Origin of the sequence: Micromonospora sp. CA-249363, from assembly GCF_050950185.1 — a bacterium.
GTDB lineage: Bacteria > Actinomycetota > Actinomycetes > Mycobacteriales > Micromonosporaceae > Micromonospora.
This window is the reverse complement of sequence record NZ_CP192020.1, coordinates 2,903,015-3,352,715: the sequence shown is the minus strand read 5'-3', so window position 1 is coordinate 3,352,715 and position 449,701 is coordinate 2,903,015. Positions and strand designations below refer to the sequence as shown.

Annotated in this window: 432 protein-coding genes, 1 tRNA gene, 2 pseudogenes and 2 riboswitches (2 of these 437 cut by a window edge); of the genes and pseudogenes, 159 read left to right on the top strand and 276 right to left on the bottom strand. The window is 72.2% G+C overall.

The features are described from left to right. Together ACQPZK_RS15485 and ACQPZK_RS15480 are read left to right on the top strand one after the other, a co-directional pair. Window positions 1-636 carry the 3' portion of a tyrosine-type recombinase/integrase gene (locus tag ACQPZK_RS15485; protein WP_433538959.1) on the top strand. Its footprint begins 363 nt before the window's first position, so only the last 636 of its 999 coding nucleotides appear in the window; its start codon lies beyond the left edge, outside the window; it ends in the stop codon at window positions 634-636. A 29-nt stretch (window positions 637-665) separates the two neighbouring features. Beyond that, window positions 666-1,511 carry an LLM class flavin-dependent oxidoreductase gene (locus tag ACQPZK_RS15480; protein WP_433538958.1) on the top strand — a complete coding sequence of 282 codons (846 nt, stop codon included), beginning with the start codon at window positions 666-668 and terminating at the stop codon, window positions 1,509-1,511. A 63-nt stretch (window positions 1,512-1,574) separates the two neighbouring features. On the opposite strand, the gene ACQPZK_RS15475 is transcribed toward ACQPZK_RS15480, so the two are convergent. Both ACQPZK_RS15475 and ACQPZK_RS15470 read right to left on the bottom strand, forming a co-directional pair. Then, window positions 1,575-1,943 (bottom strand): VOC family protein, encoded by a 369-nt coding sequence (locus ACQPZK_RS15475; RefSeq protein WP_433538957.1) that lies wholly within the window; start codon window positions 1,941-1,943, stop codon window positions 1,575-1,577. Between the two features lie 44 nt (window positions 1,944-1,987). Beyond that, the gene (locus ACQPZK_RS15470) at window positions 1,988-3,691 is read right to left on the bottom strand and encodes an acyl-CoA dehydrogenase family protein (protein ID WP_433538956.1); all 1,704 of its coding nucleotides are present in this window, start codon (window positions 3,689-3,691) and stop codon (window positions 1,988-1,990) included. Window positions 3,692-3,864: 173 nt separating this feature from the next. On the opposite strand from ACQPZK_RS15470, the gene ACQPZK_RS15465 reads away from it, so the two are divergent. Next, the gene (locus ACQPZK_RS15465) at window positions 3,865-4,275 is read left to right on the top strand and encodes an Rv0361 family membrane protein (RefSeq protein WP_433539223.1); all 411 of its coding nucleotides are present in this window, start codon (window positions 3,865-3,867) and stop codon (window positions 4,273-4,275) included. Next, window positions 4,262-5,452 (top strand): low temperature requirement protein A, encoded by a 1,191-nt coding sequence (locus ACQPZK_RS15460; protein ID WP_433538955.1) that lies wholly within the window; start codon window positions 4,262-4,264, stop codon window positions 5,450-5,452. The genes ACQPZK_RS15465 and ACQPZK_RS15460 overlap by 14 nt, the downstream gene beginning before the upstream one ends. On the opposite strand, the gene ACQPZK_RS15455 is transcribed toward ACQPZK_RS15460, so the two are convergent. The 4 genes from ACQPZK_RS15455 to ACQPZK_RS15440 all read right to left on the bottom strand — a co-directional run bounded on the left by ACQPZK_RS15455 (window position 5,449) and on the right by ACQPZK_RS15440 (window position 9,631). Beyond that, window positions 5,449-6,165 carry a thymidine kinase gene (locus ACQPZK_RS15455; RefSeq protein ID WP_433538954.1) on the bottom strand — a complete coding sequence of 239 codons (717 nt, stop codon included), beginning with the start codon at window positions 6,163-6,165 and terminating at the stop codon, window positions 5,449-5,451. The two genes, ACQPZK_RS15460 and ACQPZK_RS15455, sit on opposite strands and share 4 nt — an antisense overlap. Before the next feature lie 56 nt (window positions 6,166-6,221). Continuing rightward, complete coding sequence (locus ACQPZK_RS15450) at window positions 6,222-7,613, bottom strand: MFS transporter (protein ID WP_433538953.1); 1,392 nt, start codon at window positions 7,611-7,613, stop codon at window positions 6,222-6,224. A 21-nt stretch (window positions 7,614-7,634) separates the two neighbouring features. Continuing rightward, window positions 7,635-8,402 carry a glycerophosphodiester phosphodiesterase gene (locus tag ACQPZK_RS15445; protein ID WP_433538952.1) on the bottom strand — a complete coding sequence of 256 codons (768 nt, stop codon included), beginning with the start codon at window positions 8,400-8,402 and terminating at the stop codon, window positions 7,635-7,637. A gap of 455 nt (window positions 8,403-8,857) precedes the next feature. Continuing rightward, window positions 8,858-9,631 carry a lysophospholipid acyltransferase family protein gene (locus ACQPZK_RS15440; RefSeq protein ID WP_433538951.1) on the bottom strand — a complete coding sequence of 258 codons (774 nt, stop codon included), beginning with the start codon at window positions 9,629-9,631 and terminating at the stop codon, window positions 8,858-8,860. Window positions 9,632-9,804: 173 nt separating this feature from the next. On the opposite strand from ACQPZK_RS15440, the gene ACQPZK_RS15435 reads away from it, so the two are divergent. The 3 genes from ACQPZK_RS15435 (at window position 9,805) to ACQPZK_RS15425 (ending at window position 13,481) form a co-directional block, all read left to right on the top strand. After that, window positions 9,805-11,217 carry a cytochrome ubiquinol oxidase subunit I gene (locus ACQPZK_RS15435; RefSeq protein WP_433538950.1) on the top strand — a complete coding sequence of 471 codons (1,413 nt, stop codon included), beginning with the start codon at window positions 9,805-9,807 and terminating at the stop codon, window positions 11,215-11,217. 14 nt (window positions 11,218-11,231) lie between these two features. Beyond that, window positions 11,232-12,230: a cytochrome d ubiquinol oxidase subunit II gene (cydB, locus tag ACQPZK_RS15430; protein WP_433538949.1), complete on the top strand. Its 999-nt coding sequence runs from the start codon at window positions 11,232-11,234 to the stop codon at window positions 12,228-12,230. A gap of 72 nt (window positions 12,231-12,302) precedes the next feature. Then, a complete protein-coding gene (locus ACQPZK_RS15425) occupies window positions 12,303-13,481 on the top strand; it encodes a GNAT family N-acetyltransferase (protein ID WP_433538948.1) in 1,179 nt (392 codons plus the stop codon). Here ACQPZK_RS15425 and ACQPZK_RS15420 read toward each other — a convergent pair. Beyond that, window positions 13,472-13,912, bottom strand: coding sequence for a MarR family winged helix-turn-helix transcriptional regulator (locus ACQPZK_RS15420; RefSeq protein WP_433538947.1), 441 nt, complete (start codon window positions 13,910-13,912; stop codon window positions 13,472-13,474). The genes ACQPZK_RS15425 and ACQPZK_RS15420 overlap by 10 nt on opposite strands. A 96-nt stretch (window positions 13,913-14,008) precedes the next feature. Here ACQPZK_RS15420 and ACQPZK_RS15415 point away from each other — a divergent pair, with 96 nt between their 5' ends. Beyond that, entirely contained in the window at window positions 14,009-14,461 is a 453-nt protein-coding gene (locus ACQPZK_RS15415) for a MarR family winged helix-turn-helix transcriptional regulator (protein WP_433538946.1), read from the top strand. A gap of 65 nt (window positions 14,462-14,526) precedes the next feature. Here ACQPZK_RS15415 and ACQPZK_RS15410 read toward each other — a convergent pair whose 3' ends face one another. Together ACQPZK_RS15410 and ACQPZK_RS15405 are read right to left on the bottom strand one after the other, a co-directional pair. After that, complete coding sequence (locus ACQPZK_RS15410) at window positions 14,527-15,210, bottom strand: hypothetical protein (RefSeq protein WP_433538945.1); 684 nt, start codon at window positions 15,208-15,210, stop codon at window positions 14,527-14,529. Window positions 15,211-15,438: 228 nt separating this feature from the next. Next, entirely contained in the window at window positions 15,439-15,900 is a 462-nt protein-coding gene (locus ACQPZK_RS15405) for a peroxiredoxin (RefSeq protein WP_433538944.1), read from the bottom strand. 160 nt (window positions 15,901-16,060) lie between these two features. On the opposite strand from ACQPZK_RS15405, the gene ACQPZK_RS15400 reads away from it, so the two are divergent. Next, the gene (locus ACQPZK_RS15400; protein ID WP_433538943.1) at window positions 16,061-16,789 is read left to right on the top strand and encodes an SDR family oxidoreductase; all 729 of its coding nucleotides are present in this window, start codon (window positions 16,061-16,063) and stop codon (window positions 16,787-16,789) included. A gap of 37 nt (window positions 16,790-16,826) precedes the next feature. Here ACQPZK_RS15400 and ACQPZK_RS15395 read toward each other — a convergent pair whose 3' ends face one another. From ACQPZK_RS15395 to zwf, 3 genes are all read right to left on the bottom strand, one after another. Continuing rightward, window positions 16,827-16,952, bottom strand: coding sequence for an MFS transporter small subunit (locus ACQPZK_RS15395; RefSeq protein ID WP_357118713.1), 126 nt, complete (start codon window positions 16,950-16,952; stop codon window positions 16,827-16,829). After that, window positions 16,949-18,361 carry an OFA family MFS transporter gene (locus ACQPZK_RS15390; protein ID WP_433538942.1) on the bottom strand — a complete coding sequence of 471 codons (1,413 nt, stop codon included), beginning with the start codon at window positions 18,359-18,361 and terminating at the stop codon, window positions 16,949-16,951. Before ACQPZK_RS15390 ends, ACQPZK_RS15395 begins: the two co-directional genes overlap by 4 nt. Before the next feature lie 128 nt (window positions 18,362-18,489). Next, window positions 18,490-19,833, bottom strand: coding sequence for a glucose-6-phosphate dehydrogenase (gene zwf, locus ACQPZK_RS15385; protein WP_433538941.1), 1,344 nt, complete (start codon window positions 19,831-19,833; stop codon window positions 18,490-18,492). A gap of 315 nt (window positions 19,834-20,148) precedes the next feature. On the opposite strand from zwf, the gene ACQPZK_RS15380 reads away from it, so the two are divergent. Then, the gene (locus ACQPZK_RS15380) at window positions 20,149-20,736 is read left to right on the top strand and encodes a DinB family protein (protein WP_433538940.1); all 588 of its coding nucleotides are present in this window, start codon (window positions 20,149-20,151) and stop codon (window positions 20,734-20,736) included. 109 nt (window positions 20,737-20,845) lie between these two features. On the opposite strand, the gene ACQPZK_RS15375 is transcribed toward ACQPZK_RS15380, so the two are convergent. Further along, window positions 20,846-21,832, bottom strand: a complete 987-nt coding sequence (locus ACQPZK_RS15375; RefSeq protein WP_433538939.1) for an aldo/keto reductase — start codon at window positions 21,830-21,832, stop codon at window positions 20,846-20,848. 129 nt (window positions 21,833-21,961) lie between these two features. Between ACQPZK_RS15375 and ACQPZK_RS15370 the strand changes: the two genes are divergently transcribed. Next, entirely contained in the window at window positions 21,962-22,813 is an 852-nt protein-coding gene (locus ACQPZK_RS15370; RefSeq protein WP_433538938.1) for a helix-turn-helix transcriptional regulator, read from the top strand. A 101-nt stretch (window positions 22,814-22,914) separates the two neighbouring features. Here ACQPZK_RS15370 and ACQPZK_RS15365 read toward each other — a convergent pair whose 3' ends face one another. Further along, window positions 22,915-23,751, bottom strand: coding sequence for a hypothetical protein (locus ACQPZK_RS15365; RefSeq protein WP_433538937.1), 837 nt, complete (start codon window positions 23,749-23,751; stop codon window positions 22,915-22,917). Between the two features lie 439 nt (window positions 23,752-24,190). On the opposite strand from ACQPZK_RS15365, the gene ACQPZK_RS15360 reads away from it, so the two are divergent. Continuing rightward, the gene (locus ACQPZK_RS15360) at window positions 24,191-25,201 is read left to right on the top strand and encodes a tyrosine-type recombinase/integrase (protein ID WP_433538936.1); all 1,011 of its coding nucleotides are present in this window, start codon (window positions 24,191-24,193) and stop codon (window positions 25,199-25,201) included. Between the two features lie 14 nt (window positions 25,202-25,215). Here ACQPZK_RS15360 and ACQPZK_RS15355 read toward each other — a convergent pair whose 3' ends face one another. Beyond that, window positions 25,216-25,995: an endonuclease/exonuclease/phosphatase family protein gene (locus tag ACQPZK_RS15355; protein WP_433538935.1), complete on the bottom strand. Its 780-nt coding sequence runs from the start codon at window positions 25,993-25,995 to the stop codon at window positions 25,216-25,218. Window positions 25,996-26,232: 237 nt separating this feature from the next. Between ACQPZK_RS15355 and ACQPZK_RS15350 the strand changes: the two genes are divergently transcribed. Next, window positions 26,233-26,949, top strand: coding sequence for an anion permease (locus ACQPZK_RS15350; protein WP_433539222.1), 717 nt, complete (start codon window positions 26,233-26,235; stop codon window positions 26,947-26,949). Window positions 26,950-26,960: 11 nt separating this feature from the next. Here ACQPZK_RS15350 and def read toward each other — a convergent pair whose 3' ends face one another. Continuing rightward, window positions 26,961-27,470, bottom strand: a complete 510-nt coding sequence (gene def / locus ACQPZK_RS15345; RefSeq protein WP_433538934.1) for a peptide deformylase — start codon at window positions 27,468-27,470, stop codon at window positions 26,961-26,963. A 37-nt stretch (window positions 27,471-27,507) separates the two neighbouring features. Next, entirely contained in the window at window positions 27,508-28,701 is a 1,194-nt protein-coding gene (locus tag ACQPZK_RS15340) for a chorismate-binding protein (protein WP_433538933.1), read from the bottom strand. A 123-nt stretch (window positions 28,702-28,824) separates the two neighbouring features. On the opposite strand from ACQPZK_RS15340, the gene ACQPZK_RS15335 reads away from it, so the two are divergent. Continuing rightward, a complete protein-coding gene (locus ACQPZK_RS15335) occupies window positions 28,825-29,025 on the top strand; it encodes a DUF5999 family protein (RefSeq protein WP_089000314.1) in 201 nt (66 codons plus the stop codon). A 92-nt stretch (window positions 29,026-29,117) separates the two neighbouring features. Here the strand turns inward: ACQPZK_RS15335 and gcvP are convergent, their stop codons facing one another. Next, window positions 29,118-31,940, bottom strand: coding sequence for an aminomethyl-transferring glycine dehydrogenase (gcvP, locus tag ACQPZK_RS15330; protein ID WP_433538932.1), 2,823 nt, complete (start codon window positions 31,938-31,940; stop codon window positions 29,118-29,120). A gap of 72 nt (window positions 31,941-32,012) precedes the next feature. Further along, window positions 32,013-32,108, bottom strand: a riboswitch (glycine riboswitch). 63 nt (window positions 32,109-32,171) lie between these two features. Further along, window positions 32,172-33,017: an NAD-dependent protein deacetylase gene (locus tag ACQPZK_RS15325; protein WP_433538931.1), complete on the bottom strand. Its 846-nt coding sequence runs from the start codon at window positions 33,015-33,017 to the stop codon at window positions 32,172-32,174. Window positions 33,018-33,500: 483 nt separating this feature from the next. Between ACQPZK_RS15325 and ACQPZK_RS15320 the strand changes: the two genes are divergently transcribed. Further along, window positions 33,501-34,157: an NAD(P)H-binding protein gene (locus tag ACQPZK_RS15320; protein WP_433538930.1), complete on the top strand. Its 657-nt coding sequence runs from the start codon at window positions 33,501-33,503 to the stop codon at window positions 34,155-34,157. 52 nt (window positions 34,158-34,209) lie between these two features. Here the strand turns inward: ACQPZK_RS15320 and ACQPZK_RS15315 are convergent, their stop codons facing one another. The 15 genes and pseudogenes from ACQPZK_RS15315 to ACQPZK_RS15245 all read right to left on the bottom strand — a co-directional run bounded on the left by ACQPZK_RS15315 (window position 34,210) and on the right by ACQPZK_RS15245 (window position 45,835). Further along, window positions 34,210-34,905 (bottom strand): DivIVA domain-containing protein, encoded by a 696-nt coding sequence (locus ACQPZK_RS15315; protein ID WP_433538929.1) that lies wholly within the window; start codon window positions 34,903-34,905, stop codon window positions 34,210-34,212. Further along, complete coding sequence (locus ACQPZK_RS15310) at window positions 34,902-36,068, bottom strand: globin domain-containing protein (RefSeq protein WP_433538928.1); 1,167 nt, start codon at window positions 36,066-36,068, stop codon at window positions 34,902-34,904. Before ACQPZK_RS15310 ends, ACQPZK_RS15315 begins: the two co-directional genes overlap by 4 nt. Before the next feature lie 2 nt (window positions 36,069-36,070). After that, the gene (locus ACQPZK_RS15305) at window positions 36,071-36,469 is read right to left on the bottom strand and encodes a group I truncated hemoglobin (RefSeq protein ID WP_433538927.1); all 399 of its coding nucleotides are present in this window, start codon (window positions 36,467-36,469) and stop codon (window positions 36,071-36,073) included. Between the two features lie 363 nt (window positions 36,470-36,832). Continuing rightward, complete coding sequence (locus ACQPZK_RS15300) at window positions 36,833-37,429, bottom strand: MerR family transcriptional regulator (RefSeq protein WP_433538926.1); 597 nt, start codon at window positions 37,427-37,429, stop codon at window positions 36,833-36,835. A 191-nt stretch (window positions 37,430-37,620) separates the two neighbouring features. After that, the gene (locus ACQPZK_RS15295) at window positions 37,621-38,085 is read right to left on the bottom strand and encodes a bifunctional nuclease family protein (protein WP_007460347.1); all 465 of its coding nucleotides are present in this window, start codon (window positions 38,083-38,085) and stop codon (window positions 37,621-37,623) included. A gap of 181 nt (window positions 38,086-38,266) precedes the next feature. Then, window positions 38,267-38,968 (bottom strand): transcriptional regulator FtsR, encoded by a 702-nt coding sequence (ftsR, locus tag ACQPZK_RS15290; protein WP_433539221.1) that lies wholly within the window; start codon window positions 38,966-38,968, stop codon window positions 38,267-38,269. 50 nt (window positions 38,969-39,018) lie between these two features. Continuing rightward, on the bottom strand, window positions 39,019-39,471 hold the full coding sequence (gene odhI, locus ACQPZK_RS15285; protein WP_007071101.1) for an oxoglutarate dehydrogenase inhibitor Odhl: 453 nt from the start codon (window positions 39,469-39,471) through the stop codon (window positions 39,019-39,021). Window positions 39,472-39,688: 217 nt separating this feature from the next. After that, window positions 39,689-40,069 (bottom strand): glycine cleavage system protein GcvH, encoded by a 381-nt coding sequence (gene gcvH, locus ACQPZK_RS15280; RefSeq protein WP_355051255.1) that lies wholly within the window; start codon window positions 40,067-40,069, stop codon window positions 39,689-39,691. Between the two features lie 57 nt (window positions 40,070-40,126). Continuing rightward, window positions 40,127-41,123 (bottom strand): annotated as a pseudogene (locus ACQPZK_RS15275) (DUF881 domain-containing protein). An 11-nt stretch (window positions 41,124-41,134) separates the two neighbouring features. Further along, window positions 41,135-41,467, bottom strand: a complete 333-nt coding sequence (locus ACQPZK_RS15270; RefSeq protein WP_355051040.1) for a small basic family protein — start codon at window positions 41,465-41,467, stop codon at window positions 41,135-41,137. Further along, window positions 41,464-42,399 carry a DUF881 domain-containing protein gene (locus tag ACQPZK_RS15265; RefSeq protein ID WP_433538925.1) on the bottom strand — a complete coding sequence of 312 codons (936 nt, stop codon included), beginning with the start codon at window positions 42,397-42,399 and terminating at the stop codon, window positions 41,464-41,466. Before ACQPZK_RS15265 ends, ACQPZK_RS15270 begins: the two co-directional genes overlap by 4 nt. Beyond that, on the bottom strand, window positions 42,396-43,028 hold the full coding sequence (locus ACQPZK_RS15260) for a CDP-alcohol phosphatidyltransferase family protein (protein WP_433538924.1): 633 nt from the start codon (window positions 43,026-43,028) through the stop codon (window positions 42,396-42,398). Before ACQPZK_RS15260 ends, ACQPZK_RS15265 begins: the two co-directional genes overlap by 4 nt. A 281-nt stretch (window positions 43,029-43,309) precedes the next feature. After that, window positions 43,310-43,777: a MarR family winged helix-turn-helix transcriptional regulator gene (locus ACQPZK_RS15255; RefSeq protein WP_433539220.1), complete on the bottom strand. Its 468-nt coding sequence runs from the start codon at window positions 43,775-43,777 to the stop codon at window positions 43,310-43,312. Window positions 43,778-43,833: 56 nt separating this feature from the next. Beyond that, on the bottom strand, window positions 43,834-45,012 hold the full coding sequence (locus ACQPZK_RS15250; protein ID WP_433538923.1) for a PP2C family protein-serine/threonine phosphatase: 1,179 nt from the start codon (window positions 45,010-45,012) through the stop codon (window positions 43,834-43,836). A 76-nt stretch (window positions 45,013-45,088) separates the two neighbouring features. Next, window positions 45,089-45,835 carry an SAM-dependent methyltransferase gene (locus tag ACQPZK_RS15245; RefSeq protein ID WP_433538922.1) on the bottom strand — a complete coding sequence of 249 codons (747 nt, stop codon included), beginning with the start codon at window positions 45,833-45,835 and terminating at the stop codon, window positions 45,089-45,091. Window positions 45,836-45,948: 113 nt separating this feature from the next. Here ACQPZK_RS15245 and ACQPZK_RS15240 point away from each other — a divergent pair, with 113 nt between their 5' ends. The 3 genes from ACQPZK_RS15240 (at window position 45,949) to ACQPZK_RS15230 (ending at window position 47,588) form a co-directional block, all read left to right on the top strand. Next, the gene (locus ACQPZK_RS15240) at window positions 45,949-46,830 is read left to right on the top strand and encodes a universal stress protein (RefSeq protein WP_433538921.1); all 882 of its coding nucleotides are present in this window, start codon (window positions 45,949-45,951) and stop codon (window positions 46,828-46,830) included. A gap of 72 nt (window positions 46,831-46,902) precedes the next feature. After that, a complete protein-coding gene (locus tag ACQPZK_RS15235; RefSeq protein ID WP_088948250.1) occupies window positions 46,903-47,115 on the top strand; it encodes a phosphatidylethanolamine-binding protein in 213 nt (70 codons plus the stop codon). Further along, window positions 47,112-47,588 carry a hypothetical protein gene (locus tag ACQPZK_RS15230; RefSeq protein WP_433538920.1) on the top strand — a complete coding sequence of 159 codons (477 nt, stop codon included), beginning with the start codon at window positions 47,112-47,114 and terminating at the stop codon, window positions 47,586-47,588. The genes ACQPZK_RS15235 and ACQPZK_RS15230 overlap by 4 nt, the downstream gene beginning before the upstream one ends. Here ACQPZK_RS15230 and ACQPZK_RS15225 read toward each other — a convergent pair. After that, window positions 47,585-47,791: a hypothetical protein gene (locus ACQPZK_RS15225; RefSeq protein ID WP_433538919.1), complete on the bottom strand. Its 207-nt coding sequence runs from the start codon at window positions 47,789-47,791 to the stop codon at window positions 47,585-47,587. The two genes, ACQPZK_RS15230 and ACQPZK_RS15225, sit on opposite strands and share 4 nt — an antisense overlap. Before the next feature lie 133 nt (window positions 47,792-47,924). On the opposite strand from ACQPZK_RS15225, the gene ACQPZK_RS15220 reads away from it, so the two are divergent. After that, a complete protein-coding gene (locus ACQPZK_RS15220; protein ID WP_433538918.1) occupies window positions 47,925-48,575 on the top strand; it encodes a hypothetical protein in 651 nt (216 codons plus the stop codon). Between the two features lie 5 nt (window positions 48,576-48,580). On the opposite strand, the gene ACQPZK_RS15215 is transcribed toward ACQPZK_RS15220, so the two are convergent. From ACQPZK_RS15215 to ACQPZK_RS15165, 11 genes are all read right to left on the bottom strand, one after another. Next, on the bottom strand, window positions 48,581-48,766 hold the full coding sequence (locus ACQPZK_RS15215; RefSeq protein WP_355244916.1) for a hypothetical protein: 186 nt from the start codon (window positions 48,764-48,766) through the stop codon (window positions 48,581-48,583). Window positions 48,767-48,839: 73 nt separating this feature from the next. Then, on the bottom strand, window positions 48,840-50,117 hold the full coding sequence (locus ACQPZK_RS15210) for a hemolysin family protein (protein ID WP_433538917.1): 1,278 nt from the start codon (window positions 50,115-50,117) through the stop codon (window positions 48,840-48,842). Window positions 50,118-50,179: 62 nt separating this feature from the next. Next, on the bottom strand, window positions 50,180-50,377 hold the full coding sequence (locus ACQPZK_RS15205) for a hypothetical protein (protein ID WP_145781709.1): 198 nt from the start codon (window positions 50,375-50,377) through the stop codon (window positions 50,180-50,182). Window positions 50,378-50,808: 431 nt separating this feature from the next. After that, window positions 50,809-52,563 carry a selenocysteine-specific translation elongation factor gene (selB, locus tag ACQPZK_RS15200; RefSeq protein ID WP_433538916.1) on the bottom strand — a complete coding sequence of 585 codons (1,755 nt, stop codon included), beginning with the start codon at window positions 52,561-52,563 and terminating at the stop codon, window positions 50,809-50,811. Window positions 52,564-52,565: 2 nt separating this feature from the next. Beyond that, window positions 52,566-53,870 carry an L-seryl-tRNA(Sec) selenium transferase gene (gene selA, locus ACQPZK_RS15195; protein WP_433538915.1) on the bottom strand — a complete coding sequence of 435 codons (1,305 nt, stop codon included), beginning with the start codon at window positions 53,868-53,870 and terminating at the stop codon, window positions 52,566-52,568. A 20-nt stretch (window positions 53,871-53,890) separates the two neighbouring features. Next, window positions 53,891-53,986 (bottom strand) — tRNA-Sec (locus ACQPZK_RS15190). Window positions 53,987-54,020: 34 nt separating this feature from the next. Beyond that, window positions 54,021-55,187 carry an NrfD/PsrC family molybdoenzyme membrane anchor subunit gene (gene nrfD, locus ACQPZK_RS15185; RefSeq protein WP_433538914.1) on the bottom strand — a complete coding sequence of 389 codons (1,167 nt, stop codon included), beginning with the start codon at window positions 55,185-55,187 and terminating at the stop codon, window positions 54,021-54,023. Beyond that, window positions 55,184-56,266 carry a 4Fe-4S dicluster domain-containing protein gene (locus ACQPZK_RS15180; RefSeq protein WP_433539219.1) on the bottom strand — a complete coding sequence of 361 codons (1,083 nt, stop codon included), beginning with the start codon at window positions 56,264-56,266 and terminating at the stop codon, window positions 55,184-55,186. The genes nrfD and ACQPZK_RS15180 overlap by 4 nt, the downstream gene beginning before the upstream one ends. After that, entirely contained in the window at window positions 56,259-59,531 is a 3,273-nt protein-coding gene (fdh, locus tag ACQPZK_RS15175) for a formate dehydrogenase (protein WP_433538913.1), read from the bottom strand. Before fdh ends, ACQPZK_RS15180 begins: the two co-directional genes overlap by 8 nt. A 61-nt stretch (window positions 59,532-59,592) precedes the next feature. Then, window positions 59,593-60,039 (bottom strand): DUF6069 family protein, encoded by a 447-nt coding sequence (locus tag ACQPZK_RS15170; RefSeq protein ID WP_433538912.1) that lies wholly within the window; start codon window positions 60,037-60,039, stop codon window positions 59,593-59,595. After that, window positions 60,036-61,028: an RNA polymerase subunit sigma-70 gene (locus tag ACQPZK_RS15165; RefSeq protein ID WP_433538911.1), complete on the bottom strand. Its 993-nt coding sequence runs from the start codon at window positions 61,026-61,028 to the stop codon at window positions 60,036-60,038. The genes ACQPZK_RS15170 and ACQPZK_RS15165 overlap by 4 nt, the downstream gene beginning before the upstream one ends. 134 nt (window positions 61,029-61,162) lie before the next feature. On the opposite strand from ACQPZK_RS15165, the gene ACQPZK_RS15160 reads away from it, so the two are divergent. Both ACQPZK_RS15160 and ACQPZK_RS15155 read left to right on the top strand, forming a co-directional pair. After that, window positions 61,163-61,504, top strand: a complete 342-nt coding sequence (locus ACQPZK_RS15160) for a hypothetical protein (RefSeq protein WP_396798044.1) — start codon at window positions 61,163-61,165, stop codon at window positions 61,502-61,504. After that, entirely contained in the window at window positions 61,501-62,160 is a 660-nt protein-coding gene (locus ACQPZK_RS15155; protein WP_433538910.1) for a nucleotidyl transferase AbiEii/AbiGii toxin family protein, read from the top strand. The genes ACQPZK_RS15160 and ACQPZK_RS15155 overlap by 4 nt, the downstream gene beginning before the upstream one ends. Window positions 62,161-62,172: 12 nt before the next feature. Here ACQPZK_RS15155 and ACQPZK_RS15150 read toward each other — a convergent pair whose 3' ends face one another. Continuing rightward, window positions 62,173-63,054: an SDR family oxidoreductase gene (locus ACQPZK_RS15150; RefSeq protein ID WP_433538909.1), complete on the bottom strand. Its 882-nt coding sequence runs from the start codon at window positions 63,052-63,054 to the stop codon at window positions 62,173-62,175. A 146-nt stretch (window positions 63,055-63,200) separates the two neighbouring features. Between ACQPZK_RS15150 and ACQPZK_RS15145 the strand changes: the two genes are divergently transcribed. Then, window positions 63,201-64,991 (top strand): bifunctional metallophosphatase/5'-nucleotidase, encoded by a 1,791-nt coding sequence (locus ACQPZK_RS15145; protein WP_433538908.1) that lies wholly within the window; start codon window positions 63,201-63,203, stop codon window positions 64,989-64,991. Window positions 64,992-65,046: 55 nt separating this feature from the next. On the opposite strand, the gene ACQPZK_RS15140 is transcribed toward ACQPZK_RS15145, so the two are convergent. Then, entirely contained in the window at window positions 65,047-65,220 is a 174-nt protein-coding gene (locus tag ACQPZK_RS15140) for a hypothetical protein (RefSeq protein ID WP_355053659.1), read from the bottom strand. 251 nt (window positions 65,221-65,471) lie between these two features. After that, window positions 65,472-66,596, bottom strand: a complete 1,125-nt coding sequence (locus ACQPZK_RS15135) for a geranylgeranyl reductase family protein (protein ID WP_433538907.1) — start codon at window positions 66,594-66,596, stop codon at window positions 65,472-65,474. A gap of 121 nt (window positions 66,597-66,717) precedes the next feature. Between ACQPZK_RS15135 and ACQPZK_RS15130 the strand changes: the two genes are divergently transcribed. Together ACQPZK_RS15130 and ACQPZK_RS15125 are read left to right on the top strand one after the other, a co-directional pair. After that, window positions 66,718-66,954 (top strand): hypothetical protein, encoded by a 237-nt coding sequence (locus ACQPZK_RS15130; RefSeq protein WP_433539218.1) that lies wholly within the window; start codon window positions 66,718-66,720, stop codon window positions 66,952-66,954. Window positions 66,955-66,996: 42 nt separating this feature from the next. Next, window positions 66,997-68,460: an MFS transporter gene (locus ACQPZK_RS15125; protein WP_433538906.1), complete on the top strand. Its 1,464-nt coding sequence runs from the start codon at window positions 66,997-66,999 to the stop codon at window positions 68,458-68,460. A 69-nt stretch (window positions 68,461-68,529) separates the two neighbouring features. Here ACQPZK_RS15125 and ACQPZK_RS15120 read toward each other — a convergent pair whose 3' ends face one another. From ACQPZK_RS15120 to ACQPZK_RS15105, 4 genes are all read right to left on the bottom strand, one after another. Continuing rightward, window positions 68,530-69,096 (bottom strand): hypothetical protein, encoded by a 567-nt coding sequence (locus ACQPZK_RS15120; protein WP_433538905.1) that lies wholly within the window; start codon window positions 69,094-69,096, stop codon window positions 68,530-68,532. A 956-nt stretch (window positions 69,097-70,052) separates the two neighbouring features. After that, a complete protein-coding gene (locus ACQPZK_RS15115) occupies window positions 70,053-70,682 on the bottom strand; it encodes a hypothetical protein (RefSeq protein ID WP_433538904.1) in 630 nt (209 codons plus the stop codon). 13 nt (window positions 70,683-70,695) lie between these two features. Next, a complete protein-coding gene (locus ACQPZK_RS15110) occupies window positions 70,696-72,480 on the bottom strand; it encodes a DUF4012 domain-containing protein (RefSeq protein WP_433538903.1) in 1,785 nt (594 codons plus the stop codon). A 98-nt stretch (window positions 72,481-72,578) separates the two neighbouring features. Next, window positions 72,579-73,826, bottom strand: a complete 1,248-nt coding sequence (locus tag ACQPZK_RS15105) for a glycosyltransferase family 4 protein (protein WP_433538902.1) — start codon at window positions 73,824-73,826, stop codon at window positions 72,579-72,581. 165 nt (window positions 73,827-73,991) lie between these two features. On the opposite strand from ACQPZK_RS15105, the gene ACQPZK_RS15100 reads away from it, so the two are divergent. Then, on the top strand, window positions 73,992-74,546 hold the full coding sequence (locus ACQPZK_RS15100) for a low molecular weight phosphatase family protein (RefSeq protein WP_433538901.1): 555 nt from the start codon (window positions 73,992-73,994) through the stop codon (window positions 74,544-74,546). Here the strand turns inward: ACQPZK_RS15100 and ACQPZK_RS15095 are convergent. Continuing rightward, on the bottom strand, window positions 74,527-75,990 hold the full coding sequence (locus ACQPZK_RS15095; RefSeq protein WP_433538900.1) for a polysaccharide biosynthesis tyrosine autokinase: 1,464 nt from the start codon (window positions 75,988-75,990) through the stop codon (window positions 74,527-74,529). The genes ACQPZK_RS15100 and ACQPZK_RS15095 overlap by 20 nt on opposite strands. A gap of 352 nt (window positions 75,991-76,342) precedes the next feature. Between ACQPZK_RS15095 and nhaA the strand changes: the two genes are divergently transcribed. Then, complete coding sequence (gene nhaA, locus ACQPZK_RS15090) at window positions 76,343-77,692, top strand: Na+/H+ antiporter NhaA (RefSeq protein ID WP_433538899.1); 1,350 nt, start codon at window positions 76,343-76,345, stop codon at window positions 77,690-77,692. 26 nt (window positions 77,693-77,718) lie between these two features. Here nhaA and ACQPZK_RS15085 read toward each other — a convergent pair whose 3' ends face one another. From ACQPZK_RS15085 to ACQPZK_RS15040, 10 genes are all read right to left on the bottom strand, one after another. Beyond that, window positions 77,719-77,916 carry a hypothetical protein gene (locus tag ACQPZK_RS15085; protein ID WP_433538898.1) on the bottom strand — a complete coding sequence of 66 codons (198 nt, stop codon included), beginning with the start codon at window positions 77,914-77,916 and terminating at the stop codon, window positions 77,719-77,721. Window positions 77,917-77,920: 4 nt separating this feature from the next. Then, window positions 77,921-78,244 carry a hypothetical protein gene (locus ACQPZK_RS15080; protein WP_433538897.1) on the bottom strand — a complete coding sequence of 108 codons (324 nt, stop codon included), beginning with the start codon at window positions 78,242-78,244 and terminating at the stop codon, window positions 77,921-77,923. Further along, window positions 78,241-78,603 (bottom strand): DUF1622 domain-containing protein, encoded by a 363-nt coding sequence (locus ACQPZK_RS15075; RefSeq protein WP_433538896.1) that lies wholly within the window; start codon window positions 78,601-78,603, stop codon window positions 78,241-78,243. Before ACQPZK_RS15075 ends, ACQPZK_RS15080 begins: the two co-directional genes overlap by 4 nt. Before the next feature lie 39 nt (window positions 78,604-78,642). Beyond that, window positions 78,643-79,230 (bottom strand): TMEM165/GDT1 family protein, encoded by a 588-nt coding sequence (locus tag ACQPZK_RS15070; protein ID WP_422740250.1) that lies wholly within the window; start codon window positions 79,228-79,230, stop codon window positions 78,643-78,645. A 216-nt stretch (window positions 79,231-79,446) separates the two neighbouring features. Then, entirely contained in the window at window positions 79,447-80,412 is a 966-nt protein-coding gene (gene egtD, locus ACQPZK_RS15065) for an L-histidine N(alpha)-methyltransferase (protein WP_433538895.1), read from the bottom strand. Between the two features lie 54 nt (window positions 80,413-80,466). Then, the gene (gene egtC / locus ACQPZK_RS15060; RefSeq protein WP_433538894.1) at window positions 80,467-81,213 is read right to left on the bottom strand and encodes an ergothioneine biosynthesis protein EgtC; all 747 of its coding nucleotides are present in this window, start codon (window positions 81,211-81,213) and stop codon (window positions 80,467-80,469) included. 28 nt (window positions 81,214-81,241) lie between these two features. Beyond that, window positions 81,242-82,573 carry an ergothioneine biosynthesis protein EgtB gene (gene egtB / locus ACQPZK_RS15055; RefSeq protein ID WP_433538893.1) on the bottom strand — a complete coding sequence of 444 codons (1,332 nt, stop codon included), beginning with the start codon at window positions 82,571-82,573 and terminating at the stop codon, window positions 81,242-81,244. Window positions 82,574-82,575: 2 nt separating this feature from the next. After that, window positions 82,576-83,823 carry an ergothioneine biosynthesis glutamate--cysteine ligase EgtA gene (gene egtA / locus ACQPZK_RS15050; RefSeq protein WP_433538892.1) on the bottom strand — a complete coding sequence of 416 codons (1,248 nt, stop codon included), beginning with the start codon at window positions 83,821-83,823 and terminating at the stop codon, window positions 82,576-82,578. A 180-nt stretch (window positions 83,824-84,003) separates the two neighbouring features. Beyond that, window positions 84,004-84,783, bottom strand: a complete 780-nt coding sequence (locus tag ACQPZK_RS15045; RefSeq protein ID WP_433538891.1) for a hypothetical protein — start codon at window positions 84,781-84,783, stop codon at window positions 84,004-84,006. Between the two features lie 16 nt (window positions 84,784-84,799). Beyond that, window positions 84,800-85,507 (bottom strand): RNA polymerase sigma factor, encoded by a 708-nt coding sequence (locus ACQPZK_RS15040; protein WP_433538890.1) that lies wholly within the window; start codon window positions 85,505-85,507, stop codon window positions 84,800-84,802. A 515-nt stretch (window positions 85,508-86,022) separates the two neighbouring features. Between ACQPZK_RS15040 and ACQPZK_RS15035 the strand changes: the two genes are divergently transcribed. Together ACQPZK_RS15035 and ACQPZK_RS15030 are read left to right on the top strand one after the other, a co-directional pair. Further along, complete coding sequence (locus ACQPZK_RS15035) at window positions 86,023-87,396, top strand: serine/threonine-protein kinase (protein ID WP_433538889.1); 1,374 nt, start codon at window positions 86,023-86,025, stop codon at window positions 87,394-87,396. A gap of 101 nt (window positions 87,397-87,497) precedes the next feature. After that, a complete protein-coding gene (locus ACQPZK_RS15030; RefSeq protein ID WP_433538888.1) occupies window positions 87,498-88,760 on the top strand; it encodes a nucleotide sugar dehydrogenase in 1,263 nt (420 codons plus the stop codon). A 101-nt stretch (window positions 88,761-88,861) separates the two neighbouring features. Here the strand turns inward: ACQPZK_RS15030 and ACQPZK_RS15025 are convergent, their stop codons facing one another. From ACQPZK_RS15025 to ACQPZK_RS15010, 4 genes are all read right to left on the bottom strand, one after another. Further along, window positions 88,862-91,348, bottom strand: a complete 2,487-nt coding sequence (locus tag ACQPZK_RS15025; protein WP_433538887.1) for an ABC transporter permease — start codon at window positions 91,346-91,348, stop codon at window positions 88,862-88,864. A gap of 147 nt (window positions 91,349-91,495) precedes the next feature. After that, window positions 91,496-92,161 (bottom strand): response regulator, encoded by a 666-nt coding sequence (locus ACQPZK_RS15020; protein WP_433538886.1) that lies wholly within the window; start codon window positions 92,159-92,161, stop codon window positions 91,496-91,498. Further along, window positions 92,158-93,363: a sensor histidine kinase gene (locus tag ACQPZK_RS15015; RefSeq protein WP_433538885.1), complete on the bottom strand. Its 1,206-nt coding sequence runs from the start codon at window positions 93,361-93,363 to the stop codon at window positions 92,158-92,160. The genes ACQPZK_RS15020 and ACQPZK_RS15015 overlap by 4 nt, the downstream gene beginning before the upstream one ends. Window positions 93,364-93,385: 22 nt before the next feature. After that, entirely contained in the window at window positions 93,386-94,078 is a 693-nt protein-coding gene (locus ACQPZK_RS15010; protein WP_433538884.1) for a DUF305 domain-containing protein, read from the bottom strand. 140 nt (window positions 94,079-94,218) lie between these two features. Between ACQPZK_RS15010 and ACQPZK_RS15005 the strand changes: the two genes are divergently transcribed. Together ACQPZK_RS15005 and ACQPZK_RS15000 are read left to right on the top strand one after the other, a co-directional pair. Continuing rightward, window positions 94,219-95,676 carry an LVIVD repeat-containing protein gene (locus tag ACQPZK_RS15005; RefSeq protein WP_433538883.1) on the top strand — a complete coding sequence of 486 codons (1,458 nt, stop codon included), beginning with the start codon at window positions 94,219-94,221 and terminating at the stop codon, window positions 95,674-95,676. Window positions 95,677-95,823: 147 nt separating this feature from the next. Beyond that, complete coding sequence (locus ACQPZK_RS15000) at window positions 95,824-97,050, top strand: SLC13 family permease (RefSeq protein WP_433538882.1); 1,227 nt, start codon at window positions 95,824-95,826, stop codon at window positions 97,048-97,050. A gap of 19 nt (window positions 97,051-97,069) precedes the next feature. Here ACQPZK_RS15000 and ACQPZK_RS14995 read toward each other — a convergent pair whose 3' ends face one another. The 6 genes from ACQPZK_RS14995 to ACQPZK_RS14970 form a co-directional block, all read right to left on the bottom strand. Continuing rightward, window positions 97,070-97,897, bottom strand: a complete 828-nt coding sequence (locus ACQPZK_RS14995) for a MerR family transcriptional regulator (protein ID WP_433538881.1) — start codon at window positions 97,895-97,897, stop codon at window positions 97,070-97,072. A 54-nt stretch (window positions 97,898-97,951) separates the two neighbouring features. Next, window positions 97,952-99,553, bottom strand: a complete 1,602-nt coding sequence (locus ACQPZK_RS14990) for an asparagine synthetase B family protein (RefSeq protein WP_433538880.1) — start codon at window positions 99,551-99,553, stop codon at window positions 97,952-97,954. Between the two features lie 4 nt (window positions 99,554-99,557). Continuing rightward, window positions 99,558-100,517, bottom strand: a complete 960-nt coding sequence (locus ACQPZK_RS14985; RefSeq protein WP_433538879.1) for a DUF5715 family protein — start codon at window positions 100,515-100,517, stop codon at window positions 99,558-99,560. Between the two features lie 140 nt (window positions 100,518-100,657). Continuing rightward, window positions 100,658-101,167: a 2'-5' RNA ligase family protein gene (locus ACQPZK_RS14980; RefSeq protein WP_433538878.1), complete on the bottom strand. Its 510-nt coding sequence runs from the start codon at window positions 101,165-101,167 to the stop codon at window positions 100,658-100,660. A gap of 92 nt (window positions 101,168-101,259) precedes the next feature. After that, window positions 101,260-101,445 carry a DUF397 domain-containing protein gene (locus ACQPZK_RS14975; protein ID WP_433539217.1) on the bottom strand — a complete coding sequence of 62 codons (186 nt, stop codon included), beginning with the start codon at window positions 101,443-101,445 and terminating at the stop codon, window positions 101,260-101,262. Next, on the bottom strand, window positions 101,442-102,209 hold the full coding sequence (locus ACQPZK_RS14970; RefSeq protein WP_433538877.1) for a DUF5753 domain-containing protein: 768 nt from the start codon (window positions 102,207-102,209) through the stop codon (window positions 101,442-101,444). The genes ACQPZK_RS14975 and ACQPZK_RS14970 overlap by 4 nt, the downstream gene beginning before the upstream one ends. A gap of 459 nt (window positions 102,210-102,668) precedes the next feature. On the opposite strand from ACQPZK_RS14970, the gene ACQPZK_RS14965 reads away from it, so the two are divergent. After that, window positions 102,669-102,902, top strand: coding sequence for a flavin reductase (locus ACQPZK_RS14965; protein ID WP_433538876.1), 234 nt, complete (start codon window positions 102,669-102,671; stop codon window positions 102,900-102,902). A 27-nt stretch (window positions 102,903-102,929) separates the two neighbouring features. Here the strand turns inward: ACQPZK_RS14965 and ACQPZK_RS14960 are convergent, their stop codons facing one another. Beyond that, complete coding sequence (locus ACQPZK_RS14960) at window positions 102,930-103,535, bottom strand: response regulator transcription factor (protein ID WP_433538875.1); 606 nt, start codon at window positions 103,533-103,535, stop codon at window positions 102,930-102,932. After that, window positions 103,532-104,686, bottom strand: a complete 1,155-nt coding sequence (locus tag ACQPZK_RS14955) for a histidine kinase (RefSeq protein ID WP_433538874.1) — start codon at window positions 104,684-104,686, stop codon at window positions 103,532-103,534. The genes ACQPZK_RS14960 and ACQPZK_RS14955 overlap by 4 nt, the downstream gene beginning before the upstream one ends. Window positions 104,687-104,817: 131 nt before the next feature. Here ACQPZK_RS14955 and ACQPZK_RS14950 point away from each other — a divergent pair, with 131 nt between their 5' ends. Together ACQPZK_RS14950 and ACQPZK_RS14945 are read left to right on the top strand one after the other, a co-directional pair. Further along, window positions 104,818-105,717 carry a hypothetical protein gene (locus tag ACQPZK_RS14950; RefSeq protein WP_433538873.1) on the top strand — a complete coding sequence of 300 codons (900 nt, stop codon included), beginning with the start codon at window positions 104,818-104,820 and terminating at the stop codon, window positions 105,715-105,717. 65 nt (window positions 105,718-105,782) lie between these two features. Next, entirely contained in the window at window positions 105,783-107,504 is a 1,722-nt protein-coding gene (locus ACQPZK_RS14945; protein ID WP_433538872.1) for a DEAD/DEAH box helicase, read from the top strand. A gap of 68 nt (window positions 107,505-107,572) precedes the next feature. Here the strand turns inward: ACQPZK_RS14945 and ACQPZK_RS14940 are convergent, their stop codons facing one another. The 5 genes from ACQPZK_RS14940 to ACQPZK_RS14920 form a co-directional block, all read right to left on the bottom strand. After that, entirely contained in the window at window positions 107,573-107,977 is a 405-nt protein-coding gene (locus ACQPZK_RS14940; RefSeq protein WP_433538871.1) for a DoxX family protein, read from the bottom strand. Window positions 107,978-108,095: 118 nt separating this feature from the next. Continuing rightward, window positions 108,096-110,426: an endopeptidase La gene (gene lon / locus ACQPZK_RS14935; RefSeq protein WP_433538870.1), complete on the bottom strand. Its 2,331-nt coding sequence runs from the start codon at window positions 110,424-110,426 to the stop codon at window positions 108,096-108,098. Window positions 110,427-110,464: 38 nt separating this feature from the next. Beyond that, window positions 110,465-110,746 carry a hypothetical protein gene (locus tag ACQPZK_RS14930; protein ID WP_433538869.1) on the bottom strand — a complete coding sequence of 94 codons (282 nt, stop codon included), beginning with the start codon at window positions 110,744-110,746 and terminating at the stop codon, window positions 110,465-110,467. A 76-nt stretch (window positions 110,747-110,822) separates the two neighbouring features. Beyond that, window positions 110,823-111,665, bottom strand: a complete 843-nt coding sequence (locus ACQPZK_RS14925) for a manganese catalase family protein (RefSeq protein WP_433538868.1) — start codon at window positions 111,663-111,665, stop codon at window positions 110,823-110,825. Between the two features lie 85 nt (window positions 111,666-111,750). Then, window positions 111,751-112,482: a sensor histidine kinase gene (locus ACQPZK_RS14920; protein WP_433538867.1), complete on the bottom strand. Its 732-nt coding sequence runs from the start codon at window positions 112,480-112,482 to the stop codon at window positions 111,751-111,753. Window positions 112,483-112,580: 98 nt separating this feature from the next. Here ACQPZK_RS14920 and ACQPZK_RS14915 point away from each other — a divergent pair, with 98 nt between their 5' ends. Together ACQPZK_RS14915 and ACQPZK_RS14910 are read left to right on the top strand one after the other, a co-directional pair. Further along, window positions 112,581-113,189, top strand: coding sequence for a response regulator transcription factor (locus ACQPZK_RS14915; RefSeq protein WP_433538866.1), 609 nt, complete (start codon window positions 112,581-112,583; stop codon window positions 113,187-113,189). Window positions 113,190-113,343: 154 nt separating this feature from the next. Further along, on the top strand, window positions 113,344-113,691 hold the full coding sequence (locus ACQPZK_RS14910) for a histone-like nucleoid-structuring protein Lsr2 (protein WP_355247584.1): 348 nt from the start codon (window positions 113,344-113,346) through the stop codon (window positions 113,689-113,691). A 101-nt stretch (window positions 113,692-113,792) separates the two neighbouring features. Here the strand turns inward: ACQPZK_RS14910 and ACQPZK_RS14905 are convergent, their stop codons facing one another. Beyond that, window positions 113,793-115,094 (bottom strand): hypothetical protein, encoded by a 1,302-nt coding sequence (locus ACQPZK_RS14905; protein ID WP_433538865.1) that lies wholly within the window; start codon window positions 115,092-115,094, stop codon window positions 113,793-113,795. A 289-nt stretch (window positions 115,095-115,383) separates the two neighbouring features. Then, on the bottom strand, window positions 115,384-116,250 hold the full coding sequence (locus ACQPZK_RS14900) for a hypothetical protein (protein ID WP_433538864.1): 867 nt from the start codon (window positions 116,248-116,250) through the stop codon (window positions 115,384-115,386). A gap of 193 nt (window positions 116,251-116,443) precedes the next feature. On the opposite strand from ACQPZK_RS14900, the gene ACQPZK_RS14895 reads away from it, so the two are divergent. Together ACQPZK_RS14895 and ACQPZK_RS14890 are read left to right on the top strand one after the other, a co-directional pair. After that, a complete protein-coding gene (locus tag ACQPZK_RS14895) occupies window positions 116,444-117,493 on the top strand; it encodes an Asp23/Gls24 family envelope stress response protein (protein WP_433538863.1) in 1,050 nt (349 codons plus the stop codon). Then, a complete protein-coding gene (locus tag ACQPZK_RS14890) occupies window positions 117,490-118,050 on the top strand; it encodes a hypothetical protein (RefSeq protein ID WP_433538862.1) in 561 nt (186 codons plus the stop codon). Before ACQPZK_RS14895 ends, ACQPZK_RS14890 begins: the two co-directional genes overlap by 4 nt. A gap of 18 nt (window positions 118,051-118,068) precedes the next feature. Here the strand turns inward: ACQPZK_RS14890 and ACQPZK_RS14885 are convergent, their stop codons facing one another. Next, on the bottom strand, window positions 118,069-119,022 hold the full coding sequence (locus ACQPZK_RS14885; protein ID WP_433538861.1) for a TerC family protein: 954 nt from the start codon (window positions 119,020-119,022) through the stop codon (window positions 118,069-118,071). Between the two features lie 238 nt (window positions 119,023-119,260). Here ACQPZK_RS14885 and ACQPZK_RS14880 point away from each other — a divergent pair, with 238 nt between their 5' ends. Both ACQPZK_RS14880 and ACQPZK_RS14875 read left to right on the top strand, forming a co-directional pair. Beyond that, window positions 119,261-119,818 carry a hypothetical protein gene (locus ACQPZK_RS14880; RefSeq protein ID WP_433538860.1) on the top strand — a complete coding sequence of 186 codons (558 nt, stop codon included), beginning with the start codon at window positions 119,261-119,263 and terminating at the stop codon, window positions 119,816-119,818. Window positions 119,819-119,964: 146 nt separating this feature from the next. Continuing rightward, the gene (locus tag ACQPZK_RS14875; protein WP_130400969.1) at window positions 119,965-120,357 is read left to right on the top strand and encodes an FKBP-type peptidyl-prolyl cis-trans isomerase; all 393 of its coding nucleotides are present in this window, start codon (window positions 119,965-119,967) and stop codon (window positions 120,355-120,357) included. 113 nt (window positions 120,358-120,470) lie between these two features. Here the strand turns inward: ACQPZK_RS14875 and ACQPZK_RS14870 are convergent, their stop codons facing one another. Continuing rightward, window positions 120,471-120,899 (bottom strand): STAS domain-containing protein, encoded by a 429-nt coding sequence (locus ACQPZK_RS14870; protein WP_433538859.1) that lies wholly within the window; start codon window positions 120,897-120,899, stop codon window positions 120,471-120,473. A 190-nt stretch (window positions 120,900-121,089) separates the two neighbouring features. Here ACQPZK_RS14870 and ACQPZK_RS14865 point away from each other — a divergent pair, with 190 nt between their 5' ends. Beyond that, window positions 121,090-122,106, top strand: coding sequence for an SMP-30/gluconolactonase/LRE family protein (locus ACQPZK_RS14865; protein WP_433538858.1), 1,017 nt, complete (start codon window positions 121,090-121,092; stop codon window positions 122,104-122,106). 96 nt (window positions 122,107-122,202) lie between these two features. On the opposite strand, the gene ACQPZK_RS14860 is transcribed toward ACQPZK_RS14865, so the two are convergent. Next, on the bottom strand, window positions 122,203-123,471 hold the full coding sequence (locus ACQPZK_RS14860) for an Ig-like domain-containing protein (RefSeq protein ID WP_433538857.1): 1,269 nt from the start codon (window positions 123,469-123,471) through the stop codon (window positions 122,203-122,205). Between the two features lie 765 nt (window positions 123,472-124,236). Between ACQPZK_RS14860 and ACQPZK_RS14855 the strand changes: the two genes are divergently transcribed. Both ACQPZK_RS14855 and ACQPZK_RS14850 read left to right on the top strand, forming a co-directional pair. Then, the gene (locus ACQPZK_RS14855; RefSeq protein WP_433538856.1) at window positions 124,237-125,211 is read left to right on the top strand and encodes a sugar phosphate isomerase/epimerase family protein; all 975 of its coding nucleotides are present in this window, start codon (window positions 124,237-124,239) and stop codon (window positions 125,209-125,211) included. Between the two features lie 20 nt (window positions 125,212-125,231). Beyond that, on the top strand, window positions 125,232-127,331 hold the full coding sequence (locus tag ACQPZK_RS14850; RefSeq protein ID WP_433538855.1) for a PQQ-dependent sugar dehydrogenase: 2,100 nt from the start codon (window positions 125,232-125,234) through the stop codon (window positions 127,329-127,331). Between the two features lie 74 nt (window positions 127,332-127,405). Here ACQPZK_RS14850 and ACQPZK_RS14845 read toward each other — a convergent pair whose 3' ends face one another. The 4 genes from ACQPZK_RS14845 to pdhA all read right to left on the bottom strand — a co-directional run bounded on the left by ACQPZK_RS14845 (window position 127,406) and on the right by pdhA (window position 132,791). Further along, the gene (locus tag ACQPZK_RS14845) at window positions 127,406-129,085 is read right to left on the bottom strand and encodes a right-handed parallel beta-helix repeat-containing protein (RefSeq protein ID WP_433539216.1); all 1,680 of its coding nucleotides are present in this window, start codon (window positions 129,083-129,085) and stop codon (window positions 127,406-127,408) included. 126 nt (window positions 129,086-129,211) lie between these two features. After that, window positions 129,212-130,639, bottom strand: a complete 1,428-nt coding sequence (locus tag ACQPZK_RS14840) for a dihydrolipoamide acetyltransferase family protein (protein WP_433539215.1) — start codon at window positions 130,637-130,639, stop codon at window positions 129,212-129,214. Continuing rightward, window positions 130,624-131,628, bottom strand: a complete 1,005-nt coding sequence (locus tag ACQPZK_RS14835) for an alpha-ketoacid dehydrogenase subunit beta (RefSeq protein WP_433539214.1) — start codon at window positions 131,626-131,628, stop codon at window positions 130,624-130,626. The genes ACQPZK_RS14840 and ACQPZK_RS14835 overlap by 16 nt, the downstream gene beginning before the upstream one ends. Next, window positions 131,625-132,791: a pyruvate dehydrogenase (acetyl-transferring) E1 component subunit alpha gene (gene pdhA / locus ACQPZK_RS14830; RefSeq protein ID WP_433538854.1), complete on the bottom strand. Its 1,167-nt coding sequence runs from the start codon at window positions 132,789-132,791 to the stop codon at window positions 131,625-131,627. Before pdhA ends, ACQPZK_RS14835 begins: the two co-directional genes overlap by 4 nt. A 106-nt stretch (window positions 132,792-132,897) precedes the next feature. Between pdhA and ACQPZK_RS14825 the strand changes: the two genes are divergently transcribed. Then, window positions 132,898-133,404, top strand: coding sequence for an Lrp/AsnC family transcriptional regulator (locus tag ACQPZK_RS14825; RefSeq protein WP_433538853.1), 507 nt, complete (start codon window positions 132,898-132,900; stop codon window positions 133,402-133,404). Between the two features lie 14 nt (window positions 133,405-133,418). On the opposite strand, the gene ACQPZK_RS14820 is transcribed toward ACQPZK_RS14825, so the two are convergent. From ACQPZK_RS14820 to ACQPZK_RS14805, 4 genes are read right to left on the bottom strand one after another with little or no spacing between them, the layout of a single operon-like run. Beyond that, window positions 133,419-134,390 carry a DNA polymerase domain-containing protein gene (locus tag ACQPZK_RS14820; RefSeq protein WP_433538852.1) on the bottom strand — a complete coding sequence of 324 codons (972 nt, stop codon included), beginning with the start codon at window positions 134,388-134,390 and terminating at the stop codon, window positions 133,419-133,421. Between the two features lie 37 nt (window positions 134,391-134,427). Beyond that, window positions 134,428-135,735, bottom strand: coding sequence for an acyltransferase family protein (locus ACQPZK_RS14815; protein ID WP_433538851.1), 1,308 nt, complete (start codon window positions 135,733-135,735; stop codon window positions 134,428-134,430). A 21-nt stretch (window positions 135,736-135,756) separates the two neighbouring features. Further along, the gene (locus ACQPZK_RS14810) at window positions 135,757-136,731 is read right to left on the bottom strand and encodes an NAD-dependent epimerase/dehydratase family protein (protein WP_433538850.1); all 975 of its coding nucleotides are present in this window, start codon (window positions 136,729-136,731) and stop codon (window positions 135,757-135,759) included. A gap of 23 nt (window positions 136,732-136,754) precedes the next feature. Beyond that, window positions 136,755-137,630, bottom strand: a complete 876-nt coding sequence (locus ACQPZK_RS14805) for a glycosyltransferase family 2 protein (protein ID WP_433538849.1) — start codon at window positions 137,628-137,630, stop codon at window positions 136,755-136,757. 225 nt (window positions 137,631-137,855) lie between these two features. Between ACQPZK_RS14805 and ACQPZK_RS14800 the strand changes: the two genes are divergently transcribed. From ACQPZK_RS14800 to ACQPZK_RS14785, 4 genes are all read left to right on the top strand, one after another. Next, the gene (locus ACQPZK_RS14800; RefSeq protein ID WP_433538848.1) at window positions 137,856-139,415 is read left to right on the top strand and encodes a glycosyltransferase family 39 protein; all 1,560 of its coding nucleotides are present in this window, start codon (window positions 137,856-137,858) and stop codon (window positions 139,413-139,415) included. Between the two features lie 91 nt (window positions 139,416-139,506). Beyond that, entirely contained in the window at window positions 139,507-140,238 is a 732-nt protein-coding gene (locus ACQPZK_RS14795; protein WP_433538847.1) for a histidine phosphatase family protein, read from the top strand. Further along, entirely contained in the window at window positions 140,222-141,091 is an 870-nt protein-coding gene (locus ACQPZK_RS14790; RefSeq protein WP_433538846.1) for an NAD(P)H-hydrate dehydratase, read from the top strand. Before ACQPZK_RS14795 ends, ACQPZK_RS14790 begins: the two co-directional genes overlap by 17 nt. A gap of 93 nt (window positions 141,092-141,184) precedes the next feature. Further along, window positions 141,185-141,685: a hemerythrin domain-containing protein gene (locus ACQPZK_RS14785; RefSeq protein WP_433538845.1), complete on the top strand. Its 501-nt coding sequence runs from the start codon at window positions 141,185-141,187 to the stop codon at window positions 141,683-141,685. A 178-nt stretch (window positions 141,686-141,863) separates the two neighbouring features. On the opposite strand, the gene ACQPZK_RS14780 is transcribed toward ACQPZK_RS14785, so the two are convergent. Beyond that, window positions 141,864-142,670: an SDR family NAD(P)-dependent oxidoreductase gene (locus ACQPZK_RS14780; RefSeq protein ID WP_433538844.1), complete on the bottom strand. Its 807-nt coding sequence runs from the start codon at window positions 142,668-142,670 to the stop codon at window positions 141,864-141,866. 149 nt (window positions 142,671-142,819) lie between these two features. After that, a riboswitch (ZMP/ZTP riboswitch) is annotated at window positions 142,820-142,909 on the top strand. Between the two features lie 18 nt (window positions 142,910-142,927). Between ACQPZK_RS14780 and ACQPZK_RS14775 the strand changes: the two genes are divergently transcribed. Continuing rightward, the gene (locus ACQPZK_RS14775; RefSeq protein ID WP_433538843.1) at window positions 142,928-144,364 is read left to right on the top strand and encodes a glycine hydroxymethyltransferase; all 1,437 of its coding nucleotides are present in this window, start codon (window positions 142,928-142,930) and stop codon (window positions 144,362-144,364) included. A gap of 123 nt (window positions 144,365-144,487) precedes the next feature. Here the strand turns inward: ACQPZK_RS14775 and ACQPZK_RS14770 are convergent, their stop codons facing one another. The 6 genes from ACQPZK_RS14770 to ACQPZK_RS14745 form a co-directional block, all read right to left on the bottom strand. Then, a complete protein-coding gene (locus ACQPZK_RS14770; RefSeq protein ID WP_007460594.1) occupies window positions 144,488-144,748 on the bottom strand; it encodes a hypothetical protein in 261 nt (86 codons plus the stop codon). Continuing rightward, window positions 144,748-146,064, bottom strand: a complete 1,317-nt coding sequence (locus ACQPZK_RS14765) for an aminotransferase class I/II-fold pyridoxal phosphate-dependent enzyme (protein WP_433538842.1) — start codon at window positions 146,062-146,064, stop codon at window positions 144,748-144,750. The genes ACQPZK_RS14770 and ACQPZK_RS14765 overlap by 1 nt, the downstream gene beginning before the upstream one ends. A gap of 4 nt (window positions 146,065-146,068) precedes the next feature. Next, entirely contained in the window at window positions 146,069-147,169 is a 1,101-nt protein-coding gene (locus tag ACQPZK_RS14760; protein WP_433539213.1) for an alpha-hydroxy acid oxidase, read from the bottom strand. A gap of 7 nt (window positions 147,170-147,176) precedes the next feature. Beyond that, entirely contained in the window at window positions 147,177-148,163 is a 987-nt protein-coding gene (locus ACQPZK_RS14755) for an alpha/beta hydrolase (protein ID WP_433538841.1), read from the bottom strand. Window positions 148,164-148,172: 9 nt separating this feature from the next. Further along, window positions 148,173-149,384 (bottom strand): cytochrome P450, encoded by a 1,212-nt coding sequence (locus ACQPZK_RS14750; protein ID WP_433538840.1) that lies wholly within the window; start codon window positions 149,382-149,384, stop codon window positions 148,173-148,175. Between the two features lie 66 nt (window positions 149,385-149,450). Then, complete coding sequence (locus ACQPZK_RS14745) at window positions 149,451-150,755, bottom strand: SGNH/GDSL hydrolase family protein (protein WP_433538839.1); 1,305 nt, start codon at window positions 150,753-150,755, stop codon at window positions 149,451-149,453. 285 nt (window positions 150,756-151,040) lie between these two features. Here ACQPZK_RS14745 and ACQPZK_RS14740 point away from each other — a divergent pair, with 285 nt between their 5' ends. The 3 genes from ACQPZK_RS14740 (at window position 151,041) to ACQPZK_RS14730 (ending at window position 154,957) form a co-directional block, all read left to right on the top strand. Continuing rightward, on the top strand, window positions 151,041-152,600 hold the full coding sequence (locus ACQPZK_RS14740) for an AMP-binding protein (RefSeq protein ID WP_433538838.1): 1,560 nt from the start codon (window positions 151,041-151,043) through the stop codon (window positions 152,598-152,600). After that, entirely contained in the window at window positions 152,597-153,817 is a 1,221-nt protein-coding gene (locus tag ACQPZK_RS14735) for an MFS transporter (RefSeq protein ID WP_433538837.1), read from the top strand. Before ACQPZK_RS14740 ends, ACQPZK_RS14735 begins: the two co-directional genes overlap by 4 nt. A 234-nt stretch (window positions 153,818-154,051) precedes the next feature. Beyond that, a complete protein-coding gene (locus ACQPZK_RS14730; RefSeq protein WP_433538836.1) occupies window positions 154,052-154,957 on the top strand; it encodes an aminoglycoside phosphotransferase family protein in 906 nt (301 codons plus the stop codon). A gap of 4 nt (window positions 154,958-154,961) precedes the next feature. On the opposite strand, the gene ACQPZK_RS14725 is transcribed toward ACQPZK_RS14730, so the two are convergent. Beyond that, the gene (locus tag ACQPZK_RS14725; RefSeq protein WP_433538835.1) at window positions 154,962-155,528 is read right to left on the bottom strand and encodes a hypothetical protein; all 567 of its coding nucleotides are present in this window, start codon (window positions 155,526-155,528) and stop codon (window positions 154,962-154,964) included. 220 nt (window positions 155,529-155,748) lie between these two features. Here ACQPZK_RS14725 and ACQPZK_RS14720 point away from each other — a divergent pair, with 220 nt between their 5' ends. Together ACQPZK_RS14720 and ACQPZK_RS14715 are read left to right on the top strand one after the other, a co-directional pair. Then, window positions 155,749-156,690, top strand: a complete 942-nt coding sequence (locus ACQPZK_RS14720; protein WP_433538834.1) for an exo-alpha-sialidase — start codon at window positions 155,749-155,751, stop codon at window positions 156,688-156,690. 9 nt (window positions 156,691-156,699) lie between these two features. Continuing rightward, window positions 156,700-157,386 (top strand): SGNH/GDSL hydrolase family protein, encoded by a 687-nt coding sequence (locus ACQPZK_RS14715; protein ID WP_433538833.1) that lies wholly within the window; start codon window positions 156,700-156,702, stop codon window positions 157,384-157,386. A gap of 84 nt (window positions 157,387-157,470) precedes the next feature. Here ACQPZK_RS14715 and ACQPZK_RS14710 read toward each other — a convergent pair whose 3' ends face one another. The 28 genes from ACQPZK_RS14710 to ACQPZK_RS14575 form a co-directional block, all read right to left on the bottom strand. After that, window positions 157,471-158,829: a hypothetical protein gene (locus ACQPZK_RS14710; protein ID WP_433538832.1), complete on the bottom strand. Its 1,359-nt coding sequence runs from the start codon at window positions 158,827-158,829 to the stop codon at window positions 157,471-157,473. Continuing rightward, on the bottom strand, window positions 158,826-159,794 hold the full coding sequence (locus tag ACQPZK_RS14705) for an alpha-ketoacid dehydrogenase subunit beta (RefSeq protein ID WP_433538831.1): 969 nt from the start codon (window positions 159,792-159,794) through the stop codon (window positions 158,826-158,828). The genes ACQPZK_RS14710 and ACQPZK_RS14705 overlap by 4 nt, the downstream gene beginning before the upstream one ends. A gap of 1 nt (window position 159,795) precedes the next feature. Continuing rightward, window positions 159,796-160,767, bottom strand: a complete 972-nt coding sequence (locus ACQPZK_RS14700; RefSeq protein WP_433538830.1) for a thiamine pyrophosphate-dependent dehydrogenase E1 component subunit alpha — start codon at window positions 160,765-160,767, stop codon at window positions 159,796-159,798. Next, window positions 160,764-161,555 carry a DUF3050 domain-containing protein gene (locus ACQPZK_RS14695; protein ID WP_433538829.1) on the bottom strand — a complete coding sequence of 264 codons (792 nt, stop codon included), beginning with the start codon at window positions 161,553-161,555 and terminating at the stop codon, window positions 160,764-160,766. The genes ACQPZK_RS14700 and ACQPZK_RS14695 overlap by 4 nt, the downstream gene beginning before the upstream one ends. A 2-nt stretch (window positions 161,556-161,557) precedes the next feature. Further along, window positions 161,558-162,469, bottom strand: a complete 912-nt coding sequence (locus ACQPZK_RS14690; RefSeq protein ID WP_433538828.1) for a phytanoyl-CoA dioxygenase family protein — start codon at window positions 162,467-162,469, stop codon at window positions 161,558-161,560. Then, complete coding sequence (gene hppD, locus ACQPZK_RS14685; RefSeq protein ID WP_433538827.1) at window positions 162,466-163,542, bottom strand: 4-hydroxyphenylpyruvate dioxygenase; 1,077 nt, start codon at window positions 163,540-163,542, stop codon at window positions 162,466-162,468. Before hppD ends, ACQPZK_RS14690 begins: the two co-directional genes overlap by 4 nt. Window positions 163,543-163,614: 72 nt before the next feature. Further along, on the bottom strand, window positions 163,615-164,853 hold the full coding sequence (locus ACQPZK_RS14680) for a beta-ketoacyl-[acyl-carrier-protein] synthase family protein (protein WP_433538826.1): 1,239 nt from the start codon (window positions 164,851-164,853) through the stop codon (window positions 163,615-163,617). A 102-nt stretch (window positions 164,854-164,955) separates the two neighbouring features. Continuing rightward, the gene (locus ACQPZK_RS14675; protein ID WP_433538825.1) at window positions 164,956-166,572 is read right to left on the bottom strand and encodes a class I adenylate-forming enzyme family protein; all 1,617 of its coding nucleotides are present in this window, start codon (window positions 166,570-166,572) and stop codon (window positions 164,956-164,958) included. Beyond that, window positions 166,569-167,063, bottom strand: coding sequence for a beta-ketoacyl synthase chain length factor (locus ACQPZK_RS14670; protein ID WP_433538824.1), 495 nt, complete (start codon window positions 167,061-167,063; stop codon window positions 166,569-166,571). Before ACQPZK_RS14670 ends, ACQPZK_RS14675 begins: the two co-directional genes overlap by 4 nt. A 134-nt stretch (window positions 167,064-167,197) precedes the next feature. Beyond that, a complete protein-coding gene (locus ACQPZK_RS14665) occupies window positions 167,198-168,295 on the bottom strand; it encodes a beta-ketoacyl-[acyl-carrier-protein] synthase family protein (RefSeq protein WP_433538823.1) in 1,098 nt (365 codons plus the stop codon). Then, window positions 168,288-168,533: an acyl carrier protein gene (locus ACQPZK_RS14660; RefSeq protein WP_433538822.1), complete on the bottom strand. Its 246-nt coding sequence runs from the start codon at window positions 168,531-168,533 to the stop codon at window positions 168,288-168,290. Before ACQPZK_RS14660 ends, ACQPZK_RS14665 begins: the two co-directional genes overlap by 8 nt. Then, window positions 168,533-168,799, bottom strand: coding sequence for an acyl carrier protein (locus tag ACQPZK_RS14655; RefSeq protein ID WP_433538821.1), 267 nt, complete (start codon window positions 168,797-168,799; stop codon window positions 168,533-168,535). The genes ACQPZK_RS14660 and ACQPZK_RS14655 overlap by 1 nt, the downstream gene beginning before the upstream one ends. A 200-nt stretch (window positions 168,800-168,999) precedes the next feature. After that, window positions 169,000-170,394: a class I adenylate-forming enzyme family protein gene (locus ACQPZK_RS14650; protein ID WP_433538820.1), complete on the bottom strand. Its 1,395-nt coding sequence runs from the start codon at window positions 170,392-170,394 to the stop codon at window positions 169,000-169,002. A 285-nt stretch (window positions 170,395-170,679) separates the two neighbouring features. Further along, window positions 170,680-171,009, bottom strand: a complete 330-nt coding sequence (locus ACQPZK_RS14645; RefSeq protein WP_433538819.1) for a hypothetical protein — start codon at window positions 171,007-171,009, stop codon at window positions 170,680-170,682. 116 nt (window positions 171,010-171,125) lie between these two features. After that, window positions 171,126-171,554, bottom strand: a complete 429-nt coding sequence (locus tag ACQPZK_RS14640) for a hypothetical protein (RefSeq protein WP_433538818.1) — start codon at window positions 171,552-171,554, stop codon at window positions 171,126-171,128. Beyond that, window positions 171,544-172,209 carry a hypothetical protein gene (locus ACQPZK_RS14635; RefSeq protein ID WP_433538817.1) on the bottom strand — a complete coding sequence of 222 codons (666 nt, stop codon included), beginning with the start codon at window positions 172,207-172,209 and terminating at the stop codon, window positions 171,544-171,546. The genes ACQPZK_RS14640 and ACQPZK_RS14635 overlap by 11 nt, the downstream gene beginning before the upstream one ends. Continuing rightward, on the bottom strand, window positions 172,206-172,466 hold the full coding sequence (locus ACQPZK_RS14630; RefSeq protein WP_433538816.1) for a hypothetical protein: 261 nt from the start codon (window positions 172,464-172,466) through the stop codon (window positions 172,206-172,208). The genes ACQPZK_RS14635 and ACQPZK_RS14630 overlap by 4 nt, the downstream gene beginning before the upstream one ends. Before the next feature lie 2 nt (window positions 172,467-172,468). Further along, a complete protein-coding gene (locus ACQPZK_RS14625; protein WP_433538815.1) occupies window positions 172,469-172,732 on the bottom strand; it encodes a hypothetical protein in 264 nt (87 codons plus the stop codon). A gap of 112 nt (window positions 172,733-172,844) precedes the next feature. Next, window positions 172,845-173,666, bottom strand: a complete 822-nt coding sequence (locus ACQPZK_RS14620) for a M55 family metallopeptidase (protein WP_433538814.1) — start codon at window positions 173,664-173,666, stop codon at window positions 172,845-172,847. Window positions 173,667-173,768: 102 nt separating this feature from the next. Then, window positions 173,769-174,119 (bottom strand): antibiotic biosynthesis monooxygenase family protein, encoded by a 351-nt coding sequence (locus ACQPZK_RS14615; protein ID WP_433538813.1) that lies wholly within the window; start codon window positions 174,117-174,119, stop codon window positions 173,769-173,771. After that, window positions 174,116-175,366 (bottom strand): beta-ketoacyl synthase N-terminal-like domain-containing protein, encoded by a 1,251-nt coding sequence (locus ACQPZK_RS14610; protein WP_433538812.1) that lies wholly within the window; start codon window positions 175,364-175,366, stop codon window positions 174,116-174,118. Before ACQPZK_RS14610 ends, ACQPZK_RS14615 begins: the two co-directional genes overlap by 4 nt. Continuing rightward, on the bottom strand, window positions 175,363-176,631 hold the full coding sequence (locus tag ACQPZK_RS14605; RefSeq protein ID WP_433538811.1) for a beta-ketoacyl-[acyl-carrier-protein] synthase family protein: 1,269 nt from the start codon (window positions 176,629-176,631) through the stop codon (window positions 175,363-175,365). Before ACQPZK_RS14605 ends, ACQPZK_RS14610 begins: the two co-directional genes overlap by 4 nt. Window positions 176,632-176,733: 102 nt before the next feature. Continuing rightward, window positions 176,734-177,150 (bottom strand): cupin domain-containing protein, encoded by a 417-nt coding sequence (locus tag ACQPZK_RS14600; protein ID WP_433538810.1) that lies wholly within the window; start codon window positions 177,148-177,150, stop codon window positions 176,734-176,736. Then, window positions 177,143-177,919, bottom strand: a complete 777-nt coding sequence (locus tag ACQPZK_RS14595; RefSeq protein ID WP_433538809.1) for an SRPBCC family protein — start codon at window positions 177,917-177,919, stop codon at window positions 177,143-177,145. The genes ACQPZK_RS14600 and ACQPZK_RS14595 overlap by 8 nt, the downstream gene beginning before the upstream one ends. Then, window positions 177,916-179,346, bottom strand: coding sequence for an acetyl-CoA carboxylase biotin carboxylase subunit (locus tag ACQPZK_RS14590; RefSeq protein ID WP_433538808.1), 1,431 nt, complete (start codon window positions 179,344-179,346; stop codon window positions 177,916-177,918). The genes ACQPZK_RS14595 and ACQPZK_RS14590 overlap by 4 nt, the downstream gene beginning before the upstream one ends. A gap of 15 nt (window positions 179,347-179,361) precedes the next feature. After that, window positions 179,362-179,943 (bottom strand): acetyl-CoA carboxylase biotin carboxyl carrier protein, encoded by a 582-nt coding sequence (gene accB / locus ACQPZK_RS14585; RefSeq protein ID WP_433538807.1) that lies wholly within the window; start codon window positions 179,941-179,943, stop codon window positions 179,362-179,364. Further along, window positions 179,940-181,688 carry an acetyl-CoA carboxylase carboxyltransferase subunit alpha gene (locus ACQPZK_RS14580; RefSeq protein WP_433538806.1) on the bottom strand — a complete coding sequence of 583 codons (1,749 nt, stop codon included), beginning with the start codon at window positions 181,686-181,688 and terminating at the stop codon, window positions 179,940-179,942. The genes accB and ACQPZK_RS14580 overlap by 4 nt, the downstream gene beginning before the upstream one ends. Next, a complete protein-coding gene (locus ACQPZK_RS14575; RefSeq protein ID WP_433538805.1) occupies window positions 181,685-182,023 on the bottom strand; it encodes a TcmI family type II polyketide cyclase in 339 nt (112 codons plus the stop codon). Before ACQPZK_RS14575 ends, ACQPZK_RS14580 begins: the two co-directional genes overlap by 4 nt. 432 nt (window positions 182,024-182,455) lie before the next feature. On the opposite strand from ACQPZK_RS14575, the gene ACQPZK_RS14570 reads away from it, so the two are divergent. From ACQPZK_RS14570 to ACQPZK_RS14550, 5 genes and pseudogenes are all read left to right on the top strand, one after another. Continuing rightward, window positions 182,456-183,268, top strand: a complete 813-nt coding sequence (locus ACQPZK_RS14570) for an AfsR/SARP family transcriptional regulator (RefSeq protein ID WP_433538804.1) — start codon at window positions 182,456-182,458, stop codon at window positions 183,266-183,268. Between the two features lie 93 nt (window positions 183,269-183,361). After that, window positions 183,362-183,709, top strand: a complete 348-nt coding sequence (locus tag ACQPZK_RS14565) for a TcmI family type II polyketide cyclase (RefSeq protein ID WP_433538803.1) — start codon at window positions 183,362-183,364, stop codon at window positions 183,707-183,709. A gap of 1 nt (window position 183,710) precedes the next feature. Continuing rightward, a complete protein-coding gene (locus tag ACQPZK_RS14560; protein ID WP_433538802.1) occupies window positions 183,711-185,060 on the top strand; it encodes an FAD-dependent oxidoreductase in 1,350 nt (449 codons plus the stop codon). 1,150 nt (window positions 185,061-186,210) lie between these two features. Beyond that, a pseudogene (locus ACQPZK_RS14555) lies at window positions 186,211-186,447 on the top strand (helix-hairpin-helix domain-containing protein); the annotation flags it as partial. Between the two features lie 209 nt (window positions 186,448-186,656). Next, window positions 186,657-187,862 carry a low temperature requirement protein A gene (locus ACQPZK_RS14550; RefSeq protein WP_433538801.1) on the top strand — a complete coding sequence of 402 codons (1,206 nt, stop codon included), beginning with the start codon at window positions 186,657-186,659 and terminating at the stop codon, window positions 187,860-187,862. Between the two features lie 12 nt (window positions 187,863-187,874). Here the strand turns inward: ACQPZK_RS14550 and ACQPZK_RS14545 are convergent, their stop codons facing one another. Continuing rightward, entirely contained in the window at window positions 187,875-188,702 is an 828-nt protein-coding gene (locus tag ACQPZK_RS14545) for a hypothetical protein (RefSeq protein WP_433538800.1), read from the bottom strand. Window positions 188,703-188,934: 232 nt separating this feature from the next. On the opposite strand from ACQPZK_RS14545, the gene ACQPZK_RS14540 reads away from it, so the two are divergent. The 3 genes from ACQPZK_RS14540 to ACQPZK_RS14530 all read left to right on the top strand — a co-directional run bounded on the left by ACQPZK_RS14540 (window position 188,935) and on the right by ACQPZK_RS14530 (window position 196,485). Then, on the top strand, window positions 188,935-189,141 hold the full coding sequence (locus ACQPZK_RS14540; protein ID WP_306271566.1) for a hypothetical protein: 207 nt from the start codon (window positions 188,935-188,937) through the stop codon (window positions 189,139-189,141). Window positions 189,142-189,527: 386 nt separating this feature from the next. Then, entirely contained in the window at window positions 189,528-194,990 is a 5,463-nt protein-coding gene (locus tag ACQPZK_RS14535) for a carboxyl transferase domain-containing protein (RefSeq protein ID WP_433538799.1), read from the top strand. A 301-nt stretch (window positions 194,991-195,291) separates the two neighbouring features. After that, the gene (locus ACQPZK_RS14530) at window positions 195,292-196,485 is read left to right on the top strand and encodes an endo-1,4-beta-xylanase (RefSeq protein ID WP_433538798.1); all 1,194 of its coding nucleotides are present in this window, start codon (window positions 195,292-195,294) and stop codon (window positions 196,483-196,485) included. A 47-nt stretch (window positions 196,486-196,532) separates the two neighbouring features. On the opposite strand, the gene ACQPZK_RS14525 is transcribed toward ACQPZK_RS14530, so the two are convergent. Beyond that, a complete protein-coding gene (locus ACQPZK_RS14525) occupies window positions 196,533-196,862 on the bottom strand; it encodes an NIPSNAP family protein (RefSeq protein ID WP_433538797.1) in 330 nt (109 codons plus the stop codon). Between the two features lie 83 nt (window positions 196,863-196,945). On the opposite strand from ACQPZK_RS14525, the gene ACQPZK_RS14520 reads away from it, so the two are divergent. After that, entirely contained in the window at window positions 196,946-197,833 is an 888-nt protein-coding gene (locus ACQPZK_RS14520; protein WP_433538796.1) for an endonuclease/exonuclease/phosphatase family protein, read from the top strand. Between the two features lie 10 nt (window positions 197,834-197,843). Here ACQPZK_RS14520 and ACQPZK_RS14515 read toward each other — a convergent pair whose 3' ends face one another. Both ACQPZK_RS14515 and ACQPZK_RS14510 read right to left on the bottom strand, forming a co-directional pair. Beyond that, window positions 197,844-199,907, bottom strand: coding sequence for a hypothetical protein (locus ACQPZK_RS14515; protein WP_433538795.1), 2,064 nt, complete (start codon window positions 199,905-199,907; stop codon window positions 197,844-197,846). Continuing rightward, a complete protein-coding gene (locus ACQPZK_RS14510) occupies window positions 199,904-201,694 on the bottom strand; it encodes an HSP90 family protein (RefSeq protein WP_433538794.1) in 1,791 nt (596 codons plus the stop codon). Before ACQPZK_RS14510 ends, ACQPZK_RS14515 begins: the two co-directional genes overlap by 4 nt. 121 nt (window positions 201,695-201,815) lie before the next feature. Between ACQPZK_RS14510 and ACQPZK_RS14505 the strand changes: the two genes are divergently transcribed. Next, on the top strand, window positions 201,816-202,208 hold the full coding sequence (locus ACQPZK_RS14505) for a hypothetical protein (protein ID WP_433538793.1): 393 nt from the start codon (window positions 201,816-201,818) through the stop codon (window positions 202,206-202,208). Window position 202,209: 1 nt separating this feature from the next. Continuing rightward, the gene (locus ACQPZK_RS14500) at window positions 202,210-204,648 is read left to right on the top strand and encodes a DUF4132 domain-containing protein (RefSeq protein WP_433539212.1); all 2,439 of its coding nucleotides are present in this window, start codon (window positions 202,210-202,212) and stop codon (window positions 204,646-204,648) included. 77 nt (window positions 204,649-204,725) lie between these two features. On the opposite strand, the gene ACQPZK_RS14495 is transcribed toward ACQPZK_RS14500, so the two are convergent. From ACQPZK_RS14495 to ACQPZK_RS14475, 5 genes are read right to left on the bottom strand one after another with little or no spacing between them, the layout of a single operon-like run. Further along, window positions 204,726-205,322, bottom strand: a complete 597-nt coding sequence (locus ACQPZK_RS14495) for a LutC/YkgG family protein (RefSeq protein WP_433538792.1) — start codon at window positions 205,320-205,322, stop codon at window positions 204,726-204,728. After that, window positions 205,319-206,740: a LutB/LldF family L-lactate oxidation iron-sulfur protein gene (locus ACQPZK_RS14490; RefSeq protein ID WP_433539211.1), complete on the bottom strand. Its 1,422-nt coding sequence runs from the start codon at window positions 206,738-206,740 to the stop codon at window positions 205,319-205,321. The genes ACQPZK_RS14495 and ACQPZK_RS14490 overlap by 4 nt, the downstream gene beginning before the upstream one ends. 20 nt (window positions 206,741-206,760) lie before the next feature. Next, window positions 206,761-207,516, bottom strand: a complete 756-nt coding sequence (locus ACQPZK_RS14485) for a (Fe-S)-binding protein (RefSeq protein ID WP_433538791.1) — start codon at window positions 207,514-207,516, stop codon at window positions 206,761-206,763. A gap of 19 nt (window positions 207,517-207,535) precedes the next feature. Further along, window positions 207,536-208,285, bottom strand: a complete 750-nt coding sequence (locus ACQPZK_RS14480) for an SDR family NAD(P)-dependent oxidoreductase (RefSeq protein WP_433538790.1) — start codon at window positions 208,283-208,285, stop codon at window positions 207,536-207,538. Beyond that, the gene (locus ACQPZK_RS14475; RefSeq protein WP_433538789.1) at window positions 208,282-209,133 is read right to left on the bottom strand and encodes a fumarylacetoacetate hydrolase family protein; all 852 of its coding nucleotides are present in this window, start codon (window positions 209,131-209,133) and stop codon (window positions 208,282-208,284) included. Before ACQPZK_RS14475 ends, ACQPZK_RS14480 begins: the two co-directional genes overlap by 4 nt. Window positions 209,134-209,451: 318 nt before the next feature. On the opposite strand from ACQPZK_RS14475, the gene ACQPZK_RS14470 reads away from it, so the two are divergent. Beyond that, window positions 209,452-209,973, top strand: coding sequence for a SigE family RNA polymerase sigma factor (locus ACQPZK_RS14470; RefSeq protein ID WP_433538788.1), 522 nt, complete (start codon window positions 209,452-209,454; stop codon window positions 209,971-209,973). Continuing rightward, window positions 209,939-211,252: a rod shape-determining protein MreC gene (locus ACQPZK_RS14465; RefSeq protein WP_433538787.1), complete on the top strand. Its 1,314-nt coding sequence runs from the start codon at window positions 209,939-209,941 to the stop codon at window positions 211,250-211,252. The genes ACQPZK_RS14470 and ACQPZK_RS14465 overlap by 35 nt, the downstream gene beginning before the upstream one ends. Before the next feature lie 205 nt (window positions 211,253-211,457). Here the strand turns inward: ACQPZK_RS14465 and ACQPZK_RS14460 are convergent, their stop codons facing one another. Together ACQPZK_RS14460 and ACQPZK_RS14455 are read right to left on the bottom strand one after the other, a co-directional pair. Continuing rightward, window positions 211,458-212,342 carry an MHYT domain-containing protein gene (locus ACQPZK_RS14460; RefSeq protein ID WP_433538786.1) on the bottom strand — a complete coding sequence of 295 codons (885 nt, stop codon included), beginning with the start codon at window positions 212,340-212,342 and terminating at the stop codon, window positions 211,458-211,460. 165 nt (window positions 212,343-212,507) lie between these two features. Beyond that, entirely contained in the window at window positions 212,508-215,309 is a 2,802-nt protein-coding gene (locus tag ACQPZK_RS14455; protein ID WP_433538785.1) for a DEAD/DEAH box helicase, read from the bottom strand. An 86-nt stretch (window positions 215,310-215,395) separates the two neighbouring features. Between ACQPZK_RS14455 and ACQPZK_RS14450 the strand changes: the two genes are divergently transcribed. Further along, window positions 215,396-216,166 carry an HAD family hydrolase gene (locus ACQPZK_RS14450; protein WP_433538784.1) on the top strand — a complete coding sequence of 257 codons (771 nt, stop codon included), beginning with the start codon at window positions 215,396-215,398 and terminating at the stop codon, window positions 216,164-216,166. Between the two features lie 55 nt (window positions 216,167-216,221). Beyond that, complete coding sequence (locus ACQPZK_RS14445) at window positions 216,222-217,133, top strand: EamA family transporter (RefSeq protein ID WP_433538783.1); 912 nt, start codon at window positions 216,222-216,224, stop codon at window positions 217,131-217,133. Here ACQPZK_RS14445 and ACQPZK_RS14440 read toward each other — a convergent pair. The 6 genes from ACQPZK_RS14440 to ACQPZK_RS14415 form a co-directional block, all read right to left on the bottom strand. Continuing rightward, complete coding sequence (locus ACQPZK_RS14440) at window positions 217,096-218,049, bottom strand: diacylglycerol kinase (protein WP_433539210.1); 954 nt, start codon at window positions 218,047-218,049, stop codon at window positions 217,096-217,098. The two genes, ACQPZK_RS14445 and ACQPZK_RS14440, sit on opposite strands and share 38 nt — an antisense overlap. A 144-nt stretch (window positions 218,050-218,193) precedes the next feature. Further along, window positions 218,194-219,147 carry a twin-arginine translocase subunit TatC gene (gene tatC / locus ACQPZK_RS14435; protein WP_433538782.1) on the bottom strand — a complete coding sequence of 318 codons (954 nt, stop codon included), beginning with the start codon at window positions 219,145-219,147 and terminating at the stop codon, window positions 218,194-218,196. An 18-nt stretch (window positions 219,148-219,165) separates the two neighbouring features. Beyond that, on the bottom strand, window positions 219,166-219,480 hold the full coding sequence (gene tatA, locus ACQPZK_RS14430) for a Sec-independent protein translocase subunit TatA (RefSeq protein WP_433538781.1): 315 nt from the start codon (window positions 219,478-219,480) through the stop codon (window positions 219,166-219,168). Between the two features lie 157 nt (window positions 219,481-219,637). Further along, complete coding sequence (locus ACQPZK_RS14425; RefSeq protein WP_433538780.1) at window positions 219,638-219,883, bottom strand: hypothetical protein; 246 nt, start codon at window positions 219,881-219,883, stop codon at window positions 219,638-219,640. Between the two features lie 10 nt (window positions 219,884-219,893). Then, window positions 219,894-220,958: a helix-turn-helix transcriptional regulator gene (locus ACQPZK_RS14420; protein WP_433538779.1), complete on the bottom strand. Its 1,065-nt coding sequence runs from the start codon at window positions 220,956-220,958 to the stop codon at window positions 219,894-219,896. Beyond that, window positions 220,955-221,953 carry a helix-turn-helix transcriptional regulator gene (locus ACQPZK_RS14415; RefSeq protein ID WP_433538778.1) on the bottom strand — a complete coding sequence of 333 codons (999 nt, stop codon included), beginning with the start codon at window positions 221,951-221,953 and terminating at the stop codon, window positions 220,955-220,957. The genes ACQPZK_RS14420 and ACQPZK_RS14415 overlap by 4 nt, the downstream gene beginning before the upstream one ends. Before the next feature lie 118 nt (window positions 221,954-222,071). On the opposite strand from ACQPZK_RS14415, the gene ACQPZK_RS14410 reads away from it, so the two are divergent. Both ACQPZK_RS14410 and ACQPZK_RS14405 read left to right on the top strand, forming a co-directional pair. Then, window positions 222,072-223,064 (top strand): cation diffusion facilitator family transporter, encoded by a 993-nt coding sequence (locus ACQPZK_RS14410; RefSeq protein ID WP_433538777.1) that lies wholly within the window; start codon window positions 222,072-222,074, stop codon window positions 223,062-223,064. Window positions 223,065-223,123: 59 nt separating this feature from the next. Then, window positions 223,124-224,209 carry a DUF3866 family protein gene (locus ACQPZK_RS14405; protein ID WP_433538776.1) on the top strand — a complete coding sequence of 362 codons (1,086 nt, stop codon included), beginning with the start codon at window positions 223,124-223,126 and terminating at the stop codon, window positions 224,207-224,209. A gap of 141 nt (window positions 224,210-224,350) precedes the next feature. Here the strand turns inward: ACQPZK_RS14405 and ACQPZK_RS14400 are convergent, their stop codons facing one another. The 5 genes from ACQPZK_RS14400 to rfbA all read right to left on the bottom strand — a co-directional run bounded on the left by ACQPZK_RS14400 (window position 224,351) and on the right by rfbA (window position 228,843). Then, window positions 224,351-225,490, bottom strand: a complete 1,140-nt coding sequence (locus ACQPZK_RS14400; protein WP_433538775.1) for an oxalate decarboxylase family bicupin — start codon at window positions 225,488-225,490, stop codon at window positions 224,351-224,353. 156 nt (window positions 225,491-225,646) lie between these two features. Then, on the bottom strand, window positions 225,647-225,841 hold the full coding sequence (locus ACQPZK_RS14395; protein WP_433538774.1) for a hypothetical protein: 195 nt from the start codon (window positions 225,839-225,841) through the stop codon (window positions 225,647-225,649). A 67-nt stretch (window positions 225,842-225,908) separates the two neighbouring features. Next, window positions 225,909-227,267, bottom strand: a complete 1,359-nt coding sequence (gene pafA, locus ACQPZK_RS14390; protein ID WP_074309747.1) for a Pup--protein ligase — start codon at window positions 227,265-227,267, stop codon at window positions 225,909-225,911. A 68-nt stretch (window positions 227,268-227,335) separates the two neighbouring features. Further along, window positions 227,336-227,959 carry a dTDP-4-dehydrorhamnose 3,5-epimerase gene (rfbC, locus tag ACQPZK_RS14385; protein WP_433538773.1) on the bottom strand — a complete coding sequence of 208 codons (624 nt, stop codon included), beginning with the start codon at window positions 227,957-227,959 and terminating at the stop codon, window positions 227,336-227,338. Continuing rightward, on the bottom strand, window positions 227,956-228,843 hold the full coding sequence (gene rfbA / locus ACQPZK_RS14380; RefSeq protein WP_355053027.1) for a glucose-1-phosphate thymidylyltransferase RfbA: 888 nt from the start codon (window positions 228,841-228,843) through the stop codon (window positions 227,956-227,958). Before rfbA ends, rfbC begins: the two co-directional genes overlap by 4 nt. Window positions 228,844-228,932: 89 nt before the next feature. Between rfbA and rfbB the strand changes: the two genes are divergently transcribed. The 4 genes from rfbB to ACQPZK_RS14360 all read left to right on the top strand — a co-directional run bounded on the left by rfbB (window position 228,933) and on the right by ACQPZK_RS14360 (window position 232,476). Continuing rightward, a complete protein-coding gene (gene rfbB / locus ACQPZK_RS14375) occupies window positions 228,933-229,934 on the top strand; it encodes a dTDP-glucose 4,6-dehydratase (RefSeq protein WP_433538772.1) in 1,002 nt (333 codons plus the stop codon). Between the two features lie 166 nt (window positions 229,935-230,100). Further along, a complete protein-coding gene (locus tag ACQPZK_RS14370; RefSeq protein WP_007459918.1) occupies window positions 230,101-230,472 on the top strand; it encodes a DUF2304 domain-containing protein in 372 nt (123 codons plus the stop codon). Continuing rightward, window positions 230,465-231,166, top strand: coding sequence for a glycosyltransferase family 2 protein (locus ACQPZK_RS14365; RefSeq protein ID WP_007459917.1), 702 nt, complete (start codon window positions 230,465-230,467; stop codon window positions 231,164-231,166). The genes ACQPZK_RS14370 and ACQPZK_RS14365 overlap by 8 nt, the downstream gene beginning before the upstream one ends. Beyond that, window positions 231,163-232,476, top strand: a complete 1,314-nt coding sequence (locus ACQPZK_RS14360) for a polysaccharide biosynthesis protein (protein WP_433538771.1) — start codon at window positions 231,163-231,165, stop codon at window positions 232,474-232,476. Before ACQPZK_RS14365 ends, ACQPZK_RS14360 begins: the two co-directional genes overlap by 4 nt. Before the next feature lie 16 nt (window positions 232,477-232,492). On the opposite strand, the gene ACQPZK_RS14355 is transcribed toward ACQPZK_RS14360, so the two are convergent. From ACQPZK_RS14355 to arc, 8 genes are all read right to left on the bottom strand, one after another. Beyond that, on the bottom strand, window positions 232,493-232,984 hold the full coding sequence (locus ACQPZK_RS14355; RefSeq protein ID WP_433538770.1) for a TetR/AcrR family transcriptional regulator C-terminal domain-containing protein: 492 nt from the start codon (window positions 232,982-232,984) through the stop codon (window positions 232,493-232,495). A 300-nt stretch (window positions 232,985-233,284) separates the two neighbouring features. Continuing rightward, window positions 233,285-234,115, bottom strand: coding sequence for a proteasome subunit alpha (prcA, locus tag ACQPZK_RS14350; RefSeq protein WP_433538769.1), 831 nt, complete (start codon window positions 234,113-234,115; stop codon window positions 233,285-233,287). Between the two features lie 61 nt (window positions 234,116-234,176). After that, on the bottom strand, window positions 234,177-235,016 hold the full coding sequence (gene prcB / locus ACQPZK_RS14345) for a proteasome subunit beta (protein ID WP_433538768.1): 840 nt from the start codon (window positions 235,014-235,016) through the stop codon (window positions 234,177-234,179). Then, window positions 234,935-235,612, bottom strand: coding sequence for an endonuclease VII domain-containing protein (locus ACQPZK_RS14340; RefSeq protein ID WP_433538767.1), 678 nt, complete (start codon window positions 235,610-235,612; stop codon window positions 234,935-234,937). The genes prcB and ACQPZK_RS14340 overlap by 82 nt, the downstream gene beginning before the upstream one ends. Before the next feature lie 30 nt (window positions 235,613-235,642). Beyond that, complete coding sequence (locus ACQPZK_RS14335) at window positions 235,643-235,858, bottom strand: ubiquitin-like protein Pup (RefSeq protein ID WP_030332902.1); 216 nt, start codon at window positions 235,856-235,858, stop codon at window positions 235,643-235,645. Between the two features lie 105 nt (window positions 235,859-235,963). Further along, window positions 235,964-237,481, bottom strand: coding sequence for a depupylase/deamidase Dop (gene dop / locus ACQPZK_RS14330; protein WP_433538766.1), 1,518 nt, complete (start codon window positions 237,479-237,481; stop codon window positions 235,964-235,966). Between the two features lie 126 nt (window positions 237,482-237,607). Next, complete coding sequence (locus tag ACQPZK_RS14325; RefSeq protein WP_433538765.1) at window positions 237,608-239,572, bottom strand: hypothetical protein; 1,965 nt, start codon at window positions 239,570-239,572, stop codon at window positions 237,608-237,610. A 131-nt stretch (window positions 239,573-239,703) separates the two neighbouring features. Further along, entirely contained in the window at window positions 239,704-241,488 is a 1,785-nt protein-coding gene (arc, locus tag ACQPZK_RS14320; RefSeq protein WP_433538764.1) for a proteasome ATPase, read from the bottom strand. A 179-nt stretch (window positions 241,489-241,667) separates the two neighbouring features. On the opposite strand from arc, the gene ACQPZK_RS14315 reads away from it, so the two are divergent. Then, window positions 241,668-241,961: a ferredoxin gene (locus tag ACQPZK_RS14315; RefSeq protein ID WP_433538763.1), complete on the top strand. Its 294-nt coding sequence runs from the start codon at window positions 241,668-241,670 to the stop codon at window positions 241,959-241,961. Between the two features lie 48 nt (window positions 241,962-242,009). Here the strand turns inward: ACQPZK_RS14315 and ACQPZK_RS14310 are convergent, their stop codons facing one another. Genes ACQPZK_RS14310 through ACQPZK_RS14300 form a run of 3 tightly spaced genes read right to left on the bottom strand, consistent with a single transcriptional unit; the run spans window position 242,010 to window position 244,664 of the window. Next, the gene (locus tag ACQPZK_RS14310) at window positions 242,010-242,582 is read right to left on the bottom strand and encodes a hypothetical protein (protein ID WP_433538762.1); all 573 of its coding nucleotides are present in this window, start codon (window positions 242,580-242,582) and stop codon (window positions 242,010-242,012) included. Between the two features lie 28 nt (window positions 242,583-242,610). Beyond that, entirely contained in the window at window positions 242,611-243,609 is a 999-nt protein-coding gene (locus ACQPZK_RS14305; RefSeq protein WP_433538761.1) for a tRNA (adenine-N1)-methyltransferase, read from the bottom strand. Continuing rightward, complete coding sequence (locus ACQPZK_RS14300) at window positions 243,606-244,664, bottom strand: site-2 protease family protein (RefSeq protein WP_433539209.1); 1,059 nt, start codon at window positions 244,662-244,664, stop codon at window positions 243,606-243,608. Before ACQPZK_RS14300 ends, ACQPZK_RS14305 begins: the two co-directional genes overlap by 4 nt. Before the next feature lie 173 nt (window positions 244,665-244,837). Between ACQPZK_RS14300 and ACQPZK_RS14295 the strand changes: the two genes are divergently transcribed. The 4 genes from ACQPZK_RS14295 to ACQPZK_RS14280 all read left to right on the top strand — a co-directional run bounded on the left by ACQPZK_RS14295 (window position 244,838) and on the right by ACQPZK_RS14280 (window position 250,320). Further along, on the top strand, window positions 244,838-245,752 hold the full coding sequence (locus ACQPZK_RS14295; RefSeq protein WP_433538760.1) for a RecB family exonuclease: 915 nt from the start codon (window positions 244,838-244,840) through the stop codon (window positions 245,750-245,752). Window positions 245,753-246,001: 249 nt separating this feature from the next. After that, window positions 246,002-246,688, top strand: coding sequence for a response regulator (locus ACQPZK_RS14290; RefSeq protein ID WP_433538759.1), 687 nt, complete (start codon window positions 246,002-246,004; stop codon window positions 246,686-246,688). 309 nt (window positions 246,689-246,997) lie between these two features. Next, window positions 246,998-247,765: an ABC transporter ATP-binding protein gene (locus ACQPZK_RS14285; RefSeq protein WP_433538758.1), complete on the top strand. Its 768-nt coding sequence runs from the start codon at window positions 246,998-247,000 to the stop codon at window positions 247,763-247,765. Next, window positions 247,765-250,320: an ABC transporter permease gene (locus tag ACQPZK_RS14280; RefSeq protein ID WP_433538757.1), complete on the top strand. Its 2,556-nt coding sequence runs from the start codon at window positions 247,765-247,767 to the stop codon at window positions 250,318-250,320. The genes ACQPZK_RS14285 and ACQPZK_RS14280 overlap by 1 nt, the downstream gene beginning before the upstream one ends. A 66-nt stretch (window positions 250,321-250,386) precedes the next feature. Here ACQPZK_RS14280 and ACQPZK_RS14275 read toward each other — a convergent pair whose 3' ends face one another. After that, window positions 250,387-251,037 carry an HAD family hydrolase gene (locus ACQPZK_RS14275; RefSeq protein ID WP_433539208.1) on the bottom strand — a complete coding sequence of 217 codons (651 nt, stop codon included), beginning with the start codon at window positions 251,035-251,037 and terminating at the stop codon, window positions 250,387-250,389. Window positions 251,038-251,159: 122 nt separating this feature from the next. Beyond that, the gene (locus ACQPZK_RS14270) at window positions 251,160-251,903 is read right to left on the bottom strand and encodes a neutral zinc metallopeptidase (RefSeq protein WP_433538756.1); all 744 of its coding nucleotides are present in this window, start codon (window positions 251,901-251,903) and stop codon (window positions 251,160-251,162) included. Between the two features lie 265 nt (window positions 251,904-252,168). Here ACQPZK_RS14270 and ACQPZK_RS14265 point away from each other — a divergent pair, with 265 nt between their 5' ends. From ACQPZK_RS14265 to ACQPZK_RS14255, 3 genes are all read left to right on the top strand, one after another. Continuing rightward, window positions 252,169-252,558, top strand: a complete 390-nt coding sequence (locus tag ACQPZK_RS14265; protein ID WP_433538755.1) for a hypothetical protein — start codon at window positions 252,169-252,171, stop codon at window positions 252,556-252,558. 199 nt (window positions 252,559-252,757) lie between these two features. Continuing rightward, window positions 252,758-253,159 carry a YciI family protein gene (locus tag ACQPZK_RS14260; RefSeq protein ID WP_433538754.1) on the top strand — a complete coding sequence of 134 codons (402 nt, stop codon included), beginning with the start codon at window positions 252,758-252,760 and terminating at the stop codon, window positions 253,157-253,159. A gap of 4 nt (window positions 253,160-253,163) precedes the next feature. Then, window positions 253,164-254,414, top strand: coding sequence for an RNA polymerase sigma factor (locus tag ACQPZK_RS14255; protein WP_433538753.1), 1,251 nt, complete (start codon window positions 253,164-253,166; stop codon window positions 254,412-254,414). 177 nt (window positions 254,415-254,591) lie between these two features. Here the strand turns inward: ACQPZK_RS14255 and ACQPZK_RS14250 are convergent, their stop codons facing one another. Next, complete coding sequence (locus tag ACQPZK_RS14250) at window positions 254,592-255,692, bottom strand: calcium:proton antiporter (protein WP_433538752.1); 1,101 nt, start codon at window positions 255,690-255,692, stop codon at window positions 254,592-254,594. A gap of 145 nt (window positions 255,693-255,837) precedes the next feature. Here ACQPZK_RS14250 and ACQPZK_RS14245 point away from each other — a divergent pair, with 145 nt between their 5' ends. Together ACQPZK_RS14245 and ACQPZK_RS14240 are read left to right on the top strand one after the other, a co-directional pair. Continuing rightward, window positions 255,838-256,146, top strand: a complete 309-nt coding sequence (locus ACQPZK_RS14245; protein ID WP_433539207.1) for an ArsR/SmtB family transcription factor — start codon at window positions 255,838-255,840, stop codon at window positions 256,144-256,146. Then, entirely contained in the window at window positions 256,143-256,643 is a 501-nt protein-coding gene (locus tag ACQPZK_RS14240; RefSeq protein ID WP_433538751.1) for an SRPBCC family protein, read from the top strand. Before ACQPZK_RS14245 ends, ACQPZK_RS14240 begins: the two co-directional genes overlap by 4 nt. Here the strand turns inward: ACQPZK_RS14240 and mug are convergent. Beyond that, window positions 256,616-257,209: a G/U mismatch-specific DNA glycosylase gene (mug, locus tag ACQPZK_RS14235; RefSeq protein ID WP_433538750.1), complete on the bottom strand. Its 594-nt coding sequence runs from the start codon at window positions 257,207-257,209 to the stop codon at window positions 256,616-256,618. The two genes, ACQPZK_RS14240 and mug, sit on opposite strands and share 28 nt — an antisense overlap. 297 nt (window positions 257,210-257,506) lie before the next feature. Here mug and ACQPZK_RS14230 point away from each other — a divergent pair, with 297 nt between their 5' ends. After that, entirely contained in the window at window positions 257,507-258,775 is a 1,269-nt protein-coding gene (locus ACQPZK_RS14230; RefSeq protein ID WP_433538749.1) for a ThuA domain-containing protein, read from the top strand. An 86-nt stretch (window positions 258,776-258,861) separates the two neighbouring features. Then, a complete protein-coding gene (locus tag ACQPZK_RS14225) occupies window positions 258,862-261,696 on the top strand; it encodes a PQQ-dependent sugar dehydrogenase (protein ID WP_433538748.1) in 2,835 nt (944 codons plus the stop codon). Between the two features lie 256 nt (window positions 261,697-261,952). On the opposite strand, the gene ACQPZK_RS14220 is transcribed toward ACQPZK_RS14225, so the two are convergent. Next, entirely contained in the window at window positions 261,953-262,537 is a 585-nt protein-coding gene (locus ACQPZK_RS14220; RefSeq protein ID WP_433538747.1) for a hypothetical protein, read from the bottom strand. 69 nt (window positions 262,538-262,606) lie between these two features. After that, window positions 262,607-263,035, bottom strand: a complete 429-nt coding sequence (locus ACQPZK_RS14215) for a VOC family protein (protein WP_433538746.1) — start codon at window positions 263,033-263,035, stop codon at window positions 262,607-262,609. A gap of 104 nt (window positions 263,036-263,139) precedes the next feature. Here ACQPZK_RS14215 and ACQPZK_RS14210 point away from each other — a divergent pair, with 104 nt between their 5' ends. Next, entirely contained in the window at window positions 263,140-264,048 is a 909-nt protein-coding gene (locus ACQPZK_RS14210) for an NAD-dependent epimerase/dehydratase family protein (protein ID WP_433538745.1), read from the top strand. On the opposite strand, the gene ACQPZK_RS14205 is transcribed toward ACQPZK_RS14210, so the two are convergent. After that, complete coding sequence (locus tag ACQPZK_RS14205) at window positions 263,987-264,256, bottom strand: GNAT family N-acetyltransferase (protein WP_433538744.1); 270 nt, start codon at window positions 264,254-264,256, stop codon at window positions 263,987-263,989. The genes ACQPZK_RS14210 and ACQPZK_RS14205 overlap by 62 nt on opposite strands. A 233-nt stretch (window positions 264,257-264,489) precedes the next feature. On the opposite strand from ACQPZK_RS14205, the gene ACQPZK_RS14200 reads away from it, so the two are divergent. Then, window positions 264,490-267,837 (top strand): GH92 family glycosyl hydrolase, encoded by a 3,348-nt coding sequence (locus ACQPZK_RS14200; protein WP_433538743.1) that lies wholly within the window; start codon window positions 264,490-264,492, stop codon window positions 267,835-267,837. Between the two features lie 98 nt (window positions 267,838-267,935). Here the strand turns inward: ACQPZK_RS14200 and ACQPZK_RS14195 are convergent, their stop codons facing one another. After that, the gene (locus ACQPZK_RS14195) at window positions 267,936-268,376 is read right to left on the bottom strand and encodes a VOC family protein (RefSeq protein WP_433538742.1); all 441 of its coding nucleotides are present in this window, start codon (window positions 268,374-268,376) and stop codon (window positions 267,936-267,938) included. Window positions 268,377-268,493: 117 nt separating this feature from the next. Beyond that, window positions 268,494-269,456 carry a zinc-dependent alcohol dehydrogenase family protein gene (locus ACQPZK_RS14190; RefSeq protein ID WP_433538741.1) on the bottom strand — a complete coding sequence of 321 codons (963 nt, stop codon included), beginning with the start codon at window positions 269,454-269,456 and terminating at the stop codon, window positions 268,494-268,496. An 83-nt stretch (window positions 269,457-269,539) separates the two neighbouring features. Between ACQPZK_RS14190 and ACQPZK_RS14185 the strand changes: the two genes are divergently transcribed. After that, complete coding sequence (locus ACQPZK_RS14185) at window positions 269,540-270,109, top strand: TetR/AcrR family transcriptional regulator (protein ID WP_433538740.1); 570 nt, start codon at window positions 269,540-269,542, stop codon at window positions 270,107-270,109. An 87-nt stretch (window positions 270,110-270,196) separates the two neighbouring features. Here ACQPZK_RS14185 and ACQPZK_RS14180 read toward each other — a convergent pair whose 3' ends face one another. After that, a complete protein-coding gene (locus tag ACQPZK_RS14180) occupies window positions 270,197-270,673 on the bottom strand; it encodes an SRPBCC family protein (RefSeq protein WP_433538739.1) in 477 nt (158 codons plus the stop codon). Window positions 270,674-270,739: 66 nt separating this feature from the next. On the opposite strand from ACQPZK_RS14180, the gene ACQPZK_RS14175 reads away from it, so the two are divergent. Continuing rightward, the gene (locus ACQPZK_RS14175; protein WP_433538738.1) at window positions 270,740-271,021 is read left to right on the top strand and encodes a hypothetical protein; all 282 of its coding nucleotides are present in this window, start codon (window positions 270,740-270,742) and stop codon (window positions 271,019-271,021) included. Window positions 271,022-271,032: 11 nt separating this feature from the next. Beyond that, entirely contained in the window at window positions 271,033-271,233 is a 201-nt protein-coding gene (locus tag ACQPZK_RS14170; RefSeq protein ID WP_433538737.1) for a GNAT family N-acetyltransferase, read from the top strand. A 15-nt stretch (window positions 271,234-271,248) separates the two neighbouring features. On the opposite strand, the gene ACQPZK_RS14165 is transcribed toward ACQPZK_RS14170, so the two are convergent. The 3 genes from ACQPZK_RS14165 to ACQPZK_RS14155 form a co-directional block, all read right to left on the bottom strand. Next, a complete protein-coding gene (locus ACQPZK_RS14165; RefSeq protein WP_433538736.1) occupies window positions 271,249-273,414 on the bottom strand; it encodes an FtsX-like permease family protein in 2,166 nt (721 codons plus the stop codon). Next, a complete protein-coding gene (locus tag ACQPZK_RS14160) occupies window positions 273,411-274,148 on the bottom strand; it encodes an ABC transporter ATP-binding protein (RefSeq protein WP_433539206.1) in 738 nt (245 codons plus the stop codon). The genes ACQPZK_RS14165 and ACQPZK_RS14160 overlap by 4 nt, the downstream gene beginning before the upstream one ends. Window positions 274,149-274,420: 272 nt before the next feature. Then, entirely contained in the window at window positions 274,421-274,882 is a 462-nt protein-coding gene (locus ACQPZK_RS14155) for a hypothetical protein (RefSeq protein ID WP_433538735.1), read from the bottom strand. An 84-nt stretch (window positions 274,883-274,966) separates the two neighbouring features. Here ACQPZK_RS14155 and cutA point away from each other — a divergent pair, with 84 nt between their 5' ends. After that, on the top strand, window positions 274,967-275,296 hold the full coding sequence (cutA, locus tag ACQPZK_RS14150) for a divalent-cation tolerance protein CutA (protein ID WP_433538734.1): 330 nt from the start codon (window positions 274,967-274,969) through the stop codon (window positions 275,294-275,296). Here the strand turns inward: cutA and ACQPZK_RS14145 are convergent. From ACQPZK_RS14145 to metH, 3 genes are all read right to left on the bottom strand, one after another. Beyond that, a complete protein-coding gene (locus ACQPZK_RS14145; protein WP_433538733.1) occupies window positions 275,217-276,467 on the bottom strand; it encodes a helix-turn-helix domain-containing protein in 1,251 nt (416 codons plus the stop codon). The two genes, cutA and ACQPZK_RS14145, sit on opposite strands and share 80 nt — an antisense overlap. 323 nt (window positions 276,468-276,790) lie before the next feature. Next, window positions 276,791-277,465, bottom strand: coding sequence for an HNH endonuclease family protein (locus tag ACQPZK_RS14140; RefSeq protein ID WP_433538732.1), 675 nt, complete (start codon window positions 277,463-277,465; stop codon window positions 276,791-276,793). Window positions 277,466-277,656: 191 nt separating this feature from the next. Then, window positions 277,657-281,172, bottom strand: a complete 3,516-nt coding sequence (metH, locus tag ACQPZK_RS14135; protein ID WP_433538731.1) for a methionine synthase — start codon at window positions 281,170-281,172, stop codon at window positions 277,657-277,659. A gap of 262 nt (window positions 281,173-281,434) precedes the next feature. On the opposite strand from metH, the gene ACQPZK_RS14130 reads away from it, so the two are divergent. Both ACQPZK_RS14130 and ACQPZK_RS14125 read left to right on the top strand, forming a co-directional pair. Then, the gene (locus ACQPZK_RS14130) at window positions 281,435-282,304 is read left to right on the top strand and encodes a PAC2 family protein (protein WP_269678735.1); all 870 of its coding nucleotides are present in this window, start codon (window positions 281,435-281,437) and stop codon (window positions 282,302-282,304) included. A 142-nt stretch (window positions 282,305-282,446) separates the two neighbouring features. Next, on the top strand, window positions 282,447-283,238 hold the full coding sequence (locus tag ACQPZK_RS14125; RefSeq protein ID WP_433538730.1) for a GntR family transcriptional regulator: 792 nt from the start codon (window positions 282,447-282,449) through the stop codon (window positions 283,236-283,238). A gap of 524 nt (window positions 283,239-283,762) precedes the next feature. On the opposite strand, the gene mshC is transcribed toward ACQPZK_RS14125, so the two are convergent. From mshC to ACQPZK_RS14105, 4 genes are all read right to left on the bottom strand, one after another. Next, window positions 283,763-285,001 (bottom strand): cysteine--1-D-myo-inosityl 2-amino-2-deoxy-alpha-D-glucopyranoside ligase, encoded by a 1,239-nt coding sequence (gene mshC, locus ACQPZK_RS14120; protein WP_433538729.1) that lies wholly within the window; start codon window positions 284,999-285,001, stop codon window positions 283,763-283,765. A 67-nt stretch (window positions 285,002-285,068) separates the two neighbouring features. Beyond that, on the bottom strand, window positions 285,069-285,887 hold the full coding sequence (locus tag ACQPZK_RS14115; protein WP_433538728.1) for an SCO1664 family protein: 819 nt from the start codon (window positions 285,885-285,887) through the stop codon (window positions 285,069-285,071). Further along, complete coding sequence (locus ACQPZK_RS14110) at window positions 285,884-286,468, bottom strand: DUF3090 domain-containing protein (protein ID WP_433538727.1); 585 nt, start codon at window positions 286,466-286,468, stop codon at window positions 285,884-285,886. The genes ACQPZK_RS14115 and ACQPZK_RS14110 overlap by 4 nt, the downstream gene beginning before the upstream one ends. 226 nt (window positions 286,469-286,694) lie before the next feature. Continuing rightward, window positions 286,695-287,399: an MSMEG_4193 family putative phosphomutase gene (locus ACQPZK_RS14105; protein ID WP_433538726.1), complete on the bottom strand. Its 705-nt coding sequence runs from the start codon at window positions 287,397-287,399 to the stop codon at window positions 286,695-286,697. Window positions 287,400-287,492: 93 nt separating this feature from the next. Here ACQPZK_RS14105 and ACQPZK_RS14100 point away from each other — a divergent pair, with 93 nt between their 5' ends. After that, entirely contained in the window at window positions 287,493-287,696 is a 204-nt protein-coding gene (locus ACQPZK_RS14100) for a hypothetical protein (RefSeq protein ID WP_433538725.1), read from the top strand. Window positions 287,697-288,362: 666 nt separating this feature from the next. Continuing rightward, window positions 288,363-288,926: a hypothetical protein gene (locus tag ACQPZK_RS14095; protein WP_433538724.1), complete on the top strand. Its 564-nt coding sequence runs from the start codon at window positions 288,363-288,365 to the stop codon at window positions 288,924-288,926. A 122-nt stretch (window positions 288,927-289,048) separates the two neighbouring features. On the opposite strand, the gene ACQPZK_RS14090 is transcribed toward ACQPZK_RS14095, so the two are convergent. After that, window positions 289,049-289,885, bottom strand: coding sequence for an undecaprenyl-diphosphate phosphatase (locus tag ACQPZK_RS14090; protein WP_421470826.1), 837 nt, complete (start codon window positions 289,883-289,885; stop codon window positions 289,049-289,051). Further along, the gene (locus tag ACQPZK_RS14085) at window positions 289,882-290,934 is read right to left on the bottom strand and encodes an LLM class F420-dependent oxidoreductase (protein WP_421470825.1); all 1,053 of its coding nucleotides are present in this window, start codon (window positions 290,932-290,934) and stop codon (window positions 289,882-289,884) included. Before ACQPZK_RS14085 ends, ACQPZK_RS14090 begins: the two co-directional genes overlap by 4 nt. A gap of 187 nt (window positions 290,935-291,121) precedes the next feature. Here ACQPZK_RS14085 and ACQPZK_RS14080 point away from each other — a divergent pair, with 187 nt between their 5' ends. Continuing rightward, a complete protein-coding gene (locus ACQPZK_RS14080; protein WP_433538723.1) occupies window positions 291,122-292,093 on the top strand; it encodes an aldo/keto reductase in 972 nt (323 codons plus the stop codon). Between the two features lie 127 nt (window positions 292,094-292,220). After that, window positions 292,221-292,412 carry a DUF5703 family protein gene (locus ACQPZK_RS14075; RefSeq protein WP_039906151.1) on the top strand — a complete coding sequence of 64 codons (192 nt, stop codon included), beginning with the start codon at window positions 292,221-292,223 and terminating at the stop codon, window positions 292,410-292,412. 79 nt (window positions 292,413-292,491) lie between these two features. Here the strand turns inward: ACQPZK_RS14075 and ACQPZK_RS14070 are convergent, their stop codons facing one another. Both ACQPZK_RS14070 and ACQPZK_RS14065 read right to left on the bottom strand, forming a co-directional pair. Further along, window positions 292,492-293,154 carry a hypothetical protein gene (locus tag ACQPZK_RS14070; protein WP_433538722.1) on the bottom strand — a complete coding sequence of 221 codons (663 nt, stop codon included), beginning with the start codon at window positions 293,152-293,154 and terminating at the stop codon, window positions 292,492-292,494. A 42-nt stretch (window positions 293,155-293,196) separates the two neighbouring features. Next, window positions 293,197-294,525, bottom strand: a complete 1,329-nt coding sequence (locus ACQPZK_RS14065) for a M20/M25/M40 family metallo-hydrolase (RefSeq protein WP_433538721.1) — start codon at window positions 294,523-294,525, stop codon at window positions 293,197-293,199. 173 nt (window positions 294,526-294,698) lie between these two features. Here ACQPZK_RS14065 and ACQPZK_RS14060 point away from each other — a divergent pair, with 173 nt between their 5' ends. After that, a complete protein-coding gene (locus ACQPZK_RS14060) occupies window positions 294,699-295,307 on the top strand; it encodes a hemerythrin domain-containing protein (protein WP_433538720.1) in 609 nt (202 codons plus the stop codon). A gap of 88 nt (window positions 295,308-295,395) precedes the next feature. Beyond that, a complete protein-coding gene (locus ACQPZK_RS14055) occupies window positions 295,396-296,367 on the top strand; it encodes a LysR substrate-binding domain-containing protein (protein ID WP_433538719.1) in 972 nt (323 codons plus the stop codon). Between the two features lie 3 nt (window positions 296,368-296,370). Here ACQPZK_RS14055 and ACQPZK_RS14050 read toward each other — a convergent pair whose 3' ends face one another. Next, window positions 296,371-297,501, bottom strand: coding sequence for an FAD-dependent oxidoreductase (locus ACQPZK_RS14050; protein WP_433538718.1), 1,131 nt, complete (start codon window positions 297,499-297,501; stop codon window positions 296,371-296,373). 48 nt (window positions 297,502-297,549) lie between these two features. Between ACQPZK_RS14050 and ACQPZK_RS14045 the strand changes: the two genes are divergently transcribed. Beyond that, window positions 297,550-298,242 (top strand): TetR/AcrR family transcriptional regulator, encoded by a 693-nt coding sequence (locus ACQPZK_RS14045; protein WP_433538717.1) that lies wholly within the window; start codon window positions 297,550-297,552, stop codon window positions 298,240-298,242. A 61-nt stretch (window positions 298,243-298,303) separates the two neighbouring features. Then, window positions 298,304-298,549 (top strand): hypothetical protein, encoded by a 246-nt coding sequence (locus ACQPZK_RS14040; protein ID WP_266241928.1) that lies wholly within the window; start codon window positions 298,304-298,306, stop codon window positions 298,547-298,549. 56 nt (window positions 298,550-298,605) lie between these two features. On the opposite strand, the gene ACQPZK_RS14035 is transcribed toward ACQPZK_RS14040, so the two are convergent. From ACQPZK_RS14035 to ACQPZK_RS14025, 3 genes are read right to left on the bottom strand one after another with little or no spacing between them, the layout of a single operon-like run. After that, the gene (locus ACQPZK_RS14035; RefSeq protein ID WP_433538716.1) at window positions 298,606-298,956 is read right to left on the bottom strand and encodes a DUF3140 domain-containing protein; all 351 of its coding nucleotides are present in this window, start codon (window positions 298,954-298,956) and stop codon (window positions 298,606-298,608) included. Next, window positions 298,956-299,153: a hypothetical protein gene (locus tag ACQPZK_RS14030; RefSeq protein ID WP_433538715.1), complete on the bottom strand. Its 198-nt coding sequence runs from the start codon at window positions 299,151-299,153 to the stop codon at window positions 298,956-298,958. The genes ACQPZK_RS14035 and ACQPZK_RS14030 overlap by 1 nt, the downstream gene beginning before the upstream one ends. Beyond that, entirely contained in the window at window positions 299,150-301,708 is a 2,559-nt protein-coding gene (locus tag ACQPZK_RS14025) for an ATP-dependent Clp protease ATP-binding subunit (RefSeq protein ID WP_433538714.1), read from the bottom strand. The genes ACQPZK_RS14030 and ACQPZK_RS14025 overlap by 4 nt, the downstream gene beginning before the upstream one ends. 137 nt (window positions 301,709-301,845) lie before the next feature. Between ACQPZK_RS14025 and ACQPZK_RS14020 the strand changes: the two genes are divergently transcribed. From ACQPZK_RS14020 to ACQPZK_RS14000, 5 genes are all read left to right on the top strand, one after another. After that, window positions 301,846-302,226: a hypothetical protein gene (locus ACQPZK_RS14020; RefSeq protein ID WP_433538713.1), complete on the top strand. Its 381-nt coding sequence runs from the start codon at window positions 301,846-301,848 to the stop codon at window positions 302,224-302,226. Between the two features lie 152 nt (window positions 302,227-302,378). Continuing rightward, window positions 302,379-302,639 (top strand): hypothetical protein, encoded by a 261-nt coding sequence (locus ACQPZK_RS14015; protein ID WP_007076395.1) that lies wholly within the window; start codon window positions 302,379-302,381, stop codon window positions 302,637-302,639. Window positions 302,640-302,645: 6 nt separating this feature from the next. Continuing rightward, complete coding sequence (locus ACQPZK_RS14010) at window positions 302,646-303,728, top strand: hypothetical protein (protein ID WP_433538712.1); 1,083 nt, start codon at window positions 302,646-302,648, stop codon at window positions 303,726-303,728. Then, window positions 303,721-306,396, top strand: a complete 2,676-nt coding sequence (locus ACQPZK_RS14005) for an FtsK/SpoIIIE domain-containing protein (RefSeq protein ID WP_433538711.1) — start codon at window positions 303,721-303,723, stop codon at window positions 306,394-306,396. The genes ACQPZK_RS14010 and ACQPZK_RS14005 overlap by 8 nt, the downstream gene beginning before the upstream one ends. A gap of 4 nt (window positions 306,397-306,400) precedes the next feature. Further along, entirely contained in the window at window positions 306,401-307,063 is a 663-nt protein-coding gene (locus ACQPZK_RS14000) for a hypothetical protein (RefSeq protein WP_433538710.1), read from the top strand. An 89-nt stretch (window positions 307,064-307,152) separates the two neighbouring features. Here the strand turns inward: ACQPZK_RS14000 and ACQPZK_RS13995 are convergent, their stop codons facing one another. Together ACQPZK_RS13995 and ACQPZK_RS13990 are read right to left on the bottom strand one after the other, a co-directional pair. After that, window positions 307,153-308,448 (bottom strand): cupin domain-containing protein, encoded by a 1,296-nt coding sequence (locus ACQPZK_RS13995; protein ID WP_433538709.1) that lies wholly within the window; start codon window positions 308,446-308,448, stop codon window positions 307,153-307,155. A gap of 9 nt (window positions 308,449-308,457) precedes the next feature. Continuing rightward, window positions 308,458-308,763 carry a hypothetical protein gene (locus ACQPZK_RS13990; protein ID WP_334629546.1) on the bottom strand — a complete coding sequence of 102 codons (306 nt, stop codon included), beginning with the start codon at window positions 308,761-308,763 and terminating at the stop codon, window positions 308,458-308,460. A gap of 157 nt (window positions 308,764-308,920) precedes the next feature. Between ACQPZK_RS13990 and ACQPZK_RS13985 the strand changes: the two genes are divergently transcribed. Then, entirely contained in the window at window positions 308,921-309,694 is a 774-nt protein-coding gene (locus ACQPZK_RS13985) for a DUF72 domain-containing protein (protein ID WP_433538708.1), read from the top strand. 7 nt (window positions 309,695-309,701) lie between these two features. Here the strand turns inward: ACQPZK_RS13985 and ACQPZK_RS13980 are convergent, their stop codons facing one another. The 9 genes from ACQPZK_RS13980 to ACQPZK_RS13940 form a co-directional block, all read right to left on the bottom strand. Next, window positions 309,702-310,130 (bottom strand): DUF2267 domain-containing protein, encoded by a 429-nt coding sequence (locus tag ACQPZK_RS13980; RefSeq protein ID WP_433538707.1) that lies wholly within the window; start codon window positions 310,128-310,130, stop codon window positions 309,702-309,704. Then, entirely contained in the window at window positions 310,123-310,308 is a 186-nt protein-coding gene (locus tag ACQPZK_RS13975) for a hypothetical protein (RefSeq protein ID WP_433538706.1), read from the bottom strand. Before ACQPZK_RS13975 ends, ACQPZK_RS13980 begins: the two co-directional genes overlap by 8 nt. A 112-nt stretch (window positions 310,309-310,420) precedes the next feature. Next, a complete protein-coding gene (locus ACQPZK_RS13970; protein ID WP_433538705.1) occupies window positions 310,421-311,293 on the bottom strand; it encodes a DUF72 domain-containing protein in 873 nt (290 codons plus the stop codon). Window positions 311,294-311,341: 48 nt separating this feature from the next. Beyond that, window positions 311,342-311,740, bottom strand: coding sequence for a TraR/DksA family transcriptional regulator (locus tag ACQPZK_RS13965; protein WP_433538704.1), 399 nt, complete (start codon window positions 311,738-311,740; stop codon window positions 311,342-311,344). A gap of 150 nt (window positions 311,741-311,890) precedes the next feature. Next, window positions 311,891-312,538, bottom strand: coding sequence for a uridine kinase (locus ACQPZK_RS13960; RefSeq protein ID WP_433538703.1), 648 nt, complete (start codon window positions 312,536-312,538; stop codon window positions 311,891-311,893). 44 nt (window positions 312,539-312,582) lie between these two features. Further along, window positions 312,583-313,188 carry a winged helix-turn-helix domain-containing protein gene (locus ACQPZK_RS13955; protein ID WP_433538702.1) on the bottom strand — a complete coding sequence of 202 codons (606 nt, stop codon included), beginning with the start codon at window positions 313,186-313,188 and terminating at the stop codon, window positions 312,583-312,585. 260 nt (window positions 313,189-313,448) lie between these two features. Beyond that, entirely contained in the window at window positions 313,449-314,015 is a 567-nt protein-coding gene (locus ACQPZK_RS13950) for a winged helix-turn-helix domain-containing protein (RefSeq protein WP_433538701.1), read from the bottom strand. A gap of 49 nt (window positions 314,016-314,064) precedes the next feature. After that, window positions 314,065-314,553: a rhodanese-like domain-containing protein gene (locus tag ACQPZK_RS13945; RefSeq protein WP_433538700.1), complete on the bottom strand. Its 489-nt coding sequence runs from the start codon at window positions 314,551-314,553 to the stop codon at window positions 314,065-314,067. Between the two features lie 37 nt (window positions 314,554-314,590). Then, window positions 314,591-315,046, bottom strand: coding sequence for a cysteine dioxygenase (locus tag ACQPZK_RS13940; RefSeq protein ID WP_433538699.1), 456 nt, complete (start codon window positions 315,044-315,046; stop codon window positions 314,591-314,593). Window positions 315,047-315,193: 147 nt separating this feature from the next. On the opposite strand from ACQPZK_RS13940, the gene ACQPZK_RS13935 reads away from it, so the two are divergent. Further along, window positions 315,194-315,586, top strand: a complete 393-nt coding sequence (locus ACQPZK_RS13935) for an ankyrin repeat domain-containing protein (RefSeq protein ID WP_355052430.1) — start codon at window positions 315,194-315,196, stop codon at window positions 315,584-315,586. 15 nt (window positions 315,587-315,601) lie between these two features. Then, the gene (locus ACQPZK_RS13930) at window positions 315,602-316,552 is read left to right on the top strand and encodes a DUF3500 domain-containing protein (RefSeq protein ID WP_433538698.1); all 951 of its coding nucleotides are present in this window, start codon (window positions 315,602-315,604) and stop codon (window positions 316,550-316,552) included. A 204-nt stretch (window positions 316,553-316,756) separates the two neighbouring features. Here ACQPZK_RS13930 and ACQPZK_RS13925 read toward each other — a convergent pair whose 3' ends face one another. The 7 genes from ACQPZK_RS13925 to ACQPZK_RS13895 form a co-directional block, all read right to left on the bottom strand. Next, entirely contained in the window at window positions 316,757-317,515 is a 759-nt protein-coding gene (locus tag ACQPZK_RS13925) for a class I SAM-dependent methyltransferase (RefSeq protein WP_433538697.1), read from the bottom strand. A gap of 173 nt (window positions 317,516-317,688) precedes the next feature. Then, window positions 317,689-318,180, bottom strand: coding sequence for a DUF2231 domain-containing protein (locus ACQPZK_RS13920; protein WP_357122045.1), 492 nt, complete (start codon window positions 318,178-318,180; stop codon window positions 317,689-317,691). Window positions 318,181-318,308: 128 nt separating this feature from the next. Further along, on the bottom strand, window positions 318,309-319,049 hold the full coding sequence (locus ACQPZK_RS13915) for a GAF and ANTAR domain-containing protein (RefSeq protein ID WP_433539205.1): 741 nt from the start codon (window positions 319,047-319,049) through the stop codon (window positions 318,309-318,311). A gap of 178 nt (window positions 319,050-319,227) precedes the next feature. Continuing rightward, on the bottom strand, window positions 319,228-321,519 hold the full coding sequence (gene secA2 / locus ACQPZK_RS13910; RefSeq protein WP_433538696.1) for an accessory Sec system translocase SecA2: 2,292 nt from the start codon (window positions 321,517-321,519) through the stop codon (window positions 319,228-319,230). Between the two features lie 77 nt (window positions 321,520-321,596). Next, window positions 321,597-323,363, bottom strand: a complete 1,767-nt coding sequence (locus ACQPZK_RS13905; RefSeq protein ID WP_433538695.1) for an ABC transporter ATP-binding protein — start codon at window positions 323,361-323,363, stop codon at window positions 321,597-321,599. 42 nt (window positions 323,364-323,405) lie between these two features. Beyond that, window positions 323,406-324,494, bottom strand: coding sequence for a zinc-binding dehydrogenase (locus tag ACQPZK_RS13900; RefSeq protein WP_433538694.1), 1,089 nt, complete (start codon window positions 324,492-324,494; stop codon window positions 323,406-323,408). Further along, the gene (locus tag ACQPZK_RS13895; RefSeq protein WP_433538693.1) at window positions 324,487-325,497 is read right to left on the bottom strand and encodes a Gfo/Idh/MocA family protein; all 1,011 of its coding nucleotides are present in this window, start codon (window positions 325,495-325,497) and stop codon (window positions 324,487-324,489) included. Before ACQPZK_RS13895 ends, ACQPZK_RS13900 begins: the two co-directional genes overlap by 8 nt. A gap of 220 nt (window positions 325,498-325,717) precedes the next feature. Here ACQPZK_RS13895 and ACQPZK_RS13890 point away from each other — a divergent pair, with 220 nt between their 5' ends. From ACQPZK_RS13890 to ctaD, 5 genes are all read left to right on the top strand, one after another. Further along, window positions 325,718-326,704: a glucosyl-3-phosphoglycerate synthase gene (locus ACQPZK_RS13890; protein ID WP_433539204.1), complete on the top strand. Its 987-nt coding sequence runs from the start codon at window positions 325,718-325,720 to the stop codon at window positions 326,702-326,704. A gap of 49 nt (window positions 326,705-326,753) precedes the next feature. Then, complete coding sequence (locus tag ACQPZK_RS13885; protein WP_433538692.1) at window positions 326,754-327,911, top strand: glycosyltransferase; 1,158 nt, start codon at window positions 326,754-326,756, stop codon at window positions 327,909-327,911. An 85-nt stretch (window positions 327,912-327,996) separates the two neighbouring features. Then, on the top strand, window positions 327,997-328,458 hold the full coding sequence (locus tag ACQPZK_RS13880) for a DUF4383 domain-containing protein (protein WP_433538691.1): 462 nt from the start codon (window positions 327,997-327,999) through the stop codon (window positions 328,456-328,458). A 93-nt stretch (window positions 328,459-328,551) separates the two neighbouring features. After that, on the top strand, window positions 328,552-329,280 hold the full coding sequence (locus tag ACQPZK_RS13875) for an STAS domain-containing protein (protein WP_433538690.1): 729 nt from the start codon (window positions 328,552-328,554) through the stop codon (window positions 329,278-329,280). 124 nt (window positions 329,281-329,404) lie between these two features. Beyond that, on the top strand, window positions 329,405-331,396 hold the full coding sequence (gene ctaD, locus ACQPZK_RS13870; protein ID WP_433538689.1) for an aa3-type cytochrome oxidase subunit I: 1,992 nt from the start codon (window positions 329,405-329,407) through the stop codon (window positions 331,394-331,396). Window positions 331,397-331,461: 65 nt separating this feature from the next. On the opposite strand, the gene ACQPZK_RS13865 is transcribed toward ctaD, so the two are convergent. Both ACQPZK_RS13865 and ACQPZK_RS13860 read right to left on the bottom strand, forming a co-directional pair. Further along, window positions 331,462-332,604, bottom strand: a complete 1,143-nt coding sequence (locus ACQPZK_RS13865) for a SigB/SigF/SigG family RNA polymerase sigma factor (protein ID WP_355052419.1) — start codon at window positions 332,602-332,604, stop codon at window positions 331,462-331,464. Between the two features lie 222 nt (window positions 332,605-332,826). Beyond that, complete coding sequence (locus tag ACQPZK_RS13860; protein ID WP_433538688.1) at window positions 332,827-334,239, bottom strand: hypothetical protein; 1,413 nt, start codon at window positions 334,237-334,239, stop codon at window positions 332,827-332,829. Between the two features lie 176 nt (window positions 334,240-334,415). On the opposite strand from ACQPZK_RS13860, the gene ACQPZK_RS13855 reads away from it, so the two are divergent. After that, window positions 334,416-334,646: a CDGSH iron-sulfur domain-containing protein gene (locus tag ACQPZK_RS13855; protein ID WP_433538687.1), complete on the top strand. Its 231-nt coding sequence runs from the start codon at window positions 334,416-334,418 to the stop codon at window positions 334,644-334,646. Window positions 334,647-334,874: 228 nt separating this feature from the next. On the opposite strand, the gene ACQPZK_RS13850 is transcribed toward ACQPZK_RS13855, so the two are convergent. Genes ACQPZK_RS13850 through ACQPZK_RS13840 form a run of 3 tightly spaced genes read right to left on the bottom strand, consistent with a single transcriptional unit; the run spans window position 334,875 to window position 338,920 of the window. Continuing rightward, complete coding sequence (locus ACQPZK_RS13850) at window positions 334,875-335,999, bottom strand: iron-containing redox enzyme family protein (RefSeq protein ID WP_433538686.1); 1,125 nt, start codon at window positions 335,997-335,999, stop codon at window positions 334,875-334,877. Between the two features lie 49 nt (window positions 336,000-336,048). Next, window positions 336,049-337,803 (bottom strand): thiamine pyrophosphate-binding protein, encoded by a 1,755-nt coding sequence (locus tag ACQPZK_RS13845; protein ID WP_433538685.1) that lies wholly within the window; start codon window positions 337,801-337,803, stop codon window positions 336,049-336,051. Continuing rightward, the gene (locus ACQPZK_RS13840; protein ID WP_433538684.1) at window positions 337,796-338,920 is read right to left on the bottom strand and encodes a Vms1/Ankzf1 family peptidyl-tRNA hydrolase; all 1,125 of its coding nucleotides are present in this window, start codon (window positions 338,918-338,920) and stop codon (window positions 337,796-337,798) included. The genes ACQPZK_RS13845 and ACQPZK_RS13840 overlap by 8 nt, the downstream gene beginning before the upstream one ends. Before the next feature lie 142 nt (window positions 338,921-339,062). On the opposite strand from ACQPZK_RS13840, the gene ACQPZK_RS13835 reads away from it, so the two are divergent. After that, the gene (locus ACQPZK_RS13835; protein WP_433539203.1) at window positions 339,063-339,611 is read left to right on the top strand and encodes a hypothetical protein; all 549 of its coding nucleotides are present in this window, start codon (window positions 339,063-339,065) and stop codon (window positions 339,609-339,611) included. 7 nt (window positions 339,612-339,618) lie between these two features. Here ACQPZK_RS13835 and ACQPZK_RS13830 read toward each other — a convergent pair whose 3' ends face one another. Further along, window positions 339,619-339,957, bottom strand: coding sequence for a DUF3817 domain-containing protein (locus tag ACQPZK_RS13830; RefSeq protein WP_433538683.1), 339 nt, complete (start codon window positions 339,955-339,957; stop codon window positions 339,619-339,621). Window positions 339,958-340,120: 163 nt separating this feature from the next. Here ACQPZK_RS13830 and ACQPZK_RS13825 point away from each other — a divergent pair, with 163 nt between their 5' ends. Both ACQPZK_RS13825 and ACQPZK_RS13820 read left to right on the top strand, forming a co-directional pair. Then, window positions 340,121-341,599, top strand: a complete 1,479-nt coding sequence (locus ACQPZK_RS13825; RefSeq protein WP_433539202.1) for a glutamate--cysteine ligase — start codon at window positions 340,121-340,123, stop codon at window positions 341,597-341,599. Between the two features lie 191 nt (window positions 341,600-341,790). Beyond that, window positions 341,791-342,780 carry a S66 peptidase family protein gene (locus ACQPZK_RS13820; RefSeq protein WP_433539201.1) on the top strand — a complete coding sequence of 330 codons (990 nt, stop codon included), beginning with the start codon at window positions 341,791-341,793 and terminating at the stop codon, window positions 342,778-342,780. A gap of 14 nt (window positions 342,781-342,794) precedes the next feature. On the opposite strand, the gene ACQPZK_RS13815 is transcribed toward ACQPZK_RS13820, so the two are convergent. The 3 genes from ACQPZK_RS13815 to ACQPZK_RS13805 form a co-directional block, all read right to left on the bottom strand. Beyond that, complete coding sequence (locus ACQPZK_RS13815) at window positions 342,795-343,181, bottom strand: DUF2267 domain-containing protein (protein ID WP_433538682.1); 387 nt, start codon at window positions 343,179-343,181, stop codon at window positions 342,795-342,797. Window positions 343,182-343,363: 182 nt separating this feature from the next. Beyond that, window positions 343,364-344,536, bottom strand: coding sequence for a zinc-dependent alcohol dehydrogenase (locus ACQPZK_RS13810; protein WP_433538681.1), 1,173 nt, complete (start codon window positions 344,534-344,536; stop codon window positions 343,364-343,366). Between the two features lie 25 nt (window positions 344,537-344,561). After that, window positions 344,562-345,512 carry an SRPBCC family protein gene (locus ACQPZK_RS13805; RefSeq protein ID WP_433538680.1) on the bottom strand — a complete coding sequence of 317 codons (951 nt, stop codon included), beginning with the start codon at window positions 345,510-345,512 and terminating at the stop codon, window positions 344,562-344,564. A 228-nt stretch (window positions 345,513-345,740) separates the two neighbouring features. Between ACQPZK_RS13805 and ACQPZK_RS13800 the strand changes: the two genes are divergently transcribed. Beyond that, the gene (locus tag ACQPZK_RS13800; RefSeq protein ID WP_433538679.1) at window positions 345,741-346,754 is read left to right on the top strand and encodes a carboxypeptidase regulatory-like domain-containing protein; all 1,014 of its coding nucleotides are present in this window, start codon (window positions 345,741-345,743) and stop codon (window positions 346,752-346,754) included. A 9-nt stretch (window positions 346,755-346,763) separates the two neighbouring features. Here ACQPZK_RS13800 and ACQPZK_RS13795 read toward each other — a convergent pair whose 3' ends face one another. Beyond that, window positions 346,764-347,264 (bottom strand): DUF6584 family protein, encoded by a 501-nt coding sequence (locus ACQPZK_RS13795; protein ID WP_433538678.1) that lies wholly within the window; start codon window positions 347,262-347,264, stop codon window positions 346,764-346,766. 120 nt (window positions 347,265-347,384) lie between these two features. Here ACQPZK_RS13795 and ACQPZK_RS13790 point away from each other — a divergent pair, with 120 nt between their 5' ends. Continuing rightward, entirely contained in the window at window positions 347,385-347,756 is a 372-nt protein-coding gene (locus ACQPZK_RS13790) for an SCP2 sterol-binding domain-containing protein (protein ID WP_433538677.1), read from the top strand. Between the two features lie 5 nt (window positions 347,757-347,761). Beyond that, entirely contained in the window at window positions 347,762-349,804 is a 2,043-nt protein-coding gene (locus ACQPZK_RS13785) for an amylo-alpha-1,6-glucosidase (protein ID WP_433539200.1), read from the top strand. Here ACQPZK_RS13785 and ACQPZK_RS13780 read toward each other — a convergent pair. Next, window positions 349,801-350,517, bottom strand: a complete 717-nt coding sequence (locus tag ACQPZK_RS13780; RefSeq protein ID WP_433539199.1) for a helix-turn-helix domain-containing protein — start codon at window positions 350,515-350,517, stop codon at window positions 349,801-349,803. The genes ACQPZK_RS13785 and ACQPZK_RS13780 overlap by 4 nt on opposite strands. A 231-nt stretch (window positions 350,518-350,748) precedes the next feature. Between ACQPZK_RS13780 and ACQPZK_RS13775 the strand changes: the two genes are divergently transcribed. The 3 genes from ACQPZK_RS13775 (at window position 350,749) to ACQPZK_RS13765 (ending at window position 353,054) form a co-directional block, all read left to right on the top strand. After that, on the top strand, window positions 350,749-351,414 hold the full coding sequence (locus ACQPZK_RS13775) for a DUF4097 family beta strand repeat-containing protein (RefSeq protein ID WP_433538676.1): 666 nt from the start codon (window positions 350,749-350,751) through the stop codon (window positions 351,412-351,414). Window positions 351,415-351,441: 27 nt separating this feature from the next. After that, window positions 351,442-352,260: an alpha/beta fold hydrolase gene (locus ACQPZK_RS13770; protein WP_433538675.1), complete on the top strand. Its 819-nt coding sequence runs from the start codon at window positions 351,442-351,444 to the stop codon at window positions 352,258-352,260. 83 nt (window positions 352,261-352,343) lie between these two features. Continuing rightward, entirely contained in the window at window positions 352,344-353,054 is a 711-nt protein-coding gene (locus tag ACQPZK_RS13765) for a carbonic anhydrase (RefSeq protein ID WP_433538674.1), read from the top strand. Here ACQPZK_RS13765 and ACQPZK_RS13760 read toward each other — a convergent pair. After that, on the bottom strand, window positions 353,040-353,543 hold the full coding sequence (locus tag ACQPZK_RS13760; protein ID WP_433538673.1) for a DUF5990 family protein: 504 nt from the start codon (window positions 353,541-353,543) through the stop codon (window positions 353,040-353,042). The two genes, ACQPZK_RS13765 and ACQPZK_RS13760, sit on opposite strands and share 15 nt — an antisense overlap. A gap of 450 nt (window positions 353,544-353,993) precedes the next feature. Between ACQPZK_RS13760 and ACQPZK_RS13755 the strand changes: the two genes are divergently transcribed. Beyond that, window positions 353,994-355,085: a winged helix DNA-binding domain-containing protein gene (locus tag ACQPZK_RS13755; protein WP_433538672.1), complete on the top strand. Its 1,092-nt coding sequence runs from the start codon at window positions 353,994-353,996 to the stop codon at window positions 355,083-355,085. A gap of 21 nt (window positions 355,086-355,106) precedes the next feature. On the opposite strand, the gene ACQPZK_RS13750 is transcribed toward ACQPZK_RS13755, so the two are convergent. Then, a complete protein-coding gene (locus ACQPZK_RS13750) occupies window positions 355,107-355,676 on the bottom strand; it encodes a hypothetical protein (protein ID WP_433538671.1) in 570 nt (189 codons plus the stop codon). 199 nt (window positions 355,677-355,875) lie between these two features. Next, window positions 355,876-356,790 (bottom strand): SDR family NAD(P)-dependent oxidoreductase, encoded by a 915-nt coding sequence (locus tag ACQPZK_RS13745; RefSeq protein ID WP_433538670.1) that lies wholly within the window; start codon window positions 356,788-356,790, stop codon window positions 355,876-355,878. A gap of 100 nt (window positions 356,791-356,890) precedes the next feature. On the opposite strand from ACQPZK_RS13745, the gene ACQPZK_RS13740 reads away from it, so the two are divergent. Together ACQPZK_RS13740 and ACQPZK_RS13735 are read left to right on the top strand one after the other, a co-directional pair. After that, window positions 356,891-357,556, top strand: coding sequence for a TetR family transcriptional regulator (locus ACQPZK_RS13740; RefSeq protein ID WP_433538669.1), 666 nt, complete (start codon window positions 356,891-356,893; stop codon window positions 357,554-357,556). A 67-nt stretch (window positions 357,557-357,623) separates the two neighbouring features. Beyond that, window positions 357,624-357,920: a S41 family peptidase gene (locus tag ACQPZK_RS13735; protein WP_433538668.1), complete on the top strand. Its 297-nt coding sequence runs from the start codon at window positions 357,624-357,626 to the stop codon at window positions 357,918-357,920. A 60-nt stretch (window positions 357,921-357,980) separates the two neighbouring features. On the opposite strand, the gene ACQPZK_RS13730 is transcribed toward ACQPZK_RS13735, so the two are convergent. From ACQPZK_RS13730 to ACQPZK_RS13720, 3 genes are all read right to left on the bottom strand, one after another. Then, complete coding sequence (locus ACQPZK_RS13730) at window positions 357,981-358,982, bottom strand: hypothetical protein (RefSeq protein WP_433538667.1); 1,002 nt, start codon at window positions 358,980-358,982, stop codon at window positions 357,981-357,983. Window positions 358,983-359,191: 209 nt separating this feature from the next. Continuing rightward, window positions 359,192-359,653 (bottom strand): hypothetical protein, encoded by a 462-nt coding sequence (locus ACQPZK_RS13725; RefSeq protein WP_433538666.1) that lies wholly within the window; start codon window positions 359,651-359,653, stop codon window positions 359,192-359,194. A gap of 33 nt (window positions 359,654-359,686) precedes the next feature. Further along, complete coding sequence (locus ACQPZK_RS13720; protein WP_433538665.1) at window positions 359,687-367,162, bottom strand: LamG-like jellyroll fold domain-containing protein; 7,476 nt, start codon at window positions 367,160-367,162, stop codon at window positions 359,687-359,689. Between the two features lie 545 nt (window positions 367,163-367,707). On the opposite strand from ACQPZK_RS13720, the gene ACQPZK_RS13715 reads away from it, so the two are divergent. After that, a complete protein-coding gene (locus ACQPZK_RS13715) occupies window positions 367,708-368,232 on the top strand; it encodes a hypothetical protein (protein ID WP_433538664.1) in 525 nt (174 codons plus the stop codon). Between the two features lie 108 nt (window positions 368,233-368,340). On the opposite strand, the gene ACQPZK_RS13710 is transcribed toward ACQPZK_RS13715, so the two are convergent. Then, complete coding sequence (locus tag ACQPZK_RS13710) at window positions 368,341-368,688, bottom strand: GlsB/YeaQ/YmgE family stress response membrane protein (RefSeq protein ID WP_433538663.1); 348 nt, start codon at window positions 368,686-368,688, stop codon at window positions 368,341-368,343. 112 nt (window positions 368,689-368,800) lie between these two features. Between ACQPZK_RS13710 and ACQPZK_RS13705 the strand changes: the two genes are divergently transcribed. Beyond that, window positions 368,801-369,454 (top strand): hypothetical protein, encoded by a 654-nt coding sequence (locus ACQPZK_RS13705; protein WP_433538662.1) that lies wholly within the window; start codon window positions 368,801-368,803, stop codon window positions 369,452-369,454. A 27-nt stretch (window positions 369,455-369,481) separates the two neighbouring features. On the opposite strand, the gene ACQPZK_RS13700 is transcribed toward ACQPZK_RS13705, so the two are convergent. Beyond that, window positions 369,482-369,847: a VOC family protein gene (locus ACQPZK_RS13700; protein ID WP_433538661.1), complete on the bottom strand. Its 366-nt coding sequence runs from the start codon at window positions 369,845-369,847 to the stop codon at window positions 369,482-369,484. Between the two features lie 206 nt (window positions 369,848-370,053). Further along, complete coding sequence (locus ACQPZK_RS13695; RefSeq protein ID WP_433538660.1) at window positions 370,054-370,590, bottom strand: TetR/AcrR family transcriptional regulator; 537 nt, start codon at window positions 370,588-370,590, stop codon at window positions 370,054-370,056. Between the two features lie 72 nt (window positions 370,591-370,662). On the opposite strand from ACQPZK_RS13695, the gene ACQPZK_RS13690 reads away from it, so the two are divergent. From ACQPZK_RS13690 to ACQPZK_RS13680, 3 genes are all read left to right on the top strand, one after another. After that, window positions 370,663-371,709 carry an aldo/keto reductase gene (locus ACQPZK_RS13690; protein ID WP_433538659.1) on the top strand — a complete coding sequence of 349 codons (1,047 nt, stop codon included), beginning with the start codon at window positions 370,663-370,665 and terminating at the stop codon, window positions 371,707-371,709. A 411-nt stretch (window positions 371,710-372,120) separates the two neighbouring features. Beyond that, a complete protein-coding gene (locus ACQPZK_RS13685; protein WP_433538658.1) occupies window positions 372,121-372,762 on the top strand; it encodes a fascin domain-containing protein in 642 nt (213 codons plus the stop codon). Between the two features lie 102 nt (window positions 372,763-372,864). Further along, window positions 372,865-373,038 (top strand): hypothetical protein, encoded by a 174-nt coding sequence (locus ACQPZK_RS13680; protein WP_433538657.1) that lies wholly within the window; start codon window positions 372,865-372,867, stop codon window positions 373,036-373,038. 108 nt (window positions 373,039-373,146) lie between these two features. Here the strand turns inward: ACQPZK_RS13680 and ACQPZK_RS13675 are convergent, their stop codons facing one another. Next, complete coding sequence (locus ACQPZK_RS13675) at window positions 373,147-374,295, bottom strand: helix-turn-helix domain-containing protein (RefSeq protein WP_433538656.1); 1,149 nt, start codon at window positions 374,293-374,295, stop codon at window positions 373,147-373,149. Window positions 374,296-374,668: 373 nt separating this feature from the next. On the opposite strand from ACQPZK_RS13675, the gene ACQPZK_RS13670 reads away from it, so the two are divergent. Together ACQPZK_RS13670 and ACQPZK_RS13665 are read left to right on the top strand one after the other, a co-directional pair. Continuing rightward, window positions 374,669-376,024 (top strand): hypothetical protein, encoded by a 1,356-nt coding sequence (locus tag ACQPZK_RS13670; RefSeq protein ID WP_433538655.1) that lies wholly within the window; start codon window positions 374,669-374,671, stop codon window positions 376,022-376,024. Window positions 376,025-376,064: 40 nt separating this feature from the next. Next, complete coding sequence (locus tag ACQPZK_RS13665; protein ID WP_433538654.1) at window positions 376,065-376,553, top strand: NUDIX domain-containing protein; 489 nt, start codon at window positions 376,065-376,067, stop codon at window positions 376,551-376,553. A 121-nt stretch (window positions 376,554-376,674) separates the two neighbouring features. On the opposite strand, the gene ACQPZK_RS13660 is transcribed toward ACQPZK_RS13665, so the two are convergent. Further along, complete coding sequence (locus tag ACQPZK_RS13660) at window positions 376,675-377,070, bottom strand: hypothetical protein (protein ID WP_425886937.1); 396 nt, start codon at window positions 377,068-377,070, stop codon at window positions 376,675-376,677. A gap of 98 nt (window positions 377,071-377,168) precedes the next feature. On the opposite strand from ACQPZK_RS13660, the gene ACQPZK_RS13655 reads away from it, so the two are divergent. Continuing rightward, window positions 377,169-378,005: a hypothetical protein gene (locus tag ACQPZK_RS13655; protein WP_433538653.1), complete on the top strand. Its 837-nt coding sequence runs from the start codon at window positions 377,169-377,171 to the stop codon at window positions 378,003-378,005. Between the two features lie 799 nt (window positions 378,006-378,804). On the opposite strand, the gene ACQPZK_RS13650 is transcribed toward ACQPZK_RS13655, so the two are convergent. The 4 genes from ACQPZK_RS13650 to glgX form a co-directional block, all read right to left on the bottom strand. After that, complete coding sequence (locus ACQPZK_RS13650; protein ID WP_433538652.1) at window positions 378,805-379,794, bottom strand: hypothetical protein; 990 nt, start codon at window positions 379,792-379,794, stop codon at window positions 378,805-378,807. 620 nt (window positions 379,795-380,414) lie between these two features. Further along, window positions 380,415-382,139, bottom strand: a complete 1,725-nt coding sequence (gene treZ, locus ACQPZK_RS13645) for a malto-oligosyltrehalose trehalohydrolase (RefSeq protein WP_433538651.1) — start codon at window positions 382,137-382,139, stop codon at window positions 380,415-380,417. Next, a complete protein-coding gene (treY, locus tag ACQPZK_RS13640) occupies window positions 382,136-384,442 on the bottom strand; it encodes a malto-oligosyltrehalose synthase (RefSeq protein ID WP_433538650.1) in 2,307 nt (768 codons plus the stop codon). The genes treZ and treY overlap by 4 nt, the downstream gene beginning before the upstream one ends. Window position 384,443: 1 nt before the next feature. Beyond that, window positions 384,444-386,561 carry a glycogen debranching protein GlgX gene (gene glgX, locus ACQPZK_RS13635; protein WP_433538649.1) on the bottom strand — a complete coding sequence of 706 codons (2,118 nt, stop codon included), beginning with the start codon at window positions 386,559-386,561 and terminating at the stop codon, window positions 384,444-384,446. A 312-nt stretch (window positions 386,562-386,873) separates the two neighbouring features. On the opposite strand from glgX, the gene ACQPZK_RS13630 reads away from it, so the two are divergent. Together ACQPZK_RS13630 and ACQPZK_RS13625 are read left to right on the top strand one after the other, a co-directional pair. Beyond that, entirely contained in the window at window positions 386,874-388,319 is a 1,446-nt protein-coding gene (locus ACQPZK_RS13630; protein ID WP_433538648.1) for a glycosyltransferase family 4 protein, read from the top strand. 414 nt (window positions 388,320-388,733) lie between these two features. Then, on the top strand, window positions 388,734-389,378 hold the full coding sequence (locus ACQPZK_RS13625) for a maleylpyruvate isomerase N-terminal domain-containing protein (RefSeq protein WP_433538647.1): 645 nt from the start codon (window positions 388,734-388,736) through the stop codon (window positions 389,376-389,378). A 574-nt stretch (window positions 389,379-389,952) separates the two neighbouring features. Here ACQPZK_RS13625 and ACQPZK_RS13620 read toward each other — a convergent pair. The 4 genes from ACQPZK_RS13620 to ACQPZK_RS13605 form a co-directional block, all read right to left on the bottom strand. After that, entirely contained in the window at window positions 389,953-391,236 is a 1,284-nt protein-coding gene (locus ACQPZK_RS13620; protein ID WP_433538646.1) for a citrate synthase, read from the bottom strand. Window positions 391,237-391,438: 202 nt separating this feature from the next. Then, the gene (locus ACQPZK_RS13615) at window positions 391,439-393,502 is read right to left on the bottom strand and encodes a sulfatase-like hydrolase/transferase (RefSeq protein WP_433538645.1); all 2,064 of its coding nucleotides are present in this window, start codon (window positions 393,500-393,502) and stop codon (window positions 391,439-391,441) included. Continuing rightward, a complete protein-coding gene (locus ACQPZK_RS13610) occupies window positions 393,495-394,922 on the bottom strand; it encodes a methyltransferase (RefSeq protein ID WP_433538644.1) in 1,428 nt (475 codons plus the stop codon). The genes ACQPZK_RS13615 and ACQPZK_RS13610 overlap by 8 nt, the downstream gene beginning before the upstream one ends. A 14-nt stretch (window positions 394,923-394,936) precedes the next feature. Next, window positions 394,937-395,086, bottom strand: a complete 150-nt coding sequence (locus ACQPZK_RS13605) for a hypothetical protein (protein WP_167517342.1) — start codon at window positions 395,084-395,086, stop codon at window positions 394,937-394,939. A 190-nt stretch (window positions 395,087-395,276) separates the two neighbouring features. On the opposite strand from ACQPZK_RS13605, the gene ACQPZK_RS13600 reads away from it, so the two are divergent. After that, the gene (locus ACQPZK_RS13600; protein WP_433539198.1) at window positions 395,277-396,125 is read left to right on the top strand and encodes an arginase family protein; all 849 of its coding nucleotides are present in this window, start codon (window positions 395,277-395,279) and stop codon (window positions 396,123-396,125) included. Between the two features lie 5 nt (window positions 396,126-396,130). Here the strand turns inward: ACQPZK_RS13600 and ACQPZK_RS13595 are convergent, their stop codons facing one another. From ACQPZK_RS13595 to ACQPZK_RS13585, 3 genes are all read right to left on the bottom strand, one after another. Beyond that, on the bottom strand, window positions 396,131-397,360 hold the full coding sequence (locus ACQPZK_RS13595) for a glycosyltransferase (RefSeq protein WP_433538643.1): 1,230 nt from the start codon (window positions 397,358-397,360) through the stop codon (window positions 396,131-396,133). Next, window positions 397,357-399,621, bottom strand: a complete 2,265-nt coding sequence (locus ACQPZK_RS13590) for an ArnT family glycosyltransferase (RefSeq protein ID WP_433538642.1) — start codon at window positions 399,619-399,621, stop codon at window positions 397,357-397,359. The genes ACQPZK_RS13595 and ACQPZK_RS13590 overlap by 4 nt, the downstream gene beginning before the upstream one ends. A gap of 103 nt (window positions 399,622-399,724) precedes the next feature. Beyond that, on the bottom strand, window positions 399,725-401,560 hold the full coding sequence (locus ACQPZK_RS13585; protein WP_433538641.1) for a glycoside hydrolase family 15 protein: 1,836 nt from the start codon (window positions 401,558-401,560) through the stop codon (window positions 399,725-399,727). Between the two features lie 79 nt (window positions 401,561-401,639). Here ACQPZK_RS13585 and ACQPZK_RS13580 point away from each other — a divergent pair, with 79 nt between their 5' ends. From ACQPZK_RS13580 to ACQPZK_RS13570, 3 genes are read left to right on the top strand one after another with little or no spacing between them, the layout of a single operon-like run. After that, window positions 401,640-402,854, top strand: a complete 1,215-nt coding sequence (locus ACQPZK_RS13580) for a D-arabinono-1,4-lactone oxidase (protein WP_433538640.1) — start codon at window positions 401,640-401,642, stop codon at window positions 402,852-402,854. Further along, window positions 402,854-403,228 carry a sensory rhodopsin transducer gene (locus tag ACQPZK_RS13575; RefSeq protein WP_433538639.1) on the top strand — a complete coding sequence of 125 codons (375 nt, stop codon included), beginning with the start codon at window positions 402,854-402,856 and terminating at the stop codon, window positions 403,226-403,228. Before ACQPZK_RS13580 ends, ACQPZK_RS13575 begins: the two co-directional genes overlap by 1 nt. Then, complete coding sequence (locus tag ACQPZK_RS13570; protein ID WP_433538638.1) at window positions 403,225-404,331, top strand: FUSC family protein; 1,107 nt, start codon at window positions 403,225-403,227, stop codon at window positions 404,329-404,331. The genes ACQPZK_RS13575 and ACQPZK_RS13570 overlap by 4 nt, the downstream gene beginning before the upstream one ends. A gap of 4 nt (window positions 404,332-404,335) precedes the next feature. Here the strand turns inward: ACQPZK_RS13570 and ACQPZK_RS13565 are convergent, their stop codons facing one another. From ACQPZK_RS13565 to ACQPZK_RS13555, 3 genes are all read right to left on the bottom strand, one after another. Next, window positions 404,336-405,847, bottom strand: a complete 1,512-nt coding sequence (locus ACQPZK_RS13565; RefSeq protein WP_433538637.1) for a sensor histidine kinase — start codon at window positions 405,845-405,847, stop codon at window positions 404,336-404,338. Beyond that, the gene (locus ACQPZK_RS13560; RefSeq protein WP_433538636.1) at window positions 405,825-406,571 is read right to left on the bottom strand and encodes a response regulator transcription factor; all 747 of its coding nucleotides are present in this window, start codon (window positions 406,569-406,571) and stop codon (window positions 405,825-405,827) included. The genes ACQPZK_RS13565 and ACQPZK_RS13560 overlap by 23 nt, the downstream gene beginning before the upstream one ends. A gap of 101 nt (window positions 406,572-406,672) precedes the next feature. Further along, window positions 406,673-406,903 (bottom strand): hypothetical protein, encoded by a 231-nt coding sequence (locus tag ACQPZK_RS13555; protein WP_433538635.1) that lies wholly within the window; start codon window positions 406,901-406,903, stop codon window positions 406,673-406,675. A gap of 190 nt (window positions 406,904-407,093) precedes the next feature. On the opposite strand from ACQPZK_RS13555, the gene ACQPZK_RS13550 reads away from it, so the two are divergent. From ACQPZK_RS13550 to ACQPZK_RS13540, 3 genes are all read left to right on the top strand, one after another. Next, window positions 407,094-408,026, top strand: coding sequence for a serine/threonine-protein kinase (locus ACQPZK_RS13550; protein WP_433538634.1), 933 nt, complete (start codon window positions 407,094-407,096; stop codon window positions 408,024-408,026). A gap of 61 nt (window positions 408,027-408,087) precedes the next feature. After that, on the top strand, window positions 408,088-408,513 hold the full coding sequence (locus ACQPZK_RS13545; protein ID WP_433538633.1) for an OsmC family protein: 426 nt from the start codon (window positions 408,088-408,090) through the stop codon (window positions 408,511-408,513). 251 nt (window positions 408,514-408,764) lie between these two features. Further along, window positions 408,765-409,613 carry a hypothetical protein gene (locus ACQPZK_RS13540; protein ID WP_433538632.1) on the top strand — a complete coding sequence of 283 codons (849 nt, stop codon included), beginning with the start codon at window positions 408,765-408,767 and terminating at the stop codon, window positions 409,611-409,613. A gap of 6 nt (window positions 409,614-409,619) precedes the next feature. Here ACQPZK_RS13540 and ACQPZK_RS13535 read toward each other — a convergent pair whose 3' ends face one another. From ACQPZK_RS13535 to ACQPZK_RS13515, 5 genes are all read right to left on the bottom strand, one after another. Beyond that, window positions 409,620-410,153, bottom strand: a complete 534-nt coding sequence (locus ACQPZK_RS13535) for an ATPase (RefSeq protein WP_433538631.1) — start codon at window positions 410,151-410,153, stop codon at window positions 409,620-409,622. Window positions 410,154-410,261: 108 nt separating this feature from the next. Next, window positions 410,262-410,705 carry a response regulator gene (locus tag ACQPZK_RS13530; RefSeq protein WP_422739965.1) on the bottom strand — a complete coding sequence of 148 codons (444 nt, stop codon included), beginning with the start codon at window positions 410,703-410,705 and terminating at the stop codon, window positions 410,262-410,264. 70 nt (window positions 410,706-410,775) lie between these two features. Beyond that, entirely contained in the window at window positions 410,776-411,123 is a 348-nt protein-coding gene (locus tag ACQPZK_RS13525) for an STAS domain-containing protein (protein ID WP_433538630.1), read from the bottom strand. Window positions 411,124-411,234: 111 nt separating this feature from the next. Beyond that, window positions 411,235-412,281, bottom strand: a complete 1,047-nt coding sequence (locus ACQPZK_RS13520) for a cobalamin B12-binding domain-containing protein (RefSeq protein ID WP_433538629.1) — start codon at window positions 412,279-412,281, stop codon at window positions 411,235-411,237. After that, a complete protein-coding gene (locus ACQPZK_RS13515; protein WP_433538628.1) occupies window positions 412,278-414,044 on the bottom strand; it encodes a SpoIIE family protein phosphatase in 1,767 nt (588 codons plus the stop codon). Before ACQPZK_RS13515 ends, ACQPZK_RS13520 begins: the two co-directional genes overlap by 4 nt. Before the next feature lie 177 nt (window positions 414,045-414,221). Between ACQPZK_RS13515 and ACQPZK_RS13510 the strand changes: the two genes are divergently transcribed. Continuing rightward, the gene (locus ACQPZK_RS13510; protein ID WP_433538627.1) at window positions 414,222-414,626 is read left to right on the top strand and encodes an STAS domain-containing protein; all 405 of its coding nucleotides are present in this window, start codon (window positions 414,222-414,224) and stop codon (window positions 414,624-414,626) included. Window positions 414,627-414,684: 58 nt separating this feature from the next. After that, on the top strand, window positions 414,685-415,017 hold the full coding sequence (locus tag ACQPZK_RS13505; protein WP_433538626.1) for an STAS domain-containing protein: 333 nt from the start codon (window positions 414,685-414,687) through the stop codon (window positions 415,015-415,017). A 78-nt stretch (window positions 415,018-415,095) separates the two neighbouring features. Here the strand turns inward: ACQPZK_RS13505 and ACQPZK_RS13500 are convergent, their stop codons facing one another. After that, the gene (locus ACQPZK_RS13500) at window positions 415,096-415,410 is read right to left on the bottom strand and encodes a hypothetical protein (RefSeq protein WP_433538625.1); all 315 of its coding nucleotides are present in this window, start codon (window positions 415,408-415,410) and stop codon (window positions 415,096-415,098) included. Window positions 415,411-415,611: 201 nt separating this feature from the next. Between ACQPZK_RS13500 and ACQPZK_RS13495 the strand changes: the two genes are divergently transcribed. The 3 genes from ACQPZK_RS13495 to ACQPZK_RS13485 all read left to right on the top strand — a co-directional run bounded on the left by ACQPZK_RS13495 (window position 415,612) and on the right by ACQPZK_RS13485 (window position 418,640). Beyond that, window positions 415,612-416,586, top strand: coding sequence for a DUF2267 domain-containing protein (locus ACQPZK_RS13495; protein ID WP_433538624.1), 975 nt, complete (start codon window positions 415,612-415,614; stop codon window positions 416,584-416,586). 82 nt (window positions 416,587-416,668) lie between these two features. After that, window positions 416,669-417,451 carry a spermidine synthase gene (locus ACQPZK_RS13490; protein ID WP_433538623.1) on the top strand — a complete coding sequence of 261 codons (783 nt, stop codon included), beginning with the start codon at window positions 416,669-416,671 and terminating at the stop codon, window positions 417,449-417,451. Between the two features lie 61 nt (window positions 417,452-417,512). Further along, window positions 417,513-418,640, top strand: a complete 1,128-nt coding sequence (locus tag ACQPZK_RS13485; protein ID WP_433538622.1) for an AI-2E family transporter — start codon at window positions 417,513-417,515, stop codon at window positions 418,638-418,640. Here ACQPZK_RS13485 and ACQPZK_RS13480 read toward each other — a convergent pair. Together ACQPZK_RS13480 and ACQPZK_RS13475 are read right to left on the bottom strand one after the other, a co-directional pair. Further along, complete coding sequence (locus ACQPZK_RS13480; RefSeq protein ID WP_433538621.1) at window positions 418,611-419,912, bottom strand: NAD(P)/FAD-dependent oxidoreductase; 1,302 nt, start codon at window positions 419,910-419,912, stop codon at window positions 418,611-418,613. The genes ACQPZK_RS13485 and ACQPZK_RS13480 overlap by 30 nt on opposite strands. A 54-nt stretch (window positions 419,913-419,966) precedes the next feature. Further along, window positions 419,967-422,120, bottom strand: coding sequence for an amylo-alpha-1,6-glucosidase (locus tag ACQPZK_RS13475; RefSeq protein WP_433538620.1), 2,154 nt, complete (start codon window positions 422,118-422,120; stop codon window positions 419,967-419,969). A 118-nt stretch (window positions 422,121-422,238) separates the two neighbouring features. Between ACQPZK_RS13475 and ACQPZK_RS13470 the strand changes: the two genes are divergently transcribed. Beyond that, window positions 422,239-423,687 carry a M20/M25/M40 family metallo-hydrolase gene (locus ACQPZK_RS13470; protein WP_433538619.1) on the top strand — a complete coding sequence of 483 codons (1,449 nt, stop codon included), beginning with the start codon at window positions 422,239-422,241 and terminating at the stop codon, window positions 423,685-423,687. 132 nt (window positions 423,688-423,819) lie between these two features. On the opposite strand, the gene ACQPZK_RS13465 is transcribed toward ACQPZK_RS13470, so the two are convergent. The 4 genes from ACQPZK_RS13465 to ACQPZK_RS13450 all read right to left on the bottom strand — a co-directional run bounded on the left by ACQPZK_RS13465 (window position 423,820) and on the right by ACQPZK_RS13450 (window position 426,897). After that, complete coding sequence (locus ACQPZK_RS13465) at window positions 423,820-424,386, bottom strand: GNAT family N-acetyltransferase (RefSeq protein ID WP_433538618.1); 567 nt, start codon at window positions 424,384-424,386, stop codon at window positions 423,820-423,822. A 420-nt stretch (window positions 424,387-424,806) separates the two neighbouring features. Then, the gene (locus ACQPZK_RS13460) at window positions 424,807-425,523 is read right to left on the bottom strand and encodes a VOC family protein (protein WP_433539197.1); all 717 of its coding nucleotides are present in this window, start codon (window positions 425,521-425,523) and stop codon (window positions 424,807-424,809) included. Window positions 425,524-425,932: 409 nt separating this feature from the next. Next, window positions 425,933-426,121 carry a DUF397 domain-containing protein gene (locus tag ACQPZK_RS13455; protein ID WP_433538617.1) on the bottom strand — a complete coding sequence of 63 codons (189 nt, stop codon included), beginning with the start codon at window positions 426,119-426,121 and terminating at the stop codon, window positions 425,933-425,935. Next, window positions 426,112-426,897 (bottom strand): helix-turn-helix domain-containing protein, encoded by a 786-nt coding sequence (locus tag ACQPZK_RS13450; protein WP_433538616.1) that lies wholly within the window; start codon window positions 426,895-426,897, stop codon window positions 426,112-426,114. The genes ACQPZK_RS13455 and ACQPZK_RS13450 overlap by 10 nt, the downstream gene beginning before the upstream one ends. 222 nt (window positions 426,898-427,119) lie before the next feature. On the opposite strand from ACQPZK_RS13450, the gene ACQPZK_RS13445 reads away from it, so the two are divergent. Then, window positions 427,120-427,413, top strand: a complete 294-nt coding sequence (locus ACQPZK_RS13445) for a hypothetical protein (RefSeq protein WP_422739949.1) — start codon at window positions 427,120-427,122, stop codon at window positions 427,411-427,413. Here the strand turns inward: ACQPZK_RS13445 and ACQPZK_RS13440 are convergent. From ACQPZK_RS13440 to ACQPZK_RS13410, 7 genes are all read right to left on the bottom strand, one after another. Next, window positions 427,397-427,804, bottom strand: coding sequence for a hypothetical protein (locus ACQPZK_RS13440; protein ID WP_433538615.1), 408 nt, complete (start codon window positions 427,802-427,804; stop codon window positions 427,397-427,399). The two genes, ACQPZK_RS13445 and ACQPZK_RS13440, sit on opposite strands and share 17 nt — an antisense overlap. Before the next feature lie 73 nt (window positions 427,805-427,877). After that, window positions 427,878-429,053 carry an alginate lyase family protein gene (locus ACQPZK_RS13435; protein WP_433538614.1) on the bottom strand — a complete coding sequence of 392 codons (1,176 nt, stop codon included), beginning with the start codon at window positions 429,051-429,053 and terminating at the stop codon, window positions 427,878-427,880. 163 nt (window positions 429,054-429,216) lie between these two features. Further along, window positions 429,217-429,510: a DUF6510 family protein gene (locus tag ACQPZK_RS13430; protein ID WP_433538613.1), complete on the bottom strand. Its 294-nt coding sequence runs from the start codon at window positions 429,508-429,510 to the stop codon at window positions 429,217-429,219. A 39-nt stretch (window positions 429,511-429,549) separates the two neighbouring features. Beyond that, window positions 429,550-430,314, bottom strand: coding sequence for a ferredoxin reductase (locus tag ACQPZK_RS13425; RefSeq protein WP_433539196.1), 765 nt, complete (start codon window positions 430,312-430,314; stop codon window positions 429,550-429,552). Window positions 430,315-430,321: 7 nt separating this feature from the next. Continuing rightward, window positions 430,322-430,921 carry a sulfite oxidase-like oxidoreductase gene (locus tag ACQPZK_RS13420; RefSeq protein ID WP_355233205.1) on the bottom strand — a complete coding sequence of 200 codons (600 nt, stop codon included), beginning with the start codon at window positions 430,919-430,921 and terminating at the stop codon, window positions 430,322-430,324. Between the two features lie 75 nt (window positions 430,922-430,996). After that, window positions 430,997-432,019, bottom strand: coding sequence for a TerC/Alx family metal homeostasis membrane protein (locus ACQPZK_RS13415; RefSeq protein ID WP_433538612.1), 1,023 nt, complete (start codon window positions 432,017-432,019; stop codon window positions 430,997-430,999). 208 nt (window positions 432,020-432,227) lie between these two features. After that, entirely contained in the window at window positions 432,228-432,638 is a 411-nt protein-coding gene (locus ACQPZK_RS13410) for a DUF2267 domain-containing protein (protein WP_355052331.1), read from the bottom strand. Window positions 432,639-432,796: 158 nt separating this feature from the next. On the opposite strand from ACQPZK_RS13410, the gene ACQPZK_RS13405 reads away from it, so the two are divergent. Beyond that, a complete protein-coding gene (locus tag ACQPZK_RS13405; protein WP_433538611.1) occupies window positions 432,797-433,084 on the top strand; it encodes a DUF2795 domain-containing protein in 288 nt (95 codons plus the stop codon). 42 nt (window positions 433,085-433,126) lie between these two features. Then, the gene (locus ACQPZK_RS13400; protein WP_433538610.1) at window positions 433,127-433,795 is read left to right on the top strand and encodes a DUF1345 domain-containing protein; all 669 of its coding nucleotides are present in this window, start codon (window positions 433,127-433,129) and stop codon (window positions 433,793-433,795) included. A 265-nt stretch (window positions 433,796-434,060) separates the two neighbouring features. Here ACQPZK_RS13400 and ACQPZK_RS13395 read toward each other — a convergent pair whose 3' ends face one another. The 4 genes from ACQPZK_RS13395 to ACQPZK_RS13380 form a co-directional block, all read right to left on the bottom strand. Next, window positions 434,061-435,032: a pirin family protein gene (locus tag ACQPZK_RS13395; protein ID WP_433538609.1), complete on the bottom strand. Its 972-nt coding sequence runs from the start codon at window positions 435,030-435,032 to the stop codon at window positions 434,061-434,063. A gap of 139 nt (window positions 435,033-435,171) precedes the next feature. Continuing rightward, the gene (locus ACQPZK_RS13390; RefSeq protein WP_433538608.1) at window positions 435,172-435,978 is read right to left on the bottom strand and encodes a hypothetical protein; all 807 of its coding nucleotides are present in this window, start codon (window positions 435,976-435,978) and stop codon (window positions 435,172-435,174) included. Between the two features lie 714 nt (window positions 435,979-436,692). Further along, window positions 436,693-437,256, bottom strand: coding sequence for a hypothetical protein (locus ACQPZK_RS13385; protein WP_433535445.1), 564 nt, complete (start codon window positions 437,254-437,256; stop codon window positions 436,693-436,695). Window positions 437,257-438,182: 926 nt separating this feature from the next. Then, window positions 438,183-438,494, bottom strand: coding sequence for a MazG-like family protein (locus ACQPZK_RS13380; RefSeq protein ID WP_433538607.1), 312 nt, complete (start codon window positions 438,492-438,494; stop codon window positions 438,183-438,185). A 196-nt stretch (window positions 438,495-438,690) separates the two neighbouring features. Here ACQPZK_RS13380 and ACQPZK_RS13375 point away from each other — a divergent pair, with 196 nt between their 5' ends. Next, on the top strand, window positions 438,691-440,067 hold the full coding sequence (locus ACQPZK_RS13375; RefSeq protein ID WP_433538606.1) for an alpha/beta hydrolase family protein: 1,377 nt from the start codon (window positions 438,691-438,693) through the stop codon (window positions 440,065-440,067). Window positions 440,068-440,124: 57 nt separating this feature from the next. On the opposite strand, the gene ACQPZK_RS13370 is transcribed toward ACQPZK_RS13375, so the two are convergent. From ACQPZK_RS13370 to ACQPZK_RS13360, 3 genes are all read right to left on the bottom strand, one after another. After that, window positions 440,125-440,838: a hypothetical protein gene (locus ACQPZK_RS13370; RefSeq protein ID WP_433538605.1), complete on the bottom strand. Its 714-nt coding sequence runs from the start codon at window positions 440,836-440,838 to the stop codon at window positions 440,125-440,127. A 232-nt stretch (window positions 440,839-441,070) separates the two neighbouring features. Next, complete coding sequence (locus ACQPZK_RS13365) at window positions 441,071-441,196, bottom strand: hypothetical protein (RefSeq protein ID WP_433538604.1); 126 nt, start codon at window positions 441,194-441,196, stop codon at window positions 441,071-441,073. Further along, on the bottom strand, window positions 441,193-441,624 hold the full coding sequence (locus ACQPZK_RS13360; RefSeq protein WP_433538603.1) for a VOC family protein: 432 nt from the start codon (window positions 441,622-441,624) through the stop codon (window positions 441,193-441,195). The genes ACQPZK_RS13365 and ACQPZK_RS13360 overlap by 4 nt, the downstream gene beginning before the upstream one ends. Window positions 441,625-441,729: 105 nt before the next feature. Between ACQPZK_RS13360 and tsaA the strand changes: the two genes are divergently transcribed. Next, complete coding sequence (gene tsaA, locus ACQPZK_RS13355; RefSeq protein WP_433538602.1) at window positions 441,730-442,143, top strand: tRNA (N6-threonylcarbamoyladenosine(37)-N6)-methyltransferase TrmO; 414 nt, start codon at window positions 441,730-441,732, stop codon at window positions 442,141-442,143. Window positions 442,144-442,165: 22 nt separating this feature from the next. Here tsaA and ACQPZK_RS13350 read toward each other — a convergent pair whose 3' ends face one another. Both ACQPZK_RS13350 and ACQPZK_RS13345 read right to left on the bottom strand, forming a co-directional pair. Further along, a complete protein-coding gene (locus ACQPZK_RS13350; RefSeq protein ID WP_433538601.1) occupies window positions 442,166-442,795 on the bottom strand; it encodes an MBL fold metallo-hydrolase in 630 nt (209 codons plus the stop codon). After that, window positions 442,795-443,880 carry an S-(hydroxymethyl)mycothiol dehydrogenase gene (locus ACQPZK_RS13345; protein WP_433538600.1) on the bottom strand — a complete coding sequence of 362 codons (1,086 nt, stop codon included), beginning with the start codon at window positions 443,878-443,880 and terminating at the stop codon, window positions 442,795-442,797. The genes ACQPZK_RS13350 and ACQPZK_RS13345 overlap by 1 nt, the downstream gene beginning before the upstream one ends. A gap of 182 nt (window positions 443,881-444,062) precedes the next feature. Here ACQPZK_RS13345 and ACQPZK_RS13340 point away from each other — a divergent pair, with 182 nt between their 5' ends. The 3 genes from ACQPZK_RS13340 (at window position 444,063) to ACQPZK_RS13330 (ending at window position 447,264) form a co-directional block, all read left to right on the top strand. Beyond that, entirely contained in the window at window positions 444,063-444,485 is a 423-nt protein-coding gene (locus tag ACQPZK_RS13340) for a hypothetical protein (RefSeq protein WP_433538599.1), read from the top strand. Window positions 444,486-444,555: 70 nt separating this feature from the next. Beyond that, entirely contained in the window at window positions 444,556-445,719 is a 1,164-nt protein-coding gene (locus tag ACQPZK_RS13335) for a low temperature requirement protein A (RefSeq protein ID WP_433538598.1), read from the top strand. Window positions 445,720-445,794: 75 nt separating this feature from the next. Beyond that, the gene (locus tag ACQPZK_RS13330; protein ID WP_433538597.1) at window positions 445,795-447,264 is read left to right on the top strand and encodes a cryptochrome/photolyase family protein; all 1,470 of its coding nucleotides are present in this window, start codon (window positions 445,795-445,797) and stop codon (window positions 447,262-447,264) included. Here ACQPZK_RS13330 and ACQPZK_RS13325 read toward each other — a convergent pair whose 3' ends face one another. The 3 genes in view from ACQPZK_RS13325 to ACQPZK_RS13315 are tightly spaced (at most 58 nt apart) and all read right to left on the bottom strand, a layout consistent with a single transcriptional unit that may run on beyond the window. After that, on the bottom strand, window positions 447,265-448,137 hold the full coding sequence (locus tag ACQPZK_RS13325) for an SDR family NAD(P)-dependent oxidoreductase (RefSeq protein ID WP_433538596.1): 873 nt from the start codon (window positions 448,135-448,137) through the stop codon (window positions 447,265-447,267). Further along, on the bottom strand, window positions 448,124-449,614 hold the full coding sequence (locus ACQPZK_RS13320) for a flavin-containing monooxygenase (RefSeq protein ID WP_433538595.1): 1,491 nt from the start codon (window positions 449,612-449,614) through the stop codon (window positions 448,124-448,126). The genes ACQPZK_RS13325 and ACQPZK_RS13320 overlap by 14 nt, the downstream gene beginning before the upstream one ends. A gap of 58 nt (window positions 449,615-449,672) precedes the next feature. Beyond that, window positions 449,673-449,701, bottom strand: the final stretch of a protein-coding gene (locus ACQPZK_RS13315) for a PH domain-containing protein (RefSeq protein ID WP_433538594.1). 499 nt of this gene lie beyond the right edge of the window; only the last 29 of its 528 coding nucleotides appear in the window; its start codon lies off the right edge, out of view; its stop codon occupies window positions 449,673-449,675.

Below are 449,701 nucleotides of genomic sequence, written 5' to 3'. Positions count from 1 at the left end.
GACCGGCCCCGCGTCGACCGGGACCACTCCGCCACCATCGGACTCACCCCCGAAGAGGTGGACGCCCTGCTCACCGCCGCCGACGCCGAGACCGGCCCGACGGCGGCGCGCAGCCGGGCCGCGATCGCGCTGCTGGCCGACCTGGGCCTGCGGGTCGGGGAACTGGTCTCGCTGGACCTGACCGACCTCGGCGCCGAACGTGGGCACCGCAGCGTGCGCTTCGTCGGCAAGGGCGGCAAACAGCGTCGCCGCGCCCTCACCCCGGGCACCGCGTACGCGGTCGACGCGTACCTGGCCCACCGGGCGGCCGCCGCCGGGGTGCCGGTGACGCAGCTCAGCGGGCCGCTGCTGGTCACCGCCAGCGGCGCACGACTCGACCGGCACTCCGTGTTCCGGATGGTCCGTCGCCTCGCCCGGGCCGCGGGCATTCCGGCCTGGGCGCGACTGTCACCGCACTCGCTGCGGCACGCGTTCGCCACCACCGCCCGCTCCGAGGGCGTTCCCCTCGAAGACGTGCAGGACGCCATGGGGCACGCCGACCCGCGCACCACCCGCCGTTACGACCGGGACCGGCACAACCTCGACCGCGACCCGGCGTACGCGGTGTGGGCCGCCCGGTCGCGTCGGCGCGCCTGAGCGTCGGACCCCCGCCGTACGGTCGGCGGATGAGACACGGCCTGGAGATCCCCTGCGGCGGCGACGATCTCACCGCCGCCACCCTCGTCGAGCTGGGTGAGCTGGCCGAACACGCCGGCTGGGACGGGGTGTTCCTGGAGGACTACGTCATCCACCACCGTGGCGACGACCCGTCCACCTACGACCCGTGGCTGCTGCTCGCGGCGATCGCCGGGCGCACCGGACGGGTGCGCCTCGGCACCACCGTCACCGCGCTGCCCCGACGCCGCCCGGCGAAGCTGGCCCGCGAGGTGCTGACCCTCGACCATTTGAGCGCCGGCCGGGCCACGGTGGCCGTCGGCGTCGGCGACCCCGGCGACCGGGGGCTGGCCGCGTTCGGCGAGCCGACCGACGTGGCCGTCCGCGCCGCCATGCTCGACGAGGGCCTCGACCTGCTGACCGGCCTGCTCAGCGGCGAACGGGTCGAGCACCGGGGCGTCCACTACCGCGCGGAGAACGTGGCGCTGCGTCCACCGCCCGTGCAGTCGCCCCGGGTGCCGGTGTGGGTCGGCGGCAGCACGCAGGCCGGGGCGGTGCGACGTCGCGCGGCCCGCGCGGACGGCATCGTCCCGTACAAGCTGACCGACACCGACGGCTGGGCCGACTTCACCCCCGACGAGGTCCACGAGCTGGTCGGAGCGCTGCCGGCGACGCGAGCCGACGGGCAGCCGTTCGACGTGGCGATCGGCGGCCGGCGTCGTCGGCCGGACGAGCGCGCCGAGCGGGCCTACCGCCGTGAGCTGGCCGCCGCCGGGGCGACCTGGTGGCTGGAGTACGTCCCGGTCGGCGACCCGGCGGCGATGCGCGACGCGGTGGCCCGCGGCCCACTGCGCTGAGCGCCGCCGGGTCGCCGACGGCGGCGCGCGTCGGCCCTGGGCGGCGCGCGGCGCGCTGTCGCCTCAGCCCTGCGGTCGGCGGCAGAGGCAGAACGGCTGCCCGATCGGGTCGAGGAGCACCACCCAGGTCTCGCCGGGCTGGAACTCCGGCTTCGACGCGCCGGCGGCCACGAACTCCTTCTCGGCCACGGCCAGGTCGTCGACGTAGAGGTCGAGGTGGTAACGCTTCTGCCCGGCCGAATCGGGCCAGGCCGGCGGCTGGTAGCCCTCGACCAGGCCGAACCCGATGGACACGCCACCGTTGCGGATCATCGCGTACTCGGCCTGGCTGTGGGTGATCTCCCAGCCCAGCGCCCGGTGGTAGAAGGCGGCCTGCGCGGCCGGGTCGGAGCTGTCCAGATTGACCATGGCGAGGTCGGCGGTTGTCGTCATCCGCGCAGTCTGCCCGGTACCCCCGACAATTCCCGTCGAGCCGGTCAGCAGAGCAGGTCCAGGTGGTGGTGGGCGTCCTCGGAGATGTCCTCGTGCCGCAGCCACCGGCGCGCCCACAGCCGGGCCGCCAGCTCCGCCTGCTCGTCACCCCAGGCGGCGTGCTCCACGAGCAGCGCGGCGGTCAGCGCGTACGCCAGACGCAGCGCCAGCGCACGGGCGCCCGCGATGACGGTCGCCGCGCCCGGGTCGTCGGTCACCGCGACGATGGTGTCGCGGAGCTGCCCGGCGACGCCGGCGAGAGTGTCGGCCAGCGCGGGCGACAGCGGTCGGGCCAGGTCGACGGCGGCGGTCAGCCGACGCAGCAGCGGCGCGCCGGCGTCCTCCCGGGTCAACGCGCGCAGCACGTCCAGGGACAGGACGTTGGTGGTGCCCTCCCAGATCGGCAGCACCTGCGCGTCGCGCAGCAGCCGGGGCACGCCGGTGTCCTCCACGTACCCGGCGCCGCCGAAGCTCTCCACGTACTCGCTGGCGGAGCTGACGGCGAGCCGGCCGGTGGCGAGCTTCGCCAGCGGCGCGACGATGCGCAGCTCCGCGACCGCCTCGGGGTCGGCGCCGACCTCCACCCGCCCGAGCAGCGCGAACGCGTGACCCGCGAGGGCGAAGGCGCCCGCCGCGTCGACCGCGAGGGTGCCCAGCGTGGCGCGGTGCAGGGGCGAGGACGCCAGCGGACCGCCCGCGACGTGCCGCGCGTCGGCGAACGCGCGGGCGTAGGCGAGCCCGCGTCGCATTCCGCCGGCAGCGGCGGCCGCGTTGTGCACCCGGGTCACCACGACCAGGGTCATGGCCCGGACCAGGCCGGGCACCGCCGGGTCGCCCAGCGGCACCGCGTACGCGTCACGCAGCCCGATCTCGGCGGTCGGTAGGGCCCGGGTGCCGAGCTTGTCCTTGAGCCGGTGCACGACGACGCCGGGGGCGGGGGCGTCCGCCGTCGCGCCGGTGGACAGGGGCGAGTCGACCGCGTAGCGGGGTACGAGGAACGGGGCGAGCACGCGGCTGCCCCGCCCGGCGCCCTCGGGGCGGGCCAGCGCCACCGCCATCGCCGCGTCGGCGGCGGAGCAGAACCACTTCTCCCCGGTCAGCCGCCACGATCCGTCCGCGGCCGGTCGGCCGATGGTGCTGGACCGGCCCAGGTCCGAGCCACCCTGCGACTCGGTCATCCACTGCCCACTGGTGATCGCCGTGTCGGGGTCGGTGGAGGTCAGCCGGGGCAGCCACGCGTCCCGGACAGCCGCGTCGACGTCGGGCAGGCTGAGCAGCGCCGCCGCGCCGTCGGCCATCGCGACCGGGCAGGAGAACGTGGCCGACTCCGGCCCGTACAGGTGCAGCAGCGCGTGCTGCACGACCCGCGCGGCAGCGCCCCAGGTGCCCCGGGCGTCGGGCAGGTAGGGCAGCGCCACCACCGCGTGCCGGGCGGCGGCGGCCCGCTGCGCCTGCCAGCCGGCGGACACCTCGATACGGTCGACGCGGGCGCCCCACGGGTCGTACCGCACCAGCGTCGGCGGATGCGCCTCGGCGTCCGCGTGCGCCGCGCGCAGCGGCCCGGTGACATCGGCGGCCAGGTCGGCCAGGCGGCCCTTCGCGGCGGCGTGTCCGGCCGCGCCGAGGTGACGCTCCAGCCAGGACCGCAGCAGGGCGTCACCGGCGTACGGGTCGGCGGGGGGTGGTACGGGCTGCACGAAGCGGCTCATCGATCGGCTCCCTGGCGCAACGGGGGTGTGCGCCGACGGTAGACGATGCGTCGTCGCACCGAAAGAAGGCCCAGTTTCCGGCTTGCCATGCCTCACCGCGACGGCGTTCTCTACGGTCGGTAGTCGTGGGTGCCGGCCAGTCGTGGAGCCGACCGGCCCGGCGGCGCCGTCCGATGCGTGCCGGGCTGGCCTTCGCCGGGTTCGGCATGGCGCTGTGCTGCGTCGGGGTGGCCGGACTGGGGGCGTGGAACCTGCAGACCGTACGGCAGGCCGCCGGCCCGATCCGGGAGACCGCCGACGGGTTCCTCAGCGAGGTGGCCCTCGGCGACAGCGACCGTGCGTACGAGCGGCTGTGCGCCGACGCGCGGACCCGGTGGAGCGCGATCGGGTTCACCAGTTGGGTACGGACCCCGCCCATGGTGACCGACTACGAGATCACCGACGTGTCGGTGTCCACCAAGGGTGGGCGTCCGCGCGGCACGGTGACCGTGAAGGTGACCCGCGACGGCGGCATCAGCGAGGAACGCCGCCTGCCGGTGGTCCGCGAGGGCGGCGACTGGCGGGTGTGCGGTGACCCCTTCTGAGCCGCCGGCCGTCGACCTGGCGCACCCCCGGCTCCTGCGCCGGCGTCAGGGCGTCGAGCCGACCACCTCGACCGAGTTGTTCTTCGACCTGGTCTTCATCTTCACGATCACCCAGGTGTCGCACTACCTGATCGCGCACCCGGACTGGCGCGGCGCGGCCCGTACCGCCCTGCTGTTGGCGCTGGTCTGGTTCGTCTGGGTCTACACCACCTGGGTGACCAACTGGCTGCAACCCGACCAGGGCCCGGTACGGGCGATGCTGATCGGGGTGACGCTGGGCAGCCTGCTGTTGTCGGCGACGATCCCGCAGGCGTTCGCCGGGATGGGTCTTCTCTTCGCGGCGGTCTACGTCACCGTGCAGGTGGGCCGGACCGCGTTCGCGTTGTGGGCCGCGCAGGGCAACCCGTGGCTGGTCGACGGGTTCCAGAAGTCGCTGCCCTGGATCGCCGCCACGTCGGTGCTTGTGGTGGTCGGCGGCCTGCTCGACACTCCGGCCCGGGAGGGGGCGTGGGCGGCGGTGATCGTGCTCGAGGTGGTCGGCCTGTCGATCGGCTACCCACTGCCGGGGCGGGAACGCAGCCGCCCGGAACGGTGGATGGTGGAGGGTGGGCACCTGGCGGAGCGCTGCGCGGCGTTCGTCCTCATCGCGCTCGGCGAGTCGATCCTGGTCACCGGCAGCACCCTCACCGCACACGTGGACGTGGTACGCCTCGGCGCGTTCGGTGTGGCGTTCGCCGGCTCGGTGGCGCTGTGGTGGGTGTACTTCGCGCGGTCGGCGCCGGCCGCCGCGGAGGTCGTCGCCCGCGCGGGCAGCCGTACGGGGGCGCTGAGCCGGCTCGCGTTCAACTACCTGCACCCGGTGATGGTCGCCGGCATCGTCGTCACCTCGGCGGGCGACGAACGGCTGCTGCATGCCCCGGGCGCGACGGCCACCACGGTCACCGCCCTGTTCACCCTGGGTGGCCCGGCGCTGTTCCTCGCCGGGCACGCCGCCTACCAGGCGGTGCTCTGGCGGGCGCTGCCGACCAGCCGGATCGCCGCCGTGGTGCTGCTGCTGGCGTTGGTGCCGGTCTGCGTGGGGCTGGGCGCGACGGTGGTGACGTGCGCGGCGCTGGCGACGGCGGTGACCATCGCGGTGATCATGGTTGATCGGCTCCGGGCCGGGCAGCGGTCCTAGACGCGGGGGCCGAGGTCGCCGCTGCGGTAGTGCCGGCGGCAGAGCACCTGGTAGCGCACCTCGGCGGTCTCCACGGTGTCGCCGATGACGACCTGCTCGCCCTCGCGGACCACCCGCCCGTCGACGACCCGCGCGTTGAGCAGCCCCTCCCGACCGCACCAGCACAGCACCTCGACCTGGATGCGGGCCACCTCGTCGGCCAACTCGAACAGGCGCTGCGCGGCGGGGAACAGGCACGACCGGAAGTCCGTGGCGAGGCCGAACGCGAACACGTCCACGTCGTAGCTGTCCACCAGCTCGGCCATCTGCTCGACGTGCTCGACGGTGTAGAAGCACGCCTCGTCGCAGATCAGGTAGTCGACGCGTACGCCGTCGGCCCAGCGGCCGCGCACGAGCGCCCGCAGGTCCAGGTCGTCGGTGACCTCGATGGCCTCGTGGGCCAGGCCGATACGGGTGGTGACCTGCGGACCCAGCGACCGGTCGATGCGCGTGGTGACGAGCCCACGGCGGCCCTGCCGGGCGTGGTTGTAGTTCATCTGCAACGCCATCGTGGACTTGCCGCAGTCCATCGGCCCCCAGAAGAACTTCAACGCCGCCGCGTGCACCGGCCGCCCGTCGAGCCCGCGCGCGGCCGCGCAGCCGGCGGGAGCGTGCGGCTGGCCGGGGAACGGGTGGGCCAGGCAGGTCGGGGTGGCAGCGGCGTCGTCGGTCACGGTCGGGCAGCCTAGCCGATCGGCCGACCTGGATCTGTCAGGTGCGTCGCACGTGCTCAGAGCACCCGTGGTGGGGTGTTGCCGGCCGCGATGATGGCCCGGCGCATCGGCACCGCCAGCAGCAGCAGGAAACCGACCACGAAGAAGCCCACCAGTGAGATCAGGCCCACCCGGTAGGAGGCGGTGAGTTGGAACACGATGCCGAACGCGAGCGGACCGAGCCAGCTCGTACCCCGGTCGCTGATCTCGTAGAAGCCGTAGTACTCGCCCTCCTTGCCGGCCGGGATGAGCTGGCTGAACAGGGAACGGCTCAACGCCTGGCTGCCGCCCAGGACCAGGCCGATGCAGGCGCCGAGCGCCATGAACGGCACCGGCGCCTCGGCGGGCAGCCAGAACACGCCCAGGATCACGGCGGTCCAGAGCACCAGACTGATCAGCACCGTCTTCTGCGCGCCGATGCGCCGGGCCAGCGCGCCGAGGAGCAACGCGCCTCCGAAGGCGAGGAACTGCACCAGCAGGATCGTGACGATCAGGGTGCTCTGCCCCAGCCGCAGCTCCTCGGTGCCGTACTGGCTGGCCATCGTGATGACGGTCTGGATGCCGTCGTTGAAGACGAGGAACGCGAGCAGGAAGAACAACGTCAGCGGGTACGCCCGGATCCCGCGCAGGGTGTGACCGAGCTGCCGGAACCCGTCGGTGAGCACGTTGCCCCGCGCGGCCAGGGCCGCCGTGACGGGACGGTCGCGCAGCCAGCGCAGCGGCACCAGCGTGAACGCCCCCCACCACACGCCGGCCGAGACGATCGACCAGCGTGCCAGGTCCAGGGTGCGCTGCGGGTTGTCGTCCTCGCTGAGCAGGGAGACGGTGGCCAGGTTCACCGCCAGCAGCAGGCCACCGCCGAGGTAACCCAGCGCCCAGCCACGGCTGGAGATGCCGTCCCGCTCGTCCGGGCCGCCGAGCTGCGGCAGGAACGAGTTGTAGACCACGATCGCGGCGCCGAAGGAGATGTTGGCGACCAGGAACAACGCGCCGCCGAGCAGGTACCGGTCGCCGGTGACGAAGGCCATCGCGACGGTCGCGCCGGCGCCGGTGAACGCGGCCCCGCCGAGCAGGCGCTTCTTGTGCGCCGACCGGTCCGCGATCGCCCCCATGACGGGCAGCACGAACACGGTCAGGAACACCGACAACGAGATCAGGTACGGGTAGTACGACCCGGCCGCGACGCGGATGCCCAGCGGGTGCACGTACCCGTCGCAGGTGTCCGCGCCCAGCTCGCAGCCGGCGGCCGTCTCGGCGACAGTGGTCAGGAACGGGCCGAGGAACACGGTGATCACCGTGGACTGGAAGGCGGAGTTCGCCCAGTCGTAGAGGTACCAGCCTCGGCGCTCGCGGGGGGTGCTCGCCGGAGGTGGGGTGTCGGTCACCGTGGGGGTCACGGTCTCGGCCATCGGGGGTTCCTTCGGTGCTGTTCAGGCGGTCCAGTGGCCGCGGCTGCGGTAGACGTCGCGCAGCACGCCGACGTGATCGGTCATGATGCCATCCACGCCACGATCCAGTAAGTCGTGCATCTGGTCCGGTTCGTCGATCGTCCAGACGTGCACTTGAAGGCCGAGCCGGTGGCAGTAGTCGACGAACCGGCGGTCCACCACCGGCACCCGCCCGTAGCGGGGCGGCACCTGCGCGGCGACCACCGACGGGGGCAGCCGCAACGGCCGGCCGTGCAGGGAGGCCAGCCGCAGCCGGGCAACCGCCCGCATGCCGAGGCTGGTGGCGACCCGCCCCTCGGTGAGCGCCCGTAGCCGGGCCAGTCGGGCGTCGCTGAACGAGGCGAGCAGCACCCGGTCGGCCGCGCCGACCCGGGTCAGGGTGGCGACCGTCGGCGCCACGCCGCCGTCGGCCTTCACGTCAATGTTGAAGCGGACCTGCGGCCACGCGTCCAGCACCTCGTCGAGCCGGGGTACGACGGCGGCGCCGCCGACGCGTACCGAGGCGAGGTCGGCCCAGCTCAGGTCGGCGATGCGCCCCGCCTCACCGGTGACCCGCGCGAGCGTCGGGTCGTGGAAGATCACCGGAACGCCGTCGGCGGTGGCGTGCACGTCGGTCTCCACGTACCGGTAACCGAGCCCGATGGCCCGGGCGAACGCCGCGGTGGTGTTCTCGTCGCCGTCGGCGGCCCCGCCGCGGTGGGCGAACGCCAGCGGCGCGGGCGCGTCGAGGTAGGCGGATCGGTTGAGCACGCGACGCAGTATGCACGCGACCGGTGGAGCGCAGGTGGCCCGCCGGCGACATTCGTCCGCCCGGACCCTGGCGCTCCCGTCACCCCCGTGGGACGGGAGCGCCAGAGGGCTCACGGAGGCGCCGGCTGGACGGCCCCTGCGCCCCCTCGCGCCTCGATTCCCGACGAGTCCAGCGTCGCCCCACCCGGACCGCCCCTCCTCCCCACACCGAGCCAACCGCCTCCCCTGTCCGGGGGACCCTCACCCCACGGTCACGCCGCCCCACGGTCACGCCGCCCCCCACGGTCACGCCGCCCCACGATCGCGCCGATCTTGCACTTTGTGTCGTCGTTATAGGCGGCTCGGTCCGTTATGTCGCCACAGAAAGTGCAAGATCGCGGGGGCGCGGGGGCGCGGGGGCGCGGGGCGCGGGGCGCCGGGGCGGGGCGCGAGGGGGGCGGGCGCGGGGGCGGGGTTCAGGGGGTGGGGCGGTGGTGGATTCGGGAGGTGTCGGTGGGGCGGCCGGGGTCGATGTGGCGGGGGTCGTCGGGTTCGTCGGGGCGTAGTGGGGCGAGGGTGTCGGTGAGCGCGTCGACGATCCGGTCGGTGGCTCGGCGGGCCGCTCCGGGGTGGGCGGCGCTCGATTCGCCGAGGTCGACAGGTACGCCGAAGTGCACCCGGATCACCGGTCGGCGCCAGAGGGCGCGGGCGATGCCGCGCAGCATCCCCTTCGGCGCCTCGTAGGGCAGCACCTCGTGCGCGCCCCACTGGGCGACCGGGACGACGGGAGCGCCGCAGGCCAGCGCGAGCCGGGCGACGCCGGTCTTGCCGCGCTCGGGCCACATGCCGGGGGCCAGGCCGATACGTCCCTCGGGGTAGATGAGGATCACCGAGCCCGCCGCGACGGCCTGGGCCGCGTCGTCGAGGGCCTGGTGGACGGCGCTGGTGCCCCGGTCGACGCGGATGTGCCCGACGTGGCGCATGGCGGCGCCGAGCACGGGTGCGCGGAACAGTCCGGCGGTCGCCATGATCCGTGGGGCGATGCCCCGCTGCTGGCAGGCGGCGATCATGACCAGGGGGTCGAACGGGCTGATGTGGTTGGCGGCCAGCACGAGTGGCCCCCGGCGCAGGTGCGCGGGGACGTCGCCGGTGACCTCGAGGCGGGCGAGCAGGCCGACCAGGGCGCGGGCCACGACGAGGGCGGCCCGCCAGAGCAGTGGTGGCTGCCAGGGGGAGTGCGCGGTGTTCATCAGCGCGCCATCGTCGCATGCGGCGACGGCCCCGCGAGGGCGGGTCGGCCGGATGCCCGGGGTGATCAGAGTCATTGGTCCCGGGCCGGTTCGGGCCGCCCGCCCCTACTCCTTTGTCTACGACGGGCAGTAGTATTTACTACGTCTCGTAGTACGCATAGTTGGGGGTTCAGGTGGACGCGTTGGACGTCGCCCGGTGGCAGTTCGGTGTCACGACCGTCTACCACTTCCTGTTCGTGCCGCTGACCATCGGCCTGTCCGTGCTGGTGGCGATCCTGCAGACGATGTGGCACCGCACCGGCAACGAGCGCTACCTCAAGCTCACCAAGTTCTACGGCAAGCTGTTCCTGATCAACTTCGCGATGGGCGTGGTCACGGGCATCGTGCAGGAGTTCCAGTTCGGCATGAACTGGAGCGACTACTCCCGCTTCGTCGGCGACATCTTCGGCGCGCCCCTGGCGATCGAGGCGCTCGTGGCGTTCTTCCTCGAATCCACGTTCATCGGCCTGTGGATCTTCGGCTGGGACCGGCTGCCCAAGCGCGCGCACCTGGCCAGCATCTGGGCCGCCGCCATCGGCACGAACCTGTCCGCGTACTTCATCCTCGCCGCGAACTCGTTCATGCAGAACCCCGTCGGCTACCGCATCAACCCCGACAGCGGACGCGCCGAGCTGACCGACTTCCCGGCCGTGCTGACCAACAAGGTCGCCCTGATCACCTTCCCGCACACCCTGGCCGGCTCGTTCCTGGTCGCCGGGTCGCTGATCGTGGCGGTCGGCCTGTGGCACGTGATCCGCAACCGCGACTCCGCCGACACCGGCGCGTACCGCTTCGCCACGAAGTTCGGCTCCTGGGTGGTCCTGGTCGCCTCCGCGGCCGTGCTCTTCACCGGTGACATCCAGGGCAAGATCATGACCGAGGTGCAGCCCATGAAGATGGCCGCCGCCGAGGGTCTCTACACCACCGAGAGCCCCGCCTCGTTCTCCGTCCTCACCATCGGCAGCCTCGACGGCAGCCGCGAGGTGTTCGCCCTGAAGATCCCGTACCTGCTGTCGTACCTGGGCACCGGCGACCCGAACGGCACCGTGCACGGCATCAACGACCTCCAGGCCCAGTACGCCACCCAGTACGGCGCGGGCAGCTACACCCCGATCATCCCGGTCACCTACTGGAGCTTCCGCTTCATGGTCGGCTTCGGGTTGGCGGCCGGGGCCATCGCCCTGCTGGTGCTGTGGAGCCAGCGCAAGGGCCGTACCCCGCGCAGCAGGTGGCTGCTGCGCGCCGGGCTGGCCATGCCGGTGCTGCCGCTGCTGGCGAACTCCTTCGGCTGGATATTCACCGAGATGGGCCGTCAGCCGTGGATCGTCTTCGGCGAGATGCTCACCCGCAACGGCGTGTCCCGCAGCGTCTCGCTGACCGAGGTCCTGACCTCGTTCACCGCGTTCACCCTGATCTACGCCGCCCTCGCCGTGATCGAGGTCAAGCTGCTGCTGCGCTACGCCAGGGCCGGAGTGCCCGACGTCAGCGAACAGCCCCCCGCCGACGACACCGACGACGCCGAGCGCCCGCTCGCCTTCGCCTACTGAACCCGGAGCCCATCGTGGACCTGACCACCATCTGGTTTCTCCTCGTCGCCGTGCTGTTCACCGGCTACTTCATCCTGGAGGGCTTCGACTTCGGCGTCGGCATGCTGCTGCCCGTGCTCGGCCGTGACGACCGGGAACGCCGCGTCCTGATCAACACCATCGGCCCGGTCTGGGACGGCAACGAGGTGTGGCTGATCACCGCCGGCGGGGCGATGTTCGCCGCGTTCCCCGAGTGGTACGCCACCCTGTTCTCCGGCTTTTACCTGCCGCTGCTGCTCATCCTGCTGGCCCTGATCGCGCGCGGCGTCGCCTTCGAGTACCGGCACAAGCGCCCCGAGGCGTCCTGGAAGCGCCGGTGGGACGCCGCCATCGTCATCGGCTCGCTGCTGCCGGCGATCCTGTGGGGCGTCGCCTTCGCCAACATCCTGCGCGGCGTACCCCTGGACGCCGACCATGAGTACGTCGGCGGCCTCGTCGACCTGCTCAACCCGTACGCCCTGCTCGGTGGCGCGACCACGCTCGCGCTGTTCCTCACCCACGGCGCGGTGTTCCTGGCCCTGAAGACCACCGGCGACATCCGCGAGCGCGCGGGCGCCCTCGCGGTGCGCCTGGGCGTCGGCGCCGCCGTGCTCGCGGTCGGTTTCCTGGCTTGGACGTTGAGCATCCGCTCCAGTGCGGCCGCCGTCGTGCTCGCCGTCGGCGCGGCCCTCGCGCTGCTCGGCGCCCTCGCCGCCGCCCGGGTACGCCGGGAGGGCTGGGCGTTCGCGGGTACGGCCCTGGCGATCGGCCTGGCCGTGGCGACCCTGTTCGCGGCGCTGTTCCCGAACGTGCTGCCGTCCACCCTCGACGCGGCGGGCACGCTCACGGCCACCAACGCGGCCTCCACCCCGTACACCCTGAAGATCATGACCTGGGTGGCGGTGATCTTCACACCGGTGGTGCTGGCCTACCAGGCGTGGACGTACTGGGTGTTCCGCAAGCGCATCGGCGTAGCCAACATCCCCCAACACTGACCCCCGGGACCGGCCCCGAGGGCGGGGGTTTATCGGCTCGTCGGTGTCGGGCCGTGTCGCTACGGTGTGCCGATGCGCGTTAACGAACTCACCGTCGACGACCTGGACGACGCCTGGGAGCTGGGCCGGTTGGCCTTCGGATCCGGCCAGGAGCGGGCCCCCAGCACGAGCGTCGACGTGCCCGGCATGACCCGCTACGGCGCGTTCGACGACGCCGGCCGGCTCGTCGGCAAGGCGGTCGACCTGCACCACGACCAGTGGTGGTCCGGTCGGGCTGTGCCGGCCGCCGACGTCGCCGGGGTGGCGGTCGCCCCCGAGGCCCGGGGCCGGGGCGTGGCCCGAGCCCTGCTCACCGCCCTGCTGGCCGGGGCGCGGGACCGTGGGGCGGCGATCAGCGCGCTGTACCCGACCATCGCCGCCCCCTACCGCGCCTGCGGCTGGGAGACCGGCGGCGTGCTGCGCACCGTCAACCTCGCCACCGCCACGCTGCCCCGGCACCGGCCCGCGTCGCACCTGACCGTCCGCGCCGGCACGCCCGCCGACCTGGACGCCGTCGCCGACCTGTACGAGCGGGTCGCCCGCCACCGCAACGGCATGTTGACGCGCCGGGGCAAGCTGTTCGACTTCTTCGCCGCCGACGCGAAGCTGCCCGGTGACGGGCTCACCCTCGTCGAGGACGACGGCACCCTCGTCGGCTACGCCACCTGGCAACGCGGCCGCGGGTACGGCGCGGACTCGGTGCTGACCGTCGACGAGGCCCTGGCCACCACGGCCGAAGCGGCCCGGGAACTCGTCGGGGTGCTCGGGAGCTGGGCCAGCGTCGCGCCGACCCTGCGGTGGTGCCCGCTCGACGGTGACGCCGTCAGCGTCCACCTGCCGTTGGAGGCCGCCCGCGACCACGAACGCGACCTGTGGATGCACCGACCGGTCGACGTCGTACGGGCGGTGGCCGACCGCGGCTGGCCCGTCCACGCCCAGGGTGTGGTCGACTTCCACCTCACCGACCCGCTGGCCGAGTGGAACACCGGCACCTGGCGGCTGGCCGTCGCCGACGGCGACGCCGAGCTGGTTCGGATCGGCGGCGAGGCGGACCTGCGGTTGGACGTCCGCGGCTTCGCGCTGCTGTATACCGGCGCGGCGCGCGCCCGCTCGGTGGCGCAGGCCGGTCTGCTGCACACCGCCGGCGTCGAGCCGGACGCCCTGGACCTGCTGGGCGTCGGCGGCCCGGCACAGTTGCTCGACTACTTCTGAGCGGCCTCACCCGCCAGCTCGTCGTTGGCCCGCTCGGTGACGAGCGTGAGGACGCGGCCGGCGACGTCGGCCTCGGCGGGCGGGATGTCCCCGTACAGCCGAGCGGTGATACCCGCGACGGCCTCGGCGACGCGGGCCTGCGTGGCGTGGCCGGCGTCGGTGAGCGACACCTGCGCCTCGGTGGTGTCGTCGAGCTGTGCCAGGCCGGCGTCGACGAGGTGGTCGATCACCTCGTGCACGGCCGACTCGTCGACCTTGCGGGCGTTTGCGAGGCGCCGCACGAGAGGGGTACGGGCGACGGGGCCGGCGGTGAGGGCGTTGAGGGCGAGGACCTGGCCGAAGTCGACGCCCAGGGGCGCGACGGCGCGGTCGAGCAGGGCCCGGGTGGCGAAGTGGGCCTGACCGATGACCTGTCCGTTGAGTGTGGACACGTTGCCTCCTTCGAAAACGTTGGCTGAACCAACGTTGGTAGAGCCAACGTAACACGGTTTGTGGGTCACGCCAACGATTACTGTTAGGCTCCCGCCATGGACGCCACCGCCCCGCAGTCACCCGCCGGGCTGCGTACCACCCCGAGCTGGCTGCTCAACCAGGCCGCCACCCACGCCGGCCGGCTCGCCAGCGCGGGCTTCGCCGCACACGACCTGCGCGGCTACCACTTCCGGCTGCTCGCCTCGCTGGCCGAGGACGGCCCCGCGAGCCAGGCCGACCTGGGCCGCCGCTGCGGCATCGACCGCAGCGACGTCGTGGCCGCCATCAACGACCTGGCCGGCCGGGAACTCGTGGTACGCGCCCCCGACCCGGCCGACCGCCGCCGCAACATCATCAGCCTCACCGACGCCGGCGCCGACGAAGCCCACCGGATGGCCGACACCGTCGCCCGCGTGCAGGACGACCTGCTCGCGCCCCTGTCGAGCAGCGAACGCGAGCAGCTGACCCGCCTGCTCACCCGACTGCTCGACCACCACAGCGGCTCCTGAACCGGCACCACCACGGCGGGCCCACCCCACCGGGGCAGACCCGCCGCGAGCAGGAAAACGAACGCTCAGCTCGCCTCGCGCAGCTCCGCGAGCCGGGCCTCGATCTCGGCCAGCTCCGCCCGCAGCTTCTCCGCCTGCTGCTCCGCCTCGGCCCGCTCGGCGCCCAGGATCTGCTCCACCGCCTCCTGCACACCCGGCACGTCCACCAGCGCCACCATCTTCAACGCCTCGGCCGGCTTCACCACGTACGGCTTGGCCAGGGCCTTGCTGCCCTGCTGCGCGGCGACCGTCCACTCGCCGTCCGCGTACGCCAGGGTCACCGTGAGGCCCGCGGGGCTCTTGGGCTTCGCGGCCTTGACCGCCCGCCGCGCCGGCGGTTTCTCGGCCTGCTCCACCTTCGGCTCCTCCTGTCGCTGCGCGGGCACCCGCGGCGTGTCCAACACGAACTCCGGCGCGGCCACCGCGGGCGCCTCCGGCTCCGGCTCCGGTTTCGGCTCGGCCACCCGCCGGCCGGCGCCCTTGGGCGCGATCGCCAGATCGGCGGGGGAGAACGGCAATTCGTCACGGCCGAACCGCACCACGACGAACTCGTCGGACACGTCCGGATCGGTCAGCTCGACCACCTGGCCGACCTGACCGGCGATCTGCCCCGCCGAGGCGGTGAACACCACCCTCGGCTTACGGCCGGCCGCCAACGCCTCCCGGATGCTGCGCACCTCGTCAGTGGACAAACCCTGGCCGGCATCCATCACAACCCTCTTCCGTACACCTGTTTGATTGCTGTCTTGATACCAGTCGACTGCGACACCCGCCGCACGGGGCTCAGGGCGTGTGTGAAAGCCCCTGGCCGGCCTGCGGCGGGCCCAGCCAACGGCCGGCGGCGTTGGAGTTGGGTTCGGATACAACACCGGTATCCGAACCCAACTCCGCCTTGCCGGACCGCCGCCTGGGCTCGACCGAGGACTTTCACACACGCCCTAACCGCCGAGGGCCCGCAACGCCCGATCCGCGTGGTCGTTCATGCTGACCTCGCTGTGGATCACCTCGATGACCCGGCGGTCCGTGCCGATCACGAACGTCATCCGCTTCGTGCTCAGCGCCGCCAACGGCACCCGCCGCCGCACCCCGAACGCCTGCGCGACCGTGCCGTCCACATCCGACAGCAGCGGATAGTCGAAGCCGTGCATCGTCGAGAACTCCGCCTGCTTGGCCACCTCGTCGCGGCTGATGCCCACCCGCGACGCGCCCACCGCCGTGAACTCCGCCGCCAGGTCCCGGAAGTGGCAGCTCTCCGCCGTGCACCCCCGCGTCATCGCCCCGGGGTAGAAGAACAGCACCACCGGCCCCGACGCCAGGAACTCCGACAACCGCCGCGGGGTACCCGTCTCATCCGGCAGCTCGAAATCGTCCACGACGTCGCCGACACCCACACCCGCCACCGCGCACCTCCGTTGTCCGATCGACCGCGCGGGAAGCGTAAGCGATCACACCCGCAGCGCCTCGTGCGCCACCAGCGCCGCCTGTGACCCTCCTTACGACGACCGATCCGCGCCGGTCACGGTAGCGTCGGCGCAACCCACCCACACCCGTGGAGCCGCCATGACACCCGTCACCGTCATCACCGGCGGAGGCCGCGGCATCGGCGCGGCCACCGCCCGCCGCCTCGCCGCGGCCGGCCACCACATCGCCCTGTGCTACCGCCGCGACGACGACGCCGCCGCGGCCGTCCTGGCCGACCTGCACGCCACCGGCGTCCAGGCCATCGCCGTACGCGCCGACACCACCGACCCCGACCAGGTCACCGCCCTGTTCGACGCCGCCGCGCAGCTCGGCCCCCTCACCGGCCTGGTCAACAACGCCGGCGTCACCAGCCTCATCGGCCCGTTCACCGACCTGCGCGTCGACGACCTGCGCCGCGTCGTCGACGTCAACCTCATCGGGTACGTCCTCTGCGCCCAGCAGGCCGCCCGCCGCCTCACCGACGGCGGCGCCATCGTCAACGTCTCCTCGGCCGCCGCGACCCTCGGCAGCCCGGGGGAGTACGTGCACTACGCCGCCGTGAAGGCCGCCACCGACACCCTCACCGTGGGCCTGTCCAAGGAACTCGCCCCGCGCGGCATCCGCGTCAACGGCGTCGCCCCCGGCCTCGTACGCACCGACATCCACGCCGACTCCGGCGTACCCGACCGCGCCGTCAGCGCCGCCGGTCGTATCCCGATGGGCCGCGCCGGCGAACCCGACGAGATCGCCGCCGCCATCGCCTGGCTCCTCAGCCCGGACGCCTCCTACGCCACCGGCACCGTGCTGCGGGTCTCCGGCGGCCTGTGAGCCGAGGCGCGCAGACACGCGCCCCGGCTCACCGCTCTCAGTGCGTGAACAGCTTCGCCGCCGTGATCACCGTCTGCACGACCCCGTAGCCGAGCAGCACCGCCACCACCAGCCAGGAAATCCACAACCGGGCCTGCTGCCCGCTCCGACCGTCGTCGCTCATCGCGTACCGCTCCTCTCGACCGCCGTGTCGTCGTCCGCGCTCTCGTCCCGCGCCGGCTCGTGATAGCGCTGCGGCACCGGCCGCACCAGCAGGTTCGCCACGAAACCGACCGCCAGGACACCCACCATCGTGAACAGCGCCGGCCGGTACGCCGCCGCCGTCAACGTGCCCGGCTTGCCCTGCGCGTCGAGGAACCCGTTCACGATCAACGGCCCCGCGACACCCGCCGCCGACCAGGCCGTCAACAGCCGGCCGTGGATCGCCCCCACCTGATACGTGCCGAACAGGTCCCGCAGGTACGCCGGCACGGTCGCGAACCCACCGCCGTAGAACGACAGGATCACGCACGCGAACAGCACGAACAACGCCGTCGCCGTGTGCCCGAACAGGGCCAGCAGCGCGTACATCACCATGCCCACACCGAGATACACCAGGTAGATCGGCTTACGGCCGATGACGTCCGACGTCGACGACCACACGAACCGGCCCGCCATGTTGAACAGCGACAGCAGACCCACGAACCCGCCGGCCGCCGCCACCGACACCGCCGACGTCCCGTTGTCCCGGAAGAAGTCCTGGATCATCGGGCTGGCCTGCTCCAGGATGCCGATCCCGGCCGTCACGTTGCAGAACAACACCACCCACAACAGCCAGAACGAGCGGGTCTTCACCGCGTTCGCCGCCGACACGTTCGCCGTCGTGACCAGCGGCTTCGCCGCCACCGACCCCGGGTCGAAGCCCGCCGGCCGCCAACCCTCGGCCGGCACCCGCACGTTCGCCACCCCGAACATCATGATCACGAAGTAGCCCAGGCCCAGCGTCACGAACAACCACACCAGCGCGCTGCCCGACGCCGTCGAACCCGCGTTCGACGGGTCGTAACCGGGGTCGTAGAACGACAGCAACTGCCGCGACAGGGGAGAGGCCACCATCGCCCCACCACCGAACCCCATGATCGCCAAACCGGTTGCCAGACCCGGCCGGTCCGGGAACCACTTGATCAGCGTGGACACGGGGGAGATGTACCCGATACCCAGGCCGATGCCGCCCAGCAGGCCGTACCCCAGGTACAGCAGCCACAACTGCTTCGTGGCGATGCCCAGCGACCCCACCAGGAAACCTGTCGCCCAGAAGCAGGCCGACACGAACATCGCCTTACGCGGCCCGTTCGCCTCCACCCACGTTCCGGCCACCGCGGCGGACAACCCCAGCATCACGATCGCGATGCTGAAGATCACCCCGATCGCGGTCTGACCCGTGTCGAAGTGGGCGATCAACGAATTCTTGTAGACGCTCGTGGCGTAGACCTGACCGATACAGAGGTGGATGGCCAACGCCGCCGGGGGAATCAGCCACCGGCTGTAGCCGGGTGGCGCGACGGTGTGCCGACGATCGAGTGCGGACAGCATGCGCTGCTTCCTCTCGGAGGCGGACGGAACGTGGCAACAACGTGCCCACCCCGCACCCGAGGAGCAAACCTCACCGTCGCCGGACGGTCCCTCCCGTGAGCTGAGCGGTCACTCAGCCCACGCCGCGCCTACCCCAGGTCCGGCGCGTGCCAGCCGCCCGCCAACGCATCCGCGTCCGCCGGACCCCAACTACCCCTGTCGTACGACCGCACCGGCGCCGCCAGATCCAGGATCGGCTCCACGATCCGCCACTCCTGCCGAATCGTCTCCGCACGCGCGAACCGCAGATGCTGCCCGTCCATCGCGTCGTCGAGCAACCGCTCGTACGCCTCCTGACGCCGACCCAACGCCGCGCCGAAGTCCACCGACAGATCCACCGGTCGACTCGTCACCTCCGCGCCCGGACTCTTCGCCTGGATCGACATCGTGATGCCGTCCCCACGACCCAACCGGAACCGCAACAGGTTCGCCGGCGGCACCGCCCCACCCTCGGCAGGGATCAACGACCGCTGCGGCCGCTTGAACTCGATTACCACCTCCGTCGCCGTCCCCGGCAACGACTTACCCGTGCGCAGATAGAACGGCACACCCGCCCACCGGGGCGAATCCACCGTCAACCGCGTCGCCACGAACGTCTCCGTGTTCGAATCCGGCGCGACACCCGGCTCGTCGCGGTAACCCGCGTACTGCCCCCGCACCGTCGACTCCGGCGACAACGGCGCGATCCGCCGCAGCACCGCCGCCTCCGCCTCGCGGAACGCGTCCACGTCGTCACCCGCCGGCGCGTCCATCGCGATCAACGCCACGACCTGCAAAATGTGGTTCTGCAACACGTCCCGCGTCGCACCCACCGTGTCGTAGAAACCGGCCCGACCCTGCGTACCGAAACCCTCGGCGAGCGTCACCTGCACGTTGTCGACGTGCTCACGGTTCCACAACGGCTCGAACAGCCGGTTGGCGAACCGGAACGCGTACAAACCCTCCACCGCCTCCTTGCCGAGGTAGTGGTCGATCCGGAACACCCGACTCGCGTCGAAGGCCGCCCCCAGCGTCCGCTCCAACTCCTGCGACGACGCCAGATCACGCCCGAACGGCTTCTCCACGATCACCCGACCACGATCGGCCAACCCGACCGCCGCCAGGCCCTGCACCACCGCGCCGAACACCATGGGCGGAATCGCCAGGTAGAAGATCGGCCGCTGCGCGTCGCGCAGACGCTCCGCCAGCCGCTCGTACGTCGCCGGATCCGCGTAATCCCCGGAGATCATCGACAGATTGGCCGCCAACGCGTCGAACGTCTCGTCATCCACCTCGTCCGTGGCCTCCGCCACCGACTTACGGGCGGTCGTCACCAACTGCTGGTCATCCCAGGGGGAGCGGGCCACCCCGATCACCGGAACGTCGAGACGTCCCCGCCGCGTCAACTCGTACAGCGCCGGAAACAGCTTCTTCGAGACAAGATCGCCTGTCACGCCGAACAGCACAACCGCGTCTGAGCGCACGTGCATGACACTTCCATCCGATCATGTGGACCTGATCTTCCGAACGGACAACGGCGCATCCCACCGAAGGAATTCCCAGCGAGCGGCCCACGTGAGGTCGGCGACAGCTGGCCACAAACCCGCAGCTCGGGCCGCGAGGCGCACGACGCCCACCCGGATCGACGGCTCTCGATCATCCTACGGCTCACGAACCCCGCCGCCGCACCCCGCACGCCGATACGCCCACACCCAGGCCTGGCTCCGCCGAACCCCACAACCCGACGCCGGTACGCGACAATGACCGCCATGGCTGACCTGGGCGACATCAAGGCCGCGCTGCACTACTACCTCCGCAGGACCCGCGACGACCTCATCTGGAAACTCGACGGCATCGGCGAACGCGACGCCAGAACGCCCCGCACCGCCACCGGCAACAACATGCTGGGCGTCGTCAAACACTGCCTCAACGTCGAGGCCGCCTACTTCGGGCCCACCTTCGGCCGCGAGTTCCCCACACCGGCGGAGCTGGTCCCGCTCGAAGCGTTCGACGACGACCCCCAGGCGGACTGGTACGCGTACGAGAACGAGACCAAGGACGGCCTCGTCGACCTGTACCGCCGCGTCGGCGCCTTCGCCGACGAGACGATCGACCAACTGCCGCTCGACGCGCCAGGGCGGGTGTCCTGGTGGCAACCCGGCCGCCAGGACGTGACACTGGCCCGGGTCATCGCGCACGTGACCGGCGACCTCGCCCGCCACGCCGGCCACCTGGACATCATGCGCGAGCAGCACGACGGGGCGGTCGGGTGGCGCAAGGACGGCACCAGCATCCCCGAGTACGACTGGCCGGCGTACGTCGACAAGCTGCGCAAGCTGGCCGACCAGTTCGACTGACCAGGCCTGGGGGACAAGGGCTGCCCGAACCGCGCTGTCCGGCCGGCACGTCCCCGCGCCGGCCGGACAGCCATCCCACACCACCCGGCCGAGGCGGCACGACGAGGCACTAGTTACCGACGCCGAGGCCCGACATGAACGCCGCCGGGTAACGGTCACCCCGCGCGGCACCCTTCGGCACGGCCGCCTCAATCTCTTCCAGATCCCCGGCCGACAGCTCCACGTCCAGCGCCGGCAACGCCTCGGCCAGCCGATCCCTGGTACGCGCACCGACCAGCGCAACGATCGACGGATCCTGCGCCGCCACCCACGCGATCGCCAACTGCGCCACCGTGCACCCCTTCGCGTCGGCGACCCGGCGCAATGCCTCCACCAGCGCGAGGTTGTGCGACGCGTTCTCGGCCAAGAAGCGAGGACTGCGGTTACGCGCATCGTCCGCCCGCCCCGGCACCCAGTTCCCCGAGAGCAGACCACGGCTCAGCACCCCGTACGCGGTCAGCCCGATGCCCAGCTCCCGCAGCACGGGCAGCACCTCGGCCTCGACCGCCCGCGACAGCAACGAATACTCGATCTGAAGATCAGCGACCGGATGGACGGCGTGCGCCCGCCGGACGGTCTCCGCATCAACCTCGGAAAGCCCCACATATCGTACGTAACCGGCGTCGATCAGCTCCTTGATCGCGCCGACCGTGTCCTCGATCGGCACCGACCGGTCGAGCCGGGCCGGCCGGTAGATGTCCACGTAGTCGACGCCGAGCCGGGTCAGCGAGTAGCTCAGGAAATTCCGCACCGAAGCCGGGCGGGAATCCTGGCCGGCGAACCGCATACCCGGCCCCACCTGCTGCCCGAACTTCACACTCAGCAGATAGCTGTCCCGCTCGCGTCCGCGCAACGCCTCCGACAGCAGCAGCTCGTTGTGCCCCATCCCATAGAAGTCACCGGTGTCGACAAGCGTGACCCCCGCGTCCAACGCGGCCCGTACGGTGGCGATGCTCTCCTCACGATCGGCCGGGCCGTACGCGCCCGACATACTCATCGCCCCCAGCCCCACCGCCGAAACCGTGGGACCCGTCTTGCCCAGAGTGCGTGTCTGCATCGAAACTCTCCCTCAGCGGTCGATCTCCCCTCCACCCTGCGCCGCATCCCGGCCCTCCGGCAGCGGAGCCCTTATCGTGGGAGCGCCACTCCCTGGCTCGACGCCCGGTCCCCGAGGGAGCATGGAGGCATGCAGCGCGAGCAGCTCGCCGACTTCCTACGGCGCCGGCGCCAGGCCATCCGCCCCGCCGAGGTCGGCATCGCCGACGGCCCCCGCCGCCGCACCGCCGGCCTGCGCCGCGAGGAAGTCGCCATGCTCGCCGGCATGTCCGTCGACTACGTCGTCCGCCTCGAGCAGGGCCGCAGCAGCCAGCCGTCAACCCAGCTGCTCGGCGCCCTTGCCCGCGCCCTGCGCCTGACCGACGACGAGCGAAACCACCTGTTCCACCTGGCCGGCCACCAGCCGCCGCCCGCCGACGGCACCGCCCGCCTCGCCCGGACCGGCCTGGTCCGCATGCTCGACCTGGTGGGCGACACCCCCGCCATGGTCCTGTCCGACCTCGGCGAGATCCTGGCGCAGAACCGCATGTCGATCCTGCTCAGCGGCAACCACACCACCGGACTGACCGGCGATCGACGCTACGTCGCGTACCGCTACTTCACCGACCCGACCATCCGCGACCTCTACGGCCCCGACGAATGGCAGCGGCACGCCCGCCAGCAGGTCGCCGACCTACGCGCCGTGGCCGGCCGGCGGGCCGGCGACCCCGTGGTGACCGGCCTGATCGAACGGTTGCGGGCGGCGAGCGACGACTTCCGCCGACTGTGGGCCGAGCACGAGGTGGCGGTGCGCCGGGCCGACCGCAAGACGTTCCGGCACCCGCGCGTCGGCCGCGTCACGATGGACTGCGAAACCCTCGTCACCCCCGACCTGGGCCAGCAACTGCTCGTGCTGACCCCGGCCGACGCGGAGGCCCGGGAGAAGCTTGAACTGCTGCGCGTGCTGGGGGTCGAGGAGTTCCCAGCCGGCGTACCGCACTGATACCCAGCCACGTCGACAAGCCGAGCTGGGGGAGAGGCGGCCGAAACGACGCTGCCCTGCCGCCGCGTCTCCGCGCCGGCAGGGCAGCCACACCGCTGGCATCAGTTGTCGGTGCTCAGGCCCTTCAACATCTCGGCGAAGTCAGTGGTCTCCGCCGCCGGCGGCGTCTCGATGGTGACCGCCTTGCCGTAGTCGGTGTAGTCCACCACCATGTCGCCCATCGCGCCCATGACGGTGGCCGCACGACGCGGCCGGTACTGCTCGTCGACCCAGAGATCGATCGTGATCTCCTTGACGCCCGCGGCGGTGAACTGCTTCTCGACGCCGGCCCGCAGCTTGGCGTCGACCTGAGCGAGCTGCGTCGCCACCGGAGTGGTGACGGTGTAGTGAACCGTCTTCGCCCCGTTCACCGTCTCCTCACCGACGACCTTCACGCCCTCGGAAGCGAGCAGCGTCTTGACCTGCTTGGTCGGGTCGATGTCCTCGAACTGCTTGCTGAAGTCCATCCCGGCCTGCTTGCCGACGCTGGCCATGTCCATCTTCAGCCAGCGCTTGCCGCCCATGCTCGCGCGGTTCTTCGCCGGTACCTCGACGTAGAACACCGCCCCGATCAGGCGGACGGTGGTCGTGCCGTCGGCCGGGTCCTCCATCGACATCTCGGCCTTGACCGGGTCACCCAGGTCCATGACACCCTTCATCGAGATCTTCTCGCCGCCGGTCGTGCCCGTCATCGTCATCGTCACCGAGTCGCTCTTGTCGGTGACGTCCATCGTCTTCTGCAACGACCCCTTGAGGTCACTGGCCAGCAGCTCAAGGACGCTGGCCTGCTTCGGCGCGTCGGACGAACCCGACGAACCGGTCGTCACACCGCAGGCGGAGGCGGCGAGCGCCGTGAGCGCCGAGACCGCGACGACGGCGGCCTTCTTCCACAAAGACACGTGATTGCTTCTTTCCGTACAAGGCTGCGGGGAATCTCCCCAGTAGATCGACGACACGCTAGCCCACCGGATCAATCTCCGGGTGCCGCTCCACATTCGATAATGCACATTATGTAAAGTTGACTCCGGAAGGGCCTTCCCTCGAGCTCCCCGAGCCCCCCGGTCGTACACGGCATGATCGCGCTCGAACCAGGAAGTAGTGGCCTCCACCGCGCAGCGAGACCACTCGATCCTGGATCGAGCACGATCATGGGCGGTCTCGCGGTTCGAGAGCGTCGGGCGGATGGCAGGCCTCGCACGGCCAACGCCGCAGCTCGCCTCGAACGTCGAGGTCGTCGTTGCCCGGGCCGGGCGGCGACCAGATCGGCCGGCGAGCGCCTGCCCGTGCTCCCCCTCTCCCCTCTGTCGAGCAACGCGAGAGTCATGCATAATATGGCTTATGCATGACAAACAGGACGAATCGCTCAAGGTGCTGATCGAGGAGTTCCTGACCGCTCGGGCCACCCGTAAGCCCTCCCCCCACACCCTGGCGGCCTACCGGCGTGACCTGTACGCCGTCGCCGCCCTGGTCGCCGACGGTGACGCCACTCCCCTCCCCCTCGACGAGCTGACGATCACCGACCTGTCCCCTCGTGTGCTGCGGGCGGCGTTCGCCCGGTTCGCCGCTCCCCGGGCCCCCGCGTCGGTGCACCGCGCCTGGTCCACCTGGAACAGCTTCTTCACCTTCCTGGTGACCGACGGTGTGGTGGCGGGCAACCCGATGCCGGCGGTCGATCGGCCTCGGGCCGTCCTGCCCGAGCCGAAGCCGCTGCGCGGCGCGGACACGCCCGAGGTGCTGCTGGCGTCGGTGGCGCGTGACGACGGGCGGCAGCGGGACCCGTGGCCGGAGCGGGACATGGCGGTGTTGGCGGTGGCGCTGTGCGCCGGCTTGCGCCTGTCGGAGCTGCTGGCATTGCGGGTGGGGTCGCTGGGCGGGCGTCCGGGTGAGCGGCGTGTGGAGGTGGCGGGCAAGGGTGGGCGGCCTCGGGTGGTGCCGATCGAGGCGGATCTGGACCGGGTGCTGATGGACTATCTGGCGAGTCGGGCGCGGCGTTTCGGGTCGCGGTCGGTACGCCCCGACTCGGCGTTGCTGGTGGACCGGCGGGGTGAGCCGTTGCGCCGTGGTGGTCTGCAGTATCTGGTCGAGTCGTGTTACCGGCGGGCGGGTATCGGTGACCGGGTGCCGAAGGGGGCGCGGTTGCACGCGTTGCGGCACACGTTCGCCACCCGGTTGGCGGAGGACGGGGCGGGCGCGGCGGAGATCATGCGGTTGTTGGGGCATGCCTCGTTGGCGTCGTCGCAGACGTACATCGAGGTGACGGCCGGGCAGCAGCGGGAGGCGATTCGCGCGAGTCGTACCCATCGGGTGTTGGCTGCTCTGGTGTCGGCGGAGGGTGACGGGCCGCGCTGAGCGTGCGCGGCGGCTCAGCCGAGGTCGACGAGCAGGGGTCGGTGGTCGGAGATGGTGGACGCCGGTGTGGTGACGGCCCGTACGGGTGGGAGGGCGTCGAGGGCGTGTCGGTCGGCGAGGATGTGGTCGAGTTGGACGCGGGGTTGTCCGGCGGGGTAGGTGGGGCGGCGGCCGAGTGGCTGCCAGCGGGACACGAGGCGGACCGGGCCGGCGGGGAGGTTGAGGTCGCCGAGCAGGATGCGGGGGCCGGGTAGGGCGCGCAGGGCGCGCACGGTCTGGCGGAGTTGGTGGGCGTTCCAGCCGGGTACGAAGGACAGGTGGGTCGCGGCGACGGTGAGTGGGCCGTGGGGGGTGTCCAGGATGGCGGCGAGGACGACGCGGGGTTCGTCGTCGAGGAGGATGAGGCCGCCGCCGGGGCCGGGGACGTAGACGGGTGAGCGTACGGGCGCGGGTTTGAGTCGGGTGATGTGCCAGCTGCGTACGGGGTGGCGGCTGATGAGGCCGATGCCGTAGCAGGGTTCGCCGTGGCCGTCGTCGTCGTGGCGCAGGGGGCGGAATCGTTCGCCGGGGGTGCCGACGACGGCGGCCGCGAAGCGGTGGTGTGGCGCGTCGAGGGCGTGGGCGGCGATGGCGGTGAGGTCGAGGTTGCCGCTGCGGTGTTGGTCGCGGTCGACTTCCTGCAGGGCGAGGACGTCGGCGTCGAGAGCGCGTACGGCGGCGGTGAGCCGGTCGGGGTCGACGAGGCCGTCGGTGAGGGATCGTCCGTGCAGCAGGTTGAAGGTGGCCAGGCGCACTCCTGCACCTTACGTGCCCGTGGCAGGGTTGCCGTGTGGTGAAGCTGTTGCTGTGTTCGATGCTGGTGTTCGTGGCGGTCGGGGCGTGGGGGGTGTGGTTGCGGCGGAGGCGGGATCGGTGAGCGGTGAGTCGTGCCACTTCACGGGTCGGTGGGGTGTGTCGGGCGGGCAGACTTGCCGGCCGTGGACGCCGTATCGCTGAGCACCCTGTTGGCCGCCGCGGCGATGGCCGGGTGGGTGGATGCCGTGGTCGGTGGTGGCGGGTTGTTGCTGCTGCCGGCGTTGTTGGTGGCCGCTCCGGGTGTGCCGGTGGCCACCGCGTTGGGCACGAACAAGTTGGCGGCGATCTTCGGTACGGCGACGGCGGCGGCGACGTACGCGCGGCGCACGAAGGTGGATTGGCGGGTGGCGGGGCCGGCCGCGGGTGTGGCGGTGCTCAGTGCGGGGGTGGGCGCGGCGTTGGCCGGGGCGGTGCCGGCGTCGGCGTACCGGCCGGTGGTGTTGGTGGTCCTGGTGGCGGTGGCCGTGTTCGTGCTGTTGCGTCCCCGGTTGGGGGTGGTGGCTCTGCCGGCGCGGCGGACGCGGGCGCGGGTGGCGGCGGCGATCGGTGTGGCGGGTGTGGGCATTGCCCTGTACGACGGGTTGATCGGGCCGGGTACGGGCACGTTTCTGGTGCTGGCGTTCACGACGTTGGTGGGTGCGGATTTCGTGCACGGGTCGGCGATGGCGAAGGTCGTCAACGCGGGTACGAATCTGGGTGCGTTGGTGGTGTTCGCGGTGACCGGGCACGTGTGGTGGTGGTTGGGCGCGGCGATGGCGGTGTGCAACATCGCCGGCGCGGTGGTGGGTGCGCGGATGGCGTTGCGGCGCGGGTCGGGGTTCGTGCGGGTGGTGTTGCTGGTGGTGGTGCTGGCGTTGGTGGCGAAGCTGGGTTACGACCAGTGGGCGGCCTGAGGGGCCGGGTGTCAGCTGCGGCGGCTGGGTGAGTCGAAGCGGCCGGCGCGGATCTCGCGCAGGGCCCGGCGGCGGGTGTCGCCGCGCAGGGTGTCGACGTAGAGGGTGCCGCGCAGGTGGTCGGTCTCGTGTTGCAGGGCGCGGGCGAGGAATCCGCTGCCGCTGATGGTCAACGGTTCGCCGTGCTGGTCGACGCCGTGGGCGGTGGCGTGCAGGGCGCGCACGGTCGGGAAGTACAGGCCGGGGATGGACAGGCAGCCTTCCTCGTCGTCCTGGAGTTCGTCGGACAGTTCGAGGGTGGGGTTGATGAGGTGGCCCCGGTGGCCGTCGGCGTCGTAGACGAAGACCTGGGCGCTGACGCCGATCTGGGGTGCGGCGACGCCGGCGCGGCCGGGTTCGCCGAGCAGGGTGTCCATCAGGTCGGTGACCAGGGCGCGCAGTTCGGCGTCGAAGGTGGTGACGGGCTCGGCTTCGGTGCGCAGGACGGGGTCGCCGATGATCCGGATGGGCCGCATGGTCATGGGGTTCAGCGTATCGCCGGTGGTGGTGGTGGTGGTGTCAGTGTCCGGCCAGGGTGGCGCGGACGGGCGCGGTCTTCGCGGCGGCCTCGGCGACCTCGGCGGTGGGGTCGCTGTCCCAGGTGATGCCGCCGCCGGCCCAGGTGTGCAGGGCGTCGCCGTCGGCGGCGGCGGTGCGGATGGTGAGGCCGAGGTCGATCCGGCCGGGGGCGATCCAGCCGAGGGCGCCCATGCTGGCGCCGCGGCCGACGGGTTCCGCGGCGGCGATGTGGGTGAGGGCGGCGAGTTTCGGTGCGCCGGTGACGGAGCCGCCGGGGCAGGTGGCGCGGAGCAGGTCGGCGAGGCCGAGGCCGTCGACGGCGTGGGCGCGGACGGTGGATTCGGCCTGCCACAGGTCGCACCAGCGGCGGACGGTGAACAGGTCGTCGACGGTGACGGTGCCGGTGCGGGCGATCCGGGCGAGGTCGTTGCGTTCCAGGTCGACGATCATGATGTGTTCGGCGCGTTCCTTGGCGCTGGTGAGCAGTTCGGCGCGGCCGGCGGCGGTGGCGGGGCGGGTGCCCTTGATGGGTCGGGTGATGATCTGGCCGTCGTGGACCTCGACGAGGGTTTCCGGGGAGGCGCAGCCGATGGCCCAGCCGTCGCCGGTGAGGACGCCGCCGTAGCGGGCGCCGGGGAGCGCGCCGAGGCGGCGCAGGGCGGGCAGGGGGTCGCCGCTGTAGGGGGCGGCGGCGTGTCCGACGAGGTTGGTCTGGTAGATGTCGCCGCGGCCGATGGCGGCGCGGACGGCGTCGACGGCGTCGGCGTGTTGCGCGGGTGTCCAGCTCTCGGTCCACGGGCCGAGCCACCAGGGCGTCGCCGGGTCGGTGGGGGCGGTTCGGGTGGGTCCGTGGTCGTAGATGACGATGGCGAGGTCGGGCAGGGTGGGCGCGGGTTCGGGCGCGGTGGCCGGGGCGCCGGCCAGTAGCGCGCCGGCGGCGGCGGACAGGTAGAGGGCCGCGCCGCAGGCGTCGCCGCGCGGGTGGGTGGGGGCGGGTCGGCTCAGGTCGCGCAGGTCCAGGCCGTGTGCGGCCAGGAACTCCTCGGCGAGTACGGCGGGGTCGCCGCCGTCGGCGCGGTGCCACTGAAGGCGGTCCCGTTCGACGAGTCGGTGGCGGCATCCGGGTGGCGACGCGGGCGCATCGACCAGCACCTGTGGGAGCGTTTCCACGCCGTATGGTCCGATCTTCCTCATCCGTTCAGTGGATTTCCCGTACGCCAAGCCGACACCTGCTCGATGCTGGACACTTTCGCTTGGTACTGTGCGTCACTGGTCATGTGAACCATGACACAGTGCCCCCACAGTCCGGAGAACCCGATGTGCCAGCACCAACCGACCTGCCCCTCCGCTGAAGCCACCGACCGGGAAGCCGCCCGGGTCCTCGCCTGCTTCCCTGAGCAGGGCTGGAGCCTGCTCTGCAACGGTGTCATCGTCTTCGAGGACACCGGCGAGCTGCTCCCCGACGGCAGTAGCATCGCACCCCACCGCGGCCCCGCCCGCCACGCCCTCGTGGCCTGAACGACCACCCAGCGTCACCACACCGAGTCGCTGTCCATCTGCGCAGCGGCTGCCGGGACGGGCCGATACCGCCCGCCCCGGCGTGCCCGCCGTCAGTCCTCGAACGCCTCCGGCGACGGGCACGAGCAGACCAGGTTCCGGTCGCCGTACGCGCCGTCGATACGCCTGACCGGCGGCCAGTACTTCCCGGCCCGGTCCACGCCGGCCGGGTACGCACCCACCGACCGCGGGTACGGGTGGGGCCACTCGTCGCCGCTGACCATCGCCGCGGTGTGCGGCGCGTTCGCCAGGGGGTTGTCGCCCGCCGGCCACTGCCCCGAGCCGACCTGCTCGATCTCGGCGCGGATGGCGATCATCGCGTCGCAGAACCGGTCCAGCTCGGCCAGGTCCTCGCTCTCGGTCGGCTCCACCATCAGCGTCCCCGCGACGGGGAACGACATCGTGGGGGCGTGGAAGCCGTAGTCGATGAGCCGCTTCGCCACGTCGTCGACGCTCACGCCGGTCGCCTTCGTCAACGGCCGCAGGTCGAGGATGCATTCGTGCGCGACCAGGCCCTTGTTGCCGGCGTACAGCACCGGGTAGTGCCCCCGCAGCCGCACCGCCACGTAGTTCGCCGCGAGGACCGCCACGCCGGTGGCCCGGGTCAGCCCTTCGGCGCCCATCATCCGCAGGTACGCCCACGGGATCGGCAGGATGCCCGCCGACCCGTACTTGGCCGCCGAGATCGCCGGGGTGGCGTCGACGTGCGCGCCGAGGGGGTCACCGGGCAGGAACGGCGCGAGGTGTGCGCGCACCGCCACCGGGCCGACGCCGGGACCGCCGCCGCCGTGCGGGATGCAGAACGTCTTGTGCAGGTTCAGGTGCGACACGTCCGCGCCGAACCTGCCCGGCTTGGCGTACCCGACGAGGGCGTTGAGGTTCGCACCGTCGACGTACACCTGACCGCCGGCGTCGTGGACCTTTGCGCACAGCGACGCGATGCCCGTCTCGTACACGCCGTGCGTCGACGGGTACGTCACCATGATCGCGGCGAGCGCGTCGCGGTGCTTGTCGATCTTCGCGTCGAGGTCGACGAGGTCGACGTTGCCCTCGTCGTCGCAGGCCACCACGACGACCCGCATGCCCGCCATGACCGCCGACGCCGCGTTCGTGCCGTGCGCCGACGACGGGATCAGGCAGACGTCGCGGTGCGTCTCACCCCGGGACGCGTGGTACGAGCGGATCGCCAGCAGGCCGGCCAACTCGCCCTGCGAACCGGCGTTGGGTTGCACGCTGACCGCGTCGTAGCCGGTCACCTCGGCCAGCCACGACTCCAACTGGCCGATCATCTCCCGGTACCCGGCGGTCTGCGCGTCCGGCGCGAACGGGTGGATGTGCGCGAACTCCGCCCAGCTGACCGGCTCCATCTCGGTGGTCGCGTTCAGCTTCATCGTGCACGACCCCAGCGGGATCATGCCCCGGTCCAGGGCGTAGTCGAAGTCCGACAGCCGCCGCAGGTAGCGCAGCATCGCCGTCTCCGAGTGGTGGCTGCGGAACACCGGGTGGGTCAGGAAGTCGGACGTCCGGGCCAGGTCGTCCGGCAGGGCCGCGTCGACGTCACCGTCGAACGCGGGCACACCGAACGCCGCCCACACCTCGCGCAGGTGCGCGTCGGTGGTCGTCTCGTCGCAGGACATCCCGACCCGGTCGGCGTCGACCAGGCGCAGGTTCACGCCCCGCTCGGCCGCCGCCGCGACGACCCGCGCCGCGCCACCGGGCACGCGCGCCGTGACGGTGTCGAAGAACGCGACGTCCGCGACGTCCACGCCGCCGGCGCGCAGCCCGGCCGCGAGCCGCGCCGCCATGGCGTGGGTACGCGCCGCGATGTCCCGCAGCCCGTCCGGACCGTGGTAGACGGCGTACATGCCGGCCATCACCGCCAGGAGCACCTGCGCGGTGCAGATGTTGCTGGTGGCCTTCTCCCGCCGGATGTGCTGCTCGCGGGTCTGCAACGCCAGCCGGTACGCCGGGTTGCCGTCCGCGTCGCGGGACACCCCGACCAGGCGCCCGGGCAGCATCCGCTCCAGGCCCGCGCGCACCGCCAGGTAGCCGGCGTGCGGCCCACCGAAGCCCATGGGTACGCCGAAACGCTGAGTGGTGCCGGCGGCGATGTCCGCGCCGATCTCCCCCGGCGCGCGCAGCAGCGTCAACGCCAGCAGGTCCGCCGCGACGGTCACCAGGGCGCCCACGGCGTGTGCCGCCTGCACCAGGGCGGCGTGGTCGCGGACCGCACCGGACGCCCCCGGGTACTGCAGGTGCAGACCGAAGAACTCCGCCGGCAACTCGTCGCGCGCGACGTCGACGACCCGCACGTCGATGCCGAGCGGCACCGCCCGGCTGGTGATCACGGCGATGGTCTGCGGCAGGGCGTCGGCGTCGACGACGTACACCGGGCTCTTGCTCTTGGACGCGCGGCGCGCGAGGGTCATGGCCTCCGCCGCGGCGGTGCCCTCGTCGAGCATCGAGGCGTTCGCGGTGGCCAGGCCGGTCAGGTCGGTGACCATGGTCTGGAAGTTCAGCAGCGCCTCCAGCCGGCCCTGGCTGATCTCCGGCTGGTACGGCGTGTACGCCGTGTACCAGGCCGGGTCCTCGAGGACGTTGCGGCGGATCACCGCCGGGGTGTGCGTGCCGTGGTAGCCCAGGCCGATCATGGACACGGCGACGGTGTTGCGGGCCGCCAGGGCCCGCAGCTCGGCGATGGCCTCGGCCTCGGTGGCCGCCTCCGGCAGGTCGAGGGTGCCGTGCCAGCGGATCACCTCGGGGATCGCGGCGTCCATCAGCTCGTCGATGGAGTCGTGGCCGACGACCTCCAACATGCGGCGCTCGTCGTCGGGGCCGGGGCCGATGTGACGGGTGGCGAACTGCTCTAGGGACATCAGGGGCGCTCCCGGGCGAGGTCGACGGGTCGGCCTCCCCCTCTGTCACACCCCACGGGGCGCTCCACAGTGCCTGCCCACGAGGTCCTTTTGCCTGAGAGGTTCCGGGGAGGATTTGCCCCTTCGGCGCCGCCTGAACTGCCGGGCGGTCTCTCCCACGTGGGTGGTACCGGCATGGTCAACGCTACCAGCGCCGGTGTTTCCGGCAGATGTCCTACCCCGGGGCGGCTGTCACACCGGAACCGCCGACGCGCCGGTCACCCGCTCGGCGAGCATCGGCAGTACCTCCCCCAGTGGCGCGTCGACGCGCACCGTGGCGTACGCGTCACCCCGGGTCGGCCCCTGGTTGACGATCGCCACCGGAATGCCCTCTTTCGCGGCCCGGATCACGAACCGTCGACCCGACATCACCGTCAACGACGACCCGAGCACCACCACCGCCCGGGCCTGCTCCACCAGCGCGAAACACCGCGCCACCCGCTGCGGCGGAACCGTCTCGCCGAAGAACACCACGTCCGGTTTCAGCATCCCCGTCCCGCAGATCCCGCAGTCCACCGGCAGGAACCCCGCCACCTGCTCGTCCGGGAGATCAACATCACCGTCCGGGTTGACCGCGGCGATCCCGGCCACGAAGTCGGGGTTCGCCTCGCGCAGCCGCCGGTCCACCTCCTCACGGGAGGTCAGGTTGCCGCAGTCCAGGCAGGTCACCTCGTCCAGGCGCCCGTGCAGCTCCACCACCTGGTCACTGCCCGCCGCCCCGTGCAACCCGTCCACGTTCTGCGTGATCACCGCGTCGACCAGGCCGGCATCCTGCAACCGCGCCACCGCCCGGTGCCCGTCGTTCGGCGTCGCCCGCGCGATCAACCGCCACCCCAGGTGGCTCCGCGCCCAGTACCGCCGCCGGGCGAGGGGGTCACGGGTGAACGCCTGGTACGTCATCGGGGTGTGCCGGCGGGCCACCCCGCTGGGCCCCCGATAGTCCGGGATGCCCGACTCGGTGGACAGGCCCGCCCCGCTGAGCACGACCACTCCACCGCCGGCCACCAGCGCGGCCAGCTCCTGCACACTCGTCGTCACCCCTTCATGCTGCCTCAGCGCACCCCCCGATGCCGAACACCCGCCGGGAGGCCGTGCCGGCGGCTGACGGCGCCCACGGCGGCGGCGTGTCCGACGGCGCCCACGGCGGCGGCGGCGCGCCTGACGGTACGAACGGCGGCGGCGCGGGTGGTGCGCAGATCCTTTGGAGCTGATGTCGGCAACGAATCAGACGGTCAGGACTGACTCGGGGGACGGCGCACCCGCTGGTCTCCCCCGGCTCGCGGGCTGCGGCCCCCCGGCCCCGGCCCCGGCCCCGGCCCCCCGGGCTGCGGGCTGCGGGCTGCGGGCTGCGGGCTGCGGGCTGCGGGCTGCGGCACAGGGTGCACGGCTGACGATGTCGCAGACGAGTCAGCTCCAAAGGAGGCCGAGGGCACACGGCCCGCCGTCGCGGCCGCCCCTGGGACGGCGGGCGAGCTGGACCGCGACCCACGCCGACGTCGACGCCGCCGGTAGGTTGGGCACATGCGTGTTGTCATCGCCGGCGGCCACGGCAAGATCGCCCTGCTGACGGAGCGGTACCTCGCCGACCGCGGTGACACCGCCGTCGGCCTGATCCGCAACCCCGACCAAGTCGACGACCTTCGCGCCGCGGGGGCCACCCCGGCCCTCTGCGACCTGGAACGTGCCGACGTCGACGACGTCGCCGCGCACCTGCACGACGCCGACGCGGTCGTCTTCGCCGCCGGCGCCGGGCCCGGCAGCGGCGCCGCCCGCAAGGACACCGTCGACCGGGCCGCCGCCGCACTGCTCGCCGACGCCGCCACCCGCGCCGGCGTCCACCGCTACCTGCTGGTCTCCTCGATGGGCGTGGACAAGCCACCCGCCGCCGGCACCGACGACGTGTGGGCCGCCTACCTGCGCGCCAAACGCGCCGCCGAGGACGACCTGCGCGCCCGCGACCTGGCCTGGACGGTACTGCGGCCCGGCCGTCTCACCGACGACGAACCCACCGGCCACGTCACCCTCACCGCACACGCCGGCCGGGGCGCCATCAGCCGCGCCGACGTCGCCCTCGTCCTCGCCGCGCTCCTGGACGAGCCCCGCACCGCCGGCGCGACCCTGGAACTCGTCGGCGGACCGACACCGATCGGCGACGCGGTCCGCGCCGCCACCACCTGAACCGCTACCGGGGTTGGGCCCCCGCACGTCAGGCCCCAACCCCGGTAGGCGTTCAGCGCTGGTGGTGACGCGGCAGCGCCGTCTGCCCCGCCGCACCACCCACGAAGGGCGCCCCCGGCGTCTCCTTCGCGATCCGGTCCATGGTGCGCACCAACTGCTCACTGCCGTCGTCGAGATGCCGCGCCGCCGCCTGCATGTGCGACACCATCATCTCGCCGAAGATCCGCAACGCCTCCCGGGTCGCCACCGAGTCGTCGAAGTTCGACCCGGCCGAACTGCGGTACTCCGCCACCGCACGCTCGGCCTCCTGCTTCGCCTCCTCCGCCGCCGCCCGCATGTAACTCTCGTACTGCACCCGGGCGTACTCGGCGACCCGCCGCGCGTAGTCGTGCGCCTGCGCGATGATCTGCTCGGCCTCGCGCTGCGCCGCCGACAGCAGGTTCACCTCCTTGGCCGCGGGCGCCTTCGCCGCCGCCGGAGTGCTCGGGATCACCCCGTGGCGGTGCAACTCCACCCGATCGGTCAGCCGCTCGTTCTCCGCCCGCAGATGCGCGATCTGCGTCGCCAACAGATCCAACTCGTCGGCGACCTGCACCCGGAACCGGTCCACGTCCGCGTGGTCGTAGCCCCGCCGTGCGAACGGCGCCGTACCGAACTCCCACCGCCGAACCCGGTCGGGGGTCATCCGCACCTGCACACCGCCGGACACGTGAATCCCGTCGTACCGGCTGATCGGGCTCGCGCTCATTGGTCACCCCCTGCACTCGACTGCTGGACCGCCGTACGCCACGCCGGGCCGTACCACTGCTTGCCCAGACCCTCGTGATGCACCTGGCCCTCGTGGTAGCCCGCCCGCGCCAACGTCTGCGCCGCGTGCGACACCATCTCGTCCGACCCGCACACGTACACGTGCCGCGAACGCCAGTCACCGTCGGCCAGCGCCCGGTCCACCGCCTGCACGAACTCACCCGGCCGGTTCACGTCCGCGCCCACCACGTACGTCACCGTCAACCACGGGAACGACGACGCCATCTTGTCGATCGCGTCACTGTCGTAGAACTCGCTGCGCGAACGCGCACCCACGTACAGGTCCACCCGACGACGGGAGCCCTCCGCGGCGATCTGCTCCACCAACGCCTTCATCGGCGCCCAGCCCGTGCCCGACGTCAACAACAACAGGTCACTGGAACCCGCCGACCACAACGCCAACCGCTCCCCCACCGGCGCGGCCAGATTGACACGGTCACCCACCGCCGAGCCGTACACCAACCGCGACGACACCGCGCCACCCGGAGCGGCCCGCACATGCAACTCCAACGTGCCGTCCGCGCGCGGAGCGTTCGCCGGCGAGTAGTACCGCCACGACCGCACCGACGGATGCGACACCCCGATCGACTGACCCGGAGTGAACGGCAACAGGTACTGCGGACGCACCGTCAACACCGCCACGTCGAACGCCCGCCGCTCGTGGGCCACGATCTCCGCCACCCACCACGGCGGATTCACCGCCTCGGCGGCCTGCGCCGCCTCCGTCATCACCTGCGCGACCAACCCGTACGCGCCTGCCCAGTCCTGAGCCAGCTCGTCCGTCCACTCCTCGGCCAGGAAATGCTGCAACGTCGCCAACAGCGCCTCACCGACCGCCGGGTAGTGCTCCGCGCGCACCGCGAACTTCCGGTGGTCCGCGCCGAGGTCCTGCAGGAAACCCACCAGCCGATCGACCTGGTCCACATGCGACACGATGTGCCCCAACGCGGTGACGAGGCGATCCCGCTGCCCCGCCATGTTCGTCGGGAACATCTGCCGCGTCTCGGGATGGGCCAGGAACAACGTCGAATAGAAGTAGAGCGGCACCTCGTCGCCGTGCGCGGCGACGAGGGACCAGCTCTGCTTGAGTCGGGCTGCGTCCACGCTCAGACGCCCGGACGCTCTCCGGTGGACACCACCTGGTCCTGCACCTGCCCGAGCACCGTGCGCACGTCGTCCAGGACGTCGGCCGGCACACCCAGCTCCGTCAGCGTCGTGATCAGGTGCACGCCCACCTTCGCGTAGTGCTCCGCCGGAATGCCCAGCGGCTGGTGCGCCTCGGCCAGACCGCGACCCGCGTACTCGTTCGGGCCGCCCAACACCACCGTCAACATCAACGCCAGGTGTCGACGCTGAGTCGGCATGTCCACAGTGGCGAAATAGCCCGCCAGCTCGGGATCGGCGAGGACCTTGTCGTAGAACAGCTCGACGGCCGCCTTCACCGAACTCGCGCCGCCGATGCGGTCGTAGTGCGAGGCGGCAGCGGTCTCTTCCGTAACCGTCACGGTCGTTCCTTCCGGGGTGAAAGGTCGCGCGCGGTGACGCGCAGGGGCTACGGCCACCGACGCGACACCCGCATGCGACGGGGCACCACGGCGGGGACCGTGACGGACCATAGCGTGCCCGCGACCTCCGGTCAGGGCCCCCCTATCCGATTCCCGACAACTGGTGGACACACACCGTCACCTCAGTTCACCGGAGAATCCACTCACGGCAACCGGAAAACCACACAGTGTGTCCACCGTGGATTCATCGACCGGGGAACAGCCACCCGACGTCGACCGCCCTGACCCACAGTCACCAAACGGGCGTGCCCAAAAAAGTCATCCGCACCAACGGACCGCGCACCGGCCGACGCGCAGCGCTACTCAACCCGCGCGCCGCCGCGCCCGCCGCGCCGCCAACTCGTCACCCACCGGATCCGACGAGGACCCCACCACCGGCTCCGCCGGACCGCTCGCCGCCGGCTCCGCCGGCAGATGCGACAACGACCCCTGGATCTCCTTGAAGGCCCCACCGATGGCGATCCCGAACACGCCCTGCCCACCCTGCAACAGGTCCACCACTTCCTCCGGGGACCGGCACTCGTACACCGTCGTCCCGTCGGAGATCAGCGTGATGCCCGCCAGATCCTCCACACCGCGCGACCGCAACGCCTCGATCGCCTTACGGATGTTCTGCAGGGACACCCCCGCGTCCAACAACCGCTTCACGACCTTCAACACCACCAGGTCACGGAACGAGTACAACCGCTGCGTCCCCGAACCCGACGCGTCCCGAACGCTCGGCACCACCAACGTCGTCCGAGCCCAGTAATCCAACTGCCGATAGCTGATGCCCACCGCGTGGCACGCCGTCACACCTCGGTAGCCCACCGAGCCGTCACCCTCAGTCGCCACACCCGGCGACGACGAACCCGGCTCGTTGACCTGTGTACCCGGATCGGGATCCTGCGGCTCGTGCATCCGGACAACCTCCCCGTCAGTGCGGCGACGCATCGTTCGTCCGACGCGCACCCCTCGACACGGCAACCCTAACGCCACCTTCAGGGGTTACCGCGGAGGAACCGACGCGACACGCCGCGCAGCCACCGAGAAAGATCACCGCCACGGACCGGCGTCACCCACCGTGACACCAGCCGGGGGACCAGAACCGCTCAGCCCGCGAAGTCCTCCGGACGCACCTGCTCCAGGAACTCGCGGAACTTCTCCACCTCGTCCTCCTGCTCGTCAGGGATAACGATCCCCGCCTCGCTGAGGACCTGCTCGGCACAACGAATCGGCGCACCAACGCGCAACGCCAACGCGATCGAATCGCTCGGACGCGCCGACACCCGCACCCCGTCACCGATCAACAGGTCGGCGTAGAACACGTTCTCCTTGAGCTCGGTGATCTCCACCGCCTGCAACGGCGCCTGCAACGCCGCCAACACGTCCCGCAGAAGATCATGCGTCAACGGGCGGGCAGGCTTGACCCCCTGCTGCTCATAAGCGATAGCCGTGGCCTCGACCGCACCGATCCAGATCGGCAGATAGCGGTCGCCCTCGACCTCCCTGAGCAGGACGATCGGCTGGTTGCTGGGCAGCTCCACCCGAACACCGACCACGCTCAGCTCGCGCACCGCCGCCTCCGTGTCGTCGTCAACCTACGCACCGCGCCCTTCCCTGCACGGTACACGGACCGCAACACGGCCGTCCCATGCGCTACAGCACCACGTCCGCGCCGAAAAGGGGTTACCCCGGCAAGCCTACGGCACGCTTCCCCGAAGAGATCTTTCCGCTCCGCCGCACCTGCCGGGCACCTCACCGACCCAACGTCGACCGCAGCCCCACCCGCACCAACGCCGCGTGCAACTGCTCCGACAACGCCACCAACTCCCGCGCCGTCTCCGCCGCACGCGCCCGCGCCGCCGGATCACTCTGCCGCGCCAACGGCGCCACCAACTGCGCGAACAACCCGACCTCACGATCGGCCGCAGTCCGATAACCCCGCAGATGCCGCGGCTCCAACCCGTACGCCGCCAGACCCGCCACCGCCGACGCGATGATCAACGCATCCGCGTCATACCACCCCGGCGGATCCGACACCAGCACACCGAGCCGCTCCAACTCCACCAGCGTCGACTCGTCGATCCCACTGCGGGACACCAACTCAGCCCGGCCGAGCCGCACCTGCGACGACTCGGCCGGCTCCGCCGACTCCCGACCCGGAACCGCACCATCAGGCCCCACCGCCACCAACGCCGGCCGCGACCGCTCCGGCTGCTCACCGGACGAATCCCACTCGGCCAACTGCTCACGGATCACCCGCAACGGCAGGTACCTGTCCCGCTGCGCGGTCAACACGAACCGCAACCGCGCCACATCGTCCCAGCTGTACTTCCGGTAACCCGCCGCCGTCCGCTGCGGCTCGACCAGCCCCTCGGCCTCGAGGAACCGCAACTTCGAAATCGTGGTGTCCGGGAAATCCACCCGCAACTGACCCAGCACCTCACCGATGCTCATCAGCGGCTGGGACCGGGCCGCCCCGGGTGGCGTGGAGGCCGCAGGCTCGTTCACCCCCGGCCGGCCTCCTCCTCCGGGCGCGGACCGGCGATGAACACCACCCGGAACTTACCGATCTGAACCTCGTCACCATTGCTCAACGTGGCCGCCTCGACCCGCTCACGATTCACGTACGTGCCATTCAGGCTACCCACGTCCCGCACCGTGAACGTCCCACCGTCACGGTGGAACTCCGCGTGCCGACGCGACACCGTCACGTCATCGAGGAAGATGTCACTGTCCGGATGCCGGCCACTGGTCGTCACATCGTGGTCCAACAGGAACCGGGCACCCGCATTCGGACCGCGACGAACCACCAGCAGCGCCATACCCGGCGGCAACGAACCGGACATCCGGCTCGGCACCACATCGGTGTCCGGCCCCTCCAGCACTTCGTCGAGCGAACCGAGATTGAGCGTCGAAGTGACGTCGAGCGGGGGGAACTCGTCGTCTGGCCGCGTCATGGGACCACCTCACGGATCTGTTCGGTCGGCGTCGGGTAATGGCGGGTCTGGCCGCCGGGCACTCCAACACCCGGCGGCTGGCTCCCCGTGCCCGGGAAGGCAATTCCACAACGCACAACTAATGGGTTCTTCTCGGTCGACTGGGCGAGCCTAGCCAGCGCCGAAATGCAGGGCAACCGGACGCGCGCAGACATCCCGCACGCCGGATCAAGCACACTCAGCCTTCGGTGATCTTCTGATACGCGCCCGCCGTGAGCAACCCGTCGGTCGCCGTCGGATCAGTCGGCGTGATCTCCACCAACCAACCCTCACCGTACGGATCCGTGTTGATCAGCTCAGGCGTGTCACCCAACGCCTCGTTCCGCGCCGCCACCGTACCCGCCACCGGCGCGTAGATCTCCGACACGCTCTTGGTCGACTCGATCTCACCCAACGAGTCACCGGCCGCCACGACCGCACCCGCCTCCGGCAACTGCACGTACACGATGTCACCCAGCGCGTCCTGCGCGAAGTGCGTGATGCCGACCCGGATCGAACCGGTGCCGTCACCCGCCACCCACTCATGCTCGGCGGTGTATCGCAGATCCTCGGGAATCACCAGACGCGTCCTCATCCATCGTGCCCCGGACCACCCGGCCCGGCGCGGCCGCGCCGGTCAGGAGACCGGACGGGCGTGTTTCCTACTTGGTCGGCGCGTGCAGCGCCGAAACCTCGGCAACCTCACGCTCCCCAAACGTCACGTTACCGCCGTCACCGCGGACCGACGCCACCACCCCACCAGGAATGTTCAACGCCGTACGCATCGTCGCCGGATCACCGATCACCGTGATCGTGTACGGACCCGTCAACCGGCGCCCCTCCACCATCAACGATCCGTTCTCCCCATCCAGGAAGTACGTCGACGCGATCACCCGCACCGTCGCCCGGTCACCGCCGGAGATCTGCATCGCCTCCGCGCCCGCGCCCCGCAACTCCTGCACCGCGTCCAGCACCCGGTTCGCGGTGATCGGCTTCGCCCCACTGGTGAACTGCACCGTCAACCCCGGACCCACCGCCGGCAACGTACCCGCCAGAATCCCCAGCTCATCCGCCCGCCGCGTCGCCTCGTCCAACGCCGCCTGCCGACCCTGCTCACCCGAGGCCAACTGCCGCTGACTGTCCTCCAACGCCCGGATGTCCTGCTGAAGGCGACTCTCCCGCGCGTCCAGATCCGACAGGATCCGCACCAGGTCCTCCTGACGCGTCGCCCCCAACGTCGGATCCGTCGACGTCGTCTTCAACTGCACGACAAGCGTGAAACCCAGCAACGCCAACAACACCGCGATCATCACCCCGGCCGCGCTCCACCGCGACCGACCCGCCACCCCCGGCGCGGGCGGCGTCACCTCAGGCTCGTCCGACGACACCGCCGACTCCCCCGCCCGCGACACCGCGCGCAGGTCCACCGTCGCACCGTCATCGGCCGGCAGCACCTCCGGCTCCGCGTCATCAGGCTGCGGCTCCCGTACCGGCTCGCGCGGCGCCAACGGACTCAACTCGTCCGGATCCGGCGCGTCCGGCCGCGGATCCGGCTCACCCGCCGGCCCACCGGGCCGCCCCGGCACCGCCGGCTGCGGCCAACCCGTCCCCGTCTCCGCCTGCTCGTCGCTCATCGCTGTCAAACCTACGCCCGGAACAGGTGCCGACGGATCGCCGCCACATTTCCGAAGATGCGCACACCCAGAACGACCACCACACCCGTGGACAACTGCCCACCCACACCCAACTGGTCACCCAGATACACGATCAGGCCCGCCACGAGCACGTTCGAGATGAACGACACCACGAACTGCTTGTCGTCGAAGATGCGGTCCAGCTTCGCCCGCACCCCACCGAACACCGCGTCCAACGCGGCCACCACCGCGATCGGCAGGTACGGCTGCAACGCCGACGGCACCGTGGGATCAAGCCACACCCCGAGCACCACACCGGCGAGCAACGCCAGCACCGCGATCATCCGCCACCTCCGGAAGGACTAGCGGTCCCCGGCGAACCCGACGACCCAGGACTGCCGGACCGGCCACCCGTCCCCGAAGGGCTCGGACTGACCGACGGCTTGGCGTAGCGTAGCTGCGGCTCCGGAGCCGCCGGCAGGGTGAGGTCCTCCGCCTCCCGCACACCGAACGACAACCCGGTCTTCTGCGCGACCTCCCGCATCAGCGCCGCGTTCCGACTGTCCTCGAACTTGCGCCGCATCGACCCCGGACCCGTCGCCGACACCTCGTACGGCCCCGTCACCGGCCGGAAATCCACCAGGATCGCCTCACCCGCCGAACGGATCGTCGACGTCGACGTCAACCGCTGCCCGTTGATCGCGATCGCCTCCGCGCCAGCGCTCCACAACGCGTTCGCCACACCCTGCAGATCGCTGTACAGCACCCGCGGCGGCCCCGCGCCCGCACCCGTCACCGCGTCCGCGTTCCCCGGAGCGTCCGCCAGGCGCACCACCACACCGTCACCGCGCACCCGACCCAGCCCGGTGCTCGCCTCCAGGTCCCGCAGACGCGCCGCGGCCGAACCGCTCAGCGCCGCGTCCCGCTGCCGGCTGACCTCCTCACGCAGCTGGTCCGCCCGCGCCGACAACCGGTCGGTCTGACTCTCCCGTTCCTTGATCTGCGCCACCAGCCCCGAACGCGCCTGGGCGCGCCCCGGCTCGTCCGCCATCGTCTGGCGATACGCCACCGCGAACAGGAAACCCAGCACCACCACCACGACCAGGCCGACCGACCGCGCCGCCCAGCCCCGGGGCGCGTCCGGGGACGACCCCCGCCGACGCGCGGCGGCCGCATCCGCGTACCCCGGATCCAGCGGGTTGCGGAACAACTCGGTGAGGAAGTCCGGCGCGTACACCCGATCGGAGCGGGGCCGCTGCGGCGGCGTCGCGCTCACGCGGCCGCTCCCCGGCCACGCGCCGCGCGGACCAGCCGCGACGCCTGCACCACGTACATCGCGCCGGCCACCCAGTAGAGCACCAGCCCCCACCAGGCCAACCCCCAGCCGATCGCGGCCGTGGCCGTCGCCGCCGCGCTCCACTCGGTGGCCAGCAGCAGCACCGGGAACGCCGCGAGCAGCAGGAACGTGGCGGTCTTGCCCACGTAGTGCACCGGCGGCGGCCCGTACCCGAAGCGGCGCAGCACCGTCAGCGAACCGAGCAGCAGCAACTCCCGGGCCAGCAGCGCCGCCGTGAACTGCCACGGCACCACCTCCCGGGCGGTGAAGGCGAGCAGCGTGGCGAGGATGTAGAGCCGGTCGGCGAGGGGGTCGAGCAGCTCACCGAGCCGGCTCACCTGCCGCAGTCGGCGGGCGATCCAACCGTCGACCCAGTCGGTGGTGCCGCCGATGGCCAGCACCACCACCGCCGCGACGTCCGCCCGGGCCACCAGGAAGAGGTAGAGGAACAGGGGTACGCCCAGCAGGCGTCCGAAGCTGATCAGGTTGGGCAGGGTGAGCACCTGGTCGCCGGGCGCCTGGTCGCCGGTGTCCCGCGGGTGCTCCGCCTGAGCCGGCCGACGCGACACCGAACCTCCTTTACGGCACGCCCCGACGCCAGGCCGAGATCGGGCGCGGCGGAGGTCGTACGCGCTGTCGGGCCGGCAACCACCGGCTCCCCTGCGGCCCCGGGACGGGACCTCTGCCCTGATACGGCCCGCGATCTCGGTGATCGCGGGCCGGGTAAGTGCGCTGCCACTATATCGGGCTCGCGCCGGCGTCCCGGTCGCCGTGCGGCGTCGGCGCGGTGGTGTGCCACTGTGGTGTGGATCACCACCGCTAGAGCGTCCTAGGATACTAGCGGAAGATGTCAGGCGGTCTGGACGGCCGCCTGGTCGGTCTGCTGCTCCGGCACCGTCTGCGTCGCCGCGCGGCCGAACGCCAACAGGGACGCCAACAGGTCGTGCTGCGTCCGGGGCGGCATCCTGTCCAACACGGCCTGCACCGCGCGCTGCCGCCGCTCCGCCAACTCCCCCAGCAGCGTCAACGCCGCGGCGGTGGGCACCAACCGCACCTCCCGCCGGTCGCGCGGATCCGCCACCCGACGCAACAGGCCGGTCGCCTCCAACCGGTCGCACAGCCGGCTGGCCGACGAGGGCACCACGTCCAGCAACTCCGCCAGCCCGTTGACATTCGTCTCCGGCCGGCCACTGATCAGCATCAGCACCCGCAACTGCGTCGGTGGCACCTGGTGCCGCGCCGCCGCCGAATCGAGCACGGCGATCAGCGTCTCTGCGGCCGCGTTGATCGCCGCGGCGAGATCCGCCGGTCGCTCCACCCGATGTCCCCTGCCGTCGTCGCGCTGGTGCCCGCCCGGGACGGTGGCGGCGACTCTCATCCGCCATCCCGCCCACGCGGACCATGCCAGTCGAGGCAGACGACGACGGCGTCGTCGCGCAAATCGGAATCCGCGTGGTAGGCGTGTAGTTCGCGCATTACCGTACCAACCGCCTCGGTCGCCGGCTGCAACCGAGTGGCGCGCAACGAACGAGCCATCATCCGCTCCCCGTACGGCTCCCGACCCGCCGGCTCGGCCGCCCACACCCCGTCACTGACCACGAAGACCCGGTCACCCGGCGCGAGCTGGAACTCCTGCACCTCGTAGCGGGTCTCGGCGAACATGCCCAGCGGCAACTGCTGATCCAGCGTCATCGGCTCGACGGTCGCGCCACGCATCCGCAGCAGGTGCGGCGAACCGGCGTCGACCGCGCGTACCCGCCCGGTGACGATGTCCAGCTCCAGCAGCAACGTGGCCACGTGTCGACGGCCCCGGTGCTGGTAGTAGACCGTGTCCGAGGCCAGCTCCGCCTGCTCCACGAGGCCGCCGTCCGACCGGCGGGCGTTGCGCATGGCGTTCACGGTGACCGCCGTCAGCAGGGACGCGGCCAGACCGTTGCCCTCCCCGTTGAGGACCGTCAGCGTGAGCCGCTCACCGTCCAACGACCAGTCGAAGTGGTCTCCACCGACGGTGTACGCCGGCTCCAGTTGCCCGGCCAGGTGGAAGGAGCGGTGGGCCACGCTGCGCCCGGGTAGCAGGTCCCACTGCATCTCGGCGGCCATGCTCAGCCGCTCCCGACGACGGGCCCGGCGGTACCGGTCGGTCTCCCGGTCCGCGGCCCGCATCGCCACCGCCAGGTCACCGGCGATGTCGGTGGCACGGCCGGTGACCGCCGGGCCGGGCACGGTCGGCAACTCGATGAGCAGCACGCCGAGGCGCTCCCCCCACACCGTCAGGGGCAGGTAGAGCCGGCAGGCGCCGTCCTCGAGACCGTCGCGCACCGGCTGCTGGCTGGAGAAGCAGCGCTGCGCCACGGTGTGCCGGGCCAGGGCCCCGGCCGCCGGCAGGTCCGGATCGAGCACCGGCCAGAGCCCGCTGATCCGGTAGTCGGCGACGAACACGTCGGTGCGCACCGCCCCCAACGCCGCCCGGATAGCCCGGTCCGCCGCCTCCGCCAACTGGTCGGGCGCGGCTTCGCGCAGCGCGCGCGACACCCCGTCCGGCGCGTCCACCATGCTTGGTCGTCCCTCCAAAAAACTTGCTACAGGGCAAGCATCATACGGAGGCCCCCGGACAACCCGTCGTCGCGGGTCAGTCGGCGCCGCGCGCCGCCAGGACCCCGTGGAAGGCGTCCGGAACGTCGACCGGTGAGCCGTCGGGCCGCCAGCGGTTGACCGGGACGATCCCGTCCGACGTCGGCGTCCACCGGCCCAGCAGCGGCGCGAACGCGGCCGGTGCCCGCATCCGGAACGCGGGCCCCATCATCGCCAACGCCTGCGGGTGGGCCGCCAGCTCCTCGGTGTCGAAGTCCACGGCGAGCAGGCTGCCCGGCGCCGCCGCGCCGTACAGCTCGTCGAGGGTACGCGTCAGGGTGTCGTCGTCGAGGAACGCGGCGAGCCCGAGGAAGACCACCCCGACCGGCCGTCGCCCCCACCCGGGTACGAAGCGGTGCAGCTGGGCCGGGTCGATGGTGCCGATGTCGGTGGCGTCGCCGTAGCCGTAGCCCGCCCGGTCGTTGCCGGCGAGGATCCGCTGGCCCAGCCGGATGGTCACCGGGTCGACGTCGGTGTAGAGCACGGTGGCGTCGGGGGCGACCTCGTGCACGTTGCCCATCGTGGGCACGCCCGCCCCGAAGACCAGGAACCCGTCCACGCCCTGCTCGACCATCGCCCGGACCGCCCGGCCGAGGAACGCCCGCAGCTCCGCGAAGACCGGCGCGCACGGGCCGTACGCCTGCTCGAAGGCGGTCGCCGCGGCCACGTCGACGGCGAAGTGGTGCTCCCCACCGAGCCAGAAGTCGATCATGCGAGCGGTGCTCGGCTCGTCCGGTTCACCCATCGACGACGCTCCTTCCTCCGAGTCGTCGCCAGCGTACCGACCGGTGCCCGAGCGGCGGTATCGCTCCGCCGCGCCGCCACGCCCGCGATACTGGCCCGGCGGGGGGTGAGGCGGTGAACGCGGCGGACAGCGCGGCGGTGGTGGTCGGCGTGGACGGCTCGGAACCGTCCCTGCGCGCCGTGCGCCTGGCCGCCGCCGAAGCGGTCCGCCGGCACCGGCCGCTGCGGGTGGTGCACGGCTTCATCTGGCCGCTGCTGCGCGTGCCCGTCACGCCCGCGCCCGACGCGCCGCCGGGGGCGGGTCTGCGCGAGCGGGCCCAGGAGCTGGTCGCCGCCGCGGTGGCCGAGGCCGAGGCGACCACCCCCGGGCTGACGGTATCCGGCGAGATCATCGACGGCGAGGCCGCCGCGGTGCTGGTGGGCGAGTCCCCCACCGCCGCGCTCATCGTGGTCGGCGACCGGGGACTGGGCGGCTTCTCCGCGCTCGTCGTCGGCTCGGTGGCGGTGCAGGTCAGCGCGTACGCCGACTGTCCGGTGCTGGTCGCGCGCGGCGAGCAACGCCCCGACGGGCCGGTGGTGGTCGGGCTGGACGGCTCGGCGGCGTCGCTGCTCGCCGCCGACGTCGCCGCCGAGGCCGCGGTGGCGCGCGGCGTGCCGCTGCGCGCGGTGCACGCCTACCGGCACCCCGGCAGCGGCGGTCCCGGCGACATGCAACCCCTGGTGTACGACGAGGCCCGGTTGCACGGCGAACAGGAGCGGCTGCTCGCCGGCTGGCTGGACGGGCTGACCGAGCGTCATCCGGGGTTGCGCCTGACCTGCCGGGCGACACGCGGGCGCGCCGGCGCCGTGCTCGCCGAGGCGTCCGGCGAGGCCCAACTGCTGGTCGTCGGGGGGCAGGGGCGCGGCGAGGTGACCGGGTTGCTGCTGGGGTCGGTGAGCCAGTCGGTGCTGCACCACTCCCGTTGTCCGGTCGTCGTGGTGCGCGGCCCCCGCTGACGCCCCGGGGTTGGCGCGCCGCCCAACGGGTAGACGGCCGCGGTACGCCAACGGCGACGAAGGAGGCAGCAGATGCCAGGACCACGGCCGGGCAGCAACGCGTACGACAAGCAGCGGGCGCGCCTGCGCAACGCGATCGACGACTCCGGACGCCGGGTACCAGACGGCAAGGCCAACCAGGTCGCCAACCGGATCCTGCAGGAGGATCGCGGCCAACGGGGCGTCGTGCGTGGTGAGCGCACCTACGGTCCCAAGAGCGAACGCGAACCGGGCGACCCTAAGTGAGGGGCGTCGACCTGGCCGACGGCGCGATCGCGGGCGCCGTCGGCAGCACCGCGCTGAACGTGGTCGGCTATCTCGACATCGCGCTGCGGGCGCGGCCGGCGAGCAGCACCCCGGAGCAGACCGTCGACAAGCTGGCCCACCTCGCGCACGTGGATCTGGGACCGGAGCCCCGGGCGGCCACCCGCCGCTCGGGGCTCGGCCCTCTGATCGGTTACGGGCTGGGCATCGCCGCCGGCATGGCGTTCGGGCTCTACGCCGGGGGCCGACGGCAGCCGTTGCCGATGGCCACCGGTGTGCTCGGCGCGGGTGTCATGGCGATGACCGACGGGTCCATCACGGCGCTGGGCATCAGCGATCCCCGTACCTGGCGGCGCTCGGACTGGATCTCCGACATCATCCCGCACCTGGCGTACGGACTGACGGCCGCCGCCACCTGGAACAGGTTGCGGCGGCCGTCGACGCGTACGCGTTAGGAGCGGGTGTCGCTGTCGTCCTCGGCGACCGGCTCACCCGCCGGGCCGTACGGCGACACCTGCCCCTTGGGCACCGGCCGCCCGGCGTCCCCGCGCGACGAGCCACGGTTGAGCGGATGCCCGCTCGGTCGGGGCCCCTTGCTGTCCTGGCTGGTCGCTCCGTTTGCGTTACGCCGGAACTCCTCCTGCTGCGGGTTGACCACGAGCGTCTCCCTCCCGGTACGGCAGGCGGCATCGACCGCCTCCACCGGCCGCATACCCGCCGGGCCCGATGGCATTCTCCGGGCGCCGGCGCTCGGGAGGGCTAGCCGGGCGCGGGACGGGTACCCCGGGAGTGTGGGTGACGATCGAGCGGTCGTGCGGGTCCTGCTGGACCGGCGGGGCGACACGTACGCCGAGGAGGCCGGCATCCGGCTGTCCGACCGTCCCGGTCCGCTGTACCAGCTGCTGGTGCTGGCCACACTGCTGAGCACCCGCATCCGGGCGTGCGTCGCCGTCGACGCCGCGCGGGAGCTGTTCGCGGCCGGCTACCGCACGCCGCAGGCGATGGAGGCGGCGAGCTGGCAGCAGCGGGTCGACGCGCTGGGCCGTGGTCACTACCGCCGCTACGACGAACGCACCGCCACCATGCTCGGCACCGGCGCCCGGCTGTGTCTGGACCGGTGGCACGGCGACCTGCGTCGACTGCACCGCGACGCCCAGGGCGACCCGGCCGGCCTGCGCCGACGGCTCACCGAGTTCCCCGGCATCGGACCCACCGGCGCGGACATCTACCTGCGTGAGGCGCAGACGGTCTGGTCCGACGTACGCCCGTACGCCGACCGTCGGGCCCTCGCGGGCGCGAAGCGGCTGGGCCTGCCGGGCTCACCGGACCGGCTGGCCTCCCTGGTCGACGAACCGGACTTCGGTCGCCTCGCGTCGGCGCTGGTACGGGTGGCGCTCGGCGAGGAGTCCGCCGGCGAGGTCGCCCGCGTCGCCGCCGGGTGAGCCGCTCACTTGACGGTCTTGTCGCCCGGTCGGGTCAGGTGCCACACCAGCAGCGCGGCGAGCAACGCCAGGACGATGACCCCGCCGGAGATGCCGCGGCCCTCCTCGGGGCTGCGGCCGGTGCTGCCGAAGTAGATCACCGCGAGGCCGGCGAGGACGGTGACGAACGTACGCAACCCTCGGTCCTTCACGTACCGGACCGTAGGCGCGCCGCAGCCATCAGGTGCCGTTTCGCGCGTGTTGTCCCTCTTTCGAGGTATCCACTCACCGCTCGGTGACGAAGCCGCGCAGCCGTACCCTTCGCACCGCCCGGTCGGCCACCTCCACCACCTCGATGGTCAACCCGGGCAACCGCACCGTCTCGCCCGGGGACCCCGGCAGGTGCCGCAACCGCGACAGCACCAGCCCGGCCACCGTCGTGTACTCCCGGGACAGCGGGAAGCTCAGCCGTACACCCACGTCGGGCAGGTCGTGCAGGGGGAAGTCACCGGGTACGAGCAGCGACCCGTCCGCCTCCCGGACCACGCCGTGCACGTCCCGGTCGGTCTCGTCGTACAGCTCGCCGACGACCTCGGCCAGCAGGTCCTCCAGCGTGACGATGCCGTCGATGCCGCCGCGCTCGTCCACGACGAGGGCCATCTGCTGGTGCTCCTGACGAAGGGTGCGCAGCGCGTCGGCGACCGGCAGGGTCACCGGCAGCAGCAGCGGCGGCCGGCCCTGCTCCCCCACCGTGCCGGCCTCGGCCCGTACCAGGTCACGGATATGCACCACGCCGATCACCTCGTCGAGGCCGCCCGGGCCGGTGACCGGAGCACGGGACCGACCGGCGGCGCCGAGCCTTCGAACGCCCTCATGGGCGGGCAGGTCGGCCGGCAGCGTGGTCACCTCCCGCCGGGCCACCAGGATCTCCCGCAGCGTCCGGCCGGCGATGTCGAAGGCGCCCGTCAGGATCTCCCGCTGCTGCGCCGACAGTCCCCGCTGACTGGCCAGCATCTCCCGCAGCTCCTCCTCGGTCGTCTCCTCCCGGCTGGCCCGCGGGTTCCCGCCGGCCAGGCGGACCACCACGTCCGTCGCCGAGCTGAGCAGCCACACCGCCGGGCGGGACACCCGGGCGAGCAGGTCCAGTGGGCCGGCGCTGAACAGCGCCCACCGCTCGGCGCGCTGCATGGCCAGCCGCTTCGGCGCCAACTCGCCCACCACCAGCGTGACGAAGGTCAGGGCCACCGTCACCAGCAGCACCGCAGCCGGACGAGCGGCCGCGCCGAGGAAACCCAGCGGGCCGACCAGCGGCTGGGCGAGGGACACCGCCGCCGCCGCCGAGGCGAGGAACCCGGCCAGGGTGATGCCGAGCTGGATGGTGGCCAGATAGCGGTTCGGGTCACGGGAGAGCCGGATCAGCCGCTCGCCGGCCCGACTGCGTCGACCCAACCGCCGCAACTGCCCCTCGCGCAGCGTCACCAGTGCCATCTCGCTGCCCGACAGCGCGGCGTTGACCAGCACCAGGACGGCCACCAGCGCCAACTGCCCCAGCTGACCGCCCACCGCGCACCCCCGTCGACCGCCTCCCGTCACTCAACCGCAGCGCGCCAGGCTCCCGGGGCCGTTTAGTCGACCTCCAGGTCGTCGAGCGAGATGGAGTGGGTCATCAGCCAGCGGGCCAGCGCCGTCATGCCGAACAGCCACAGCGGCACCGACTCGGTGGGGCCGTTCGTCGCGTAGATGGCGAACCGCAGATCCGGCGCGCGGTACGCCTCGATCCGCCACTGGTGCTGCCGGTCCCGCCAGACCGCCGAAGGGTCCATGGCGTCACCGTAGGTGACCGCCGACGGTTTGGGGGGAGGTTGTGCGCCTTCGACGTCGCCCACTGTCGCCATCCGCGCCGAACGTCGCTCGGCTACGCAGCGTCTGGCTCCAGCCGGCCCTCAACCCCTCCGCGGCCCCCTTTGCTCTGCTTCAGCGGAGGCAACACCGGCCTCAAGCTGGGGAAACTTGGTGAGCGCACCTGACACCCCGGACCCACCAACGTGACGCTATGTACCTGTTTCCTCTGTTGAAGCAGAGCAAAGGGGGCGCAGGTCGGCGGGCTAGGATCCACCGGCAGCACGCAGGGTAATGACCTACTCCTGCCTTTGCGGCGTCACGGACAGTCGCGGCACAGGTCAGCCCACCCGGCACCACGATGAGCGCCGCAACCACGGACGGTCCTGCGGCACCCGCGCGTCCGAACCGGCGTTCAGGTGACGACGACCCGCGCGTCGTCGGGCAGCCGACGGGTGGCGCCGCGCCGGTCCAGCAGTTCCAGCAGCGGCACCGCCACCCGTCGGGTGGTGTCCAGCGCCTGCCGGGCCGCCGACAGGGTGAACGGCTGGGGCAGCCCGGCCAGCACGGTGACCGCCGCGTCGACTGCGTCGGGCAGCAGCACCACGGTGTCGGCCAGCCGCAGCAGCGCGCCGGCGCGTACCGCCGCGCCGATCTCCCGGGGTCCCAGGCCCAGTTCGACGAGGTGGTCCGCCTCCGGGGCGCGGAACGGCCGGTCCGCGTACTCGGCACGGACCCGCTGCACGGCCCGGGCCACTGGCTCGGGCAGGGTGTCCACGGCGGCCGTGCCGATCCGGCCGCCGTGCACCCGCAGCGGCGGACGCACCAGCGCCTCGACCAGCGCCCGGTCGGGCAGGGCGAGACGCTGCCGCAGCGCGTCCACCGGCATGCCCGGCTCCAACGGGTGCTCCCGGGTGTAGCGGGTGACCTCCTCGGTCACCTGCTCGCCGAGCCGCCGCCAGTGCCCCGGGTCGGCCAGCCAGTCGCCGGCCACCGGAGTGGCCTGCACCGGCACGCCCATCCGCCGTAGCGCGCCGACCCGCACCAGACGACGGCGACGCAGCTCGCCGGCCAGGTCGGGACGGCCGTCCAGCTCGGCGAGGACCGCCGCGCGGGCAGCCGCCGCGCCCCGGCGGGACAGCGGCGGCGGCGCGACGTCGAGGACCCGTACGCCACCGGCCACGTGATGACGGCCGGGATCACGCAGCAACGCCCGGTCGCCGACCAGCAGCGGCAGCGGGCGGGCCAACCGGAGCCGGACGGTGTCCACACCGAGCGGCCGGACCCGTACCGGCACGGCCGCCGACCCGACGTGCAGGGTGAGGGTGGCCGGCAGATCGGCGGCGGGGTCACCGGTGAGCCGGACGTCGACGAGGTCGGTGCGGTGGAACCGCCCCGGGGTGAGCAGCGCGTCGCCGCGCCCGAGCCGGTCCCGGGGCGTACCCCGCAGGTTGACCGCCACCCGGGCCACGGCCGACGCCTCCGGTCGGGCCTCGCCCAGGCAGTGCAGGCCGCGGACCCGGACCGGCTCGTCGACGCCGGCCAGTTCCAGGGTGTCCCCGACCCGCAGCCGGCCGGCGCCCAGCGTTCCGGTGACGACGGTGCCGCTGCCCCGCACGGTGAAGCTGCGGTCCACCCAGAGGCGCACCGGCGCCTCCACGACGGGGTCGGGCAGCCGCGCGACGAGCCGGTCCAGCGCGTCCCGCAACTGCGGCAACCCGGCGCCGGTCAACCCGCTGACCGCCACCGTCTCCACCGCGCCGAGGCTGCTCGCCGCGATCTCGGCCCGGGCGCGTTCCGCCGCCGGCCGCGGGTCGGCGAGGTCCGCGCGGGTCACCACCAGCAGGCCGTACCCGACGCCGAGCGCGTCGAGCGCGGCCAGGTGCTCGGCGGACTGCGGCATCCACCCCTCGTCGGCGGCGACCACGATCAGCGCGGCCGGCACCGGACCGACCCCCGCCAACATGTTCGGCACGAACCGCTCATGCCCGGGTACGTCGACGAAGGCGATAGTGCCGCCGGACGGCAACGTCGTCCAGGCGAACCCCAGGTCGATGGTCATGCCCCGACGGCGTTCCTCGGCCCACCGGTCGGGTTCCATCCCGGTCAACGCCCGGACCAGGGTCGACTTGCCGTGGTCGACGTGCCCGGCGGTGGCGACGACGAACATGTTCAGTCGTCCTCGGGGACGCGCAGCACGGCCGAGAGGACCGCGTCGTCGGCGTCGACGGGCACGCAGCGCAGGTCGAGCAGGAGTCGGCCGCGCACCACCCGGCCCAGCACCGGCTGCTCTCCGGTGCGCAGCGGCGCGGCGTACCGCTCGGGCAGGCTCAGCGCCCACGAGTCCAGCTCGACGCCGGGAGCGCCGCCACCGCCGACCACGGCGACCGCCGGGACGACCTCCGCCTTGCGTCCGTCCGCGCCCAGCCGGTCGCGCAGCAGCTCCACCCGGCGGCGCAGGGCGGCCGGGTCGGTGTGCAGCGCGGTCCAGGTCGGGGTGTCCCGACGGTGCAGGGTGGCGGCCAACGCGGCGAGGGTCAGCTTGTCGACGCGCAGCGCCCGGGCCAGCGGATGACGACGCAGCCGCTCGACGAGGGCAGCGTCGCCGAGCAGCAGGCCGGCCTGGGGGCCGCCGAGCAGTTTGTCGCCGCTCGCCGTGACCAGGGCCGCGCCCGCGCGCAGGGTGCTGGCCGCGTCGGGCTCGTCGGGCAGCAGCGGGTCCGGCGCGAGGAGCCCGGAACCGATGTCGGCGACCACCGGCACGTCGAGGGCGGCGAGGCGACGCACCGGCACGGCCGAGGTGAAGCCGGTGACCTGGAAGTTCGACGGGTGCACCTTCAGCACGAACCCGGTCTGCGGACCGACGGCGGCGGCGTAGTCGTCGAGCGTCGTGCGGTTGGTGGTGCCCACCTCGCGCAGCCGCGCGCCGGTGCTCTCCAACAGATCCGGCAGGCGGAACCCGTCTCCGATCTCGACGAGCTCACCTCGGCTGACCACGATCTCCCGGTCGGCGGCCAACGCCGTGGCCGCGAGCACCAGCGCGGCAGCGCCGTTGTTGACCACGTGCACGGCGGCGGCGTCGGGCACGGCGGCGGCGAGCGCGTCGAGGGCGTCGCGCCCCCGGCGGGCCCGCCGCCCGGTGTTCAGGTCCAGCTCGACGTCGGTGTGCCCGGCGGCCGCGACGACCGCCGCGACGGCGGCCGGCGACAGCGCCGCCCGACCCAGGTTGGTGTGCAGCACGACACCGGTGGCGTTGAGCACCGACCGGGGACCCGGCGCGGGCAACCCGGCGACGGAGGCGTCCCGGACCTCGTCGGGGGCGATCTCACCACGGCGGGCCCGGGTCTGCGCCTGCACGACGGCGGCCTTGACCCGCTCGCGGCCGAGGGTGGCGATGGCCGCCGCCAGCTGCGGATCGGCCAGGAGGGTGTCGGTGCGGGGCACCCGACGCCGCGGGTCCTCGCTGCCGTCACGCATCACGTCACTCCTGCCGCCGTTGGCGGAGACGGACGGGAATCGAACCCGCCTGGCCCGGGTCCCGGACCACACCGGTTTTGAAGACCGGGAGGGGCACCAGCCGCCTGAACGCCTCCGTCGCACATTCGATCACAACGCCGGTGCGAGCGCTCAGTCAGTCGCCGGATCCACCTCGGTCCGCCGGGCGTTCACCCGCTCGCGTTGCGGCACGACGGTGTAGCGGGGGTCGCGGGCGGACGCGACACCGCCGTAGAAGATGCCGAACCGCGTGGCGACCGACGCGCTCAGCAGCGCGGCCCCGGACAAAGCCCCGACGACGCGGCTGCGCCGGCCCACCAGCGCCCCGGCCACCCCGGCTGCGGTCAGCAGCCGCCCGGCGCGCATCAGCCGACCCGGCCGGCCCGACCGGTAGGGCTCGCTGAGCAGCCCGAGACGGGTCTCCACCCGGTGCGCGCCGTACAACTCCAGGGCCGCGCCGGCCACCGCCATACGGCGGGCCGGCCCGGTCTGCGACGGCGGCGCGGCGAGCAGACCGACGCCCGCGCCGCTGGCCAGGGCGCTGCCCGCGAAGATGACCGGCAGCTCGGGGTACGCCTCATGCCACGACGGCACCGCCGTGTCGGCGAGCAGGACCCCGGTGTACGTGGCCAGGGCGGGTGCGGTGACGGCGGCGACCAGCCCGGCGGCGTGCCCGGCCGGTGGCAGAGCCCGACCGACCAACCCGAGCGGCCCGTGCCGGGGCAGCCAGCCGGCGGTCTCGGCGATCGCCGCCACCCCGGCGGCCGGCCCGAACGCGCTGAGGATCCAGGTGCCCACCGACATGGGCGAGGTCAGCTTCGCCACCCGCAGCATGTGGTGGAACCGCTCCGGCCGGCCCAGGTCCCTGATGAGGAAGACCGCGCTGGCGCTGACGGCGCCCAGCGCGGTGACCCGGCCCGCGCGGCGCAGCGCCGGCCGCCGGGTGAGTTGACCTCCCGCGGCCAGCAGCGACGAGCCGGCCGCCAACCCGCCGGTGAACAGGTACGCGGCGATGTCCCACTTCCAGACCGGGGCCTTCAGGATGGGCCGGCCATAGTAGGAGGTGAACTCGGCCTCGGGGACCCGCAGCTCCTCACCGCCACCGCGACGACCGCGCCGGGTGCGCCGCGCCGCGTTCTCCGGGGGTTGTGGCGTCCGATCCTCGTGGGAGTTCGCCGGCACGTCCACGGCGGTGCGGTCGTCCGCCCGCCTCTGGGCCGGTAGGTCTGGGCTCGCGGCGGTCAGGCGGTCGCGGAACCGGCGGAACCGCTCGCCCACCGGTGGCGTCGCGTCGGTCATGGCCGCCTGCCGAGGAACGCCACCGCAGTGGCAGCGGCCATGGTCAACGCGGCCAGGCCGGCGCGCTTCCACATGGCCGGCAGGTCCCGGGTGGTCACCACCGGATCCGGCGGCAACCCGTACACCTCCGGCTCGTCGAGCAGCAGGAAGAACGCCCCGCCACCACCGACGCCGTCGTCCGGGTCGTGCCCGTACAACCGCGCCTCCGGCACACCCCGCTCGTGCAACACCTGCACCCGCGCCGCCGCCCGCTCGCGCAACTCGTCCAAGGGCCCGTACTGGATCGACTCGGTCGGACAGGCCTGCGCACACGCCGGCGTCATCCCCGCACCGAGACGGTCGTAGCAGAGGGTGCACTTCCACGCCCGACCGTCACCCTTACGCTGGTCGATCACCCCGTACGGACAGGCGGAGATGCAGTAACCGCAGCCGTTGCAGATGTCCTCCTGCACCACCACCGTCCCGAACTCCGTCCGGAACAACGACCCCGTCGGACACACATCCAGACAGGCCGCATGCGTGCAGTGCTTACACACATCCGACATCATCAACCACCGGAAATCACTCCGACTCTCCACGCCGGTGTCCCGCCCGGGCGGCTGCGCACCCGGCATACCCAGGAACTGTGGCTGCGCGCCGCCGGTGACCGGGGCGGTGCCGGTCGGGGCGGTGTCGACCATGCGCGCGGCGGCCGAGGGCGATCCGGGCGGCAGACCCGGTTCGGTGCCGGTCGGTCCGGTCGTGCCGGCGGCGACGGCCGCCGACGCCGCGCTGACCGTCGTACCGGTGGGCGTGCCCGCGAACGCCGCGCTGCCGTGTCCCGCCGGGCGCGGCTGCTCGACGAACGCCACGTGCCGCCACGAGTTCGCCGTCAACGCGCCCGTGTTGTCGTACGACATCCCCAACAGATCCAGACCACTCTCCGGAACGCCGTTCCACTCCTTGCACGCCACCTCACACGCCTTGCACCCGATACACACGCTCGTATCGGTGAAGAACCCCATCCGCGCCGGCGCGTCCACGTACCCCGCGTCCGGCGCCGGATCGAGCGGCCCGTAGAGGCTGTTCGGGTCAGGAATCACCGCTGCCCTTCCCGTCCTGGTCGGTGGTGACGGCCGGCGCGTGCCCACCCGGGGTGATCCCGGCCCGCCGCTGGTAATCGGCGACCAGGTCGAGCAGGGCGGGCCCGGTGGGCCGCCGGCCGGGCCGGACGTCGCAGGTACCGATCTTGCTCTCCTGGATGAGGACGTTGGGGTCGAGGGTGATGCCGAACAGGTCGTTGGCCGAATCACCGGTGACCAGGCCCTCGAAACCGAAGTGGTACGGCAGCCACACCTGGTGGATGACCCGACCGTCCACCCGCAACGGGGTGAGCCGGTCGGTGACCAGCACCTTCGCCTCGATCACCGCCCGACCGCTGACCAGGTGCGCCCACCCGAGGTGCGCCAACCCGGTCTCGGCGGCCAGCTCCGGCGACACCTCGACGAACATCTCCGGCTGCAACTCGGCGAGGGGCCGGACCGTCCGACTCATCCCGCCGGCCGTGTGGTGCTCGGTGAGCCGACTGACCGTGAAGATGTACGGGAAGACCTGGCTGTGCTCCTGCGGCGGGCTCGGGTTGACCGAGTTCACCGGGTGCGCGTACGACTTGCGGGTCGGGTTGGCCTGCTGGCGGTAGAGCGGGTTGCGCACCGGCGACTCGACCGGCTCGTAGTGGGTGGGCAGCGGCCCGTCCAGCACGCCGCTGGGCGCGTACAGCCAGCCCTTGCCGTCGCCCTGCATGACGAACGGGTCGTCACCGGCGATCCCCTCCGGGCCGGACGCGCCGGCCGGCGGCCGGTACGACGGCGGCTTGGTCTTCTCGAAGTCCGGCACATCGTGGCCGGTCCACTCGGCCTTGTCCGGGTCCCACCAGATGTAGCGCTTGCGCTCGCTCCACGGGTTGCCGTCCGGGTCGGCGGAGGCACGGTTGTAGAGGATCCGCCGGTTCGCCGGCCACGCCCAACCCCACTCGGCGGCCACCCAGTCCTGCTCGTGTCGGGACTTGCGGCGGGCGGCCTGGTTGACGCCGTCGGCGTACACGCCCGTGTAGATCCAGCAGCCGACGGCCGTGGAGCCGTCGTCGCGGGCCTCGGCGAAACTGGACAGCGGCCGGCCGGTCGTCACGTCGTACCCGTTGATTTCCCGCAGGACCGCCTCGGCGCTGGGCTCCGCGTGCGGACCGTGCGTGGGGTAGTCCCAGGTGAGGTCGAGCAGCGCCCGGTCGCGCGGCAGCGACGAGTCGGCCAGCTTTTCCCGCAGCCTGCGGCCCAGGTGGTAGAAGAACCACAGCTCGGAGCGGGCGTCGCCCGGCGGCTCGACGGCCTTCTCCCGCCACTGCAACAGCCGCTGCGTCTGCGTGAAGGTGCCCTCCTTCTCCACGTGCGACGCCGCCGGGAGGAAGAAGACCTCGGTGCGGCACTCCTCGGGCACGATCTCGCCGGTGGCCACCTCGGGGCCGTTCTGCCAGAAGGTCGCGCTCTCGATCATGAACAGGTCGCGCACGACGAGCCAGTCGAGGTTCGCCATGCCGAGGCGCTGCGCGCGGCCGTGCGCGGACCCGACGGCCGGGTTCTGGCCGAGCAGGAAGTACCCCTTGGTCTTCCCGTCGATCATGTTGAGGACCTGCTGGTAGGTGCCGTGGTCGCCGGTCAACCGGGGCAGGTAGCCGTAGCCGAAGTCGTTCTCCGGCGTCGCGGCGTCACCCCAGTACGCCTTGAGCAGGCTGGCCGCGAACGACCGGGCGTTGCCCCAGAAGCCCTTCTGCCCGGGGTGCCGGATGCTGTCCACCCACTCGTCGAAGGTCGGGTGGTCGGCGTGGTGGGGCATGGGCAGGTAGCCGGGCAGCAGGTTGAACAGGGTCGGGATGTCCGTGGAGCCCTGGATGCTGGCGTGCCCGCGCAGCGCCATGACCCCTCCCCCGGGCCGGCCCATGTTGCCCAGCAGGAGCTGGATGATCGCTCCGGCGCGGATGTACTGAACACCGACGCTGTGCTGCGTCCACCCCACCGAGTAGATGAGCATGCCGGTGCGCTCCCGGCCGGAGTTCGCCGTCCACTCCCGGGCCAGCTCCAGGAACTTCTCCTGCGGGATGCCGCAGACCCGCTCCACCATCTCCGGCGTGTAGCGGGCGTAGTGCCGCTTGAGGATCTGGTAGACGCAGCGGGGGTGCTGCAACGTCTCGTCCCGCTGGGTCTGCCCGCCGACCCCCGCGCCGTGCGACTCGTGCTCCAGTCCGGCGGCCGTGTCCCGCTCCTTCGCGGTGTGTCCACTGCCCGAGGAGTCCTCGTGCCCCTCGTACTGCCAGCTGTCCTGCACGTAGCTGCCGGTCTCGGGATCGAAGCCGGAGAAGAACCCGTCGCCGTCCTCGGTGTCGCTGAACCGGTCGCTGACGATCGTCGCCGCGTTGGTGTAGGCCAGGACGTACTCGCGGAAGTCCAACTCGTTGTCGAGGATGTAGCGGATCACCCCACCCAGCAGCGCGATGTCCGTCCCCGCCCGGATCGGCAGGTATGCGTCCGCCACCGCGCTCGTGCGCGTGAACCGTGGGTCCACATGGAACACCTTCGCGCCGCGACGCTTGGCCTCCATCACCCACTGGAAACCCACCGGGTGCGCCTCGGCCATGTTGGAGCCCTGGATGACGATGACGTCAGCGTTGGCGATGTCCTGCTGGAAGTCCGTCGCACCGCCACGACCGAAGCTGGCCCCCAGACCGGGGACGGTGGCGGAGTGTCAAATACGGGCCTGGTTCTCGATCTGCAACGCCCCCATCGCCGTGAACAACTTCTTGATGAGGTAGTTCTCCTCGTTGTCCAGCGTCGCCCCACCCAGACTGGAGATCCCCAACGTCCGGTTCAGGGGCCGACCCTCGGCGTCGCGGTCCTCCCAGGTCTCCTCGCGGGCCGCGACGATCCGATCGGCGATCATGTCGACGGCCGTCTCGAGGTCGAGGTCTTCCCACTGGGTGGAGTAGGGCCGGCGGTAGCGGACGGTGGTCTGGCGCAGCGGACTCGTCACGAGGCTCTTGCTGGCCGCGCCCTTGGGACACAGGCGGCCTCGCGAGATCGGACTGTCCGGATCACCCTCGATCTGCGTGACCTGCCCGTCCGTCACGAAGACCCGCTGACCACAACCGACAGCGCAGTACGGACACACCGAACGGGCGACCGAATCGGCGGTCTCGGTACGCGCCGTCAGAGCGGATGACCGGGCCGACTTGGCGGCGGCGCCCCGCCCCAGCGGGTCGGTGCCGGTGAGCTGGCGGTACACCGGCCAACCCTCGATGAACGTCCGTAGACCCATCCCCGACACCTCCCTCGCGCGCGAGCGACTCCCCGAACATAGGTCAGATGAGGAGTCTTCGCTAATCGAGGACCCGTCCGTCGCGGGCACGGTTCCACCGGCCCAGGCCCCACGCCAACGCCGGGATCATCACCGCCGCGGCGACGAGGTGCAGCACGACCAGCGCGCCGACGGTGGCGGGCGCCGCTCCGACCAGGAACGGCGGGACCAGCGAGATCGCGGTCAGCGCCACCGCCGTCCACCGGAACCGCTCGACGGGGCGCACGCTGAACCGACCGAGCACGACGGCGAGAACGACGCCCACCACCGAGAAGACGCCGGTCACCACGGCGAACCCGGCCAGCGGGATCACCTCGCCGCCCTCGGGCACCTCGAAATCGACACCGGCGGCCCCGGCGAGCGCGGCCGCGACAGTGGTCGTGGCCATCGCCGCCACGGTGGCGACCAGGCCGACGCCGGCGAGCCCGAGGAGCCGGTGCGGGCGGTGGGTCGGAGCCGCGACGCTCATCGCGCACCTCCGGCCGGCAGGCGCTCCGGCAGCCCGAGTCGCGGGAACTGGTCGGCGTGGAAGGTGACGAGCTCGGTGATCGCTCCACCGCTGACGCGCAGGACGTCGAGGGTCAGCGGCAGGTACGCGCCATCGGCCTCCCGCCAGTGGTAGAACGCGACGGCGGGCTGCCGGTTCACCGACGTGGCGACGCCCCGCAGGCCCGTCATCCCGTCGAACCCGTCCGCGATCCAGTCGTTCACCACCGCGTCCCGGCCCACCCGCAGACCCGGCGTGGGCGGCATCGAACAGCGCACGTCCTCGCGCAACATGGTGGTGAGCCGACCGATGTCCGTGGCCACGCTCGCCTCGGTGAAGTCCCGCACCAGCTCGCGCGTCCCGGCGTCCTGCTCACCGCCGGTCCAGTCCTGCCGCTCGGCGGGCAGGTGCTCGCGCATGCCGGCCCGAGCCCGCTGCAGGGCGCTGTTCACCGAGTTGACCGAGTCCCCGAGCAGGTCGGCGACGTCCTTCGCCGGCCAGCCGAGCACGTCCCGCAGGATCAACACGGCCCGGGGACGCGGCGCGAGGTGCTGCACTGCCACCACGTACGCCAACTCGATCGTCTCCCGCGCGACCGCGACCGCCTCCGGCTCGTCCGCGTCGCCCGCCGGCACCTCGTCGAGCAGCCGATCCGGGTACGGCTGCAACCACCGCACCTCACCACCCCTGGCCGGCTCCGGACGGCATCGGGCCAACAGGTCCAGGCAGGCGTTGGTGGCGATCCGGTACAGCCAGGCCCGCACCGTCGACCGGCCCTCGAACGTCTCCCGCCGCCGCCAGGCCCGCAGGAACGTCTCCTGCACGGTGTCCTCGGCGTCCTCGAACGACCCGAGCATCCGGTAACAGTGCACGTGCAACTCCCGCCGGTGCCGCTCCGCCAGCCCCGCGAAGGCCGTCTCGTCGACCTCGGCCAGAGCGCCCGCGCCCTCGCCCCGCGTGTCCGTACCCATCACGTCATGCTCCCATCGTCGTGTCCCGTCACACCTATGACGGGCCCGGGCCGGAGAACTCATCACCCCGCGCCGACCGCGCGTCCGGACGCGCCTTGGCGACACCCCGCACCGGCGGGAGTTACCCTGACACCATGCAGGCCGTCTCGCCCCCCGCGACCGGCGTGGCCTTCCTGGCCCGCCCGGGTCGTCCGGCCGTCGTGGCGCGAACGCTCACCGAGCTGGCCGGCCCCACCCGGGGCGTCGTCGAGCTGCCGGTGCGGTTGATGTGGAACGCCGAGCGCACCTTCGACCTCGGCGACCCCGACCAGCTGCTCTGGATGTACGAGAACGTGCTGCGCGAGACCGCCAGCGCCGACGACCTGCGCACCCTCATCAACGGGCGCACCCTGCGGCGGGTGTGGCGGCTGCTCAACCTCCCCCGGGGCGTACGCCTCGCCTGGGAGAGCCGGCACCGCGGCCTGCGCGCGGCGTGATCGCACCACACCTGCACGACTTCTACCGGGAGGTGGCCCGGGTGGCGTTGACCGCCGCCCGGCCGTACCGGTTCGTGCTCGGCGGCGGGGTGGCCTGGGCCGCGCACGGCCTGGTGGCCCGACCCACCGAGGACGTGGACCTCTTCGCCGACGTGGAGGGCGCCGCCGCCGCGGCCTCCGCCGGGGTACGCGCCGCGCTGGAACGCGCCGGGTTCACCGTCACCGACGCCGACCCGGACAGCGAGCTCGCCGACCTGTTCGACGGGTACGGCCGGGACATGAAGGACTTCGTGGTGAGCCGCGACGAGCGGCAGATCCGGCTCAGCCTGGCCCGGCTCGATCGGCAGCAGAGCCCGGTGGTGATGGACCTCGGCCCGGTGATGGACGTCCGCGACCTGGTCGCCAACAAGATCGCGGCACTGGTCAACCGGCGGGAGGTCCGCGACTTCATCGACGTCGCGGCGGCGCTGGAGCACTACGACGTGACGCAGCTGTTGGTGCTGGCCCGGCAGGTCGATCCCGCGCTCGACCCGGACGACGTCCGCGCCGCCGGGCGCTACCTCGACCGGCTGGCCGACACCCGTTTCGGCCGGTACGGCCTGAGCCCGGACGACGTCGCACGGGTACGCGGACGCTTCGCCGCCTGGCCGCGCTGAACGTCCGCCTGATCACTTGGTCGGTCGACCGCCGGTGACCCCCAGGATCTCGCCCGTGACGTAGCTGGACTCCTGGGAGGCGAAGAAGACGTAGGCCGGGGCCAGCTCCGCCGGCTGACCGGGCCGACCCTCCGGGGTGTCCGTGCCGAACTGCTCGACCTTCTCCTTCGGCATCGTCGCCGGGATCAGCGGCGTCCAGACCGGGCCGGGCGCCACCGCGTTCACCCGGATCCCCTGGTCCGCCAGGTCCGCCGCGAGGGCCTTGGTGAAGTTGGCGATCCCCGCCTTGGTGGTGGCGTAGTCAAGCAACTGCGGCGACGGGTCGAACGCCTGGATCGACGCCGTGTTGATGATCGCCGACCCCTCGGACAGGTGCGGAATGGCGAACTTGCAGAGCCAGAACATCGCGTACAGGTTCGTCTTGAGCACCCGGTCGAACTGCTCGGTGCTGATGCCGAGGATGCCCTTGTCCTGCGACATCTGGTACGCCGCGTTGTTCACCAGGATGTCGATCCCGCCCAGGTCACGCACCGTCCGGTCGACGAGCTCCTGACAGTGCGCCTCGTCGCGGATGTCGCCGCGTACCGCCACGCCCCGCCGGCCGGCCTCCTCGACGAGCCGCACGGTCTCGCGGGCGTCGGCGTCCTCCTCCTCACCCAGGTACGCGATGAGCACGTCGGCGCCCTCCCGGGCGAACGCGAGCGCCACGGCCCGGCCGATCCCCGAGTCACCGCCCGTGATCAGCGCCCGCCTGCCGTCGAGCTTGCCGCTGCCCCGGTACGACTCCTCCCCGTGGTCCGGCCTCGGCGTCATCCCCGCCGTCGAACCCGGCGGCGCCTGCTGCTGGCCGTACTGGCTGGTCGGGTCCTGCTGCGTGTGCTGGTCCTGGCTCACCGGGATCTCCTCGCGCTGGGCTTCCGATATCGCCCTACCCGGCGTCGGCCTGCGGAAACCGGGGCTGGCGTGGCGGGAGTGACAGGGGCTCGTTATGGTGCGCGAGGCGCTCACGAGGCGCGTCAACCCCCATGGAAGGGCACGTCATGACCTCTGGATCCGGTCCGTCGCGTCGCCAGGTGCTCGCGGTCGCCGCCGCCGCCGCGACCGCCCCGCTGATCGCCGCCACCCCCGCCCAGGCCGCGGGGCCCGCCCGGACGCGCACGTGGGACCTCACGCTGCTGGGCACGTCGGACACGCACGGCAACGTCTACAACTGGGACTACTACCGGGACGCCGAGTACGACGACAGCAAGCACAACGACGTCGGCGTCGCGAAGCTGGCCACCCTGATCAACCAGATCCGCCGCGAGCGGCGCGGCAAGGCGACCCTGGTGCTCGACGCCGGCGACACCATCCAGGGCACTCCCCTGGCGACGTACTACGCCAAGCAGGAGCCCATCACCGCCACCGGCGAGAAGCACCCGATGGCCCGGGCGATGAACGTGATCGACTACGACGCCGTGACCCTGGGCAACCACGAGTTCAACTACGGCCTGCCGCTGCTGGACCTGTGGATCCGCCAGCTCGGCTTCCCGGCCCTCGCCGCCAACGCGGTCAACGCCAGGACCGGCAAGCCGGCGTTCCTGCCGTACGTCATCAAGAAGGTCTCCCTGGGCTTCGCCGCGCCGACCCTGCGGGTCGGCATCCTCGGCCTGACCAACCCGGGCGTCGCCATCTGGGACCGGGGCAACGTCGAGGGCAAGCTCCGCTTCGACGACATGATCGCGACCGCCGCGAAGTGGGTGCCGATCATGCGGGCCCGGGGCGCCGACCTCGTGCTGATCTCCGCCCACGGCGGCGACAGCGGCACCTCCAGCTACGGCCCCGAGCTGCCGAACGAGAACCCGGTGGCGCTGATCGCCCAGCAGGTGCCGGGGATCGACGCGATCCTCTTCGGGCACGCCCACAACGAGGTGGTCGAGCGGTTCGTCACCAACGAGCGGACCGGGGAGCAGGTGCTGCTCTCCGAGCCCTCGAAGTGGGGTCAGCGGCTCACCCGGATGGACTTCACCCTCACCCGCGAGCATGGCCGGTGGGCGATCACCAAGAAGGCCGCCACCATGCTGAACACCAACACGGTCGTCGAGGACCCGAAGGTGCTCGCCGCCGTACGGGCCCAGCACGCCAAGACCGTGGCGTACGTCAACCAGGTGGTCGCCACGTCCACCGTGGAGTTGTCGGCGGCGGAGTCCCGCTACAAGGACACCCCGATCCTCGACTTCATCAACCACGTGCAGACCGAGGTGGTCGGCGCGGCGCTGACCGGCACCGCGTACGCGGACCTGCCGGTGCTGTCGATCGCGGCGCCGTTCAGCCGTACCGCCGTCTTCCCCGCCGGCGACGTCAAGATCCGCGACGTGGCCGGCCTGTACGTGTACGACAACACCCTCGAAGCCGTCGTGCTCAGCGGCGCCGAGGTACGCGCGTACCTGGAGTACTCGGCGAAGTTCTTCCGCACCCTCGCGCCGGGCGCTCCGGTCGACCCGGAGCAGATCAGCGACCCGGCCGTGCCGGACTACAACTACGACGTGATCTCCGGCCTGGACTACGACATCGACATCTCCAAGCCGGTCGGTCAGCGCATCACCCGACTGGCGCTGCCCGGCACCGACACCCCGGTCGCGGACGACGCGCAGTTCGTGGTGGCGGTGAACAACTACCGGCGCAGCGGCGGCGGCAACTTCCCCGGCATCGTGAAGACCCAGGTCTACAACGCGCAGCAGGAGATCCGCCAGCTGCTCATCGACTGGGCCCAGGCCAGGGGGACCATCAACCCGGACGACTTCTTCCAGCCCAACTGGCGTCTCGTGCGCGAGGGCGTGCCGGTCTTCTGACCGTGGCGTGACGGCGGGCCGTGGGTGGCGACACCCGCGGCCCGTCCGTGCGTTCTCAGCCCTGCACGTTCCAGCGGACCGGGTCCTCGGCCTTCTCCGGCCGGTCCCGCCCAGGGTCGGTCTCGGTCAACGCGACCTGATCCTCGGGACGGACGGCGGGCGGCAGCTCCCCGAACCGGATGTGGCGCAGAAACGCGTACTCGTCGTCGGTGAACGGTTGCTCGGCCATCGGCGTCCCCCTACTCCCCCGTCATTGTCCAACGGCGAGGGCCCGGCGCATCAGTCCGTCGGCTGACAGCGGTCGACGTGAAGTCGACAGCGACACACCCCGTAGAGCATCCTAGGATCCTGGGGCATGAGTGCGAGGGCGTCCCCCTCTCCGCCGATCTTGCACTTGCGGTTGACGAAGTGTTCAGATTCGTGTGGATTGTCGCCACAGAAACTGCAAGATCGACGCGGGATGGGGGCGGGGGCGGGGGGTCAGGACGGCAGGCGGTTTAGGATTGCCAGCGCTGCGCGGATCGGTCGGCGGCGCAGCATGTCGTCGAAGCTCGCCTGCCCCTGGCAGAAGCGAACGAACATCCGCCAGCCCGGTGGGGTCGCCAACAGCCCGTGGAACACCTCCGGGCGACGGGTGAACAGGTCGAGCAACCGGAAACCCGCCCGCATCTCCGGCGTCAGACGCTCGGCGACCGCCCGCTCGTAGCCGGCCGGATCACCGGCCGCGACCGCTGCCCCGGCCATCTCGCCGGAACGCAGGGCGAAGCTGATCCCCTCACGACTCCACGGCTCCAACAGCCCGGCCGCGTCCCCCACCACGAGCACCCGGCCGTTGCGCAACGGCGAGTCCTCCTCGCGACACCGGGTCAGATGACCCGAATCGTGTGCCGCCGGCAACCCGGTCAGACCCAACCGGTCGACGAACTGCCGCAGGTAGGCACGTGTGCCCTCCCCCGCGCCCCGGCCCGCGATCACGCCCACCGTCAACCGGTCACCCTTCGGGAACACCCAGGCGTACGAGCCCGGCATCGCCCCCCAGTCCAGCAACAGCCGACCCCGCCAACGCTCCTGCTCGGCGGGCGGCACCGGGATCTCCAGCTCCAACCCCAGGTCCACCTGGCGGTAGCGCACCCCCACGTGTCGGGCGGTCACGCCCGAGGAGCCGTCCGCGCCGATCACCGTGCGGGCCGTGAGCGTCGTACCGTCGGCCAGTCGCAGGCGTACCCCCTCGGGGTCCTGCTCGACGGCGCGGACCGCGACCTGCTCGCGCAGCTGCGCTCCGGCGGCGACCGCCGCCGCGCGCAGGCGGTCGTCGAACTCCTCCCGGCGCACCATGGTCACCACCGGGCTGCCGTTGCGGCGGGTGAACTCCCGCCGGCCGTCGCGGGTGAACGTCACCCGGTCGACCCGGTCGTGCGCCGGCACCTCGATCCGTTCCCGCACGGCGGCCAGGGACGTGCCGATGAGGCCGCCTCCGCAGGTCTTGTACCGCGGGTGCGTGGCCCGCTCGACAACCAGGGTACGAACGCCCGCGCGGGCCGCGGCGTGTGCCGCGGAGAGCCCGGCGGGGCCCGCGCCGACAACGACCAGATCCCAGACGATCACCGTTGCAGCGTAGGGCGTGTTCGCCCTCCACCGCCCGAACGGGTGGGCATCTTCGGTGCGGCAGGGGGTAACCGAGGCGGCGCAACCGTCCGCGTCCGGCGGGTGGTCGAAGGAGGAGATCATGCAGCGGATGGAGCTGTCGCAGGTCGAGCAGCGGGTGTACGAGGCGGTCACCGCCCTCGAAGCACGCGGCCAGGTGCCCTATCCGGATCTGATCGCCGAAGGGTCCGGGCTGACCCAGGAGCAGGTGCACGCTCCGCTGCACCAGCTCACCGAGAAGGGTCTGCTGCACCGAGAGGACTCGCCGATGGCCGGCCTCGACTTCGGCCCCCGGTTCTGCGCCCGTCAGATGGCGTGACCCTGAACGGTTGGCCCCCGATGGTCGGGGTAGCGGTCAGGAATGCATGATCGACCATCGACAGGGGGCGCGATGAAGGCGGCGCGCGAGCCGCAGCCGGTCGACGCGGCCGAGAACCGCCGACGCTGGCAGGCCGTCGGCGTCGGGCTGGTCGCCGCGTTCATGACGCTGCTCGACGTGAGCATCGTCAACGTCGCGGTGCCGTCCATCGACCGCGCGCTGGACGCCTCGCCGAGCGACCTGCAGTGGGTCCTCTCGGGGTACGCGCTCACCTTCGGCCTGGTGCTCGTACCGGCCGGCCGGTTCGGAGACTTCCGGGGCCGCCGTAACGCGTTCGTCTTCGGGATCGCGTTGTTCACCGTGACCAGCGCGCTCGCCGGCCTGGCGACCTCACCCACCTGGCTGGTCGCCGCCCGGCTGCTCCAGGGCGCCGCCGCGGGCATCATCAATCCCCAGGTGATCGGGCTGATCCAACAGCTGTTCCGGGGTCCGGAGCGGGCCCGCCCCTTCGGACTGCTCGGCGCGACCATCGGCATCTCCACCGCCGTCGGGCCACTGCTCGGCGGGCTGCTCATCGCTCTCGGCGGCGAGGAGCACGGATGGCGGTGGGTCTTCTTCGTCAACGTGCCGGTCGGCATCGTCGCGGTCATCCTGGGTTGGCGGCTGCTGCCCGGTCGACCCGACGGTCAGCCCGGCCGCCGTCGACTCGACCCGGTCGGTGTGCTGCTGCTCGGCGTCGGCGTGGTGCTGATCCTGCTGCCCCTCGTGCAGGAGCAGCAGTGGCGTACGCCGTGGAAGTGGGCGCTCATCCCGGCCGGCCTGGCGGTGCTGGTCGCCTTCGGCCTGTGGGAGCGGTGGTACGCGCGACACCGCGAACCGCTGTTCGACCTGCGCCTGTTCACCTTCCAGTCGTACACGCTCGGATCGCTCATCGCGCTCATCTACTTCGGCGGCTTCACCGCGATCTTCTTCATCTTCACCCTGTTCCTGCAGAACGGGCTCGGCTACAGCGCGCTCGTCGCCGGTCTCGCCATCACCCCGTTCGCGCTCGGGTCCGCCGCCGCGTCCGCTCTGGGAGGACGCATCGTCAACCGGTTCGGCCGGCCCCTGGTCGCCATCGGCCTGCTCGCCGTGGTGATCGGGCTGGCCGCCACGGTGCTCGCCCTGCACCTCGCGCCGGACGCCCCGGCGCCCTGGGTCACGGCCGGTCCGCTGCTCGTCGCCGGCATCGGCAGCGGCCTGGTCATCGCCCCCAACCAGACGCTGACCCTCGCCCAGGTGCCCGTCCCCCAGGCGGGCAGCGGGGCGGGCATGCTCCAGACCGGTCAGCGGATCGGTGCGGCGGCCGGCATCGCCGCGGTCGGCTCGATGTTCTTCTCCTCGCTGGCCGACAGTCGCGGCGACTGGACGGCGGCGTTCGAAAAGTCGCTGCTACTCGCCACCGGCATCATCGCGCTCGCGCTGATCGCGGCGTTGATCGACATCGTGCGCAATCACCGCCACTGAGACGCCGCACGCCTGTAGACACGGCGATGGCCGGCACCCGTTGTCGGGTGCCGGCCATCGTCTTCGTTCTTAGCTGTTCCAGTACTGGCCAACCAGGTCGGTGGCCTGCTGCTCCCACTGGGCGTACGCGTCGGGGTAGGCCGAGACCTGCACGGTCTGCGCGGCGTCGGTCAGGGGCATGTCCTGCCACCCGTCGACCTGCTTGAGGCCCTTGAGGAACGCGGTGGTGGAGTACTCGGGGTTGGTGATCTGCTCCGGGGTGCCCCAACCGCTGGTCGGGCGCTGCTGGAACAGGCCGAGGGAGTCGTGGTCGTTGGCGTCGCCGAGGTGACCCAGGTTCTCCAGCTTCGACTCCTGCAGGCTCGTCGCGATCGAGATGACCGCGGCGCGCTCGGGCAGGCCGGCCTTCTTCGTGGCCGCGATGATGGCCTTGACGTTGGCGGTCTGCTCACCGTTGAGGGTGATGTGCGACTGGTCGCCCTGCGGCTTCGGCGCCGCGGCCTGCACCGCTGCGGCGGTGGCGGGCTTGGCGTCCACGGCCGGGTTGGCGTGGGCGGCGATCGGGCCGGCGAACACGCCGCCGGCGAACGCGAGACCAGCAACGGACAGCATGCTCTTACGGAAGATCGTGTTCATGAGGGGTTGCTCCTTCGGGGGTAGGAAACACCCACATGTCACCGTTGGGGGGGATCAGGTGACGGGGGTGTGCGCACCTCGTCCGGCGCGTGCAAAGTCTGGGGGGCGGCGGCCTGCGAGCCGGGGGGCTCGGGCGCCGCGGACCGGGTACAACGACCCGGGGGCCGGGGCCATTCCCGCAGGCGGGCGGCCCGTGGCGGTCTGGGTGCAACGACCTGCGGTCCGGGGTCATTCCCGGGGACCGGCGGCCCGCGAGGGGCGGGACTCGTTCGCGCCGGGTCCATGTGTAACGACTCTCGGCCCGCCACGATTCCCGCCCACGGGTGCAGCCGGTCACCACACACGCCCCGAAACCGGACATGGCGCCCGGCCAGGTCGATCAGACCGGGTGATCGACTCGGGGTCGCCGAAGTCGGGGCATCCGGGACCGTTCGACACCCCCACATCGGCGACCTCGTGTCGATCACGACACCACCGGCAGCACCGGCGGAGCGGCGGTCCCACGCCTCCAGGCCAGACCGGACAAAACGGCCCGCCGACTCGCGACCCCCTCCCCGCGAGGTCGATCGACCCCAGGTGATCCACTCCAGATCGCCGAACCCGGGGCATCCGGGACCGTTCGACACCCCCACATCGGCGACCTCGTGTCGATCACGAGACCACCGGCAGGACAAACGGGCACCCGCCTTGCGGCGGATCGCGTTAGCCCCACGTCGGCGACCTGGAGCGGATCATCGCCAGCCCGAACGGCCCCCTGCGACCCGTGTCGGCGACTAGGCGGGGTGTCATGTCCCGCGGTCGACGCCCCGTGACGGCGATCTGGAAGTCGATCGCGCCGGACGGTATCGACCGGGCGAACACGACATCACCTACGACGTACGACTGGCGCCCGTCGGGACATCCGACGGGCGCCAGTCTGGGGTACGTCCGGGGCACTGCCCGGTCGATGGTGCCGGTTAGTGCGCGGCTCCGCCGAAGCGCTGGCGGCGACGCCAGGCCAGGGTCAGCAGCAGCATGATCGCGCCGGCGCCGACGAGGCCGCCGCCGAGCTTCATGGGCGTGCCGATGCTGTCACCGGTGACGGGCAGCGGCTGCTTGCGGTGCAGCACCCGCAGCTCGGTGGTCGCGGTCCGGCCGGACTCGCGGCCCGTGGCGGTGAAGGTCAGCAGACCGGTCACCGACGGCTTGTAGCTCTTGGTGAAGCGCCCCTGGGCGTTGGTGTACGCCGTGAAGGTGAGCGGCGCGCTGGCCTGGTACGCCACCGGCGCCATGGCCACGGTGGTGCCGTCGCTGCGGCGAGCCGGCGCGTTGCCGACGGCCGGGGCAGCGAGGGGGGTGACCGTCACGGAGATGTCGACGGTCTCGTTGGGACCGAAGCCCGTGCCGGTGAGCACGACCGTCTCGCCCAGGAAGATCGTCGGTCGGTTGACGGTCAGGGCTGGCGGCTGCGGCGCGTACGGCGGCGGCTGGGTCGGGCCGGCGGACGTGCTGGGCGTCGGCTGAGCCGGTGCCGCCCCCGCTGCCGTCGGCACGGCCACCACGGCCAGACCGACCGTGAGCGCCATGATGATGCGGGATAGCCGCATGATTGGTTCCCTCCTACTGGTCACAGCTTGGTGCGGAATGAACTTGGGTGGTCCAGGGGCTGGCGGTGGGGGTCAGCCACAACTCGGCCTGCCCGACGCCGGTCTTGGCCGTCAGGACGGTGACCTCCAGCGCCCTCTCGACGCCGGGGGCGATGTCGACGCTGGCCGTCGCCACCTGGCGGCGGCGTTCGGTGCCGCTGCCCAGTGCCGTCTCGGTCCCGTCGAGCCGGGCGTCGAGCACGGAGCCGCCGGCCGGGCTGAAGATCGACACCAGCGTGCGAACGGTGTACGGATCGCCAGCCAGACCGAGGCCAAGGATCGATTTGCTGAGCCCTGACTTCGGCGCCGTCGAGCGCAGGGTCACCCGTAGCCGGAGCTCGCGGCGGCCGTCCGGCCGGCATTCGCCGACCGTGAGGCTCGCCGTCGGCCGCAGGTAGTAGCCGAGCTTCGCGCCGCTGCCGTCGTTGAGGAACACGCCGACCGTCGGCACGGTGTCCTGTTCCGGGAGCGTCCCGGCCATCCGGCTGGTGCCGAGCGTCCGCTGTTCTTCCGGGTGAGCACTCCAGAACAATATCCGGCGTTCCGTGATAGCACGGTCAAATGCGGACAACAACACCCGTGGGTTGACATTCTTCTTGAAGAAGGCGTCAAACACCGCGGCGGCCGACGACGCGAAGTACGCGTCCTGCTGCGCGGTGTCCAGCCGCTGGTAGGTCTCGTTGAGCAGGGTCTGCACGACCTTCTCGCTCGCCAACGGCACCCCACCGGGCACCAGCACCGGACCGGTCGCCTTGAGCAGGTAGGACAGCACCACCGGATCCACGGCGAGCACACCGTCGACAACGGTGCCGGTCTTGCGCCGGTACATCTCCCGGTACAGGGCGGCGGCGGTCGGAAAGTGCGGAGTCAGGTTCACGTCGGCGGGATAGATGCCGGGCAGGTCGGTCCAGATCGCCCGGGTCTCGGCGGGCAGCTTCAACGCCGGGCTGAACTGGCCCAGGGACCCGCTGCTGCCCTGTCGGCCCATCCGGACCTGCCCGTTCTCGGCCTCGATCATGGCGTACGCGCCGAACATGCCTCCGGTCGCGCGGAGCTCGGCCAGGTTCTGCGAGACGAGCAGGTAGCGCCGCGGGCCACCGGCGCCGAGCAGCGGCGGCAGCAGTCGCGCTCCCTGGTCGGCCGCGGCGGTGAGGCTGGCCAGCCGGTCGATCTCGCCACGCAGGTCGGTCAGCGCCTGGCGTACCTGGCCGACCAGCTTGTCGGCCGGCACGGTGGCCAGGTCCCGACGGGTGCCCTGCACCGAGTCGTTGACCCGGGTCAGCTCGGCGGAGACCGACGTGAGCCGGGGCAGGTTCAACCGTCCGCCGGCCGGGACGAGGCTGGTCAGGTCCGTGCGGAGCAGGCTGGGAAACGCCTGCCGGGCCAGGTCGTCGATGGCGACGGCGATCAGCCGGACCGCGTCCAGATCATCGCCGGCCACCGGCGTGTGCCGACCGAGCTTCCAGCTCGGGTCGGACGTGGCGGCCCGGGCCGCGCCGGACTGCTCCTGCAGGGCGGAGAGGGTGCGCAGGGCGCGGTCGGTGTCCCCGCCGACGACCTGGGCGCTCAGCTCCCGGGCCAGGCCGGCGGCGTTGAGCAGGTGGGCGCGTGCCTGCCACCCGCGAAAGCCGATCCATCCACCGGCGGCGAGCACCAGCGATCCGACGACGAGCGCGCCGAGCAGGGCCCGCCGCAGCCGCGCCCGGCGGCGACGCCGGGACCGGCTTCGTCGTCGACGCGGTCGTTCGCTCTCCGTCACACCACACTCCCGATCCCGGAATCGGACAGTCTGTCGGATTCCCTGACGTTCTTAGCACGTTACGAGGACTCTCGTACCGTTATGGCAATTCTCGTCCTTTACGCGAGGTTTCCTCGCGGTGCCGTCGCCCCCTGCGGGACGCGGCCGGCGGCCTCGTGCAGCAGCCGTTCGATCCGGTCCACGCCGGCCGGCAACGACATCTCCCGCAGGTACGTCTGCCGCCCCCGGCGACCCATCTCGGTGCGCGCGGGCGGCGGGATGGTGGCGGCCAGCCAGAACCGGTCGGCCAACGCGGTCCAGTCCTCGGGAGGGCAGGACAGCCCGGCTCGGGCGCGTTCGACCAGCTCGACGGTGTCCCCGCCGGCTGACGCGACGACCGGCGCGGCGCACGAGAGCGCGGCCTGGAGCTTGCCCGGCACCATGCCGCGAAGCTCGGGCAGGTCGCGCAGCATGATCAGCTGGTAGTCGGCAGCGGCGTACAGCTCCGGCATGTCGACAGGCGACCGTCGTTCGAGGAAGCGGACGTTCTCCGCCTTGAGTTCGGCGGCGAGCCCCCGCACCCGCCGCTCCTCCGCGCCCGAGCCGACCAGGACGAGGTCCATCGTGCGGTCCAGCGCCGCCGCGGCCCGTACCGCCGTCTCCAGGCCCTGCCGCGGTCCGATGGTCCCGGCGTGCATGACCACGCACCGGCGATCCCGGCGGACCATCTGCCGGGCCGCCGCGCCGGGCGTTGCCGGGTAGAAGATGCGCTCGTCGGTCCAGTTGAGGACCAGACGGACCCGGCCCGGATCGGCACCGGCCGCGACCACCAGGTCGCGCATCGACGGCGCGGCCACGGCGACCCGCGTGGCCGACCGGTAGATGCGGGTCATCGCGGCGTCCATCCGCGCCATCCACCGGCCGCCGCCGGCCGCGTCGACGCCGTCGCGAGCCCAGACATCCTGTACGTGCAGCACGGACGGCACCCGCGCGAGGAGCCGCAGGACGGCGGCGGTGGCGAACGTGGTGGCCGGCAACTGGAAGACGTAGAGCGCGTCCACGTCACCCAGGAACCGGCGGGCCGCCAGCGAGGCGCTCCCGGCGAACGACAGGTAGCTGGCCATCCGCGCCGCGGTGGAGGTGGCCCCGCCGGAGACGCGCGGCACCCGGCGAACCGACAGTCGGTCGCTGTGCGTCTCGTGGTGCCACCGCTGCCGCCACCCTGGATAGACGTGCCCGCCGGGATAGTCGGGAAATCCGGTGAGTACGCGGACCTCGTGCCCGCGCGCGGCCAACTCCTCGGCCAGGCTGCCGGGGATGAACGCCGGCTCGGGCGGGAAGTGGTACGACAGGATGCCGATCTTCATGGCTGCACCGCCAGGGGGCGCGGATCGGGCTCGGTCGGCGCGGCACCGCGTCCGGCGGATCGACCCGCGTACGATGCTGGCAACCCTTCCCCGCGCGCCCAGCGGCGTCGACGCACCGCCCTCACGGTGCGCCGGTCCCTGCCCGCATCCACGAAAGGGCTCCCGATGGTCGACCGCGTTCTGTTCGTCTGCCACGCCAACCTGTGTCGCTCGCCGATGGCCGAGCACCTGGCCCGACGGCTGCTGGCCGACCGTCCCGTGCTGGTGTCCAGCGCCGGCACCGACGCGATGGACGGGTTGGCCATGCACCCGTACGCGGCGGAGGTCGTGGTCGAGGAGGGCGGCGACCCGACGGCCTTCAGCAGCCGTACGCTGCGTGCCGAACAGCTGACCGATGCGACGCTCGTGCTGACCGCGACGCGGCGGCAGCGGTCGGTGTGCACCTCGCTCGCGCCCGGCGCGCTGCACCGGACGTTCACCCTGCGGCAGTTCGGCCGGCTGGCGGCGGCGGCCGAGGCGCCCGTCGGCGCGGCTGACGATCCGCTCGGGGCCGCCATCGCCGCCGCCGCCCACGCCCGGGGGCGGTTGCAACCCGCCGCTCCGGACGCGGACGACCTGCGGGACCCGATCGGCGGTACCGTCGCCGACTTCCGTCGCTGCGCCGAGGAGATCGAACGCTCGCTACGACCCCTCGCCGCGCTCATCGGGGCAGCCGGGTGAGTTCCTGGGTACGGTCGCTGACGCCGTTGTTGACCCCGGCGTCCTCACTGTGCCGGGCCGCGGTGGCCCGGCCGGTGGGGACCGACGGCGTGGCGGTCGAGGCGACCACCCGGTAGGCCTCGTACTGGTACGCCTCGGCCTTGGCCACCTTGGCCATGTTGAGCACGCAGCCGAGCAACCGCACCGAGACCGAGTGCAGCGACCGGGCCGCCGCGGCGACCTGGGCCCGCGACGTACGGCCCTGCTGGCTCACCAGCAGCGCGCCGTCGGCCTGGACGGCCACCACGACGCCGTCGGTCACCGCGAGCAGCGGCGCGGTGTCGATGATCACGATGTCCGCGGACTCCCGCAGCGCGAGCAGCAGATCCGCCATCGCCTTGGACCCGAGCAGCTCGCTCGGGTTGGGCGGCGCGGAGCCACTGGGCAGCACCAGCAGGGACTTGTCTCCCCAGCGCTGCACCACGTCACCGACCTGGACGTCGCCGACCAGCACGTCGGTGAGGCCGACACCGGCATCCAGGCCCAGGTAGTCGTCCACCTTCGGGCGTCGCAGGTCGGCGTCGACCAGCAGCACACGCCAGCCGGCCTCGGCCAGCGCGATGGCCAGGTTGCACGACATGGTCGTCTTGCCCTCGCCCTGCAGGGCGCTGGTGACGGCGATGACGCGAGCCGGCTCGTGCACGTCCACGAAGCGCAGGTTGGTCCGTAGCTTGCGGACCGCCTCGGCACGGGCCGACGTCGCGGCGTCGCCGACGATCAGCGGGGCCGAGCGGGCCGCGCCCTCGAAGGGGATCTCGCCGAGCAGTGGGCTTCCGGTGGCGCGTTGCAGGCCGGCGGCGTCGCGCAGACGGACGTCGGCGACACCGCGCAGGATCGCCAGGCCGACGCCGAGGACGAGACCGAGCAGACCGCCGAGTACGAGGTTCCGCAGCGGCTTCGGCGAGACGGGGCTCGTGCTGACCCGGGGGCCGCTGACCACCTCGATCTTGATGGGCGCCTTGCCCTCGGGTGGCGTCTCGACCTTCTGGACGAGTTCGACGAACTTCGCGGCGAGGGTCTCGCTCACCCGCAGCGCGCGGGCCTGGTCGGTGTCGGTGATCGAGGCACGCAGCAGGACGGTGCCCGTCTCGGTGGAGGTGGTCACCCGGCGCTGCACCTCGTCGGCGGTGAGCCCGACCGGCGTCTCGGCCGCCACGCTCTGTGCCAGGCGGTCGCTGCTGAGCAGGTCGGCGTACGACTTGACGCGCTGCTGGAGGAACAGCCCGCCCTGGTAGGCATCGCTGACGCCCTGGTTGGGGGTGGTGACGAAGAAGGTCACCGAGGCGACGTACCGGGGCTGGGCCCGTACGGTCACGAACGCCGAGACGCCCAGGGCCACCATGATCGTGACCAGCACGACCCACCAGTGCCGACGCACGTGACGCAATTGGCGGAGCAGGTCCATCAGGCTTGCCTCCGGACGGGTCCGGTTACGCCAAAGAACTTCACGAAAACCCCCAAGGTCGTCTGTCAACTCGTGAAACCATTAAAGCCCCTCATAGGACTTATGTCCGGAGTTATGTATTTTCGGCGTTAGCGTGTGCGCTCCCGCATGACCAACCCGACAAAGGGCCATTCGGCAGCGGCGACGCCCGGAAAAGTCGGCGACCGATTCCCCACGCCGATCTCGCTCGCCCTGTCGCGCCCCACGATCACGGCGGTGCCGACGCCGACCGGATAGGGTCAGGGGCGGTGTGCCGGGAAGTCTGGTCGGCGATTGGATCTTTGCCGTCCCGACACCAGAGGTGAGCCCCTTCATGACCGGCCGTACCCCCCATCGCGACCGACTCTTCTCGCGGTCGTCCTGGCCGGAGGCCCGGCACCTGGCCGACGTGCTGCGCACCGAGACGGTCGGCGGCGCCCTGCTGCTGCTCGGCGCCGTCCTCGCGCTGATCTGGGCGAACTCGCCGTGGAGCGAGGCGTACGTCCGGCTCGGGGCCTGGGTGCCCTGGCCGGGCGGCGAGCGCTGGCACCTCGACCTGAGCCTCGCCACGTGGGCCGCCGACGGCCTGCTCGCCATCTTCTTCTTCGTGGTGGGCCTGGAACTCAAGCGCGAGTTCGTCGCCGGGGACCTGCGTGACCCGCGACGCGCGGCGCTGCCGGTGGTGGCGGCGCTGGGGGGAATGGCGCTGCCAGCATTGATCTACGTGGGCGTGCTCCTCGGCACGGGTGGCGAGGGACTGCGGGGCTGGGCCATCCCGACCGCCACCGACATCGCCTTCGCGCTGGCCGTCCTCGCGGTGGTCAGCTCACACCTGCCCCAGGGCCTGCGCGCCTTCCTGCTCACCCTGGCCGTGGTCGACGACCTGTTCGCCATCACGATCATCGCGGTCTTCTACACCGCCGACTTCCACCCGCTGCCGTTGCTCGCCGCGCTCGTCCCGATCGGGCTCTTCGCCTGGCTGGTGCGCCGGGGCCGGACCTGGTGGTGGGCCCTCGTTCCGCTCGCGGTCGCCACCTGGGCGCTGGTGCACGCCTCCGGGGTGCACGCCACGGTCGCGGGCGTGCTGCTCGGCTTCACCGTGCCGGTGCTGACCCGCGCCCCGGGCGGCACCACGGCGACGGCCGACCGGGCGGAGTCGGGCGGCGCGGACGCGGGCGGGCTCGCCGCGCACCTGGAGCACCGCTGGCGACCCGTGTCCGCCGGCTTCGCCGTACCGGTCTTCGCCCTCTTCGCGGCCGGCGTGACACTTCGGGGCACCGATCTCGGGGCCCTGCTGACCGACCCGCTGGTGCTCGCCGTGGTGGCCGGCCTGGTGCTCGGCAAGAGCATCGGGATCTTCGGCTCGACCTACCTGCTGGCCCGGTTCACCCGCGCCGAGCTGGACGAGGACATCACCTGGTCCGACCTGTTCGGCATCGCCCTGTTGGCCGGGGTCGGATTCACCGTCTCACTGCTCATCGGCGACCTGGCGTTCGGCGCGGGCAGTACGGCCGACGAGCGGGTCAAGGCCGCGGTCCTCACCGGGTCGGTGATCTCCGCGGCGCTCGCCGCCGCCGTGCTCGTCCGCCGCAACGCCGCGTACCGGCGGGTGGCCGAGAAGGAACGACTCGACGCCGACGGCGACGGGGTGCCCGACGTCTACCAGCGGCCCGGCCGGGACTGACCGGCCCGGGCGACGACGCGCCGTGATCAGTGGCGGCGGTCGTGCGGCGCCCGCTCCTCGCTCTCGTCCGCGAGGGCGTCGGTCGTGGGGGCGGTGAGATCGTCGGCGGGGACCGCCACCTCCTCCGCGAGGTCCTGCTCGTCGGGCTTGCCGCCGGGCTGCGGCTCGGGAGCGGTGGCGCCGCCGGCGTACCCGTACTCGTTCGGTTCGTCGTGCCGGCTCATGTGGCTATCCTCCCGCTTTTCCCTGTTTCTCTGGTACCGCCCACGGTAGGCGGTGATCGCCGTCCCCGCAGCGCGGCGGGGATTGTCGGCGCGACCACGGCGGCGGGAGACTCAGCGCCGCCGCGAGCAGCTGACGCAGCGCGACGATCGCGGCGGTGGAGGCCAGCCCACCCCACGCCGGATCCCCGGCGAGTCGCAGCAGGCCGGCCGCCGTCAGCAGGTCCAACAGCACGCGTACGGCCACCCGCACGTCGCCGGTGCACACCGCCGTGACGACGCCGGCGACCAGAGCCAACGCGGTCACCGCCTCGACCAGTCCGGTGATCACGTCCGCCGCTGCCCGTCGGCGACCTGCCGTTGCTCCTGCCGGATCTCCCGGCCCAGGAAGTAGTTCAGCGCCGTCCGGATCGTGGCGATCGCCGCCAACTGGCCGATCTGGGTGAACGACGGCGACACCGCGGTCCGCAGCACGTCGGCCGCGAGCTGGAACTCCAGACCGAGCGTCAGGAACCGGCCCAACGACAGGCGGATCGGGGTGAAGACGGCGGCGGTGCGGTGCCGCAGCCCTTCGGCCACGAACCGCACCGCCGCCCAGAGCGCGCCCACGACGATCACCAGGGCACCGGCCGCCTCCACCACGGCGACCAGCACCTGGTCGCCGTGGCGCAGCAGCTCCGCCGGCTCCACTCGCAGGCGTTACCCGCCACCGGGGCGGCTAGTCGGCGCTCAGGTCAGCTCGTTGACGGCCTCCAGGATCAGCCAGAGGCCACTGATGGCGAAGAGCACCGCGGCCCCGTACCTGATGGTCTTCTCCGGCAGACGGCGGCCGAGCATCCGGCCGACGAGGATGGCCAGCGCGTCCGCGGCCACCATGCCCACGGTGGAGCCGAGCCAGGTGCCGAACCAGCCGTACTTGGTGGCCAGGGTGATCGTCGCGAGCATCGTCTTGTCGCCCAGCTCGGCCAGGAAGAACGCCACCGACACCGCCACGATCGCGGTCTTGCTGGTCTTCTCGGCCTTGCGCTTCTCCTCCTCGGTGAGCTTGTCACCGCGCAGGGTCCACGCGCCGAAGCCGAGGAACGCCACGCCGGCCACCAGCGAGATCCAGTCGGTGGGCAGCACCGCGCCGAGGCCCGAGCCGATGGCGACCGACGCCAGGTGCACCACCGCCGTGGCGACGGTGATGCCGATCAGCACCGGAATGGGCTTGAACCGCGTGGCGAACGTCAACGCCATCAACTGGGACTTGTCCCCCAGCTCGGCGACGAAGATGACACCGAAGCTGATGACCAGCGCGGCGAGGAATCCCTCCATGACAACCTTCCCGTTCACGCCGGGAGGAGGTACGGGGGCGCCCTCGACCCGGCTGCGACAGCCTGAGTCGAAGGTCTCGCCCGCCCCGGAGACCGGGGCCGCGTGGCCGGATGCGAAAACGCACCAGTATGTCGACCACGACATTGGGGGCTACTCCCCTTCGCGCGACCAGCCTAACCGATCAGTGAGCGGGCCGGACGTCGCGGGTGAAGAGGCTCACCGCGCCCGCGCCAGCGTCACTCCGAAGAGCCCGTCCGGGTCGGTCCAGAAGTGCGACGCCGCGAAACCCGCCGCCGCAAGTTCGGCGGCCACCCCCTCCGGGCGGAACTTCGCCGACACCTCCGTCCGCAGCTCCTCCCCCGCGTCGAACACCACCGAGAGGTCCAGCACGCGGACCCGCATCGGTCGCGTCGCCCGCAGACGCATCTCGATCCACTCCCGCTCCGGGTCCCACCGGGCGACATGCGCGAACGCCTCCGGGTCGAAGTCGGCCCCCAACTCCCGGTTGATCACGTGCAGCACGTTGCGGTTGAACTCGGCCGTGACCCCGGCCGCGTCGTCGTACGCGGGCACGATCACCGAGGGGTCCTTCACCAGGTCGGTGCCGAGCAACAGCCAGTCGCCGACCTCCAGCGCGGCGCGCATCGCGGCCAGGAAAGCGGCCCGCTCGGCCGGCAGCAGGTTGCCGATCGTGCCGCCCAGGAACACCACCAACCGTCGCCCGCCGGTCGGCAGCCGGTCGAGCTGACGGGTGAAGTCGCCCACGATCCCCCGGACCCGCAGCCCCGGATAGTCGGCGGCGATCTGCGCGGTCGACCCGAGCAGGGCGCTGACCGAGACGTCGAGCGGGACGAAGGTGCCCAGCCCGCCCCGGCGGGTGAACGCGTCCAGCAGCAACCGGGTCTTCTCCGACGAACCGGAGCCCAGCTCGATCAGGGTCTTAGCGCCGGTCAGCGCCGCCACGTCGTCCGCGTGCGCGGCGAGCACCGTCCGCTCCGCCCGGGTCGGGTAGTACTCGGGCAGCCGGGTGATCTCCTCGAACAGCTCGCTGCCCCGCGAGTCGTAGAACCACTTCGGCGGCAGCCACTTCGCCTCGGCGGTCAACCCCGCCCGGACGTCCGCCCGCAGACCACGCTCCAGGTCCTGCGGCTCAAGGTAGATCTCCAACGGTTCCGCGCTCATCGCCCCCGCCTCTTTCCTGTTCGTCAGACACCTCGCCGAGCTCGCCGACAACGCTCATCCCGCCGGCAGTCCGCACACCCGCACCTCGTCCGGCGTGGCGGTGACCAGTCGCTGCTGCGGCACCGGCCGCCACCCGGGGTCGTCGTCGTGCGGCTCGGACGCCACCACCACCGAGTCCGTGCCCGCACGCACCGACAGCGCGTGCCCGACCGCGGTGGCCACCGCCCGCCGTCCGTCGGTGAGCAGCAGATTCAGCCGCGACCCCGGGGCGGCGGCGGCGACCTCGACCACCGTCCGGCCGACCGCCTCCGCCGGGTCGTCGCCCGCGCGCAGCCGATGCCGGACCAGCGCCCACAGCAACGCCGAGTCGGTGGCCGCGTCCAAGGTCAGCAGGTCACGCACCGGCAGGCCGGAGGCGAGCGGCACCATCGAGTCGGGCCAGCCCCGGATCACACCGTTGTGGCTGAACAGCCACCGGCCCTCCGCGAACGGCGCGGCCGCGCCGTCGACCACCGCCATCCCCACGGTGGCCGACCGGACCGCCGCGAGCACCGCGCCGGACCGGGTCACCGCCGCCAGCTCGGCGATCGTCGGGTCGCTCCAGATCGGCTGGGCACGCCGGTACCGCACCGGAGCGCCGTCGTCCGGATACCAGCCGACGCCGAACCCGTCGGCGTTGATCGTGCCGCCGCCGCGCATGTCACGCGGCGCCCAGGACTGACGGACCAGCGCGTACGCCGGCTCGAACAGCACCTCGGCCAACGTGACCGGCGGGCCGAGGTAGACCAGGTGACGGCACATCAGCGCGCCCCACGTGGCACCGGACGCCTCACCGCGGCGACTCGTCCGGACGAGCGTCGCGGGCGCAGCGGAAGCCACTGAAGATCTGCCGCCGGATCGGATAGTCCCAGTTGCGGAACGTCCCCCGGCACGCCGACCGGTCCGTGCCGAACGAGCCGCCGCGCAGCACCCGGTGGTCGTCGCCGAAGAACACCTCGGAGTACTCGCGGTACGGGAACGCGGTGAAGCCGGGATGACCGGTGAACGTGCTCGACGTCCACTCCCAGACGTCCCCGATGAGCTGGTGCACACCCAGCGGCGAGACACCGGCCGGGTACGCGCCCACCGGCGCCGGCCGCAGGTGACGTTGGTCGAGGTTGGCGTGCGCCTCGGTCGGGTCGTCGTCACCCCAGGGGTAGCGGCGGGACCGCCCGGTCGCCGGGTCCCACCGCGCCGCCTTCTCCCACTCCGCCTCGGTCGGCAGACGCTTACCGGCCCACGTCGCGTACGCCTGCGCCTCGTGGAAACACACGTGCACCACCGGCTCGTCGGGGCGTACCGGGTCCCATCGGCCGAACCGCCGGTACGCCCAGCCGTCGCCGTCGCGACGCCAGTGCAGAGGCGCGACGAGTTGCTCACGCACCCGGTGTTCCCAGCCCGCCACGCTCCACCACCGCCGGTCGGAGTAGCCGCCGTCGGCGATGAACGCCTCGTACGCGCCGTTGGTGACCGGTGTGGCGTCGATGACGTACGCGGGCAGGTGGACCTGGTGCGCGGGCCGTTCGTTGTCCAGCGCCCAGGGATCGGTGTCGGTGCCCATCGTGAACTCCCCGGCGGGCACCAGGACCTCCCCGCCGGCCCGCACTGCCGGCTCGGGGGGCGGCGGAGCGTGCAGGACCGCCGCGCCCGCCCGCAGCTGGTGGGTCGCGAGCATGGTCTCGTCGTGCTGCTGCTCGTGCTGCACGATCATGCCGAAGGCGAACCCGTCGGCGACCAACGGCCGGTCGGTGAAGCGCACCGCGTCGAGCAGGTCGTACACCTTGTCGCGGACCGTGCCCACGTAGGCGCGCGCCTCCGCCGGCGGCAGCAGGGGCAGCCGCGGGCGGTCCCGGCGGGGCTGCTTGAACGCGTCGTACAGGTCGTCGATGTCGCGGCGGACCGGCTCACGGCCGCCCACGTCGCGTACCAGCCACAACTCCTCCTGGTTGCCGACGTGCGCCAGATCCCAGACCAACGGCGACATCAACGGAGAGTGCTGGCGCATCAGGTCGTCGTCGTCGACCGCCTCGGTCAGCAGGGCCGTGCGGGAGCGGGCCCGCGCCAACTCCTCCGCGATCCGCCCCCGCAACAGCTCACCGTCGGCATGGTCCGTCGTACTCACGCTCACCGTCGTCCCTTTCGTTTGAGGCTCACTATGGCGGCCAGTCGCAGCCGTACGCCGTCGTGGATGTCGTCGACCGTGCCGCCCGGGAGCTCCAGACGAGGCAGGGCGGCCAGGGCCAGGTCGAGGAGCGCGGCCGCCGCGGTGGCCAGCGCCGGGTCGGACAGGCCTCGGCGGGCGGCGGCAGACCAGCGGTGCGCCACCGGGGCGCCGATCGTGTACGCCGCTCGGACGGTGCCCGCGTCGCTGAACAGCGCGCTCAGCACCGCCAGCGGTAGCCGCCAGTCCCGGTCGGGCTGGGCGTCCAGATACCGCAGTTCCAGGTAACCGCGCGGACGCACCGGCGGGAAGAGGGTGCTGACGTGGTAGTCGAGGTCGTCGGTGGTGGGCGGGCGGGGCAGCGCGCCGTCCAGCCAGTCGGCGAAGGTGACCCCCGGCGGCGGGGTCCAGTCCGGGCCGGGCCGACGCAGGCACAGCAGCGGCGCGGCGAGCACGTAGCGCTCCCAGGCGGCCATCGGATCGTCGTCCGCGTGGTCGGGCGTCCACACCGGGCGGGTACGCGCCGGGTCGATCGCCAGCCAGGCGGCCATCCGCGCGGAGGCCCAACCGGTTCGCCGCCCGGCGTGTCGACCGGCCGAGGCGAACGCCGCGAGCAACGGTGGGCCGACGGCGTGCGCCGCCGCCCAGCGCGGCGCGACCTGGTCCGGCTCGCCGATGTCGAGGCACACCTGGAGGCCGGCGGTGCTGTACATCATCGTCCGGCCGGCCGGACCACGCCGGTCGAAGGCGCGGCGCATGGCGCGGTAGCGGGGAGTGTCCAACACCGGGCGGGGCCGGCGGTGCGGGTCGATGCCGCTGCGCCCGAGGGTCAGCCCGGCGGCGGCCAACAGGGCCGTGACCTGGGCGATGTCGGCCTCGGTGGCCTGGATCAGCGCGCCGGTCGAGGTGCGCGGCGGGGTGGAGATCTCCAGCTGGCCGCCCGGTTCGAGGGTCACCGTGCCGCCGTGTCGCAGCGGCTCGGCGGGGCTTGCCGGATCCAGCGTGACGGGGCTGTGTCGCCCCAGCGCCGCCCGCAGCCGCGCCCGGTCGACTCCTCGGGCGGGGTCGGCGGCGTCGTGCACGGTCCATTCCAGTTCGACGCCGGTGTACGTGGGAGGGCCGGTCTTGAAGCAGATGCGCGCGAGGTGCCGGCTCGCGGCGGCGGACTCGCGCAGGATCTCGCTCTGGTGCAGCTCCGGCGACGTCACCATCGGTGCAGCCTCCCTCGTCGTGCGACGACCGTGTGCGCCGTGCGTCAGCCCCGGAGCACGGGTGCCACCGTAAACCCGGCCACCGACACTTCCCTTTCCGAGCGTCGACGGGACCGCCAACCCTTGTCTAACAGACGCGTTTCCCGGTGCAGGGCAGAACGAACCGCGCCGTCCGTACGCTCAGTCTCCGGCCGGCCCGACCGGGTGCGAGGGCTTGACCTTCGCCTGACCGGGTGGCGTCGCCCGCGCGGACGGCTCCGCCGGCGGCGACGGTGCCGGCGGCGCGGCCGGAGATGCGGACGGGGACGGGGACGGCGGCGATGGAGAGTGCTTCGCTTCGGGCACCAGCCGCTGGCAGTACTCCTCGACCCCGGGGACCCCGCCGGCGGCCGTCACCAACCGCTCGAAGGCCGGGGTTCGCAGCGCCTTCTCCCGCTGCTCGGGCTTCTTGGCCCGCCACGCGCGGCACAGTCCGTGCACCTGACCGTCGGGCGTCGCGCCGATCGACGGCGAGACGGACACCGAGGGGCGGCCGGGCGGAGTGGACCCACTCGGCGCGGTGGAGGCGGTCGCCGCCGGAGCCGTGGAGCTCGACGGCGCGACGCTCGGCGCGGGAGGCGGGTCGGGCGTTTTCTCCAGACCGGCCGCGGCGAACGCCACCCCCGCCGTGGCCGTGGCGGCCAGCGCCCCGATCCACGCCAGCGCTCCGGCCGTGAGCCGGTGGCGGCGGGGCCGGCGGGCCACGGCGGGCGTCGGCTCGGCGCGGGCGGCACGGAACGCGGCCAGCGCGGCCTCCTCGCCCGCCAGCTCGCCGGGCCGGCCCGGGCCCGCGGCGGCGGCGAGGAGCGGCGCCAGCGGGTCGACGGTCGCGGCCGGGTCGGTCGCCGCGTCGCGGTGGGCGTCGAGCAGCCGTTCGGTCTCGGCACGGCCGGCACGCCGGTCCGGCCGGTACGGGTTCATCCGGAATCCCTTCACGTCAGCCGTCCGCCTGCTCGGCAGGTGAGGTCTGCCGGGAACGCCCGATCCGGCGACGAGGGGGCGGAACCACCTTCGCGTCGACGGCCGGCGGGCCGCCGTCGGCCGGTGCGTCCGGCGCGTCGGACGGGGGCAGCGGGGCGGTGGCGTCACCGTCGACCGACGGCGTCGGTGCGGTCTGCCGGTCCAGCAGGGTGGCGAGTCGACGCAGACCGCGGTGGGCGGCGGTCCGGACAGCGCCGGCCCGGCGGCCGAGCACCCGGCCGGCGGACTCCGCGTCGAGCCCGATCACCGCCCGCAACAACACGGCCTCGGCCTCGCGGGGCGGCAGCGTGGCGATCAGCGCCAGCGCCGCCTCGGTGCTGATCGTCTCGTCGGCCCGCTCGGCGGTGTCGCCGTCGCCGGCCAGGTCGGTGAGCGCCTGCACCGGTACCGGCAGCGACGGTCGTCGCCGCATCCGCCGCAGGTGGTCCATCGCGCGGTTACGGGCGATGGTGACCGTCCAGGCGCGGAACTCGCCGCCGGTGAAGGCGGGCAGGTCTCGGGAGATCTGCAACCAGGTCTCCGACGCGACGTCCTCGGCGTCCGCGCCGACCAGGGCGGTCAGGTAGCGCAGCAGACCCGGCTGGAGGCTGCGGTACAGGAAGCGGAAGGCGTCCTCGTCCCCGGACTGCGCGGCGGTGACCGCGTCGGACAGCTCGGCGGTCATCGGCGGCTCACGGGCCGCCCGGAGCGGATCGACACGACACGCGTCGGCGTCGTGCGCGCGTGGCGAACCGTCGGTCCCACCAACTCCCGCACCCGCACCGCCCTCCGCCGAATCCGATTCGTGCCCGCGTCCGGGCGCCGGCCGGGGCGTCCACACCCGGCGATGGCCCGGGACGCGCCGACAGGCGGCGGCCCGAGCCGGGCTAACGCTAGGAGGGGACGTTTGATGCGACAAGTTGGGATCGCATTACGGAAGAGTGACAATTATCAAGCCGTCCGACCGGCGTGCCGCCGTAACGGACGACGCCTTCCGGGCGCTCCCCGACTCAGGCGAGCCTGCGCGACCACAGCCGGGCAGGCTGACACCGCAATGTGTCAGTTTTTGTGACGCCGCGTCATCGAGGCGTCACACACCGACCCGACCCCGCAGGTCGCCCCCGTCGGCCCGGCGGGTACGGCCCCTCGGCGGCTTCACCACGACGAGCCGATGGTCGCCACTCTGGGTACGGTAATGCTGTGTTGTCATCGGAGGTCGTGCTCAGCGGTCGGTACCGCCTGGACGAACGTGTCGCCACGGGCGGCATGGGCGACGTCTGGCGTGCCTCCGACCTGGTCCTCGGCCGACAGGTCGCGGTCAAGGTCCTGCTGCCGGCGCTGGTCTCCGACCCGGACTTCATCGCCCGTTTCCGGGCCGAGGCGCGGATCATGGCGGCGCTGCGGCACCCCGGCATCGTGCAGGTGTACGACTGCGGCGAGGACGACCTGCCCGACGGCGGCCGGGCCGACTACCTGGTCATGGAGTTCGTCGAGGGCGAGCCGCTGTCCAAGCGGATCGAGGCCGCGGGTCGTCTCGACGTGGCCGAGACGATGTCGATCGTGGCCCAGGCGGGGCACGCGCTGGGCGCGGCACACCGGGGCGGCATCGTGCACCGCGACGTCAAGCCCAGCAACCTTCTGGTGCAGGAGGACGGCACGGTCGTCCTGGTCGACTTCGGCGTCGCCCGCTCCACCAACGTCACCAGCATCACCAGCACCAACGCGGTGCCCGGCACCGCCCTCTACATGGCGCCCGAGCAGGCCGCCGGCCGGCCGGTCAGCGGCGCCACCGACATCTACGCGCTCGGCGCGGTCGCGTACTGCTGCCTCACCGGCGGTCCGCCGTTCACCGGCGACAATCCCCTCCAGGTCGCCGTCCGACACCTGGACGACGAGCCCCCGGAGCTGCCGCACGACATCCCGGAGGCGGTCCGCGCCCTGGTGTCGCGAGCCCTCGCGAAGGATCCGCTGGACCGCTTCACGAGCGGCTCGGCGATGGCCGAGGCGGCCCGTACCGCGGTGACCGGCGGTGAGCCGCCGACGGCGCTGGCGTCGGCGGCGCCGCTGCGCGACGGCGGTCCGGGCACCCGCACCGACGTGCCGGTCGGCGCGGCGGTGGCGGGCACGACCGACGCGGACCGCCCGCGACGGCGCGGGCCGCTGGTCGGCGCGGCGGTGGCCATGCTGGTCGCCCTGGTCGGCCTCGGCGCGGCCCTGGGCGCGGCGCGCAACACCGGCGACGATCCGGCCGTCAAGCTACCGACGAACGCGCCGACGCAGGGGGCGACCGAGCAGGTGGAGTTGCCTGCGGCGAACGAGCAGATGACCAACGACCCGCAACGGCCGAACCGGCCGAGCACCCCGGACGCCACCACGTCCGCGTCCACCAGCGCCACGCCGAGCGCGCAGCCCAGCCAGTCGTCCAACTCGCCGTCGCCGACGCCGAGCGCGACGACCGCGCCACCGCCCAGCGACCCGCCGAAGACCTCGTCGCCACCGAGCAACCCGCCGCCGAGCGACCCGCCGCCCACCACCGACGCCTCGACCGGCCCGGACGACCCGGTGGGCGGCTGACCAGCAGTCCCACCAGCACCGATATCCCCAAACCGGACTTACGTCGCCGAAAACCACTCTAGGCTCTCCGCAGGTCATTTCCACCGTCTGCGGGAGCCCGGGTGAGCGCTGAGAAGCTGGTCGTGATCGGCCAGGGGTATGTCGGACTGCCGCTTGCCATGCGCGCCGTCGAGGCGGGCCTGGACGTCGTCGGCCTGGACGTCGACGCCGACCGGGTGAAGCGGCTCGCGTCGGGTGAGTCGTTCGTCGAGGACATCCCCACCGACCGGCTGGGCCGTGCGTTGAGCAGCGGCCGGTACCGCCCCAGCACCGACTACACCGACGCCGAGGGTTTCGACGTCTGCGTCATCACCGTGCCCACCCCGCTGCGCGACGGCACCCCGGACCTGAGCTTCGTCGAGCAGGCCGGCGTCGGCATCGGCCCGTACGTGCGGCCGGGCTGCACGGTCATCCTGGAGTCGACCACCTACCCCGGCACCACCGAGGAGCTGCTTCGGCCGTTGTTGGAGTCGGCCAGCGGGCTGACCAGCCCCGGCGACTTCCACCTCGGCTACAGCCCCGAGCGGATCGACCCCGGCAACCCGACGTGGCGACTGGAGAACACCCCGAAGGTGGTCTCTGGCATCGACGCGGCGTCGCTGGACCGGGTGCAGGGGTTCTACCAGCGGCTCGTGGAGCAGACCGTCGCCGTCGACTCCACCCGGGTGGCCGAGCTGACCAAGCTGATCGAGAACACGTTCCGGCAGGTCAACATCGCGCTGATCAACGAGCTCACGATGCTCTCGCACCACCTCGACATCGACGTCTGGCAGGCGATCGACGCCGCCGAGACCAAGCCCTTCGGGTTCCTGCCGTTCCGGCCCGGACCGGGCGTCGGCGGGCACTGCCTGCCGATCGACCCGTGCTACCTGTCCTGGCAGGTCAAGCGACGCCTCGGCCGGCAGTTCCGGTTCATCGAGCTGGCCAACGACATCAACCACGAGATGCCCGAGCACGTCGCCCAGCGGATCATGGCAGGGCTCAACCGCGCCGGGCGGGCCGTGAGCGGCGCCCGACTGCTGCTGCTGGGGCTCGCGTACAAGCGGAACACCGGTGACATGCGGGACTCCCCCGCCGTCGACGTGGCCCGCCGTCTGCAGGCGCTCGGCGCCGAGGTACACGCGGTCGAGCCGTACGCGGAGGCCCACCAGATCCCCGCCGGGGTCACCGTCGTCGACCTCACCGAGCGGGAGCTGCGGGCCGCGGACGGCGTCGTCGTGGTCACCGACCACGACTGTTTCGACTACGACCTGGTGGCCCGGCACGCCCGCTACGTCTTCGACACCCGCAACCGGTGCGCCGGAGAGATGGTCGAGCTCCTCTAGGGCGTGCCTTGGACCCGGCACCGCTGGCCGGTCCCGCCGCCGGGGAAGACGGCGGGGCCGGCCGGCGGATGTCGCTTCGGGCGCCCGTGGCCGACCCACGGTCACTGGTCGGCGAGCGCCTCGACGACGGGCCGCGACAGCGCCCGGCGGGCCGGGAGCACCGAGGCGAGCAGAGCGGCCAGCACCGCCACGGCGAGGATCGACCCGAGCTGGCCCAGTGGCAGCACCACGTGGAAGTCCCCGCCGAGGCGGGCCAGCAGCGCCATCCCGGCGGCGCTGACGCCGGTGCCCAGCCCGATGCCGAGGACCGCGCCGACGAGCGTCATGAGGATCGCCTCGACCGCGAGCATGGCCCGCATCCGGCCGCGGGTCAGCCCGACCGCCCGCAGGACGCCGTTCTCCCGGGTGCGCTCGACCACCGACAGGCTCAGCGTGTTGGCAACGCCGACGAGGGCGATCACGACGGCCAGGCCGAGCAGCGCGGTGACGGAGGCCAACAGCATGTCCACCGTGCCGGTGAGCATCTTCTTGTACGCGCCCTGGTCCATGAGGTTCGCCGTCGGGTAGCGGGCGAGCACGGCCTCGATCGCGGCGCGGGCCCGCTCGGCGCTCACGCCGTCGGCCGGGTCGATCTCGGCCAGGAAACCTCGTTCGCGGGGAAAGAGCACGGCGAAGTCCCGGTCGTCGAGCTCGATGACGTGTCCCTCGGGCGCCGCGCTCCCGACCATGGCCGGCGCGTCGTCGGCGACCACCGCGGCCACCCGGAACGCCCGCCCCTCGATGGTGACCGCGGAACCGACCTGCCAGCCGTGCGCCCGCGCCAGTTCCTGGTGCACCAGCACCTGTCCGGGACCGAGTCGGTCGACGTCGCCGGCCACCACGCCGGACAGCGTCCGGCCGACCAGCGCCGGGTGGGCGGCGCGGACCTCGATGTCGCCGGTGACGACGGCGCGCTGCTCGTGCACCACGCCCAGCTCGGGGCGTGCGGCCAGCTCACCGGCGAGCGTGGCGGGCAGATTCTGGCCGATGCCGCTGACCACGACGTCGGTCCCGATCTCGGCGTCGACGCTGCGTTCGATGCCGTCCTTGGTGCTGCGCGCGCCCACCACGAACGCGGACACCAACCCGATTCCGATGACCAGGGCCGTCGCCGTCGCGGCGATCCGACGCGGATTGCGGACCGCGTTCGCCACCGCCAGGTCGACGGTCATGCCGAACACCCGGCGGGCCGGCCAGCCGATCAGCCGGACCAGCGCCGGGACGAGCACCGGACCGAACAGCACGATGCCGAAGAAGGCCAGCACGCCGCCCACCGCCACGAGGAGCACCTGAGCGGCGCTGGCCGCTCCGGCCAGCGCCGCGATCCCCGCGCCCAGCACCACCGCGCCGAGGGCGAGCCGCGCCCGGCCCGCGCCCCGGGCGGGCTGTACGGCGGCGTCGGTCAGCGCGGCCACCGGGGCGATCCTGGTGCCCCGCCAGGCCGGCAGCAGTGCGGCGGCGACGGTGAGCCCGGTACCAAGCAGCAGGCTCGTCAGCACGGTCGAGCCGGCGATGGTCAACCCACCGGAGAGCGGCACGTCGAGTCGCGACATCAGCAGTCGGAGTCCACCGGCGAGAGCCACCCCGAGCAGGACGCCGAGGACGGAGGCGACGAGGCCGAGCACCGCCGACTCCAGGAGCGCGGCCCGGAAGACCTGCCCCCGGGTCGCGCCCACCAGGCGCAGCAGCGCCGTCCGTCGGGTGCGCTGCGCCAGCACGATCGCGAAGGTGTTGGCGATCACGAACCCGGCCACCACCACCGCCACCCCGACGAAGATGAGCAGCAGCATCAGGAACTGGTTCAGGTTGCGGACGGCGTCGTCGACGGCCTCGTCGAGGATCTGCTGACGGCCCTTCACGTCGGCGTCGACGCTCCCGACGGCGGCGCGCAGCCGCTCGGCCAGCGCCGCCTGGGCGGTGTCCGGTCGTGCCGCCACCATGATCCGGTCATAGCCACGTCCGCCGGTGACCGCGAGCGCGTCCGCGCCGACCAGGCCGATGAACGGGCCGCCGACGTCGCGGACGCTGCCCGCCACGTCGACCGTGCCGACCAGGGTGTACGGGCGGGCCGCGCCGCCGGTCCCGCCGACGAGGACCGGAGCGCCGAGCGTGAAGCCCTCCTTCGCCACGGTCGGCGCGTCGAGCACCACCTCGCCCGCGCGGTCGGGCAGGCGACCGGAGACCACGTCGTACGAGCGCAGGGCCGGCTCGGTGGGGATGGCGGCGAGCACGGCGTAGCCGAGCACCGGCCGCCCGTCCGCGCCGAGGAGTCCGCCGTTGCCGAGCAGCTCACCGGCCGCGGCGGCCACACCGTCGACCGTACGCACGTCGTCGACGAGCCTCGCCGGGAGCGGCTGGTGGCCGTCGGGGTAGACGCCGAGGTCGGTGTGCCGGTCGAAGGCGCCGGCCCGCTGGTACGCGCCCGCGCGCATCCCGTCCACGACGATCAGCGTGCCGGCGATGAAGGCGACACCGAGCACGACGGCGAGCGCGGACAGCAGCATGCGCAGCGCCTCGGCGCGCAGCGTACGCAGGGTCAGGCGGATCATGTGCGGGCTCCCGGTGCCGGCGCGGATCGGACCCCTCCGACGCTATGGCCGGTCCGGTCGGATCGATCTCCACCTGTGCTCTCGACCCGCGTACTCCCCAGGTGGCGCACGGCCGCGCCGGCCGTACGACTGCGGTCGTACGGCGGCTCAGCGCCCGGGGGTGACCAGGCCGCTCTCGTACGCCAGCACGACCGCCTGCACCCGGTCGCGCAGGTGCAGCTTCGCCAGGATCCGCCCGACGTGGGTCTTCACCGTCGCCTCCGCCACGTGCGCCTTGGCCGCGATCTCGGCGTTGGACAGTCCCTGGGCGACAAACAACAGGACCTCCCGCTCCCGCTCGGTGAGCTGGGCCAGCCGCGGGTCGGCGGTCGGGGTGACGCCGAGCTGGCCGGCGAAGCGGTCCAGCAGCCGTCGGGTGATCGACGGGGCGACCACCGAGTCGCCCCGGGCGACCACGCGGATCGCGTCCAACAGCTCCTCCGGCGGGACGTTCTTGAGCAGGAAACCGCTCGCGCCGGCCCGCAGCGCGGCGAACGCGTCGGCCTCGGTGTCGAAGGTGGTCAGCACCAGCACCCGGGGCGGACCCGACGGACGGTCGGCGCAGATGCGGCGGGTGGCCTCCACCCCGTCCATGGTCGGCATCCGGATGTCCATCACCACCACGTCCGCCTCGGTGCGGGCCAGCACGCGCAGGGCGTCGGCGCCGTCGATGGCCTCGCCGACCACCGCCAGGTCGGGCTGGGAGTCCAGCACCATCTTGAACCCGGCGCGCACCAGCGCCTGGTCGTCCACGATCACCACCCGGACCGTCATGCCGCGATCACCTCCGCTGAGGGCTCCGACGGTAGCGGGAGCCGTACCCGCACCTGCCAGCCCCCGGCCGGTCGGGGGCCCGCGGTGAGGCTGCCGTCGTACACCGTCACGCGCTCGCGCATGCCGAGCAGACCGTGACCGCCGGGCGGCGCCGGGCTGACGACCGGCCGGCCTCGACCGTCGTCCACGACCCGGACCTCGATGGCGTCGGCGGAGTACGTCATCCGCACGTCGACGGTGGCGCCGACGCCGGCGTGCTTGAGCGCGTTGGTCAGCGCCTCCTGGACCACGCGGTAGACGGTCAGCTCCAGGCCCGGCGGCAGGGTCGGTGGCTCGCCGGTGACGGCGTCCCGTACGTGCAGCCCGGCGTCGCGGAAGCGGGCCAGCAGGTCGGGCAGCTCGGCCAGGGCCAACCGGCGGTGCTCCGGGTCGGCCGCCACGACGTCCGCCCCGGCCGGGCCCGCGTCGCGCAGGACCCCGACGAGCCGACGCATCTCCTCCAGCGCGGAGCGGCCGGTGTCGGCGACCACCTTCACGGCGGCGCGTGCCTGCTCGGGGTCACGGTCGAGCATGAAGCGGGCGCCGTCCGCCTGGACGATCATCACCGCCATGCTGTGCGCGACCACGTCGTGCAACTCGCGGGCGATCCGGGTGCGCTCCTCGGCGACCGCCGCCCGGGACTCGGCCTCCCGCTCGCGTTCGAGGGTGGCGGCGCGCTCCTCGAGGCTCAGCACGTACAGGCGGCGGGTCCGCACGTTCAACGCCACGAGCCAGACCGCGCCGGTGACCAGCGTGTACCACAGCGCGGTCACCCACCACATCACGACGCCGGGGGTCTGCGCGGCGGCGAGCAGCACGCCCACCGCGGCGACCGCGCCGGCCAGTACGCCGTCGCGCAGCCGTCGGCCGTACTTCACGACGCTGTAGAGCGCGATCAGCACGGCGACGTCGAAGGCGAGCGGACCCCATCGGGCGATCACCTGGACCAGGGCGAGCGCCGCCACCACGACGGTCACCGCGCTCGGGTGGGTGCGGCGGAACAGCAGCGCCACCGCCATGCCCAGGCCGACGCCGGTGGCGGCCCAGCCGCCGGGTTGGGACACCGCCGAGGCGAGACCGACGAACGCCACCACGCCGGAGACGGCCACGTCGAAGGCGACGCCGCGCAGTGGGCGGCCGAACAGCGTGCGTCTCACGGTCACCCAGCGTACGGGTCGTCGACGGTCAGGGCGGCGTCAGCTCGCGCAGGCGGTTGATCTCGATGGCCTGCTCGGTGGCGAGTGAGGTCGCCAGCTCGTTGAGGGTGGCGTCGGCCCCGACCGAGAGCAGGTCGGTGGCCATGGTCACGGCGCCCTGGTGGTGGTCGGTCATCATCGTGATGAAGAGCCGGTCGAACTCGACGCCCCGGGCGGCGGCCAGTCGCCGCATCGCCTCGGTGGACTGCATGCCGCGCATGCCGGCGTGGTCGTGGCCGGGCGCCGTCTCGGGCAGCCCCCGGGTGGAGAGCCAGCCGCGCAGGACCTTGATCTCCGGGCCCTGGCCGGCGCGGATCCGGTCGGCGTACGCGCGGATCCGCGGATCGGCCGCGTGGTCCACCGCGAGCGTGCTCATCTCCAGGGCCTGCTCATGGTGCGGAATCATCATCTGCACGTAGACGGTGTCCAGGCCGTTGTACCGGGGTGGGCTGTCGTCGCGCAGCTCGTGCGCGGACCGGACGACGGCGGGCTCCCCCGGCCGGCCGGGCACGAGGACCGGCGGCGGCGGTGGGCCGGTCGTCGTCGGCGTGGGTGACGCCGAGGCGGATGCGGCGGCCGGCGGGCCGGGGTCACCGGCGGCGCGGACGGCCAGCACCACCAGCGCCGCGACGATGGTCGCCGCTATGACGACGGCGAGTAACCGACCACGTCGGACAGTCATGCCGAACTCCCCTCAGGTCGAGGTCGCAGCGATCCTATCCATTGAAGACTCCGCCTAGATGTGACCCGGGTCACATCGATGATCTCCGAGGCTCGGTAAGGTACCGACCATCGCCATCCCCCTTTCGAAGGGCGTCGCCGATGATCAATCTGGCTACCGCACGGCTCCGACAACTCCGTATCGTCAGCCTGGCCGCAACCGGCCTGCTGCTGACCAGCGTCGCCCTGGCGACGCCGAGCAGCGCGCAGGAGGCCGCACCGGCCGCGGCACCACCGGCCGCCGCCGCCAGCGACATCCCGGGTGTCGACGAGATCCGCAGCAGCCCCAACCTGCGGCAGATCGCCAACCTCCCCAAGCAGGCGCCGTTCGACACGACGGCCGCGCTCAACAGCGACATGGCGTTCCAGGGCAAGTACGCCTTCGCCGGCAACTACAACGGGTTCGTCATCTACGACATCTCCCGGCCCAGCGCGCCCAAGATCACCTCCCAGGTGAACTGCCCGGGCTCGCAGAACGACATCTCCGTCTACGGCAACCTGCTGTTCGTCTCCACCGACTCGTCACGCAGCGACGACTCGTGTGCGAGCGTCGCGCAGCCGGCGTCGGTGAAGGAGTCGTGGGAGGGCATCAAGGTCTTCGACATCAGCGACAAGACCAACCCGCGATACATCAAGTCCGTCGAGACCGCCTGCGGGTCGCACACCCACACGCTGGTGCCGGGCAAGGACCGCAAGAACGTCTACCTGTACGTCTCGTCGTACAGCCCGCGGGCCGAGTTCCCCGACTGCCAGCCGCCGCACGACTCCATCTCCATCGTCAAGGTGCCGGTGAAGAAGCCCACCGAGGCGGCCGTCATCTCGACGCCGAACCTCTTCCCCGACGGCGGCTTCCCGGGCAGTGAGACCGGCTCGGCGACCACCGGGTGCCACGACATCACCGCGTACCCGTCGAAGGACATCGCCGCCGGCGCCTGCATGGGTGACGGCATCCTGCTCGACATCAAGAACCGCGAAGCGCCCAAGCTGATCACCCAGGTCCGGGACACGGTGAACTTCGCGTTCTGGCACTCGGCCACCTTCAACAACGCCGGCACCAAGGTCGTCTTCACCGACGAGCTGGGCGGCGGCGGCGCGGCCACCTGCAACGAGACCGTCGGTCCCAACCGCGGGGCGGACGCCGTCTACGACATCACCGGACGCGGTAACGCCCGGAAGCTGGAGTTCCGCAGCTACTACAAGATCCCTCGGACCAACGGCGACACCGAGAACTGCGTGGCGCACAACGGCTCGCTGGTCCCGGTGCTCGGGCGGGACATCATGGTGCAGGCGTGGTACCAGGGCGGCATCTCGGTCTGGGACTTCACCGACTCGCGCCACCCCAAGGAGATCGCCTACTGGGAGCGGGGCCCGCTCTCGGACACCCAGGCGGTCACGGGCGGCGCCTGGTCGACGTACTACTACAACGGCAACATCTACTCCAACGACATCCAGAAGGGCCTGGACGTCCTGGAGCTGAACGACTGGCGGACCTGGTCGGCGAACCTGACCCGGTTCAAGGAGTTGAACGTGCAGACCCAGCCCGGCTACCTGAGCTGGTAGAACCGACGCGCGACCCGGGCCCGGCCTCTCGATGAGGGGCCGGGCCCGGCCGCGTCGACCCGCCGGTGGCGACCGCATGGTGGGCCTGGTCACCCGCGCCCAGGGTTGCTCGGCGGTCAACCGGACCCTGTGTCAACGTGGTCACCTGTGAAGTCTGCCGCCGGCGCGCCGCCGGCCCCGCCCGAGCCGACCGCGCGCTGGCGTCCCCACCCGCTCGACCTGGTGGCCGTCGCCCTCGCGGTGGCCGGCGCGGTCTGCGCGCTGACCGGGCTGCTCCCCCACGCCGAGACCACGGCCACCCTGCACCGCATCCTGCCGCTGCTGCTCTTCCTCGGCACCGTCATCGTGCTGGCCGAACTGACCGCTGTCGCGGGCGTCTTCGACGTGCTCGCCAGCCGACTGGCCATCGCCTCCCGGGGCCGCTGGGCGGCGCTGTTCCTGCTCTGCGGCGGCCTCGCCACGGTGACCACCCTCGTGCTCAACCTCGACACCACCGCCGTGCTGCTCACCCCGGTGCTGCTCGCCCTGGCCCGCAGCCTGCGCGTCCCCGCCGGGCCGCTCGCGGTCACCACGGTCTGGCTGGCGAACACCGCCAGCCTGCTGCTTCCGGTGTCGAACCTGACGAACCTGCTGGCCGCCGACCGGGTCGGCCTCACCCCCCTGGCGTACGCCGAACGCATGGCGCTGCCGCAGCTCGCGGCCGTGACGGCCACCATGGCGCTGCTCTGGTACGCCTGGTGGCGGCGGGAACGACCGGACGGCGGACGCTTCGTCCCACCGGCCCCGCACGTGCCGGCCGATCCGGTGCTGCACCGCACCGCGCTCGCCGGCTGCCTGCTCTTCGTCGCCGGCATCCTCGCCGGGGTCGAGATCGGGCTCGCCTCCACCGTCGCCCTCGCGCTGGTGCTGGTCGGCTTCGTGGTCCGCTCCCCCGCGACGCTGCGCCCGGCGCTGGTGCCCGTACGGCTGCTGCTGTTCGTCGTCGGCCTGTTCCTGGTGGTGCAGACCCTCGGGAGGCACGGGCTCGACGACCTGGTCGCCCGCCTGGTCGGCGCCGACGGGGGCGCCGCCGGCGCGCTACGGGCCGGTGGCACCGGGGCGCTGCTGGCAAACGCGGTCAACAACCTGCCGGCGTACCTGGCCGGCGAGTCGGTGCTGCCGACCGTCGACCACACCCGGCTGCTGGCCCTGCTGATCGGCACGAACGTCGGCCCGCTGGCCGCGCCCTGGGCGTCGCTGGCCACCCTGCTCTGGTTCGAACGCTGCCGGGCGGCCGGGGTGACGGTGCCGGTGCGACGGTTCGTGCTGACCAGCGCCCTGCTCGCCGTCGTCGGCACCCTCGCGGCGGTCGGCGCGCTGCTGCTGGTGAGCTGAGCGCCGACCGCCGCGAGGATCAGCCCCGTTCGACCGCGAGCTGGAGTTCGGTCACGCCCTGTTCCGGGGCGTCCTGGGAGTAGTCCAGGTACACCTCGCGGGCGAACCCGTTCGGGCGGTACCCGTTGTCCTCGATCCACCGGGCGAGGGCCTGGACGCTCCGGTCGGCGTCATCCATCGAGCCGTGGTGCACGATCGTCGCGGCCGTCCCGACCGCCGGCAGGTCCCGCACCGTCACGTCGGGAACCGCCGCGACACCACCGCCGACGCTCACCCCGGCGTGCACCACCACGGCCTCGCCCTCGTCGTCGGCCGGCTCGTACCAGGCGATGGCCGGCCCGGACGGGGTGATCCCGGCGGCGTCGAGCCGGCGGAACAGCTCCGGGTAGAGCGGCTGGATCACCGGACCGATGTCCTGACTCTCGTAGCTGGGCGCGACGGCGGTCAGCTCCGCCACGCGAACCGGCGGGATTTCCTTGAGTACGACGTCCTGGCTGGTCATCCGACCCTCCGATTCGATCATCCGGAGCCTCGCCTCGACCGCCGCGAGCCGGGCCGTGTCGGCGGCCAGCCGGGCGGCCAGCTCGCTGCGCCGCAGCCGCAGCATGCCGCGCAGCTCGGCGGTGTCGACGGCCTCGTCCACGATCGCCCGCACCTGCTCCAGGGTGAGCCCCAGGTCCTTGAGGGCGATCACCCGGTTGAGCCGCCGCAACTGCTCGGCCCGGTAGAAGCGGTAGCCGGTGTGCGGATCGACGTCGGCCGGGCGCAGCAGGCCGATGCTGTCGTAGTGGCGCAGCATCCGCACCGACACCCGGCCCAGTCGGGCGAAGTCTCCGATGGTGAACATGATCCCCTCACGCTGGTCCCTGACACCGTGTCAGAGTCAAGCGTCGGGCGGGGGTCAGCCCACCGGTGAGCGGCGGGACGGACGGGGTCCGACCAGCCGGCGGACCATCGGCGCCGCGTTCCACTTCGCGGCCCCGACCAGGTCGCGGGCATGTTCCAGGACGGTGTAGTCGGGCCGGTTCAGCCCGTCGGCGATGGCCCGGTCCAGGTCGTTGCCACACCGGCTGAGCACGGTGTCGAAGTCGCGGCGGACCGGCTCCAGCAGGTCGTAGCCGAACGACCGGTGCATCCGGGCGAACAGCGGCTTGTAGAGCCGTACCCGCTCGTGCAGGCCGGAGGAGTACGACATGGGGTGCTTGGGCCGCCGCACGACGTAGTCGGGCAGCACGTCGGCGAACGCCTTCCGCACGATCCACTTCTCCTGGCCGTCGCGCACCTTCAGGTCCAGGGGCAGACGCATCGCCAGCTCCACGACACTGAGGTCGAGGAACGGCACCCGCGCCTCCACCCCGTGCCCCATGGCCGCCCGGTCCACCCGCTGCAACTCCGTACGGCAGAGGTTGCGGATGCGGTGCAGGAACAGCCGGCGGGACGCGATCGGGTCGACCTGGCGGTACATCGGGTACCCGCCGAACAGCTCGTCGGAGCCGTCACCCGTGAGCACCACCTTGACGCCCAGGTCCCGCAGCCGCCGGAAGATCGGTACGGAGACGACGGCGTTGATGATGTCGCCGTACTCGGTCAGCTCGGAGATCCGGATGGCCTCGCGGACGTCGGCCAGCCGGATGTCGCGCGGGCGCAGCTCGACCACGACGTGCGGCACACCGAGGTCGGCGGCGAGGCGGCGGGCGTACGCGACGTCGGGGCTGTCCGGCACGCCGACCGTCACCGCCACGCAGTCCGGGTGGATGTCCCGTACCTGCCGCAGCGTCAACGAGCTGTCCAGCCCGCCGGAGAGGACGACGCCGACGGTCAGGTCGGTCTCCACCCGCATCCGGATGGCGTCGGTCAGGGCGGCCCGGACGAGCAGGGTGGCCTCGTCCGGGTCGTCGATGACCGGCAGTCCCTCGCCGATGGTGAGCAGGTCGACGTACGGGCGCAGTCGCACCGAACCGTCCGTCTCCGCCCAGCCGTGGTGCCCGGGAGGCACCTCGCTGACCGGGGCGTGGTGCCCGACGAGCGCCTTGACCTCGGAGGCGAGGTGCAGGCAGCCGGGCTGCCGCGACCAGTACAGCGGTTTCACGCCGAGCGGGTCGCGGGCCAGATACGCCCGGCCGGTGGCGCGTTCGACGACCGCGAAGGCGTACTCGCCGCGCAGGCGGGTCACCGCCGACTCGCCCCACTGCTGGAACGCCGCCAACAGCACCTCGGTGTCGCTGTCGGTGCGGAACACCTGCCCGAGCCGGGTGAGCTGGGCGCGCAGCTCCCGGTGGTTGAAGATCTCGCCGTTGAAGCAGAGCAGCCAGCGCTCGTCGGTCGACGTCCAGGGCTGCACGGCCCGGTCGCGGTCGACCACACGGAGTCGGCGGGTGCCGGCGAGCAGACCCGTCTCACAGCGGGTCTCGGTGACCTCGCCGCGCGGGGCGAGGACGGCGAGCATCCGCCGGAACGTCGCCGGATCGGCCTCGGGGCCGAGGCTGAGCGCGATACCGCACACGACTTCAGACCCCCATCTCGGCCTCGTACGCCCGGCGCAGCCGGCGCCGGGCGGTGGGCGCGAGGCAGAGGTGCCAGGCCTGCCCCTCGTCGATCACGTTGAGGTCGCCGGCCTCCTGTCGGGCCAGCAACAGCTCCGCGAGGGCGTCGCGCGCGCCGAACCGCGTGAACCAGGCCAGCTCGACGTCGACCGAGTAGCCGAGGCAGTGGCCGCTGGGCAGCATCGCCGCGTAGCCCAGTCGACGCAGCCGGTACTGGTGCTCGGTGCTTCGGACCAGGCTCGTCACCCAGAGCGGCGGGGTGCCGGCGGGCGCGGCGGCGGCGAACTCCCGGCCCAGCTCGTTGAGCAGCGCCACCACCTCCCGGCGGGCGCGGCGGAACAGCAGCCCGGCGGTGTGCGGGGTCGCGTCGGGGCGTAGTCGCCGGCGTAGTCCACGCGCGGCCCGGCCCAGCACGGTCGCGGGTTGCTCCTGGTACCGGAAGCACAGCAGGTCCCGGCGACGCAGCCACTCCAGGTCGACGAGTTCCGCGCTGCCGTTGACCTGGTCGTCGGTGTGGAACACCGGGGCGTCCTGCCACCACAGCACGTCGATGCGCGACAGCAGGTAGATCCGGACCAGGGCGGTGAGATCGCGTGCCGAGGTGCGCTCGTTCGGCTGATAACGGGCCATCTCCAGCAGGAGCGTCTCGCGCGCGCCGAGCAGGCCCTGCGGGGTGGCGTCGAGTACGGCCGCGAGCGCCGGTTCACGCAGCCGCTCGTCGATGAGCACCTGACGCGCCCGGGTGCTGGTGGCGTCGGCCAGGGCCCCCACCTCGACGAGCAGGTCGGCCACGGCCGCCCGGTAGGCGACGAGGTCGGGCGCGGCGCTGGGGAGCCGACGGGCGGCGGTGGCGGAGGGTCGGCGACGGGCTGGGGCGGTGGGCGACGCGGGCTGCTGTCCCGGACTACGGCTGGGCACTCGCATGACGGGGTCCCTTCTCCGGTCACGGCACTGGGTGGATCGCCCTGAAACACACCGTAATCACCGAGACCTGACGCAGACCGAACAATCCTCCGATCTCACCCAAAGAAGCCCTCCACGATTCGCGCACCCGCGCGGGGACGCTAGCGGAGGGTGGTGACCGTGCGGTCCGTTCCGTCGTAGCTGCGCGCCGCGTCGAACGCGCCGGTCGGGCGCTGCCCACCGGTCACGGCGCGGGCCATTCGCAGGTCCGCGTCGCGGAACCGCAGCGCCAGGCTGAGGTGCGGCACCCACGATCCCGGGGCGTGCCAGGGACGGTGACCGTCGGCCCGGTCGAGGACCTCCCACACAGCGGCGTGCAGCGCCGTCAACGCCGGGGTGGGCCGGACGAGCCAGACCAACGGGGCGCTGCCGTCGAGGACGACGACCCGGTCGAGCGTCACCGGCAGCGGCAACGCGGCGTCGAACAGGTCGGCCAGTTGCCGCTCGACACCGGGCGGGAAGTCGTCCACGGCCGCCAGGGTCAGGTGCGGCCGGTTCGTCGGATGGATGTTGCGGGCCAGGCTCGGCAACCCGGCGGCGGCCAGCCGCGTCCAGGCCGTGCGGATCGCGGCGTCCAACCCGGGCGAGCAGAGCAGTTCCACCGTACGCACCCGAACACGCTAGCGGACCCGCCGCGATCTTCCTGCGCATCAAGCCATCATTGCCTCCAATTCGGACATGATGGCCTGGCTTGTCTCATCGGTCAGCGCTGAGCCCGTGCGAAGGCGACGAAGCCCCGCCACGCCTGCGGCGCGAAGGCCAACGTCCCACCGTCACGGTCCTTCGTATCCCGAACGAGAACCACCCCCGGGAGATTGTCGGCAACCTCCACGCACGAGCCGCCGTTGTTGCCGCTCCTGGTGCTCTTACGCCACTGCGCACCGGTCAGGTCCATGAGGATGCCGCTTCCCTGAGCAGGTCTAGGGACTGTCCGCGAGAAAGAGCCTCCCCGCGGATGCGTTCCCACCGTCGGTCAAGGGTAGCAATCTCTGGAGACTGGTCGATTATCTGCGCCTGCGCCTGACTGTCCACGTGAGCAACGCGTGTACCGCCTTCCAATTCGGCCACGATGAACGGTCCGCCTAGACCCGAATACATCCCTGCGGACGTCGGCACGACGTAGATCTGCACCGAGGGAAGTTGCGCGCACTGAACGAGGTACGTGCACTGGTCGCGCATGAGGCGCCGTTCGCCGTTCGCCGATCGCTGCAGAACGGCTTCATCCATGACCGCGATCAGCAGGGGCGGTTGATCACGATGGAGGATGGCCTGACGGCCGATGCGGGCCTTTACGAGGTGGTCCACCTCCTCCGTGGATAGCGGTTCGCCCGCCAGCGTCGCCCGCGCGTAAGCCTCGGTCTGAAGAAGGCCAGGCACCCAGGCCAGCTCAAACCAGCGGAGCGCCACCGCTTCCCGTTCCCAGTCGATCCAGGCACGCAGCCACACCGGCTCGCGGCGCTTCAGGACGTCCGGCCACAGCTCGGTCACCTCTCGGCCGAGGATCGCCGCGACCTGGGCACGGTGTCGGGTCTGCGGAATCCGTCCGGGGTTTGCCCAGCGGGCGGCAGTCTTCGGGTCGACGCCAGTTTGAGCGGCGAGGGAGTCGGCCGTCTCACCGCATTGGGCCATGGCCTCCACGACGGCGTGGTTCATCCGCTGTCCTCCCAGGATATCCCGAACGTCCTATCGCCATAGTGCAACGCAGTGTAGTTGGGCCGCAACCGTCGGCAGGGTGTTGTGTGAACGGCGCGGCCGGCAGGGACCCGAGACCCGGCGGACGCGTTCGCAACGGAGCCGCCCCTGGGGGTTGACGCTCAGGGGCGGCTCCCTCCACCTCGGAAGGAGCGCGACGTGTCGGAGAGCGTTGAGGGTGACCGCACGATCAGGGTCGGGGACGTCCTGTACCTGACCCGTGCCGCCAGTCCGCAGTTAGTCCGCCCGCTCACCCTGCGGGTCGTTCGCGAGTTGACCGACCGCCACACCTACTGCGGGTGGACGTGGGTCGAGGGGTACCAGTTGGGTGGCGAAGCGGGAGTTGTTCGTTCTCCGCGACGGGCTGCGGTGGCTCTCCGTGGGGCCTGAGCGCCTGCCGGCACGGACGGGAGCGTCCGGGTGAGGCGGCGGCGTCTCGCCCATCTGCCGACCCGTCCCACCTGGCGGTGCCAGTCGTGCGGGATCGCCTGGCCGTGCTCGGCGGCGAAGCTGAGTCTCCTCGGCGAGTACCGCGGGAAGCGGTCAGCCCTGGTGACCTACCTGCTGGTCCTGCGGGACGAGGCCGCCGCGCAGCACGGCACGACGGCGGCCGACCTCGACGACCGGTTCGTCACCTGGGCGCGTTCCCGCTGATCACCGCCACTCAGGAGTGCTCGCGGGTCAGAGCCAGCCGTTGTCCCGGGCGATACGGACCGCCTCGGCCCGGTCGGCCGCGCCGAGCTTCTGCACGGCGGCGGAGAGGTGGTTCCGGACGGTGCCGGTGGACAGGTGCACCCGGCGGGCGATCACGGCGACCGGTGCGCCGAACTCGGCCAGCCGCAGCGTCTCCAGCTCGCGGGGCGTCAGCGGGCACGGCGGCAGGGTCAACGCGTCGGCCGCCAGCGACGGATCGACGTACCGGCCCCCGGCATGCACCCGGCGGATCACGTCCGCGAGCGCGCCGCCGGGCGAGCCCTTGGGCAGGAAACCACGAGCGCCGGCGGTGAGCGCCTGCCGCAGGTGCCCCGGGCGGCCGTGCCCGGTCAACACCACCACCGCACACTCGGGACGGACGCGGGTCAGCTCGGCGGCCACCGCGATGCCGTCGAGCCCCGGCATCTCCAGGTCCACGACGGCCACGTCCGGGCGGTGCGCGAGCGTCGCGGTGACCGCCGCCGGCCCGTCGGCGGCGTGCGCCACCACCTCGATGTCCGGCTCCAGGCCGAGCAGCGCGCCGACCGCGACGCGGACGAGGTCCTCGTCGTCGGCGAGCAGGACGCGGATCACGTCGTCACCGGCACGGTGGCCTCGATCGTGAACACGCCGTCCTCGCGGCGTACCCGCAGGTCGCCCCCGGCGGCGGCGAGCCGGTCGGCCAGACCGCGCAGACCGTGGCTGTGCGCGTCCGGGCCCCGGTCGTCGGCGCCGTCGTTGACCACCGTCATCCTGGCCACGTCGTCCTCCCGGTCGATGCGGATCCGGCACCAGTCGGCCCGGCTGTGCCGCAGCACGTTCGTGCCGGCCTCGCGCAGCACCGCCGCCAGTTCGGTGGCGGCGGACTGCGGCAGGTCCGCCGGCGGCGGCAGGACCGTGCACCGTACGCCGCAGGAACGCAGCACCCCCACGATGGCGGTGAGCTGTTCGTCGAGGTCGACGACGCGGTAGCCGTGCACGGTCTCGCGTACCTCGGTCAGCGCGGAAGCGGCGAGCCGCTGGACCTCGGCAGCCTCCCGACCGGCCCGCTCGGGGTCGACCGGGGCGAGCCGGGCGGCGAGCTCGGCCTTGAGGGCGATCACCGTGAGGCGGTGCCCCAGCACGTCGTGCACGTCGCGGGCGAAGCGCAGCCGCTCCTCGGCGGCGGCCAGCCGGGCCTGCGCCGCCTGGCCCTGCCGCGCGTCCACCAGGAGATCCCAGAACCAGACCTGGAAGCCGTTGAGAGCGGCGATGCCCACCCCGACCCCACCGGTCACCGCCAGGTGGCGGGCGACGGAACCGCCGGTCCATTCGGCGACGGCCACCGACACCAGCAGGACGGCTGCTGCCACCGCGAACGCGGCCCGCAGCCGGACGAGCAGCGGCGCCATACCGATCAGCGCCGCCCCGAGCCAGGCCCACGTCGGCCAGGCGCCGGCCGCCACCGGCCCTACCAGCGGAACGGTCAGCACCGCCGCCCCGGCCAGAGCCAGGTGGAAGCCGCGACGCCAGCGCGGGTCGAGCCACGGTGTCACGGCCGCGTACAGCACGGCGGTCTGGGCGATCAGGAAGGCGAGTACGCCGACCGCGCCGAGCGCCGCACGGACCGGTTCGGGCTCACGGAACAGACCGACCGCGGGCAACAGGAGACTCGCCCAGACGCCGGTGACGAGCGACAGCAGCGTCGCCTGACGCGCCCGGCGCAACCGGCGGTCCGCCCGGGGAGTCCCCGCCTCGCTCAACACGCGTCGATCCTAGGACCGCTGTGCGCACGGTCCACCCCTGCGACTTGTCACGGTCCGACCGTGCGGCCCGCACGTTTTTCCGGTGACGGACGCATCTGCCCCGCACGCGCGACGGCCGGCAGGGTCGAGGCATGCAGAAGACACGGATGTACGCCGACACCGCACCCGCCGTACCCCTGACCGCGCCGCCGCCGAGCGACCAGCCGGCGCCCCCGGTCGCGGCGGCGACCGGCGGGACGCGAGGGTGGTGGTGGCACCTCGGCGAGATGGCGATCGCGATGGTCGCCGGAATGCTGCTGCTCGGACCGCTGTGGGACGCGGCCGGCACCCCGCTCGGGGTCGGCGCGACGCTGGCGCGCCCGGAGGTGGCCGCGCTGGTGATGGCCACGAACATGACCGTGGGCATGAGCGTGTGGATGCGCTACCGGGGGCACCACTGGCGAGGTGTCGGCGAGATGGCCGCCGCCATGTACGTGCCGTTCCTGCTGCTGTTCGTGCCGTTCCGGGCCGGCCTGCTGGACGGCGACGCCCTGCTGCTCGGCGGGCACCTGCTCATGGTGCCGGCCATGGCGGCGGTGGCGCTGCGCCACCGGCACCACGCACCGACAGCGGTACGCCGGCACCCGGCCGTGGTGGCGCTCGCCCGCCGCTGGCCGACCGGGCTCGCGCTCCTGATGACCGTCGACATGTGGGTCGACCCGGCGGTGCTCAGCCCGTGGACGATGCTGGTGCTGCCCGGCGGGTACCTGGTGATCGGCCTGGCCCGGCGGACGCTGCGCGGGCCGGGCGTGCTCGCCACCCAACTGGCCGGCCTCGCCGTCTGGGTCACCCTGACGCTCGTCGCCGTCGCGGCCGGCGGGCGGACCGCCGCGTGGCTGGTGGCGGTCGGTTGGCTGGCGCACGCCGGATGGGACTTCGTCCATCACCGAACCGGCCGGGTGGTGCCGCGCGGGTACGCCGAATGGTGCGGCGTGCTCGACGCGGCCCTCGCCGCAGTGATGGTGCTGGCGATCCTGAGCACCGACGCCTGAGCCCGCCGGGCGGTGTTGTGCCGGTCGGCGCAACGGCCCCGACGGGGTGATGAAAGGCTTGGCACATGAGTTCCGCACCTGCACAGCACGACGCACCGGCCGTCAGCGACCCCGACGTGACCGCCTTCACGGACCTGGGGCTGCGCGCCGAACTGCTGGGCGCCCTGTCCGCCCTCGGTTACGAGGAGCCGACCCCCATCCAGCGGGAGGCCATTCCACCGCTGATCGACGGTCGGGACCTGCTGGGTCAGGCCGCCACCGGCACCGGCAAGACGGCGGCGTTCGCGCTGCCGCTGCTGCACCGGATGCCGGCCCACCGCGACGGCGGGGACCCGGTGGCGCTGGTGCTGGTGCCGACCCGGGAGCTGGCCGTCCAGGTGTCAGAGGCGTTCCACCGCTACGGCAAGGACCTGGGCGCGCGGGTGCTGCCGATCTACGGCGGGCAGCCGATCGGCCGGCAGTTGCGGGCTCTGGACAGCGGTGTCGACGTGGTGGTGGCCACCCCCGGGCGGGCACTGGACCACATCGCCCGGGGCACCCTGCGCCTCGGCGGCCTGTCCACGGTCGTGCTGGACGAGGCCGACGAGATGCTCGACATGGGCTTCGCCGAGGACATCGAGGCGATCCTGGAGCACGCTCCGGAGCAACGCCAGACGGTGCTCTTCTCGGCCACCATGCCGTCGCGGATCGACGGGATGGCCCGCCAGCACCTGACCGAGCCGGTGCGCATCGAGATCGGTCGGGAACAGCCGGTCGCGGGCGAGGCGCCCCGGGTCCGGCAGAGCGCGTACATCGTGACCCGCGCACACAAGCCGGCCGCGCTGGGCCGGGTCCTGGACGTGGAGTCGCCCACGGCGGCGATCGTGTTCTGCCGCAGCCGCGAGGAGGTGGACCGGCTCACCGAGACGATGAACGGCCGGGGTTACCGCTCCGAGGCGCTGCACGGCGGGATGAGTCAGGAACAGCGGGACCGGGTGATGGGCCGGCTGCGCGCCGGCACGGCGGATCTGCTGGTGGCGACCGACGTGGCGGCCCGTGGGCTGGACGTCGAACAGCTCACCCACGTGGTCAACTACGACGTGCCGTCGGCGCCCGAGTCGTACGTGCACCGCATCGGTCGGGTGGGCCGCGCCGGCCGCGAGGGCGTGGCGATCACCCTCGCCGAGCCGCGCGAACACCGGATGCTCAAGACCATCGAACGGGTGACCGGTCAGCGGATCACCATCGACAAGATCCCAACCGTCGCGGACATGCGGACGCGCCGGTTGGAGCTGACGCAGGCGGCGCTGCGGGAAAGCCTGCTGGAGGACGACCTCGACCCGTACCGGGTGATCGTGGAGACCCTGACCGACGAGTTCGACCTGATGGAGGTCGCCCTCGCCGCCGTGAAGCTCGCCCACGAGGTGACGTCGCCGGGGTCCGACGACGAGGAGGAGATCCCGCAGGTTCCGGTCCGCGCCCCGCGCGAGGGCCGCGCGGACTTCGGCGGGCGGGGCGGCGATCGGCGCGGCGGCGGCCGGCCGCGCGCCGGCGGAGGCAACACCGTCCAGGTGTTCGTCGGCCTGGGTCGGCGCGCGGGCGTACGCCCCCAGGACCTGGTCGGGGCCATCACCGGCGAGACCGGCATCCGTGGCCGCGACATCGGCTCGATCGAGATCGCCGACCGGTTCTCCCTGGTCGAGGTGCCGCAGGGCGTCGCCGACGAGGTGATCTCCGGGCTGCGCCAGAGCACCATCAAGGGCCGCAAGGCGACCGTGCGCCGCGACCGCGGACGCGACGAGCGCTGAGCACGACGTCGGCGACCGCCGCGGCACGGCGGTCGCCGACGGGCCCGTTCAGCAGCCGATCGGGGGCCTCAGAAGGAGTACGGGCCGAAGCGTCCCCACGCCACCACGGCGGCGAGGACGAGCAGCACCGCGCAGGTGATCGCGCCCTGGATCTCCCGTTGACGCTCGGCCGCCGTCTCGCGCTTCTTCCGGTCGCGCAGGTGCACGAGGATGCCGCCGATCATGACGATGACCAGCCCGACGGCTGCCAGCGGCGTGAGGACGGTGGCGATGCCGGTGAGCGCGGGCAGCACGAGCCCGAGGGCGGCCGCCACCTCGACCGCGCCGAGGGCCTTGACCTGCGACGGCGGGACCGGGTCCACCCACCGCATCACATCGCGCAGCTTGTCCTTGGGTTGGGCCAGTTTCGCGAGGCCGGCGCCGGCGAAGACGGCGGCGAGCAGGATCTGGAGGATCCAGAGCACCAGGTTCACGGGGTTACCTCCGGGGGACCGCCTCGCGGCGAAGGTGATGAGGAGCGTCAGGCGAGACAGTACGGACGCCGATGACCCCCGCCGTCACAGGGACGGCGGGGGTCATCGATATGGAGCGTCAGACCGTGAAGAGCGCCGGTCCGTCCAGCGCCTCGACCTCGGCCGGGCGCAGCGCCAGGGCGAGCACGTCGGCCACGTCGGCCAGGGTGTGCACGGTCAGCGCCTCGCGCACCTCGGTCGGCAGGTCGTCCAGGTCCGGCTCGTTGCGCGCCGGGATGATCACCTCGGTGAGGCCGGCCCGGTGCGCGGCGAGCAGCTTCTGCTTCACCCCGCCGATCGGCAGCACCCGACCGGAGAGGGTCACCTCACCGGTCATCCCGAACTCGGGGCGGACCGGGCGGCCGGTGACCAGCGACGCCAGGGCCGTCACCATCGTGATGCCGGCGCTCGGGCCGTCCTTGGGCACCGCGCCGGCCGGGAAGTGGACGTGGATCCGCCGTCCGGCCAGGGCGTTCGGGTCGATGCCGAGCCGTCGCCCGTTGGAGCGCAGGTACGACAGGGCGATCTGCGCCGACTCCTTCATCACGTCGCCGAGCTGGCCGGTCAGGGTCAGCCCCGGCTCACCTTCCATGCTCGTCGCCTCGATGAAGAGGACGTCGCCGCCGGCGCCGGTCACCGCGAGCCCGGTGGCGACACCGGGAACCGCCGTACGCTCGGCCGACTCCGGGGTGAACTTCGGCCGCCCCAGGTAGCCGCTCAGGTTGTCGGTGTCGACGCGTACCGGCGACGGGTCGGTCGCCAGCGTCACCGTCACCTTGCGCAGGATCTTGGCCAGGGCCCGTTCGAGCTGCCGCACACCGGCCTCGCGGGTGTACTCCCCCGCGATCAGCGCGAGCGCCTCGTCGGCGACGGTCACCTCGTCGGCGGTCAACCCGGCCCGCTCCCGCTGCCGGGGCAGCAGGTGGTCACGGGCGATGGAGACCTTCTCGTCCTCGGTGTACCCGTCCAGCATGACCAGCTCCATCCGGTCCAGCAGCGGGCCGGGGATGGACTCCACCACGTTGGCGGTGGCGAGGAAGAGCACGTCGGACAGGTCGAGGTCGACCTCCAGGTAGTGGTCCCGGAAGGTGTGGTTCTGCGCCGGGTCGAGCACCTCCAGCAGGGCGGCGGCCGGGTCACCGGCGTAGCCGGCGGCCAGCTTGTCCACCTCGTCGAGGAGCACGACCGGGTTCATCGAGCCGGCCTCGCGCAGGGCGCGGACGATCCGGCCGGGCAGCGCGCCCACGTAGGTGCGCCGGTGACCGCGGATCTCCGCCTCGTCGCGGACGCCGCCGAGCGACACCCGGACGAAGTTGCGCCCGAGCGCCCGGGCGACGGACTCGCCGAGGCTGGTCTTGCCGACCCCGGGAGGGCCGGCGAGGGCGAGCACCGCGCCGGAGCCGCGCCCGCCGACCACGCCGAGGTTGCGCTCGGCACGGCGGTTGCGTACGGCCAGGTACTCCAGGATGCGGTCCTTCACGTCGGACAGACCGGCGTGGTCGGCGTCGAGCACCGCCCGGGCCGCGGCCAGGTCGGTGTTGTCCTCGGTACGCGTGCTCCACGGCATCTCGAGCACGGTGTCCAGCCAGGTACGGATCCAGCCCGCCTCCGGGGAGGCGTCACTGGCCCGCTCGAGCTTGCCGACCTCGCGCAGGGCCGCCTCGCGGACCTTCTCCGGCAGCTCGGCGCTCTCCACCCGGGAGCGGTAGTCGGCGGAGCCGTCCGGCTCGTCCTCGCCCAGCTCCTTGCGGATCGCGGCGAGCTGCTGGCGCAGCAGGAACTCCCGCTGCGACTTCTCCAGGCCCTCGCGGACGTCGCTGTTGATCTGCTCGGTGACCTCCTGCTCGGCCAGGTAGTCCTTCACCCAGCCGACCAGCAGCTCCAGCCGGGCGGTGACGTCCGGCGCGGCGAGCAGTTCGGTCTTCTGCTCCAGGGTCAACCAGGGCGCGTAGCCGGCCGAGTCGGCCAGCTCGGAGAGGTCGGTCATCCGCTCCACGGCGTCGATGACCTGCCAGGCGCCCCGCTGCTGAAGCACGGAGGTCACCAGGGCGCGGTACTCGCGGGCGAGTTCCCGGGCGCGGCCGGCGGGAGCGGGTTCGTCGAGTTCGGTCGCCTCGACCCAGAGCGCCGCGCCGGGACCGGGCACGCCGGAGCCGATGCGCGCGCGGGACAGGCCACGGACGACGGCGGCGGGCTCACCATCGGGGAGCCGGCCGACCTTCTCGATGGTGGCGACCACGCCGATCGGGCCGTACTCGCCGTCGATACGCGGGACGGCCAGCAGTTTGCGGTCGCCGGTTGCCCGCGCCGCGTCGATGGCGGCCTGGGTGGTCGGGTCGAGGGTCACCGGGATGACCATGCCGGGCAGGAGCACGGCGTCGGTCAGGGGCAGTACCGGAAGAGTTGCCATCGAACACCTGCTATCGCGTTGAGTTGAGCGTGTCTCACTCAAGTAACAAAGCGTTCCCCTTGTTCCGGTGTGTGACCCAGACCACTTTCCCGAGCCCGGTGGCGCGCCGGGAGCAGCAGCTCCCGGACCGCCCGGCCGCCCCCGGCCAGTGCCACGGCGACCGGGATGGCCAGGCTGGTCAGCGCCAGCGCGAGGACCACCCGGGCGGGCAGCCCGACCCCCACGGCGAGCGCGGTCAGCACCGTGCAGACGACCAGCTTCACCCGGGTACGCGACAGCGGGACCGCCGCCGACTCGCGGGCGGGCGCGACGACAGACATTCGGCTCTCCTCGTCTTCTGGGTGGGCCGACCGCGCGGGACGGGCGGCCCGTCGCCGGTCGACCTCTTGGCGGTGTTCAGGACCCGGCCACGTCGCCCGGATTGGTGCCGTACAGCCGCGGGTCACCGGGCGGCAGCACCGGCTCCGGGGCGTTCGCGCGCGGGTTTTCGTCGTACCGGAACTCGCCCTTGCCGTCCGGCGCGGGCCCGGACGCCCACCGCCCCTGCGCGGCGTCGGTGCCCGAGGAGAAGCCCAGGTGGGTGTAGCCAAACTCGTCGGTGAACTCCTCCGAGTCGGGGAAGGCCTCCGGCACCGGCATGTCCTCCAGGCCGTCCTCCTTGAGCTGCTCGATGGCCGCCAGCCACATGTTCTGGTGCATGGTGTCGCGGGCCAGCAGGAAGCGAAGCATCTGCTTGACCCCGGGGTCGTCGGTCATGTTGAACAGCCGGGCGACCTGCAACCGGCCCTGCGCCTCGGCGGTGACGTTGAGCTGGAAGTCGGCCAGGAGGTTGCCGCTCGCGGTGAGGTACGAGCCGTTCCAGGGGACCCCGCTGGCATCGACGGGCAGCGCCCCGCCCCCGCCGTGGATGAGGTGCGCCGGGTTCGATCCGGCGTACACCGCGCCGCCCCCGGGGTTGTCCGCGACGGCCTCCGACAGCGCCAGCGGCGCGTTGTCCAGCAACCGGCTGATCATCGTGACGATCATCTCGACGTGGCCGATCTCCTCGGTGCCGACGTCGAGCAGCAGGTCCTTGTACTTACCGGGGAGTCGGCAGTTCCAGCCCTGGAAGAGGTACTGGTTGGCGACGGTCATCTCGCCCCACTTGCCACCCAGCACCTCCTGCAGACGACGGGCGAACGCGGCGTCCGGTGCGTCCGGCTTCGCCTCGAACTGCAGGTCCTTGACGTGGCTGAACATGCGACCTCCTCGGTGCCGGGATGCTGGCGCCAAGGGCAATTCCCGCCGCCCTGACCCGGCCGGGCCAACCCGTGTCCCGCACGGGTCAGGGCAGCGCACGGACCGCCGGCAGCAACACCTCCAGCGCCACGCCCCGCGGGCGCAACCGGTGCGCCCGCAGCGCTCCCCCGTCGGCGGCCACCAGACGCCGCACGATCCACAGCCCCAACCCGGACATCCCGACCACCGGCGCCGGACGGCGCAGCGCCGCCAGCAGCCCTTCGTCCACCCGCCCCTCGTCGGTGACCACGATGCTCAGGCCGGGGCCACGCAGCGCGGCGTAGAGCCCGACGTGCCCGGTGGCCGGCCCGTGCCGGAGCGCGTTCTCCACGAGGTTCACCAGCACCTGCCGGGTGCGACCGGCCGGCACCGGCCAGGAGGCCGCCCGTCGGGTGGCACGCACCCGACGACGCCCCGCCGGCACGAGCGCGGCCGCCTCACGCAGGAGGCCCGCCAGGGGCACGGTCGCCTCCGGTCGGCCCGTCGGCGTCAGCGCGCCGGCACCGGCCGTCGCGTCACGCAGCAGGCCCTGCAGGTGCACGGCCTGGTCGCGGGCCAGCGCGCTGACCGCCCGCCGGTCCGCGCCGGTCAGCGGCCGGTGGTCATCGGCCAGCGCCCGGGTGAGCGAGGTCAGTGCGGTGACCGGGGTACGGAACTCGTGACACAGCACCCGCAGCAGCAGGTCCGCGTCGACAGCCGGGGACGGCGGGACGCCCGATCCGGGTCCGGCGCGGCGCAATCCTCGCAACAGGCCCTGCCACCCCTGGCGTGCGCGCATCCATCCGACTCCCCCCGATCGGTGCGTACCCGCATGATCGGTACCCGCTGGGGAACGGGCCAGACATGCCGGACGTCCCCAACCTCAGACTCGCTGTCGTGGACGATCACCCCCTGTTCGTCCGTGGCCTGGAGCTGTTGCTTCCGGTGACCACCGACGGACGCGCCGAGGTGGTCGGCTCGACCGGGGACGCCGCCGCGGCGGCCGGAATGATCAGCCGTTGCCATCCCGACCTCGCGCTGGTGGACCTGCACATGCCACCACCCGGCGGCGTCCGGGCGGTGGCCGCCATCCGGCGGACCACGCCCCGCGTACGGGTGGTCGCGATGTCCGGTTCGACCGACCCGGCACCCGCCCTGGAAGCCCTGCGGGCCGGCGCGGAGGGGTTCCTGCCGAAGACCAGCGAGCCGGAGGAACTGCTACCCCCGCTGCTGGCCATCCTCGACGGCTGGGCGGTCCTGCCGGCGGAATTGCTGCGCGCCCTGCTCGGCCCGGCCCGGGCGGCGTCCGTTGAACTCGACGCCGAGGAGCGCCGCCTGCTGCGGGCCATCGCCGCCGGGCGCAGCACCGTCGACATCGGTGAGGAACTGCACGTCTCGGAACGGACGGTGAAACGAATGACCGCCTCTCTGCTGCGCAAGCTGCGGGTCTCCAACCGGGCAGAGGCGGCGGCGGTCGCCGGGAACGCCGGTCTCCTCACCGATTGAGACCGCACCGACACCTGCGATTACGGCCGGTTCGCTGTTTTGTGCCCACTCAATCGCGACGCGCCGAAATGAATGGGACGCATATTGTTGCGGATTCCCCGGGTGATAGGTCAGACTTTGGACACATCCCGCCACACACAGGGAGTAATCGGCAATGGCGAGAAAAGTAATCACGGTGCTGACCGACGACCTCGACGGCGGGAAGGCCGATCGGACGGTCGAGTTCAGTCTCGACGGCGTCGCCTACACCATCGACGTCTCGGACGAGAATGCGGGTGTCCTGCGCAAGGCGCTGGACCCATACATCAATGCGGGTCGGCGGATCGGCCGGGGCCCGGCAGAGAACACCCGGACAGTTCGGCGGCCGGGGCGACCCACCGGTGCCGGAATGGACCGCGAGCAGAACCGGGCGATCCGGGAATGGGCCGTCAAGAACGGCTACAAGATTTCCGAGCGGGGCCGGATCCCGGTCGAGGTCGTCGAGGCGTACAAGAGCCGCTGACACGCAGCACGGCGACGGGGTCCCACCGCTTCGGTGGGACCCCGTCGCCGTGTGCGCGGCCGGCCACCCGGGTGCTGTCCGCCCGGGTGGCCGGCCGCCAATCAGTTGACGGTGACGCGAATCGAGTCGAACGCCGGAGTCTGGTTCGCCCGCTCCATCATGGGCAGACGGTGCGAGCCGTCACCGGCCCAGACCGAGCACTGCGCGGTGCCCGACTCCGGCAGACCCGGGATTTGGATGGTCACGTCGTCCGCCTGGGCGCCACCTCGGCCGTCCTCGGTGGCGACGAAGAACGCCGGCACCTCCTGCGGCTCGGGCGGGGCGGTCAGGCTGTCCAGCATCCGGCAGGCGGTGTGGAAGTGACCCCGGACCAGGCCCTGGTCGTTGAGCAGCGAACTCTCCACGTAGTAGCCGCCCTGGCCGGCCGCCAGGAACCGGTCCCGCACCAGGTTCTTGGTGCTGACTCGCAGGGTGAAGGGCTGGTTGCGGCCGACCTGCTGCGGGAACTGGGTGATCAGCAGCGACGGGTTGTTGGCGGCGGCGCCGACCTCACCGAACTCGGTGCTGACACAGCGGTTGCCGAGTTGGAAACCGTTGTGCGGCTCCAACCTGCTCTCGTCACAGTTGTTGGCCAGGACGCCGAGGCCCGCGCCGGGGGCGTTGCCACCGTTGTTTCCACCGTTGTTGTTGCCGCCACCGGTGTTCCCACCGTTGTTGTTGCCACCGCCGGTGTTCCCACCGTTGTTGGTACCGCCGCCGGTGTTCCCACCATTGTTGCCGCCACCGTTGTTGCTGCCGGTCGGCTGCACCTGGCACTGGGCGAGTTGCGCCAGACCCTGCGGGCGGGGTCCGACCCGGTCGATGGCGGTCGTGATGCGGTCCAGCACCGCTTTACGCTTGTCGGCGAGGGGCCGCAGAATCGCGTTGTTGATGAACGCCTGACCCTTGTTGCCCTCGGCGGCGAGGCGGCGGTCGGCCTCGGCGATCTGGCTCTGCAACTGCGCGAGGTTACGGTCGACCTCGGCGCGCGCCCGTTCCGGCACCTGCGGCAGCTTGGACGCGACATCCGGACAGGCGATGGCCGAGCCGGTGCCGACCGTGCCGTCCTTACCGTCCTCGCACTCCGCGACCGACTCCTGACCGTCACCCCAGTGGTTGCGCACCCATCGACCGTTCTGCCACGTACGACTGGTCGAGGTGCCGCTCGGCGCGGTCGAGCCGGGGCTCGGTTCCACGCATTGCCCGGCGGCGGGCCGAGGCTTGTTCGTCCGCCGGTCCTGGGCCGACGAAATCTGGGTGACGGCGACTACTCCACCGAAGACCACCAGCGTGCCGACAACGGCCAGCAGACGCTTGCTCCGCGCGATGCCGGGTGACCGGCGCGCCCGAGTGGACCTGCGCATCGAATTGCTCTCCTTCTCGATCCGGTAGTGGATTCCTGCCCTCGGCGGACCGACGGATGTGAGATGGCACGCCATGACGGCGGCCACCGCGACCTACCCGGTATCGTGTCGATGGCCGACGATGCCCTTTCCGCACCGTCGCCCGCGCCCGGTCGACGCGGTTGGGGAGATCCTCTTCATTCGCGCAGGAGTACGGGACGGCGACGGAGAAGGTTCAACCGGCACACAGAAAAATGCTCCGCACCCGAACGGATCGGGAGCGGAGCGGCGTTCAGCAGGGAAAGTGCGCTCAGTCCGCGCAGAGGTGGTCGAAGGCGAAACCGCCCACCAGCTCGTCGCGGCGGCGGCTCAGCGCGGCGATCTCGGCGGTGAGGTCCGCGCGCGCGAGCAGATCTCGGCTGTCCGAGCGGGCGGCGCGCAGCCGTTCGCCGATCGCGACGGTCGCGAGGTCCTCGGCCAGGCGGGCCGTGTCGACGCCGCAGGAGAAGCGCTGGGCGGTGATGGACACCCGCTCGACGAGGCAGCTGTCCAGGCGCGGCTGGACCCAGCTCCACCCCTGCGCCGGACCCTCGTTCCAGCGCACGTGCAGCCCGCGCACGATCGGGTCGGCGAGCTGCCCGGCCACGTACGCCTCGACGGCCGCCGCCCGCGCCAACGCGCCGAGGTCGTTCACCGGGCCGGTCCGTCCGTCGGGCAGCCGCCCCAGGATGTCGCGGAAGCCCACCGGGGCGGGCTCGTCCCCGGTACCGCCCGCCGCGTAGGCGCGTGCGTCGAGCACGTACTCGACCAGACGCCGGCCGTGCTCGGCGGCCCGCAGCGTCGGTGACCCGATGCGCAGCACGGGCAGGCCGACGGCCGCGCCCACGGCGTCCGTGAGCCGCTCGGCGCGCTGCTCGGCCGACCCGGGCAGCGGGACCGGTCCGATCGTCACGGCGACGACCGGCCGTTGCGTGTCGGGCGCGCAGACCACGAGGTCGAACGCCGTCCGGCTGGCCGAGCCCCACTGGCTGCCGGTGACACCCTGCGGACGTCCCTGCACCAGCTCGCTGAGCCGACGCGGCCCGTACACCCGGTGGCCGGCGCGGCTGAACAGCGCGTCGCGTCCACCATCGGCGGGCAACGCCCGCAGCCAGCCGCGGTCGTCGCTGCTCGTCATCTGCCTGATCCATCCGCCGGTCGGTCGAACCGCGCCGAGTCTAGGCGGTCGATCATCCGGGCCGGTGGCGCGGCCCGTTCCGCCGCGACGGCACCCAATGTGACCTGTATCACACTGGCGTTGCGTTCCAGTCGACCTGTCGGGGTGTATCCAGCGAGGTCGCCCGAAGGCGGATCGGCTGGGAGGTCGGAGCATGTCGCGACAGCTGCGGTTCGGCGCCCTCGCCGCGAGCGGGCCACGTCCCCGCCGACGCGAGGGCGAGCAGCCACGCCGACCCCGGCACCCGCGACCGGCCGGCGAGCCGACCATCCGCCGTCGACCGACCACGGATCGGGCGGGACGACACCACCGGCTTCCCGGGCGACCCACCCGCGCCACGCCGGCCGAGGCCGAACCACCGCGCCGCGACACGGGCTCGGCAGCGGAGGTCGGTCGGAGCGCCGTCGCCGCCGCCGGCCGGGTGCCGGGCGTCCGCGACGTCCGCCCGGTCACCGTCCGCGTGGACGACCGGACCGTGGGCCTCGACCTCGACCTCGTCACCGAGTACGGACACCGCGTGCCCGCCGTCGCCGAGGCGGTCCGGCGCGCGGTCGCCGACCGGGTGTACGCCGACACCGGGCACACCGTCGTCGCGGTGACGATCACGGTGCGGGATCTCGTGGTGCCCGGCTCGGACGAGGCCTCTCCCCGTCCCCCGACCAGGCGGGGAGAGCTGACCATGGCGACCGTCAACCGGGTGGCCTCGCTCCTGCTGGGCGTCGCCCTGCTGGCCGGCGGCGCCCTGCTGGCCGCGCAGGCGCTGCTGGTGACGCTCGAAGTCCCGACGCCGCCGCTCGTCCGCCCCGGCTGGTACGAGGCGCTGACCAGCGCCCGCTGGGCCGATCCGGGCGTCCGGGTGGGGGCCGGCGCTGCCGTCCTGCTGGGCCTCGTCGTGCTGGCCGCTCAACTGCGCCGGTGGACGCCGGTCCGGCTGCGGGTCGACGAACGCGACGGCTGGCACCTGCGCCGACGGTGCGTGGAACGTCGACTGACCGAGGCGGCGGACACCGTGCCGGGCGTACGCCGGACGAGAGTGCGTGTCCGACGCCGCGGTGACCGGTGGCGGCCCCGGTTGCGCGCCACCGGCGACCCCGCGGCCCGCGCCGAGGTCGAGTTCGCCGTGCGTCAGGAGCTGCGCCGGCTCGCCCGGCCACGCGTCGACCGTGTCGAGATCCGACTGCTGCCCTCCCGGGGGCCGGCATGACCGACGCCGCGCACCGTCTGCTGTGGACGATCGTCGCGCTGCTGCTGGTGGCCGGTGGGGCGACCGCGCTGACGATCGGCGCCGGCGCGCCCTCGGACGGCGAGCCCGGTCCGGTCCTGCTCGGCGGCGGCCTGGTCGACGCGTGGCGGCTGGCGACGCCGTGGAGCACCCTGGCCGCCGCGGTGGCCGGGCTGCTGACCGCCGTCGCCGGCCAGCGCCTGCTGCACCGGACGGTACGCCGACCCGACCGGCCCCTGCGCGGCATGCTGAGCCACGCCGGGAACCGTCCCGGGCGCACCCGGCTGGCCGCCGAGGTGCTCGTACGCGCGTTGGAACGCGACCTGGTCCGGGCGGCCGGGGTACGCCGCGCCCGGGTCGTGCTCACCGGCGCGCCACCGCGACCCGACGTGTGGGTCCAGGTGGACCTGACCAGCGACGCCCACGCCGCGCGGGTTCGCGAGCACGTCCACGCCGCCGTGCGCCGGTTCGCCACGACGGCCGGCTGCGCGCCCGCGCACCTCGACGTGACGGCCCGGATCGAGCCGGACCGGCGGTGAGCCGAGCGTCCGTACGGGTCAGCGCGCGGCCCGACGGCCGGCCACGACGCTCGACGAGATGGAGACCGCCAGGGTCAGCACCACCACGGCGAGCGTCAGCCAGACCGGCAGCTTGCCCACCGGCGTCTCGGCGAGGATCAGCTTCACCCCCGCGAACGCGAGCAGCAGCGCCAGTCCGTACCGCAGGTGACCGAAGTGCCGCAGCAGGCCCGCGAGGCAGAAGTAGAGACTGCGCAGCCCGAGGACGGCGAACGCGACGGCCGTCCAGACGAGGAAGGTGTTGGTGGTGATGGCGAGGATCGCCGCCACCGAGTCGACGGCGAAGACCACGTCGGTGGCCTCGATCGCGACCAGCGCCACCAGCAGCAGGGTCGCCACCCGACGCCCGCCGACCCGGGTGGTGAAGCGGTCGCCGTGGTACCTGGCGTCCGTGGGTACGACCCGACGGAACAGCCGGACGGCGAGGACGCGGTCCGGGTCGACGTCCGGTTCCCCGCGTACGGCCAGCCGCCAGCCGGTCCAGATCAGGAACGCGCCGAGCACGAACCCGGCCCAGGCGAGCCGGGCCAGCAACTCGGCCCCGGCGAGGACGAACAACAGGCGAAAGGCGAGCGCGCCGACGACACCCCAGAACAGCACCTTGTGCTGGTAGCCCGACGGCACCCGGAAGTAGCCGAAGAGCAGGGCGAAGACGAAGACGTTGTCCACCGAGAGGGCCTTTTCCAGCAGATAGCCGGAGAAGTACGCGATGGCCGGGTCGCCGCCGAGGGCCCACCAGACGACCAACCCGAAGGCGAGGCCCGCGCCGATCCAGACCGCGCTCCAGAGCAACGCCTCGCGCAGCTGGATCACGTGGTTGTCCCGGTGCGCCAGCACGTCGATCGTCAGCAGCGCGGCGAGCAGCCCGCCGACCGCCGCCCAGGCCCACAGCGGCACCGTGACCGTCGCCTCCGCCACCGGTGCCCCCCGCATCGACCACGGCGGACCGCCCCCGCTGCCCCCGCCGGCCGGCGCTCCCGAGCCTATGCGAGCCGCTCACCCGCCGTCGGCGCTCCGGCCAAGTCGCCACCCCGCCGCGGTGCCACCGGGCCCGGCCGTCAGGGGTCGAAGGTCCCGGGCCGGTGCGGTCCGGTCGGCCCTGCCGCCCCGAGGGCCGACGGCGTCCACTGGAGGTGCCACCGGGAAGCGCGGTGCGAGGCAGAGAAGGGACGTGGACACCATGACCGCGACGATCGACCGGACCACCGCCGGAACCCCCGCTGCGGCGACCGGCACCACCCGGGCGAAGGCCGCCCGGTACGTCCTGGCGGGCATCCGGATGGCGCTCGGCTGGATCTTCCTCTGGGCGTTCCTCGACAAGCTGTTCGGCCTCGGCCACGAGACCGCCTCGAAGAACGCCTGGATCAACGGGGGTAGCCCCACCAGGGGCTTCCTCACCTTCGGGGTCGCCGGCCCGTTCAAGGACCTGTACACCGACATCGCCGGCGCCGCCTGGGCCGACTGGCTGTTCATGGTCGGCCTCGCCGGGATCGGTGTCGCGCTCCTGCTCGGCGTCGGCGTGCGGGTCGCGGCCGTCACCGGCGGGCTGCTGCTGGTCCTCATGTGGACCGCCGTCCTGCCTCCGGAGAACAACCTCTTCATGGACGACCACCTGATCTACGCCGCGGTGCTCGCCGTCCTGGCGCTCGTCGACGCCGGTGCGACCTGGGGCCTCGGAAGGATCTGGGCGAGGCTGCCGATCGTCCGGCAGGCGCCCTGGCTGAAGTGAGGCTTCCGCGTGCCGGGCGTCACCTCCGGGTGACGCCCGGCACCGTCATGCGGGCCGGGTTCGGGGTGTGACGCCATCGGTCATCGGCGATCCGGCAGGATCGACGGTGACCGGAGACATCACCACGACACGGCAGGAGATCCCGCATGAACCAGGCAGCAGGCGCCCGATCGGGCAAGCCCGAGGTGGGTCCGATCGAGGGTGCGCCGCCGGCCGACCTCGTGATCGAGGACATCACTGTCGGCGACGGCCCGCAGGCCGAGCCCGGCCAGTTGGTGAGCGTCCACTACGTCGGCGTGTCGCACTCCACCGGTGGCGAGTTCGACTCGTCCTGGAACCGGGGCGAGGCGTTCGAGTTCCCGCTCGGCGGCGGTCAGGTCATCGCCGGCTGGGACCAGGGCGTGGCCGGGATGCGCGTCGGCGGCCGGCGCCGTCTCACCATCCCGCCGCACCTGGGCTACGGCGACCGTGGCGCGGCCGGCGTCATCAAGCCGGGCGAGACGCTGATCTTCGTCGTCGATCTGCTCGGCGTGCGCTGACCGCGCTGTCGTAGGGGCCGTCCGGCGCGACGCCGGACGGCCCCTACGTGCGTCCGGGTCGAGCTCGGACGACCCCTGCCGAAACCAGGGCCGCGTCAGACCGTCGTGCCGGGTCAGGCCGCCAGCACCAGGTCACCGGGCGCGGCCGGCGGACGGCGGACGGGTGCGACCAGGTCGGCGGACGCCCCACGACGGGCTGCCGCTGCCTCGACCACACGGGCGGGCTCGAGGATCGGCATCACCCGGTGCAGGCCGGTGGCGCGCAGCACACGGGCCACCACCGGCGTCGGATCGACCACGACCAGCTCGCCGCCCCGCGCCCGGACGCGCAGATGCGCGGCCAGCAGAGCCCGTACCCCCGCGGCGGACAGCAGCCGCAGCCCGGACAGCTCGAGCTGGACGACCGGACGCGCCGGCGCGGACCACAGCGCGGACCGGAGCGCGGCCACGGTCGCGATGTCGACCTCACCGGCCACCCGCACCTGGACCATCTGCTCACCCACGCTGACCTGCACGTCGATCCGGTCGCTGCGCTCTTCCATGCCCTGAAATCTAGCCCCCACCACCGACAGTTTCGCCCGTCCGCGGAGTGATTCCGGGTACGTCCAGGGTCATCCCCGAGGGTTCCCCTCATCCGCCCGAAGGTGGAGCTCAGCGGCCTCGGGGTCGGTCGAACGGCCAGGTGGCGCGCCGCACCCGGTGCGCCCCGCATCGGCGGCGGAGAATGAGGCGATGGTGATCCCCCGACCCCGGCCGCCCCGGCTGATCCGGCCCGTCCGTGAAGCGGCCACCGTCCCGCCTCCGCTTCGCGGTGTGTGGGCAGCCACCGACCGCCGCCTCGACGAGGTCGACCTCCTACCGCTTCCCGAGGGCGCCATCGGGCCCGAGGACGTGCTCGTCGACCCGACCGGCCGGGTGGTCAGCGGCGACGAGGACGGCAACCTCTGGTGGTGGCCGGTCGACGCACCGGCCGGCACCCGAGGCCGGCTGCTGGCCCGGACCGGCGGTCGGCCGCTCGGCATCGAGCTGGACCCGTCCGGGGAGGCTCTGGTCGTCTGCGACGCGTACCGGGGGTTGCTACGGGTCACGCCGGACGGCACGGTCCGCGAGCTGACCGGGACGGCGCCGCCCGTGCACCTGGCCAACAACGCGACGGTGGCCCGCGACGGCACCGTCTACTTCACCGACTCGTCGGACCGGTTCCCGGTCTCGCACTGGAAGCGGGACCTGCTGGAGCACCGCCCCAACGGCCGAGTGCTGGCCCACCACCCGGGCAGTGGGCGAACCGAGGTGGTGGTTGAGGGGCTGTACTTCCCGAACGGCATCGCGCTGACGCCCGACGAGTCGGCGTTGATGCTGGTGGAGACCACCACCCACCGGCTGCTCCGCGTCGAGCTGAGCGGCGGGGTGCGGGTCCTCGCGGACCTGCCCGCGTACCCGGACAATCTCTGCGCCGTGGGCGACGGGACGTACTGGATCGCCCTGCCCAGCCCCCGCGTACCCATCGCCGAACGGCTGCTGCCGCACCCGCGGCTGCGCCAGCTCGCCGCGCTGCTGCCCGACGCCGTGCAGCCGCAGCCACGCCGCTACGGGCTGGTCGCGCTGGTCGATGGCGAGGGCACGGTCCGTCGTACGCTGCACGGCCCGGCCGGGCACTACTCGATGATCACCGGGGTACGACAGCACGACGACCAACTCTGGCTGGGCAGCCTCACCGGATCCGGCGTGGCGCGCGTACCCCTGGGGTGACGAGCCGGACCCGCGCGCCGCGCCCCTTCGGCGACGCCTGCCCCCGACGCGAGCGGGCCGGTCCACCGCGAGGGTGGACCGGCCCGAAGGGGTCTGTCAGCGACCACTCACCGACGGCGCCGGGGCCGGCGACCCACCGGCGACCGCGCCCGGGTGCGCCGGGGCGGCCGGCGCGGGCTTGAGCCCCGGCGGCACCGGCAGCGCGCTGCCCCTGACGAACTCGTCCCAGCTCACGTTCCACGCCGTCCAGCCGTTGCCGGGCTGCAACTCGACCTCGGTGCCCTTGACGGTGACCAGGTCACCGACCTGGGTCACGCCCATCAGCCAGTCCGCGGCGGTGGCGGAGACGTTCGCGCAGCCGTGCGAGACGTTCGTGGAGCCCTGATCACCCTCGGACCAGGGTGCCGAGTGGATGAACTCGCCACCCCAGGTGAGCCGCTGGGCGTCGTCGACGTCGACCACGTAGCCGCCGTTCGGCTCACCGCGGGTGTCGAAGGTGGTCCGCTCGTGCTTTTCCATGATCACCATCTTGCCGCTGGAGCTCGGCGTGCTCGGCTTGCCGAGGCTGACCGGGATGCGGCGGACCAGCTTGCCGTCGCGCAGCACCGACATCTGCTTCGTGGCGTTGTCGATCTCCAACGAGACCTGCTTGCCGATCTTCGACGTCGCGGTCCGCTCGGCGTCCCCCATCAACTTCTTCCCGATCGGCAGACCCTGGAGGCCGGCCCGGACACTGATCGTCGTCCCCGGTTTCCAGAAATCAGGTGCCCGGTAGTAGACCTGGCTTCCGTCGTCCAGCCACGACCAGGCGCCCGGCTGCGGCGGATTCGTCTTCACGAACAACCGACGCTGCACATCCGCCCTGGCCTCTTTCGGAATTGCCGGGTCGAACGCCACCGTCACCGGCATGGCAGTACCGTACGTCCGGTTGCCGACGAAATAGAGCGTGCTGGTGACCTGCGGTTTCGTGGACGTGGCCATCGTGGTGAACGTGGTACTCCGCGTGGTCGTCGCGCCCGAGTCGCCGGTCGCCGTCACCTCCGCCGTGTACGTACGGCGAGGTTGCAGCGGCGCGCTCGGCACCCAACCCGAGCCGTCCTCACGCGGCTCCGCCTTGACCTGCGCGCCCTTGTCGTCGGTGAGCCGGACACCGGTGATCCGTCCACCCTTGACCACCGTGCCGACCTCGGCGCTGACCGGGACGTCGCGGGTCTTGTCGCCCGGCGTGACGGTGAGTTCCGGCGGCGCGGCGTGCCCCTTGGCCGGCCCGGCCACCGGGTCCCCGCCGAAGGTGCACGCGCCCAACACGAGCGGTGCGGCCGCGACAGTTACCGCCAACAGCGTCAATCGCCGCCTAGACGTCATGTTCAGTCCCCCCGTTTTCGGCTTCCCTCGGTCACATTCTGGCCGCCTCCACAGGAGCATTCAGGGCATTCGGAAATAATCGCGAGCGCATTTATCGCCGCATTTTCCTCCACTGAGCCCGTTGCCGAGAAAACGCACCACTGCCGGTTGTGGCACGCTCCGCCCACCCGCGAGCCCGCCCGACCCGCAACGTCCGCTCCGACCCCACCGCCACCAGCCCCGCACCTATCACCCCAGATGCACGATTGACACACCAGTCAGGACGGGCTGGGCAGGAGCACCCCGCGCACCCCGCCCCGCCCCGGCCCCCGCCCCCGCCCCCGCCCCCGCCCCCGCCCCCGCCCCCGCCCCCGCCGATCTTGCACTTTCGGTTGTCGATAGGGGCGGAAGTGTCCGGTATGTCGGCGCAGAAAGTGCAAGATCGGCGCGGGATGTGGGGGCGTGGATCTCGGAGTCGCGCACCTGGTGGGCGGACTTTTGTCAGGTGGAGCGAAACTTCTGCTGATCGTGAGGGAGCTTTGCCTTTGTCCGGAGTCAAGGGTAGGGTCGCCTTCCAGATAGAGGGTTGCCCATTCGTCGATCAGCCTGCCTGCCGCCCCTGCCGGGGTCGGCCGCGGTCCGCCCAGAGGGTCACCGACCGCGGATAACGCGTCGTCCACACCGTCCACGCCGGAGCACCTCTCCGGCCGGTTCGTCGCGTCCCGGCACGGGCAGCCGGCTGACCGCTGCCGACGGCACACCATCCGTCAGGAAGGAACCACCACCATGGACAAGCAGGCCAATCGCTCGGAGTCGACACCGACCTCCGAGTCGCTCAGCCGACGGGGGCTGCTGCGCGCCGCGACCGTCTCCGCGGCCGCCGTCGGCGCCGCCGGGATGCTCGCCGGCCCGGCCAGCGCGGCGCCCGCCGGTGACACCGCCGTCGCTGGCGCCTCCCACGGTCGGCGCCGGGTGCCGGTGGACCGGATCAGCATCCAGCTCTACACCCTGCGTGACCAGCTCGCCGCCGACCTTCCGGGCACCCTCACCGCCCTGCGGCGGATCGGCTACCGGCGCGTCGAGCACGCCGGCTTCGTCGGGCGTACGGCCGCGGAGTTCCGCGCCGCCCTCGACGCCGCCGGGTTGCGGGCCACCTCCGGGCACACCGGTATCCCGCAGCCGTTCGACGCCGCCACCTGGGAACGCGCCCTCGCCGACGCGAACATCCTGGGCTGCAAGAAGATCGTGCACCCGTACTTCGGTCGGGACGCCGAGGGCCGCCCGTACCGGGACCCGGCCATCTACCGTGCCCTGGCCCGGGACCTCAACCAGGCCGGCCGGCTCGCCGAGCGCGCCGGACTGGACTTCGGCTACCACAACCACCAGCTGGAGTTCGTGCCGCTGACCGACGGCTCGACCGGCTTCGAGATCCTCACCGGGCAGACCGACCCCCGGCTGGTCCACTTCGAGCTCGACCTCTACTGGACCTGGCGCGGCGCGCACGACCCGGTCGACGTGATCCGGGAGAACCGCGGGCGGATCCGCCAGGTGCACGTCAAGGACCTGGACGTCGAGGGTGGCTTCGCCGACCTCGGCGACGGTGTCATCGACTTCGGCCGCATCTTCGCCCACGAGCGGGAGGCGGGCATCGAGGAGTACATCGTGGAGCGCGACGACGCCGGCACCTCGCCGCGGGTGCCCGCCGACGCCCTCGAGACCGCCCGGGTGGGCTTCGACTACCTCGCCGCGCTGCGGTACTGAGCACCATGAAGGGCTACCGAATGAATCGGACCGCACTCGCGTCCGCCCTGCTGCTGGTGACCGCCGGCCTGGCCGTGCCGACGACGGCGGCGACCGCCGCGCCGGCCCCGCCACCGGACAGCAGCTTCCAGAAGGTGACGCTCAACGACTTTCCCGGCGAGCCGATGAGCCTCGCCGTCCTGCCCGACCTGCGGGTGCTGCACACCTCCCGGACCGGTGAGGTGCGCATCCACGACCCGCGCACCGGGCTCAACACCCTCGCCGCCGACATCGACGTGTACCAGCACGACGAGGAGGGGTTGCAGGGCATCGCCATCGACCCGAACTTCGCCCAGAACAAGTGGGTGTACCTCTACTACTCGCCGCCTCTGGACACCCCGGTGGACGACCCGGCCACGCCGGGCGTCAACGAGGGGGACGCGCCGGAGGTCGGCACCGCGGCGGACTGGCAGCGGTTCAAGGGCGCGCTGCGGCTGTCCCGGTTCAAGCTGGAGGGGATGAAGCTCAACCTCGCCAGCGAGCAGCAGATCATCGACGTGCCGACCGACCGGGGCATCTGCTGCCACGTCGGCGGCCAGATCGACTTCGACAGCAAGGGCAACCTGTACCTGTCGACAGGTGACGACACCAACCCGTTCGCCTCCGACGGGTACGTCCCGATCGACGAGCGGGCCGACCGCAACCCGGCGTACGACGCCCAGCGCACCGCGGCCAACACCAACGACCTGCGCGGCAAGCTCCTGCGCATCAAGGTGAAGGCCGGTGGCGGGTACACGGTCCCGGCCGGCAACCTGTTCAAGCCGGGCACGGAGAAGACCCGACCCGAGATCTACGCGATGGGGTTGCGCAACGCGTTCCGCTTCGCGGTCGACCGGCGTACCGACGACGTGTACGTGGGCGACTACTCCCCCGACGCCTCCACGGCGAACCCGGAGCGCGGGCCCGCCGGGCACGGTCGGTGGATGGTGGTCGACAAGCCGGCGAACTACGGCTGGCCGTACTGCGTGACGCCGACGATCGCGTACCGCGACTACGACTTCGCCACGGGCGAGTCCGGTCCGAAGTTCAACTGCAAGCGCCCGGTGAACGACTCGCCGCACAACACGGGCAAGCGCGTGCTGCCGCCGGTCGAGGCTCCGCAGGTCTGGTACGCGGCCGCCGCCTCGGCCGAGTTCCCGCAGCTCGGCACGGGCGGTATCGCCCCGATGGGTGGTCCGGCGTACGACTATGACGGCACCAGCACGTCGCGGACGCGGTGGCCGGCCTACTACGACGGGGTGCCGCTGTTCTACGAGTGGACCCGGGACTACATCAAGGAGTTCCGCCTCGACTCCGACGGCGATGTCACGGACATCCGGCCGGTGGCGCCGTCGATCGTGGTGGACAACCCGATGGACATGGAGTTCGGCCCGGACGGCGCGCTCTACGTCCTGGAGTACGGTGACGGCTACTTCGCCGAGAACCCGGACGCCCAGCTGTCCCGGATCGACTTCGTCCGGGGCAACCGGACGCCGATCCCGAAGATCAGCGGTACGCCGACCGTCGGCCAGGCCCCGCTGACCGTGGCGTTCTCCAGCGCCGGCACCACCGACCCGGACGGCGACAAGCTGAGCTACGCGTGGGACTTCGACGCGGACGGCTCGGTGGACAGCACCGACCCCAATCCGTCGTGGACGTTCCAGGAGAACGGGTCGTACACGCCGACGCTCAAGGTGACCGACCGCACCGGACGTTCGGCCTCGGCGACCCTGCCGCTGGTGGTCGGGCCGACCGCGCCGGTCGTCGAGTTCGTCGCCCCGGTGGCCGGGCAGCCCTTCCAGTTCGGGCAGACGGTCGCGTACGAAGTGAAGGTCACCGACGACCTTCCGGTGGACTGCTCGCGGGTGAAGGTCACCTACGTGCTCGGCCACGATGAGCACGGGCACCCGCTCTCCACGGCGACCGGCTGCTCCGGGAGCATCCCCACCTTCCTCGACGGCGGGCACAGCGGCGCGGACAACCTGACCGCGGTCTTCGTCGCGGAGTACACCGACGCGCCGACGGAGCCCGGCGTGCCGCCGCAGACCGCCACGGCGACGGTCGTGCTCGATCCCACACCGGTGGCCGGTCTGGCCGGCTGACAGCCCGCGACACCAGCACCAACCCGCACCGACCGCGGCGGCGACCGGCACTCCGGTCGCCGCCGCGCGGCGTTTCATCCCCAGTCGTTGTCGACGTGGTTGTCGCGCCAGCGTCCGCCCACCGGCGGGGTGTCCAGGCGCATCCCGTCCTCGGCGTTCCCGGCCAGGTCGTTGTCCTCGACCCGGCAGTCCACGCAGCTTCCCCGCCCGGTGATCCACAGGCCGTGGGTCTGGGTCGGATCCTCGTGGTTGTCCCAGATCCGGTTACCGCGGATGGTGGCCGAGTCGAACGCGGCGTCGATGGTGATGCCGGCTCGTCGCTCGGGTGCGGCGGACAGCTCGTACCCGCAGCCCGGAGGCGGTATGTCCCCGCTCCACGCGCTGATGCCGTCGGGACGCGCCGGTGCGAGGGTGAGTTCGTCGCCGCTGTTCGCGGCGACCATGGCCACGGCCCGCCCCACCCGCAGGACCTTGCCGCGGTGACCGTCGTGCGGCCAGTTCGCGGACCGGTCCACCACCGATCGTTCGGAGTAGCGGACGGTCTCGCCGCTGCCGCTGGCGGCCTGCGCGTACTGTCGGCCGTTGTTGCGGATCCGGTTGTTGAGCAGCACCGTGTCGGTCATCTGGTGGTCGATCCGGATGGCGTCCAGCCCGTTGCCCCAGAGGTCGTTGCTCTCGATCACGACGTCCCGCACCGTGCCCTGGTAGCCCCGCCCGAGATCGTGCGTGTGATAGCCGTGCCGACCGTTGCCGCTGATCCGGTTGCCCCGGATGGTGTACGGGCCCGGGGTGTTGCCGACGCTGACGCCGTCGCGGATGTTGCCGTCGATGACGCAGTCGGCGACCAGCCCACCGCGCCCGGCCACCCCGGCGGTGCCCGTGGCGGAGATGTCGAAGCCGGCCTCCAGGTTGCCGGTCATCGTGCAGGCGGAGACGATGAGACCGTCGGCGCCCCAGTCGGAGATGCCGAACCGGTTGCCCTGGCTGTGGCAGCCGATGATGCGGTAGCCACGCGGCGGCGGCCAGTAGTCCTTCTGCAGTTCGAGGAAGATGCCGTTGGTGCCGTTGGCGAGGGTGGTGCAGTTGGCGATGGTCAGGCGCTCCACCGGGCCCCACCCGCCGATCCCCACGCCGATCCCGGCGCCGCCGATCTGCTCGCCGTTGTCCAGCCGGCCGCAGCCGACCACGACCACGCCCTCGATGAGCGAATCCTGGAGGAAGTCGCAGCCCAGCCCGGTGGCGGCGGTGTGGTGGATGTAGAGGTTGCGAAAGACGCCGCGCACGACGTACTGCAGGCCGAGGCCCTTGGCGAGATAGTTGTACTCGGCCATCGCGACGCCGGAGCCGTCGATCTGGAAGTCGGCGAAGGTGCAGTCCGCGATGTGGCGGTCCCGGTCGGCGCCGTGCTGCACCGTGGTCCAGAAGGCCAGCGGGGTCGGGTCGGCGCGGTTGCCCTCGTTGCTGAGCATGAACCGGGTCGCCGCCGGGCCGGCGCCGACCAGCGAGACGCCGCTGCGCCACACCGTGCCGGCGTCGCGGATCGAGTAGATGCCCGGCGGGCAGTAGATGACGCGGGCCCGGCCGTCCGAGGCGTACCCCTCACCGAGCCGGTCCACGAGGGCGGCCAGTGCCGGCTGGTCGTTGGTCGCGCCGTCGCCGGTCAGGCCGTACTCCCGGGCGTCGCAGTAGAGCGGCGCGCCGGCCACGGCGGGCCGCCGCACGCGGATCGAGTTGAGCAGCAGCTCGTTACCCATCGCCACGGGTCGGCTCCCTTCGACGCGTCCGGCGGGGCCGACTTCCCGGTGACACGGCCGGGAAACCCCGGGCGCGCGCCGGCCCCGACGCCGCGCGGGCGGCGTCGGGGCCTCAGGGGGTACGCGTCAGACGGCGGCGATCAGCAGCGCCGGGCGCTCCACGCAGTCGGCGACGTGCCGCAGGAAGCCACCGGCCACCCCGCCGTCGCACACCCGGTGGTCGAACGTGAGGCTCAACTGGGTGACCTTGCGGACGGCCAACTGCCCGTCGACCACCCACGGCTTGTCCACGATCCGCCCCACCCCGAGCAGCGCCGCCTCGGGTTGGTTGATGATCGGCGTGGACCCGTCCACCCCGAACACCCCGTAGTTGTTCAGGGTGAAGGTGCCGCCGGTGAGCCGGGCCGGCGCGAGCGTACCGGCCCGGGCCGCGGCGGTGGTCTCCGCCAGCGCGGCGGCCAGTTCGGCGGTGGTGAGCCGCTGGGCGTCCCGCAGCACCGGCACCAGCAGCCCCCGGTCCGTCTGCGCGGCGATCCCGAGGTGCACGCCGGCGGACTGGACGATCCGCTGGCCCTCGGTGTCGACGCGGGCGTTGAGTTGCGGGTACCGGCGCAGGCCGCTGAGGCAGATCCGGGCCAGCAGGGCCAGGATGCTCACGGGGGCGTCGGGCGTCGCCGCGTTGATCGCCGCACGGGTTTCCAGCAGCCCGGTGGCGTCCACGTCGACCCAGATGGTCACCTCGGGGATCTCCCGCCGGCTGCGGGAGAGCTTGTCGGCGATCACCTTGCGCACGCCGGTGAGCGGGACGACGACGTCGCCGTCCCCGGTCGGTGCGAGGGCGACGTGCGGCTCCGGCACGGCGGCGAGCCGGGCGGCGGGCGCGGTGAGCGCGGCCTCCACGTCGGCGCGGCGGATCACGCCCCCGGGCCCGGTGCCCCGCACGGTGGCGAGATCGACGTCGCGTTCACGGGCCAGCCGCCGCACGATCGGCGAGATGACCAGAGGGGCCGTCGACCGCGCCGGCTCGCCGGACGCGGCGTCTGCGGCGGGGGTACGGGCGGCCGTCGAGCCGCCGTCGGACCCGGCAACGCCGGAACGGGAGACGGCGGGCCCAGCGGCGTCGGCCGTGGTGCCGGCGTCGACCGGCTCGGGAGCGAGGGCCAGGCGGGGGCGACGTCGCCGCCGGGTGGCATTGCCGTGGCCGGTGCCGTACCCGATCAGGACGTTGCCGGAGCCGGCCCGCTCCTCCTCGCGGTAGGTGGCGTGCCCGGCGGGCTCGTCGCCGCCGTCCAGCGGCGCGATGGTGATCAACGGCTGGCCGACCGGGCGGACCTCGCCGGCCGCGCCGTGCAGGGTCACGACCCGTCCGGCGTACGGGCAGGGCACGTCGACGACGGCCTTGGCGGTCTCCACCTCGACGACGCTCTGGTCCACCTCGACGACGTCACCGACGGCGACCCGCCACTCGACGATCTCGGCCTCGCTCAGCCCTTCGCCCAGGTCGGGCAGGAGGAAGACCTGCGTACGCTCGACGGTGGTCATGCCGCCGCCCAGCGCGCGTCCGGCTGGTCGTCCCACTGGAGGCGGGCGACCGCGTCGAGGACGCGGTCCACGCCGGGCAGGTGGGTGTGCTCCAGCATCGGGGCCGGGTACGGGATGTCCAGCCCGGCCACCCGCAGCACCGGGGCGTGCAGCGCGTGGAAGCAGCGCTCCTGCACGCGGGCGGCGATCTCCGCGCCGACGCCCGCGAAGCCGGGCGCCTCCTGGATGACCACGCAGCGACCGGTGCGCCGGACCGAGGCGGTGATGGTGGCGTCGTCGAACGGCACGATGGTGCGCACGTCGACGACTTCCAGGTCCCAGCCCTCCTCGCGCGCGGCCTCGGCGGCCTCCAGGGCGACCGGCACGGCCGGTCCGTACGCCACCAGGGTGGCGTCGCGACCGGGCCGGCGCACGACGGCTCGACCGAACGGCTCGGTCCGCGTGGGCAGGGCCGCGTCGGCGCTGGCGAAGTAGAGCTTCTTGGGCTCCATGAAGACCACCGGGTCGGGGTCGTCGATCGCCTCCCGCAGCAGGGAGTACGCGTCGTCGACGGTCGCCGGGGTGACGACCTTGAGGCCGGGGGTGTGCGCGTAGTACGCCTCGGACGAGTCGCAGTGGTGCTCGACCCCGCCGATGCCACCCGCGTACGGCACGCGGATCACGATCGGCACGCTGAGCGCGCCCCGGGTGCGGTTGCGCAGCTTCGCCACGTGCGAGGCGATCTGCTCGAACGCCGGGTACGCGAACGCGTCGAACTGCATCTCGACCACCGGCCGCAGCCCGGACATGGCCAGGCCGACGGCGAAGCCGACGATGCCGGCCTCGGCCAGGGGGGTGTCGAAGCAGCGGTCCTCGCCGAAGCGGGCCTGGAGGCCGTCGGTGATCCGGAAGACGCCGCCGAGTGCGCCGACGTCCTCACCGAAGACGACGACCTTCTCGTCGGCGGCGAGGGCGTCGGCGAGCGCGGTGTTGAGCGCCTTCGCCATGGTGGTGGCCATCAGGCGTCACCCTCCTGGTCGCGTGCGGCGGCCAGCTCGGCGCGGATGAGTTCGCGCTGCTCGACGAGCTGCGGGGTGGGCTCGGCGTAGACGTGGTCGAACAGGCTCAGCGGGTCGACCGTGGGCTGGCTGTTCATCCGGGTCCGCAGGTCCGCCGCGTACGCCTCGGCCTGCTCGGCGATCTCGGCGACGGCCGCGTCGTCGAGCAGCCCGCGGGCGCGCAGGTACGTCTCGAGGCGGGCGACCGGGTCCCGGTCGCGCCAGGCGTCGACCTCGGCGCCGTCGCGGTAGCGGCTGGCGTCGTCGGCGTTGGTGTGCGGCTCCATCCGGTAGGTGTGCGCCTCCACCAGGAACGGCCCGTTGCCGGCGCGGGCGTGCGCGACCGCGCGGTTGAGCACGGCGAGCACGGCGACCGGGTCGTTGCCGTCGACCTGCTCACTGGGCACGCCGTAGCCGACGCCCTTGTACGCCAGCGACGGCGCGGCGGTCTGCCGCGACAGCGGGACGCTGATCGCGTACCTGTTGTTCTGGACGAAGTAGACGACCGGGGCTTTGAACACGGCCGCGAAGTTGACGCCCTCGTGGAAGTCGCCCTCGCTGGTCGCGCCGTCGCCGATGAAGGCCAGCGCCACGGTGTCGCGCCCCTGGTACGCCTCGCCGTGGGCGAGGCCGGCGGCGTGCACGCACTGGGTAGCGAGGGGGGTGCACTGCGGTGCGGTGCGTACCTCGGTCGGGTCGTAGCCGCAGTGCCAGTCGCCGCGCAGCAGGGTGAGCACCTCGACGGGGTCGATGCCCCGGGCAACCAGCGCCATCGATTCGCGGTAGGTGGGGAACACCCAGTCGCTGTCGCGGACGGCGAGCGTGGCGGCCACCTGGCACGCCTCCTGCCCCCGGGACGACGGGTAGACGGCGAGGCGGCCCTGCTTGGTCAGCGCGGTCGCCTGGGTGTCGAACCGACGGCCGAGCACCATCCGGCGGTACAGCTCCCGCAGCGCCTCGACGGGCGGCTCCGGGTAGTCGGTGCGGGCCGGCAGCGGCGTGCCGGTCTCGTCGAGCAGGCGGACCGGGTCGGCGGCCGGCAGCAGCGGACGCGCCGGGTCGGGCGGGGTGACCGTCCGACGGGCGCGCGGGGATGCCCTGCGGACCGCCTGGGGTGTGGTCGTCACGGCGGGACCTCCTGGGACGTGTGGTGAGCCTATGCTTCCGCTTGACGGATGATTGACTCAAGATCCACGAAGAAGGCGGGACGATTGGCATGAGCAAGGCAGATCGGTGAGCCAGGAGACCGAAGACGACGCGGACCGGGCGACCGGGGCGGGACGATCGGCCCGAGCCCTGGACGAGGTCGACCGACGGATCGTGGACGAGCTGGTCCGCGACGGGCGTACATCGGTGCGCACGCTGGCCGAGCGGATCCACATCTCCCGCACCAACGCATACGCCCGGGTCGAGCGCCTGGTGCGCGACGGCGTGATCACGGGGTTCCGGGCACAGGTCGCGCCCGAGGCGGCCGGGCTGGGCACCTCGGCGTACATGGCGTTGACGATCGAGCAGAACACCTGGCGGGAGGTGTCGGCCGAGCTGGCCCAGGTGCGCTACGTCGAGCACGTCGCGCTGCTCAGCGGCGAACACGACGTGCTGGCCCTGGTCCGGGCGCCGGACAACGCCGCCCTGCGCGACGTCGTACTCGACCGGGTGCAGCGCATCGCCGGGGTGCTGTCGACGCGGTCGTGGCTGGTCTTCGAGGAGTTCGAGGGCACGCAGAGCCCGTGGCAGTAGGCCGGCACGCCGGGTCACCGCTCGGGCGGCGCCTCCAGGCCCTCGCGGTCGGCCAGTTCCAGCAGTGGCTCCAACGAGTGCCGGTCGCCGTCCAGGCCGGCGTGCGGGTCGCCCCGCTCGGCGAACCGGGCCGGCATGGTGAGCACGTCGAAGTCCTCCGGACGGGCGTCGTCCAGCTCCGCCCAGTCCAGCGGCGCCGACACCAGCGCGCGCGGCGTCGGTCGGATCGAGTACGCCGACGCCATGGTGTGGTCGCGGGACATCTGGTTGTAGTCGACGAAGACCGGCCGGTCCCGCTGGTCCCGCCACCAGGTGGTGGTGACCAGCTCCGGCAGCCGACGCTGCATCTCACGTCCCAACGCGAGCACCGCCCGCCGGCACTCGCCGAAACTCCACCGCGGCTCGATCGACAGGTACACGTGCAGGCCCCGCCCGCCGGTCGTCTTCGGATAGCCGGTCATGCCCAGCTCGGCGAGGAACGCCCGCACCTCCCGGGCCACCGGCACCACCTGCTCGAACCCGACACCGGGCAGCGGGTCGAGGTCGATGCGCAACTGGTCCGGTCGTTCCACGTCGCGGGCGGACACCGGCCACGGATGAAACCGCAGGGTGCCCAGGTTGGCCGCCCAGATCACCACGGCCAGCTCGCTCGGCGCGACCTCGTCGGCCGTCCGACCGCTCGGGAACGTGATGTGCGCGGTGCCCACCCAGTCGGGCGCCCCCGCCGGCACCCGCTTCTGGTAGAAGGCGTCGCCGCGGTTGGTCTGCCGGGTCGCGATCGTTGCGCCCTCGAAGACGCCGCGCGGCCAGCGTTCCAACATGGTCGGCCGGTCGCGCAGCGCCCGCAGGATGCCGTCGCCGACCGCCAGGAAGTAGCGGACCACGTCCAGCTTGGTCAGCCCGCGTTCCGGGAAGTACGGCTTGTCGGGGCTGGAGACGCGGACCAGCCGCTGTCCCACCCGGATCTCCTCCGCCGCCGTGGCCACGCCCCCGAGGGTACGACGTGGGGGCGGACCCGGTGGGCTACCGGCCGGTGACCAGCGTGGCGTGCTGCTGCGGCAACTCCTCCGTCGGGCCGCCGACCGACGCCGGCTGCGTCGTCCCGGGCGGTTCCTCGGCCACGGCGCTCTGCTGCTCGACAGGTACCGCCTGCGCCGACCGGCGGGCCACGAAGCCCGGCGTCCAGTCCTTCAACCGCAGCGCCGGCCGCTCGACGAGCTTCCACGAGACGAACGCGGCGACGAAGGCGACCGCGAGCGACATCGCGGCGAACGGGACGTACCCCCAGCGGCTCCAACCCAGGCTCGCCATCACCTGCTGGCCGACGAACCCGTAGATGTAGATGCCGTACGAGTAGTCGTTCTTGCGGCCCACCCAGTGCAGCTGGCGCGGCATCCGCACCGACAGCCACACCAGCAGGTACGCGAACGCCGGCAGGCCGATGGCGAAGAAGCCGCCGAAGAGCAGGGACAGCCCCAGCGCCACGGCCGAGCCGATGCCGAGCGCGTCGTTGATCGGCACCCGCTCCCGGTAGAGGTCCAGGGTCGCGCCGAACGCGAACAGGAAGCCCAGGTAGACGATGTAGTGGAAGCTCATCACGCCCACCAGGGGCGAGTCGAACGTCCAGCTCGCCGTCGACGCCGGCCCGCTGAGCCGCCCGGAGCTCACCCAGTCCTGCAGGATGCTCAGGTAGAGCGCGACGGTCAGGAACAGCACGAACCGGCGGGCGTTGCGCAGCACCGCGGTGATCGCCAGGACGCCCACCACGACGTAGCAGAACATCTCGTACTTGAGCGACCACAGGGCGCCGTTGAAGACGCTGGAGTTGCTCTTCTCGCCCCACGGGGTGCTCTCGCGGAGCAGATCCCCGATGCCGTACTGGCGCACACCGGTCCACCAGTTGGCCTGGAGGTAGGCCAGCGGACCGCCACGGTCCCAGGCGTTGTCGAAGAACCCGGCGGTGGTGCCGTGCTCGCGCAGGGCGACGAGCGGCGCGACCACCAGCGCGGTGATCAGCAGGCACACCCAGAGGCCGGGGAAGATACGCAGCGCGCGGTGCCAGGCGTAGCGGATGATGCCGGTACGCCGGGCGCTGCGGGTGATCAGCAGGCCGGAGAGCACGAAGAAGCCGTACACCGCCATGGTGCCGACGTTGGTCTGCCGGCCGGTCAGGTGGTAGCCGAGGTCGTTGGCGCCGAAGCCGAGCGGCTTGGAGTGCGACAACACCACGCCGATCGCGAGGCAGAGCCGGATGAGTCCGATTCCGTTGCTGCGGCCGGAGAGCAGGTCGGCGAGCGTGCCACGGGAACGGACGAGGGAGGGGGTAGTCATGCGGTCAGGACCTCTCGACCATCAGGCGGGCACCTCGGCGCCGGCGTGCTCCCACAACTGCTTCATCTCGGTGTGCAGATCATCGCTCGGCGACCAGCCGAGCACCTCGGCGGCGAGCCCGACGTCCAGCCGCTGCCAGCTCGTCTCGGCCGGGCCGGTGCGCTCGGCCTCGACCAGATCGGTCGGCACCTCACTCACGTCGATGAGGAGCTGGACCATATCACGGGCGCTGGCGGCGACGCCGCGACCGATGTTGATCACGTGGCCGGCCGCTGCGGGTCGGGTCGTGGCCAGCAGTACAGCGGCGACCACGTCGCTCAGACCCACGAAGTCACGCCGCGAGCCCAGCGGGGCCAGCTCCAGCCGGGCGCGCTCGCCGGCGCGCTCGGCGTCGCGCAGCCGACCCGCGACCACCCCGAGCAGGCTGTGCCCGGGCTGGCCGGCGCCGATCACGTTGCCGACCCGCAGCGTGACGCCCTCGATCCGGCCCGAACGGTCGGCCTCGGCGACCGCCGTGGTGCAGCGCAGCTTGAACTCGCCGTACGGCATCACCGGCGCGGGTCGCAGCCCCTCGGTCATCGACGTGTCGACCGGCACCAGCCCGTACTCGTGCACGCTGCCCAACTGGACCACCCGGACCCGTCCGGGCAGCCGGCCGGCGGCCTCGATCAGGCGCTCCACCAGGGTCACGTTGACCGCGAGCATCTGCGCGTCGTTGAGCCCCCACATGCCGCCCGCGGAGTTGATCACCACGTCCGGTTCGAGGTCGCGCAGCAGCGCGGTGATCTCGTCGACGTCGGCGGCCGCCAGGTCCAGGGCGCGGACGTCGACGCCCGGCCCGATCTCACGCGGCGTACGGGCCACGGCGAAGACGGTGTGCCCCGCGTCGGCCAGCGCACGGCAGATGGGGCGACCGAGGAACCCGGTGCCGCCGAGCACCACCACCCGCCGCCGCTGACCAGCGTCCCGCACCGGCTGCCGCTGCTCGATCATCATGAAATCCCCCTGGCTGCGATGGCTCATCGGCCCGGCCCGAACGCGTGCCGCGACAGGCTCTTCACACCTGTCATCCGGCCGGCGAGGACCGCCGTCGGCAGCAGCGTGATGGCGTGCAGCCGGGACGACATGTAGCGGCGGGCCGCCCGTGCCGCCCGCGGCCAGCCCTGCTCGTCCATCCGCCGGGCGACCTGGACGAAGTACGCCCGCGCCTCGGTGAACCGGGTGCCGGTGATCGCGTCGGCGGCGGACTTGCTGACCGCGTGCCGCCGGTACTGGAAGCACAGGGTGGTGTCGACGGCCATCTGCTCGCCGCGCTGGATCAGGTCGATCACCAGCGCGAGGTCCTGGATGACCTGGAACTCCTCGCGGAAGTCGACGGCCTTGAGCGCGTCCGTCCGCCAGCAGATCGACGGGAAGTAGAACCAGCAGCCGCGCAGCAGGCTGGCCGCCAGGTCCTCGCCGCCCATCAGCGTCCGGGACTCGACGCGCGGCGCGTAGAGCCGACGCTTGGCCTCGTCGACGATGGTGTTGACCACCCTGCCGTCGGCGTCGATGATCTCGACTCCCGGCTGCACCATGCCGACGCCCGGGTACTGCTCGATCACCGATCGCACGGTCGCGACGTAGTTGGGGTGCATGATGTCGTCCGTGCCCATCATCACCAGGTACTCGTGCTCGGCGAGGCCGACGCACTTGCGGTAGTTGTTGGTGATCCCGAGGTTGCGCTCGTTGCGCTGGTAGCGGACCCGCTCGTCGGTGATCTGCGCGAACCACTCCGGCACGCCCGGCTCGGTGCCGTCGTCGACCACGGTCAGACGCCAACCCGGATCACTCTGTGCCATCACGCTGCGGACCGCCGCCTGCATGAGGGGCACGCTCCCGTAGTACGGCAACATGATGTCGACAATCATCGGTTCCCGGGGCCTTACTGTGCGTGGTGGACGTGCGCGACGGGCGCGGGCCACATTATCAGGCATGGCGTCCGGATCCAGTACCGGCGAGCCGGCCGCCGGGTCCGTCCGGACACCACCCCGGGTGACCGGGACGACGGGTCCTCCGGCAACCACGGCGGCGGCTATCATCGTCGCGCCCACTCCCCGCACGCCCCCGATCGGACGCCGATGCCAGACCGCGCCGTCACCACGGACGCGCCTCCCGCGCCCACCGACGCGGGGCCGCCCGCGCCCGCCAGCGGGTCGGAGGGACGGCCCCTCTCCCTCGCCCGCCGACTCGTGCTCAGCGTCTGGTTCTGGCCCACGGCGTTCGCGGCCCTCGCGGTGGGTTGGCGTCTCGGCAGTCCGGAGATGTGGCACGACGAGCTGGTCACCATCGACGTGGCGACCCGCTCGACCGGGCAGATCCTGGGGATGCTGGCGAACGTCGACGCCGTACACGGGACGTACTACCTCTTCATGCACGCCTGGACGAGCCTGTTCGGCACCGGCCCGGCGGCCGTCCGGCTGCCGTCGGCGCTGGCGATGGTCCTGGCGACCACGTGCGTGGCGCTGGTCGGACGTCGGATCTTCGGCCGGACGGCGGGTGTCGCCGCCGGTTTCGTCTTCGCCCTCGTGCCCACCGTCACCCGCTTCGGCCAGGAGACCCGGTCGTACGCCTTCGTGGTCCTCGCCGCGGCGGCGGCCACGTTGTTCCTGCTCCGAGCGTTGGAGCGCCCGGGATGGCTGCGCTGGACCGCGTACGTGCTCGCCGTGGCCGGCATCGGCCTGGTGAACGTGGTGGCGCTCACGCTGCTGCTCGGGCACGGCGTGGCCGTGCTGATCCACTGCTGGCGGGAGCGCCGCTGGTGGTCGTTGGCCTGGTTCGTGCTCGCCACCGCCGCCGGGGTGGGGATCGCCGCCCCGGTGATCCTGCGCGGTATGAAGCAGGCGGGACGGCAGATCAGCTGGATCCCGGACAGCGCGCCGTGGACGGTCTGGGAGCAGGTCTTCGGTTCGGTGCTGCTCGCCGCCGCGATCACCGCGCTGGCCGCGGTCGGGGTGCTGACCCACCTGCGCCGCGACGTGGCCGCCCGGACGGCCGCCGCCGCGGTGATCGCCGCGCTGCCGCTGCCGGTGATCCTGGTGGCCTCCACCGGCGACATCAACTACTTCTTCTCCAAGTACCTGCTCTTCCTGCTGCCGGCGTGGGCGGTGCTCGCCGGCGGCGCCGTCGCCGCGCTGCGCCGCGCGCCCTTGGTCGCGGTGGGGGTGCTGGCGCTGGCCGCCCTGAGCGTCCCCGGTCAGCTCGCGCTGCGCGGGGAGTACTCGCACGGCTGGTACACGTACCCGCAGAAGCGCGCGTTCGCGCCGCTGTCCTACTCGCAGGCGGCGCGGGTCATCGAGGCCGGTTACCAGCCCGGTGACGGCCTGGTCGCGGGTGGCCCGTGGTGGTGGATGCACGAGCCCGGGGTGCGCTACTACCTCCCCGCCGACGTCTCGCCGCGCAACGTCTTCCAGCAGCGGTCGGCGGCTGAGCGCGACGAGCTGTTCGGCGCGGACTGCCCCACTCCCGCCCGCTGCCTGCGGGACGAGCCCCGACTGTGGGTGCTGCTGCCGACGATCACCGACGCGCCGCTGACGGGCCTGCCGAAGAAGCAGTCCGCCGCGCTCGCGCAACGGTACGACGTGGTCCGCGTCACGCACGTGACCGGGCTGACCGTGGCCCTGCTGCAACGGCGCGGCTGAGTCGACGCCCGGCCCCGGCGCGGGCCGGCTCAGCGGCCCTCGCCCGGCGCGGGCACGGTTACCCCGTACCGCGCCCGGGTAGGGGGTCGGCATGGCGGAACTGTCGACGCTCTGGATCATCCGACACGGGGAGAGCACCGCGAACGTGGCGGCCACCCGGGCCGAGCAGACCGGCGCGGACGTGATCGCGCTGAGCCATCGCGACGCCGACGTGCCGCTCTCGGACACCGGCGAGGAGCAGGCCCGGGCGACCGGCCGCTGGCTCGCGGGTCTGCCCGAGGACCGGCGACCCGACGTCGCGGTGGTGTCGCCGTACCTGCGGGCGGTCTCCACGGCGAAGCTGGCGCTGCACGGCACCGGGGTGCCGGTGAGCCGCGACGAGCGGCTCCGGGACCGGGAACTGGGCATCCTGGACGGCCTGACCGGCCACGGGGTGCGCCAGCGGTTTCCCGACGAGGCCGCGCGCCGTGACCGGCTGGGCAAGTTCTACTACCGGCCGCCCGGCGGTGAGGCCTGGACCGACGTGGCGCTGCGCCTTCGCACGCTCCTCGGTGACCTGCGCCGCGACCACGAGGGCCAGCGGGTCCTGCTGTTCGGCCACGACGCGCTGGTCTTCCTGCTGCGCTACCTCATCGAGGGGTTGACCGAGCCGGAGCTGATGGCGTTGACCCGCGAACACGTGATCGCCAACTGCTCGATCACCGACTGGTCCGCGGACGAGCAGGGCAGGCTGAGGCTGGGCGGCTTCAACGAGGTCGGTCACCTGCACCGGCAGGGCGCCGAGGCGACCAGGGAGGACGAGATCCATGCCGAACCGGTCTGAGGTACAGGTGATCACGCCGGCGCTGCTGCGGGATTGGGCGCTGCCGGTGCCGACCGGCGGCAAGGAGAGCCGCGGCACCGTGCTGGTGATCGGAGGCTCCCGCTTCACTCCCGGGGCCGTCCTCCTGGCCGGGGTGGCCGCGTTGCGCGCCGGCGCCGGGGTCCTTCAGCTCGCCCTCGCCGAGTCGACCGCCGCCACGCTGAGCATCCAGGTGCCCGAGGCGCTGGTGGTGGGGCTGCCGGAGACGTCCGACGGCGCGGTCGCCGCCGACCGGGCCGGCCAGCTCGGCGAGTTGGTCGGGGCGGCCGACGTGGTGGCCCTCGGTCCAGGGTTGTCCGGCATCGAGGAGACCGGCCGGCTGCTCGACCTCGTCCTGGAGGCGGCCGGGCCGCGCACCCCGCTGGTCCTGGACGCGTACGCGCTGGGCGCCCTCAGCCACGAGCCGAAGCTGCTGGTCGGTTCCGGTCGCCCCGTGGTGCTCACTCCCAACGTCACCGAGGCCGGCCACCTGCTGGGCCGCGACCCCGGCGACGACCTGAGCGCGGAGGCCGCCGAGCTGGCGCACCGGTACGACGCGGTGGTCTCGCTCTACGGGCACGTGGCCGCCCCGGACGGGCGCGGGTGGCGGGAGGAGAGCGGCGACGCCGGCCTCGGCACGTCCGGCAGCGGAGACGTGCTCGCGGGTCTGCTGGCCGGGCTCCTGTCCCGGGGCGCCGACCCGGCGCAGGCCGCCTGCTGGGGCGCGTTCGCGCACGCCGTGAGCGGCCAACGGCTGATCCCCCGGTACGGCCGGATCGGTTTCCTGGCCCGGGAACTGCTCGACGAGATCCCGCGCACCCTGGCCACCGTCTGACCAGGCGATGTGAGTCGAGTTCGCCTGTTTCGCCACGTGGGCTCGGGGTACCGGATCGACACCAGCCGACCTACCGCACAAGGGGGCACACCGGTGTCGACCGATGCCATCGTCCTGCTCAAAGAGGACCACAAGGAGATGCGCCGTCTGTTCAAGGCCTTCCAGGACGCCGAGGAGGGGCCGGCGAGCCAGCGGCAGAAGCTGGTCGACCAGATCCTGGAAGCCCTGACGGTGCACACCTACCTGGAGAACGAGGTGATGTACCCGGAGGTCCGCCGGCTCCTGCCCGACCTGGAGGACGACATCCTCGAGTCGTACGAGGAGCACCACGTGGCCGACGTGCTCTGCCTCGAACTGGCCGCCATGGACGCCAAGGACGAGCGCTTCACCGCCAAGACGACGGTGCTGATCGAGAACGTCACGCACCACGTCGAGGAGGAAGAGCAGGAGTGGTTCCCCAAGGTCCGCGAGGCGTTGGGCCGTAAGCAGCTCCAGGAGATTGGCGAGAAGATGATCGCGCTGCGCGCGGACGCGCCGCGTACCCCCACCCAGCCGAAGGCGATCAAGAAGGCGCGCGACGCGGTGACCGCCTGAGACGAGGCGTACGCACCGAGGGGCCGTGCCGCCCCGCCCCCGCCCCCGCCCCCGCCCCCGCGATCTTGCACTTCCTGTTGCCGATTGGCGATGTATCGTGCCGTTTTGTCGCGACAGAAAGTGCAAGATCGCGGGAGGCGGGGCTGGGGCGGGGTGGGGTCAGGGCGGGGGCGTCGGGTCAGTCGCCCGAGCCCGGCTCGGCCATGCGACGGTGCTGCTCGGACTTGAGCTTGTCCGGGATGATCTTCCCGGCGGCCGTCTGCACCTTGTTGATCAGCGAACCCGCCGTGACGGTCTGGTCACCCTTCATCATCGCGGCGAAGCCCTGCGCGGCGACCTCGGCCGGGTCGTCCTTCCTGCCGGAGCCCACCCGGGTGTCCCGCATCTCGGCCCGGTCGAAGAAGGCGGTGTCGGTCGGCCCGGGCATGAGCGCGGTCACCGTGACGCCGGTGTCCTTCAGCTCGTTGCGCAGCGCCTCGGCGAAGGACTGCACGAACGACTTCGACGCGTTGTAGACCGCCTGGAACGGGCCCGGCATCGTCGAGGCGATGGACGAGGTGAACAGAACCCGGCCCGCGCCCCGCTCGACCATGCCGGGCAGCAGTCGCTTGGCCAGGTGCACCGTCGACCGCACGTTGAGGTCGACGATCTCCAGCTCGTCGCGCAGGTCGGTGCCGCCGACGAACGCGCCGCCGGCACCCCGGCCGGCATTGAGCGCCAACCCGTCCAGGGAGCGTCCGGTCGCGGCGACGGCGTCCACCAGTTCCTCGACACCCTGCTCGGTGGACAGGTCGACGCGTACCGGATGGATCTGTGCGCCGCCGTCGCGGCGCAGCTTGTCGGCCGCCGCGGCGATGCCGTCGTCCTCGGCGGCGACGACCAGGTCGAAGCCGTGCTCGGCGAACTGCACGGCCAACTCGTACCCGATCCCGCTGGACGCTCCGGTCACCAGAGCGAACGGCCGGCCGGTGGTCGGTGTGGTCATGGGAGTCGACTCCTCTCGTGGGAAGGACTGTCGCGCCCGTGCCGGCGCGAGGCCCCCTGGTCCCATGCCCGGGCGGGGACCGATCAACCACCTCGGGGCGCTCGCGTCGGGAGGTCGGCCGGGTCGGTCGGGGCCGGACCGGTAGGATCGGCGCGGGCCGTTACTGGCGCGTTGGGATGGAGAACCATCGGGGAGCGGCCCCGTCACGAGGACGTTTGCCGAGCGCCTGGGCCTTCCGCACGTTCGTAGGAGGTCGCATGTCGCGCAACGCCGAGTCCACCGCATTCCGGAGTGCCCTCGAGGTGATCCGGGCTGTCGAGCCGCGGGTGGCCGACGCCATCGGCGCCGAGCTGACCGACCAGCGGGAGTCACTCAAGCTCATCGCCAGTGAGAACTACGCCTCCCCGGCGACGCTGCTGGCCATGGGCAACTGGTTCAGCGACAAGTACGCCGAGGGCACCGTCGGCCGTCGCTTCTACGCCGGCTGCCAGAACGTCGACACCGTCGAGGCGCTCGCCGCCGAGCACGCCCGGGAACTGTTCGGGGCCGCGCACGCGTACGTGCAGCCGCACTCGGGCATCGACGCCAACCTGGTCGCCTTCTGGGCGGTGCTCGCCGACCGGGTCGAATCCCCCGCGCTCAAGAAGGCCCAGGTCCGCCAGGTCAACGACCTCACCGAGGCGGACTGGTTCGCGCTGCGCCGCGAACTGGGCAACCAGCGGATGCTCGGCATGTCGCTGGACGCCGGCGGCCACCTCACCCACGGTTTCCGGCCGAACATCTCCGGCAAGATGTTCGACCAGCGCAGCTACGGCACCGACCCGACCACCGGGCTGATCGACTACGACCGGGTGGCCGAGGCCGCCCGCGAGTTCAAGCCGCTGATCCTGGTGGGCGGCTACTCGGCGTACCCCCGGAAGGTGAACTTCCGGATCCTGCGCGAGATCGCCGACTCGGTCGGCGCCACCTTCATGGTCGACATGGCGCACTTCGCCGGCCTGGTGGCCGGCAAGGTCTTCACCGGCGACTTCGACCCGGTGCCGCACGCCCACATCGTCACCACCACCACCCACAAGTCGCTGCGCGGCCCGCGCGGCGGCATGGTCCTCTGCCAGCCGGAGCTGGCCGACCAGGTGGACCGGGGCTGCCCGATGGTGCTCGGCGGCCCGCTGCCGCACGTGATGGCCGCCAAGGCCGTCGCCCTGGCCGAGGCCCGCCGCCCCGACTTCGCCGACTACGCCCAGCGGATCGTGGACAACGCGCAGGCCCTCGCCGACGGGCTGCTGCGCCGGGGCGCGACCCTCGTCACCGGCGGCACCGACAACCACCTGGTGCTGATCGACGTCTCCGGGTACGGGCTCACCGGTCGGCAGGCCGAGCAGGCCCTGCTCGACTCGGGCATCGTCACCAACCGCAACTCGGTCCCGCAGGACCCGAACGGCGCCTGGTACACCTCCGGCATCCGGATCGGCACCCCGGCGCTGACCACCCGTGGGCTGGGCACCGCCGAGATGGACCAGACGGCGGAGCTGATCCACACCGTGCTGACCCAGACCACGGCCGGCGCGAACGCCGACGGCACCCCGTCCAAGGCGAAGTACACGCTCGACGCCGACCTGGCCGACAAGATCTCCCGCCAGGCCGCCGACCTGCTGGCCCCGCACCCCCTCTACCCCGCCGTCGACCTGGCCTGACGACTCGCCCGCGCAGAAGCCCGCGTCGATCATGGAGTCGTGGTGCCCGATTCAGGGCGGGTGGCGACAGTTGTCCACCACCACAACTTCATGATCGACGCGGACGAGGTGGGGGCGCGGGGGTTAGTTCAGGGGGCGTTTCAGGTGGTAGCGGTGGACTTCGGTGCTGCCCTGGACGTTGTTGACGTCCTCGGCCGCCGACACCAGCTCCCAGCCCTCCCGGCCGGCCCGGTTAAGGTGCGCGATGGCCGTGTCGCCGTAGGCGGTGATGTCCTTACGGGACCCGTCCGGGCCGTACCAGACGAACGAGACGGTGAAATTGCGACCCTGTCCCTGATAGCGACGAACGAGCAGGGCGTACTCCCAGGCAACCATGCGGCCCATTATGACCGTCCACGCAGGAGCTCGTCGGTGACGAGGGCGGCGAGTCGGTCCAACCCCACGTCGATCTGCTCCGGCGTCACCGCGCTGACCGACAGCCGCAGCGCGCACACCGGCGCGGTGTCGTCGTAGAAGTGCGCCATCGGCGTCCAGAGCACGCCGTAGTCCCGCCCCGAGACGTCCAGCAGCGCGTCGTCGACGACGAACGGCACGGTCACCACCACGAAGAAGCCACCGGCCGGCACCGTCCAGCGCACCTCCGGCCGGTCCGCGAAACGCCGGGCCAGGCCGGCCACCAGGTGGCGAAGGTTGCGGGAGTACGCGGCCCGCTCCCGGGTGTTCGCGGGCACCAGGCTGCACCCGTGCTCCAACAGCCGCCCACCGATCACCGCCTGGGCGAGCGGCGAGGTGTTCACGGTGACCATGCTCTTGATCATGGCGAGTTGGTCGGCGAGCGGCCCGACGCTGCCGTCCGGGCCGGCCACCCGCTGGTCGGCGACCACGTAGCCGACCCTCGCCCCGGGCAGCACGGTCTTGGCGAAGGAGCCGAGATAGACCACCCGCCGATCGGTGTCCAGTGCCTTCAGCGTGGGCGGACGCGGCCCGTCGGCGACGGCGAACAGCCCGTACGGGTTGTCCTCCAGCAGCAGCAGGTCCTCCTCGGCGGCCAGCGCCAGCAGCCGCTGCCGGTCGGCGACCTCGATGCTGACCCCCGACGGGTTGGCGAAGTCCGGCATCACGTAGCAGGCACGGGGCCGTAGGCCCGCCTCCCTGGCGCGACGGGCCTGGGCTCGCAGATCGGCGAGGTCCACCCCGGACGCCCCGCCGGCGACCGGCCACACCGGCAGGTCGACCAGCCGGGCCGCCCCGGTCAGCCCGACATACGTCGGTGCGACCGCCAGCAGCACGTCCGCCGGGCCGGCCCGCAACGCCCGCAGCACCAGGAACATGGCCTCCTGACAGCCGACGGTCACCACGACGGCCTCCGGGTCGACCGTGATCCCCTCGTCGAGGGCGAGGTTGCGGGCGACGAGGTGGTGCACGATCCCCTTGGTCCGGCCGTACTGCATCAACAACCGGCGCGCCTGCTCGGGCGAGTGCCCCCGCTCGTCGACGAGGTGCCGGTGGAACGTGTCCAGGTGCCGGTGCACCGCGGCGACGTCGAGGAACTCCTCGTACGGGCGGCCGGCCGCGAGTGACACCGCCTCCGGATACCGTTCGGACACCTCGTTGAGGAAGTTCATCGAGGTCAGCGCCGGGTCACCCAGCGCGGGATGCAGATCGGCGACGGTGAGGTCGGCCGTTTCGGTGGCGTCCACCGGCTCAGCCCGTTCCGAGGGTCCGCAGCCCGGCCGCCGCCGCCGGGTCGGCGCAGCCGGCGAGGGTGAGCGCGTCCCGCACCTCGGCGGCGAGCAGCGCCAACGCGTCCTGCGCGCCGCGCCGCCCTCCGACGGCCAGCGCCCAGAGCAACGGCCGGCCGACCAGGACGCCCGCCGCGCCCAGCGCCAGCGCCCGCAGCACGTCGGTGCCGCTGCGGATGCCGCTGTCCAGCAGCACCTGACACCGGTCGCCGACCGCGTCGACGACCTCCGGCAGCATGGTGACGCTGGCCGGGGCGCCGTCCAACTGCCGACCGCCGTGGTTGGACACCACCACCGCGTCCGCCCCGATCCGTACCGCCTCGACCGCGTCGCGGGGGTCCAGCACACCCTTGACGACCAGCGGCAGGTCGACGTGGTCGCGCAGCCAGGCCAGGTCCGCCCAGCGCAGGGCCGACTCGAACGACGCGTCGGTGTGCGCGGCGATCGCCGATACACCGGGAACGCCGGCGTGGGCGAGGGTGTCCCTGCCGTGGGGCAGGTTCGCGGCGACCACGTCGGCCGGCAGGTGGAACGCGTTGCGCAGGTCGCGGGGGCGTCGGCCGAGCACCGGAACGTCCACGGTGACGACCAGGGCACGGCAGCCCGCGGCCACGATCCGCTCCAGCAGGTCACGGACCAGGGCCTGCTCGCGCAGCCAGTAGAGCTGGAACCAGACCGGGGCGCCGGTCGCGGTGATCTGCTCGATCGGCGTGCTGCTCAGGGTGCTCGCCACGAACGGCACGCCGGCCGCGCCGGCCGCCGCCGCGAGGCCCGCCTCCCCGTCCGGGTGCACGAGCCGCTGGTAGGCCATCGGCGCCACCCCGACCGGCAGCGCGTACGGCTGGCCGAGCAGCCGAACACCGGTGTCCACCTGCTGCCCGCCACGCAGCACCCGGGGCAGCACGGCGACCCGGTCCAGCGCGGCCCGGTTGGCAGCGAGGGTCACCTCGGCCGCGCCGCCGCCGGCCACGTAGTCCCACACGTCCGGGGCCAGCACCGCCCGCGCCCGCTCCGCGTAGTCGGCGAACGTGACCGCCGGCGTCACGGTCGGCCGGTCGGCCAACGCCGGCTCACGCACCGGGCACCGCCGCGCCCTCCGACTCGACGGGTGTCGCCGCCGCGTCCGACGGCAACCCGAACCGGTCCCGCAGGAACGCGGCGGCGCTGTCCTGCGCGCGCCGGCCGTCGGTGAACACGCCGGGCATGGCGAAGAACCCGTGAATCATTCCCGGGTAGTGGTCGACGCGGGCCGGCACGCCGGCGGCGCGCAGCCGCTCGGCGTAGCGCTGCCCCTCGGCGCACAGCGGATCCAGCTCGGCGGTGATCACCAGGGCCTCCGGCAGGCCGGACAGGTCGTCGGCGCGCAGCGGCGACGCCAGCGGGTCGCGCGCCTGCTCCGCGTCCGTCAGGTAGTGGGTGCGGTACCAGGCCACCGAGTGCCGGTTGAACAGGGTCGGGTCGTCGCCGACCGGGCCGGAGGGCTCGCCGCCGATGTCGGTGTTCGGGTAGACGAGCAGCTGCGCGGCCAGCGCGGGCCCGTCCGTGCGACACAGCAGGGCCACCGCGGCGGCGAGGTTCCCACCCGCGCTGTCCCCGCCCACCGCCAGCCGGGTCGGGTCCACACCGAACCGGTCGGCGTTCTCGGCGATCCAGACGGTCGCGGCATGGCAGTCGTGCACCGCGGCCGGGAAGGGATGCTCCGGGGCGAGCCGGTAGCCGACGGTCACCACCTGGCAGGGCACCGCGTTGGCCAGTCGACGGCAGATCCCGTCGGCGGTGTCGATGCTGCCGAGGGTCCAGCCGCCGCCGAAGAAGTACAGCAGGGTGGGCAGCGGACCCGACCCGGCCGGGCGGTACACCCGGACGGGCAGGTCGCCACCCGGGCCGGGGATGTGCTCGTCGCGTACCTCGGCGACCTGCTCGACCGCGCCGCCGCCGGCGCGGATCGCGGCCAGGTCCGCGGCGCGCGCCTCGGCGAGGGTCTGCGTGTACAGCGGCGGCGTGCCGGCCGCGGCGCGGGCGGCACGGTAGGCCGCCACCTCCGGATGCAGGGCCATGCTGATCTCCTATCCGCCGGTGCTGACCAGCAGCTTGTCGATGCCGCGCAGGAAGAGGCTGCCGCTGTACGTCGGGGTCTCGGTGACCGCGAGCCGGGGGAACCGGGCGAACAGGCGGGGCAGCGCGAGGCGTCCCTCCAGCCGGGACACCGCCGCGCCCAGGCAGAAGTGCAGGCCCACCCCGAAGGCCAGCGACGGCGGGCCGGTACGGGTCGGGTCGAAGACGTCCGGGTCGGGGAAGCGCGCCGGGTCCCGGTTGGCCGCTCCGATGATGATGAGGACGTTGTCCCCCTCGGCGACCGGCACGCCGGCCAGCACGGTGTCCTCCGGCGCGGCCCGGGCGAGGAAGTGCACCGGGCTCTGCAGCCGCAACACCTCGTCGACGCAGCCGACGGCGAGGGCGTTGTCGGTGGGCAGCGCGGTGACCGCGCCCGGGTGGGCCAGCAGCAGCGGCAGGCCGTTGCTGAACATGTAGACGGTGGTGACGAAGCTGGCGTTGAAGAGCACGATCAGGTTGCTGATCAGCTCCTCCTCGGTCAGCTCCACCTCACCCGATCCGACCGCCTCGACCAGGGCGCTGATCAGATCCTCGCCAGGGGTGCGGCGGCGGTGGGCCAGCAACTCCCGGTAGAACGTGCGCAGCTCCTGCGCCGCGGTGTTCGCGGCGGCCAGCCGCTGCGGGGTCTTGCCGGCGACGTCCAGGAACTCGTCGATACGCTCCACCCGATCCCGGTACCAGGTCAGCTCCCCCGCCGGGATACCGATGAACTCGGCCATGACCAGCGCGGGAATGGGGTACGCGAAGTCGGCCACGAAGTCGACGACACTGTCACCGGCGTCGGCCATCCGGTCCAGCAGCTCGTCGACGACGCGCAGGATCACCGGCTCCAGGGCGCCGAGGCGGCGGGGCGTGAAGGTACGCGAGAAGACGTGCCGCATCCGGGTGTGGTCGGGCGGGTTGATGAACATCATCGACGTCTGGAAGGTGCGCAGGATCTCGTGCTCCTCCCAACCGGGCGGTGGCTGTTTGGTCCACCGTGGATCGCGCAACATCTGATCGATCAGGTCGTAGCCGACCGCCACCGCCGCCACGGTGCGGTGCTCGGCGCGCGGCGGCACCGCGCTGACCGGCCCGAGCCGGTGCAGGCGGGCATACCACGGATACGGATTTTGCCGGCCCTCTTCGCTGTAGAGGCCGGTGAGCAGGTCCTGCACCGTCACGACGTACTCCTCCCCAGGATGTCGGTGCTCCGGGGACGGCGGGTGGCCCCGCCGTCCCCGGCGGTGTCACAGGCCGAGCAGCCGTAACGGCACCGCGTCGGCCATCGCCTTGTTGCCGGCGTCGTTCGGGTGGATGTGGTCCCCCGAGTCGTACGCGGGCAGCAACTGGCTGGGCTTGGCCGGGTCACGCAGCACCCGGTCGAAGTCGAGCAGCCCGTCGAACTCCCGGCTGCCCCGCAGGTACGCGTTCACGGCCTGCCGGGTGGCCTCCTTCTCCGGCGTCCACACAGTCGGCGCGCCGTGTCCCTCGTACGGCGTCAGCGTGGCCACGAGGCTGGTCAGCCCGCGCTGCTGGAGCTGTTGGTTGATCTGCCGCAGGGTGGCGATGATCGCGTCCGCCGAGTCGTTGGACATCCAGATGTCGTTGATGCCCAGGTGGGTGACGACGGTACGCGCCCCGGTCTGGGCGAAGACGTCCTCGTTGAGGCGGGCCGCCGCGTTGGGGCCGAGTTGGAAGTAGCCGGGGTAGTCGGCCGCGCCCGGCTCGGTGCCCTCGTGGTTGAGGCGGTTGCCCGCCAGACTCAGGTTGAGTACGCCCGGGGTGCGCTTGTCGGGCCGGTCGGCGAGCAGCCGGTCGGCGAGCAGATCGGGCCAGCGCCGGTTGGCGTTGACCGTGCTGCCGTTGCCGTCCCCGATGGAGTCGCCGAGCACGACCAGTGCCCCCGGCGTGCCCTTGCGCTGCACGTCGACGCCGGACAGGAAGAACCAGCAGCAGTTGGGACGGATCGTGAAACCGACCCCGTCGGCGGCCCCGGTCAGGTCACCCGCGCCGATGAAGTTCGTCTGCTGGGACTGCCCGTGGAAGGTGGTCGGCCCGGTCGGCGTCGGGAAGTGCAGGGTGATCACCAGGTCGCTGTCGTCCGCGACGGCGAAGGTCAGGGGATCGCTCAGCAACTCGGCGCCCCGGTTCATCGTCGCCGAGGCCGCGCCGGTGAAGGTCAGCGGGCGTAGCGAGGCCGGGTCGATGTCGGAGACGTCGTCGGCGGTCGCGGTGTTCGGTCGGGCGACGGTGGCGCGTCCCACCCGGACCGCCTGCTCTCCGTAGAGGTTGCTCAGTCGTACGCGCAGCGCCGGGCCGCCCACCGAGACGTGCACGACCATCCGGACGCTCTGGTCGTTCAGGCCGGTGTTGGTCAGGCCGACCGAGTTGCCCCGGGTGACCGCAGCGGCCCAACTGCCCGCCCACTCGCCCCGATCGGAACGGCCGGAAACGGTGGCGGATCCGCCGGCGGTGGCGACCACGGCGGGTGTTGCGGTGACCAGTAACGCCGCGAGGGCGGTGACGACATGCCATCTCTTCGGGGTCGACATTGAACCTCCATCGTGTGGCAGCCCAGGGCCGTCCGCTGACGGCTCCCGCTGGACGATGGTCCAGAAACCTAGCCGCCGCCGATGACGGGCGTCAATCAACTGATCGACACGATCAAATGTCCACCGGGCCTGCGGTTTCGCCCTTCGGCCCGGGTCCCGCCGCGCCCTGGCCGGCCTAGGCTCGCAGGCGGCGGCGGTGCGGTCGCCGAACGCGGCCCACCGCCCGCGACGTCACCGGGAAACCGACCCGGAGACCGCCGCCTTCCTGCGATGGGGGTTTGCCGGATGACTGACGGACCCGGGCACGCGACCTATGTGGACAGGGCGCTGGACCTGTTCGCCGACTTCGGCGATCGGGAGGCGTTGGTCGGCGGTGGCCGCCGCCTGACCTACACCGAGGCCGCCGAGTGGGTACGCGCGATGGCCGCCACGCTGACCCGGCACGGCGTACGGCCCGGGTCGGCGGTGCTGGTGACCATGGCCAACGCCGTGGAGGGGCCGCTGCTCCAGCTCGCGCTGCACCTGCTCGGGTGCCGGACGATGTGGGTCGCCCCGGTCACCGCCCGCCGGGAGGTCGACGAGTTCGTCCGGCTGGCCCGCCCCGACGCGCTGGTCTACGACGCCCGCGACCCGGCCAGCCTGGGACCGGAGCTGGCCGCCGCGCTGCCCGGCGTACCGGTGTGCTGCCTGGGCCCCGGCGGCGCCGGCCCGGACCTCACCGCCGAACCGACCGGTTCCGTGACGCCGCCCACGACGGCCCCCGCGCCGGAGTCGTTCCTGCAGACCAGCGGCACCACCGGCGCCCCGAAGCTGGTGCACCACACCGAGAGCTTCTACGCCCAGATCCTCACCCTCGCGGCCGACTTCCGGGCCGCCGGTTTCCCGCTGCTGCGGCACCTGTCGCACTCGCCCATGTGGCTGGCCAGCGGCCAGATCACCACCCTGTTCAACCTGTTCACCGGCGGCGTGCTGTTCCTGCGCGACGACTGGGACCCGGCGGCGTTCGTCGCCACCGTGCAGCGGGAACGGATCAACTCCACGTTCGTGACCCCGCCGATGCTCTACGAGCTGCTGGACCATCCGGCGCTGGTGGGCGCCGACTTCTCGGCCATGTTCATGTTCAACGTGGGCGCCGGGCCCGCCGCGCCCGCCCGGCTGCGCCAGGCCATCGCGCGGTTCGGTCCGGTGCTGCGCATCGTGTACGGCCTCAGCGAGGCCGTCGTCATCACCGCGCTGCCCGGGCTGACCGACGATCCGGAGCACCCGGAGCGGCTGCGCTCCTGCGGGCGACCCTACGGGGACGTGCGGATCGAGATCCGCGACGACGACGGCGTCGTGCTGCCGCCGGGTCACGACGGCGAGGTGTGGGTGCGCAGCCGGCTCAGCTTCGCCGGCTACCACGGGCAGCCCGAGCTGACCGCGCAGACGCTCGTCGACGGCTGGGTCCGCACCCGCGACATCGGCCACCTCGACGAGGACGGCTACCTCTACCTGGTCGACCGGGCGCACGACATGATCGTCACGCATCGCCGGAACTGGGCGATCTTCTGCCGCCCCATCGAGGACGTGCTGGCCGGGCACCCGCAGGTGCGGTCCGCCGCCGTGATCGGCGTACCGGACGACGAGGTCGGCGAGGCCCCGTACGCGTACGTGGTGCCCGCGCCGGGCGCGACGGTCACCGCGGCGGAGCTGATCGACCTGGTCACCGCCGAGCTCAACGAGATGTGGGCGCCGGTCGGGGTGGAGTTCGTCGACCGGTTACCCGTGAACCGGTCGGTCAAGGTGGACAAGCGGGCGTTGCGCGCCGAGTACGCCGCGCGGCGGGCGGCGGCGGTCGGGGCGTGAACCCCCGCCGGCAGTTGGTCGTCCTGGTCGGCGCGGATCTGATCTCCAACCTGGGCACCCGCATCTCGGTGGTGACCATCCCCTGGCTGGTGCTGGTCACCACCGGCAGCCCGACCAAGATGGGTCTGGTCGCGTTCGCCGAGACCCTGCCGTACCTGCTGTCCAGCGCCCTCGGCACGCCGTGGGCGGATCGGATCGGCCTGCGCCGGACGTCGATCCTCTGCGACGCGGGCAGCGCGCTGGCGATGGTCGTCGTCGCGCTCACCCCGTGGCTGGGCTTCGCACCCCTGGTGGCGCTGGTCGCGGTGGCCGGGGCGCTGCGCGGCATCGGGGACCGGGTCAAGCACGTCATGTTCCGGCCGGTCGCCGAGGCAGCCGGGGTGCCCCTGATCCGCCTCACCTCGGCGTACGACGGGTTGACCCGGGTGGTGACCCTGTTCGGCGCGGCCGTGGGCGGTCTGCTGATCGCCGCGTTCGGGGTAACCCAGGCGATCCTCATCGACGCGGCCAGTTTCGCGGTCTGCGCGCTGCTCATCGGCCTCCTGGTCCGCCCGCCGGCCGCTCCGGCGACGCCCGCCGCGCCGGTGGGCTACCTCCGCGCGCTGCGGGACGGCTTCGGCTACCTCGGTCGGGACCGGCCGCTGCTGGGGATGCTGGTGGTCGTCTCGGCGCTGAACATGGTGGCCAACGCGAGCGTGGCCGTCTACATCCCGTTCTGGGTCGCCCGGGAACTGCACGGTCCGAGCGGGCTCGGCCTCGTGCTGGCGGCGTTCTCGGCGGGCGCCCTGCTGGGCAATGTAGCGTTCACCGCGCTCGGGCCTCGGCTGCCCGGCCGGCTGACGTTCCTGATCGGGGCGACGGTCGCCGGCACACCCCGACTGGTCGCCCTGGCGATCAGCGACGAGCTGCCGGTCGTCCTCGTGGTGACCTTCCTGTCCGGGATCGGCATCGCGGCGGTCAACCCGCTGCTCGGGGTGGCGCTCTACGAGCGGGTGCCGCCGGACCTGCAGACCCGGGTGCTCGGCATCGCCGGGTCGCTGGCCTTCGTCGGCCTGCCGGTCGGCGCGCTCCTCGGCGGCTGGTCGGTGGACGCGTTCGGCCTCACCCCGGCGCTACTGCTCATGGCGGCGGCCTGCCTGCTCGTCACCACATTTCCGCTGGTGGCCAGGGGGTCCAATCCGAAGGCGCCGACACGGCCGACCCCTGCCGCCGCCTGATGTCCTGCTGCCCAGCGGATCACAACCGTCTGGTGCGCCCCCTTTGCTCTGCTTCAACCCAGGCAACACTTTCGGGCCATCGGTGTTGCCCCGGTTGAAGCAGAGCAAAGGCGGCAGTTGAGGTACGGCCAGGCCCGCACCTCCCGGACACCTGTCCCGAGCGCTGGCCCGACCGGTCCCCACTGCGCGCAAACCGGTTGCGGGCCGGCCGGCGGAGCCCGCAGGCTCGGGCGGATGAGAACACAGCCCGCACCCGACGTGCCGCACACCGACGCGCCGGCCGCCCCACCGATCGACGCCACGTTGGCGCGCCGCCTGGTCGCCGAACAGTTCCCGTGCTGGGCGGAGCTGCCCGTACGTCCCGTCGAGGTGGGCGGCTGGGACAACCGCACCTTCCACCTGGGCGACGAGATGACCGTGCGGCTGCCCAGCGGCGAGGGGTACGTGCTCCAGGTCGCCAAGGAGCAGCGGTGGCTGCCCGTGCTCGGCGAGCGGCTCGCGTGGGAGATCCCCGTGCCGCTGGCCCAGGGCCGACCGGGAGCGGGCTACCCGTACCCCTGGTCGGTCTACCGCTGGATCGACGGACACACCGCGCGCCCGGAGCGGATCGACGACCTGACCCGTTTCGCGACGGACCTCGCGGCCTTCCTGCGGGCGCTGCGCGCCGTCGACGCCACCGACGGCCCGGCGGCCGGCCCGCACAGCGCCTGGCGGGGAGGGCCGCTGTCCACCTACGACGCCGAGACCCGGGAGGCGATCGAGACGCACCGCGACCGGCTCGACGTCGACGCGGTCAACGGCATGTGGCAGGACGCGCTCGACGCCGCCTGGGCGGGGCCGCCGGTGTGGTTCCACGGCGACATCGCGTACGCCAACCTGCTGGTGCGCGACGGCCGCCTCGCTGCGGTCATCGACTTCGGCTGCTGCGGCGTCGGGGATCCGGCCTGCGACACGGTGATCGCCTGGACCCTGCTGCACGGCGCCAGCCGGGCCGCGTTCCGGGACGCGCTCGACGTCGACGCGGGCACCTGGGCGCGCGGGCGCGGCTGGGCCCTGTGGAAGGCGCTGATCACCCTCGACGGTCCCGACCCCGCCGGTTCCCGGCGCGTGATCGGCGAGCTGCTCGACGATCGCCGCTGAGCCGTCAGCGACCGGCCGCCACCGGGGTCGCGTGTTCGGTGTGGCAACGCGGGCACCGCAACCGCGAGCCGGCGGCCCGGGGCACCCGCAGCCGTTGGCCGCACGCGCAGGTGAACACCGGCTGGGCCGCCCGGAGATAGTCCTCGCGCGTGCGCCGGGGCCAGCTCCCGTGGCAGCGGTGGCAGCGTTTCGGCGGGTAGCTGTGGTAGTGGGCCAGCCCGAACGCGCCCAGGAGCATCACGGTGGCGAGGACCGGCAGTCCCAGCAGGACCACGAGAGCGGGCATCATCGCGCCGGACACCACCGCACCGACCACCGTCAACAGCAGCACCGGCACACCGAGCAGCAGACCGGCGAAGCCCCAGGTGAACGTCAGCAGCGACGGCACGAAGAGCGGCCACACCCCGCCGGGCGCCCAGCGGGCCACCCCGTACCCGCCACAGCGCGGGCAGTTCGGCGAGGCGGCGTGCGGCACCGACCCCAGCGCCTTCGGCGCGAGCCACTCGACGACCCTCTTGAGGATCTCCTCGACGAGTTTGCTGGCCATCTGTTGCAGCAACGATGCGAGCACGCTGCCACCTCCCGACCGCCGCGTCCCACCGTCATCGTGACCGGCCGCCGCCACCGACACCGGGCCCAGCGCGCCGACGCCGCCGCGAACGACGCCTTTCCGACACGCCATCGTTCGTCAGCCGTTCGCCGCACGGCCGTCTCGGCGTCGACGGCGGCGGCTAGCGTCGTCCGTCGTCACCGGGACGTCCCGCCCACCAGCGCCAGGAGGCCCGTCGCGCATGACGTCGTCATCCACCCGCCGCAGCACCGCCGAGGTCGTCGCCGTACACCGGATCGGCGACAGCGCGCCGCACAGCGCGTTCACCGACCTCGTCCGGCACGCCGGGACGTGGTTCTGCGCCTTCCGCGAGGCCGACAGCCACCTCTCCGACGACGGCGTGATCCGGGTGTTGACCTCGACGGACGGGCGGGTGTGGAGGTCCGCGGCGGCCATCCGGGCGGCCGGCGTCGACCTGCGCGACCCGCGTTTCGTGGCGCGGCCCGACGGGCGGCTGCAACTGCTGGCCGCGGCCCGGACCGAGACGTTCACGACGCTGTCCTGGATCTCCGGCGACGGCCACGACTGGGGCGACCCGACGCCCGTCGGCGAGCCGGACGTGTGGGTGTGGCAGGCCGCCTGGCACGACGACGCGATGTACGGCGTCGGCTACGCCACCCGCGGGCCGAGGTTCGCCCGCCTCTACCGCAGCGTCGACGGGCTCGACCTGCGCCCGTGGGTGCCGACGTTGTTCGAGGCCGGCTACCCCAACGAGTCCGGGTTGGCCTTCGCCCCGGACGGCACCGCCCACTGCCTGCTGCGCCGCGACGGCGACAACGCCACCGCGCAGCTCGGGCGGGCGCACCCGCCGTACCGCGAGTGGACCTGGACCGACCTGGGCGTACGGGTGGGCGGCCCGGCGCTGCGGCGGCTGCCCGACGGGCGACTGGTCGCCGGCGTACGCCTGCTCGACGGCCACGTCCGGACCGCGATCTGCGCCGTCGACCCCGAGCGCGGCGCGCTGACCGAGCTGGTCGCGCTGCCCTCGGGCGGCGACACCAGCTACCCCGGTCTGGTGTGGCACGACGACAGGTTGTGGGTCAGCTACTACTCCTCGCACGAGGAACGGACCTGCGTGTACCTGGCCGTGGTGAGCCTGGCCGAGGAGGCGGTGGTCGGCTAGCGTGCCGGCATGCCATCGACGCTGAGCGAATCGACGGACCCGTACTGTCTGCGTCCCGGCGAGGCCACCGACCTGCTGCGCGCGCACCCGTGGCGACGGTTCGTGGCGCTCGGCGACAGCGTCGTGGAGGGCATGTGCGAGCCGACGCCGGGCTACCCGGACGTGCAGTGGGTCGACCGGCTCGCCGCCGAGCTGCGGGCCGTACGCCCCGAGCTGGCGTACGTGAATCTGGGCCGACGCGGTCTGCGCGCGCACCAGGTGCGGGCCAGCCAGCTCGCCCCGGCGCTCGCCGCCGAACCGGACCTCGCGCTGGTGGTCTGCGGCGGCAACGACGCCTTTCATCCGGCGTACGACGCGGACGCCGTCGACGCCGAGCTGGCGGCGATGATCGAGGCGTTGCGGGACGCGGGCGCGGAGGTGATCACCATCGGCATGTTCGACGTGTCGCACAGCCCGGCCGTGCCCGAGCACGTGCGGGCCGGCCTCGGCGAGCGGATGCGCCGCCTCTCCGCCCACACGGCGCGGCTGGCCGAACGCCTGGGAACGGTCCACGTACACCTCACCGACCACCCGCTCACGGCCGACGCGACCCTCTACAGCACCGACGGCCGCCACGGCAGCGGCCGCAGCGACGCCATCGCGACGGCGGAAACCCTCCGAGCCCTGTCCCGCCACCTTGCCGCGCCACCCCGGTGATCATGAACCTATTGCCACCGACATCGGCGTGTCGGGGCGACAACTTCATGATCACCGCGTCCAGAGACCTGGGCGGGGGTGGGGTCAGTTGTGGAGGAGGATTCCGGTGAGGAGGACTCCGTGGGCCAGGTTGAGGATGCCGTCGCCGCCGGGGTAGCCGACCCGGGCCAGGCCGCCGGACGCCGTTCGGCCGAACAGGTACGGGGCCAGGCTGTACGGGACATCGGCCGTGACCGTCTCACCGGTCTCGATCTGCACGAAGTCCATCGGCACCCGGTCGGCCGGCAGGTACTGCTGCAGGATCGCCCCGCCCCGGTCGACGGCCGCGCGCAGGCCGTCGACCCAGTCCGCCGGGCTCAGCTCGGGGCCGATCAGCACGCCGTGCCCGGCCGAGCCGTCCGCCGGCTTCGCCACCAGCGTGGCCTGCTCGGCGATCGCCCGGTCGAGCACCGCGACGGTCAACGGCACCGTGTACGGCACGTGCCGGCGGATCAGCGTCCGGTCGTCGTCCGGCAGCGTGTCGACGTCCTCCCAGAGCCAGGCGAAGGTGGTCTTGTTGCCGAGCAGCCAGGCCGCCGCCGACACGTACATCGGCAGCATGCCGGCGGCCAGCGCGCCGGCCACCGCGTCCAGGCCGGCGGTCGGGGTGACCCGGTTGGGCACGAACAGCCGGAACAACGCGTCGACCGGAGCGCCGTCCACGACCAGGCGGTCGTCGGTGTCCAGGGTGGCGGTGGACAGCGGCGCGATGACCAGGTCGATGCCGAAGTCCCGGGCCCGGACGGCGAGCGGACTGAGAATCCGGATGAACGTCTCCGGGTCGTCCAGGCCCGGGTAGTCGGCGTCGAAGTCCATCAGCAGGGCCAGTCGGGCGCCCTCGGGCAGGTCGAGTTCGTCGCGGATCGCCACGAACCGCTGGTCCAGCAGTGACGGCGCGGCCCGTAGCGGCAGGCCGTCGAGGAGCCCGTGCTCGGTGTAGAGCTGCGCGAACCGCTGGATGACGGTGTCGGCGTCGAGCCCTCCCCCGAGGCTGCTGTCGATGTTGTACTCGACGAACTTCGGCACGCCGTCGGTGAAGATCACATCCGGCCGGTACGCGGCCAGCAGCGCCTCGGTCAGCGGCTCCGCCTCGTCCAACAGGCGGGTCTCCCCCGCCGGGACGCCGAGCAGCCGACGCAGTTCGCCGGCGGTGTCCACCCGGCGGCGGCAGGCGTCGAGGATGAGCTGGGCCAGCCGGTCGCAGACGTCGTTCAGCTCCCGCCAGGTGTCGGCGGCCAGCACCGGCGGGCGGGCCAGCCGCCACTGCTTGTTGTAGGTGGCCCGGCCGTGAAAGACGCGTTCCCAGGCGGCGGCGCCGGCGGCCACCATGGCCCGGCGGGCCGGCTCGGGCAGGTCCGTCCACGCCCCGTCGGCCGACGGCCAGGGATAGTTCGGATCGATCATGAGCCGTCCTTCATGGTCAGGTGGATGGCGGTGGCGAGTTGCTCCCGGCCGGGCTGCACGGCCCGGTCGAGGGCGGGGGCGAACGGCAGCACCGCGCCGTCGGGTCGGGTCACCCGGCGGGGCGGGGCGAGCAGCCGGACCCGCTCCACGACCGAGGCGATGATCTCGGCGGCGATGCCACAGGAACGGTTGGCGTCGTCGACGACGACGAGACGGCCGGTACGGGCCACCGACTCGGTGAGGCCGTCGATGTCGAACGGGTAGAGGGTGCGCGGGTCGAAGACCTCCACCGACACCTCGCCGGCCAGCTCCTCGGCGACGGCGAGCGCATCGTGCACCAGGTGCCCGACCGCGACCACGGTGACGTCGTCGCCGCGACGGTGGACCCGGCCCCGACCCAGCGGCACCGGTTCCAGCTCGGCGACGTCGTCCCGGGTGTCCATCGCGCCGGCCGGCGCGAACACGACCACCGGGTCGTCGTGCCGGATCGCGCTGACCAGCAGTCCGTACGCGTCGGCGGGGGTGGCCGGTACGGCGGTGACCACCCCGACGTGCGCGAAGAGGCTGTACGGGTGGTCGGAGTGCTGCCCGGCCCACCCGGTGCGCGACCCGGAGCCGGGCACCAGATAGGTGACCGGCACCGCGCACTGGCCGCCGGTCATCAGCGGGAACTTGTGCGCGTGGTTGACGATCTGCTCGAAGACGAGGAACAGCAGCGACGGGATCTGGAACTCGATCACCGGCCGGAGCCCGGCCAGCGCCGCCCCGGTGGCGAAGCTGGTGAACGCCTGCTCGGACAGCGGTGTGTCGCGGACCCGGTCGACGCCGAACCGCTTGGCGAGCCCGGTGGTCACCAGCGACGCGCCGACCTGGACGTCCTCGCCGAGCACGAACACCGTCTCGTCGCGGGCCAGCTCGTCGGCGAGGGCCCGGGTCAACGCCCGCCGGTACGACAGTCGGGGCACCTCAACCACCTCCGGTGCGGGCGGTCAGGCCGCTGGCGTACAGGTACGCGAGCGCGTCGGCCGGCTCGGGTTCCGCGCTGGCCAGGGCGAACCGCACGGCCTCGTCGAGGGTCGCCTCGACCTCGGCGTCCACGGCTTCCCGGTCGGCATCGGTGAGCCGTGCGCCCTGGATGGCCACCGGGTCCCGGGACCGACCCCGGGACACCTCGTCGGGCGGCCGGTAGTCGAGGCGTACCCCGTGTTCGAAGGTGTGGTGGACGTCGAAGCGGTAGGTACGGGCCTCGACCAGCTCGGGGCCGCCGCCGGCGCGCATGCGCGCGACGGCGGCGGACGCGGCCGCGCGTACCGTCTCGGGGTCCTGGCCGTCGACGTCCACGGCCGGGATGCCGAAGGCGGCGGCGCGGCCGGCGATGCTGCCGGCGACCGCGCCGGCGACCGGCATGGTGGTGGCGTAACCGTTGTTCTCGCAGACGAACAGCACCGGCACCCGCCAGAGCGCGGCCAGGTTGAACGCCTCCAGCAGCATCCCCTCGTTGACCGCGCCGTCGCCGAAGAAGCTCACCCCGATCGTGTCGTGGCCCTGCCGACGGCGGGCCCAGACCGCGCCGGTGATGATCGCCCCGGACGCGCCGACGATCGCGTTCGCGCCGAGCACGCCGATGCTCAGGTCGGCGGCGTGCATCGAGCCGCCCCGGCCGCCGTTGAGGCCGGTGACCCGGCCGCAGAGCTCGGCGAGCATCCGCGCCGGGTCCGCGCCACGGGCCAGGACGTGCCCGTGCCCGCGGTGCGTGCCGGCGAGCACGTCGTCGACGCCCAGCGCGGCGCAGACGCCGGCGGCGATCCCCTCCTGACCGAGGTACGGGTGGATGCCGCCGACGATCTGCCCACCGTGGACCAGCTCCACCGCCCGCTCCTCGAACCGGCGGATCAGCCGGACCGTGCGGTAGAGCCGGACCGGGTCGGCGTCGGTCACGCGGGGCCCTTGACGGCGGCGAGGATGTCGTCCCAGAGCCGGGCCCGTGCGGCGAGGGCGGTGTTGACCGTGTCGGCGCACTCCTGCCACTTGGCGTCGTCGTCGCCGCACAGGTCGGCGAGCATCTGCATGGCCATCGGCGTGTGCTGCTCACCGTCGACCTCGATGTGCCGCTCCAGGTAGTCGACGAACGTGTGCAGCCGGTTGCTGCGCTCGTTGACGGCGACGACCTGGGTGAACATGTCGGGGATCAGGTCCTCGCGGCCGAACGCGAACGCCGCCGCCTGGCAGTGCACTGGGGTCGACTCGATGATCTGCCAGGTGGTCGCGGCGAAACGGGCGGACGCGGCCGGCGCGCCGGCTTTGGTGAGCGCGTCGGTCACCGGTCGGCCCGCGCGCAGCAGGTCGACGAGGGCGTTCACGGCGGTGGTGTCCGCGCCGGCCTCGGCCATGCCCCGCACGTACAGCTCGAAGTGGCTGATGTAGCCCTCGCCCAGCTCGTCGCTCTCCTCGACCATCACGATGTCGTTGATGAGCCGGCGGCTGCCGGTCGGGCCGGTGGGAATCCACGGCACGGTCACGCAGGTCAGCTGCCGCTGCAACGACTTCAGCAGCGACATGAAGTCCCAGACCGCGAAGACGTGGTGCTCCATGAAGGTGACCAGCGCCTCGTGGGTGTCGAGGTTGGCGTAGAGCGGGTGCTTGACCACGGCGTCGCGCCGCTCGGTCACCGCCTCTTCGAGCCGCTCGATGCCCGGGTGCGTCTTACCCCAGTCGTACCGTGACATTGTCAACCTCCCTGCTGGGCGCGGTCGCGCCAGATGACCGGGCAGTAGTCGGGGTCCGCGTAGTCCGGCCGTCCCTCGTGGGTGCGGCGGACCAGCACGTCGTGGTTGTACGCGGCGAGGGTGCCGTCCGAGAGGGGATACTCCCGCCAGGCGTTGTCGCCGTCCTGCAGGTGCAGCGAGATCGCCTGTCGGGGGCGACCGCTGACGTTGGGGCCGCTGCCGTGGTAGGTGCGGCAGTGGTGGAAGCTCACGTGTCCCCTGGGGATCACCATCGGGATCTTGCGGATCTCCGCGCCGTTGTACGCGGCGTTCTCGGCCAGCATCTCCTCGAGCTGACTCCGGTCGCGGTCGGCGAAGTGCCGCACCACGGTGTCGTCCGCGGCGATCTCCTTCCACAGGTGGGAGCCGTCGACCATCGTGATGGTCCCCATCTCCTCCCCGCAGTCGTGCAACGGGATGAACGCGGTGAGCATCTTCTCCGACGACGAGGACGCCCAGTAGTGCTTGTCGAAGTGCCAGGGCACGATGTTGCTCGGCTCGCCGTCGATCGGTGGCTTGAGGATCAGGGTGGACTGGAAGACGCGGATCTCGTCGGCCTGGGCCAGGCGGGCGGCCACCGCGCCGAGCAGCGGCTTGCGCAGGATCGCGCCGAGCCCGTCGTGTTCGTGGTGGACGTAGTCGTTGTGCCGCTGCACGGGCCCGTTCGACGGCTCCCAGTAGGCGAGCTTCGGAGGGCGTACCGGCAGGCGGCGGTCGCGCTCGCCGTCGTAGTAGCGCCGCGCGGCGGCGGCGAGCGCGTCCACCTCGTCGTCGGTGAAGATCTTCTTCGACAGGTACCAGCCGTGCTCGGCGTAGTGCCGCACCTCCTCGTCGGAGGGCAGCAGCTCCCGTTCCGCGGCACTCAGCGCGCTCACGCCCCCACCCCCTGCGCGGCCAGTTCCCGCTCCTTGGCCTCGTAGAGCGCCTTGATGTTCCCGCTGCCGAAGCCGCTCGCGCCCCGTCGCTCGATCAGCTCCAGGAACAGCGTGCGGCGCACGTGCATCGACTCGGCGAAGATCTGGAGCAACTGTCCACCGTGGTCGGAGTCGACGAGCACCCCCAGTTCGCGCAGCCGGTGCAGCGGCGCGTCCACCCGACCCACCCGCGCCTCGAGGGTGTCGTAGTAGGCGCCGGGGGTACCGGCGAACCGCACCCCGCGCCGCCCCAGGGACTCCACGGCCGCCACGATGTCGTCGGTGCGCAGCCCCAGGTGCTGCACTCCCCCACCGGCGTGCTGGTCGAGGAACGCGTCGATCTGCCCGGGCCGGCGGGTACGGTCCGGCTCCAGCAGCACCACGGTGACGCCGCCGGACGGGCTCTGCACCACCTTCGAGTTCATCCCCTGCCCGGCGACCTCGACATGCTCCTCGAAGATCTGCGCGAACCCGAACAGCTTCTCGAAGTGCCGGACGGTCCCGTCGAGCTCCCCGGGCGGCACGCACACCGCCAGGTGGTCGACCTCGGCGAGGACCGGCGCGGCCTCGTCCGACTCCGGCGGGGTCGGGGTGATCACGCCGGGCAGGAACTCGCCCCGGTCGCCCCGGCGCTGCACCAGGCGGTGCCGCACGTCGGCGAAGCCCTCCACCTCGGCGGTCACCACCTCGGCGTCCGCGCCGGTGACGGTGGTCGGTGGCGTCACGCCCGTCGCACCGCGCGCCAGCAGCTCGGCGTACGCGGCCACGACGTCGTCGACCTCGACCGCGACGACCGCGATCCCGTCGCCGTGCCGGTGCACGTAGCGGGCCGCCGGATGGTCGACGTCAAGCGCGGAGGTGAGCAGCAGCCGGATGTCGCCGTGGCGGAGCAGCAGCGAGCGCTGCCCGGTCAGACCGGTCTCCGGGCCACCCTGCCCGCAGAGCTGAAAACCGACGGCGGTGCAGAACCAGTACGCCGCCTGCCGGGCGTCGCCTACGTAGAGTTCGATGTGGTCGATACCACGGATGTCCATGTCGTTGAGTGCCCTCTCCCTGCTTCGTCCGTGTTCCCCGTCCGGACGCCCCCGTCCGGGATGCCCCGTCACTCACCTCCTCGGCTCGGCGACCCGCGCGAGCACCAGGCTCACGTTCTGACCGCCGAACCCGAACGAGTTGGTCAGCGCGTACTCCACATCGGCCCGCCGGGGCGTTCCCCGGATGTGGTCGCCCGGGCAGGCCGGGTCGAGGTCGTCGAGGTGGTACGTCGGCGGCAGCAGCCCCCGGCCAAGGGCCAGCGCGGTCGCCGCCGTCTCCAACACCCCGGACGCCCCGAGCAGGTGACCGGTGAGCGCCTTGGTGGAGCTGACCGGCACGCCACCGTCACCGAAGACGTCCGCGAGGGCCGCGGTCTCCGCTATGTCGCCGAGTTTCGTGCCGGTGCCGTGGGCGTTGACGTAGCCGACCGCCGCCGCGGGCACTCCCGAGCTGCGCAGCGCGCCCCGGATGCACGCCGCCGCTCCCGCGCCGTCCGGGCGCGGAGCGGTCGGGTGGTACGCGTCGGTCGTCGCGCCGTAGCCGGCCACCTCGGCGTATCCCCGGGCACCACGCGCGGCGGCGTGCTCGGCGCGTTCGAGGACCAGCAGCGCTGCCCCCTCGGCCAGCACGAACCCGCTGCGGGAGGTGTCGAAGGGCCGGCTCGCCCGGGTCGGATCGCCACCGCCACGGGCCAGCGCCCGCGCGTTGCCGAACGTGTCGGTGAAGGTCGGAAAGAGCGGCGCCTCGCTGGCCCCGCAGACCACCACGTCGGCCTCCCCGCACCGGATCAGCCGGACCGCGTCGGCCACCGCCTGCGCCCCGGAGGCGCAGGCCGTACCGACCGACGAGCTGTAACCCCGGATGCCGTACGCGATGGCGATCCGCGCCGCCGGCATGTTCGGCAGGATGCCGGTGAGCAGGTACGGGCTGACCGCCGACCTTCCCCGTGCCGCGCGGGCCAGCACCTGCGACTCCAGGGTGGCCATCCCGCCGACACCGCCCACGATCACACCGATCCGGTCGGGGTCGACGTCGCGGCCCACCTCGATGCCGGCGTCGGCGAGCGCGTCGGCCGCGGTGAGCAGCGCCAGGACCACGGTCCGGTCCAGCACCCGGCTCTCCGGCCCGGGCAGGACGCTGCGCGGGTCGATGTGGGGCAGCAGACCGGCGACGTCCAGCGAGCCCGACGCCGGGTGACCCTCGGGTGGGCGGGTCAGCCCGGACCGGCCGGTCGTCAACGCCTCGAACGTCTCCTCGACGCCCCGCCCGACCGGACTGAACAGGCCCATCCCGGTGATCAGCGCGCTCACGCCGCCGCTCCGCTTCGCTCCGCGCCGGCGCGAGGCTCCAAGTGGCTGAGCTGCCCGATTCGCTCGCTCCGCTCGCTCACGACAGGGCTCCGACCCGCCCGCTCACGACGCGGCCTCGGTGAGGTAGCGCTCCCGCAGGGCCACCTTGCGGACCTTGCCGGTCACCGTCACCGGAATGTCGTCGGAACGGACCGGCACGACCCGGCGCAGCGTGGCGCCGACGTCCGGGCCAAGAGCAGCGCGCACCCGTTCGGTGCGGTCCTCGGCCTCGTCCGCGCCGGCGGCCAACTCCAGCAGCACGTCGGTCACCACCCGCCCGCCCTCGGCGACGATCACGACGGTGCAGTCGGTGACGTCCGGGCAGCTGGCGAGGATCCGCTCCTCCGACAGGGCGGTGAAGAACCGCCGCCCGTCCCCGGCGTCGACCGAGTCGACCGCGCGGTCCAGGTGGTAGTACCGGCCCTCGGTGTCGGCGCGGACCAGGTCGCCCGTCAGGTACCAGCCACGCTGGCGGAACCGGTAGGTGGTCGCCGAGTCGTTCCAGTAGCCCCGGAACAGCGACGGCGAGTCGATGCCCAGGAAACCCACCTCGCCGACCGGCACCGGCTCGCCGTCGGCGTCCAGCACCGCGACCTTCGTGAACCGGTACGGCCGGCCGATGCAGCGGCCGTACCGGTCGGTGTCGGCGCGGTGGGTGATGTGGAACATCGAGTGCCCCATCTCGCTGGAGCCCAGCCCGTCGATGAACAGCGAGCCGGGCACCCGTGCCACCCCGTCGCGGGTGACGGTGTCGTGCCAACCCACCGCGACGAGGCGGCGGATGTGCGGCTCGTGCGAGCAGTCGCCGGTGTTGAACCACAGCCGCACCGAGTCCAGGTCGTACGCGGACAGGTCGAACCGGGCCAGCTCGGCCCAGGTGACCGAGAAACCGAACACCCCGTCGGGACGCCAGCGTTGGATCGCGTCGAGGACCCGCTCGCCGCCCTGCTCGGACAGGAGGAACATCTCCGCACGGTTGCCCAACGCCTGGTTGACCATCAGCACGGTCGCGGTGTGCGGGGCGGGCAGCGCGTTGAGGATCCGGCTGGTGCCCTGCGCCTGCGGCATGCTCAGCAGGTGCCGGGTGGCGGCGAAGAGACTGGCGTGGGAGTGCAGCACCGCCTTGGGCACCCCGGTCGTGCCGGAGGTGTGGGTGATCACGATCGGGTCGTCCGGGTGGTGCCGGTAGTGCGGCGGAGCCGCCGACGGGTCGCCCGTGCCGGCCCGCGTGGGTGTGCCCAGCACCGGTACGCCCAGCTCGTGCCCGGCCAGCAGCGCGGTGTGCGCGTCGTCGGCGAGCACACCGACACCCCGCAGCCGACGGATGTACTCGGCGGCGATCTCCGGGCGGAGCTTGCCGTTCATCAGCGCCGGGATCGCGCCGAGCCGGGCCAGCGCCAGGAAGCTCAGCACCATGTCGGCGGCGGCGGTGGCCCAGACGGCCACCGGGTCGCGGGGGCATACCCCCTGCTCGTGCAGCCACGCCGCGCGGGCGGCGACCCGCTCGTCGAGCTGACCGAGCGTGAGCGGACTCTCGGCGGGATGCCCGTCGACGGCGGTGTCGAAGGTCAGCGCCGGCCCGTCCGGGTCGGCGCCGTGCGCCAGCACGCGGGCCAGCATGTTGCCCGCGCCCAGCTCGGTGTCGGCGGCCAGCAGACCGCGTAGTCCCTTCGTCCTCATGATCGTGCTCCTCCCCCCAGCAGCACCGCGACCGCCTCGGTGGACAGGTCGGGCGACTGTTCAATCAGGATCAGCAACACCTCGTCGGCGTCGCCGTCGTCGCGCAGCAGCGCCGCCTCCGCGCTGCCCTCGGCGTACGGGTCGCCGGTCGGGCTGAGGCAGACCACCGGTCCGCGCAGTCCCCAGCGGGCCGCGAGGTGGCCGGCGACGCTGTTGGGCACGGACTGGTAGAAGAACAGCGGCCCGACCCGGCCGCCGGCCTCGACCGTCGCGCGTACGTGGTCGGCGCTGGCCCGGTCACCACTGGCGCTGACCAGCACGATCGCCGTGCGCACCTCCTCCGGCACCGGCTGGGTCCCGTACCGCCGCCGCAGGCACCGCTCGGCGACCGCCACGACCGTCGGAGCGAACGCCGAGTGCACGAACCCCGGCACCCCCGGCACGACCCCGTCCCCCGGCTCAGGCCAGCCCGCCCGCGCAAGCTCCCGCACCCCCGCCTCCCGCACCCCCGCCTCCCGCGATCTTGCGTTTTGTGTCGTCGATTCGCGTTCTTCGCCGGATTCGTCGCCACAGAAAGTGCAAGATCGCGGGGTGGTGGGGGTGGGGGTGGTGGGGGTGGGGGTGGTCATGGGGCGCCTACCAGGAGCGCGGTGTTGGCGCCGCCGAAGGCGGCGTTGAGGGTCAGGGCGTGCGTCACCGACGCCCGTTGCGGCGCTGACGTGATCACGTTGACGGGGCACGCCTCGTCGGGGCCCTGCCAGCCGGCGTTGACCGGCAACTCGCCGGCCCGCAGCGCCATCGTCGTGACCACCAGTTCGAGCAGCCCGGACGCCTCCAACGCGTGCCCGTGCAACCCCTTCGTCGAACTGACCGGCACGTCGGTGGCGTACCCGTCGAGGGCCCGCAGCAGCGCGGCGGCCTCGGCGGCGTCGCTCTGGGCGGTGCCGGTGGCGTTGGCGTTGACGTACCCGATCGACTCCGGCGGCAGCCCGGCCCGGCGCAGCGCGGCGCCGACCGCGCGGGCCAGCCCGGCGCCGGTCGGGTCCGGCTGGCACGGGTGGTACGCGTCCCCGGTGCGCCCCCAGCCCGCGACGGTCGCCACCGGCTCCGCGCCCCGCCGCGCCTCGGCGCGGGACTCGACCACCACGGCCGCCACGCCGTCGCCGAGCAGCAGCCCACGGCGGCCGGCGCTGAACGGGCGAACCGCCCCGTCGACGGCGAGGGCGCGGCCCGCGTCGAAGAGCGCGAACTGATCCGGCTCGACGAGATAACCGGCGGCCACCACCACCCGGGCCAGCTCTCCACGGCTGATCAGGGTGGCGGCGTCGGCCACCGCCGTGCTCGCCGACACGCAGGCGCTGGTGTAGACCCGCGTGTGACCGGACAGCCCACACCGCGCGGCGAGCTGGCCGGCGAGCACGGACGGGACCTGCTCCACGCCGGAGGCGGGGCCGCCGTGCACGGCGAGCAGCAACGCGGACCCCGCGCGCCGGACGCCGTCCAGGCCGGCCGCCCGACAGGCCGCGTCGATCGCGTCGGCCAGCTCGTCGGCGAGAGTGCCGACCTCGGGCAGGGTGGCCGCCACGGTGACCCGGCGGGCGGTCGTGTCGAAGCGGCGGACCGGACCGAAGGCCGGCGCGGAGGCGAGCTGCGCCTCGGCGCCCCGCCCCAGGGCGCTGACCGCGTGCACACCGGCGAGCTGGACGACGGGCGGCTCAGCCATCTGCGGGAGCGGTCAACGACGCCCGCAGGACCGCCAGGGCGTCGTCGACGGTACGGATGCCGGCCAGGTCGTCTTCGGTGAGGTCGAGCTCGCGCTCGTAGCGCTGCTCGACGAGGTGCACGAGCCAGGCCAGTTCCATCGAGCCGACCCGGTCCGGGACCTCGTCGGCGGGTTTCGCGGTGAGTTCGGCGAGCATGGTCAGCAGGTCAGCTCGCCCCAGGTCGGGCTGACCGGTCATCAGGCGTTGTCGCGCTTCGCCTCGGCGACGCGGTCGGCGACCATCGTGGTGAACTCGCCGACCGTCATCAGCGCCAGCTTCTCCGACTCGTCGTCGGCGAACTTCAGACCGAACTGGTCCTCCACGCGGACGGCCAGGTCGGACAGGGCCAGCGATTCCAGGTCGACGCCGGACGGGCCGAGCGTGGTGTCGTCGTCGAGCCCCTCGACGTCGTAGTTCATGTCGACGAGCTGCTCGACGACGAAGGCGCGGACCTCGGCTCTCATGGATACCCTCTCTGCGGAAGCCACGTGACGGTGTCCGATCGGGACACCGAATGGGTCTGGGTCGGTCGGGACACCGGCGGTCGGCCGGGTCCCGCCGTCGGGTTGCCGCGCGCGGGTGCGGCGCTGCTCGCGATGGTGGTGAGCAGCGAGGGCCTGGCGCTCGCGGTACGGACTCACGTCGAGGTGGCGCAGCGGGCCGGTCACGACGTCACCGCCGAGCGCAGCGCGTCCGTCGAGCGGACCAGCTTGCCGGTGGTGGTGCGGGGCAACGCGTCGAGCAGACGCAGCACCCGGGGTCGCTTGTAGCCGGCCAACCGTTCGGCGAGGAGCTTGTCCAGCATCTCCTCCGACAGCGGGCCGTCCGGCTGGACGTAGGCGGTGATGCCGTCGTCCCACACCACCACGGCGGCGGCCACCCCGGGCAGCTCGGCGACGGTCGCCTCCACCTCGGTGAGGTCGACCTTCAGACCGCCGACGGAGACCTGCGAGTCGAGGCGGCCGCGCACGGTGACCAGGCCGGTGTCGGCGTCGACGACGCCGGCGTCGCGGGTGTGCAGCCAGCCGTCGGCCCAGCGGGTGGGGTCGCTCAGCCCGACGTACGGCGACGCCGGGCAGGACACCCACAGCTCACCGCCGGACTCGCGGACCTCGATGCCGGGCGCCGGGGCGATCGACGGGCGGTGCGCGCCGTACAGGTCGGTGCCGATCACCCCGACCTCGGTCATCCCGTACATGTTGCCGAGCGGCACCCCGTACCGGTCGGTGAACGCCCGGGCCACCGCGGTCGGCACCAACTCACCGCCGGTGGTCATCCGCCGGAACTGCGGCAGGGGGCCGGTCGGCCGGCTGGAGGCGAGCAGACCGATGTGGAACGGCACGCCCAGCACCGTGGCCGGCGTGGTCCCGGCGGCGATGGCGGCCAGCACGGCGTCACCGCTGAGGCGTTGCGGCGGCACCAGCTCCACGCCGGCGTGCAGGCCGTAGAGCAGGCCACCGACCAGGCCGAGCACGTGCACCATGGAGGGCAGCAGGATGATCCGCTCGCCGGGTAGCGCCACACCGTCGATACGGGTGTAGCGGCGCACCTCGGCGACCAGGTCGGCGGCCGTACGACCGATCACCTTGGACGGGCCGGTGGAGCCGGAGCTGAGCTGGATCACGGCATGGCCACTGACCGCCGGGCCGTCGGCGTACCCGGTGACGCCCTCGGTGACGTCGACGAACACCTTCAACGCGCCCCCGCCGGTCCGCAGCGGCGCGACGACCACCTGCGGGGTGAGCCGGGTCAGCGCCCGGTCCACCTCGTGGTCGGTGAGCCGGTGGTCGAGCAGGATGGCCTGCGCTCCCGCCCGCCAGGTGGCGAGCAGGTTGACGACGTACGCCAGCGACGGCGGCAACCGCAGCGCGGCGGCGCCACCGGGACGCAGTCCGGCAGTGGTCAGGCGGTCCTGCGCGGCGATCACCAACCGGTGCAGGGTGGCGCGGTCGATCGGTTCCGGCAGGCGGAGACAAACATCGGTCGGACGGCCGGCGAACAGGATTTCGTCCACCCAGTCCGGGTCATCTACCGTAAGGTTTTCGGCCAAATGATTCATTGCCCCCACCATTCGACGCGCAGCGCAAAGTAGGGCATAGGAGCCAATTTCTGGCATCTTTCGAGGTGCTGCCGGAACCCTACGACAGGCGCGCTGGGCATCGCTAGATGCAAATGGCTAGATCAAATTGAGCGCCCGGACCGATTGCCACATACCGTCGCCCACCACCATCGAGCCGCCCATTCACGGTCCCCGCGGCGGTCGCCGCCCATGATCGACTCGGCTTCCTGGAAGCTGGGCTGTCCCCCGCGATCGGACACCGCGGTTCCCGGGATCCCGAGTCGATCAGGGACGGGTCAGGCCGATGAGGTCGGCCAGCCGGGCCACGCCGGCAACCGCCGGGCCGCGATGGGCGATCTCGGCGATGAGGGTACGGGCGGCAGGGCGACAGCGGATCTCTCCGGGTGCGATGACGTGGGCGTCGGCCAGCGCCCGCCCGGCCCCGGTGACGTCTCCGCTGTCGAGGTGGGCGCGGGCAGTGTCGACGAGGTGGGCCGCCCGATGTTCGACGGGCAGCAGGGACCAGTCGGCGCGGCGGACGGCGGTCCGGTGGTGGCGCAGAGCCAGGTCGGTGTCGCCGAGGCGCAACGCGGCGAGGAAGCGGGCGAGCAGCACGACAGTGGGGCCGAACGCGCAGATAGAGGAGTAGGCGAACCTCGGTGACGTCGTACGGACGCGTTCGATGTACCTGCGTTCCCCGGGACGCGCGGCGCGATGGCGACACCCACTGCCTACAGGTACTCGGCTGCGACCTCCTCGGCTTCGTTCACGAACTCGTCGAGCTCGGACGGCGACAACTTCGCCTCCAGAAGGAGCTGCCCAAGAACGAAGACCTCGGCTGCGATCATGGTTTCCGCGGGGATGTTATCGGCCAGTTCCTCCTCGCCCAGCGCGGCGCGGATGAGGCCTTCCATTTCGAGGGCCGGCAAAGTGCCTCCATCCTCGTACTGAGCACGGGTCGCGGCGACCCAGCCAGCCACCTCGGTCGGGGTAGCGTCAGGTGCGAAGCGCCGGTGGACGGCGAGGGCGAACGCTGCCCCAACGACTTGGAGCCCGCCGACCCAGCCGCTTGCGCCGATCTCCCCTACCAGGGCATCGGCGGCATCCCAGTCAGCTTGGGCCAACGCCCTGATCAGATCGCTGAGCGCGCTAACGTCCACGTCGCCAAAACCTCGCTATCAGTCTGCCGGTCGCCACTGCGAGCCGGTCTGCCGCCACACCTGCCAACAAGCCGACCACAACGAGATGTCCCGCGGACTCCGCACCATCGATCTTCGCTCGTGGTGCCGAGGCCGGGACGGCGGGGGTGCCCGTGCCCGTTGATTGTGTCCCTGAAGGACCCTTCGGGTCAGTAAAAACTTTGATCAGCTTCTGTGTCTTGTCGGTGGCGCTGGTTGCATGTTCCTTGAGATCGTCGGCTTTCCGCAGCGAGCGCGTGACCCACCCCCGCGCCCTGTCTCGAGCAAGATCTCGCCGATCGCTGTCCGCCAGGAGGTCCTCACCACCGGGCGGCCCGGAGGCGGCCTCCGCCGGTCGTGGCGCCGCGCCAGGTGCGATGGCGTTCAGGAAGTCGGCGACGTTCCGGGCGGCGTCGCTGCTCAACCGGGCGATCCGACGAGCCTTGTCGGCACCGGTGCGGCTCTGAGCTACCGCCGCGCGCAGCCTGGGATGATCGGTGCCCGTCCCGACGGCGACGTACCGGGTGTGCCCCTCGGTGACGTCCGATGCGGCGCGGGCCGCCTGCACCGCGATCGCGTCGAGGCGATCGATCGTCGACCGGAGTTGGGCCACTACCTGACCGAGCAGGTCACTCATCCCAGCGACCTGCGGAACTCGTCAGCGCTCTCCTGCGCCGAGGTGATGACCCGCAGGGTCAGCGTCACCTCGCGTATCGCCTCGGAGACGGCCTTGCGGGCCTTCTCGGCCTCATCTCGCCGGCTGTCATGCATGGCGGGAAGCATGGTCCCCGCAGCCTCGTCCAGGGATGTGCCGATGCTCTCGATCGTTGTCCTGCCCTGGTCGAGGAGGTGACGCGCTTCGTCGAGTGCTGCCTTGACCTCGCCGATGCTCACGGTCAACCAAGGATGTGGATGTACTGCCGGGCCGCCGCGGCGCTGCCCTGGAGGGTCGCTGCCGCCTCGATCAGACGTTGCTTGCTCTGCTCAGCTCGGGCGATCGCCTCAGAGATGGCGGGATGGCCGGTTCCTGCGGATACCGCGCGCAGCCGAGCCAGCACCTGGTCGGTGCCATCGATCGCGGCGCGGATCTGGCCCGTCGTCGTGACACTCTGCTCGGCTGCCTGGGCGAGCGCGGCTTTGACTTGCTCGATGCTGGCCATGCCGTCCTTCCGGTCGATCGCGCGGCGAGGGACGCCGATGTTGCACGGGCAGTAGCGACGCAGACACTACCCAACATGAATCCCTCTCCGTAGCCCGTCTGGGGGCTACGCGCTAGCCCGGCTTGATGCTGGCGAGCTGGACGAGCAGGTGGATGAGCCGGTAGGCCTCGGCGACGTCAGCGGCGCGGAAGGCGACCGTCCGGCCGCCGCCGACCCGGGTCACGCCCGGCACCAGAACGGCGAGGTCCACCATGTAGGGGCCGTACAGGTCGACCTCGACGTCCAGCGGCCCGGCCATCGTCCACGGGGGAATCGAAGCGCGTCGGGTGATCGCATCGGCGGCAGCGCGACGCAGCCGCTCGCGCGCCTCCTGCGGGTGCAGGGCCACCGCGGCGGCCTGGCCCAGGGTCTGCTTGACGGCGACGGTGACCGCCGAGGGCGCCAGCTCACCGAATTCGGCGCAGGCGGCGTCGTCTCCGCTGAGCAGTACGACCGGAGCGCCAATGTGTCCCGCCATCGCGGCGTTGAGGCCGATCTCGCCCAGCGACCGCCCCGCGACGCGTACGTCGAGAATGGCGTCACTCATCGTGTGGGCCAGTACGGCCGGGCCGGCACCGGCCCGGGCGTGGTAGCCGACGAACATGACGGTATCCGTGTGCTCGTCCAGCCCGGCCAGCATGCCCAGCGTACGGGGTCTGCCGCGCACGAGGTGGGCACGCCGGTCGAGGTTCTCCGGCAGGATGTTGCGGAACGACCCGTGCGCGTCGGCGACCCACACCACGGCGTCAGGTGCGGCATCGAGAACGCCCGCGATCACCGCGTTCGCCTCGGCGGTCATCGTGGTCCGACCGCGCTCGTAGTCGTACCGATCGGGATTCGTCTCGGTGGGATGGACGATTCCCGAAATGCCCTCCAGGTCGACGGAGATCAGCACCTTCATGACCGTAGGACCCTACGCTCCCGACGGTCACGGCAGATCGCCGATGTGGGGGTGTCCGGGCGTCCGGACAGCCCCACCTCGGCGATCTGGAGTGGATCAAACGGCTGCGCTGCCTCCGGCGGCCGCGAGACGGGCCGCTTCGGGGGTCTGGGCGTGGATGCGAAAGCGCAGCGAACGGGCGTCGGTGAAGCACTCGCGCATCGGTCGCACCAGGTCGCGGTGCTCCTCGGTACGCTCCCAGTTCTCGAAGTCGGCGAGGCTCGCCCACTCGCTGGTGATCAGCCACTGCTCCGGGTCGGTCGACGAGCGGCACACCTGGTCCACCAGGTGCCCCGGCACCCCGTCGGCGACCAGGTGCCGAATCTGCTCGTACGCGGCCAGGAACGCCTCCGTACGCGGCACCGGCACCCGCACCAGGAAGACCACCCGGGCCCGCTGCTCGCTCATGGCATCTCTCCTTCCGTCGGCGCGGCGCCCCGCAGGACCAGCGCGCTGTTGAACCCGTCGAAGCCCCGCGCGCAGACCAGCGCCAGCCGGCTGCGCGGCCGGCGGTGCTCACGCAGGAAGTCCAGCTCGCACCCGTCGGCGACCTCGTCGGGCCCGGCCGAGGCGGGCAGCGTGTCGTGCGCGAACGCGAGCAGGGCGGTAGCCACGTCCAGCGCCGAGCCACCCTGGTGCGCCCGGCCGGTCAACGGCTTCTGGGTGGTGACCGGGGGCGACCGGTCGGCGAAGACGGCCCGCAGCGCCTCGGCCTCGCTGCGGTCGTAGCGGGGCACGCCGAGGGCGTCGGGCAGCACCACGTCGATTCCGGTCGAGGGAACGCCGGCCCGGTCCAGGGCGAGCCGCATCGCCCGCGCGTACTGGGTCGCGTCACCGGCGCTGTCGGCCGTGGTGTGCGCGGCGTCGTGGGTGGCCCCCCAGCCGCTGACCTCGCCGTAGATCCGGGCACCCCGGGCCACCGCGTGTCCCAACTCCTCCACGACGAACACCGCGCCCCCCTCGGCCGGCAGGTAGCCGCTGGCCGTCGCGTCGAACGGCCGGTACGCCCGCTCCGGATCGGCGACGTCGCTGAGCAGCCCGGAACGCAACTGGCAGGCCAGGGCGTACGGGCTCAGTGGACACTCGGTCGCCCCGGCGATGACCACCGGAGTGCCCCGGCGCACCGCACGGGCCGCGTGCGCGAGGCTGTCCAGTCCTCCGGCGGCCTCCGCGACCAGCACGCCGCTCGGCCCCTTGAACTGGTGGTGGATGGAGAGCTGCCCGACGCTGGCCGCGTAGAACCAGGCGATCGACTGGTACGCCCCGACGGTGCGCGACGGTCCGCCCCACAGCCGTTGCAGCTCCCGCTGGCCGAACAGGTTGCCCCCGGAGGAGCTGGCCAGGGTCACCGCGTAGCCGTACGGGTCGGGCGCCTTCTCAGGCAGCCCGGCGTCGGCCAGCGCGAGCCGGGTGGCGGCGAAGCCGAGGTGCGTCCACCGGTCGGTCTGCACCAGTTGTCGACTCTCGGCGTAGGACCCGGCCACGAAGTCGGGCACCTCGCCGCCGAGGCGGGTGGGGTAGCCGGCCGGGTCGAAGAGCGTGATCGGCCCGGTCCGCCGGGTGCCGGCGAGCACGGTACGCCAGTGCGCGTCCACACCGATGCCGCTGGGCGCGACCACACCGATGCCGGTGACGACCGCCCGGGCGGTGCTCACGCCGCCGCCGGAAGTCGGCGGAACACCATCGCCGACTGGAAGCCGCCGAACCCGCTGCCCACCGACAGGGCCACGTTCACCGGCACCTCCCGCGCCTCGTTGGGTACGTAGTCCAGGTCGCACTCCGGGTCGCGGGTGCTCCAGTTGGCCGTCGGCGGCACCACGCCGAACTCGATCGCGAGGGCGCAGGCGGCCATCTCGATCGAGCCGATCGCCCCGAGCGAGTGCCCGACCATCGACTTGATGGAGCTGATCGGCACCCGGTACGCGGCCTGGCCCAGCGCCCGCTTGAACGCGGCCGTCTCGTGCCGGTCGTTCTGCCGGGTCCCCGAGCCGTGGGCGCTGATGTAGGAGACCTGCTCGGGGATGATCCGGCCCTGCCGCAGCGCGTCGCTGACGGCGAGGCCCATCTCCAGCCCGTCGGGGCGCAGCCCGGTCATGTGGTAGCCGTTGCTGCGGCTGGCGTAGCCGGCGACCTCGCAGTAGACGTGGGCGCCGCGCCGCCGGGCGTGCTCGGCCTCCTCGAGCACCAGCACGGCCGCGCCCTCGGCCAGCACGAACCCGTGCCGGTCGGCGTCGAACGGGCGGGAGGCGTGCGCCGGGTCGTCGTTGTCGGGGCTGGTCGCCTTGATCGCGTCGAACGAGGCGACGGTGACCGGCGAGATCGGCGAGTCGGCCGCGCCGGCCAGGACGATGTCCGCCTCGCCGTCCACGATCATCTGGTGGGCGTAGCCGATGGCGTCGATGCCGGAGGTGCAGCCGGTCGAGACGACCTGCGCCGGGCCGTGCAGGCCGTGCCGGCAGGCCACGTCCGCGGCCAGGCTGCTGGGCACCAGCGCCTGGTACAGGTACGGGCCGCCGAGCGCCGCGTCGACCAGCCACCGCCGACCGCGCTCGCTGACCCGCACGTACTCCTCTTCCAGGGCCATCGTGCCGCCCACGGCGGTGCCGAGCACCACCCCGGCGCGGTCCCGTTCGCCGTCGTCGAGCACCAGGCCGGCGTCGGCGATGGCCTCGGTGGAGCAGGCCAGCGCGAACTGCACGTACCGGTCGGCGCGACGCCGCTCGGCGTCGGTGAGCCCGGCGGCCACCGGGTCGAAGTCACACTCGGCGGCGATCTGCGAGCGGAACGGTGACGGGTCGAAGAAGCTGATCCGGCGCGTGGCCGTACGCCCCTCGGTGATGGTCTTCCAGAACCGGTCCCGGCTGGCGCCGCCGGGGGCGACGACGCCCACACCGGTCACCACCGTGCGACGCCCGGTCACCGCGCCACCTCTGTTCGCGACTGCGGGGCTCGCAACCCCGGCTCACTCCTCGCGCTCACAGAGCCACCTGAGGTTCGCGACTGCGGGGCTCGCAACCCCGGCTCACTCCTCGCGCTCACGACCCACCCCCTGTTCGACGAGTTCGGTGTCGACGTGTCCCAGCTCCGGCCGCGGGGCCAGGGGGCCCAGGTGGAAGACCACCTCGGCGGGCTCCGTGCCGGTGTTGCGCAGCCGGTGCCGCACGTTCACCGGCACGAACAGCGCCTCGCCGGCGGCCACCGGCGTGGGCTGGTCGTCCAGGTCGACCGTGATCGCGCCGCGGGCCACGTACAGGAACTCCTCGCTGTAGGGGTGGTAGTGCTCGGCGATCCGCTCCCCCGGCGCGAGCGACGCCACGCCGAGGAAGCCGGAGGTGCTGCCGACGGTGCGGGGGCCGAGCAGCACCCGCAGCTCACCGCCGCGTCGCCGGTCGGCCGGTACGTCCGAGGCCACGATCAGCCGGGTGCCCAGGTCACTCATCGCCGGCCTCCCGGGAGGCGGAGTCGGCCTGCGCCGGAACCGGGCCGCCGAGCGGGCCGTTCTGGCCGGCGCGTTCCCGGGCGATCCGCTCCACCCGATCCTTGATCACCGCGAGTTGGATGACGCTGTTGGTGTTGATCCGCTCGGTCATGGCGGCGTTGTCCACGGGCGCGGTCGGCTTCATGGCGAAGTCCTGCGTCCAGGCCATCCGGGTGCCGTCGGCCTCCTCCGTGTACCGCCAGTGGATCCGCATGTACTCGAACGGCCCGGTCTCCACCCGGTGCGCCCGCACCTGACGGCTCACCGGGTCGGCGGTACGTTCACTGACCCAGCTCCACGCCACCCCGTTCTCGTCGGGGTACATGGTGAGCCGGAACCGTACGGTGTGCCCGTCGCGGCGCAGGATCTCCACGACGGCGTACTCGGTGAACAGCTCGGTCCAGTTCGCCACGTCGTTGGTGACGTCCCAGACCAGCGCGAGCGGCGCGTCGATGACCACGGAATTCTCGGTGTGCCCGGGCGGGTCGGTACGACGGGCGACCAGGTCGGCCACCGCCGCGATGCTGAGTTGCCCGGCCTGCTCGGGGATGCTCACCTGCCACCGGTCGGCGACGACCGCGGAGAGTTCCAGCAGGGCGAGTGAGTCCATGCCCAGTTCCTCCAGCGACGCGGCGGGCGCGCGGGCCGCGGCCTCGGCGTCCAGACCGCAGTGCGCCACCAGGATGTCGGTGATCTCGGCGGTCATCGGGCGACCATGGGTGACGGTCATCGGGTCCTCCTGTGGGTTACGTCGGGCTCCGCGGCGGGCGCGGCGCGGGGTGTGGGGGTGGCCGCCGGCCGCGAGGCGGGCGCGGCGAGCAGGCGGTCGACGAGGCCGGTGGTGTACCGGCCCTTGCGGAACCCGGCGTCGTCGAGCACCCGCCGGACGAACGGGATGGTGGTGTGCACACCCGGACCCGCGATGTCGAACTCGTCCAGGGCGCGTTCCAGCCGGTTGAGCGCCGACTCCCGGTCCGGCGCCCAGACCACGACCTTGGCCAGCAGGGAGTCGTACCAGGGGCCGACCAGGTAGCCGGCGCGGGCGTGGGTGTCCACCCGGGTGAACGGGCCGCCCGGCGGGGTGAACCGCTCCAGACGTCCGGGGGTGGGGGCGAACCCGCGCGCCGGGTCCTCGGTGTTCACGCGGCACTCCACGGAGACGCCGCGCAGGCGTATCTCCTCCTGCCGCCACCGCAACGGCACGCCGGCCGCGATGTGCAGTTGCTCGTGCACCAGGTCGATCCCGGTGACCATCTCGGTGACGGGGTGCTCCACCTGGATCCGACAGTTGATCTCCAGGAAGTGGAAGCGTTCCTCGGCGTCGACCAGGAACTCCAGCGTGCCGGCGCCGACGAAGCCGACCTCCAGAGCGCCCCGCAGCGCGGTCTCGGCGATCGAGTCGAGCGTCGCGGCGGACAGCGCGGGTGCGGGGGCCTCCTCCACGAGTTTCTGGTGCCGGCGCTGCACCGAGCAGTCGCGGGTGCCCAGGTGCACGCCGTTGCCGTGGGCGTCGCAGAGCACCTGCACCTCGACGTGCCGGGCCTCGGTGAGGTAGCGCTCGACGTACACCCGGTCGTCGCCGAACGCGGCCTGGGCGGCGGCCCGCGTCCGCGCGTACGCCCGGGCCAGCTCGGCCGGACGGCGCACCACGGTCATCCCCCGGCCGCCGCCCCCGGCGGCGGCCTTGACGATCACCGGGTAGCCGACGGCGTCGGCGACCTCGGCCGCCGCCGCGGCGGTCGCCACCGGCGCGACGCTGCCCGCCGGCAGCGGCAGTCCGGCCCGGCTCATCAGGGCCCGGGCCGAGGACTTGTCGGCCAGCGCCGCCATCACCGCCGGCGGCGGGCCGATGAACGTCAGGCCGTTGTCCGCGCAGATCTCGGCGAAGTCGGCGTCCTCGGAGAGGAACCCGTATCCGGGGTGCACGGCCTGCGCCCCCACCTGGCGGGCAGCCTCCACGATCGCGGCGGCGTTCAGGTAGCTGCGCCGGCTGGACGCGGGTCCGATCCGGACGGCCTGGTCGGCGAGGCGGACGGCCGCGGAGTCCGCGTCGGCGGCGGAGTAGACGACCGCCGTGCGGACGCCGAGTTCCCGGCAGGCCCGCAGCACCCGCAGGGCGATCTCGCCCCGGTTGGCGATCAGCACGGTCTCGAACATGGGCCACCCCCGCCGTCAGGCCGGATCCAGCTCGACCAGCGGCTGGTCGTACTCCACCGGCTGACCGTCCTCGACGAGGATCGCGACGACCCGGCCGGCCCGGTCGGCGCTCACCTCGTTCATGAGCTTCATGGCCTCGACGATCGCCACCGGCTGGCCGGGGCGGACCAGGTCGCCGACCGCGACGAACGGCCGTGCCCCCGGCTCCGGCGCGCGGTAGAACGTGCCGACGATCGGCGCGCGGACCGCGGCGCGACCCGGAACCGGGGGGCGGATCAGCGCGGACGGCGGACCGGGGACGGCCGTGGGCGGCGGCGCGGGGGCGACCGACGGCGGAGCCGGGGGTACGTCCGAGCCGCCGGCCGCCTCGTCCGCATGCCACTCGATCTCGAGTACGGTCGCCCCGCTGCGCAACCGGATCCGACGTACCGGCCCGGCCAACTCGGCGAGCAGGTGCCGCGCCTGTCGACGGAGTCCGGCCAGCACCTCCTCGCCGTCCGTGTCGGGCCCCTGGCGTCCGTCCGCCGCGAGGTGCCCGTCGACGTCCGCCCGGCCGTTCGGCCCGTCGGCGGTGGACACCGTGGCGCCGGCGGTCATCGGGCACCCACCTGGGCGCCGGCGCGGGTGGCGCCGAACCGTCGGAAGCGCTGCCGCCGCAGGCGGACCAGCATCGCGGGCGGCACGTCCAGCAGTGGCAGCAGGTTGGCCAGCAGGGCGGCGCGCAGCCGCCGGGCGGTCTCGGCCGGGTCGTCGTGGGCGGCTGCCGCCGGCTCCGGGACGATCTCGTCGACGACGCCGAAACGACACAGGTCGGGTGCGGTCAGCCGCAGCGCGCGGGCTGCCTGTGGCGCGGCGGAGCGGTCCGGCCAGAGGATGGCGGCGCAGCCCTCCGGGCTGATCACCGAGTAGACGGCGTGTTGCAGCATCAGCACCCGGTCGGCGACGCCGAGGGCCAGCGCTCCGCCGCTGCCGCCCTCGCCGGTGATGACCGTGACGACGGGAGTCGGCAGCACGGTGAGGGTGAGGATGTTCTCCGCGATGGCGGCCGCCTGCCCCTGCTCCTCGGCGCTGATCCCCGGGTCGGCGCCGGGCGTGTCGACGAGGGTGACCACCGGCAGGCCGAGTCGTGCGGCGAGACGCATCAACCGCAACGCCTTGCGGTGCCCGGCCGGGCTGGCCATGCCGAAGTTGCGGGCGACCAGGTCGGCGGTGGTGTGCCCCTTCTGGTGGCCGATCACCATCACGTGTCGCCCGGCCAACCGGGCGATCCCGCCCACGATGGCGGGGCAGTCCCCGCCGAGTCGGTCGCCGTGCAGCTCGACGAATCCGTCGAAGACCGAGTCCAGGTAGTCCAGGGTGGTGGGTCGGCCGGGGTGGCGGGCCGTGCGCACGGTGTCCCACGCGTCGCGTACCGCCGGCTGCGGGCCGTCGTCGGCCGGTGGTCGCTGCCCGTCGGTCGCCAGCGGTGGTTCCCCGGCGGTGAGACGATCGTGGTCCCGCGCCGGCTCCTGACGGGGTACGGGGGTACGCGCCGGACGGCCGACGCGGGCCGCGGCCAGCAGCGCCGCCAGCCGCCCGCGCAGCGACCGGCGCTGCACCACCATGTCGACCTGCCCGTGGCGCAGCAGGAAGTCGGCGGTCTGGAACCCCTCCGGCAGGGCCCGACCGGTGACCTGACGGATCACCCGTGGACCGGCGAAACCCATCCGGGCGCCGCTCTCGGCGATCACCAGGTCGGTGTTGGTGGCAAACGACGCCGCCACGCCGCCGTAGGTCGGGTCGGTGAGCACACTGACGGTGAGCAGGCCCGCCTCGCGCAGGGCGGCGATCGCCTGGCTGACGGTGGCCATCTGCATCAGCGACAGGGCGCCCTCCTGCATCCGCGCGCCGCCGGAGGCGGTGACCAGGACGAGCGGCACGCGGTCGTCGAGTGCCCGCTCCGCGGTACGGGTGATCAGCTCGCCCACGGCGGCACCGAGGCTGCCGCCGAGGAAGCGGAAGTCCATCACCGCCAGGGCGGCCGGGTGCCCACCGATGGTGGCGGTGCCACAGAGAACAGCCTCGGGCAGGCCGGTGGCGGCCCGCGCGGCGCTGAGCCGGTGCGGGTACGGCAGCACGTCGACGAAGTTCAGCGGGTCCGCCTCGGGCAGCCGGTCGGGCAGCAGGCGTAGGGATCCCGGGTCGACGAGCTGCCGCAGCCGCTCCGGCGCGCCGAGCCGGGAGTGCTCACCGCACTCCGGGCACACGTCCAGGTTGCGGCGTAGCCGCTTGCGGTAGAGCAGGCTCGCGCAGCCGGCGCAGCGGGACCAGAGCTGCTCCTCCTGCCCCGCGACGGCGGTCACGAGCGCCCTCCGGCGTCCGGGGCGTCGTACCGGTAGAAGCAGCGCGCCATCGCGTCGCGCGGGGAGCGCCAGGTCGGCAGGTACGGCGAGACGTACGGCCGGAGCCGGTCGCTGACCCGGACGAACTCGGGATGGCCCCGGGCGGCCTCCACCGCGGGCTGCGCCGGCTGCTCGGTCTCGAGCAGGTGCACGTAGAGGTCGTGCAGCCGGTACAGCGCGCGGTGCCGGACGCCCACCAGGCGCGGCAGCTCGGTCGCGTCCGACTCGGCGAAGATTTCGGCGACCTGCTCCTGCGCGGTCGGCACGACCTTCGCGATGATCAGCGATCGGTCCATGGCTGGGCCTCCCCCCACGGCGTCCGGGTCGGCCGGATGAGCCTCGGACGCGCTGGACGACTGCCGCCACGATGCGGCAGTCGTCGTCACGGCGGCGTCACCGCGACGGACCGGCCGGCGACGCCCACTGGTGACGCTGCGTTGACGCAACCTGTGTATGAGCTATGCGTCCCATGTGTAGCGCGCTCCGAACGGTCGACGTTTTTGCAGTTCAGAACCGATTTCATGGGTGAGCTGAGGGCAACATGGACGTTGACTCACCGTGACCGTAATTGATAATCTTCACGGTGGTCAGCCCGGCGGCTCCGGCGGGTGGTGCCGCGCCTGGACAGCCGTGGTCGGCTCCATCGACGGAGCCGACGGTGGCGACGCGGGCAGCCGATCCGGGACACAGCAGACAGTCGGGACGAGCGTTCCGCAGGGGGTGCCGCCGTGGCCGCTGATCCGTCCGTGCCGACCGCCGGAGGTCCCGCCGAGGGCGACCTCGCGCTGCACCTGCTCGGCGGCTTCCGCCTCCTGCACGCCACCGCGCACATCGTGGTGCCACGGGGGCTGCAACGGGTGATCGCCCTGATCGGGCTGCGCCCCGGCGCGACCCGCAGCCAGCTCGCCGGACTGCTCTGGCCCGACGTGTCCGAGGAGCGGGCGTTGTCGTCGCTGCGGACCGCTCTCTGGCGGCTGCGGCAGGACCCGTGCTGCCCGATGATCGTGGCCGGCGACACCGTCCGGCTGGCCCCGGCCGTACGCCTCGACGTGGACGACCTCGTCGGGACGGCCGCCCGGGTCCGCAACGGCGACGACCCGCGGAGCACCGCCGGGGCGCTCGCCGCCGGCCGGCACGACCTGCTGCCCGGCTGGTACGACGACTGGGTGCTGCTGGACCGGGAACGGCTGCGGCAACTGCGTCTGCACATGCTGGAGCAGGTGTCCGCCCAGCACCTCGCCGCGGGGCGGCACGGCGAGGCGTTGGAGGCCGCGTTGGAGGCGATGGCCGCCGAGCCGCTGCGCGAGACACCGCACCGGCTGGTGGTGCGCATCCACCTCGCCGAGGGCAACGCGTTCGAGGCCGTCCACGCCTTCTACGTCTACCGGGACCTGCTGCGCCGGGAACTGCGACTCGAACCCAGCCCGGCGATGAGCGCCCTGCTCGACGACACGCTCGCCCCGATCCGCGCGGCCACCCGCCCCGCGACCGCCGGCCAGGACGCCGCCACGCGGCCGTCACCGGCCGGGCGGCGAACGTGACGGTCACGTGACACGACGTGCGGCACGGTGGCCGCATCGAGCACGTGACCACCGGCCCGCGGGTCGGGATCGGCCACCGGCGGAAGGGGTCCCATGAGTCGTCTACTGATCGTCAGTCGGATCATCCCGGGCGCGGAGGGGCGGGTCGCCCAGATCTTCGCCGAGTCCGACGCCACCGAACTGCCCGGCCTCACCGGTGTCACGCACCGGTCCCTGTACGGCCTGCACGACGTGTTCGTACACCTCATCGAGACCTCGGACGTGGATCCGGGCGCTCTCGCCGCCGCCCGCAACCATCCGCTGTTCCAGCAGGTCAACGAACGGCTCGCCGCGCACACCTCGCCGTACCTGTCGACCTGGCGTTCCCCGAAGGACGCCATCGCCGAGTGCTTCTACCGCTGGGACGCGGCCGACGCGGCGGCGCCTCACCCGGCCGGCTGACATGTCCACCACCGGCCCGCACGTCCTGATCATCGGCGCCGGCACCGGCGGTCTGTGCCTGGCGCACGGGTTGCGGCGCGCCGGCATCAGCGTCGCGGTCTACGAGCGGCACCGGCACAGCGGAGAAGGGCTGCTCGGATACCGCGTGGGAATTGGTCCCACCGGCAGCCGGGCACTGCGCGACTGCCTGCCACCCCACCTGTTCGCCACGTTCCTGGCCACCTGCGCCCGGCCGCCGAGCTACTTCAACGTCGTCACGCAGCGGCTGCGTGAGACCGCGTCGTTCGAGCTGCGGCCGGACGCCGATCCCGTGCACACCGAACACTCGGTGGCCCGGACGGTGCTGCGCCAGGTGCTGTTGACCGGCCTGGCCGACGTGGTGCAGTTCGACAAAACCTTCGTCCGGTACGAGCAGCACGACGACGGCACGGTCACCGCCCACTTCGCCGACGGGACCAGCGCCACCGGCGACCTGCTGGTGGCGGCGGACGGCACGCACTCGGCGGTACGCCGCCAGTACCTGCCGCACGCCGTCATCCGGGACGCCGGGACGATCAACATCGCCACTCGCATCCCGCTGACCGCGCAGACCCACGCTCTCGTGCCGGAGCGCGTCGGCAAGGGCATCTCACTGATCTTCGGCGCCGGCGGCACGATGGGCGTGCTGCACGTGATGGAGTTCAAGTGGGACGCGAACCGGACGATCAAGCCCGGCGTCGGCGACGACGACGCCGCACTGCTGCGGTCCTGGTCCGGCCTGTCCGAGCACACCAGCGCCGACTACATCAACCTCATCATCTGGAGCACGGCCCGTCGGTTCCCGTCCGATGTGATGGAACGCCGGGGCGAGGACCTGAAGCGGGTCGCGCTGGACCTGACCCCGAACTGGCATCCGCACCTGCGGGAACTGTTGCGGATCAGCGATCCGGGCAGTGTCCTGCCGATCAGGGTGAGCACGTCCGAGCCGACGCCACCCTGGAAGAGCAGCACCGTCACCCTGCTCGGGGACGCCATCCACACGATGACCCCCGGGCGGGGGGTGGGGGCGAACACCGCCCTGCGCGACGCCCGCCTGCTCTGCCAGCACCTCACCGACGCCGCCGCCGGGGACAAGACGCTCGTGCAGGCCGTGGCGGACTACGAGGCCGCCATGGTGCCGTACGGCTTCGCGCGGGTCGCCGAATCGCTGAACCGCAGCGGCACCAACGGCGAGGACCGGATGTACCGGCCGGTGGTGGGCCGCCTCGCGTTGCTCGGCGCGCGCGGCTACTTCGGAGTGACCAGCCGGGTGCCCCCACTGCGACGCCGTTTCGTCGACGACTTCCACACCTACGAGGGCGACGAGGACTGACCGCGACACCAGCGACCCGGGTACGACGTGTGAGCGTCGTACCCGGGTCGCTTCGTCTGCGGCGGGCGACGGTGGCGGCGTCGGCGCTGGTCGGGGCGTGGCCGTCGGCGCTGGTCGGGGCGTGGCGGCGACCCTGGTGGACGCGACGCTGCGTCACCCGCCGGGCACCCGGCGAGGTGGTGGGCGTCGCCGCGCGCCGTACGGGCGGTCCTGTCTGTCGTCGTCCGATCGCGTGTGCGAAGCTGCGGCGAGTTTTTCTCGTGACTTTCTCGACGAGGTGAGAGGGAGGTTCGCCGTGGAGTGGTCTATCGGACACTCGCTGATAGTGGTCGTGGCGGTGCTGCTGGGCCTGGCTGCCGGATGGTTGCTGCGCGGCCGGCGGGGCGCGGAGGCCACCGCCCGGCCCATCGTGGACGGTGATCCCGTCGCCGGTCTGGCCGTGGTCACCAGCCCGGAGCCACCGGCCACGACCGACGAGGCGCGGCCGGCGGCGACCATCGACCCCGCTCCCGTGGCGGTCGCCGACGAGCCGACCCCGGTGGACACGGTCAGCGCGCCGGCCACCGTGACCACGTCGGACGATTCCGCGCCGAACACCGTCGACCCCGGCGACATGGCTCTCACCGAGGCCCCGCCGACCGTTCCGGCCGCCGAGCGGACCGACGCGGTCGACGAGCCGGGCACGCTCGAGGAGCAGCCCGCCCCGGCGAATGTGGTCGCCCCGCGCCAGCCGCTGGACGACAGCACCGCCACGCCGTCGGACGAGCCCACGGCCACCGAACCGATCGATACGGCACCGGTCGACACCACGCCGATCGACACCACGCCGGCCGACACCACGCCGATCGACGCCACGCCGGCCGAGCCGGCCGACGCCGAGCCGATCGCGGCCGACGCCACCCCGACCGCGACCACGCTGACCGACACGGCAGCGGCCGACGCCACGTCGGTCGAGCAGGCCGACGCCGTTACCGCCGAGAGCGCGTACACCGAAACGACGCCGGCCGACACGACCCCGGCGGTCGCGGCGGGCGTGACGGCGGCGGACGTCGACGAGGCCGAGCCGGCGCGGGCCACGCCGCCGGTCCGCGCGGCCGACGCCCCGCCGGTTCCGGCGGCCACGGCGGACACCGACCCGACGGGCCCGGCGGACGACTTCCGCCGGATCCAGGGTGTGGGGCCGAAGATGGCGACCGCGTTGCAGGAGGCGGGAGTGCGCACCTACCGCCAGCTCGGCGAGCTGGACGAGCCGGCGCTGCGCGACCTGATCCGGGCCGCCGGTCTGCGCGCCGCGCCCGCGCTGGCCACCTGGCCTCAGCAGGCTCGGGTGCTGGCCGGCGCCGGCGACGAGGCGAGCGCCGTCCTGCCCGGTGGCGACCAGGGCTGACGCGTCACCGTGAACCCCCGGCCGTCCGCAGGGACGGCCGGGGGTTCGCTCGTTCCGACCGCCCGACGGACGCCGTGACGCGGAGCCGACCTGACCGCCCGGTCGGGGGACGGTGGGACGAATCGGGAGATGACGGGATGGCCGCTGGCTAGCGTCGGTCGAGGTGGGCCGGACGGTCCGCCGAGTCCACCGGCACCGCAGGAGCGAGCGTGCAGTTCTCCGCGCCGGAGCCCGGGCCCGGTAAGACGCGACCACCGGTACGCGACCCGGATTCCCCCCGCCGGGTGACGCTGCTCGAACTCTTCTTCGACCTGGTGTACGTGGTCGCGCTCGCGCTCATCTCGCGTGGCATGGTCAACCAGCTCGACTGGCACAGCGCCGGACAGGCGTTGATCCTGCTGGCCGCCGTCTGGTGGACGTGGGCGATCACCACCCTCGTCACCGACCTGTACGACCCCGAACGGACCGAGATCAAACTGCTGATCTCCGCCGTCATGTTCGGCGCGCTGCTGATGACCACGGCGATCCCGGAGGCGTTCAACGCGCGCGGCATCGTCTTCGCCGGCACGTACGTGGCCATCCACCTCGGGCGCGGGCTGTTCCTGATGCCGGCCGTGCGTCGCCAACCGCAGACCCAGCGCCGGGCGCTGCGCATCTTCACCTGGTTCGTCGTGTCGGCGGTCCCCTGGATCATCGGTGGGTTCGTCGCCGGTGACGCCCGGATGGCGTGCTGGGCCATCGCGCTCGCCATCGACTACACCGGCTTCCGGCTCGCGTACCCGGTGCCGGGACTCGGGGTGGTGCCGGAGCCGCAGCGCAACGTCACGGCCGAGCACCTCTCCGAGCGGTACCAGCAGTTCTTCATCATCGCGCTCGGCGACGCCATCCTGACCATCGGCACCATGTTCAACCTGGCTCACACCGAGGCGCAGAACATCGGCTCGTTCGCGGTGGCGTTCGTGACCACCCTGCTGCTCTGGCGGATCTACGTCCACAAGTCCGGCCAACTGCTGCCGACGGCCATCAAGATGTCCGGCGCGCCGGGAAAGTTCCTGTTCACCGCCCCGTACACCCACCTGCTGATGATCGCCGGGGTGGTCACCACCGCCGCCGGGTTCGACCTGGTGCTGCACGACCACCCGGGCCGTACGCCGCCGGCCTGGGTGGCGGTGATCCTCGGCGGCCCGGCGCTGTTCCTGCTCGGCCGGTCCTCCTTCGAGTACGAGGTGTTCAGTCGGGTGTCGCCGTCCCGCCCCGGCGGGCTCCTCGCGTTGCTGACGATCGCGCCCGTGGCGATGTACCTGCCGCCGCTGGCCGCCTCGGTCGGCGCGATGCTGGTGCTGGCGGGGGTCGCCTACGCGGACCACCGTCGCAGCCGGGGCAGACCGCCGGAGTCCCCCGCACCGCCGCACTGACGCGGCGGCCGGTCACACCAGCGCGCCCGCGTACCCCCGGGCCCGTAGCCGCTGCCCGGCGGTGTGGCCGAGGCGGACCTGGAGGCCCAGCGGCACGGCGGCCCGGCGGACGTCGTCGACGTGCAGCGAGCCGTGCCGGTCCACGGTCAGCACCGGCGGCTCCTCCAGCTCGCCGACCGGCGCGTGGAAGGAGAGCAGGGTGACCGAGGTGGTGAGGTAGCCCGGGTAGGCGGCGCGGGCCACCGCCTCGTCCGGGTGGGCGAGCACCACCAGGTCGGGCAGGTGGGTGAAGTCGGCGGCGAGCGCGCCGGCCTTCCAGTGGGCCGGCTCGTCGGCGGTCCCCGTGTGGTGCCGGGACCGGTTCGCGGACGTGATGTAGAGGTGGTCGGTGCCGGTCTCGGCGAGCGCCCGCTCGAAGAACGTGTTGGACGGGCACGTGAGGCCGGGTGCGATGACCTGGGCGGTCCGCAGTCCGCCGTCGACCTGCGTGAGGTGGTCGGGCAACCGCTCGGCGGCCGGACCCCGGAAGCCGAACGGCCCGGACCCGTAGAGGGTGTCCATCAGGGCCCGCACCCGACCCACCGGCAACCGCGGCGAGATGCGGGACCAGTCGAACATCCCCGGGATACGCCCGATCACGGTGGTGATGCTGCCGACCTGGTCGACGGCCCGACCCTTGGCCAGATTGACCCGACGGACGGTGGCCGGGTCCGGGCGGGCGACGAGGGCGTAGACGTTGGCGAACGCCACCGCGACGACCGCGCCTCCGGCGAGCGCGCGGGCAGCGACCGCGACGTCGTGGGGGCGGTCGATGTGGAGCGATGGTGTCGGGACGTCCATGGGTCCTCCTCGGCGGGCCGTGAGGCAGTTCTACGTCCGATGCCCCGCGCGGCGGCCGGGTCGGTCGGCGATCCGATAGCCACGCGCGGAGACGTCGTGCGGGTGGCCGATGCCGGCATCGGCCGGTCGGACGATGCGCGGCGGGTGCGACGCGCCCACCGTTAGCGGCGCGACCCGATTGGGTACAACGCCTGCACCTCAAGCTCCACCACAATTCCTTCAGGAGGCAGCGATGCGCGGCACCTCGATACTCGGAGTCATCGTCGTGATCTGGCTGGTGATCGGCGCGGTCGCCGCCGGCCAGCGGGGCTACTACAGCGGCGACGACACCAACTGCGCCGAGGCGGGCACGATCCTGGTCACGATCGTGGCCGGACCGTTGAACTACATCGGGGCCAACCCCAAGGTCGACTGCAAGCTGCCCGAGCCGTCCAAGTAGGACGAAGGCGGTTCACCCGGCCCGCGCCCGTACCGGGCGCGGGCCGTTCGCTGTCCCGGGGTCGACCGCCCGGACGAAGCCTGGCCCGCCGTCGGCGAGGGACCGGATGGGCGGCCGGTCCGGCGATGGTGGGGTCGGCGCCCAGGGTGGGCGCAATGGGGTGAAGCAGCCGAAAGGTGATGTCGGGGCGTTCATCGCGAAGAGGGGACATCTATCCGGCACCCAGCGGCTGACAGCCAAAAAGTTTTGTGGGGTCTCTACAAATCAGCGGCGGTTGGTTCGGCCGTTGCACCATGGCGCCGTCCGCTCCGAGCCGGAAAAGTGATCACTGCCGGGAGTCGTCCTGTCTCGGCACGTACCTATGGTCTACCAAAGGGGTCAGTCGGGTGTTCAACCGTGTCGCCATCGTCAACCGTGGTGAGGCCGCCATGCGGCTCATCCACGCGGTCCGGGAGCTGGCAGCGGAGACGGGCAGCCGGATCGAGACCGTCGCCCTCCACACCGACGTCGACCGCACGGCCACCTTCGTGCGCGAGGCCGACATCGCCTACGACCTCGGTCCGGCGTCGGCCCGCCCGTACCTGAACCTCGCGACGCTCGAGCGCGCCCTGACCGAGACCGGCGCCGACGCCGCGTGGGTCGGCTGGGGCTTCGTCGCCGAGGATCCCGCCTTTGCGGAGCTGTGCGAGAAGATCGGGGTCACCTTCGTCGGCCCGAGCCCGGAGGCCATGCGTCAACTCGGCGACAAGATCGGCGCGAAGCTGATCGCCGAGGAGGTGGGCGTGCCGGTCGCGCCGTGGAGCCGCGGCGCCGTCGAGAGCCTGGCCGCCGCGACGGCGGCAGCGGCCGAGATCGGCTACCCGCTGATGCTCAAGGCGACGGCCGGCGGCGGCGGGCGCGGCATCCGCGTGGTCACCAGCGACGCCGAGCTCGCCGACGCGTACGAGCGCACCAGCCAGGAGGCGGCGCGGGCGTTCGGCAGCGGCATCGTGTTCCTGGAGCGCCTGGTCACCGGCGCCCGGCACGTCGAGGTCCAGGTGATCGCCGACGGCCAGGGCACCGCGTGGGCGCTGGGCGTACGGGACTGCTCGGTGCAGCGGCGCAACCAGAAGGTCATCGAGGAGTCGGCATCGCCGGTGCTCGACAAGGCACAGGCCGCCGAGCTGAAGACGTCGGCGGAGCGGCTCGCCGTGGCGGTCGGCTACCGGGGCGCGGCCACCGTCGAGTTCCTCTACCACCCCGGCGACCGGCTGTTCGCGTTCCTGGAGGTCAACACCCGCCTCCAGGTCGAGCACCCGATCACCGAGCTGACCACCGGATTCGACCTGGTCAAGGCCCAGCTGCACGTCGCGGCGGGCGGCCGGCTCGTGGGTGACCCGCCCATCGAGCGCGGGCACGCCATCGAGGCCCGGCTCAACGCCGAGGACCCCGACCGTGACTTCGCGCCGTCACCGGGGCGTATCGCGCGACTCGACCTGCCCGCCGGGCCGGGCATCCGGGTGGACACCGGCGTCAGCGAGGGCGACACCATCCCGGCCGACTTCGACTCGATGATCGCGAAGATCATCGCGTACGGGCGGAACCGGGACGAGGCGCTGGGCAAGCTGCGGCGGGCGATGGCCGACACCACCGTGATCATCGACGGTGGCGCGACGAACAAGAGCTTCGTACTCGACCTGCTCGACCAGCCGGAGGTCATCGACGCCAGCGCCGACACCGGCTGGATCGACCGGGTCCGGGGCGAGGGCCGGCTCGTCACGCACCGGCACTCCGCGGTCGCCCTGGCCGCCGCCGCGATCGAGTCGTACGAGGAGGAGGAGCGCGCCGAGCGGCAGCGGCTGCTGTCGACCGCCGCCGGTGGACGTCCGCAGGTGCAGCACGCCAGCGGCCGACCGCTGGACCTCAAGCTGCGGGGCGTCACCTACCGGCTGCGCGTGGCCCGGATCGGCGCGCACCGGTTCCGCGTGGGCATCGAGGTGGGCGGCGACGTCCGCACGGCCGACGTCGAGCTGGACCGCTTCGACCGGCACACCGGCCAGATCGCCGTCAACGGCGCGCGGTACCGCCTGCTCACCGGCACCCACGGCCCGACCCACCTCGTCGAGGTGGACGGTGTGACGCACCGGGTCAGCCGCGACGAGGGTGGCGTCCTGCGCTCCCCCATGCCCGCGCTCGTCGTCGCCACTCCGCTGGAGGTGGGCGCCGAGGTCGAGGCGGGCGCGCCGGTGCTGGTGCTCGAGGCCATGAAGATGGAGACGGTGCTGCGCGCGCCGTTCCGGGCCCGGCTCAAGGAGTGCGCCGTCTCGGTGGGCAGCCAGGTCGAGGCCGGCGCGCCGCTGCTGCGGCTGGAGCCGGTCGCCGACGAGGCCTCGGACACCGTGGCCGCTCCGAGCGGCCCCACCGTCGAGCTGGACCTGCCCGCCGCCGACCCCGGTCTGTCGGCGTACGAGCGCAGCCGGCGTGGTCAGGAGGACCTGCGCGGCCTGCTGCTCGGCTTCGACGTCGACCCGCACGACGACCGTCGGGTGCTCGACGACTATCTCGTCGTACGCCGGTTGGCGGCCGAGGACGGGCACCGGCCGCTGGCCGCCGAGGTGGAGCTCATCGACGCGTTCGCCGACCTGGCCGAGCTGAGCCGGAACCGGCCGACCGGCGAGGACGGCGGCGCGCACGCGCGCAGCGACCGGGAGTACCTCCACACCTACCTGCAGAGCCTCGACGTGGAGCGGGCCGGGCTGCCGGACGCCTTCCAGGCCAAGCTCGCCAAGGCGCTCGCCCACTACGGCGTCACCGACCTGGAGCGCTCCCCCGCCCTGGAAGCCGCCGTGTTCCGGATCTTCCTGGCCCAGCAGCGCGCGTCCGTCGACGCCGCCGTCGTGGCGTCGCTGCTGCGCGAGTGGCTGCGGGAGACGCCGCCGGACGAGTCGCTGCGCGAGCCCGCCGGTCTGGCGTTGGAACGGCTGGTGGCCGCCACTCAGGTCCGCTTCCCCGCCATCGCCGACCTGGCCCGGGGTGTGGTGTTCGCCTGGTTCGCGCAGCCACTGCTGCGCCGCAACCGCGCCCGCGTCTACGCGCAGGTGCGGGCCCACCTGCGACACCTGGACGCCCACCCGGACTCGCCGGACCGCGCCGAGCGGGTCGCCGAGATGGTCCGCAGCACCGAGCCACTGGTCCGTCTGCTGGGCCAGCGCCTCGTGCGGCACCACCTCGACAACACGGTCATGCTGGAGGTGCTCACCCGCCGCTACTACGGCAACAAGGCGCTGACGCGGGTGCGGACCCGCGAGGTCGCCGAGTGCTCCTTCGTGGTCGCCGAGCGCGCCGACTCCAGTGTGGTCTCCGCGGCCGTACGCTTCGACGGGCTGGGCGACGCGCTGCGCGGGCTCGCCGAGCTGGCCGGCGCCGAGGACTCGGTCGACGCCGACATCTACCTCGGCTGGGAGAACCAGCCGGAGGACTTCGACGCGATGGCCGCCGCGCTGCGCGAGGTGCTCGCCGCCCATCCGCTGCCGCCGCAGGTCCGTCGGCTCACCGCCACCGTCGCGGGTCGCGGCGGAGCGGTCATGCATCACCACTTCACCTTCCGCCCGTCGGACGCCGGGATGGTCGAGGACCGGCTGATCCGCGGTCTGCACCCGTACATCGCGCAGCGGATGCAGTTGGAGCGGCTGCACAGGTTCGACCTGACCCGGCTGCCGTCGTCGGACGAGGAGGTCTACCTCTTCCAGTGCGTGGCGCGGGAGAACCCGGCCGACGAGCGCCTGGTGGCGTTCGCCCAGGTCCGGGACCTGACCGAGCTGCGCGAGCAGGACGGTCGGCTGGTGGCGCTGCCCACCGCCGAGGACGCGGTGGCGGCCTGCCTCGACTCGATCCGCCGGGCCCAGTCGCGCCGGCCGTCGAAGACGCGCTTCACCACCAACCGGATCGTCGTCTACGTGTGGCCGCCGAGCGAGCTGACCCGCGAGGAGATGGAGATGATCGCCGGGCGGGTGCGCCCGACGACGGTGGGCGCCGGCCTGGAGGAGATCCTGTTCATCGCGCGGCAGCGCGACCGCCGCACCGGCGAGCTGACCAAGATCGCCGTACGGATCTCGTTCGACGCGCAGGGCGGCGCGGAGCTGACCGTGGGTGAGCCGCCCGCCGAGCCCGTCGAGCCGCTCGACGAGTACCGGCTGAAGGTGCTACGGGCCAGCAGCCGCAACACCGTGTACCCGTACGAGCTGACCGGCCGGCTCGGTGAGTTCGTCGAGCACGACCTCGACGACGCGCACGTGCTGGTACCGGTGGACCGGCCGAAGGGGCGCAACCGCGCCGCCATCGTCGCCGGTGTCGTCACCGCCACCACCGCGCGGCACCCGCAGGGCGTGACCCGCGTCGTGCTGCTCGGCGACCCGACGAAGTCGTTGGGCGCGCTGTCCGAGCCGGAGTGCCGGCGGGTGATCGCCGCGCTGGACCTGGCCGAGCGGATGCGGGTGCCGGTGGAGTGGTGGGCGCTGTCCGCCGGGGCCCGGATCTCGATGACCTCGGGTACGGAGAACATGGACTGGGTGGCGGCGGCGCTCAAGCGCATCGTCGAGTTCACCCAGGCCGGCGGTGAGATCAACATCGTGGTCGCGGGCATCAACGTGGGCGCGCAGCCGTACTGGAACGCCGAGGCCACGATGCTCATGCACACCAAGGGCGTGCTGGTGATGACCCCGGACTCGGCGATGGTGCTCACCGGCAAGCAGTCGTTGGACTTCTCCGGCGGCGTCTCCGCCGAGGACAACTTCGGCATCGGCGGGTACGACCGGGTGATGGGCCCGAACGGGCAGGCGCAGTACTGGGCGCCGAACCTGAGCGCCGCGCGGGACGTGCTGATGGCCCACTACGAGCACACGTACGTCGCGCCCGGCGAGGACGCCCCCCGGCGGGTGAGCACCACCGACCCGGTGGACCGGGACATCTCCCCGTTCCCGCACGACGTGGCGGGCAGCCCCTTCCGCACGGTCGGCGAGATCTTCTCCGCCGAGGCCAACCCGGACCGCAAGAAGCCGTTCGACATCCGGACGGTGCTGCGGGCCCTCGCCGACCAGGACCGCCCGGTGCTGGAGCGGTGGGCGGGCATGGCCGACGCCGACACGGCGGTCGTGCAGGACGCCCACCTGGGCGGCATCCCGGTGTGTCTGCTCGGCATCGAGTCGCGGTCGGTGCCGCGCCGGGGGTTCCCGCCCACCGACGGGCCGGACACCTACACGGCGGGCACGTTGTTCCCCCGCTCGTCGAAGAAGGCCGCACGGGCCATCAACGCGGCCAGCGGCAACCGACCGCTGGTCGTGCTGGCCAACCTGTCGGGCTTCGACGGCTCGCCCGAGTCGATGCGCAAGTTGCAACTGGAGTACGGCGCGGAGATCGGCCGGGCGATCGTCAACTTCCAGGGTCCGATCGTGTTCTGCGTGATCTCGCGGTACCACGGCGGCGCGTTCGTGGTGTTCTCGAAGGCGCTGAACCCGAGCATGACGGTGCTCGCGTTGGAAGGCTCGTTCGCCTCGGTGCTCGGCGGCGCTCCCGCCGCGGCGGTGGTGTTCTCCGCCGACGTCAACGCCCGCACGGCGGCCGACGAGCGGGTACGCGCCCTGGAGGCCCGTGTCGCCGCCGCGTCCGGCACCGACCGCGCCGCGTTGACGGCCGAGCTCGACGAGCTGCGGTCCTCGGTGCGGGCGGAGAAGCTCGGCGAGGTGGCCACGGAGTTCGACCGGGTACACAACATCCAGCGCGCCGTGGAGGTCGGCTCGGTGGATGCCGTCATCCGCGCCGCGGAGCTGCGGCCGCGCGTCATCGAGGCGATCGAGGCGCGGCTGAGCGCCTGACCGCCGCCGGTTCCGCGACGTGGGGACGGCGCCGACTGATCGAGTCGGCGCCGTCCCCACTGTCGTTGGTCGACCGGCCACGCCGCTCAGCGGCGAAACTTTCATCCGACGACTATCCACAGTCGCGCAGCTCACCCGACTCTTTTCCGGAAGTTTTCAGAGTTGACGGGGCGCATCGACGGCCATAATGTTTCGAACGAGTTTCCGGTTCTTCGAAGCCACGCCCCCGCGCCCTTTCATCCCGGGCCGCACCCTTCCTTCAAAGATCGACATTTGTCGATCATTATCGAGAGGTAGGCAGATGAAGCCACGACGGTGGATCAGCGCCGGCGTCGTCGCCGTCGCGACCGCTGCGGCATTGAACGCGGTTCCGGCGACCGCGAGCCGGCCGTACGACCCGACCACCCAGACGCTCGCGGCCCTCGGCCAGCGCCACGGCCTGAAGATCGGCACCGCGGTCAACGCGACGGCCGTCAACGACGCCACCGACCCGCGCTACCGCCAGATCGCCGCCACCGAGTTCTCCTCGGTGACCGCCGAGAACGCGATGAAGTGGGAGAGCCTGGAGCCCACCCGGGGCACCTACGACTGGACGGCCGCCGACCAGCTCATCCAGTTCGCCCAGCGCAACCGCCAGAGCGTCCGGGGCCACGTGCTGGTCTGGCACAACCAACTGCCCGCCTGGCTCACCAGCGGCGTCACCGACGGCACCATCAGCAAGCAGGAGCTGCGCGAGCTGCTGCGCAAGCACATCACCACCGTCGTGAACCGCTACAAGGGCAAGATCTGGCAGTGGGACGTCGTCAACGAGGCGGTCAGCGACCCCTGGGACACCCCGTCGACGCTGCACTACAAGGGTTTCTGGGCGCAGAACCTGGGCCCGGACTACATCGCCGACGCGTTCCGCTGGGCCCGCGCCGCCGACCCGAAGGCGCTGCTGTTCTACAACGACTACAACATCGAGGCGTTCGGCTCGGGCAACCCGGCCGACGACAAGACGCAGTTCGTCTACGACATGGCCAAGGGCCTACGTGCCAAGGGCGTCCCGATCGACGGCGTCGGCTCGCAGGGCCATCTGGGCACCCAGTACGGCAACTTCGACACCCTCCAGGTGACCGCCGCCCTCAAGCGCTTCTCCGCGCTCGGTCTGGCCACCGCGTTCACCGAGGTCGACGTGCGCAGCCAGATGACCGAGGGCGTCCAGGCCGGCAACTCCGAGGAGATCAACCCGCGGTTGCAGGCGTCGGCCGCCAACTTCAGCGTGCTGATGAAGGCCTGCCTCGCCGTTCGCGACTGCCTGTCATACACCGTCTGGGGTTTCAGCGACAAGTACTCGTGGGTGCCGGACTGGTTCAACGACCCGCCGGAGGGTCTGGCCACCATCTACGACGAGAACTACCAGCCCAAGCGGGCGTACCAGGAGATCAAGTCGGATCTGATCTTCGCCGGTCCGCCGTACGTCCTGCCGCGCGTCGCGCCTCGACCGCACCGCTGAGAACCGGCACGGGTCGTGCGGGGTCCACCCTCCCCGCACGGCCCGTGTCAGCGCGGCGCGGCCAGGTCGTCACCCGGCAGCAGGGGCCGCATGAACGTCCGCTCGTAGCGCACCACGCAGCCCGACTCGTCGCGGATGGCGTCGGCGGCGACGAACTCCGGGTCGCTGCCGAACCGCGCGCGGTACCGCTCGTACGCCGCCAGGCTCTCGAAACTGAACAGGGCCTCGGCCCGGTCGCTGGCGCCCTCGGCGGGCAGGAAGTAGCCGTGGTGCACGCCGCCGTGCCGGGCCACGAGCCGCATCCACGCGCGGGCGAACCGTTCGAACGCCTCGATCTGCGCGGGATCGATGGTGTAGTGCACGACGCACGTGATCATGGGTTCACCATAGAGCTCCGGACGGCCGGCGATAGGATCGCGGACACCTCGGCGAAGAGTGCCGCCCTGCTGCCGGAGTCCGCATGTCCGACGATCCGCCCGGCGACACCCCCCGCCGCCGGAGCACGACCGTCACCGGTCGGCGCGCGAACGGCCCGTTCCGCGCGGTTCGCCGAGCCCTCGCCGTCGGCTGCCTCGTCGTCGTCGCCGGTGTGCCGGCCAGGCCCGTCCCCGCCTCCCCCGCGCCCACGACCCTTTGGGTGGCGCAGATGAACCTGTGCAACAGCGGTCGCGCCGCCTGCTACACCGGCCGGGCGGTGCCCAGGGCCGCCGAACTGATCAGGGCCGAACGTCCCGACCTGGTCACCCTCAACGAGATCTGCCAGGATGACGTGCCCAGGCTGGAGGCGGTGTTCGCGACGGTCCACGGCCGCGCGAGAGTCACGTCCGCCTTCCAGGCGGCCGGCGACCGGCCCAGCGACGCCGACACGCTGTGCCGCAACGGCCAGGCGTACGGCATCGGTCTGCTGACCCGGCTGCCGTCGGCGGGCAGCCGGTACACCGTGCACAGTGGAATCCACCCGACGCAGGACCTCGCGGACCCCGAGGAGCGACCCTGGCTCTGCGTGCACGTCGACGGGGCGTTCAACGCCTGCACCACCCACCTCGCGGCCACCAGCCACGCCGTCGCGCTCACCCAGTGCGGCGAGCTGATCGACGAGATCCTGCCCGCCATCGTTCGGAGCACCGGCTATGCCCCCACCGTGCTGAGCGGCGACCTCAACCTGCGCCTCGACGACGTAGGGGCCTGCGCGCCACCCGGTCACCCCCGCGTCGGTGACGGCGCGGTGCAGCACCTCGTCACCAGCGCCGACGTCACACTCTGCTGCGCGCGGTCGGTGGGCCTGGGCGGGGCGACCGACCACCCCGCCCTGTTGGCCACCCTCGTCGTCGGCGGCAGTCCACGCTGACGTCGGCCCGTCAGTCCTCGTCGTCGTCCGGTTCGAGGTCCTGCTCGTAGTAGTCCAGGTCGTCCTCGTCCATGTCCTGCGCCGCCAGCGCCTTCTCGGCCTCGGCGGCGCGCCCCTGCGCCCGCAGCGCCAGGGCCAGCACCGCGGTGGCGTCGTACCCGTGCTCGTCGGGGTCCTCGGCCAGCACCTCGCGGGCCTCCGCCTCGGCGCGGGCCGGCTCACCGAGACGCAGCTGCAACCGCGCCCGGTACAGCCGGGCCGAGCGACGATCGTCCGCCAGCTCGTCGCCGTCGAACAGGGTGACGGCCGTGTCGAGCCGGTCGAGCGCCTCGTCGGTACGGCCGGCACGGTTCAGCAACTGCGCGGCGGCCACCTGGTCCCGGCCCAACAGCTCGGCGGAGGCGGGCCGCGCTGCCGCGCCGAGGGCGTCGACGCGCGCCAGCAGCGCCCACGCGACGTCGTCCGGCGGCCGGTTGGCGAGCCGGCCCAGCGCCTTGCGCAGCACCCGCAGCTCGGCGTCGGCGTCACCGTTGGCCCGGTGCCGCTCGGCCGCCGTGACCAGGTGGGTGAACCCCTCCGCACCGTGGAGCAGGTCGGCGGCGTCCTCCAGGACGACCTCCAGCGGCGGCAGCCCGTCGGGCAGGTCCCCGGCCCGGATCAGCTCGGCCAGCACCACCCGCGCGGCGGCGCGGTGGTGGTAGCGCTGGCGGTACAGCTCCCACAGCAGGTGGCGGCAGCGGAGCGCGTCGTCGCGCAGGCCGGCCCGGTCGAGGCTGCGGACCGCCTCCTCGGCGGCCTCGATCGCGTCCTCCTGCCGGCCCGCCTTGCGCAGGGTGTGCGCCACGTCCAGGCGAGTCCGCGCGGCGCCGGCCTGGTCGCCGGCCGCGGTGAGCGCGGCGACCCGTTCCACGAGCGCGGCCAGCGCCGGGTCGGTCGCCTGCTCGGAGGCGGTGACCCGGCCGGCGAGGACGGTGAGTGGAACGTGCTGCGCCACCGGCGTCGCGGTCATGCGCGCCGCGATCCGCTCGCTCTGGTGGCGGTTGCCGTTGCGGACGTCGAACCGGGCGGCGAGGTCGCGGGCCTGCGCGGCCAGCTCGTCGTGGACCTCTGCGACCGTCGCCTCCCAGCGGCGGGTGCCGTCGTCCGAGCGGCGGGACAGCGTCAGGTCGGCGTGGCCCGCCGCGCGCAGCCGGCCGAGCACCAGCGCGGCGGAGGCGGCGAACTCCATCGCCGCGTACGGCGACGATGGGCGCTCCAACCAGCTCAGGTGCCGCTCCACCAGCTCCAGGCCCCGCGCCTCGTTGCCGGTGAGCCCGCAGAACAGCACGTGCTGGGCGAGGTTGTCGAGGTGGTGACGGTCGTCGCGGATGCGGCGGTAGCCGTCGCGGTGCGCCTCGACGGCCTCGTCGAAGCGGCCCGTCCGCAGGTACGGCGTGAGCAGCTCGCTGAGCATCCACTGTGGCTGTTCGGTGCAGCCGCCACGCTTGTACGGCTCCCCGATGGTGATGGCCTCGTCGAACCGACCGAGTGACGTGAGGTGCCGGACCTGCCCCGACGGGACGCACGCCTGGCAGTCGGACATCGAGTCCCGCTTGGCGGTGACCATCCGGTCGTACGCCTCCTGGGCGGCCTCCATGTCCCCGACGTGGTGCGCCACGAGCCAGCGGTGCTGGTGAACCGCGTGCAGGCTGTGCCCGGCGAGCTGGTAGCGCCGCTGCATGTCGTCGAGCACCGCCATGGTGCGCTCCAACGGGATGTCCGGGAACTGGGGCAGCGCCCAGACGATCCACTTGAAGTCCCACAGCAGCGACCGCGCGTGGTAGGCCTCGACCACCTCCGGCTGCCGGTCGAACGTCGCCAGGCACCAGGAGAAGGCGAGGAACGCCCTCGTGGGGTCGCCGCCGTGGTGGAAGTCGCTGATCGCGTTCATCCGGGCCGAGAAGGCGAACGGCACGTCGCCGGCCGCGTCGGCGTGCCGGAAGACCGCGTCCAGCGCGGCGAACCGCGCCGGGCCGCGTGGCAGCGCGTACGCCTGGTTGAGGCGTTCCCGCAGCTCCTGCTCCGAGGTGGTCATCGGGTTCCCTCCATGGCGCGGGCGAGCAGGCCGAGGAACGACTGGTTCAACGCGGCCGTGTCGGCGGGCCGCAGCGGCTGGTGGCCCAGGAGCAGCGCCTGCACGTACAGGCCCTCGATCGCGAGCGTCGTCAGCTCGTCGTCGCCGGTGGCGATGGCCTGCCGGACGAGGGGGTTGCGGTGGTTGAACACGAGCTGCGGTCGCTCGTCGCGGCCCTGGGTGAAGGCGCCGAGGATCGACGACCACAGTTCGTCGGCCTGCTCCTGCCCCTGACGCAGGTCCACCGCCAGGGCGGTGTCACCGTCGAGCAGGTGCAGCGCGGGCATGCTCGCCGGTTCGAAGGCGCGCACCAGCACCTGCACGCCGAGCCGGTCGAGGGTCCGTTGCGCCAGCACGAGGAAGGGGCGTACGGCCAGCTCGACGTCCGGGTCGAGCGGTTCCAGCCGGGTCGCCAGGTCACTCGCCGTGAGGACCTCGGTGGCGACGCCGCTGTCCACGTCGGGCAGCCGACGCACCAGCTCGGCGTCGTAGACGTAGCCCGCGTTCACCACCGCGATCCCCTGGGCGGCGGCGACGGCGGCGAGCTGCCGGAACTCGTCCACCGACGGCGTGTACCGCACCACGCCGTACCGCTCCCGGAACTCGGCAAGGGTCAGCGGGCCCATGTTCGTCTCGAACGGCCACCACTGCTCGACCAGGCGCAGCATCTCGTCGTCGTGCACCGCCAGGGCCTTGACGCCCAGGTGGTGCACCCGCAGGAAGGCCTGGAGGCGACGTGGGTCGCTGCGTCCGAGGCGGGTCATCCAGCCGCGCAGGGTGTCACCCAGCGCGTCGCGGACCTCGTCGAGCAGCGCGTCCTCGTAGAGCGCCTCCCGACTCGCGGTCGGACGCAACTCCGTGGTGTCGACCACGCACCGGACGAAGAAGGCCCACTCGGGCAGCAGCCGTTCGATGTCCTCGGAGAGCAGCATCTGCTTGAGGTACACCCGGTGGGCCACCCGCGACGTCGGGTTGGCCGGCATGGGCAGCACGAACGCCACCCCACGCAGGCCCGCCGCGGGCACCGCCAGGTCGATCACGTCGAAGGGCGGAAAACCGAAGACCTCCTGGGCGTACGCGTCGAGGCGCTCCCGCCGCGCGGTCGCCGGCTCGGCCGGGTCGTTCTCCCAGGGGGCGAGGCCGGTGGTGATGGCCTCGTGCTCGACGTGGACGTCGATCGGCAGCAGCGACCCGTAGAGCGAGGCGATCTCGACGACGGTGTCCCGGCGCAGCCAGTGCTCGGCGCCGCGCCGGGGCACCAGGGTCACGGTGGTGCCCTGCTCGGGGCGTTCCCGCTCGGCCGGGGCGACGTGCAGCTCGTAGCGCCCGTCGCCGTAGCCGATCCACTCGACGGTCGGTGAGCCGGCGGCACGGGTGGACACCCGGATCTCGTCGGCGACCAGGAAGCAGGAGAGCAGTCCGATACCGAACTGGCCGAGGAACTCGTGCCGCGCGAACCCCAGGTCGTCCCGCTTGGAGCTGCGGCCGATCGTGGCGAGCAGCTCGTGCACCTGCGCCTCGGTCAGACCGACGCCGGTGTCCTCGACGCGCAGCGTGCCGTCCCCGGTGGACTCCGGAGGGTAGATGCGGATCGCGCCCGGCGCGCCGGGCTCACCCGCCCGACGGGCGGTGATCGCGTCGACGGCGTTCTGCATCAGCTCGCGGACGTAGACGCGCGGGCTGGCGTACAGGTGGTGACTGAGCAGGTCGACGATGCCGCGCAGGTCGACGTGGAAGGTGTAGCTCACAATCGCTCTCCCATGATCCGATCGGCTGCACACTAGCGGCTGACCTGACGCGCTGGGGGGCACGTTTTCGTCGGACGGCCGTGCCATGCTGCCGCTCATCTGAGGGCGAGGAGCACAACGCATGGTCACGGTGATGGTTCGGGACGAGACGGCGACCGGCAGAGCCGTCGACAGTTGGCCGTTGACGGGCCTGCCGGAGCGCATCTCCGCGCGGGAGCTGGTGCGGCTGCGGGTCCGCGAGGAGGTGGCGCGGTTCAACGCCGCGCAGCCGCGGCACTTCCGGGGCCTGGTGCAGCCGACCGACACGGAGGCCACCCTGAACGGTTACCGGGTCGCCCCGGGCCGGCGGCTCGACTGGGAGGCGCAGGCGGACCGGGCCTGTGCCGCGTTCTCCCACAATGGTTTCCTGCTGCTGATCGGCGACCACCAGGTCGACGACCTCGACGAGGAGATCGACCTGCGGAGCGACCCCGACGTGGCGTTCGTCCGGCTCGTCGCGTTGGTGGGTGGCTGACATGGGTGACTGGACGGCGCTGCTCCCCCACCTGAGCGACGCGGACCGGCGGCAGGTGGAGACCGGTCTCGCCGAGACCGACGAACGGATTCGGGCGGTGCTGCGCATCGTCAGCACCCACTACTGGGGGTCCTCGGTGAGAAACGTGCCCGAATGGTCCACCGTGGAGTCATGGTCGGCCGAGGAACGCCGCCGCGCTGCCCTGGCCATGCACCGGGAGTCGGCGTCCGCGTCGACCCCGACCGCGCTGAACGACGTGGTCCGCGCACTCGCCACCGAGGATGTCCCCTTCACGCGCGCGGACCTGCTCTGGTGCCTGCACGTCGCCGCCGAGGGCGCCTGCTTCGACAACGGCGCCCACCTGGAGCTGCCCGCGGTGATCGCGCCCCGCCTGACGGCCGCCGAGCTGGCCGACCTGGTGCCGGCGCTGTCCGCGATGAGCAGCGAGCTGGTCGACGACTACTTCATCGCGGCGGCGCCCCGGCGACGTGCCGTCATGCTGCTCGGTCGGGCCATCGACCGCGCCACCGGCAGCCGCCTGCCGTCGTCGCTGCTGCACCACGGCGACACCTTCGGGCCCGCTGTCCGCGCCGACCTGGGCACCGATCTCGCCGCACCCGGCGTGCCGGAGCTGCTGGAGCACTGCGCCGCGCTGGACAAACCGGCGGCGACCGCGAAGTGGTTGCGCCGCCTCGACGAACTGCTCGTGGCCGCGCACGGCGGCCGGCAGGTCGTCCGCCGGCTCCTCGACGCGTTCGCCGCCCACGGGCGGAGCGTGCACGACGACACGGACCGCCTTCTGCGCGGGCTGGTCTGGGCGCTGTCCCGCGAGCGCGACGAGCGGGCGACCGAGCTGCTGGCGAGGGCCACCACGGGCGCGGCGTCCGCGCCACGCCAGGCCGCCGGGTTTCCGTACGCCTCGCGGACGGCGATCGCGGCGGTACGACTCCTGGCCGAGCGCGACGGTGACGTGCCGCTGCGTACGCTGGCCCGCCTTGCCGTGACGGTCCGCAACAAGGCGGTGCGCAGCCGGGTCCAGACCGCGCTGACCCAGCTCGGGGCGCGGCGCGGCTGGTCGCTGAGCGAGGTCATGGAGCTGGCCGTCGACGACCACGGGCTCGGACCGGACGGGCGGCTGCGCCGGACGGTCGGCCCGTACGAGGCGACGGTCGAGATCGTGGGCGAGCGGGCGCGCCTGGTCTTCGCCCGCGACGCAGTCGCCCTCAAGGGCGTTCCGGCCCAGGTGAAGCAGTCCCACGAGGACGACCTCACCGAGTTGCGGGGCCTGGTCAAGCGGGTCGGCGCAACCCTGGTCAGCGAGCGGCAGCGGGTGGAGGGGCTGCTGTCCGAGGAGCGCGTGTGGTCGTACCCGGACTGGTCGTCGCGCCTGCTCGACCACCCGGTGACCGGGACCTACGGGCGGCGTCTGCTGTGGGAGACCAGCACCGACGGCCGGCGCTGGACGGCCGGTCTGCCCCAGCGGAACGGCGACGGGTGGACGATCGTCGACCGGGACGGCCACGCCCTTGCCCACGGATCGGTCCGGTTGTGGCACCCGGCCCGCGCGAGCACGGCCGAGGTGCTCGCCTGGCGCGCGCACCTCGTCGCCACCGGCCTGACGCAGCCGTTCAAACAGGCGTTCCGGGAGGTCTACCTCCGCACGCCGGCCGAGGAGAAGACGGACACCTACTCCAACCGGTTCGCCGCGCACATCCTGCGCTACCGACAGGCCAACGCCCTGCTGCGGGCCCGTGGCTGGCAGGCGGGCTACCTGGGCACCTGGGACGGCGGGTACCACAGCGAAGCCACCAAGGTCTTCGGCGGCGGCGCGTGGCGGGCGTCCTTCCACCACGAGCTCGTCGACGACCAGGAGGAGCGCCGCTACGACGTCGAGTACTGCTCGACCGACCAGGTGCGCTTCGCCCGACACGACGGGAAGACGTGGCAACCCGCGCGGATCATCGACGTACCGCCGCTGGTGTTCACCGAGGCCATGCGCGACGTGGACCTGTTCGTCGGCGTCACCTCCATCGCCACCGACCCGCAGTGGGCCGACCGTGGTGAGAATCGTTTCTCCGCCTACTGGCACCGGACGGCGGTGGCGGAGCTGACCCCGTCCGCGCAGGTACGCCGGGACGCGCTCGCCCGGCTGCTGCCCCGGATGGCCATCGCCGACCGGGTGGACCTCGCCGAACGGTACCTGCGGGTGCGGGGCAACCTGCTCACGTACCGCATCCACCTCGGGTCGGGCAACATCATGATGGAGCCCGACGACAGGTACCTGTGCATCGTCGCCGCGCGCGGCCGGACCGGCCGTCTGCACCTGCCGTTCGACGACGACCCCATGCTCGCCACGATCCTGTCCAAGGCGATCATGCTGGCCGCCGACGACCGCATCACCGACCCCACCGTCCTGAGCCAACTGCGGCGCGCGGATTGATGCCAATCGAGCGAGTGGATTACCGGCGCATAGCGAACGAGATCGCCGAGAAGATCAAGATTCGACGCCGGCCCAGTTCAGGGCAGTAGGAGGATGTGCAGGCGGCGGGGGCCGTGCACGCCCTCGACGCGGATCAGCTCGATGTCGCTGGTGGCCGACGGCCCGCTGATCCAGGTCAGCGGGCGCTGCGGCGTCAGTCGCGCGATGGCCTCGGGCACGGTCGCCACGACCTGGTCGGCGCGGACCACGCAGACGTGCAGGTCCGGCAGGAGGCTGAGCACGCGGCGTCCCTGGTCGGGTGAGCCGTCGAGGACGACGGTCCCGGTCTGGGCGATGGCGACGGCGGCGGCGGTGACGACGCCGTCCGCCGCGCCGATCCGCGCGTGGTCGAGGCCGTCGTCGGGCAGCGCGGTCACCGTCGGTGGCAGCCAGGCCGGCGCCAGACCCGGGGGTACGACGACCGTGCCGCCCGCCGGCAGGATGTCGGCGATCGTGTCGGCGACGGCGGCCTCGGTGACCCGGTGCACCTGCGCCCGGTAGTCGGTCAGCCGCTGGGCCAACTGGTCGAGGTCCGCGTCGGCGGCCCGGCGATAGTCGCGTGGCACCGGATCGGCGGGACCGCCGGCGGCGAGCGCGGCGCGCAGTCGGCCGAGGACGAGGTCGCGGGAGGTCACCGCGCGTCCCACCACTCGCGGAACGTCTGGGCCGGCGGCTCGGGCAGGTCCCGGCTGGCGGTCCAGCCGTTCAGCGGCGGGGGCAGGCCCCGACCCCGCCGACCGGCGAGCCGGCTCAGCCGGGCCGCGCCCTGCCCGGCCGCGTACAGCCGGGGTCGGTCCATCGTGTACGCGGCGGCGGCCATCGCGATCGACTCGGCGGTGGGCCGCCGACGCGACTCGACGGCCTCGGCGCGCAGGTGCACCAGCAACTCCGGGATGTTGATTTTCACGGGGCACGCGTCGTAGCAGGCCCCGCAGAGCGTCGACGCGTACGGCAGGGACGCATTGTCCTCGATGCCGGTGAGCTGGGGCGACAGCACCGCCCCGATGGGCCCGGGATACACCGACCCGTACGCGTGCCCGCCGGCGCGCTCGTACACCGGGCACACGTTGAGGCACGCCGAGCAGCGGATGCAGCGCAGCGCCTGCCGGCCCACCTCGTCGGCGAGCACCGCGCTGCGCCCGTTGTCCAGCAGCACCAGGTGGAACACCTGCGGCCCGTCGCCAGGGGTGACGCCCGTCCACATCGAGGTGTACGGGTTCATCCGCTCCCCCGTCGACGCCCGCGGCAGGAGTTGGAGGAAGACCTCCAGGTCACGCCAGGTGGGCACCACCTTCTCGACGCCCATGACGGTGATGAGGGTCTGCGGCAGGGTGAGGCACATCCGGCCGTTCCCCTCGGACTCCACCACGGCGAGGGTGCCGGTCTCGGCGACGGCGAAGTTCGCGCCGGAGACCGCAACCGGCGTACTCAGGAAGGTCTGGCGCAGGAACCGGCGCGCGGCGGCCGCCAGGGCCGTCGGATCGTCGGTGAGCGCGGGGTCGACGCCGGGCATCTCGCGCAGGAACAGCTCGCGGATCTCGGCCCGGTTGCGGTGGATCGCGGGTACCAGGATGTGGCTCGGCCGGTCGTCGCCGAGCTGCACGATCAGCTCCGCGAGGTCGGTCTCGACGGCGGTGATCCCGGCCGCCTCCAGGGCCTCGTTGAGGCCGATCTCCTGGGTCGCCATCGACTTCACCTTGATGACGCGGTCTTCGCCGGTCGCCGTGACGAGGTCGGTGACGATGCGGTTGGCCTCGACGGCGTCGGCCGCCCAGTGCACCACGCCGCCCGCCTCGACGACCTTCGCCTCGAGCTGTTCGAGCAGCTCGGGCAGGCGGTGCAGGGTGTCCGCCTTGATGGCCGCGCCGGCCGCGCGCAGCTGCTCCCAGTCCTCCTGCTCGGCGATCACCGCTCCGGACTTGGCCCGGATCGTCGTGGTCGCGTACCGCAGGTTGCGCCGCAGTTGCGGGTCGGCCAGGCTGCGCCGCGCGGCGGCCGGGAACGTCTCGTCGCCGCGCAGGTGCCCGACCCCGCTCGGCGCGGTCGCCGGCATGCCGAGGAAGGTCCGGCGGCTCACGGCCGTGCCGCCGATCCGGCGCGGCTCTCCGTCGAGGCCAGGATCTCGGCGAGGTGCACGGTACGCACCCCGGTGCGCAGCCGCGACAGTCCACCGCCGATGTGCATGAGACAGGACACGTCACCGGCGGCGCACACGTCGGCGCCGGTGTCCAGCACGTGCCGCATCTTGTCCGCCAGCATCGCCGTGGACGTCTCCGGGTTCTTCACGGCGAACGTGCCGCCGAAGCCGCAGCACTGCTCCGCCGCCGGCAACTCGACCAGGTCGAGGCCGCGCACCTCGCGCAGCAACTGTCGCGGCCGATCGCCGACCCGCAGCATCCGTAGCGAGTGGCAGGTCGGATGGTAGGTGACCCGGTGCGGGTAGTACGCGCCCACGTCGGTCACCCCGAGCACGTCGACGAGCAGCTCCGACAACTCGTACGTCCGCTCGGCCACCGACTCGGCCCGGCCGGCCAGGCGCTCGTCGCCCGCGTGCCGGGCCACCATCGCGTGCTGGTGCCGGACCGACCCGACGCAGGAGCCCGACGGCGCGACGATCACGTCGTACGGGTCGAAGGTCCGCACGTGGCGGCGTACCAGCGGCACGGCCTCGCGCCGATAGCCGGTGTTGACGTGCATCTGCCCGCAGCAGGTCTGCTCGGTCGGGAAGACGACCTCGTGGCCGAGCCGTTCCAGCAGCCGTACGGTCGCCGTGGCCGCCTGGGGAAACATGGTGTCGGCCAGGCAGGTCACGAAGAGCGCGATCCGCACGGCACACCTCCGCCCGACGTCACGGCCGGACCCGCAGGTGGGTGACCCCACCGTCGACGTCCAACACCGTACCCGTGGTCGACGCCGAACGGGGTGACGCGAGGTAGAGGATCGCGTTGGCGACCTCCTCCGGGGTGACCAGTCGTCCGATGGGTTGGCGGGCCCGCAGCGCCGCGCGCTCGGCCGCCGGGTCGTCCGCCTGCGCGAGCAGCCGCCCGACCCACGGGGTGTCCGCGGTTCCGGGGCAGACGCAGTTGAACCGGATGCCCTCGCGGACGTGGTCGGTGGCCATGGCGAGGGTCAGCGACAGCACGGCGCCCTTGCTGGCCGAGTAGAGCGCCCGGCCCGGCAGGCCGTTGAGCGCCGCGATGGACGAGAGGTTGACGACCGAGGCGTGCTCGGAACGGCGCAGCCAGGGCAGGGCGGCGGTGACGACCCGCGCCATGCCGACCACGTTGACGTCGAGCACGCGGTGCCACTCGTCGTCGTCCTGGTCGGCGACTGTTCCGGTCGCGCCGATGCCGGCGTTGTTGACCACTACGTCCAGGCCGCCGAGCACGCTGGCCGCCTCGGCGACCGCCGCCTCCACCGACGGCCGACTCGACACGTCGGCGGTGATGCCGGCGATGCCGTCTTCGAGCCCGCTCGGGTCGAGGTCGAGGACGGCCACCCGGCCGCCTCGGGCGCTCAGTTCCACGGCGGTGGCGCGGCCGATGCCGGACGAGCCGCCCGTGACGATCGCGGCGAGCCCGGCGAACTCCCCGTTCATGCCGCGGCCAGCGTCTGGCGTGCCCGGCCCAGGCCGGCGACCTCCAGCTCCACGACGTCACCGGCGCGCAGGTAGGGGTGATCCGGAAGACCCAGCGCCACCCCGGCCGGCGTTCCCGTGTTGATGACGTCGCCCGGGTACAGGACCATGAACTGGCTGAGGTACCAGAGCACGTGCGCCACCGGGAAGATCATGTTGGCGGTGGACCCGTCCTGACGGAGCACACCGTTGACCCACAGGCGCAACGCGAGCGACTGCGGGTCGGCGACCTCGTCGGCCGGCACGAGACTCGGCCCCAACGGGTTGAACGTCTCGCAGCTCTTGCCCTTGTCCCACTGGCCGCCGCGCTCCAACTGGAAGGCGCGCTCGGAGACGTCGTGCGACACCGCGTACCCGGCGACGCAACGCAGGGCCTGCTCCGGGGAGTCGGCGTACCGGATGGTCTGCCCCACGACGACCGCGAGCTCGACCTCCCAGTCGGTCTTGGTGGAGCCACGCGGGACGAGCACGTCGTCGTACGGCCCGACGATCGTCATCGGGTCCTTCATGAAGACCACCGGCTCGGCGGGCAGCGCCGCGCCGGTCTCCTGGGCGTGGTCGCGGTAGTTGAGGCCGATGCAGACGATCTTGGCCGGACGCGCCACCGGGGCGCCCACCCGGAGCGACGCGGCCCCGGGCAGCTCGGTCAGCTCGCCCCGGTCGAGGGCGCTGCGCGTCCGCGCGATCCCGTCCGACGCCCAGAACGCCCCGTCCAGGTCGGCGGTGAGCGGCCGCAGGTCGTAGGTCGTACCGTCGTGCTGGACGACCGGGATCTCCTGGCCACTCGGGCCGAGGCGCTGGAAGTTCATCTCACCCTCCTCTGTGTCCGGGCTGGCTCGCGGGGGTGGCGGACACCCCCGCATTCAACACCGACACGCCCCGCGGCCGGCACGGCGGGATCACCTCGGTCAGCGGGATGAGACACCGTCGTCGCCCAGTACGCCGATGCGCCGCATCGCCGGCCTCCGGCGGGGCGGACTGTACGGGTGCCGGGGCGGGTCGTCACCGTCAGCGACGTGCGGGTCGAGATAATCGATAGTCAGAAAATTCCGGCATCACGGCAACGTCAGCCGGGGTCAAAGCGTAAGTAGTGGCCGTGAGATTAAAGCCGAGGGTGCGGGTGGCCGATGCACGATCGCGAGGATGAGGAGGTGACAGCCTTCGTACGGGCGCGTTACGGGTCGCTCCTCCGGACCGCCTTCCTGCTGTGCGGAGACCGAGGCAAGGCCGAGGATCTCGTCCAGACAACGTTGGCCAAGACGGTCGTGGCATGGCCTCGACTGCAGCACTCAGAGGGCATCGACCACTACGTTCGGCGCATTCTGGTGAACACCTTCGTCAGCTGGAGGCGGCGTAGATCCTGGTGGGAACAGCCGCTGGGCCGACTGGTCGAGAGTCAGGCACGCGACGAGTACGTGGGGGTGGAGCAGCGGGACCTGCTCCGCCGTGCGTTGCAGGGGCTGCCAGCACGACAGCGTGCCGCCATCGTGCTGCGCTTCTACGAGGACCTGTCCGAGCAGGACACGGCGCACGTGCTGGGGTGTTCGGTCGGCACGGTCAAGAGTCTTTCGTCACGTGGTCTGCAAACTCTGCGCAAGCAATGGGTCGAGAACGATGCTCTTGCTGATCAAGAGGTGCGGTATGCATAACACGACCGAGTTGCGTGACAGCCTGGCAGATCTGGCTGAGTCGGTGGTACCGACCGAGGGCTATGAAGCCAGGATCTTGCAGCGGGCCGGCCGGCGTCGCGGACGGCGGCGTGTCGCCGCCGGAGCCGCAGCGGCCGTATGCGTGGCGGTACTGCTCACGATGTTTCGGGCCGTCGGACTCGGGCCCACGCCGCAACTCGCCGCCCCGCCGCCGGATGGCCCATTCCTGGGCTGGTCCGCAGTGGGAAACGTGGACGCTGACCTGGTACGTGAGGCCACCAGTGTCTGGGGCCGCACCAACTCGGCAGGCCCACACACCGATGTTCGGGCCCTCGTCGCGACGCGCCATCCACGCCTGCGCTCGACGGTGGTCGTCCTGCAGGGATACGACAAGCAGGGCGACGCGCGGTTGGCGTTCTTCACCGGTGACGCCGGTGCGGCGGACGCCTTACGGCTGCGCGTTGATCGGCCAGCGCCCGACCCCGTCAGCACTCGGGTGCTGAGTCTGGTCAGTCCACGGTTGTCCGGGGCCAGCGGCGAGGTCGGTGATGACTCTGCGGGCACCTATGCCATCGCCCTGGCCATGCCGGGCGTGACAGCAGTACGGGTGTCCAGCACGGCGGTCGATGACGAGATGACACAAGATCCGGACGGACCCACCGGTCGCCTGGTGGTGAAACGATTCCCGATCGCCGCGACAGCGCAGACGACGACGATCGCAGGGTTCATCAAACAGAAGCGGCCGTTCGCCAGTATGACGAAGGTGTTCGAGGTCCCTGGTGAGGGTGGTGTGGACGGCGACGCACGGGCCGTACCTGCGGAGGTCGTCGGCAGGAACGGCCAACAGATGATCGTGGCGTTTGCGAAAGATCAGGGGGTTCGCCGAGGGCAACTAGCCGTTGTCGCCGCCGGTTTGGTCGGACGCGTAACGGCTGTCGACCCCGTCCGCGGCGAAGCCACTGTTGAGCTCGTTACCAGTACCGGATTCGCTGGCCCGGCGTACACGGCTATCAGTAACGTTGCCGGTTCCGTACGCGGAACCGGCGGGAAGCTTGTCATGGAGGGAGTTGCCGCGGATGGCGAGGTCTACCAGACCAACCGTGTCCTGATGCCCGACCCGTCCCAGCAGGATGATCAGGTTGGCGCCGTCACGATCGGTCGAGCGTCTGCGGACAAGGCGGAGGGTGCCACCACGGTGGAGCTGACACCAACGGCCGACCTTACCAACCTGACCAGCTTGTCTATCATGACGCCACCGACGGCTGTCAGCGTCGGGTGACGTGAGAATGCGGGGAGGCCAGCTGGCCTCCCCGCATTCTCACCGGGCCCGGAGGCTCAGTAGTGGACCGAGCCGCTTCCGGAGGCCTTTGCGATGTCACCGCCGGAGTTGTTCGTGGAATAGTAGTCGAAGTAGATCGTCGTGTTCGTCGGAACGTTCGACCAGCACCAGGTACGCCTGGAGCACCCGGCACCGCCCGTCGCCGTCAGCGCGGCGGATTGTCCCGGCGGGAGGGGAACGGGGTGCCGGGCTGCCCGAGGGTGGAGCGGGCGCGCAGCCCGACCGGGTCCGGGGCGGGCGTCGGCGCGGCCGGGGCGGGCGTCGGGGTCCGCCGCGCGTCCAGGTACGCGGCGGCGGCCAGGTCGTCGTCGGTGGGGGCGGCGAGCAGGGCGTAGAGCAGCCCGACCACGCCGAAGATCACCGCCACGACGATCGGCACCAGCAGGGCGCTCACCCCCGCACCGGTCACTCCGCCGGAGCGCTCGTGCAGGTGCACCGAGAGGGCGCTCATGCCGGTGAAGTGCATGCCGTTCACGGCGACGCCCATGACCAGCGCGGAGGCGAAGATCGCCAGGCCGCGCCGGACGGTCATCGCGAGCCACAGGGCCACGGTCGCGGCGACGACCGCGATGACCACCGAGAGGACGACCCGGAGGGCGTCGTAGTTGAGGCTGCCGTTGAGGCGCATCGCCGCCATGCCGGTGTAGTGCATGGCGGCGACCCCGGCGCCGGTGAACACGCCGCCGGCGATGAGGCGTACCGGGTTCAGCCGGCCGGTGCCGACGATGGCCAGGCCGATGCCGACCGCGACCACCGCGATGGCGGTACTGGCGACGGTGAGCGGCACGTCGTACCGGATGCGGGTGCCGTTGACGGCGAAGCCGAGCATGGCCATGAAGTGCATCGCCCAGATGGCGGTGCCGCCGAGAGCCCAGGCGGCCAGGAGGCCCCACCAGGCGCGCTGGCGGGCGGTACGGGCCGTGCGGATACGACCGGCGCAGACGAGGCCGAGCACCGAGCCGAGCACCGACAGCGCGTAGCTCAGCGCGGGCGTGATCCACCCGTACTCAAAGTGATTGATGTCCGCCACGGCAAAGTTTCTCCCCACTCGTTACCGGCGCGTACGCACAGCGCCGGGGCAATGATCAGGGGTGCTCCGAGCAGGCGCAATAGCCCCCTCGGGCTATTCGCGGGGTGCCGTCACGGTGACCGTGCGATGCGTCGATTCACCGGCGCGTCTGACCGATACTGATCATCAGGCGGAGGTGTGGTACGCCAGCACTCCCCGGTTGATGGCCGCTATCGCCTGCCGGGCCGTGGAACGCAGCTCCGGCGACGCGCCGCCGGAGTCGGAAAGTTGACCAAGAAGGTCGACCACCTGCCGCGCCCACCGGACGAAGTCGCCGGCCGGCATCTCGCCGTCGATCTCGTGCCCGCTGCCGAGCACCTTCGCCAGGGCCTCGCCCCGCGCCCACCGGTAGACCGGCCAGGCGAAGCCCAGATCCGGCTCGCGGGTCGCGGCCAGGCCGCGGGCGGCCTCGTCGGCCTCGATCTCGCCCCACAGCTTCAGCGTCTCGTCCACGGCGTCGGAGACCGGGCCGCGCGGCAGGGACGCCCGCTCGTCGACGTCGCGGCGCGCCTCGAAGACCACCACGGACACCGCGGCGGCCAGCTCGGCCGGGGAGAGCCCGTCCCACACCCGTCGACGCAGGCACTCGGCGACCAGCAGATCCGCCTCGGTCCAGATCCGGCCCAGCATCCGGCCGGCGTCGGTGACCGCGCCGTCGCGGGCCAGGTAACCACGGTCGGTCAGCAGCGCGACGATCCGGTCGAACGTCCGGGCGAGGGACCCGGTACGCCCCGACACCCGCTCGCGCAGCTCCGTGGTGTCCCGCTCGAGACGACGGCGGCGCTCCGCCCAGCGGGCGTGCTCCTCCCGCTCCGGGCAGGCGTGGCAGGGGTGGTTACGCAGCTCGGTGCGGAGCTGGCTGAGCCGGTGGTCCTCGCCGGGCGTCTGCCGCGAGCGGCCCCCTCGGCGGCCACCGTGCCGGTCCAGGCCGGTGCCGCTGACCTCGGCGGCGAGGTCCCGCCGGGCCGCCGGCGAGCGGTGGTTGAAGTGCTTGGGCACCCGGATGCGGGCCAGCACCTCGGCCGGCGTGGTGAAGTCGCCCGGGCTGACCCGTCCCGCCCAACGGTCCTGGGTGAGCACCAGCGGACGGGGTTCGCCGAACCCGCCGGTCGCCGGGTCCAGCACGACCGCCAGACCGGCCCGCCGGCCCGACGGCACGCGGATCACGTCGCCGATGCGCAGCCGCTCCAGCGACGCCACGGCCGCGGCCTTGCGCTGGGTCTGCCCCTGCCGGGCGATGGCCTTCTCCCGGTCGGCGATCGCCACCCGCAGCGCGAAGTACTCGTCGAAGTCGCCGTGGTGGCAGGCGGCCTCCGCGCCGTACGCCTCGATGGTTTCGGTGTTGCGCTGCACCTGCCGCGCCAGGCCGACCACCGACCGGTCGGCCTGGAACTGGGCGAACGAGGACTCCAGCAGGGCCCGGGCGGGCTCCGCGCCGACCGAGCCGACGAGGTTGACCGCCATGTTGTACGACGGCCGGAAGCTGGACCGCAGCGGGTAGGTGCGGGTGGAGGCGAGCCCGGCCACGTGGCGCGGGTCGGTCTCCGGGGACCACACCACCACGGCGTGCCCCTCGACGTCGATGCCCCGCCGGCCGGCGCGGCCGGTGAGCTGGGTGTACTCCCCCGGGGTCAGGTCGACGTGCGCCTCGCCGTTGTACTTGACGAGCCGTTCCAGCACCACGCAGCGCGCCGGCATGTTGATGCCCAGCGCGAGGGTCTCGGTGGCGAAGACCGCCTTGACCAGGCCCCGGACGAACAGCTCCTCGACGACCTCCTTGAACACCGGCAGCATGCCGGCGTGGTGCGCGGCGAGGCCGCGCTCGAGGCCGTCCAGCCACTCCCAGTAGCCCAGCACCGTCAGGTCCTCGCCGGGGATGGCGGTGACCCGGGACTCGACCACCCGGCGGATCTCGGCGCGCTCCTCGGGGGAGGTGAGCCGCAGCCCGGCGGCCAGGCACTGCTGCACGGCGGCGGCGCAGCCCGCGCGGCTGAAGATGAACAGGATGGCCGGCAGCAGGCCCTCCCGGTCCAGCCGGTCCACGATGTCCGGGCGGATCGGGCCACGCCAGCGGGGACCACGGCGACCGGAGCCCGGCCCGGCGCTGCGCCCCTCCCCCAGCTCCAGCCGGCGCATCGTGTCGCGGGTGTAGCGCAGCAGCTCCGGGTGCACGTCGTGCTTGCGGGCCGCGTCGGCGTCGTGGAACAGGTCGAACATCCGCTTGCCGACCAGCATGTGCTGCCACAGCGGCACCGGCCGGTGCTCGCTGACCACCACGGCGGTCTCGCCGCGCACGGTGACCAGCCAGTCGGCGAACTCCTCGGCGTTCGACACGGTCGCCGACAACGAGACCAGGGTGACCGACTCCGGCAGGTGGATGATCACTTCTTCCCACACGCCGCCGCGGAACCGGTCGGCGAGGTAGTGCACCTCGTCCATCACCACGTAGGCGAGCCCCTGCAACGTGCTGGAACCCGCGTAGAGCATGTTGCGCAGCACCTCGGTGGTCATCACCACCACGGGCGCGTCGCCGTTGATCGCGTTGTCACCGGTCAGCAGGCCGACCTGCTCGGCGCCGTACCGGTCGACGAGGTCGTGGTACTTCTGGTTGGACAGCGCCTTGATCGGCGTCGTGTAGAAGCACTTGCGCCGGGTCGCCGGCGGCCCCGCACCGTCGGCCGCCGCCGGGTCGTCCGGCCGCCCCCGCAGAGCCAGGTGTACGGCGAACTCGCCGACCACGGTCTTGCCGGCGCCGGTCGGAGCGCACACCAGCACACCGCTGCCCCGCTCCAACGACTGACACGCCTCGCGCTGGAAGTCGTCGAGGTCGAACCCCAGATCAAGGGCGAACTCGTCCAGCGCCGGAAACTCGGAGGCCTGCGCGGCCCGGCGGCGCGCCGCGGCGTACCGCTCGGCGGGGCTCGACATGGCACCAAGATTAGTGCGTGCCGGCACGGTGCACCCCACAAGGCCGTCCGGCGGGGCTGTCGGCGAGGGTCGGTAGGGTGCACGGCGTGCCGGACCATGCCGAACCGCCCCAGACCAGTCCGCCGGGCAGCGCCACGGAAGCCGCCGCACCCCGGGCGTCCCGACGGCCCGTCAAGGCGGTGCTCTTCGACTTCCACGGCACCCTCGCCCAGGTGGAGGAGCCTCGGCAGTGGGTCCTCGAGGCCGCGGCGGCGTGCGGGGTCACCCTGGACCGGGTCCGGGCCACCTCACTGGCCGACCGCCTGCTGACCGCCGGCCGCGCGGGCGGCCCGCTACCGGCCCGGGTGCCGCCCCGGCTGGCCGAGCTCTGGGCCGACCGGGACCTCTACCCGCACGCCCACCGGGGCGCGTACACCGGACTGGCCGAGACCGTGGACGCCGGCATCGAGGGCTTCGCCGACGCGCTCTACGAGCGGCTGCTCGTCGCCCAGGGCTGGGTGCCCTACCCGGACACCGCCCCGACGCTGGCCGCGCTGCGCGACGCCGGGGTACGGATCGCGGTGGTCAGCAACATCGGTTTCGACCTGCGCCCGCACTTCGACGCCTGGGGGCTGACCGACCTCGTCGACGCGTTCGTGCTGTCGTACGAGGTGGGGCGCTGCAAGCCCGACCCGGCGATCTTCTGGCGCGCCTGCGCGATGCTGGGCGTCGACCCCGAGCAGACGCTGATGGTCGGCGACACCCCGGCCGACGCGGGCGCGGTGGCCGCCGGCTGCGCGGTGCTGGTGCTGCCGGCCGCCGACCCCGGCCGGGAGAACGGGCTGGGCGCGGTCCTGGACCTGGCCCTGCCGTCCTGACCCCACCTGGAGGCCGCCCGCGAGTCCGGGGAGCCGACCACCTAGCGTCAGGGGCGTGACGGACACCCTCCTGCCTGCGTCGACATCGACCGACGCGCCCCCGCGGCACCGCGGTGGCGTCCTCGCCGTGGGGCTGGTGCTCGGCGGGGCGCTGTCGGTGCAGTTCGGGTCCGCCGTCGCCGCGCTGCTCTTCCCGCGTACCGGGGTGGCCGGGGCGGTCACCCTGCGGCTGACGATCTCGGCGGTGCTGCTGCTCGTCGTGTGCCGGCCCCGGCTACGCGGGCACGACCGCTCGGCCTGGCTCGCCGTCGGCGCGTTCGGGCTGGCCCTGGCCGGCATGAACTCGCTGTTCTACCAGGCCATCGAACGCATCCCGCTCGGCCCGACGGTGACGCTGGAGGTCCTCGGCCCCCTCGCGCTGTCGGTGTTCACCGCCCGCCGGCTGGCGAGCTGGTGCTGGGCCGGGCTCGCGCTGGCCGGGGTGGCGCTGCTCGGGCAGGGCGGCTTCGACCGCCTCAACCCGGCCGGGGTCGCGTTCGCGTTCGGCGCGGGCACGATGTGGGCCGCGTACATCGTGCTCAGCGCCCGGGTCGGCGGCCGGTTCCCCGGCGCGGACGGGCTCGCCCTCGCGCTCACCCTCGCCGCGCTGGTCACCCTGCCGCTGGGCATCGCCGACGGCGGCGCCGTCCTGCTCGAACCGGAGGTGCTGGCGTTCGGCGCGGTCCTCGCGGTGCTCGCCTCCGGCCTGCCGTACACCCTGGAACTGCTGGCGCTGCGGCGGATGCCCACGTCCACCTTCGCGGTGCTGATGAGCCTCGGCCCGGCCGTCGCCACCCTCGCCGGCTGGCTGGTGCTGCGCCAGGCGCTGACCGCGACCGAATGCGTCGCCATCGTGCTGGTCATCGCCGCCAGCATCGGCGCCGTACGGGTCAGCGCAGCAGTCGCAGGGCCCCCGGCACCGCGGTGATCGTCACCGGCAGTCCGAGCGAGCGTTCCCCGTCGGCGTACGTGACGATCCCGTCGGCGGCCAACTCCACCGTACGGGCCCGGTAGCTGCTCACGATGGGGTGCTCGATGTGGGTGCCCTGGTAGATGTGCGGCTTGACCCGGATCATGGTGCGCCGGTCCGCCCGGCCGGCCACCACCACGTCCAGCAGCCCGTCGGTCGGGTCGGCGTCCGGGCAGATCCGCATCCCACCGCCGTACGACGGGCAGTTGCCCACCGCCACCAGCACCGAGTCCATCTCGTGGAGCACCCCGTCGAGGCGCATCGTGTAGCGCCGGGGCCGCAGGCGGGCCATCTCGACGAGGATCGCCAGGTCGTACCGGCGGGGACCGCGCGGCCACCGCATCCGGTTGGCCCGCTCGTTGACGATCGCGTCGAAGCCCGCCGCGAGGACGGCCCCGTACCAGCGCTCCGCGCCGTCGACGCCCGTCATCCGGGCCAGGTCGACCTCGCGGCTCCGGCCGGCGCGCAGCGCCTCGGCGATCACCTCCACGGCGGCGACGGGATCGGCCGGGAAGCCGGTGTCGATCGCGAAGTCGTTGCCGGTGCCGGCGGGCACCGGTCCGAACGGGATGTCGGTGCCGGCCACGGCCTGCAACGCCCGGTGCACCGTGCCGTCACCACCGATCGCGACCAGCGCGCCCGCGCCCTCGGCGACCGCCATCCGACAGGCCGCCTCCGCCTCGCCCGGAGTGGTCGCCGACAGCACCGTCACCGGGCGGCCGCCGGCGGACAGCCCGTCCAGCAGCCGGGGCAGCAGTGCCCGACGCCGTCCCCGGCCGGCCGTCGGATTGGCGAGCACCGCCACCGGGCCGGCGGCCGACGCGGCGTCCTCCGCCGGTCCGGGCCGAAAATCTTTCACGGTCACGGCCAGCACCGTACTCGTCGTACATCTGATGTTCATCGGGCGGAGGTAGCGCTCCCAGCCCACCGGGCGGCTCGATTCGGTCGACGCCGGACACAACGACGCCGTCCCCGCTCAGCGGGGACGGCGTCGGCGAACTCCGGCGGCGCGGGGCCGTCAGGTCATGTCGTCGTAGCGGCGTTCGATGGGCGCCGGCTTCGCGATCGGCTCCGGAGCGCCGATCGGCGCGGTCGCGTCGACCCGCTGCCCGGCGACGACCGGGTCCGTGTCGAACTCCAACGGCGAGACCTCGTCGTCGTCGAGACCGGCGTAGACCTCCTTGCCGCGACCCCGCCGCCTGTCGTTGATGAACGCGATGCCCACCGCGCCGAAGTAGAGCGCGGAGAGGCAGATCGCCAGGGCGGTCATCCCGAACGGGTCGGGGGTGGGGGTGACCACGGCGGAGAAGGCGAAGAACACGAAGATCGCCACCCGCCACCAGCTCAGCAGCCGCTTGGCGCTGGCCAGGCCGACGAAGTTGAGCATCAGCACGATCAGCGGGAACTCGAACGCCACCCCGAACAGCAGGATCAGGTTGGTGACGAACGAGATGTACCGGGTGACCTCGAGGTTGGTCGCGATGTCGTCGCCCGACACGTTGAGCAGGAACTCGAGGCCCTTCGTGGTGACGAAGAAGGCCAGCACCGCGCCCGCCGCGAACAGCGGCGCGGCGAGGGCCGTGAAGATGTACGCGTACCGCCGCTCGTGCCGGTGCAGGCCCGGCGCGATGAACGCCCAGAGCTGGTAGAGCCAGACGGGGGCCGCGATGATCAGGCCCACCCACAGGCCGATCTTGAGGTTGAGCAGGAACACGTCGGCCACGCCGAGCTGGACGAACTTGCACTTGTCGGTCAGCGGGTCGATCGACTGCGGCAGGTCGCAGTACGGCTTGGACAGCAGCACGCGCACGGGCGTCGCCAGCCAGATGCCGAGACCGAAGCCGATGAGGATCGCCAGCGAGGCGCGGAAGAGACGGTTGCGCAGCTCACGGACGTGCTCGATGAGCGTCATCGAGCCGTCGGAGGCCCGCTCGAACGTGCTCGGGCCGCGCTTACGCAGGGCGAAGGCCACGGTGCGAAGGCCCTTCGGTCAGTTGTCGCGGACGCGGTGCACCGGGTCGACGACCGGCTGCTGCGCCGGCGCCTGCTGGTACGGCGCCTGCTGCGGCTGCCCGGTGTACGGCGCCTGCTGCCCGGCGTGCGGCGGCAGGGGCTGGTAGCCGGCCTGCGCGTCGGCCTTCTCGGCCAGGTCGCGGTCGTCGTCCTGCAGGCTCTTGGTCTCGGCCTTGATGATCCGCAGCGAGCGACCCAGCGAGCGGGCCGCGTCGGGGAGCCGCTTCGCACCGAAGAGCAGGATCAGCACAACCACGAGAACGGCGATGTGCCACGGCTTGAGGGCACCCATGAGAAGCTCCAGTCGCTCTGTGTCCGGGGGTGGTACGCAGCCCATCGTACGTGCGGATCGGTCGGATGCCACCCGCCGGGTGGTGGTGGTCCGGCCCGGCCGGTGAAGTCTTGACCAACGCGCGATGATCCGTCAACCACGCGGGCCGACAGGGCGGTCAGCCGCGCTTGGCCTTGATCAGCTCGATGCGCTGCTGGGCGGTGTCGAGCTGGCGTTGGACGCCCTCGGCGCGCTGCTGCAACGCCTCCGCGGTCTCCCGCAGCGCCTCCGCCTCACCGGCCTGGCGCTGGAGCGCCTCGGCGGCGCGGCGCAGCTTGGGCAGCCGGGCCAGCACCGGCCGTACGGCCAGCGCGAGCGCCACGAGCGGGAGCAGCACCAGCGCGAGCACGATCCAGATCAGCACGCGGGCCAGCCTACTGGGTGCGGCCGGCCACCGCCGGATCGCCCGACGGCGCGCTGGGAGCCGCGGCTCCCCGATCGTCCTCGGGCAACCGCGTCACAGGCGCGGGCACCGCGTACGCGTCCAGCGCGGCGGACGCGGTCGCCCGGACCTGCTCGGCCAGCTCGACCGGGGCGACGACGGTGACGTCCGGCCCGAGGCCGAGCACGAACCGTCGCGCCCACCCCAGGTCGGTCACGCGCAGCGAGACGAGCCACTGGTCCCCGTCGCCGGCCTCGACCCGCTCGCACGGGTAGTACTCGGTGATCCACCGCTCGCCGCGTCCGATCCGCAGGGTGATCAGCGGCAGGTCGGGCGACGGCCGGAAGACCCCCTCGGTGAGGTCGTGCGGGACGGCCTGCGGTGGAGCGGCGGCCGGCTCGTCCAGCTCGGTGATCGCGTCGATCCGGTCGGCGCGGAACAGCCGCACCGCCTCCGCGCGCCGGCACCACGCCTCCACGTACGCCCGGCCGCCGACCATCAGCATGCGAAGCGGGTCGACCACCCGCTCGGTGGTCTCGTCCCGGGCCGCCGTGTAGTAGGTGATCCGCAGCGCCCAGCCGCCCTCCACGGCGGCGCGCAACGCCTCGACCCGCCGGGTGTCCCCGGGTAGCCGGACCGCGACCGGCGCGCCCACCAGGTCACCGGCGGCGTCCTCGATCTTGGCGAGGGCCCGTTCGATGGCGTCCCGGTTGGCGACGCCGGGGGTCTCGGCGAGCATCCGCAGGGCCACCACGAGCGCGAGCGCCTCGTCGGGGGTGAGCCGCAGCGGCCGGTCGATGCCGGCGTCGTAGGTGATCGTCACCCGGTCGCCGTCGAACGCCATGTCGATCAGGTCACCGGGGCCGTACCCGGGCAGCCCGCACACCCACAGCAGCTCCAGGTCCTCCCGGAGCTGCCGCTCGGTGACGCCCAGGTCACCGGCCGCCTCCGCGACCTCGATGCCGGGTCGGGCCAGCAGGTAGGGCACCAGGTTGAGCAGCCGCGCCAACCGGTCGGCCGAGGCCCGGGAACCGCCACGGGCGGCCGGGCGGGTCACCGGGCACCCCCGGAGACCGCCAGCTCGTCGTGGCGGACCGCGATCTCCTTCAGCCGCTGGATGACCGCCTCGCGGACCTCCGGCGGGTCGAGCACGCGGACGTCCGGCCCGTACCCGACGAGGTGACCGGCCAGACCGTCCGGGTCGGCGTACGGCAGGACCAGGCGGTCCCCGTCCGGCCCGGCGGTCACCTCGACCGCCCAGCGGCGCAGGCCGGCGGCCCGGCCGGGCGCGGCCAGCACGGTCGCGCGGCCGGTGCGCTCCACCGGCCCGGACCAGCGGGCCACGTGACTGATCAGGTCTTCTCCGGCCGGCGGCTGGTAGGCGCCGGGCGCACCGGTCACCCGGACGGCGCCGACCACCCGGGAGAGGCGGAAGCAGCGGGTGGCGTCCCGGTCCAGGTCGTGGCCGACCACGTACCACCGGCCCCGCCAGCAGACCACGCCCCACGGTTGCAGCCGGCGACGGCTGGGCGCGTCCCGGTCGGGTACCCGGTAGTCGAACCCCACCTCCCGGCGGTCCCGGGCGGCGGCGGTCAGCGGCGCGAACGCCGGGTCGACGGTGACCATCGGCTCCAGGCCCAGGGTGGCCTGCGGGTCGACGTCCACCCCGGCGGCGCGCAGCTTGGCCAGCCCGGAGGACGCGGCGGCGGCCAGCCCGGCGTGCTGCCACAGGCGGGCGGCGATGCCGACGGCGGCCGCCTCGTCCGGTTCGAGAGGGATGTCGGGCAGCGCGTACTCGCGGTGGGCGATGCGGTAGCCGGGCTCGGCGTCGAAGACGCTGGCCGTGCCGGTCTCCAGCGGTACGCCCAACTCGCGCAGCTCGGCCTTGTCCCGTTCGAACTTGCGTTGGAACGCCTCGTGGTCGCGCGCGTCGTCCGGATCGTGCTCGTAGCCGGGCACGGTCGCGGCGATCTGCGCGGCGGTCAGGAACCGTCGCGTGGACAGCAGGCAGATCACCAGGTTGACCAGGCGTTCGGTGCGGGTCCGCGACACGCGGTAGACGCTAGCAGCCGACACGCCTGCATCGTGCATCCACGCGGGCGTGCCGCACACTTGTTCGGATCGGGTGCTCCCCCGGCGCGCCGCCGCCCGCGGCCATAGGGTTGCCCTCATGTCGCAAGCCGGGATGAAGACCGAGAGCGAGAGCGTCGGCACCGTGGTCGTCGCGGGCGTCGCCAACCTCGCCATCGCGATCGCCAAGCTGATCGCCGGCCTGATCTCCGGCTCGGCCGCGATGCTGTCCGAGGCGGCGCACTCGGTCGCCGACACCACCACCGAGGTGCTGCTGTTCCAGGCGCTGCGCCGCGGGGCCCGGCCGGCCGACAAACGGCACCCCTTCGGGTACGGCAAGGAGAGCTACGTCTGGGCGTTCTTCGCCGCGATGTTCACCTTCGTGGCCGGCGCGGGTTTCGCCGTCACCCACGGCGTCACCACGATCCTCGTGCACGAGCACAGCGGCGACTACCTGGTCTCGTACATCGTGCTGGCGGTGTCGTTCGTCATCGAGTCGATCTCGCTGGCGCGGGCCGTCCGGCAGGTCCGTCGCGAGTCCGAGCGCTGGCAGACCACGCCGCGACGGTTCCTGCGGCTCACCGCCGACACCACCGTCAAGGCCGTCTTCCTGGAGGACAGCGCGGCACTGATCGGCCTGGTGCTCGCGGGGCTCGGCGTCGGCCTGTCGCACGCCACCGGCGACGAGGTGTGGGACGGCGTCGCGTCGATCCTGATCGGCCTCCTGCTGCTGACCGTCGCCGGCATCCTCGCCGGCAACAACCTGTCGCTGCTGGTCGGCCGGGCCGTTCCGGAGCGGCTGCGGCGTGAGATCGAGCAGGAGTTGGCCGGCCTGCCCGAGGTGGAGCGCATCGACACCCTGCTGACCATGCAGCTCGGCCCGGACGACATCCTCGTCGCCGCCAAGGTCGACTTCCGCGACGAGGCCACCGGCGCGCAGATCGAGGCCACCGCCGACGAGGCCGAGCGGCGGCTCACCGAGCGCTACCCGGAGATCCGGTTCGTCTTCCTCGACCCGACCCGCTCGCAGCCCGGCGCCACGGGAGACGCCCGCCACACCCAGGCCGCGCCGCCCGGCGACGAACCCACCTGATCGCGGCGGCGTCGCACCCGGTCGCGGTCCGCCGCGCCCGCGCGGCTAGCGTGCCCGTCATGGTGCGATGGCGTACGGGGACGGTGGCGGCGCTGCGGCGGCAGTGGACCGGGGCGGTCGAGCTCGACGTCGACCTGCCCGACGGCACGCGCATGCGGGCGCTGGCCTATCCGCAGCTGGTCGGCACGCCCGAGCCCGGCGACCGGGTGCTGCTCAACGCCGGCGCGCTGCTGATGGGCCTGGGCACCGGCGGGTACGCCCTCGTGGTGGCCGTGCCGGACCGGCTGCCGCCGGACCCGCCGGAGGCCGTGGACACCCGCGACGCCGGGCACCTCGTCAAGGCCCGCTACACGCCGTTGCAGCCGATCCTGCTCGGCGTCGACGAGGAGGCGTCCCCGCACCGCGCCGTGCTGGCCGACGCCGACGACCTGGGCGGCCTGCCGGTGGTCACCGCCGACCTGCACTCGGCGCTGCCGGCGATCCTGGCCGGCATCCGGGCCGACGCCCCGCAGGCGCGGGTCGCGTACCTGCTCACCGACGGCGGAGCCCTGCCGGCCTGGTTCTCCCGCACCCTGGCCGGGCTGCGCGACGAGCTGGCCGGGACGATCAGCGTCGGGCAGGCGTTCGGCGGCGACCTGGAGGCCACCACCCTGCACGGTGGTCTGCTCGCCGCCCGCCATGTGCTGCACGCCGACGTGGCCATCGTGGCGCAGGGCCCCGGCAACCTGGGCACCGGCACCCGGTGGGGATTCTCCGGCGTCGCCGTCGGCGAGGCGGTCAACGCGATCGCCACGCTCGGCGGGCGGCCGGTCGGCTCGCTGCGCATCTCCGACGCCGACTCCCGCTCCCGGCACAACGGCGTGTCGCACCACAGCCTCACCGCGTACGGGAGGGTGGCGCTCGCCCCGGCGGAGCTGGTGGTGCCCGAAGGCCTGGACCCGGAGCTGGCGGCCGAGGTCGACGCGGCCCTGGCCCCGCTGGCGGCCCGCCACCGGATCGTGCGGGTGCCCACCGCCGGCCTGGACGCCGCGCTGCGGGCCAGCCCGGTGCCCCTGTCCACCATGGGCCGCCCCCTGGACGCCGACCACGCCTACTTCCTGGCCGCAGCAGCAGCCGGCCGCCAAGCAACAACCCACCTCCCCTAACCCACCCCGCCCCTCCCCCCGCCCCCGGCCTCCCGGCCCCGGACCCGCCGTCCGCGTTGATCATGAAGTTGTTGCGCGCCGTCTCGGCGTGTCGCGGCAATAACTTCATGATCAGCGCGCGGAAGCAGACGGTGGGACGGGTCAGCGGATCACTGGGCGTTGGTCTCGGGGTAGGGCTTCGATGAGCTCTCTCGGCAGGTTGAGGGTGTCGGCGCTGACTTCGGGCGGGGTGTTCGCCATCCACTGGGTCAGCGACACGGACTCGAACCGGGGCTTGCGGAACATCTCCAGGAACACCAGCGGCTCGGTGCCGAGGTTCTCGATGTAGTGGCCGTACGCGAACGGCACGTACCCGACGTCGCCGGAGCGCATGTCGAAGGTGCCGGCGACTCCCTGGCTGGCGAACACGCCCATCCGACCGTGGCCGGACAGGTAGTACTGCCACTCGTCGTCGGTGGGGTGCCAGTGCAGCTCCCGCATCCCGCCCGGATCCACCTCGACCAGCGCGGCGCAGATCGTGGTGGCCGCGGCGAACTGGGTGACGTCGGCGATGCGGACCTGCCCGCCCGGGAACCGCTGCGGCTTCTGCGCGAGCAGCCGGTGACTGAGGCTGCGGGGCACGTCCCCGGTCGGACTGACGACCCGGTCCGCCTCCAGCGGCGGCGGCACCTGCCCGGCGAAGATGTACTTCTCCCGCTCGGGGATCGAGTCGAGCTGATCGAGCCGCCAGCCGAAGTTCTTGGCCAGCACCTCCTTCGGGGTGTGCGCGAAGAAGTCGCTGATCAGGAACGTGCCGTTCTCGGTGAACGCGCCGTCGTCGAAGACCAGCAGGAACTCCACACCCTCGTCGAGCGCCTGGATGTGGTGCGGCACCCCCTGCGGAAAGAACCACAGGTCACCGGCGCGGACGTCGTCGAGGAAGTTGCGGCCCTCCTGGTCGACGGCGCTGATCCGGGCGCTGCCCTTCGACACGTACGCCCACTCAGACTGCTTGTGCCAGTGCATCTCCCGGTACCCGCCCGGTTCCAGCGCCATGTCCACGCCGCTGAGTTCGGTGGCGATGGGCAGCTCCCGTACGGTCACCTCGCGGGTCCATCCGCCGCGCTGCACCCGGGTGTGCGCGTCCGAGAAGGAGAACCGCAGGTTGGGCAGCGTGCCCGCGTCCGTGCTCGGTGGGGTCAACAGATCGGGGTTCTGCCGGTCGCGGACCACGTCGCGTGGCCCGGGGTCCACCCAGCCACCACCGCCGCGTTCGGGCTGGGACACCGTCGGGTCGTTCATGATCGCCTCCCGCGTCGTCGCGTCCTCGTGCCGCCGCCGAGGCAGACGGACCTGCCGGCGACGGCCGGTGGATACCCGGGGCGGCGACCCGGCCGGGCCAACCGCTGGCCCCGACGGGACAGCGAGGGACACCGCGCGCGACGGCGCGGGGCGGGATCAGGAGAGGAAGATCAGGGCGAGCCAGCCGCCCACGATGAGCGCCAGCGCCACGGCCAGCACCCAGGTCGGCACGGTGTACTCACCGCGCCGGTTGCGCTCGATCTCGGAGCGGATCTTCTCCCGCCGGCGCTCGACCCAGTTCTGCCGCGCGGCACCGCGCTCGGACGGGTCGGATGATCCAGAAGTCGTCATGGCGCGCTCAGCCTACCGGTTGCGCCGGCCCCGGCGGCGTACACCACCGTCGGGGCCGGCGGACCCGTCACATGCTGGCGATCAACCGCTCCACCCGCTCGTCGTACGCCCGGAACGGGTCCTTGCAGAGCACGGTGCGCTGCGCCTGGTCGTTGAGCTTCAGGTGCACCCAGTCGACGGTGAAGTCGCGCCGCTTCTCCTGGGCGTGCCGGATGAACTCGCCGCGCAGCCGCGCCCGGGTGGTCTGCGGCGGGGTCTCCTTGGCCTCGAAGATCTCCGGGTCGGTGGCGACGCGGTCCACCTCGCCGCGGCGCTCCAACAGCCCGTAGAGGCCACGGCCACGGCGCACGTCGTGGTACGCCAGGTCCATCTGCGCCACCCGGGGGTGTGACAGCGGCAGGTCGTGCTTGCGCTGGTACCGCTCGATGAGCCGCAACTTGCTGACCCAGTCGATCTCGCGTGACACCGGCTCCAGGTCACCGGTCTCGACCGCGTTGAGCACCCGGCCCCACAGCTCGACCACCCGCTTGGCGGCCTGGTCGCCGCCCCGACGCTCGACGAACTCGGTGGCCTTGGCCAGGTACTCCTGCTGGATGTCCAGGGCGCTGACCTCCTTGCCCGAGGCCAGGCGCACCTTGCGGCGGCCGGTGATGTCGTGCGACACCTCGCGGATCGCCCGGATCGGGTTCTCCAGCGACAGGTCCCGCATGACGACGCCGGCTTCGATCATCCGCAGCACGATGTCGGCGGTGCCGACCTTGAGCAGCGTGGTGACCTCGTTCATGTTCGAGTCACCGACGATCACGTGCAGGCGCCGGTAACGCTCGGCGTCGGCGTGCGGCTCGTCGCGGGTGTTGATGATCGGGCGACTGCGGGTGGTCGCCGACGAGACGCCCTCCCAGATGTGCTCGGCCCGCTGCGAGAGGCAGTAGACCGCGCCGCGCGGGGTCTGCAGCACCTTTCCGGCCCCGCAGATCAACTGCCGGGTCACCAGGAACGGGATGAGCACGTCGGCGAGCCGACCGAACTCTCCGTGCCGGGAGACCAGGTAGTTCTCGTGGCAGCCGTACGAGTTGCCGGCCGAGTCGGTGTTGTTCTTGAACAGGTAGATCTCACCCGCGATGCCCTCGTCGTGCAGCCGTTTCTCCGCGTCGACGAGCAGCCCTTCCAGGATCCGCTCGCCGGCCCGGTCGTGGGCCACCAGGTCGGTCACCGAGTCGCACTCCGGTGTCGCGTACTCCGGGTGCGACCCGACGTCCAGGTAGAGACGGGCCCCGTTGCGCAGGAAGACGTTGCTCGACCGACCCCAGGACACGACGCGCCGGAACAGATAGCGCGCGACCTCGTCCGGGGACAGCCGCCGCTGCCCGCGATAGGTGCAGGTGACGCCGTACTCGGTCTCGAGGCCGAAGATTCGCCGCTCCATGATGAGACATTAGCCGCCCGGAGGCCCGGTTCGTCACTGTCACACCACAGGTCGTGCCCGAGGGATGGTCACATACCGGCTGAGTGCGACATTCCGTCCGGGCCGAGGCTGGCCGCGAACCGCCGGCTGGCGTCGTACTCCGGCAACAGGCCGCTCTCGCGCGCCTGCGCGAGGGTCGGCGCGGCGTCGTCGCGGGCGGACAGCAGCGGGGTGTCGGCGGGCCACTCGATGCCCAGTTCCTCGTCGAGAGGGTGCACCGCGTGCTCACCGGTCGGGTTGTAGGTGGCCGAGCACAGGTAGCTGAGCGTCGCGTCGTCGGTCAGCGCGCAGAACCCGTGCCCCAGCCCCTCGCTGAGGTAGACGGCCCGCCGGTCGGTGTCGTCCAACCGGACGCCCTCCCAACGGCCGAAGGTCGGCGAGCCGATCCGCAGGTCAACGATCACGTCGAGAACCGCGCCGCGCACGCAGGTCACGTACTTGGCCTGCCCGGGCGGTACGTCGGCGAAGTGGATGCCGCGCACCACGCCGCGCGCGGAGACCGACAGGTTGGCCTGGGCGAGGCGCAGCGGGTGCCCGACCGCCTCGGCGAGCTTGTCGAAGCGGTACCACTCCATGAACATGCCGCGCGGGTCGCCGTGCTGCTGGGGGCTGATCTCCCAGGCGCCCTCGATGCTCAGCTCGCGGATCTTCACCGGCCCACGCGCCCCTCGTTCTTCTCGGCCAGCAGCCCGAACAGGTACTCGCCGTACCCGCTCTTGACCAGTGGCTCGGCGAGCACCCGCAGCTGGTCGTCGTCGATGAGGCCGGCCCGCCAGGCCACCTCCTCGACACAACCGATCTTGAGACCCTGTCGCTCCTCGATCACCCGGACGAACTCGCCGGCCTGCATCATCGAGGCGTGCGTGCCGGTGTCCAGCCAGGCGGTACCCCGGTCGAGCAGGGTGACGGACAGCTCGCCGGTCTCCCGGTACACCTCGTTGACCGCCGTGATCTCCAGCTCGCCCCGGGCACTGGGGGTGAGCTTGCCGGCGATGTCGACCACCCGGTTGTCGTAGAAGTAGAGCCCGGGCACCGCGTAGCGGGACTTCGGCCGGGCCGGCTTCTCCTCGATCGAGAGCACCCGCCCCTCGGCGTCGAACTCCACCACGCCGTACTCCTGGGGGTTGGCCACCGGGTAGGCGAACATCCGGCCGCCGACAACCTCGCTGTGAGCGGCGAGCTGCCGACCCAGGCCGACGCCGTGGAAGATGTTGTCGCCGAGGATCAAGGCCACCGACTCGGCGCCGATGAAGTCCGCGCCCAGCAGGAACGCCTGGGCGATGCCCTCCGGGCGGTCCTGCGTCGCGTACTCCAGCCGCAGCCCGAACTGGCTGCCGTCGCCGAGCAGTCGGCGGAACTGGTCCTGGTCCTCCGGTGTGGTGATCACCAGGATCTCCCGCACCCCGGAAATCATCAGGGTGGAGAGAGGGTAGTAGATCATCGGCTTGTCGAAGACCGGCAGCAGTTGCTTGGACACTGCCCGGGTGATCGGCCAGAGCCGGGAACCGGTACCGCCGGCGAGTAGAATTCCGCGCACCTGGGGAGCTTAGCCGCAACCAGCCCGACGGCATGTCGCAGGTCGCCGCCGACATACCCGCGCGCGCCTTCGCGTACACTCCTGGACCCGTGAGGATCCTCGTCACCGGCGGTGCCGGATTCATCGGTTCGGAGTACGTCCGCATGCTGCTGGGCGTGCCCGGTGGCACGGCCGCGGGGGTGCCGGCGCTCGACCCGGCCGGCGTGACCGTGCTCGACAAGCTCACCTACTCGGGCAACCTGGCGAACCTCGACCCGGTGCGCGACGACCCGCGGCTGCGGTTCGTGCAGGGCGACATCTGCGACCCGACCGTCGTCGACGAGGTGGTCGCCGGGCACGACGTGATCGTGCACTTCGCCGCCGAGTCGCACGTCGACCGCTCGATCGCCGGTGCCGCGCCGTTCGTCACCACCAACGTGCTCGGCACGCAGACGCTGCTCGACGCGGCGCTGCGCCACGGCACCGGCCGCTTCGTGCACGTCTCCACCGACGAGGTGTACGGCTCGATCGACGAGGGCTCCTGGACGGAGACCTGGCCGCTCGCCCCCAACTCGCCGTACTCGGCCTCGAAGGCCGGCTCCGACCTGCTCGCGCTGGCCTACCACCGCACCCACGGCATGGACGTGGTGGTCACCCGCTGCTCCAACAACTACGGGCCGTACCAGTTCCCCGAGAAGGTCATCCCGCTCTTCGTCTCCAACCTGCTCGACGGCGGCACCGTCCCGCTCTACGGCGACGGCGGCAACATCCGCGACTGGCTGCACGTGCACGACCACTGCCGGGGTATCGCGATGGTGCAGCAGAAGGGCCGCGCCGGCGAGGTCTACAACATCGGCGGCGGCACCGAGCTCACCAACAAGGAGCTGACCGGCCTGCTGCTGGAGGCCTGCGACGCCGGCTGGGACCGGGTCGTCCCGGTCGCCGACCGCAAGGGCCACGACCGCCGCTACTCGCTGGACATCACCAAGATCAACCAAGAGCTGGGGTACGCCCCGAGCATCGAACTCGCCGACGGTCTGGCGCAGACCGTGCGGTGGTACCGCGACAACCGCGCCTGGTGGGAGCCGCTCAAGGCGGCGCCGACCGCATGAGGGCGAACCCCCACGTTCGGTCCCCCCGTTCCGCCCCCCGATCGGCGTACAGTCTGCTAGGGAACGGCCGTTGGGCCGCCGCTGGTGTGCCACCCCGTCCGGGCACGCGCACCACCCTGGCCGCCGCGTACGCCTCCGCCGCTCCACCCGCCCCGTGGAAGGTCGCATGAAGCTCACCCTCGTCACCGGCCTGACCGGCCTGATACTGCTGGCCACGATCGTCGAGCTGCTGCGCCGCCGGCAGCTCCGCGAGAAGTACGGCATGCTCTGGCTCTGCGTCCTGGTGATCGTCATTCCGCTGTCGCTCTTCCCCCGCCTGCTGGACAACGTCGCCGAACTGCTCGGCGTCCAGTCCGGCGTGAGCCTCGTGCTCTTCCTCGGCATCGTCTTCCTGCTGCTGGTCTGCGTGCACCTCAGCTGGGAGGTCAGCGCCCTGGAGGAAGAGACCCGGACCCTGGCAGAAGACTTCGCCCTGCTCCGCGCCGAGATCGACGCGGACCGGGCGGCCCGAGACGAACTGGTGTCGCACGATGGTTAACGGCAAGCGGGTCCTGATCATCATCCCCGCGCTCAACGAGTCCGGCTCCATCGCCGACGTCGTCGGCGAGGTCCGCGGCGAGCTTCCCGGCGTCGACGTGCTCGTCGTCGACGACGGCTCCACCGACCGCACCGCCGCCGTCGCCGCCGCCGCCGGCGCCCGGGTCGCCAAGCTGCCGTACAACCTCGGCGTCGGCGGCGCCATGCGCCTCGGCTACCGGTACGCCCGCGACCACGACTACGACGTGGCCATCCAGATCGACGCGGACGGCCAGCACGACCCCCGGTACGTGCCGAAGCTCGTCGACCTGCTCGACGAGACCGACCTGGTCATCGGCGCCCGGTTCGCCGGCGAGGGCGACTACAGCGTCCGCGGCCCCCGCCGCTGGGCCATGGTCATGCTCTCCGGCGTCCTCTCCCGCGTCGCCCGCACCAAGCTCACCGACACCACCTCCGGGTTCCGGGCCGCCAACCGCCGGGTGATCGACATGTTCGCCACCTGGTACCCGGTGGAGTACCTGGGCGACACGGTCGAGACGCTCGTGCACACCGCCCGGCGGGGCTACACCATCCGCCAGGTGCCGGTGGCCATGCGCAAGCGGATGGCCGGCACCCCCAGCCACTCCCCGGCCAAGGCCATGATCTACCTCGGTCGGGCGTTCGCCGTTCTCACGTTGGCGCTCATCCGCCGGTGATCCGGCGGCTGCTGAGTCTGGTCCCGCCGGGCACCGTCGCCGTCGGCGCCGGCCTGGCCCTGCTGGGGCTGGCGTCCTACGTCCACCTGGCCGTCGCCGGGCACAGCCTCACCGAGGCCGACTACTCGTCACTCGCGGCGCTCTGGACGATCGTCTTCACCCTCGGCATCGGCCTGTTCATGCCCGTCGAGCAGGAGGTCGCCCGCCTCGTCGCCGGCCGGCACAGTCAGGGCGGCACCCCCGGACCCGTTCTGGCCCGGGGGGCCGCCCTGGCCCTCGGCCTGCTCGCCGCGGTCGTCGCGCTGATCATCGTCGCCCGGGCGCCGCTCGCCGACCGGCTCTTCGCCGGCGACGGCCGCATGGTCGCCGTCCTCATCGGGTCGCTCGCCGCGCTCGCCGTCGCGCACACCACCCGCGGCGTGCTCTCCGGCCTGCAACTGTTCCCCTGGTACGGCACCCAACTCGGCGTCGACGGCGGCCTGCGCATCGTCCTCGTCGCCCTGCTCGGCCTGACCGGTGTCACCTCCCCCGTCTGGTTCGGCGCGGTGCTGATCGCCGCGCCGCTGATCGGCGTAGCCCTCACCGCTCCGCCGGTGCTGCGGGCCGTCGGCGGCGGCGTCCCCGTCGCCTGGGCCGCGTTCCTGCGCGGCCTCGGCCTGCTCATCACCTCCAGCCTGCTCGCCCAGGTCGTCGTCAACATCGGCGTGATCAACGTCAAGGTGCTGGACCCCTCCGACGTGGCCACCGCCGGCGCGCTGCTCTCCGCGCTGGTGCTGGTCCGGATCCCGCTGTTCGTCTTCGCCTCGCTCCAGGCGTCCCTGCTGCCCGGCCTCGCCACCTCCGCCGCGACCGGCGACCGCGGGGCCTTCAACAGCCTCCTGCGGCGGGCCCTGGGCATCGTCACCGCGCTCGGCCTCACCGGCGCCGTGCTCGCCGTCCTGCTCGGCCCGTGGCTGGTGCAGACCCTCTTCGACGCGCCCGACGTCCTCGGCCACGGCGACTTCGCCTGGCTCGCCGCGGCCACCCTCGCCTACCTCTGGGCGATGGTCCTCGGTCAGGCGCTGCTCGCACAGGACCGGCACCGGGCACAGGCCGTCGCCTGGGCCGTCGGCGTGGCCGCGCTGGTCGCCGCCACCCTGGCCCCCGTGGCGACCGCGCTGCGGGTCGAGCTCGGCTACGCCATCGGCTCCGTCGTGGTCGCCGCCACGATGGCCGCCCTGCTCCGCGGCACCCGCACCGGCGGCCCGGCGGCGGTGCACACCACCGCCGCCCGCGAGGCGGTCGCACCGGGGGTAACCAGCGCCCCCTGACCAATGGGTGCGGGGTTCATCGGTCCGGGTGCCGGGCGTAACGCGCGACCATGGTGCGGACGGCGTCGTCCACCACCGCGGTCACGCGCTGCGGGGTCACCGTCCATCCCGGGACCAGCAGGCTCGGCCAGAACAGGTAGTTGGAGATCATGCCGAGGAACTGTGTGGCGGCCATCTGCGGGTCCGCGATGTCCGCCGTCCCCGCGCCGCGCTCGGCCACGAGGTAGGTCCGAACCGTCTCGAAGTACGGCAGCTTTCCCTCCGCGAAGTGCGCCCTGGCCAGCTCCGGAAAGCGGGGCAACTCGGCGATGACGATGCGGAACAGGTCCACCATCCCCGGCCGGCCCAGCAGCGCCGCATAGTGCCGCCCGAGCGCGGTCAGACCGGCCGCGAGGTCACCCACGGACGGCACCTCCGCGTCATCCTCACCGGCCCAGGAGTCGATGACGATGGCGTCGAACAGGGCCGCCTTCGTCGGGAACTGCTTGAACAGGGTCGCCTTCGACACCCCGGCTTCCTCGGCGATGCCACACCGGACGACCCCGCCGCTTCGAGATCTTCTTCTACCGCGCCCACGGCGCCACCTACCTCTGCAGCGACCCCGGCGAACGTCTCCGCCGATCTTGCACTTTCTGTCGGAACCAACACGCACAAATGCCACTTAGAGACAACCGCAAGTGCAAGATCGGCGAGCGGAGGCGGGGCGGGCGGGCAGGGGCTCGGGGGCTGGGCGGGGGCGTGTGCGGGGTGGTACACGCACGCGGCGGGCGGCCCGGTTTCCGGGCCGCCCGCCGCTACACCTCAGGTGCTACTTGCCGTCCGCCGGCTTGTCCTCCAGGTCGGCCGAGCCCGCCGACGTCGTCGGCTTGTGCGCCTCCGTGGTCGGCTGCGCCGGCGTGTCCGGCCCACCCGCCTCGGCCGGCTCCTCCGCCGCCGCGACATCACCGTCGAGCAGCGCCGTCAGCGCCGCCCCCGTGATCCGCCGGAACGTACGCCCCACCCGCTGACGGTCCAACACCGCCACCTCGAGCTGGTTCGCGGCGATCGTACGGGCCGCGCCACCCTCACCGCCGGCCGTGCTCAACGCCTGCACCGCCACCCGGACCGCCTCGCCGAGCGACATGTCCGCCCGGTGCTGCGACTTCAACACACCGGTGATCGCCTCGGCCTGACCACCCATCGCCATCCGGCCCGGCTCGTCGTTGACCGACCCGTCGTACGTGAGCCGGTACAGCTCGTCGTCGTCCGCGGTGGCCCCGACCTCCGCCACACAGATCTCCACCTCGAAGGGCTTCGACTGCTCGGTGAAGATCGCGCCGAGCGTCTGCGCGAACGCGTTGGCGAGGGCCCGCCCGGTCACGTCACGCCGGTCGTAGCTGAGGCCGTTCAGGTCGGCCATCCGCACACCCGCGCGGCGCAGGTTCTCAAACTCGTTGTACCGGCCGACCGCGGCGAAGCCGATCCGGTCGTAGATCTCACTGACCTTGTGCAGGGCGCTGGAGAGGTTCTCCGCGACGAAGAGCACCCCGCCGGAGTAGCTCAGGACCACCGCGCTGCGACCCCGGGCGATGCCCTTGCGGGCCAGCTCGGAGCGGTCGCGCATGATCTGTTCGGGCGAGGCGTAGAACTGCATGGCCACGGCGGCGGTTCTCCTTACGGCGCTGTGCTGACGACTGCTGACTGGTGGGGGTGGACGGCGCTCATCCGCCCGGGTTCTCCATCCGACCGGCGACCACACCCTCGGCGATCGCCGCCGTCTCGGTGTCGGTCAACCGGCGGGTGCCCTCGGCGGTAGCCGTCATCACCACCGGATAGATCCGGCGCGTCAGGTCCGGCCCGCCGGTCGCGGTGTCGTCGTCGGCCGCGTCATAGAGCGCCTCGACCGCGAGCCGGGTCGCGTCCTCGAGAGACAGGCCCGTCCGGAAACGCTTCTTCAGCGCCGACTTGGCGAAGAGCGAGCCGGAGCCGATGGCGTCGTACCCGGTCTCCTCGTACGGCCCACCCGTCACGTCGAAGCTGAAGATCCGTCCAGCCCGCGCCGGGTCACTGGCGGCCAGGTCGAAGCCCGCGAACAGCGGGACCACGGCGAGGCCCTGCATGGCCGCGCCCAGGTTGCCCCGGATCATCGACGCCAGCCGGTTGGCCTTGCCGTCGAGCGAGAGCATCGCGCCCTCGATCTTCTCGTAGTGCTCCAACTCCACCTGGAACAGTCGCATCAGCTCGATGCCGATGCCCGCGGTGCCCGCGATGCCGACCAGCGAGTACGCGTCGGCGGGGTGCACCTTCTCGATGTCGCGCTGGGCGATCAGGTTGCCCATGGTGGCCCGCCGGTCGCCGGCCATCACCACGCCACCGGCGGCCGAGATGGCCACGATGGTCGTCGCGTGCGGCGCCAGGTCCGCGGCCATGCCCGGCGGCAGCGGCCGACGACCGGGCAGCATCTCGGGCGCCACCCGGCTCAGAAACGTGGTGAAGGAGGACGTCCCCGCGTTGGTGAACACATCTGGTAGACGCCCGGATGGATCAAAGCCCGCTGCCACGTGGTTCCTCTCAGGTACGTGATCGCCCTGGCCAGCCTCGTAGGACTGTCACGGAACTGGCCAAGACCACCGTTGCAGTTGAAGCAGAGTATCCCGCGCACCCATCCGGTGCGATGATCGTGGTCCAGATGTTGCGGGTCCGCGCCGCCACAGATCGCGCAGACCCCGCCCTGCTCGGCCAGGAGCTCCTGAAAGTCCCTCTCCCCGATGCCATAGCGCTGCCGCAGGTGGTATTCGCGGTTACCCCCGTACAGCCGCTCTTTCGTTTCTCTGGTCTTCGCGTTGTGGCAGGGCTTGCAGTAGCTGGCATACCCGGAGCTGTCCGCCCGGTTCCGGGGAAACGCATCGAACGGCTTGACCGCATCGCACGCCGGGCAGAACTTGTGCCCCTCTGGGACGACGCGGCCTGCCCGCACCTCACGGTCGAACTTGGCCTTCACCCGACGCGCGTAACTGGCCTTGGACCGTTCGTTGAAGCAGGGCTTGCAATAGCTGCCCCGCCCATCCGGCCTCTTCGAACTGGCGCAGAAGTCATCGAGCGACTTCCATTCGCCGCAGTCTCGACAGCGGCGAAGCCCATCGCGGTCATCACTCATGTAAGGCATGTCCGAATTAACCCTATATGTTCACTGACCTCCTTTTTGTACGTAACCCCTCACGAATTCCTCGGCGTTCTCTTCCAGGACGGAGTCGATCTCGTCGAGCAGGTCGTCGACGTCCTCGGTGATCTCGGCGTGCCGCTCGGCCACCTCGGGGTTCGCCTCGGTGGTGACGTCCTCGATCTCCTCGCCCTGGCGGGACTTGCCGGACTGCGACTGGCCGCCGCTGTCATGAGTGGCCATTGCTGCCTCCTCCACGATCGTCTGCGATGAACTTACCTCGCCCGGACGACGAAAAGCCCGCCGCGCGCCGGCTTGCGGCGCACGGCGGGCATTCGGTTGTCGCGTTCAGCCGCCGGTCAGGGTCTCCAGCAGATCCTTGGCGCTCGCGCAGCGGTCGAACAGGGCCCCGACGTGGGCGCGCGTGCCCCGCTCCGGTTCCATCATCGGCACCCGGACCAGCGACTCCCGACCCACGTCGAAGATGACCGAGTCCCAGCTCGCGGCGACGACCTCGGAGGCGTACTGCGCGAGGCAGCGGCCCCGGAAGTAGGCCCGGGTGTCCTCGGGGGGCTCGGTCATGGCGCTGCGGGTCTCCTCGTCGGTGAGCAGCGTCTTCATCGCCCCACGGGAGACGAGCCGGTTGTAGAGGCCCTTCTCCGGGCGTACGTCGGAGTACTGCAGGTCGACGAGCTGGAGCTTGTGCGAGCCCCAGCCGAGCTTCTCCCGCTCCCGGTAGCCTTCCAGCAGCCGCAGCTTGGCCACCCAGTCCAGCTCGTCCACGCAGAGCATCGGGTCGCGGCCGAGCCGGTCCAGGACACTCTCCCACCGGTCCAGCACGTCGGCGGTCTGCTCGTCGACGTCGGCGCCGTAACGGTCCTCGACAAAGGACCGCACCCGTTCGAGGTACGCCCACTGCACGTCCAGGGCGGTCAGCCGGCGGCCGTCGCGCAGCCGCATGAGGTACGTGAGGGTGGGGTCGTGGCTGACCGCGCGCAGTTCACTGACCGGGTCGGCGATGCCGAGGTCGGCGCCGAGCGCCTTCTCCTCGATCATGGTGAGGATGAGCGCGGTGGTGCCGACCTTGAGGTAGGTGGAGATCTCGGAGAGGTTGGCGTCGCCGATGATGACGTGCAGCCGGCGGTACTTGTCGGCGTCGGCGTGCGGCTCGTCGCGGGTGTTGATGATCGGTCGCTTGAGGGTGGTCTCGAGGCCGACCTCGACCTCGAAGAAGTCCGCACGCTGGGAGATCTGGAAGCCGCTCTGGCCGCCGTCCTGTCCGATGCCGACGCGGCCGGCGCCGCAGACGATCTGGCGGGTGACGAAGAAGGGCGTCAGGTACGCCACGATGTCGGCGAAGGGGGTCTGCCGGCGCATCAGGTAGTTCTCGTGCGCGCCGTAGCTCGCGCCCTTGTTGTCGGTGTTGTTCTTGTAGAGGTGGATGGGCTGGCTGCCGGGGATGGTGGCGGCCCGGCGGGAGGCCTCGGCCATCACCCGCTCGCCGGCCTTGTCCCAGCGCACGATGTCGCGGGGGGTGGTGACCTCGGGGGTGGAGTATTCGGGGTGCGCGTGGTCCACGTAGAGGCGTGCGCCGTTGGTGAGTATCACGTTGGCCAGGCCCAGGTCTTCGTCGGCGAGGGCCTCGGCGGGGTCGTAGGCGGCTCCGGAGTAGGTGAAGCCGCGGGCGTCGCGCAGCGGCGACTCCTCCTCGTAGTCCCAGCGGGCGCGGCCACCGCGGTTGAGCTCGGGCCGGGCCCCGTAGGCGTTGACCACCTGGGACGAGGTGACCATCGGGTTCGCTCCGGCCTGGCCGGGCACGGAGATGCCGTACTCGACCTCGGTGCCCATGATCCGTCTTACGCTCATCGACCTACCCGCTTCGCTCGCCCGACCCGGTCCCCGTCACGTCGAGCGTAGTCCGACTGTTCGGCGAGGGGGGCGCGCCGGTGCGGGCGGGTCACGGGTGTCGTTCCGTGTGCCCGCCCGCCGGGCTCAGTATTTGATGGTCATCGGAACGGTGGTGACCCGGCCGCGCAGGTCCGGGTATCTGGTCAGCAGCTTGTCGACGCGTCGTTGCGCGGTCGGGTCGCTGATCAGCAGGCGGAGCGGGCCGTGGGTGGAGCGCAGTATGGTGCGGGTGCGCTCGGGTTCCTCGAACATCGGCAGGTAGATCGCCTGTTCGGTCTGCGCGGTGGTGCCCTGCAGGGCCGAGAGGCAGATCGATTCCACGTAGCCCCGGTAGCCGGTCCGGTCGAGTACGACGGTGGCGGTGCCCGGTTGGTGGGGGTGGCGGCGGTAGGCCGCGGCGCAGACCTGGGCGACCCTGGACGGTTTGTCGACGCTGTGCTGGACCCAGAGTTGGGTCCAGCTCTGCTTGTCCACCACGAGCAGGCTCCGGCTCCAACCGGTGAGCCCGCAGAGGATCACGACGATGAGTACGGTCAGGGCGGCGGCGAGCGCGGGTACGGCGGCGACGCGGGCCCGGTTGGCACGTGCGTCGGCGGTCGGTACGGGCAGCAGCACGACCAGGGCGGCGGTGCCGACGACGAGCCCGACGGTGGCGAGGTGCACGCCCTTCATGAAGTAGTAGGCGGGTTGGACGCCGGCGAGGACGTTGGCCAGGGCGATGGCGAGGGCGAAGCCGGCGGCCACCAGCACGGCGGCGAGGTGTCGGCGCCAGGCCCGGTCGGCTCGGCGGGCCTGGATCACGAGACCGATGAGGACGATCGGGGTGAGGCCGAGCAGGGCCCGCCAGGCCTCGGCGAGCTCCAGGCCGGCCTTGGCGTCGAGGGCCTCGGTCTGGTTGGCGGCGAAGATGCCCAGTAGCAGGGGCAGCGGGGCGAGCAGGGCGGTGACCAGGCCGACGGCGAGCACGGTCCGGCGGACGTGGAGCAGCTCCCGGCGGTGCGCGACGAGCCAGCCGAGCACCAGCAGCCCGGCCGGGGGGAGGAACAGGTAGTAGGTGAAACCGATGCCGGTGAGCAGCGCGCCGAGCAGGACGAGTTGTTCCCGGTTGCCGGCGAGGGGGCGTACGACGAGTGCGGTCAGCGCGACGGCGAGCGCCAGCCCGAGGACCTCGCTGGGGTAGCCGGCGATCAGCAGGCGGGGCAGTTGGCTGCCGAGGACGAGGGCGCCGACGACGACGGTCAGGACGACCCGGTGCAGCGGGTGCAGGGGGCCGGGGAGCCGTTGGGCGGCCCAGAAGAGGGTGAGCACCAGCAGACCGAGGGTGGCGAAGCACCACCACTCGTAGTGGCTGAGGCTGCTGGCCCCGCTCGGTGTGCCGGTGGCGGAGCGCAGGTGCGCGTCGAGGACGGCGGTGGTGAGGTGCCAGCCCTGGGGGTAGCGGGCGAGCAGGGAGACGATGTCGTCGCGGGCGGCCGACGGGTCGAGGAAGACGTACCCGCCGAGCCGGCCGATGGCGTCGACGAGGGCGACGTGGCGGAAGTTGTCCTCGCCGAGGGCGAGCAGGCTGAGGCGGCCGACGAGGGCGCCGGCCCGCAGCCAGGGCGACGCGAGGTAGCCGACGATGGCGACGGTGGCGACGACCGGCAGCAGGTCGGTCCAGCTGGGCCGGGGCAGGGTGGGACGTCGGCCGGTCACCACGGCGACGAGGGCGAGGACGGTGAGCGCGGCGCCGCTGACCGCGACGGGGTGCAGCCCCCAGGGCCAGACGGTGAAGAGCAGCCCGGCGATGGTGCTGGCGCCGACGAGCAGCACCATGGCGAGCACGAGCCGGTCGAGCAGGGTGCGGCCGCCGCGCAGCAGGCTCGCCGTGGTCAGCAGCACGAGCGGGGGCAGCAGCCAGGCCAGGTGCAGGGGGTACGCCACCGCGGGTACCAGCCAGGCGACCGTCAGCGCGACGAGCAGCGCGCGGTACGGACGGGCGGGCGGGCGGGTCTGCGGGGCGACCGCAGGGCGTGCCGGCGGGTCGGTGACGGTGAGTTCGGACGGCACGCGGATCCTCGACGTTTCGCAGGGTTGGAAGCGCCACAGCGTACCGGGTCGGGTGCACGTGTGCGGGCCGGTGTGACGAGCGGGGCCCGGGACGCGTCCACGTCCCGGGCCCCGCTGGTGTCAGCGCCTGCCTACAGGTACTGGCCGGTGTTGCTGGCGGTCTCGATGGACCGGCCGGCCTCGGCACCCTTGCCGCCGGAGACGAGCGTGCGGATGTAGACGATCCGTTCGCCCTTCTTGCCGGAGATGCGGGCCCAGTCGTCGGGGTTGGTGGTGTTGGGCAGGTCCTCGTTCTCGCGGAACTCGTCGACGCAGGCGTCGAGGAGGTGCTGTAGGCGCAGGCCCTTGCGACCGGAGGTGAGGAACTCCTTGATGGCCATCTTCTTGCTCCGGTCGACGATGTTCTGGATCATCGCGCCGGAGTTGAAGTCCTTGAAGTAGAGGACTTCCTTGTCACCGTTGGCGTAGGTGACCTCGAGGAAGCGGTTCTCCTCGGTCTCCGAGTACATCCGCAGGACCACGGCGTCGATCATCGCGGCCACCGTGGCCTGCGGGTCGGTGCCGTGCTCGGCGAGGTCGTCCGGGTGCAGCGGCAGCCCGGAGAGGATGTACTTGGAGAAGATGTCCTTCGCCGCCTCGGCGTCCGGCCGCTCGATCTTGATTTTCACGTCGAGCCGACCGGGGCGCAGGATCGCCGGGTCGATCATGTCTTCCCGGTTGGAGGCGCCGATGACGATGACGTTCTCCAGCCCTTCCACGCCGTCGATCTCGCTGAGCAGCTGCGGGACGATGGTGTTCTCCACGTCGGACGAGACACCCGAGCCACGGGTCCGGAAGATCGAGTCCATCTCGTCGAAGAACACGATCACCGGCGTGCCCTCGCCGGCCTTCTCCCGAGCCCGCTGGAAGATCAGCCGGATGTGCCGCTCGGTCTCGCCGACGTACTTGTTGAGCAGCTCCGGGCCCTTGATGTTCAGGAAGAAGCTGGTGTGCTTCTCCTTGCCCTGCCGCTCGGCGATCTTCTTGGCCAGGGAGTTGGCCACCGCCTTGGCGATCAGCGTCTTGCCGCAGCCGGGCGGCCCGTAGAGCAGGATGCCCTTGGGCGGGCGGAGCTGGTGCTCACGGAACAGGTCCGCGTGCAGGAACGGCAGCTCCACCGCGTCGCGGATCTGCTCGATCTGGGACTGGAGGCCACCGATGTCGGAGTAGTCGACGTCCGGCACCTCCTCCAGGACCAGCTCCTCGACCTCGCTCTTCGGGATCCGCTCGTATGCGTACGCCGAGCGGGGCTCGATCATGAGCGAGTCGCCGGCCCGGATCGCCGAGCCGATGAGCGTCTCGGCGAGGTGCACGATGCGCTCCTCGTCGGAGTGGGAGACCACCAGCGCCCGGTCACCCGGCGCGCCGTTCGGCCCCTCCAGCACCTCCTTGAGCATCACCACCTCGCCGACCCGCTCGTATCCGAACGCGTCGACGATGTTGAGCGCGTCGTTGAGCAGGACCTCCTGGCCGCGACTCAGCTCGGCCACGTCCAGCGAGGGCGAGACGGCGACGCGCAGTTTGCGCCCGCCGGTGAACACGTCCACCGTGCCGTCGTCGTGCTTGGCCAGGAAAACTCCGTAGCCACTCGGCGGTTGTGCGAGCCGGTCGATCTCCTCCTTGAGCGTGACGATCTGCGTGCGAGCCTCCTTGAGGGTGCTCACCAGCCGGTCGTTGTTCTCGGTCAGCCGCGCCAACTGTGCCTGGGTGGCCGCCAGCCGCTCTTCGAGCTGCCGGACGTGTCGGGGGCTTTCGGTCAACTTACGCCGCACCAGGGCGAGTTCCTCCTGAAGGAACGCGACCTGCGTGGAGAGATCGTGGGCTTCCTTCTCCCACCGTGCGGCGCGCGAGTCCGCGTCGTCGCTGCGTGCTGCCACGTCCCACCTCCCCGGGGGGCTTGAACGTTCTGAGCTAACACTAGCCGCTATGAGCCCGATTCGGTCCCACGCAACACCCTCGTCACTGAACCTTGATCGCCAAGGGGTGGTCTGCGGGGTCGGTAACGGCGTTCGGGTACCGTCGGAGGCTGGTACGGGAGAACATGGGGGGTGCACCGGTGGCCGAGGTCGCGACCGACCAGTTGCAGGTCTGGGTGGACCAGGATCTCTGCACGGGCGATGGGCTCTGCGTGCAGTACGCGCCGGAGGTGTTCGAGTTCGACATCGACGGCCTGGCGTACGTCAAGGGCGTCGACGGCGAGCTGCGGACGGCCCCGGGCAGCCGGGTCGACGTGCCCGCGCACCTGCGCCTCGAAGTGATCGACTCCGCCAAGGAGTGCCCGGGCGACTGCATCCACGTGGTGCGCGGCGACGGCGTCGAGGTGGCCGGCCCGGACGCCGAGGACGACTGAGCCGACGCCGCGCGGTCCGCGCGACGCCGGCCCCGAACGGGGTACGCCTCAGAGCATCGGGCGGCCGACCACCGAGGCGACCAGCCGCGCGAACTCCTCCAGCCGGGCGATCTGCCCGGCCCCACCGTCGTCGAGGGTCTTGCCGAACCGCAGCGCGTCGTGCCGGGGCGTGGCCGCCATCTCCTCGCTCGGCGGCGCCTCGTCCAGCGAGGTGAGCAGCAGGTAGACGTCGATGCTGTCGACCCGGATCTCGCCGCTCTCGGAGCGGTTGAGCCGGCGTCGACAGCCCACCTCGGTGACCGTGGAGACGGGCACCACCCGCAGCGACGACGTCATCGAACCCGGTGGCCCCTCCCCCGGCGGCACGTCCTCGCCGTGCCAGAGGATCAGCCGGCTGCCGTCGCAGACGACGACCTCCTGCCACACGCCGTTGACCTCGTTGACGAAGCGTTCCAGGGTGAAGCCGAGCACCGAGGCGCCGCGGAGGACCCCGCCGAGCGCTTCCAGGGCGACGTCCGGGTCCCGCAGATAGGCACGCGCCGCCGACTCCAGGTCCTGGTAGGGCGACCAGTCCGGAAAGACGGCGGGCAGGTCGCCGCCGCCGTACCCCGGTCGGCTCATCGGGCCGCCTCCCCCCGCTCACCGTTGGTCACGGCCTGTCCATCTCCCCCGTCGCGTCGGGCTGCGCGGCGGCCTGGGCGGCGGCGGCCTGGCGGGCCGCCTCGGCCGCGCGCAGGTCCTCGCGGCGCTGCGCGTACGCCTCGGTTCCCTTGCTGGGTTTGCGGCGACGCGGCGGCGCGGTGACGCCCGGGGCGAGCTTGCGCGCCGAGACCAGGAACGCCGTGTGCGCGATCATCCGGTGGTCGGGTCGGACGGCGAGGCCCTCGGCGTGCCAGTCGCGCACCAGCGACTCCCAGGCGCGCGGCTCGGTCCAGCCGCCGCGTTCGCGCAGCGCCTCGACCAGCTCGGAGAGCTGCGGGGTGGTGGCGACGTAGCCGATGAACACGCCGCCGGGCACCAACGCCCGCTCGACCATGTCGAGGGTCTCCCAGGGGGTGAGCATGTCCAGGATGATCCGGTCGAAGCCGGTCTCCTGGCACTGCGCGACGTCGCCGACGTGCAGGTGCCACGAGGGGTGCGGCCCGTTGAAGAACGCCTCGACGTTGCGCTTGGCGATCTGGGCGAAGTCGTCGCGTACCTCGAACGAGTGCAGTTCGCCCTCGGTGCCGACGGCGCGCAGCAGGGAGCAGCTCAGCGCGCCGGAGCCGGCGCCGGCCTCGAGTACCTTCGCGCCGGGGAAGATGTCGCCCATCGCGACGATCTGCGCCGAGTCCTTCGGATAGATCACCTGGGCGCCGCGCGGCATGGAGAGCACGTAGTCCGACAGCAGGGGGCGCAGCGCCAGGAACGCGGTGCCGCCGCCGGAGGTGGTCACCACGCTGCCGTCGGGCAACCCGATCAGCGCGTCGTGCGCCAGGATGCCGCGGTGGGTGTGGAACTCCTTGCCGTGCTCCAGCGTGACGGTGTGCATCCGCCCCTTGGGGTCGGTCAGCTGCACCCGGTCGCCGGGCCGGAACGGGCCGCGGTGCACGGGTGTCAGCGTCCGGGGGGCGTCGTCGGCTGCGACGGTGGAGGGAGTTGCGGTCACGGTGTCATCTTCCGGTTGGGTTCGAGGAGCTGTGCCAGGTCCCCGATGTGCAGAATGCCGACGACATCTTCGCCTGACGTCACCACGTACTGCGCGCCCGGGTGGGTCTGCACCGCCTCCATCACCCGTTCGCCGTCGAGCCCGAGCGTCAGGGTGGGGAGCGCGGTGAGCGGGCGGGCGACGGAGTCCACCGCCTGCCAGGGGCGACGTTCGGCGGGTACGGCCGCGGCGGCGGCCGGGTCGACCAGCGCCACCGGGTGACCGGTGGAGTCGGTGACCAGCAGCGCGGCGGCCGGTTGCCCGCCCTCGGCGCGACGGCGCTGGGCCTCGGCCAGCGGCGTGCCGGTGGTCACCGGCCACACCGGTCGCGCCAGTTGGGCCAGGTCGATCAGCGGGAACCGTCGGCTGACCCGGGCGGCCCGGATCGACTGCCCGGCGCCGCGCCAGAGGGTGACGGCGACCAGCAGCATCAGCGGCAGCGCCACCGGCGACAGGTGGTCGGTGGCGGTCAGCAGTCCGACCAGGGCGGCGGTGCCGACGGCGACGACCCGACCGGCCCAGCCGGCGACCTCGGTGCCCCGGTGCCGGTCGCGGGTGAGGCCCCACACGGCGGCGCGCAGTGCTCGGCCACCGTCCAGCGGCAGCCCGGGCAGGACGTTGAACACCGCCACGATGACGTTGCTCAGGGCGAGCTGGAAGGCGAGCTGGTGGCCGACGGTGCCCTGGGGCAGGGCGACGGTGGCGGCGACCGCGAGGACGCCGAGCACCGCGGACACCGCCGGGCCGGCCAGCGAGACCAGCAGGTCGATCCGGGGCGTCGGGGCGTCCCGCTCCATCTCGGTGTACCCGCCGAGCAGTTCGAGGGTGATTCCGCGCACACCGATGCCGTAGCGGCGGGCGGTGAGCGCGTGACCCAGCTCGTGCAGCAGCACCGAGCCGAGCAGGGACACCACGAACCCGAACCCGATCAGGTAGCCGCTGACCTGCGGCAGGTCCAGTTGTCGGCGGGCGAACTCGGCGTAGAGCACGGCGACCAGCACGGCGAGCAGGAGCATCGACGCGTTGAGGTGCAGAGGCACCCCGAACACCCGACCCACGCTCAGTCCGGGTCGCCGGTCGGACCGACGCGGCGGCCGGGATGTCTGCTCCATCGCACCGATGCTACGGACCGGCCTCGTGCGGGGCGGGCAGCGGGCGGTGTCACACCGGTGCCCTAACCTTTGCGCACATGACGGCGGAAACGGTCACCACCACCCAGTCCTCCTCCCCGGCGCAGACGCCGCCGACGGTGCGGGCCTCGCTGTCGCCGTCGCGGGCGGCGGATTTCAAGACCTGCCCGCTGCTCTACCGGTTCCGCAGCATCGACCGGCTGCCCGAGCGCACCACCATGGAGCAGGCCCGGGGCACGTTGGTGCACGCGGTGCTGGAGCGGCTGTTCGACCTGCCCGCGTCGAGCCGCACGCCGGCTGCGGCGGGCGACCTGGTGGCCCCGCAGTGGGACCGGCTGGTCACCGAGCAGCCAGAGCTGGCCGCCATCTTCGACGACGCCGAGCCCGCCGGCCCGGGGGAGTTCCTGCGCTCGGCGGCGGGGCTGCTGGAGGGCTACTTCGCCGTGGAGGATCCGACGCGTCTGGAACCGGCCGAGCGCGAGAGCCTGATCTCGGCCGTCGTCGACGAGGAGCTGCTCATCCGGGGTTACCTCGACCGGCTCGACGTGGCCCCGGACGGCGCGCTGCGGGTGGTCGACTACAAGACCGGCGGCGCTCCCCGGGAGGCGTTCGAGGCGCGGGCGCTGTTCCAGCTGAAGTTCTACGCGCTGGTGCTGTGGCGCACCCGTGGGGTGGTGCCCCGGGTGCTGCGCCTGCTCTACCTGCGCGACGCCGAGGTGTTGGACTACACGCCCGACGCCGACGAGCTGGTCCGCTTCGAGCGCACCGTGGTGGCGCTGTGGCGGGCGATCGAGCAGGCCACCGCACGGCAGGACTTCCGGCCCCGGCCGAGCAAACTGTGTGACTGGTGCAGCCACCAGGCGCTGTGCCCCACGTTCGGCGGCACACCACCGCCGTTCCCCGTCGCGGCGGCGAACGCCGACCCCCTCCGCGACGCCCGCACCACCCCCACACCCCCCGGCGCCGACGAGTAACGCCCCCCGCCCCACCCACCCGCGCCCCGCCCCGCCCCACCCCGCCCCGTCGATCTTGCACTTTCGGATGTCGACTTCATCGGATTCGCACCATTTGCCGCAGCAGAAAGTGCAAGATCGACGGGGTCTGGAGGGGCCGGCCCTGGCACCGCCCGACCGGAGCGGTGCCGTCCGGGTCGGGACAGGCACCCGGGCTGCCTCTACCGTGGTCCGCGACGCACAGGCCGGCGACGCGGGACGGGAGACGAGATGAGCGATCGGGTGGCCCCGGCGCGGCCGGTACGAATCCTGCTCGCCGATGACCAGCCGCTGCTGCGTACGGGCTTCCGGATGGTGCTCGGGGCCGAGGGCGACCTGGACGTGGTGGCGGAGGCCGGCGACGGCGTGGAGGCGGTGGAGCTGTCCCGACGGCTCCTGCCCGACGTCGTGCTGATGGACATCCGGATGCCCCGCATGGACGGGGTGGCGGCGACCCGGGCCATCGTCGACTCCCGCCTGCCGGTACGGGTGCTGGTGCTGACCACGTTCGACCTCGACGAGTACGTGGTGGGGGCGCTGCGTGCGGGCGCGAGCGGATTCCTGGCCAAGGACGTACCCGCCGAGGAACTGATCGCGGCGATCCGCACGGTCGCCGGTGGGGACGCGGTGGTCGCGCCTCGGATCCTGCGGCGCCTGCTGGAGCGCTTCGCCGAGCTGTTGCCCGACCCGGCGGCGACGCCGTCGGCGGCGCTCAATGCTCTCACCGACCGGGAACGTGAGGTGCTGGTGCAGGTGGCCCGGGGACTGTCCAACGCCGAGATCGCGGCGGTGCTGTCGGTCAGCGAGACCACCGTGAAGACCCACGTCGGGCACCTGCTGACCAAGCTGCGGCTGCGCGATCGCGTGCAGGCCGTCGTGCTGGCGTACGAGTCGGGTCTGGTCCGCCCGAGGGCGTAGCCGCCGCGCGGCGGATACCTCACCCGGCGTACCCGAAGATCCCTCCGTGGAGGGACGGCCCGGTTGCCGCGCTCACCTACCGTGACCAGAGACGGCGCGGCGGGGTTGGGAAGTGTGCAAAACCGGTCGATCGGCCGTCGGGTCAGGGGCAACCCTGATGCGGCATGGGGGTGCACCCGCAGCGGGAAATCCGCTGCGGGTCCCCCCAGGGGCGGACGGGATGGGCGCGCGCAGCGCCGATGATTGAACGGTCGCGCCGGACCATCGGGGGGCGGCGTGGGATTCGGACAGACGGAAGAGGTAGATGACGTGACCGCGACGGTAGGCCGGCAGGCGCAGGCCGCGGCCCGGGCGAACGACGTGTGGAAGGTGTACGGCAGCGGCGAGGCTCAGGTCATCGCCCTGCGGGGGGTCAGCGCGGAGTTCGAACGTGGCCGCTTCACCGCGATCATGGGGCCGTCGGGTTCCGGCAAGTCCACGCTGATGCACTGCCTCGCCGGTCTGGACTCGGTGACCCGGGGGACGGTGTCGATCGGCGAGACGACGGTCACCGGGCTGGGTGACTCGGGGCTGACGAAGCTGCGCCGGGACAAGGTGGGCTTCATCTTCCAGCAGTTCAACCTGCTGCCGACGCTCACGGCGAAGGAGAACATCCTGCTGCCGATGTCGATCGCGGGCCGCCGGCCGGACCCGGCCTGGTACGACACGGTGATCAAGACGGTTGGCCTGCAGGACCGGCTGGACCACCGGCCGGCGCAGCTCTCCGGCGGCCAGCAGCAGCGGGTGGCGTGCGCGCGGGCGCTGGTCTCCCGCCCCGAGGTGATCTTCGCGGACGAGCCGACGGGCAACCTGGACTCGCGCTCCGGCGCGGAGGTGCTCGGCTTCCTGCGCGACTCGGTGCGTGAGCACGGTCAGACCATCGTGATGGTCACCCACGACCCGACGGCCGCCGCGTACGCCGACCGGGTGGTCTTCCTCGCCGACGGGCAGATCGTGTCGGAGCTGATCGAGCCGACCGCCGACACGGTGCTGGACACCATGAAGAAGCTGGACACTCCGGCCGAGGTGGGTAACTGATGTTCCGGGCGACACTCAAGAGTCTGCTGGCCCGCAAGGTCCGGCTGATCCTGTCCGGTCTGGCCGTGGTGCTCGGGGTAATGTTCGTCTCCGGCGCGTTCGTGCTGACCGACACGCTGGGTCGCTCCTTCGACTCGGTGTTCGCCGACGGCTTCTCCGAGATCGACGTGAACGTCGCGGCGAAGCCGAAGGTCGAGGTCAGTGAGCTGGAGGGCGAGCAGACCGCCGCCCCGCTGCCCGCCGCCGTGGTGGACCGGGTCAAGCAGGTGCCGGGGGTGGCCTCCGCGACCGGCGTCGTCAACGCCGACGGCGCGCGGGTGATCGGCAGCAACGGCAAGGTCGTCACGTCGTTCGGGCCGCCGCAGCTCGGTGAGAACTGGGTCGGCGAGAGTGACCTGCTGCAACTGCGCGAGGGCCGCGCCCCGCAGGCGGACGACGAGATCGTCGTCAACAAGACGCTGGCCACGACGGCGAAGGTGCGGGTCGGCGAGAAGGTCGGCGTGCTGACCGCGTTCGAGTCGAAGAAGCGGGAATTCACCCTGGTCGGCATAGCCGGTTACAGCGGTGACCGGGACTCGATCGGCGGCGTCAACGAGGTCTTCTTCACCACGCCGGTGGCGCAGCGGCTGATGCTCGGCGAGCCGGAGGTGTTCAGCAGCATCACGGCGACCGCCGCGGACGGCGTCTCGGACGAGGCGTTGCGCGACGACCTGGCCCGCTCCCTGGGCGCGGACTACGACGTGAAGACCGGCGAGCAGCTCGCCGAGGACGCCGCGGCCAGCCTGAAGGAGGGCCTCTCCTTCTTCAACAAGATCCTGTTGGGCTTCGCCGCGGTGGCGCTGCTGGTCGGCACCTTCCTGATTCTCAACACGTTCTCGATCATCGTGGCCCAGCGCACCCGGGAGCTGGCGCTGATGCGCGCCATCGGAGCGAGCGGCCGCCAGATCATCGGCTCGGTGGTGCTGGAGGCCATCGCGGTCGGGTTGATCGCGTCGGTGCTCGGCCTGGCCGCCGGCATCGGGGTGGGCGCGCTGCTGGCGTTCCTGTTCGGCAAGTTGGCCGGCGGCCTGACCCTGGCCGGGATCGGCGTGCCGGCGGCCGCGGTGATCGGTTCGTTCGGCGTCGGTCTGGTGATCACGGTGGTGGCGGCGCTGCTGCCGGCGCTGCGGGCATCCCGGATCCCGCCGATCGCCGCCATGCAGGACGTGGCGACCCCGGACCGGCCGCTGACCAAGATCACCGTGGCCGGGTCGCTGGTCACCGCCATCGGCGCGGTGCTGCTCTTCCTGGGACTCAGCGGTAACGCGGGCGGCCAGACGCTGTCCACCATCCTGGGCGGGGTGCTGTTCGCCTTCATCGGAGTGGCGCTGCTGACCCCACTGATCAGTCGGCCCGTGGTGAACCTCCTCGGCGCGATCTTCTCCTGGTCGGTGCCGGGCAAGCTGGGGCGGCTCAACTCCGGTCGCAACCCGCGCCGCACCGCCATCACGGCCGCCGCGCTGATGGTCGGCATCGCGCTGGTCACCGGCGTCACCGTGATCCTCGACTCGGCCAAGGGCAGCATCAGCGCCCTCGCTCAGGACACCATCAAGGCCGAGTTGGTGATCGCCGGTCAGCAGGGCGGCCCGCGTCCGCCGAGCTTCGACCCGAGCGTGCTGGACCAGGTCAAGGCGCTGCCCGGCGTGCGGATGGTCGACGGCGAGTACGGCGACATGGCGCGCGTCGACGGCGAGGGCACGTGGGTGGCGGCGAGCAGCGACGTCGCGTCCCTGCGGCAGATCTTCGGCGCGAAGGCCACCGCCGGTGACATCGACCGGCTCTCGCCGACGCAGATGCTCGTCAGCTCCGACACCGCGAAGTCCCGCGGCTGGTCGGTCGGCTCGACCGTGACCGTGCAGTTGACGCGGGGCGAGGCCCGCACGTACACGGTCAGCGGCATCTACGAGTCGTCGCAGTTGACCAACCCGGTGACGCTGCCGGCCACGGCGGCGAAGGACTTCGCGATTCCGCAGCCCATCCAGGGCTTCATCCAGCTCGCGCCGGGGGCACGGGTGGCCGACGTGCAGCCGCGGGTGGAGACGCTGCTCGCGGACAGCCCCGAGGTGTCGGTGGCCGACCGGGACGCGTTCATCAAGCAGCAGATGAGTTCGCTCGACGGCCTGCTCACGATGATCCAGATCCTGCTGGCGCTGGCCATCGTGATCGCCGTCCTGGGCATCGTCAACACCCTCGCGCTGTCGGTGCTGGAGCGCACGCGGGAGTTGGGGCTGCTGCGGGCGATCGGACTGCGACGCGGTCAGACGATGGGCATGATCACGGTCGAGGCCGTGGTGATCTCCGTCTTCGGCGCGCTGCTGGGCGTGGCGGTCGGCACCGGCCTCGGGGCCGCCGTGGTCGAAGCGCTCAAGGACGAGGGCATCACCGACCTGATCCTGCCCTGGGGGCAGATGGGCATCTTCCTCGGTCTCGCCGCGATCATCGGCGTGGTCGCCGCGGTGGTCCCCGCCGTGCGGGCGGCCCGGATCAACGTCCTGGGCGCGATCGCCCACGACTGACGCCAGGTAGGACAAGAGGGGGTCCCGCACGGCGGGGCCCCCTCGTTCCTTCGGTCGCGGCTTCCTTCAGGCCGCGGCCCGGTCGGTCAACAGCGCCGCCAGCGCCGCCAGGTCCACACCGGCCAGGCTTCGCACCTGGCGTACGCCCTCGATGGGGGGCAACGGCACCTCGGCGGGTACGGCCAGCACGGCCGCGCCGGAGGCGAGCGCGCTGGCCACCCCGGTCGGTGAGTCCTCGATCGCCACACACCGCTCGATCGGGGCGCCGAGGCGTCGTGCGGCGGTCAGGTACGGCTCGGGGTGCGGCTTGGCCGCCACCACCTCGTCACCGGCGACCACCACGTCGAAGTTGTCCCGCCCGAGGGTGTCCAGGGCGATCTCGACCAGCGCCCGAGGACTGGAGGTGACCAGGGCGGTGGGGACTCCCGCCGCGCGGACCGCGTGCAGCAGCTCGAACGCCCCCGGCCGCCAGGGCAGGCCGGTTCGGAACAGCTCCAGGATCCGGGCGTTGATCCACGCCGCGCTGATCTCCGGATCGCGCTCGGGTTGGCCGAGGTCGTCGTGCAGGATGCGCATCGACTCGGCCATAGCGGTGCCGATGATCGAGCGGCGGGCGTCGACGGACAGCTCCCCGCCGTACTCGCGGGCCAGCTCCTGCAGTGCGACGTCCCACAGCTTCTCGCTGTCGACCAGCGTGCCGTCCATGTCGAAGAGCACGGCGGCGGGGTGTTGGCTGCTCAGCGGATCCTCCAGGGGTCGTGACCGACACCGGCGATCCTGCCAGCCGGGCCCGCCGCCGGTGGCGGCAACGGCTCCGAGGGTGACCGGGGCAACCCCGCTCAGCTCAGGTCGCACTCCTTCAGCGAGCGTTCGTAGCCACGGAAGAACATGTCGGTGCGCTGTTCGGCGGTGCCGTGCGCGCCCTCGGCGAACCACGGCTGGTCCGGGTCGTCGCCGACCGCCGCGACCCCCTCCCGGAACTCGTCCAGGTCACCCTCGGCGAGGGTCAGGTCGCCGGAGCGCACCGAGTCGCCGAGGTACGCCCCGGCCATGCAGTCGGCCTGCAACTCCTGCTGGATGGTGAAGCTGTAGTTGATGCCCAGGCGCACCTGGATGCCGTGGGCGTACTCGTGACCGAGCAGGTAGAACACGAACGCGTCACCGACCTCCCGGAAGGCCGCCACCGACCAGGCGACGTCGTACGCGATGAAGTCGCCCTGCGAGCAGTAGACCGCGTTGTTGCGCGGCAGTGGCTGACCGCCGCAGGAGACCTCACCGGCCCGCTGGTACGGGGTGACCCGCCGGATGGGCGTGAAGCGCTGCCCGGAGGCCTTGAACTGGGCCGCCCAGTAGCGCTCCGCGACCGCCTGCGCGTCGGCGACGTCCTGTTTGAACTCGGCCACGCTCGTGGTGCTGTCGGCGCGGGTGGTGTTCGGCTCCGGCGAGGCGGCCGGCGGGTTCGCCTCCGGACGTTCGCCCTCCGGCTCGGCCAGCCCACCGCCCGCGCAGGCGAGCGACACCAGCGCGACGGCCACCAGGCCCGCCAGGGGTCCCCGCGCGACGCGTCCCGACCATGCACCCACTGTGCCTCCCCAGACCTCGGCGCTCGTACCACGCCATACCCCGACGGTACGACCACCACGCCCGCCACCGGATTCACGCACGACCGGCCCAGGCGGTTCACGCTCACCCTGTCCCCTACCTCCGATTGCGGTGATCAAGAGGTTCGCGTCAGCCCGTCCGGCGTGTCGTGACGCGAACCTCTTGATCGACGCGTTCGGGGGTGGGGGTGGGGTGGGGGTGGTTCCGGGTTTCGGTGTTGGGCGGCCACAATGGCCCGGGGCGGATGTGGCCGCCGGTCAGGAGGGCGACGTGCACGTGCTGGGCAGCCGTCAACGAAGCCAGCCGGCGCCGGCGCATGTCGTGTGGCGGTCGCTCCGTGACCCGTACCAGGTCGGAAGCCGGCCCTGGCTGGAGCTGCGCGACGACGAGGTGCCGCCGCGGGTGGTGGCGGGGTACGCGCCGGTGCTCCTGGTGTGGTCGTCGCTCTGGCCGCACCGCCCCGGGGACGAGATCCGTTTCGACATCTCGCGAGGGCTGCCCGGCGGCGACTGCGCGTTGCGCTGGACACTGACCACCCCCGACGCGGACCTGCCCAGCGAGAGCACCCTCGGCTACCTCCGCCACCGCCTCAACTACCTGATCAACAACCGCCTCCGCCTCTCCCACGGCCAGTAACCCCTCCCCTCTCCCGGCCCCACCCCACCCGCCCACGTCCGTTGATCATGAAGTTGTTGCGCCGACACGCCGACATCGATGGCGATAACTTCATGATCAACGGGGGCGGGTGGGGGTCGGGAGGTGTCCGGGTGAGGGGGTTGGGTTCGACGTTTCTGGTGAGCGGCGCCGGGGCGGCGCCGGGAACAGGAAGGCCACCATGAAATACATGATCATGCTCTACGGGTCGCAGCAGGACTACGACGCCTTGTCCGGGCGACCGTCCGACCGGCCGGCCATGTCAGCCGAGCAGGTGGCGGCGATGCACCAGCACATGGAGACGTTCCACCAGGCGCTCGCCGAGTCCGGGGAACTCATCGACGCGCGGGGCCTCAGCGAGCCGGTGCACGCTCGTCGTGTGCAGGTGCGTGATCGGGCGCCCGTGGTCACCGACGGCCCGTACGCCGAGACGCAGGAGGTCCTGGCGGGTTACACGATCGTGGAGTGCGTCAGCTTCGACCGGGCCACCGAGATCGCCGCCGGCCTGGTCGACCCGGACACCCCGGGGGCGTACGTGGACGTGCGGCCGGTGCTGGACGGCGTCGAGGACCTGGCCGGCTGAGCACGTGCCCGAGACACCCGCCGAGGACCTGCTGCGCGAGTTGGCGCCGCAGGTCCTCGGTGCGCTGGTACGCCGCTTCGGGCACTTCGACTCGGCCGAGGACGCGGTGCAGGAGGCGCTGATCGCGGCGGCGGGCACCTGGCCGCGCGACGGCGTACCGGACAGTCCTCGCGCGTGGTTGATCACCGTCGCGTCCCGGCGGCTCACCGACCTGCTCCGGCGCGACCAGGCGCGGGCGCGGCGGGAGGAGACGGCGGCGCGGTGGATGCTGCCGGAGCAGTGGCTCGCGCCGGCCGCCGACCGACCCCGGGACGCCGACGACACGCTCATCCTGTTGTTCCTGTGCTGCCATCCGGCGCTCACCCCGGCGTCGCAGATCGCGCTGACGCTGCGGGCGGTGGGCGGGTTGAGCACCGCCGAGGTGGCCCGCGCGTTCCTGGTGCCGGAGGCGACCATGACCCGGCGGATCAGCCGGGGAAAGCAGCGGATCCGCGACAGCGGCCTCCGGTTCGTGCCACCGACGACAGCGGAGCGCGCCGATCGGGTCGCCGCCGTGCTGCACGTGCTCTACCTGGTCTTCACCGAGGGCTACGCGCGCACGGCGGGCCCGGGACTGCTGCGGGCCGACCTGACCGCCGAGGCGATCCGGCTGACGCGGCTGGTGCGCCGGCTGCTGCCCGACGACCCCGAGGTCACGGGACTGCTCGCGTTGATGCTGCTCACCGACGCCCGCGCGCCGGCGCGGATCGGCCCGCACGGCGAGTTGGTGCCGATGGCCGAGCAGGACCGGAGCCGGTGGCGGGCCGACCAGATCGCCGAGGGCGTCGCGCTGGTCAGCGAGGCGCTGCCGCGCGGGCCCGTCGGGCCGTACCAGCTCCAGGCGGCGATCGCGGCCGTGCACGACGAGGCGGCGAGCGCCGCGGCCACCGACTGGACGCAGATCACCGCCCTGTACGAGGTTCTGCTCGGCCTGTCCGACAACCCGGTGGTGGCGCTCAACCACGCCGTGGCGGTGGCGATGAGCCGGGGCGCGCCGGCCGGCCTGGCGCTGCTGGCCGAGCTGGACGGCGACGCCCGGTTGGCCGACGATCCGCGGCTGCCGGCCGCCCGCGCCCATCTGTGGGAACTGACCGGTGAGCGGGCCGCGGCGCGTGAGGCGTACCGGATGGCGGCGGCACGCTCGACGAATCTGGCGCAGCAGCGCTACCTCAACGCCCGCGCGGACGCCCTGGCCGACGACCCGAACCCCGCCTGAGCGGGCGCCCGGGCCGCGCGTCGGTCCGGCCCAGCGGCCACCGCCCGAGCTGGCAGCGCCGGGCCGAGCGCCCGAGCGCGCAGCGCAGGGCCGAGCAGCCGAGCACGCAGCGCGAGGGCCGAGAAGCCGAGCGGGCAGCGCCGGGCCGAGCGGCGCACGGCCGAGCGGGCGGTCGCGTCAGGGGCTGGCGGCCAGGAAGACGAACGCGGCCAGCAGCACCAGGTGGACGCCGCCCTGCAGGACGTTGGCCCGGCCCGGTACGACGGTGAGCACCGCCGTCACGGCGGTCAGGGCCAGCAGCGCGAGCTGGGTGCCGCCGAGGCCGAGCAGCAGTGGACCGTCCAGCCAGATGGAGGCGATGGCGATGGCCGGAATGGTCAGACCGATGCTGGCCATCGCGGAGCCGAGGGCGAGGTTGAGGCTGATCTGTACGCGGTCGCGGCGTGCGGCGCGGGCGGCGGCGAGGGTCTCCGGCAGCAGCACCAGCAGGGCGATGATCACACCGACGAACGCGTGCGGCAGGTTCGCGGCCGCCACGCCGGCCTCGATGGTCGGTGAGACGGTCTTGGCGTCGCCGACCACCGCGACCAGCGCCACCAGCAGCAGCGCGAGGCTGACGAGAGCAGCGCGGGTGGTGGGCGGCTTGGCGTGCTCCTCGGCGTCGATGACCCGGCCCTCGGTGTCGACCGGGAGGAAGTAGTCGCGGTGCCGGCCGGTCTGCACCAGCACGAACAGCCCGTACAGCGCGAGCGAGGCGACGGCGGCGAAGGTGAGCTGGGCCGGACTGAACTCCGGGCCGGGGCGGGCCGTGGTGAAGGTCGGGATGACGAGGCTCAGCGTGGCGAGGGTGATCACGGTCGCCAGGGCGCCGCCGGTGCCCTCCGGGTTGAAGACGGCCACCCGCCGGCGCAGCGCGCCGAGCAGCAGGGACAGGCCGAGGATGCCGTTGCAGGTGATCATGACGGCGGCGAAGACCGTGTCGCGGGCGAGTGACTGGGTCTTCTCCGGGCCGCTGATCATGAGGGTGACGATGAGGGCCACCTCGATGACGGTGACCGCGACGGCGAGCACCAACGACCCGTACGGCTCCCCCACCCGGTGCGCGACGACCTCGGCGTGGTGCACGGCCGCGAGCACCGCGCCGCCCAGCAGCGCGGCGACCACCACGACGATCGGGCCGGGAAGTTCTCGCCCCCACGTCACGAGCAACACCAGCACCGCGAGCACGGGTACGGCGACGGTCCAATCGAGCAGGCGGGATCGAAGCTGGGCTGGCATGCCGTCAAGAGTGCCAGGTCACGTGATCATGTGCCCACCATCGACGCATCCGCGTCGCATAACCCGTAACTCATAGGTTACGCTTTTCGGCGTGGACGAGGTGGCCACCGCGATCGCGGACCCGGTGCGGCGGCGCATCCTGAGCATGCTGCGCGACGCGCCGCTGACCGCGGGCGAGATCGCCAAACGGTTCGCCATCAGCCGCCCGGCGGTCAGCCGCCATCTGCGGGTGCTGCGCGAGAGCGGGCTGGTCCGCGACGAGCTGGTCGGCCGCACGCGGATCTACCGGCTCGATCCCGGCCCGCTCGCTCCGCTCGTCGAATGGCTCGGCGGGCTCGTCGCGCCCGAGAAGTGGGAGCAGCGCCTCGACGCGTTGGAGACCGAGGTCTATCGAACCCGCCGGGAACGCCGCACCCGCGGCCCGGCCGCTCACCGAACGGAGCACACCGCATGACCCGTACCCCCGCTGGCCGCCTGTTCCGCACCGCCACCGGCCACGACCTCGTCCTCACCCGCACCTTCCGCGCCCCGGCGGCGGACGTGTGGGCGAGCCTGACCGACTCGGAGCGCACGGCCCGCTGGTTCGGCCCGTGGGCCGGCGACGCCCGGCCCGGCAACACCATCCGGGTCCAGATGGCCTACGAGGAGCAGCAGCCCTGGTGCGACGTACGCGTCGAGGAGTGCGAAGCGCCCCGCCGCCTGGCCGTGTCGATGGTCGACGACCACGGCGACTGGCTGCTGGGGTTCACGCTGACCGAGACCGACGGCGTGACCGAGCTGCGCTTCACCCAGCACCTCACCAGCCTCGACGGTGTCGCCGAGGTGGGCGCCGGCTGGGAGTACTACCTCGACATGCTGATCGCCTCCCGGGACGGCACGCCACGACCGGGGTTCGACGAGTACCACCCGGCCATGCGCTCCTACTACGAGGCGCTGACCGAGGGGGTCTGAGGGTCGACCTCGCGCCGCAGTCGGGCGAACTCGGCGGTCAGCGCCGGCAGCGGGAAGTGCGCGTTCAGGCCGCTGGGGTTGGGCAGCACCCAGACCCGGGCCGGGCCCAGGCCTTGCGGCTGCGGGCCGAGCGCGGCCTTCGGCCGGACGAACGCGATCCGGTACGCGGTCACCCCGAGCACCGCCACCCACCGGGGCCGGTGCCGCTCGACCTTGACCGCCAGCCCGGTGACCCCGGCGACCAGTTCGGCGGCGGTCAGCTCGTCGGCGCGGGCCGTGGCCCGGTTGCTGAGGCTGGTGAGGCCCAGCCCCTGCCGTAGCAGCTCGGCCCGCTCCCACGGGCGTAGTTCCCGGTCGGTGAAGCCCGCGCCGTGCAGGGCCGGCCAGAAGCGGCTGCCCCGCCGGGCGAAGTGCTCTCCGACCGCCGCCGAGTAGAGCCCCGGGTTGAAGCCGCAGAACAGCACCCGCAGGCCAGGGCCGATCACATCCACCAGGCCGCGACCGGCCGCCGCCGCGACCTCGTGGCGGGTCGGCGGTCGCCACGGCGGTGACAGGTCCGCGTCCACCACCCCGATCCTGCCGTACGCCCCCGGGTGCGTGGGACGTTCGGCGCAGGCCGGAGTGGGTGGGGTTGACGGGCGCAGACATCGGAGGTTTACTGCCTCAACGACACCAGTCGATGCTATCCGTCCGTCCACACTGGCCGGCCGGAGTCGTCGGCTGGCTCGTGTATTGCAGCACGGCACCATCACCCTGCACCTCAGCCGAGCATCGGCGGCCCGGCTTCCGCACCACCGCCACCATGGTCCCGGGCGTGCCCTCGCGCACCTCCCGGGGTCGACGCTCAGCTAAGGAGCATCACCATGCGTTCCCGTCCCCGCCTGTTGGCACTCTTCACCGGCCTGGCCGTGTTGATGGCCGGCCTGGTCGCACTGCCGACCACGGCCTCGGCCGCGCCGCTGACCAAGGTCCTGGTGTTCAGCAAGACCGCCGGCTTCCGGCACTCGTCCATCCCCAACGGCATCGCGGCCATCCAGCAGCTCGGCGCTGCCAACGGCTTCAGCGTGACCGCCACCGAGGACGCCAGCCAGTTCACCACCTCCAACCTGGCCCAGTACCAGGCGGTGGTCTTCATGTCGACGACCGGCGATGTGCTCAACTCCAGCCAGCAGACGGCCTTCGAGCAGTACATCGCCGCCGGCGGCGGGTACGTCGGCGTGCACGCCGCCGCGGACACCGAGTACAGCTGGCCGTGGTACGGGCAGTTGGTCGGGGCGTGGTTCGACTCGCACCCGGCGATCCAGACCGCGACCGTGCGGATCGAGGACCGGAGCAACCCGTCGACCGCGCACCTCGGCGCCACCTGGGTCCGCTCCGACGAGTGGTACAACTACCGCACCAACCCCCGGTCCAGCGCGCGGGTCCTCGCCAGCCTCGACGAGTCGTCCTACAGCGGCGGCAACATGAACGGCGACCACCCGATCACCTGGTGCAAGGCGTACGGCGGCGGACGGGCCTGGTACACGGGTCTCGGGCACACCGAGGCGTCGTACACCGACCCGAACTTCACCCGGATGCTGCTCGGTGGCCTGCAGGTCGCCGCTGGTTCGGTGAGCGCCAACTGCTCGCCGGGGACCACGCCGACCACCCCGCCGCCCACGACGGCCCCGCCGACCACTCCCCCGCCGACGACCGCGCCGCCGACGACGGCCCCGCCGACCACCCCGCCGCCCGCCGCCACCGGTTCCACCCTGCGGGCCCGCGCCAACAACCAGTACGTCAGCGCGCCCAACGCCTCCACCCCGCTGATCGCCAACAAGACCTCCGCCGGGACCAGCGAGCAGTTCGAACTGGTCAGCCTCACCAACGGCAACGTCGCGCTGAAGGCCAAGAGCAACGGGCAGTTCGTCGCGGCGGAGAACGCCGGGGCCAACGCGCTGATCGCCAACCGGGCCAGCGCCGGCGCGTGGGAGACGTTCCAGCTGATCCGTAACTCCGACGGCACGGTCAGCCTGCGGGCCACCGTGAACAGCCGGTACGTGGCCGCCGACAACGCGGGCGCCTCCCCGCTGATCGCCAACCGGACCTCCATCGGTCAGTGGGAGAAGTTCGACCTCGTCACCACCAACTGACCGCACCGCGACCCACACCCCGCCACCCCACCCGGTCGTGGTGCGCCCCAGCACGCCCCGACCCTGGTCGTCGAGGAAGGACGATCATGCTTTTGAAATCCCGGCGCTGGTCACGGGCACTCGTCGCGGCGGTCACCACCGTCGCGAGTGTGGCCCTGGCCGTGGCCGCAAACTCCCCCGCCGCGCAGGCGGTGGTGATTCCCGCCAGTGACTACCAACAGATCAAACTCGCCACCGGCTCCGCCGAGCTGGGCGAGGCCATGTCCCTCGCCGTCCTGCCCAACCGTTCGGTCCTGCACACCGCCCGCAACGGTGTGCTGCGGGTGACCGACGTGGCCGGCAACACCAAGGTCTCCGGCACCCTGTCCGTCTACACCCACGACGAGGAGGGGTTGCAGGGCGTCGCCGTCGACCCCGGCTTCGCCAGCAACCGGTGGATCTACCTGTACTACTCGCCCACGCTGAGCACCCCGTCCGGGGACGCCCCCACCAGCGGCTCACAGTCCGACTGGGACCGCTGGAAGGGGCACCTGCGGCTGTCCCGGTTCACCCTCAACAGCGACGACACGCTCAACCTCAGCAGCGAGAAGATCGTCCTTCAGGTCGCCAACGACCGCGGGCAGTGCTGCCACGTCGGCGGCGACCTGGACTTCGACGCCGCCGGCAACCTGTACCTGACCACCGGCGACGACACGAACCCGTTCGAGTCGTCCGGCTACTCGCCGCTGGACGAGCGGACCGACCGCAACCCGCAGTTCGACGCCCAGCGCTCGGCGGGCAACACCAACGACCTGCGGGGCAAGGTGCTGCGGATCAAGCCGCAGGCGGACGGGACGTACACCATCCCGTCGGGCAACCTGTTCGCGCCCGGCACGGCCAACACCCGTCCCGAGATCTACGCGATGGGTATGCGCAACCCCTTCCGGATGAGCGTGGACAAGGCGACCGGCGTCGTCTACGTCGGCGACTACGGACCGGACTCCGGGAGCACGAACTCCAGCCGGGGCCCGTCGGGTCAGGTCGAGTTCAACCGGATCACGGCGCCGGGCAACTACGGCTGGCCGTACTGCACCGGCAGCAACACGAGCACGGAAACATACAACGAATACACCTTCCCGTCCGGGCCGTCGCAGTCGAAGTACAACTGCTCGGGCGGGCCGACCAACAACTCGTTCCGCAACACCGGCCTACAGACCCTGCCCGCCGCGAAGCCGGCCTGGATCAAGTACGCCGGTGACTCCGGCTCGCCGTCGGAGTTCGGCAGCGGCTCCGAGTCGCCGATGGCCGGGCCGGTGTACCGGTACGACGCCTCGCTCAACTCCAGCGTCAAGTTCCCGCAGTCGTTGAACGGCCTGTTCTTCGCCGGTGAGTACGGTCGCCGCTGGATCAAGCCCATCGCCATCAACGCCGACGGCTCCCGGGGCGAGATCTCCAGCTTCCCGTGGTCCGGCACGCAGGTCATGGACATGGCCTTCGGTCCGGACGGCGCGCTGTACGTGCTGGACTACGGCACGGGCTCGAACAACCAGGCGCTGTTCCGGATCGAGTACATCGGCGGCGGCAACCGCAACCCCATCGCGGTCGCCTCGGCGAACCCGACGTCCGGGGCCAACCCGTTGACGGTGAACTTCTCCTCGGCGGGCAGCTCCGACCCCGAGGGTGGGGCGCTGAGCTACCTGTGGACGTTCGGTGACGGCACCACGTCGACGGCGGCGAACCCCACCAAGACGTACACCACGAACGGCACCTACTCCCCCACGCTGAGGGTCACCGACCCGACCGGCCTGACCGGTACGGCGAGTCTGGTCATCACCGTGGGCAACACGGCACCGACGGTGACACTCACCTCGCCCGCCGACGGGCAGCTGTTCAACTTCGGTGACACCATCTCGTACCAGATCAGCGTGAGCGACCCGCAGGACGGCACCATCGACTGTTCCAAGGTGAGCCTGACGTACGCGCTGGGCCACGACAGTCACGCCCACCAGATCACCTCGAAGAACGGGTGCAGCGGCTCGATCACCGTGCCGACCGACGGCGAGCACGACTCCGCGGCCAACATCTACGGGGTCTTCGACGCCGCCTACACCGACAACGGCGGGCTGACCACGCACAGCATCAGGACGCTGCAACCGAAGCACCGCCAGGGTGAGCACTTCGGCGGCCAGTCGGGTGTCCAGGCCACCGACCACACCAACGCCGAAGGCGGCCGCACCGCCGGGTTCATCGAGAACAACGACTGGATCTCGTACCAGCCGTACAACCTGTCCAACGCCAACCGCATCACCGTGCGGGCGTCGTCGGCGGGTGCCGGCGGCACGATCGAGGTGCGGGCCGGGTCGGCGACCGGCACGCTGCTGGGCACCGTCACGGTGCCGGTGACCGGCAACTGGGAGACCTTCACCGAGGTGTCCGGCACGATCAGCAACCCGCCCAGCGCGTCGACCACGCTGTACCTGGTGTTCAAGGGCGGGTCCGGCTACCTGTTCGACGTCGACGCGTTCACCTTCGCCACCGGCACCGGCGGCAGCACACCGGTGACCACCCTGCGGGCTCAGGTGAACAACCAGTACGTGTCGGCGGTCGGCAGCACCGCGTTGATCGCCAACAAGGCCAGCGTCGGCAGCACTGAGCAGTTCGACCGGGTGGACGCCGGCAACGGCAACATCGCGCTGCGGTCGCGCGCCAACGGGCTCTACGTGTCGGCCACGAACGCCGGCGCCGGAGCGTTGGTCGCCAACGCCACGGCGGTCGGGTCGTGGGAGACCTTCCAGCTCATCACCAACTCGGATGGGACGGTGGGTCTGCGTGCCACGGTCAACAACCAGATCGTGTGCGCCGAGAACGCCGGGGCCGGATCTCTGATCGCCAACCGCACGTCCGTCGGGGCCTGGGAGAAGTTCTACCTGACCACCGGCTGACACGCGGTGGGCCCGGCCCGTTCGGTGACCGGGCCGGGCCCACCGCACCATCGACTGCCGACGCGCCGCGTCGACGAGGCCGTGTGTCGAAGTCCTCGGTCGAGCCGAGGCGGAGTCCAGGCGGCGGTCCGGCAAGGCGGAGATGCGTTCGGATACCGGTGTTGTATCCGGATGCATCTCCAACGCGGCCGGTCGTCGTCTGGGCCCGCCGCAGGCCGGCCAGGGACTTCGACACACGGCCTAGGTGTCCCCGCCGTCAGGAATCGGCGGGGACCCCGCTGTCGAGTTGCCCGATCACCGGCGCCAGCAGGTCGTTGAGTTCCCGGGCCAGCACCACGACCGCCCGACGCGCCGCGGCGGGGACGTCGTCGTCCGGACCGTCGGGTGTCGGTGGCAGGCCGTCGAGCGGCAGCGGCGCCTCCACCTGGAGCAGCGCCCGCAGATACGGGCGGCGCGTCCGGTCCTGCTCGGCAGGCGTGGTGAACTGGCCGAACAGCTGGGGCCAGTCCTGCCACCCGCGGTCGCGTTGCCACTGCTTGCTCCAGGTCAGCTCGGCGGGCCAGCGGGAGGCCACCGTGACCGCGCACACCATGCCGCCGTCCCACGGGCTGCGTTCGCAGGTCGCCGAGATGATCCGCCGGTGCCACCGGACGAAGCCGGGCGACAGCTCGCTGGCCACCCGCCAGGCTGCCGCGGCGAACGCGACCGGCGCGAAGTCTCCCCAGGTCTCGGCGAAGTCACCGATCCGGCGGAGCACCTCGGCCTCGTACCGGCCGCGGCCGTCGGCGCCGTGCTCACGGTCGAACTGCTCGTCCAGCCAGAAGGCGCGCGGTTCCGGCATCCTCGACCCCGTTCTCGACGATCGCGCCCGCCACGGTCGCGCGTCGGTCACGCACGGATACGGACGCCTCTATCCCACCATGATGCAGAACGGGTGGCCGGCCGGGTCGGCGTACACGCGCAGCGGCTCGTCCGGGTCCTCGATCCGGTCGTAGCGCAGCCGGCCGCCGAGGCGGAGCACCCGCTCGTGCTGGATCAGCAGCTCGTCGACGGAGTCCACGGTCAGGTCCAGGTGGAGCTGTTGTGGCACGTCGTTCTTCGGCCACGTCGTCTCGGGCAGGTTGTCGACCTGCTGGAACGCGATCTGCGGGCCACCGGAAGGGGGCCTCAGCACCAACCAGTCCCGACCGCGCTCGTCGGGCCGACCGTCCGCGGGTGGCTCGTCGCCGGGCCGGTAGACGAAACCCATGAGCTGGCGGTAGAACTCCGCCAACGTCCGCACGTCGGTTCCGTCGAGCACCACGGACGTCAGACGGGGAACGCTCTCCTGGTCAACCATCTCTCGATCACCTCCGGACGCCATTCTGGCCGTGCCACGCTGCCGTCGCATCCGCAGCGGCACCGTACTTGACACGCACCCCGCTGGACAGTGGACGATTCAGCGTGCGGATTCTCGTGGTGGGTGGCAGTGGCCTGATCGGCACGCACGTCGTGGAGGTGCTGCGCGAGCGCGGCCACGCCACGACCTCGGTGGCGCGTACCGCCCAGCCGGGCGTCGACCACCTGCTCGATGTGGGGTCCGCCTCGATCGACGAGCTGCGGTCGGTGCTCGCCGGGCACGACGGCGTCGTGTACGCCACCCGGACCGACGAGCAGCGCCCGTTGCCGAAGCCGATCTACCCGCAGTTCCGGCGCGAGAACGTCGACCCGGTGGTACGCCTGTTCAGCGCCGCCCGCGACGAGGGTCTCACCCGTGGGGTGGTCATGGGCTCGTACTACACGTACTTCGACCGGCGGCATCCGCAGTGGAGGCTCGGGGAGCGGCACACGTACATCCGCTGCCGACTGGAGCAGGCCCTCGAAGGGCGCGCCGCCGCCGGCCCGGGCCTCCCGGTCGCCGTACTCGAACTGCCCTTCGTCTTCGGGCGGGCCGGTGACCGGCTGCCGAACTGGGCCGGTCCGCTGGACCGGTGGGCGCGCTCTCGTACCCCTCTGGTCGCCCCCACCGGCGGGAGCGCCGCGGCCTCGGCGCGCAGCGTGGCCGAGGTCGCGGCCGACGCTCTCCAGGCCGCCAGCGGCGCGGACATCCCGGTCGCCGACGAGAACCTCACCTGGCACGACATGCTCGCGCGCATCGCCGGGGCGGTCGGCCGACCCCGCCGGGTCGGCCGGCTGCCGGCCGGCGCGGCGCGGACGGCGCTGCGACTGGGCGGCGCGGCGCAGGCGCTCGGTCGCAAGGAGTCCGGGATCAACCCCACCTTCCTCGCCGACCTCCTGCTCGCCGACCTGTTCATCGAGCCGACGACCGGCCGTGCGCTGGACGCCGCGCTACGCGAGACCTTCCCCGCCTAGCCGGGCGGACGCGCGAGGTACGCCGTCTTGACGTCGGCCAGGAACCCGCAGGCCCGGTAGAAGGCGTGCGTCGCCGGGTTCCGCGACCCGTCATCAGCATCGCCTTGTAGCAGCCCGCGTCCCAGGCGGCCTGGAGCGTGCCGGCCATGATCTGCCGACCCAGACCGGTACCTCGCCGCGATTCCTCGACGACGACGTTCTCGATCACGGCATACGGCGACGCCGACCCCGGGCCGTCGCCACCTGCTGTAGGTCGGGGTTCGGCTGCCACCCTGCGCCCCTGAATGGGGGATCTTGACAGTCCTCCGACCGAGGGGAACCATCCTTCGTGGATTAGACAACGTTGTCAGTGCCGTGTGCGGCTCCGCCATAGCGGGAGGAAGCATGACGGGTCGCCCCGCCGAGCTTCATGCAGACGGTGCCAACCGAAGGGCTAACACTGTGTCAGACACAAGGGCGCGCCTGGCGTACACCGCCAAGCGCCGAACCCTCGCCGCCGCCACCACCGTGGCGGTGGCGGCGCTGGCGGCGGTCACCGCGGGCACACCCGCCGCGGCCGCTCCGCCCCCGCGCCTGGTCACCGATCCCGCCGCGTACGTCAACCCGCTGATCGGGTCCACGAACCTCGGCAACACCTACCCCGGAGCGGTCCGCCCCTTCGGCATGCTGGCCTGGAGCCCGCAGACCAGCACCGGCAGGCAGACCTCCACCCCCGCGCCCGGCGGCTACGAGTACGGCGCGTCCCGGATCCGCGGCTTCAGCCTCACCCACCTCAACGGGGTCGGCTGCAACGGTGGCGCGGGCGACATTCCGATCATGCCGTTCGTGGGGGACGTCAACTCCTCGCCGTCCGTCGACACCACCGACGCGACGTACGCGAGCAGCTTCTCCCACCAGAACGAGACCGCACGGGCCGGGTACTACCGGGTGGGCCTCGACAGCGGCGCGTCGGCGGAGCTGACCACCACCGCCCGCACCGGATCGGGCCGGTTCGGCTTCCCGGCCAGCCAACCCGCCAGCATGCTGTTCCGTACCTCCAACTCGGAGACCGGCAGCACCGACGCCACCGTACGGGTGGACTCCGCGGCCCGGACCGTCACCGGCTCGGTCACCGCGGGCAACTTCTGCGGTCCGCAGAGCGAGAACAACCGCAGGTCCCTGTACACGCTGCACTTCACCGCCCACTTCGACCAGCCCTTCGCCAAGGTCGGCACGTGGCAGGACGGCACCCTCACGCCGGACGCCACGACGGCGTCCGGCGGCACCGGCCTCGACGCGGGCAGCCCCGCGCCGGGCAAGGGGTCCGGCGCGTACGTCACCTTCGCCGGGGGCACCACGACCGTCGGCGTGAAGGTCGCCATCTCCTACGTCAGCCTGGAGAACGCCGAGGCCAACCTGCGGGCGGAGAACCCGCAGAAGAAGAGCTTCGACGCGGTCCGCTCGGAGGCCACGGCGGCCTGGCAGCGCGAGCTGGGCAAGATCAAGGTCGGCGGCGGCACCGACGACCAGCTGAGCACCTTCTACACGGCCCTGTACCACTCCATGCTCGAACCCACCCTGACCAGTGACGTCGACGGCCGCTACCTCGGCGCCGACGGCACGCCGCACCGGCTCGCCAAGGGCCAGGACGCCCAGTACGGCACCTTCTCCGGCTGGGACCAGTACCGCGCCCAGGTGCAGCTGATGACGCTGGTCAACCCGAAGGCGGGCAGCGACTATGCGCAGTCGTTGTTCAACTACGCCACCCAGCGGGGCGGTGAGTGGGACCGCTGGCTGCTCCAGCACGGCAAGACCAGCGTCATGTCCGGCGACCCGTCGGCCCCGGCAGTCGCCGGCATCCACGCCTTCGGGGGACGGGACTTCGACGTCAAGGGCGCTACCCGCTCGCTGATCACCGCGGCGACGGTGCCGAACGCCAACGACTCCGACAGCGCCGGCTGCAATGTGGCGTGCGTCGGTCAGCGTCCCGCCCTCGACAAGTACCTGGAGCTGGGCTACGTCCCCGCCGACGGCTGCTCCTGCTGGGGCGGCGCGGCCGAGACGATGGAGGACGCGGTCGCCGACTTCGCGCTGGCCGAGCTCGCCGGGCAGGTCGGCGACCACGCGAACGAGCGGGCCTTCCGCAAGCGGTCGGGCACCTGGAGCAACGTCTTCGACCTGACCGCCACCGCGCAGGGCGGCTACCCCCGCTCCCGCAAGGCCGACGGCACCTGGGCGGAGCGCGCCTTCCACCCCGCGACCGAGAACGGGTTCGTCGAGGGCAGCAGTGCCCGCTACACCTGGATGGTCTACTCCGACATCGCCGGACTGGCCCGCGCCATGGGCGGAAACAAGGCGGCCGAGCAGCGCCTCGACGCCTTCTTCCGTACCCCGGCCGGCGCCTTCGACTTCTCGGCCCGCGACCTCACCCGGTACGACCCCACCAACGAACCGGACATGAACGCGCCGTACCTCTACAACTACCTCGGCGCCCCCTACAAGACCCAGGAGACGGTCCGCGCGGTGATGGACCAGCTCTGGGGCAACACCCCCGGCGGCATCCCGGGCAACGACGACGCCGGAACCATGTCGTCGTGGTACGTCTTCTCCGCGCTCGGCATGTACCCGCAGAACCCGAGCCGGGCCGACCTGGTGCTCACCGCGCCGCTCTTTGAGCGCGCGGTGATCGACGCCGGTCGCGGTCGCAGGATCACGGTCAACGCCCCGGACGCCTCGGCCCAGAAGAAGTACATCCAGTCGGTCAAGGTCAACGGCAGGACGTCGACCCGGAGCTGGGTCCCGGACACCCTCGTCACCAAGGGCGGCACGGTCGACGTCGTGCTCGCCGACACGCCGAACACGACGTGGGGCAGCTCCCCCGCCGACGCCCCGCCCTCGTACGGCGACGGCCGGCGGCCGTACCTGACCGGGGCGAGCCCTCAGACGCTGAAGGTGGAGCCGGGCGGCACTGGGACGACGACGTACCGGATCCAGGCATTGACCGAGGCCCCCACCACCGCGCGCTGGAAGGTCAGCGCCCCCGCCGGCCTGACCGTCACGCCCGCGCAGGGTGAGTTCACGCTGACCGGCGACGGCCTGGGCAGCAGGGAGCTCACCGTGTCCGCGCCGGCCGACCTCAAGCCCGGCGCCTACGCCGTGACGGTGACCGCCGCCACCACCTCGGGCACGGCGTTGCCCACCGTCACGATCCCCGTGACGGTCGCCGTGCGGGACAGCGTGCTGTGGAACCTCAACAACAACGGCATCTCGGCCGACGACACCAACCCGCAGGCCAACTTCGACACCGGAGGCTGGAGCTACTCCGCCAAGGCGCTCGAGGCCGCCGGAGTACGGCCGGGATCCACCGTGTCGGTCAACGGATTCGACTTCACCTGGCCGAACGTGGCCCCGGGCGACCCCGACAACATCCTGGTCGGCGGCGGCGGTCAGGTGCTCAGCGTCCAGTCGACCGACGCCGACACGAAGCTGAGCCTGCTGGGCAGCGCCGCGTTCGGTCCCACCACCGGCACGGTGACGCTGACGTACACCGACGGCACGACGCAGCAGGCGACGATCGGCTTCAGCGACTGGACGCTGGGCGGCGGATCGGACCAGCCGTCGTTCGGCAACGCCACGGCGGTGCACACCACGTACCGCGACAAGATGGGCACGGGCATCGAGGCGGTGGCGACGTACGTCTTCGCGACGGCCCCGATCGACCTCCAGCCGGGCAAGCGGCTCGCGAGCCTGACGCTGCCCACCACCGCCGAGGGCGGCGTCATCCACCTCTTCGGAGTGGCGACGGCCTGACGCACGGTCTGAGGGCCTGCTCCGCCACGCGGCGGAGCAGGCCCTCAGAGGTACGCGCCGGCGTCGAGATCCGCGCAACCGGCAGTCGCGCGACCCGCTCAGCGCAGCTCCTCGGCCAGCCCGACGATGATGCCCTCGGGGCCGCGCACGTAGCAGAGCAGGAAGATGTCCTCGAACCGCTGCACCTCCCCGACCAGTTCCGCCCCGTGGCGACGCAGCCGGGCGACCGTGTCCTCGACGTCGTCGACGGCGAACATGATCCGGCGAATGCCGAGGGTGTTCGCCGGCGCGTCCTCCGGCTCGTGACGAACGGCCTTCGGCGCGTGGAACATCGCCAGCTCGACCTTGCCGTGACCGTCCGGGGTCCGCAGCATCGCGACCTCCTGCCGCACGTCGTCGACGCCGATGACACGCTCCACCCAGCGCCCCTCGACCGGCCCCCGTCCCTCCACCTCCATGCCGAGCTCGACGAAGAACGCGATGACCGCGTCGAGGTCCTCGACCACGATGAGGACGTTGTCCATCCGCCGGATCGCCATCCTGGTGCCTCCTGCTCTGGTGCGGTCCCGGTCGCCGCATTCTCCCCTGGGACGGAGCTGCCCGGCCGTTCTCGACACCCGGAGCAGATCGCCTGCCGCCCGGCCCCGGCGCGAGGGCTAAGGGGTGAGGACGATCCGCCCGAAGACCTGGCCGGCGTCCATCTTCTGGTGGGCGGCCACCACCTGCTCCAGAGGCAGCACCTCGTGCACCACCGGGACCAGTTCGCCACGGGTCACCGCGGCGAACTGCTCGCGCCGCACGGCCTGGCGAGCGGGTTCCGGCACTGTCGCGGCGCTGAACGTGGCGAACGACATCGACTTCTGGAATGCGGCCATCAACGTCGCGCCGAAGTCCGCCGGCGGCTGACCCCCGACCGCGCCGACGAGCACGAGGCGACCGTTGGGATTGAGCCTGTCGAAGAACGAGGGCATGCTGTCGCCCGCGACAACGTCGATGATCACGTCGTACCCACCGGGAGCGCCCGGCCCTCCCGCTCCGGAGCGGTCGAGCACGTGGGTTGCGCCAAGGTCACGCAGTCGACGACCACGCTCCGGGGACGAGGTGGTGACCGCGACAGCGCCGGCGCCCTGGCGGGTCGCGAGTTGCACCGTCATGATCCCGATGCTGCCGGCCGCCCCGCGTACCAGGACGGTCTCCCCTTGCCGGAAGTGCGCGTGGGCGAGACCGAAGTGGGCCACGACCCCGGAGCTGCCGAGCGTCACGGCATCGACGACGGAGAGGCCCGCGGGGACGGGCAGCACCTCCGCGATCGGGGCGACCGCGTGCTCGGCGTACCCACCGCCGGTGCCGGTGAACGCCCACACGCGCTGTCCGATCCACGCCCCGTCGACGCCCTCGCCCACGGCGGCCACCGTCCCCGCCACCTCCCCGCCGGGAATGTGACCCTCCTGGAAGCCGTACGCGGCGAGGGCACCGCTTCGGATCATGACATCGACGCCCGCCACACCGACCGCCTCGACGGTGATCATCACCTGCCCCGCAGCCGGGACCGGGTCGGGGATGTCGGTCACCGCCAAGCCCCGAGGGTCACCGAACTCCCTGATCATGATCGCCTTCACGTGTGCCTCTTCTCGAGCCGGACCGCCCTGTGGTGAGCGTGAACGGTAGTGGACGCTGGCGTCCGTTTAGCTAAAATGAGAGCGTGACCGAGCAGTTGACTCGAAACCTGCGGTCGGACGCGCGGGACAACCGGCAGCGGATTCTCGAGGCCGCCCGGGCGATGTTCGCCACCGACGGCATGGACGTGCCGATGCGCGAGATCGCCCGCCGGGCCGGGGTGGGCCCCGCCACCCTCTACCGACGCTTCCCCACCAAGGAGGCGTTGGCCACCGAGGCGTTCGCCGAGCAGATGGACGCCTGCCGGGTCATCATCGACGAAGGGCTCGCCGACCCCGATCCGTGGCGTGGGCTGTGCCTGGTGATCGAGAAGCTCTGCGAGCTGCACGCCCGCGACCGCGGCTACACCACGGCGTTCACCGCCGCGTTCCCGCATGCCGTGGATCTCGCCGCGAAACGCCGAGCGGCCCTCGCCTCACTCGCCGACCTCACGCTGCGGGCCAAGGACACCGGCCGCCTGCGACCCGATTTCGTCCTGGACGACCTCATCCTCATCCTGATGGCCAACGGTGGCCTGCACGCCACCTCCACGGACGCCCGGGTCGCCGCGTCCCGCCGATTCGCCGCGCTCGCCATCAGCGCGTTCCGCGCCTGAAGCGCGTCGTTCTCGACCAGGAGCGGCCCGGTCGCGCTCGCGCGCTGACCCGTACGTCGGCCAGGTTGGCCGCGGCGGCCCGGTGGCTCAGACCGTCGCCGCCGGCGACAACCGCATCTTCTGCCAGTTGCGGAACACGAAGCGGTGCACCGACTTCAACCCGACCCACAGCGCGGGATACAGGGCCCCACGGCCGAACCCGCGTACCGTCACCGTCGTCGTCCGGGTCACCCGAGTGCCGCGCGGCGTGGCGGTCAACTCGAACACGTCCCCGAGCTGATCGACGAAGCGGTGAAAGCCGAGGTCCGTCGACTCCATGTGGAACGCCAACCGGGTCGGCGGCTCCCACGTCGTGATGCGTTGCCGCACCACGCCCTGCTCGGACACGCACTGCCGGGCCGCGCCCACCTCACCCGGGCCCTCGGGCAGGCGGCACGTCGTCGGCCGGGGCGTACCCAGATAGAAGACCGGACACCGGGGCTGCAACTCCAGGCGTGAGTCGCACAGCGCCGGCCACAACACCTCCGGCGGGTGGGGCATCATCCAGCGCGTACGCACGATCATGTCGGTAACGGTAGACCTCGGCATCGGCGGTGCGCTGCCCCGATCCGCCTGTGGAAAGCTGCGGCGGTGACGACGTTCAGCATTCGTACCGCCACCTCGGCTGACGATGATTTCCTGGTCGGCATGCTCGTGCAGGCCGTCAACTGGTTGCCCGAGCGCGACTGGTCCCGCGCCGAGATCCTGGCGAAGCCCGAGCTGGCCCACTACGTCGCCGGCTGGATGCGAACAGGTGACTTCGGGGTCGTCGCGGTGGACCCGGCTGAGCGGCCGATCGGCGCGGCCTGGTGCCGGCACCTGACCGCCGCCGATCCGGGCTACGGTACGTCAGTGACGACGTACCCGAGCTGACCCTCGGCGTGGTGGATTCCTGGCGCAATCGCGGTGTGGGCCGGGCGCTCCTGCGCGCGGTCCTGTCGGTCGCACGGGAGCGCGGCCTACGCGCGGTGTCGTTGAGCGTGGAGCGGGCCAACTTCGCCGCCAAGCTGTACGCCGGCGAGGGCTTCACCACTGTCGAGTCGTTCGACGACGCCGACACGATGGTCGCCCATCTCGCCAATTAGCCCACCCACTCCGCGTTATTCCCTGGTACCTGCCGCGCGGACCGGTGAAGTCCGTAGCAGCCGCCGAATCGGCAGCGTGGTGGTGACCAGGACCAGCGCCGTCGCGCCACCCAGCACCGCGGCCCAGCCCAGCGGTGGGACGTACGGGATCAGCGTGCCGGTGAGCGCATGGACGACCGCGACGAGAGTCATCCCCGCGATCGCCACCCCGAGCGTCAGCGCCGTGCCGATCAGGCCCACCTGTTCGGCGTCGACCATCCGCCGCACCTGCGTCCGGGTCAACCCGGCGAGGCGCAGCACCGCGAGTTCCCGGCCGCGGGCCAACGCGGCCATGATCATGGCGTTGCCGGCCGCCAGGGCCGAGTAACCCACCAGCACGGTGATGAGCAGCTTGTTGAGCCAGGCTGAGAGGGCCAGGTCACGGTTCAACTGCCCGGTCAGGGCGCCGGTGTCGGTCACCTTCCCGAACGCGGCCAGCCGTTGGTCGACGTCCCCGGTGGTACGCACGAGCATCTCGTCGTAGACACCGCGTTCCTGCGGTAGCAGCACGTCGCCAAAGCCGAGCCCGCGGTCGTAGGTCGCCACGAGGCGGGGGTGGACCGGTGTGCCGTCGGCCAGCCAGATCTCGGCCGTCTCGCCGACCTTCCAACCGGAGGACGAGGCCTGCAGGGCCGAGGCGGCGATCGTCCCGTCGGTCAACTCGGTCAGGCTGCCCTCGCGCACCTTCACGTCGATCGTCGACGTGAGCCCGCTCGGGTCGACCGCCCGGGCGACAACCGGCTCAGCACCGTCGAGGAACCGGAGCACCACCGACGTGTTGCGAACGCCGGTCGCCGCCTCGACCCCGGGAATCCGGCGGACCTCGGCCACCGCCGTCGACGAGATGCCCTGCGGCGCGGTCAGCACCCGGTCGGCCAGCATGCCGTCGCGGCTCTGCGTGACGGTCTGCCGCTGCAGGTTGTCCTGAAGAAACCAGATCGAACCGCCGAAGCCGATCGCCAGCACGAGCGCGCTCAGGACGACCGACATCCCGCGTGCGTTGACCCGCAGGTTGGCCGCCGCCAGTTCGCCGGGCGCCCGCCACACCGATCGCAACAGCGGCGACATGAGCCGGGCGGCGAACCCGTTGATCCAGGGCGCGAGCAGCGCGACCGCGAGCACGAGAAGGTAGAGCATGCCGACCGCTGTGGCCAGCGCGGCCGTGCCGGACAGCCCGGCTGCGAAGAACAGTGAGACCACGCCGGCGGCCATCGTGACCAGACCGGAGACGAGCCGGACCCGGGAGCTCCGAGCCGGTTCGACTGCGGCCTCGCCGAGCGCCTCGGCCGGGCGGATGCGGGCGATGCGTCGCGACGCCATCCAGGCCCCGCAGGCCGCCACCAGGACGGTCACCGCGACGGCGGCCGACGCGGCGAGCCCAGCGCCGACGATCGGAAAGTCAGCGGGCAGGAAGCCCCGGGTGACCAGTTGGTGGTGCACCCAGTGGGTGGACCAGAGGCCGGCGGGCACACCGAGCACGGCGGACGCCAGAGCGACGACGACCCCCTCGGCCACCACCAGCAGGCGGGCCTGGCGTGGGGTGGCGGCTACCGCCCGCAGCAGGGCCAGGTCTCGGCGACGATGCCGCACGGACAGGCCGATCGTGCCGGCCACCACGAGGACGATCAGCAGGACCACGTAGCCGCCGAACGCCGAGCCGGCCGCGAGCAGGAACGAGCGAGCCTCGATGGAGTCGGACTGCTCGGCCCAGCCGCGGTCCATCCCGGTGTACGACTCGACGCCGGCCTGCCGGGCGATCCGGTCGATCGCCCCGTACGCGTCGCGGGAAGCCTGAACCTCGACAGCCGACGCGACGCCGCCCTCGGCTCCGACCAACCGGACCTCGGTGACGCCGGGGAGCGCGCGGATCTCATCGGCCAGCCCGACCGGGACGGTGCCTTCGGGCAGCGGCACCCGTGTGGTGGTCGTGTCGCCGAACTCCTTGGTGGTCACGGTCAGTTCCCGATGGGCGACCACCACGTCGGCCGCCGCGAACTGCTCGGGTGCGGGCCGGAACACCCGGGCGGACTGCACGAAGACCGCCAGGGTCAGCAGGATCATGACGCCACCGGCCAGGGCCACCAGGGTGGCGACGGCGGAGGCGGGGCGCTGCCGGAGCAGACGCAACGCGAGACCGGTCATCGGACGGCTCCCGTCATGCGCATGGTGGCCAGCACCTCGGCGATCTTCTCGGCGCCGAGGGGCGGCATGTCACGGACGACGCGACCGTCGGCCAGCACGAGCACGCGGTCGGCGTAGGCGGCGGCGACCGGGTCATGGGTCACCATCACCACCGTCTGGTGGAAGTCGTCGACCGCCGAGCGCAGCAGGGCCAGAACGTCGGCGGCGGACTCGGTGTCGAGCGCGCCGGTCGGCTCGTCGGCGAAGATCACGTCGGGTCGGACCGACAGTGCCCGGGCGATCGCGACCCGCTGCTGCTGGCCGCCGGAGAGCTGGGACGGCCGGCGCGACCGGCGGTCGGCCAACCCGACGCGCTCGATCACCTCGGCCAGCCATCGCGGGTCGGGCCGCTTGCCCGACAGCTTCGAGGGCAACTCGATGTTCTCGTCGACGGTGAGCGCGCCGACCAGGTTGAAGGCCTGGAAGACGAAGCCGATGCGGTCCCGCCGCAGTTCGGTCAGCCTGGTCTCGGAGAGCGTGGACAGCTCGGTGTCGCCGATCCAGACGTGACCCGACGTCGGCCGGTCGAGGCCGGCGGCGATCTGTAGCAGCGTGCTCTTGCCCGAGCCGGACGGGCCCATGACCGCCGTGAACGTGCCGCGGGCGAAGCTCGCGTCAACGCCGGCGAGCGCCACGACCGGCTCCCCGTCCGTGGCGTAGGTCCGGCTGACTCCTTCGACCCGGACCGCGACCATGTCGATCATCACTAGGCCTCTCGGTGTGCGCTTTTCGCTGACACCCAAGACGCTAGGTCGCCCGCCGGCCATGATCGATGAAGCCTGCGGGCATCTTCGGGTACAGCCTGCTGTACCTCGAGCTGGTCAGCGGGCCGTGATCGTCACTCAGGTTGGTAGACGTCGTGCTCGGCGTAGTAGACGACAGCTTCCGGCGCTGTCGGTTGTCGACCACCACGCCATAGCGACCACACCTCGATGGTTGCCCCAGCCCTTGACCCGCCGCGCCGGGGCTACTGCCCGGGCCGCGCACCGTCCGGCGCAACCGACCCGTACACGTGGCGGCGCACCAGGTCGTCCCGTTCCAGGATCACGTCCACGACCTGCCAGAACTCGGCGATCCTCGGGTGACTCAGCCCTTGTTCCCGGGTGAGCTTGCGCCCGAAGATCGCACTGTCGCCGGCAACCTCGCCACCGTTGACAAGCGTCGCGGCAGGGGCCGGGGAGCCGGCCACCGGACCGACCCGGCAGCCGAACGTGATGTGGTCGTCGAAGCGATCCTGACCCCACGTCCCCAAGATGGCGTCGATCCAGGCCTCGTGAACCCCGTTGTGGTGATAGCAGCTCGCGAAGTAGACAGCTATGGCGGTGTCGCCCTCGTAGATGTTGGCCCAGGTCCGGTCTGCCTGCGCGTCGCAGCACTGGCACACGAACTCGCGTACCTGGCGACTGCCCTCATCGATCACGAGATTCACGGCGGGAACACTAGTGGCAACGGCTCTGTTTGTCGCACTTCCGAATGGTCTGAGTCGTACCGTGATGCCGCTAGGGTGTAACGGATGAGCGACTACCTCCAAGTGTCAACGGCCACCGAGACACGCGAGGTCGGCGTACGGCTCGCGGAGGGTGCGGTCGCCGCCCGGCTCGCCGCGAGCGGGCAGGTGATCGGCCCCGTCACCAGTGTCTTCTGGCACCACGGTACGCAGGGCTCGGGCGAGGAGTGGCAGGTGCTGCTCTACACCACGGCAGAGCGATATCCGCAGTTGGAGCGGTTCGTCCTAGACGAGCATCCGTGGACCAACCCGCAGGTCAGTGCGGTTCCGATCGTCCAGGGTTCGACGGAGTACCTGGCGTGGTTGAGTCGTTCCGTCGAGGGCGCGGAGGCATAGCCGCCACGAGGGCCCGAAGATCGGCGACGCACGGCAGCCCGGTGTGCGGCTCCACGCGACGTAGGAAAGCGTCGATTCGCTGCCGTGGCCGGACGGACCCGACCCCGGAGGCAAGGCGGACGGCGCTTGCCGCAGTCTGGCACGCCTGCTCGATCTCGTTCGCGTCGAGATAGGCGTCAGCAAGCCAGGACAGATAAAGCGCCTTGTCGCGGGCCTGCGTGTCGCAGAAGGTCGCCAGAGCGCGCTCCAGCACCGGAATTGCGCGAAGCGGCCGATGGAGCACGGTCTGGCAGCGGCCGGTCATGATCTCGCCTTCTGTGCCGTCCACCCAGTACACCCAGTCCGGCTCGGGCCGGTCGTCGCGCTCGGCAAGAAGAGTCGTACCGGTTCCGAGATGCCGGTCGGCGGCCGGCGCATCGCCGGCGACAGCGGATGCCCAGGCAGCCCGCAGGTGCAGCATCGTCCGTACCCGTGGCGTCGCCGTGGCGCCGGCGGTCTCGCAGGCCGCGCTGGCCACGTCCGCACCCCGATGCCCGGTGGCAAGTTGCTGGTAAGCAAGGAATGCCATCCCGTTCGCCGTCAGCGAGTTGTCGTCGGCCTCCCGTGCGGCGGCAAGGCTGATCCGGAACTTGCCATCCGCGTCCGGATGGTCACCCGCGTCGAACGCCGCCCAACCGGCCAACTGCGCTTGCTCGGCGAGGACCGTCAGTAGTCGCCGGCCCGTGCGCGCCGCGTACACGCCGTTTTGGATCAGTCGCGTTGTCGTCTCCATCTCGGCCGCGTACATCTGACGGGTGTCAGCGCCGCCGAGATAGTTGTCGAGCCGGCGTAATCTCGCCGTGCGCTCAGCCAGCTGCCCAGGCGTGCCACTCCCGACCTGTCGACCGCGCGCGAGCAGGGTCTGTGGGAGCGCGGCGCTAAGGCCGGCAGCGGCGACGAAATCACGACGGCGGATGCCCTGACGCGTTGCAGCCAGTGCGGCCAGCTCACCCCCGGCGCGAAGAGCCTCGTCGACGTGTCGGGCGACCTGAGCGGTGGGCGGCTTCGCGCCGGTCTCCAGCTCGTGCAGGTATGACTTGCCGTAGTACGTGAGCTTCGCGAGCTCACGCAACGACACACCACGCTGCCCGCGAAGCTGACGCATGCGCTCCGAAAACGACGCTTCAGTCATCGCGATCACCTCAAGTCGACTGGTGGCAGCTCCCTTACCCTGCGGGTCAAGGATTGCCATCCGTCACGCTAGCGCTGCCGACTGTCGCCGTCACGTCTGAACTATTGGCAGCGCCGTCCGCGGACGGGCGGAGGCACCCGTATACCTGAGCCGTTACTTGGCGTCGTATTGATTCAGCCGATTGGCACAGTCGTTCAAACTTGACGAGATGTCCCGTGACCTGGGCTTGAAGGCTACTTCGTCCTCGGACGCTGGACTGTGGAAGTTCAGCGGCGACCCGGCCGGCCTTGTCGCGTGACTGCCGACCGGGTGCCACGCGCCGTTCAGGAGGCGCAGGTGTTGAGCATGCTCTGTAGCGCGGACTTCTCCGAGGACTGCAGGGTGAGGCTCCAGTTGTACTTCACGGTGATCCACATTTTGCTGTAGGTGCACCGGTACGACGACAGCGGCGGCTGCCAGGTGGAGGGGTCCTGGTCACCCTTGGCCTGGTTGACGTTGTCCGTGACCGCGATCAGTTGTGGGCGGCTGAGGTCGTTGGCGAAGCTCTGCCGGCGGCTGGTCGTCCACGAGTTGGCACCGGAGCGCCACGCTTCGGCAAGCGGCACGACGTGGTCGATGTCGACGTCGGAGGCCGCCGTCCAGGTCGCTCCGTCGTACGGGCTGTACCAGCGGCCCGAGGTGGCCGCACAGGAGCTGTCGACGACCACAGAGGTGCCGTCGCGCTTGAGGACCTGCTCCCGAGTGTTGCAGCTGCCGCTGATCGTGATCCAGTGGGGGAACAGGTCACGGGAGTAGCCGCTGGTCGAGCCTTGTGACGCCACGGTCAGGGCGTTGAGCTGTGACTGCGCCGTCGCTTTCGACGGGATTCCGGGGGGCGTGGCCGAAGCGGGCTGCGCGTTCACGACGGCCAGGCAGGTCGCCGCGAGGGCGACGACCGCGAGGACGGCGGCGCGGTGCATTGCATGCGGGAAGGACGTGGCAGAGGGCGCGATCGGCATGGGCGGCAGCCTTTCGTCAGGGGATGGACTGCAACCGTCCCCAACGATCATGTCGATCGAAGGCCATATCCGTAACGGATGCCGGTCCGGTCATCGACCATTGGGCATCCCCGGCGTCCACACTCCGCTTGACCGCCGTCAATTCGTAGACCAGGTCGTAGCTCACGACGATGGGCCGTGGCCACCGACCGTTACTTGGCGTTGAAGTAGCTCGCCTCCGGGTGGTGGACCACGATGGCGTCGGTGGCCTGCTCCGGCATGAGCTGGAACTCCTCCGACAGCTCGACGCCGATCCGCTCGGCGCCCAACAGGTCCACGATCTTCGCCCGGTCCTCCAGGTCGGGGCAGGCCGGGTAGCCGAACGCGTACCGGCAGCCCCGGTAGTCGTTGCGCAGGATGCCGGCCAGGTCCTGCGGGTCGTCGTGCCCCAGCGGACGCCCGTCGGGCAGGGTCAGCTCGGCGCGTACGCGTCGGTGCCAGTACTCGGCGAGGGCCTCGGTGAGCTGCACGGAGAGCCCGTGCACCTCCAGGTAGTCGCGGTACTCGTTGCGGGCGAACAGCTTCGCCGCGTACTCACTCACGGGTTGCCCGACCGTGACCAGTTGCAGCGCGACCACATCGAGCTGGTCGCCCTTGGGCCGGAAGAAGTCCGCGAGGCAGAGCCGTCGCTCCTGGCGCTGGCGGGGGAACGAGAACCGGGCGCGCTCCGCGTGCCCGTTCTCGTCGAGCACCACCAGATCATTTCCTTCGGAGTACGCGGGGAAGTAGCCGTACACCACGGCTGCCTCAAGGACCTGGTCGGCGATCAGCCGGTCCAGCCAGTACCGCAGACGCGGCCGACCCTCGGTCTCGACCAGCTCGTCGTAGGAGGGGCCGTTGCCGCCCCGGGCGCCGTTGAGCCCCCACTGCCCGCGGAACGTGGCCCGCTCGTCGAGCAGCGCCGCGTAGTCCGCCATCGGAACGCCCTTGACGACACGCGTGCCGAAGAACGGCGGGGTGGGCACCTCCACGTCGACGGCCACGTCGGAGCGGACCGAGGAGTCGTGCAGCTCCGGCAGCGACTCGGTGACAAGCGTGCGCTGCCGCTCGCGACGGGCGCGACGGGTGGCGAGCGCCGCCTCGCGCTCCGGGTCGACGACCGGCGCGCCGCCGCGCTTCGCGGTCATCACGCGGTCCATGAGGGACAGCCCCTCGAACGCGTCGCGGGCGTAGTGCACCTGCCCGGGGTACGTCGACCGAAGGTCGTCCTCCACGTACGACCGGGTCAGCGCCGCCCCACCGAGCAGGACCGGCCAACGCTCGGCGACCCCGCGGGTGGCCATCTCGGCCAGGTTCTCCTTCATGATGACCGTGCTCTTGACCAGCAGCCCGGACATGCCGATCGCGTCGGCGCGGTGCTGCTCGGCGGCGTCGAGGATCGCGCTGATCGGCTGCTTGATGCCGATGTTGACGACCTCGTAGCCGTTGTTGGACAGGATGATGTCGACCAGGTTCTTGCCGATGTCGTGCACGTCCCCGCGCACGGTGGCCAGCACGATGCGGCCCTTGCCGCCGTCCTCGGTGGCCTCCATGTGCGGCTCCAGGTACGCCACGGCGGTCTTCATCACCTCGGCGGACTGGAGCACGAACGGCAGCTGCATCTGCCCGGAGCCGAACAGCTCGCCGACGACCTTCATGCCGTCCAGGAGGATGTCGTTGATGATCGACAACGGGGACCGACCGCCGGCCATCGCCTCGTCCAGGTCGGCCTCCAGGCCGTTGCGCTCACCGTCGACGATGCGCCGCTTGAGCCGCTCGTCCAGCGGCAGCGCCGCCAACTCCTGGGCGCGGGTGGCCCGGGCGCTCGTCACGTCGACGCCCTCGAACAGCTCCAGGAAGCGCTGCACCGGGTCGTACCCGTCGCGCCGCCGGTCGTAGACCAGGTCGAGCGCGACCTCGCGCTGCTCGTCGGGGATCTTCGACATCGGCAGGATCTTGCTGGCGTGCACGATCGCCGAGCTCAGACCGGCCTGGACGCACTCGTGCAGGAACACCGAGTTGAGCACCTGCCGGGCGGCCGGGTTGAGGCCGAAGGAGATGTTCGAGATGCCCAGGGTGAAGTTGACCCCCGGGTACCGCTGGGCGATCTCCCGGATCGCCTCGATCGTCTCGATGCCGTCGCGGCGGGTCTCCTCCTGCCCGGTGGCGATCGGAAAGGTGAGCGCGTCGATGAGGATGTCGGCGCGGTCCATCCCCCACCGGCCGGTCAGGTCGTCGATGAGCCGCGTGGCGACCCGGACCTTCCACTCCTTCGTCCGCGCCTGCCCCTCCTCGTCGATGAGCAGCGCCACCACCGCCGCGCCGTGCTCGCGCACAATGGGCATGACCCGGGCGTACCGGGAGTCGGGGCCGTCGCCGTCCTCGAAGTTCACCGAGTTGACCACGCAGCGGCCACCGAGCATCTCCAGGCCGGCCTCGACGACGGCCGGCTCGGTGGAGTCCAGCATGATCGGCAGCGTCGAGGCGGTGGCGAACCGGCCGGCCAGCTCGCGCATGTCCCGCGTGCCGTCGCGCCCGACGTAGTCGACGCACAGGTCGAGCAGGTGCGAGCCGTCGCGCGCCTGACTGCGGGCGATCTCGACACACGCGCGCCAGTCGGCGGCGAGCATGGCCTCCCGGAACGCCTTGGAGCCGTTGGCGTTGGTGCGCTCCCCCACCATCAGCACCGAGGCGTCCTGCGCGAACGGCACCGGGTGGTAGACCGACGAGACACCCGCCTCGTGGCGGGGCTCGCGCCCGGCCGCGGTGACGCCGTGCAGCCGCTCGGACAGCACCCGGATGTGCTCCGGAGTGGTGCCGCAGCAGCCGCCGATCAGCCCCACGCCGTACTCGGAGACGAACCGTTCCAGGGCCTCGGCCAGCTCCACGGGAGTCAGCGGGAAGTACGCGCCGTCGGCCGTCAGCACCGGCAGGCCGGCGTTCGGCATCACCGACAGCGGGATCCGGGAGTGCTGCGACAGGTAGCGCAGGTGCTCGCTCATCTCGGCCGGGCCGGTCGAGCAGTTCAGCCCGATCAGGTCCACCCCGAGCGGCTCGATCGCCGCCAGGGCCGCGCCGATCTCGCTGCCCACCAGCATCGTGCCGGTCGTCTCCACGGACACGTGACAGATGATCGGGACCTGCTGGCCCAGCTCGGCCATCGCCCGCTTCGACCCGACGATCGCCGCCTTGACCTGCAACAGGTCCTGGCAGGTCTCGATGATCAACGCGTCCGCGCCGCCGGCGATCAGGCCGGCCGCGTTCTCCTGGTACGCGTCGCGCAGGGTCGCGTAGCCGGCGTGCCCGAGGGTGGGCAGCTTGGTGCCCGGGCCGATCGAGCCGAGCACGAAGCGGGGCCGCTCCGGCGTACTGGCCGCGTCGGCGGCCTCCCGGGCGATCCGCGCGCCCGCCTCGGACAGCTCGCGGATGCGCTGCGGGATGTCGTACTCGCCGAGGTTGGCCAGGTTCGCGCCGAACGTGTTGGTCTCCACGCAGTCCGCGCCGGCGGCCAGGTACGCGTCGTGCACGCCCCGCACCACGTCCGGGCGGGTGACGTTGAGGATCTCGTTGCACCCCTCGAGGCCGTCGAAGTCGTCGAGCGTGAGGTCGGCGGCCTGCAACATGGTGCCCATCGCCCCGTCGGCGATGAGGATCCGATCGGCCAGCACATCCAGCAACGAAGTCCGCACCCGTTCAGGTTAGTGCGGTCCCCGCGGAAGCCGAGCGCCCTCCGCGCCCGATCCCATATTGTGTCAGCCGGATCACGCTGTCCGGTTCGCGGCCGTATGCCGGGTCGTGGAGCGGGCGGACCGGCGCGGCCGACAAGCCGCATCCCTGCCCGACACGTAGGCTGGCGGACGTGAAGGAGAACAGGGACGCCATCGTGCACCACGGTCCGACAACCGGGCGCGGTCCCGATGCCGGCCGCGACGAGCAGGGTGAGGTGACGGCGTGACCGAGTTCGACGGACTGCCGGTACTGCGGTCCCCCGTGGCCATCGCCGCCTTCGAGGGCTGGAACGACGCCGCCGACGCGTCCACCGCCGCCGTCGAGCACCTGGAACAGGTCTGGAACGCCCGGCAGATCACCGAACTGGACCCGGAGGACTTCTACGACTTCCAGGTCAGCCGGCCGACCATCACCATGGCCGACGGGGAGACCCGCCGGGTGGAGTGGCCGACGACGCGGTTCATGGTGGCGAGCCCCGAGGGCACCGACCGCGACGTGGTGCTGATCCGGGGCATCGAGCCGAGCATGCGCTGGCGGACGTTCTGCGAGCAGGTCCTGGAGATCTGCCACAGCCTGGAGGTGGAGCGGGTCGTGCTGCTCGGCGCGTTGCTGGCCGACGTGCCGTACACCCGGCCGCTGCCGATCAGCGGCAGCGCCTCCGACGCCCAGGCCGCCGAGCGCTACCAGCTCACCCCGACCCGCTACGACGGGCCGACGGGCATCGTCGGCGTGCTGCACGACGCGTGCGCCCGCGCCGAGGTCGACGCCGTCTCGTTCTGGGTGCACGTGCCGCACTACGCCAACAACCCGCCCTGCCCCAAGGCCACCCTCGCCCTGCTGCACCGGGTCGAGGAGGTCGTCGACCTGCCGGTGCCGATGGCCGACCTGGCCGAGGAGTCCGCCGAGTGGGAGCAGCGGGTACGCAGCGCCGCCGAGCAGGACGCCGAGCTGGGCGAGTACGTCCGTGAGCTGGAGGAACGCGTCGGCGACGAGGGCATCACCCCGTTGACCGGTGACGAGATCGCCCAGGAGTTCGAGAAGTACCTGCGGCGTCGGGGCGGTTCGGCCGGCCCTACCGCCGGCTCCTGGTAGCTGCTCTTCCGTACGGGCCCTCGAACCTCTTCTGGTTCGGGGGCCCGTACCTGTGTTCGGAGCCCGTTTCCGCGTGTCCGGGGTGGCGCCGTCACAACCGCTAGGGCATCCTAGGAACCTAGATGTGATCAAGGAGGCGGGTGTGCAGATCAACCCCGGCGCCGCCGAGTTTCCCCACCGGCAGATCGCCGCGCAGCTCAAGGCCCAGGTCCGCCGCGGCGACTGGGGGCCGGGCGAACGACTGCCGTCCATCCCGGCCATCGCCGAGATGTTCGGCGTCGCGAAGCAGACCGTGCAACGCGCCGTCGACCAACTGCGGGTCGAGGGCATCCTGATCACCAAACCCGGCTCCGGTACGTACGTCCGGGGCACCCGGCGTCGACTGAACCGCCTCTCCCGGGGCCGGTACGGCGGGTTCCGCGGCTACCACACCGACCTCGCCGCCCGGTACCGCCAGCAACTCGTCTCCGTCGGCCTCTCCCCCGCACCCGCCGAGGTCGCCGACGCGTTCGGCGTCTCCGACGGCACCAACCTGCTCTGCCGTCGCCACCTCGTCCGCACCGACGACTCCCCCGTCGAGGTCGGCGCCTCCTGGTTCCTCCCCCGCGACACCGACGGCACCTCGCTGGAGCGCGCCGAGGCGTTCGGCCGGCCGCTCTACCAGGAGGCCGAGGAGGCCACCGGCCGCCGGTACGCCTCTGCCACCGACACGATCAGCGCCCGCCAGCCCAGTCGGGAGGAGGCCGAGACGCTCCAGATCCGGCCGGACACCCCGGTGCTGCACCTGCTGCACGTCGCGTACGACAGTCACCGCAAGCCCATCGAGGTCGCCCAGGCCACCTGGCCCGGCCCGATGACCACCCTCACCGAGGAGTACAAGATCCCCGGCCCCACCGCAGACCCCGACCCCGACCCCGGCCTGGTCCTGGGCTAACCCCGCCCCGCCCCAGCCCAGCCCGCCCGGCCCAGCCCCGCCCGGCCCAGCCCGGCCCGGCCCGGCCCGGCCCAGCCCGGCCCAGCCCCGCCCAGCCCCAGCCCCAGCCCCAGCCCCGCCCCGCCCCGCCCCGCCCCGCCCCGCCCCGCCCCGCCCCGCCCCGCCCCGCCCCGCCCCGGCGATCTTGCACTTTCTGTGGCCGCTTTGCCCCGTGTGGCTACTTTTGCGACGACAGAAAGTGCAAGATCGGCGGCGAGGTGAGGATCTTCGTGTCGATCATGGAGTTGTGGTGCTTCGCATAAGGGGCGCAGCGCCTCACAACGGTCACCACAACTCCATGATCGACGCTGACGGGTGGGCGCAGCCGCCGCGCGCCGGGCGGCGACCGGGAACGCCGGTCAGCGCGGGAAGCGCGGGGTCACGCGGCAAGCGCGGGGTCACGCGGCAAGCGCTAGGCGCGCGGCAAGCGCTAGGTGCGCAGGAAGCGCTGGGCCGCGCAGGAAGCGCGGGGTCGCGGGAGGTGGTTACAGGCGGATGCCGAGGAGGGCGTCTACCGTCTTGGCGAAGAGGGCCGGGGCTTCGGGGTCGTCCGTGGTACCGGACAGGGCCGCGTCGGCCCAGTTGTCGGCCACCGCCAGGGCGCCGGGGGTGTCGAGGTCGTCGGCCAGTCTGGCGCGTACACCGGCCAGCAGCTCGGCCCCGGACGGCCCGGCGGGCGCGGCGGCGGCCCGCCGCCAACGGTCCAGGCGCTCCTGCGCGACCGTGAGCAGCTCGTCGGTCCAGGTCCGGTCGCTGCGGTAGTGCCCGGAGATCAACGCGAGCCGGATCGCCATCGGGTCGACCTTGTCGGCGCGCAGCCGGGAGACGAAGACCAGGTTGCCGCGGGACTTGGACATCTTCTCGCCGTCCAGACCGATCATCCCGGCGTGGACGTAGTGCGTGGCGAACGGCGTCTGCCCGGTGAGTCGTTCGGCATGTGCGGCGGACGCCTCGTGGTGCGGGAACAGCAGGTCGTTTCCGCCGCCCTGCACGTCGATCCGGTCGCCGAGCAGGTTCAGCGCGATGACCGCGCACTCGATGTGCCAGCCCGGACGGCCCGCACCCAGCTCCCCGCCCGGCCAGGACGGCTCGCCCTCGCGCGCCCCACGCCACAGCAGCGGGTCGAGGGGGTCGCGCTTGCCGGCCCGGTCGGGGTCACCGCCGCGCTCGGGGAAGATCTCCAGCATCTGCTCGCGGGTCAGGTTCGACTCGTAGCCGAACCGGCCGGTGGCGGAGATGTCGAAGTAGACGTCGCCGGTGCCATCGTCGAGCCGGTAGGCGGCACCGTCCTTGAGCAGCACCTCGACCTTGTCGGCGATGTCCGGGATCGACTCGACCGCGCCCACGTAACGCTCCGGCGGGATGATCCGCAGCGCCTCCATGTCCTCGCGGAACAGGGCGGTCTCCCGCATCGCCAGGACCACCCAGTCCTCGCCGTCGCGGGCGGCCCGCTCCAGCAGCGGATCATCGATGTCGGTGACGTTCTGCACGTAGCGCACCGGTCGGCCGGCGTCGCGCCACATCCGCTGCACGAGATCGAACGTGATCATGGTGGCGGCGTGACCGAGGTGGGTGGCGTCGTACGGGGTGATGCCGCAGACGTACATGCTCGCGGCATCGGCCGGGTCGCTCGGGTGGACACCCTGCCGCGCCGAGTCGTACAACGCCAACGGCTCGCCCCGACCCGGCAGCCGTGGCACCTCGTGTCCCGCCCAAGACTCCATGGCCTCAGCCTAACCAGCCCTCAGGCGACACCGGGATGCCCCACGGGTGATCAAGATGACAGCAGAGTCACATGGGTGGCCAGGGTATCGCCGGCCAGTCCTCCGGAGGCTGCGGGAAGCGGCCGGTCTGCCGCAACTTCTCGACGCGGGCGGCCAGTTCGTCGATCTCGCTGATCGTCAGGTGCTCGGCCAGCTCCTCGCCGAGCGCGCCGGCGATCTGCGCGCCGAGCCCGTCGAGCACCTCCATGGCGTCCGGCGGAACCTGCTTGCCGGCCCAACCCCAGAGCACCGTACGGAGCTTGTCCTCGACGTGGAAACTCACCCCGTGGTCCACGCCGTAGATCCGGTCGTCGGCGCCGACGAGCACGTGCCCGCCCTTGCGGTCCGCGTTGTTGATCACGGCGTCGAGCACGGCGAGACGGGCCAGCCGTGGATCGTCGGCGTGCGCGAGGGCGTACGCGGCACCGTCGTCGTCCCGGGCCGCCGCGATCGGGAACCAGCGCGGGGGGACCTCCTCGGCCGGCACGAACCCGACCAGCGGCTCCGCGTCCTCCGGCTCGTCGATCCAGAGTTGGCACGAACCGGGGCCGAACGGACCGTCGCGCAGCACGGTCGGCGGCACCAGGTCCCATCCGGTGGCGTTGGAGACCAGGTACGCCGACACCTCCCGGCCGGCGAGGGTGCCGTCCGGGAAGTCCCACAGCGGGCGCTCCCCGCGTACCGGCTTGTAGACACAGCGGGCCGTGACGCCGTCGAGGGTCAGGATGCCCCGCAGGGTGGTGTTCGACGCGTCGACCAGCCGACCCTCCAGATCGAGGGTGCCGTCGCGGAGCAGCCGCAGCGCGGCGTCACCGTCGCGCAGAGGCTGGAGGCCGGACAAGGTCACCGGTGGTAACCGTTGTGCCGCGGGCACAGGTGCCCGGCGGGGTCCAACGGCTGGCCGCACAGCGGGCACGGCGGCCGGCCCGCGTTGACCACGCGCCGGGCCCGCTCGATGAACTGGCGGGTGGCCTGCGGGGTGAGCCGTACCCGCAGCCGGTCCAGGTCCTCGTCCGGCTCCTCGTCCTCGTCCTCGTCCTCGTCGTCGTCATCCTCGTCGCCCAGCTCGACCTCGGGCTCGACCTCGCCGGCCGCGATCGCCTCGATCACCACGGTCGCGGTGTCGACGTCGAAGGCCAGCCCGAGCGTCCCGACCCGGAACTCCTCGTCGACCGGGGTGTCCAGCGGCTCGTTGTCGCCGATCACCGGCGCCAGCTCGGGCAACTCCACCCCGAAGCGACGCTGGGCCTCGGTGAGCAGCTCCTCCAGCTTCTCGGCGAGCAGGGACACCTGGACCTTCTCCAGCGCGACGCTGACCAGCCTGCCGCCGCCGCGGGCCTGCAGGAAGAACGTGCGCTCCCCCGGCGGCCCGACAGTCCCGGCGACGAACCGCTCCGGCGGTTCGAAGGCGTGCACCTGGTGGGTCATACCCACGACCCTATCCGGCCCACCATGGCATCGCGCACCCCACCGACCCGAATCGCCGCAGGGGCAACGCGCCCGGTGTAGCGGCGGCCACACCCGGGCGTGGCGGTCCCCGGCGTCGCGGTCCCCGGCATCGCGGTCCAGCGCATCGCGGTCCCGGGCATCGCGATCCCGGGCGTCGCGGTCCCGGGCGTCGCGGTGGCGGGGGGCGGTGGGGTTACGGCGTACCTCACCGGGCCGCGCCCGCCCCACCGCCTACGGCGGCGTCCGAGTCGGCCGCCCGCGCGGTCCGCCGACGCCGCTTGCGCGGCGGCGGGACCAGCGCGGCGAGGTCACCGCCCGTGTCGTTGAGCCGGACCAGGAAGGGCCGCAGCGGCGTGAAGCGGATCGCGGTCACCGACGCCGGATCGGCCACGATCCGCTGAAAGGCATCCAGGTGTACGCCGAGAGCGTCCGCCACGATGGCCTTGATCACATCGCCGTGGCTGCACGCCAGCCAGACCGCCTCGGGCCCGTGCTCGGCGTTCACCCGGGCGTCCCAGTCGCGGACAGCCGCCACCGCGCGGGCCGCCATCGCCGCCATCGCCTCGCCCTGCGGGAAGACCGCCGCGCTGGGGTGCTGCTGGACCACCGGCCAGAGAGGCTCCTTGGCGAGCTTCTTCAGCGGCTGCCCCTCCCAGCTTCCGTAGTCGCACTCGATCAACCCCTCCTCGACCACCGGCGTGGCCTGGGGCAACGCCAGTTCCAGGGTCTGCCGGCAGCGGATCAGCGGACTGGTGACGACCGCCGCCAGGGGCACCGCCCGCAACCGTTCGCCGACCGCGGTGGCCTGGGCGCGCCCGGTGTCGTCCAGCTCGACCGGCTGCCGGCCGGCCAGGCCGCCGACGGCGTTCGCGGTGGTACGGCCGTGTCGCAGAAGCAGAAGGGTCGCCACACGATCACCCTAGGCCTCCCCGGTACGTCCCGAGTGCCACGGGTTCCGGCCACGCCGCCCCAATCGGCTTGATCGACGTGGCCCTCGATCGGCGTGATCGACACGCCCCCGATCGGCGTGATCGACGCGGCCCCGATCGGCGTGATCGACGCGGCCCCGATCGGCGTGATCGACGCGGCCCCGATCGGCGTGATCGACGCGGCCCCGATCGGCTTGATCGACACGACTTCGCCGATGTGGGGGTGTCGACCGGTCCCGGATACCCCGAGTTCGGCGAACTCGAGTCGATCACCCTGACCGATCACCCCCGCTGGGCGCGATGTCCGGTTGTGGGGCCCGTGTGGTGACAGGCCGCACGCGTGGGCCGGAATCGTGGCGGTCCGGGGGTCGTTACACACCCTGACGATCGCAGGACCACGGGCCGCCCGCCTGCGGGAATGGCCCCGGCTCCCGGGTCGTTACACCCGGACCGGCCGCCGCGAGGCATCCGCCCGCAGGCCGCAAGGCTCCGGGAATGTCCCGGCCAGCAGGTCGTTACACACAGACCGCCATGGGCCTCCCGCCTGCGGGATTGACCCCGGCCCCCGGGTCGTTACACACGGACCGGCCGCCGCGAGGCACCCGCCCGCAGGCCGCCAGGCCCCCGGGAATGACCCCGGCCAGCCGGTCGCGTTACACACAGACCGCCACGGGCCGCCCGCCTGCGGGAATGGCCCCGCCCCCCGGGTCGTTACACACGGACCGGCCGCCGCGAGGCACCCGCCCGCAGGCCGCGAGCCCCGGGAATGACCCCGGCCAGCCGGTCGTTACACACAGACCCGGCGCCCGAGCCCCCCGGCTCGCAGGCCGCCGCCCCCAAGACTTTGCTTCGCAAGCGCCCGGACGAGGTGCGCACACCCCGCATCACCGATCCCCCCAACGGTGACATCTGGGTGTTTCCTACCCCCGAAGGAGCAACCCCCCATGAACACGATCTTCCGCAAGAGCATGCTGTCCGTTGCTGGTCTCGCGTTCGCCGGTGGCGTCTTCGCCGGCCCCATCGCCGCCCACGCCAACCCGGTCGACGCCAAGCCCGCTACCGCCGCAGCGGTGCAGGCCGCGGCGCCGAAGCCGCAGGGCGACCAGTCCCACATCACCCTCAACGACGAGCAGACCGCCAACGCCAAGGCCATCATCGCGGCCACGAAGAAGGCCGGCCTGCCCGAGCGCGCCGCGGTCATCTCCATCGCCACCAGCCTGCAGGAGTCGAAGCTGGAAAACCTGGGCCACCTCGGCGACGCCAACGACCACGACTCCCTCGGCCTGTTCCAGCAGCGCCCGACCAGCGGCTGGGGCACCCCCGAGCAGATCACCAACCCCGAGTACTCCACCACCGCGTTCCTCAAGGGCCTGCGCCAGGTCGACGGCTGGCAGGACATGCCCCTGACCGACGCCGCGCAGACCGTGCAGGTCTCCGCCTACCCCGACGCCTACGCCCAGTGGGAGCAGCAGGCCACCGACCTCGTCGCCCACCACTGGAACAGCTAAGAGCTCAAAGCCGATGGCCGGCACCCGACAACGGGCGCCGGCCATCGCCGTACCTCCAGATCTTGGACAGTTACCGTCCCGACCTGACGGAAACTGTCCAAGATCTGAAGGCGCAGGCCGTCTCAGGTGGCGCTGATCGTGCCGGTCAGCAGCAGGGCCAGGACCAGGGTGCCCAGCGCCACCCGGTACAGCACGAAGACGTACAGGGTGTGGTGGGCGACGTAGCGCAACAGCCAGGCGATGGCGGCGTAGCCGATGCCGAACGCGATGGCGGTGGCCACGATCATCTGGGCGACCGAGGGCGCGGACGTACCCGGGGCGGACGGTTCGAAGACGTCCCCGAGGCTGAACACCCCGGACATCACCACCGCCGGGATGGCCAGCAGGAACGAGTACCGCGCCGCCGCCTCCCGGGTGAGGTTGAGCAGCAGGCCGGCGGTGAGCGTCCCCCCGGAGCGGGACACGCCGGGAACCAACGCCATCGCCTGGGCGAAGCCCATCACGATGCCGTCCTTCATCCGGAAGTTCTCCAGCGTACGGGTCTGCCGACCCCAGTACTCGGCGAACGCCAGCACGAAGGCGAACACGATCAGCGTGGTGGACACCACCCAGAGGTTGCGCCCGGCCGTCTTGATCTGGTCCTTGAAGAGGAACCCGAACAGCCCGATGGGGATCGAGCCGACGATCACGTACCAGCCCATCCGGTAGTCGAGGCTGGAACGCACCGACTTGTCCTTGAGCCCGACCAGCCAGGTACGGGTGATCCGCCAGATGTCCTTCGCGAAGTAGATCAGCACGGCGGCCTCGGTGCCGAGCTGGGTGACCGCGGTGAACGAGGCGCCCGCGTCGCGGTCGAAGAAGATCGCCGAGGTGATCCGCAGATGCCCCGACGAGCTGACCGGCAGGAACTCGGTCAGCCCCTGGACGATGCCCAGGACGATGGCCTCAACCCAGGTCACTCGCCGACTCCCGAGAGCTCGAGAGCCTCGGCGACGGTCCGCAGGGTCTGCACGCCGCTGTCCCGGTCGGCCACGAACAGGGTCACCGACAGCGTGGTGACGCCGGAGGCGGCGTACTCGCGCATCCTTTCGGCGATGCGCTCCTTCGGGCCGAGCAGCGACGTGCGGTCGATGAACTCCATGGGTACGGCGGCGGCGGCGTCGCGCTGGCGCTTGGCCAGGTAGAGGTCCTGGACCTCCCGGGCGGCGTCGCCGTAGCCCATCCGGGTGGCGAGCTGGTTGTAGAAGTTCTGCTGCCGGCTGCCCATCCCGCCGACGTAGAGCGCGGCGTACCAGCGGACCAGCTCGGCGCAGGAGGCGACGTCGTCGCCGACGACGACCGGCACGGACGGCACCACGTCGAAGCCGGCCAGTTCCTTGCCGGCCTTGGCCCGACCGGCGGAGACGGCGGCGAGGTGCTCGTCGGCGAACTCCGGGGCGTAGAACACGGCGAGCCAACCGTCGGCGATCTCGCCGGCCAGTTCCAGGTTCTTCGGGCCGACGGCGGCCAGGTAGATCGGGATGTGCTCGCGGGGCGGGTGGAAGCCCAGTCGCAGGGCCTTGCCGGGGCCGTCGGGCAGCGGCAGGGTGTAGTGCTCGCCGTCGTACGCCACCTCCTTGCGGGCGATGGCCAGCTTGACGATGTCGACGAACTCCCGGGTGCGGCCGAGGGGCTTGGCGAACCGCACGCCGTGCCAGCCCTCGGAGACCTGCGGGCCGGAGACGCCGAGGCCGAGCCGGAAGCGGCCGCCGGAGAGGGCGTCGATGGTGGCGGCCGTCATCGCGGTGGCCGCCGGCGTACGGGCGGGGATCTGCATCACCGCCGCGCCCACGTCGATCCGTTGCGTCTGGCCGGCCATCCAGGCGAGCATGCTGGGCGAGTCGGAGCCGTACGCCTCCGCCGCCCACACCACCGAGTAGCCGAGGCGGTCCGCCTCCTGGGCCAGCGCCAGGTGGTCGGCGGGCGTACTCCACGCTGTCTGGTATCCGAGGCTGAGCCCGAGTCGCACTGGTCCTCCCCCATCCGTGGCACAGGTCGCACCAGGTTACGCAATGCCGAAAACGGACCCGATCACCGGCTCACCGCCAATGATCCCCCGTCCGTCGCGGTGCCTCGCGGAGGCGGAACCGGCAGAACCGGCAGAGATGACGGGAGCGAGGATATCGGTGGCGGCGGGTTCGAAATAAGGTTCACCCATGCAACAGCGACCGCTCGGCCGAAGCGGGCTGGCGGTTTCGCGGCTCGCGCTCGGCACCATGACCTGGGGCCGGGACACCGACGCCGACGATGCGGCCGCCCAGCTGAAGAGTTTCCTGGACGCGGGCGGCAACCTGATCGACACCGCCGACGTGTACGGCGACGGTGACGCCGAGTCCGTGATCGGATCGCTGCTGGGCACCCTCGTCCCGCGCGAGGAGCTGCTGATCGCCACGAAGGCGGGGTTGCGCCCGGGCAACGCCCGGCGGCGCGACGGCTCCCGGGGCCATCTGCTGCGCACCCTCGAGGCGTCGCTGCGTCGGCTCGGCACCGACCACGTCGACCTGTTCCAGGTGCACGGGTACGACCCGGACACCCCCCTGGAGGAGACCCTCGGGGCGCTGGACCACGCGGTGGCCAGCGGCAAGGTCCGTTACGTGGGGGTGTCGAACTTCTCCGGCTGGCAGACCGCGCGGGCCGCCGCCTGGCAGACGGCCTGGCCGGGCCGGGCGCCGGTGGTCGCCGCCCAGGTGGAGTACTCGCTGCTGGAGCGGGGGGTGGAGCGGGAGGTCCTGCCGGCCGCCGACGCGCTGGGCCTCGGCGTGCTGCCGTGGTCGCCGCTGGGTCGGGGGGTGCTCACCGGCAAGTACCGGCACGGGCGGCCGGCGGACTCGCGGGCGGCGTCGGCGCACTTCGAGCGCTTCGTCTCCACGTACCTGGAGCCGCGCTGCTCGAGCATCGTGGAAGCGGTGGCGACCGCGGCGGGCGGGCTCGGGGTGTCGCCGCTGGAGGTGGCGCTGGCCTGGATCCGGGACCGGCCCGGGGTGACCGCGCCGATCCTGGGCGCCCGCACCGTCGGCCAGCTGCTCGGTGCGTTGCAGGTCGAGCGCATCACGCTGCCCGAGGAGATCACCACCGCGCTGGAGGACGTCTCGTCGGTGCCGGTCGGCTACCCCGAGCGCGACGGGTGACCCGAGCTGGTCCGGGCGGCGGGAAGCGCCCGCCGACGGCCAGGACGGCACGAACCACGCGCGGCAGCGGCGTTGGTCACCCCTGAGGGGGTGGCGGACGACCGCAGGGCTGGGCAGCATGGACGGCATGGACTACGAGTACGCGCCGCTGCGGCTGCCGCCGAACGTCGACCGGTTGACCGCAGCGGCGCAGTTGGCGATCCAGGCGGAGTTCTCCGGATGGGAGTTGGCCCGGGTACGGCTGTTCCGTGACGGCACGCGGCAGGTCATGCTGCGTCGTCGGCGGGTCAACCAGCCGCAGCCGGGCCTGTCGTACTGACCGACACCCGGCGGGACACCGCGACGAAACGCCCGGGGCCCGAACCGCGCTAGGTCGAGCCCCGGGCGTCGCACGGCCCTTAGTGCTGGTGCCCGGCGTGGTCGTGGTCGTCGTCGTCCAGCTCGAGGAACGGGTGCTCGTCGAGCCGACCGACGAGCCGGTCGTCACCGGCCGGCTGGAACGGGCCGACCGCGTCGTCGTCGTCGAACGACTCCAGGTCGACCGGGGTGCCCACCTCGCTGACCATCACCACCCCGTCGAGCGGTTCCAGCTCCGGGACGTCCAGCGCGCCGAGCGAGCCGTCGCCGCTCTGCAGCAGCTCCAGCACCGCCTCGCCGACGCCCTCCACCGGTGCCGGCTCGTCGTCCTCCGGGGTGCCCTCGCGGCGGGCCGCCTCGGCCGCCCGCAGCAGCGCGGAGATGCTCGGCACCCGGTAGTCGCGGCGTTGCCGCACCGAGATCACACGGGGGTGCGGGTCGCTGGCCTCGACGTTCTCGCCGCCGAAGCGCTCGTCGGCCTCGTCCGGGTCGATCGAGTCGACGTCCCACGGCGTGACCTCACCGAAGGCGTCGAGGAGCTGCTCGTCGTAGGCGAAGGAGGCGTTGTTCAACGCCACGTACGCCTGCCAGACGTCGTCGTCGTCGACGCGGCCTTGCGCGGCGCGTACGGCGGCCAGGTGGTGGCGGGCCGCTTCGATCACCCGCTCGAGTGCGGCGTCCAGCTCACCGTGCTGGTCGGTCATGTGGGGCAGTCCCTTCACGATGGGGAGGTAACGCGGACACTGCTAGCAGGTGCGGAGGAACCGGTCCAGAACCCGCACGCCGAACTGTAGTCCGTCGACCGGAACGCGCTCGTCGATGCCATGGAACAGCGCGGAGAAGTTCAGGTCGGCGGGCAGCCGCAGCGGCGCGAACCCGAAGCATCGGATGCCGAGCGTCGAGAACGCCTTCGCGTCGGTGCCGCCGGAGAGCATGTACGGCACCGGCCGCGCGCCCGGGTCCTCGGCGCGCAGCGCCGCCGACATGGCCTCGACGAGGTCGCCGTCGAAGGTGGTCTCCAACGCGGGCTGTCGCTGGACGTACTCGATGTCGATGTCCGGGCCGACCAGCTCGCGCAACTGCCGCTCCAGCAGCTCGGACTGGCCGGGGAGGCTGCGGCAGTCGATGGTCGCGGTGGCGCGGCCGGGGATGACGTTGTCCTTGTAGCCGGCGGCGAGGCGCGTCGGGTTGGCGGTGTTGCGGATGGTCGCCCCGATGATGTTGGCGATCGGGCCGAGCTTGGCGATGGCGACCTCCGGGTCCTCCGGGTCCAGCTCGATGCCGAGCAGGTCGGAGACCTCGGTCAGGAACGCCCGTACGGTGTCGGTGACCACCACCGGGAAGCGGTGCCGGCCGATGCGGGCCACGGCCTCGGCGAGGGCGGTGACCGCGTTGTCGTCGTGCACCATCGAACCGTGCCCGGGCCGACCCTTGGCGTGCAGCCGCAGCCAGTCGATGCCCTTCTCGGCGGTCTCGATGAGGTAGAGGCGCTGGCTGTCGTTGACCGAGTAGGAGAACCCGCCGACCTCGCCGATCGCCTCGGTGCAGCCGTCGAAGAGGTCGCGGTGGTTCTCGACCAGGAAGCGCGCGCCGTAGTCGCTGCCCGCCTCCTCGTCGGCGGTGTACGCGAGGACGATGTCGCGCGGGGGCCGGACTCCGGTGCGCTGCCAGTGCCGCACCACGGCGAGCACCATCGCGTCGAAGTCCTTCATGTCGATGGCGCCGCGACCCCACAGGTAGCCGTCACGCTGCTCGCCGGAGAAGGGGTGCACCGACCACTCGTCGGCGTCGGCGGGCACCACGTCCAGGTGGCCGTGCACGAGCAGGGCTTCCCGGCTCGGGTCGGCCCCGGGGATGCGGGCCACGACGTTCGCCCGGCCGGGCGCGGACTCGTGCAGGACCGACTCGACACCCACTTCGGCGAGCTTTTCCGCCACGTACTCGGCCGCGCGGCGCTCGCCGACGCTGGTGTCGTTGTCACCGGTGTTGGTGGTGTCGATGCGCAGCAGGTCGCGGCAGAGGTCCACGACCTCCGCGGTGGGGTCCGGTCGGGCGGAGGCGGCGTCGCTCGTCATCGCCCCTTCATACCAGCCCGTTGTTACCGGCGGGCCGGCGCACCGACGAGACGTGGCCGGGCATCCAGGCCGACGAATCGGGCGGCGGTTTCGCGGCGGCCGTGTTCGGGTACCGCCGCCCACGACCACACGTCCCCTGCCGGAGCTTCCGCCCGCCAGTCGAGGAGGGCATCATGTCCGCCGTTCCCCTACCCCCGTTGCCGCCCGCGCCCGCACCCGAGGAGGGTTACCGGCCCGGTGGCCGCAGCGTCGCCGAGATCGTGGACCGCGAGCACCGGCAGTTGCTGACCCTCGTGGACCAGTTGACCGGCCCGGACGCGACGCCGACCGAGGCGCTGGCGGTGCTCACCGCCGCGCTGTCGCGGCACATCTCCGCCGAGGAGCAGTACCTGCTGCCAGCGGTACGGGCGGCGCTGCCGGCCGAGGCCGGCCGGGTGGACGCGGAGATCGAGGGTGACGCGGCGCTGCTGTCCGCCCTGAAGGGGCTGAACGACGAGACCGTGACCGAGGTCGCCGAGCGGGTCCGCCGCCACGTCGACGGGGTGGGCGCGCTCGTCACCGAGCTGCGCGCGGTGGCGACCTCGGAGGAGCTGATCCGGCTGGGTAACCGGTTGGAGATCGCCGAGGAGGCCGCGCCGACCCGGCCGCACCCGGGCACCCCGGCCACGCCGCCGTGGAACCGGATCGTCGAGCCGGCGGTGGGCGTGGTGGACAAGGTGATGGACGCGGTGACGCGGCGGCCGACGTACCTCAAGGACCTGCCGGAGCCGCCGCGCGACTGACGGCGCGGGCCGCACCACGGAATGCATTCAATGTCACCGATCCACTCGGCCCCTTCCGCAGGCTGCGGCGTGGTCCTACCGTCACCGTATGAACCTGGAGCTGCGACACCTGCGGGTGGTCTGCGCGATCGCGGAGACAGGGAGTGTGACCAAGGCGGCGTCGGCGCTCGGGCTCGCCCAGCCGGCGCTGACCGCCCAGCTCCAGCGGATCGAACGGACGCTGGGCGGGCCGCTGTTCGACCGGGACCGGCGCGGCGCCCGCCCCACCGCCCTGGGTGAGCTGGTGCTCGCCCGGGCCCGGGTGCTGCTGCCAGCCATGAAGGGCCTACAGGACGAGGCGGCACGACTGGCCGGCGGCGGCGTGACGCCACGTGGCTATCGACTCGGTGGAGTGAACAGCCCGATCCTGGGCCGGCTGGTGCACCGGCTCGCCGCCGAGGAGCCGCCGGCCCAGATCACCACGTACGCGTCGTGGTCGGTGGACGAGCTGGCGCAGTTGGTGGCCGGCGGGCGGTTGGACTTCGCCCTCACCGGCGTCTGCGGCGACGCCACCCCGTCGGCCGAGTTCGGGTTGCGGTGGCGGGAGGTGGCCGTCGACCCGGTGCTCGTCCTGCTGCCGGCGAGCCACCCGCTCGCCGACCGGGACGAGGTGCGCCTGGGCGACCTGCGCCACGAGCAGTGGGTGGCGGCGCCCGGCGACGGCTGCTTCGGCGACTGTTTCGCCGCCGCCTGCGCCCGCGCCGGTTTCACCCCCAGGAAGCTGTACGAGACCGACATCCGCGGCTGCGTCGACCTGGTGGACGCGGGCGTGGCGGTGGCCCTGTGCCAGGCGACGTTCCGGCCGGTGACCGGTCTGGTCACCCGGCGGTTGGCCGGTGTCCCCCTGCGCTGGCGACTGATGCTGGGATGGCATCCGGACTCGTCCGCCGCCCGCGACGCGGAGTTACTGCTGTCCACGGCGAAGGCGGCGTACACCGACTCGCTGGCGTCGCACCCCACCTACCTGGACTGGCTGGTGCGCAACCCGGCCTTCGGCGTCCGGCAGCCCAGCGGGGTGTGAGACCTAGGTCGTGGCGGGCTCGGGGGCGGAGCGCGGCGTGAAGAAGCGGACGAGGTCGTCCGCCGCCGTCGGTGACAGCATCATCGCCTGGACCCGTGCGCACATCTCGGCGATCGGCTGGACCCGGGCGAACATCGCCTCCTCGTACGCCCGGATCGCCGCGTCCGGATCGCCGGCGTGGGTGACGAGTTCGCGGGCGAGTTCGGCGGCGTCCAGCATGGCCTGGTTGGCGCCCTCACCGACCGGGGGCATGAGGTGCGCGGCGTCACCGAGAAGGGTGATCCCCGGCCGGTGGGCCCAGCGCGCGCCGACCGGCATGGCCTCCACCCGGCGGGTGATCGGCGCGTCGTCGCCGGCGTCGATGAGGGCGGTGAGGCGCGCATCCCAGCCGTCGAACAGGCTCAGCAGGACACGCTTGTCCCGGTAGGCGTCGAGGTCACGATCGTCGGCGGGCAGGGAGATCCCGACCCGGATGCTGCCGTTGCCGAGGCGCTGCGCGGCAAGGATCTGGCGGACGCCGACGCACCACAGGTTTCCGGGGCCGACCAGTTCGACGAGATTCGGGTGACGTCGTTCGGCGTCGCTGATGGTCAGCTCCACGTGGCTGGACACGTGGGACAGTGGCGCGTCGGTCAGCAGCGGGCGGACGACCGACCGTGCGCCGTCCGCGCCGACGAGGAGGTCGCACTCGGCGCGATCGCCGCCGTCGAAGGTCAGCACGAAACCCCCGGCGGCTCGCGGCGTCGCCGCGACGAGGCGGCGCCCCCAGGCGACCGTGTCGGGCGGGAGCGCGTCGAGCAGAAGATCACGCAGGACGGTGCGGTCGATCTCCGGGCGTCCGTCGTACGAGCCGGGGCGCGGCGTGTGGTGCACGAGCGTACGGCCGGCCGGGTCGAGGATGCGGTGCTCCTCACCCTCGGGCCGCGCCGACGCCCGGAAGTCCCCGCCGAGGCCCGCCTCGGTGAGGGCGCGCTGGCCGGACTCCGGATGCAGGTCGAGCATCCCGCCCTGCGAGCGCGCGGACCGGTTCGCCTCGCGTTCGTGGACCACCGCCTCGACGCCGTGCAGGTGCAGGATCCGTGCCAGCGTCAGCCCGCCCAGGCCACCGCCCACGATCGCCAGTCGCATCGTCATGCTCCTTACCGTACGCTGTATTGTGTGGATACACCGTACGGTAGCGAAGTGGTGCCCTTGTGGGAACGGCCCGAGCCCCGCCCGCGGGCGACGCCGGTGCCGCTGAGCCGCGCGAAGATCGCCGAAACGGCGATCCGGCTGGCCGACGCGCACGGCCTGGACGGCCTGTCGATCCGCCGGCTCGCCAAGGAGCTCGCCGTCGGGCCGATGCGGCTCTACGACTACGTCGACAACCGGTCAGAGCTGCTCGACCTGATGGTCGACGCCGTCTACGCCGAGATCGCCGAGGCCGGCCCGCAGGCCGGGTGGCGCGCCACGGTGCTGACCATCGTGCGACGGACCCGGGTCGCCGCCCTCGATCACGAGTGGTTCTCCGACCTGCTCGGCGGGCGACCCCACCTGGGGCCGCACGCGCTCGCCGTGGGCGAGTCGACCGCCGCGGCGCTCAGCCAGGCCCCCGGCGTACGCGGCGTCGACGACCTTCAGCGGGCCCTGGGCGCCCTCAACGCCTTCATCATCGGGGCGCTGCGGCGGGAGGTCACCGAGCGACGCACCGCGCGGGCCACCGGCACCGAGTTGAGCGCCTGGCAGGCCAGCCTCGGCCCGTACCTGACGCGCATGCTCGACACGGGTCGCTACCCGACGGTCGCCCGCCTCGTCGTCGACGGCGCGCACCTCGACGCCGAGGAGACCTTCGACCACAACCTGACCACCCTCCTGGACGGCATCGCGGGCCGATGAGGCGAGACGAGACGAGAGCCGTCGGCGGTGCGAACGGCCGCTGTCCGGGTATCTGGCGGACATGACCGATCTCTACCCGCCCGCCGACGACCGGGAACTGCTCCGCCAGGCCGCCGCCGCCCACACCGCCGCCACCCGCCAGGTGGAGGCGTTCCTGCGCCGGCTCCCGGAGGTGCCCGACCCGGCCGACGTCACCGAGTACGCCAACCTGCTCACCCGCGAGGACCAGACCCGGGGCGAGCGCGACGCCGCCGCCGACGCGGCGGGGCTGACCATCGGCAGTCTGGAGCCCGACCAGGGCCAGTAGGGCGCGACGACGGCGCCGACCCGGTACCGGGTCGGCGCCGTTCCGTACGGCCGCGCTCAGCGCTCCACGAGCGGATCGTGCCCGAGGTCGAGCAGCGAGTGCCGCCACTCGTCGTCGGCGTTGCCGCGCTGGGGCTTGGCGTCCATCAGCTCGCGGATCCGCTCGACCGCCTCCCGCATCACCTCGATGTCCTCGGGCGTGAGGTCGACCTTGCGCTTGTTGAGCACCTTGAGGATCTCCCGCCCCGGCTGGGGCAGATCCAGGTCCGGGTTCGGACTGAACGACTCCTCTCCCGAGCCGCGGGTCAGCAGCCAGGTGCGCAGCTGCTCCGACGGGACGTTGACCTCGGCGTGGAAGTCCTCCCAGAGCACTTCCACCTCGGGGTCGAGCCGCGTGTCGCGTACCATCACGTCTCCTCTCGCGTCTCCGGGTCGTCCTGGTCGGTCTTGGGATGCAGGCCCTCGGCGGGTACCCGCGTCCGACGTGGGTTCGCGGTCGGGGGCGCCAGGATCGGGTCGGGATGGTCGTCCTCGTCCCGGTGCTTGGCGGCGTCCGCGTCCTCGTGTGCCTCGTCGTGGTCCTCGCGTCCCGCCGGCCCGCTCATCGCGGGTGGGTTGTCGTGGCGGCGGTGTACCCCCGCTCGCCCGCGGTCACGTCGAACGTGAGCTGCCCGTCCCGGGCGTCGACGACGACCTTCTGTCCGGGCGAGATCGCCGACTCCAGCAGCATCCGGGACAGGTGGTTGTCGACCTCGCGTTGGATCACCCGGCGCAGCGGACGCGCGCCGAACTCGGGCTGGTAGCCGTGCTCGGCGAGCCAGTCGATGCCGGCGGTGGTGAACTCGACCTGGATGTCCTGGGCGTGCATGCGGCGGCGGGTCTCCTCCAGCAGCAGCGCGGTGATGTCCCGCAACTGCTCGGCTTCCAGCCGGCGGAAGATGATGACCTCGTCGATGCGGTTGAGGAATTCGGGGCGGAAGTTCTCCTGGAGGCGGCGCATCAGCCGCTCCCGCAGCTCGTCGTTCTCCTGCTCACTGCCGGGCGCGCCGGTGCCGAACCCGACGGCCCGCTGGGTGCCGGTGATCAACTCGGAGCCGAGGTTGCTCGTCATGATCAGTACGGTGTTCTTGAAGTTCACCGTGCGACCCTGACTGTCCGTCAGCCGCCCGTCGTCGAGCACCTGGAGCAGGATGTTGAACACGTCCGGGTGCGCCTTCTCGATCTCGTCGAGCAGCACCACCGCGTACGGGCGGCGGCGTACCGCCTCGGTGAGCTGACCGGCCTCCTCGTAGCCGACGTATCCGGGCGGCGCGCCGACCAGCCGGCTGACCGTGTGCCGCTCCTGGAACTCGCTCATGTCCACCCGGACCATCCGGTCCGCCTCGCCGAACAGCGCCTCGGCCAGGGCGCGGGCCAGCTCGGTCTTGCCGACGCCGGTCGGGCCGAGGAACAGGAAACTGCCCATCGGGCGGTCCGGGTCGGCCAGCCCCGCGCGGGAGCGGCGGACCGCCTCGGCGACCGCGGTGACCGCGTCGTCCTGGCCGACGACCTTCTCGTGCAGCTGGCCCTCCAGGCGCAGCAGCCGGTCGCGTTCCTCCTCGGTGAGCTGGCTGACCGGGATGCCGGTGGCCCGCGAGACCACCTCGGCGATCTCCTGTGGACCCACCTCGGGCACCTGCGAGGACGACGAACCGTCGTCGCCGTTGGCGCGCCGGATCTCCCCCTCCAGCTCGGCGATCCGGTCGCGCAGCGCCGAGGCCCGCTCGTACTGCTCGTCGGTGACGGCCTGCTCCTTGTCGCGGCGTACGTCGTCGAGCTCCTGCTCCAGCTCCCGCACGTCGGACGCCGGGGTACGGGTGCGCAGCCGCACGCGCGCGCCGGCCTGGTCGATCAGGTCGATGGCCTTGTCCGGCAGGAACCGGTCGGTGACGTACCGGTCGGACAGCTCGGCGGCGGTGACCAGCGCCTCGTCGGTGAAGCGCACCTGGTGGTGCGCCTCGTACCGGTCCCGCAGTCCGCGCAGGATCGCGATGGTGTCGTCGATGCTCGGCTCGGGCACCAGCACCGGCTGGAAACGCCGGGCCAGCGCGGCGTCCTTCTCGATGCTCTTGCGGTACTCGTCGAGCGTCGTCGCGCCGATCACCCGCAGCTCGCCCCGCGCCAGGGCGGGTTTGAGCATGTTGGACGCGTCCATCCCACCCTCGCTGCCCGCGCCACCCGCGCCGACCAGGGTGTGGATCTCGTCCAGGAAGATGATCAGCTCGTCCCGGTGCGCCCGGATCTCGTCGATGACCTTCTTGAGGCGTTCCTCGAAGTCACCCCGGTAACGGGTGCCGGCGACCAGGCCGGCGAGGTCGAGTTGGACGACCCGCTTGCCGAGCAGCGTCTGCGGCACGTCCCCGTCGCAGATCCGCTCGGCCAGCCCCTCCACGATGGCGGTCTTGCCCACGCCGGCCTCACCGATGAGCACCGGGTTGTTCTTGGTCCGCCGGGACAGGATCTCCACGGCCTGCTCGATCTCGTCGGCCCGGCCGATCACCGGGTCGATCTGGTCGTTGCGAGCCAGGTCGGTGAGGTCCTGGCCGTACTGGTCCAGGGTGGGCGTACCCCGGTCCGGCTTCGGTCCGTTCATCGGGCCGCGCTCGGCGTTGGCGGCCTGCAACGACTCGGGTTGGATCCGACCGGCGGCCAGCATCCGCCCGGCGGGCGACTCGGGGTTGAGCGGCAGGGCCATCAGGATGTGCTCGGGTCCGATGTAGTTGGCGCCCATCGCCCGGGACAGCTGGTGGGCGTCGAGCAGCGCCCGCTTGGCGGCGGGGGTCAGCGACAGGTTCGGCGGCACCTCGCCACGAGGCGCGCCGTCGCCCTTGCCGCCGAGCGCGTTGAGCAGGGTGTCCGGGTCGGCGCCGGCCCGGCGGACCAGGTCGCGCAGGGGTTCGCGTTGCAGCGCGGCCCAGAGCAGGTGGTCGGTGTCCAGGTCGTTGCTCTGCCGCTGCGCGGCGCGACGGGCCGCGTCGGCCAGCATCTCCCGCGCGTCGGCGGTCATGAGTCGGGTGATGTCGACCCGGTGCGGCGGTCGGCGTCCTCCCTCACCCCGGCCGAAGTACCGGGCCAGGAATTCGTCCCACGGGTCGGAGCCGAGATCACCGGGTCCCATCATGTCTCTCCTCCGCTGTCGGGCGCGCACGGTCGGCAGGGGCTACCCGGCACCCGGCCCGACAAACGCCGCAGTCGGTGGCGCACCTCGCTGTGGAGTGGCGTCCGGTCGCTGCGGGCAGGTGGTGGCAGGCTGGCGGCATGACGGAGAACCCGCTGCTGATCGTGGACGGCGCCAATGTGGTGGGCTCCCGCCCCAACGGGTGGTGGCGGGACCGGGCCGGGGCCGCCGCCCGACTGCGGGACGCCCTCGCGCCGGTGGCCGGCGAGGGGCTGCCGTCCCGGTTGCCGGCACCGGTCGAGGTGGTGCTCGTGGTCGAGGGCGCGGCACGGGACGTGCCCGGCATCGACGAGGTCCGCGTGGTCTCCGCCCCCGGCTCGGGTGACGACACGGTGGTCGAGCTGGTGCAGGCGGCCCCGCAGCGCCGCCGGCTGGTGGTCACCGCCGACCGCGAGCTGCGCGAGCGGGTCACGGCCCTGGGCGCCGAGGTGTACGGCCCCCGCTGGCTCCGCGATAACTGAAAGGTTCTCGCACTGGGACTCCCACAGAACGGACTCCCGGCACTTCACGGGGGTTAACGGTCAGGCGGGTATCAACACCGCCAGGGCGGATGTTCTTTCGGGGACGCCGATAGGCTCTAATGGAGATCTCCCCGCCCCCAGGAGGTTCCACCGTGGCGAGCGTCGCCGAGCTGAAGGCTGCCATCGATGTCGCCCTCCAACAGATCGGTGACGGGCAGACAGCCGTCCAGGCGGCGGGTGAGAAGCTGGCCGAGGCGCAACAGACCCTGGCCGGCGCGCTGGAGGGCAGCGGCCACGAGACGGTCGAGGCGGCCCAGGCCTCGCTGACACAGGCCAGTCAGGAGCTGGAGGAATGTCTCGCCGCCACACTCGTCGCGGTGGAGCAGGCCCAGCTCTACGTCTCCACCCTGTAGGCCGGCATGTCCATCATCGAGGACATCGGCGGTCAGGTCCGCGCGGCCAGCGAGGAGTTCCCGGTGGCTCTGCTCGGTCAGGCGCTGGAGAAGTTCGGCCTGGCCGCCGAGCGGCTGCGCTGGGTCCGCCAGGAGTCGGCCAACCCGATGGGGGTGCCCGAGCTGTCCGCCGCCACCGAGCACGCCGAGAGCGCCAACTACGCGCTCCGGGTGGCGCAGGAGCAGCTGTCGGCCTATCTGGCAGCGATCGGACTGGCCGCCGACGGCACGCCCGCGCCCCGACCACAGCAGCGCGACCAGCGGCACGACGAGGCTCCGGCGGACGGCCCGACCATCGTGCCGCCGGAGCGGCCCGAGCAGGTACGGATGCGTCGCTGGTGGTCCGTGCGGGTGGCCGAGCTGACCGGCGGGCGCGTCGCCGACACGGACGAGCCTGACGAGCGGCTCCGCGACTCTGCGGAGCTGCTACGCCGGGTCGTGGGCGGCGTACGCGGCGGCGACCGGGACCGGCTGCGCACCGAGCTGCGCCGCGCGTCGGCCGACGTGGGCCTCGGCATGGCGGCGCTCGCGCCACCGCTGCTGCGCGAGCTGGCCGGTGAGCTGCTGGGACATCCGCCCCGCGCCAGCGACCTCGGTCGGCTGCGCGGGGAGCTCGACGGCCGGGTGCGGGACCTACTGCCCGGTTTGCCACCACCGGTGCTGGAGACGCTGCTGACCCGGGTGTGCCGGATGCCACCACCACGGTCGTCCGGGGAGCCGCCGCACGCCGCCGACTCCGCGGTGGCCGCCGGCGTGACGGCCGGACTGCTGCTCGCCCGGCTGGGCCGGGACCTGCCCGACACGCCCCGGGCCCCCGCCGAACCGCAGCCGTCCGGCGCGACCCCGTCGCCGCGCCGCGACGACAAGCGCGCCGGCGTCCCCCGCTCCGGCGGTCCACGCGACGGCGGCGCGAGCCCACGACCGAGCGTCCCGCGCGCCGCCGGTCCCCGTTCGGGCGAGGTGGGCGGGCAGGCCTCCGGTGGGGTCGTACCGCCGCGCACGGGCAGCCCGTGGCGGGACGCGCCGGCACGTCGGAGCTCCGATGGCTGACCGGCGTGGGCAGCTCGCCACCCGGGTCCGGGACTCCCTCGCCGAGGCCCTGGGCGCGACCCGTACCCGACTGTCGGCCGCACAGGCCGACCTGAGCGCCGGGCGCGAGCGGCTCGCCCGGGTCCGCCGGGCCGCCGCCGCCGTACCGGAGCGGGTGGGCGGCCAACGCGACCGCCGCCTCGCCGAGATCGACGCCCGGCACGCCACCCGCATCGCGGAGCTGGCCCGCCACGCCGCCGACGCCGCCCGCCGGGAGGCGCCCGGCTGCGCGGGCGCTGACTGGCCGGGCTGGACGCCCACTCCCCTGCGCCGGGCCGAGCCGCCCGGCGCGCTGCGGGTCGGCACGGTCCGGCTCGACGACGTCGAGCCGGTGCCCGCGCTGGTGCCGCTGCTCGACGCCGGGCACGTCCACCTGTCCGGGGACGACCGCGCCGGCTGCGACGCCGTGGTGTCCGCGCTGCTGCTGCGGGCCGTCGGTCGCGCCGACCCCGGTGGGGTACGCCTCATCGGGTACGACCCGGAGCACCTCGGCGGCGGCCTGGCCGGGTTCGCGCCCCTGGGTACGGCGGGGCTGCTCACCTTCGTCGGCCCGGGCGGGCTGGGCCCACTCCTTGACGACCTGGTGGAACAGATCCGGCGGATCAACGAGACGGTCCTGGCCGGCGAGTACGGGTCGCTGCGCGAGCTGGCCTCGGCGACCGGCCGCCGACCCGAGCCGTGGCGGGTGGCGGTGCTGCTCGGCGGCGACGAGCTGAACCGGCACGAGCGTGGGCAGCTCGACCGGGTGGTCCGTGCCGGCGCCGCCTGCGGGGTGCACCTGGTGGTCCGTGGCGTGGCGTTGCCCGACGACCCGACGGTGACCCGGGTGGTGGCGGACGCGTCGGGCACCCGCATCGGCGGCCCGTCGGGCCTGTCGGTACGGCTGGACCCGCCGCCGCCGGCCACGCTTGTCACCGAGACCTGCCGGGAGATCGCCGCCCAGGTGAACGCCGGCCCGCCGCCGACGCCGTTCGGCGACCTGTTGCCGCCACCGGAGCTGATGTGGCGGGAGAACTCGGCGGACGGCCTGACCGTGCCGATCGGCGAGGGGCCGCAGGGCCGGCCGGTACGCCTGACGCTCGCCGACTATCCGCCGCACGCCCTCATCGGGGGGCCGTCCGGCACCGGCAAGACGAACCTGATCTTCGCGTGGATCGGCGCGCTGGCGGCCCGCTACTCCCCCGCCGAGCTGGAGTTCTATCTGCTGGACTTCAAGGAGGGCGTGTCCTTCGCCCGGTTCGCGCAGGGCCGGCGTGACCCGAGCTGGCTGCCGCACATGCGCCTGGTCGGGATCAACGTGAACACCGACCGGGAGTTCGGCCTGGCGCTGCTGCGCTTCCTCGCCGAGGAGCTGCGGCGGCGGGCCGACGCGGCCAAGAAGCACGAGGTCACCAAGCTCGCCGAGCTGCGCGCGGTGGACCCGACCGGGCACTGGCCACGGATCGTCGCGGTGGTCGACGAGTTCCAGATGCTGCTGGCCGGCCGCGACGTGGTGGCCCGGGAGGCCGCCGACCTGCTGGAGGACCTGGCCCGCCGGGGCCGCTCGCAGGGCATCCACCTGGTGCTCGCCTCCCAGGACGTCCGGGGCATCGAGGCGTTGTGGGGGCGTCCCGCGCTGGTGGCCCAGTTCGCCCTGCGGATCGCGCTGCCCAAGGCGTTGCGGATCCTCGCCGAGCGCAACGACGCGGCGCAGTCACTGCCGCGCTGGCACGCGGTGGTCAACGCCGAGTCGGGCATGGTCGAGGGCAACGAGGTAGCCCGGATCCCGGCCGCCAGCGACTGGGAGACGTGGAGCGGCCTGCAACACCGCCTGTGGCGGATGCGCCCGCCGGACGCGGCCCCGGCCCGGCTCTTCGACGGCGACGCGATACCCCGACTGTCCGAGGCCCCCGACTTCCGGGCCCTCGAAGCCCCGCCGGACGGCCACGCGCCGCGCAACCCGGTGGCCCTGCTTGGCGAGATCATCGACGTGCAGGCGCGTTCGGCGGCGCTGCGGCTGCCCCGCGCGCCCGGGCGCAACCTGGCGGTGCTCGGCACGCGGGTGGACGAGGCGTGCGCGGTGCTGGACGCGGCGGCCCGGTCGTTGGCCCGCCAGCACCCGCCGGGCACCGCCCGCTTCTCCATCGCCTGTCTCGACCCGGACGCCGACAGCATCGCCCGCACGCTCTACGAAGACCTGGCCGACGACGCCGCCTGGTACGACGAGGAGACCGTCGGCGAGTTGATGACCGAGACCGCCGACGGGTTGTCCGGCACGGGCAGCCCGCACTATCTGCTGCTGTTCGCGGTCGACGCGGCGGCCGGCGCGCTCGCCGCGCGAACGGGCCGGCGCACCGGCCTGGAGCAGCTCCGTCGGATCCTGCACGACGGTCCGGAGCGGCGTACCCATGTGCTGGCCTGGTGGCGGGGCGTGGCGCGGATGCGCGCCGACCTGGGTGGGCCTGCCGCCCGCACCGACCAGATCGGGGCCTGGGTGGCGCTGGACACGCACGGCGGCGAGCTGGGCGCGTCGCTCTATCCGGGCACCGGCGGCCCGGACTGGTATCCCCGCCCGTGGCGCGGGCTCTTCTTCGACCGGGCCGTACACCGCACCGGTCAGGTGATCATCCCCTATGGACCGTCGAGATGACGAGATGAACCAACCGGTGGCCAGTGAGACGTACACGGCGCAGCTACGACGGCTCGCCGAGCTGACCGCACGGGTGCGCGAGCAGCGCGCCGAGGCGCACACCTGGTACGAGCGGCAGTGCGCGGCGGCCGAACGCGCGGTCGACGAGGCCGTCGTCGAGGTCCGCCGCGCCGAGCAGGAGCTTGTCGACGCCCGCGAGGAGCAGGAAAGGGTCGACGCCGAGGTGGCCCACCTGTGGCAGCAGGCCCGCGCCCGGCTGGGCGCCCGTCGCATCGGCGGACCGCCCGTGCCGGCCAACGGCGGTGCCCCCGGCGACCCCGCGTTGCTCCTCGGCCGGGTCCGTGACCTGCTCAACCGGGCCGGGCAGCCGGGTGAGCTGCCGGGCTCGGTCAACCCGTTGCTGGCGCTGTGCGGGGTGGGCGGCGCGGTGCTCGGGTACGCGCTGGGTGTCGCCGCGCGGGCGCTCGGCGTCGGGTACGGCGGCGACCTGGCGGTCGGGATGCCGGTGCTGGCGCTGGTGGTGACGCTGCTCGGGCCGCTGATGGGGCTCGCGCCGGCGCGGGCGCTGGCCGACCGCCGACACGCGATGCTCGGCCCCCGGCCCATCATGGTGGTGCTCGGCGCCGGGCTGGTCACGACGGTCCTGCTGCTGGCGCTAGGCCGCTGACCGGCCCCTTCTCCCGGTTGATCAAGAGGTTCGCGTCATCGGTCCGGCGTGTCGTGACGCCAACCTCTTGATCAACCGCCGGGAAGGGGTCAGGCCGGTACCAGGACGGCCTCGCGCAGCAGGCGGCGGGCCAGGGTGACCCGGTCGGCGTCGTCGGGCAGGCCCGGTAGGTCGCCGACCCGGGTGGGGACGCCGCTGAGCAGTGCGCGGGTCGCCGGCTCGCAGTCGGCGGGCAGCGTGATCGTACGGTCGAACAGGCGGAGCGCCACCTGACCGTCCCCGTGGGGCGCGAGCTGCCACCGCAGGCCCGGCCGCAGGACCAGCCGGGAGTCGGCGTCCAGCGCGGCCAGCGCGCCGGCCTGGGCGAGCGGGCGGATCGGCGCCGGACGGGCCGCCGGCCAGGCACGCTGGCGCAGCCGCGCGGCGACCGCGCCCGGGTCGGCCCGCAGCAGCCAGTCGCGCAGCGCCTCCACCGTCTCGGTCAGCTCCGGCTCGATGGCGTCCGGGTCGGCGACGTCGGTGCCGAACGGCAGGCTGGCCCGTAGCCGCTGGTCCTCGGCGGCCAGCGCGAGCAGTTCCTCGACGAGCGCGTAGCGGGTCAACGCGCGGATGCCCACGGTCAGGTGCAGCGAGCTGGCGTCCTGCGCCTGGGCGCTGTGCAGCCACCCGCGCGGCAGGTAGAGGGCGTCGCCGGGCGCGAGCACCACGTCCAGCGCGGCGGGGCCCTGCGCGGTGGCGCCGACCTCGTCGGCGCGGCCGCCCCAGGGCTGCTTCTCCAGCGGGTCGGGCAGCACCGGCGGGTGGATCCGCCAGTGCTTGCGACCGTCCACCTGGAGCACGAACACGTCGTGGGTGTCGTAGTGGGTGGCGAAGCCCTGGCTGCCCGCCGGGGTGAGGTAGGCGTTGACCTGCAACGGCTGGCGCAGCGCGAGGCCCAGGTCGCGGGCGAAGTCGACGAGCGGCGGCCAGATCCGGTGCAGGCCCTGCACCACCAGGGTGGCACCGCCGGCGTACTGCTCCAGGATCCGCTCGTCGAGCACCTGGTCGCCGATCTCGGCGCCGGCGCCACCGCCGCCGGTCCAGCGCGCCGCCGGCACGAGCTGGCCGTCCTTGGCGACGCGCAGGAAAGGGGTACGCAGACCGCGTCGGCTGAGCAGCTCGTCGGCGTCGTCCGGGCTGAACAGGTCGGTGAAGCCGGCCGGGTCGGGCAGCTCGGCGGCGCGGGACAGCAGCGGGGTGTGGCCCCAGTGCGCGGCGGCGAACTTGGCGGGCTCGACCGACACGCAGCGCGCCAGCGCGGCGGCCGCCGCGGCGGGCACGCCGTCCGGGGCCACGGACGGAACCGCCGGGCGGCCGTGGCCGCCCGGCGGGTCGAGGTATGTCATGACGTGCCGCTACCGGGCGCTGCCGTCGGCGCCACCGTCCTGGTGACCCGGGGTCGCGCCACCGTCGGCCGGACCCTCCGCGCCACCATCGGCGCCACCGTCCTGGTGACCCGGGGTCGCGCCACCATCGGCCGGACCCTCCGCGCCACCGTCCGCGCCACCGTCCTGGTGACCCGGGGTCGCGCCACCATCGGCCGGACCCTCCGCGCCACCATCGGCGCCACCGTCCTGGTGACCCGGGGTCGCACCGCCGTCGGCCGGGCCCTCCAGGCCGCCGCCGCCCGTGGTCTGCATGTCATCGTCGTTGAGTGCCATCGGTACTCCCTCGGGTGTGCCGCCCCGCCGTACGCCGGGGTCCGTCGTGCTGCGGGTGGTACCCCACGCGCGATCTTCTCTAACCCACACCGTAGACGCCGAACCGGGACGACACGGTCGGTTCGCGGGCGGCGGCGGAGAGTGCCAGGATGGGACGGTGATCCTGGTGGGCACGTCGGGCTGGCAGTACCGGGACTGGCGCGGCCGCTTCTACCCGCAGGGACTGCCCCAGCGACTGTGGTTGGAGCACTTCGCGTCGGGCTTCGCCACCGTCGAGGTCAACAACGCCTTCTACCGACTCCCGGAGCGCGAGACGTTCGCGGCGTGGCGGGACCGCACCCCGGCGGACTTCTGCGTGGCGGTGAAGATGAGCCGCTACCTCACCCACATCAAGCGTCTGCGGGAGCCGGCCGAGCCGGTGGCGCGGTTCCTCGGCCGGGCCACGGCCCTCGGTGACCGGCTCGGCCCGGTGCTGCTGCAACTGCCACCGAACCTGCGGGCGGACGTCGACGCGCTCGACGCGACGCTGCGGCTGTTCCCCCAGGACGTGCGGGTGGCGGTGGAGCCCCGGCACCCCTCGTGGTGGACCGACGCCACCCGGGCCGTCCTGGAACGGCGGCGGGCGGCGCTGGTCTGGGCGGATCGCCTCGGTCGGCCGGTGGCCCCGCGCTGGCGGACCACCGACTTCGGCTACCTGCGGCTGCACGAGGGGCGGGCCCGGCCGTGGCCGCACTACGGGCGTACGGCGCTCGGCTCGTGGGTCCGCCGGCTCACCGACGCGTTCGGCGCGGCCGAGCCGGCGTACGTCTACTTCAACAACGACCCAGGCGGCGCGGCCGTCACCGACGCCGTCGCGTTCGCGGCGCTGGCCCGCGGGGCCGGCCACCCGGTGTCCCGGGTGCCGTCCCCGCCGGACAGCGCCGCTCGATAGGCTCGTCTCAGGGCAGCATCATGGCGAGGTCCTTGGGCATGGTGTCCTTCACGTCCTGCCACTCGCCCTGGGTGACGTGCCGACGCAGGGTGTCGAGCACCACCTGCGTCACCCGCTCCGCGCCGCCCTCGGCGTCGTACGGGAAGCCCTGGCGGACCTCGTAGAGGAAGTCGTCGCGGTTGAGCTTGATCGGCACGTCGGACGGGTTCCAACCGTCGAAGTAGATCCCCCGGACCAGCACGGGCAGCTGCTGGGCGAACTCGACGCTCTCGTTGACCGGCAGCCGGTCCCGCAGCAGGTGCAGCACCGTGCGCAGCGCCGCGTACGACTGGTTGCGTCGCTCCTTCGGCCACCCGTAGGCGTCCTCGATGTCCTTGAGGATCAGGTTGGTCTTGTCCAGCGAACTCTCGAACGCGGAGATCATCGAGTCAGGCATCGGTCGACCCCCGCTCCGTGGCCTCCCACCGTCGCTCATCGGTACGTCGCGGCGGTCCCACCGGACCGCGCCGGGCGCGCACCGGGCTGCCCTGCGGGGCGCGTCGGGCGTTGTCCGCCATGCCGACCACGTGCAGGACGGCTCCGCGTCGTCGATCCGTCACCAGTCGAACCGTCATCCCCGTCACCTCCGTGTCGTCTGCGGCCGTGGGCGGCCGCAACCACCGTGCCCACCCTGCCCGGCGAGCGGGTGACCCGACCCCACCCGGATCGGGTGAGACGGGACGCGGGTCAGCCGGCGTCGAGGAGCCCGGCCAGCGTCGCGGCGTTCGTCTGCGCGTAGTCGCGGTAGCAGTTGTTCATGAGGACGTGGGTCTGGTCGGCGGAATCGGCCAGCTCGCGCAGCTTGGGCGCCCAGTCCTTGAGCTCCCGCTCGGAGTAGTGGTAGCCGAACTTCTCGTGGATGTCCTTGCTGGTCCACTTGTCGCTGTGGCCGTGAAAACGCATCACGGCCAGGTCACCGGTGGCGGCCAGGACCGGGGGCACCGACGAGCGGTGACCCTGCGGCATGTCCACACAGACGTACGACAGCTCGTGCTCGCGCAGGAACGACAGTGTCTCGTCGGCGTTGTCGCCCTCGAACCAGGACGCGTGCCGGAACTCGTAGACCGGACGCAGCGGCGCGCAGCGCTTCGCCACCTCCAGCAGGTACTGCTTGTTGGCCCGCTTGATCGTGAACCAGGGCGGGAACTGGAACAGCAGCGCGCCGAGCTTGCCCGCCTCGACGAGCGGGTCCAGCGCGGACAGGAAGCGCGTCCACACCTCCTCGTACGACTGCGCGGGCAGGTCGTCGGGGTAGACGTTCTTCTTGTCCGTCTCCGGCCGCAGGTCCTTGTAGAGCGCGCTGACCCGGGTGGGATGGCCGGTCAACAGGCTGAACGCCTTGATGTTGAAGGTGAAGCCGGCCGGCGTGCGATCGACCCACAGTCGTGCGGTCGACTCGGCCGGCGGCGAGTAGTAGGTCGCGTCCACCTCCACCAGTGGGAACTGGCGGGCGTAGTACGCGAGGCGCTTCTCCGGGTTGTCCGCGGTCTGCGGATACCAGCCCGAGTCGAGCAGTGTGCGGTCGGTCCAGGACGCGGTGCCCACCAGGATGTCACCCATGGGTGGAGTCCATCGTGTCGTGGACCGACCGGCAACCGCTGCCGTCGCTCAGGCCGCCCGCCGTTCGCGGGTCTGCTTGCAGGTGACACAGGTGGTGGCGGCCGGGAAGATCTCCAGCCGCTCGACCGGGATGGCCGCCTGGCAGCCCTCGCACCAGCCGTACGTGCCCTCGGCGAGGCGGCCCAGGGCGTGCTCGTACTGGGCGCGTCGGTCGAGGATCGTGCGCAGGAGGGACTGGGCGGTGTCCCGCTCGGCCGTCTTGGTGCCGCTGTCGGCCTGGTCGTCGCCGGCGGTGTCGCCGACCTCCACCAGCCGCAGCACCTGGCTCTGCAGCACGGCCTGGTCGTACTCGGCGGTCAACTCGTCGTAGCGCGCCTGCAGGGACTGCCGGATCTGGTCGATCTCGGTCTGGGTGCGGCCGGTGCCGACCGTGTCGTGGACGAGCATCGCTGCCTGCCTTTCCTGGCCTGTGGTTCACGTGAACCGGGTCCGGCGGCGTGGCGCCCCGGTAACGGTCGCATGCGGTACGCGGGCGATCACCCGCGCTCTGTGAGCCGGGCGAGTACCCGCCGCACGGGGCCCGCAAACGAGCCAATTTCAGCCCACTTCGGTGGCCTCGACGAGCGCGGGATGGCGGGGGTCGTCGGCGCGTACGACCACGTCGGCGAAGCTGGCCGGGACCACCTCGTCGGCGTACCGGTCGAAGGCCGGCAGGGTCCATCCCCGGTCGGGATCGGTGCGGCGGCGCAGCGCCGCCGTGGACACCTGAAGGTGGACGGTCACGTCGAACGGCAGCGCGCCGCCGAGCAGGAACGCCCCACTGACCAGGACCACGCCGCCCGGCGGCAGGTCGAGGTACGCGGCGCGGCTGGCCCGGTCGGCGACCGGGTCCCACAGCGACGGCAGCACCCGCCCGTCGCCGCCGGGGCCGGCCGGGTCGAGCACCTCACGGCGCAGGCCGGCCTCGTCGAGCCAGCCCTCGTAGTAGGCGTCCGGGTTGGTGCGACCGAGCTCGAGGCGCAGCGACGCGGGCCGGAGGAAGTCGTCGGCGCGTACGTGCAGGACCGGGCGGCCCCGGGCGCGCAGCGGGTCGACCAGCGCGGCGGCCAGCTCGTCCGGGCCGGCGGCGGGAGCACCGTCGACGGCGACGCGCAGCCTCGCGGGTTCGACGGTGGCCGAGGCGTCGGCGAGGCGGCCGGTCAGTTCGGCGACGAGCAGGTCGGGCGAGATGGGACGGATGCGCACCGGTCCATCCTGCCCCGCGCCGCAGCAGCGGGCGGTGGTGGCGGTCAGCCGGTGCGGTCGACGGTGACGCGCGCGTCGTCGGCCAGCCGGTAGCCCACGCCGTAGACGGTGGTGACCAGGGGCACGTCGACGCCGACCTTGCCGCGCAGCCGGCGCACGTGCACGTCGACGGTGCGTACCCCGGCGTGCTCGTAGCCCCACACGGCGTTGAGCAGTTGCAGCCGGGTGAAGACGCGGCGGGGGTGGGCGACGAGGTGCAGCAGCAGGTCGAACTCCAACCGGGTCAGGGGCAGCGGCTCGTCGTCCCGCAGCACCGACCGGGACGACGCGAGGATGTGCAGGGAGGGGATCGTCGGGGTGAGGGCCCGCACGGGTGCCCGGTTGGCCGGCACACCGTCGGCGCGCCGCTCGGCCGGAACGGAGCTGGTGACCACGCCTTCGCCCCGTTCGAGCAGCTCACGAGCGGCTTCGAGCAGCCGCCGGGCCGGCGGTGTCAGCGACTCCTCGCAGGTCAGCGGGATGGACAGCGTCACGGTGAGCACGGGCGCGGCGGTGTTCGCCGGGCGGCGTTGACCGCCGGGAGGTCGACCGGGCACCGCGGGTTGGGACGTATGCCATCCGGCGCGCGACGAGGCGGGGCTGACCGACATGGTCCTCCTTGGGCTGGTCCGGGTATCTCCCCACGGCCCGGGACGCCGCTTCATCGATGCTTCCCGGCGCCCGGGCGAGGGTCAAGAGGCGGCTGCGTTGCATGAATGTGACAATTGACGAACGCATCGGAGCCAGGCGCTCGCTCTGCGTACGAAGTCAGATGATTACAGCAGAGCCGCCGCGATGCCCCGATACGGGGGTCCCCGTCCTGTTCACCATGCGCAGGCCGCCGCCTCCTGGACCGCCCAAGCCGGCCCCCTCAGCGGGTGTGGTCCACGCTGATCCGCGCCTCGTCGCCCAGTCGGTAGCCCACACCGTAGACGGTGGTGACCACCTCCGCCCCGGCGAGCTTGGCGCGCAGCCGCCGGACGTGCACATCCACGGTCCGGGCCACCGCGTGCTCGTAGCCCCAGACGTTCGACAGCAGCTGGAGGCGGGTGAAGACCCGGTGCGGACGCTCGGCGAGAAAGAGCAGCAGGTCGTACTCGATGCGGGTGAGGGCGACCACCCGGTCGCCGTGCCGGACGGTCCGAGAGCCGGCCAGGATGCGGACGTCGGGGGCGTCGGCCGTCGCGGACGTCTCGACGGCGGCGGGGCGCGCGAACGGTCGCGGAATCGGGGGTACGTCGTCGACGGGGCCCAGCCGACCCTCCCCGGCCTCGGCCAGCTCGCCGAGCAACTGCACCAGCCGGGCCAGCCGAGGGCTCATCGGCCCGGGAGCCAGGTCGAGGGTGATGGTCAGGGTGGGTCCGGTCCGCGGGCGGACGGCGGCCCGTCCCGGGTGACCCGGCGAGTAGGGACGGGTGGGGATCGCGACGACGGACATCGTGCCTCCTGATGGCGGTACGCCCGCCACGCCCGGTGCGGCGTGGGGGTCAGCGGCGCGCCCAGCCGGCGGTGACCGGGGGCGCGAGGGGGGTTGCGCGGTGCAGGGGGGTCGGGCCGAGCGCCGGCAGGCCGGCGATGCGCCAGGCGGCGAACCCGCCGTCGACGTCGGTGGCCCGGTGCAGGCCGATGTCCTGCAACGCGGCCGCGGCCAGTGACGAGGTGTAGCCCTCCTGGCAGAGAATCATCACCCGTACGTCGTAGTCGACGGCCTCCGGCAGTCGGGCCGGGCAGCGCGGGTCGAACCGCCACTCCAGCACGTTGCGCTCGACCGTGAGCGCGCCGGGCACCACACCGTGCGCGGCGCGCTGGGCCGCCGGACGGATGTCGACCAGCAGAGCCCCGGCCCGGTACGCCAGGTGCGCCCGTTCCGGGTCCAGCCGGTCGAGCCGGGCCCGGGCGGCCGCCAGGATCTCGTCGATGCCCCGGGAGCCCGGCGGTGGCACGGGCGCCGGACAGTGCTCGGCGATGAGCTGCATTATCGATTCCTTCCGGATACGAGAGGGTCGGGTCGATTCACCAGGACCGGCCGGCCTCGGCCACCTCGGCGGCGCGCAGCCGACCGCCGAGGAGGTCGTACCGGGTCATCCGGCGCAGCGCCGGCCGGTAGACGTGCACGCTGACCGCCGGATCCACGCCGCGGTTGGTCACCTGGTGGACGTGGCGGGCGCCGAAACGACGACCGGCCCCGGCGGGCAGCACGCGCGGCAGCAGCCGTCCCCGGCTGACCGTCTCCTCGGTGAGGGCGCCGGCCACCACCCGGAACGCGCCGGCGGAGCCGCCGTGGTCGTGCAGGTCGGTGCCCTGGCCGGGCAGCCAGCTCAGCGCCCACACCTCGTGGTCGTCGGCGGTGGCGAGCCGGGCGTACCAGCGTTCGCTGGGATCGAAGCGCAGCGTCACCGGCCAGTCGGTCGGGTCGGCCCAGCGGGCGGCGACGGCGAGCAGGTCGGTGGCCGGGCGATCGTGGGTCATCGGTGGTTCCTCGCGGGTCGGTGCGTGGGGTGCCCCCGTACTCTAGCCGGCAAACCCTATAGGTTTAGTAGGTAATTCCATATCCCGGGACGGCCGTTGTCGGCCGGCGCGGGTGCGAAGCGCCCGGTCGCGCCCTAGCCTGGACCGGTGACCGACGACCTCGACGCCGAGACCCTGGCGTTCGCGCACCGCATGTTCGACCTGGCCCGCGCGGGCGCCGCCGACGAGCTGGCCGCCCAGGTCGACGCCGGTCTGCCGGTCAACCTGACGAACGACAAGGGCGACACCCTGCTGATCCTGGCCGCCTACCACTCGCACCCCGACACGGTGGCCGCGTTGCTGGCCCGGGGCGCGGACCACACGCGTACCAACGACCGGGGTCAGAGCGCCCTGGCCGCGGCGGTCTTCCGCAGCAGCGCGGACGCGGTCCGCGCGCTCCTCGCCGCCGGCGCCGACCCGGCGTACGGCAATCCCTCGGCGCTGGAGACCGCGCAGTTCTTCGACCTGCCGGACATGGTGCGACTGCTCCGGGCCGACTGACGGTATACAGGGGCGGTGGAAGATCCCCTGCCCGAACAGATGCGTGCCGCCGGCAGCGCGCTGCTGACCGCGCTCGACCCCGCGACCCGCGTCGACGCCGTGTACCCGTTCGACGACGAGCCGGCCCGGCGCTGGCTGGAGTACCGGCCACGCCCCCGCCCCGGCGTCTGCCTCGCCGGGCTGGACATCGCCGGGCGCAAGGCCGCGCACCGGCTGCTGGCCACCGCCCTCAGCCCGTCGGCGTACGCCCAGGCGATGACGATCATCGCGCTGGAGGAGGTCCTGGACCGGGCCGAGGGATGGCGTCGCGGGCGGCACAGCGGCGACTACTGGATCGCCGTGTTCGGCGACCCGGCGCGCGACGACCGCTGGGCGTGGCGGGTCGAAGGGCACCACCTGTCGGTGACCATGACCATCGTGGACGACGAGGTCTCCCCCGCGCCGGTCTTCTTCGGCGCCAACCCGGCCGCGGTGCGCTACGCCGGGCGTGCCGTCTCCCGACCGCTCGGCGTCGAGGAGGACCTGGGCCGCGCCCTGCTGGACGCGCTGGGCCCCGCGGGACGGGCCGCCGCGATCATCGCCGACGAGGCGCCGACGGACATCATCAGCGCGACCCGCCCCCAGGTCGACGGGCCACTCGAACCCCTCGGCGTACCCGCCGACCGGCTCGGCCCCACCGGCCGGGCGCTGCTCGACCAGGTCGTCGCGCTCTACCTGGACCGACTGCCGCCCGAACTGGCCGTCCGCGAGGCGACCCGCCTCGCCGGCGGGCCGCTGCACTTCGCCTGGGCCGGCCCGACCCGCCCCGGGCAGCGCCACTACTACCGGGTCCAGGGCGACGATCTGCTGATCGAGTACGACAACACCAGCGACGACGGCAACCACGCGCACACCGTGCTACGCCGCCCCGCCAGCGACTTCGGCGCCGACCTCCTAGCTGCCCACCACAAGTCCCACCCCCACTGACCCACCCCGCCCCGCCCCCGCGTCCGGTCCCCGCCCCCCTCTCGCCCCGCCCCCCCTCGCGTCGATCTTGCAGTTTCTGTGGCGACTAAAGGTGCCGATGGGGGCATAACGTCAACAGAAAGTGCAAGATCGACGGGGCGGGGGGGCGCGCGGGGCGCGGGGGCGGGAGGGAGGGCGGGGGTGGGAGGGAGGGCGGGGGTGGGGTTAGGGGTGGGTTGCTTCTATTAGGAAGCGTTGGGCGTGGGCTGTGAAGGGGCCGTGCTCGGTGATGCGGCGGTGCAGGGCGAGTAGGGGTTCGCGGTGGTGGTCGACGGTGAACCCGGGCACCGTCCAGACCACCTTGCGGAGGAACCAGACCACCGCGCCGATGTCGTGGAACGCCGCGCGCAGCGTGGCCCGGCGCAGATCGACCACCCGTAGGCCCGCCGCCTCGGCGGACGCGACCGCCTCCTCGGGGTGCCGGCTGTCGGGAGGCGGCAGCGGGCCGAGGATCGCCTCGCTGAGCTCCCGCATGGTGCCCGGCCCGATCTGTTGCGACAGGTACGTCCCGCCGGGGCGCAGCACCCGGGCGGTGTCCGCCCAGTCGGTGCGTACCGGGTGCCGGCTCACCACCAGGTCGAAGGAGTCGTCGCCGAAGGGTAGCGCCGCGTCCGGCGCGACCGCGACGACCGTCGCGCCGAGCGGGCGCAGGTTCCGCCGTGCCACCAGGACGTTCGGCCGCCACGCCTCGGTCGCCACCAGCACCTTCGGGGGGTACGGGATCTCGGCCAGCACTTCGCCCCCGCCGGTGTCCACGTCCAGTGCCGCGTGGGCGCGTGCCATCCGCTCGCCGACCCGCCGGGCGTACCCCCAGGGTGGACGTTCCTCGGTGGCCCGGCCGGCCAGCCACCCGAAACCCCAGCCGTCGACGGGCGCGGCGGCGGCCTCCGCGATCAGCTCCTCGGCGGTACGCGCGTCAGTCACGACGATCAGCCTCGCCGGCCCGCCACCCGAGCGGCAATCAGTTTTCGCGGGCCGCGCGCTGGCCTCCGTGCGGTGCTGGACTCGGTTTCCGGGAAACCCTCTGACACCCCGACTACCGCGAACCCGAGTGGATCAACGCCATGCGACGGGGAGTGCCGCGGCGCGGACCACCGTCACGGGCGGGGGCGGACGACCTCGACCGTGCCACCGGCGAGGGTGTCCAGGCTGCCGGTCTCGACGCGACCCCCGTCGAACTGGCGCATGAGCCGCGCGCCCAGGTACACGCCGACCCCGCCGGCCGCCAGCGCCACCAGTTCGGTGAACAGGATCGCGGCGGTCGCGCCGCGATCCGGCGAGTGGGCGCGGACCAGGCTGGTGATCAGGAACAGGCCGGCCATGGCCGCGTTCACCAGGTTGAAGGCGATGGCGGTACGGCGGGTGCCGTCGACCGGCACGTCCCACAGGTCGACCATGCCCGCGATCGCCGTCATGGCGGCGGCGAAGAGGGCGGCGACGCCGGTCCAGTAGCCGACCTCGCCGAGGAAGACCGGTCCGCCGGCGACGTCGGTGAGGTCGAAGACCGTGGCGCTGACGAAGAGCCCGAGCGGGAACGTCACCAACATCGGTTGGATGGGATGCCCCTGCACCCGCAGCCGGCTCTGCATCGGTCCTCCCCAGGGTCAGGCGCAGTCCATCGGTACCAGACTGCTACCCGAGCGCCTGAGAGGTGAAACGACGCCGCCCGACTCGCCGTTGGTCGGGAGAACGGGCATCCGGCCGCCCCGGCCGTCGGTCAGCTCTCGCGGGGACGCGAGACCGTCCGTACGAGGCGTTCGGCCACCTCGCGCAGCGGTATGTCCAGCGAGGAGGCGGCGGTGCGCAGCACGTCCAGGGCCTCGGCGGCCGGGCACCCGCGCTGCGTCATGATCACCCCGATCGCCTGGCCGACGACACCCTCGTGCAGGAGCGAGGCGTCCCGCTCACCGGCGAGCGCCTGCTGGCGGCCCCGGTCCCGGACGGCGGCCAGCAGCAGACCGGCGTGTTCGGCGAGCAGCATCGCGGTGAGCTGGTGCTGCGGGGTGAGCACGTCGGGCGCGGCGGCGTACAGGTTGATCGCGCCGATCACCTGGTCGTCGATGTCCACCGGCGCGGAGATCACCCCCCGGACGCCGAGGTCGCGGGCGCGGGGCGTCCAGGCCGGCCAGCGTGACTCGCCGGTCAGGTCGACCGCGAGGATCATCTCGCGGCGTCGGATCGCGCTCATGGCCGGTGTGTCGGGTCCGTGGCGCAGGTCGTCGAGGCCGGCCAGACGATCGTCGGAGGCGGCCAGGCTGGCCGGCTCGCCGGCACGCAGCGCGGTGAACCCGCACCAACGCACGCCGGCAACCGCGTCCGGGGTGACCCGGACCAACGCCAGCAGCGCCTCATCGAAATCGGTCAAGCCGATCAGGCCGGCGGTCAGCTCCCGCAACAGCGCGGCTGTCTCCAGCACGCCGAGTCGTTCGACCACCGGTTCCCGCGTGTCCAGGTTCACCGTCGTACTGCCCTCGTACGCCCTCGCGCCCATCCCGCCGACGTCGTCACGTGTGCCATCGTCTGCTCTCTTCCGACTTGACCGACCCGCCCTACTACCCTCGCAAACCGGGATCGAAACGGCGCAAGGAGGGGTCTCTGCCCTACCCGGAGGTACGGCAGAGACCCCGCGAGACAGGTCAGCGCGACGCGCCGCTGAGCCGCCGCCCGATCGACGCGATCAGCCGGTCGAGCTCGGAGCCGAACGGGTTGTCGTGGACGAGGTACGTCCAGGTGGCGGTCGGCCGGACCAGGGTGCCGTCCTCGGGCTCCCAATCCTCATCGATTTCGGTCTCGTTGAACGTGGCGATGGTGCGCGCCTCGATCTCCGGGACGAGGTTGTTGAACGCGGGCACCGCCGCCCGGTGGAACTCGTCCAGCGGGTCGAGCCGCCCCAGGGCACGCAGGTGTACGCCCTCACGGACCTCGGACAGTTCGGCCAGGTGCTCGGCCCAGAGCCGGTCCAGGTGGAACAGGGCGATCGACCGGGCTGCCCGGGCGAGCAGGTCCTCGTCCATCTCGCCGGCCTTCTCGGGCTCCTTGTCCAGCAGCATCAACGCGGCCACGTCGCTGGTCAGCAGGCGCTCGCGGCGCGCGGCCAGCGCCTTGCGCTGCTGCTCGATCACCACGCTGTAGCGCCAGGTGTTGCGGTGGATCTCGTGGTTGACGCCCTCGGCGACCCGCTGGGCGTGCTCAACCGCGTAGTCGACCTGCTCGTCGGTGACCAGGCCGTCCGCGTTCATCCGCGGCGACGGGGGCACGGCGTCGGCGGCGTGCCGGACCACCAGGTCGTCCTCCAGGCTGACGAAGAAGACCGAGCCACCCGGGTCGCCCTGCCGGCCGGCGCGGCCCCGCAGCTGGTCATCGACGCGGCGGCTGTCGTGCCGGCCGCTGCCGATCACGTAGAGGCCGCCCAGCTCGGCCACCCGGTCCCGGTCGGCCTGGTCGCTGCCGCCGAGGCGGATGTCGACGCCCCGGCCGGCCATCTGGGTGGAGACCGTCACCGCGCCGTACGCGCCGGCCTCGGCGATGATCGCCGCTTCCTCGTCGTCGTTCTTGGCGTTCAGCACCACGCAGGACACGCCGGCCGCGTTGAGCCCGGCGGCCAGCGCCTCGGACTCCTTCACGTCCAGGGTGCCGACGAGCACCGGCCGCCCGGCGTCGTGGCAGCGGCGGATCTCGTCGATCAGCGCCTCGTCCTTCTCGGCGCGGGTGGCGTAGATCCGGTCCGGCTCGTCCTCGCGGATGCACGGCGTGTTCGGGGGGATCACCGCGACCTCGAGGTCGAAGAACTCCCGCAACTGGTCGCCGACCAGCACTGCGGTGGCGGTCATGCCGCACACCTTCGGGTAGAGCGCGATGAACGCCTGCACGGCGATGGTGCCGAGCACCTCGCCCTCGGCGGTGGCGTCCAGCCCCTCCTTGGCCTCGACCGCCGCCTGGAGCCCGTCGGGCCAGCGGCGGCGCTGGGCCACCCGGCCGCGCATCTCGTCGATCAGCTCGACCGAGCCGTCCCGGACGATGTAATCCACGTCACGGTGCAGCAGGGTCTGGGCGTGCAGCGCCACGTGGACCGCGGAGAGCTGCTCGACGTGCTCCTCGTCGTACAGGTCGATGCCGAGCTTGGCCTCGACGGCGGCCAGGCCGGCGGAGGTGAACGCCACGCTGCGCCCGTCCTCGGCGATCGTGTAGTGCCGGCCCTTGCGCAGGCCGCGCACCAGCGCGGCGGCGGCGTGCACCGGGTCCTGCTCGCCCGGCACCGCGCCGGCGAGCACCATCGGCACCCGGGCCTCGTCGATCATGATCGAGTCGGCCTCGTCGATGATCGCCGTGGTCAGCACGGGCTGCACGCGGTCCTCGACGTCGGTGACGAGCTGGTCGCGCAGGTAGTCGAAGCCCGCCTCGCTGACCGAGACGTAGGTGACGTCGCAGGAGTACGCGTCGCGCCGCTCCTGGGGGGTGGACGCCTCGTTGACCCAGCCGACGGTCAGGCCGAGCAGCTTGTAGACGGGCTCCATCCACTGGGCGTCACGGCGGGCCAGGTAGTCGTTGACGGTGAGCACGTGCACCGGCCCGTTGCCCAGCCGGACGTGCCCGTACGCGGCGATGGTGGCGGTCAGCGTCTTGCCCTCACCGGTGGCCATCTCGGCGACCTTGCCGGAGAGCAGCGCCATCGCGCCGAGCAGCTGTACGTCGTACGGTCGCTGGTCGAGGCCCCGGCGGGCGGCCTCGCGACCGACCGCGCAGATCTCCTCGTAGCCGACGGCGGTGCCGGCGGCCTCGGTCAACTCGGCGTCGTCCAGCGCGGCGAGGTTGTCCTCGCGCGCGGCGATCGCCGGCAGCAGCTTCTCCAGCGGAGCAAGATCCACGGTTGATCCCGGGCGCTGGAGGAAACGCCGGAACTTGCTCTTGAACCGTTGCGACACACCCATGAGCGGCAACGGTACGCGATTCTGACCGACACGGGCGGCCCGGCCGCCCGGCAAGTTGGCCCTCGCCGGGGAGGCGGTCAGGCGACCAGCAGTTGGTGGGTGGCCAACTCCCGGTAGAGCGGGTCGGTGGCGGTCAGTTCGGCGTGGGTGCCCACGGCCACGACCCGGCCGCCGTCGAGGACGACGATCTGGTCGGCGTCCACCACGGTGGCGAGTCGGTGCGCCACGATCAGCAGGGTGCGGCGCACGGCCACCGCGTCGATGGCGCGGCGCAGCGCGGCCTCGTTGCGCGCGTCGAGGTTGCTGGTCGGCTCGTCGAGCAGCAGCACCGGCGGGCCGGCCAGCAGGGCCCGCCCGATGGCCAACCGCTGCCGCTCACCCCCGGAGAGCAGCACCCCGCCCTCCCCCACCTGCACGTCGAGGCCCTGCGGGGCGCGCTGGACCAGATGGGTGAGGTTGACCTCGTCCAGGACCTCCCGCAGCCGGTCGTCCGTCGCGTCGGGGGCGGTGATCAGCAGGTTCTCGCGCAGCGTGCCGGCGAGCACGGGCGCCTCCTGCTCCACGTAACCGAGCCGCGCCCGCAGCGCGTCGCGGGGCAGCTCGCGGACGTCGACGCCGTCGACCCGGACCGCGCCGGCGCTCACCTCGTAGAAGCGCTCGACCAGGGCCAGCAGCGTCGACTTGCCGGCGCCCGACGGGCCGACGAGGGCGGTACGGGTGCCGGTCGGTACCGCGAAGCTGACGTCGTGCAGCACCGGTGTGCCGCCCGGGTAGCCGAACCCGACCCGGTCGAACTCGATCATGGGTGCGGGCCGGCGCGGGGTCGTCGTCGCGGTCCCGGCCGTCGGTCGGTCCGCCGCGCCCTCCGCCGGCACGGCCAGGATCTCCTCGATCCGCTGCAACGCGCCCAGACCGGACTGCAGCTGGGTGTACGCGCGCAGCACCTGCCCCAGCGGCAACGCCAGCAGGAAGAGGTACATGACGAAGGCGACCAGGTCGCCGACGGAGATCGCCCCGGCGGCGACCCGCGCCCCGCCGATGCCGAGCACGAGCAGGAACGCCCCCTGCACGGTGACCGAGCCGATCGGACCGATCAGCGCCTGCACCCGGGCCACCCGCAGCCCCGCCCCGTACGCCTCACGGGCGCTGCCGGCGACGGTGTCCGCCTCCCGCGCCTCGGCCCGGCTGGCCCGGATGGTCCGGGCCGCCGAGATGGCCCGCTCCACCGCCGAGGTCATCTCGCCGACCCGCTCCTGGGCGGCGCGGGCCAACGCCCGGACCCGGCGGGCGAAGGTCGCCGCGAAGCCCAGCCCGAGGCCCACCCCGAGCAGGGTGACGCCGAACAGCAGCGGGTCGAGCAGCACCATCGCGGTGCCCGCCCCGACCACCATGACCGCCCCGGTGACCACCTCGAACAGCCCGGACGTGACCACCGCCCGCAGCAGGGTGGTGTCCGAGCCCACCCGGGAGAGCAGGTCGCCGGTGCGCCGCTGGTCGTACTCGGTGATGGGCAGCCGCAGCAGATGGGCCGCCAGCCGTCGCCGCGTGCCCAGCACCAGCCCTTCGGCGGTACGTTGCAGCAGGTAGTCGCGCAGGCCGCCGATCGCCGCGCCGAGCACCACGAGCCCCACCAGCACCGCCACCAGCCACGAGACCGGATGCTCGCGGCCGATCCGGTCGAGCACCGACCGGGTGAGCAGCGGCTGGGCCAGCGACGCCGCCGAACCGGCCAGCGACAACACGCCCACCACGACGAGGGTGCCCCGATGCTCGCGCAGGTACGGCAGCAGCGCGCTGAGGCCGACCGGTCGGCTGTCGACCGGCTTGTCCGTCGGGGTGCTCATGGGGCGAACGGTAGCCCGCCAGGTCACCCCCGCGACGGCTTCTCAGACGGCCAGGACCACCTGGAGCTCCTGACGGCGGCGCTCGGCCAGGTCGGTGAGCAGGGTGGGCGCCTCGTCGAACGGGACCACCGCCGAGACCAGGTGCTTGCGGATGAGGTCGCCGTACGTCCGCAGCAGGTCGACGGTCTCGGCGGAGAGCCGTTCCCGGTCCCAGGTGGGCGCGAGCCCGCGCGGCACCCGTCCGATCTGCGCGCAGCGCAGCGCCAGGCCGTTGTGGTGGAACTCCTCGCCGAGCCGGACCGCGTCCGCGCCGCCCTGATAGAAGGCCAGGTCGATCACGGTGCCCTGGGGGCGCAGCAGCCGCAGGGCCAGGTGCAACGCCCACGCCTGCCCCCGGCACTGGAACACCACGTCGGCGCCCCGGTCGCCGGCGGCGTGGGCCCACCGGGTCTTCAGCACGACGGCGGGGTCGTCCGTCTCCGGATCGAGCGATTCCAGGCCGAGCGCCTCGGCGACCCGACGACGCTGCGGGGTCGGGTCGAGCACCACCACCGAGGCCGCGCCGTGCCGGCGGGCCAGCAGGGCGGTCAACAGACCCACTACTCCGGCACCGACCACCGCGACCCGCCGACCGCGTACGCCGTCGCCGAGCGAACGGACGTCGGCGCCGTGCAGGTCGGCGGCGGCGTGCAGCAGACCGTTCGCGCAGATCGGGCCCATGTGCGCGACGTAGACGCCGAGCAGCGGGTCCAGGTCGTCGGGCAGCGGCACGAACCGTTCGGCGACCGGGTCGGCCAGCCAGCCGGTGCGGTGCCCGTACGTCATCGCGCCGACCGCGCCCACGGCCACCGCCGGCGTGGCGCTCTCCACCACCCGACCGACCTGCATGTAACCCAGCCGGGTGACCGGGTACGGGGTGCTGGCCTCTCCGGGTTGGAAGAGCCCGAGGTCGGCGTTCCAGGTGACGTTCAGGTAGGGGTTGGTGCCCTTGACGTAGCTCAGCTCGGTGCCGGCGGAGACGCCGCTGAACAGCGTCTCGACGCGGAACGTGCCGGGCCGCAGCGTGGCGGCCTCCTGCTCCACCAGCTCGACCCGACCGGGCGCGGCGACCGCGACGACCCGATCACGCATCGACGGTCACCCCGGTCGTCGGCACGACCGCCCCGGCGGGCGTGGTGAGCCGAACCGTCCGGCCACTGCGGGCCGAGTCGGCCACCGCGAGGGCCAGCCGCTGGGTGTTCAGCGCCTCGGCGTACGGGACGCGCACGTCGTCGCCGACCCCGCGGACCGCGTCGACGAACGCCCGGTCCACCGCCACCCGGGCGGCCTCCGGATCGGCCGGGACGTGCCGCTCACCGTCGGCGTCCCGGATCAGCAGGCCGTCCTCGCCCAGCGACAGGGCCAGCCCGTCGGCGAGGATCTCCAGGCCGGCGCGGTGCTTCCAACCCAGGACGCAGGCGGCGCTGAGCGTGCCGACCGCGCCGCTGGCGAAGCGCAGCGTGGCGGTGGTCACCGAGTCGATGTCGGCCCCCTCGACGGGTGGCGGCGTGCCGTTGCCGTACGCGGTGACCTCGGTGACCTCGCCGGCCAGCACGCGGATCAGGTCCAGGACGTGGGCCGCCTGCTCGACGACCGGACCGCCGGAGCGGTCGCGCCGCGACCACCAGGCGACCGGCGGCACCTTGTCCAGCCAGGCGCCGCTGACCATCCGCACCGGGCGGTCGGCGAGCAGCTCCCGGGCGGTGTCGAGCACGCTCAGGTAGCGCCAGTGGTGCCCGACGGCGGTCCGCAGCCCGCGTCGGGCGACGAGGTCGGCGATGCGCTCGGCGGTGCCCAGGTCGACGGCGACGGGCTTCTCCACGAACATCGGCACCCCGGCCTCGATCACCGCTTCCTCGGCGGGGCCGTGTGCGAAGGGCGGCACGCAGACGTACACCGCGTCGGGGCCGGCGGCCAGCAGCTCCGCCACGTCGGCGAAGGTCCGCGCGTCGTGTTGCGCGGCCAGGGCGGACGCCGCCTCCGGAACCACGTCGGTGACCCCGACCAGCTCGACGTCGTCGAATCCGGACAACACCCGCGCGTGACGCTGCGCCACCCCGCCGGCACCGACCAGGCCCACCCGGCAGTTGACCATTCGACAACCTCTTTCGAGAACGTTTCGGCTCCGCTGGGAGGAGTCCCCTGGCGTGTGCGCAATCAAACGTTCATCCCCCGGGAACGCGACGATGCCACGTCGTGATCAAGCTGTTGCCCGAGGAACGGTTAGCGCGTGGCGCCGAGTGGGAACTACAGCCCTGCTTGTTCCACGCACGAATGGAGGGGTGCCCGTGCGGGATACGACCGTGTCACCGGTGGTGGAGGCCTGGGCCACGTACCGGACCACGTCGGCGGCGGACTGGCCGGCACGCCGGCTGCTTCGGGCCAAGGGCGCGAACCGGGTCAGCGTGGTGCTGCCGGCGCGAAACGAGGAGGCGACCGTCGGCGCGATCGTGTCGACCATCCGGGAGCACCTGATGGACCGGGTCGCCCTCGTCGACGAGCTGATCGTGGTGGATTCACGGTCGACCGACCGCACCGCGCAGGTGGCCCGCGCCGCCGGCGCGGAGGTGGTCAGTCAGGACGCGATGACCCGGGGCCTGCCCCGGCTCACCGGCAAGGGCGACGCGCTCTGGGCGGGGCTCGCCGCCGCCGAGGGGGACGTGGTGGCGTTCGTCGACGCCGACCTGCGGGAGTTCCGCCCGCACTTCGTCACCGGCCTGCTCGGGCCGCTGCTCACCGACCCGTCAGTGGACTTCGTGAAGGGCTTCTACCACCGCCCGCTCGTCGGAGCCGCCACCGTGGAACAGGACGGCGGCGGGCGGGTGACCGAGCTGATGGCCCGACCGCTGCTCAACCTCTTCTGGCCCGAGCTGGCCGGTTTCGTGCAGCCGCTCGCCGGCGAGTACGCCGGCCGCCGCGACGTGCTGGAGCGGGTGCCGTTCGTCTCCGGGTACGGCGTGGAGACCGCCATGATGATCGACCTGCTGGACCTGGTCGGTCTGGACGCGTTGGCGCAGGTCGACCTGGGTGAACGCAAGCACCGTCACCAGGACACGGCCGCGCTCGGCCGGATGTCCGCGCAGATCATGCTGACCGCGTGGTCCCGCCTGCAACGACGCGGGTGGGCGACCCCCGGCCAGATGCCGGAGGCGCTGCTGACCCAGTTCCGCCGGGGCGGCTCCGACACCCTGCCGAACCTGGACCGGGAGATCGTGGTCAGCGACGTGTCCATCGAGGAGCGCCCGCCGCTGGCCGAGCTGCGCCACCGGGTCCCCCGCCGACGACGGGTGGCGGCCGCGTGAGCGCCCCGGCCCGGCGGCCGGCCACCGCCACCGTACGGAAGGACCGCCGATGAGCCTCACCGTGCTGATGAACGCCGGCCCGTGGCTGTCGGTGCCCCCGCCCGGGTACGGGGGCATCGAGAACGTGATCGCGACCCTGGTGCCGGAGCTGCGGCGGCTCGGTGTGCGCGTGGTGCTCGCCTCGGTGGAGTCCAGCGCTCTGCCGGTGGACGAGAAGGTCTCGGTCTTCCCCGACGGGCAGTTCAGCGCCCTGCAACGGCCGTACAACCAGGTCTGTGGCATCGCACAGGCGCACCTGGCCGGGGTGGTCCGCGAGCTGCACTCGCGCGACGACATCGACCTGGTGCACGACCACGTGGAGGCGGTGGGCCTGGCCACGCTCACGGCGATGGGACCGTCCGGGCCTCCCGTGCTGCACACCCTGCACTGGGACCTGGCCAAGCACCCCGCGCTGTACGGCAGTCTGGACGGCGGCGACCGGGTCCGGGTCAACGGCGTCTCGGCGTCGCAGCTGGCCCGGGCGCCGCTGGCCCTGCGGGAGCACTCGGTGGGTCACGTGCACCTGTCGACGCCGCTGGCCGTGGACGCCGACCGTCGACCCGGCCCGCCCAAGGGCGAGCACCTGCTCATCCTCGGTCGGATCAACCCGGGCAAGGGGCAGGACGTGGGCGTGCGGCTCGCGCACCGGATCGGCGTACCGCTGGTGCTGGCCGGGCCCGTGGGGCCGTACCACCGCCCGGCGGACCTGGCGGCGGCCGGCGACGAGGCCCGGCAGAACCCGGACGTGCGGTTCTTCCTCGACGAGGTGGCGCCGCACGTCGACGGCGACCTCGTCCGCTGGATCGGCACCGTGGCCGGGCAGGAGCGCGACGACCTGCTGGCCAGCGCCCGCGCGTCGCTGTTCCCGCTGCGCTGGGAGGAGCCGGGCGGCACGGCCGTGGTCGAGTCGCTGGCCCTGGGTACGCCCGTGGTGGCCACCGCCCGGGGCTGCCTGCCCGAGTTGATCGAGCACGGCCGCACCGGCCTGCTCACCAGCGAGGAGGACGAGCTGGCCGATCTGGTGCTGGCCGCGGACCTGCTCGACCCGCAGGAGTGCCGCCGGGTGGCGGCGCGGCGGTTCACGCCCGCGGTGATGGCCCAGCGCTACGTCGAGCTGTACCAGCGGGTCCGCGAGCTGGCGTCCGCGCCCCGCCTGCAACCGGTCTGAGTCGCACGTCGCCGTCGGCGCGTTTGCCCCCGGCGGCGACGGGTAGGCGCACCCGCACGCCTGCCGCGTAGCGAGGGAGCCGGTGATGGTCGGACCGATGGCGCACTCCCGGGCCCGGGCGAACCCGGCCGACGGCAAGCCGCCGGTCCGCCGGGCGGCGAACGCCGCGTCCGTGCTGTTCCTGCTGGTCGGTGTGCTCGGCTTCGTGCCGGGAATCACCAGCGGTACGGAGAATCTGCGCTTCGCCGGGCACACCTCGGGCGCGTTCCTGTTCGGCGTCTTCCAGGTGTCGGTGCTGCACAACCTCGTACACCTGCTGTTCGGGGTGGTCGGCCTGGCGCTGGCGCGGACGGTCAGCGGCGCGCGGACGTTCCTGGTCGGCGGCGGGGCGGTCTACCTGGTGCTCTGGCTCTACGGGCTGGCGGTGGACCACGACACGGGCGCGAACGTCCTCCCGGTCAACGCCGGCGACGGTTGGCTGCACCTCGGCCTGGGCCTCGGCCTGATCGCGCTGGGTCTGCTGACCGCGCGGCCCCGACGACCGTGAGCCGCGTCGCCCTGACCGATCGGTCCGGTTTGGTGACGCGGGACCCCGGGTAGTGGGCAGATCCCGACCGACCAGCGAATCGAGGGCGCCGCGATGGCCAGCCGGATCACCTGCGAGGTGCGCGACACCGCACCGGTGGCGGTCGTCCAGCTCAGCGGCGCCCTGGACCTGGGCACCATGCGGTCGGTGCACCAGGCGCTGGACGGCGCCCTGGCCGCCCAGCCCGAGGCGCTGGTGGTCGACCTCGCCCGGGTGACCGTGCGGGACCGGCTGGCGCTGTCGGTCTTCGCGGCGACGGCCCGGCGGGCCGAGGAGTGGCCGGCCGTGCCGGTGGTGCTCTGCGCTCCTCCGCCGGCCGCCGCCCGGTGGCTGGCCGAGTCGACGACGTGTCGGGTGGTTCCGGTCACGCAGGACTGCGCGGAGGCGACCAGGATGGCCGGCGCGCAGGAAGCGATGCGGATCCGGGCGCGGTTCGAGCCGGTGGCGGAGGCGTGCCGGCGGGCCCGGGAGCTGGTCGGCGACGCGTGCGCCCGGTGGAACCTGCCCGAGGCGGCCGGCCCGGCGGCTCTCGTGCTCACCGAGCTGGTCGGCAACGTCGTCCGGCACGTGGGCACCCCCATGCAGGTGACGGTGACACTGCGGCGGCCGTACCTGCATCTGGCCGTCGTGGACGGCAGCCCGACGGCGGCCCAACCCGCGGGCCTGAACCTGCGGGCCGAGGGTGGCCGCGGGCTCCTGCTGGTCCGCGAGCTGGCGCAGCGCTGGGGCAGCGTCCCCGCAGGTCAGGGCAAGGCCGTGTGGGCGATGTTGCCCGCGGCCTGAGGCCGCGGGGCGCTTCGAGCGGTACCGGCGATCTGACCGAAATTACCGCTTAAGCCTGGTTACATGGTGCAAGGGTCGGGTAGGCACGCCCGTCCTTTCCGCCGTCACGACGGGGTGAACAGCCATGCCCAAGCGGGTAACCACGGAACCCGTTCGCGACCGGGGCCCGGCGATCCTGGCACCGGCCCGCTTCGGGGGCTTTCCCGGGTCGCTGCGGACGCCGGTCCCCGGCAACTCCCTGATCAAGTTCCTCGCCACCACCGACCACAAGCAGATCGGCGTGCTGTACCTGCTGACCTCCTTCGGGTTCTTCCTGGTGGCCGGCCTGCAGGCGATGGTGATGCGCGCCGAGCTGGCCCGACCGGGCCTGCAGTTCCTCTCCTCCGAGCAGTACAACCAGCTCTTCACCTCCCACGGCGCGGTGATGCTGCTGCTGTTCGCCACGCCCGCCGCCTTCGGGTTCGCCAACTTCATCGTGCCGATCCAGATCGGCGCGCCGGACGTGTCGTTCCCCCGCCTCAACGCGCTGGCGTACTGGCTGTACCTGTTCGGCGGCCTCATGGTGATCGGCGGTTTCATCACGCCGGGCGGTTCGGCGGACTTCGGCTGGACCGCGTACAGCCCGCTGAGCGACGTCGACCACAGCCCCGGCGTGGGCGCGAACATGTGGGTGCTCGGCCTGGTCGTCTCCGGCCTGGGCACGATCCTCGGCGCGGTCAACCTGATCACCACGATCCTGACCCTGCGCGCGCCCGGCATGACGATGTTCCGGATGCCGATCTTCACCTGGAACATGCTGTTCACCAGCGTGCTGGTGATCCTGGTCTTCCCGCTGCTGGCCGCCGCGCTGCTGGCCCTCTCGGCCGACCGGCTGATCAACGCGCACGTGTACGACCCCGCCACCGGTGGGCCGATGCTCTGGCAGCACCTGTTCTGGTTCTTCGGGCACCCCGAGGTGTACATCATCGCGCTGCCGTTCTTCGGCATCATCACCGAGATCATCCCGGTGTTCTCCCGCAAGCCGATCTTCGGTTACACCGGTCTCGTGCTGGCGACCATCGCGATCACCGTGCTCTCGATGACCGTGTGGGCGCACCACATGTTCGCCACCGGGCAGGTGCTGCTGCCGTTCTTCAGCATCCTGAGCTATCTGATCGCGGTGCCCACCGGAGTGAAGTTCTTCAACTGGATCGGCACCATGTGGAAGGGGCAGCTCACCTTCGAGACGCCGATGCTGTTCGCCATCGGCTTCCTGGTGACCTTCCTCCTCGGCGGCCTCACCGGGGTGCTGCTGGCCAGCCCGCCGGTCGACTGGCACACCCACGACAGCTACTTCGTGGTGGCGCACTTCCACTACGTCGTGTTCGGCACGGTGGTCTTCGCGCTCTTCGGCGGCTACTACTTCTGGTGGCCGAAGATGACCGGGCGGCTGCTCGACGAGCGGCTCGGCAAGGCGCACTTCTGGACGATGTTCATCGGCTTCCACGGCACCTTCCTCGTGCACCACTGGCTGGGCGCCGAGGGCATGCCCCGCCGGTACGCCGACTACCTGCCCACCGACGGCTTCACCACGCTGAACACCATCTCCAGCATCTTCGCGTTCATCCTCGGCCTGTCCACGCTCTTCTTCATCTACAACGCCTGGAAGTCCTGGCGGTACGGGGCGATGGTCACGGTGGACGACCCGTGGGGCTTCGGCAACTCACTGGAGTGGGCCACGACCTGCCCGCCACCGCTGCGAAACTTCGACACGATGCCCCGCATCCGCTCCGAGCGGCCGGCGTTCGACCTGAAGTACGGCCCCCTCGTCGCCGACCTGGGCCGGGATCTGCCGCAGCGCACCACGAAGCCGCCCCAGCAGTTCGGCGACGAGATACACCTCGAGCACCACGCGCCGGAGTCGCCCGCCCCCGAGGGCGCGCACGGCGCCCCGGAGGCGGCCCGCTACCACCCGGCGCCCGAGTCCGGGGCCCGCCCGGTGGACGTGCCCGACCCCGAGGGCGTACGCCGGCCGAGCTTCGAGGAGAGCGACGCGCCGCAGGACGCGCAGGATGCGCCGAGGCCGCACGAACGCTGGCGGCATCCGCGCAGCGACGGCGAGACCGAGGAGCGCTGAGATCTCGGTACGCCCCAAGGGGCCCGACACCTGTCCGGTGTCGGGCCCCTGCGGTGGTCTGCGGGTCAGTCCCGGGCGGGCGGAAGCCCGGCGGCGGTGAGCGAGCGGCGCACCGCCGGCTGCACCCGGGTCAGCCGCAACGGCACGCCGGTGCGCTCCGCCGCCTCCCGACCCGCCACCAGCGCGGCGATCCCGCCGGCGTCGAACCCGCCGGCGCCGACCAGGTCGACGACGACCTCGCTCGGCTGGCCGGTGACAGCCTCCAGCATCGCCCGGCGCAGCTGGTCCGCCCCGTCGCGGTCGACCTCGCCGCCGACCTCGACGACCACCCGGTCGCCGTTCTGCCGTACGGAGATGCGGGTCTTGCCCGGGTCCGGTTCGGCGGCGCCGTTCTGCCAGGGCGGTGGGGCGTCGGCGAGCATCGCCTGCCGCAGCCAGGTCAGCGCCCGCGAGAGCAGGCGGGACACGTGCATCTGCGAGATGCCGAACCGGGCGGCGATCTCCGCCTGGGTCTGGTTGCCGTAGAAGCGCATGGCGAGGATGCGCCGCTCGCGCCAGGGCAGCCGGTGCAGCAGGCCGCTCACCGTCACCCGATCGTCGACCGATTCGAGGGCGTTGTCCGACTCGCCGACCAGGTCGCCGAACTCGGCGGAGCTCTCCCCGCCGACCGGCGCGTTCAACGACGCCGGGCTGTAGCCGGCCGCCGACTCCAACGCCGCGAGGATCTCCTCCTCCGGCGTCTCCAGCCGGGCCGACAGCTCGGCCACCGACGGCGCGCGCGACAACTCGCTGGTCAGCGCCGCGGTGGCCTGCCCCACCTCGAGGATCAGGTCGCGTAGCCGTCGGGGCACGTGCACGCCCCAGGTGCGGTCCCGGAAGTGGCGCTTGATCTCGCCCACGATCGTGATCGCCGCGTACGCCGTGAACGAACCCCGTTCCGGGTCGTACCGGTCGACGGCGTTGACCAGCCCCAGGCGGGCCACCTGCTCCAGGTCCTCCAGCGGCTCGCCCCGCCCCCGGTAACGGCGGGCCAGCCGGCCGGCGAACGGCAGCGCGAAGCGGACCAGGTCGTCCCGCGCCTCCTGTCGCCGCTCCGGCGGCAGCCCTTCGATCCGGGCCGCGTACGCCAGCGCCGCCGCGTCGAGGTCCTCCAGACCACGCTCGGTGGGTGGTGGTGTGGTCGTGGTCGTGCTCGTCTGTCCGAACATCCGCGCCTCCCTCAGGAAGGTCCCCCGCCCGGATCGGGAAACCGGTCGTGCGCGTGGTCGAGCCACGCACCGGGCCGGAAAGTGGGTCAGTGACTGGGATGCCAGCGGGCGACAACATCTCTACGCAGCGCGATCAGGTCGTCGCAGCCAGCGATGTTCCCGCTCCGTAGGTACTCAATCACGGGACCCCGGGTTCGCGAGGAAGTTTCGGCGTCCTCCCCTTCAAGAGACGAGCAACCCCTGGTGGCCGCCGGTGTCACGGAGCACCGACAGGGCCTCGGCGACCCCCAGCGGGGGCGGGACCGGCAGGTCGTACGGCTGGGCGCGCATGACCTCGGTGGCCCGGCGCGTCGGCACGGACGTCACCGGATAACCCCGCGCGGAGGTCCGGTCCAGCGCCCTGCGCCGCCGGCCGAAGCCCGCGACCGCCAGCCACTGCGGAAGCCCGGCCAGGGCGGGCGAGCGCATACCGGGCGGCTCGGGCAGGACGTCCACCGAGCTGAACTCCTCGCTGCCGGCCAGCCACCACTCGGCCTCGTCCACGCTGCGGCGGGTGGCGTTCTCGCACCAGTACGGCACCAGTCCCGCCCGCACCACCTGCCACGGATCGAGCAGCCGCCCGCATTCCACCACCAACCGGTCACCGGTCTTGCCGGCCGCCCGCAACCACCGCCGGTAGAGGTCGGCCACACCGGCGCTCAACGCTCCCGGCCGGGGCACCAGCACCCGGTGCAGCGGATGCCCGTGCCGGGTCGCGAAGTCCCGTGCGGCATGCTCGAATCCGGGATCCATGCCGTGCTCGGCGTCGCCCGACGGCACCGACACCTCCGGCGGGGCCCACTGGGCGGCGTCACCGCCCACCGCCCGCAGAACCTGCCGCAGGGCGTGGCTGTCCGGGTGGAAGTCCACCGGGTCGAGTCCGCTCGCCGGACAACCGACCTGGAAGCTGTGGCCCGGCCCGCGCTCCAGCACCGGCCACGTACGCGCGTCCCGCACCAGCAGCACCGGTGCGTCGGCGGTGAGCCGGTCGGTAAGGAACTGCGCGTACGCGGCCGGCAGCGACCGCCAGCGGGCGGTCAGCGACACGGTGACGCCGGTCAGGGTTCCCCGGCTGGCCGGGCAGTGCACCTGACGCAGGTGCACGTCGGGGTTGCCGCCGAGCAGCCGCTCGGCGAGCGCGCCCCCGTGCGCCAGCGCCTCCCGGGGACGGTCCACGGCCCCGTCGCTCCAGTGCGCGGTCATCTCGAAGCCGGCGGGCAGCCACGGCACGCCGAGAGCGACCGCGAGGTGGGCGGCCGCGCCGTGCGGCGACCCGATGAGCGCTCCGGGATAGGTGCGGCGCGGGTACTGGTCGACGAACCAGCGGGCCACCCGGGCCGCGTCCACCTCACCGACCTGGTCGACGGTGAGGGCGACCCGCCCGGCGGCCCGGGTCGCCGCGGCCCGGCGTACCGGCTCGGGCGCCGTCGGGAATCGCGAGATCGGCCCGGTGTGCCCGAGGTCGGCGCAGTCCGCGCCGCGCAGCGCCCGGGCGGTGGCGGCGACCAGCACCCGGGCGGCGCTGCCCTGGGCCACGACCCGGTCGCCGGCCAGACCGGCGCCATCGGCCGTGAGCCCCTTGTGCACCTTGTGCACCGGCCCCACCTTGCCTCGTTCGCTCACCACGCGGCCCGGCTTCCCGTCCCGATGGGGTTCAAACGGGGCATCACCCACCCGGCGGCCACAATCCGCTGGTCAGCGGGTGGCGCCGGTCATCGTCGGCGATCGGCCGCGCAGGTTTCACCGGGGCTTGGGCGGGCACATCGGGGCCCATGCGCACCGACGACACCAGCGAGCCCGCCGCCGCCACGATCACCCCGTACGAGGACGGCCCGCTGCTCGTCCGCGGCGACTTCGCGCTGGTGACCCCGGACGGCGAGCGGATCGACGCCCGCCGGGGCACCGTGGCGCTGTGCCGCTGCGGCAAGTCGGCGCTCAAGCCGTTCTGCGACGGCACCCACAAGGCGATCAAGTTCCGGGCGGGCACCACCCGCGAGGGGTGAGCCGACGCCGTCGCCCCCGCCACGAGCGCGGCAGAGTCCACCGGCCCACGATTCGCACAGCGGCCTCCGCGCCGAGGCCCCACCAGGCTCGCTCGCTCCCTTTGCTCTGCTTCAACGGAGGCAACACGGACGGGCCGTCACTGTCGCCTCCGTTGAAGCAGAGCAAAGGACGCACGAGCACCGGGCGGACCCCCGGCCGTTCGGCGGCGGCTGTAAAGGGCGTCAGGGTCAGACGAGCGCGATCGGCTCCCGGGCAGCCACCGGATCCGCAGCGGGCACCACGCTCGACCCGACGAGCGGGACGGTGGGCGGCGGAGTCGGCGGGGACGGCGGGGCCGGTGACCGCAGCGAGCTGCGACCGGCCGCCCAACTGTCCAGCAGGTGCGCCGCGAAGAGCCGGTCCACCGCGAGCGCCGCCGCCGCGCCGAAGAGCACGTCCGGGGCGAGCGCCGGCTCGGTCCGCACCAGGCCGCCGCACAGGTCGTGGGCGGCGATCTGCTCGTGCACCGCGTCCGCCTCCACGTGCTCGTCGTAGAAGCGGGTGGCCACCTCGTCCAGGCCGAGGCGGCGCAGCCCGTTGCCGTAGCGACGGTTCGGCAGCGACGAGGTCATCTCGAAGGCCGCCAGGTGCCCGAGCAGCGCCCCGCGCAGCCGTCGGTGCAGCCCGAACAGGGACATCAGGTTGTTGGTCGCCAATGTCACGGCGGGCACCACGTCCAGGTGAGCGCCGTAGTCGGTGTCCAGGCCCAGCCGGTCGAGGGTGCGGCGGAACAGCTCGGCGTGCATCCGGTCCAGCCGACCGTTGCCGTACTCGTCGGTCTGGATCTCCACGAGGGCGGCCTTGGCGGGGCCGCCGAGGCGCGGCAACGCCCAGCTGTGCGGGTCCGCCTCGCGCAGGTGGTAGACCGAGCGGTGGGCGACGAACTCGCGGAACTGGGTGAGGTCGGCACGCCGTTGCAGCGCGGCGGCCAGCGACGGCCCGTCGTCGGCCGCGACCAGCTCGGCCAGCCCGGCGGCGACGCCGTCAGCCGGCACCGCCGGTACGCCGGTCAGCCGGCGCAGCGCCGCCTCGAAGGGGCGTTCGGCGCGGGCCCGCAGGGCCAGCAGGGTGGGCTGCCACTCCCAGCCCTCGTCGACGCCCCGCCAGCCCCGGTAGTGCAGCTCGTAGCAGAGGAACAGCGTCAGTTGCAGGTCCTCGTCGGTCAGCGGGTCCGCCGGATCGAGGTCGACGCCGAGGTCCGCCGGCAGGTCGTGCGGCGCGCGGCGCAGCGCGTCGGTCAGCGCCGTCGACAGCGGGCCGCGCGGCTGCGGCAGGTGCGCGGGACCATAGCGGCGGTCGGCGGGCTCCGGCATGGGACCTCCAGCGTCGTCGGGCCGCTACTGATGCCCTGGTGGGATGCGCCTAAACGAGATCCTCGACGGCCACGGCCTGCTCCACCTGCTCGCGGACGCGCCGGGCCGGCTCGCCGTCGGCGTACAGGCCACGCAGGTCGGCGAAGGCCGGTTCCGGGGGCGCCAACGAGACCGTCGGGTCGACCACGGCCTCCAGGACGCAGGGCCGGTCCGCGGCGAGCGCCTCGTCCCAGGCCGCGCCGACCAGCTCCGGACGGTCCACCCGGACGCCGTGCAGGCCGAGCAGCCGGGCCCAGCCCGCGTACGGGACGTCGGGGCGGCGGCGCATCGGGTCCGCCGACGGCTCCCGTCCACCGCCCATGCCGTTGTGGTCGCGGTTGTTGAGCACGAGCACCACCAACCGTGGGTCGGCCCAGTTCTGCCAGTGATGCGACACGGTGATCAGCTCGGCGAGACCGTTGAGTTGCATGGCGCCGTCGCCGAGCAGCGCGACCACCGGCGCATCGGGCGCCGCGAGCTTGGCGGCCACCGCGTACGGCAGGGCGCAGCCCATCGAGCCGAGGGTGCCGCACAGTTGCGCGTTCACCCCGGGCGGCAGAACGAGGTGCCGGGCGTACCAGTAGAGGACCGAGCCGACGTCGACCGCCACCGACCCGGCATGCGGCACCCGCGTGGAGAGTTCCTGGAGCACGAGCTGCGGGTTGATCGGTTCGGCCGGCGCGGCGGCCCGGTCGGCGGCGGTCGCGCGCCAGCGGTCGACGGTGCTCTCCACCGTCGACCGCCACTGTTGGTGCGGCCGGGCGGGCACCCGTTCGAGCAGCGCCCGCAGCGTCTCGGTGGCGTCACCGACCAGCGGCACGTCGGCCGGGTAACGGCTGCCGATCCGGGTGCCGTCAATGTCGATCTGCACGGTGCGGGCCTGGTCGGGCATCGGGAAGTAGTCGGTCCACGGGTCGTTCGTGCCGACCAGCAGCAGCGTGTCACAGCCGCCCATCAGCTCGGCCGCGGCCGGCGTGCCGACCTCTCCGAGCACACCGGCGTGGAAGGGCAGGCGCTCGTCCAGGATCGGCTTGCCCAGCAGCGACGTCGCCACCCCGGCGCCGAGGCGGTCGGCCAGCTCGACGATCTCGGCGGCGGCGCCCCGGCCACCCTGGCCGACCAGGATCGCGGTGCGCTGGCCGTTGCCGAGCACCTGCGCGGCGGCGTCGAGGTCCACCTCGTGCGGCAGCACCCGGGCCAGCGGCTCACCGGGGGTCGCCGTGATCACGCCCGCCGCGTGCGTCCCGAGGTCCGGCACCAGGGCCTCCTGGAGGTGCCGCGGCAGCACCACGCAGGTCGGGCTCCGCGTCGCCGCCGCGGTGCGGAACGCCTGGTCCAGCAGCACGGGTACGGACGCGGGGCTGCGGCCGTACTGGACGAACTGGTTGCACACGTCGCCGAACAGCCGGCTCAACCCGATCTGCTGGTGCGCGCCGCCCAGCGGCCCGGTGACGTCCTCGCCGACGATCGCCACGACCGGCTTGCTGTCGAGCTTGGCGTCGTACAGGCCGTTGAGCAGTTGCACCGCGCTCGGTCCCTGGGTGGCCAGGCAGACGCCGATCCCGCCGGTGAACTTGGCGTGCCCGGTGGCCATGAACGAGGCGGTCTCCTCGTGCCGGGCCGGGATGAACGCCGGGTCGCCCCCGGCACGTTCCAGCGCCTCGACCAGCGGTGCGATCGCCGCTCCGGGGTAGCCGAAGGCGCGCGGGACCCGCCAGGCCCGCATGCGCTCGACCACCAGGTCCGCCACGCGGCGCTCAACCATTGCCGCGCCCCGGGGTGCCTTCGTCGACGTAGCGCAGCACCGCCCCGACGCCGTCGGTGAGCTGGGGCGCCTCGTCCGCGCCGAGCACCGTCAACGCCGCGTCGGTGCCGACCAGCGCCCGGACCAGCGCCGCGTCGGCGCGTACCCGCTGCGGGTCGTCGACCGACATCGCGCTCAACTGGGACGGGTCGACGGCGATCTCGGTGGGCTCGGGGCCGATCCACAGCTCGCCGTTGGCCGACGGGTCGTCGACGATGATCATCGTGTCGACCTGGTTGCGTTGCAGGGCCGACACGACCGCGTCGAGACCGGCGCCGACGTCCTCCTGCACGCCGAACTTGTCCAGCGCGGCGGTGATCCGCTGGTCGGCGACCTCGGCGATGGTCTGCACCGTGAGGTCGTCCAGCATGCTCTGGTCGGCGCCGCCGGCCCGGGAGCCCGCGTCCGTGCGGACGACCAGGTCCTGCCAGCGCGGCGGCATCTGCGCGGCGATCATCCCGGTGGCCCGGACGTCACCGGCCACCACCACGACGTCCGCGCCAACGCGGTCGGCCAGCTCCACGGTCGCGGCGGTGACGTCGCCGGCGTTCTGGTGCCACGCCTCCATGGCGGCCCGCTGGTAGCGCGACTGCGACCAGCCGCCAGGCTGGACCCGACGCAGGGGGAAGCTCTCCCGGCCGGCGACGTGCGCCCGTCGGGGTACCCCGCCCGCGCTGACCGCGACGGCGTCGCCCCCGGTACGGTCGGCCACCACCCGAACCCACGCCACCTGTTCGCCGCGCTGGGCGAGCAGCGGCATGACGTGCGGCAACGGCCCGAAACTCGCCAGGTCGCGCAGCGGCGGCGCGGACAGGTACTCGGAGAGCACCACCCGGCCGTGGCTGGCGAAGACGGCCAGGCCGTAGTCCCCGACCATCGGGTCGTGACCCCGGACCACCCGGTCCAGCGCGGCGACGCTCGCCTCGTCCGCCCCCTGTTCGGCCAGGCGGCGTTCCAGGGCGCGCCAGCGCAGGTCCAGCGCCGGGTGGGCGTCCTCGGTGTCCGCCGAGGCGTCCAGGTACACCGAGCACCACGGCCCGGGTCGGTCGTAGAGCGGGCGCAGGAAGGACAGCTGCATGCTCGACCCCTTTCCAGCTCGACCGCCCGCTTACCCTCCCCGCCCGGGATGTCACCTCGCGGGCGTGAGCCCGTGACCAGGTTTCATTCACGTCGTTCAACCGGGGACATCGATACGATCAGTGAACACAAGCGGACTCTCGGTGGTGGACATGGACAGCGGACTCGATACCCGGCGGATCGTGCACCCGACGGAGCGGATCGTCACCGGACGGCTGGTCCGCCTGCTCGACGGCTACACCCGCGAGATACGCGTCGGCCAACCGGTGCTGGTCGCGGTGCTCGCCGCTGCCGCGTTCGCCCGGCTGCCGGCCCTGCTGCTGCGCACGCTGTTCTCCTTCGGCGGCGGTGGCGCCCGCCGGCGCTGGAAGGAGCTGAAGCAGGGCCCGGAGTACCTGGTCACCCCGGTCCGCCTGCGGAACACCGCCGGTCAGCTCTGCGAGGTCGAGCTGCACGGGCACCTGCCGCAGAGCGCCCTGCATCCGGCCGACCAGGTGCAGCTCACCCTGCGCCCACAGCGCGACCCGGAGCTGCCGCCGCGGATCGAGCGGATCGTCAACCTGACCACCGGGCAGTTGCTCACCCCGCGTACCGCGACGCTCTGGTCACACCTGGGGCCGCCGCTGCTGTTGCAGGCGACGATCGGCGTTCTGCTGCTGGCCGGTGTCGTGGCCTGTTCCGCGCTGACCTGAGCGGGGCTCAGCCGACCGGCGTGGGCTCGCGGGTCGGCTGGTCGGCGGCGCCGAGCATGCCCCGGCGGTGTGCCCAGCGTTCGAAGATCAGGGTGGCGAACGGCGGCACGGCGCACGCCAGCGCCACGACGGTCACCGGCAGGCTCCAGCGGCGCAGCCGCGCCACCGCGAGCACCAGCAACCCGTACGCGATGAACAGGCCGCCGTGGATCGGGCCGAAGATCTTGACGCCCAGCTCGTTGTCGGGCGGACCGTACTTGACGGCCATGCCGGCCAGCAGGGCCAGCCAGGAGCAGGCCTCGGCAATCGCCGCCACGACGAACAGCCGGGTCACCTTCTCGCGCATCCGGCAATGCTAGCGGTGCCGCCCGTTCGCGCTCCCGCCGACCACACAGCGTGCGACAGGGGTCACGGGGCCCGCCACTGGGTAGGAAAGAACCCTCGGGTCTTCCCCGCTCGCACGGCCGCGTGCGAGGTTAGGGGGAACCAGCGGTGACAGGGCGGTGACCATGGGCGAGGACGTCGGCGTACGGACCTTCAGTCGGGAGGATCGGGCCCGTTACCGGGAAAAGGTGCGGAACTGCCTGGATGTCTTCGCCGAGATGCTGCGGGAGTCGCGGTTCGACATCGACCGGCCGATGACGGGGCTGGAGATCGAGCTGAACCTCGTGGACGAGGTGTCGAATCCGGCCATGCGCAACGCCGACGCTCTGGCGGCCATCGAGGACCCGAGTTTCCAGACGGAGCTGGGCCAGTTCAACATCGAGATCAACGTGCCGCCGCGTCGGCTGACCGGCACCGGGACCCTCGACTTCGAGGAGCACGTGCGGGCCAGCCTGAACGCCGCCGAGCAGAAGGCCCGCACGGTCGGCGCGCACATGGTCATGATCGGCATCCTGCCGACGTTGCGTCCCGAGCACCTGACCGCCGAGACCCTGTCGGCCAACCCGCGCTACAAGCTGCTCAACGAGCAGATCTTCGCGGCGCGCGGCGAGGACCTGCCGATCGCCATCTCCGGGGTGGAGCGGCTGGCGGTCACCGCCGACACGATCACCCCGGAGGCGGCCTGCACCAGCACCCAGTTCCATCTTCAGGTCAGCCCCGCGCAGTTCGCCGACTACTGGAACGCCGCCCAGGTGGTCGCCGGCATCCAGGTGGCGCTCGGCGCGAACGCGCCGCTGCTGTTCGGCCGGGAACTGTGGCGCGAGACCCGCATCCCGCTGTTCCAGCAGGCCACCGACACCCGGCCGGAAGAGATAAAAGCCCAGGGGGTACGCCCCAGAGTCTGGTTCGGCGAACGCTGGATCACCAGCGTCTTCGACCTGTTCGAGGAGAACGTCCGTTACTTCCCGGCGTTGCTGCCGGTGTGCGACCCGCAGGACCCGGCGCAGACCCTGGCGGCCGGCGAGGTGCCCAACCTCGCCGAGCTGCGGCTGCACAACGGCACCATCTACCGCTGGAACCGCCCGGTGTACGACGTGTCGCGGGGCCGGCCGCACCTGCGCGTGGAGAACCGGGTGCTGCCGGCCGGGCCGACGGTGCTGGACACCATCGCCAACGGCGCCTTCTACTTCGGACTGGTCCGGGCCCTGGCCGAGTCGGACCGCCCACTGTGGTCGCAGATGTCGTTCAGCGCCGCCGAGGAGAACTTCACCAACTGCGCCCGGCACGGCATCGACGCGCAGGTGTTCTGGCCCGGCCTCGGCTACCTGCCGGTCACCGAGCTGGTGCTGCGCCGGCTGCTGCCGATGGCGCACCACGGCCTGGACCGGTGGGGCCTCGACCCGACCGAACGGGATCGGCTGCTGGGCGTCATCGAGCAGCGCTGCCTGACCAACCGCAACGGCGCGACCTGGCAGGTGGAGACGCTGCACCGGCTGGAGTCCGCCGATCACCTGGACCGGCCGGAGGCGCTGCGCGAGGTGGTGCGGCACTACGTGGAGCTGATGCACAGCAACCGGCCGGTCCACGAGTGGCCCATCCCCTGACCCATCGCCTGTCCTTTGTGGACCCCCCACGACATCGACCATCGTCATAGGCTGTGGCGGCTCGCACGTCGATGACGATGGAGGCAAGTGTGGCCAGTTCCGGCGTGGATCCCGCCCCGACCCGCACACCCGCTCGACCGCCCCTGTCGCGTCGTCGCATGCTCGGCATGGGAGCGGCGAGCGCCGCCGCGATGGTGGTCGCCGGCCGCGCGGACCCCGCAGCGGCGCAGAGCGCGCCCCCGCCGAAGACGCGGCGGGCGCTGCGGGCGCCGGCGCTGGCACCCGGGGACCGGGTCCGGGTCGTCTCGCCCGGAGGCACTCCCAACCCGACGAACATGGCGCGCGGCATCGAGATCCTGCGCAGCTGGGGTCTGGAGGTGGAGCTGGGCGAGCACGTCTACGCCAGGTACGGCTACCTGGCCGGCACCGACGCGCAGCGACTGGCCGACCTGAACGCCGCGCTCAACGACCCGGGCGTACGCGGTGTCTTCGCCGCCCGGGGCGGTTACGGCACCCAGCGGATCGTCGACGACATCGACGTGGCCGGCGTGCGCCGCGACCCCCGGGTGGTCGTCGGTTTCAGCGACATCACCAGCCTTCACGGCCGGCTCTGGCGCGAGACCGGCCTGGTCACCTTCTACGGGCCGATGGTCAACTGGAGCGACAGCCGCACCGGCCCGGAGTCGGCAGAGGCGCTGCGAAGCGCGGTGATGACCACCGCGCCCGTCACGATCACCAGGGACCCGGCCGAGACGGCCGCCCCGGTGGTGGTGCCGGGGCGGGCGTCGGGTCCGCTGCTCGGCGGGACCCTGACGATGCTCTCCACGTCGCTCGGCGCGGCGGACGCTCCGCGGTTCGACGACGCGATCCTCTTCTTCGAGGACGTGGACGAGGCGCCGTACAGCATCGACCGGATGCTGACCGAACTGCGCCGGGTGGGCGTGCTGTCCCGGGTCGCCGGGGTGGTCGTCGGTCAGATCACCAACAGCGTCGGCGGCGCCGACCAGTGGGACGCGGCGGCGGTGCTCAAGGACCGCCTGTACGACCTGGGCGTGCCCGTCCTGGGCGGGCTACGCCTGGGGCACGGCAACGGCCAGCTCACCGTCCCGCTCGGCGCGCGGGCGACGATCGACGCCGAGGCGGGGACCCTGACCGTGGAAGCCGGGGTCCGCGCCCGCTGAGAGCGTGACCGCGCTCAGCCGCGTGGGGTGGGGACGCCGAACAGGTCGGTGATGCCGCCGGGCAACTGCGCGAGCAGGTCGTGCCGGTCGTCGTCGTCGAGCGCTTCGGCGACGGTGCTCAGCACGACCCGGGCGTGCTCGCGTACCTGGTCCGCGTTCGCGACCTGCTCGCGGTCGCCCACGTGCTTCAGGAAGTCGCCGACGTCCCACCGCCGGCCCTGCGGGTTACGGGTGACGGACGCGTTCAACCGGTCGGGCAACTGTGCCGCGAGGTTGTCGGCCTCCTGTCCGGCGAGTCGTTCGCCGAGCACCGACAGGACGGCCTGCACCGACCGCACGGCCTCGTTCTCGCCGAGCCCTCCGCGCTGTCGTACGGTCGCGATCATCTGCTCGTACTCCATGACCCGCTCCCTTCCGTCTCCGGAACGAGCCGCGTTCCCCCGCTCCCCCACCACAAACACACGTCGCGCACGCGTTCCCCACCCCCTTCCCCCGCCGATCTTGCACTTTCGGTTGCCGACTTGGGGTAATACGCCCCCTCTGTCGCCACCGAAAGTGCAAGATCGCGGGGACACGGGCGGGGTCAGACCTTGAGGAGCACCTTCGTGCAGTCGTCCTGCTTCTTCTGGAAGATCTTGTAGCCCTTGGGAGCGTCGCGCAGCGGCATGCGGTGGCTGACGATAAAGCTCGGGTCGATCTCGCCGCGCTGGATGCGCTCCAACAGTGGGCGCGTGTACCGCTGCACGTGGCACTGACCGGTCCGCATGATCAGTGACCGGTTCATGAAGGCGCCCATCGGGAACTTGTCCACGAAACCGCCGTACGCGCCGACGACCGACACCACTCCCCCGGACCGGCAGGCCAGGATCGCCTCCCGCAACGCGAACGGACGTTCCGTCTCGGTCCGGGTGGCCTGCTTGGCCCGGTCGTACGCGTACATGGCGGGATTGCCGTGATGGCCCTCCATGCCGACCGCGTCGATGCACGCGTCGGGGCCCCGACCGGCGGTCATCTCGTTGAGGGCGTCCAGCACGTCGACGTCCTCGTAGTTGATCGTCTCGGCGTCGGCGTGCTCGGCGGCGAGCCGCAGCCGGTACGGGAACCGGTCGATGACGATCACCCGCTCCGCGCCGAGGAGTCGGGCGCTGGCCGCGGCGAGCAGCCCCACCGGTCCGGCGCCCCAGATCGCGATGACCTGCCCGGGCTTGATGTCGCACATCTCGGCGCCCATGTAGCCGGTCGGGAAGACATCGGCGAGCAGGACGGCCTGGTCGTCGGGGATCTCGTCGGGCACCTTGAGCGGGCCGACGTCGGCGAACGGCACCCGCGCGTACTCGGCCTGGCCGCCCGCGTACCCGCCGAGCAGGTGGGAGTAGCCGAAGATGCCGGCCGGCGAGTGGCCCATGACCTTCTCGGCGAGGCCGGCGTTGGGGTTGGAGTTCTCGCACACCGAGTAGAGGCCGCGCTGACAGGAGGAGCAGTGCCCGCAGGCGATCGGGAACGGCACCACCACCCGGTCGCCGGGCTTGAGGTTGCGCACCTGCGGCCCCACCTCCACCACCTCGCCCATGAACTCGTGGCCGAGGATGTCGCCCTTGCGCATGGCAGGGATGTAACCGTGATAGAGGTGCAGGTCGGAGCCGCAGATCGCGGTGGTGCTGACCCGTACGATGGCGTCCCGGGCGTTCATGATCGTCGGATCGGGTACGTCGATCACCTTGACGGTGTCGGTGCCCATCCAGGCGGTGGCCTTCATTTTCTCTGCCTCTTCCGACGGGTGGTCAGCGACGGGACGTCGGCAGCGGCTGCGCGGGCCGCTGCATGGCCTGCTGGCGTACGGAGATGCCGTTCGGGCTGCCCTCGGAGCGGACCACCTCGCCGGCCTCCAGCACCTGTTTGAACCGGCGCAGGTCGTCGCGGACCTGCTGCTCGGGTTCCTCACCGAAGAGCTTCGCCACGGCCCGGCCGAGCGCGCCCGCCGGTGGCGCGTAGCGCAGTTGGACCCGGACCTCGGTGCCGCGGTCGCCCGGAGCGGGTACGAACGCGACCCGACCGGCGTTGGCCACGCGACTGCCGGGCAGCGACCGCCAGGTGATCGACCTGTTCGGCTGATCGTCGATGATCTCGGCGTCCCATTCGACGCGGCGACCGGCCGGCCCACGGGCGACCCAGTGCGACAGGCGCAGGTCGTCGGCGCGTACCGACTCCAGGTGCGCCATGAACCGGGGCAGGTTCTCCATGTCGCGCCAGAACCGGTACGCCTCGGCGGGCGACCGGTTGACCGTCACCGCGATCTCCATCCTGATCATCCGCGCTCGGGCCCGCCGGGCGCGCCCGGCGGCGACGGCGGCGGCGACGTCCAGGGCGGTGATGCCGGCGATCGCGGCCGTGGTGAGGGCCAGGCGACGACGTCGTTCGCCGCGCCGTTCGCTCATGGCCCGGCCCAGCAGGGTGAGGTCGAGGGCGTCACCGGCCACCCGCGTCCACGTCCAACCGACCGGGCGGCGACCGCTGAGCAGGCCGACGGCGTGCGTCAGTTCGCGGGCGCCGACCGCCCTGATGACCGGCTGCGCCGCCGGGGAGTCGTCCACTCCGGTCAGTCGCGCGAGCGGTCGGGACGCGGCCAGCGCGCCCAGCCCCAGGGCCAGGCTCAGCAGGCCCAGGGCCCTCGGCAGGGCCGGCGACACCGGCCTTTCCAGCTCCGGCAGGAGCACGGTCTCGACACGGCTCATGTCGGGTCCCTTCCGGTAGGCACGTCGCCGCCGGTCCGGCGGGCAGCGGTGTCCGCTCTGGTGACGCTATGCGCTAGTTGTGCGGCATGCGCCCGGTTCGGGCAGAACACGGCCACCCGCGGCAGGTCCGTCGCCTTCAGTCAGGATCGCGACATTGACCGATTTAGATCAAGCACGAACGGTTACGGTCGGCTCACCCCCTGTCTCGTCGCCGCGAGGAGCATGCCCGTGAGCCCTACCCTCCTGCGCAAACTGACCACCACCATCGCCGTCGCGTTGCTCGTCGTGGAGGCCGCCGCGCCGGCTGTGGCGCGTACCCCCGAAGCCGCGCCCGCGCCCGGCGGCGTTCGCGCCGTCGTGCGCGACGCGGCCACCGGCGCGCCCGTCCCTTACGCCTGCGCCGCGCTCGTGCCCACCGACCCCGCGGCGCTCGCGGCCGTCACGCTCGGGGAGGACCAGCTCGGCCGGTACGGCGGCTGCGCCGACGAGCAGGGCAGCCTGGTGACCGGTGACGTCGCCCCCGGCGAGTACCGGTTGCTCGTGCGGCCCTACGACACGACCCGGCACGGCTGGCAGTGGGTCGGCCGGCACGGCGGCACCGGTCAGCGCGAGCGCGCCCTCGCGGTCCGCGTCCGGGCCGGCGCGGTGACCAGCGCGCCCGACATCCGGCTCGACCCGCCCGGCTCGGTCGTCGGAGTGGTGACCGACGCGGCGACCGGCGCGCCGGTCCCGCGAGCGCTGGTGATGGTGGTCCCGTACGTGCCGGACCCCAAGTACGGCGACCACGGGCCCACGACCGATGAGAACGGCCGCTACACGATCACGGGGCTCGGGCCGTACGAGTGGCCGGTGCAGTTCGCCGCGGGTGGGTTCGCCACCGTCTGGTCCGGCGGGGTGGGCACCCGCGCGCAGGCACGAGGGGTGCGGGTCCACGCCCAGCGGACGGCGACCCTGAACCAGGCGTTGCCCGCCGGCATCCCGGTCAGCGGGGCGGTACGCGTGGACGAGCTGCTCACCTACGCTCAGGTGCTCGCCTTCGACGCGAGCACCGGTGACCTGGCCGGCGTCGCGGACGTGGGTAGCGGGTACGCCCTGCGCCTGCTCCCCGGGCAGCGGGTGAAGCTGCGCTGCGACTGCTCGTACGCCCCGCCGGTGTGGCATCAGGACGCCGCCGACTTCGACGCGGCGACTCCCCTGCGGCTCCGGCGGACGCCAGTCGTGGTCGACTTCGACCTCGGCTGACCCGGGCGGCTAGAGCACCCACCGGAGCACGGTGACCAGGCCGACGACGCACAACGCCACCAGGATCACGCCGATCACGACCGCCGCGAGACAGCCCAGGCCGTCCCGCCACGAACTGGGCTCCTCGGGACGTGGCCCGTCATCGGTCCAGGTGACGGGCTCGTCCCGGCCGGCCTGCTCCAACAGCCGGGCGAAGCGCGCGCCCGCCACCGGACCGAGTCCGCCGCGGGGGTCGGCGGTCACCCGCAACGCCCGCAGACGCCGCCAGGCGTTCCCGTAGGCCCGCTCGAACGCGGCGACCTCCCGCGCGTCGGTGTCCTCGCCGAAGAAGCCCCACCGCCCCGCCTCGGTCACGTTGCCCACCTGGCGGTAGAGCGCGGCACGCCGCGCCCGCAACTCCAGGTCGTCGGGGTACGCGGCGGTCAGGCTCGCCAGGCGTTGCATGGCGGGGTGTACGTGCCCGCGCCCCAGATCCGCCGCCACCTTCGCCAGCACCTGTTCCTTCGCCACGGCGGCCATTCTGAGCGGTACGCGCCCCACGCCGACACTTCATTTTCCGGCGGTCGGAGCGTTATGGCCGCGTCGCAGCGGGTAGCCGTCATCCGCTTTTTCCAGGGGCCGGGAGGTGGGATGACGGCGACCAGCGCCTTCTTCGAGCGGCTGGCCGACGAGTGCCGGGATCCGCGGTTCAGCAAGGTGTGCGGAAGTGTCCGCTTCGACATCTCCGAGGGAGACGACCTGGAGCAGTGGCTCCTGGTCATCGACCACGGCGACCTGCGGGTCTCCCGCAGCGGGGAGCCCGCCAACACCGTCATCAGGGTGCCGGCACAGGTGGCGGAGGCGATGGCGCGCGGCGAGGTGAACGGTCTGGCGGCGATCGAGCGCGGCGAGATCCTGGTCGACGGCGATCTCGCCCTGGCGTTGCGGATCGGGCGGCTGTTCCCCCGTTCGGGTCAGGGTGGTGCGGGACCCGACCAGCCGACGGCGGCCAGCGCGCCGTGAGAGACATCCCGGGCACGGTGTCGTGCATCGACGGCAACACCTTCATCGTGTCGGACGCCAGTGGCGACGTGGAGTCGTCACCCGCCACGCCGGTGGGACTGTTCGCCGCCGACACGCGCTTCCTGTCCCGCTGGGTCCTCACCGTCAACGGCGAGCGGCTGACCGCCCTGTCGGTGGACGACAGCCAGTACTACGAGGTCACGTTCTTCGTGGTGCCGGGCGGGGCCGTCGACTACGTGGAGGCGGACGTGTCGGCGATCCGGCGGCGACGCATCGGCCCGGACCTGACCGAGACGCTGACGATCTTCAACTACGGCCAGGGAGTGGTGGACCTCGACGTACGGCTGGAGGTGGAGGCCGACTTCGCCGACATCTTCGAGATCAAGTTCGACATCCAGGACAAGGCCGGCAGCTACTACACCGACGTCGAACCGAACCGGCTGCGGGTGGGCTACCGGCGTGGGACGTACCGGCGTGAGGTCGTCGTGTCGACGAGCGAGTCGGCCACCATCGACGCGCGCGGCCTGCGGTACGCGGTGCGGCTGCGGCCCGGGGAGCAGTGGGACACCCGGTTGGGGGTGGTCATGCGGGCACTGCGACCGGACGGCGTCGACCTGCGCGCCCCACTGCGGGCCCAGCGCCCGGACGAGTCGACGTTGCCGGACAGCGTGCGCGAGTGGGTGGCGCAGGCGCCGACGCTGGACACCGAGAGCGCCACGCTCCAACAGGTCTACCACCGCAGCCTGGTGGACCTGGCGGCGCTGCGGTTCGCGCCGCTGTCGCTCGGCGGAGCTGCCGTACCGGCGGCCGGGCTCCCCTGGTTCATGACCCTGTTCGGCCGCGACAGCCTGTTGACCTGCCTACAGACGCTGCCCATCACGCCGTCGTTGGCCCCGCCGACCCTGCGGATCCTCGGCTCGCTCCAGGGCGCCCGCACCGACGACGTCCTGGAGGAGGATCCCGGCCGGATCCTGCACGAGCTGCGTTACGGGGAGTCGGCCGCGTTCGAGGAGCAGCCGCACTCCCCCTACTACGGCACGGTCGACGCGTCGCCCCTGTTCGTGGTGCTGCTCGACGAGTACGAGCGGTGGAGCGGCGACACCGCCCTGGTGATGGAGTTGGAGCAGGAGGCTCGCGCGGCCCTGGCCTGGATCGACGAGTACGCGGACCTGACGTCGACCGGCTACGTCTGGTACCAGCGGCGCAACCGGGCCACCGGCCTGGACAACCAGTGCTGGAAGGACTCCTGGGACAGCATCTCCTACGCGGACGGCCGGCTGCCCGGGTTCCCGAGGGCAACGTGCGAGGTCCAGGGGTACGCCTACGACGCCAAGCTCCGTGGGGCCCGGCTGGCGCGTACCTTCTGGGGCGACCGTGACTACGCCGAGCGGCTGGAACGCGAGGCGGCGGCGCTGTACGAGCGATTCAACCGGGACTTCTGGCTCGAGGACCGCGGCTACTACGCCCTCGCCCTCGACCACGACGGCACCCCCGTGGACAGCCTCTCCTCGAACATCGGACACCTGCTGTGGAGCGGCATCGTGGCGCCCGACCGGGCCGCGCGTGTGGTCGAGCACCTGATGGGTCCGGCGCTCTTCTCCGGCTGGGGCGTACGGACCTTCGCCGCCGGGCAGAGCCGCTACAACCCGCTCGGCTACCACAACGGCACCGTCTGGCCGTTCGACAACTCGTTCATCGCGTGGGGCCTGCGCCGTTACGGGTTCCTCAGCGAGGCGGGACGTGTCGCCGAGGGCATCCTGTCGGCCGCGACCTACTTCCAGGGGCGGCTGCCCGAGGCGTTCGGCGGTTTCGACCGCAGCACCACCCGGTACCCGGTGCGGTACCCCACCGCCGGCAGCCCGCAGGCGTGGTCCAGCGGCGCGCCGATGCTGCTGCTCCGCACCCTGCTCGGCCTCGAGCCGCACGAGGAACACCTGGCGGTGAATCCCGCGCTGCCGTCCGCCTTCGACCGGATCGCGCTGCTGGACATCCCCGGACGCTGGGGGCGCGTTGACGCGTACGCCCGCCACCGCCCGGACCGGAACTAGTTGACCGCCCGCGCGTGCAGGACGTCGCGGGCCTGTTCGGCGGCGCGGGTGATGCTCTCGCTGATGAAGTCGAGGAAGCGGGCGATGTTCTCCAGGCGGGCGGCGGCAGGGGTGCCTGGGCCGAGGACGGCGACGCCCTCACGTGCTGTCGCGACGAGCTGGTCGTTGGCGCGGGCGCTGGCGATCGTCGCCTGGTAGAAGAGTTCGTTGTCGACGAGGTAGCGGTCACGGCGGCGCTCGTCGCGCTCCCGGCGTACGAGACTCTGACTCTCCAGGAAGCTGATCGCCTTGGAGATGGACGCCGGGCTGACGTGCAGGCGCTGGGCCAGGTCCGCGGCGGTGAGGCTGCCCGTGTCGGTGGTGAACAGGCAGGTCAGCACCCGGGCGCCCATCTTGTTCAGGCCCGTGGCCATGAGGACGGTGGTGAACGCCTCCTCGTACTCGGCGACCGCTTCGGCGTCGCGGCCGTGCGGCTGCGGGATCGACTCGGCGGTTCGGGTGGCGGCCGGCGCGCGGCGGCGGGCGCGGCGTTCGGTGGCGCGGTGGGCGAGGTCGGCGCGGTAGGAGTTCGGGCCACCGTTGCGCAGCACCTCGCGGGTGATCGTCGAGGTCGGACGGCCGAGACGTCGGGCGATCTCGGCGTACGGGAGGCTCTCGGCCAACCCCGACGCGATCTGCTGACGGTCCTGCTGGGTGAGCCTGCCTCCCGGCACGTTGATCTCCTCGGTGGTCGTCCTCAGCGGCTCCGCCACCATAGCGTTCACCGCCAGTCGATTGCAATGGCGACGATGGGAAGCGTTGCTTCATCGACAGAGCCGTTGCAACGTTTACGGCCTCTTGAGCTGGGATTACCGCGTATCTACGCAACAAGATTGTTGCCGTGATTCGGAAAGCAACGTAGCGTTTCCGATGTCAGAAACAAGGAACAAGCATCGGAGAACGCCGTGCAGAGCTTCGCCACCCCCGCCCCCATCGCCGCCGTCCTGGACATTGCCGCCGGGCGCATCCAGGTCATCGCCGCCGACCGCGCCGACACCACCGTCGACGTCCGGCCCGCCGACGCCGGCCGCAGCCGCGACACCCGAGCCGCCGAGCAGACCACCATCGCGTACGCCGACGGCGTCCTGCGGGTCACGACCGCGTCCCCCGCCAACCAGCTCCTGGGCGCCGCCGGCTCGGTGGAGGTCACCGTCCAACTGCCCGCCGACTCTCGCGTCGAGGTCCGGGCGGCCAGCGCCGAACTGCGCGGCGTCGGACGCCTCGGTGACGTCACCGTGGACGGCGCGTACCGCCACATCAAGGTCGACGAGGCGGCGAGCATGCGCCTCGCCGCCGTCGACGGCACCGTCGAGGTCGGTCGGCTCAACGGCCCGGCCGAGATCAGCACCACGCGGGGCGACATCCGCGTCGCCGAGGCGACGCGCGGCCGACTCGTGCTGCGTACCCAGTCCGGCGACATCTCGGTCGCCGCCGCCACCGGCGTCTCGGCCGCTCTGGACGCCGGCACCGGCCACGGGCGCGTGAGCAACGCCCTGGTCAACCACGGCAGCGTCGACCTCGACATCCACGCCACCACCTCGCACGGCGACATCACCGCCCGCAGCCTCTGAACCCCAACCCCTTCAAGGAGTACGACGATGACGAGCAACGCCCCCTTCTCGACCAGTTCACCGTGGACCGGCATGGTGCCGGTCGACGACACCGCCCTGGCCGTCACCGACAGCGGCGGCCCAGGCGTCCCGGTGGTCTTCCTCAACGGCCAGTTCGCCACCCAGGGGTACTGGCGGCACGTCCTCACCGACCTGGGCACCGGGTGGCGGCACATCACCTACGACGAGCGGGCCCGCGGCAGAAAGTCGGGGCGCTCGGCGGACTACTCGTTCGAGGCGGCCGTCCGGGACGTCGACGCCGTCCTCGCCGCCCGGGGCGTGCAGCGGGCGGTGCTCGTCGGCTGGTCGTACGGCGCTGTCGTCGGCGCCCACTGGGCGCACCGCAACCCCGATCGCACCATCGGCGCGGTCCTGGTCGACGGCGCGTTCCCGCACGACTGGCTCGACGACGCCATGGAGCAGCGGATCCGCAAGCTGTTCCGGCGCATGGGCTGGTTCACGCCGCTGCTGCGGCCGACCGGTCTGACCCCGCGGATGAGCGCCGACCAGCAGGCGGAGAGCAACATCGAGCTGGGCCGGCTCTCCCGGGAGCGCGAGCTGGGCCCGGTGCTCGACGCCATCACCGTGCCCGTGCGGTACGTGGTCGCCTCGGGAACGTCCCTCGGCAGCAAGGGTGACGAGCAGGAGCGCATCCGCGCCAGCCTCGACGCGGTGACGGCCCGCAACCCGAACATCCGCATCCACGCGAAGGTGGCCAGCAACCACGGCGCGATCCTCAAGAAGGACTTCGCGACCGTCGCCCAGGCGGTACGCGAGGTCGCCGCCCCCGACAGCACGGACCGCTGACACACCACTTTCGAAACTCGACACCGCACTGTGGAGATCCACTGGTAAGAATGAGGTAACCCCCTCACCTTCGGGAGATCATCGTGCCTCGTACCCCCCTGTCCCGCCGCGCGCTGCTTGCCGCCGGCGGCGCGACCGCCGTCGCCATCGGCGCGGCCGCGGCGAGCCCGACCGCCGCCGCGGCGAAGCCGACCGACGACCCGGTCGCCACGCCGAACGAGGCGCTGCGCCGACTCCTCGCCGGCAATCACCGCTTCACCACCGGTCACGGGCGGCACCCGCACCAGAGCCTGGACGACCTGCACCGCCTCGCCGCCGGCCAGCACCCGTTCGCCATCACGGTCGGCTGCGCGGACTCCCGGGTCGCGCCCGAGGTGCTGTTCGACCAGGGTCTCGGTGACCTGTTCGACAACCGGGTGGCCGGCAACATCGTCGACGACCTGCTGTTGGGCAGCGCCGAGTTCGCCGTGGAGGAGTTCGGCAGCCTGCTGATCGTCGTCCTCGGGCACGAACGTTGCGGCGCGGTCACCGCCACCATCGACGCCATTCGCACCGGCGGCACCGCTCCCGGGCACATCGGCACCATCGTCGACAGCCTCCGCCCGATCATCGAGCCGGTGCTGGACCAGCCCGGCGACCCGGTGGAGAACGGGGTTCGGGCCAACATCGCCGCCCAGGTGCGGGCGCTCTCGGCCCGCAGCCCGATCATCGCCGAGAAGGTGCGCCAGGGTGCGCTGCGGGTCGTGGGCGCCCGCTACGACCTGGACAACGGACGGGTCTCACTGGTCGCCTGACGACGTCCCCTCGCCCGGCCGCCCGTCTCGCGCGGGCGGCCGGGGCTGTTCCACCGTCCAGGTGACGGCGGGTGGGTGGACCCGGGCGCATACCGGCCCGCCGGCTGCGTCCGTCAGCCCCAACCTGCCCACCAGCAACTCACCGCTCTCGTGCGCGGCGCGCAGCAGGGTGGTCGGGATGTCGGTGAACATCAGCTTGGCTCGCCGGAACATCGCGAACCCCTCGTCGGTCAGCGCGCCCCAGCTCAGATACAGAAACCGCGCTCCGGGCCGCCCGTGCACGAACGGCCCGCCGACGTCCAGCACCCCGTCGACCTCCCGGCTGGACACCTCGACGTTCCAGGTCGCTGAGGTGGCGTCGACCCGTACGCGATCGACCACCTCGCTCTTGCGCTGGATACCGACGTACACGCTGCCGAGCCGCAGCGCGTCGGCGTCCGCGCCGGCGCGACGGCCTGGGAGATCGCTGCCCTCGATCCGGATCCGCACGCCACCGACCCTAGTTTCTCGACGCCGGCACCGGCGCATTCCTTGCTCCGAGCGGAGTAGGACCCGGCGTTCGCCGACGTGTCAGGCAGGAGGAGCGCCCTCTCCTCGCCCGGCAGCCGACCAGGCAGTAGCCCATGTCCTACTCGCGTCCTTTGGAGCTGACTCGTTCACGACATCGCCGACCATGCCACCGGCCGACACCGGTCCACCTTCGGCGCACCCGGGTCAGCGGCCGGCAAGCCGCTGATTCGCCTGCGACATCAGCTCCAAAGGATCCGCGCACCACCCACGGCCCCGTTGACCCGACAGCCGGCGCAGCGTGGCGCTCGCTGCGGGTCGGCGTCGGCCCGCAGCGGTTCGCCACACCACGGATGGCTCCTCGTCGGCGAGGCCAGGAAGGGCGCGGGCACGTGACTCCGATGTCCGGCGGGCCGGCACTAGGGTGCAGTCATGGTCGATCGTCGCCAGGTGATGAAGTTCCGGGTCCGGGCCCAGCAGCTCGACCGGGACGAGGGCACGCTCGCCGACCTCGCCGTCCTGGACATCGGTGTGCAGAACACCGGTCCGGACGGGGCCCGCTGGGCCCTGGCCGTCCGCGGCGTCGACGTGACCGCGTTGTCCGATGCCGACGTGGTCCTGCTCTGGACGGTGCGGGGCGCTCCGCACCTCTACCGCCGGAGCGACGTCGGGCAGGTGGTGGCCGCGGTCGAGCCGTTCTCCGACGCCGACGCGGGCAAGCGCATCTACGACGCCGCGAAGCCGTTGAAGGCTGCGGGCATCGCGAACCTCGCCGCTCTGGACGAGGTGGCCGCCGGCATGCGCTCGATCGTCACCACGCCGACGGTCAAGGGCGACGTCTCCGGCCGTCTGGCCACCATGCTGCCCGAGCCGTACCTGCGGTTCTGCCGGCCGTGCGACGCCACGCACCTGTACGAGATGCCGTTCCGGCTCGCCGCCGCGCGGGCCGGGCTGGAGTTGCAACTCGACACCTCACCGCCGGTCCTGCGGCGCATCACCGGGTTCCGCAGGGCGTCCGCCCCGGGTGACCGGTTCGACCTCGTCCGTGCGTACCTTCGTCTGCTCGGACCGGCCACCCCGAAACACGTGGCCGACTATCTCGACGCGCCGGTCAAGGACGTGAAGGCGCACTGGCCCGCCGACGTGGTCGAGGTGACGGTCGACGGCGAGACGCGCTGGCTGCTGGCCACCGACGAGGAGGCGCTGACGTCGGCCGAGGTCCGCGTGACCCGTCTGCTCGGCCCGTTCGACCTGTTCCTGCAGGCGAAGGACCGGGCGACGCTGACGACGGACGCCGCTCAGGTGAAGGAGCTGTGGCCGGTGCTGGGTCGCCCCGGCGCGGTCCTCGTCGACGGCGAGATCGTCGGCACCTGGCGTCCCCGCAAGACCGGCAAGACGTTCACGGTTGCGGTCCAGCCCTGGCGCAAACTCTCGGCCGGCACGCGCGACGCCATCACCGCCCAGGCCGAACGCCTCGCCACGCACCGCAGCGCCGCGCTCGCCGCCGTCGATTTCGCCGGTTAGCGGCCTGGCGGCGCGGAACCGTCAGCGCGTACGCCGGTAGTAGGACCAACCGGCCAGCGGCAACGCGATCGCCCAGGCCACGAGCAGTGGGAGGCCGATCAGGACACCCGTCGGGGTGAAGATGTCCTGCTCGCTGCTCTCGGAGAGGTCGGCGGCGAACTGCCAGGGCAGGGTCGACGAGTAGCCGATCATCAGGGCGGAGCCCAGCACCGTCGGCGTGAGCGGCAGCCACGGCGGCACCCGGTGGCCACGCAGCCAGGGCACCCACCGGGGGAACGTACGCCCCCAGTCGCTGATCAGCCCGAGCGCCAGCACTCCCCCGAGCCCCGCGAGGACGCACAGCAGGCCCAGGTAGAACGCGCCCGCCGGCAGGCCGAGGAACCCGTCGACGGGATGATCACCGACGCCAGGCCCGCGACCGTGGTACCACTCCTCGAACGGTTCGGCGTGTGCGAACAGCGGGATGCCGAGGATCCAGGGGACGTGCAGCGGGATGAAGCCCAGCACGGGCGCGATCCACGCCACGTGACCGGCTCGGCGCGCCCACGCCGGTGGTGGTTGCGATGCTTCCAGGCTCTGGTTCACGGTCATCACTCCGTACCGATGCGGTGTTTCCTTACGGATCCACGCTGCGCCAGCGGCGGGCCCACCGGATCCCCGCGCGGAGGGAGCCCGGTCCCCGCGCCCGGGGATCGGCCCCGATCCACACGCATCGAACGTGATCGTTCAGCCCCGTAGCCGACGCTCGCGGCGGGACCTGTCCGGGTCCCGCCGCGACCGCTCGGCATGGTCACACCCCGGCGGTTGCCCGGCCGATCGGGAACCGTACGCCGGTGAGGTCCTCCGAGACGTCCCAGAGGCGTTGCTGCACGGCCAGGTCGTAGGACTCGGGGCTGGACGTGACCAGCTTCGGGTGGCCGCGCGTCTCGCCCAGGCCGTCGGGGCCGTAGTACTGCCCACCGAGAACGGACGGGTCGGTGGCGGCGCGCAGGGTGGGCAGCGCGCCCGCCGCGGCGGGCTGGGCTACCGCCGGGGCGAGCACGGTGATCGGCGCGCGGACGAGCGCCGGGGAGTTGCGGACCAGTTCGGTGTCGGAGACGCCCGGGTGCGCGGCCGCCGCGACGGTGGTGCCGTGCGGGGCGAGCCGGCGCTGCAACTCGTAGGTGAACATCAGGTTGGCGAGCTTCGACTGGCCGTAGGCGGCGACCCGACTGTACGACCGCTCCCACTGCAGGTCGTCGAAGTGGATGGCGGCGCGGATGCGGTGGCCGACGCTGCTGACCGTGACCACCCGGGAGCCGGGGACGGGCAGCATCAGGTCGAGCAGCAGGCCGGTGAACGCGAAGTGACCCAGGTGGTTGGTGCCGAACTGCATCTCGAAGCCGTCGCGGGTGGTCTGCTTCGGCGTGTACATGACACCGGCGTTGTTGATCAGCAGGTCGATCCGGGGATGGGTGGCGCGGAGCCCGGCGGCGGCGGCGCGCACCGACTCCAGCGAGGTCAGATCCAGTTCCTGTACGGAGACGTCGCCGCTCATCCGGGCGGCGGCGCGCTTGCCCTTCTCGGTGTCGCGCACGGCCAGCACGACCGAGGCTCCGCGCTCGGCGAGGAGCCGGGCGGTTTCGAAGCCCAGGCCGGTGTTGGCGCCGGTGACCACGGCCACCCGGCCGTCCTGGCGCGGAATCTGCTGCTCGGTCCACTTCATCTCAGGCTCCCAAGGTACCGCCGGTAAGTTATGTCGGAAACGCTAATGTACCGCCGGTACGCTGTCAAGAGACCGCCGGTACCTAAGTTAGGGTTGACGCATGACGTTCCAACGGGCGCGCAGCGAGGAGCAGCGCGCGGTCCGCCGCCAGGCGATCCTGGAGACGACCTCGGCGATGCTCGACGAGATGCCGGTGGCCGACGTGACCCTCAACGAGCTGAGCCGGCGGGTCGGCCTGGCCAAGACGGCGGTGCTGCGCTACTTCGAGTCCCGCGAAGCGGTGCTGCTCGACCTCCTGGATGACCGGACGACGACCTGGCTGGCCGAGCTGGACCAGGAGCTGGCGCACGGCGTCGACCCGGACCGGTCCGCGCCGGAGCGGGCCGAACAGGTGGCCGACGTGCTCAGCCGGTCACTCGCCGCCCAGACGGTGCTCTGTGATCTCTTCGGCGCGCAGGGCGGGGTGCTCGAACACAACGTCTCGGTCGAGGCGGCCCGCCGGCACAAGCGGGCCTCGCTGGCCAACCTCGCGGTGATGGCCGGCCTCATCCGGCGGCACCTGCCCGAGGTCGGCGACCGCGCCGACCTGTTCTGCCTTCAGGTCCTCCTCGTGGCCGGCGCGTTCTCCGCCTACAGCACGCCGCCGCCGAGCCTGCTCGCCGTCTACGAGTCCGAGCCGGCGCTCGCGGTCTACCACATCGACCCGCCGACAGCCCTGCGCATCGCGATCATCACGCAGCTCGTGGGCATCCTGCCGCGCCCCTGACTACGAGCGTTCCACCGGGGCCACCCGCCAGTTCTGGACCGCCGCGCACCTCCCCGCGCCGCGTTACGTGGACCGCCCGGTCTTCGTGCTCACCAGCGCGTCGACGTTCTCCGGGGGCGAGGACGTCGCGTACACCCTCCAGGCGCACGGCCGGGCCGTCGTCGTCGGTGAGACGACGCGGGGCGGCGCGCATCCGACGGCCCGCCACGCGGTCACCGAACACATCCTGGTGACCGTCCCGACCGCCCGGACCATCAACAGCGTCACCGGGACCAACTGGGAGGGCGTCGGAGTGGTCCCCGAACTACCCGTGCCAGCCGACCAGGCACTCGACACGGCGCTGAAGGCCATCGCTGGCGCATAGGCGCGCGGCGGAACCTCTCCGGTCCCGCCGCGCGTGGTACCCACCGGCCGCGAGGCAGCGTCAGGCGGTCTTCAGTCCTCGCGTCGCCAGTTCGCTGAGCGACGCGACGCTGTCGCCGCCGAGCGCGGCCCGCGCCACCGCCGGTTTGCGCAGCTCGAACACCTCGACGAGAAGGGTCGGCGACTCGGACCGGCGGCGGATCCCGTCGACCTCCTGCCGGTCCGGGTTGAACGGCAACGTCCGCCACTGGTCCGCGGTCGCCTGCCAGTCGCCCGAGATGGCCACGGCCAGGCCGTCGAGCAGGCTCTCGTAGTTTTCCGGGCTGATCGGGTGACCCAGCCCGTACCGCTCGCGCAGGGCGAGGATCTCTGCCGACGGCGTTCCGGAGTAGCTCTTGTTGATGCCGAGCCACCAGTGGGCGAAGTAGGTGCCCTGGTATCCCTGGGCCAGGTAGCGCGACCCGTCGTGGTGCACCTCGACGACGAAGTTGTGCACCTGCGGGAACTGGCAGTCGAGCAGTAGGACGGTGTCGGCGCTGGCGGGCTTGACGAGCAGCGCCTTCTTGAGCGCGTCGCCCTTGCCCGCCCCGTAGGTCTCGCCCGACAGGCGAACGGGCTCGCCGCCCTTGTCGTGCAACTGCTCGCGGATCTGGAACGCCGCCATTCCGCAGTTCGCCCACCTGCGGCTCTCGTCACGCAGGACGATCTGCGGGTCGTCGATCCGCCCCGTGCTCGCCAGCGCCTTGCTGAGCTCCAGCTTCTCGTCGCTGCCGACAGCCTCCTCCCGCTTGGGCAGGCTGCCGGCGGCGGAAAGGGCCTTGTCGTTGCGTGCGAAGCGGATCGCGACGTCGACGGCCTCGTTCCATGTCGCGAAGGTCCGGTGGGGCAACAGCTTGCTCGCCGACCAGTTCATCAACGCTCCGATGACCTCGAGCTTGAGGTTGTCGGGGAGGAGATCCTTGATCCGGGTCAGGATCTCGTCGTTCGCCTTGTCGTCGGTCTCCAGGTTGGGAATCTGACCGTCCGGTGGGTAGTTGTCCCGCTCCTCGGCGATGATCAGCATCCGAAACCTCCACGGTCCATCGTGTACGGCCGCCCCCACGGCAGGCCGCACTCCAGATTGGACCGTCCGTGAGCGGGCGAACACGCAACGTCGGACTTCCGTCCGAGTCGGTCCTCGACCGACCCCTTTCCCCGTCGTGATCGACTCCGGTTCCATGACATCGGGGTGTCCGCGCCGCCGGGACACCCCGATGTCCCAGAAGGCGAGTCTCAGACACAGACCTCCACGTTGGGCTTGGCGACCGTGAGTTCGACGTACAGATTCGCTTCGGGTGCGGCATCGGGCACCGAGTGCAACCGTAGATATGTCGGGTCCTGGCCGGTCGATGAGCTGTAGCAGACATGCGCCGCGTCAGCAGAGCCTTCGTCGCGGGATGAGGTCGTCTTGAGCTGCCACGGCGTCCCCTGCGTCAGTCGCTGACCCCACTCCTGCACGTCGGCCAAGGACAGCTGACCCTCCGTACGGAACCTCTGGCCATAGGTGATGCTGGCCTCGTCGCCGGTGCAGGGCGACTCGGAGTAGTCCCCCTGGTCGGTGCCGACACCCCGCACCTTGCTCCAGACTCCGTCCTTCCGCAGTGCGTCGACAATTTCGTCCTGCCGCTCACACGACCAGTTCTCCTCGCGCTTCGAACACGCCGATGTGGTGGAGACAATCGTCAGCAGTGCCACGAGGGCAAGAAATGAAAAGCGACGATTCACCCCTCAGCCGCCCGTCAGGTCGAGCCGCCCGGACCGGACAGCCTTCTTGCATTCCTTGCAGATTGCCTTCCGGGCAGAGTTGACCTGCCAGCGGTAGTACTTGCGATCCACCTTGGCTCCGATGTCCCGACCCACCACGTTGTTCCTGCGATCGACCCTACTGTCATGGGTGTTCTGGTTGCCCTCGTGGGCGTCGCCCCACGCCTTGGCCTTGCTCTTCGAGCCGAACATGAAGGTGAGCATCGCCTGCCACACGCAGTGTCGGTAGGCGTTCTGCCTGCCACCCTCGGGGTAGGACCTATTACTCTCCTGGCTTGCCCAGGCGCTGACCGCACCGTAGACGGCACACTGACCGGGGTAGGCACGGCAACGGGCTCTCTCATAGCGGTTCATCGGACAGGTCGAACCACCGCTGCAACCGCTACTCGACCCACCTCCGTCGTTGACGATCATCCGGCCGTCGAGGTCGAACTTGTTGACCGGATCCGCACACGCGTAGTCGTACGGGTTGCAGCTGCCGCCCTCAACGGGATCCACCTGCAGGAACCGACCCAGCGCCGGACTGTAGAGCCGCACGCCCATCAGGATCGAGTCGTCGACACCCGCCCCCGCACGCTGCTTGCCCCCGAGCCACCCGTAGAGCTGATGTTGCTGAGCCGCGCTCGGCACCCCGAACTCGTCGAAATCGAGGACCGTGGGTTGCGCGAGGCCCGGGTCGGTCGTGACGACGACGTTGCCGTGCAGATCGTTGAGCTGTAGCGCGAGCGCACCGGAGGACGTGGCCGTTGCGATCAGGTTCCCGTCCGGACCGGTGACGTTGCGGACAAGTTCCCCACCCGAGCCCTGGGTCCAGCGGACGGCATCGGAATCGTCGCCGTAGTGGTTGACCGTCGACCCGGCCCCGGTCCACTGCCCGTCCACCAGCGACTCGTCGCTGGTGGCTCGGACCCGGTACGCCGGATCGAGCGTCCAGGTACGCCGAGCGTCCTCGCTCTGCTGACTGCGCACGACGTCGTTCACGTAGTAGGAGTTTGCGACTCCGTCGGGCGTGGTTACGGTTCGCCCGAACGGGTCGTACGAGTGACCCACGTCGAGCAGCCGCTCCGCCGAGTCGTAGGTGTGGGTGACCTGCGAGGCGGCGGTCGCGGATTGGCAGGCGCCGTCCTGATCAGGATCAAAGCGGGACTGGCCGATCCGGTTGGCTCGATCGTCGAGCGTGTAGGTCCGGGTCACACATCCGTTGGTGATCGTGCTGCGATGCGTGGCACGCACCAGGCGACCGAGGGTGTCGTAGGAGTATTCCTTGTCGCCACCCGTGTAGGCGTGTTCCCGCCACTGACCGAAACTGTTCCTGCCGACCGCCTCGGAGTAGATGACGGCGCCATCCGCGTCACGTGTGTAGACACGTTCGGTCGGTTGCGCGTTGGAGTCCAGGTAGTCGGTCCGGGTCAGCCCGCCAGGGTACGTGACCTTGGTGAGCTGACCGTCTGGTGAGTAGGCCGCTCCGAACGTTCCGGCAGTGCTGTCGGTCAGCGCCGTCAGCAGCCCACGCGGCTCCTTGACACGGTCGTAGCTGTAGATGACGTGACCGGAGCCATCAGCGGTCTTCACCAGCCGACCGAACCTGTCGTACTCGCTCACCGTCGAACCGCTGTCGGCGTCGGTGTAACGGACTACCCTACCGAGGAGATCGAACTCGCGGCTGATGCTCGCACTGCCGTCGGTCGTGGTGGTCTGCGCTCCGCTGTTCGGATCGTACGAGGTGGTGCTACCGCTGGGCGCGGTGCCCTCGTCCGACGTGATCTGGCTGCCGGTGACCCTGCCGGCACCGTCGAAGGTGGTGGTGTGGTTGCGGGAATGCCCCGCCACACTTTCGACGACGAGCGCCTCGCCACCGAACCGCGACCTGGCGGTCACGCGTCGGTCGGGCAGGGTCGCCGACATGCGCTGCGGGTCGTGGCCTACTACCGCTCCGGCGGCGCGTGTGAGGCAGAGGGTGCCTGCCCATTCGGGTCGACCGCCACAGGCAGCGTCCGAGGAGTTGGCGCCGGCGGTGTAGTAGATCATTTCTCGGGAGCGGGCGTCGGTACCGGTCGCGCCGATACCGGCGGACAGGACGATCCTGCCGGACGCGTCGTAGCGGGTGCGGGACGTGAGGTTACGTCCGCCCGACCCGGCATCGGCTGTCGCGCTGGTCGGCTGTTTGAGGACCCACCCGGAGGTTCCAGTGCCCTCGGCCTCGTAGCCGTTCTTGGTGACTCGCGCATCGGCGTCGGGGTAGCCGTCGATCCGCACTCCACTGGTCTGTGTGGTGAGGAGGTGGTAAACGGCGCCGTCCGGCTTGCCCTCGTCGTACTTGTTGACCGTATGGGGGCGGCCGATGATGTCGGCGCCGGCGGCAATCGTCCCGAGAGGCCCACTCCCATCCGGATCGGGCACGGCGGCGTCCAGGACGAAACTGCCGGTCGGACCGAGTGATTCGACGAGATCAACGCCGTCGCTGCTGTAGCTGCTGATCGTCGACAGCGCGAGGGCTCTACTGGCGGCGTCGGAATTGGCGAGGCCGATTTCCGCAAGATACGCGTCGGCGCCGGGGAGCACGCCGAGAGCCATCTCCCGACCTGTGGCCTCCAACGTGCGTATGACGTTCCCGAACCTGTCGTACTCCCGCGTGTCGATATGCCCACCGGGGGTGGCGGTGTTGACACTCTTGCCACCCGCGGCCAGGTAGTGCACGGTGGCGTACGCGAAGCCGTTGCTACCCGGTGACGTGGCCGTCGCGCGGTTGCGTCCGGGATTGTCCTCGGGCCCGAGGATCGCGGTCGAGTCGGTGGGCACGTCGAGCTGCCCCCAGCCGGCAACAGCGGCGGCAGTCATGTCGTGCGGGCCACCTGCGGCCTTCGCCAGTGGCACGTTGTACACGACGTTCGTCGCGGTCTCCCCGTCGGTCGCTGTCTTGGAGCCCTGCTGCAACGCCGCGCGGCGAACTCTGAGCAGCCGGCCCGCGTTCTCGTCGCCCGCGAGGGTGGAGACCTGATCCGCGCTGAGTGCCTTGCCATAGATGCGGACGTCGTCGATGCCTCCGTGCCACGTGTTGGTGAACGTCCCGTTCCACTGGGAGCGGCCGACGATGTATGCGCCCGTGGCGTTCCAGCCGCCGGTGGGAGCGGTGGTCGACTGCGGGACCCCGTCGACGTAGAGGGTCATCTTGCCGGTGGTGGTGTCGTACACGCCCGCGAGGTGGGTCCATCGACCCAGCACTGGTGACGTGTTCGACGAGGCTCGGATCGGCAGCGACGTGGAACTGTCGGTGTCCATGCGGGAGAACGCCCACCGGTCGGTGGACTGCACGTAGTTGAGGAAGAGGCCGCTGGTGAACGAGCCGTTCTTGGACACCGCCGTACGGTTCGCGGACTTGTCCGTCAACCGTACCCAGGCCGACACGGTGTACGAGGACGTGTTGGAGAGGGAGGAGCCCGCGACCGTGATCTGCTGGCCCGACGTTCCGGTGAACGTCGCCGCCTTGTCACCCGGGTTGCCGGGATCATTGCCCTGACCCCAGCCGACGCCACTGGCCATGGTGCCGCTGCGGCCGCTGCCCGACGAGTCGGCGACAGTGGAACCGGAGCCGGCGTCCAGGTCCCACCGCAACGCGGCAGAGTCGACGTCCGGATTGCCGTAGTCGGCCATCCACGGTAGCTGCCCGGGTGGGGTGACCTTGACGACTCGACCGCTGACATATCCGTAGCTGGTCTTCAACACCGGACTGACCCGGGGGTCCCATACCTCGCGCAGCTGACCAAGGTCGTCATAGGCGTAGCGGGTGATCTCCACAGCGTTTGTCACGTTGGCGTCGGGATCCCAGCTCCACAGCTTGATCGCCGACACGCGGTCGACGTAGTCCCCGAAGACTGTCTGGCTCAGCCCGGAGGTGGTGGCCGTGGCGTAGACGTACTCCAGCACCTCGCAGCCGCGGATTAGGGTCGCGGTGCACTTGTTGGTGTCGTCCACTCCCGGCTCGACCGGGTTGATCACCTTCTTGAGCAGCAGCCGGCTGCCCGTGGTGTCGTAGACGTAGCGGACGGTGCTGTCGGACTCCGTCGTCCAGGACGACGTCGCCGCCCACAGGCCACCCTGTTGGGTGAATTCGGTGGTGTTTCCCTCGACGTCGGTCAACCGGTAGGAGGTCGTGCCGACCTTCGTCAGCATCATCCCTTCGGCGCCCGGCTCGGGGGCGAAGGTGGTGCCGTCGGCGTTCTTGGAGAAGGTGATCCAATCTCCGTCGATGGTGTCGACCTGCGCCAGAGCGGGCTGCGGGAGGGTCAGCGTCGTGTATTCGACGTCCGCCGCGCCGCCGGTCACGCCCCCGGCCCAGGTGGGCCCGAAGGGTGCGACGACCTCCGTCATCGACAGATTGTCCCAGTACACCTTCCGCCCGGATCCGCCCTGCATGCCGTTGTAGAGACGGAAGAACGCCTCGGTCGCACCGGCCGGCACGGCCATATCGACCGAAAGTTCCTGCCACCCGTCGGTGAAGCTCGCCATCGGCGAGGCGACCTCGTAATAGTTGGCGCCCACCCGGTAGAAGCCCACGATGCGCAATCCACGGTCGGTGAACGCGGGCACCAGTCCGCTGCCGGCGGGGACGAAAATCCAGCCGGTCATCCGGTACGTCTTGGTGGCGGCCATGCCGAGACGCATGCCACCTCCGTCCCCGCCCACCGCGACATAGGTGTCATTGCTGCTGGTGCTGACCGGAGTGATCTCCAATGAGTCCACCGGCGTTATCTCACCCTGGCCGTAGACGGTGGACCGGGCGGCCGACGAGGTCGACGGCACGGTGAAGCCGGTCAGGTCGAACGAAACCTGCGCCTGGTTGGCCGTCAGGCGCTGGGACATCGGCTGATAGCCGTCGGAGGGCTTGCGCGACGAGGAGGAACGCGAGACCGACAGGCCCAGTTCGTCGGCATCCGCCGAGGACATCGAGTAGTTGCCGTTCAGGAGGTTCACCGAGCCGGGGCCGATGTCGTCGGTTGCGGCGCCGTCGCCGTTGGAGGTCACCGACACCCTGACCCACGGCGTGCTGTAGGCGGCGGTGCTTCCGCTGGCGGTGTACAGCTTGGCCCGCACCTCCACCACGCCGCCGACCAGGCCGAGCGTGTCCGTGGCGTTCCAGACCGCGTAACCCCCGAGCGATGACATGGCGACCGGGCTCGCGGCGGTCGCGGTGATCGGCGCGCCGGTGGCCGAGGTCAGGTTCGCCGACGGGACCGGCAGCGTAGCCCCACCGGTGCCGCGGCGGTACTCGAAGTACGCCCGGGTGTAACCGGTCACCGGAGTGGTGATCTCCAGCTTGGCGCGCTTGACGATCGTCGCCCCGGGCAGCGGCTGCGCCAGTGCGGCCGCACCGGCGTCGAAGACGTACTGGTGGCTGTTGGACAGGTTGCCGGTGGAGTCCTTGACCTGCACGGTGAGCGTGCGGTGCCCGTCCCGGGGGCGCAGCGTGACGGACGTCGCGCCAGTGGCGGCCAGGGTCGTCGCCGTCGACTCATAGTCGAACTTGTAGACGAATGCCGCGAGGTCGTTCGTGCCGGACGCCGGTGTGAACGTGAAGGTGTCGGGTTGTTCCGCCCCGCCATGCGGCTGCCCGTCGTTGAGATAGATGGCGGCCGAGACGAAGGGCACCCCCGGTTTGGTGGTGTCCACGGTGAAGGTCGTCCACGCGGTGAAGGCACCGTAAGCCCACGGATCCTTGGCCCGTACCCGCCATTCGTACGCGGTGTCGTTGAGCAGGTCGACAGGTACCTGCCACGAAGCGGTCGAGCCGTTCGTCCATGCAGGGCTGCCCGAGCGCAGCCCGGAGGTGGTCACCACCGCCTGGGTGATCTTGTTCCGCAGCTCGAACTCGGCCTGCAGCGTCTGACCGGCGTCGGTGTCGGCAAGTTTCGCGGACAGCGCCGGCCGCAGGGCCGACGTGCGGCCACCCGCACTGCACAGGCTGTAGCAGGGGGTGATCGCCTGGGCTGACGGTGCGGCCGGCGCCTGGTTGTACGTGATCGTCACCAGCGGAGGATGGGCGCCCTCCGCCGAGTCGAACCGCTTCCACGACAGGTGGTCCGACTCGCTCGTTCCCCGCAGCATCACACTCGCGCTGGACTGGTTGTTGTCGGCCGCGTACTGCAGGGCGCCGCCGACCTCGATGTACACGTAGCCGTCGGCGCAGGACGAGTTGTATCCCTTCGTCTCGGTGGAGATGCCGACCCGACCTCGCGCGATCGGCTGACTCGTCCACCGTGCCGACGAGTCCACGAAGTCGGTGCGCCACGCCTCCCACGAGGCCGCCGTGCACGACCACGAGTGGTAGTTCCACAATCGGAGCTTCGCGCTGCTGATCACACTGCCGGCGAGTCCCGTGGTGGCGAACCGCAGGTAAGACCGGGCGGTACGAGAGCCGCCGTCGTCGGAGTAACCAAGCTTGAGGTCTGCCGCACCGGACTGATCGCTCGTGTAATCCGACTGCACGAACGCGTCGAACGACGGAGACAGCGACGTCGGCGGGTCGAGCGTCACGGGGAACGACAGGTCGGTGCGGGACAGGAACTTCGCGTCAGGCGTCAGCTCTACCGTCGTACGGCCGGCACCCGTGCTCACCGTACGAAGCGCGACGCGGCCACGGCGCACTCTCTCGAGGGACAGTGGAGACACCTCGGCGTCCCACATCATCGGCGTCTGTGCCTGCCCGATCTGGCGCCCGGCACGGTCTTTCAGCAGTAACCCGCCCATACCGTCGCCGGCGACCGTCAGCTTGCCAGTGCGCATCGGCAGGCTCAGCTTGCGCACCTGGGCCAGCCCCGCTCGGTCCTTCACCATGAAGTGCTGCTCATAGCCGGTCGAATGGACGTGGAAGACGAGGTCTACATGGGGCACCACGTCCGGGTAGGTGATCGTCCGGTCGGACAGGACCGGTTGCGGCAATGGTCCTGTCCACGCCAACGCCGTCCGCTCCGCACCTTGACCCACCGCGACCAACTCGTGCTCGCCGCTCCCCGTCACCGCGCCGGAGAAGGTCAGCCCTCGCGGATGCGCCTTCGGCGCCACCGAACCGTCAGCCCGGCGCTCCAAGGTCAGATCCACCGGGACCCAGCGGTCACCGGCACGGACCCGCACCGGTGCCAGTGACCGTTCCTCCGTCGTCGTACCGTCCGGATTCGCGAACACCTGCGTCGTCTCCGACAGTTGGTCGGCGACCTCGACCCGCGCGCCGCACAGCTTGGCCGCCACCGCCGCCGACACCCCGTCGGGCCGCTGCTTCGGGCATGCCGGTTTCGAGGCCGCGGCAGATCCCGGCGTCGCCGCCTGCGCGGGTACGAGCGACCGCATCGGTACCTGCGACAGCGTCACCACCAGCGTCAGTGCCAGTAGTGCCGCCATCCGGCGGGTCCAGCGGAATGCTGTGCCGCTGGACAGATTGGTGAACACGCGCGACTTCCAGCCATGCATCGGCACAGACCTCCCCGTCAGGCCCCATCGAGGCGTGTCGAAGATAGGGGTCGGAGGGCCAGACGATCAATATCTTGGCAACCACGACGGTGCCGTGTAGTGCACCGAACGCAACGGACTGATCGTCACAGAGAACCGCCGTCTGGATGATCAGCGAGTACAAGCCGCGAAACGACCGTCGCCCATGCCGCACGCCTCCGGCCGACCCCGGACGAAGCCGTCGCACCTCGACGACGTGACCGTGGAGGTGGACTCCCCCGATGCCACCGTGCGGGTCCCCTGCGAGTAGCCGCCGTCCGACGGGACGGCCCCTCGAGAGGGTGCTGCAACACCCTCCCGAGGCTGCGCCCGCCGCAGCAGAGCACAGGTGAATTGCCAGCCTGAAGTCCGGCCAATCCCCAGGGACCAACGAAGGGACCATTCGGGCGAGTGGTCCCTTCGTGGTGCCCCACGACGGCACGCACGGGCATCGGCGGTGCGGGAGGTGTCCTACAGTCGACGGCACGGTCGACGGAGGGACCCGCATGGACGAGAACGACAGGACGACGTTCCGCACGTCCGCCCGCCTCATGTTCGTGTTCATGCTGCTGCTGGGCCTGCCGGCCTGGATTCTCGTCCAGGCCGTGCTGGCACTCATCGCTGGGCAGTTGGCGGCCGACTACACGAATCTCGTTGTCACAGGTGTCGTCTATGCCGTCGCTTTCAGCGCCTTCACGGTTCTGTTCCACCGCAAGACCTGGTCCTCGGTCGACGTCACCGGCCCGGCGTTGGGGCTTGTCGAGAAGGGACGATCGGCCCTCCTCCCGTGGCAGACGATCCAGTCGGCGACCATTCGCCGTCCGGGCCCGTTCGCCGTCCTCCAGGTGACCCTGCGCCCGGAAGCGGTCACACCGCCCGCCACGACGCTGCGTCCGCGGATCCGTGCCGGTCAGCCGGTCTACACGGTCAACGTCGGGCTGGTTCGGCCGGCGACGAGCGTTCTGCGTACCGAACTCGCCCGTCACCTGCCGCAGGTCGCGGCGTCGGAACGCGCTGCACCCGCCGGGTGAGGCTGCCGTCGCCGGATGACACGGGTGTCGGGCAGGCATTCCAGGACCCCGATCGAGTTCCCCGGAACCGGGTCCATCCGCCCCACCCGGCAGCAGTGCGATCGGCGATCAGGACTCGCGCTTGGCCTTGGTGCGACGGACCCGCCGACGAGGGGTTTCGTCACCACCGGCAAGGCGGGTGAACGTCAGCATGTTCGCCAGCGCCACGGCGACGATCGCGAGGCCGACCTGGATCGCGAGCACGATCCAGTCCCAGCGCAGCACCCACACCTTGACGCCGGCGTCGTCGTCGACGTGCAGTGCCCGGGCGACCACCGTGCCCAGCACCGCCGAGCCGACGCCGAGAACGAACGTGGCGAAGATGCCGATCCGCTGCCTCCCCGGCAGGATGAGCCGGCCGAGCAGGCCGACGAGGGCGCCGATGAGCACCGCGCCGAGATAACCGGTTACCAACATTGCTGTCTCTCCCCTTCCAGCAGTGCTGGGATACATGCCCGTATCTCACGTTCCCGGAAACCCCGGCCCCGGTTAGGCTGGCGGGCCTCTCACCCGTGACCGAAGGACACCCATGGCCCGCCCGTACCGCCCCGGACCGAAGCAGTTCGTCTTCACCGCCGGTGACGGCACCGCGCAGCACGTCTCGGTGGGCGACCCGCAGGAGGCCTACGTGGCGTTCTCCGCGTTCTTCCGGGGTCGCGAGTCCGACACGTACACGATCAGGGACGAGCCCGCGCGGCAGAGCCTGGTGCTCATGCCCCGCCTGGGGGTGATCTCCCGGATCGAGGACGCGGACCCACCCCGGTCGGCACACCTGCGGATCGACCGGGCCAACCGCTACCTTCCGAGCGCGATGCTGTTCTTCGAGAACGGCTATCGCGGCCTCGACCACTTCGGCCAGTGGTTCCCCGACCTCGCCGACCTCGACGCGTCGCCGGAGACCCGCGGCGCCGCCCGCGCCGCCACGATCACGACGCAGGCAGCGGCGTTGGAAGAGGTCGCCCGGATCTGGGCGGACTCGGGCTACGTCGACCCCAGCGACCAGTACTACGTCTTCTTCGACTCGCACGACGTCGACGACGACCGCGCCGAACGCGCCACCCTGCTCCCGCTGATCGAGCTCCTCGGCCTCGAACGGGTCGACGCCCCGGCCGGAGCCGCCGGAGGCGAGGTCTGGGTACGCACCGACCCACGCCTCGTCGCCGAGTGTGCCCGCTGGTCGTGAACGGTCAACCCGACCAGCGTCGCGAGGTCAGCGGCGTAGGCAGAAGGGATGGCCGGCCGGGTCGCGCAGGACGCGGAAGCGGTCCGGCGCGAACTGCTGCTCTTCCTTGACGGCGCCGAGTTCGATCGCGCGCGCCTCGGCGTCGTCGAGGCTGGCGGGGTCGTCGGCGGCCAGGTCGAAGTGGATCTGCTGCGACCGCTCGCCCGAGGGCCAGGTCGGTGGCCGGTAGTCGTCGACGCGCACGGCGCCGAGAAACAGCGGACCGGCCTTGACCGCACAGAAGTCCGGTGTCCGGACGGCGACCTCCCCATCGAGCATGGCGGCCCAGAAGCGGGCCAGGTCGGCCGGGTCGGAACATTCCAGGTTGATCGCGGCAAGATGAGCTACCGACATGACTCCTCCAGAGGACGGAACGCTGATCAACCCTAACACCAAAAACGACGGCTCGCTCTCTTTGCTCGACCATCCCAGAGGCCGCCGCCCGCCCCTCCCGGGCGCGGTGATCATGAAGTTATTGCCACCGTCATCGGCGTGTCGAGGCAACAACTTCATGATCACCGGGGAGCTGGGGGCCGCGCGCGGGCCGGACGCCGGCCCTCCTAGTCGTTGATGATCGCCATCAACGCTGCGGCGTAGGGGGCGGAGTCCACGTCGCCGCGGACCGCCAGTTGCAGGCTGTAGCTGGCGGACAGGGCCACGAACGCTTCGGCGATGTGGCCGGCTCGCGGGCGTTGGCGGTCGTGCACCAGCTCGGCGATCGCGGCCCGCATGGCGGCGAGCTGGCGTTGCACAACGGCCGCCAGCAGCGGCGACACCGCCGCCTCGGCGTAGATCTGGGCAACGAGGCGGGCGTGGTGGGTGTCCCGGGCCTGGGTACGCACGTACTCGAGGAAACCCCCCACCGCCTCGGCGGTGAGCGCCCTCGGCAGGGCGTCGGTCCCCTGTTCGCAGACGGCGACGACGATCTCGTCCTTGCTCGTGAAGTACCGGTAGATGGCGCCGTTGGAGAGCCCGGACTCGGCGACGATGTCGGCCATCGACGTGTGGGCGAAGCCGTGGGTGGCGAACCGGGCGCGCGCGGCATCCACGATCTGCTGGCGTCGGGAGTCGAGATGAGCTTGGCTGACCCTGGGCATAAAGAGTGACCCCTCGTTTTCTTGCTACTGTCGTGAGCGTACCTCCTCGCACCGGAACTCAGGAGCCCCGCCATGCGCTACCAGACCTTCGGCCGTCTGACCGGACTGCGCGTGTCGCAGTACGCGCTCGGGACCGCGAACTTCAGCACCTCGGACGCCGGCGCCGGCCCGGAGGCCGCACGACAGATCTTCGAGGCCTTCGTCGCCGCCGGCGGCAGCACGTTCGACACCTCCAACCTCTACCGGGACGGGGAGGCCGAGACCGTGCTGGGCGGGCTACTGGGGCGGCAACGGGACGACTTCGTGATCATCACCAAGTACAGCGGGAGCAGGCAGGCCCAGCCCCGCCCCGGCACGACCGGCAACAGCCGCAAGATCATGGTCCGGTCCCTGGAGGCGAGTCTGCGCCGCCTGAACACCGACTACGTCGACATCTTCATGCCGCATTTCCCCGACGGCGTCACGCCGATCGAGGAGATCCTGGCCGGGTTCGACGACCTGGTCCGCTCCGGCAAGATCCTGCACGGCGCGCTGTCCAACTTCCCCGCCTGGCGGGTCGCCGGTGCCGCGGTCCACGCCGACCTCCGCGGCCTGGCACCCCTGGTCGGCATCCAGACCGAGTACAGCCTGGCCGAACGATCCGCCGACCGGGAGCTGCTGCCGATGGCGCAGGCCCACGGCCTGGGCGCGATCCTCTACTCCCCGCTGGCCGGCGGCCTGCTGACCGGCAAGTACCGACAGGGCGCACAGGGCCGGCTGACCGCCCGAGGCGACGCGGTCGAGGGCACGGCGCAGCGCACCGCCGTCGTCGACGCCGTACTCGCGATCGCCGAAGAACTCGGCGTGAGCGCGACCCAGGTCTCCCTGGCGTGGCTGCGCCGCCGGGCCGCACTGGCCTCCACGGCGATGATCCCGATCGTCGGCCCGCGCACCCCGGCCCAGCTGGAGGAATACCTGAAGTCTCTCGACCTCGACCTCAGCGACCAGCACTACCGACGGCTGGGCGACGTCAGCGCCGTCCGGCCCGGAGCCCCGCACGAGGATGTCGCGGCCGCGCTGGACCAGGGCGTCGACGGCGACCGCACCCTGCTCGACCGTCCTCCCGTGCCCGCCATCTGAGGACGCGGCGCACGGCGTGGTCAGCGGGTGAGGCCGACCAGCGTCGCCAGTCGCGCCACGCCTGCCGGCGCCGGCTGCGCGCACGCACAATCAGCGATGAGAGTACGCGCCAGAGGCCGTCCCCGAACCTCACCCGGCGCGACACTGTCCGCGTCGACAAGCGCGCGTGCCGCCCCGCTCAGGTCACCGGCCCGAACGTAGATCCGCGCAGCGTCGAGCAGGTAAGCGCCCCGATACTCGGCCGGCCTCTGGAGGGCGGCCTCCGCGATCCTCGTGCGGCTGGCCCGTCGAAGGACGGACCCGTTCCGCCCCATTCCGAGCCGCCTCGGACACTCGCTCAGATCGATCAATTGACCATCTAGTCCACGGTGATAAATTTTTTTGCTCAGTTCTTGGTCGACGATATCGACCATGCAGGACGGGTCATCGCGACGGATCACAGAAGGCAGGAAGATGAACCTCGGTATTGCACTCCGCAGGCTCTGTGTCCCATTGGCAGCGGCAGCGCTCGTGCTGGCAACGACGACCACAGCAATGGCCGCTCCCGCCGCGAGCAAAACCCCGTCATTCATCGATTTCGTGCAACAGGGTACGACCCAACGGGCCTCAAGCAACCGCGGTGCCTGTTGGAAGATGAGCATCAGGTCCGTGGAGACGAAGTCTTACGTGACCAACCGGCTGGAGTACACCGGTTCGGACGAGACGATGCTCACCGCCACGTCCCCGGCGATCACCAATAGAGAACTCTTCTTTGTCTGCAACACGGATGTCGACACCTTTTCGATTGAATCGTACGTAGGCGATTACGTCACCACCGAGGTCGATTACACCGGCCCCAAGAAGGGAATGCTCCGAGCGCGCAACAAGAACATTGGCGCCTGGGAGAAGTACAAGTTCACCTGCGACACGGCCAAGATCTGCTATATCAAGTCTGTTGGAGCCGGCAAGTACGTCACCGCCGAGTACTCCTACACGGGTAGCGGTTACGGCATGCTCCGCGCGCGGGCAGACAATGTGGGGAACTGGGAGAGGTTCTACATCGTAGAATTCTGAGCAGCCATCGACAGCGTCCTGCCTCCTGAGTGGTCGCGGGTCCTGACTTCGGAGGATGGACGCGGTGCCGGGCGGTGGGGCGGAGTCACCCCACCGCCCTTGGTGACCGACGCGACCGAGCCGCTCGGCGCGCACGGCGAGGATTTCGCCAAGGGCGGGCGCGGCCGACTCGTCGATGCCGAACTCGGCGCCGTTGGTGGTGAACGATGCGGGTACGCCGATCGGATGGAACGGGTTCGGGCGAAGGGCCGCCACGTGACCACAACTCCCGATTGAGCACGCGCACTACTTCACCGAAACTGCTGCCTCGGACGCGCGGGAGACAGCAGTTTCCCTGATGTTGCGCGGATCTTGAGGCCGATCAGCTCGGCGGGGCGTACCGATTCAGCGGGTGAGGCCGACCAGCGTCGCCAGTCGCGCCACGCCGGCCGGCGCCGGCCGCGCCCGCGCACAATCGGCGATGAGGGTACGCGCCGGAGGCCGCCCCCGAACCTCACCCGGCGCGACACTGTCCGCGTCGACCAGCGCCCGCGCAGCCCCCCGCAGGTCCCCGGCGTGCACGTACACCCGCGCGGCGTCGAGCAGGTACGCGCCCTGATACTCGGCCGGCAACCACCGCCAGCCCTCCCGCCGCACCACGATCGAGTGCCGTCGCAGCGCCTCCACCGAGTTGTCCCGCGCGGCGGCCAGCAGCACCCGCACCAGCTCGACGGCGACCGTTCCGAAGCTGGTGCGGTGCTGATCGTCGTACCCCCGAAGGTTTGTGGCGACGCCCGCGGCCCGCTCGGTCAGCTCGTCGGCGCGGTGGTGCTCGCCGCAGCCGGCCGCGGCGAGGGCAGCCTGGAGCAGCAGCGTGCCGCCCACGGCCCACTCCCCCGCCGACCGCTGCGGCACGATGCGGTTTGCGGCGGCGAGCGTCGCGGCCAGGGCCAGGCGGTCGCGGCCCGACGCGCGTAGCGCCTGGGCCACCGCGATTGCCGCCATCGCCGCAAGGTGCGGATCGTCACCGGCGGCGGCGCCCATGGCTCGGTCGGCGGCCAGCCAGGCGAGGTCGGCCTCGCCGAGCTTCACCAGCAGCGACGAGGTGATCCGGTACGCCTGCACGAGCAGTTCCGCCGACCGCGCGCCCTGGGCGGCGTCGAGCAGACCCGGTACCACGCGCAGCAGCTCCGGGTAGTGCGCGTGCTGGTACGACAACCAGGCGTGCCCGACCTGACGCCGCAGCTCGTGCATCGGTGAGGGGGTCGGCGGGGCGTCGTAACGGGCGAGCGCGGCCCGGATGTCGTCCACTCCGGGCGGAGTGCTGCTCGGGGTGCTGGGCGGTTGGCCGAGTAGTACCTCCGGGTCGACCCGCAGGACGCGGGAGAGTTCCTGGATGACCGAGTACCGGTCCAGGGGGCGGACGCCGCGCTCGATCTTGTCCACCCAGCTCTTCGACCTGCGCAGCCGGTCAGCCAGCATCTGCTGGGTCATGGAGCGCCGCACCCGCCAGCCGGCGACGCGTCGTCCGATGGGGAGGTCATCGCTGCTCACGCCGCCACCGCCGGTCCGGGACCGCACGGGTCGTGTCGTCCACGGGCACGCGCTCTGCCTCGGCCTGAGCAAGGATCCGCTGCTTGGCAGCCTCCCGCTCGGCCGCTTCAGCCTGTTCACCCCGGCTCGTCGAATCGTCGCCTGGCATCTCCACCTCCGTCTACCAGGGCGCGACACTCAGCCTCTGTTGCCGCCCCATGAACTCCCTGCAATCAGGGAAGCCGCCCGCGAACTGACGGGCCAGACGGCGAACGATGTGCTCGGTTGCGCAGGTCAGGACGTGGCTTGCGCGGGGTTGCGCGGGTCCCCATAGGACGTCGGTAAGCCATAGGCTCATCACTGTTGGTAGTTGCGTAATGGCTGGAGGCGGAACATGGCGCGACCGGTGACCAATGCAGCATTCGAAGGGTTGTTGGCTGCCGCTGGTTATGGGAACGCGCACGCCGCATTCGCACGCCAGCTCAACCACGCCGGCCGAGAGCAGGGCGCCTGGCGGTACGACGCGGCCAGCGTCTACTGGTGGCTGCGCGGTCGGACGCCCGGGGAGAACGTTCAAGCCGCAATGGCCGAAACACTTACTCGCAAGCTCGAGCGTCCCATCTCCCCGTCAGAGCTGGGATTCGGTGCCCTCGCCAGCGCCGGAACATGCGTCTATCCCGCTTGCATCGATGCGGCGATAGATGCGACCGAGCAGATCTGGGCGACGCTGGCCAAGCACCTCGGCCGGACGACAGACGGGGCCTTCGACAGCGGCAAAGCCCTCCAGGCGGCTCTCGGCTGGCGGTATGACCTGCCTGACGCGTCGGTCACTCGGCAGGGCGGTCAGCAGGTGACCTCGACGGACGTTCAATCGCTGTACGCGCTGGCGGACCACTTCACCGACCTGGACCGGCGTCACGGCAGCGGTTCTCCGCACACCCGTGCCGTCATGGCCGACCTTCTTGTTCGTCAGGTCGGGCCGATGTTGCGGGGCACCTACACCGATGCGGTGGGACGCGACCTCATGCGCGCGGCGGCAACGCTCGCCGGTCAACTCGCCTTCATGTCCTACGACGCGGGCGAACACGCCATGGCGCAACATCACGTAACCCTCGGTCTTCGGCTTGCGAAGGCCGGTGACGACCGCCTCCACGGCGCTCACCTGTTGGCGAACCTTGCCACCCAGGCTGTGTTTCTGGGTCATCCTCGGGAGGCCGCTCGGCTCGCCGAAGCTGCCATTGATGGGGCTGGCCGTGCCCCGGCCCCGGTCCTCGCGCGGCTGTACGCCACCGCCGCCACTGCATACGGACAGGCGGGCGAGAGGCGGGCCTGCCAACTCGCCCTCAACAAGGCTGAGCGCTCTCTCGGCCGGACGGGTACCGATCCCGGCCCACGCTGGGTCGGCTACTTTACTCCGGCCCACCTGGCCGGGGCCGCGCTGAGATGCCTGGGCGACCTGGGCCTGTATCCGCAGGCCCTGCGACACGCGCCCGACGCGCTTAGCCTCAGCAGCCAGAACACCCGAACCCGCGCCCTGCACACTGCGCTCATCGCTTTGACTCATGCCCGCGCTGGTGACACCGACGTGGCGTGTGACTGGAGCCGGACACTGGTGCAGGACGTTGCGAGCGTCCAGTCGATGCGCCTTCGTCAACGCCTCCGCGAACTCGCTGGCAACCTCCGCCCGCAGTCATCGCCCCAGGGCAGCGAAGTCCTGCATGCCCTGACGGCCGCGCGAGCAGCCATCTAGCCCGAGTTCGCACCTGGGCAAGTCCGCTAGCGTCACTGAGGTGACCTGGACGGAGCCCGCCACCTGGTACGCCAACCTGGCTTCCTTCTACGCTGCCGCTGCGGCCTTCATCACCGACCCGGCGGGCAACGTGCTGCTTGTCAAGCCCACGTACCGCGACCACTGGGCCTTCCCGGGCGGCTACGTGGACGAGGGCGAGTACCCGCATGATGCCTGCGCCCGCGAAATCCGAGAAGAGTTAGGCGTCGCGTTGACGGTGGGCGATCTCCTCATAGTCGACTGGGCGCCGCCGACCGGTCAGCGTCCCCGTGCAATTGTCAGCTTCACGTTCGATTGCGGGTCCGTCGCTGGCCCCGACGGCTTCAAGCTGCCGGGAGGAGAGCTGGAGGACGCAGCATTCTTCTCGTGCGACGAGACCGAGCGTCACCTCCCCGAAAATGTCAGCACCCGAGTTAGTGCGGCGATCCGCGCCCGTGGCCGACGCTCCCCGATATATCTTGCGGGCGGCCTGACCTTCCCTCTCCAATAACGCGAAGTCTTCCATTGCATGACAGCCGTTTACAGCTCTTCTCGGCCTCAGTTGTGCCGGATCTGCGCCCGACGATCTTGCCGACGATGCCCGCTGCCTTCGGCCGCCCGGCAGGCCGCACCTACTTGAAAACCCCAATAATCCCGGTGACCGTGCCGACGAGGCCACTGACCGTCGCCAGCTTCGCAGACGCCCCTGTCCAGATGCCCTTCGACTTCTCGCGCCAGCCGAGAGACCACCAGTCACGCCCGAACTTCTGCCACTTGTGTTGTCGAAGGTGACAGCCCATGACTAGGCCGGTCGAGTTGTTGCGGCAGAACTCCACAGCGCCGCCGCGCTTCCGGTTGATCGCGCCGCAGTACACCGGCGCCTGGAACAGCACGAAGAGGATCAATAGGCCGACGAGGACCGCGTAGATGCCGGGACCAAACGCGTTGCTACCAAGGGACAGGAGGAGCACAGCCAGGACGCCGTACCCCCAATACCGCCAGAGGCTCGGCTTGCTCCGGGATGCCATGAGTGCGAAGAGTACCGACGCGATCGGGCCGCCTCGTAGTAAGTAAAATTTCCGCCAAAGGTCTTGACGGCACGACCGGAATCGTTACCACTGACCACGTGACGAGCGAAGCCGAGGACCAGGACCACAGGCTGCCGATCGATCCCGCAGGCGACGCTGACGACGAAGCTGACGACAGGGCCGACGATGGCCCGGCTTGGGAGTCGCGAGCTTTTGGGGTTCTCGACTGGCTAAGCGAGGACCGGAACCGGGGAGTGCGACATGCGCTAATCTTCTGGCTCGTCGCAATTTTTGTCATTTGCTGCGGTTACAACAATTGGAATTCGGCCGTAAGCGCGACCGAAAAGTGGTACGCGGGAGGCAAGGCGTCCATCGACAACTTGCTCACCGAACGCCAGCAACTGGCCTCGCTAGTGTTCATCGGATTTTTGATCGTGTACTACGTCTGGCAGCGGGCGCAAATCCGCAGGGGCGTCAAGCCGGTGCCATGGCTTCTAATTACACTGACCGTCTGCGTTGCGCTCGGATTCACGCTGCTGGCTACATGGCTGATGTTCAGAGAGGCATCTAGTGCACCGAAGGAGGCGGCGGCCCAACTGAGATTTGATGCCGTTAAAACCGGCATCACTCTGTTCGCCGGCACGGCCGGCGCGGGTGCACTTCTTCTATCATTTAGAAGCCACTTCAATTCAGAAACTGATCGACTGAATTCGCAGTTCGATTCAGCGGCAGACAAGATGTCCAACAATTCTCGAATAGTGCAGACCGCCGGCATCCTCTCGATTGAGAGAATAGCTTCGAAGCATAAGTCATATCGCCGCAGCGCTATTGCTGTTCTTCAGGCATACGTGCTGACTGATGAGGCACAAAATCGGTGGGAGGCGTTACGAGTGATGCGCCGCTTCGGAGAGCGAAATCCTATCACTCCCGCCTAAAGCGAGGGATACGACGGTTAGCAGAGTAGCGACTTTGAATCCTCGGAAAGGATTAGGTCGACGGTCCGTGACCCCTGCTGACCGGCACGTTTTGTCAGACCCTTCCCTCAGGTTGCGCCCCAAGTCATCCCGTCGGCCTTCGTCCGCTCATCGTCGAGTGGGTGGGGCCTGCCCGCTCGGCTCCGCCCGGACGGAGGTTGTCGGAATGGCGCCAACCATCCTGGAGTGCCCGAGCACCCCGCCGGAGGCACGCTCTTACGCGCTGAGGTTGCGTCACACGCAGCGCCTATATTCAGGTCAATGGATGAGCCTTCTGCGACGGCCCGGCCGACGATCAGTGAGATCCGGGCGCGCTACCCGAACGCCTATGAGCGCTGGACTGCGGCTGAGGACTCTCGGCTGTTGGCTGGATACCGCAACGGCGGCAGCGTCGAGGACCTTGCTGAGCAGTTTGGCCGTCAGCCGAGTGCGATCGAGGTCAGGCTTGGCAAGCTGGCCATGCAGGCGCTCCGCCCGGCCACTCACGACGATGACTACCCCTGGGACACTGCGAGGAAGGCCCCGAGCCACCGGATCTTTTCTAGGCGGCGCGGGGTCCTTTGCTATCTGCCATCGCGCCGGCGGCGGGGCTATAACCGCTGGGGTGTCGCCGGGCGCTTGCGCCAGGGCGGCGGGGTCCCCGAGCGGCGACCCTCCGGGTCGGCCCCTGGTCGGCGGCGCGAGCGGCCTGCGAAGCGGGCCGCCTTGATCTCGTACAGAAAGTTCTCACACAGAGCTGCGCCAACTTAGCCGCCACCGGTTAGACCGTTCCGTCGGCCGGGTTCTCAAACTCGTCGGCCGCATAACCTAATAGCGTGGCCCACAAAACCACCGCTGCCGCAGGACTAGTTGCTTCAAACTGGGGGTACCTTATGGACCCACCTATCGGAAACTCATCTGATTTCTCCAGGCCATAAGCCCATTGAGCGAAAGTCATAAGTGTTGCCGCACTGCGGTAGATTGTGACATGAGCGTATCGAGCAACGTGCGGCAATGCACTATCATTGCCATACAATTCGCACAACACAGTAAGGAGAATGAACAGACGCTCCGCGCATCCTGGATGGGAGTCGGCCCGATCGGTGCTCCATTCGTTCCGAAGGTGAGCAACCGTAATTAGTCCGATTGCGGCTCCTGGTAGGGAAAGTTGCAAGAGTGCCGGGTTGTAACCACTCTCGGTGAACCGTCCGGCCAGGATAAGGGTTGCGAGCAGGTCCGCTTCTATTTCACATCGGTGAGAGGACGGCATGTCGGCCAACTTCGACCGGAGCGATGTGCGTGAAAAGATCTCAGCCAAGATGGCCTCGATTCCTTTATCCCGGCGCGATGACATATCCCGGGCCATATGATGGCTAACCTCATGAGCAAGCACCCACTGTTCAGCGCGCCGACACAGCGCGTCAGCGGCGTCCCAGTGTTGCTTGTCGAACGCCATCAAGAATGATCCGTCCAGCGCCAGAAGCCCGCCAATTCGGTATCCCTCGATGATCCGTTCAAACTCGGCATGAAGTGCGCGCTGGACCGTCTCGGCTTCTTCGGGGCTTCTTTGCAGTGCGTCGTCGACGCTCTTCATGAAGGTTCCGTACATAGCCGAATAGGCAAACATGATGGAGGTGAAGTGGCTTGAAATGGCGACCATTCCCCCACGAACATTTTGATCCGCGAGGGCAAGGTCTTCATCGCTAAACGTTCTGCCAGCGTAAATATTCTGCGCTCTTGCTCGCCATCGCCGATCGCAGAGCTGGATCATTTCATTAAGCTGCTTATCCAAGAGTGGGCAATTTGACCGCACACCCTCGGCTAAGGGATTCCAATCAAGGAGGTACTGCGGCACACTTCGCCCGCGCGATCTTATGAGCGATGCAATCTTTTCATTTGCCCAGTAGCTTACGGGCGGCTCGTTGGTTCGCGCGAAAAAGAGCCCTCGCGACTTTTTTAGATTCCAACTCACCTGCAACCCCTCCAGTCGTGTCGAAGGTGGCATGAATTTAACAAGGTCCAGTTGCACCCGGATTCGGCGGCAACCAGCAGTCGAGGTAGCGGCCTGCCGCCGCCCTCCGCAAACCACTTTGCTGGCAATTCAACAGGACCACCGATCAGTGAAAGGAGGTGAGTTTTGTCTAGACTAAACCCTGAATCTCTCATTGGGACCGGCATAAGCGCATGCTGCCATACTCTTGTCAATATGTACAGGTGCACTTATCGACAATCGGGCGCAAATTCGCATGTGCGCAACGCCGCTGCCCGCCGCACCGGTCAACCCGAGCGGACCTCAGAACGCTCGATCCGGGTGCCTCCAACTAAGCCGGACAACTACTTGTTGACCGAATTCCTGCGCCCCCAGTATTGGATCCTTTTGCTCCCCGCGACTCACAGGGCCACGATCGCCGCTGTCTCCGCTGGCAGCTCGATCCGGTCCCGCATCACCGTGACCCCCTCGCCGGTAGCCAGCAGCACCCGCCGAGCCACCCCAGGCAGCGACACGCCCTGCCCCCGCCCAGCGAAGTTGGCGACAACCAACGTGTCCCCCCGCCGCATCAGCAGGAACTGGTCCCCGTGCTGCACCGACACCGCGTACATCCGAGGATCCGACAGGTCCGCCACCGACCGCCGCAGCGCGATCAACCGCTGGTAGAACGCCAGCATCGAGGCGTGCTCGGGCTTGTCCAGCTCGGCCCAGTCCAACCGGGACCGTACGAACGTTTCCGGGTCCTGCGGGTCGGGCACGTCGCCTTCCGGCCACCCGTGTGAGGCGAACTCGCGCCTCCGACCGGTCCGCACCGCAGAGGCCAACTCCGGCTCTGGGTGCGACGTGAAGAACTGCCACGGCGTGGAGGCCGCCCACTCCTCCCCCATGAACAGCATCGGCGTGAACGGCGCCGTCAGCAGGATCATGGCCCCGACCCGTACGAGGGCGGACGACAGGGAGGCCGAGATCCGGTCTCCGGTGGCCCGGTTGCCGATCTGGTCGTGGTTCTGGAGGTAGGCGACGAGCCGGTGCCCCGGCACTCGCGAGTCCAGGGGTCGCCCGTGGTGGCGGTTGCGGAAGCTGGACCAGGTGCCCGCGTGGAAGAACCCGTTGGTGAGGACGTCCGACAGCGTCTCCAGGGAGCCGAAGTCGCCGTAGTAGCCCTGCCGCTCCCCCGTCAGCAGCGTGTGCAGCGCGTGGTGGGCGTCGTCGTTCCACTGGGCGTGCAGGCCGAACCCGCCCGCCTCGCGAGGGGTGATGAGCCGTGGGTCGTTCAGGTCGGATTCGGCGATCAGGGAGAGCGGCCGGCCCAGATGAGTCGACAAGGATTCAACGGAAACCGCCAACTCTTCGAGCAGCGGCACAGCCCGGGTGTCCGGCAGCGCGTGCACCGCGTCCAGCCGCAGGCCGTCGACGTGGTAGTCGCGCAGCCACATGAGCACGCTGTCGATGATGTAGCGGCGCACCTCGTCCGAGTGCGGGCCGTCGAGGTTGATCGAGCGGCCCCAACTGTTGCTCTGCTCGGCGAGGTAGGGGCCGAACCGCGGCGCGTAGGCCCCGGAGGGCCCGAAATGGTTGTAGACGACGTCGAGGATCACCCCCAACCCCTTGGCGTGGGCGGCGTCGACGAACCGTTTCAGGCCGTCCGGGCCGCCGTAGGGCTCGTGCGGGGCGTACCAGCAGACACCGTCGTACCCCCAGTTGTGTTCGCCGTTGAAGGCGTTGACCGGGAGCAGTTCGATCATGTCGACGCCGAGGTCGACCAGGTGGTCGAGGCGGTCGATGGCCGCGTCGAAGGTGCCCTCGGGGGTGAAGGTGCCGATGTGCAGCTCGTAGAGGACGCTGCCGGGCAGCTGGCGACCCGTCCAGGAGGAATCGGTCCACTGGAACGCCAGATGGTCGTAGCGGCGGCTCGGCCCGTGCACACCCGCAGGCTGCCACGGCGAGCGGGGGTCGGGCAGTGCGGTTTCGTCGTCGTTCAGCAGAAAGGAGTAGTCGAGGCCAGCCTCGGGCACCTCGACCGTCCACCAGCCGTCGGCGGCGGCGCGCATCTCGTGGTCGGTGTCGCCGGCCAGGCGCAGGCGCACCCGGCTGGCGTCCGGCGCCCAGACGGAGAATTCGGTCATGACGAGGCCTCCTCGGCAGCGGTGGGAGGAGCCAGCAGAGCAACGGGGTAGTCCGCGAGGAGATTGTCCAACGGGACCTCCCCGCCACTGTAGACCCGGCCGGTGAACAGGTCCTTCACTTCGTTAACGCCGAGCGACAGGGCTGTGTCACACCAGCCGCCGGCCCGTGCCAGGCCGAGCGGCAGGCGGGTCGCCACGGCGATCACGCCACCCCGGTCGAACGCCACCACGTGCCGGCCCACCGGGCCGTGCGCCGGCACCGGCCGGTAGGTGGTGAACAGCTCCGGGTGCGCCCGCCGCAGGCGCAGCGTCCGCGACACGACGAGCAGCTTCGCCGCTCCGTCGGTGTCGACCGGGGGACGCCAGCCGCCGTCGAGCCGCGCCAGCATCTCCCGGCGTACGTCGAAGTCGACCGGCCGCCGATTGTCCGGGTCGACCAGGGAGTTGTCCCACAGCTCGGTGCCCTGGTACGTGTCCGGGACGCCGGGCATGGTGAGCTGGATGAGCTTCTGCCCGAGGGAGTTGCACCAGCCGGCCGGGGCGATCGCGGCGGCGAGTTCGGTCAGCTCGTCGTGCAGGGCCGGGTCGTCGTACATGCGGTCGATGACCGCGTGCATCGCCTGCTCGAAGCCCGGGTCCGGGTCCGCCCAACCCGTCGAGGCCGAGGCCTCCCGGGCGGCCTTCTCCGCGTACGCGTGCAGCCGCTCCCGCTCGATCGGCCACGCGCCGACGGCCGTCTGCCAGAGCAGGTGGGCGAACGCCGGGTCGGGCAGCGGCGCGTACTCCATCCAGGTCTTGACCTGCTCCCCCCACTGAGCCGGCAGCTCGCTGAGCACGGCGAGGCGGGCGCGAACGTCCTCGCCGCGCTTGGTGTCGTGGGTGGAGAGGGTGTTCATGCTGGCGGGCCAGCGGACCTGGCGGGCGGCGGCGAAGCGGTGGAACTCCGCCGGGGGCACCCCGAAGTGGGCGGGGCTGCCGCCCACCTCGTTGAGGGCCACGAACCGGGTCCACCGGTAGAAGGCGGTGTCCTCCACGCCCTTGGCCATCACCGCGCCGGTGAGCTGCGGGAACCGCTGGGCCAGCTCGTCGTCGGGGTCGCGCAGCCGGCGGGTGATCGCGTCCAGGGCGCCGGTCAGGTCGGGGCGGCGGCGGCCGGCCTCGGAGCGGGCGGCGGCGAGGTACCGGGCGCCGTGCGGCGGGTAGCCCCGGTAGACCGGGAACACGGCGGCCAGCTCGGCGAGCGCCGCGCGGGCCTGCTCGGTCGGCACCTCGGGCGCGAGCGCGGCGAGCCGGGTCAGCTCGGCGCCGAGCAGGTTCGTGGCGGCGGCCAGCTTGGTCGAGTGGGTCAGGTCCTCCCAGGAGGTGCGCTGCCCGGTCAGCCGGGTGTCCAGCACCGTGAAGTCGCCCTCGGCGTCGGTGTCGACGAAGAGCCCGTTCACAGCGGCGAGGGCCTCGTACCCGGTGGTGCCGTCCACCGGCCAGTCCGGCAGCTCCTCGCCGTACTCCAGGATCTTCTCCACCACGAGCCAGGCGTCCGGCGCGGCCTCGCGCAGCCGCGCGAGGTAGCCGGCCGGGTCGCGCAGGCCGTCCGGGTGGTCGACGCGGATGCCGTCGACCTCGCCGTCGGCGGCCCAGCGCAGGATCAGCTCGTGCACGGCGGCGAACACCGCCGGGTCCTCCACCCGCAGGCCCGCCAGGCCCGCGATGGCGAAGAACCGGCGGTACGTCAGCTCGGCGTCCCCGCGCCGCCAGGAGACCAGCTCGTAGCGCTGCCGGTCGTGCACCTCCCGGGCGCTGCCGTCGCCCGTGCCGTCGGCGATCGGGAAGCGGTGCTCGTGGTAGCGCAGCTCGCCGTCGACGACCTTGAGGTCGTCCAGGGCGGCCGGGTCGTCGGCCAGGACCGGCAGCAGCAGCCGGCCCCGGTCCCAGTCGATGTCGAACCAGTCGGCGTACGACGAGTCGCGCCCCCGGCGCAGCACGTCCCACCAGGCCGGGTTGGCCGGCGGTACGGCGACCCCGGCGTGGTTGGGCACGATGTCGACGACCAGGCCGAGCTGCTTGTCGCGCAGGGCGCGCACCAGTCGCTGCCGGGCGGCCTCCCCGCCCAGCTCCGGGTTGACGCTCCGGTGGTCGACGACGTCGTAGCCGTGCTGCGAGCCGGGCGTGGCGGCCAGCAGCGGGGCGGTGTAGAGGTGACTGACGCCGAGGTCGTGCAGGTAGTCGACGATCGCGGCGGTGGCGTCCAGGTCGAAACCGGGGCGGACCTGGACTCGGTAGGTGGCCTTGGGAGGGGTGGCCGGCATGTCAGATCATCCTCTCCAACACGACGAGGGACCGGTCCGGCACCCGGATGGTGCCGCCCGCGCTGATCACCGTGGCGTCGTCCGGCTCGGGTTCGGCCGTGCTGATGACCCGTTCCCACTTCTGCCCGTACTCGCTGCCGGGCATCGTGAAGTCCAGCGGCGCGTCGTGGGCGTTGAAGCACAGCAGGAACGAGGCGTCGTGGTGCTTCTGGCCGTACTGGCCGCGCTCGCGGATGCCCTCGCCGTTGACGAACAGCGCCACCGACCGGCCGAAGTCGTTGCCCCAGTCCTCGCCGGTCATCTCCCGCCCGTCCGGCGTGTGCCAGGCCAGGTCCGGCAGGGGCGCGTCGACGTCGCGCCCGCCCACCGGCAGGCCGGTGAAGAACCGGCGACGGCGGAACACCTGGTGCCGCTTGCGGAAGTCGGTGAGCATCCGCACGAAGTCCAGCAACTGCTCGTCGGCGTTGTCCCAGTCGATCCAGGCCAGCTCGCTGTCCTGGCAGTAGGCGTTGTTGTTGCCGTGCTGGGTACGCCCCAACTCGTCACCGTGGCCGATCATCGGCACGCCCTGCGACAGCATCAGCGTGGCCAGGAAGTTGCGCCGCTGCTTGGCCCGCAGCGCGAGCACCGCCTCGTCGTCGGTGTCGCCCTCCACGCCGCAGTTCCACGACCGGTTGTGGCTCTCGCCGTCCCGGTTCTCCTCGCCGTTCGCCTCGTTGTGCTTGTCGTTGTACGACACCAGGTCGTTGAGGGTGAACCCGTCGTGCACGGTCACGAAGTTGATGCTGTGGAACGGGCGGCGGCCGTCGTCCTGGTAGAGGTCGGCCGAGCCGGAGATCCGCGACGCGAACTCGGCCAGGGTGGCCGGCTCGCCGCGCCAGAAGTCCCGCACGGTGTCCCGGTACTTGCCGTTCCACTCCGTCCACAGCGGCGGGAAGTTGCCCACCTGGTAGCCGCCCGGGCCGACGTCCCACGGCTCGGCGATCAGCTTGACCTGGCTGACCACCGGGTCCTGCTGCACCACCTCGAAGAACGTGGACAGCCGGTCCACCTCGTAGAACTCGCGAGCCAGGGTGGCCGCCAGGTCGAAGCGGAACCCGTCGACGTGCATCTCGGTCACCCAGTACCGCAACGAATCCATGATCAGTTGCAGCGAGTGGGGGCTGCGCACGTTCAGGCTGTTGCCGGTGCCCGTGTAGTCGACGAAGTAACGGCGGTCCTCCTCGCTGAGCCGGTAGTAGCTCGGCGCGTCCACACCCTTGAAGCTCAACGTCGGCCCGAGGTGGTTGCCCTCGGCGGTGTGGTTGTAGACCACGTCGAGGATGACCTCGATGCCCGCCGCGTGCAGCGCCTTGACCATGCCCCGGAACTCCTGCACCTGCTGACCGAGGTGCCCGAGCGCCGAGTAGCCGTGGTGCGGGGCGAAGAAGCCGATCGTGTTGTAACCCCAGTAGTTGCGCAGGCCCAGGTCGACGAGGCGGTGGTCGTGCACGAACTCGTGCACCGGCATCAGCTCGATCGCCGTCACCCCGAGCCGCGTCAGGTACTCGATCATCGGCGGGGAGGCGATCCCCGCGTACGTGCCGCGCAACTCCTCCGGGATGTCCGGGTGCCGCATCGTCAGCCCGCGCACGTGCGCCTCGTAGATCACCGAGTGGTGGTACGGGGTACGCGGCGGCTTGTCGTTGCCCCAGTCGAAGTACGGGTTCACCACCACCGACTTCGGCATGAACGGCGCCGAGTCGGTCTCGTTCATCCGCTCCGGGTCACCCAGCTCGTAGTCGTACACCGCCGGATCCCACGTGACGTCACCGTCGATGGCCTTGGCGTACGGGTCGAGCAGCAGCTTGTGCGGGTTGCAGCGCAGCCCGTTCGCCGGGTCGTACGGCCCGTGCACCCGGTAGCCGTAGCGCTGCCCCGGCTCGATGCCCGGCAGGTACGCGTGCCAGACGTACGCGTCGACCTCGCGCAGCTCCACGCGGCGCTCCGCGCCGGTGTCCCACTCGTCGAACAGGCACAGCTCGATCCGCTCGGCCACCTCGGAGAAGATGGCGAAGTTGGTGCCCATCCCGTCGTAGGTGGCGCCCAGGGGATACCGCTCGCCCGGCCAGACCTGCATGTCGCTCCCTCAAGCCATGGTGATGTGCGCGCCGGCTCAGCCGCCCGCGCGCAAGCGGGTAGTGCCCCCGCCCCGGGCGCGCCAATCCATCCTTTCAGGCGGTGACCGGAATCCACCTGTCTGATGCGCGCTACACCCTCAGGTGTCTTCCGTCACCATGGCCGATTTCGAGGTGCGAACCGGCGTCCGATGGCCTTTGCTTGTCAGGGGACACGCGCCTGCGTGTGCCCTTCGGCCCTCGGCCGCCCTTTTTCCACCCTCTCCGCCGCCACTGACGCCGGCGCGCCCCACCATGCCTGGACGGAGACAGATGTGACGACCCTGCGGGTCGACGAGCAGCTCGCTGCCACCAAGGACCGGACCCACCGACCCACCGTGACCTCCCGGCCCCAGCCTTCGACCTCGCCCGGTCCGTCCGCGCAGCCCGGCTCCGCACTGCCGGCGCAGCGCGGTCCCGGTGTGCCGCCGCAGACCCGTCGCATCCTCATGCTGTCGTGGGAGTACCCGCCGGTGCTCGTCGGCGGCCTCGGCCGCCACGTCCACGCCCTCTCCGTGGCCCTGGCCGCCGCCGGGCACGAGGTCACCGTCGTCACCCGCCACGCCGAGGGCGCACCCCTGGAGGAGTACGCCGACGGCGTCCGCATCCTGCGCGCCCCCGAAGACCCGGTGACCTTCCCCCTCGCCACCGGCTCCCTGCTCGCCTGGACGATGGCCTTCAACCACACCCTCACCCGCACCGCCCTGCGCGCCACCCAGGCCGGCGCCTACGACGTCATCCACGCCCACGACTGGCTCGTCGCGCACACCGCGATGACGTTGCGCGACCACCTGGACATCCCGCTGGTCAGCACCATCCACGCCACCGAGGCCGGGCGGCACCAGGGCTGGCTGCCGGAGGAGATGAACCGGACCATCCACGGCGTCGAGCAGTGGCTCAGCAGCGAGTCCAACCGGGTCATCGTCTGCTCCGGCTACATGCGCGACGAGGTCAACGCCCTGTTCGGCGTACCGGCCGGCCGGGTCGACGTGGTCGCCAACGGCGTCGAGTCGTACCGCTGGAAGGTGCCGGCACGCGACGTCGCCGCGGCCCGCGCCCGGTTCGCCGGGGACGGTCCGCTGGTCACCTTCGCCGGCCGCCTGGTGTACGAGAAGGGCGTCCAGCACCTCGTCGCCGCCCTCCCCCGGCTGCGCGAGCGGCACCCCGGCCTGCGCGCGGTCATCGCCGGCGACGGCCCGTACCGTGCCGAACTGGAGGCCGAGGTGCACCGCCGCGGCCTCGGCGGCATGGTCACCATGCCCGGCTTCCTCGGCGGCACCGACCTGCCGGCGCTGATGGCCGCGTCGGACTGCTTCGCCGTGCCGAGCATCTACGAGCCGTTCGGCATGGTCGCCCTCGAAGGCGCCGCCGCAGGGGCGCCCCTGGCCGTCGCCGCCACCGGTGGCCTCGCCGAGATCGTCGAACCCGGCTCGACCGGGATGACGTTCCGCCCGCACGACCCGGACAGCCTCGCCGACGCCGTCGACGCGCTGCTGTCCGACCGCGAACGCGCCCGCGCCATGGCCCGTCGCGCCCGCCGGATGGTCACCGAGCAGTACGGCTGGACCGCGATCGCCCAGCGCACCGCCGCCAGCTACGGCGCCGCGATCGCCACCGACGCCGCGTTCACGACCGAGCGGGCCGAGCAGCGCATGTCCCAGGGCCGGGCCCTCCCGGCACTGCCCGAGGGCAACCTGCTCGCCGCCGCCGGCCTCCGCTGAGCCGCTTCTGTACCTGCTGATCCACCCGGTTTCCACAAAGTCGGGGTGTCCGGTCACCGAGACACCCCGACTTTCCGGACGCCGAGCGGCCACACGGTCAGCCCATCGATCACGGTCGGCTCATCGATCACGGTCGGCCCATCGATCGCGGTCGGCCCATCGACCACGGTCGGCCCATCGACCACGGTCGGCCCATCGACGCCTCACGCCGGAGGATGCCACCTCCCCCTCGCCTCCTTTGCTCTGCTTCAACGGAGGAAACAGCTACTGTCCGGTTATCGGACGTCGCGTGTTTCCTGGGTTGAAGCAGAGCAAAGGACGACGTCCCTACCCTGGCCACCCGGCCGGCCGACCCGAGACAGGACCCGTCGGTCACTTCGGGCGGGGCGAGGTGAGGGCTGCCAGAATGTGCGGATGTCTCGTCCTGTCGACGCCCTCGACTCCGCCTTCCCGGTCGCCGCTTCGATCGCGCTGGACCTGATCCGGCGCCCCGAGGTGTCCGCGCAGTGGTCGCGCCCGAGCGCCCTGCCGCACCTGTCCGTGGGCGGTCTGGCGTGCCACCTCGGACACCAGGCGATCCGGGCGGCAGAACTGCTCCCGAGCGCCGCCGACCTGCCCACGCTCGAATCGGCGGACAGTCACTACGAGCGGGCCGCCTGGGTCACCGAGGGCACGCCGGACCAGGACACGGTCGCCGAGGGCCCGGACGAGGCCGACGCGCGCCGCGGGCCGGACGACCTGCACGCCCGCTCCGGCGAGGCGCTCGCGCAGGTGACCGACCTGCTGTCCCGGGGAACCGCCCTCGACGTGGTGCCGATACCGTGGCAGGGCTGGTCCCTGCGCCGCGCCGACTTCCTGCTCACCCGCCAGTTGGAGATCGTCGTGCACTCCGACGACCTCGCGGTCAGCGTCGGCGTGCCCACTCCGGTCTTCCCGGATGAGGTCTTCGGCCCGGTCCGCGACCTGCTGGTCCGGCTGGCCGTCCGCCGGCACGGCCAGTCGGCGCTGATCGGCGCGCTCAGCCGCAGCGAACGAGCCCACGACATCTCCGCCTTCTGACGCCGGGTTGCCCACCGCGCCTGGGGGCGACGGCAGCACAGCGCCGGCCGCAAGCCCAGCCATGCCTGAAGCGGCCACCGGAAGCCCTCGGGACCTGAAGCCCACGGGACCGGGAGCCCGTTGATCGACTCCAGTTCGCCGATGTCGGGGTGTCCGAGAGCGCTGGATACCGCCATATCGGCGAAGCCGAGTCGATCATCGGCGAGTGCAACCCGACCGACCGTCAGGGCCACGCGACCGAGCAGCAACGGTGCAGGGGCAGGCGCTACAGGAGATCGTTGGGCCGCTCGAACCCATCACGCCAGGCCCATTACCCCTCGTCCCATATCTGGGGCAGCTCGACAGGGGCTGGAGCAGGCACGCGGGGTACCGGCCGCAGCACCACCGGCCGAGGCAGACCGGCCGGCCCGTCAGGCGGGAAGGCTCGGTGAAGGGCCCGCACGCCACCTCGCCGAACGCCGCAGATCGCCCGGCGGCAGCGGACCCGGAAAGGCGCAGGCCGCCGACCCGGATCGGGGTCGACGGCCTGCGGTCGTGCTGTCGTGCGGTCGTGCTGTCGTACGAGGAGCGGAGGTCAGCGCTCGTTGAACGGGACGTAGTCCCGCTCGGCGGCACCGACGTAGACCTGCCGCGGACGGCCGATCTTGGTCTCCGGGTCGCTGATCATCTCGCGCCACTGGGCGATCCAGCCGGGGAGCCGGCCGAGCGCGAACAGCACCGTGAACATCTTCGTGGGGAAGCCCATGGCCTTGTAGATCAGGCCGGTGTAGAAGTCCACGTTCGGGTAGAGCCGCCGGGAGACGAAGAAGTCGTCGGCGAGGGCGATCTCCTCCAGCTCCATGGCGATGTCCAGCAGCGGGTCCGGCTTGGCCATGCGGCCCAGCACGTCCTGCGCGGCCTTCTTGACGATCGCCGCCCGCGGGTCGTAGTTCTTGTAGACCCGGTGGCCGAAGCCCATCAGCTTGACGCCGTCCTCCTTGGCCTTGACCTTGCGGACGAAGGACCGGACGTCGTCGCCGCCGGAGTGGATCTGCTCGAGCATCTCCAGCACCGCCTGGTTGGCACCGCCGTGCAGCGGGCCGAACAGCGCGTTCACGCCCGCCGAGACGGAGGCGAACAGGTTGGCGTTGCTGGAGCCGACCAGCCGGACGGTCGACGTGGAGCAGTTCTGCTCGTGGTCGGCGTGCAGGACGAAGAGCATGTCCAGCACCTTCGACATGACCGGGTCGACCTCGTACGGCTCGGCGGGCACGCCGAACGTCATGCGCAGCAGGTTGTCCACGTACCCGAGGGAGTTGTCCGGGTAGAGCAGCGGCTGCCCGATGGACTTCTTGTACGCGTACGAGGCGATGGTCGGGACCTTCGCCATGAGCCGGACCGTGGAGATCTCCACGTGCTCGGAGTCGAACGGGTCGAGGCTGTCCTGGTAGAAGGTCGACAGCGCGCTCACGGCGGACGACAGCACCGCCATCGGGTGGGCGTCCCGGGGGAAGCCGTCGAAGAACCGACGCATCTCCTCGTGCAGCAGCGAGTGCCGCCGGATCCACTCGGTGAACTCGGTCAGCTGCTGCTCGGTGGGCAGCTCACCGTAGATGAGCAGGTACGAGACCTCCAGGAAGGAGGACTTCTCGGCCAGCTGCTCGATCGGGTACCCCCGGTAACGCAGGATCCCCGCGTCGCCGTCGATGTAGGTGATCGCGGATGAGGCAGCCGCGGTGTTGACGAAACCGGGGTCGTACGTCGTCATCCCGGTTTCCTTCAACAGCTTGCTCACCCCGATGCCAGCGGGGCCCTCGACCGCGGAATGCACCGGCATCGACAGCTGCCCGCCGGGGTGGTCGAGCTTGACTTCCGTCATGTGGTTCCTCGCTTCGCCGGCAGATCTACGTTGAATTGCCTTCGCTTCTACCGTAATTGCGGCTCGGGGGACACTGCCCGCCGTGGTTCGGCGGTGAGGTATGCGTCACCCGATTCCCGACCAGCAGGCCGGGAAACCCGCAATCCCGGCAGGCGGGAAGCCCACGAAAGCCGCAAACGAGCAGTCCGACGGGCAGCCGGTTTCAGGACAGCACCAGGCGGCGCAGCGTACCCGTGGCCGTGACCTGGTAGACGTCAAGCTGGTTGGTGCCGGCGTGGAACAGCCGGTCGTCGGTGAGCAGCGCGGCAAAGCGACGCCCACCCGGGTCGGGCGGCACCACCGGGACCACCGCGCCGATCCTGCCGTTGACGGCGACGGCCAGCAGTGTTCCGTCCGGTACGGCGTCGGGCACGTCACCCCAGACGAGCGCCGGGATGGTCCCGGTGTCCGGGTCGGTGGCCCGGAACGCGGCCAGGTCGGCGACGCGGGCGCGGCCGCCGCTGGGGCCGGCGCGTACCTCGGTGCCGACCAGCCGGTGCGGTGTCGGCAGCGGCGGTGGGGTGGGCACCCCGCCGGGGAAGGTGACCACCTCGCCGGGGGTGTCGTAGAAGTGTTTCGTGGCGTCGGCGCGCGGAGCCTCGCGGGCGGAGCGGCCGTCGACCCGCCAGGGCAGACGGATGCCGGCCTCGTCGGCGACGGTCGGCAGCAGGTCGACGTGTTCCCAGTTGCGGTCGTCGACCCGGCCGGTCTGCTGGCGTGGTTCCTTGACGAACATCGGCACCCAGGCGACCTCGCCGGCGGCGGCCCTGATGGCGTCCATCCCCCGGCCCTGCGCGCCGGGCCGGAAGCTCACCCCGTGGTCGGCGGTGACGACGACGAGGGCCTGGTCGTAGAGGCCGCTGGCGCGCAGCGTGCGCAGCGTCTCGCCGATCAGCCGGTCGGTGTAGCCGAGTTGGGCGAGGTGTCGCTGACGGGCCAGGTCGATCCAGCCGGCGCCGTCGTTGGGCAGGTCCTCGGGAGCGTCGTAGCGCGCGCCGGACGGCAGGTACGCCCACGGGGAATGCGGCATCAGCAGGTGCAGGAAGTGCAGGGCGGGTCGGGGCTGCGGCTTCAGCCCGGCGAGGAAAGTGGTGAACCGGGCGGGCTGGTTGTCGTCGAGGCTGTCCCAGCGGAACTTGGGGTCGGCCGGCACCGGCTCGGCGGCGTCCAGGCCGGCCTCGGCGCGCGTCTGCTCCCGGTACGAGTCCTCCGGGTCGACCGTGCTCTCGGTCGGCCCGGCGATCCGGCCGAGCAGCCTGCCGGTCTCCTTCACCAGCACGCCGAGGCCCTGTTCCGGGGCGACCGGCTGTTCGCAGCGGCTGGGCGGGCAGAGCCGGGTGATGCTCTCCTCGGCCTGGACGTCGTACAGGCCGCCGAAGGCGGTGAAGAGGTTGTCCGGGTACTGCGAGTAGTGCGGCGCGACCGACCGCGCCGGGTAGCGACCGGTGAGCATCGCCGGCAGCGCGTTGGGCGTCCAGCCGCTGACCCCGGTGGCGTTGCGGTACCAGGTCGACGCCCCGGCCAGCTCGGCGAAGTGCGGGAACCGTGCCGCGTCGATCCGGCCGTCGCCGCCGAGCAGGCTGACCAGCGGCAGCTCGTCGAGGATCAGCATGACCACCGGCGGGTGCACGGCGCCCTGCGCGGTGCCGACCGCGCCGCCGTCGCCGCGCGGCAGCACGACCGCCGAGGTGGGCGACACGAACAGGAACAGCGCCACGAACGCCACCGGCCCGGCGGCGGCCAGTCGCAGCGCCCGGCCCGGGGCCCGCCACCGCCGGTGCGCCACCGCGCCGGCCACACCGGCCAGACCGGCAAGAGCCAGCAGGGGTACGCCCCGAAGCGGCGTCGCGTGCCGACCCACCTGCACGGCGAGGGCAGCGACCAGCAGGCCCACCAGCACCGTGTGGGTGAGCGCGCGGGCGGTTCGGCCGGCCAGTCGACTGAGCGCGCCCAGCGCCGCCACGGGCAGGGTGGGTACGAGCGCCACCAGCGCGACCAGCAGCAGGATCTGGCCGGTGTCGGCGCGGTGGAAGAGGAAGAAGTCGGGGCTGCGGCCGAGCACGTCCAGCAGCGGCTGGGTGACGACCAGTCCGACCAGCGCGACGATCTCCAGCAGCCGACCCAGCTCGCCGCGCCAGCCCCGCTCCCACCGTCCGGACGACGGCGACGGCACGTCCGCGGCCGGCCGGGGCGGGGCCGGTGCGGGCTCGGCGGGTGGGTCAGCCACCCATCATCACCCGGTAGAGCGTGCGGGTGCCCGAGGGCAGTTCCAACCGGTCGGTGATCCGGCCCCGGGCGGCGAGGAGCCGTTCGAAGGCGTCGCGACGGTAGTCCGGGAAGAGGCCGTCGGGCTTGTTGGCCAGCAGCCGGGCGGCCATCGGGTCCTCCGGGTGGACGAACTCCACCACCACGGCCCCGCCGGGCGCGGTCAGCCCGGCCAGCCAGTCGACGACCTCCGGCAGCGGCACGTTGCGGCCGATCGCCAGGTGGTGTGCGAGGGCCAGGGCGAGCACCACGTCCGCCGACGCCCGTTGCGCGAAGCCGGCGCGCTCGACGCCCCGCCAGCCGCCGCCCGGGGACGGGTCGGCCAGGTCGACCACCAGCGGCAGGATCCGTTGCTGCCCCTCGGAGCGCAGCGCCCGGTACAGCTCGTCGACCACGGCCGGGTCCTGCTCGACGGCGACCACGTAGTCGGCGTGCCCGGCGGCCAGTCGGGCGTACCGGCCGTCGTTGGCCCCGAGGTCGAGCACCAGGCGGGGACGGCCGGCGGCGGCCACGGCGGCGACCACGAACTGCTCCTTGGCGACCCGGTCGCGGGCCGAGTAGCCACAGGTGCGCTGGTAGTCCGACCAGTGGCTGCCGGAGGGGCGGTGCTCCAGGCGGCGGACCAGCTTCTCGATGCCGCGTACGGTGGCCGCCTGCAACTGGCGCGAGTAGCCGGCGGCGCGGAGTTGGGCCCGGACGTCGGTGGTGCTGGCGGCGGCGTTGCGCTGCTGCATGGCGGCGTGCAGGTGCAGGTGGGTCAGGACGCCGGGGCGCAGCCGACGGGCTCCGCCGAAGAGGGGGCGCAACTGCTCCGCCTCGATGCCGTCGACCTGGGCGCGCAGCCAGGGCTGGAAGTCCACGCCCAGGTGCGCGGTGAGCAGCAGCGGATACAGGACGGTCTGGCAGAACTGCCGGTAGCCGGCCCACGGTTCGCCGTCCCGGACCGGCTCGAAGGAGCCGATGTCGATGAAGACGGGCTTCGCGCCGCGCCACTGGAGGTTGTAGGCGGAACCGTCCTTGGTGGTGAAGCCGTCGGCGAGGGCGGTCCGCAGGATCTCCAGGTGCAGCAGCGCGGCGTCGCGGAGCATGGCGAAAGACCACTCGTACGGGTGGGAGACGAACGGGATGCGCTCGTGACGCAGCACCGCCGCCCAGCCGGCCCCGGCGGCGGGCGCGAGCGTCGGCGGGGCGTCCTCGGTGGCGCAGATCTTGCCCGCCGACACGAGGGTGGGAAAGAACGGGCTGGCCGCGAGGGTGCGCCAGTGCTCGGCGGCCTGGGCGTTCAGCCCGCGCAGCACCTCGTCGCCGACGTGGAAGACCCGGTTGGCGGGGTCGCGGAAGGAGGCGGGCTCGGGGCGTACCCCGGTGGGTGTGGTCGTCATCGTCGCCGTGACCGCTACCGCTGGTCGGTGGGCTGCCGGCGGAACCGGTCGACCAGCCGCCGCCAGTAGAGCTTGGCGGCGACCGCGACGCCGGCCACCCCGCCGACGACGGCCTGCACGATCAGGCTGCCCGATCCCGCGTCCAGGTAGGCCAGATGGATCACCGACCGCTCCTTCCCCTCGCCCGTCTCGACATCGGCGTCCCGGGGCGACAGCGATGAGGCTTTTGACCCAGAAAGCCGGACTTGTCCATCACCGTACGCTGCTCGTCCGCGCCCCCGCGCCCACATCCGAGGACTCCCAGCCCGGCCACAGGAAGCCGCTTCCGTCGGTAGGCTGCGAAGCGTGCGCTGGATGGTCGTGGACGCGCCACTGGACTCCTCCGGCGCGCGACGCGGCGAGGAGCGGGCGCCGGCCGCCCTGCGCCGGGCCGGCCTGCTGGCCGCCCTGGCCGCCGACGACGACGGGCAGATCGACGAGGCCCGGCTGCGGGACCCGAACCGGGAGCCGGCGAGCGGAGTGATCGACGCCGCCGGCCTGGTCCGGGCCGGCGCCGCGATCAGCGCCCGGATCGGCGGGCTGATCGCGGACGGGCACCGACCGCTGGTGCTCGGAGGTGACTGCGCGATCCTGCCCGGCATCTGCCGCGCCCTGCCCCGCACGACCGAGCTGTGGTTCGTCGACGCGCATCCCGACTTCCTCGACGGCACGACGTCACCGACCGGAGAGGCCGCCGACATGGACCTGTCGGTCGTCACCGGGCACGGCCCGGCCGCCGCGATCGGCGTCGACGACGCGCTCCTCGACCCCGCCCGGGTGCACCTGCTCGGCCACCGCCCGCCCACCGACGAGGACAGTCGCGTCGAGGCGTCCCGGATCGACCCGGCGATCCACCAGGTGCCCGCCCCCGACCTGCTGCGCCAGGGCGCCGGCACGGTCGGAGCGAGCCTGGCCCGCGCCGGCGACGGGCCGGCCTGGCTGCACCTCGACCTGGACGTGGTGGACCCACGGGACCTGCCGGCGGTGACCTACCCGGAGCCGGACGGGCCACGGTGGGCGGACCTCGTCGCACTGGTCACGCCGCTGGCCCGCACCGACCGGCTGCTCGGGATGAGCGTGACCGACCTGAACCCCGACGAGGACCCCGACGGGCGGCACACCCGACGCGTCGTCGAGGTCCTCGCGCAGATGCTGACCGGCTGACCGGCCTAGCTGCGCCGGTGGTGCATGCCCAGGCGCAGCAGCACGAAGCGCAGCACTGTGGCGACCAGGTTCGCGACCACCAGCACCGCCAGCTCCACCGGTCGGGCGGGTACGGCGACGGCCGCGTGCAGCACCGCCAGCGCCCCACTGGTCAACGCCAGGCCGAGGCCGAACGCCAGCAGCCCCTGCGCGTGGTGCCGACCGGCATGCCGGCTACCGGTGATCCCGAACGTCAGCCGCCGGTTCGCGGCCGTGTTCGCCACCGCCGTCAGAAACAGCGCCAGCAGGTTCGCCGGCTGCGCGCCGAGCGCGCCCCGGGTCGCGACGAACAGCAGCAGGTACGCCAGCGTGCTGGCCACCCCGACGGCGGCGAACCGGACCAGCTGCCCGGGCAGCCCGACCGGCACCTGCGCCGGCGGCGCGGCCAGCGGCGCCCGACCGAGCTGCGCGCGTAGCTCGGTCAGGGGCAGCGCGCCGGTCACCAGGGACCGTCCGAGCCGCCCCATCCCCCGCAGGTCGGCCAGGGCGGTGGCGACGATGTCGACGCGACTGTCCGGGTCGTCGACCCAGTCCACCGGCACCTCGTGGATGCGCAACCCGGCCCGCTGCGCGAGCACCAGCAGTTCGGTGTCGAAGAACCACCCGGTGTCCTGCACGAGGGGCAGCAGCTCACCGGCCACATCGGCGCGGATCGCCTTGAACCCGCACTGCGCGTCGGAGAACCGTGCCGCGAGCGCCCCGCGCAGCAGAAGGTTGTACGCCCGGGAGATGACCTCCCGTTTGGCGCCGCGCACCACCCGGGACGTACGCGCCAGCCGGGTGCCGATCGCCAGGTCGGAGTGGCCGGAGATGAGCGGCGCGACCAGCGGCAGCAGCGCCGCGAGATCGGTGGACAGGTCCACGTCCATGTACGCCAGCACCGGCGCGGACGAGGCGGACCACGCGGCGGACAGCGCCCGCCCGCGTCCCTTGGCGTCCAGGTGCAGCACCTCGACGCCCGGCAGCTCACGGCGGAGGCCGTCGGCGACCTCCAGGGTGCCGTCCACGCTGGCGTTGTCGGCGACGGTGATCTGGAACGGGTACGGGAAGTGCTCGGTGAGGTGCGCGTGCAGCCGGCGTACGCATGGCCCGAGGTCGATCTCCTCGTTGTAGACGGGGATCACCACGTCCAGCACCGCCCCGGTGGTGCTGGACCGGGTCTGGACGGCGGGACGCGGGCCGCTGAGCGCGGTCACGACGCGTCCGCGCCGGTGCTCAGGTCGTAGAGGGTGACCCCGTCGACGGTCTGCGCCGTGAAGGTCTCCTCGACCCAGGTGGAGATCTCCTGCGAGGCCGAGCTGCCTCCGTTGGCCCGGAAGCCGCCGCCACCCACGAAGTAGTGGATCTTTCCGTCGGCCACGTAGCGCTGGAACTGGGCGAGGGTCGGTGACGGGTCGCTGCCGTTGAACCCGCCGATCGGCATCACCGGGTCGCCGGTGGCCAACTGATAGCCGGAGGCGTTGTTGGAACCGATGGTGGCCGCCACCCAGGTGTAGTCATCGCTGTCCCGCTCCAGCAGCTCACGCAGCGCGGCGCTGGGCTCGCGAGCGTCGAGCAGTCCGCCCATGCCGCCGCCGGCCTCCCGGAATCCCCCGCCGCCGGGGAAGCCAGGCCGTTGACCGCCACCGGGGAAGCCGCCCGGGAAGCCCGGCGCCTGCCCGCCACCGGGAGCACCCGGCGCCTGCCCGCCACCGGGGAAGCCCGGGAACTGCCCGCCGTTCTGGTTGCCGTTGCGGCCGTCGCCGCCGCGCGGCTGAGCGCCGTTCTGGTTGCCGTTGCGGCCGTCGCCGGGGAACTGCCCGCTGCCGGGGAACGCCATGCCGCCCGGCGGTCGCCCGCCGGGGCCGCGGCCGAAACCGCCCGCCCCGGCCGGGCCGGCGCTCGGGATCGAGCCGGTGTGCGGGGTCGCCGCGGTCTGCGCCGCGTACGCCGCCGGCCCCGCGAGGGCCGCTGCCGCGCCGACGCCCAGCGCCACGGCCCCCAGCCACCGGGGCAGTCGGACGGTCAGCAGGAGCAGGGCCGCGCCGAGCAGACCGGCGACCAGCACGACGGCACGCAGCCACGGGTACCAGTCGGGGCTGCGCCCGAGCAGCACCCACGCCCACCAGACCGTGACCGCGAGGGTGGCGGCGAGCGTCGCCGTGGCGGCCAGCGGACGCCACCGCTCCCACCGGGACACCGCCACCGGTTCCTCAGGCGTGCCGGCGGCCGGGACGGGCCGCGGTCGGCGCTGCCGCCAGAGCAGAGTGACGCCGATCCCGACCAGCGCGCCGACGGCCGGCGCGAGCGCCACCGTGTAGTAGGCGTGGAAGATCCCGGACATGAAGCTGAAGATCAGTCCGGTGACCAGCAGCCAGCCACCCCACAGCAGCAGACCGGCCCGGGTGCGGTCGGTACGCCCGGCCCGACCGGCCACCAGCAGGCCCGCGACCAGCAGGATCAGCGCGGCCGGCAGCAACCAGGAGATCTGACCGCCGACCTCGCCGTCGAACATCCGCAGCAGGCCCGTCCGCCCCGAGAACGGCCCACCGCCACCGCCCATCCATCCGGCGCCGCCGCCGACGCTGCCCACCTCGTCGCCGGTGATCCGGCCGAGGCCGTTGTAGCCGAGGGTCAGCTCCAGGATGCTGTTGCCCTGCGACCCGCCCACGTACGGACGGGCGCTGGCCGGGACGAGTTCGACGACGGCCACCCACCAGCCGGCGGACACCACCACCGCGAGGCCGGCGAGCAGGAGTTGGCGCACCCGCCGCCACCGCCCGGTCGGGGCGGCCAGCAGGTAGACGCCGGCGAACACCGGCACCAGCAGGAAGGCCTGGAGCATCTTGGTCAGGAAGCCGAAGCCGACCAGCGCCCCGGCCAGCACGATCCACCGGGTACTGGCCGTCTCCAACGCGCGCACGGTGGCGTACGCGCCGCCGAGCAGCAGGAGCACGAGCAGGGCGTCGGGGTTGTTGAAACGGAACATGAGCGTCGCCACCGGGGTGATGGCGAGGACCGCTCCGGCGAGCAGACCGGCGACCGGCCCGTACCAACGCTTCACGCTCGCGTACAGCACGCCGACCGAGGCGACCCCGCACAGCGCCTGCGGGACGAGCATCGCCCAGCTGTTCAACCCGAAGATCCGCACCGACAGGGCCATCAGCCAGAGCGAGGCGGGCGTCTTGTCCACGGTGATCGAGTTGGCCGCGTCGGACGAGCCGTAGAAGAACGCCTTCCCGCTCACCGAGCCGGCCTGCACGGCGGCGGCGTAGAACGAGTTGGCCCAGCCGGAGGCGCCCAGACCCCAGAGGTAGAGCAGGCCGGTGCCCAGGAGCAGGGCCAGCAGAGCGGGCCGGGTCCAGGTCGCCGAACGGTCCGGTGGCGGCGGGTGCTCCTCGGGGCGCGTGTCCGTCCGGGGCGGCCCCACCGAGCCGGGTTCGTCGGGCGTCGTCGACAGGGTGTCTGTTCGGTCCATGCGGCCAGCCTCGGCGGCCGAACTGGCGGGACCCCGTGCGCCGCCTATGCGTCGGCTGTGGGATCCGGCAGGCGGACGGCGAACACGGTCGGGCCGGCGCGACTCACATGTTCCGCTCCACCCACGCGTGCAGGGCGTCCCGGTCGCCGGCGCCATCGAGGTTGAGGGCCGCCTCGATCAACGCGAGGTGGGTGAAGGCCTGCGGGTAGTTGCCCAACGCGGTGCCGTCCGCCGCGAGCTGCTCGGCGTACAGACCCAGCGGTCCGGCGTACGAGCGGAGTTGGTCGAACACCTCGGCCGCCTCGTCGCGACGCCCGGCCAGAACCAGTGCGGAGACCAGCTCGAATGAGCAGAGCAGGAACGCACCCTCGTGGCCGGGCAGCCCGTCGTCGGCCGTGTACCGGCGCAGCAGCGCCGGGGCGACGGTGAGGTCGGCTCGGATGCGGTCGATGGTGGCCAGCACCCGGGGGTGGCCGCCGGGCAGGAATCCGACCAGCGGCATCCGGAGCAACGACGCGTCGAGCTCGGTCGAGTCGTACGCCAGCACGAAGCTACCGATGCCCCGGTGGTAACCGCGCTCCATCACCTCGGCGTGGATGGCGTCGCGGTCGGCACGCCACCGCTCGACGGGTGCGTCGCGGTCGGCGAGCAGGCCGGCGAGGCGGATGCCCCGGTCGAGGCACACCCAGGCCATCACCTTCGAGTTGACGTAGTGCCGGCGGGGCCCGCGGATCTCCCAGATGCCGTGGTCGGGTTCCCGCCACCGGGCGGCCATGGTGTCCACGTGCCGGCGGAGGACCGTCCACTGCGCGTCGGTTAGCTCGCCGGTGAGCTGCTGGTACGACAGGACGGCGTCGAGCACGTGCCCGTACGTGTCGAACTGGAGCTGCTGGGCGGCCTCGTTACCGATGCGCACCGGCCGTGAGTCGGCGTACCCGCCCAGGTGCGTCAGGACCCGCTCGTCCCCGGTCACGCCTTGGATGCCGACCAGCGGGGCAAGGACGTCGCCGGTCCCGCCGCAGGTGGCGAGCAGGAAACGCAGGTATCGGCGGCCCTCCTCGGCGTGGCCCAACCGGAACAGGGCGAGCAGCAGCAGCGCCGCGTCCCGGTGCCAGGTGAAACGGTAGTCCCAGTTGCGGACACCGCCGATCTCCTCGGGCAGCGAGGCGGTGGGCGCGGCCAGCAACGCCCCGGTCTCGTCGAAGGACAGCCCGCGCAGCACGGCGGCGCTGTGCCGCACCTGGTCGCTGCCGTGGCCGGAGTAGTCGGCGCGGGCGGACCATTCGCGCCAGGTCCGGCAGGTATGCGTCAACAGCTCGGCAGGATCGACGGCCGCGATGGGGTGCGGACCGTAGCCGAGCAGCACGTCGAGGCGCTGCCCCTCGTGCAGCTCCGTCTCGGCCCGCAGGGACGCACCGTCGAGGTGGAACGGCAGCGCCGAGCGCAGTCGCAACCCGGCCTCGGCGGCCACCCACTCGTCGTCGACACCGCGACGCCAGTCCACCGACCGGGTCCCGTACCCAGGACGCGGGGTCACCGCGACGCGCACCCGCACCGAGCCGCTGCGCACGGTGAGGCGTCGCACCAGCAGCCGGTCCGCGCGGAACGGCTGGGCGGCGTCACCGGCCTGCACGGCGAGGAAGTCCTGCCCGACCGCGTTGCCGCCGGCCAGGCGGTACGCGCTCTCGAGCACCAGCGTGCCCGGAAGGTAGCGGCGCACCGGCTCGGTCGCGCCGTCGACGGTGACCGTGAACGCCCCACCCCGTTGGCGGTCCAGCAGCCGCGCGAAGACTGCGTCGCCCTCGAAGTGCGGCACGCACCACCACTCGACCGTGCCGTCCGCGCCGAGCAACGCCCCGGTGTGGGTGTCGGAGAGAAACGCGAACGAGTCGATCGGCGGCGTCCGCTCGTGCGGGGCGGGTAAGCCGAGGATCGGCACGCGGCGCGCTTACCCGGTGGGCCGCCCCGGAAACGCCAGGCTGGGTGACTACCGGTCGCGCCGACGGGTAGTCCGCGCCATGCGGCGGTTCGTCAACTGGTCCGGCAGCCTCTCGTTCACCCCGCGGGAGTACGCCGAGCCGGCCGACGAGGACGCGGTACGGGACCTGGTCGTCCGGGCCCGGCAGGCGGGTCGGACGATCCGCCCGGTCGGATCCGGCCACTCGTCGAGCCCGCTGGCGCGTACCGACGACATCCTGCTCAGCCTGGACCGGCTCGCCGGTGTGATCAGCGAGGACGACGATCGGGCCCGGGTGTGGGCGGGCACGAAACTCAAGGTCCTCGGCGAGGGCCTGTACGACGCCGGCCTGGCCATGGACAACCTCGGGGACGTGGACTACCAGTCGATCGCCGGGGCGACGGCCACCGGCACGCACGGCACGGGTCTCGGCTTCGGCAACCTGTGCACCCAGGTCACCGGCGTCCGGCTGGTCACCGGCACCGGAGAGGTGCTGGACATCTCCGCCGAGGAGAACGCGGACCTGCTCCCGGCGGCCCGGCTGTCGCTGGGCGCGCTCGGCGTCGTCACGCAGCTCACCCTCGATGTGCAACCTCGATACGAGCTGCGCCGCCGGGCGTGGTGTGCGCACCTGGAATGGACCCTCGACCACCTCGCCGAACTCCAGCACACCAACCGGAACATGGACTTCTACTGGTACCCGCGCAGTGATCAGACACAGATCCGCACCATGAACCGCGCGGACGAGGTGCCGGGTGGGCGGGTGTGGGCCGCACCGCGGGTGCCCGACTCCGGCCCGTGGGGCGCCCCGCACGAGATCCGCTCCGGTCCGGCGCACCGCACCATTCCGCAGGAGCGGGACCTGCGGTTCGAGGAGATCGAGTACATGATGCCGTCCGAGGCGTTTCCCGCCTGCTTCGCCGAGGTGCGCCGCCGGATCAAAGGGCGGCACAGTCGCGTCGCCGGCTGGCGGGTGCTGGTGCGCTCGATAGCCGCCGACGACATCTGGCTGAGCAACGCGTACGGCCGGCCCACCACCACGATCGCCTGTCTGCAGAACACGTCCCTGCCGTACGAGGACTACTTCCGGGACATGGAGGCGGTGTTCCGCCAGTACGGGGGCCGGCCGCACTGGGGCAAGAAACACTGGTTGACCGCCCGCGACCTGCGCCCGCTCTACCCGCGCTGGGACGACTTCCAGGCGGTACGTCACCGTCTCGACCCGGACGGGGTCTTCGCCAGCCCCGACCTCACCCGGCTGCTGGAGGAGACCTGATGCCCGACGTCGGTGCCCGCCTCTGGGTTGTGCCGGGCGGACACATCCCGTTCCCCAGCAACGGCCCGGAGCCGGACTTCACCAGCTTCGACCAGGTCTGCGTGCTCAACGCCACCGACACCCGCGCCGACGTCGAGCTGCACGTCTTCTACGAGGACACCGAACCGGTCGGCCCGTACACCATCCGGGTCGACGCCCGGCGGATCCGGCACGTCCGGGTCAATGACCTGATCGACCCGGAGGCGGTACGCCTCGACCGCCCGTACGGCTGCCTGCTGCGCTCACCCGTGCCGGTGGTGGTGCAGTTCCTGCGCCAGGACACCCGGTTGCCGGGGGTGGTCGCGTTGGCCGCGACCATGGCGTACCCGGCGTGAGCGCCCCGGACACCCTGCGGGGTCGGGTCGCCGAGACCGTGCGTGCCGGGCTCGGACGGCTGCGGACGTACCTCATCGTGGCGGTGCAGGCGGGCGTGGCCGCCGCGCTGGCCTGGGTGGTGGCCAGCCAGGTGCTCGGCAACCCGGAACCGACCTTCGCGCCCGCCGCTGCCGTCGCGGTGATCGCCGCGTCCCTGGGCAGCCGGGCGCCGCGCGCCTTCGAGCTGGTCGCCGGCGTGGTCCTCGGCATCGGTGTGGGTGACCTGCTGATCGGCCTGTTCGGCACCGGCCCGTGGCAGACCGGCGTGATCGTGTTCCTGGCGATCGCCGGGGCGGTACTGGTGCGTGGCACCGGCGCGCTGATGACCCAGGCCGGCGGTACGGCGGTGCTCATCGCCACCCTCACGCCGACCTCGCCCGACCTGGAGCTGCCCCGCACGATCAACGCCCTGGTCGGCGGGGCGGCGGGACTGCTGGTGATGCTGGTGCTCCTGCCGATCAACCCGTTGCGTACGGTACGCCGGGCCGCCGAGCCCACCCTGGACCTGTTCGCCCGGGAAATGACCGCGTCGGCGGAGGCGCTCGCGACGGCGGACGGTGACCGGGCGCAGGCGGTGCTGGAACGGATGCGCGCCGCCGACCCCAAACTCAAGCGGCTCGCCGAGGTGGCCGTCGCCGCCGAGGAGGTGGTACGGCTGTCCCCGGTGCGGTGGCGTCGCCGCGAGACCATCGCCGCCTACCGGCGCGGAGTGATCCACATGGAGCGGGCCTTTCGGACGAGTCGCGGTCTGGTCCGCCGGATCGTCACCACCGTGCGCGACGAGGAACCGGTGCCGGCCGCGCTGCCGGCGGCGGTGGAGCATCTGGGCGCGGCGGTCCGGCTGCTGCACCGCGAGGTCATTGCCACGCGGGAGCCCGTGCAGGCTCGAGCGCGCGTGCTGCACGCGGTCCGGGAGGCGGGCGCGGCGTGCCGGCAGGGGTTGGGTTTCTCCGGCACGATCGTGGTCTCCCAACTGCGGACCGCCGCCAACGACCTGCTCCGCGCCACCGGCGTGCCGCGGGCCGAGGCCCGCCGTCTGGTGCGCCAGGCGGCCGGAGGCTGATCGGTCAGCTTCCGGCTGTGGGATCCGGCAGGCGGACGGCGAACACGGTCCGGCCCGGACGGCTGTCGACGCCGACCGTGCCGCGGTGCGCCTCGACGACGGCCGCCACGATCGCCAGGCCGAGCCCGGTGCTGCCGTGCTCCCGGGACCGGGAGCTGTCACCCCGGGCGAACCGCTCGAACATCTCCGGTCGCACCTGAGCCGGCACCCCCGGCCCGTCGTCGGCGACGGTGAGGACGGCGGCGTCCGCCTCGACGGCGAGGGTGGTGGTCACCGTCGTGCCGGGCGGGGTGTGCACGCGGGCGTTGGCCAGCAGGTTCGCCACCACCTGGTGCAGGCGGGCGGCGTCGCCGGGAACCCGGATGACCACCTCGGGCAGGTCGAGCCGCCAGTGGTGCTCGGGGCCGGCGACGTGCGCGTCGCTGACCGCGTCCACCACGAGGGCGGACAGGTCGACCGGGTCGGCCGCGAGCGGGCGGCCGGCATCGAGCCGGGCCAGCAGCAGCAGGTCGTCGACGAGGCTGGTCATCCGGGCGCTCTCGGACTCGACGCGGCGCAGGGCGTGCGCCACGTCGGCGGGAACCTCGTCGCGGCCCCTGCGGGCCACCTCGGCGTACCCGCGGATCGCCGCGAGCGGGGTGCGCAGCTCGTGGCTGGCGTCGGCGACGAACTGGCGTACCCGGGTCTCGCTGGCCTGCCGCGCGGCCAGCGCGTCGGCGACGTGGCCCAGCATCCGGTTCAACGCCGCGCCGACCTGGCCGACCTCGGTCCGCGGGTCGGTGTCGGCGGCCGGCACCCGGACGGCGAGCGCCACCTCGCCCCGGTCCAGCGGCAGCTCGGTGACCCGGGCCGCGGTCGCGGCCACCCGGTTCAGCGGTCGCAGCGTGGCCCGCACGATCAGCGCGCCCGCGCCACCGGCCAGGAGCAGGCCGAGGCCGACGACCCCGGCCTGCGCGGCGACCAGCGCCCAGACGGTGTCCTGCGCGCCGCTGAGCGGGATGCCCACCGCGACCACGACCCCGTTGGGCAGTTGCCGGGCCACCGCCCGGACGTCCCCGTCATCGAGGGCGACGGTGCGGGGCCGACCGTCGGTGGGCAGCGCGACCAGCCGGGCGGCGTCGGCGGCGGGAACGTCGGCGAGGCTGCCGCTCGCGGTGCTCCGCGTCGCCGTGGTGACGCCGTCGGCCCGGCGTACGGCGAGCGAGCCCGGCGGGAAGCCGCGCGGAGGCTCCGGCGGGGACGGTGCGGCCACGCCCGGCCGCGCGGCGGGCCACCCGGGGTCGCCACCCGGACGGAACCACGGCGGCACGTCGCGCGGCCGGTCCCCCATCGTCAACTGGGTGTCGACCTGCGCGACCAGCACGTGCCGCAGGGCGAGCGTGGTGAGCCCGCCGATCGCGACGCTGACCAGGGCGAGCAGCGCGACCAGGGCGAGTACCAGCCGGGTCCGCAGCGGTCGGCCGGCCCACCAGCGCCGCAGACGGGCGAGTGCCCTAGTCGGCGGGTTTGAGGACATAGCCCGCGCCGCGCAGCGTGTGGATCATCGGCGGTCGGCCGGCGTCGATCTTCTTGCGCAGGTACGAGATGTACAGCTCCACCACGTTGGCCTGGCCGCCGAAGTCGTAGTTCCACACCCGGTCGAGGATCTGCGCCTTGCTGAGCACCCGGCGCGGGTTGCGCATCAGATAGCGCAGCAGCTCGAACTCGGTCGCGGTGAGCGTGACGAGCTGGCCGGCACGGCGGACCTCGTGACTGTCCTCGTCGAGAGTGAGGTCGCCGACGGTCAGCAGCGCCTCCTCGTGGGCGGCGACCGCGAAGCCCGAGCGGCGCAGCAGCGCGCGGAGGCGGGCGATGACCTCCTCCAGGCTGAACGGCTTGGTCACGTAGTCGTCGCCGCCGACGGTCAGCCCGGCGATGCGCTCCTCGACGGCGTCCCGGGCGGTCAGGAAGAGCACCGGCACGGTCGGGGCGTGCTCGCGTAGCCGGCGCAGCACCTGGAAGCCGTCGAGGTCGGGCAGCATGACGTCGAGGACGACGGCGTCGGGCTGGAACTGCCGCGCGGCGCTCAACGCCGCCATGCCGTTGCCGGCGCTGCGCACCTGCCAACCCTCGTAGCGCAGCGCCATCGAGAGCAGGTCGGTCAGCGTGGCCTCGTCGTCCACGACCAGCACCCGGACCGGTTCGCCGTCCGGGCGACGCAACTCGATCCGGCTCGGCACGGTCTGCCCCTGGATGACCATGCTCCCCATCGTGGACGGGTCCGCTGTGTCGCGCCTCTGCGCCGGCTGTGTGCCAGCTGTGCGGCCGGGCCGCCGGGCCACCGCTCAGCCTCCGACCGTGGTCACTCGGACACCCCGTACGCGTCGGTCCGTACGAAGCGCATGCTCCACCCGCCGTGACCGTCGGGCTGGTCGCGCTCGTACAGGTGGTCGGGGCCCGGCTGCGTCGGGCCGGTGCCGCCCGGATGCCGCATGATCCACCGCTGCGGAGGGGCGCCGTCCGGCTCGGCCGGTACCGCGCGGACCAGGCCGTCCGCGGGACCGCCGATGAAGCGTACGGTGACCTCGCCCATCGCGGCTCCCTTGCGTGACGGTGCCGGCACGCTCGGTGCGTACCGCCCTGGGTCGCAAGCTACCGCACCCGACGCCGGCCCCGGCCGAGGTACGGCGTGATCGGCGGCCGACGCGGTTTGCCCAGCTCGGCCCCCGGGTACCGCGATTCCCAGGCCCCGCCACCGGCGGGACGAGGACGAGGAGTTGTCGATGCGGACGCTGGACGGGCGGTACCAGCTCGAACAGCGCATCGGCGTCGGCGGTATGTCCGAGGTGTGGCGAGCCCACGACCGCGTGCTGGACCGACCGGTGGCGGTGAAGCTGATCGCGCCCGGCCCGGACGGCCACCACGACACGGTGGACCGGATCCGCACGGAGGCCCGTTCGGCGGCCCGGCTGGTGCATCCGAACGTGGCGAGCGTGCACGACTTCGGCACCTCCTCGACGCTTCCCGGCCGCCGGGTCCCGTACATCGTCATGGAGCTGGCCGAGGGCGAGACGCTCGCCGCGCACCTGCGGTCGGGTCCGCTGGACTGGCGGATCTCGGTACGGGTCTGCGCGGAGGTCGCCGCCGCGCTGTCCGCCGCGCACGCGAGCGGCATCGTGCACCGCGACGTCAAGCCGGCCAACGTCATCCTCACCCCGGCGGGGGTGAAGGTCCTCGACTTCGGCATCGCCACCCCGACCGGCACCTCGGACCCGATGCCCGACGGCATGCTGCTCGGCACCCCGGCGTACCTGGCTCCGGAACAGCTCGACGGCGCGCCCGCCACGCCGGCCGCCGACATGTACGCCCTCGGCGTGCTGCTCTACTACTGCCTCACCGGTCGGCTGCCGTACCGGGCGCAGACCCCGGCCGAGCTGCTGGCCGCACGCCGTACCCGACCGCCGGAGCCGCTGCCGGAGATCGACGGGCTCCCGCCCGAGGTGTCCGAGTTGTGCCGCTCCTGCCTGGCCGACGATCCCGGGGAGCGTCCGACCAGCCTGGTCGCGGCGCTGCTGCTGGCCGAGGTCGTGGACGCCCGGGTCTACGTACCGATGGCGATCCCCACGCAACGGCCACCGTCGGCGACGCCGTCGCCGTGGACCGAGCGGGCGGCGGCGCAGCCCACCGAGGCGCTGTCGGTCGTCGACCGGACCTGACCTGGGCGTTTCGCCTGCCCCCGGCCGGGTAGCCGGGCGGGTGAGCGACGGGAGGAACGCGATGCCGAGTCCGAGTTCCTGGCTGCATGAGGCCACCGCCACCGCCGAGGGTGGCCACGTCCGAACCGATGACGGCGGGCTCTCCACGCCGCTCGCGTCGCCGCTGGCGGCGCACTGCACCGGCCTGAGGCCGGAGCAGTTGCTGGCGGCGGCCTTCGCCTCCTGCCTGCACCACGCGGCGGTGGAGGCGGCCGGGGAGATCACCGACGAGGCGCACACGGTCCAGGTGCGCGCCGAGGCGAAGCTGGGGCGCGACGACGACGGCCGGTACCGGGCCGACGTGCACGCCTCGATCTCGTCGGCCGGTCTGAGCCGGTCGCAGTTGGCCGACCTGGTCGAGTACGCCGACCGGCTCTGGCCCTTCTCCAGCAGCGACAACACGCGGCACCGGCTGACCGTCAGTCCGGCGGAGAACGGTCGGCACTGAGGTCGACCTTTGGTGGATCTGGCCCTCACCCGATCGGATGATGGTCCGTGCGCGGCCCGGATCGACGTACCGGCATGTCGTCGTGAGCGGTCTGACCAGGCGAATCGGGAATACCCGGCTCGCCTGATCGGCGAGGTTATGCCGGTATAACCAGCCTTCGACCGATACCACATCGTGGATTCGGGCAAATTGTGGCGCATGCCACTCTTGGGGCTGATGGCATCGGGCAACCGACTATCTAGCCTCGGCGGGTGCATCCCGACGACCCCACCGCCCAGAAGCTGACCGACGCGCCCCCGACCACCCGCACGAGGGACGCCGCATCAACCGAACGGACGATCGGCCGTCATCGGGCCTCCGAACCGCCGCGCCGCGCCCTGCTCGGCTCGACCCCGGTCCGGGTCGCCCTGGCCACCGGCGTCACCTGCTGCCTCGGCCTGGGCGCGTTCACCGCCGCCCGCGGCGCGCAGGAGACTCCGCAGCCCGTACGGCCGATCGCCGACGCGCTGGCCGACCGTGCCGCCATCGCCGACGAGCGTGCCTCCCGGTCGCTGGACCGCGACGCCGCCCCGGCCCGGGTCATCCCGACCCCGACGGCCTCGCCCACCCCCCGGCCGACCGTCACCCGCAAGGCCCCCAAGAAGCCGGTCAAGCCCCGCCGGCCGCGCCCTGTCGCCGGGCTCGACCAGCAGCAGATGGACAACGCGAAGATCATCGTGGACGTCGGCGTGGAACTGAAGATGCCGCGCCGCGCTCTGGTGGTGGCGCTCGCGACCGCGATGCAGGAGAGCAACCTCTACAACCTGGCCAGCGACGTGCTGCCGGAGTCGAGCGAGTACCCCCACCAGGGCAGCGGCTCCGACCACGACTCGGTCGGGCTGTTCCAGCAGCGGCCCAGCAGCGGGTGGGGCACCGTCGCCGAGCTGATGCGCCCGTCGTACGCCGCCCGGGCCTTCTACACCGCCCTCGCCGAGATCCCCGGCTGGCAGGACATGAGCCTCACCGCCGCCGCCCAGGCCGTGCAGGTCTCGGCGTACCCCGACGCGTACGCCCCGCACGAGGACCGTGCCACCACCGTGGCGGCGGCGCTGCTCGCCTGAGGCCGCTCAGCGGCCCGTACGCCCGGTGGGCGGCTGCGCGCCGCTGTCCCGGCCGCCGGCCGCCATCCGGGTCGCGGGTACGCCCGTGCCGGCCGCCGCCGTGGGCGTGTCGGCCGGCACCGGCTCGACCGTCACACCGGTGAGGATCTCGTCCACCAGGGCCTCGCGGCGGCGGCGCGCGTGCAGCGCCTCCTCGAAGTCGCGCCGGGCCTGCACGGCATCCTCGTACGCCTGTTCACGGAGACGACGTGCCTCCTCGCGGGCCTCGTCCAGCGCGCAGCGGGCCTGCGCCAGGATCTCGTCCGCCTCCTGACGCACCACGTCGCCGGCCCGACGGGTGGTGGCGGCGTCGCCCAGGTCCAGTCGCTGGAGCAGCCCGCTGAGCCAGGTCGCCTCCTGGCGGATCTCGTCCCACTCCCGGGTCGCCCCGGCCGCGCCCTCCGCCCGTGCCGCGAGTCGGGACAACCTCACCGCCAGCTCGTCCAGGCAGGAATCGACCTGTCGCTGGTCGTAGCCGATCTTCACGACGGAGAACCTCATACTGTCGCCCCCCAGGCAGCCGCTGTTACTTCCCCACCTGGATCCTCGGACGCGGCGACACCTACCGAGGCGGTTCGGGGAAATTGTTCAGCATGCGCGGGACGCGCGTCAGGGGCGCTTGGGCAGCACGACCACGCGGCCGAAGAACTCGTCGATGCGACGCACCACGTCGTTGAAGTCGTCCAGGTCGATGGGCTTGGTGACGTACGCGTTGGCCTGCAACGTGTAGCTGCCGACGATGTCGGTGTCCGCGTTCGAGGTGGTCAGCACCACGATCGGGATGGTCCGCAGATCCTCGTCCTGCTTGACCGCCCCGAGCACCTGACGGCCGTCCATGCGCGGCATGTTGAGATCGAGCAGGATCACGTCCGGTCGACGGGCCTGCGAGTGGCGACCCTCGGCCCGGAGGAACTCCATCGCCTCCTCGCCGTCGCTCACCACGTCGATGATCTTCTCGACGTCGGAGTCGGCCAGCGCCTCCTCGATCATCAGCACGTCGCCGGGATCGTCGTCGACCACCAGGATGCGTACCGGCTGCGGGCTGTCGCCCATCACTACCTGCCTCGGGTCGGCGGAGTATGGAGACCGGACGGTCACCACGCTGGCGGGGAAATCTAGCCCATCAGGGGGCGCCGTGGGACGCCGGGTCGACCGTGTCCGGAACGTAGCGGAGCACGTCCGCCAGACCGGTGACCCGCAACACGCGCTCGACTCGCCCGCTCGCGCCGGTGATCCTCAACCAGCCCCCGTCGGCGGCGGCCTGGTTGTCGCCCCGGACGAACACGGCCATCCCGGTGGAGTCGCAGAAGGTCAGGTCGGTGAGATCGAGCAGCACCCGCCGCTCGCCGGCGGCGCTGAGCCGGTCGATGGCGGCGGTCAGCTCGTCTGCGGTGCTCAGGTCCAGCTCACCGGCGAGCCGTAGGCAGGCGACACCGCCATCGCGCTCGGCGTCGCTGACACTGAACGTCACCGTCTCCCCCTCGCTCGCTCCACCGACGGGTGGGACGTTTGCAGTGCGGCAAGTATACGCAGGGGGGTACGACAGGTCCGCAGCCCGTGGTGATCGTTCGGCCGGCCCTGGTCAGCCGGCGGAACGGGACGCGGCGGCCAGCCCGGCACGCCCCAGGGCCAGCGCGTGCGCCGCCCGGGGGTAGTCCCGCAGCTCGGCGGCGAAGTGCTCCAGGGTCAGGGCGACGGCGCTGGCCGGCACCCGACGGCTCGTCAGGATCTCCGCGAGCCAGTCGACGAACTCGGTGAACAGCGAGGCGTCGTCGACGTACAGCGCGGCGGCCAGCGAGTCCAGGATGTGACCCAGGTCGCTCACCGTCGAGTCCAGCTGGGCGGCCGTGTACTCCCGCGTCGCCGGCACCTTCTCGCGCAGGTCGGTCAGCGCGCTGTCGATCAGCTCGCCACGGCGGCGGACCAGACTCGCGTACTCGTCGTCGGCCAGGTGCGCGAGCTGCGCCGGCGGCACCCGCCGCAGCGCCCGCTCGTCGGCGATCAACTCGGCCGCCGAGGGCGCGCTCGGCGCCCAGGCCGCGCCGAGCCGGGCCGCCCACCGGCCGTCCGCCCCGAAGCCCCGTCCGCCGACCACCACCGGCACGTCCGACCGCCGGCACGCCTCGATCATCCGGTGGGCGTGTGGCAGCCGCATCGGCAGCGCGCAGGCCAGCGCGACCGCCTGCGCGTCGTGCCGGTGCAGGTACGACACGAGGTGCGCCGCCGGCACGCTGGCCCCCAGGAACGTCACCTGCCAGCCGCGCAGGCGCAGCACCTCGGCCACCAGCCGGGGCGGCAGGGCGTGCCACTCGCCGTCCATGCACGCCACCACGACGTGCCCGCCGGTCGGGCGCGCGTTCGCGTGCGCCGCCACGGCGCCGACCACCCGCTCGCTGATGTGGGTGGCCGCGTGCTCCTGCGCCACGCTCCACTCGTTGCGGGCCCACCGCTCACCCACCTCGGCCTGCGCCGGCGCGACCAGGTCGAGCAGCACCCGCTCCGGCGGCACGCCCGCGTCCAGGAGGCCGATCGCCACGTCGATCGCGGCGAACTCGTCGGCGTCGGCGAGGCAGGTCAGATAGCCGGGGTAGGCGTCGGTCGGGTCCGTCGTCGCGGCGGGGGCGGTCACGCGGGGCTCATCCTCTGCTCGTCGCCGGTCGTCGGCGTGGGAACGGCGTGCAGGTGCCGCGCGCCGCGGCCGCCGGGGCTGACCGCGCGCAGCGCCAGGACCGCGATGTCGTCGTGGTCGCCGTCCGCCAGCCAGTCACAGGTGACCTGCTCGACACGCTCGGCCAGGGCCGGCGCCGGCATGCGCTGGCAACCCGTCACGGCCGTCACCAGCCGCTCCGCGCCGAACTGCTCGTCGCCGCGACGACCCCCACGGGCCTCGGTGACGCCGTCGCTGTAGAGCAGGCAGGTCTCCCCCGGCGCCAGTCGTACGGTCACCTCGCCGACGCGCGGGTCGGGCACCACCCCGATCAGCATGCCGCGCAGCGGCACCGCCTCGACGTCGCCCGAATTGCGCAGCACCAGCGGCGGCAGATGCCCACCTCCGGCCATCGTGAGGGTCACGCCTCCGTCGCGCTGCGGACGAGCCACGCCCAGCACGATGGTGGCGAAGCGGCCCTGGCCGTTGGCCTGGGTGGTCTCGAGCAGGGCATCGTTGAGCAGCCGCAGAAGCCGACCCGGGTGGGACTCCACCCGGTGCAGCGCCTGCAGGCACTGGCGGAGCTGACCGGTGAACACGGCCGCCTCGACGCCCTTGCCGGAGACGTCACCGAGGAAGAAGACGGAACCGCCGTCGGCGAGCCGGTGCGAGCCGTAGAAGTCGCCGCCGATGCGCAGTCCCGCCTGCGCCGGGCGGTACGCGGTGCCCCACTGCACGCCCGCGGCCTCGGTCGGCTCGACCGGCAACAGACTGGCCTGCAGGGTGTCGGCGACCTCCGCCTGGTCACGGTAGAGCTGGGCGGTGGTCAGCGCCGCGCCGGCCCGAGTCGCGAACGCCCTGATCAACTCGACGTCGTCCTCGTCGTACCAGCGGCTGGAGCGGCGGGCGACCAACAGCACCCCGACGGGGGTGTCCCGGCCCGGCAGCGGAACGACCCGGACGGTGCTGTCGACACTCGTGAGGCCGGGCAGCCAGCCGGCGTCGACCGCCTGCTCCACCAGCCAGTCGACCGCGTGCGGCTCGACACCGGTGAACCCGTCGGCGATGGCCGTAGGGAGGGTGCCGCCGGTCAGGACGCCGCTGTCGAGCATCGGGGCGTCGTCGTCGACCCGGGTGGCCCGCCACCACCGGGCCCGCCCCGCGCGGGGCGCGAGCACCAGCACCGCCACCTCGGCCAGGGTCGGCACGGCGAGCCGGACGACCGCGGCGGCGGCCCGGTCGGGGTGCAGCGGGTTGCCCAGCTTGTCGCCCACCACCGCCAGGAAGGCCGACCGGGCCCGCTCGGCGAGCAACGCGTCGGCACGGCTGACGCTCTCGGTGACGTCCTCCACGTACCAGCAGCAGCGGCCGGCGGAGAGGGGCACCTGGCGGGCGGTGAGCCGACGGCCGTGGTGGGTGAAAGCGCCGGCGGCGCCCTCGTCCAGTCCCGGTACGCCGGACGCGGCCAGCGTCTCACCGGGCACGACCTCGGGCAACAGCCGCTCGGCCACCGGGCTCACGTGCCGGACAACACCGTCCGCGTCGCAGACCACCAGGCCCTCGCGGAAGTGTTCGACGACCTCGGACCAGTCCGGTGCGGCCTGGTCGCGGTCGGGAGCCAGCGGCGGCAGCGCGGGCGCAGGCCAGGACCGCGCGTCGGCGGACCACGCCGCGGCCCGTGTGGTACTCGGCGTGGAGATCCGTCCGTCGCCCGGGTCCCAGTCCCTGACGTCGGAAGCAGTCACCAGCTGAGCCTCACTCCTTGTCGTCCACCCGAACGTGTCCCTGTCGCCCACCCTACGCCGGTCTGCCGTGACCGGCATCCGACAGCAGGTCGGGCCCCGGTTCGCGTAGCGAGCGGACCCCGTCGGCGGTTGTTACGATCCCCTCGCGATGGCCGGAGAACCGGCGGGGGAAGGGGCGTGATCGTGCTGTCGGAGAGGCGTAGGACCGACGCGAGGCCACTGATCATGTCCGTCGACCGGTCCGATCCCGACGTACCGCTGATCCACGTCGGCGGCGAGCTGGCGTACGCGACGTCGGCCCCTCTACAGGCCGAGATCGACCGACTCCTCGCCGACACGCCGCACGCGATCGTGCTGGACTTCGCCGACCTGGCCTTCATCGACAGCACCGGTCTCGCCGTGATCGTGCACGCCTGGCGGGAGGGCCAGGAGGTCGGCGCCGGGCTGCGGCTGCGCTCGGTGCCTCGCTTCCTGGCGACGATCCTGGACATCACCGGGGTGGCGACGCTCATCGGTCGGCCGATGCCGTCCGCTCGTCCGGAGGTCGGCCCCGACGCCGAGGCGTCCGCCGCCACGGCATGAACCGGCGGCGCGCGGCCCCAGGGTTTGCGTTCCGCGCGGGGACTGGGAACATGGTGGAATGCCCCACCAGCTGTTGACCATCGAGGTGAGCCGGCCCGACGCCGGCCACGCCCGGCTACGGCTGACCGGTGAGCTCGACTACGACACCGCGCCCGAGCTGGTGGCCGTCGCGGCCGGCCTGCACGGCGAGCAGCAGCTGACGATCGACCTGAGCGGCGTCGGTCTCTGCGACTCGTCCGGGCTCAGCGCCCTGTTGATCGTGCGTCGGGGCGTCGGGGCGATCCGGCTGACCGGGGTCAGCCCGCAGATCCAGCAGTTGCTGGATCGCACCGGTCTCACCGAGCTGTTGAGCGTGCAGAGCGCCGACGACGACCTGCGCGCCACCGGCTGAGGGGCGCACCGGGCGACCACCCCGCGAAGGGGGGTGGCCCCCGACCCTGGGACCTGGGGCCGGGGGCCGGAGAAATGCCTAGGGCGCGGTCATCGGCTGGAGTCGAGGTCCGCCGTCGCGCAGTTCGACGGTCGCCGGAGGTTCGATGTCGTCGGGTTCTCCCGAGTCGGGTGTCTGGTACAGGTAACGGACAAACTCCCCACCCGCCTCGTTGTCGTCCGCACCCGGCCACTGGCCGATGCAGTCCATTCCGACCACTTCCCGGCCGGTTCCGTCGGACTCCTCCAACAGCGCCCACAGACTCACCGGGTAACACCGGGTCGCGTCGGGCGTGAGCTGCCAGCGGGCGTACCAGCCGGGTCGAGCGGGAACGATCTCGACGATCCGTTTCATGACGACCTTCCTTCCGCGTACCTCGGAAGAACTGTGGTCCTGCCCCGATCGTGCGGGCCGCACGGGTGAGCGCCCCTCACCCCGGGCGGATGAAGCCCGGCCGACGCTCAGCCCTACTCGGCCGGCAGCGTCCGTTTCGGCTCCCGGGACGGCGGGAACGCGACCGGCGCAGGATCGATCCCCAGCGGAAGGGGCGTCACCATGCGCAAGCAGATGGAGGGCGACAACCAGCGCCGCCGGGCGCTGGCCCGGCAGGCCCGTGAACAGGGCGGCCAGCCCAGCGAGTACGGCGCCAGCCTGAGCGCGTCCAAGCAGCTCACCAGCCTGGACCAGAGCAGGCGGGCCGGCCCACCGCCGGCCGGGCGGCACAAGTCGGACACCACGCGTGGTGGACCGGCGCCGCCGTCGAGGGGTACCCCGGACAATCCGCGACCGCAGCCGCCGCCCGGGGGCGCGGCCGGTGTGACCAGCATGGGCTACCAGGATCTGGTCGAGGACGTCCGACGCCGATCCGGGGTCGACTTCCGGACGGCGAAGGTGGGCGCCGAGGCGACCGTACTGGTGCTGGCCTTCGCGCTCGACGTGGCGGAGCGGCAACGGCTGCTCGCCGCCGTGCCCAACTCGTTGCACGACGTCGTACCCGTTGACGGTATCGAGCGACACCGCGACCTGCCCGGCTTCCTGGCCGAGGTGGGCCGGATCAGCGGTCGTACGCCGGAGCAGGCCCGCTACCAGGCGGAGGCGACGATGGCCGCGCTCGCCGACCAGGACGGCGACCTGATCGAGTCCCTGCACGTCCCCGACGGTCTGCGGGAGCTGCTGAACCCGCCGGCGGCCGGCGGCGGCATCGTGGGGGCCTCCACCACCACGCCCACCCTGGGCGAGGAGCAGGTCCAGGCGGCGCTGGACGACCTGCCGTACTGGGCCGGCGACACCACCGGCCTGTACCGCGTGGTCGCGCTGCCGCCGGACAACCTCGACCGGGTGCTCGCCCGGCTCGACCGGCTGCGCCAGGACACCGGGCGCGGCCCGAGCATCGGGCGTCCCGGCGACACGGCGGCCGTGCTGACCGTCCGCACCAACCAGGCGGACGGGGTGACCGCGCTGGACGTGGACCTCGCCCACGCCATCGACGACGCGATCGACGAGGTCGGCGCCGGGATGGCCGGCGGCTGACCGGCGTCGTGACGTACGCGGGCCGGCGGACGCGGGTGCTCCCGCGCCGCCGGCCCGTCGGGCGCTCGGCTAGCGTGCCGTCATGAACCGTGCCGCCGACCGGTTGGAGCTGGTCGCCGATCCGGTCCGCCGGACCGGACGGACGCTGCTCTCCGCCGGCGTCGAGCAGTCGTACGTGGACGTCGAGGATCCGCGGCACCTGCACTTCGAGTACGTCCGCCGGATCGCGTCGGCCGTGGAGCTGGCGGCGCCGGCGGGCGTACCCCTGGACGTGCTCCACCTCGGCGGCGGCGCGCTGACGTTGCCCCGCTGGCTGGCCGCCACCCGGCCCGGCTCCCGGCAGCTGGTCGTGGAGCGGGACCGGGCGGTGGTCGACCTGGTGGCGCGGGAGCTGCCGCCGCCACCACCCGAGGTGCGGGTGGAGGTCGCCGACGCCCGGGAGGCGGTCTCCGCCACCGGAGCGGACGCGTACGACCTGGTGATCGCCGACATCTACCGGGCCGCCCGGATGCCCCGGCACGTCCGCACCGTGGAGTTCGCCGCCGAGGTGGCCCGTGTCCTGCGGCCCGGAGGGCTCTGTCTGGTCAACGTGACGGACCTGCCACCGCTGGTCGGCACCCGGGTGCAGGTGGCGACGCTCCGAGCGGTCTTCGGGGACGTCTGCGTGTTCGGCGACCGCCGGATGCTGCGTGGCCGGCGCTACGGCAACCTGGTGCTCGCCGCGACGCACCGCCCCGGCGGGCTGCCGGTCGGTCGGCTGGCCGTGGCCGCGCTGCGCGACCCGATCGCCGGTGGGCTGCTGCACGCCGCAGCCCTCGACACCTTCGTGGCCGGCGCCCACCCCCTTCTCGACGCGGACGTCTGAGGTAGGGCCGACCGTCCGCAATGCCGGGTTTCCGGTGGTCTGTGCGGGGAAGGCCCGGCGGGTGAGCAACGCCGACGATCGGGCCACGGCCCGCCGGACCCTGGTCGTGATCGCGCTGGTCCTGGCCACCGCGCTCGCGCTCGCCTTCGTGTACGCGACCCGTCGGGTGCTCGTCTGGGCGGTGGTGGCCGCCTTCTTCGCGGTCGCGCTCAAACCGGCCGTGGACCGGCTGCAACGCCGGTTCGTGCGCCGCCGGGCGCTCGCCACGCTGCTCGTCTTCCTCGCCGCGTTCGTCGTGCTGGCGGTCCTCGCCGCGGTGATCCTGGTACCGCTGCTCGACGAGGTGGGCCGGTTCGCCGAACGGGGGCCCGAGCTGCTGCGCGACGCGCGCGCCGGCCGCGGCCCGCTGGGTGAGTTCCTGGAACGCACCGGGGTACGGCGCTACGCCGGCTCGCACGCGGACGAGCTGCGGGACGCCGGCAGTCGGCTGCGGCAACCCGCCGTCGGAGTGCTGCGCGGCGTGGTGGAGGGGGTCGCGGGGCTGGTCACGGTCATCGTGCTGGCGTACCTCATGGTCCTGGAATCGCCGCGGATCACCCGCGGCCTGCTCGCGGTGGCCGGGGACGGGCAGGGCGAGCGGCTGCGCCGCGTCGGCCGGGAGGTGTCCCGGACGGTCACCGGTTACCTGACCGGCAACCTGGTGATCAGCGTGATCTGCGGCGCGTTGACCTTCCTGGTGTTGAGTCTCACCGGAGTGCCGTTCGCCGGGGTGATCGCGCTGCTGGTCGCGGTGGCCGACCTGATCCCGCTGGTGGGCGCGACGATCGGCGCGGTGATCGCCGCCGGGGCGGGGTTCCTGCACTCCCCCACCGCCGGCGTCGTCGTGCTCGTCTTCTTCGTCGTCTACCAGCAGGTGGAGAACCACCTGCTCCAGCCCCTCATCCTGTCCCGCGCGGTACGGCTCAACCCGCTGACCGTGCTGCTGAGCGTGCTGCTCGCGGCGGAGCTGGCCGGGCTGCTCGGCGCGCTGCTGGCCATCCCCGCGGCCGGCATCGCGCAGGTCCTGCTGCGCGAGTACGGCCCGCGCCGGGTGACCCCGCCCCGCCCGGCGGACCCGCCCCGCCCGGCGGACCCGCCCCGCCCGGCGGACCCGCCCCGCTCAGCGACCCCGCGCCGCGACCTCGGGTGAGGTGCTCTCCAGCGGCACCGCGTTCGCCGGCACCAGCCCCAACTGCACGGCCGAGCGGGTGAGCGCCGCGTCGAGCACCCAGTCCGCCCCCACGCGGGTGCGGTTACCGGGCATCGCCATCAGGTGGTACGCCCGCGTCACCGCCTTGGCCGGCAGCCCGGCCAGGTTGACGTGCAACGGGTTCGCGGCGGCGTCCTTGCCACCCAGGTCGACCACCCAGCCCAGGTCGTGGTGCTTGTACGGCCGGCGCTTGCCGAAGCCGTACGACGCGGCGATGTTGTGCGCCACCCGCTTGCCCTGGCGCTCCGCGTGCTGGGCCGTCATGCCGCAGATCTGCCCCGGGTTGACCAGGTCGGGCACGGCGGCCGCGTCGCCGCAGGCGAAGACCTCCGGATAGCCCGGGACGTTGAGGTACTCGTCGGTGACCAGCCGGCCCCGCTCGGTGCGCAGGCCCAGCTCGTTGACGAACGGGTCGGGGCGTACGCCCACGCACCACACCAGCGTGCAGGTGGGGATGTACTCGCCGTCGGTGAGCTTGACCCCGTCGCAGGTCGCCTCGGCCACCGAGGTGCCCATGCGCACGTCCACGCCGCGCTTGTCGAGCACCTTGTGCGAGGTGTCCGACATCCGCTTGTCCAGCTCCGGCAGTACGCGAGGAGCGACGTCGAGGAGCATCCAGCGGGGCCGGACGGTCAGCCGGGGTCGCTGCGCGTACAGGGCGTCGGTGAACAGTTGGCCGTGCGCGGCGACCTCGGTGCCCGTGTACCCGGCGCCGACCACCACGAAGGTGGACCGGGCCTTCTGCTCCGCCGGGTCCTCGGCCTGCTCGGCCAGTTCCACCTGGCGGACGATGTGGTCGTGCAGGTAGACCGCCTCGGGCAGGCCGCGGAAGCCGTGCGCGTACTCGGTGACGCCCGGGATGGGTAGCAGCTTGTTGACGCTGCCCACGGCGAGGACCAGCCGGTCGTACGCCAGGCGGTTCTTCTCCCCCTCGGGCTGGGTGAAACCGACCCAGCGGTTCTGGAGGTCGACGTGGTCCGCCTCACCGATCACCACCCGGACGCCCTTGAGGGTCCCGGTCAGCGGCACGGCGATGCGCGAGGGCTCGACCACCCCGGCGGCCACCTCGGGCAGCAGCGGCAGGTACAGGAAGTAGTCGGTGGAGTTCAGCACCACGATCTCGGCCCGGTCCCGGGCGATCCGGCTCAACGTCTTCGCCGCGTGGTAACCGGCGAACCCGGCCCCCACGATCACCACACGAGGTTTCGTCATTGCCGGCCGTTTCCCGTCGCGGGCCAGGACAAACGTCGAAGCGCAGGCGCGCCGTCAGCTCCGCTCGATCCAGACGCGGCCGCTGGAGCCCGTCGCCTCCACACCCCACTCCTGACCGAAGGCCCGCACCCGGTTGGCCGAGATCCGGCCGATCTCCGGTGGAACCGCCGGGTCGAGCACGAGCCGACCCTCGACCGGGTTCAGCCCCAGCATCGCGCGGACCAGCGCCAGCGGCGCCCCGGCCGCCCACGCCTGTGGGCTGCACGCGGTGGGATACGGGATGGCGAACAGCAGCCGTTGCCGGTCGGACCCGCTGAGCGCCTCGGGCAGTCGGTGGTCGAACTGCTCGGCCGCGTCGATCATCGCCAGGCTGACCCGGTTCGCCTCCGCCCGGTAGCCGTAGCGGACCAGGCCGAGAGCGATCAGCGAGTTGTCGTGCGGCCAGACCGTGCCCAGGTGGTAGCCGAGGGGCCGGTAGAGGCGCTCCTCGGCGGACAGCGTCCGGATGCCCCAGCCGGAGAACATGTCGGGCGACATGAGCTGGCGCACCACCGCGTCGGCCCGCCCCGGCGGCACGATCCCGCTCCACAGCAGGTGACCCATGCTGGACGTCTTGGAGTCGACCACGTTCTTGTCGCCGTCGAGGGCCACCGCGTAGTAGCCGCCCCGCTCGTCGATCCAGAAGTCCCGGTTGAACCGCTCGTACAGGCCGCCGGCCTCGTCGCGCAGCCGTGCCGCCATCTTGGGGTCGCCCAGCGGGCCGTCGAACAGCTCGGCCAGCCGCACCTTCGCGTCGAAGGTGTAGCCCTGGACGTCGGCCGTTGCCAGCGGCAGCACCGGGATACGCCCGTCGGCGAAGCAGACGCCGTCCGGCGAGTCGCGCCAGCACTGGTTGCCCAGCCCTTCGGGGGACCGGGTGGCGTACTCCACGAAGCCGTCGCCGTCGCGGTCGCCGTACTCGTCGATCCACCGCAGCGCGGCCATCGCGTTGTCGCGCAGGTGCCGGACGGTCTCGTCGTCGCGGGTCCACCGCCAGTACTCCGAGAGCAGGATCAGCCAGAGCTGGGTGGCGTCGGCGGTGCCGTAGTAGGGACCGTACGGCTTCTGGCCGGTACGGGTCAGCTCGCCGCTGCGGGCCTCGTGCAGGATCTTGCCCGGCTCCTCGTCTGTGAAGTCGTCACAGACCTCGCCCTGCAGTCGGGCGAGCGCGAGCAGCGCCCCCTTCGCCAGCGCCGGCCCGGCCACCAACGTCTGGTACGCGGTGATCAGCGTGTCCCGCCCGAAGACGCTGAGAAACCAGGGCAGTCCCGCGCCGGGCAGCAGGACCCGCTGACCTTTGATCTCCAGGTCGAGCCGCAGCGCCGCCAGGTCGTCGCGGGACTGGCGGACGGTGCACTCCAGCGCCTGGCTGTCGCTGCGCAGCACGGCCCGGTCCTCGGTCCACCGGCGCAGCGGGTCTTCGGCCCGGCCCTGGAGGACGTCGATGATGTCGCCCCGCACCGGTTCGACCACGCCCAGGCCCGGCGCCAGCGGCACGTGCAGGTCCACCAGCCAGTCCTCGCGCGGACGCAGGTGCAGGTCCCAGACCAGATCGTTCCCCTCGATCCGGTCCGCCGGGGTCGCGCAGCGCACCCGGGTCTCGGCGGTGAAGTCTCCGTTGCGGTAGGAGAAGCACAGCTCGGAGCCGTCGGTGGCGTGGCCGTGGACGATCTGCGCGGAGCGGTCCCGGACCACGGACTTGACCTCGAACAGGTCGGCGAAGTCCACGTCGACGGCGAGGCGCAACTCCACCCGCACCGGCTCAGGCTGGTACGACACCAGCTCCAGCCGCTCGTGGAAGCCGTCGCCGATATAGCGCAACCGCCGGATGGCAAGACCGTTCGGCGCCAGGCCGGGCAGCTCCGGGTTGGTGAGCACATACTGCGCGGAGTAGTGCTCGATGGTCCTGGCCCGCAACACCAGCAGCTGACCACCGTTGACGGTGAGGGTCCAGCCGCTGATCAGGCGGGTGTCCAGGTGCACGAGCCCGCCGATGCTGCCCGGTGGCACGTCGCCGCGCGCGTCGGAGTACAGGAACGTGGGGCCGCTGAGCACGGCGAGCGAGTCGGGGCCCAACTCGGGCGGCATCGCCCGCTGGTCGCCGCTGTCCCCCGTTCCGGGAGGCACGCCCACGGTCGGGTTGGCGGGGGTCGCGCGTACGGCAGCCATGACACCCACCGTAGGAACGGCGGCCACGCGGTGTCATCACCCGGATCTGGTGAAAGCTCCCGCACATCCACATCCAACGATATGGACAAACGCCACTATCGATGGGCAGGATGCCGGAATGGGATCAGACGACACCGGCGAGCGGCCCACGAGGCCGACCCGCCGTACCTTCCTGTCCGCCTCCGCCGCCGTCACCGCGGCGACCGCCGCCACCGTCGCGGTGCCCTCGCTGGCCGCGCCCGCCGCTGCCGATCCCGGGCCCGCCGGCCCCGGACGCCCGGCCCACCCCCAGCGACCCGACCGCGAACTGCGCGACCTGCTGCGCCAGGTCGACCCGCGCCGGATCGAGGCGATCGTGCGCCGCCTGGCCGCGTTCGGCACCCGGCACACCCTCTCCAGCCAGGACGACCCCGAGCGGGGCATCGGCGCGGCCCGGGACTGGATCCACGCCCGCATGCAGGAGTACGCGGCCACCTCCGGCGGCCGGATGACGGTCGAGCTCCAGTCGTACGTCCAGCAGCCCGCGTCGCGGATCCCCACCGCCACCCGGATCACCAACGTCGTGGCGACCCTGCGCGGCGAGACGTCGCCGAACCGCACGTACGTGGTCACGGGTCACTACGACTCCCGCGTCACCGACGTGATGGACGCCGTCAGCGACGCACCCGGAGCCGACGACGACGCCTCGGGCGTGGCCGTGGTGCTGGAGCTGGCCCGCCTGCTGGCCACCCGGCCGACGGCCGCCACCATCGTGTTCGCCGCGGTGGCCGCCGAGGAGCAGGGCCTGTACGGCTCGGCGTACCTGGCCGCGCAGCTCAAGGCGGCCGGCGCGGACGTGCAGGGCATGTTCAGCGACGACATCGTGGGCAGCAGCACCGCCGACGACGGCGCCCGCGACCCGTACACCGTGCGGCTGTTCGCCGAGGGCGTGCCGACGGCGGAGACGCCCGCGGAGGCCACCACCCGCCAGTCCGTCGGCGGCGAGAACGACTCGCCGTCGCGCCAGCTCGCCCGGTTCGTCCGGGACGTGGCGGACAACGACGCGACCGGCATGCGGGTACGGGTGATCTACCGGCGGGACCGCTACCTGCGCGGCAGCGACCACATCTCGTTCCTGCGCGAGGGCTGGCCGGCGGCGCGGTTCACCGAGCCGAACGAGGACTTCGCCCACCAGCACCAGGACGTACGCGTGCAGGACGGCAAGCAGTTCGGTGACCTGCCCGAATTCTGCGACTTCGCGTACATCGCGCGGGTGGCGAGGGTGAACGGCGCGGCGCTCTGGTCCCTGGCCCAGGCCCCCGGTACGCCCAAGGGCGCCATCATCGTGACCACCGACCTGACCAACAACACGACGCTGCGCTGGCAGCGCGGCGACGAGCCGGACCTGGCCGGCTACGAGGTGGTGTGGCGGGAGACCACCGCCGCCGAGTGGCAGCGGGTGATCGGGGTCGGTGACGTCACCGAGGTCAGCATCGACCTGTCCAAGGACAACGTCTTCTTCGGCATCCGCGCGATCAACCGAGCGGGCCTCCGCAGCCCGGTAGCCTTCCCCCGCCCCGGCGCCTAACCCGGCCCCCTCCCCCGCCCGCCCTGGCCCCGTCCGCCTTGGCCCCGCCCGCCTTGGCCCCGCCCGCTTTCGCCCCGTTGATCATGAAGTTATCGTCATCCGCCTCGGCGTGTCGTGACGCTAACTTCATGATCACGCGGGAGGTGGGGTGGGGGTGGGAGGGGTGGGGGTGGTCGGTGGGGTGGGGGCGGTGATCGCCCAGCGTTCGTGGTCGCGCCAGGCGCCGTCGATGAACAGGTAGTCCGGGGAGAAGCCCTCCAGGCGGAAGCCGAGCTTGCGGGCGACCCGGCGGGACGGCTCGTTGCCCGGCTGGATGTTCGCCTCCAACCGGTGCAGTCCGACGCTGGTGAACGCGTGGTCGATGACCAGCGCGATGCCCGCCGAGGCGTGCCCGGTGCCGCTGTACGGTTCGAACGCCGCGTACCCCAGGTAGCCACCGCGCAGCGCGCCCAGAACGATGCCGCTGATGTTCACGTAGCCGGCGATCTCGCCGCTGGCCCGGTCGCAGATCAGGTAGCCGGCGCTGTCGCGGCGGCGGATGCGGGCGAGGTATCGGTCGTACTCCTCGGCGGTGGCCGGCGCGGCCAGCCACGGATGGTGCAGGTCCCGACTCCGTCGCACGGCCGCCACGAACTCGTCGACGTCGGTCGGCCGGGGTCGCCGGATCGCGGCGGGACCACCGCTGCGCAGGTATCTCACGGCGGACCACTCTGACGACCGGCGGGACGGTTGTCCAACCGCCCGCCGTCACCAGCGCGAGGACGCCAGGACCGGTCGGCAGCGGTCACCGTCGGTCACCTCTGCCGGGGACGACGCGACGGTGAGCGGTATACCTCAGAGGTATGAATATGCCGCTGAGGTATACCGCTGCTTGACACATCGGCCTGGCGGGGCCCGGACCGCAACCGTGGCCGGTGCCAGCACCTCGGCATCGGTCGGCGTCGGCGGACATCCGGCCCCCGGCGGCAGGTCAACAGCTCGGCATCGGTCGACGCCGACGGACGCCCGGCCCCTGACGGCAGGTCAACAGCTCGGCATCGATCGGCGTCGACGGACGCCCGGCCCCTGACGGCAGGTCAACAGCTCGGCATCGGTCCGGCGTCGGCGGCCGTCCGCCTCTCAGCGGGGCGTCAGCAGCCGGAAGTGGGTGCCGTCGGGGTCGGCGAGCACCACCGCGCCGGCCTGGTCGGTGTCGACCAGAGTGGCGCCGAGGGAGAGCAGACGGTCGACCTCCGCCTTCCGGTCGCCGTCGCCGCTGACCGCCAGGTCGAACGTCACCCGGTCCCGATCGCCCCGGGGCATCAGGGGCGGACCACCCCAGGTGATCTTCGGGCCGCCCAGGGGCGACTGAATGGCGGTCTCCTCGTCCTGGTCCCAGACGAGCGGCCAGCCGAGCGCCTCGCTCCAGAAGTAGCCGACGGCCTGCGAACCGTCGCAGGAGACATCCCCGAGGTAGCCGCAGCCGGCGAGGAACTTGTTGCCCGGGCCGAGGACGCAGAACTCGTTACCCTCGGGATCGGCGAGCACCACGTGGTCGTCGTTCGGGTCCTGGCCGATGTCGATGTGCCGCGCGCCCAACTCCAGGGCACGGTCGATCGTCTGCTGCTGGTGCTCCAGCGACTCGCTGGTCAGCTCGATGTGCCCCCGGTTCTGCAGGACCTTCGGTTCGGGGATCGCGGGAAAGCGCAGCCGGAAGCCGGTCTTGTCGTCGGGCAGCACCAGGGCGCCGTCGCGCGGGTCGTCGATCAGCTCCCGACCGAGGATCGCGGACCAGAACCGCGCTACGACGAGGGGGTCGTTGGCACCGAAACTCACGGCGAACAGGTCACTGGCCATCGTCGCGCTCATCTCCGATCCGGGGAGGTCGAGGCCCAGTCGGCCCAGGGACCGGAAGCCTACGAGCGGCCCAGCGTCACGCGCACCCGATTAATCGACGCCGAGCGACGCGAGGCCAGGGTGATCCACGAGGCGGGGCGACGCCAGGCCAACCCACGACGCCGGCCGGTGCCGGTGCCGCGTGCCGGTGCCGGTGCCGCGTGCCGGTGCCGCGTGCCGCGTGCCGGTGCCGCGTGCCGCGTGCCGCGTGCCGCGTGCCGCGTGCCGGGATGATCCACTCGACATCGCTGATGTCGGGGTATCCCGGACGCTCGGACACCCCGACATCGGTGAAACGGAGTCGATCATGGAGCCGGTCGAGCCGGTCGAGCTAGTCGAGCAGCCGCGCCGGCGGGCGTCGACGTAGGGATCAGTGGCGCTTGGCGAAGGTCACGAAGGCGCGCCAGGCGGCCGGGTCGACGACCAGCACCGGGCCGGCCGGGTCCTTGCTGTCGCGGACGCCCACCAAGCCCGGCAGGTTGCCCGCGACCTCGACACAGTCGCCCTGATTGCCGCTGCTGCGGGTGCTCTTGCGCCAGATCGCGCCGGTCAGGTCCATGCCTTCGCCGCCTCCGTGATCGCGTCGAGGGTCTGCCGGTGCGACATCGCCTCGGCCCGTACCGATTCCCACGACTGCCGCAGCGATAGTACGTCGGCGGTCCGCTCGATGACCGTCCCCTGTAGAGGATTGTCCAGGTAGGCCACGTCTTCCCCGTCGGTCGGCGTGGCGATCACGAAGGCCCCGTTGAGGCCGGGATAGGCGCCCACACTGCGAGGTACGAGGTGCAGGTGCACCCGTGGCCGCTGACCGACCTCAAGCAGGTGCTGTAGTTGCTCGCGCATGACCACCGGCCCGCCCACGGGCCTCTCCAACACGGTGTGATCGAGCACCGCGACGAAGAGCGGTGGCTGCTCACGAGTCAGGATCTCCTGCCGCCGCAGCCGCGCGGCGACCGGCTGATCCAACTGATGATCCGCAAGCTGACTTGCGCCGGAATAGAGAGCCCGCGCATAGCCCTCGGTTTGCAGCAGCCCCGGCAGCACCAGCGGCTGGAACGAGCGTAGCGCCGTCGCCTCCTGCTCGATCGTCACCCACTCGCGGAACCACGGCATGACCGACTCGCGGATCATCGTCTCGCGGATGCGCAGCAGCAGGCCGTCGGCGTCCAGCACGCGGTCGCTGCGCTCGGTGAACTCCAGTCGGGGCGGACGCCGGCACTGCTCGACGGCCGCGACGAGCGACGCCGAGTAATTGATGCGCTCGCTCAACGCCTCCTGCGACAGTCCGGCGACCGTGCGCAGCCGACGCAGCTCGCCGGCGAACAGCTCCAGCATGGGCAAACGATCCACTGCACACCTCTGCACACCGGGGGCGTCTGACACGTACATCGGCGCTGGTGGGACTCGCGCGCCTTCCGACAGTAGCGGCCCTGTCAGCAGACTGTCACGTAGCGGAACCGCCCGGCCCGGCCGACCGACGGGCGGAACCGAACGAGCTGCCGCCGCGAACCCCCGTACCGCGGCGGCCCCTCCCCCACCTGTGAAGGAGCGTGAATCATGGTGACCTCACCGCCCGTGCCGACCGGCACACCGCCGCACACGCCGCTGCGTCCGATGTGGTGCTGCCGGGCGTGCGGTGGCCCGTGGCCCTGCCCGACCGCCCGGCTGGTGCTCAAGGCCGAACACGAGCACGACCTGATCGGCCTGTCGATCTACCTGTGCGGGCAACTGCACGAGGCGATCCGGGACCTCTACCGGCTCAATCCCGACGAGGCGCCCGCGCCGCAGGCCATGTTCGCGCGGTTCGTCGGCTGGACCCCGTACCGCCGCCCGCTCATCGCGCCGGACTGAACCAGCGGGCCAGCCACGGGGTGAGCGCGACGAGCGCGACGGCGAGGGCGGTGATGACGGCCTGCCCGATCCGGCCCGGGGTGACGCCACCGGCGGGGTCGAGCACGTAGTTGGCGTACCCGTTGGCGGCAGCGTCCGTCACCAGCACCGCGCCGCCCAGCGCGAGCCCCGCCGCCCGGCGGGCCGCGAGCAACAGCGCCGCCAACGGATCCCACAGGGTCAGGGACGCGAAGTAGACCGCGAGCCAGCCGGGCAGCGCGAGCTGCGGCCGGAGACCGGGGACGAACAACTGGAGTACGTGCACGACGCCGCCGTACGCGAAGACCAGCACCGCCGCCGACACGACCAGCCGAACCCGCAGGGGAACGCCGCGCCACAGACCGGTGCTCATCACGCCAGTCTGCCGCTGGCGCGGCCGGGCCTCGACACAGGGCCATCCCCGTGTCGAGGACCGGAAGCGCCGGCTACGCCGGGTTGTTCGCGTGGGTCAGGGTTTCCCAGGCCACGAAGAGGTTGTTCGTGCCCTGGGGACGCTTGCGCTCGGTGTAGCTCTGGGTGTTGGCCATGCCGATGCCCATCCGGTTGTGCAGCGCGTTGAAGCCGACCTCGGTGATCGGGCCGAGGCCGAGGACGACCGAGCCGCCGCACACGCTCGACGGGACGGCGGTGCCGTTCTCGAACTTGGTGTGGAAGCCGAGCGCGTGGCGCAGCCGGTCCTGGAGTTCTGGGTAGAGGTCGCCACCCTGGATGCGGGTGGTCTCGGCGACGTGCGAGATGGCGGAGATGCTGTAGCCGGTGTGGACCCAGTCGCGGCAGGTCTCCTGCGCGTGGCCGTCGGTGTAGGTGGCCTGGCCGTGCCAGCGGGAGACGAGTTCGGCGGGCGTGTCGACGCTGGTGGCCGGCGGGTACAGGGGTCGGACACCGTCCGCGGCGATGTAGATGGACGCGGCGGCCGCGGCCCGGAACCGGGCGAGCGCGCGATCGTACGACGTGCGGTCCTCGAGGAAGATCGAGATGCCGATGGCCGCCTCGGCGAGGGTCAGGTCCCAGTTGCTGGTGCGGGAGTCACCGGCGATGACCACGGGCAGATAGACGTTGCGCAGCATGGTCGCGAACCGCGCCTGGTTGGGCCAGTTGCCGTACGTGTATCGGATGATCTCGGCGGCGCGCGGCCACACCGAGCCGGCCCAGCCGGTCTGCAACGGGGCGTTGGAGTTGGTGTGCCGCTGGATCGTGGCGGACCAGGCGTCCATCAGGGCGATCGACTTCTGCGCGTACGCCGAGTTGCCGGTGATGTACCAGGCCAGCGCGTCGGTGTACGCGGCGATGGCGTCCTCGCGCTCGTCCGTGCAGCCGTAGTTCGGGTTGGACGTCGGACCGCACTCGACGGTCGCCCGCGGCGCGGGGACCCGGGACAGCGAGGCGTACCGGCTGCCCATCATCTGGTTGTAGGCGTTGCGCCACGGCTGCTCGCCGGCCTGCACCTTGGCCTTGACGAAGTCGAGCTGCGGCCGGCTGACCAGCACGCCGGGGTGGGTGAACGTGGCCGGAGCAGCCTGGGCGCTCGGGGGTGCGGTGGTGGTCACCGCGCCGGCGGCGAGCGCGATGACCACCGCCAGGAGTACGCGTCGACAGCGCATGGGGGATCTCCTCAGTACGGGTGGAGGAATAGACAACTGTCTTAACAGTTGACGGACATCCGACCCCATACCGGGAAAGCGGGCAAGAAGACATCGATAAATTCAAGACTATGAAAAATGAAGTATTTATCCACTTTCAAGCGCTCACCCCGACCCCACCTCGTCAGAGCGGCTCGGGAAGTACCTGCTCCATCGGCATCGGCACCTGGAGGTAGGTGACGCCGCGCATGTCGAGCCAGGCGCGATCGGGCCCGCGCACCAGCCGTACCATCACCGACTCGCAGGACGGGCAGCGGCCGACCAGACCCGGGGCGTGCGAGTAGACGTGCAGGCTGGCCATCGAGCCGGTCATCCCGCAGTTCTCGCAGCGGCCCTGCGCGGTGCTCAGGTCGACGGCGAACAGCTCGCGCAGCGGGCCGTCGAGCATGTTGCCGTCCAGGTACGACATGTTGGTCATCGGATCTCCTCGACAAGACGGTGAGCGGCGGGCGCGCTCTCAGCCGGTGGGGCCGAAGCGCTCGGTCCTGATCCGCCGCGACGGGTGGCCCAGCCCCACCAGCAGGTCGGCGACGGCCTCCACGAAACCGGTCGGACCGCAGACGTACGTGAGCGGTTGCAGGTCCGGCGGCCACCCGTGCGTGTTGACGTCGGCGAGGCCGAGCCGGTGCGGCTCGCCACGCCAGCCCTCGGGCGCCTCGCGGGTGTAGACGTAGGCCACGTCGAGGCCGAAGTCGTCACGGCCCCGGCGACGCAACTCGTCGGCGTAGATCACGTCCTGCGGCGTCCGTACCGAGTAGATCAGCCGGAACGGCACCTTGCTGCCGACCTCGCGCCGCGAACGGATCATCGCCATCAGCGGCACGATCCCGGAGCCGCCGGCCACGAGCTGCACCGGATCGGTCTGCTCCGGACGCCAGATGAACCAGCCACCGAGCGGTCCGCGGATCTCCACCGGGTCGCCGGCGGCGAAGACATCGATGAGGTACGGGGACACCTCGCCGTCGTGGACCCGCTGGACGGTCACCTCGATGCGCGGACCGCCGGGGCCGTCCACGACCGGCCCGGCGATCGAGTACGACCGGGCGGCCTGGTAGCCGTCCGGCGCGGTCAGGCGCACGTCGACGTGCTGGCCGGGCAGGTGACCCGGCCAGTCGGGCACCTCCAGGACCAGCGTCTGCGCGGACGGCGTCTCCACCCGGCGCTCCACCAGCCGGGCCACCCGCCACTTGATCGGCGCGCGGGCCGGGGTGCCCGTCGCCACGGCCCGCTCAGTCACCCTGGTACCGCTGCTCGCGCCACGGGTCGCCGTAGTCGTGGTACCCGGCGGTCTCCCAGAACCCCGGCTCGTCCATCGTCTTGAGCCGAATGCCGCGCACCCACTTGGCGGATTTCCAGAAGTACAGGTGCGGCACCAGCAGCCGTGCCGGGCCGCCGTGTTCGGCCGGCAGCGGCGCGCCGTCGAAGGTGTGCGCCACCCAGGCCCGGCCGCCGCGCAGGTCGTCCAGCGGCAGGTTGGTCGTGTACCCGCCATAGGAGTGCGCGAGCGCGAAGTGCGCGCCGGTGTCCACACCGTCGAGCAGGGTGTCCAGGGAGACGCCCGTCCAGGTGGTGCCGAGCTTCGACCAGTGGGTGACGCAGTGGATGTCGACGGTCGGCGTCTCCTGCGGAAGCGCCATCAACTCCTGCCACGACCACCGGTACTCACTGCCGTTCTCGGCCGCGATGACGAACTCCCAGGTGTCCAGGGAGACCCGGGGCGTCGGGCCGGCCGAGAGCACCGGAAAGTCCTCGGTCAGGTACTGACCGGGTGGCAGGGCCGGCTCCTGTGATCGGGGCCGACCCTGGAAGCCCGGTGACACGATTCCCATTGCACAGTCGTACCACCCGGACCGGCCGGGCGGGAGCTTTCCCGCGTACCCCCTCGCCGGCCCGGCGCGGCGCGGTCAGCGCCGTTCGGTGACGACCTCGCGCTCGGCGGGCGTGCCGCCCCGGGTGGCCCGCAGGCTGGTGAGGGTGACCACCACCAGCACGCCGATGATCACGCCGAGCGAGGCCAGGGTGGGGATCTGCGGAACGCTCTCCCAGATGCCGTGCGCCCAGTGCAGGCCCAGCTTGAGCCCGATGAAGGCCAGGATGATCGCCAGGCCGTAGCTGAGATGCACCAGCCGGCTCAGCGCCGCGTGCAGGACGAAGTAGAGCGCCCGCAGGCCGAGCAGGGCGAACGCGTTGGTGGCGAAGACCAGGTACGGGTCCTCGGTGATGCCGTAGACCGCCGGCACCGAGTCGACGGCGAAGACGATGTCGGTGGCCAGCACCGCGACCACCACCAGCGCGAACGGGGTGAGCGCTCGCCGCGCGCCCTCCCGGACGGTCATCCGGGTGCCGTGGTAGTCGTCGACCACCGGCATGACCTTGCGCAGCAGCTTGACCGAGCGCATCTTGTTGATGTCGACCTCCTGCTCGTGCCCGGAGAGGGCGTCGCGCAGCAGCTTCACCGCGGTGGCGATGAGGATGATCGCGAAGAGCAGGAACGCGAAGTCGAGGGTCTGCAACGCCGCCGCGCCGAGGGCGATGAAGACCGCCCGCAGCACCAGGGCGCCCGCGATGCCGTAGAGCAGCACCCGCTGGGCGAGCACGGCCGGCACCGCGAACGCGGCCAGCAACAGCATGAAGACGAAGAGGTTGTCGACCGAGAGGGACTTCTCGACGAGGTAACCCGTCAGGTATTCGATGCCCTGCTGGGAGCCGTAGCGGGCCCAGAGCCACCCGCCGAACGCCAGTGGCAGGGCGATGTAGAAGGTCGACCAGCCGATCGCCTCCCGCATGGACACCTCGTGCGGCTTGCGCGTCACCAGGAAGTCCAGCACCAGCAGGAGCACCACGCCGACGATCGTCACCGCCCAGAGGGTGGGCGTACCGATCGAGGACAGGTCACTCGCCGCGGCCAACGGGGACAATTCGGTCATGGGGTCTCCTCGAACACCGTGTCATGTTCGAGGTCTCCTTCACCCATCACCCGATGGGCAACCACCCGAGGCACGCCGGGCGCGCCGTACTGACCGGAATGGTTCGTGGGAAGTACTCCCCTCGCACGACCAGGTTAGGCCAGGCCGGATCGACACGCCAAGCCGGATGTCGATGGTTGCCCTGGCCAACCGCTGTGTGGCCCCGCCTTCAGGCGCGGCGCAGCGTCGCGCCGGGCGCCATCGCCTGCTCCACGAGGTCCCGGTAGTCACGCGGCAACTGCGTCGCCACGTCGTCGAACTCCCCGCCCGTGATCGCCTCGCGCAGGGTGGTGAAGACCGCCCGGACGGCGTCCCGCGCCGCCGGCTCCTCGACCCGCGCCCGCAACGCCACGCGCGCCACGAACTCGGCCGCCCCGAAGCGGTCCGCCTGCTCGGTGCTCGGGCTCGGCTTGAGCATCAGTTGCAGCGGCTGCGGCAACTGCGCCGCCAGGTCCAGCACCTCGCCGCCGGTCAGCCGCTCGGCGAACGTCTCCAGCACCGCCCGGGTCAACTCGACGGCCTGCTCCGACGACGTACGGGTGCGCTGGGAAACCTGGTCGACGAAGGTGTCGTAGTTCATCGCGTACTCCCTCGGGCGGTGGCTGCGGCGCCTGCGGGTACCCGCGGCGTCGTGGTGGAAACGACGCCGATTTCCCGCACCGACCCGGGCGTGACCCGGCGGCGGACGGGTAACCGCCGCCGGACGTGACCAATCCATGCCCCGAGGGAGCCCCAGACATGGCGAGCTACACGGACGTCCTGCAGTACCTGTCGAGCCTGGACTTCCCGGCCGAGAAGGACGACGTGATCCGCGAGGCCGAACGCGAGGGCGCGCCGCCGGACGTGCTCAAGGCGCTGCGCGCCCTGCCGCCGGTCGACTATGCCAACGGCACCGAGGTGGCCCGCTCGGCCGGCATCGAGGCCGCCCCCGAGGTGGGCCCGGCGCAACACGCGACGTCCCAACGCGCCGCGCAGGCCCGGGACAAGAAGCACAACCGGGTGTCGCAGCACCTGCGCGGCATCTGACCGCGCGGTGGGGGCGTCCGCCGTGGCGAACCGGCGTCGCGGATGACCCGCACCGGTCCGCTGTCACGCCCGCCGGACGGGCACACCCCCGCGGCGACGCAGCTGGTGATCGTGGCGGTGGTCGGCGTCATCGTGGGCAGCGTCTTCGCGCTCACCCTGTCGCCCGCGCTCGCCCCGCTGGCCGGCTGGGACGGCGCCGCCCTGAGCTGGCTGGTGCTGGTGTGGCGCAAGCTCTGGCCGATGGACGCCGCCCGCACCGCCGCACTCGCCGTGCACGAGGACCCCAACCGGGCCATCCGGGACGTGCTGCTGCTGATCGCCTGCCTCGCCAGCCTGCTGGCCGTCGGACTGGTCCTCGCCAGCGCGCACGCCGCGCCACCCGGCATCCGCCAGGACCTGTACGGCGTGCTCGGCGTCCTCAGCGTGGTGCTGTCCTGGCTGGTCGTCCACACCGTCTTCACCGCCCGCTACGCCCGGATCTACTACACGGGCCCGGACGGCGGGGTGAACTTCAACCAGAGCGAGCCGCCCCGCTACTCGGACTTCGCGTACGTGGCGTTCACCGTGGGGGCGACGTTCCAGGTCTCCGACACCAACCTGACCAGCAACGAGATGCGCCGGACGGTGCTGCGGCACTCGATGGTGTCGTACCTGTTCGGCGCGTTCGTCATCGCCGTCACGGTGAACCTGCTGGCGGGGCTGGCACGCTGAGCGCTCGCGCCCGGATGCGTCACGGGCGGGGCTCGCCGGGACAGGCGGGCGCCCCTTGGCCACGAACCGCGACCGGGGGCGCCACGCAGGCCTGCCCAGGCGGTGAACCACGTCCGAACCGGTCGCGGCCACCAGGCGGTGGATGCCCGCCCGAACCGAGCGGTCAGCACTGCCGGGTACAACCATACGACAGAACATCCTCCGTACGGTCAGTTTTTGCGGAACTGTGGGCCAGCCCACGTCCAGGTCAAACCCGTCGGTGCCGTCAGCCGTGCAGGCCGCCGGTGCGGTCACGGGCCTTGAGCCGGGTGGTCGGCAGAGCGGGCGCCGGCAGCGGCGACGCCGCGTCGTCGGCCACCACGCCGAACCGCCGACCGGCCATCCAGTCCTCCCGCGCCGTGGCGATCTCCTCGTGCGAGCGGCCCACGAAGTTCCACCACATGACCAGGGGCTCCTCGAACGGCGTACCGCCCAGCAGCAGGAGCCGCGCCCCCGCCCCGCCGCGCACGGTCAGCTCACTGCGACCCGTACCCAGGTAGAGCAGCGCCCCCGGCTCGAACCCCACCCCGGCGGCCTCGGCCGCGCCGGACATCGCCAGCAGGGCGTACTCGAAGTCGGGTCGCAACGACAGCGTGGTCGGCGCCGAACCGCCCAGCTCGAGCTGCACGCCCACCAGCGGGGTATGCACCACCGCCGGCGAGCGCTGCCCGGCGAACTCGCCCACCAGCAACGTCACGTCGACCTCGCCGTCACGCCAGCGCGGCAGGTCGGCGTGGTGCGCGAAGTCGGCCGCGCCGGCCCGCGCCGGGTCCGGCAGCGCCACCCACAGCTGGACGCCGTGCATCACCGGCGGGTGCGTGGCCGGCGACCGCTCCGAGTGGGCGATACCGTGCCCCGAGGTCATCACGTTCAGCTGGCCCGGTCGGATCGCCTGGACGTTGCCGAGGCTGTCCCGGTGGATGATCTCGCCGTCGAGCAGCCAGGTCACCGTCTGAAGGCCCGTGTGCGGGTGCGGCGGCACCTCCATGCCGGGCCGCTGCGCCACGTCGTCCGGGCCGAAATGGTCCACGAAGCACCACGCGCCGACCATCCGTCGGGGCCGCTGCGGCAGCAGACGCCGCACCGTCGTGTACCGCCCCAGCGGCACGTCGTGGCCCGGCAGCAGCACGCTGCCGGGATCGACGTCGGCCACGCCGGGAGGTCGGGTCTGCGCCAGCATCGATTCGGTACGCTCCACCGCCCGACTGTACGCTCGCACGCTCCCCCGACAGCGGCGCTTCCGATCCGGGGTGACCGCCACCTCAGCCCGCGCGGGCGTCCCGGCTTCGCGCTTTGATCTACCCGGCGTCACCCCGGCCACCGACGCCCGCCTGCCGTCACCGGGCCTCGGTCACCGTCACCGCGTTGACGCCCGCGACCAGGTCCAGGAAGACCCGGTTCGGCGAACGGTCCCATCCCGGCGTACTCAGCAGATCTCCGGCGGCGACTCCGTTCCACCGCTCGTCGCGGACCACCACCGAGCCGGCACCGGCGCCCGCCCGCACCCGTACCGGCGGCGCGCCCGGCACCCGGACGGACAGCCGGTTGGCCCCGCCGGTCAACCGCACCGTCAACGCGCCGCGGTCCACCGGCGGCAGGATGAGATCGGTGCGAGCGGAGCCACCGACAAGGTCCACCCCGAGAAGACGCGCCCGTGTCAGATCCAGCGCCTGGTCGCTCACCCCGCCCTCCAGGCGCAGCCGCCAGGCGACCCGCTCGCTGAGCAACACCCGTACGGCCCGTCCCTCGGACGCGCCGGCGGCCACCACGCCGAGCCGGACGGTGTCACCGTCGAGCACCGGCCGCGCGGCCACACCCGTGCCGGACGGACTGCTGATGCGGTACAGGTCGTCGCCCAGGTCCGTCACCCGCAGCTCGAACGACGTCATTCCGTCGGCGAGCACGAACGTCGCCTCCCGCCGGCCCGCCAATGGCGCGGTCAACGTCTGGTCGGAGGCCGCCGCCGCGTCCCGCCTCGCGTCGTGTCGACCGGTGTCGCTGTAGGTCTGACCGAGGCGGTCGGGGTCACTCACGATCACCGCGACCGCCATGGCGCCGAGCACCAGCACGACGGCGGCGGCGGTCAGCAGCAGGCGGGCACCGACCGACCAGCGTCCCGAAGCGACCTCCGTTTCCGGCGACACCGGCTCCGCGTCCTGCCCTGCTCGCTGCTCAACGTCCCGGCTCGGTGGTGAGCCTGCGTCGTGCGCTGGTCGGCGCTCCCCGTCCTGCGGTGGTCGCGGCTCCGGGTGGTGCGACGGTCGCGGCTCCGAAGCCGGCACTGGACGAGGCTCTACGGCCTGCGCTTGGCGCGGCTCCACGGCCTGCGCCGGTCGCCGCCCTGCGGCCTGCGCTTGGCGCGCCTCCACGGCCTGCGCTGGTCGCTGCCCTGCGGCCTGCGCTTGGCGCGGCTCCACGGTCTGCGGTGGGCGCGACACCGTCTCGGGCGGCGGCTTCGCCGTGCCGGCCGCCCGGTCCTGGCTGCCCGGCTCGGACTCCGATTGGCTCGTCGCCGGGTCGTCGGCCGGCAGGTGCGCCGCAGCCGTCCGAGCCGCCGCCGTCGTGTGCGCGGATCGCCGACCTGCTCGGCGTGCCGCCTGATGCTCGCTGTGATGCTCGCCTTGACGCTCGTTGCCGTCACCCACCACGGCCATACCCTGTCCCTCCGCCGGTCCCCGCCGGAGGGTACGGACGCGACCGCCAATCGGATCACTGCCCGCCGACAACACCGCTGCGCTACGTTGCCCCGTTCAGATCTTGGACAGTTACCGTCAGGTCGGGACGGTAACTGTCCAAGATCTGGAGGTACGGCGATGGCCGGCGCCCGTTGTCGGGTGCCGGCCATCGGCTTTGAGCTCTTAGCTGTTCCAGTGGTGGGCGACGAGGTCGGTGGCCTGCTGCTCCCACTGGGCGTAGGCGTCGGGGTAGGCGGAGACCTGCACGGTCTGCGCGGCGTCGGTCAGGGGCATGTCCTGCCAGCCGTCGACCTGACGCAGGCCCTTGAGGAACGCGGTGGTGGAGTACTCGGGGTTGGTGATCTGCTCGGGGGTGCCCCAGCCGCTGGTCGGGCGCTGCTGGAACAGGCCGAGGGAGTCGTGGTCGTTGGCGTCGCCGAGGTGACCCAGGTTTTCCAGCTTCGACTCCTGCAGGCTGGTGGCGATGGAGATGACCGCGGCGCGCTCGGGCAGGCCGGCCTTCTTCGTGGCCGCGATGATGGCCTTGACGTTGGCGGTCTGCTCGTCGTTCAGGGTGATGTGCGACTGGTCGCCCTGCGGCTTCGGCGCCGCGGCCTGCACCGCCACGGCGGCGGGCTTGGCGTCCACGGCCGGGTTGGCGTGGGCGGCGATCGGGCCGGCGAAGACGCCGCCGGCGAACGCGAGACCAGCAACGGACAGCATGCTCTTACGGAAGATCGTGTTCATGAGGGGTTGCTCCTTCGGGGGTAGGAAACACCCACCGCGTCACCATTCGGGGGATCGGTGATGCGGGGGTGTGCGCACCTCGTCCGGCGCGTGCAAAGTCTGGGGGGCGGCGGCCTGCGAGCCGGGGGCTCGGGCGCCGCGGACCGGGTACAACGACCCGGGGGCCGGGGCCATTCCCGCAGGCGGGAGGCCCGCGGCGGTCATTCGAGGCCGTCACGACGACCCGGCCTGCCCAGTCATTCTCCGCCCGGTCTGACGCGGGCGGGCGGCTGAGCCGTGGTCCTGCGATCGTCAGGGTGTAACGACCCCCGGCCCGCCACGATTCCGGCCCAGGGGTGCAGCCGGTCACCACACCGGCCCCAGAACCGGACATACGGCCCAGCCAGGCCGATCAGACCGGGTGATCGACTCCGGATCGCCGAACTCGGGGTATCCGAGGCCGGTCGATGCCCCCATATCGGCGACCTCGAGTCGATCACAACACCGCCAGCAGCACCGGCGGATCGGAAATCTGACGCTTCCGGGTCAGGCCGGGACATAAACGCCCGGGCCGGGTCGCGACTCTTGCCCCGAAGCGGGCGATCGGACGGGTGATCGACTCCAGGTCGCCGAACTTGGGGCATCCGAGGCCGGTCTATGCCCCCACATCGGCGACTTCGAGTCGGATCACGACACCACCGACACCACCGGCAGCACCGGCAGCACCGGCAGCACCGGCAGCACCGGCAGAGCGCCAGGCTCACGCCCACGCCTGCAGGCCAGGCCGGACATAACGCGCCGCCGACTCGCGACCCCCACCCCGGGGGGTCGGCCGGTCCGGGTGATCGACTCCAGATCGCCGAACCTGGGGCATCCCGGACCGGTCGACACCCTCACATCGGCGACCTCGTGTCGATCACGACGCCGGGCGCAGCGCGGCGGCGGTCTCACGCCTCCAGGCGGGACCGGACCTTGTGCGCACACGACTCCAGAACGGTCTGGGCGTCCAGTCCCAGGCTCTCGATCGCCACGAGCGCGGTGAACACCACGTCGGCCAACTCGGCCGCCACGTCCTCGCGCGTGTGGGTGACACCCTTGCGCGGATTCTGCCCGAGCAGACCGATCCAGGCGGCGGACGCCTCGCCCGCCTCCTCGGTCAGCTTGAGGATGCGGCAGGTCAGTTCGGTCTCTCCGGCGCCGTTCGCGGTGTCCAGCCAGCTCCGCGCAGCCTGGGCCGCCGCCCAGATCGAATCGTCCACGACGACAGTCAACCGCATCGGACCGGACCAACCGACGACCGGCACCCGCGTCGAGCACCAGCGTGAGCTGACCGGTCGGTCAGCGTAGCCATTGACTCCGGTCGACGGCGGTCCTAGGTTCAGGGCGCTACCGGCCGGTAGGCAACCGTCCCGCCTGGTCGCCCCGCGGGCGACATCCGTCCGATGGGGAGCGTCGATGCTGTCCGTACCCGTTCGTACCCTGCGCCGCCTGGTCGCCGCCACCGCGACACTGACCCTGGCCGTCGGACTGATCGGCCCCGCACCCGCCGCCGCAACGGCGGCGTCCGACCGCGACCCCGCGGGCAGCCAGCCGCTGCCCGGCTACACCTTCCAGAACCCGCCGCTCACGCCGCTGACCGTGGCGGGTAGACCGACGACCGTACGTCAGGGCGCGTACCGGCACGCCGCGTACATCATCGAGGTTCCCGCCCGGTGGAACGGCGACCTGGTGCTGTGGGCGCACGGCTACCGGGGTCAGGGCACGGTGCTCTCGCCGGAGCCGCCGGCCTTCGAGCTGCGGCAACGGATGCTGTCCCAGGGGTACGCGTGGGCGTCGTCGTCGTACGACCGCAACGGCTTCGACATCCGTTCGGGAGTGCTGGGCACGAAGGATCTCGCGGACCACTTCGCCCGGACAGTGCGCCGGCCGCACCGCACGTATCTCGCCGGGGTGTCGATGGGCGGGTACGTCATCGGCCGCTCGTTGGAGCAGTATCCCGGCTACTACGACGGCGCCCTACCCATGTGCGGTGTGCTCGGCGACCAGACGCTGCTCGACTTCTACCTGGACTACAACCTGGTCGCGCAGGCGCTCGCCGGAGTGCCGGCCTATCCCACGCCGGCCGACTACCTGAGCAACGCGGTGCCGCGCATCCAGGGGGCACTGGGGCTGGCGGGGCTCACGCCGACCGGCCCGGACACGACGAACGAGCGGGGCAAGCAGTTGCGGGCCGTGACGGTGAACCGTTCGGGCGGCCCGCGTCCCGGGGCGGAGGCGGCGTTCGCGGTGTGGAAGGACTTCCTCTTCTCGATCATGGTGACCGACGGAGGCGACTCCCCCGCCCAGCGGCCCGGACAGCTCGCCACGAACCTGCTCACCCGCTACCGCCCGAACAGTCCGGTCGACCTGAACTCGACCGTGCGGCGGGTCGCGCCGGAGAACATCCGGCAACGGCTCCTGCCGACGCTGACGGAGGTGCCGCGCATCGCCGGCCGTCCCAGTGCGCCGGTGGTCAGCCTGCACGACCTCGGTGACCTGTTCGTACCGTTCAGCATGGAGCAGGCGTACGCCACCGACGTGGCACGGCACGGTCGCAGCCGGCTGGTGGTGCAGCGGGCCATCCGGGCCGCGCAGCACTGCGAGTTCAGCCCGGCCGAGGCCGGCGCCGCCTGGGACGACCTGACGTCCTGGGTACGCACCGGCAAGCGCCCGGCCGGCGACACCGTGACCGATCCGGCGGTGGTGGCCCGGCCCGACTACGGATGCCGGTTCAGTGACCGGGAGGCGTACGCCGCCGGGGTCGGCACCCGCCGCCTCTACGCCCCCTGCTGACGGGACGACACCGGCCGGCCCCCGTGACGGGAGCCGGCCGGTGTGTTCAGTGCGCGGTCACCAGAGCTGCTGGACGATGTCCGCCGCCTGCTCCTCCCACTGCGCGTACGCGTAGGGGAACGCGGAGACCTGGACGGTCTGCGCGGCGGTGGTCAGCGGCAGGTCCTGCCAGCCGCCGACGTTCCTGAGCGCGTCGAAGAACGCCGTGGCGGCGTACTCCGGGTCGGTGATCTGCTCGGGCGAACCCCAACCGGACGACGGACGCTGCTGGAACAGGCCCTGCGAGTCGTGGTCGTTGTACGCGCCGAGGTGGCCGAGGTTGTAGAGCTTCGACTCCTGCAACGAGGTGGCGACACCGATCACGGCGCCACGGTCGCCGACGCCGGTCTTCTTGGCCGCTTCGACGATCGAGCGGGCGTTGTCGAGCTGCGCCTTGTCGAGCGGGATGCGCGACTGCGCGCCCTCGATGCCGTGCGGGATCAGCTCGTCGCGGCTCGGCTTGCCGGCCGGCGGCTTGCCGGTGGCGGAGCCGGTGGTCAGCCCGGATTCGACGGGCTGCTCCTGGTGCGCAGCGCCGGTGGCGGCCTTGCCGGTGGCGAGGTCGATGGCGGCGACGGCGCCCTGGTGCGGCCCGGAGGTGACCGGGGCGGCGGTCGCGGTCGGCGCGAGCGCCAGACCGCCGAGGGCGGCCACACCCACCACGCTGAGCGCGGTCTTGCGGTACGAGTCCTTGGCGATGGCGGGGAGCCATCGAGTGAAGTCGGGCTTCACGATGGTTCCTTTCGATCGTGCGGAGCGCTCCGGGGTGAACGCTCCTCGGGAGTGACCGCGGAAAAGGGGTTTGGGCTCCGGCGGTACGGGGGACACAACCGGGTTGACGAGTCGGTCATTCCGGATATGCCGGAGTCACTTCGAGCTGGGGTCCCGGTCACTGCCGGGAATTCGGACGGCCCACGCGCCCTCGGCGATGCCTGGGCGGAACCGGACGATCGGCGCAGACGGGTCAGCCCGGATGGGCCGCGCCGAACCGGACGAGCACCGCCGACGATCGCACGTGCGCGAGGGCGGCCACCTGTGCCGGCGTACGGGACCCGGCGCGCAGCCCACCGCGCTCGGACGTCGCCGTCACGGCGTGTCCGGCTTCGTCTCCAGCTCCTCGAAGACGGTGATGTGCAGGTCGGCAGGGGCGTCGAGGCGCGCGTTGAGGGACTGCCACGGCGTCAGCGTCGGCGGCGCGACCTCGCTCGCACCGGCGGCGACCAGCCGGGCCGTGGTCGCGACGGCGTCGTCCACCTCGAAGGCCACCCGGATGCGCGGAGCGACCTGACGGCCCACCTCGACCTCGTCGATCAGGCGCTTCTGCGCCGGGTTGGCGATCTCGAGGGTGGCCCGGCCGGCGTCCAGGATCACCACCCGCGCGTCGCCGTCGCTGGTGAAGTCGCCCTCCACCGGCAGGCCGAGGGCGTCCCGGAAGAACGCCACGGCGGCCTCGTGGTCGGTCGCCTCCACGACGAGGCGTAGCTGACGGACGACGGGTACGGGGTGCTCGGCGGCCATGCGCCGGATCGTAACGCCCGCCGAGGCATGTCGGCGGCCTCGATCGGACCGGGGCGTCGACCCACGCCCTAGTCTGACGCTGGCACTGTCCCGAAAGGAGCGAGCATGGTCGACGCGTACCTGCTGCGTCCGGTCGGCCGGGTCGCCTCGCCGCTGACCGACGCGACGACCGCGCCACGACAGGGCGACGAGGGTTCGCCACCGGCCTGGCTGGTGTTCGAGCCGCACGTCGAGCCGGCCCTGCGCGACCTGGACGTCGGCGCGGAGCTGCTGGTGCTGACCTGGTTGGATCGGGCCCGGCGCGACGTGCTGGCGGTGCATCCGCGCGGTGACGACACCCGCCCGCTGACGGGGGTGTTCAGCACCCGCTCCCCGCACCGGCCCAACCCGATCGGGCTGCACCGGGTACGGGTGCTGGCGGTGGACGGGCTGCGCGTCGAGGTCGCCGACCTGGAAGCCCTCGACGGCACCCCCGTGCTGGACGTGAAGCCGGTGCTGGGCGCGGCCGACGAACGCTGACGCGTCCGCCGGCACGCGCGGGTCAGTGCCCCCGGGCCAGCCACTCCGGCAGGTGTGGCGCTTCCGCGCCGATGGTGGTGTCGTCGCCGTGGCCGGTGTGTACGACCGTGTCCGGTGGCAGGGTCAACAGTCGGGTACGGATCGACTCGACGATGGTGTCGAAGTCGCTGTACGACCGCCCGGTCGCGCCCGGCCCGCCCTGGAACAATGTGTCGCCGGTGAACACCGCGCCCAGGTCCGGGGCGTGGAAGCTGCACGCGCCGGGACTGTGGCCCGGGGTGTGCAGCACCCACAGGGCGGTGCCGGCCACCTCGACGCTCTGCCCGTCGCGCAGTTCACCGTGCGGCGGCAGGTGGGGGTGGACCAGGTCCCAGAGCACCCGGTCGTCGGCGTGCAGCAGGATCGGCGCGCCGGTGGCCTCGGCCAGTTCGGGCGCCACCCGCACGTGGTCGTCGTGGGCGTGGGTGGCGAGGATGGCCCGTACCCGGCGACCGTTCACCAGCGCGAGGATCGCGGCCACGTCGTGCGGCGCATCGAGGATGACGCACTCGTCGTCGTCGCCGATCACCCACACGTTGTTGTCCACCTCGAACGTCTGCCCGTCGAGCGAGAACGTGCCGGCGGTGACCGCGTGATCGACCCGTAGGGTCATCAGAACACCACCACCGAACGCAGCACGTCGCCGTGGTGCATCCGCTCGAACGCGCTCTCGACCTCATCGAGGGCGATCTCCTCGGTGACGAAGGCGTCCAGGTCGAGACGGCCCTGCCGGTACAGCTCGGTGAGCATCGGGAAGTCCCGGCTGGGCAGGCAGTCGCCGTACCAGCTGGACTTGAGCGCGCCGCCGCGCCCGAAGACGTCCAGCAGGGGCAGCTCGATCTGCATCTGCGGGGTCGGTACGCCGACCAGCACGACGGTGCCGGCCAGGTCCCGGGCGTAGAAGGCCTGCTTCCAGGTCTCCGGTCGCCCCACCGCGTCGATGACCACGTCGGCGCCGAAACCGCCGGTGGCGGCGCGGATCGCCTCGACCGGGTCGGTGTCGGAGGCGTTCACGGTGTGCGTCGCGCCGAACTTCCTCGCCCAGTCCAGCTTGCGGCTGTCGGTGTCCACGGCCACGATCGTCGTGGCGCCGGCGAGGGCCGCGCCGGCGACCGCCGCGTCCCCGACGCCACCGCAGCCGATCACCGCGACCGAGTCGCCGCGGGTCACATTGCCGGTGTTCATGGCAGCGCCGAGGCCGGCCATCACACCGCAGCCGAGCAGGCCCACCGCGGCCGGCCGCGCCGCCGGGTCCACCTTCGTGCACTGCCCGGCGTGCACCAGCGTCTTCTCGGCGAACGCGCCGATGCCCAGCGCCGGGGTGAGTTCCGTGCCGTCGGTGAGGGTCATCCGCTGGGTGGCGTTGTGGGTGTTGAAGCAGTACCAGGGCCGGCCGCGACGGCAGGCCCGGCAGTCGCCGCAGACGGCCCGCCAGTTGAGCACCACGAAGTCGCCCGGGGCCACGTCGGTGACGCCCTCCCCCACCTGCTCGACGATCCCGGCCGCCTCGTGGCCGAGCAGGAACGGGTAGTCGTCGTTGATGCCGCCCTCGCGGTAGTGCAGATCGGTGTGGCAGACGCCGCAGGACTGCACCCGGACGATCGCCTCACCGGGACCGGGGTCGGGCACCACGATGGTGGTGACCTCGACCGGTGCGCCCTTGCTGCGGGAGATGACTCCCCGGACTTCCTGGCTCACTGCGCCTCCTGGTGGTGGTCGGTGGCGGGACCCGGGGCCGGGCGGTGGAACGGGCTCGGCGGTGGGCCCCGGGCGAACCTACCGCGATCACCACGGCCGGCCCAGTCGGCCGGGAGGCGGGTTATCGCGGGTCACGCGGGGTACGCGGGCCACGATTCGGACCACGGCCACCGGGAGTGATCATGAAACTCGCGCACCTGCCGCTGCGGGCCAGCATCGGCGCGTACTTCCTCGACTCGGGCCTCGGCAAGCGCAACCTGGAGGGCGAGGCCGCCCAGGCCATGCACGGGATGGCGGTGGCGGCGCTGCCGCAGCTCGGTCAACTGGACCCGCCGCGGTTCGCCAAGCTGCTGTCGTACTCGGAGATCGCCCTGGGGGCGGCGCTGCTCGCGCCGTTCGTGCCGACGCCCCTGGTGGGGCTCGGTCTGACCGCCTTCGGCGCGGGTCTCGTGCAGCTCTACCTCAAGACGCCGGGGATGCGCCGACCCGGCGGCATCCGACCGACCCAGCAGGGCGCCGGGCTGGCCAAGGACGTCTGGCTGGTCGGCGCCGGGCTGACGCTGGTGCTGGAGGGGCTGACCCACGGTCGCCGACGGCACGGCTGACCTGGCCGAACCACGCCGCCGGCACCCGTTATCGTGTGCCCGACCCCGACGGTCGGCCTGAGGAGCTGCGGTGACCAACAGTCGTTCGGTGCGGCCGTTCTACCGGCCCATGCGGCCCCGTCGCCGAGACGAGCCACACCGAGCGGCGACCCCGCTGGAACTCTTCTTCGACCTGTGTTTCGTGGTGGCCGTGGCGCAGGCGGCGTCCGCCCTGCACCACGACGTCGCCGAGGGGCACCTCGACCACGCGCTGCGCAGCTACCTGATGGTGTTCTTCGCGATCTGGTGGTCGTGGATGAACTTCACCTGGTTCGCCTCGGCGTACGACACCGACGACGACGTCTACCGGATCACCACGCTGGTGCAGATCACCGGGGCGTTGATCCTGGCGGCCGGGGTGCCGCGCGCGTTCGCCGAGGGCGACTTCACCGTCATCACCTACGGGTACGTGGTCATGCGGCTGGCCGCCGTCGTCCAGTGGAGCCGAGCCGCCGCCGGTGATCCGGCGCACCGCGCCGCCGCCCGCCGCTACGCGATCGGCGTGACGATCGTGCAGCTCGGCTGGCTGCTGCGGCTCGTGCTGCCGGACGGCTGGGGCATCGCGACGTTCGTGCTGCTGGCGCTCGCCGACCTGCTGGTGCCGGCGGTGGCCGAGCGGCCGGGCATGACCCCGTGGCATCCGGGGCACATCGGCGAGCGGTACGGGCTGTTCACGCTGATCGTGCTCGGCGAGGCGGTGCTGGCGATCTCCCTGGCCATCCAGACCGGGCTGGACGCGGGCGACCACGGTCTCTGGGCGCTCGCGGCGGCCGGCGCAGTCATCGTGTACGCGCTCTGGTGGCTCTACTTCGACCGCCCGGTCGAGGCGCCGGACCGACTGCCGTACTCCCTGGTCTGGGGCTACGGCCACTACCTCATCTTCGGGGCGATCGCCGCGGTCGGGGCCGGCCTGCCCGTGGTGGTGGACCACGAGCGGCACCTCGCGCACGTGTCCGGTACGACCGCCGCGTACGCGGTGGCCGTACCGTTGGCCGTCTTCCTGCTGACCGTCTGGGTGCTGCACGTCCGTCGCCAACAGCACGGCGCGGTGGTGGTCGCCTATCCGGTCGTCGCCGGGGTGGCGCTGCTCGTGCCGCTCGGACCGGCCCCGGTGCCGGTGCTCGCGCTGTTGCTGGTCGCCCTCGTGGCCCTGACGGTGGTGCTGCGAAAGAGTGACGCCGGGGCGACTGCCTGACATCGATCCGGATCAGACATCGATCATCCGGCCTGCCGGCGCGCGGGACGGCCCGAAAATGGGCAGAATTGCGGGATGCTACGCCGCCGATGGTTGCTGGCCGACCAACTCGGGCCACATTTCCTCGACGACCCCGATCAACCGGTCCTCCTGGTGGAGATCCGGGAGCTGTTTCGCCGCCGTCCGATGCACCGGCAGAAGGCGCACCTGATCCTCTCCGCCCTGCGCCACCGCGCCGCCGAGCTGGGCGACCGGGTGCTGCTGCTGCGCACCGACACGTTCCGCGAGGCCCTGGCGCAGGTCGCCGAGCCCGTGGAGGTGTGCCATCCGCACTCCCGGGCCGCGCTGGAGTTCGCCCGCTCGGTGCCCGGCCTGACCGTGCTGCCGCCGCGCGGCTTCATCACCAGCCAGTCCGACTTCGCGGCCTGGGCGGACCGCTCCCGGCGCGGCCCGCTGCGGATGGCCGACCACTACCGGCAGGCCCGTCGCCGGCACGAAGTGCTGACCGGGCCGGCCCGGCTCCCCGCCACCGCCCCGACGCCGCGCCGCCCGCGCAGCGAGGCCCCCGCCGTGCCCGCCACCCCGCCGCCACCACCACCCATCGTCGAGGACGACATCGACGCGCAGGTCCGCCGCGACCTCGACGCGTGGGCGGCCGACGGGGTCCGGTTCGTCGGTCGGGACGGCCCTCGGCGGTACCCGGCCACGCACGACGAGGCGCAGGCCCGACTGGCGCACTTCCTCGCGTACCGGCTGCCGGGCTTCGGCCGCTACGCCGACGTGATGAGCGCCGACGACCCGCTGTTCGCGCACTCGACGCTCTCCTCGTCGTTCAACCTGGGGCTGCTGCACCCCGAGCCGGCCGTACGCGCCGCCGAGCAGGCGTGGCGGTCCGGTGCCGCTCCCCGTACGGCGGTGGAGCCGTTCATCCGCGGGCTGCTCGGCTGGCGGGAGTTCCTCTGGCAGTTGTACTGGTACCACGAGCCGCGCTTCCGGGGCGCGGACTGGCTGGCCGCGACCGAGCCGATGCCGCAGTGGTTCGCCGACCTGGACGCCGACGCGGTGGAGGCGCGCTGTCTGGCCGACGTGCTCGCCGCCGTCCGGGACCGGGCCTGGACGCACCACAGCCCCCGGCTGCTGGTGCTCGGCAACTACGCGTTGCAGCGCGGCTGGCGGCCCGCCGAGGTGGCGGACTGGTTCCAGCGCTGCTTCGTCGACGGCACCGACTGGGTGATGAACGCGACCGTGATCGGCATGAGCCAGTACGCCGACCTGGCCAGGGTGGACACTCGCCCGTACGCGGTGGACGGCACCGACATCGACGAGATCAGCGACTACTGCGCCGGCTGCCGGTACGCGCCGGAGCGGGCGCTCGGCGAGCTGGCCTGCCCGTACACCGGGGGTTTCGAGAGCTTCCTGCACCGCAACCGGCAGCGGCTGGTGGCCGACCCGCGACTCGCCGCCGAGCTGGCCCGCCGCGACGAGCCGGAGCACCGGGACGCGGTGCTGGCCCAGGAGGAGAAGCGCGGCGGCAGCCCGCCCTGATCAGGTGGGGTCGACGACCGGCGGCGGGGCCGGCGCGGGCCGGGTCACGCCCCGGTTCAGACCGACCACCAGCACCCGGTGGTACGACGCCGGCAGGATCCGGGCCAGCAGGTCGGGCACCTTCGCCGACCAGCCGATGAGCACCCGGCCCCGACGCCGCTCGACACCCCGCAGGATCACCTCGGCGGCCCGCTCCGGCGCGATCGTGAGCAGCTTCTCGAACTGCGCCCGACCGGCGGCGTACTCCTCGGTCGACACGCCGCTGCCGACGCGGGCGTTCTCGGTGATCCGGGTCCGGATCCCGCCCGGGTGCACCGACGTCACCCCGATGCCGTCGTCGACCAGCTCGTGCCGCAGCGCCTCGGTGAGGCCCCGGACGGCGAACTTGCTCGCCGCGTACGCGGCCTGCCCGGCCGGCGCGATCAGACCGAACAGGCTGGAGATGTTGACCAGGTGCGCGCCCGACTCGGCCTTGAGCGCGGGCAGCAGCGCGTGCGTCAACTGCGCCACCGCCCGGAAGTTGATCTCCATGACCCAGCTGAACTCGTCGAACGTGACCTGGTCGAACCGGCCGCCGAGGCCGACGCCGGCGTTGTTCACCAGCAGCCGTACGCGCGGATGACGCTGGCCGATCTCCGCCGCGACCCGGGCGGTGGCCGCCACGTCGGCCAGGTCCACCCGGTACGTGTGCACCCGCCGGTCGGGGTGGGCGACGCCGATGGCGGCCACCACGGCGTCCAACCGCTCGGCGTCGCGGTCCAGGAGCACCAGGTCGGCCCTGCGATCGGCCAGGCCGTGCGCCAGCGCCGCCCCGATGCCGCTGGCCGCGCCGGTCACCACGGCCGTCGCGCCGGCGAACTCAAACCTCCGCACGATCGGTGCTCCTCTCCTGGCGGGCCCGGCGGGAGAACCGGACACCCTCGTCGGCGAGCCGGCCGTGCCGCATCAGCAGCACGTCGCGGACGTAGTTCTGGTGCAGCCGCCACGGGGTCCGCGCGCCCTGGCGCGGCAACGCGTCGACGCCCCGCCGCACGTACGAGGAGCGCAGGTCGATCAGCGGCACCCGCTCCCCGCCGGGGGGCGGCAGCGGCGTGACGACGTGCTGGCCGGTGCGGTCCAGGTGGCGCAGCAGCCGGCAGACGTAGCCGGCGACCAGGTCGGCCTTGAGAGTCCACGACGCGTTGGTGTAACCGATGGTCAGCGCGAAGTTCGGCACGCCCGAGAGCATCATGCCCTTGTAGGCGACGGTGTCGGGCAGGTCGACGTCGACCCCGTCGACGCGCAGCGTCAGGCCACCGAGGGCGAGCAGGTTGAGCCCGGTCGCGGTCACCACGATGTCGGCGGGCACCTCGTCGCCGGAGGCCAACCGGATGCCGTCGGCCGTGAACGTGTCGATGGTGTCGGTCACCACCGACGCCCGACCCTGCGACACGGCGGTGAAGAGGTCGCCGTCGGGCACCACGCACAGCCGCTGGTCCCACGGGTCGTAGCGGGGCGAGAAGTGCCGGTCGACGTCGTACCCGACCGGCAGCAGACGCGTCGCGGCCCGGCGCAGCAGCCGTTTCACCAGCCCCGGCGCACGCCGGCTGAGCTGGAACGTGGCCGTGGACAGCACGACGTTCTTCCACCGCACCACCGGATACGCGACGCCCGCGGGCACCCGACGCCGCAGGGCGTCGGCCAGCCGGTCGCGTGCGGCCAGGGCGATGACGTACGTCGGTGAGCGTTGCAGCATCGTCACGTGGGCGGCCCGGCGCGCCAGGGCCGGCACCAGCGTCACGGCGGTCGCCCCGCTGCCGATCACCACCACCCGTTTGCCGGCGTGGTCGAGGTCGTCCGGCCAGTGCTGCGGGTGCACCAACCGCCCGGCGTACCCGTCGACGCCCGGCAGGGCGGGCGTGTAGCCCTCGTCGTACCGGTAGTAGCCGGTGCAGGCGAACAGGAACGAACAGGTCAGCACCACCGTCTCGGCGGTGTCGGTGCGCTCGGCGTGCACCGTCCAGCGGGCGGCGTCGCTGTCCCACTCGGCGCGCGTCACCCGGTGCGAGAAGCGGATGTGCCGCTGCACGTCGTACTCCCGGGCCGTCTCGCGCACGTACGCCAGGATGCTCGCGCCGTCGGCGATGGACCGCGCGTCGGTCCACGGCCGGAACGAGTAACCGAGGGTGAACATGTCCGAGTCGGACCGGACGCCCGGGTAGCGGAACAGGTCCCAGGTGCCGCCGACGGCGTCGCGCGCCTCCAGCACCGCGTACGTCTTGTCGGGGCAGTCGCGGCGCAGGTGACAGGCCGCGCCGACGCCGGACAGGCCGGCGCCGATGATGAGCACGTCGACGTGGTCGGAGGGCATCGCTTCCTCCATCCGGGGCGGTGTTCGGACCCTAACACCGCGACCGAACGGCCGTTAACTAGCGCCGGACCACCTGCGGGCCGGAGC

Excerpts from the sequence above, each read along its gene's own strand:
- ACQPZK_RS15480 (WP_433538958.1), top strand. The coding sequence starts at position 666 with ATGAGACACGGCCTGGAGATCCCCTGCGGCGGCGACGATCTCACCGCC.
- ACQPZK_RS15475 (WP_433538957.1), bottom strand. The coding sequence starts at position 1,943 with ATGACGACAACCGCCGACCTCGCCATGGTCAATCTGGACAGCTCCGAC.
- ACQPZK_RS15470 (WP_433538956.1), bottom strand. The coding sequence starts at position 3,691 with ATGAGCCGCTTCGTGCAGCCCGTACCACCCCCCGCCGACCCGTACGCC.
- ACQPZK_RS15465 (WP_433539223.1), top strand. The coding sequence starts at position 3,865 with ATGCGTGCCGGGCTGGCCTTCGCCGGGTTCGGCATGGCGCTGTGCTGC.
- ACQPZK_RS15450 (WP_433538953.1), bottom strand. The coding sequence starts at position 7,613 with ATGGCCGAGACCGTGACCCCCACGGTGACCGACACCCCACCTCCGGCG.
- ACQPZK_RS15440 (WP_433538951.1), bottom strand. The coding sequence starts at position 9,631 with ATGAACACCGCGCACTCCCCCTGGCAGCCACCACTGCTCTGGCGGGCC.
- ACQPZK_RS15425 (WP_433538948.1), top strand. The coding sequence starts at position 12,303 with ATGCGCGTTAACGAACTCACCGTCGACGACCTGGACGACGCCTGGGAG.
- ACQPZK_RS15415 (WP_433538946.1), top strand. The coding sequence starts at position 14,009 with ATGGACGCCACCGCCCCGCAGTCACCCGCCGGGCTGCGTACCACCCCG.
- ACQPZK_RS15410 (WP_433538945.1), bottom strand. The coding sequence starts at position 15,210 with ATGGATGCCGGCCAGGGTTTGTCCACTGACGAGGTGCGCAGCATCCGG.
- ACQPZK_RS15400 (WP_433538943.1), top strand. The coding sequence starts at position 16,061 with ATGACACCCGTCACCGTCATCACCGGCGGAGGCCGCGGCATCGGCGCG.
- ACQPZK_RS15395 (WP_357118713.1), bottom strand. The coding sequence starts at position 16,952 with ATGAGCGACGACGGTCGGAGCGGGCAGCAGGCCCGGTTGTGGATTTCC.
- ACQPZK_RS15390 (WP_433538942.1), bottom strand. The coding sequence starts at position 18,361 with ATGCTGTCCGCACTCGATCGTCGGCACACCGTCGCGCCACCCGGCTAC.
- ACQPZK_RS15380 (WP_433538940.1), top strand. The coding sequence starts at position 20,149 with ATGGCTGACCTGGGCGACATCAAGGCCGCGCTGCACTACTACCTCCGC.
- ACQPZK_RS15375 (WP_433538939.1), bottom strand. The coding sequence starts at position 21,832 with ATGCAGACACGCACTCTGGGCAAGACGGGTCCCACGGTTTCGGCGGTG.
- ACQPZK_RS15370 (WP_433538938.1), top strand. The coding sequence starts at position 21,962 with ATGCAGCGCGAGCAGCTCGCCGACTTCCTACGGCGCCGGCGCCAGGCC.
- ACQPZK_RS15360 (WP_433538936.1), top strand. The coding sequence starts at position 24,191 with ATGCATGACAAACAGGACGAATCGCTCAAGGTGCTGATCGAGGAGTTC.
- def (WP_433538934.1), bottom strand. The coding sequence starts at position 27,470 with ATGACCATGCGGCCCATCCGGATCATCGGCGACCCCGTCCTGCGCACC.
- ACQPZK_RS15340 (WP_433538933.1), bottom strand. The coding sequence starts at position 28,701 with ATGAGGAAGATCGGACCATACGGCGTGGAAACGCTCCCACAGGTGCTG.
- ACQPZK_RS15335 (WP_089000314.1), top strand. The coding sequence starts at position 28,825 with ATGTGCCAGCACCAACCGACCTGCCCCTCCGCTGAAGCCACCGACCGG.
- gcvP (WP_433538932.1), bottom strand. The coding sequence starts at position 31,940 with ATGTCCCTAGAGCAGTTCGCCACCCGTCACATCGGCCCCGGCCCCGAC.
- ACQPZK_RS15320 (WP_433538930.1), top strand. The coding sequence starts at position 33,501 with ATGCGTGTTGTCATCGCCGGCGGCCACGGCAAGATCGCCCTGCTGACG.
- ACQPZK_RS15315 (WP_433538929.1), bottom strand. The coding sequence starts at position 34,905 with ATGAGCGCGAGCCCGATCAGCCGGTACGACGGGATTCACGTGTCCGGC.
- ACQPZK_RS15300 (WP_433538926.1), bottom strand. The coding sequence starts at position 37,429 with ATGCACGAGCCGCAGGATCCCGATCCGGGTACACAGGTCAACGAGCCG.
- ftsR (WP_433539221.1), bottom strand. The coding sequence starts at position 38,968 with ATGAGCATCGGTGAGGTGCTGGGTCAGTTGCGGGTGGATTTCCCGGAC.
- odhI (WP_007071101.1), bottom strand. The coding sequence starts at position 39,471 with ATGACGCGGCCAGACGACGAGTTCCCCCCGCTCGACGTCACTTCGACG.
- ACQPZK_RS15270 (WP_355051040.1), bottom strand. The coding sequence starts at position 41,467 with ATGATCGCGGTGCTGGCGTTGCTCGCCGGTGTGGTGCTCGGGGTGTGG.
- ACQPZK_RS15250 (WP_433538923.1), bottom strand. The coding sequence starts at position 45,012 with ATGGTGGACGCGCCGGACGGGGTGTCGCGCGCGCTGCGCGAAGCCGCG.
- ACQPZK_RS15245 (WP_433538922.1), bottom strand. The coding sequence starts at position 45,835 with ATGGGTGAACCGGACGAGCCGAGCACCGCTCGCATGATCGACTTCTGG.
- ACQPZK_RS15235 (WP_088948250.1), top strand. The coding sequence starts at position 46,903 with ATGCCAGGACCACGGCCGGGCAGCAACGCGTACGACAAGCAGCGGGCG.
- ACQPZK_RS15205 (WP_145781709.1), bottom strand. The coding sequence starts at position 50,377 with ATGGACCCTTCGGCGGTCTGGCGGGACCGGCAGCACCAGTGGCGGATC.
- selB (WP_433538916.1), bottom strand. The coding sequence starts at position 52,563 with ATGTTCGTCGTCGCCACCGCCGGGCACGTCGACCACGGCAAGTCGACC.
- selA (WP_433538915.1), bottom strand. The coding sequence starts at position 53,870 with ATGCGTGACGGCAGCGAGGACCCGCGGCGTCGGGTGCCCCGCACCGAC.
- nrfD (WP_433538914.1), bottom strand. The coding sequence starts at position 55,187 with ATGACCGACGCGACGCCACCGGTGGGCGAGCGGTTCCGCCGGTTCCGC.
- ACQPZK_RS15170 (WP_433538912.1), bottom strand. The coding sequence starts at position 60,039 with ATGAGCGTCGCGGCTCCGACCCACCGCCCGCACCGGCTCCTCGGGCTC.
- ACQPZK_RS15165 (WP_433538911.1), bottom strand. The coding sequence starts at position 61,028 with ATGGGTACGGACACGCGGGGCGAGGGCGCGGGCGCTCTGGCCGAGGTC.
- ACQPZK_RS15160 (WP_396798044.1), top strand. The coding sequence starts at position 61,163 with ATGCAGGCCGTCTCGCCCCCCGCGACCGGCGTGGCCTTCCTGGCCCGC.
- ACQPZK_RS15145 (WP_433538908.1), top strand. The coding sequence starts at position 63,201 with ATGACCTCTGGATCCGGTCCGTCGCGTCGCCAGGTGCTCGCGGTCGCC.
- ACQPZK_RS15140 (WP_355053659.1), bottom strand. The coding sequence starts at position 65,220 with ATGGCCGAGCAACCGTTCACCGACGACGAGTACGCGTTTCTGCGCCAC.
- ACQPZK_RS15130 (WP_433539218.1), top strand. The coding sequence starts at position 66,718 with ATGCAGCGGATGGAGCTGTCGCAGGTCGAGCAGCGGGTGTACGAGGCG.
- ACQPZK_RS15125 (WP_433538906.1), top strand. The coding sequence starts at position 66,997 with ATGCATGATCGACCATCGACAGGGGGCGCGATGAAGGCGGCGCGCGAG.
- ACQPZK_RS15120 (WP_433538905.1), bottom strand. The coding sequence starts at position 69,096 with ATGAACACGATCTTCCGTAAGAGCATGCTGTCCGTTGCTGGTCTCGCG.
- ACQPZK_RS15115 (WP_433538904.1), bottom strand. The coding sequence starts at position 70,682 with ATGCGGCTATCCCGCATCATCATGGCGCTCACGGTCGGTCTGGCCGTG.
- ACQPZK_RS15105 (WP_433538902.1), bottom strand. The coding sequence starts at position 73,826 with ATGAAGATCGGCATCCTGTCGTACCACTTCCCGCCCGAGCCGGCGTTC.
- ACQPZK_RS15100 (WP_433538901.1), top strand. The coding sequence starts at position 73,992 with ATGGTCGACCGCGTTCTGTTCGTCTGCCACGCCAACCTGTGTCGCTCG.
- ACQPZK_RS15095 (WP_433538900.1), bottom strand. The coding sequence starts at position 75,990 with ATGGACCTGCTCCGCCAATTGCGTCACGTGCGTCGGCACTGGTGGGTC.
- nhaA (WP_433538899.1), top strand. The coding sequence starts at position 76,343 with ATGACCGGCCGTACCCCCCATCGCGACCGACTCTTCTCGCGGTCGTCC.
- ACQPZK_RS15085 (WP_433538898.1), bottom strand. The coding sequence starts at position 77,916 with ATGAGCCGGCACGACGAACCGAACGAGTACGGGTACGCCGGCGGCGCC.
- ACQPZK_RS15070 (WP_422740250.1), bottom strand. The coding sequence starts at position 79,230 with ATGGAGGGATTCCTCGCCGCGCTGGTCATCAGCTTCGGTGTCATCTTC.
- egtD (WP_433538895.1), bottom strand. The coding sequence starts at position 80,412 with ATGAGCGCGGAACCGTTGGAGATCTACCTTGAGCCGCAGGACCTGGAG.
- egtC (WP_433538894.1), bottom strand. The coding sequence starts at position 81,213 with ATGTGCCGTCACCTGGTCTACCTCGGCCCGCCGGTCACGTTGGCCGAG.
- egtA (WP_433538892.1), bottom strand. The coding sequence starts at position 83,823 with ATGGTGACGTCGCCGGAGCTGCACCAGAGCGAGATCCTGCGCGAGTCC.
- ACQPZK_RS15045 (WP_433538891.1), bottom strand. The coding sequence starts at position 84,783 with ATGAACCCGTACCGGCCGGACCGGCGTGCCGGCCGTGCCGAGACCGAA.
- ACQPZK_RS15040 (WP_433538890.1), bottom strand. The coding sequence starts at position 85,507 with ATGACCGCCGAGCTGTCCGACGCGGTCACCGCCGCGCAGTCCGGGGAC.
- ACQPZK_RS15025 (WP_433538887.1), bottom strand. The coding sequence starts at position 91,348 with ATGATCCGCCTGACCCTGCGTACGCTGCGCGCCGAGGCGCTGCGCATG.
- ACQPZK_RS15020 (WP_433538886.1), bottom strand. The coding sequence starts at position 92,161 with ATGACGGTCCGGGTGGTGATCGTGGACGACCAGGCGCTGGTGCGCGCC.
- ACQPZK_RS15010 (WP_433538884.1), bottom strand. The coding sequence starts at position 94,078 with ATGACTGTCCGACGTGGTCGGTTACTCGCCGTCGTCATAGCGGCGACC.
- ACQPZK_RS15005 (WP_433538883.1), top strand. The coding sequence starts at position 94,219 with ATGATCAATCTGGCTACCGCACGGCTCCGACAACTCCGTATCGTCAGC.
- ACQPZK_RS14995 (WP_433538881.1), bottom strand. The coding sequence starts at position 97,897 with ATGTTCACCATCGGAGACTTCGCCCGACTGGGCCGGGTGTCGGTGCGG.
- ACQPZK_RS14985 (WP_433538879.1), bottom strand. The coding sequence starts at position 100,517 with ATGCGAGTGCCCAGCCGTAGTCCGGGACAGCAGCCCGCGTCGCCCACC.
- ACQPZK_RS14970 (WP_433538877.1), bottom strand. The coding sequence starts at position 102,209 with ATGAACCACGCCGTCGTGGAGGCCATGGCCCAATGCGGTGAGACGGCC.
- ACQPZK_RS14950 (WP_433538873.1), top strand. The coding sequence starts at position 104,818 with ATGCAGAAGACACGGATGTACGCCGACACCGCACCCGCCGTACCCCTG.
- ACQPZK_RS14945 (WP_433538872.1), top strand. The coding sequence starts at position 105,783 with ATGAGTTCCGCACCTGCACAGCACGACGCACCGGCCGTCAGCGACCCC.
- lon (WP_433538870.1), bottom strand. The coding sequence starts at position 110,426 with ATGGCAACTCTTCCGGTACTGCCCCTGACCGACGCCGTGCTCCTGCCC.
- ACQPZK_RS14930 (WP_433538869.1), bottom strand. The coding sequence starts at position 110,746 with ATGTCTGTCGTCGCGCCCGCCCGCGAGTCGGCGGCGGTCCCGCTGTCG.
- ACQPZK_RS14925 (WP_433538868.1), bottom strand. The coding sequence starts at position 111,665 with ATGTTCAGCCACGTCAAGGACCTGCAGTTCGAGGCGAAGCCGGACGCA.
- ACQPZK_RS14920 (WP_433538867.1), bottom strand. The coding sequence starts at position 112,482 with ATGCGCGCACGCCAGGGGTGGCAGGGCCTGTTGCGAGGATTGCGCCGC.
- ACQPZK_RS14910 (WP_355247584.1), top strand. The coding sequence starts at position 113,344 with ATGGCGAGAAAAGTAATCACGGTGCTGACCGACGACCTCGACGGCGGG.
- ACQPZK_RS14905 (WP_433538865.1), bottom strand. The coding sequence starts at position 115,094 with ATGCGCAGGTCCACTCGGGCGCGCCGGTCACCCGGCATCGCGCGGAGC.
- ACQPZK_RS14900 (WP_433538864.1), bottom strand. The coding sequence starts at position 116,250 with ATGACGAGCAGCGACGACCGCGGCTGGCTGCGGGCGTTGCCCGCCGAT.
- ACQPZK_RS14895 (WP_433538863.1), top strand. The coding sequence starts at position 116,444 with ATGTCGCGACAGCTGCGGTTCGGCGCCCTCGCCGCGAGCGGGCCACGT.
- ACQPZK_RS14890 (WP_433538862.1), top strand. The coding sequence starts at position 117,490 with ATGACCGACGCCGCGCACCGTCTGCTGTGGACGATCGTCGCGCTGCTG.
- ACQPZK_RS14885 (WP_433538861.1), bottom strand. The coding sequence starts at position 119,022 with ATGCGGGGGGCACCGGTGGCGGAGGCGACGGTCACGGTGCCGCTGTGG.
- ACQPZK_RS14875 (WP_130400969.1), top strand. The coding sequence starts at position 119,965 with ATGAACCAGGCAGCAGGCGCCCGATCGGGCAAGCCCGAGGTGGGTCCG.
- ACQPZK_RS14870 (WP_433538859.1), bottom strand. The coding sequence starts at position 120,899 with ATGGAAGAGCGCAGCGACCGGATCGACGTGCAGGTCAGCGTGGGTGAG.
- ACQPZK_RS14865 (WP_433538858.1), top strand. The coding sequence starts at position 121,090 with ATGGTGATCCCCCGACCCCGGCCGCCCCGGCTGATCCGGCCCGTCCGT.
- ACQPZK_RS14860 (WP_433538857.1), bottom strand. The coding sequence starts at position 123,471 with ATGACGTCTAGGCGGCGATTGACGCTGTTGGCGGTAACTGTCGCGGCC.
- ACQPZK_RS14855 (WP_433538856.1), top strand. The coding sequence starts at position 124,237 with ATGGACAAGCAGGCCAATCGCTCGGAGTCGACACCGACCTCCGAGTCG.
- ACQPZK_RS14850 (WP_433538855.1), top strand. The coding sequence starts at position 125,232 with ATGAATCGGACCGCACTCGCGTCCGCCCTGCTGCTGGTGACCGCCGGC.
- ACQPZK_RS14845 (WP_433539216.1), bottom strand. The coding sequence starts at position 129,085 with ATGGGTAACGAGCTGCTGCTCAACTCGATCCGCGTGCGGCGGCCCGCC.
- ACQPZK_RS14815 (WP_433538851.1), bottom strand. The coding sequence starts at position 135,735 with ATGACTACCCCCTCCCTCGTCCGTTCCCGTGGCACGCTCGCCGACCTG.
- ACQPZK_RS14810 (WP_433538850.1), bottom strand. The coding sequence starts at position 136,731 with ATGATGATCGAGCAGCGGCAGCCGGTGCGGGACGCTGGTCAGCGGCGG.
- ACQPZK_RS14805 (WP_433538849.1), bottom strand. The coding sequence starts at position 137,630 with ATGTTGCCGTACTACGGGAGCGTGCCCCTCATGCAGGCGGCGGTCCGC.
- ACQPZK_RS14800 (WP_433538848.1), top strand. The coding sequence starts at position 137,856 with ATGCCAGACCGCGCCGTCACCACGGACGCGCCTCCCGCGCCCACCGAC.
- ACQPZK_RS14795 (WP_433538847.1), top strand. The coding sequence starts at position 139,507 with ATGGCGGAACTGTCGACGCTCTGGATCATCCGACACGGGGAGAGCACC.
- ACQPZK_RS14790 (WP_433538846.1), top strand. The coding sequence starts at position 140,222 with ATGCCGAACCGGTCTGAGGTACAGGTGATCACGCCGGCGCTGCTGCGG.
- ACQPZK_RS14780 (WP_433538844.1), bottom strand. The coding sequence starts at position 142,670 with ATGACCACACCGACCACCGGCCGGCCGTTCGCTCTGGTGACCGGAGCG.
- ACQPZK_RS14775 (WP_433538843.1), top strand. The coding sequence starts at position 142,928 with ATGTCGCGCAACGCCGAGTCCACCGCATTCCGGAGTGCCCTCGAGGTG.
- ACQPZK_RS14770 (WP_007460594.1), bottom strand. The coding sequence starts at position 144,748 with ATGGGCCGCATGGTTGCCTGGGAGTACGCCCTGCTCGTTCGTCGCTAT.
- ACQPZK_RS14755 (WP_433538841.1), bottom strand. The coding sequence starts at position 148,163 with ATGGCCCTGCATCCGGAGGTGGCGGCCTACCGTGCCGCCCGCGCCGCG.
- ACQPZK_RS14745 (WP_433538839.1), bottom strand. The coding sequence starts at position 150,755 with ATGTCGACCCCGAAGAGATGGCATGTCGTCACCGCCCTCGCGGCGTTA.
- ACQPZK_RS14740 (WP_433538838.1), top strand. The coding sequence starts at position 151,041 with ATGACTGACGGACCCGGGCACGCGACCTATGTGGACAGGGCGCTGGAC.
- ACQPZK_RS14730 (WP_433538836.1), top strand. The coding sequence starts at position 154,052 with ATGAGAACACAGCCCGCACCCGACGTGCCGCACACCGACGCGCCGGCC.
- ACQPZK_RS14720 (WP_433538834.1), top strand. The coding sequence starts at position 155,749 with ATGACGTCGTCATCCACCCGCCGCAGCACCGCCGAGGTCGTCGCCGTA.
- ACQPZK_RS14715 (WP_433538833.1), top strand. The coding sequence starts at position 156,700 with ATGCCATCGACGCTGAGCGAATCGACGGACCCGTACTGTCTGCGTCCC.
- ACQPZK_RS14710 (WP_433538832.1), bottom strand. The coding sequence starts at position 158,829 with ATGATCGATCCGAACTATCCCTGGCCGTCGGCCGACGGGGCGTGGACG.
- ACQPZK_RS14695 (WP_433538829.1), bottom strand. The coding sequence starts at position 161,555 with ATGTCACGGTACGACTGGGGTAAGACGCACCCGGGCATCGAGCGGCTC.
- hppD (WP_433538827.1), bottom strand. The coding sequence starts at position 163,542 with ATGGACATCCGTGGTATCGACCACATCGAACTCTACGTAGGCGACGCC.
- ACQPZK_RS14675 (WP_433538825.1), bottom strand. The coding sequence starts at position 166,572 with ATGAGGACGAAGGGACTACGCGGTCTGCTGGCCGCCGACACCGAGCTG.
- ACQPZK_RS14665 (WP_433538823.1), bottom strand. The coding sequence starts at position 168,295 with ATGGCTGAGCCGCCCGTCGTCCAGCTCGCCGGTGTGCACGCGGTCAGC.
- ACQPZK_RS14660 (WP_433538822.1), bottom strand. The coding sequence starts at position 168,533 with ATGACCGGTCAGCCCGACCTGGGGCGAGCTGACCTGCTGACCATGCTC.
- ACQPZK_RS14655 (WP_433538821.1), bottom strand. The coding sequence starts at position 168,799 with ATGAGAGCCGAGGTCCGCGCCTTCGTCGTCGAGCAGCTCGTCGACATG.
- ACQPZK_RS14650 (WP_433538820.1), bottom strand. The coding sequence starts at position 170,394 with ATGAATCATTTGGCCGAAAACCTTACGGTAGATGACCCGGACTGGGTG.
- ACQPZK_RS14635 (WP_433538817.1), bottom strand. The coding sequence starts at position 172,209 with ATGAGTGACCTGCTCGGTCAGGTAGTGGCCCAACTCCGGTCGACGATC.
- ACQPZK_RS14625 (WP_433538815.1), bottom strand. The coding sequence starts at position 172,732 with ATGGCCAGCATCGAGCAAGTCAAAGCCGCGCTCGCCCAGGCAGCCGAG.
- ACQPZK_RS14615 (WP_433538813.1), bottom strand. The coding sequence starts at position 174,119 with ATGAGCGAGCAGCGGGCCCGGGTGGTCTTCCTGGTGCGGGTGCCGGTG.
- ACQPZK_RS14600 (WP_433538810.1), bottom strand. The coding sequence starts at position 177,150 with ATGAGTGACCTGGGCACCCGGCTGATCGTGGCCTCGGACGTACCGGCC.
- ACQPZK_RS14595 (WP_433538809.1), bottom strand. The coding sequence starts at position 177,919 with ATGACCGTCACCCATGGTCGCCCGATGACCGCCGAGATCACCGACATC.
- ACQPZK_RS14590 (WP_433538808.1), bottom strand. The coding sequence starts at position 179,346 with ATGTTCGAGACCGTGCTGATCGCCAACCGGGGCGAGATCGCCCTGCGG.
- accB (WP_433538807.1), bottom strand. The coding sequence starts at position 179,943 with ATGACCGCCGGCGCCACGGTGTCCACCGCCGACGGGCCGAACGGCCGG.
- ACQPZK_RS14575 (WP_433538805.1), bottom strand. The coding sequence starts at position 182,023 with ATGGACCGATCGCTGATCATCGCGAAGGTCGTGCCGACCGCGCAGGAG.
- ACQPZK_RS14565 (WP_433538803.1), top strand. The coding sequence starts at position 183,362 with ATGAGTCGTCTACTGATCGTCAGTCGGATCATCCCGGGCGCGGAGGGG.
- ACQPZK_RS14560 (WP_433538802.1), top strand. The coding sequence starts at position 183,711 with ATGTCCACCACCGGCCCGCACGTCCTGATCATCGGCGCCGGCACCGGC.
- ACQPZK_RS14545 (WP_433538800.1), bottom strand. The coding sequence starts at position 188,702 with ATGGACGTCCCGACACCATCGCTCCACATCGACCGCCCCCACGACGTC.
- ACQPZK_RS14540 (WP_306271566.1), top strand. The coding sequence starts at position 188,935 with ATGCGCGGCACCTCGATACTCGGAGTCATCGTCGTGATCTGGCTGGTG.
- ACQPZK_RS14530 (WP_433538798.1), top strand. The coding sequence starts at position 195,292 with ATGAAGCCACGACGGTGGATCAGCGCCGGCGTCGTCGCCGTCGCGACC.
- ACQPZK_RS14525 (WP_433538797.1), bottom strand. The coding sequence starts at position 196,862 with ATGATCACGTGCGTCGTGCACTACACCATCGATCCCGCGCAGATCGAG.
- ACQPZK_RS14520 (WP_433538796.1), top strand. The coding sequence starts at position 196,946 with ATGTCCGACGATCCGCCCGGCGACACCCCCCGCCGCCGGAGCACGACC.
- ACQPZK_RS14515 (WP_433538795.1), bottom strand. The coding sequence starts at position 199,907 with ATGACCACCTCGGAGCAGGAGCTGCGGGAACGCCTCAACCAGGCGTAC.
- ACQPZK_RS14505 (WP_433538793.1), top strand. The coding sequence starts at position 201,816 with ATGGTCACGGTGATGGTTCGGGACGAGACGGCGACCGGCAGAGCCGTC.
- ACQPZK_RS14500 (WP_433539212.1), top strand. The coding sequence starts at position 202,210 with ATGGGTGACTGGACGGCGCTGCTCCCCCACCTGAGCGACGCGGACCGG.
- ACQPZK_RS14490 (WP_433539211.1), bottom strand. The coding sequence starts at position 206,740 with ATGCCGGCGACCGCGCCGAGCGGGGTCGGGCACCTGCGCGGCGACGAG.
- ACQPZK_RS14480 (WP_433538790.1), bottom strand. The coding sequence starts at position 208,285 with ATGAACGGGGAGTTCGCCGGGCTCGCCGCGATCGTCACGGGCGGCTCG.
- ACQPZK_RS14475 (WP_433538789.1), bottom strand. The coding sequence starts at position 209,133 with ATGAACTTCCAGCGCCTCGGCCCGAGTGGCCAGGAGATCCCGGTCGTC.
- ACQPZK_RS14470 (WP_433538788.1), top strand. The coding sequence starts at position 209,452 with ATGCACGATCGCGAGGATGAGGAGGTGACAGCCTTCGTACGGGCGCGT.
- ACQPZK_RS14465 (WP_433538787.1), top strand. The coding sequence starts at position 209,939 with ATGCTCTTGCTGATCAAGAGGTGCGGTATGCATAACACGACCGAGTTG.
- ACQPZK_RS14455 (WP_433538785.1), bottom strand. The coding sequence starts at position 215,309 with ATGTCGAGCCCCGCCGAGCGGTACGCCGCGGCGCGCCGCCGGGCCGCG.
- tatA (WP_433538781.1), bottom strand. The coding sequence starts at position 219,480 with ATGGGTGCCCTCAAGCCGTGGCACATCGCCGTTCTCGTGGTTGTGCTG.
- ACQPZK_RS14410 (WP_433538777.1), top strand. The coding sequence starts at position 222,072 with ATGTCGCAAGCCGGGATGAAGACCGAGAGCGAGAGCGTCGGCACCGTG.
- ACQPZK_RS14405 (WP_433538776.1), top strand. The coding sequence starts at position 223,124 with ATGGTGCGATGGCGTACGGGGACGGTGGCGGCGCTGCGGCGGCAGTGG.
- ACQPZK_RS14400 (WP_433538775.1), bottom strand. The coding sequence starts at position 225,490 with ATGAACGACCCGACGGTGTCCCAGCCCGAACGCGGCGGTGGTGGCTGG.
- ACQPZK_RS14395 (WP_433538774.1), bottom strand. The coding sequence starts at position 225,841 with ATGACGACTTCTGGATCATCCGACCCGTCCGAGCGCGGTGCCGCGCGG.
- pafA (WP_074309747.1), bottom strand. The coding sequence starts at position 227,267 with ATGGAGCGGCGAATCTTCGGCCTCGAGACCGAGTACGGCGTCACCTGC.
- ACQPZK_RS14370 (WP_007459918.1), top strand. The coding sequence starts at position 230,101 with ATGAAGCTCACCCTCGTCACCGGCCTGACCGGCCTGATACTGCTGGCC.
- ACQPZK_RS14365 (WP_007459917.1), top strand. The coding sequence starts at position 230,465 with ATGGTTAACGGCAAGCGGGTCCTGATCATCATCCCCGCGCTCAACGAG.
- ACQPZK_RS14340 (WP_433538767.1), bottom strand. The coding sequence starts at position 235,612 with ATGAGTGATGACCGCGATGGGCTTCGCCGCTGTCGAGACTGCGGCGAA.
- ACQPZK_RS14335 (WP_030332902.1), bottom strand. The coding sequence starts at position 235,858 with ATGGCCACTCATGACAGCGGCGGCCAGTCGCAGTCCGGCAAGTCCCGC.
- dop (WP_433538766.1), bottom strand. The coding sequence starts at position 237,481 with ATGAGCGTAAGACGGATCATGGGCACCGAGGTCGAGTACGGCATCTCC.
- ACQPZK_RS14310 (WP_433538762.1), bottom strand. The coding sequence starts at position 242,582 with ATGAGCCGACCGGGGTACGGCGGCGGCGACCTGCCCGCCGTCTTTCCG.
- ACQPZK_RS14300 (WP_433539209.1), bottom strand. The coding sequence starts at position 244,664 with ATGCTCCTGCTCGCCGTGCTGGTCGCCGTGCTCTACGCCGAGTTCGCC.
- ACQPZK_RS14295 (WP_433538760.1), top strand. The coding sequence starts at position 244,838 with ATGACGGCGGAAACGGTCACCACCACCCAGTCCTCCTCCCCGGCGCAG.
- ACQPZK_RS14290 (WP_433538759.1), top strand. The coding sequence starts at position 246,002 with ATGAGCGATCGGGTGGCCCCGGCGCGGCCGGTACGAATCCTGCTCGCC.
- ACQPZK_RS14280 (WP_433538757.1), top strand. The coding sequence starts at position 247,765 with ATGTTCCGGGCGACACTCAAGAGTCTGCTGGCCCGCAAGGTCCGGCTG.
- ACQPZK_RS14260 (WP_433538754.1), top strand. The coding sequence starts at position 252,758 with ATGAAATACATGATCATGCTCTACGGGTCGCAGCAGGACTACGACGCC.
- ACQPZK_RS14250 (WP_433538752.1), bottom strand. The coding sequence starts at position 255,692 with ATGCCAGCCCAGCTTCGATCCCGCCTGCTCGATTGGACCGTCGCCGTA.
- ACQPZK_RS14245 (WP_433539207.1), top strand. The coding sequence starts at position 255,838 with ATGCTGCGCGACGCGCCGCTGACCGCGGGCGAGATCGCCAAACGGTTC.
- ACQPZK_RS14240 (WP_433538751.1), top strand. The coding sequence starts at position 256,143 with ATGACCCGTACCCCCGCTGGCCGCCTGTTCCGCACCGCCACCGGCCAC.
- ACQPZK_RS14230 (WP_433538749.1), top strand. The coding sequence starts at position 257,507 with ATGCGTTCCCGTCCCCGCCTGTTGGCACTCTTCACCGGCCTGGCCGTG.
- ACQPZK_RS14225 (WP_433538748.1), top strand. The coding sequence starts at position 258,862 with ATGCTTTTGAAATCCCGGCGCTGGTCACGGGCACTCGTCGCGGCGGTC.
- ACQPZK_RS14220 (WP_433538747.1), bottom strand. The coding sequence starts at position 262,537 with ATGCCGGAACCGCGCGCCTTCTGGCTGGACGAGCAGTTCGACCGTGAG.
- ACQPZK_RS14215 (WP_433538746.1), bottom strand. The coding sequence starts at position 263,035 with ATGGTTGACCAGGAGAGCGTTCCCCGTCTGACGTCCGTGGTGCTCGAC.
- ACQPZK_RS14195 (WP_433538742.1), bottom strand. The coding sequence starts at position 268,376 with ATGGCGATCCGGCGGATGGACAACGTCCTCATCGTGGTCGAGGACCTC.
- ACQPZK_RS14180 (WP_433538739.1), bottom strand. The coding sequence starts at position 270,673 with ATGATCGTGCGTACGCGCTGGATGATGCCCCACCCGCCGGAGGTGTTG.
- ACQPZK_RS14165 (WP_433538736.1), bottom strand. The coding sequence starts at position 273,414 with ATGACCGGTCTCGCGTTGCGTCTGCTCCGGCAGCGCCCCGCCTCCGCC.
- ACQPZK_RS14160 (WP_433539206.1), bottom strand. The coding sequence starts at position 274,148 with ATGGTCGCGGTCCGGGTCGAAGGAGTCAGCCGGACCTACGCCACGGAC.
- cutA (WP_433538734.1), top strand. The coding sequence starts at position 274,967 with ATGAGCGACTACCTCCAAGTGTCAACGGCCACCGAGACACGCGAGGTC.
- ACQPZK_RS14145 (WP_433538733.1), bottom strand. The coding sequence starts at position 276,467 with ATGACTGAAGCGTCGTTTTCGGAGCGCATGCGTCAGCTTCGCGGGCAG.
- ACQPZK_RS14140 (WP_433538732.1), bottom strand. The coding sequence starts at position 277,465 with ATGCCGATCGCGCCCTCTGCCACGTCCTTCCCGCATGCAATGCACCGC.
- mshC (WP_433538729.1), bottom strand. The coding sequence starts at position 285,001 with ATGGAGTCTTGGGCGGGACACGAGGTGCCACGGCTGCCGGGTCGGGGC.
- ACQPZK_RS14110 (WP_433538727.1), bottom strand. The coding sequence starts at position 286,468 with ATGACCCACCAGGTGCACGCCTTCGAACCGCCGGAGCGGTTCGTCGCC.
- ACQPZK_RS14095 (WP_433538724.1), top strand. The coding sequence starts at position 288,363 with ATGAACACGATCTTCCGCAAGAGCATGCTGTCCGTTGCTGGTCTCGCG.
- ACQPZK_RS14080 (WP_433538723.1), top strand. The coding sequence starts at position 291,122 with ATGCAACAGCGACCGCTCGGCCGAAGCGGGCTGGCGGTTTCGCGGCTC.
- ACQPZK_RS14075 (WP_039906151.1), top strand. The coding sequence starts at position 292,221 with ATGGACTACGAGTACGCGCCGCTGCGGCTGCCGCCGAACGTCGACCGG.
- ACQPZK_RS14070 (WP_433538722.1), bottom strand. The coding sequence starts at position 293,154 with ATGACCGACCAGCACGGTGAGCTGGACGCCGCACTCGAGCGGGTGATC.
- ACQPZK_RS14065 (WP_433538721.1), bottom strand. The coding sequence starts at position 294,525 with ATGACGAGCGACGCCGCCTCCGCCCGACCGGACCCCACCGCGGAGGTC.
- ACQPZK_RS14060 (WP_433538720.1), top strand. The coding sequence starts at position 294,699 with ATGTCCGCCGTTCCCCTACCCCCGTTGCCGCCCGCGCCCGCACCCGAG.
- ACQPZK_RS14055 (WP_433538719.1), top strand. The coding sequence starts at position 295,396 with ATGAACCTGGAGCTGCGACACCTGCGGGTGGTCTGCGCGATCGCGGAG.
- ACQPZK_RS14050 (WP_433538718.1), bottom strand. The coding sequence starts at position 297,501 with ATGACGATGCGACTGGCGATCGTGGGCGGTGGCCTGGGCGGGCTGACG.
- ACQPZK_RS14040 (WP_266241928.1), top strand. The coding sequence starts at position 298,304 with ATGACCGATCTCTACCCGCCCGCCGACGACCGGGAACTGCTCCGCCAG.
- ACQPZK_RS14035 (WP_433538716.1), bottom strand. The coding sequence starts at position 298,956 with ATGGTACGCGACACGCGGCTCGACCCCGAGGTGGAAGTGCTCTGGGAG.
- ACQPZK_RS14030 (WP_433538715.1), bottom strand. The coding sequence starts at position 299,153 with ATGAGCGGGCCGGCGGGACGCGAGGACCACGACGAGGCACACGAGGAC.
- ACQPZK_RS14025 (WP_433538714.1), bottom strand. The coding sequence starts at position 301,708 with ATGATGGGACCCGGTGATCTCGGCTCCGACCCGTGGGACGAATTCCTG.
- ACQPZK_RS14020 (WP_433538713.1), top strand. The coding sequence starts at position 301,846 with ATGACGGAGAACCCGCTGCTGATCGTGGACGGCGCCAATGTGGTGGGC.
- ACQPZK_RS14010 (WP_433538712.1), top strand. The coding sequence starts at position 302,646 with ATGTCCATCATCGAGGACATCGGCGGTCAGGTCCGCGCGGCCAGCGAG.
- ACQPZK_RS14005 (WP_433538711.1), top strand. The coding sequence starts at position 303,721 with ATGGCTGACCGGCGTGGGCAGCTCGCCACCCGGGTCCGGGACTCCCTC.
- ACQPZK_RS14000 (WP_433538710.1), top strand. The coding sequence starts at position 306,401 with ATGAACCAACCGGTGGCCAGTGAGACGTACACGGCGCAGCTACGACGG.
- ACQPZK_RS13995 (WP_433538709.1), bottom strand. The coding sequence starts at position 308,448 with ATGACATACCTCGACCCGCCGGGCGGCCACGGCCGCCCGGCGGTTCCG.
- ACQPZK_RS13990 (WP_334629546.1), bottom strand. The coding sequence starts at position 308,763 with ATGGCACTCAACGACGATGACATGCAGACCACGGGCGGCGGCGGCCTG.
- ACQPZK_RS13980 (WP_433538707.1), bottom strand. The coding sequence starts at position 310,130 with ATGCCTGACTCGATGATCTCCGCGTTCGAGAGTTCGCTGGACAAGACC.
- ACQPZK_RS13975 (WP_433538706.1), bottom strand. The coding sequence starts at position 310,308 with ATGACGGTTCGACTGGTGACGGATCGACGACGCGGAGCCGTCCTGCAC.
- ACQPZK_RS13970 (WP_433538705.1), bottom strand. The coding sequence starts at position 311,293 with ATGGGTGACATCCTGGTGGGCACCGCGTCCTGGACCGACCGCACACTG.
- ACQPZK_RS13965 (WP_433538704.1), bottom strand. The coding sequence starts at position 311,740 with ATGCTCGTCCACGACACGGTCGGCACCGGCCGCACCCAGACCGAGATC.
- ACQPZK_RS13955 (WP_433538702.1), bottom strand. The coding sequence starts at position 313,188 with ATGTCGGTCAGCCCCGCCTCGTCGCGCGCCGGATGGCATACGTCCCAA.
- ACQPZK_RS13950 (WP_433538701.1), bottom strand. The coding sequence starts at position 314,015 with ATGTCCGTCGTCGCGATCCCCACCCGTCCCTACTCGCCGGGTCACCCG.
- ACQPZK_RS13945 (WP_433538700.1), bottom strand. The coding sequence starts at position 314,553 with ATGCAGCTCATCGCCGAGCACTGTCCGGCGCCCGTGCCACCGCCGGGC.
- ACQPZK_RS13940 (WP_433538699.1), bottom strand. The coding sequence starts at position 315,046 with ATGACCCACGATCGCCCGGCCACCGACCTGCTCGCCGTCGCCGCCCGC.
- ACQPZK_RS13920 (WP_357122045.1), bottom strand. The coding sequence starts at position 318,180 with ATGCAGAGCCGGCTGCGGGTGCAGGGGCATCCCATCCAACCGATGTTG.
- secA2 (WP_433538696.1), bottom strand. The coding sequence starts at position 321,519 with ATGGGTGTGTCGCAACGGTTCAAGAGCAAGTTCCGGCGTTTCCTCCAG.
- ACQPZK_RS13905 (WP_433538695.1), bottom strand. The coding sequence starts at position 323,363 with ATGAGCACCCCGACGGACAAGCCGGTCGACAGCCGACCGGTCGGCCTC.
- ACQPZK_RS13900 (WP_433538694.1), bottom strand. The coding sequence starts at position 324,494 with ATGCGTGATCGGGTCGTCGCGGTCGCCGCGCCCGGTCGGGTCGAGCTG.
- ACQPZK_RS13895 (WP_433538693.1), bottom strand. The coding sequence starts at position 325,497 with ATGGTCAACTGCCGGGTGGGCCTGGTCGGTGCCGGCGGGGTGGCGCAG.
- ACQPZK_RS13885 (WP_433538692.1), top strand. The coding sequence starts at position 326,754 with ATGAGCCTCACCGTGCTGATGAACGCCGGCCCGTGGCTGTCGGTGCCC.
- ACQPZK_RS13880 (WP_433538691.1), top strand. The coding sequence starts at position 327,997 with ATGGTCGGACCGATGGCGCACTCCCGGGCCCGGGCGAACCCGGCCGAC.
- ACQPZK_RS13875 (WP_433538690.1), top strand. The coding sequence starts at position 328,552 with ATGGCCAGCCGGATCACCTGCGAGGTGCGCGACACCGCACCGGTGGCG.
- ctaD (WP_433538689.1), top strand. The coding sequence starts at position 329,405 with ATGCCCAAGCGGGTAACCACGGAACCCGTTCGCGACCGGGGCCCGGCG.
- ACQPZK_RS13865 (WP_355052419.1), bottom strand. The coding sequence starts at position 332,604 with ATGTTCGGACAGACGAGCACGACCACGACCACACCACCACCCACCGAG.
- ACQPZK_RS13855 (WP_433538687.1), top strand. The coding sequence starts at position 334,416 with ATGCGCACCGACGACACCAGCGAGCCCGCCGCCGCCACGATCACCCCG.
- ACQPZK_RS13850 (WP_433538686.1), bottom strand. The coding sequence starts at position 335,999 with ATGCCGGAGCCCGCCGACCGCCGCTATGGTCCCGCGCACCTGCCGCAG.
- ACQPZK_RS13845 (WP_433538685.1), bottom strand. The coding sequence starts at position 337,803 with ATGGTTGAGCGCCGCGTGGCGGACCTGGTGGTCGAGCGCATGCGGGCC.
- ACQPZK_RS13840 (WP_433538684.1), bottom strand. The coding sequence starts at position 338,920 with ATGCAGCTGTCCTTCCTGCGCCCGCTCTACGACCGACCCGGGCCGTGG.
- ACQPZK_RS13830 (WP_433538683.1), bottom strand. The coding sequence starts at position 339,957 with ATGCGCGAGAAGGTGACCCGGCTGTTCGTCGTGGCGGCGATTGCCGAG.
- ACQPZK_RS13825 (WP_433539202.1), top strand. The coding sequence starts at position 340,121 with ATGGGCGAGGACGTCGGCGTACGGACCTTCAGTCGGGAGGATCGGGCC.
- ACQPZK_RS13820 (WP_433539201.1), top strand. The coding sequence starts at position 341,791 with ATGGTGGTCGCCGGCCGCGCGGACCCCGCAGCGGCGCAGAGCGCGCCC.
- ACQPZK_RS13815 (WP_433538682.1), bottom strand. The coding sequence starts at position 343,181 with ATGGAGTACGAGCAGATGATCGCGACCGTACGACAGCGCGGAGGGCTC.
- ACQPZK_RS13810 (WP_433538681.1), bottom strand. The coding sequence starts at position 344,536 with ATGAAGGCCACCGCCTGGATGGGCACCGACACCGTCAAGGTGATCGAC.
- ACQPZK_RS13805 (WP_433538680.1), bottom strand. The coding sequence starts at position 345,512 with ATGAGCCGTGTCGAGACCGTGCTCCTGCCGGAGCTGGAAAGGCCGGTG.
- ACQPZK_RS13790 (WP_433538677.1), top strand. The coding sequence starts at position 347,385 with ATGACGGCGACCAGCGCCTTCTTCGAGCGGCTGGCCGACGAGTGCCGG.
- ACQPZK_RS13770 (WP_433538675.1), top strand. The coding sequence starts at position 351,442 with ATGACGAGCAACGCCCCCTTCTCGACCAGTTCACCGTGGACCGGCATG.
- ACQPZK_RS13755 (WP_433538672.1), top strand. The coding sequence starts at position 353,994 with ATGGTCGATCGTCGCCAGGTGATGAAGTTCCGGGTCCGGGCCCAGCAG.
- ACQPZK_RS13750 (WP_433538671.1), bottom strand. The coding sequence starts at position 355,676 with ATGACCGTGAACCAGAGCCTGGAAGCATCGCAACCACCACCGGCGTGG.
- ACQPZK_RS13745 (WP_433538670.1), bottom strand. The coding sequence starts at position 356,790 with ATGAAGTGGACCGAGCAGCAGATTCCGCGCCAGGACGGCCGGGTGGCC.
- ACQPZK_RS13740 (WP_433538669.1), top strand. The coding sequence starts at position 356,891 with ATGACGTTCCAACGGGCGCGCAGCGAGGAGCAGCGCGCGGTCCGCCGC.
- ACQPZK_RS13730 (WP_433538667.1), bottom strand. The coding sequence starts at position 358,982 with ATGCTGATCATCGCCGAGGAGCGGGACAACTACCCACCGGACGGTCAG.
- ACQPZK_RS13715 (WP_433538664.1), top strand. The coding sequence starts at position 367,708 with ATGGACGAGAACGACAGGACGACGTTCCGCACGTCCGCCCGCCTCATG.
- ACQPZK_RS13710 (WP_433538663.1), bottom strand. The coding sequence starts at position 368,688 with ATGTTGGTAACCGGTTATCTCGGCGCGGTGCTCATCGGCGCCCTCGTC.
- ACQPZK_RS13705 (WP_433538662.1), top strand. The coding sequence starts at position 368,801 with ATGGCCCGCCCGTACCGCCCCGGACCGAAGCAGTTCGTCTTCACCGCC.
- ACQPZK_RS13700 (WP_433538661.1), bottom strand. The coding sequence starts at position 369,847 with ATGTCGGTAGCTCATCTTGCCGCGATCAACCTGGAATGTTCCGACCCG.
- ACQPZK_RS13695 (WP_433538660.1), bottom strand. The coding sequence starts at position 370,590 with ATGCCCAGGGTCAGCCAAGCTCATCTCGACTCCCGACGCCAGCAGATC.
- ACQPZK_RS13690 (WP_433538659.1), top strand. The coding sequence starts at position 370,663 with ATGCGCTACCAGACCTTCGGCCGTCTGACCGGACTGCGCGTGTCGCAG.
- ACQPZK_RS13685 (WP_433538658.1), top strand. The coding sequence starts at position 372,121 with ATGCAGGACGGGTCATCGCGACGGATCACAGAAGGCAGGAAGATGAAC.
- ACQPZK_RS13670 (WP_433538655.1), top strand. The coding sequence starts at position 374,669 with ATGGCGCGACCGGTGACCAATGCAGCATTCGAAGGGTTGTTGGCTGCC.
- ACQPZK_RS13660 (WP_425886937.1), bottom strand. The coding sequence starts at position 377,070 with ATGGCATCCCGGAGCAAGCCGAGCCTCTGGCGGTATTGGGGGTACGGC.
- ACQPZK_RS13650 (WP_433538652.1), bottom strand. The coding sequence starts at position 379,794 with ATGATCCAGCTCTGCGATCGGCGATGGCGAGCAAGAGCGCAGAATATT.
- treZ (WP_433538651.1), bottom strand. The coding sequence starts at position 382,139 with ATGACCGAATTCTCCGTCTGGGCGCCGGACGCCAGCCGGGTGCGCCTG.
- treY (WP_433538650.1), bottom strand. The coding sequence starts at position 384,442 with ATGCCGGCCACCCCTCCCAAGGCCACCTACCGAGTCCAGGTCCGCCCC.
- glgX (WP_433538649.1), bottom strand. The coding sequence starts at position 386,561 with ATGCAGGTCTGGCCGGGCGAGCGGTATCCCCTGGGCGCCACCTACGAC.
- ACQPZK_RS13625 (WP_433538647.1), top strand. The coding sequence starts at position 388,734 with ATGTCTCGTCCTGTCGACGCCCTCGACTCCGCCTTCCCGGTCGCCGCT.
- ACQPZK_RS13620 (WP_433538646.1), bottom strand. The coding sequence starts at position 391,236 with ATGACGGAAGTCAAGCTCGACCACCCCGGCGGGCAGCTGTCGATGCCG.
- ACQPZK_RS13610 (WP_433538644.1), bottom strand. The coding sequence starts at position 394,922 with ATGACGACCACACCCACCGGGGTACGCCCCGAGCCCGCCTCCTTCCGC.
- ACQPZK_RS13600 (WP_433539198.1), top strand. The coding sequence starts at position 395,277 with ATGGTCGTGGACGCGCCACTGGACTCCTCCGGCGCGCGACGCGGCGAG.
- ACQPZK_RS13590 (WP_433538642.1), bottom strand. The coding sequence starts at position 399,621 with ATGGACCGAACAGACACCCTGTCGACGACGCCCGACGAACCCGGCTCG.
- ACQPZK_RS13580 (WP_433538640.1), top strand. The coding sequence starts at position 401,640 with ATGCGGCGGTTCGTCAACTGGTCCGGCAGCCTCTCGTTCACCCCGCGG.
- ACQPZK_RS13575 (WP_433538639.1), top strand. The coding sequence starts at position 402,854 with ATGCCCGACGTCGGTGCCCGCCTCTGGGTTGTGCCGGGCGGACACATC.
- ACQPZK_RS13565 (WP_433538637.1), bottom strand. The coding sequence starts at position 405,847 with ATGTCCTCAAACCCGCCGACTAGGGCACTCGCCCGTCTGCGGCGCTGG.
- ACQPZK_RS13560 (WP_433538636.1), bottom strand. The coding sequence starts at position 406,571 with ATGGTCATCCAGGGGCAGACCGTGCCGAGCCGGATCGAGTTGCGTCGC.
- ACQPZK_RS13555 (WP_433538635.1), bottom strand. The coding sequence starts at position 406,903 with ATGGGCGAGGTCACCGTACGCTTCATCGGCGGTCCCGCGGACGGCCTG.
- ACQPZK_RS13550 (WP_433538634.1), top strand. The coding sequence starts at position 407,094 with ATGCGGACGCTGGACGGGCGGTACCAGCTCGAACAGCGCATCGGCGTC.
- ACQPZK_RS13545 (WP_433538633.1), top strand. The coding sequence starts at position 408,088 with ATGCCGAGTCCGAGTTCCTGGCTGCATGAGGCCACCGCCACCGCCGAG.
- ACQPZK_RS13535 (WP_433538631.1), bottom strand. The coding sequence starts at position 410,153 with ATGAGGTTCTCCGTCGTGAAGATCGGCTACGACCAGCGACAGGTCGAT.
- ACQPZK_RS13530 (WP_422739965.1), bottom strand. The coding sequence starts at position 410,705 with ATGGGCGACAGCCCGCAGCCGGTACGCATCCTGGTGGTCGACGACGAT.
- ACQPZK_RS13505 (WP_433538626.1), top strand. The coding sequence starts at position 414,685 with ATGCCCCACCAGCTGTTGACCATCGAGGTGAGCCGGCCCGACGCCGGC.
- ACQPZK_RS13500 (WP_433538625.1), bottom strand. The coding sequence starts at position 415,410 with ATGAAACGGATCGTCGAGATCGTTCCCGCTCGACCCGGCTGGTACGCC.
- ACQPZK_RS13495 (WP_433538624.1), top strand. The coding sequence starts at position 415,612 with ATGCGCAAGCAGATGGAGGGCGACAACCAGCGCCGCCGGGCGCTGGCC.
- ACQPZK_RS13490 (WP_433538623.1), top strand. The coding sequence starts at position 416,669 with ATGAACCGTGCCGCCGACCGGTTGGAGCTGGTCGCCGATCCGGTCCGC.
- ACQPZK_RS13480 (WP_433538621.1), bottom strand. The coding sequence starts at position 419,912 with ATGACGAAACCTCGTGTGGTGATCGTGGGGGCCGGGTTCGCCGGTTAC.
- ACQPZK_RS13475 (WP_433538620.1), bottom strand. The coding sequence starts at position 422,120 with ATGGCTGCCGTACGCGCGACCCCCGCCAACCCGACCGTGGGCGTGCCT.
- ACQPZK_RS13470 (WP_433538619.1), top strand. The coding sequence starts at position 422,239 with ATGGGATCAGACGACACCGGCGAGCGGCCCACGAGGCCGACCCGCCGT.
- ACQPZK_RS13460 (WP_433539197.1), bottom strand. The coding sequence starts at position 425,523 with ATGGCCAGTGACCTGTTCGCCGTGAGTTTCGGTGCCAACGACCCCCTC.
- ACQPZK_RS13455 (WP_433538617.1), bottom strand. The coding sequence starts at position 426,121 with ATGGACCTGACCGGCGCGATCTGGCGCAAGAGCACCCGCAGCAGCGGC.
- ACQPZK_RS13450 (WP_433538616.1), bottom strand. The coding sequence starts at position 426,897 with ATGCTGGAGCTGTTCGCCGGCGAGCTGCGTCGGCTGCGCACGGTCGCC.
- ACQPZK_RS13445 (WP_422739949.1), top strand. The coding sequence starts at position 427,120 with ATGGTGACCTCACCGCCCGTGCCGACCGGCACACCGCCGCACACGCCG.
- ACQPZK_RS13440 (WP_433538615.1), bottom strand. The coding sequence starts at position 427,804 with ATGAGCACCGGTCTGTGGCGCGGCGTTCCCCTGCGGGTTCGGCTGGTC.
- ACQPZK_RS13435 (WP_433538614.1), bottom strand. The coding sequence starts at position 429,053 with ATGCGCTGTCGACGCGTACTCCTGGCGGTGGTCATCGCGCTCGCCGCC.
- ACQPZK_RS13430 (WP_433538613.1), bottom strand. The coding sequence starts at position 429,510 with ATGACCAACATGTCGTACCTGGACGGCAACATGCTCGACGGCCCGCTG.
- ACQPZK_RS13420 (WP_355233205.1), bottom strand. The coding sequence starts at position 430,921 with ATGGGAATCGTGTCACCGGGCTTCCAGGGTCGGCCCCGATCACAGGAG.
- ACQPZK_RS13415 (WP_433538612.1), bottom strand. The coding sequence starts at position 432,019 with ATGACCGAATTGTCCCCGTTGGCCGCGGCGAGTGACCTGTCCTCGATC.
- ACQPZK_RS13410 (WP_355052331.1), bottom strand. The coding sequence starts at position 432,638 with ATGAACTACGACACCTTCGTCGACCAGGTTTCCCAGCGCACCCGTACG.
- ACQPZK_RS13405 (WP_433538611.1), top strand. The coding sequence starts at position 432,797 with ATGGCGAGCTACACGGACGTCCTGCAGTACCTGTCGAGCCTGGACTTC.
- ACQPZK_RS13400 (WP_433538610.1), top strand. The coding sequence starts at position 433,127 with ATGACCCGCACCGGTCCGCTGTCACGCCCGCCGGACGGGCACACCCCC.
- ACQPZK_RS13385 (WP_433535445.1), bottom strand. The coding sequence starts at position 437,256 with ATGAACACGATCTTCCGTAAGAGCATGCTGTCCGTTGCTGGTCTCGCG.
- ACQPZK_RS13375 (WP_433538606.1), top strand. The coding sequence starts at position 438,691 with ATGCTGTCCGTACCCGTTCGTACCCTGCGCCGCCTGGTCGCCGCCACC.
- ACQPZK_RS13360 (WP_433538603.1), bottom strand. The coding sequence starts at position 441,624 with ATGGCCGCCGAGCACCCCGTACCCGTCGTCCGTCAGCTACGCCTCGTC.
- tsaA (WP_433538602.1), top strand. The coding sequence starts at position 441,730 with ATGGTCGACGCGTACCTGCTGCGTCCGGTCGGCCGGGTCGCCTCGCCG.
- ACQPZK_RS13350 (WP_433538601.1), bottom strand. The coding sequence starts at position 442,795 with ATGACCCTACGGGTCGATCACGCGGTCACCGCCGGCACGTTCTCGCTC.
- ACQPZK_RS13340 (WP_433538599.1), top strand. The coding sequence starts at position 444,063 with ATGAAACTCGCGCACCTGCCGCTGCGGGCCAGCATCGGCGCGTACTTC.
- ACQPZK_RS13330 (WP_433538597.1), top strand. The coding sequence starts at position 445,795 with ATGCTACGCCGCCGATGGTTGCTGGCCGACCAACTCGGGCCACATTTC.
- ACQPZK_RS13320 (WP_433538595.1), bottom strand. The coding sequence starts at position 449,614 with ATGCCCTCCGACCACGTCGACGTGCTCATCATCGGCGCCGGCCTGTCC.